This window comes from Spirochaeta isovalerica (assembly GCF_014207565.1).
In the GTDB taxonomy this organism is placed as follows: domain Bacteria; phylum Spirochaetota; class Spirochaetia; order DSM-2461; family DSM-2461; genus Spirochaeta_F; species Spirochaeta_F isovalerica.
On sequence record NZ_JACHGJ010000001.1, the window covers coordinates 173,015 to 634,387 of the forward strand.

At 43.3% G+C, this 461,373-nt stretch carries 396 protein-coding genes, 6 tRNA genes, 2 other RNA genes, 2 pseudogenes and 3 riboswitches (2 of these 409 only partly in view); of the genes and pseudogenes, 205 read left to right on the forward strand and 201 right to left on the reverse strand.

Translation table 11 applies throughout. The features are described from left to right. From HNR50_RS00670 to HNR50_RS00700, 7 genes are all read right to left on the reverse strand, one after another. A protein-coding gene (locus HNR50_RS00670) for a DUF58 domain-containing protein (RefSeq protein WP_184742395.1) crosses the window boundary here: on the reverse strand, positions 1 to 820 show its 5' portion. It extends 65 nt beyond the left edge of the window; the window shows 820 of its 885 coding nt (coding positions 1-820); the start codon lies at positions 818 to 820; its stop codon lies beyond the left edge, outside the window. Next, a complete protein-coding gene (locus HNR50_RS00675) occupies positions 817 to 1,803 on the reverse strand; it encodes an AAA family ATPase (RefSeq protein ID WP_184742397.1) in 987 nt (328 codons plus the stop codon). The genes HNR50_RS00670 and HNR50_RS00675 overlap by 4 nt, the downstream gene beginning before the upstream one ends. Then, the gene (locus HNR50_RS00680; protein ID WP_184742399.1) at positions 1,793 to 3,271 is read right to left on the reverse strand and encodes a hypothetical protein; all 1,479 of its coding nucleotides are present in this window, start codon (positions 3,269 to 3,271) and stop codon (positions 1,793 to 1,795) included. The genes HNR50_RS00675 and HNR50_RS00680 overlap by 11 nt, the downstream gene beginning before the upstream one ends. Next, a complete protein-coding gene (locus HNR50_RS00685) occupies positions 3,255 to 3,992 on the reverse strand; it encodes a hypothetical protein (protein WP_184742401.1) in 738 nt (245 codons plus the stop codon). The genes HNR50_RS00680 and HNR50_RS00685 overlap by 17 nt, the downstream gene beginning before the upstream one ends. Then, a complete protein-coding gene (locus tag HNR50_RS00690; protein WP_184742404.1) occupies positions 3,985 to 5,784 on the reverse strand; it encodes a hypothetical protein in 1,800 nt (599 codons plus the stop codon). The genes HNR50_RS00685 and HNR50_RS00690 overlap by 8 nt, the downstream gene beginning before the upstream one ends. Positions 5,785 to 5,873: 89 nt before the next feature. After that, on the reverse strand, positions 5,874 to 6,950 hold the full coding sequence (rsgA, locus tag HNR50_RS00695) for a ribosome small subunit-dependent GTPase A (RefSeq protein WP_184742406.1): 1,077 nt from the start codon (positions 6,948 to 6,950) through the stop codon (positions 5,874 to 5,876). A gap of 2 nt (positions 6,951 to 6,952) precedes the next feature. Beyond that, a complete protein-coding gene (locus HNR50_RS00700) occupies positions 6,953 to 7,345 on the reverse strand; it encodes an RNHCP domain-containing protein (protein ID WP_184742408.1) in 393 nt (130 codons plus the stop codon). A gap of 262 nt (positions 7,346 to 7,607) precedes the next feature. Here HNR50_RS00700 and mnmA point away from each other — a divergent pair, with 262 nt between their 5' ends. Continuing rightward, the gene (gene mnmA, locus HNR50_RS00705) at positions 7,608 to 8,657 is read left to right on the forward strand and encodes a tRNA 2-thiouridine(34) synthase MnmA (RefSeq protein ID WP_184742410.1); all 1,050 of its coding nucleotides are present in this window, start codon (positions 7,608 to 7,610) and stop codon (positions 8,655 to 8,657) included. Here mnmA and citX read toward each other — a convergent pair. After that, entirely contained in the window at positions 8,637 to 9,092 is a 456-nt protein-coding gene (gene citX, locus HNR50_RS00710; protein ID WP_184742413.1) for a citrate lyase holo-[acyl-carrier protein] synthase, read from the reverse strand. The genes mnmA and citX overlap by 21 nt on opposite strands. 100 nt (positions 9,093 to 9,192) lie before the next feature. On the opposite strand from citX, the gene HNR50_RS00715 reads away from it, so the two are divergent. After that, the gene (locus HNR50_RS00715) at positions 9,193 to 9,873 is read left to right on the forward strand and encodes a DUF554 domain-containing protein (RefSeq protein ID WP_184742415.1); all 681 of its coding nucleotides are present in this window, start codon (positions 9,193 to 9,195) and stop codon (positions 9,871 to 9,873) included. Between the two features lie 464 nt (positions 9,874 to 10,337). Here HNR50_RS00715 and HNR50_RS00720 read toward each other — a convergent pair whose 3' ends face one another. Continuing rightward, positions 10,338 to 10,946: an HAD family hydrolase gene (locus HNR50_RS00720; protein ID WP_184742417.1), complete on the reverse strand. Its 609-nt coding sequence runs from the start codon at positions 10,944 to 10,946 to the stop codon at positions 10,338 to 10,340. 122 nt (positions 10,947 to 11,068) lie between these two features. On the opposite strand from HNR50_RS00720, the gene HNR50_RS00725 reads away from it, so the two are divergent. From HNR50_RS00725 to HNR50_RS00740, 4 genes are all read left to right on the forward strand, one after another. After that, a complete protein-coding gene (locus HNR50_RS00725; RefSeq protein ID WP_184742419.1) occupies positions 11,069 to 11,947 on the forward strand; it encodes a tetratricopeptide repeat protein in 879 nt (292 codons plus the stop codon). A 62-nt stretch (positions 11,948 to 12,009) separates the two neighbouring features. Further along, positions 12,010 to 14,151, forward strand: coding sequence for a transglutaminase domain-containing protein (locus tag HNR50_RS22665; RefSeq protein WP_184742421.1), 2,142 nt, complete (start codon positions 12,010 to 12,012; stop codon positions 14,149 to 14,151). A 1-nt stretch (position 14,152) separates the two neighbouring features. Beyond that, positions 14,153 to 17,710, forward strand: a complete 3,558-nt coding sequence (locus HNR50_RS00735; protein ID WP_184742423.1) for an autotransporter outer membrane beta-barrel domain-containing protein — start codon at positions 14,153 to 14,155, stop codon at positions 17,708 to 17,710. A gap of 48 nt (positions 17,711 to 17,758) precedes the next feature. Next, complete coding sequence (locus HNR50_RS00740) at positions 17,759 to 22,171, forward strand: LVIVD repeat-containing protein (RefSeq protein WP_184742425.1); 4,413 nt, start codon at positions 17,759 to 17,761, stop codon at positions 22,169 to 22,171. On the opposite strand, the gene HNR50_RS00745 is transcribed toward HNR50_RS00740, so the two are convergent. Continuing rightward, positions 22,158 to 22,406, reverse strand: coding sequence for an RNA recognition motif domain-containing protein (locus tag HNR50_RS00745; protein ID WP_184742427.1), 249 nt, complete (start codon positions 22,404 to 22,406; stop codon positions 22,158 to 22,160). The genes HNR50_RS00740 and HNR50_RS00745 overlap by 14 nt on opposite strands. Before the next feature lie 165 nt (positions 22,407 to 22,571). Here HNR50_RS00745 and HNR50_RS00750 point away from each other — a divergent pair, with 165 nt between their 5' ends. From HNR50_RS00750 to HNR50_RS00790, 9 genes are all read left to right on the forward strand, one after another. Further along, entirely contained in the window at positions 22,572 to 23,828 is a 1,257-nt protein-coding gene (locus tag HNR50_RS00750) for an aspartate aminotransferase family protein (protein WP_184742429.1), read from the forward strand. Then, positions 23,825 to 24,658 carry a 3-keto-5-aminohexanoate cleavage enzyme gene (gene kce, locus HNR50_RS00755; protein WP_221439767.1) on the forward strand — a complete coding sequence of 278 codons (834 nt, stop codon included), beginning with the start codon at positions 23,825 to 23,827 and terminating at the stop codon, positions 24,656 to 24,658. Before HNR50_RS00750 ends, kce begins: the two co-directional genes overlap by 4 nt. Beyond that, entirely contained in the window at positions 24,655 to 25,698 is a 1,044-nt protein-coding gene (gene kdd / locus HNR50_RS00760) for an L-erythro-3,5-diaminohexanoate dehydrogenase (protein WP_184742431.1), read from the forward strand. The genes kce and kdd overlap by 4 nt, the downstream gene beginning before the upstream one ends. Before the next feature lie 25 nt (positions 25,699 to 25,723). Next, entirely contained in the window at positions 25,724 to 26,998 is a 1,275-nt protein-coding gene (kamA, locus tag HNR50_RS00765; RefSeq protein WP_184742433.1) for a lysine 2,3-aminomutase, read from the forward strand. Then, positions 26,988 to 27,863 carry a hypothetical protein gene (locus tag HNR50_RS00770; protein WP_184742435.1) on the forward strand — a complete coding sequence of 292 codons (876 nt, stop codon included), beginning with the start codon at positions 26,988 to 26,990 and terminating at the stop codon, positions 27,861 to 27,863. Before kamA ends, HNR50_RS00770 begins: the two co-directional genes overlap by 11 nt. Then, the gene (gene kamC / locus HNR50_RS22670) at positions 27,860 to 29,461 is read left to right on the forward strand and encodes a lysine 5,6-aminomutase reactivase ATPase KamC (protein WP_184742437.1); all 1,602 of its coding nucleotides are present in this window, start codon (positions 27,860 to 27,862) and stop codon (positions 29,459 to 29,461) included. The genes HNR50_RS00770 and kamC overlap by 4 nt, the downstream gene beginning before the upstream one ends. Next, on the forward strand, positions 29,454 to 31,025 hold the full coding sequence (kamD, locus tag HNR50_RS00780) for a lysine 5,6-aminomutase subunit alpha (RefSeq protein ID WP_184742439.1): 1,572 nt from the start codon (positions 29,454 to 29,456) through the stop codon (positions 31,023 to 31,025). Before kamC ends, kamD begins: the two co-directional genes overlap by 8 nt. Further along, positions 31,022 to 31,753 carry a lysine 5,6-aminomutase subunit beta gene (gene kamE, locus HNR50_RS00785; RefSeq protein WP_184742441.1) on the forward strand — a complete coding sequence of 244 codons (732 nt, stop codon included), beginning with the start codon at positions 31,022 to 31,024 and terminating at the stop codon, positions 31,751 to 31,753. Before kamD ends, kamE begins: the two co-directional genes overlap by 4 nt. A 67-nt stretch (positions 31,754 to 31,820) precedes the next feature. Further along, entirely contained in the window at positions 31,821 to 32,819 is a 999-nt protein-coding gene (locus HNR50_RS00790) for an ankyrin repeat domain-containing protein (RefSeq protein ID WP_184742443.1), read from the forward strand. Here the strand turns inward: HNR50_RS00790 and HNR50_RS00795 are convergent. The 8 genes from HNR50_RS00795 to HNR50_RS00830 all read right to left on the reverse strand — a co-directional run bounded on the left by HNR50_RS00795 (position 32,800) and on the right by HNR50_RS00830 (position 40,872). Then, positions 32,800 to 33,987 carry an MFS transporter gene (locus tag HNR50_RS00795; RefSeq protein WP_184742446.1) on the reverse strand — a complete coding sequence of 396 codons (1,188 nt, stop codon included), beginning with the start codon at positions 33,985 to 33,987 and terminating at the stop codon, positions 32,800 to 32,802. The genes HNR50_RS00790 and HNR50_RS00795 overlap by 20 nt on opposite strands. Before the next feature lie 127 nt (positions 33,988 to 34,114). After that, positions 34,115 to 34,756: a hypothetical protein gene (locus HNR50_RS00800; RefSeq protein WP_184742448.1), complete on the reverse strand. Its 642-nt coding sequence runs from the start codon at positions 34,754 to 34,756 to the stop codon at positions 34,115 to 34,117. Positions 34,757 to 34,870: 114 nt separating this feature from the next. Next, positions 34,871 to 36,193, reverse strand: a complete 1,323-nt coding sequence (locus tag HNR50_RS00805; protein ID WP_184742450.1) for an LPP20 family lipoprotein — start codon at positions 36,191 to 36,193, stop codon at positions 34,871 to 34,873. A gap of 49 nt (positions 36,194 to 36,242) precedes the next feature. Beyond that, positions 36,243 to 36,701 carry a 6,7-dimethyl-8-ribityllumazine synthase gene (ribH, locus tag HNR50_RS00810; RefSeq protein ID WP_184742452.1) on the reverse strand — a complete coding sequence of 153 codons (459 nt, stop codon included), beginning with the start codon at positions 36,699 to 36,701 and terminating at the stop codon, positions 36,243 to 36,245. Then, complete coding sequence (ribB, locus tag HNR50_RS00815) at positions 36,701 to 37,900, reverse strand: 3,4-dihydroxy-2-butanone-4-phosphate synthase (RefSeq protein ID WP_221439768.1); 1,200 nt, start codon at positions 37,898 to 37,900, stop codon at positions 36,701 to 36,703. Before ribB ends, ribH begins: the two co-directional genes overlap by 1 nt. Next, positions 37,897 to 38,544, reverse strand: a complete 648-nt coding sequence (locus HNR50_RS00820) for a riboflavin synthase (protein ID WP_184742454.1) — start codon at positions 38,542 to 38,544, stop codon at positions 37,897 to 37,899. The genes ribB and HNR50_RS00820 overlap by 4 nt, the downstream gene beginning before the upstream one ends. After that, positions 38,545 to 39,621, reverse strand: a complete 1,077-nt coding sequence (gene ribD / locus HNR50_RS00825) for a bifunctional diaminohydroxyphosphoribosylaminopyrimidine deaminase/5-amino-6-(5-phosphoribosylamino)uracil reductase RibD (protein ID WP_184742456.1) — start codon at positions 39,619 to 39,621, stop codon at positions 38,545 to 38,547. It abuts the gene before it with no gap. 86 nt (positions 39,622 to 39,707) lie between these two features. Next, positions 39,708 to 39,845, reverse strand: a riboswitch (FMN riboswitch). 13 nt (positions 39,846 to 39,858) lie between these two features. Next, the gene (locus HNR50_RS00830; protein WP_184742458.1) at positions 39,859 to 40,872 is read right to left on the reverse strand and encodes an MnmC family methyltransferase; all 1,014 of its coding nucleotides are present in this window, start codon (positions 40,870 to 40,872) and stop codon (positions 39,859 to 39,861) included. A gap of 68 nt (positions 40,873 to 40,940) precedes the next feature. Here HNR50_RS00830 and HNR50_RS00835 point away from each other — a divergent pair, with 68 nt between their 5' ends. Further along, the gene (locus HNR50_RS00835) at positions 40,941 to 43,286 is read left to right on the forward strand and encodes a putative bifunctional diguanylate cyclase/phosphodiesterase (protein WP_184742460.1); all 2,346 of its coding nucleotides are present in this window, start codon (positions 40,941 to 40,943) and stop codon (positions 43,284 to 43,286) included. 34 nt (positions 43,287 to 43,320) lie between these two features. Here the strand turns inward: HNR50_RS00835 and HNR50_RS00840 are convergent, their stop codons facing one another. Then, entirely contained in the window at positions 43,321 to 44,520 is a 1,200-nt protein-coding gene (locus HNR50_RS00840; protein ID WP_184742462.1) for an acetate/propionate family kinase, read from the reverse strand. Positions 44,521 to 44,690: 170 nt separating this feature from the next. On the opposite strand from HNR50_RS00840, the gene ispG reads away from it, so the two are divergent. From ispG to HNR50_RS00935, 19 genes are all read left to right on the forward strand, one after another. Then, the gene (gene ispG, locus HNR50_RS00845; RefSeq protein WP_184744424.1) at positions 44,691 to 45,734 is read left to right on the forward strand and encodes a flavodoxin-dependent (E)-4-hydroxy-3-methylbut-2-enyl-diphosphate synthase; all 1,044 of its coding nucleotides are present in this window, start codon (positions 44,691 to 44,693) and stop codon (positions 45,732 to 45,734) included. Next, the gene (locus tag HNR50_RS00850; RefSeq protein WP_184742464.1) at positions 45,689 to 46,846 is read left to right on the forward strand and encodes a tetratricopeptide repeat protein; all 1,158 of its coding nucleotides are present in this window, start codon (positions 45,689 to 45,691) and stop codon (positions 46,844 to 46,846) included. The genes ispG and HNR50_RS00850 overlap by 46 nt, the downstream gene beginning before the upstream one ends. Positions 46,847 to 46,927: 81 nt before the next feature. After that, complete coding sequence (uvrA, locus tag HNR50_RS00855) at positions 46,928 to 49,762, forward strand: excinuclease ABC subunit UvrA (RefSeq protein ID WP_184742466.1); 2,835 nt, start codon at positions 46,928 to 46,930, stop codon at positions 49,760 to 49,762. Position 49,763: 1 nt separating this feature from the next. After that, the gene (locus HNR50_RS00860) at positions 49,764 to 53,030 is read left to right on the forward strand and encodes an LPS-assembly protein LptD (protein ID WP_184742468.1); all 3,267 of its coding nucleotides are present in this window, start codon (positions 49,764 to 49,766) and stop codon (positions 53,028 to 53,030) included. Between the two features lie 81 nt (positions 53,031 to 53,111). Beyond that, positions 53,112 to 55,331, forward strand: coding sequence for an HD family phosphohydrolase (locus HNR50_RS00865; RefSeq protein ID WP_184742470.1), 2,220 nt, complete (start codon positions 53,112 to 53,114; stop codon positions 55,329 to 55,331). Next, on the forward strand, positions 55,324 to 55,782 hold the full coding sequence (gene ybeY / locus HNR50_RS00870; RefSeq protein WP_184742472.1) for an rRNA maturation RNase YbeY: 459 nt from the start codon (positions 55,324 to 55,326) through the stop codon (positions 55,780 to 55,782). The genes HNR50_RS00865 and ybeY overlap by 8 nt, the downstream gene beginning before the upstream one ends. A gap of 4 nt (positions 55,783 to 55,786) precedes the next feature. Further along, complete coding sequence (locus HNR50_RS00875) at positions 55,787 to 56,557, forward strand: hemolysin family protein (RefSeq protein ID WP_184742474.1); 771 nt, start codon at positions 55,787 to 55,789, stop codon at positions 56,555 to 56,557. 10 nt (positions 56,558 to 56,567) lie between these two features. After that, entirely contained in the window at positions 56,568 to 58,523 is a 1,956-nt protein-coding gene (locus tag HNR50_RS00880; RefSeq protein ID WP_184742476.1) for a tetratricopeptide repeat protein, read from the forward strand. A 149-nt stretch (positions 58,524 to 58,672) separates the two neighbouring features. Continuing rightward, entirely contained in the window at positions 58,673 to 59,674 is a 1,002-nt protein-coding gene (gene gap / locus HNR50_RS00885; RefSeq protein WP_184742479.1) for a type I glyceraldehyde-3-phosphate dehydrogenase, read from the forward strand. A 35-nt stretch (positions 59,675 to 59,709) separates the two neighbouring features. Then, positions 59,710 to 60,891 (forward strand): phosphoglycerate kinase, encoded by a 1,182-nt coding sequence (locus HNR50_RS00890; RefSeq protein ID WP_184742481.1) that lies wholly within the window; start codon positions 59,710 to 59,712, stop codon positions 60,889 to 60,891. 22 nt (positions 60,892 to 60,913) lie between these two features. Further along, positions 60,914 to 61,666: a triose-phosphate isomerase gene (tpiA, locus tag HNR50_RS00895; RefSeq protein ID WP_184742483.1), complete on the forward strand. Its 753-nt coding sequence runs from the start codon at positions 60,914 to 60,916 to the stop codon at positions 61,664 to 61,666. 15 nt (positions 61,667 to 61,681) lie between these two features. After that, the gene (gene secG / locus HNR50_RS00900) at positions 61,682 to 62,014 is read left to right on the forward strand and encodes a preprotein translocase subunit SecG (protein ID WP_184742485.1); all 333 of its coding nucleotides are present in this window, start codon (positions 61,682 to 61,684) and stop codon (positions 62,012 to 62,014) included. A gap of 66 nt (positions 62,015 to 62,080) precedes the next feature. After that, positions 62,081 to 62,494 carry a flavodoxin family protein gene (locus HNR50_RS00905; protein ID WP_184742487.1) on the forward strand — a complete coding sequence of 138 codons (414 nt, stop codon included), beginning with the start codon at positions 62,081 to 62,083 and terminating at the stop codon, positions 62,492 to 62,494. A gap of 132 nt (positions 62,495 to 62,626) precedes the next feature. Beyond that, positions 62,627 to 63,694 (forward strand): peptidylprolyl isomerase, encoded by a 1,068-nt coding sequence (locus HNR50_RS00910; RefSeq protein ID WP_184742489.1) that lies wholly within the window; start codon positions 62,627 to 62,629, stop codon positions 63,692 to 63,694. A gap of 3 nt (positions 63,695 to 63,697) precedes the next feature. Beyond that, positions 63,698 to 64,105 (forward strand): transcription antitermination factor NusB, encoded by a 408-nt coding sequence (gene nusB / locus HNR50_RS00915; protein ID WP_184742491.1) that lies wholly within the window; start codon positions 63,698 to 63,700, stop codon positions 64,103 to 64,105. Positions 64,106 to 64,108: 3 nt separating this feature from the next. Next, a complete protein-coding gene (locus tag HNR50_RS00920; RefSeq protein ID WP_184742493.1) occupies positions 64,109 to 65,785 on the forward strand; it encodes a tetratricopeptide repeat protein in 1,677 nt (558 codons plus the stop codon). Between the two features lie 18 nt (positions 65,786 to 65,803). Continuing rightward, the gene (map, locus tag HNR50_RS00925) at positions 65,804 to 66,553 is read left to right on the forward strand and encodes a type I methionyl aminopeptidase (protein WP_184742495.1); all 750 of its coding nucleotides are present in this window, start codon (positions 65,804 to 65,806) and stop codon (positions 66,551 to 66,553) included. A 75-nt stretch (positions 66,554 to 66,628) separates the two neighbouring features. Continuing rightward, positions 66,629 to 68,116, forward strand: a complete 1,488-nt coding sequence (locus HNR50_RS00930) for a Do family serine endopeptidase (protein WP_184742497.1) — start codon at positions 66,629 to 66,631, stop codon at positions 68,114 to 68,116. Between the two features lie 16 nt (positions 68,117 to 68,132). After that, a complete protein-coding gene (locus tag HNR50_RS00935; RefSeq protein WP_184742499.1) occupies positions 68,133 to 68,732 on the forward strand; it encodes a phosphoribosyltransferase in 600 nt (199 codons plus the stop codon). Between the two features lie 55 nt (positions 68,733 to 68,787). Here the strand turns inward: HNR50_RS00935 and HNR50_RS00940 are convergent, their stop codons facing one another. Together HNR50_RS00940 and HNR50_RS00945 are read right to left on the reverse strand one after the other, a co-directional pair. Next, positions 68,788 to 70,122, reverse strand: a complete 1,335-nt coding sequence (locus HNR50_RS00940; RefSeq protein WP_184742501.1) for a hypothetical protein — start codon at positions 70,120 to 70,122, stop codon at positions 68,788 to 68,790. A gap of 17 nt (positions 70,123 to 70,139) precedes the next feature. After that, complete coding sequence (locus HNR50_RS00945) at positions 70,140 to 70,766, reverse strand: TP0733 family outer membrane beta-barrel protein (protein WP_184742503.1); 627 nt, start codon at positions 70,764 to 70,766, stop codon at positions 70,140 to 70,142. Positions 70,767 to 70,921: 155 nt separating this feature from the next. On the opposite strand from HNR50_RS00945, the gene folD reads away from it, so the two are divergent. The 6 genes and pseudogenes from folD to HNR50_RS00980 all read left to right on the forward strand — a co-directional run bounded on the left by folD (position 70,922) and on the right by HNR50_RS00980 (position 78,352). Then, positions 70,922 to 71,812: a bifunctional methylenetetrahydrofolate dehydrogenase/methenyltetrahydrofolate cyclohydrolase FolD gene (gene folD, locus HNR50_RS00950; RefSeq protein ID WP_184742505.1), complete on the forward strand. Its 891-nt coding sequence runs from the start codon at positions 70,922 to 70,924 to the stop codon at positions 71,810 to 71,812. A 155-nt stretch (positions 71,813 to 71,967) separates the two neighbouring features. Continuing rightward, positions 71,968 to 73,797, forward strand: a pseudogene (locus HNR50_RS22230) (hypothetical protein). Next, on the forward strand, positions 73,794 to 75,800 hold the full coding sequence (locus HNR50_RS00965; RefSeq protein ID WP_184742512.1) for an LCP family protein: 2,007 nt from the start codon (positions 73,794 to 73,796) through the stop codon (positions 75,798 to 75,800). Before HNR50_RS22230 ends, HNR50_RS00965 begins: the two are co-directional and overlap by 4 nt. Before the next feature lie 2 nt (positions 75,801 to 75,802). Beyond that, on the forward strand, positions 75,803 to 77,116 hold the full coding sequence (gene miaB, locus HNR50_RS00970; RefSeq protein ID WP_184742514.1) for a tRNA (N6-isopentenyl adenosine(37)-C2)-methylthiotransferase MiaB: 1,314 nt from the start codon (positions 75,803 to 75,805) through the stop codon (positions 77,114 to 77,116). Then, positions 77,101 to 77,376, forward strand: coding sequence for a hypothetical protein (locus HNR50_RS00975; protein WP_184742516.1), 276 nt, complete (start codon positions 77,101 to 77,103; stop codon positions 77,374 to 77,376). Before miaB ends, HNR50_RS00975 begins: the two co-directional genes overlap by 16 nt. Further along, positions 77,354 to 78,352 (forward strand): SPOR domain-containing protein, encoded by a 999-nt coding sequence (locus HNR50_RS00980; protein WP_184742518.1) that lies wholly within the window; start codon positions 77,354 to 77,356, stop codon positions 78,350 to 78,352. The genes HNR50_RS00975 and HNR50_RS00980 overlap by 23 nt, the downstream gene beginning before the upstream one ends. On the opposite strand, the gene HNR50_RS00985 is transcribed toward HNR50_RS00980, so the two are convergent. Further along, positions 78,336 to 79,868, reverse strand: a complete 1,533-nt coding sequence (locus HNR50_RS00985; protein ID WP_184742520.1) for a pallilysin-related adhesin — start codon at positions 79,866 to 79,868, stop codon at positions 78,336 to 78,338. The genes HNR50_RS00980 and HNR50_RS00985 overlap by 17 nt on opposite strands. Positions 79,869 to 79,876: 8 nt before the next feature. Further along, positions 79,877 to 80,854, reverse strand: coding sequence for a DHH family phosphoesterase (locus HNR50_RS00990; RefSeq protein ID WP_184742522.1), 978 nt, complete (start codon positions 80,852 to 80,854; stop codon positions 79,877 to 79,879). Positions 80,855 to 80,905: 51 nt separating this feature from the next. Here HNR50_RS00990 and HNR50_RS00995 point away from each other — a divergent pair, with 51 nt between their 5' ends. Further along, complete coding sequence (locus HNR50_RS00995) at positions 80,906 to 81,454, forward strand: nucleotidyltransferase family protein (RefSeq protein WP_184742524.1); 549 nt, start codon at positions 80,906 to 80,908, stop codon at positions 81,452 to 81,454. Positions 81,455 to 81,526: 72 nt separating this feature from the next. Next, complete coding sequence (purA, locus tag HNR50_RS01000) at positions 81,527 to 82,750, forward strand: adenylosuccinate synthase (protein WP_184742526.1); 1,224 nt, start codon at positions 81,527 to 81,529, stop codon at positions 82,748 to 82,750. Positions 82,751 to 82,798: 48 nt separating this feature from the next. Here purA and hydF read toward each other — a convergent pair whose 3' ends face one another. The 6 genes from hydF to HNR50_RS01030 all read right to left on the reverse strand — a co-directional run bounded on the left by hydF (position 82,799) and on the right by HNR50_RS01030 (position 88,113). Then, the gene (hydF, locus tag HNR50_RS01005) at positions 82,799 to 84,022 is read right to left on the reverse strand and encodes a [FeFe] hydrogenase H-cluster maturation GTPase HydF (protein WP_184742528.1); all 1,224 of its coding nucleotides are present in this window, start codon (positions 84,020 to 84,022) and stop codon (positions 82,799 to 82,801) included. Next, a complete protein-coding gene (locus tag HNR50_RS01010) occupies positions 84,022 to 85,353 on the reverse strand; it encodes a lyase family protein (RefSeq protein WP_184742530.1) in 1,332 nt (443 codons plus the stop codon). The genes hydF and HNR50_RS01010 overlap by 1 nt, the downstream gene beginning before the upstream one ends. Positions 85,354 to 85,355: 2 nt before the next feature. After that, positions 85,356 to 86,756 (reverse strand): [FeFe] hydrogenase H-cluster radical SAM maturase HydG, encoded by a 1,401-nt coding sequence (hydG, locus tag HNR50_RS01015; protein WP_184742532.1) that lies wholly within the window; start codon positions 86,754 to 86,756, stop codon positions 85,356 to 85,358. Next, a complete protein-coding gene (locus HNR50_RS01020) occupies positions 86,731 to 87,006 on the reverse strand; it encodes a TM1266 family iron-only hydrogenase system putative regulator (RefSeq protein WP_184742534.1) in 276 nt (91 codons plus the stop codon). Before HNR50_RS01020 ends, hydG begins: the two co-directional genes overlap by 26 nt. Positions 87,007 to 87,141: 135 nt before the next feature. Next, positions 87,142 to 87,546, reverse strand: a complete 405-nt coding sequence (locus HNR50_RS01025) for a hypothetical protein (protein ID WP_184742536.1) — start codon at positions 87,544 to 87,546, stop codon at positions 87,142 to 87,144. Positions 87,547 to 87,591: 45 nt separating this feature from the next. Then, positions 87,592 to 88,113, reverse strand: coding sequence for a cyclic nucleotide-binding domain-containing protein (locus tag HNR50_RS01030; protein WP_184742538.1), 522 nt, complete (start codon positions 88,111 to 88,113; stop codon positions 87,592 to 87,594). 104 nt (positions 88,114 to 88,217) lie between these two features. Between HNR50_RS01030 and HNR50_RS01035 the strand changes: the two genes are divergently transcribed. Both HNR50_RS01035 and HNR50_RS01040 read left to right on the forward strand, forming a co-directional pair. Beyond that, on the forward strand, positions 88,218 to 88,412 hold the full coding sequence (locus HNR50_RS01035; RefSeq protein ID WP_184742540.1) for a hypothetical protein: 195 nt from the start codon (positions 88,218 to 88,220) through the stop codon (positions 88,410 to 88,412). Positions 88,413 to 88,562: 150 nt separating this feature from the next. Further along, a riboswitch (PreQ1 riboswitch) is annotated at positions 88,563 to 88,607 on the forward strand. A gap of 2 nt (positions 88,608 to 88,609) precedes the next feature. Continuing rightward, positions 88,610 to 89,338, forward strand: a complete 729-nt coding sequence (locus HNR50_RS01040) for a queuosine precursor transporter (protein WP_184742542.1) — start codon at positions 88,610 to 88,612, stop codon at positions 89,336 to 89,338. A gap of 46 nt (positions 89,339 to 89,384) precedes the next feature. Here the strand turns inward: HNR50_RS01040 and HNR50_RS01045 are convergent, their stop codons facing one another. Genes HNR50_RS01045 through HNR50_RS01055 form a run of 3 tightly spaced genes read right to left on the reverse strand, consistent with a single transcriptional unit; the run spans position 89,385 to position 91,812 of the window. Further along, complete coding sequence (locus HNR50_RS01045) at positions 89,385 to 89,909, reverse strand: 3-isopropylmalate dehydratase small subunit (protein WP_184742544.1); 525 nt, start codon at positions 89,907 to 89,909, stop codon at positions 89,385 to 89,387. Between the two features lie 13 nt (positions 89,910 to 89,922). After that, positions 89,923 to 91,209 (reverse strand): 3-isopropylmalate dehydratase large subunit, encoded by a 1,287-nt coding sequence (locus HNR50_RS01050; protein ID WP_184742546.1) that lies wholly within the window; start codon positions 91,207 to 91,209, stop codon positions 89,923 to 89,925. Between the two features lie 15 nt (positions 91,210 to 91,224). Then, positions 91,225 to 91,812 carry a helix-turn-helix domain-containing protein gene (locus HNR50_RS01055; RefSeq protein WP_246433726.1) on the reverse strand — a complete coding sequence of 196 codons (588 nt, stop codon included), beginning with the start codon at positions 91,810 to 91,812 and terminating at the stop codon, positions 91,225 to 91,227. 265 nt (positions 91,813 to 92,077) lie between these two features. Between HNR50_RS01055 and HNR50_RS01060 the strand changes: the two genes are divergently transcribed. Continuing rightward, positions 92,078 to 93,940, forward strand: coding sequence for a BRCT domain-containing protein (locus HNR50_RS01060; RefSeq protein ID WP_184742548.1), 1,863 nt, complete (start codon positions 92,078 to 92,080; stop codon positions 93,938 to 93,940). Here HNR50_RS01060 and HNR50_RS01065 read toward each other — a convergent pair. After that, entirely contained in the window at positions 93,930 to 95,303 is a 1,374-nt protein-coding gene (locus HNR50_RS01065; RefSeq protein ID WP_184742550.1) for an MATE family efflux transporter, read from the reverse strand. The two genes, HNR50_RS01060 and HNR50_RS01065, sit on opposite strands and share 11 nt — an antisense overlap. Before the next feature lie 136 nt (positions 95,304 to 95,439). Here HNR50_RS01065 and feoB point away from each other — a divergent pair, with 136 nt between their 5' ends. The 3 genes from feoB to HNR50_RS01080 are packed head-to-tail and all read left to right on the forward strand — an operon-like array spanning position 95,440 to position 101,301. Continuing rightward, a complete protein-coding gene (gene feoB / locus HNR50_RS01070; protein ID WP_184742552.1) occupies positions 95,440 to 97,881 on the forward strand; it encodes a ferrous iron transport protein B in 2,442 nt (813 codons plus the stop codon). Between the two features lie 60 nt (positions 97,882 to 97,941). Next, positions 97,942 to 100,599 (forward strand): alpha-amylase family glycosyl hydrolase, encoded by a 2,658-nt coding sequence (locus tag HNR50_RS01075; RefSeq protein WP_184742554.1) that lies wholly within the window; start codon positions 97,942 to 97,944, stop codon positions 100,597 to 100,599. A 57-nt stretch (positions 100,600 to 100,656) separates the two neighbouring features. Then, positions 100,657 to 101,301 (forward strand): HAD family hydrolase, encoded by a 645-nt coding sequence (locus tag HNR50_RS01080; protein WP_184742556.1) that lies wholly within the window; start codon positions 100,657 to 100,659, stop codon positions 101,299 to 101,301. On the opposite strand, the gene HNR50_RS01085 is transcribed toward HNR50_RS01080, so the two are convergent. Continuing rightward, complete coding sequence (locus HNR50_RS01085; RefSeq protein WP_184742557.1) at positions 101,288 to 102,310, reverse strand: LacI family DNA-binding transcriptional regulator; 1,023 nt, start codon at positions 102,308 to 102,310, stop codon at positions 101,288 to 101,290. The two genes, HNR50_RS01080 and HNR50_RS01085, sit on opposite strands and share 14 nt — an antisense overlap. A 118-nt stretch (positions 102,311 to 102,428) precedes the next feature. Here HNR50_RS01085 and HNR50_RS01090 point away from each other — a divergent pair, with 118 nt between their 5' ends. The 3 genes from HNR50_RS01090 to HNR50_RS01100 all read left to right on the forward strand — a co-directional run bounded on the left by HNR50_RS01090 (position 102,429) and on the right by HNR50_RS01100 (position 107,408). Continuing rightward, a complete protein-coding gene (locus tag HNR50_RS01090) occupies positions 102,429 to 104,318 on the forward strand; it encodes an alpha-amylase family protein (RefSeq protein WP_184742559.1) in 1,890 nt (629 codons plus the stop codon). After that, positions 104,318 to 106,591 (forward strand): glycoside hydrolase family 65 protein, encoded by a 2,274-nt coding sequence (locus HNR50_RS01095; protein ID WP_184742561.1) that lies wholly within the window; start codon positions 104,318 to 104,320, stop codon positions 106,589 to 106,591. Before HNR50_RS01090 ends, HNR50_RS01095 begins: the two co-directional genes overlap by 1 nt. Positions 106,592 to 106,895: 304 nt before the next feature. After that, positions 106,896 to 107,408 (forward strand): hypothetical protein, encoded by a 513-nt coding sequence (locus tag HNR50_RS01100; RefSeq protein ID WP_184742563.1) that lies wholly within the window; start codon positions 106,896 to 106,898, stop codon positions 107,406 to 107,408. Here the strand turns inward: HNR50_RS01100 and HNR50_RS01105 are convergent. The 3 genes from HNR50_RS01105 to HNR50_RS01115 form a co-directional block, all read right to left on the reverse strand. Continuing rightward, entirely contained in the window at positions 107,372 to 108,190 is an 819-nt protein-coding gene (locus tag HNR50_RS01105; RefSeq protein WP_184742565.1) for a hypothetical protein, read from the reverse strand. The genes HNR50_RS01100 and HNR50_RS01105 overlap by 37 nt on opposite strands. Before the next feature lie 78 nt (positions 108,191 to 108,268). Continuing rightward, a tRNA-Arg gene (locus tag HNR50_RS01110) sits at positions 108,269 to 108,342 on the reverse strand. 12 nt (positions 108,343 to 108,354) lie between these two features. Next, a tRNA-Pro gene (locus HNR50_RS01115) sits at positions 108,355 to 108,427 on the reverse strand. Positions 108,428 to 108,508: 81 nt separating this feature from the next. Between HNR50_RS01115 and HNR50_RS01120 the strand changes: the two genes are divergently transcribed. Beyond that, positions 108,509 to 109,141, forward strand: coding sequence for a deoxynucleoside kinase (locus HNR50_RS01120; protein WP_184742567.1), 633 nt, complete (start codon positions 108,509 to 108,511; stop codon positions 109,139 to 109,141). 94 nt (positions 109,142 to 109,235) lie between these two features. Here the strand turns inward: HNR50_RS01120 and HNR50_RS01125 are convergent. From HNR50_RS01125 to HNR50_RS01150, 6 genes are all read right to left on the reverse strand, one after another. After that, positions 109,236 to 109,309: transfer RNA gene (locus tag HNR50_RS01125), tRNA-Arg, on the reverse strand. A gap of 10 nt (positions 109,310 to 109,319) precedes the next feature. Beyond that, positions 109,320 to 109,392: transfer RNA gene (locus HNR50_RS01130), tRNA-Pro, on the reverse strand. Between the two features lie 59 nt (positions 109,393 to 109,451). Beyond that, a complete protein-coding gene (locus tag HNR50_RS01135) occupies positions 109,452 to 110,354 on the reverse strand; it encodes a dihydroorotate dehydrogenase (RefSeq protein WP_184742570.1) in 903 nt (300 codons plus the stop codon). Next, complete coding sequence (locus tag HNR50_RS01140) at positions 110,345 to 111,130, reverse strand: dihydroorotate dehydrogenase electron transfer subunit (RefSeq protein WP_184742572.1); 786 nt, start codon at positions 111,128 to 111,130, stop codon at positions 110,345 to 110,347. The genes HNR50_RS01135 and HNR50_RS01140 overlap by 10 nt, the downstream gene beginning before the upstream one ends. A 4-nt stretch (positions 111,131 to 111,134) precedes the next feature. Continuing rightward, positions 111,135 to 111,575, reverse strand: coding sequence for a metal-dependent transcriptional regulator (locus tag HNR50_RS01145; protein WP_184742573.1), 441 nt, complete (start codon positions 111,573 to 111,575; stop codon positions 111,135 to 111,137). Between the two features lie 61 nt (positions 111,576 to 111,636). Next, a complete protein-coding gene (locus HNR50_RS01150; protein WP_184742575.1) occupies positions 111,637 to 112,146 on the reverse strand; it encodes a hypothetical protein in 510 nt (169 codons plus the stop codon). A 71-nt stretch (positions 112,147 to 112,217) separates the two neighbouring features. On the opposite strand from HNR50_RS01150, the gene HNR50_RS01155 reads away from it, so the two are divergent. The 3 genes from HNR50_RS01155 (at position 112,218) to rpmB (ending at position 114,828) form a co-directional block, all read left to right on the forward strand. After that, entirely contained in the window at positions 112,218 to 112,988 is a 771-nt protein-coding gene (locus HNR50_RS01155; protein WP_184742577.1) for a DUF4037 domain-containing protein, read from the forward strand. Positions 112,989 to 113,005: 17 nt separating this feature from the next. Beyond that, the gene (locus tag HNR50_RS01160) at positions 113,006 to 114,493 is read left to right on the forward strand and encodes a hypothetical protein (RefSeq protein WP_184742579.1); all 1,488 of its coding nucleotides are present in this window, start codon (positions 113,006 to 113,008) and stop codon (positions 114,491 to 114,493) included. A 107-nt stretch (positions 114,494 to 114,600) separates the two neighbouring features. Beyond that, on the forward strand, positions 114,601 to 114,828 hold the full coding sequence (rpmB, locus tag HNR50_RS01165) for a 50S ribosomal protein L28 (protein ID WP_184742581.1): 228 nt from the start codon (positions 114,601 to 114,603) through the stop codon (positions 114,826 to 114,828). A gap of 5 nt (positions 114,829 to 114,833) precedes the next feature. Here rpmB and HNR50_RS01170 read toward each other — a convergent pair whose 3' ends face one another. Beyond that, complete coding sequence (locus HNR50_RS01170) at positions 114,834 to 115,607, reverse strand: MBL fold metallo-hydrolase (protein WP_184742583.1); 774 nt, start codon at positions 115,605 to 115,607, stop codon at positions 114,834 to 114,836. A gap of 125 nt (positions 115,608 to 115,732) precedes the next feature. On the opposite strand from HNR50_RS01170, the gene HNR50_RS01175 reads away from it, so the two are divergent. Further along, entirely contained in the window at positions 115,733 to 115,969 is a 237-nt protein-coding gene (locus HNR50_RS01175; RefSeq protein ID WP_184742585.1) for a hypothetical protein, read from the forward strand. Between the two features lie 57 nt (positions 115,970 to 116,026). Beyond that, positions 116,027 to 117,406: a dihydrolipoyl dehydrogenase gene (gene lpdA, locus HNR50_RS01180; protein ID WP_184742587.1), complete on the forward strand. Its 1,380-nt coding sequence runs from the start codon at positions 116,027 to 116,029 to the stop codon at positions 117,404 to 117,406. Here lpdA and HNR50_RS01185 read toward each other — a convergent pair. Together HNR50_RS01185 and HNR50_RS01190 are read right to left on the reverse strand one after the other, a co-directional pair. Continuing rightward, complete coding sequence (locus HNR50_RS01185; protein WP_184742588.1) at positions 117,347 to 118,909, reverse strand: RecQ family ATP-dependent DNA helicase; 1,563 nt, start codon at positions 118,907 to 118,909, stop codon at positions 117,347 to 117,349. The two genes, lpdA and HNR50_RS01185, sit on opposite strands and share 60 nt — an antisense overlap. Positions 118,910 to 118,955: 46 nt before the next feature. After that, the gene (locus HNR50_RS01190) at positions 118,956 to 119,702 is read right to left on the reverse strand and encodes a nitroreductase family protein (protein ID WP_184744428.1); all 747 of its coding nucleotides are present in this window, start codon (positions 119,700 to 119,702) and stop codon (positions 118,956 to 118,958) included. Positions 119,703 to 119,912: 210 nt separating this feature from the next. On the opposite strand from HNR50_RS01190, the gene HNR50_RS01195 reads away from it, so the two are divergent. Further along, a complete protein-coding gene (locus tag HNR50_RS01195; RefSeq protein WP_184742591.1) occupies positions 119,913 to 120,509 on the forward strand; it encodes a response regulator in 597 nt (198 codons plus the stop codon). On the opposite strand, the gene HNR50_RS01200 is transcribed toward HNR50_RS01195, so the two are convergent. Next, positions 120,506 to 121,555: an ROK family protein gene (locus tag HNR50_RS01200; RefSeq protein ID WP_184742593.1), complete on the reverse strand. Its 1,050-nt coding sequence runs from the start codon at positions 121,553 to 121,555 to the stop codon at positions 120,506 to 120,508. The genes HNR50_RS01195 and HNR50_RS01200 overlap by 4 nt on opposite strands. 167 nt (positions 121,556 to 121,722) lie before the next feature. Here HNR50_RS01200 and HNR50_RS01205 point away from each other — a divergent pair, with 167 nt between their 5' ends. Both HNR50_RS01205 and metF read left to right on the forward strand, forming a co-directional pair. Next, positions 121,723 to 124,161 (forward strand): glycoside hydrolase family 94 protein, encoded by a 2,439-nt coding sequence (locus HNR50_RS01205; protein WP_184742595.1) that lies wholly within the window; start codon positions 121,723 to 121,725, stop codon positions 124,159 to 124,161. Between the two features lie 248 nt (positions 124,162 to 124,409). Next, on the forward strand, positions 124,410 to 125,294 hold the full coding sequence (gene metF, locus HNR50_RS01210; protein ID WP_184742597.1) for a methylenetetrahydrofolate reductase [NAD(P)H]: 885 nt from the start codon (positions 124,410 to 124,412) through the stop codon (positions 125,292 to 125,294). On the opposite strand, the gene HNR50_RS01215 is transcribed toward metF, so the two are convergent. Genes HNR50_RS01215 through HNR50_RS01235 form a run of 5 tightly spaced genes read right to left on the reverse strand, consistent with a single transcriptional unit; the run spans position 125,269 to position 129,794 of the window. After that, positions 125,269 to 125,685, reverse strand: a complete 417-nt coding sequence (locus HNR50_RS01215; protein ID WP_184742599.1) for a hypothetical protein — start codon at positions 125,683 to 125,685, stop codon at positions 125,269 to 125,271. The two genes, metF and HNR50_RS01215, sit on opposite strands and share 26 nt — an antisense overlap. A 9-nt stretch (positions 125,686 to 125,694) precedes the next feature. Next, entirely contained in the window at positions 125,695 to 126,813 is a 1,119-nt protein-coding gene (locus HNR50_RS01220) for an aminopeptidase (RefSeq protein ID WP_184742601.1), read from the reverse strand. A 1-nt stretch (position 126,814) separates the two neighbouring features. Continuing rightward, the gene (locus HNR50_RS01225) at positions 126,815 to 128,143 is read right to left on the reverse strand and encodes a bifunctional folylpolyglutamate synthase/dihydrofolate synthase (RefSeq protein ID WP_184742603.1); all 1,329 of its coding nucleotides are present in this window, start codon (positions 128,141 to 128,143) and stop codon (positions 126,815 to 126,817) included. Continuing rightward, complete coding sequence (gene hisD, locus HNR50_RS01230; protein WP_246433728.1) at positions 128,130 to 129,437, reverse strand: histidinol dehydrogenase; 1,308 nt, start codon at positions 129,435 to 129,437, stop codon at positions 128,130 to 128,132. Before hisD ends, HNR50_RS01225 begins: the two co-directional genes overlap by 14 nt. Before the next feature lie 15 nt (positions 129,438 to 129,452). Next, entirely contained in the window at positions 129,453 to 129,794 is a 342-nt protein-coding gene (locus tag HNR50_RS01235; RefSeq protein ID WP_184742605.1) for an FHA domain-containing protein, read from the reverse strand. Between the two features lie 102 nt (positions 129,795 to 129,896). On the opposite strand from HNR50_RS01235, the gene HNR50_RS01240 reads away from it, so the two are divergent. The 4 genes from HNR50_RS01240 to HNR50_RS01255 all read left to right on the forward strand — a co-directional run bounded on the left by HNR50_RS01240 (position 129,897) and on the right by HNR50_RS01255 (position 132,262). Beyond that, positions 129,897 to 130,265, forward strand: a complete 369-nt coding sequence (locus HNR50_RS01240) for an Hpt domain-containing protein (RefSeq protein WP_184742607.1) — start codon at positions 129,897 to 129,899, stop codon at positions 130,263 to 130,265. Beyond that, complete coding sequence (locus HNR50_RS01245) at positions 130,262 to 130,651, forward strand: response regulator (protein ID WP_184742610.1); 390 nt, start codon at positions 130,262 to 130,264, stop codon at positions 130,649 to 130,651. Before HNR50_RS01240 ends, HNR50_RS01245 begins: the two co-directional genes overlap by 4 nt. After that, entirely contained in the window at positions 130,638 to 131,747 is a 1,110-nt protein-coding gene (locus HNR50_RS01250) for a response regulator (protein ID WP_184742612.1), read from the forward strand. Before HNR50_RS01245 ends, HNR50_RS01250 begins: the two co-directional genes overlap by 14 nt. 137 nt (positions 131,748 to 131,884) lie before the next feature. Next, positions 131,885 to 132,262 (forward strand): response regulator, encoded by a 378-nt coding sequence (locus HNR50_RS01255; RefSeq protein WP_484592919.1) that lies wholly within the window; start codon positions 131,885 to 131,887, stop codon positions 132,260 to 132,262. A gap of 43 nt (positions 132,263 to 132,305) precedes the next feature. Here the strand turns inward: HNR50_RS01255 and HNR50_RS01260 are convergent, their stop codons facing one another. Continuing rightward, positions 132,306 to 132,800: a chemotaxis protein CheW gene (locus HNR50_RS01260; protein ID WP_184742616.1), complete on the reverse strand. Its 495-nt coding sequence runs from the start codon at positions 132,798 to 132,800 to the stop codon at positions 132,306 to 132,308. 59 nt (positions 132,801 to 132,859) lie between these two features. Continuing rightward, the gene (locus tag HNR50_RS01265; protein ID WP_184742617.1) at positions 132,860 to 135,058 is read right to left on the reverse strand and encodes a zinc-binding metallopeptidase family protein; all 2,199 of its coding nucleotides are present in this window, start codon (positions 135,056 to 135,058) and stop codon (positions 132,860 to 132,862) included. Between the two features lie 186 nt (positions 135,059 to 135,244). On the opposite strand from HNR50_RS01265, the gene HNR50_RS01270 reads away from it, so the two are divergent. The 3 genes from HNR50_RS01270 to HNR50_RS01280 all read left to right on the forward strand — a co-directional run bounded on the left by HNR50_RS01270 (position 135,245) and on the right by HNR50_RS01280 (position 139,095). Further along, positions 135,245 to 136,405, forward strand: coding sequence for a DUF8084 family protein (locus HNR50_RS01270; RefSeq protein ID WP_184742619.1), 1,161 nt, complete (start codon positions 135,245 to 135,247; stop codon positions 136,403 to 136,405). A 241-nt stretch (positions 136,406 to 136,646) separates the two neighbouring features. Beyond that, a complete protein-coding gene (gene serC / locus HNR50_RS01275; RefSeq protein ID WP_184742621.1) occupies positions 136,647 to 137,729 on the forward strand; it encodes a 3-phosphoserine/phosphohydroxythreonine transaminase in 1,083 nt (360 codons plus the stop codon). Between the two features lie 73 nt (positions 137,730 to 137,802). Further along, entirely contained in the window at positions 137,803 to 139,095 is a 1,293-nt protein-coding gene (locus HNR50_RS01280; RefSeq protein ID WP_184742623.1) for a DUF1015 domain-containing protein, read from the forward strand. Between the two features lie 42 nt (positions 139,096 to 139,137). On the opposite strand, the gene HNR50_RS01285 is transcribed toward HNR50_RS01280, so the two are convergent. Further along, the gene (locus HNR50_RS01285) at positions 139,138 to 140,310 is read right to left on the reverse strand and encodes a M48 family metallopeptidase (RefSeq protein WP_184742625.1); all 1,173 of its coding nucleotides are present in this window, start codon (positions 140,308 to 140,310) and stop codon (positions 139,138 to 139,140) included. A gap of 138 nt (positions 140,311 to 140,448) precedes the next feature. Further along, positions 140,449 to 140,643: a hypothetical protein gene (locus tag HNR50_RS01290; RefSeq protein WP_184742627.1), complete on the reverse strand. Its 195-nt coding sequence runs from the start codon at positions 140,641 to 140,643 to the stop codon at positions 140,449 to 140,451. A 179-nt stretch (positions 140,644 to 140,822) separates the two neighbouring features. On the opposite strand from HNR50_RS01290, the gene HNR50_RS01295 reads away from it, so the two are divergent. Then, complete coding sequence (locus HNR50_RS01295; RefSeq protein ID WP_184742629.1) at positions 140,823 to 142,529, forward strand: DEAD/DEAH box helicase; 1,707 nt, start codon at positions 140,823 to 140,825, stop codon at positions 142,527 to 142,529. Here the strand turns inward: HNR50_RS01295 and HNR50_RS01300 are convergent, their stop codons facing one another. Next, positions 142,530 to 142,838 (reverse strand): MGMT family protein, encoded by a 309-nt coding sequence (locus tag HNR50_RS01300; protein ID WP_184742631.1) that lies wholly within the window; start codon positions 142,836 to 142,838, stop codon positions 142,530 to 142,532. A gap of 61 nt (positions 142,839 to 142,899) precedes the next feature. Continuing rightward, complete coding sequence (locus tag HNR50_RS01305; protein WP_184742634.1) at positions 142,900 to 143,238, reverse strand: hypothetical protein; 339 nt, start codon at positions 143,236 to 143,238, stop codon at positions 142,900 to 142,902. 193 nt (positions 143,239 to 143,431) lie between these two features. On the opposite strand from HNR50_RS01305, the gene HNR50_RS01310 reads away from it, so the two are divergent. Genes HNR50_RS01310 through HNR50_RS01335 form a run of 6 tightly spaced genes read left to right on the forward strand, consistent with a single transcriptional unit; the run spans position 143,432 to position 148,819 of the window. Further along, positions 143,432 to 144,208 (forward strand): ABC transporter permease, encoded by a 777-nt coding sequence (locus tag HNR50_RS01310; RefSeq protein ID WP_184742636.1) that lies wholly within the window; start codon positions 143,432 to 143,434, stop codon positions 144,206 to 144,208. A 24-nt stretch (positions 144,209 to 144,232) separates the two neighbouring features. Beyond that, positions 144,233 to 144,958: an ABC transporter ATP-binding protein gene (locus HNR50_RS01315; protein WP_184742638.1), complete on the forward strand. Its 726-nt coding sequence runs from the start codon at positions 144,233 to 144,235 to the stop codon at positions 144,956 to 144,958. Between the two features lies 1 nt (position 144,959). Then, positions 144,960 to 146,006, forward strand: coding sequence for an MlaD family protein (locus HNR50_RS01320; protein ID WP_184742640.1), 1,047 nt, complete (start codon positions 144,960 to 144,962; stop codon positions 146,004 to 146,006). Beyond that, the gene (locus HNR50_RS01325) at positions 146,006 to 146,872 is read left to right on the forward strand and encodes a tetratricopeptide repeat protein (RefSeq protein ID WP_184742642.1); all 867 of its coding nucleotides are present in this window, start codon (positions 146,006 to 146,008) and stop codon (positions 146,870 to 146,872) included. Before HNR50_RS01320 ends, HNR50_RS01325 begins: the two co-directional genes overlap by 1 nt. A gap of 8 nt (positions 146,873 to 146,880) precedes the next feature. After that, positions 146,881 to 147,918, forward strand: coding sequence for an AI-2E family transporter (locus tag HNR50_RS01330; RefSeq protein ID WP_184742644.1), 1,038 nt, complete (start codon positions 146,881 to 146,883; stop codon positions 147,916 to 147,918). Positions 147,919 to 147,955: 37 nt separating this feature from the next. Next, a complete protein-coding gene (locus HNR50_RS01335) occupies positions 147,956 to 148,819 on the forward strand; it encodes a PAS domain-containing protein (protein ID WP_184742646.1) in 864 nt (287 codons plus the stop codon). A 25-nt stretch (positions 148,820 to 148,844) separates the two neighbouring features. On the opposite strand, the gene HNR50_RS22810 is transcribed toward HNR50_RS01335, so the two are convergent. Both HNR50_RS22810 and HNR50_RS01345 read right to left on the reverse strand, forming a co-directional pair. Then, positions 148,845 to 149,849: a peptidylprolyl isomerase gene (locus HNR50_RS22810; protein WP_184742648.1), complete on the reverse strand. Its 1,005-nt coding sequence runs from the start codon at positions 149,847 to 149,849 to the stop codon at positions 148,845 to 148,847. Between the two features lie 24 nt (positions 149,850 to 149,873). Next, positions 149,874 to 150,287 (reverse strand): FAD synthase family protein, encoded by a 414-nt coding sequence (locus HNR50_RS01345; protein ID WP_184742650.1) that lies wholly within the window; start codon positions 150,285 to 150,287, stop codon positions 149,874 to 149,876. 149 nt (positions 150,288 to 150,436) lie between these two features. On the opposite strand from HNR50_RS01345, the gene HNR50_RS01350 reads away from it, so the two are divergent. The 17 genes from HNR50_RS01350 (at position 150,437) to HNR50_RS01425 (ending at position 173,141) form a co-directional block, all read left to right on the forward strand. Then, complete coding sequence (locus HNR50_RS01350) at positions 150,437 to 151,678, forward strand: glutamate-5-semialdehyde dehydrogenase (protein ID WP_184742652.1); 1,242 nt, start codon at positions 150,437 to 150,439, stop codon at positions 151,676 to 151,678. Between the two features lie 2 nt (positions 151,679 to 151,680). Further along, a complete protein-coding gene (gene proB / locus HNR50_RS01355; protein ID WP_184742654.1) occupies positions 151,681 to 152,472 on the forward strand; it encodes a glutamate 5-kinase in 792 nt (263 codons plus the stop codon). Positions 152,473 to 152,528: 56 nt separating this feature from the next. Continuing rightward, entirely contained in the window at positions 152,529 to 153,269 is a 741-nt protein-coding gene (locus tag HNR50_RS01360) for a GIN domain-containing protein (RefSeq protein WP_184742656.1), read from the forward strand. Between the two features lie 143 nt (positions 153,270 to 153,412). Beyond that, positions 153,413 to 154,966 carry a bifunctional metallophosphatase/5'-nucleotidase gene (locus HNR50_RS01365; RefSeq protein WP_184742658.1) on the forward strand — a complete coding sequence of 518 codons (1,554 nt, stop codon included), beginning with the start codon at positions 153,413 to 153,415 and terminating at the stop codon, positions 154,964 to 154,966. A gap of 107 nt (positions 154,967 to 155,073) precedes the next feature. Continuing rightward, a riboswitch (purine riboswitch) is annotated at positions 155,074 to 155,170 on the forward strand. A 114-nt stretch (positions 155,171 to 155,284) separates the two neighbouring features. Continuing rightward, entirely contained in the window at positions 155,285 to 159,016 is a 3,732-nt protein-coding gene (locus HNR50_RS01370; RefSeq protein WP_184742660.1) for a phosphoribosylformylglycinamidine synthase, read from the forward strand. 14 nt (positions 159,017 to 159,030) lie between these two features. After that, entirely contained in the window at positions 159,031 to 159,510 is a 480-nt protein-coding gene (gene purE / locus HNR50_RS01375) for a 5-(carboxyamino)imidazole ribonucleotide mutase (RefSeq protein WP_184742663.1), read from the forward strand. A gap of 8 nt (positions 159,511 to 159,518) precedes the next feature. Beyond that, the gene (purC, locus tag HNR50_RS01380; protein ID WP_184744432.1) at positions 159,519 to 160,211 is read left to right on the forward strand and encodes a phosphoribosylaminoimidazolesuccinocarboxamide synthase; all 693 of its coding nucleotides are present in this window, start codon (positions 159,519 to 159,521) and stop codon (positions 160,209 to 160,211) included. Next, positions 160,208 to 161,587, forward strand: a complete 1,380-nt coding sequence (gene purF, locus HNR50_RS01385) for an amidophosphoribosyltransferase (RefSeq protein ID WP_184742665.1) — start codon at positions 160,208 to 160,210, stop codon at positions 161,585 to 161,587. The genes purC and purF overlap by 4 nt, the downstream gene beginning before the upstream one ends. A gap of 10 nt (positions 161,588 to 161,597) precedes the next feature. Beyond that, a complete protein-coding gene (gene purM / locus HNR50_RS01390) occupies positions 161,598 to 162,590 on the forward strand; it encodes a phosphoribosylformylglycinamidine cyclo-ligase (protein ID WP_184742667.1) in 993 nt (330 codons plus the stop codon). Then, entirely contained in the window at positions 162,578 to 163,162 is a 585-nt protein-coding gene (purN, locus tag HNR50_RS01395; protein WP_184742669.1) for a phosphoribosylglycinamide formyltransferase, read from the forward strand. Before purM ends, purN begins: the two co-directional genes overlap by 13 nt. Then, the gene (gene purD, locus HNR50_RS01400) at positions 163,159 to 164,406 is read left to right on the forward strand and encodes a phosphoribosylamine--glycine ligase (protein ID WP_184742671.1); all 1,248 of its coding nucleotides are present in this window, start codon (positions 163,159 to 163,161) and stop codon (positions 164,404 to 164,406) included. The genes purN and purD overlap by 4 nt, the downstream gene beginning before the upstream one ends. A 93-nt stretch (positions 164,407 to 164,499) precedes the next feature. After that, positions 164,500 to 167,247 (forward strand): methionine synthase, encoded by a 2,748-nt coding sequence (gene metH, locus HNR50_RS01405; protein ID WP_246433729.1) that lies wholly within the window; start codon positions 164,500 to 164,502, stop codon positions 167,245 to 167,247. Then, complete coding sequence (locus HNR50_RS22250; protein ID WP_246433730.1) at positions 167,247 to 168,146, forward strand: vitamin B12 dependent-methionine synthase activation domain-containing protein; 900 nt, start codon at positions 167,247 to 167,249, stop codon at positions 168,144 to 168,146. Before metH ends, HNR50_RS22250 begins: the two co-directional genes overlap by 1 nt. A 142-nt stretch (positions 168,147 to 168,288) precedes the next feature. Then, positions 168,289 to 169,128: a pyridoxal 5'-phosphate synthase lyase subunit PdxS gene (gene pdxS / locus HNR50_RS01410; RefSeq protein ID WP_425506737.1), complete on the forward strand. Its 840-nt coding sequence runs from the start codon at positions 168,289 to 168,291 to the stop codon at positions 169,126 to 169,128. After that, entirely contained in the window at positions 169,129 to 169,710 is a 582-nt protein-coding gene (pdxT, locus tag HNR50_RS01415; protein ID WP_246433731.1) for a pyridoxal 5'-phosphate synthase glutaminase subunit PdxT, read from the forward strand. A gap of 45 nt (positions 169,711 to 169,755) precedes the next feature. Beyond that, complete coding sequence (locus HNR50_RS01420; protein WP_184742675.1) at positions 169,756 to 170,970, forward strand: TMEM143 family protein; 1,215 nt, start codon at positions 169,756 to 169,758, stop codon at positions 170,968 to 170,970. A 17-nt stretch (positions 170,971 to 170,987) separates the two neighbouring features. Continuing rightward, positions 170,988 to 173,141: a cation:proton antiporter domain-containing protein gene (locus HNR50_RS01425; protein ID WP_246433732.1), complete on the forward strand. Its 2,154-nt coding sequence runs from the start codon at positions 170,988 to 170,990 to the stop codon at positions 173,139 to 173,141. On the opposite strand, the gene HNR50_RS01430 is transcribed toward HNR50_RS01425, so the two are convergent. Then, on the reverse strand, positions 173,142 to 173,582 hold the full coding sequence (locus HNR50_RS01430) for a MarR family winged helix-turn-helix transcriptional regulator (RefSeq protein WP_184742677.1): 441 nt from the start codon (positions 173,580 to 173,582) through the stop codon (positions 173,142 to 173,144). Positions 173,583 to 173,698: 116 nt separating this feature from the next. Between HNR50_RS01430 and HNR50_RS01435 the strand changes: the two genes are divergently transcribed. Next, positions 173,699 to 174,226, forward strand: coding sequence for a cob(I)yrinic acid a,c-diamide adenosyltransferase (locus tag HNR50_RS01435; protein WP_184742679.1), 528 nt, complete (start codon positions 173,699 to 173,701; stop codon positions 174,224 to 174,226). A 146-nt stretch (positions 174,227 to 174,372) separates the two neighbouring features. Continuing rightward, complete coding sequence (locus HNR50_RS01440) at positions 174,373 to 174,642, forward strand: hypothetical protein (protein ID WP_184742681.1); 270 nt, start codon at positions 174,373 to 174,375, stop codon at positions 174,640 to 174,642. Here the strand turns inward: HNR50_RS01440 and HNR50_RS01445 are convergent. Beyond that, positions 174,636 to 175,412, reverse strand: coding sequence for a TrmB family transcriptional regulator (locus tag HNR50_RS01445; protein WP_184742683.1), 777 nt, complete (start codon positions 175,410 to 175,412; stop codon positions 174,636 to 174,638). The two genes, HNR50_RS01440 and HNR50_RS01445, sit on opposite strands and share 7 nt — an antisense overlap. A gap of 205 nt (positions 175,413 to 175,617) precedes the next feature. Between HNR50_RS01445 and HNR50_RS01450 the strand changes: the two genes are divergently transcribed. Continuing rightward, on the forward strand, positions 175,618 to 176,334 hold the full coding sequence (locus HNR50_RS01450) for an alpha/beta hydrolase (RefSeq protein WP_184742685.1): 717 nt from the start codon (positions 175,618 to 175,620) through the stop codon (positions 176,332 to 176,334). Here HNR50_RS01450 and HNR50_RS01455 read toward each other — a convergent pair. Next, entirely contained in the window at positions 176,312 to 176,584 is a 273-nt protein-coding gene (locus HNR50_RS01455) for a hypothetical protein (RefSeq protein WP_184742687.1), read from the reverse strand. The two genes, HNR50_RS01450 and HNR50_RS01455, sit on opposite strands and share 23 nt — an antisense overlap. A 127-nt stretch (positions 176,585 to 176,711) precedes the next feature. Between HNR50_RS01455 and HNR50_RS01460 the strand changes: the two genes are divergently transcribed. Continuing rightward, entirely contained in the window at positions 176,712 to 177,620 is a 909-nt protein-coding gene (locus HNR50_RS01460; RefSeq protein WP_184742689.1) for a nucleotidyltransferase family protein, read from the forward strand. Positions 177,621 to 177,625: 5 nt separating this feature from the next. Here the strand turns inward: HNR50_RS01460 and HNR50_RS01465 are convergent, their stop codons facing one another. After that, positions 177,626 to 177,889, reverse strand: a complete 264-nt coding sequence (locus HNR50_RS01465) for a hypothetical protein (protein ID WP_184742691.1) — start codon at positions 177,887 to 177,889, stop codon at positions 177,626 to 177,628. A 101-nt stretch (positions 177,890 to 177,990) separates the two neighbouring features. Between HNR50_RS01465 and HNR50_RS01470 the strand changes: the two genes are divergently transcribed. After that, positions 177,991 to 179,652 (forward strand): flagellar assembly protein A, encoded by a 1,662-nt coding sequence (locus tag HNR50_RS01470; protein ID WP_184742693.1) that lies wholly within the window; start codon positions 177,991 to 177,993, stop codon positions 179,650 to 179,652. Then, positions 179,642 to 180,673: a tRNA 2-selenouridine(34) synthase MnmH gene (mnmH, locus tag HNR50_RS01475; RefSeq protein ID WP_184742695.1), complete on the forward strand. Its 1,032-nt coding sequence runs from the start codon at positions 179,642 to 179,644 to the stop codon at positions 180,671 to 180,673. Before HNR50_RS01470 ends, mnmH begins: the two co-directional genes overlap by 11 nt. On the opposite strand, the gene HNR50_RS01480 is transcribed toward mnmH, so the two are convergent. The 3 genes from HNR50_RS01480 to HNR50_RS22255 are packed head-to-tail and all read right to left on the reverse strand — an operon-like array spanning position 180,670 to position 183,807. Continuing rightward, positions 180,670 to 182,046, reverse strand: a complete 1,377-nt coding sequence (locus HNR50_RS01480; protein ID WP_184742697.1) for a PFL family protein — start codon at positions 182,044 to 182,046, stop codon at positions 180,670 to 180,672. The genes mnmH and HNR50_RS01480 overlap by 4 nt on opposite strands. A gap of 9 nt (positions 182,047 to 182,055) precedes the next feature. After that, on the reverse strand, positions 182,056 to 182,613 hold the full coding sequence (locus HNR50_RS01485) for an ACT domain-containing protein (RefSeq protein WP_184742699.1): 558 nt from the start codon (positions 182,611 to 182,613) through the stop codon (positions 182,056 to 182,058). Between the two features lie 60 nt (positions 182,614 to 182,673). Then, positions 182,674 to 183,807: a methyl-accepting chemotaxis protein gene (locus HNR50_RS22255; RefSeq protein ID WP_184742701.1), complete on the reverse strand. Its 1,134-nt coding sequence runs from the start codon at positions 183,805 to 183,807 to the stop codon at positions 182,674 to 182,676. Positions 183,808 to 183,925: 118 nt separating this feature from the next. Between HNR50_RS22255 and typA the strand changes: the two genes are divergently transcribed. After that, complete coding sequence (gene typA, locus HNR50_RS01495; RefSeq protein ID WP_184742703.1) at positions 183,926 to 185,749, forward strand: translational GTPase TypA; 1,824 nt, start codon at positions 183,926 to 183,928, stop codon at positions 185,747 to 185,749. Positions 185,750 to 185,862: 113 nt separating this feature from the next. On the opposite strand, the gene HNR50_RS01500 is transcribed toward typA, so the two are convergent. Both HNR50_RS01500 and HNR50_RS01505 read right to left on the reverse strand, forming a co-directional pair. Next, the gene (locus HNR50_RS01500; protein WP_184742705.1) at positions 185,863 to 186,597 is read right to left on the reverse strand and encodes a hypothetical protein; all 735 of its coding nucleotides are present in this window, start codon (positions 186,595 to 186,597) and stop codon (positions 185,863 to 185,865) included. Positions 186,598 to 186,602: 5 nt separating this feature from the next. Further along, positions 186,603 to 186,974: an ROK family protein gene (locus tag HNR50_RS01505; protein ID WP_184742707.1), complete on the reverse strand. Its 372-nt coding sequence runs from the start codon at positions 186,972 to 186,974 to the stop codon at positions 186,603 to 186,605. A gap of 99 nt (positions 186,975 to 187,073) precedes the next feature. Between HNR50_RS01505 and HNR50_RS01510 the strand changes: the two genes are divergently transcribed. The 3 genes from HNR50_RS01510 (at position 187,074) to HNR50_RS01520 (ending at position 190,654) form a co-directional block, all read left to right on the forward strand. Then, positions 187,074 to 188,327, forward strand: coding sequence for an ABC transporter substrate-binding protein (locus HNR50_RS01510; RefSeq protein ID WP_184742709.1), 1,254 nt, complete (start codon positions 187,074 to 187,076; stop codon positions 188,325 to 188,327). Between the two features lie 70 nt (positions 188,328 to 188,397). Further along, positions 188,398 to 189,981, forward strand: coding sequence for an apolipoprotein N-acyltransferase (gene lnt / locus HNR50_RS01515; RefSeq protein ID WP_184742711.1), 1,584 nt, complete (start codon positions 188,398 to 188,400; stop codon positions 189,979 to 189,981). Between the two features lie 31 nt (positions 189,982 to 190,012). Further along, positions 190,013 to 190,654, forward strand: a complete 642-nt coding sequence (locus HNR50_RS01520; protein WP_184742713.1) for a response regulator transcription factor — start codon at positions 190,013 to 190,015, stop codon at positions 190,652 to 190,654. Positions 190,655 to 190,763: 109 nt separating this feature from the next. On the opposite strand, the gene HNR50_RS01525 is transcribed toward HNR50_RS01520, so the two are convergent. From HNR50_RS01525 to lepB (HNR50_RS01535), 3 genes are read right to left on the reverse strand one after another with little or no spacing between them, the layout of a single operon-like run. Next, a complete protein-coding gene (locus HNR50_RS01525) occupies positions 190,764 to 192,593 on the reverse strand; it encodes a motility associated factor glycosyltransferase family protein (protein ID WP_184742715.1) in 1,830 nt (609 codons plus the stop codon). Then, on the reverse strand, positions 192,590 to 194,458 hold the full coding sequence (locus HNR50_RS01530; RefSeq protein ID WP_184742717.1) for a penicillin-binding protein: 1,869 nt from the start codon (positions 194,456 to 194,458) through the stop codon (positions 192,590 to 192,592). Before HNR50_RS01530 ends, HNR50_RS01525 begins: the two co-directional genes overlap by 4 nt. 2 nt (positions 194,459 to 194,460) lie before the next feature. Beyond that, on the reverse strand, positions 194,461 to 194,913 hold the full coding sequence (gene lepB / locus HNR50_RS01535; protein ID WP_184742719.1) for a signal peptidase I: 453 nt from the start codon (positions 194,911 to 194,913) through the stop codon (positions 194,461 to 194,463). A 57-nt stretch (positions 194,914 to 194,970) separates the two neighbouring features. Here lepB (HNR50_RS01535) and HNR50_RS01540 point away from each other — a divergent pair, with 57 nt between their 5' ends. Beyond that, positions 194,971 to 196,005, forward strand: a complete 1,035-nt coding sequence (locus HNR50_RS01540) for a peptidoglycan DD-metalloendopeptidase family protein (protein ID WP_184742721.1) — start codon at positions 194,971 to 194,973, stop codon at positions 196,003 to 196,005. A 325-nt stretch (positions 196,006 to 196,330) separates the two neighbouring features. Here HNR50_RS01540 and secA read toward each other — a convergent pair whose 3' ends face one another. After that, complete coding sequence (secA, locus tag HNR50_RS01545) at positions 196,331 to 199,084, reverse strand: preprotein translocase subunit SecA (RefSeq protein WP_184742723.1); 2,754 nt, start codon at positions 199,082 to 199,084, stop codon at positions 196,331 to 196,333. A gap of 114 nt (positions 199,085 to 199,198) precedes the next feature. Between secA and HNR50_RS01550 the strand changes: the two genes are divergently transcribed. From HNR50_RS01550 to HNR50_RS01565, 4 genes are all read left to right on the forward strand, one after another. Then, on the forward strand, positions 199,199 to 200,398 hold the full coding sequence (locus HNR50_RS01550) for an LIC_12708 family protein (protein WP_184742725.1): 1,200 nt from the start codon (positions 199,199 to 199,201) through the stop codon (positions 200,396 to 200,398). Continuing rightward, positions 200,391 to 200,894: a hypothetical protein gene (locus HNR50_RS01555; protein WP_184742727.1), complete on the forward strand. Its 504-nt coding sequence runs from the start codon at positions 200,391 to 200,393 to the stop codon at positions 200,892 to 200,894. Before HNR50_RS01550 ends, HNR50_RS01555 begins: the two co-directional genes overlap by 8 nt. A 217-nt stretch (positions 200,895 to 201,111) precedes the next feature. After that, positions 201,112 to 201,414, forward strand: coding sequence for a hypothetical protein (locus tag HNR50_RS01560; RefSeq protein ID WP_184742729.1), 303 nt, complete (start codon positions 201,112 to 201,114; stop codon positions 201,412 to 201,414). 14 nt (positions 201,415 to 201,428) lie between these two features. Continuing rightward, on the forward strand, positions 201,429 to 201,827 hold the full coding sequence (locus tag HNR50_RS01565; RefSeq protein ID WP_184742731.1) for a (deoxy)nucleoside triphosphate pyrophosphohydrolase: 399 nt from the start codon (positions 201,429 to 201,431) through the stop codon (positions 201,825 to 201,827). Here HNR50_RS01565 and HNR50_RS01570 read toward each other — a convergent pair. Both HNR50_RS01570 and HNR50_RS01575 read right to left on the reverse strand, forming a co-directional pair. After that, positions 201,824 to 202,237: a hypothetical protein gene (locus HNR50_RS01570; protein ID WP_184742733.1), complete on the reverse strand. Its 414-nt coding sequence runs from the start codon at positions 202,235 to 202,237 to the stop codon at positions 201,824 to 201,826. The two genes, HNR50_RS01565 and HNR50_RS01570, sit on opposite strands and share 4 nt — an antisense overlap. A 7-nt stretch (positions 202,238 to 202,244) precedes the next feature. Further along, positions 202,245 to 203,510, reverse strand: a complete 1,266-nt coding sequence (locus tag HNR50_RS01575) for a glucose-1-phosphate adenylyltransferase (protein ID WP_184742735.1) — start codon at positions 203,508 to 203,510, stop codon at positions 202,245 to 202,247. Between the two features lie 77 nt (positions 203,511 to 203,587). On the opposite strand from HNR50_RS01575, the gene HNR50_RS01580 reads away from it, so the two are divergent. Continuing rightward, positions 203,588 to 205,894, forward strand: a complete 2,307-nt coding sequence (locus HNR50_RS01580; protein ID WP_184742737.1) for a DEAD/DEAH box helicase — start codon at positions 203,588 to 203,590, stop codon at positions 205,892 to 205,894. Then, positions 205,891 to 207,036, forward strand: a complete 1,146-nt coding sequence (locus tag HNR50_RS01585) for a ribonuclease H-like domain-containing protein (protein ID WP_184742739.1) — start codon at positions 205,891 to 205,893, stop codon at positions 207,034 to 207,036. The genes HNR50_RS01580 and HNR50_RS01585 overlap by 4 nt, the downstream gene beginning before the upstream one ends. On the opposite strand, the gene HNR50_RS01590 is transcribed toward HNR50_RS01585, so the two are convergent. The 4 genes from HNR50_RS01590 to trxB are packed head-to-tail and all read right to left on the reverse strand — an operon-like array spanning position 207,033 to position 211,998. Further along, complete coding sequence (locus HNR50_RS01590; RefSeq protein ID WP_184742741.1) at positions 207,033 to 208,502, reverse strand: glycogen synthase; 1,470 nt, start codon at positions 208,500 to 208,502, stop codon at positions 207,033 to 207,035. The two genes, HNR50_RS01585 and HNR50_RS01590, sit on opposite strands and share 4 nt — an antisense overlap. 11 nt (positions 208,503 to 208,513) lie before the next feature. Next, a complete protein-coding gene (locus HNR50_RS01595; RefSeq protein ID WP_184742743.1) occupies positions 208,514 to 209,371 on the reverse strand; it encodes a GNAT family N-acetyltransferase in 858 nt (285 codons plus the stop codon). Continuing rightward, a complete protein-coding gene (locus HNR50_RS01600; protein ID WP_184742745.1) occupies positions 209,368 to 211,059 on the reverse strand; it encodes a glycoside hydrolase family 3 protein in 1,692 nt (563 codons plus the stop codon). The genes HNR50_RS01595 and HNR50_RS01600 overlap by 4 nt, the downstream gene beginning before the upstream one ends. Further along, a complete protein-coding gene (gene trxB / locus HNR50_RS01605) occupies positions 211,060 to 211,998 on the reverse strand; it encodes a thioredoxin-disulfide reductase (RefSeq protein ID WP_184742747.1) in 939 nt (312 codons plus the stop codon). 80 nt (positions 211,999 to 212,078) lie between these two features. Here trxB and HNR50_RS01610 point away from each other — a divergent pair, with 80 nt between their 5' ends. Genes HNR50_RS01610 through csrA form a run of 6 tightly spaced genes read left to right on the forward strand, consistent with a single transcriptional unit; the run spans position 212,079 to position 217,863 of the window. Then, entirely contained in the window at positions 212,079 to 213,497 is a 1,419-nt protein-coding gene (locus tag HNR50_RS01610) for a transglutaminase-like domain-containing protein (protein WP_184742749.1), read from the forward strand. Between the two features lie 55 nt (positions 213,498 to 213,552). Next, positions 213,553 to 214,056, forward strand: coding sequence for a hypothetical protein (locus HNR50_RS01615; protein ID WP_184742751.1), 504 nt, complete (start codon positions 213,553 to 213,555; stop codon positions 214,054 to 214,056). Between the two features lie 10 nt (positions 214,057 to 214,066). Continuing rightward, complete coding sequence (gene flgK / locus HNR50_RS01620) at positions 214,067 to 215,938, forward strand: flagellar hook-associated protein FlgK (protein ID WP_184742753.1); 1,872 nt, start codon at positions 214,067 to 214,069, stop codon at positions 215,936 to 215,938. A 4-nt stretch (positions 215,939 to 215,942) separates the two neighbouring features. Next, a complete protein-coding gene (locus HNR50_RS01625; protein WP_184742755.1) occupies positions 215,943 to 217,190 on the forward strand; it encodes a flagellar hook-associated protein 3 in 1,248 nt (415 codons plus the stop codon). Positions 217,191 to 217,195: 5 nt separating this feature from the next. After that, complete coding sequence (fliW, locus tag HNR50_RS01630; protein WP_184742757.1) at positions 217,196 to 217,651, forward strand: flagellar assembly protein FliW; 456 nt, start codon at positions 217,196 to 217,198, stop codon at positions 217,649 to 217,651. Then, a complete protein-coding gene (csrA, locus tag HNR50_RS01635) occupies positions 217,645 to 217,863 on the forward strand; it encodes a carbon storage regulator CsrA (RefSeq protein ID WP_184742759.1) in 219 nt (72 codons plus the stop codon). The genes fliW and csrA overlap by 7 nt, the downstream gene beginning before the upstream one ends. A gap of 1 nt (position 217,864) precedes the next feature. Here the strand turns inward: csrA and HNR50_RS01640 are convergent, their stop codons facing one another. The 12 genes from HNR50_RS01640 to HNR50_RS01695 all read right to left on the reverse strand — a co-directional run bounded on the left by HNR50_RS01640 (position 217,865) and on the right by HNR50_RS01695 (position 228,963). Continuing rightward, positions 217,865 to 218,935 carry an HD-GYP domain-containing protein gene (locus HNR50_RS01640; protein ID WP_184742761.1) on the reverse strand — a complete coding sequence of 357 codons (1,071 nt, stop codon included), beginning with the start codon at positions 218,933 to 218,935 and terminating at the stop codon, positions 217,865 to 217,867. Between the two features lie 3 nt (positions 218,936 to 218,938). Then, positions 218,939 to 219,604, reverse strand: a complete 666-nt coding sequence (tsaB, locus tag HNR50_RS01645; protein ID WP_184742763.1) for a tRNA (adenosine(37)-N6)-threonylcarbamoyltransferase complex dimerization subunit type 1 TsaB — start codon at positions 219,602 to 219,604, stop codon at positions 218,939 to 218,941. After that, positions 219,601 to 220,023 carry a tRNA (adenosine(37)-N6)-threonylcarbamoyltransferase complex ATPase subunit type 1 TsaE gene (tsaE, locus tag HNR50_RS01650; protein WP_184742764.1) on the reverse strand — a complete coding sequence of 141 codons (423 nt, stop codon included), beginning with the start codon at positions 220,021 to 220,023 and terminating at the stop codon, positions 219,601 to 219,603. Before tsaE ends, tsaB begins: the two co-directional genes overlap by 4 nt. Further along, a complete protein-coding gene (locus HNR50_RS01655) occupies positions 220,020 to 220,283 on the reverse strand; it encodes a hypothetical protein (protein WP_184742766.1) in 264 nt (87 codons plus the stop codon). The genes tsaE and HNR50_RS01655 overlap by 4 nt, the downstream gene beginning before the upstream one ends. Before the next feature lie 41 nt (positions 220,284 to 220,324). Next, positions 220,325 to 221,419, reverse strand: coding sequence for a PilZ domain-containing protein (locus HNR50_RS01660; RefSeq protein WP_184742768.1), 1,095 nt, complete (start codon positions 221,417 to 221,419; stop codon positions 220,325 to 220,327). Positions 221,420 to 221,425: 6 nt separating this feature from the next. Beyond that, entirely contained in the window at positions 221,426 to 222,289 is an 864-nt protein-coding gene (locus HNR50_RS01665) for an SF-assemblin family protein (protein ID WP_184742770.1), read from the reverse strand. A 10-nt stretch (positions 222,290 to 222,299) separates the two neighbouring features. After that, positions 222,300 to 224,321, reverse strand: coding sequence for a flagellar filament capping protein FliD (gene fliD, locus HNR50_RS01670; RefSeq protein WP_184742772.1), 2,022 nt, complete (start codon positions 224,319 to 224,321; stop codon positions 222,300 to 222,302). A gap of 20 nt (positions 224,322 to 224,341) precedes the next feature. Beyond that, positions 224,342 to 224,683: a flagellar protein FlaG gene (locus HNR50_RS01675; protein ID WP_184742774.1), complete on the reverse strand. Its 342-nt coding sequence runs from the start codon at positions 224,681 to 224,683 to the stop codon at positions 224,342 to 224,344. A 106-nt stretch (positions 224,684 to 224,789) separates the two neighbouring features. Further along, positions 224,790 to 225,644 carry a flagellin N-terminal helical domain-containing protein gene (locus HNR50_RS01680; RefSeq protein WP_184742776.1) on the reverse strand — a complete coding sequence of 285 codons (855 nt, stop codon included), beginning with the start codon at positions 225,642 to 225,644 and terminating at the stop codon, positions 224,790 to 224,792. Positions 225,645 to 225,922: 278 nt separating this feature from the next. Next, positions 225,923 to 226,783: a flagellin N-terminal helical domain-containing protein gene (locus tag HNR50_RS01685; RefSeq protein WP_184742778.1), complete on the reverse strand. Its 861-nt coding sequence runs from the start codon at positions 226,781 to 226,783 to the stop codon at positions 225,923 to 225,925. Between the two features lie 210 nt (positions 226,784 to 226,993). Next, positions 226,994 to 228,124, reverse strand: coding sequence for a tetratricopeptide repeat protein (locus tag HNR50_RS01690; protein WP_184742780.1), 1,131 nt, complete (start codon positions 228,122 to 228,124; stop codon positions 226,994 to 226,996). Next, positions 228,121 to 228,963 carry a PilZ domain-containing protein gene (locus HNR50_RS01695; RefSeq protein WP_184742782.1) on the reverse strand — a complete coding sequence of 281 codons (843 nt, stop codon included), beginning with the start codon at positions 228,961 to 228,963 and terminating at the stop codon, positions 228,121 to 228,123. The genes HNR50_RS01690 and HNR50_RS01695 overlap by 4 nt, the downstream gene beginning before the upstream one ends. A 72-nt stretch (positions 228,964 to 229,035) precedes the next feature. On the opposite strand from HNR50_RS01695, the gene HNR50_RS01700 reads away from it, so the two are divergent. Continuing rightward, the gene (locus tag HNR50_RS01700; protein ID WP_184742784.1) at positions 229,036 to 230,043 is read left to right on the forward strand and encodes an adenosine kinase; all 1,008 of its coding nucleotides are present in this window, start codon (positions 229,036 to 229,038) and stop codon (positions 230,041 to 230,043) included. Here HNR50_RS01700 and ssrS read toward each other — a convergent pair. The 6 genes from ssrS to infC all read right to left on the reverse strand — a co-directional run bounded on the left by ssrS (position 230,042) and on the right by infC (position 232,337). Then, a non-coding RNA gene (gene ssrS, locus HNR50_RS01705) (6S RNA) lies at positions 230,042 to 230,220 on the reverse strand. The genes HNR50_RS01700 and ssrS overlap by 2 nt on opposite strands. Positions 230,221 to 230,227: 7 nt before the next feature. After that, positions 230,228 to 230,530: a cell division protein ZapA gene (locus HNR50_RS01710; protein WP_184742786.1), complete on the reverse strand. Its 303-nt coding sequence runs from the start codon at positions 230,528 to 230,530 to the stop codon at positions 230,228 to 230,230. A gap of 6 nt (positions 230,531 to 230,536) precedes the next feature. After that, positions 230,537 to 231,214, reverse strand: a complete 678-nt coding sequence (locus HNR50_RS01715) for a cell division protein ZapB (RefSeq protein ID WP_184742788.1) — start codon at positions 231,212 to 231,214, stop codon at positions 230,537 to 230,539. 3 nt (positions 231,215 to 231,217) lie between these two features. Then, on the reverse strand, positions 231,218 to 231,577 hold the full coding sequence (gene rplT, locus HNR50_RS01720) for a 50S ribosomal protein L20 (RefSeq protein WP_184742790.1): 360 nt from the start codon (positions 231,575 to 231,577) through the stop codon (positions 231,218 to 231,220). 19 nt (positions 231,578 to 231,596) lie between these two features. Continuing rightward, positions 231,597 to 231,794, reverse strand: a complete 198-nt coding sequence (rpmI, locus tag HNR50_RS01725) for a 50S ribosomal protein L35 (protein WP_184742792.1) — start codon at positions 231,792 to 231,794, stop codon at positions 231,597 to 231,599. An 18-nt stretch (positions 231,795 to 231,812) separates the two neighbouring features. Then, complete coding sequence (gene infC, locus HNR50_RS01730) at positions 231,813 to 232,337, reverse strand: translation initiation factor IF-3 (protein WP_184742795.1); 525 nt, start codon at positions 232,335 to 232,337, stop codon at positions 231,813 to 231,815. A 417-nt stretch (positions 232,338 to 232,754) separates the two neighbouring features. Between infC and HNR50_RS01735 the strand changes: the two genes are divergently transcribed. The 5 genes from HNR50_RS01735 (at position 232,755) to HNR50_RS01755 (ending at position 236,951) form a co-directional block, all read left to right on the forward strand. Then, entirely contained in the window at positions 232,755 to 233,288 is a 534-nt protein-coding gene (locus HNR50_RS01735; RefSeq protein WP_184742798.1) for a hypothetical protein, read from the forward strand. Beyond that, positions 233,285 to 234,145, forward strand: coding sequence for a BMP family ABC transporter substrate-binding protein (locus HNR50_RS01740; RefSeq protein WP_184742801.1), 861 nt, complete (start codon positions 233,285 to 233,287; stop codon positions 234,143 to 234,145). The genes HNR50_RS01735 and HNR50_RS01740 overlap by 4 nt, the downstream gene beginning before the upstream one ends. Positions 234,146 to 234,207: 62 nt before the next feature. Then, on the forward strand, positions 234,208 to 234,990 hold the full coding sequence (locus HNR50_RS01745) for a flagellar filament outer layer protein FlaA (RefSeq protein WP_184742803.1): 783 nt from the start codon (positions 234,208 to 234,210) through the stop codon (positions 234,988 to 234,990). Beyond that, on the forward strand, positions 234,990 to 235,703 hold the full coding sequence (locus HNR50_RS01750; RefSeq protein ID WP_184742805.1) for a flagellar filament outer layer protein FlaA: 714 nt from the start codon (positions 234,990 to 234,992) through the stop codon (positions 235,701 to 235,703). The genes HNR50_RS01745 and HNR50_RS01750 overlap by 1 nt, the downstream gene beginning before the upstream one ends. A gap of 69 nt (positions 235,704 to 235,772) precedes the next feature. After that, the gene (locus HNR50_RS01755; RefSeq protein ID WP_184742807.1) at positions 235,773 to 236,951 is read left to right on the forward strand and encodes a sensor histidine kinase; all 1,179 of its coding nucleotides are present in this window, start codon (positions 235,773 to 235,775) and stop codon (positions 236,949 to 236,951) included. 1 nt (position 236,952) lies between these two features. Here the strand turns inward: HNR50_RS01755 and HNR50_RS01760 are convergent, their stop codons facing one another. Further along, on the reverse strand, positions 236,953 to 237,828 hold the full coding sequence (locus HNR50_RS01760; protein ID WP_184742809.1) for an HDOD domain-containing protein: 876 nt from the start codon (positions 237,826 to 237,828) through the stop codon (positions 236,953 to 236,955). Beyond that, complete coding sequence (locus HNR50_RS01765) at positions 237,818 to 238,618, reverse strand: TatD family hydrolase (RefSeq protein WP_281389018.1); 801 nt, start codon at positions 238,616 to 238,618, stop codon at positions 237,818 to 237,820. The genes HNR50_RS01760 and HNR50_RS01765 overlap by 11 nt, the downstream gene beginning before the upstream one ends. A gap of 97 nt (positions 238,619 to 238,715) precedes the next feature. On the opposite strand from HNR50_RS01765, the gene HNR50_RS01770 reads away from it, so the two are divergent. Then, positions 238,716 to 238,800 (forward strand) — tRNA-Leu (locus HNR50_RS01770). Between the two features lie 18 nt (positions 238,801 to 238,818). Here HNR50_RS01770 and HNR50_RS22260 read toward each other — a convergent pair. From HNR50_RS22260 to HNR50_RS01795, 5 genes are read right to left on the reverse strand one after another with little or no spacing between them, the layout of a single operon-like run. Further along, a complete protein-coding gene (locus tag HNR50_RS22260; RefSeq protein ID WP_184742813.1) occupies positions 238,819 to 239,460 on the reverse strand; it encodes a cache domain-containing protein in 642 nt (213 codons plus the stop codon). Beyond that, complete coding sequence (locus tag HNR50_RS01780) at positions 239,457 to 241,175, reverse strand: ABC transporter substrate-binding protein (protein ID WP_221439769.1); 1,719 nt, start codon at positions 241,173 to 241,175, stop codon at positions 239,457 to 239,459. Before HNR50_RS01780 ends, HNR50_RS22260 begins: the two co-directional genes overlap by 4 nt. Then, the gene (locus HNR50_RS01785; protein WP_184742815.1) at positions 241,172 to 243,187 is read right to left on the reverse strand and encodes an ATP-binding protein; all 2,016 of its coding nucleotides are present in this window, start codon (positions 243,185 to 243,187) and stop codon (positions 241,172 to 241,174) included. The genes HNR50_RS01780 and HNR50_RS01785 overlap by 4 nt, the downstream gene beginning before the upstream one ends. After that, positions 243,184 to 244,089 (reverse strand): ABC transporter substrate-binding protein, encoded by a 906-nt coding sequence (locus HNR50_RS01790; protein WP_221439770.1) that lies wholly within the window; start codon positions 244,087 to 244,089, stop codon positions 243,184 to 243,186. Before HNR50_RS01790 ends, HNR50_RS01785 begins: the two co-directional genes overlap by 4 nt. 39 nt (positions 244,090 to 244,128) lie before the next feature. Next, positions 244,129 to 244,896, reverse strand: coding sequence for a PilZ domain-containing protein (locus HNR50_RS01795; protein ID WP_184742821.1), 768 nt, complete (start codon positions 244,894 to 244,896; stop codon positions 244,129 to 244,131). Positions 244,897 to 244,968: 72 nt separating this feature from the next. Between HNR50_RS01795 and HNR50_RS22265 the strand changes: the two genes are divergently transcribed. From HNR50_RS22265 to HNR50_RS01825, 6 genes are all read left to right on the forward strand, one after another. Beyond that, the gene (locus tag HNR50_RS22265) at positions 244,969 to 245,334 is read left to right on the forward strand and encodes a LysR family transcriptional regulator (RefSeq protein WP_184742824.1); all 366 of its coding nucleotides are present in this window, start codon (positions 244,969 to 244,971) and stop codon (positions 245,332 to 245,334) included. A 16-nt stretch (positions 245,335 to 245,350) separates the two neighbouring features. Then, on the forward strand, positions 245,351 to 245,686 hold the full coding sequence (locus HNR50_RS01805) for a hypothetical protein (protein ID WP_184742827.1): 336 nt from the start codon (positions 245,351 to 245,353) through the stop codon (positions 245,684 to 245,686). A gap of 2 nt (positions 245,687 to 245,688) precedes the next feature. Beyond that, positions 245,689 to 245,961 carry an HPr family phosphocarrier protein gene (locus tag HNR50_RS01810; RefSeq protein WP_184742830.1) on the forward strand — a complete coding sequence of 91 codons (273 nt, stop codon included), beginning with the start codon at positions 245,689 to 245,691 and terminating at the stop codon, positions 245,959 to 245,961. Positions 245,962 to 246,068: 107 nt separating this feature from the next. Next, positions 246,069 to 246,716, forward strand: coding sequence for a methyltransferase domain-containing protein (locus HNR50_RS01815; RefSeq protein ID WP_184742833.1), 648 nt, complete (start codon positions 246,069 to 246,071; stop codon positions 246,714 to 246,716). Positions 246,717 to 246,890: 174 nt separating this feature from the next. Continuing rightward, a complete protein-coding gene (locus HNR50_RS01820) occupies positions 246,891 to 248,216 on the forward strand; it encodes a radical SAM/SPASM domain-containing protein (RefSeq protein WP_184742836.1) in 1,326 nt (441 codons plus the stop codon). After that, positions 248,209 to 249,498, forward strand: a complete 1,290-nt coding sequence (locus tag HNR50_RS01825) for an FAD-dependent oxidoreductase (protein WP_184742839.1) — start codon at positions 248,209 to 248,211, stop codon at positions 249,496 to 249,498. The genes HNR50_RS01820 and HNR50_RS01825 overlap by 8 nt, the downstream gene beginning before the upstream one ends. A 65-nt stretch (positions 249,499 to 249,563) precedes the next feature. Here HNR50_RS01825 and HNR50_RS01830 read toward each other — a convergent pair whose 3' ends face one another. Beyond that, entirely contained in the window at positions 249,564 to 250,268 is a 705-nt protein-coding gene (locus HNR50_RS01830) for a 5'-methylthioadenosine/adenosylhomocysteine nucleosidase (protein WP_184742842.1), read from the reverse strand. Next, positions 250,265 to 250,774: a gamma carbonic anhydrase family protein gene (locus HNR50_RS01835; protein WP_184742845.1), complete on the reverse strand. Its 510-nt coding sequence runs from the start codon at positions 250,772 to 250,774 to the stop codon at positions 250,265 to 250,267. Before HNR50_RS01835 ends, HNR50_RS01830 begins: the two co-directional genes overlap by 4 nt. A 92-nt stretch (positions 250,775 to 250,866) precedes the next feature. Between HNR50_RS01835 and HNR50_RS01840 the strand changes: the two genes are divergently transcribed. From HNR50_RS01840 to HNR50_RS01885, 10 genes are all read left to right on the forward strand, one after another. After that, entirely contained in the window at positions 250,867 to 252,525 is a 1,659-nt protein-coding gene (locus HNR50_RS01840; protein ID WP_184742848.1) for an alpha-glucosidase, read from the forward strand. Positions 252,526 to 252,583: 58 nt separating this feature from the next. After that, positions 252,584 to 253,882 carry a GTPase HflX gene (gene hflX / locus HNR50_RS01845; protein ID WP_184742851.1) on the forward strand — a complete coding sequence of 433 codons (1,299 nt, stop codon included), beginning with the start codon at positions 252,584 to 252,586 and terminating at the stop codon, positions 253,880 to 253,882. Between the two features lie 8 nt (positions 253,883 to 253,890). Beyond that, positions 253,891 to 255,138 carry a M23 family metallopeptidase gene (locus HNR50_RS01850; protein WP_184742854.1) on the forward strand — a complete coding sequence of 416 codons (1,248 nt, stop codon included), beginning with the start codon at positions 253,891 to 253,893 and terminating at the stop codon, positions 255,136 to 255,138. A gap of 85 nt (positions 255,139 to 255,223) precedes the next feature. Further along, positions 255,224 to 255,613 (forward strand): hypothetical protein, encoded by a 390-nt coding sequence (locus tag HNR50_RS01855; RefSeq protein WP_184742857.1) that lies wholly within the window; start codon positions 255,224 to 255,226, stop codon positions 255,611 to 255,613. Then, a complete protein-coding gene (locus HNR50_RS01860; RefSeq protein WP_184742860.1) occupies positions 255,610 to 256,608 on the forward strand; it encodes a FecR family protein in 999 nt (332 codons plus the stop codon). Before HNR50_RS01855 ends, HNR50_RS01860 begins: the two co-directional genes overlap by 4 nt. 13 nt (positions 256,609 to 256,621) lie before the next feature. Continuing rightward, positions 256,622 to 257,041 (forward strand): hypothetical protein, encoded by a 420-nt coding sequence (locus HNR50_RS01865; protein ID WP_184742863.1) that lies wholly within the window; start codon positions 256,622 to 256,624, stop codon positions 257,039 to 257,041. Between the two features lie 237 nt (positions 257,042 to 257,278). Next, positions 257,279 to 257,920, forward strand: a complete 642-nt coding sequence (locus tag HNR50_RS01870; protein WP_184742866.1) for an MBL fold metallo-hydrolase — start codon at positions 257,279 to 257,281, stop codon at positions 257,918 to 257,920. Next, positions 257,921 to 258,838, forward strand: a complete 918-nt coding sequence (gene metA, locus HNR50_RS01875) for a homoserine O-acetyltransferase MetA (protein WP_184742869.1) — start codon at positions 257,921 to 257,923, stop codon at positions 258,836 to 258,838. It abuts the gene before it with no gap. Between the two features lie 12 nt (positions 258,839 to 258,850). Beyond that, a complete protein-coding gene (locus HNR50_RS01880; protein WP_184742872.1) occupies positions 258,851 to 261,211 on the forward strand; it encodes an alpha-galactosidase in 2,361 nt (786 codons plus the stop codon). Between the two features lie 14 nt (positions 261,212 to 261,225). Beyond that, positions 261,226 to 265,368, forward strand: coding sequence for a two-component regulator propeller domain-containing protein (locus HNR50_RS01885; protein ID WP_184742875.1), 4,143 nt, complete (start codon positions 261,226 to 261,228; stop codon positions 265,366 to 265,368). Here the strand turns inward: HNR50_RS01885 and HNR50_RS01890 are convergent, their stop codons facing one another. Genes HNR50_RS01890 through HNR50_RS01900 form a run of 3 tightly spaced genes read right to left on the reverse strand, consistent with a single transcriptional unit; the run spans position 265,369 to position 271,193 of the window. Beyond that, on the reverse strand, positions 265,369 to 267,369 hold the full coding sequence (locus tag HNR50_RS01890) for an ATP-dependent helicase (RefSeq protein ID WP_184742878.1): 2,001 nt from the start codon (positions 267,367 to 267,369) through the stop codon (positions 265,369 to 265,371). Positions 267,370 to 267,381: 12 nt separating this feature from the next. Next, positions 267,382 to 270,264 (reverse strand): hypothetical protein, encoded by a 2,883-nt coding sequence (locus HNR50_RS01895; RefSeq protein ID WP_184742881.1) that lies wholly within the window; start codon positions 270,262 to 270,264, stop codon positions 267,382 to 267,384. Continuing rightward, positions 270,261 to 271,193 carry a M28 family peptidase gene (locus HNR50_RS01900; protein WP_184742884.1) on the reverse strand — a complete coding sequence of 311 codons (933 nt, stop codon included), beginning with the start codon at positions 271,191 to 271,193 and terminating at the stop codon, positions 270,261 to 270,263. Before HNR50_RS01900 ends, HNR50_RS01895 begins: the two co-directional genes overlap by 4 nt. 104 nt (positions 271,194 to 271,297) lie before the next feature. On the opposite strand from HNR50_RS01900, the gene HNR50_RS01905 reads away from it, so the two are divergent. Beyond that, positions 271,298 to 271,774, forward strand: coding sequence for a hypothetical protein (locus HNR50_RS01905; protein ID WP_184742887.1), 477 nt, complete (start codon positions 271,298 to 271,300; stop codon positions 271,772 to 271,774). On the opposite strand, the gene HNR50_RS01910 is transcribed toward HNR50_RS01905, so the two are convergent. Then, positions 271,775 to 272,902, reverse strand: coding sequence for a DUF362 domain-containing protein (locus HNR50_RS01910; protein ID WP_184742890.1), 1,128 nt, complete (start codon positions 272,900 to 272,902; stop codon positions 271,775 to 271,777). 116 nt (positions 272,903 to 273,018) lie between these two features. Here HNR50_RS01910 and HNR50_RS01915 point away from each other — a divergent pair, with 116 nt between their 5' ends. Then, positions 273,019 to 274,557, forward strand: a complete 1,539-nt coding sequence (locus HNR50_RS01915; protein WP_184742893.1) for a DUF3369 domain-containing protein — start codon at positions 273,019 to 273,021, stop codon at positions 274,555 to 274,557. Positions 274,558 to 274,654: 97 nt separating this feature from the next. Next, a complete protein-coding gene (gpmI, locus tag HNR50_RS01920) occupies positions 274,655 to 276,313 on the forward strand; it encodes a 2,3-bisphosphoglycerate-independent phosphoglycerate mutase (RefSeq protein ID WP_184742895.1) in 1,659 nt (552 codons plus the stop codon). A 47-nt stretch (positions 276,314 to 276,360) separates the two neighbouring features. Here the strand turns inward: gpmI and HNR50_RS01925 are convergent, their stop codons facing one another. From HNR50_RS01925 to glpK, 3 genes are read right to left on the reverse strand one after another with little or no spacing between them, the layout of a single operon-like run. Next, on the reverse strand, positions 276,361 to 278,931 hold the full coding sequence (locus tag HNR50_RS01925; RefSeq protein WP_184742897.1) for a HEAT repeat domain-containing protein: 2,571 nt from the start codon (positions 278,929 to 278,931) through the stop codon (positions 276,361 to 276,363). Between the two features lie 5 nt (positions 278,932 to 278,936). Beyond that, positions 278,937 to 280,556 (reverse strand): adenylate/guanylate cyclase domain-containing protein, encoded by a 1,620-nt coding sequence (locus tag HNR50_RS01930; RefSeq protein ID WP_184742900.1) that lies wholly within the window; start codon positions 280,554 to 280,556, stop codon positions 278,937 to 278,939. Between the two features lie 46 nt (positions 280,557 to 280,602). After that, complete coding sequence (glpK, locus tag HNR50_RS01935) at positions 280,603 to 282,093, reverse strand: glycerol kinase GlpK (RefSeq protein ID WP_184742903.1); 1,491 nt, start codon at positions 282,091 to 282,093, stop codon at positions 280,603 to 280,605. Positions 282,094 to 282,198: 105 nt separating this feature from the next. Here glpK and HNR50_RS01940 point away from each other — a divergent pair, with 105 nt between their 5' ends. Then, positions 282,199 to 284,406, forward strand: coding sequence for a cyclic nucleotide-binding domain-containing protein (locus HNR50_RS01940; RefSeq protein WP_184742906.1), 2,208 nt, complete (start codon positions 282,199 to 282,201; stop codon positions 284,404 to 284,406). Here HNR50_RS01940 and HNR50_RS01945 read toward each other — a convergent pair. Continuing rightward, positions 284,394 to 285,242, reverse strand: a complete 849-nt coding sequence (locus tag HNR50_RS01945; protein WP_184742909.1) for an MBL fold metallo-hydrolase — start codon at positions 285,240 to 285,242, stop codon at positions 284,394 to 284,396. The two genes, HNR50_RS01940 and HNR50_RS01945, sit on opposite strands and share 13 nt — an antisense overlap. Positions 285,243 to 285,387: 145 nt before the next feature. Here HNR50_RS01945 and HNR50_RS01950 point away from each other — a divergent pair, with 145 nt between their 5' ends. Together HNR50_RS01950 and HNR50_RS01955 are read left to right on the forward strand one after the other, a co-directional pair. Next, positions 285,388 to 286,662, forward strand: coding sequence for an NAD(P)/FAD-dependent oxidoreductase (locus HNR50_RS01950; protein ID WP_184742912.1), 1,275 nt, complete (start codon positions 285,388 to 285,390; stop codon positions 286,660 to 286,662). A gap of 1 nt (position 286,663) precedes the next feature. After that, entirely contained in the window at positions 286,664 to 288,247 is a 1,584-nt protein-coding gene (locus HNR50_RS01955) for a peptide chain release factor 3 (RefSeq protein WP_184742915.1), read from the forward strand. On the opposite strand, the gene HNR50_RS01960 is transcribed toward HNR50_RS01955, so the two are convergent. Continuing rightward, the gene (locus tag HNR50_RS01960; protein ID WP_184742918.1) at positions 288,244 to 289,062 is read right to left on the reverse strand and encodes a cytidylate kinase family protein; all 819 of its coding nucleotides are present in this window, start codon (positions 289,060 to 289,062) and stop codon (positions 288,244 to 288,246) included. The genes HNR50_RS01955 and HNR50_RS01960 overlap by 4 nt on opposite strands. A 114-nt stretch (positions 289,063 to 289,176) precedes the next feature. On the opposite strand from HNR50_RS01960, the gene HNR50_RS01965 reads away from it, so the two are divergent. From HNR50_RS01965 to HNR50_RS02000, 8 genes are read left to right on the forward strand one after another with little or no spacing between them, the layout of a single operon-like run. Next, complete coding sequence (locus HNR50_RS01965; RefSeq protein WP_184742922.1) at positions 289,177 to 290,148, forward strand: AAA family ATPase; 972 nt, start codon at positions 289,177 to 289,179, stop codon at positions 290,146 to 290,148. Then, on the forward strand, positions 290,145 to 291,032 hold the full coding sequence (locus tag HNR50_RS01970; protein ID WP_184742926.1) for a DUF58 domain-containing protein: 888 nt from the start codon (positions 290,145 to 290,147) through the stop codon (positions 291,030 to 291,032). The genes HNR50_RS01965 and HNR50_RS01970 overlap by 4 nt, the downstream gene beginning before the upstream one ends. Then, entirely contained in the window at positions 291,032 to 291,946 is a 915-nt protein-coding gene (locus HNR50_RS01975; protein ID WP_184742929.1) for a hypothetical protein, read from the forward strand. Before HNR50_RS01970 ends, HNR50_RS01975 begins: the two co-directional genes overlap by 1 nt. Next, entirely contained in the window at positions 291,943 to 292,971 is a 1,029-nt protein-coding gene (locus HNR50_RS01980; protein ID WP_184742932.1) for a VWA domain-containing protein, read from the forward strand. Before HNR50_RS01975 ends, HNR50_RS01980 begins: the two co-directional genes overlap by 4 nt. Further along, a complete protein-coding gene (locus HNR50_RS01985) occupies positions 292,971 to 294,020 on the forward strand; it encodes a vWA domain-containing protein (protein ID WP_184742935.1) in 1,050 nt (349 codons plus the stop codon). Before HNR50_RS01980 ends, HNR50_RS01985 begins: the two co-directional genes overlap by 1 nt. Beyond that, positions 294,017 to 294,901: a DUF4175 family protein gene (locus HNR50_RS01990; RefSeq protein ID WP_184742938.1), complete on the forward strand. Its 885-nt coding sequence runs from the start codon at positions 294,017 to 294,019 to the stop codon at positions 294,899 to 294,901. The genes HNR50_RS01985 and HNR50_RS01990 overlap by 4 nt, the downstream gene beginning before the upstream one ends. A 32-nt stretch (positions 294,902 to 294,933) precedes the next feature. Further along, complete coding sequence (locus HNR50_RS01995; RefSeq protein WP_184742941.1) at positions 294,934 to 296,616, forward strand: BatD family protein; 1,683 nt, start codon at positions 294,934 to 294,936, stop codon at positions 296,614 to 296,616. Further along, a complete protein-coding gene (locus HNR50_RS02000; RefSeq protein WP_184742944.1) occupies positions 296,613 to 297,398 on the forward strand; it encodes a tetratricopeptide repeat protein in 786 nt (261 codons plus the stop codon). Before HNR50_RS01995 ends, HNR50_RS02000 begins: the two co-directional genes overlap by 4 nt. 44 nt (positions 297,399 to 297,442) lie before the next feature. Here the strand turns inward: HNR50_RS02000 and HNR50_RS02005 are convergent, their stop codons facing one another. Then, complete coding sequence (locus HNR50_RS02005) at positions 297,443 to 298,978, reverse strand: DUF6938 domain-containing protein (protein ID WP_184742947.1); 1,536 nt, start codon at positions 298,976 to 298,978, stop codon at positions 297,443 to 297,445. A gap of 276 nt (positions 298,979 to 299,254) precedes the next feature. Here HNR50_RS02005 and HNR50_RS02010 point away from each other — a divergent pair, with 276 nt between their 5' ends. From HNR50_RS02010 to HNR50_RS02025, 4 genes are all read left to right on the forward strand, one after another. Further along, positions 299,255 to 300,112 (forward strand): AraC family transcriptional regulator, encoded by an 858-nt coding sequence (locus HNR50_RS02010; RefSeq protein ID WP_184742950.1) that lies wholly within the window; start codon positions 299,255 to 299,257, stop codon positions 300,110 to 300,112. A 115-nt stretch (positions 300,113 to 300,227) separates the two neighbouring features. Further along, positions 300,228 to 301,508, forward strand: a complete 1,281-nt coding sequence (locus HNR50_RS02015; RefSeq protein WP_221439771.1) for an ABC transporter substrate-binding protein — start codon at positions 300,228 to 300,230, stop codon at positions 301,506 to 301,508. A gap of 60 nt (positions 301,509 to 301,568) precedes the next feature. Then, positions 301,569 to 302,453, forward strand: a complete 885-nt coding sequence (locus HNR50_RS02020; protein ID WP_221439772.1) for a carbohydrate ABC transporter permease — start codon at positions 301,569 to 301,571, stop codon at positions 302,451 to 302,453. Position 302,454: 1 nt separating this feature from the next. Then, positions 302,455 to 303,285 carry a carbohydrate ABC transporter permease gene (locus HNR50_RS02025; protein ID WP_184742953.1) on the forward strand — a complete coding sequence of 277 codons (831 nt, stop codon included), beginning with the start codon at positions 302,455 to 302,457 and terminating at the stop codon, positions 303,283 to 303,285. On the opposite strand, the gene HNR50_RS02030 is transcribed toward HNR50_RS02025, so the two are convergent. Continuing rightward, positions 303,275 to 304,999, reverse strand: coding sequence for a dynamin family protein (locus HNR50_RS02030; RefSeq protein WP_184742956.1), 1,725 nt, complete (start codon positions 304,997 to 304,999; stop codon positions 303,275 to 303,277). The genes HNR50_RS02025 and HNR50_RS02030 overlap by 11 nt on opposite strands. A 79-nt stretch (positions 305,000 to 305,078) precedes the next feature. Here HNR50_RS02030 and HNR50_RS02035 point away from each other — a divergent pair, with 79 nt between their 5' ends. Then, positions 305,079 to 305,240, forward strand: a complete 162-nt coding sequence (locus HNR50_RS02035) for a hypothetical protein (protein ID WP_184742959.1) — start codon at positions 305,079 to 305,081, stop codon at positions 305,238 to 305,240. A 5-nt stretch (positions 305,241 to 305,245) separates the two neighbouring features. Here HNR50_RS02035 and HNR50_RS02040 read toward each other — a convergent pair whose 3' ends face one another. After that, on the reverse strand, positions 305,246 to 306,586 hold the full coding sequence (locus HNR50_RS02040; RefSeq protein ID WP_184742962.1) for an MATE family efflux transporter: 1,341 nt from the start codon (positions 306,584 to 306,586) through the stop codon (positions 305,246 to 305,248). 118 nt (positions 306,587 to 306,704) lie between these two features. Between HNR50_RS02040 and HNR50_RS02045 the strand changes: the two genes are divergently transcribed. Next, positions 306,705 to 308,264 (forward strand): methyl-accepting chemotaxis protein, encoded by a 1,560-nt coding sequence (locus HNR50_RS02045; RefSeq protein WP_184742965.1) that lies wholly within the window; start codon positions 306,705 to 306,707, stop codon positions 308,262 to 308,264. Here the strand turns inward: HNR50_RS02045 and HNR50_RS02050 are convergent. Then, on the reverse strand, positions 308,254 to 309,963 hold the full coding sequence (locus HNR50_RS02050; protein WP_184742968.1) for a protein-disulfide reductase DsbD family protein: 1,710 nt from the start codon (positions 309,961 to 309,963) through the stop codon (positions 308,254 to 308,256). The genes HNR50_RS02045 and HNR50_RS02050 overlap by 11 nt on opposite strands. A 141-nt stretch (positions 309,964 to 310,104) precedes the next feature. Between HNR50_RS02050 and HNR50_RS02055 the strand changes: the two genes are divergently transcribed. The 6 genes from HNR50_RS02055 to HNR50_RS02080 all read left to right on the forward strand — a co-directional run bounded on the left by HNR50_RS02055 (position 310,105) and on the right by HNR50_RS02080 (position 319,459). Then, complete coding sequence (locus HNR50_RS02055) at positions 310,105 to 311,325, forward strand: exonuclease SbcCD subunit D C-terminal domain-containing protein (protein WP_184742971.1); 1,221 nt, start codon at positions 310,105 to 310,107, stop codon at positions 311,323 to 311,325. Further along, positions 311,315 to 314,698, forward strand: coding sequence for an AAA family ATPase (locus HNR50_RS02060; protein ID WP_184742974.1), 3,384 nt, complete (start codon positions 311,315 to 311,317; stop codon positions 314,696 to 314,698). The genes HNR50_RS02055 and HNR50_RS02060 overlap by 11 nt, the downstream gene beginning before the upstream one ends. A gap of 65 nt (positions 314,699 to 314,763) precedes the next feature. Further along, complete coding sequence (locus tag HNR50_RS02065; protein WP_184742977.1) at positions 314,764 to 315,588, forward strand: purine-nucleoside phosphorylase; 825 nt, start codon at positions 314,764 to 314,766, stop codon at positions 315,586 to 315,588. Positions 315,589 to 315,596: 8 nt separating this feature from the next. Further along, on the forward strand, positions 315,597 to 318,038 hold the full coding sequence (locus HNR50_RS02070) for a helicase C-terminal domain-containing protein (RefSeq protein ID WP_184742979.1): 2,442 nt from the start codon (positions 315,597 to 315,599) through the stop codon (positions 318,036 to 318,038). Positions 318,039 to 318,090: 52 nt separating this feature from the next. Continuing rightward, positions 318,091 to 319,077, forward strand: coding sequence for a dihydroorotate dehydrogenase-like protein (locus tag HNR50_RS02075; protein ID WP_184742981.1), 987 nt, complete (start codon positions 318,091 to 318,093; stop codon positions 319,075 to 319,077). A 1-nt stretch (position 319,078) separates the two neighbouring features. Further along, positions 319,079 to 319,459 carry a hypothetical protein gene (locus tag HNR50_RS02080; RefSeq protein ID WP_184742983.1) on the forward strand — a complete coding sequence of 127 codons (381 nt, stop codon included), beginning with the start codon at positions 319,079 to 319,081 and terminating at the stop codon, positions 319,457 to 319,459. Between the two features lie 63 nt (positions 319,460 to 319,522). Here HNR50_RS02080 and HNR50_RS02085 read toward each other — a convergent pair whose 3' ends face one another. Further along, positions 319,523 to 319,789, reverse strand: a complete 267-nt coding sequence (locus tag HNR50_RS02085; protein ID WP_184742986.1) for a co-chaperone GroES — start codon at positions 319,787 to 319,789, stop codon at positions 319,523 to 319,525. Between the two features lie 135 nt (positions 319,790 to 319,924). On the opposite strand from HNR50_RS02085, the gene HNR50_RS02090 reads away from it, so the two are divergent. The 5 genes from HNR50_RS02090 (at position 319,925) to HNR50_RS02110 (ending at position 326,563) form a co-directional block, all read left to right on the forward strand. After that, positions 319,925 to 320,605 carry an SEC-C metal-binding domain-containing protein gene (locus tag HNR50_RS02090; RefSeq protein ID WP_184742989.1) on the forward strand — a complete coding sequence of 227 codons (681 nt, stop codon included), beginning with the start codon at positions 319,925 to 319,927 and terminating at the stop codon, positions 320,603 to 320,605. A 191-nt stretch (positions 320,606 to 320,796) separates the two neighbouring features. Next, positions 320,797 to 321,669: a sigma-70 family RNA polymerase sigma factor gene (locus tag HNR50_RS02095; RefSeq protein WP_184742992.1), complete on the forward strand. Its 873-nt coding sequence runs from the start codon at positions 320,797 to 320,799 to the stop codon at positions 321,667 to 321,669. 230 nt (positions 321,670 to 321,899) lie between these two features. Next, complete coding sequence (gene ppdK, locus HNR50_RS02100) at positions 321,900 to 324,566, forward strand: pyruvate, phosphate dikinase (RefSeq protein ID WP_184742994.1); 2,667 nt, start codon at positions 321,900 to 321,902, stop codon at positions 324,564 to 324,566. Between the two features lie 92 nt (positions 324,567 to 324,658). Beyond that, positions 324,659 to 324,730, forward strand: a tRNA-Thr gene (locus tag HNR50_RS02105). A gap of 195 nt (positions 324,731 to 324,925) precedes the next feature. After that, positions 324,926 to 326,563, forward strand: coding sequence for an ABC-F family ATP-binding cassette domain-containing protein (locus HNR50_RS02110; RefSeq protein WP_184742998.1), 1,638 nt, complete (start codon positions 324,926 to 324,928; stop codon positions 326,561 to 326,563). Between the two features lie 26 nt (positions 326,564 to 326,589). Here the strand turns inward: HNR50_RS02110 and HNR50_RS02115 are convergent, their stop codons facing one another. Genes HNR50_RS02115 through HNR50_RS02125 form a run of 3 tightly spaced genes read right to left on the reverse strand, consistent with a single transcriptional unit; the run spans position 326,590 to position 330,188 of the window. Next, positions 326,590 to 328,950 (reverse strand): caspase family protein, encoded by a 2,361-nt coding sequence (locus HNR50_RS02115; protein ID WP_184743001.1) that lies wholly within the window; start codon positions 328,948 to 328,950, stop codon positions 326,590 to 326,592. Then, positions 328,947 to 329,705: a hypothetical protein gene (locus tag HNR50_RS02120; protein ID WP_184743004.1), complete on the reverse strand. Its 759-nt coding sequence runs from the start codon at positions 329,703 to 329,705 to the stop codon at positions 328,947 to 328,949. Before HNR50_RS02120 ends, HNR50_RS02115 begins: the two co-directional genes overlap by 4 nt. A 3-nt stretch (positions 329,706 to 329,708) precedes the next feature. Continuing rightward, on the reverse strand, positions 329,709 to 330,188 hold the full coding sequence (locus HNR50_RS02125; RefSeq protein WP_184743007.1) for an RNA polymerase sigma factor: 480 nt from the start codon (positions 330,186 to 330,188) through the stop codon (positions 329,709 to 329,711). Positions 330,189 to 330,346: 158 nt separating this feature from the next. On the opposite strand from HNR50_RS02125, the gene HNR50_RS02130 reads away from it, so the two are divergent. Further along, positions 330,347 to 331,036 carry a response regulator gene (locus tag HNR50_RS02130; protein WP_343060067.1) on the forward strand — a complete coding sequence of 230 codons (690 nt, stop codon included), beginning with the start codon at positions 330,347 to 330,349 and terminating at the stop codon, positions 331,034 to 331,036. Continuing rightward, positions 331,036 to 332,799 (forward strand): sensor histidine kinase, encoded by a 1,764-nt coding sequence (locus HNR50_RS02135; RefSeq protein WP_184743011.1) that lies wholly within the window; start codon positions 331,036 to 331,038, stop codon positions 332,797 to 332,799. The genes HNR50_RS02130 and HNR50_RS02135 overlap by 1 nt, the downstream gene beginning before the upstream one ends. Here the strand turns inward: HNR50_RS02135 and mazG are convergent. Beyond that, positions 332,774 to 333,565, reverse strand: a complete 792-nt coding sequence (gene mazG, locus HNR50_RS02140) for a nucleoside triphosphate pyrophosphohydrolase (protein WP_184743014.1) — start codon at positions 333,563 to 333,565, stop codon at positions 332,774 to 332,776. The genes HNR50_RS02135 and mazG overlap by 26 nt on opposite strands. A gap of 205 nt (positions 333,566 to 333,770) precedes the next feature. On the opposite strand from mazG, the gene HNR50_RS02145 reads away from it, so the two are divergent. Then, positions 333,771 to 333,956 carry a hypothetical protein gene (locus HNR50_RS02145; protein ID WP_184743018.1) on the forward strand — a complete coding sequence of 62 codons (186 nt, stop codon included), beginning with the start codon at positions 333,771 to 333,773 and terminating at the stop codon, positions 333,954 to 333,956. Between the two features lie 54 nt (positions 333,957 to 334,010). On the opposite strand, the gene HNR50_RS02150 is transcribed toward HNR50_RS02145, so the two are convergent. The 13 genes from HNR50_RS02150 to rpe all read right to left on the reverse strand — a co-directional run bounded on the left by HNR50_RS02150 (position 334,011) and on the right by rpe (position 348,798). Continuing rightward, a complete protein-coding gene (locus HNR50_RS02150; protein ID WP_184743021.1) occupies positions 334,011 to 334,703 on the reverse strand; it encodes a hypothetical protein in 693 nt (230 codons plus the stop codon). A 55-nt stretch (positions 334,704 to 334,758) separates the two neighbouring features. Next, a complete protein-coding gene (locus HNR50_RS02155; RefSeq protein ID WP_184743024.1) occupies positions 334,759 to 337,140 on the reverse strand; it encodes an adenylate/guanylate cyclase domain-containing protein in 2,382 nt (793 codons plus the stop codon). A 37-nt stretch (positions 337,141 to 337,177) separates the two neighbouring features. Then, positions 337,178 to 337,870 (reverse strand): tetratricopeptide repeat protein, encoded by a 693-nt coding sequence (locus HNR50_RS02160; protein ID WP_184743027.1) that lies wholly within the window; start codon positions 337,868 to 337,870, stop codon positions 337,178 to 337,180. A 12-nt stretch (positions 337,871 to 337,882) separates the two neighbouring features. Then, entirely contained in the window at positions 337,883 to 339,388 is a 1,506-nt protein-coding gene (locus HNR50_RS02165) for a sigma-54-dependent Fis family transcriptional regulator (RefSeq protein ID WP_184743030.1), read from the reverse strand. Between the two features lie 14 nt (positions 339,389 to 339,402). Further along, a complete protein-coding gene (gene rpsA, locus HNR50_RS02170; protein ID WP_184743033.1) occupies positions 339,403 to 341,754 on the reverse strand; it encodes a 30S ribosomal protein S1 in 2,352 nt (783 codons plus the stop codon). Next, positions 341,751 to 342,515, reverse strand: coding sequence for a pseudouridine synthase (locus HNR50_RS02175; protein WP_184743036.1), 765 nt, complete (start codon positions 342,513 to 342,515; stop codon positions 341,751 to 341,753). The genes rpsA and HNR50_RS02175 overlap by 4 nt, the downstream gene beginning before the upstream one ends. Then, positions 342,508 to 343,047, reverse strand: coding sequence for an SMC-Scp complex subunit ScpB (gene scpB / locus HNR50_RS02180; protein WP_184743039.1), 540 nt, complete (start codon positions 343,045 to 343,047; stop codon positions 342,508 to 342,510). The genes HNR50_RS02175 and scpB overlap by 8 nt, the downstream gene beginning before the upstream one ends. Continuing rightward, positions 343,034 to 343,783, reverse strand: a complete 750-nt coding sequence (locus HNR50_RS02185; RefSeq protein WP_184743042.1) for a segregation and condensation protein A — start codon at positions 343,781 to 343,783, stop codon at positions 343,034 to 343,036. Before HNR50_RS02185 ends, scpB begins: the two co-directional genes overlap by 14 nt. A 130-nt stretch (positions 343,784 to 343,913) precedes the next feature. Beyond that, positions 343,914 to 345,017, reverse strand: a complete 1,104-nt coding sequence (gene recA, locus HNR50_RS02190; RefSeq protein ID WP_184743045.1) for a recombinase RecA — start codon at positions 345,015 to 345,017, stop codon at positions 343,914 to 343,916. 116 nt (positions 345,018 to 345,133) lie between these two features. After that, on the reverse strand, positions 345,134 to 346,123 hold the full coding sequence (locus HNR50_RS02195) for a tetratricopeptide repeat protein (protein WP_184743048.1): 990 nt from the start codon (positions 346,121 to 346,123) through the stop codon (positions 345,134 to 345,136). Positions 346,124 to 346,196: 73 nt separating this feature from the next. Next, entirely contained in the window at positions 346,197 to 346,928 is a 732-nt protein-coding gene (locus HNR50_RS02200; protein WP_184743051.1) for a hypothetical protein, read from the reverse strand. Between the two features lie 337 nt (positions 346,929 to 347,265). Further along, the gene (locus tag HNR50_RS02205; protein WP_184743054.1) at positions 347,266 to 348,096 is read right to left on the reverse strand and encodes a tetratricopeptide repeat protein; all 831 of its coding nucleotides are present in this window, start codon (positions 348,094 to 348,096) and stop codon (positions 347,266 to 347,268) included. Between the two features lie 42 nt (positions 348,097 to 348,138). Further along, positions 348,139 to 348,798, reverse strand: a complete 660-nt coding sequence (gene rpe, locus HNR50_RS02210) for a ribulose-phosphate 3-epimerase (protein ID WP_184743057.1) — start codon at positions 348,796 to 348,798, stop codon at positions 348,139 to 348,141. Positions 348,799 to 348,951: 153 nt separating this feature from the next. On the opposite strand from rpe, the gene HNR50_RS02215 reads away from it, so the two are divergent. Both HNR50_RS02215 and greA read left to right on the forward strand, forming a co-directional pair. Beyond that, positions 348,952 to 349,899, forward strand: coding sequence for a tetratricopeptide repeat protein (locus tag HNR50_RS02215; RefSeq protein ID WP_184743060.1), 948 nt, complete (start codon positions 348,952 to 348,954; stop codon positions 349,897 to 349,899). 20 nt (positions 349,900 to 349,919) lie between these two features. Beyond that, positions 349,920 to 352,613: a transcription elongation factor GreA gene (gene greA, locus HNR50_RS02220; RefSeq protein WP_184743064.1), complete on the forward strand. Its 2,694-nt coding sequence runs from the start codon at positions 349,920 to 349,922 to the stop codon at positions 352,611 to 352,613. Positions 352,614 to 352,703: 90 nt separating this feature from the next. Here greA and HNR50_RS02225 read toward each other — a convergent pair whose 3' ends face one another. The 20 genes and pseudogenes from HNR50_RS02225 to HNR50_RS02315 form a co-directional block, all read right to left on the reverse strand. Continuing rightward, entirely contained in the window at positions 352,704 to 354,026 is a 1,323-nt protein-coding gene (locus tag HNR50_RS02225) for a HEAT repeat domain-containing protein (RefSeq protein ID WP_184743067.1), read from the reverse strand. Positions 354,027 to 354,049: 23 nt separating this feature from the next. After that, positions 354,050 to 355,612: a murein biosynthesis integral membrane protein MurJ gene (gene murJ / locus HNR50_RS02230; RefSeq protein WP_184743069.1), complete on the reverse strand. Its 1,563-nt coding sequence runs from the start codon at positions 355,610 to 355,612 to the stop codon at positions 354,050 to 354,052. Further along, positions 355,612 to 356,733 carry a tRNA guanosine(34) transglycosylase Tgt gene (gene tgt, locus HNR50_RS02235; protein WP_184743073.1) on the reverse strand — a complete coding sequence of 374 codons (1,122 nt, stop codon included), beginning with the start codon at positions 356,731 to 356,733 and terminating at the stop codon, positions 355,612 to 355,614. The genes murJ and tgt overlap by 1 nt, the downstream gene beginning before the upstream one ends. A gap of 18 nt (positions 356,734 to 356,751) precedes the next feature. Next, positions 356,752 to 357,837 carry an LptF/LptG family permease gene (locus tag HNR50_RS02240; RefSeq protein WP_184743076.1) on the reverse strand — a complete coding sequence of 362 codons (1,086 nt, stop codon included), beginning with the start codon at positions 357,835 to 357,837 and terminating at the stop codon, positions 356,752 to 356,754. Continuing rightward, on the reverse strand, positions 357,834 to 359,120 hold the full coding sequence (locus tag HNR50_RS02245) for an LptF/LptG family permease (protein WP_184743079.1): 1,287 nt from the start codon (positions 359,118 to 359,120) through the stop codon (positions 357,834 to 357,836). The genes HNR50_RS02240 and HNR50_RS02245 overlap by 4 nt, the downstream gene beginning before the upstream one ends. After that, positions 359,095 to 360,279 carry a ligand-binding sensor domain-containing protein gene (locus tag HNR50_RS02250; protein ID WP_184743082.1) on the reverse strand — a complete coding sequence of 395 codons (1,185 nt, stop codon included), beginning with the start codon at positions 360,277 to 360,279 and terminating at the stop codon, positions 359,095 to 359,097. The genes HNR50_RS02245 and HNR50_RS02250 overlap by 26 nt, the downstream gene beginning before the upstream one ends. Then, positions 360,280 to 360,717, reverse strand: a complete 438-nt coding sequence (dut, locus tag HNR50_RS02255; RefSeq protein WP_184743085.1) for a dUTP diphosphatase — start codon at positions 360,715 to 360,717, stop codon at positions 360,280 to 360,282. A 63-nt stretch (positions 360,718 to 360,780) separates the two neighbouring features. Next, positions 360,781 to 362,937 (reverse strand): polyribonucleotide nucleotidyltransferase, encoded by a 2,157-nt coding sequence (gene pnp / locus HNR50_RS02260; RefSeq protein ID WP_184743088.1) that lies wholly within the window; start codon positions 362,935 to 362,937, stop codon positions 360,781 to 360,783. Between the two features lie 23 nt (positions 362,938 to 362,960). Further along, positions 362,961 to 363,230, reverse strand: a complete 270-nt coding sequence (gene rpsO / locus HNR50_RS02265; protein ID WP_184743091.1) for a 30S ribosomal protein S15 — start codon at positions 363,228 to 363,230, stop codon at positions 362,961 to 362,963. A 170-nt stretch (positions 363,231 to 363,400) separates the two neighbouring features. Continuing rightward, positions 363,401 to 364,276 (reverse strand): tRNA pseudouridine(55) synthase TruB, encoded by an 876-nt coding sequence (gene truB, locus HNR50_RS02270; protein ID WP_184743094.1) that lies wholly within the window; start codon positions 364,274 to 364,276, stop codon positions 363,401 to 363,403. Continuing rightward, positions 364,266 to 364,619, reverse strand: coding sequence for a 30S ribosome-binding factor RbfA (gene rbfA, locus HNR50_RS02275; RefSeq protein WP_221439790.1), 354 nt, complete (start codon positions 364,617 to 364,619; stop codon positions 364,266 to 364,268). Before rbfA ends, truB begins: the two co-directional genes overlap by 11 nt. A gap of 5 nt (positions 364,620 to 364,624) precedes the next feature. Continuing rightward, positions 364,625 to 367,345, reverse strand: a complete 2,721-nt coding sequence (gene infB / locus HNR50_RS02280) for a translation initiation factor IF-2 (protein WP_184743101.1) — start codon at positions 367,343 to 367,345, stop codon at positions 364,625 to 364,627. Between the two features lie 12 nt (positions 367,346 to 367,357). Then, positions 367,358 to 368,842 (reverse strand): transcription termination factor NusA, encoded by a 1,485-nt coding sequence (nusA, locus tag HNR50_RS02285; protein ID WP_184743104.1) that lies wholly within the window; start codon positions 368,840 to 368,842, stop codon positions 367,358 to 367,360. Beyond that, a complete protein-coding gene (locus HNR50_RS02290; RefSeq protein WP_184743107.1) occupies positions 368,839 to 369,300 on the reverse strand; it encodes an LSm family protein in 462 nt (153 codons plus the stop codon). The genes nusA and HNR50_RS02290 overlap by 4 nt, the downstream gene beginning before the upstream one ends. A gap of 145 nt (positions 369,301 to 369,445) precedes the next feature. Continuing rightward, positions 369,446 to 369,784, reverse strand: a complete 339-nt coding sequence (locus tag HNR50_RS22270) for a ComF family protein (RefSeq protein WP_184743110.1) — start codon at positions 369,782 to 369,784, stop codon at positions 369,446 to 369,448. Between the two features lie 180 nt (positions 369,785 to 369,964). Continuing rightward, positions 369,965 to 370,123, reverse strand: a pseudogene (locus tag HNR50_RS22815) (double zinc ribbon domain-containing protein); the annotation flags it as partial. A gap of 32 nt (positions 370,124 to 370,155) precedes the next feature. Next, complete coding sequence (mutS, locus tag HNR50_RS02300) at positions 370,156 to 372,732, reverse strand: DNA mismatch repair protein MutS (protein WP_184743113.1); 2,577 nt, start codon at positions 372,730 to 372,732, stop codon at positions 370,156 to 370,158. A gap of 63 nt (positions 372,733 to 372,795) precedes the next feature. Then, positions 372,796 to 373,323 (reverse strand): OmpH/Skp family outer membrane protein, encoded by a 528-nt coding sequence (locus HNR50_RS02305; RefSeq protein WP_184743116.1) that lies wholly within the window; start codon positions 373,321 to 373,323, stop codon positions 372,796 to 372,798. 57 nt (positions 373,324 to 373,380) lie between these two features. Then, positions 373,381 to 375,867: an outer membrane protein assembly factor BamA gene (bamA, locus tag HNR50_RS02310; RefSeq protein WP_184743119.1), complete on the reverse strand. Its 2,487-nt coding sequence runs from the start codon at positions 375,865 to 375,867 to the stop codon at positions 373,381 to 373,383. 38 nt (positions 375,868 to 375,905) lie between these two features. Beyond that, the gene (locus HNR50_RS02315; protein ID WP_184743122.1) at positions 375,906 to 380,150 is read right to left on the reverse strand and encodes a translocation/assembly module TamB domain-containing protein; all 4,245 of its coding nucleotides are present in this window, start codon (positions 380,148 to 380,150) and stop codon (positions 375,906 to 375,908) included. A gap of 245 nt (positions 380,151 to 380,395) precedes the next feature. Between HNR50_RS02315 and tmk the strand changes: the two genes are divergently transcribed. From tmk to HNR50_RS02330, 3 genes are read left to right on the forward strand one after another with little or no spacing between them, the layout of a single operon-like run. Beyond that, positions 380,396 to 381,016 (forward strand): dTMP kinase, encoded by a 621-nt coding sequence (gene tmk, locus HNR50_RS02320; RefSeq protein ID WP_184743125.1) that lies wholly within the window; start codon positions 380,396 to 380,398, stop codon positions 381,014 to 381,016. A gap of 31 nt (positions 381,017 to 381,047) precedes the next feature. Beyond that, complete coding sequence (locus HNR50_RS02325; RefSeq protein WP_184743128.1) at positions 381,048 to 381,653, forward strand: hypothetical protein; 606 nt, start codon at positions 381,048 to 381,050, stop codon at positions 381,651 to 381,653. Continuing rightward, complete coding sequence (locus HNR50_RS02330; RefSeq protein WP_184743131.1) at positions 381,654 to 383,447, forward strand: B12-binding domain-containing radical SAM protein; 1,794 nt, start codon at positions 381,654 to 381,656, stop codon at positions 383,445 to 383,447. Here HNR50_RS02330 and queA read toward each other — a convergent pair. From queA to lepB (HNR50_RS02365), 7 genes are all read right to left on the reverse strand, one after another. Continuing rightward, complete coding sequence (gene queA / locus HNR50_RS02335; RefSeq protein ID WP_184743134.1) at positions 383,431 to 384,462, reverse strand: tRNA preQ1(34) S-adenosylmethionine ribosyltransferase-isomerase QueA; 1,032 nt, start codon at positions 384,460 to 384,462, stop codon at positions 383,431 to 383,433. The two genes, HNR50_RS02330 and queA, sit on opposite strands and share 17 nt — an antisense overlap. Further along, the gene (ruvB, locus tag HNR50_RS02340) at positions 384,437 to 385,462 is read right to left on the reverse strand and encodes a Holliday junction branch migration DNA helicase RuvB (RefSeq protein ID WP_184743137.1); all 1,026 of its coding nucleotides are present in this window, start codon (positions 385,460 to 385,462) and stop codon (positions 384,437 to 384,439) included. Before ruvB ends, queA begins: the two co-directional genes overlap by 26 nt. An 18-nt stretch (positions 385,463 to 385,480) precedes the next feature. Beyond that, positions 385,481 to 386,077, reverse strand: coding sequence for a Holliday junction branch migration protein RuvA (gene ruvA / locus HNR50_RS02345; RefSeq protein ID WP_184743140.1), 597 nt, complete (start codon positions 386,075 to 386,077; stop codon positions 385,481 to 385,483). Then, the gene (gene ruvC, locus HNR50_RS02350; protein ID WP_184743142.1) at positions 386,070 to 386,552 is read right to left on the reverse strand and encodes a crossover junction endodeoxyribonuclease RuvC; all 483 of its coding nucleotides are present in this window, start codon (positions 386,550 to 386,552) and stop codon (positions 386,070 to 386,072) included. Before ruvC ends, ruvA begins: the two co-directional genes overlap by 8 nt. Further along, a complete protein-coding gene (locus HNR50_RS02355; protein ID WP_184743144.1) occupies positions 386,552 to 387,292 on the reverse strand; it encodes a YebC/PmpR family DNA-binding transcriptional regulator in 741 nt (246 codons plus the stop codon). The genes ruvC and HNR50_RS02355 overlap by 1 nt, the downstream gene beginning before the upstream one ends. Before the next feature lie 168 nt (positions 387,293 to 387,460). After that, entirely contained in the window at positions 387,461 to 388,624 is a 1,164-nt protein-coding gene (gene hemW, locus HNR50_RS02360) for a radical SAM family heme chaperone HemW (protein ID WP_184743147.1), read from the reverse strand. After that, a complete protein-coding gene (gene lepB, locus HNR50_RS02365; protein WP_184743150.1) occupies positions 388,621 to 389,367 on the reverse strand; it encodes a signal peptidase I in 747 nt (248 codons plus the stop codon). The genes hemW and lepB (HNR50_RS02365) overlap by 4 nt, the downstream gene beginning before the upstream one ends. A 136-nt stretch (positions 389,368 to 389,503) precedes the next feature. Here lepB (HNR50_RS02365) and smpB point away from each other — a divergent pair, with 136 nt between their 5' ends. Together smpB and ssrA are read left to right on the forward strand one after the other, a co-directional pair. After that, the gene (gene smpB, locus HNR50_RS02370) at positions 389,504 to 389,977 is read left to right on the forward strand and encodes an SsrA-binding protein SmpB (protein ID WP_184743153.1); all 474 of its coding nucleotides are present in this window, start codon (positions 389,504 to 389,506) and stop codon (positions 389,975 to 389,977) included. 39 nt (positions 389,978 to 390,016) lie between these two features. Next, positions 390,017 to 390,367, forward strand: a transfer-messenger RNA (tmRNA) gene (gene ssrA / locus HNR50_RS02375). Between the two features lie 228 nt (positions 390,368 to 390,595). Here ssrA and HNR50_RS02380 read toward each other — a convergent pair. The 3 genes from HNR50_RS02380 to HNR50_RS02390 form a co-directional block, all read right to left on the reverse strand. Next, positions 390,596 to 390,946: a hypothetical protein gene (locus tag HNR50_RS02380; RefSeq protein ID WP_184743156.1), complete on the reverse strand. Its 351-nt coding sequence runs from the start codon at positions 390,944 to 390,946 to the stop codon at positions 390,596 to 390,598. Positions 390,947 to 391,160: 214 nt separating this feature from the next. Next, positions 391,161 to 392,978, reverse strand: coding sequence for a ribonuclease catalytic domain-containing protein (locus HNR50_RS02385; RefSeq protein ID WP_184743159.1), 1,818 nt, complete (start codon positions 392,976 to 392,978; stop codon positions 391,161 to 391,163). 47 nt (positions 392,979 to 393,025) lie between these two features. Continuing rightward, on the reverse strand, positions 393,026 to 394,750 hold the full coding sequence (locus HNR50_RS02390; RefSeq protein WP_184743162.1) for an aminotransferase class V-fold PLP-dependent enzyme: 1,725 nt from the start codon (positions 394,748 to 394,750) through the stop codon (positions 393,026 to 393,028). Between the two features lie 166 nt (positions 394,751 to 394,916). On the opposite strand from HNR50_RS02390, the gene HNR50_RS02395 reads away from it, so the two are divergent. The 3 genes from HNR50_RS02395 (at position 394,917) to HNR50_RS22675 (ending at position 397,320) form a co-directional block, all read left to right on the forward strand. Continuing rightward, on the forward strand, positions 394,917 to 395,753 hold the full coding sequence (locus tag HNR50_RS02395) for a PilZN3 domain-containing protein (protein WP_184743165.1): 837 nt from the start codon (positions 394,917 to 394,919) through the stop codon (positions 395,751 to 395,753). Between the two features lie 137 nt (positions 395,754 to 395,890). Then, positions 395,891 to 396,649, forward strand: a complete 759-nt coding sequence (locus tag HNR50_RS02400) for a hypothetical protein (protein ID WP_184743168.1) — start codon at positions 395,891 to 395,893, stop codon at positions 396,647 to 396,649. Positions 396,650 to 396,651: 2 nt separating this feature from the next. Then, complete coding sequence (locus HNR50_RS22675) at positions 396,652 to 397,320, forward strand: PAS domain-containing protein (RefSeq protein ID WP_184743171.1); 669 nt, start codon at positions 396,652 to 396,654, stop codon at positions 397,318 to 397,320. 54 nt (positions 397,321 to 397,374) lie between these two features. Here HNR50_RS22675 and HNR50_RS02410 read toward each other — a convergent pair whose 3' ends face one another. Genes HNR50_RS02410 through HNR50_RS02430 form a run of 5 tightly spaced genes read right to left on the reverse strand, consistent with a single transcriptional unit; the run spans position 397,375 to position 402,696 of the window. Next, entirely contained in the window at positions 397,375 to 398,565 is a 1,191-nt protein-coding gene (locus tag HNR50_RS02410; protein ID WP_184743174.1) for a pyridoxal phosphate-dependent aminotransferase, read from the reverse strand. A gap of 1 nt (position 398,566) precedes the next feature. Then, positions 398,567 to 399,640 carry a butyrate kinase gene (gene buk / locus HNR50_RS02415; RefSeq protein WP_184743177.1) on the reverse strand — a complete coding sequence of 358 codons (1,074 nt, stop codon included), beginning with the start codon at positions 399,638 to 399,640 and terminating at the stop codon, positions 398,567 to 398,569. A 1-nt stretch (position 399,641) separates the two neighbouring features. Further along, positions 399,642 to 400,520: a phosphate acyltransferase gene (locus tag HNR50_RS02420; protein ID WP_184743180.1), complete on the reverse strand. Its 879-nt coding sequence runs from the start codon at positions 400,518 to 400,520 to the stop codon at positions 399,642 to 399,644. Continuing rightward, positions 400,521 to 401,087, reverse strand: coding sequence for an indolepyruvate oxidoreductase subunit beta (locus HNR50_RS02425; RefSeq protein ID WP_184743183.1), 567 nt, complete (start codon positions 401,085 to 401,087; stop codon positions 400,521 to 400,523). Positions 401,088 to 401,094: 7 nt separating this feature from the next. Continuing rightward, positions 401,095 to 402,696 carry a thiamine pyrophosphate-dependent enzyme gene (locus tag HNR50_RS02430; RefSeq protein WP_184743186.1) on the reverse strand — a complete coding sequence of 534 codons (1,602 nt, stop codon included), beginning with the start codon at positions 402,694 to 402,696 and terminating at the stop codon, positions 401,095 to 401,097. 209 nt (positions 402,697 to 402,905) lie between these two features. Here HNR50_RS02430 and HNR50_RS02435 point away from each other — a divergent pair, with 209 nt between their 5' ends. Beyond that, on the forward strand, positions 402,906 to 404,417 hold the full coding sequence (locus HNR50_RS02435; protein ID WP_184743189.1) for an AMP-binding protein: 1,512 nt from the start codon (positions 402,906 to 402,908) through the stop codon (positions 404,415 to 404,417). Between the two features lie 15 nt (positions 404,418 to 404,432). Here HNR50_RS02435 and HNR50_RS02440 read toward each other — a convergent pair whose 3' ends face one another. Continuing rightward, positions 404,433 to 405,800 (reverse strand): HAMP domain-containing sensor histidine kinase, encoded by a 1,368-nt coding sequence (locus HNR50_RS02440; RefSeq protein WP_184743192.1) that lies wholly within the window; start codon positions 405,798 to 405,800, stop codon positions 404,433 to 404,435. Continuing rightward, positions 405,754 to 406,458 carry a response regulator transcription factor gene (locus HNR50_RS02445; protein ID WP_184743195.1) on the reverse strand — a complete coding sequence of 235 codons (705 nt, stop codon included), beginning with the start codon at positions 406,456 to 406,458 and terminating at the stop codon, positions 405,754 to 405,756. The genes HNR50_RS02440 and HNR50_RS02445 overlap by 47 nt, the downstream gene beginning before the upstream one ends. A gap of 202 nt (positions 406,459 to 406,660) precedes the next feature. Between HNR50_RS02445 and HNR50_RS02450 the strand changes: the two genes are divergently transcribed. Next, on the forward strand, positions 406,661 to 408,016 hold the full coding sequence (locus tag HNR50_RS02450; protein ID WP_184743198.1) for an MATE family efflux transporter: 1,356 nt from the start codon (positions 406,661 to 406,663) through the stop codon (positions 408,014 to 408,016). A 296-nt stretch (positions 408,017 to 408,312) separates the two neighbouring features. Then, positions 408,313 to 409,527 (forward strand): HDOD domain-containing protein, encoded by a 1,215-nt coding sequence (locus tag HNR50_RS02455; protein WP_184743201.1) that lies wholly within the window; start codon positions 408,313 to 408,315, stop codon positions 409,525 to 409,527. Here the strand turns inward: HNR50_RS02455 and HNR50_RS02460 are convergent. From HNR50_RS02460 to HNR50_RS02490, 7 genes are all read right to left on the reverse strand, one after another. Next, the gene (locus HNR50_RS02460) at positions 409,516 to 410,787 is read right to left on the reverse strand and encodes an amidohydrolase family protein (protein WP_184743204.1); all 1,272 of its coding nucleotides are present in this window, start codon (positions 410,785 to 410,787) and stop codon (positions 409,516 to 409,518) included. The two genes, HNR50_RS02455 and HNR50_RS02460, sit on opposite strands and share 12 nt — an antisense overlap. A 3-nt stretch (positions 410,788 to 410,790) precedes the next feature. Beyond that, on the reverse strand, positions 410,791 to 412,647 hold the full coding sequence (locus tag HNR50_RS02465; RefSeq protein ID WP_184743207.1) for a methyl-accepting chemotaxis protein: 1,857 nt from the start codon (positions 412,645 to 412,647) through the stop codon (positions 410,791 to 410,793). A 170-nt stretch (positions 412,648 to 412,817) separates the two neighbouring features. Further along, positions 412,818 to 414,119, reverse strand: a complete 1,302-nt coding sequence (locus tag HNR50_RS02470) for a TolC family protein (RefSeq protein ID WP_184743210.1) — start codon at positions 414,117 to 414,119, stop codon at positions 412,818 to 412,820. Between the two features lies 1 nt (position 414,120). Continuing rightward, on the reverse strand, positions 414,121 to 415,431 hold the full coding sequence (locus HNR50_RS02475; RefSeq protein ID WP_184743213.1) for an ABC transporter permease: 1,311 nt from the start codon (positions 415,429 to 415,431) through the stop codon (positions 414,121 to 414,123). Between the two features lie 14 nt (positions 415,432 to 415,445). Then, on the reverse strand, positions 415,446 to 416,837 hold the full coding sequence (locus tag HNR50_RS02480) for an ABC transporter permease (RefSeq protein ID WP_184743216.1): 1,392 nt from the start codon (positions 416,835 to 416,837) through the stop codon (positions 415,446 to 415,448). Position 416,838: 1 nt separating this feature from the next. Further along, a complete protein-coding gene (locus HNR50_RS02485; RefSeq protein ID WP_184743219.1) occupies positions 416,839 to 417,525 on the reverse strand; it encodes an ABC transporter ATP-binding protein in 687 nt (228 codons plus the stop codon). Between the two features lie 57 nt (positions 417,526 to 417,582). Continuing rightward, positions 417,583 to 418,875, reverse strand: coding sequence for an efflux RND transporter periplasmic adaptor subunit (locus HNR50_RS02490; protein ID WP_184743222.1), 1,293 nt, complete (start codon positions 418,873 to 418,875; stop codon positions 417,583 to 417,585). Between the two features lie 146 nt (positions 418,876 to 419,021). Here HNR50_RS02490 and HNR50_RS02495 point away from each other — a divergent pair, with 146 nt between their 5' ends. The 4 genes from HNR50_RS02495 to HNR50_RS02510 are packed head-to-tail and all read left to right on the forward strand — an operon-like array spanning position 419,022 to position 422,654. Then, on the forward strand, positions 419,022 to 420,716 hold the full coding sequence (locus HNR50_RS02495) for a sensor histidine kinase (RefSeq protein ID WP_184743225.1): 1,695 nt from the start codon (positions 419,022 to 419,024) through the stop codon (positions 420,714 to 420,716). A gap of 3 nt (positions 420,717 to 420,719) precedes the next feature. Further along, on the forward strand, positions 420,720 to 421,409 hold the full coding sequence (locus tag HNR50_RS02500) for a response regulator transcription factor (RefSeq protein WP_184743228.1): 690 nt from the start codon (positions 420,720 to 420,722) through the stop codon (positions 421,407 to 421,409). Between the two features lie 47 nt (positions 421,410 to 421,456). Then, positions 421,457 to 422,485: a sensor domain-containing diguanylate cyclase gene (locus tag HNR50_RS02505; protein WP_184743230.1), complete on the forward strand. Its 1,029-nt coding sequence runs from the start codon at positions 421,457 to 421,459 to the stop codon at positions 422,483 to 422,485. Beyond that, positions 422,475 to 422,654, forward strand: a complete 180-nt coding sequence (locus HNR50_RS02510; protein WP_184743233.1) for a hypothetical protein — start codon at positions 422,475 to 422,477, stop codon at positions 422,652 to 422,654. Before HNR50_RS02505 ends, HNR50_RS02510 begins: the two co-directional genes overlap by 11 nt. Before the next feature lie 8 nt (positions 422,655 to 422,662). Here the strand turns inward: HNR50_RS02510 and HNR50_RS02515 are convergent, their stop codons facing one another. The 14 genes from HNR50_RS02515 to HNR50_RS02580 all read right to left on the reverse strand — a co-directional run bounded on the left by HNR50_RS02515 (position 422,663) and on the right by HNR50_RS02580 (position 438,065). Continuing rightward, entirely contained in the window at positions 422,663 to 424,060 is a 1,398-nt protein-coding gene (locus HNR50_RS02515) for a glycosyltransferase family 4 protein (RefSeq protein ID WP_184743236.1), read from the reverse strand. A gap of 69 nt (positions 424,061 to 424,129) precedes the next feature. Continuing rightward, entirely contained in the window at positions 424,130 to 425,092 is a 963-nt protein-coding gene (locus tag HNR50_RS02520) for a carbohydrate ABC transporter permease (RefSeq protein ID WP_184743238.1), read from the reverse strand. Beyond that, positions 425,086 to 425,967: a carbohydrate ABC transporter permease gene (locus tag HNR50_RS02525; protein WP_184743241.1), complete on the reverse strand. Its 882-nt coding sequence runs from the start codon at positions 425,965 to 425,967 to the stop codon at positions 425,086 to 425,088. The genes HNR50_RS02520 and HNR50_RS02525 overlap by 7 nt, the downstream gene beginning before the upstream one ends. Before the next feature lie 68 nt (positions 425,968 to 426,035). Beyond that, positions 426,036 to 427,424, reverse strand: coding sequence for an ABC transporter substrate-binding protein (locus HNR50_RS02530; RefSeq protein ID WP_184743244.1), 1,389 nt, complete (start codon positions 427,422 to 427,424; stop codon positions 426,036 to 426,038). A 95-nt stretch (positions 427,425 to 427,519) separates the two neighbouring features. Next, positions 427,520 to 428,200, reverse strand: a complete 681-nt coding sequence (locus tag HNR50_RS02535; protein ID WP_184743247.1) for a response regulator transcription factor — start codon at positions 428,198 to 428,200, stop codon at positions 427,520 to 427,522. After that, the gene (locus HNR50_RS02540) at positions 428,197 to 429,408 is read right to left on the reverse strand and encodes a sensor histidine kinase (RefSeq protein WP_184743249.1); all 1,212 of its coding nucleotides are present in this window, start codon (positions 429,406 to 429,408) and stop codon (positions 428,197 to 428,199) included. Before HNR50_RS02540 ends, HNR50_RS02535 begins: the two co-directional genes overlap by 4 nt. A gap of 9 nt (positions 429,409 to 429,417) precedes the next feature. Next, entirely contained in the window at positions 429,418 to 430,119 is a 702-nt protein-coding gene (gene deoD, locus HNR50_RS02545) for a purine-nucleoside phosphorylase (RefSeq protein ID WP_184743252.1), read from the reverse strand. A 22-nt stretch (positions 430,120 to 430,141) separates the two neighbouring features. Then, positions 430,142 to 431,437 carry an amidohydrolase family protein gene (locus HNR50_RS02550; RefSeq protein WP_184743255.1) on the reverse strand — a complete coding sequence of 432 codons (1,296 nt, stop codon included), beginning with the start codon at positions 431,435 to 431,437 and terminating at the stop codon, positions 430,142 to 430,144. After that, positions 431,430 to 432,371 (reverse strand): nucleoside hydrolase, encoded by a 942-nt coding sequence (locus HNR50_RS02555; RefSeq protein ID WP_184743258.1) that lies wholly within the window; start codon positions 432,369 to 432,371, stop codon positions 431,430 to 431,432. Before HNR50_RS02555 ends, HNR50_RS02550 begins: the two co-directional genes overlap by 8 nt. Beyond that, on the reverse strand, positions 432,368 to 433,297 hold the full coding sequence (gene rihA, locus HNR50_RS02560; RefSeq protein WP_184743261.1) for a pyrimidine-specific ribonucleoside hydrolase RihA: 930 nt from the start codon (positions 433,295 to 433,297) through the stop codon (positions 432,368 to 432,370). The genes HNR50_RS02555 and rihA overlap by 4 nt, the downstream gene beginning before the upstream one ends. Continuing rightward, entirely contained in the window at positions 433,294 to 434,265 is a 972-nt protein-coding gene (locus tag HNR50_RS02565; protein WP_184743264.1) for an ABC transporter permease, read from the reverse strand. Before HNR50_RS02565 ends, rihA begins: the two co-directional genes overlap by 4 nt. A gap of 8 nt (positions 434,266 to 434,273) precedes the next feature. Next, the gene (locus tag HNR50_RS02570; RefSeq protein ID WP_184743267.1) at positions 434,274 to 435,338 is read right to left on the reverse strand and encodes an ABC transporter permease; all 1,065 of its coding nucleotides are present in this window, start codon (positions 435,336 to 435,338) and stop codon (positions 434,274 to 434,276) included. Then, entirely contained in the window at positions 435,331 to 436,863 is a 1,533-nt protein-coding gene (locus HNR50_RS02575) for an ABC transporter ATP-binding protein (RefSeq protein ID WP_246433738.1), read from the reverse strand. The genes HNR50_RS02570 and HNR50_RS02575 overlap by 8 nt, the downstream gene beginning before the upstream one ends. A gap of 86 nt (positions 436,864 to 436,949) precedes the next feature. Beyond that, positions 436,950 to 438,065: a BMP family ABC transporter substrate-binding protein gene (locus tag HNR50_RS02580; protein ID WP_184743274.1), complete on the reverse strand. Its 1,116-nt coding sequence runs from the start codon at positions 438,063 to 438,065 to the stop codon at positions 436,950 to 436,952. A 203-nt stretch (positions 438,066 to 438,268) separates the two neighbouring features. Here HNR50_RS02580 and HNR50_RS02585 point away from each other — a divergent pair, with 203 nt between their 5' ends. Continuing rightward, positions 438,269 to 438,958: a hypothetical protein gene (locus HNR50_RS02585; protein ID WP_184743279.1), complete on the forward strand. Its 690-nt coding sequence runs from the start codon at positions 438,269 to 438,271 to the stop codon at positions 438,956 to 438,958. 66 nt (positions 438,959 to 439,024) lie between these two features. On the opposite strand, the gene HNR50_RS02590 is transcribed toward HNR50_RS02585, so the two are convergent. Further along, on the reverse strand, positions 439,025 to 440,344 hold the full coding sequence (locus HNR50_RS02590) for a hexokinase family protein (RefSeq protein ID WP_184743282.1): 1,320 nt from the start codon (positions 440,342 to 440,344) through the stop codon (positions 439,025 to 439,027). A 104-nt stretch (positions 440,345 to 440,448) separates the two neighbouring features. Between HNR50_RS02590 and rlmH the strand changes: the two genes are divergently transcribed. Then, complete coding sequence (rlmH, locus tag HNR50_RS02595; protein ID WP_184743284.1) at positions 440,449 to 440,928, forward strand: 23S rRNA (pseudouridine(1915)-N(3))-methyltransferase RlmH; 480 nt, start codon at positions 440,449 to 440,451, stop codon at positions 440,926 to 440,928. 20 nt (positions 440,929 to 440,948) lie between these two features. On the opposite strand, the gene HNR50_RS02600 is transcribed toward rlmH, so the two are convergent. Next, on the reverse strand, positions 440,949 to 442,019 hold the full coding sequence (locus HNR50_RS02600; protein ID WP_184743287.1) for an ankyrin repeat domain-containing protein: 1,071 nt from the start codon (positions 442,017 to 442,019) through the stop codon (positions 440,949 to 440,951). A 24-nt stretch (positions 442,020 to 442,043) separates the two neighbouring features. Between HNR50_RS02600 and HNR50_RS02605 the strand changes: the two genes are divergently transcribed. The 4 genes from HNR50_RS02605 to amrA are packed head-to-tail and all read left to right on the forward strand — an operon-like array spanning position 442,044 to position 445,596. Further along, positions 442,044 to 442,760, forward strand: a complete 717-nt coding sequence (locus HNR50_RS02605; protein WP_221439774.1) for a DUF445 domain-containing protein — start codon at positions 442,044 to 442,046, stop codon at positions 442,758 to 442,760. A gap of 2 nt (positions 442,761 to 442,762) precedes the next feature. After that, positions 442,763 to 444,187, forward strand: a complete 1,425-nt coding sequence (locus HNR50_RS02610; RefSeq protein ID WP_184743290.1) for an NFACT RNA binding domain-containing protein — start codon at positions 442,763 to 442,765, stop codon at positions 444,185 to 444,187. A 32-nt stretch (positions 444,188 to 444,219) separates the two neighbouring features. Then, a complete protein-coding gene (amrB, locus tag HNR50_RS02615) occupies positions 444,220 to 445,047 on the forward strand; it encodes an AmmeMemoRadiSam system protein B (protein WP_184743293.1) in 828 nt (275 codons plus the stop codon). Beyond that, positions 445,048 to 445,596, forward strand: coding sequence for an AmmeMemoRadiSam system protein A (gene amrA / locus HNR50_RS02620; protein ID WP_184743296.1), 549 nt, complete (start codon positions 445,048 to 445,050; stop codon positions 445,594 to 445,596). Here the strand turns inward: amrA and HNR50_RS02625 are convergent. Beyond that, positions 445,574 to 448,720 carry a GGDEF domain-containing protein gene (locus tag HNR50_RS02625; RefSeq protein ID WP_184743299.1) on the reverse strand — a complete coding sequence of 1,049 codons (3,147 nt, stop codon included), beginning with the start codon at positions 448,718 to 448,720 and terminating at the stop codon, positions 445,574 to 445,576. The two genes, amrA and HNR50_RS02625, sit on opposite strands and share 23 nt — an antisense overlap. Positions 448,721 to 448,822: 102 nt before the next feature. Between HNR50_RS02625 and HNR50_RS02630 the strand changes: the two genes are divergently transcribed. From HNR50_RS02630 to HNR50_RS02645, 4 genes are all read left to right on the forward strand, one after another. Continuing rightward, positions 448,823 to 450,190, forward strand: coding sequence for a hypothetical protein (locus HNR50_RS02630; RefSeq protein ID WP_184743302.1), 1,368 nt, complete (start codon positions 448,823 to 448,825; stop codon positions 450,188 to 450,190). A gap of 98 nt (positions 450,191 to 450,288) precedes the next feature. Further along, positions 450,289 to 451,440 carry a glycosyltransferase gene (locus HNR50_RS02635; protein WP_184743305.1) on the forward strand — a complete coding sequence of 384 codons (1,152 nt, stop codon included), beginning with the start codon at positions 450,289 to 450,291 and terminating at the stop codon, positions 451,438 to 451,440. Positions 451,441 to 451,449: 9 nt separating this feature from the next. Then, entirely contained in the window at positions 451,450 to 452,223 is a 774-nt protein-coding gene (locus HNR50_RS02640; RefSeq protein WP_184743308.1) for a lysophospholipid acyltransferase family protein, read from the forward strand. Then, complete coding sequence (locus HNR50_RS02645) at positions 452,224 to 454,515, forward strand: MMPL family transporter (protein ID WP_184743311.1); 2,292 nt, start codon at positions 452,224 to 452,226, stop codon at positions 454,513 to 454,515. An 82-nt stretch (positions 454,516 to 454,597) separates the two neighbouring features. Here the strand turns inward: HNR50_RS02645 and HNR50_RS02650 are convergent, their stop codons facing one another. After that, complete coding sequence (locus HNR50_RS02650; protein ID WP_184743314.1) at positions 454,598 to 455,167, reverse strand: TetR/AcrR family transcriptional regulator; 570 nt, start codon at positions 455,165 to 455,167, stop codon at positions 454,598 to 454,600. A 114-nt stretch (positions 455,168 to 455,281) separates the two neighbouring features. Here HNR50_RS02650 and HNR50_RS02655 point away from each other — a divergent pair, with 114 nt between their 5' ends. The 3 genes from HNR50_RS02655 (at position 455,282) to HNR50_RS02665 (ending at position 456,303) form a co-directional block, all read left to right on the forward strand. Then, complete coding sequence (locus HNR50_RS02655; RefSeq protein ID WP_184743317.1) at positions 455,282 to 455,641, forward strand: HsmA family protein; 360 nt, start codon at positions 455,282 to 455,284, stop codon at positions 455,639 to 455,641. A gap of 219 nt (positions 455,642 to 455,860) precedes the next feature. Further along, on the forward strand, positions 455,861 to 456,064 hold the full coding sequence (locus HNR50_RS02660) for a hypothetical protein (RefSeq protein ID WP_184743320.1): 204 nt from the start codon (positions 455,861 to 455,863) through the stop codon (positions 456,062 to 456,064). 35 nt (positions 456,065 to 456,099) lie between these two features. Next, a complete protein-coding gene (locus HNR50_RS02665) occupies positions 456,100 to 456,303 on the forward strand; it encodes a hypothetical protein (RefSeq protein WP_184743323.1) in 204 nt (67 codons plus the stop codon). A gap of 41 nt (positions 456,304 to 456,344) precedes the next feature. Here the strand turns inward: HNR50_RS02665 and HNR50_RS02670 are convergent, their stop codons facing one another. After that, entirely contained in the window at positions 456,345 to 457,349 is a 1,005-nt protein-coding gene (locus HNR50_RS02670; RefSeq protein WP_184743326.1) for a hypothetical protein, read from the reverse strand. A 57-nt stretch (positions 457,350 to 457,406) separates the two neighbouring features. Then, positions 457,407 to 458,708, reverse strand: a complete 1,302-nt coding sequence (locus tag HNR50_RS02675) for an ATP-dependent 6-phosphofructokinase (protein ID WP_184743328.1) — start codon at positions 458,706 to 458,708, stop codon at positions 457,407 to 457,409. Between the two features lie 148 nt (positions 458,709 to 458,856). Here HNR50_RS02675 and HNR50_RS02680 point away from each other — a divergent pair, with 148 nt between their 5' ends. The 3 genes in view from HNR50_RS02680 to HNR50_RS02690 are tightly spaced (at most 28 nt apart) and all read left to right on the forward strand, a layout consistent with a single transcriptional unit that may run on beyond the window. Continuing rightward, on the forward strand, positions 458,857 to 460,026 hold the full coding sequence (locus HNR50_RS02680; RefSeq protein ID WP_184743331.1) for a M20/M25/M40 family metallo-hydrolase: 1,170 nt from the start codon (positions 458,857 to 458,859) through the stop codon (positions 460,024 to 460,026). Further along, a complete protein-coding gene (locus HNR50_RS02685; protein ID WP_184743334.1) occupies positions 460,016 to 460,990 on the forward strand; it encodes a glucosyl-3-phosphoglycerate synthase in 975 nt (324 codons plus the stop codon). Before HNR50_RS02680 ends, HNR50_RS02685 begins: the two co-directional genes overlap by 11 nt. Positions 460,991 to 461,018: 28 nt before the next feature. After that, positions 461,019 to 461,373, forward strand: the beginning of a protein-coding gene (locus tag HNR50_RS02690) for an ATP-binding cassette domain-containing protein (protein WP_184743337.1). The gene runs 467 nt beyond the window's last position; only the first 355 of its 822 coding nucleotides appear in the window; it begins with the start codon at positions 461,019 to 461,021; the stop codon falls past the right edge of the window.

Below are 461,373 nucleotides of genomic sequence, written 5' to 3' on the forward strand. Positions count from 1 at the left end.
CCGAGCGGATATAATCAATTCTTTTCTTCCGGCAGAAAAGCTCGATGGAGGAGAACCAGGAAGCCAGTTCCGTATCATATTCATCCATAAATTTCTTATCTGCGGAAATACTCAGTTTCTCGCCGCTTTCCGCATCAATAAGTCTGTATGATCCGTAAAGCCGGGGAGACAATTCCTCTTCCGAAAGGACCTGGAGAACGATAACATCGAATTTGCGGTAAATGAGTGATAATAGACCCTCTTCATAACCCTTTGCATCCAGTAAGTCGGAGATGATAACGGCAGTTCCGGGTCTTTTGACTTTCAAGGCATATTCCCGGAGCGCCCTGTTAAACTCCGTCGAACCATCGGCTTCAATCGCTTCCAGGTAGGAGAACAGTGTTCGCAGGCTCGATAACCTTCTTTCGGGGACGTACATTTCTCCCATTCTGTCGGAGAAAGACGTTATTCCGACTCTATCGAGACTGTGGACTGCAATATAAGCCAGTGCTCCTGCTATTTTTTTTGCATAATCCATTTTTGCGGGGTTGCCGTCGTTCATGGAAAGGCTTGTATCCAGGAGAATATGGACAGACTGATCTTCCTCTCCGGAAAAAATCTTAATGAGCAGTTTTTCAAGACGCCCGTAGATATTCCAGTCTATATAGCGCAAATCATCACCGCTGTTATAATTGCGGTAATCGTGAAATTCCGTACTCATGCCTCTGTGTATCACTCTGTGTTCGCCTCTTACGGCCCCTTTGCGAAGTTTTTTACTGAGTATGGAGAACTGCTCAAGCTTTCTGAGGAAATCCCTGTCGAAGAGAATGGAATCGGTCATAGCGACTTCAATATGGATTCGACAATGCTGTCGGGAGTTATGCTTTCTGCCTCGCCTTCGAAACTCAATATGATTCTGTGCCGGAGCGATGGATAAGCTGCCTTTTTGATATCCTCCATGCTTACATTGTAGCGGCCGCTTACCAGAGCGTATACTTTGCCTGCCAGAATCATGCTCTGCAGTCCACGGGGGGAGGCTCCGTATCTAATGAATCGACTGAAGGAACCGGCTTCCGATTCGGGATGGGTCGCCTTCAGCAGGGATACGGCGAAGTCCCGTACTTCTTCGGGAACAGGAACGGAACGGATCAGAGCTTTCATGGAGGTTATTTTTTTCTCATCAGCAAGAACGTCAAGCTCCGGCATGGAAATGCCGGTGGTCAGATCCGCAATGCGGGCCAGCTCCCCGCTATCGGGATACCGGACAATCAGCTTGAAGAAGAAACGGTCCAGCTGTGCTTCGGGAAGAGGATAGGTCCCCTCCATTTCTATGGGGTTTTGCGTCGCCAGAACGATAAAAGGTTCATCCAGCTTATGAGAAACACCACCTACAGTCACCTGTCGTTCCTGCATCGCTTCAAGAAGGGCGGACTGAGTTTTGGGAGTCGCTCTGTTGATTTCGTCGGCCAGTATAACCTGGGAAAAGACCGGTCCGCTGCTGAAACGGATGGAGTTGCTTCCTTCCTCGTCTTTCATTAGGACATTCGTTCCTATGATGTCGGCGGGCATAAGGTCGGGGGTGAACTGGATCCGCGATGTCTCCAGGCCCAAAACAGAACCCATCGTTTTTATCAGATGAGTCTTTCCCAGACCGGGAACACCTTCGATAAGTGCATGGCCCCCTGCGAGAAGACAGACGAGAATATTTTCCAGCAGCTCGCTATGCCCGATTACAGCTTTGGATATCTCATTCTTCAACAGTTCAAAGTTTGCGATAAAGGATTCGACATCCTCTTTCTTTATTTCCGCTGTTTCACTCATCATTCAACACTCCTATTGCCAGAAAATAATCCCGGATTACAGATTCATATCCCCGGGGCAGAATATCTTTATCCATAGCTGTTTCCAGCTGGTTTCTATATGAACGGATGACATCCATTTCTTCTCTCGTCGGTTCGACGATATGGGGAAGAGCTCTTATAAAGGATTTCATCTGTTCGCCCTCCTGCATGTCCCCTCTTATATTGTCTTCGTCATCAAATTCGCCGGATTGCTTTTTTTCTTTATAAGGTTCCATAAAATCCTGATTATCTGGCTGGTCGTCTCCGGGAGCCAGATCCGGATCGAAGTCGCCATTCCCTTCTTTTTCATAAAATGGCGACAGGGGATCGGTCTCTCCGTTCTGTTCATTTTTTTTGTTGTCTCCATCGGTGTCACCGGGTTTCCCCTGAGAGCTCTCCGCTTCGTCGGAACTCTCTCCGGGGTTGCCCTGTTCACCATCGTCCAGTTCCGATACTTCGCTGGATGTCGATTCGCCGCCATTGTCATCTGTTTTTTCCTCCAGGTCTTCAATGGGGGCTCTATCCCGGATCCGGTCATCGGTCATTGAACCTTCGCCGTCTCCCGGAGATCCTTCGCGGCTTTCTCCTGCTCCGCCCAGACGGACGTCGGGTGTCAGAGAAAAAGTTTTCATCAGGCTCTCCAGAATATCACCCAGTTCATCGCCCATTTCCCGTTTTCGCTGCAGCTGATAAATTTCATTGTCCGCTTCTTCATCGGTAAGAGATTTGCTCTCCTTGTTCACACCTTCCCTGGCCAGTTCCTCTATTTTTGACTCAAGTTTTCTGCTGAGCTGCTCCACCTCTCTCTCAATAGCCTGCTGATTCATAAAACGGTCCTGAATTTTCTGCCCGAGCTTCCTGTACTCCTCCGCAAGATCTTCAAGATCCTTATCATTTTCATCGCTGTTGACAGCATCGATTCTTCCCGAGGCATCCAGAAGCGAATCGCCCATAGCTGTCTGTTCCCCGCTTATCTGCAGAAAGGAGAAACTGCTCATCCAGAGAAAAAGAAAAAGACCAGTCAATAGAGGAATAAAGGGATCTCTTCTGGAAAATCTGATGGGAAATACCTCTATCGGCTTAATCCTGTCGCTCAGTCCGATGGCATCGCTCATGATGAGAGAGGAGTAGGGGTTCTCCGATTGGCCGAATTGAAAGGCGGCGCTCAGTTTCTGGTTAAGTCCGGCTTTTTCATCGGTTTCCTGAAGTATTGTCAAATGCGTTTCCAGGCCAAGAAATCCGTAAACGAAAGTGAGAATACAGACCGAAATAAGAGCCAAAAGGGGCAACCCGTATTCCATCCCGGTAAAGTACCGCAGGGGAAGGGCTGCAACGGAACCTATGATGAGGAGAATGAAAGATGTAAGCAGCAGATTCGTCGTAGCTCTGGTGATCCTCTTCTGCTTTATCAGCTGCTCTGCAAACAGGACCAGTTTATCTCTGCTTGTCATGAATACTCCTGCTGTAAAGGTTTACGATCAGGCATATGGCCCCTGTAAGAAAGAAAGTAACACCTATCCATAGATAGACAGGACCGGATAAGGTTCTGATCAAATCGCGGGAATCCTGGAGTTTGATAAATAAAAGCATCAGATGGCTATCGGGAAAGAAATTGGGGCTGAGAAATACAATGACGACAGCGGAGAACCAGATAATCAGAGTCAGTATCCAATGCTGTTTTTTGAATATGACAAAGAAGAAAAGCCCCAGAAGATAGAGATCGATAGTAACCATAATCATGAAAAGTATAATTGCGCCGAGATTGGCCGGGCTGATGGCCGAAACCGATCCGGCAACCATAAGGATGGGCATAAAGAGCAGATTCAGAAAAAGAGAGTAAAATAGGCCGTATGATAACCGTCCGGCGAGGAATGTTCCGGCTGTGATACCCGTATAGAGAAACCAGTCGTCCATTGATATGATTTTGGTATTCTGAATATTGGAAACGGCGGACTTTATTGTCAGGTAGGAAATAAACGTCAGAATGGTATAAAGGGCGATATTAAACATTTCCGGTTTGACCGATCTCGCGAGAAAGTAGGAGACCGGCTGGGAGGGGTAAAAGAGAAAGACGAGAAATGTTATAACCGCAAGTCCCGCAAGATGAAGTCTGAACATAAGGAAATTGATGAAGCCTGCTTTTATCTGCTCTTCAAACAAGGGATTAATCATATGAGCCTTCCCCGGTAATCAATCTGTTGATAACTATGGAAACCGATTTGCTTTTCCATGTCTTATTGGAAAACTCCGCGGGAAAAAAAGGTTCATTCAGAAAACCGCAGAATATGATATCGCTGTTTTCCATAAGATGATTGAGATACATATAGGCCGTCGTCAATCTCAGATCATCGCTGGTGTCGCTATGGGATTGGGCCATGAGATCATTGAGAAGAAAGGTTTTTTCTTCCCCGGGCAGAATTGTCTCAACTTTGTATATTTTATCTCCTTTCAGGAGAAACCCGTTGCGAATGGCTGAAGCCGACTTGTTGGAAACCGTAAGTGCCTCAGGGTGTAACGCATCACTTCTGAAGAAATCGCAAAGGCTTTCAGTTCTCTGCTCGAATCTGAATATCCGGGAAGACCACTGTTCCATATCTATGTTTTCAAAAGAGAGCTCCGGTTTATAGTTCAATCTTATGTTTTCATTGGTATCTCTTTTGACTATGGCCGATGTCGAATCAGGCAGAGTGATATCACTTCGGGTTCTGCCAGACGAACCGATCAGCAGATCCTTGTAATAAATCGCTTTTTCGGAAATGCCTTTTTGATAGACCAGGTTAATGTCCAGGGCGAAACTCTCTTTGCGGTAAGTACTGTTGAAAAGAATAATAAAAAGAGAGGAACTTAACAGAACAAGCAGCAGCATAAGGAATGCTATATATCTGTAAATATTCTGACTCTCTTTCCGAAGCCGCACCAGAATGAGCATGGAAAAAGAAACAGATACGGACAGAAAAAGTACCAGCGCAACGTTGATTCTGTCCAGATAGGTAAACCCGGAATTGTCAAAGAGCCTTATATAGTCTTCCAGAAGAAACGGTTCATCCATTGATGATCGGAAAGTGTCTTCCTGAGGGACGGAAGAGTTAATCCTGTTCCAGATTTCCCCGATGCCGTCCCAATTCTGCAATGCGTTTACGGAATAATCATAGGGAAAAAAGAATATGGAACCTTCTCCGGAACGGCTGAGGCTTCCCGCTTCGAAGCCGCTTTCAAGAAGAATCTTGTTTTCCTCCGGAGTCTCCGTGATATTAACGAGCAGATCCGAGCCGGAAATTCGTCTTAATCCTGTTATTTGTGACGGAAGGTAGTTCCTTTTCGAAGGGGAAGGGCTCTTGCCTCCCCAGACAGCCAGCACGCCTCCTGAACTGACCCATCCGCTTATGGCATCAAATTGATTATTGGTCAGCCTGTCGTAATATTCTCTATGCATGGATATTATCGAGGTTCCGCTGTATGCCATCGGAGAATCAGGCAGAGTGTCGGGATGGGGGAAGACCACATTTCTCCGGTCGAATACGGGATGTTCGGGAGGAAGAGATAAATCAGGATAGGGCGAGACGACAATAATGAACTTCCCTCTGACGCCTTTCTGTTTCAGAGAAATCCTGTCATTAATCAATTCTTCTCCATCGGAAGTCAAAATCAGCGTAAGATCCCGGTTGTGATGTCCGATCGGTATGACAAAGGACAGCACTTTATCCGAACCTGCCGGCAGATCAACAGGTTTATTGTATTCTCTCATCTGTTCTGATGCTGTTCCGGAATTATCCGTTATGACTTTTAAAACGCCGGTCACAGCAGGTCCCTTATTGCTGAGCCGCACCAGAAGGGGCGTCCATGCATTTTCTTCATAAAGACCGTTAAAACCGAGCATGGTACTGAAATCTATGCTCTGAGCATGAAGAAAAGAGCTAATGAGAAACAAAGCTGTAAGGCCGGTAATTCGTTGTTTCTTAAACATTTTAATCTAAGATAAACTCTAAACCGGTGTATGAAGGGACGCAAGAAAAAAAAGCCCCGGCAAAAGGCAGGCTTATGCCGGGACTGTCATTAATGGGATGATTTACGGATGTGATTGAGCGATTTCTGTAGTTTGGCGATTTTTTTCCATTTCGCTTTTTCTTCGAGCGCCTGTCTGGCATCCTGTTTTCTTTCGAGAAACCGGAGTTCCCGCTGCAGATCCAGATAATTCTCAAAACGGCTGTGATCCAGCTCCCCCGTCGAGAGAGCTTCCTGAACGGCACAGCCCGGTTCTCCGCTGTGGGTGCAGTCACTGAAACGGCATTGTTCGGAAATTTCAGCTATATCGGAGAAGGCATTGTCAAGCGACTCTTCCGTTCCCCACAGCTGAAGCTCTTTTATACCCGGTGAATCGATCAGAATAGCACCGCTTTCCAGTTGTATCAGCGATTTGGTCGTCGTCGTATGTCTGCCTCGCAAGTCGTTTTCACGCTGGGTTCCGGTTTTCATTATCTCCTTACCTGCCAGGCTGTTTATCAAAGCCGATTTGCCTACGCCGGAAAAACCGGTAAATGCTACGGTCTTCCCTTCTTTCAGGTATGCATCGAGAGATTCGAGACCTTCGCCGGTGACAGCGCTCGTCATATAGACCGATGCTCCGGAAGAAACGCTTTCAGCCTCAATGTAAAAGCTCTCCCTGTCCTCGCAAAGATCCACTTTGTTGAGAATGATAACAGGCGTAGCCCCGCTGTCCCAGGATCTGGTCAGAAAGCGCTCCAGCGCTCCGCGGGAGAAATTTCTACCGCCGTCCAATCCGAAGACCAGAAAGATATAGTCGGCATTGGCTGCGATTACCTGTTCTTCTGTTTCCACGCCGGCCCGTTTTCGGGAAAAGGTGCTTTTGCGGGGCAGAAGCTTTTCTATTACGGCGCCTCCTTCGGAAAACCTGAGCAGGACCCAATCTCCAATGGTCGGGTATTCGGATCTGTTTGCTGCCGTATACATATAATGACCCGATACCCGGCAGGAAAGCCTGTCTTCGGAGGTCGCTATTTCATAGATATGACGCGATTCGCCAATGACGCGGCCGGGTATGAGTCCCTGTTCTCTGTATGGTTCATAGTGGTTCCGGAAAGTAGAATCCCATCCCCATTTTTCTAGTGACATAATCAGTTAGCCTCCACGCATATGGAATGTATGTTCGTCAAAGTTTTCTCCACGGGAAAGGGGAGCATTGTCATTGCCCTCGCCGCCATAGAGAAAAGCAGGATCTCGCTGTCATCCCCGGCGATCCTGTTCGTTCGGATAAATCCGCATCTGGAGCATCGGTGGACGATAGCCCATTCACCATCTCTGCGGACCCAGAGCGCTATAGGTTCCATCAGTGAACGGCAGCCTGAACGCCTGTCTCCGGGTTTTAAATCCATATGCCGGCTCCAGAGACAATAGGGACAATGGTTGCGGTGTTCGCCTCCGCTTTCCTGGGGCGAAACGGTTCTGCCGCAATTTCCGCAGATAAATGTTTCGTTGTAATTTATTATATTCTTTTTCTGTCTGGACATGGTGTAATCTCCTCAAGATTGTTCATTTGAGACGATTTGGATGTCCTGTTCAAAAATGGCAGATGTGCTGTTTGATAGGAGTTTCTAAGATTTTTAATTGGTATTAAGTAAAAACCCCTAAATGAACAGGAACATCCCTGTTACAATAGCTTTCATACGACCTCCTGATTATGTATAATTTATGTATGATTCCGAATATCATTTTCAGGATGTTCAGGACTATCGTCAAGGGAAAAGACGGTTCTAAACAAGGAGTACACATTTGAAAATAGCAGTGGGATTAAGCGGCGGAGTAGATTCCTCAGTTGCGGCCTATCTGTTGAAAAAGCAGGGCCACGATATTATCGGCGTGAGAATGAATCTCTTTCCGGAAGGTCAGAACACCGATGAAGATGATGCGCAGAAAGTCGCTGATTATCTGGGAATCCCCTTTCATACTATTTCTCTTGAAAAAGAGTACCGCGAAAAAGTTATCGGATATATGAAGAGTGAATATCTCTCGGGGCGAACTCCCAATCCCTGTATCATATGCAACAGGTATATCAAATTCGGGCTTTTTCTTCATAAGGTTTTTGAAGCCGGACTTGATTTCGATATGTTTGCCACAGGTCATTATGCCATGCTGTCAAAAGATGAATCCACAGGCCGGTATTGCCTGCGGAAAGGATTGCACAGTGACAAGGACCAGGCTTATTTCCTTTCCATACTGACTCAGGAGCAATTATCGAAAATCCTGTTTCCCCTGGGGGAAATGGAGAAAAGCGATGTAAAGAAGATTGCCGATCAGGCGGGATTGTTCACGGCAGGGAAAAAAGAGAGTCAGGATCTCTGCTCCGGAGACTACAGGAAATATATTTCACCGGATGAGAGCGGTCCGGGTAACTTTGTGGACAGGGACGGCAGAATCCTCGGCAGACACAAAGGCATTGAAAACTATACAATCGGGCAGAGAAGAGGACTGGGACTGAGTTCTCCAGGCGAGCCATATTATGTCGTCGGACTCGACGGTGACTCGGGAAACGTCATTATAGGGTACAACAGCGATCTTCTCAGCTCATCCATGACAGTCGGTGAAATAAACTGGGGCGCTTTGGAAAAACCCGATTTGCCGCTTAAAGTACAGGCAAAAATACGATATCGCGACGAAGGAGTCGAGGCGGTTATCAGGGAAAAAACCGGGGAAGACAGGTATCTGGTTGAATTCAGCAAAGAACGCCGGGCTGTCACCCCCGGACAACTGGCCGTATTCTATGACAAAGATCTTGTTCTGGGCGCCGCTTTCATAGAAGCCTCAGATATTTCCGGTAATTGAATCTATTCTCTCCAGCAGTTCCCCTAAACTGTGCGTCCGGTTCCGGGCGCATAGGGGAGCCGGATTATCACAGATCAGGCATTTTCTCCGGGGCAGTCCCAACTCTTCCCGGGATACCGGATTGCCCCGGACTGCCAGCACATCCATATCAAAGAGTCTTCCGCAGGGATGACTTTCTTCGATTTCAACAGTTCTCTTTTTTAACTCTTCCGGCGCCAGTTCAATTGAAAAGAAAGCTTCCGGCCCTGTCCTCAAGAAGCGAATATAGGCGTACAGAATCCTGTTGCCTACAGCGATGTTCAACTGATCCAGGCCTTTGCGAAAAGCGGCTCTGAACGCAGCGGAATCTTTAACGGATCCGGGGATGTTCAGAGTATAAGACAGACAGGTTCCGTTAAAACGGTCAAGAATCTCATCCTGTATCTTTCGTCTCATATCTCGGCACTCAGCCATCATAAATACATCTACTTCAACTTGCATAAGCTTCCCATTAGTGATTTGATTATATCAATTTTACGAGATGAGGAACAGAATAATGATTGGAACCATAGTAAACAGCGGCGCCATTATAGTCGGAGGGACAATAGGGCTGCTGCTCAAATCACGCAGTCCACGCAAGCTGACAGCAATCGCCTTTCAGGGTATCGGGCTATTCACAATCTCTCTGGGGATCATGATGGCAATTAAAGCAAATAATATTCTCTTCATGATATTCAGCATCATTCTGGGAGGTATCACCGGCGAACTTTTGAAAATTGATCAGGCCATGGACAGAATGGGAGAAAAACTGAAAAGAATCGCCAGGTCGGAAAGCAGCCATTTCGCAGAGGGAATGGTCACTGCTTTTCTCCTTTTCTGCATGGGTTCCATGACAGTGCTCGGCGCAATAGAAGAGGGGTTGGGAGGATATCCGAACCTCCTGTATGCGAAGTCGGTTCTCGATGGAATCGCATCGATCGCGCTGGCCTCAACTCTTGGTGTCGGGGTATTGTTTTCAATAATTCCCCTCATAATTTTCCAGGGAGGTCTGACCCTTTTTGCCGGTTCTGTTCAGGGATATCTGACAGACAATGTTATTATGGAAATCAGTGCGACCGGAGGTCTTCTCCTGCTGGGATTGGGGATTTCCATTTTGGAGATTAAAAGAATAAAAACCATAAACATGATACCGGCGTTATTGTTTGCAGCGGCATTCGCTTTGATCTTCAAAGGATAAATAATATTTATGAAGCTCCTGATAATTGTTTCAGGATCATTAAGCAAAGTTAGAGTTCAAATCATGTTATTAAACATTGTTTGAACTCTTTTTTTTATATCGCAATAAAATATCCACACCTCACTATAAATAATATTATACGAATATTCCGTATAGGTTTTATATTTCTAATTTGCTTAGGGCGGTGCCTTGTTTTCAGGAAACCAGTATAAAATATAATAAATATTGCTATAAAATGATCAATAAATAATAAATATTACCTATATATAATGTTTTGTGTTCTTTTAGTTCTTCTCGAAATGTGTTTTTTGTAAAGCTGTTATCCTTTAAGTTGTATTACTGTTTGATTATTATTACATATATTTTTTTTCTATATTTATTATCTCCTTCAGATTATGAATTCCTGTCTGGTGGAAAGGTTGGATCGGAGGGTAAATAAAATTACAGTGAAAGGGTAATAAATATTATCTGTTCTTTGTGAGGTCGAATATAACAGGTAAGAGTTCATCAAGCTTGTTTATCAAAAAATCTGATTGGATTCTGTGGTCATTTTCTCTTCCGGTTTTTTTGTAGGCTGTTTTGCAACCGGCATTTCTGCCTGCTTCAATATCATGAATATAGTCTCCGACAATCAGAATCTCACTGCAATCGATATTGAGCTTTTCTGCTATGTGGAGTATGGCTTGAGGATCGGGCTTAACGGGAAAGGGGTCGTCACGGGAAATGATTTCCAGAAAATGCTCTGCTTTCGTTAATCTGAAATTTTCAAGAGCTCTTATTATGGCTTTTCTGCTGTTCCAGGAGAGGATAAACACGGGTATTTTCAGACGGTTCAGGAATGAAATCAGCTCATGAGCATAATCTTCCTCCCTGGACTGGCAGGCTGCACTGTATTCATGGCAGTCGAGGATTTCTTCGGCCTTTCTCTTTTTTTCCTCCGGAAGCATTTCTAAATAGTCGAGCAGGTACCGGTCGGCAGGACATCCGGTCAATTTCCGTATTTTAGAAAAATTTATTGCTCCCGCTTTCGTCAATGTGCCGTCAAAATCAAAGATAACCGCTTTTAATCCCAAATCATCACCTTTTTAAAATGAAATATCTAAAATATCAGCCTATAATGATATTATATAAAAAGCCCCGATGCTTTTTGTAAATAATCTACCTCAGTGATATATTTTACATATAGAGGTCCAAAATGTTAAAAAGAGTTTCATTCGCAGTCATCGTTCTTTTGGTTTTTACGGCGGGTTTGCCGGCAAGGGATCTTTTCATAGATTACCTGGACGGGGAAGTTGACATAAAAACGGGAAATAACTGGGATCCCCTATATATCGGGGACCAGATTTCGGAAGATGATGTCATCAAGCTTTATAATGACAGCTATGTCGAATTAACTCAGAACGATATTAAGCTTACTCTGGAAAAAGCCGGTGTTTATGAAGTTTCCTCTCTGCTGGATCAGGTTGTTAAAGCGGACAAATGGGGCATAAAAGGTGCTTCGGTTGCTAAATTGTTCCGCGATGATGAAGTTGAAGCGAGACAATCGGCTGTAATGGGGGTCCGGGGTGATCCTCAGGATGAAGAAGAAATTACCTGGGTCGATGATGATGTCGAGTTTCTCGAAGAAGGCAGAGAGCTTTATTTGAGAGGGGACTTCGAAGAAGCGATTCTGGTCCTGGACGAAGGAGCGGAATGGTATGGTTCCAACTATGATGAGATCCTGTTCTATAAAGCTCTTTCTGAATACGAAACCGGACAGTACCGGAAGATGAGAGAATCGATTTTCGAGATGGATCCTTATGCAGATGCTGAATATTTCGGCGAGTATGTTTTATTGAAAGGGAATCTACTGATAGAAAGTCAGAATTATATAGAAGCGGAGGAACTCTTTGACAGGTACATAAGCGACGCTGACAAGAGAGACGCTGAACAGAATGTGTACCTGTTATGGGCCTTCTGTTCTTTAGAGCTGGATCAGGAAATATCGGCCAGAGACAAACTGCAGAAAGCCATCAGCATCAATTCTCGCAATGAGATAGGGAGAAAAGCCTCGGAGATACTCCAGGACCTTTGATCTGTTAAAGAAAAAGATGGATGCAGAAGCGAATCTTTTTCTTAATTATTTTATTCGCCATCGTGTGTTTTTTACACTCTCAATCTAATGAAGGGATAAATTTCAATGAAAAATACAAGTATCCCTTCGGTCTTTCTGTATTATATCAAACCTATTTCCCCATAGCTCGTGACACCTATTCATCCGGGGGCGAATACGCCTTTAACGACTTTTCCCTTACAGCAAAACTGCCTTTGCCCAAGCTGCCGGTTATCCAGCCGATGTTACAGATAGGAACTATCCTTGTTTCCGCTTCAGAAGAAGTAGATGAAAAGAGAAACCATACCCAGATATATGCCAATGCCGGAGCTTTCTACGCTCATAAGTTATCAAAGATGATTGAGTTGGGAGCGGATCTGGGAGCCGGTGTTTCCTACGGTTACTTTCCCGATCTCGATCCCGATGGAGATCCGAGAAGCACCTGGATCTTCAATGCCCAGGCGGGAGTTTCATTAAGCCTCAATCTCAGTTATAATTTCGTACTCGATCTCAATCCCAGATTTAAATACACACGGACGTTTAAGGATATATCCTATTCCGGCGATCTCGACACTCTGTTAAACGGTTTTTCTTTCACAATCGGCGTGGCCGCTTCCTATCGCTTCGGAGAAGATCCAGACTCGCCTGAAGCGGAAATACGCAGCATAAGATTTGATAATGTGGAAATAAATCCTTTATTCGCTTCCATGCAGAGCTTTTATGTTAATCATCCCATAGGATCGGTCAGCCTATCCAATATTGAAGACTACGATATCGAGAATCTTACCGTTACATTTATGCAATCGGGCTATATGGATAATCCCACTGTTTCAGCGGAGCTTCCTTATCTGGAACAAGGAGATTCGGCGGAGTTTGATCTTTTTGCCACTTTCAATGATCAGGTTTTTCTTACGGAAGGAGTCAAACCTCTCACCGGCGAAGTTTCCGTCCGATACACTTCCAGGGGAAGGGAAATCGTTCAGACTGTACCGGTATCCTATGATCTGCACGACAAGGAAGCCATTACCTGGGATGATGATAATAAAGTCGGCGCTTTTATCACGCCGAAAGATTCCGCTTTGAGAAACTACACGAGTTTTCTTCGGCAGACCACTCGGGATCTGGTCAACCCCGGTTTAAGCGAGACTCTGCAGATAGCTATGCAGGTCTTCTACGGATTGACGGAAATCGGAATCCTCTACCAGAGAGATCCCACATCACCTTTTGACGCCGCTCAGGAAAATGCCGAAATCGTAGATTCGGTCAGCCTGCCCAGGAATACTCTTAAAAGGGCCACTGGAGACTGTGATGACCTGACGGTTCTTTTCTGCAGCCTTCTCGAAACAGCCGGTATTGAAACGGCCTTCATTACCACGCCTGCACATATTTATGCCGCATTCAATACAAAGGTGCCTTCGCGGGATTTTAAGCAGTTACATCCGGCAAAAGAGATGACCCTTAATATCGACGGCGACTTATGGGTCCCCGTAGAGATTACCATGATCGGACAGACCGGTTTTTTAAAAGCCTGGAGAACAGGAATAGAGGAGTTCTCCCGCTATGAGAATCAGGAGGATTCGAGAGGTATTTTCAAGACCCGAGATGCGCAGCTTGTTTATCGGCCTGTCGGACTGAGGGAGACCGATCTGGGACTTCAATACGGTGACAGAACCAAAATCGGTCATGACTTTAAAGATGAAATTGATAATCTGGTAGAGATGATCCTGGAAGATTTTACAAGGGAAGCTGCTGAGAGCGGAAACAAGGGAAGCTATAACAAGCTGGGGCTGATCGGCGCTCAGTTCGGAAAATACGACCTGGCCGAATCAGCGTTCAATACGGCACTCTCTCTCGACAGAAACTATCTGCCTCCGAAAATCAACCTGGGCAATGTTTTTTATATGCGAGAAGAGTATCAGAACGCTTTGAGGATTCTTCACAGCGCCGAAGAGGATTATATCAAAAAGGGGAGAACCTCTTCCGATTCCTACGCCAAAGTTCTGCTCAACATCTCACGGTCTTATTACGAATTGGAGAATTACGACAAAGCCGCGCTTTACTCTCAAAAGATGGCGGAAGTGGCTCCTGAACTGGGAGACCGCTATGCCTATCTGGGCGGATCCGGAGGAACCCGTGCCGCCGATATAGGCGCTGCTCTCGATATACTTTTTGTTGAGGAGGAGTGATATGAATTACCGCACTCTGATTCCTGTTCTCTGTGCAGCAGTGCTTTTTATTTATTCCTGCGCCGATCCCATAGACATGGATCTTATACAGGTCGCGGAAGATGTTTTTCCTCCCGACATCCTTGAAGTCGGAGCGACGACGGGAAATTACTATTACTCTACCGTTACCATTGAGGGCTATGTTGAGGATAGCTCGCTTTTCGGTGGAGATGGTGAAGGGTATCTCAAATTTATCAGTTACTCCACTCCCAACAGTTATGCCATAAGGGGCAGGATTGAGATTGATAGAGACGGGACTGTTCAGACAGATCTGACATACGGCAGCGGTGTAATTATATATAATGCCGAAACAGGCTTCTTTACTTTTTCCTTCAATACCAATGATCCGGGTCGGGAGATTTCCGGAAACCTCGTTATTCTTGTAAACTTTGAAGATGCCAATGGAAACGTCGTTACGGAAGAGATAGAACTGTCGGAAATTGATGAACCCTATTATTCCATCCGGCTTTTTGAAATTCTCGATGTGACTTCTGAGGAAAGGGAGATCGTCTCTTTTGAAACCAGAAACACCATATACATGGATGGAAAAGTAGGGAACTCCCTATATCACAGAGACTCTTCCGATGAGATCCAGTCCATTAAGTGGTCTCTTGTCAATATGGGGATAATTTGCCAGCTGGATATAACAGAAGATAATTTTGACGGTTCTGTCTATTCCTATCAACTGGATGAAAGTCTTATCCAGAACCCCGAACTTACTTTTGATCCGGAAACGGGAGAGTTTGAATCCCAGTTTTATGTTCCCTTCACCTGGGGGACGCCCGGTACGATTCTGCTTCTGGAATTTTCCGTAAGAGATAAAAACGGCCACGAAGCATCCCGGAATTATATTCTGAGCTTAAGATCCGAATCGCCCGAATTGCTTAAAACGGGAGAGCAGGGAACAGGATTCTATTCAGGATCACATATTTATATTGCAGACGGGGGCATCGTTTATTATTCGCCTCTCAGCTATACGCCAAAGGATATTTTTATCGAGGGAATGGTTTACCGCAACGGACCTGTGGAAACGTTCTATTACAACCTTGTCGGCCCCGGCATAGATTATACCTCTCCCGATATCACTTCAATCTACAATGTAACCACTGCATCAACGGTAACGCAGATTAATGATAACGAGGAATTCCGGATTGCACTGGATGCCACCCGTCTCACAATGGCTGCGAGCGGACTTATGGAAGTTTATCTCTACGGACTGAGCGACAGTTACCAGGGCCAGGAGTATTACGAACTGAGAGCTGACGGCGGTGAACCTGAACTGTCCGATAGTGCCGCGGGATTGAATCCGCTGGATGTGGTAAATGATCATTATGCCGCATCGGGAAGCCGCTTCCGGCTTTCTTTTGATATCTCAGATTCCGGTGCGGCTCTTTACCGGTCCGGGCTGGATATTTCAACTCTGGCTGTCGATGTGGGGAACTATTCCGTACCTTACGGCGATATAACCATTATGGGCGACACGGCTCCTTATTCGGTAACCCTTGAAGTTCCCATAGACAATACCGTCGTTTCCGATAACTCGGCAATTGAGTACTCTGTAAAGGTCCGGGATTATACGGGCAACGAATACAATCACGCAGGAGCTTACACTTCATCGGGAATTACCTTTTATGATGGAGTTCCGCAGGAAGGAAGTGATTTCTCCTATACGGTTTCGGCTGATTCCGGATCGCCGGTCCGTGACGGGGATGAAATTTCAATTGATTTTTCTTTTATACGCGATGTGGAAGATGTTTCCGTCACAATCGCCGGACAGGCTGCCGATGAATCCGCCGGAGATGTTTTCTCTTTGACTCTTGATGCCGATTCCCATCTTTCCGCCAGCGGAACATATGGTATGGATATACCCTATGTCATTCATTTTTACGATATGGCGGGGAATGAATATAACCAGGCGCTTGCCCCGGGGCTTTCTGGTATCACTTATGACTGGACCTCTCCCGGAGAATCGACGATCAGTCTTACCGGTCTGGTTTCCGGAAACTACGGAAATTATATCTCCTCTTCGGTCAACAGTTTCGATGTCGAAATTGTTCTGCCTGCCGACGGGGGCGGTCCTTCTGATGACGGGGAAGCAGTCAGGATTGGTGATTCTGTCGAGTTGTATTATAACGACGGCTCATCTGACAGTCTCATCGGGACTTACACGGTTATATCCGATAATCAAAGTCAATGCTCGATCACCCTGAACAGCAGCGATCATCCGCAGGTATTCACGGGAGATGAAGGTAGCATTAAGAATTTCCATGTCATAATCGAGGATGAGGCAGGGAACAGAAGCTCCGCTTCCAACACAGTCTCGGCAATTCTCGACAGAACCGCTCCTTCGATTGCGAATCTGACCCATTCTCAGTACGCTTTCAGTGAAAATGTCATTGCCAATGATCAGGAGATAACCATATCAGCCACAATCAGCGGGCATGAAGAAGCTAATGCGGACATCTCTTTTGGTGGCAGCTTAGTCGATAATGGAGATATTACTGATGGAACATACTCCTGGAATACAAATGGATTGAATGAAGGTTCCTATACTGTTTTGCTGACTGCTGCGGATGACGGGGGAAACAGCGAAACTGACAGCCTCGTCATTTATATCGATGACTCTCCTCCCGTCATCAGCGGCATTATTCCTCTTTCCGAAGACCGCGTTGTACGGGATGGGCAGACTATCTCCATTTCCTCCCTCGTTACAGATAACGTAGCCTCCGGAGGCACGACGATAACTGTGACCGACAGCGGTTCCTATTCTCAATCTCTTTCTGTGACAGACGACTCTTCGGTCTTCAGTGCTGACTGGACAATCCCGGCAAGCGATCACGGAGATGTATATACGGTTACATTTCACGCTCAGGATGTTGTGGGGCAGATTGAAGAGGAAACAATCAGCATCACGATTGATAAGGAGGGGCCGGGCAAACCCGTACTGACATCTACGGATTATCAGCTCGCCGACAGCGAATCCGTTACAGTCTCTCTCGATCTCGCGGGAACCGGTTACGAAGATGGCGATTCTGTTGTGCTCTACAGCGAATTATCAGAAATTGGCAATGGCATCATTCTGTCGGGAGCCAGTTCTTTTACGATCGGCCAGAATGATCTGGGCGGCAATGGATCGTATTCAATAACTGCCATAATTACCGATCAGGCGGGAAACGCCGGGGAAGTCAGCGATGGAATAATTCTGTATGTCGATACTGACAGTCCGGATTTTACCTTTGATAGTTTTAATCCGGGAAGTACAGCAAATGATGTAGTGATATTACTAACCGGAATAAGTACCGAAACCGGTGATATAACTATAGAGGCAGACATCTCAGACTCGGCTAATGTTTCACAATTTTTTACTGAAACTGTCCCGTACTCAAGCACATATGACTCCGGTGATATTGATATCAGCTCGCTGGCTACGGGAGTTATCGAATGTGAAGTTCGAATCTTCGATGAAGCCGGGAACACCCTTGATTGGAAGAGTGCTCCGGCGGCTGTAGATAAACCGTAATAAGGGAATTGTTTTGTGAAAACTCGCGGGAAGATCATAATTGCCTTGTTGGCTATCCTATCAGTTTCTGCTCTTGTGATCTTCCGCATGGCTTCTTTTGCCGTCTCTCAGGAAACGCAAATGATTACTGAAGATCCCGCTGAAGCTCCGGTACAGGATGAGGTAACAGGAACGCCCAATGACGAAGCTCCTGAAACAGTTATCTCGAATATAATCATAAAGGAAGATCATGAACTGCCGTATGATGAACCGCTAATAGATAAGCCTGTTGCTGATTCCGGAGTCGTAAACACAGAAATCCCTGTTGAGAAAAAGTACTTCAGTCCTCCGGTTTCCGATGGGCCGCCTGTCGATGTCGAGGCGATGGAGCCTCCTTTTCTGAATGATTTCCCCTATGAAGAACCGATTTTTGCGGAATATTCGATTTCAGAGAACGAAGCTGTTGAACCGGAAGAGCTCCAGCCTCTCACAGATCAGTTGCTCGACATCATTTATGCAGGAACTGTTTCTCCTATCCTGAACGGATCGGATCTCGATGATAGTGATTCCGGTATCATTACCGGTCAGGTTCCTGAACCCCGTGTCTTCATCCCCGTGGAGACTGCTTTATCCGTTGAAGAGCCGGAGGAGGTGGAAGTTCCCCCTGTTCTTATTCTCCTCAGCCCCGCAGAGGGAAGTTATTATCGATCAAAAACAGTTATAAGCCTTGCTGTTTTTAATGATGATTCAAAAACGGATTCGTCGAGAATCGTGAATTTATTCTGGATAGGAGAAGACAGGGAAAAACACAATCTTGAAATTGAAGATGGGGGGATCTCAATATTTTCCATCGATTCTAGCCGGCAGGCCGGACCGCTCATAATCACCGTCAGGGCGGAAAAAAACAATGGTTTGACAGAGGAACTCATTATTGAATTGCAGGAGGATACCAGAGGACCATCGATCGCACTTCAATCTAAGAACAGGGACTTTTCTGATTCAGACTCTCTCCTGATAACCGGTTCTGTCTCTCCCGGGGATACCGATAGGGTTCCTCTCCATGAAATCGATTCGCTTCGAATCGTGCTCAATGGTTTTGAAGATCCGGTAAATATCCCCTTTGATGAAAATGGTGACTTTTCTCTGGAGCTGACCGATGAAGAAATGGCCGATCTTGATTTTATCACAATCGAATCATCCGATAAGAACGGGCATCTGTCCCGATTGGATATTCCTGTTCAAACCAGACTGACCGCCTCGGGTGGAGAGGTTCTCCCTTATTTAAATATTTCTTCACCGGAGAGCGGATCTTTGTATTTCTCCAGGATTGATATCCGGGGAGTGGTTTCAAACAGTAAAGATGATGAATATGCAGACAGGATAAAGGAACTCACCTGGTCCATGGCTGGTGAAACAGGAGAAAACCGAATCAATTTTAATTCCGACGGCAGCTTCAATTTCCGGATAGCTGCAGTGGATATGAACCGGGATCTGCAGATTCTATTTAAAGCCGTTGCAGAAGATGGCGGAGAGGCAACTTTCATTCTCCCTCTGGTAAACGATCATAAAGGTCCGGAAATAACGCTGGAGACCCCTCAGACCGGAGATTATTTCAACAATAATATCTCTGTGAAAGGAATAGTGAAAGATCAGGCAAGTGGCGATAACGAAGTCAAATCTCTCTACTGGTCGGTCTCATCCATGGCAGATGAAAGGAATCTGATCTTTTTTGAAGATGACGGATCTTTTGAATTCAATATCAATACGGAGACTCTTGATGGAAAAATCAGTTTCCGTATCACAGCGGCGGATCTGAATAACAACATTTCCCACGCTTCGGTTGAATTGAATGATGGAAAAAAAACACCGGTCATAGTCCTCCGTTCTCCCGGGAAAGAGGATTCGTACGGTGCGGGAATACGGGTCTCAGGCAAAATTTCCGATCCCTACGGTTGGAATCCCCAGTACGGGGGTATAGAGAGTCTCTATCTGATCCTGCAACCGGCAGACTCGTTTGGCAGTGGGGAAATTCTAAATAGGGAAATCATCATAAATGCTGATAATTCTTTTGATTACATTCTGCCAGTCACCAGCCAGAAGGGAGATCAGAAACTGGAGTTATCGGTTAAGGCGAAAAACGGCAACAGTTCTGTAACCAGCCTGATTCTTCCTCAGTCCGATTTTGCCATTCCCGATTTCTCCGCGAAGCAGGGAGACGGCAGGCTGACTCTGGACTGGACGGCTCTTCCTTTTATTGATTCCTATTATCTTTCAGTAAGAACGGCTGATAGCGGATTCATACGAGAAAATGTTAACCCGCCTCTGGTTTTTTCCGGACTGGAGAATGGAGCGCTTTACGAGTTTGAACTCAAAGGCCAGCGGGGAGAGGATATTGTCAGTTCGCCGGTTATCAGCTCCATCCCTTTGAATGACGCGACACTGGAACCATATGCGAAAAGCGAATACGGTTTTATCGAAATATCCTGGATCCCTGTTAAAGGGGCTGATGCCTATCGGGTCTTTCGGACCCGGGAGAACGAAGCTTATATAGATGTAAGCGGCAGGATTGAAGATTCCCGTTTTATTGACCGCAGCGGTGTTTTCGGAGTTGAATATACTTATAAGGTGGTCCCCTTCGGTTATGAAGATATTCCCAGTTATTCAGTATCCGGCCGTTTGCTTTCCGAACCACCTGTCAGATTGACGGAAAAGGGTTCTCTCGATTCCTTTTCTCCTGAAGATCTTGTCATCAGCGGAGATTATGCTTACGCCGTTTCACCGGAAGATGGATTTTATATAATAGATATCAACGATTCCGGCAATTTATCTGTCCGAGGGTTTGTGCTCATTGAAGGGGGACAGGATATCTCTCTGCTTGATGAATACGCTCTGGTTGCAGCGGGATCCGAGGGCTTTTATCTCATAAATATCAGCGAGCCTGCTCAGCCCAGAATAGTCAGTTACAGAAAGACGACCGACGCCAGAGCCGCGAAAGGAATGGGTAAGTACATCTATATCGCTGACGGAATAAAAGGGCTGAAAATTTACTCGCTGTCAAACCCCTTAAGACCGCCGAGAATCAGTTTCCTCGATGATTTTCCGCTCTATGATCTCTATTTATCAGGAAAATATATTTATGGCGCTTCCGGGGAAGAGGGGTTAATCCTTATTGATGTGACCGATCCATATTATCCGGAATTTGCCGGCCGTTTCGGTGATATCGATGTTTATAGCTGTGTTATCAGAGATGATTTTGCTTATGTCGCCTCTTTAGATAAAGGAGTTTCAATTCTCGATATAAGCGATACCGATAATATTTTTCTCTGCAGTACATACAAAAGCAACAACGCCAGAAGGCTTTCCTTAAAAGGAAATCACTTGTATATCGCCGATGGAGACGGCGGAGTTGTTGATATTGATATTACAGACCCTTACAGGCCGGTATCCTTTGAAAACATGAAACTGTCTCATACATCTTCAGTCGATTCGAAAGACAACCTGCTTGTCGTTGCCGACAGATCGGGATTGAAGGCCGTGGAAACCTTTCAATACGGTCAGTCATTCAAAATCGGAGAACTTAAGACCGGAGGGAATGCCTCATCTGTTGAAATCCGGGATGGTCTGCTCTATATTTCCGATCATTCCGGTGGTCTGGTCATCGTCGATGCGTCCGATCCGCAGCATATTGCTGCTGAAGATATACTCCATGTTATTCCGTCGGAATTCGCCCAATCCGTTTTTATCGACGGCGGCAGGCTTTATCTTGCCGACAGCGGCGGCGGGGTTAAAATCTTTGCGATGAGAGAAAATGAGCTTTTGCATCTGTCAACGGTGGAGACAGCCGGTCAGGCCAGGTCGGTAAGGAAGAAAGGTGAAGTCATCTATATTGCCTCGGGCAGCGGCGGAATTCAGGGTGTAGCCGATCCCTATGATATCTTCCCGGAAACACAGCCCCTCGAATCTGATGACAGGAAGATTGTCAAAAGGGTCGACTGGTCGATCCCTCTGCGCGATGCACGGGATATCGAAACTTTCGGAGACTTTCTGTACTGCGCTGACAGACAGACCGGTTTGATTGTTTTCAGTAATAACAAAGGTGCCGTGCCGGAGGAAATCCGTTCCATCGATCTACCGGGAGCTATGGCACTGGCTATTGAAGGTGGTAGATTGCTGGCTGCTCACAGCGGAGGGGTGACTCTTTTTGATTTAAGCGATCCGGCTTATCCGGAAAAAGTCCGTTCTATAGATTCTCCTTATGTCGAAGATATCTATCTGTCCGATTCTCTTCTGTATACGGCTGAAGGTCATGCCGGGGTATCTGTTTATGAAATAAAAGATAAGGGTTCTTTTGTCAAAGTCAGTGAATGTCCCGATGTTTTTGCCGACAGTATAGCCGTGGAAGGGGATTATGCATTTGTCGCCGATTCGACGGGAGTGAATATCATCAGGATATATATTCCGGACTGGATCAGGAATCCCTGAATCTTTCAATTCTCAACGGCCTGCCGTCCAGTATAATTCCTTCAGCTCCCGCAATGATCCTTTCCGCTTCGCTTTCATCGGGAGTTTCGACTTTGGCGAACCCCTTCGACCTGAATGTGAATTTATCTGTAATAATCTCACAGGCCGTTACTTCACCGTACTTCTCAAGGTGTTTTTTAAGTGTTTCGTTTTCAGTTTCATAATTCAGATTACCAATAAATAGACCGATTCCCATAGCATAAATATACTTGAGCCTTATTATTAGAGCAAGCATGAAAAAAACGTTGATTAATCAGCATCAATATACGAATTGCATCGGTTTAACGATAAAATAATAAGAGAAATGGTTATTTCTTGACTTATCACTATTTCCGTAGTTACATGAAAACGGGAGATTATTATGGATAAGATTGAGAAATTGAAACTTGATAAAACAAATGAATTATTTGCTGAAGCCAAGAGCCTTATACCCGGTGGTGTTCTGGGGATCAGACGTCCCTATAACTTCGTCGAAGGGGAGTTTCCCGTTTTCTTCGATGAAGGGAAAGGCAGTCATGTAAAAGATGTGGACGGCAATGAATATATAGACTACCTATGCGCTTACGGACCGATTATCATCGGTTACCGGGAAGAGGAAATAGATCAGGCCGTCATCAACCAGATTCAGGATAAAGGATTCTGCTTTTCTCTTACTCAGAAATATCAGAACGAACTGGCACGGAAAATCAACGAACTGGTTCCCTGTGCGGAAATGAGCCTTTTTGTCACAACTGGTTCCGATGCCACTTCTACTGCCATACGGTTGGCCCGTTCCTATACCGGTAAAACAAAAATCCTCCGTTGCGGCTATCACGGCTGGCACGATTGGTGCGTTGAAGTAAAGGGCGGCGTTCCGGAAAAGCTTTATGAGGATGTGCAGGGGTTTCCATACAACGACCTGGAATCTCTGGAACTGATGTTGAAAGGCAACGGAGATGATACGGCAGCTGTCATCATCACTCCTCTGGGACATCCCCTGGCTGATGATATCTCCGAACCGGAACCGGGATACCTTGAAGGTGTAAAGGAACTGGCCCGTAAATACGGCGCGGTCCTGATTTTCGATGAAATCCGCACGGGTTTCCGCGTTTCTCTCGGCGGGGCTCAGAAATATTACGGCGTAACGCCTGATCTGGCCGTGTTCGGAAAAGCCATGGCCAATGGCTATCCCATCGGTTGTGTGACCGGAAAAGCGGAAATTATGAAAGAAGGGGAGAAAAATGTTTTTATATCTTCCACATTCTTTCCCAACAGCCTCAGCTATGTGGCGGCTTTGAAGACCATCGAGGTTATGGAACGCGATAACATTCTCGGACAGATCTGGGAAAAAGGCGAATGGTTTATCAGCCGGGTGAGAGAGTTATGTGATAAATACGGAACGGGTGCCCAGATCTCCGGTATACCACCTATGATGTTCATTACCTTTAAAAAGGATCCCGATAAAATCTATAAAGAGAAGCGCACCGATTTTTACACACAGCTCATTCGCCGCGGGATTTTTCTCCAGCCCTATCATCACGGATATATCTGTGCCCGCCACAGTCAGGAAGACCTTGAGAAAACGATTCAGGCCATAGAGGAAGCCATGCAGTATCTTGTGGAGAAATACGGCAAATGATGAAGAACAAAAAAATCATAAGCTGCGCCATTTGCGGCGCCGAAACAACCAGGGAACATAATCCCCATCTGCCTTTGACACCGGAAGAGCTGGCGGATGCCGCGTACGATGCCTGGAAAGCCGGAGCGGCCATCATACATCTTCATGTCCGCGACGAAGAGGGAAAAGCGACGCAGGATCCGGATACTTTCAGAAAAACCATAAAACTGATACGCGAGAGATGTGATGTCATCGTTGAGGTAACCACCGGCGGAGCCGTGGGCATGACGGATGAGGAACGGCTCGAAGTTGTCTCTCTCGATCCCGAAATGGCGTCGCTCGATTGCGGAACCATGAATTTCGGTGATGACTATATTCTGAACACATTGCCGGTTATGAAAAAATTCGCGGTAGCTATGAAGGAAAGAGGCATAAGGCCGACACTCGAATGTTTCGATCTCTCTCACGTTTATGCTGCCCGGATGCTTGTGGACGAGGGGCTTGTCGATGCTCCCTATCATTTCAGTTTTGTTCTCGGAGTTCCGGGAGGCGTACGGTATGATGTCGAAACTCTGGACTTCATGGTCCGCCGTATCCCCGAGGGAGCAGACTGGACTATCATCGGCATCGGCGGGAAAGCTTCTCTTCAAGCTCATTACGGGGCGCTTTCTCTAGGGGGGCATTTGAGAGTCGGTTTTGAAGACAATGTCTATTATTCCAAAGGCGTTCTGGCTGATAGCAATGCACAGCTGGTTGAAAGAGCGGTAAGAATTATAAAAGAAGCCGGATTTGAACCGGCCACACCGGAAGAAGTCAGAAAACATTTCAAATTACGAGGTTATGAATCATGAAGCAGATGGGTAATCCCTACGGTTTGCACAGAGTTATTGAGCCGGCGGGAGTCCTTCCTCAGCCGGCTTTGAGAATCAGCAATGATATGTCGGAGATCTGGGACAATGAAATTCTTGTCGATGTGGATATTCTCAATATCGACTCGGCCAGTTTCACCCAGATAAAAGAGCAGGCCAATGGCGATGAAAAAGAAATTGAAAAGATCATTCTGTCCATAGTCGAGAATGCCGGGAAAATGAAAAACCCCGTAACAGGGTCCGGCGGCATGTTTATCGGAACAGTTAAAACTATCGGAGACAGGCTGAAGGGTAAAATCGATCTTGAGGAGGGGGATAAAATAGCATCGCTTGTTTCCCTTTCCCTCACACCATTGAAAATCGAAAAGATACTGGAAATAAAAAAGAACATTGACCAGGTCATTATCAAAGGGCAGGCCGTTCTGTTCGAAACAGGACTTTACGCAAAACTGCCTGAAGATATTCCCGCTTCCCTGGCGCTTGCCGTGCTGGATGTCTGCGGCGCTCCTGCTCAGGTCGCCCGGATGGTGAAATCCGGCGATACAGTTGTCATTATCGGAGCCGGCGGGAAATCGGGCATTTTGTGCGCATACGAAGCGAAGAGGCGGGCCGGAATCGCCGGAAAGGTCATCGGTGTCGATTATTCCGATGAGACACTCGACAGACTGCGCTCTCTCGATCTTTGCGACCATGTGATCAAACTCGACGCCAGCGACGCCGTTTCCTGTTATGAAGCCATTAAGGGACTCACAGACGGGGCCATGGCTGATATTGTCATTAACAATGTGAATATTCCCAATACGGAGATGGGCTCTATTCTTATGACCAGAGACAGGGGAGTCGTTTACTTTTTCAGTATGTCGACTTCCTTCACCAAAGCCGCGCTGGGTGCGGAAGGCGTCGGCAAGGATGTAGATATGATCATGGGCAACGGTTATGCGAAGAATCACGCGGAGATTACTCTCAATATCCTCAGGGAATCGCCGGAGATTCGGGCTCTTTACGAGAATCTCTACTCATAGGAATTAAAAAGACAAAGGATAAAGCATGAAAAAAACATATGATACTGTTCAATATAAGCACATACCTCTTTATGCCAATGTGAAGGATGAGGAGTGGAATGACTGGAAATGGCAGCTTCGCCATGCCGTCAGGGATGTGGAGACTCTGGATGAAATCATCGATCTTGATGATGAAGAGAAAAAGCACCTGAGAGACTGTCTCAGTCAGTTCCGCATGGCCATCACTCCCTATTACGCGGCACTCATGGATCGCGAGAACCGGAACTGCCCGGTGAGAAAGCAGGCCGTGCCGGTTCTGGAGGAGCTTTACAATGCGCCTTCCGATCTCAATGACCCGCTTCACGAAGATTCCGATTCTCCCGTACCGGGACTGACCCACCGCTATCCCGACAGGGCTCTACTTCTGGTGACCCATGAATGCTCCATGTATTGCCGTCACTGCACGCGGCGACGGGTTGTCGGTGACCACGATAACATTATGCCCGACGATATTCTGGAAAAAGCTTTTCAGTACATCGAAAATACTCCCCAGATCCGCGATGTGCTTATTTCCGGCGGCGACCCGCTGGTTCTTTCCGATGACAGACTGGAGAGAATTCTGAAGCGGCTTTCCGCTATTGAACATGTGGAAATCATCAGGATCGGAAGCCGCATGCCCGTCGTTCTTCCCATGCGTATTACCGAAGATCTTGTGAAGATGCTTCAGAAATATCATCCCGTATATCTGAACACTCATTACAACCATCCCAAAGAAATCACGGCGGAGGCAAAAGAAGCTTGCGGCCGTCTGGCGGACCACGGAGTTAATGTGGGCAATCAGTCTGTTCTTCTCAAAGGCATAAACGACTGCTCCAATATTATGCTTCACCTGGTTCAGAAGCTCCTGACTATCAGGGTCAAGCCCTATTACATCTATCAATGCGATCTCTCCCGGGGAATCTCCCATTTCCGGACGCCTGTTTCTAAAGGCATTGAAATCATTGAAAACCTGAGGGGACATACAACAGGCATGGCAGTCCCCACTTTTGTCGTCGATGCGCCGGGAGGCGGCGGGAAAATCCCCGTTATGCCCGATTATCTGATATCGCAGACGGATCAGAGAATCATTCTGAGAAATTACGAAGGCGTCATCACAACATATACAGAACCGGATCACTACACCCATCACGATAAGGAAAACTGCGAGTTCTGCAAAGATTGGAAAGGCGTTCCCAAATCGGGCGTCAGCGCTCTCCTCGACGGTGATCAGCTCTGCCTGACCCCGGAGGGTCTGGCCCGCTCCAAACGTTATGGACGCTGATAAACTGGAACGGCTCCGGGATAAAGTCATATTTATCTCGGGCAGTTCCAAAAATGCCGGAAAAACGACTTTTCTCAATTACCTCCTTCCCCGTCTCAGAAGCGGGGAGGATCTGGCATATCTTACAATAGGTATCGATGGAGAGAAGAAAGACAGAGTATTCGGCAATGAAAAGCCATCTATAGAAGCCGTTAAGGGCGATTATCTGGTTACCAGTGAAGATATGATGAACAACAGTCAGGCTCTCTTTAAAATCTGCCACGTTTTCCCCTGGTTTACCGCTTTGGGAAGGCTCATGCTCCTCAAAACTGAAAGATCCGGGTTAATCGAACTGGTCGGACCTGAATCAAACAGCCAGCTGGAAGATATAATCGGATATCTGAAAGACACAGCGGGGATAAAGACTGTTCTCGTAGACGGGGCGGTCAACCGCATTACCCAGCTCTCGGCAGGCCGGGAGTCTGCTTATTTTTATGTTATGAAAATGACTCCGGAAAACAGGACCAGCTCCCTCAATACGATCCGGACTCTGAATCTGCTCGATAAAATACCCTGTTATGACAATCCCGGGAATAATGATATTGAGTTCAATGGCGCTCTGACTTCCTCTGTTCTCGATTCAATTGCAGAGGATGCCGATACACTCGTCTTAGAGGATTTTACAAAAGTCTTCCTTACCTGGAGAGAGCTTCGGGAATTGACAGAACGGATCAGTCTCAAATTCAGACATATATTCAAGCTTGAAGGGCTGATTCTCAACCTTTCGAATCTGGAGCAGGCAGGAGTTGAGACGCTTTTAAGGGACATCCCTGTTACCGTCCCTTATTACTTTAATCCCTATAGAATCAGCAGGAGCGGGATGTGACGGACAGGATTTTTGATTTTGCCGGAATCGACTTTTTTCTCGAACATTTCAGGCCCCGTACCCCGGAAGGAAAAAAATATAAATCGGAAAAGAAGATTTATTCAGATCCCGGAGATCTTAATAGAATCTACAATCGTGTTGAGATGGTTCGCTCTTATCTTGAGGGGGCAAGTGAACAGTTTGACAAAATACGGTTTCACCTGGATAGAATCCCGGCAATCAGCAACAGGTTTGTTAAGGGTGAATTGAGATCGGAACTCCAGTGCATAAAAAAACTCCTTCACAACTACAGAGCTGTTTCATTACTGCTTGATGAAAGGCTGAAAAATGAATTCAGTTTCAATTATATAAGCGACCCGATTCTCAAGCTGTTGGGATATGAGGTGGATCAACAGGAAAGTTTTTATATAAAAGACAGCTATTCTGATGAATTAAAGCAGATACGACGTCATTTGAGGGAAACCGAAAAAGAGATTTCCCGAATAAAGCAAGAGAGAATTGAAGAAATACGACAGACCTTTTCTCTTGATTTCCGATTTAATGATTTTCTTGTCGTTCCGGAAGGAGCCATTCCTGAAGGTTCGGAAATTATGCTCTATATCGAACCCTATGATAATTCTTCGGTAGTCGTAAAGCCGCAGCTCGGCAAAAAATATCATGATACCCGAAATGGAGCTTCTCAATACTACAAACGGGAAAAGGAGCTGGAAGAGGAAATCCTCATTTCCCTTGCAGAAACAATCGAACATGAAAGACAGTCATTGATCCTTTGTGTGAAATCATTAACCGAAATGGATCTGACTTTGGCTCGGGCTGATGCAGCTATAAAGTTCCGATGTATAAAACCTGAAATTTCTCATAATGGCTTTATTCTGGCTTCGAATTTGAGATTCCTTCCAGTGGAGGAAAACTGCCTGAATGAAAGAGTCCCTTACACCCCCCTGTCCGCTGAGTTCGATGCTCCCCATATCGTAATCAGCGGTTCGAATATGGGGGGTAAAACTGTCGTGCTGAAGACGCTTCTCTTTGCTCAGATCCTGTCTCAGATGGGGTTTTTCGTTCCCGCGACCCGCTTCAAGACAATTCTGTTCCGATCATTCAATCTCATCGGCGACAAACTCGGCACCGGAGTAAATGGCTTAAGCAGTTTCGGAGAGGAAATTATGAGTCTTATCGAAGGAGCGGCCGAAGGCAGGACACTATATATAATAGACGAGTTTGCCAGAACGACCAACTCAGCGGAAGCCCTTGCTCTTAACAGCGCTTTGCTGAAATCATTTTCGGGAAGAAAAGAAACATGGTCTTTTTCATCAACCCATCAGGAGAACCTGCCCGAACTGGAAAACATCTCCTACTGGACGATGAGAGGGCTTGATTATCTAAAATATGGTGAATACTTTCACAGTAACTTCAAAGGGGATCTTTCGGAAAGAATCAGACTTATAAACAAATACATGGACTACCGCATAGAGCCGAGAGCGGCGGGAGCTGTCAACTCACGGGATGCTTTGAAAATCGCCGATATTCTCGGGCTCGATTCTCAATTGATAGGTTATGCGGAAAAATATATGGAAAAACAGGAGAAACAGAATGGATAATAAACTGGGATTATCGCAGGAACAGATCAACCGATGCCGTTCTCTGGCCGCCGAGATCGTTGAACCGGTTCAGAATTATATACTCAAACACACGACGGACTCTGTTGAAAGGGCGACTTTACGCCTTCTGGGCGCGGACCTTGTGGACCAGGAGGATGTGCCCGTCCCCAATATCATTATAAATCAACTAAAGGACAAAATGGAGGCCGGAGCGGCCGCTTATTATATTAACGCCATTCTCAAAATGGGCTGTTCCCCGGAAGAGCTGAACAAGCAAATCGCCGAAGGTCTGAATATCGGAGAGCTGGATCTCGTCGACCGGAATCACATCATAGAGAAAGGCCGGGAACTGGTTGAAAAGTTTGCAGCGAAAGTAAAAGGACACAGAGATTTCAGAAAAAAGAAAATAGAAGCATCAGCGGAACTTCAGCCATCTCCGCTTCTCTATGTCATAGTCGCCACGGGGAACATCTATGAGGATATCAAACAGGCCCAAGCCGCCGCCGAGCAGGGAGCCGATATCATTGCGGTTATAAGAACAACGGCCCAGAGTCTTCTGGATTATGTTCCATACGGTCCTACGACGGAAGGCTTCGGAGGGACCTATGCCACACAGGAGAACTTTCGCATTATGCGTAAAGCCCTCGATGAAACCGGAGAGAAGGTCGGCCGCTACATAAGGCTTGTAAATTACGCATCAGGGCTCTGTATGCCGGAGATTGCCGCAATGGGCGCTCTTGAACGTCTGGATATGATGCTGAACGATTCCATGTACGGAATTTTGTTCCGGGATATCAATATGTACCGTACATTCGTGGATCAGCACTTTTCCCGAATGATCAACACTTTTGCGGATATTGTTATCAACACGGGAGAGGACAACTATCTGACCACTTCTGATGCTTATGAAAAAGCCTACACAGTAACGGCCTCTCAGCTTATCAATGAAAGCTTTGCCAAAAAATCAGGCATGCCCGAAAGACTTATGGGACTGGGACACGCTTTTGAGATGAACCCTTCAATCAAGAACGGCTTTTTATTCGAAATGGCTCAGGCTCAGATGGCCAGAGAAATTTTCCCCGATGCGCCATTGAAATATATGCCCCCCACTAAATACATGACGGGAGACATATTCAAAGGCTATGCCATGAACACCCTTTTCAATTTTATCGCCAAAGCTACGGGGCAGGGGATTCTCCTGCTGGGAATGCTGACGGAAGCTATCCATACCCCATTCATGCAGGACCGCTTTCTGGCCATAGCCAACGCCCGGTACGTAATGAATAATATGGGTGATCTTATGACGGACCTTGAGTTTAAGAAAGACGGAATCATGCAGAGCCGGGCAAAATCGGTTCTCAATCAGACTGAAGAATTCCTCGGTGAAATTCGCGAACAGGGACTTTTCGACTCGATCGAGAAAAAAATGTTTGCCGATATCAGCCGTCCGAAAACGGGAGGCAAAGGGCTGGATGGAGTTTACGCCAAAAGCGGAGACTATTGGAATCCCATTGAAGAATATCTCAACCGTGAACTGAATATAGCAGGAGGGGCTGAAAAATGATGATTAAAGCATATGGAGATACTATCAACGACGGAGCAGTTCAGCTTTCTTTTACTCTTCCTGTTCCATCGGGACCAAAAGCCGATGAAGCGGCCAGAATCTATGCGGGGAAATTGGGTTTTGAAGAGTGCGAAGTCGTGCACTCCAATCCCCTTGCGGAAGATTTCACTTTCTTTGTGGTTTACGGCAAAAGTCCCGTATCGGTTGATTTTTCCAAAGTTGTCGTTGAGGAAGTCGAAACCTCCATGGACTTCTATGAAGTGAATGATTTTATCAGGGACAGACTGGGGCGGAAAATCGTTGTTGTCGGAGCCTGTACCGGATCGGATGCCCATACCGTCGGAATCGATGCCATCATGAATATGAAAGGTTACGATCAGCATTACGGTCTGGAGAGGTATCCGGAAATTGAAGCATACAATCTCGGTGCCCAGATTCCCAATGAAGAACTTATCGCTTTTGCAAAAAAAGTCCATGCCGACGCCATTCTGGTCTCCCAGATTGTAACCCAGAAAGAAGTTCATATACATAATATGACAAACTTCGTTGAGTTGATGGAAGCGGAAGGTCTTCGTGAGAAAACCGTTATCTGCGCAGGCGGTCCGAGAATCGGAAATAAGCTGGCTCTGGAAATAGGTTTTGATGCGGGTTTCGGACGAGGTTCCTACCCCGAGCATGTCGCATCCTTCATCGTGGAAAAGCTGGCAGAAAAGGAACATCGGGGCTGAAGAATTAATTCGCATTTCCGGGGATTTCGATTAAAATGGTATTAGCATAAAAGATTGGGAGAATGCTTTGCAGATTATATATGAAATCCTCGGTGAAATTGAAAAGGGTGCGTCGCTGGACGATATCCGGAAACTTATCGAATATGGAAAAATAAAAAATCATACAAGTGAAGACGGAAAAACCATTCTCATGTCTGCCTGCCGATGGGGCCGGTTGGATCTTGTCGGATTTCTTCTTGAAGATGATGAAATCTTTATCGATCAGAAAGACCATTTCGGCAGGACTGCCCTGATGTTTGCCGCCGGCCATTGCCACGAAGAGATAGTCCGCTTTCTTATCGGTAAAGGGGCTAATATAAATCTTGAAAGCAAAAGGGGCTGGACTGTCCTGAAAAAAGCTGTCTCCGGCGGATCTCTGTCTATCGTCAGATATCTGGTTGAAGAATGCAAAATGGATATCGGCAAGAAAAGCAACCGGGGGGCCGACCCGGTGTTCTATGCTGCAGAAAGCAATCATCTGGAAATCTTGAAATATTTCGTAGAGGAAAGAAAGGCTTCTGTAAATCAGATCGACCGTCACGGTTGCACCGTTCTCATGAGCGCCGCCCGCAGCGGCGCTGATCAGGTTGTAAGCTATCTTATTAACGAAGCTGGTGCCGATAGGGACATTCTTTGTCTCCGGGGGATGAACACCGTTATGCATGCCATTGAAGGCAATCAGCTTTCCACGGTCAGCCTTCTCCTTGATGAGCTGGGTTATAATAAAGATTATTCAGATGGTGACGGATGGAACTATCTCATTTTCGCTTCCATTCACGGGCATCTTGATATGGTAAAATATCTGGTTGAAGAGTGTGGGATTTCTGTCAATTCCATGAGCTTCAGCGGCAGTACCCCGGTCATGTACGCCTGTCTCGAGGGCCATCTCGATGTCATTAAATATCTGGTTGAAGAAAAAAAGGCCGATCTTTCCATCGTTAATAAGGATAAGCAGACGATTATGGATATAGCGGAAGAGAACCAGAACACTCATGTTATCGACTATTTCAAGAGTTTTTCTCTTTAGTCATAATCCTGAAGCTATAATAAAACACACTGATTAACGAACCTGTTATAGCCATAATCAGAAAAGCCGTGTTCAAACTGAAGGTTTCACCCAGCCAGCCTATCAGGGGAAAAAGAGCAATCATGAAAAAGCTGAAGATCATGCTCTGGAAGGATAACACTGTCGCTCTGTATTCCTGTGGAATCAGTCTGTTTATGTAATGACTGATAGCCACCAGCAGCAGACCTTCCATAAAACCTATGACCAGGTAGAAAGGAAACTTCCAGGGGCTGAGAGCTATACCCCAGAGGGACATAAGGAGAAAAAGGGGAAGAATGAGAATCAATTTTCTTTCTCCGCCCATCTTTTGTTCTATCTTTTGTGCAAAAAGGCTGGTTAGTCCCGACAGAAGGGAAGCTCCGGCAAAAACAGCGCCTATATGAAACTCAGAAAACCCGATGTTTTTCCAGTAATTCTGAAGATAAAAGAATAAGCTCACTGTAAATGAGAAAATCAATTCGGAAAAGATTAAATAAAAAGCAATTTGTCTCCGCGACTTTACGACTTTCAAGCTTTCCAGGGTTTGCTTTTTTAACTTCTTGATCCAATGAAGGCCTTCTATACTTTTGATTTCCTGATGGACTATCGGTTCCCTGAAGCTGAATGCCGTTAAGAGAGACAGAATGACGACAGTGATAGAGAGAGCGAAAACCAGATCATATCCCCTTGTTGCAAGAAACCCTCCGACCAGAAGAGCTAAAATACTCGAAGCCTGTATGATGAATTCCTTGATACCGAGGATTTTCATGTACCGGGATTCCCGTGTCTTCATATCGAGAGAGTCGTAGAGAAGCGCCTCTCCGGCTCCGGATTCAAGATTGTAGCCGATGGCGCAGAGAACGAAGCCCAATAGCTGGAAAGCAAATCCTGTAGCCAGAAAGAGTATGAAAAGACTGGACAGGTAAAAAACACGGCCGAGAATCCGTGACGCTTTGCGGCTCCAGAGATCGGCTACGGCACCAGTCGGGATTTCCATGAGAAAGGATGTGATGTGAAACGAACTCTCGAGCATGCCCAGCTCTATGAGAGAAAATCCTCTCATGGCCAGATAGATCATCCAGATTCCTCTTGTTAAATCCAGATTGTAGAAAGAGATGAACAGATATTCCTTTTTTATATTAGCTTCCATATCTTCCTGAAAAAAAACTCTACCGGCCCATCCGGTAGAGTGAGTAAGGATTAGAAATCAGTAAATTGTTTTAAATAAAATTTGTAAATGTTTTTTTTAAATTATTTTCTTAAATTAGTATTTATTTCTAAGTTTTTTGTTTCCTGCCGCTCAAAGCGAGGAGCAGGCCCAATGCGATTGACAATAGGGCTGCAAATAAAGTTCGGTATTGGGTCGGGAGCAGAAACGTGACCGTATGAGCCGGAATCCAGAAAAAAGGGATGGTTTTGGCAAAAACAAAAGACCACATTTTTTCCCAGTCCGCTTCTTTTAACAGGCTCAATGGAGAGAACGTCGACAATTTGAAGATCCCCGATCCCTTACTGATATGTAAATCTGTCAGATGATGTGTGAGCATCATGAGCGGCGCGAAGATCACATTCATCAGCAGAGAAATAAGAAATGCTGTGAAGAAACGATTCTCAACCATGGGGAAAAGGGCTGGCACGCCATGGGAAAAAATTCCGAAAGCCATATAGATAAATACGCCCAGAAAACCCCAGATAATCATTTTAGGCAGAAGGCCGAAGTCTTTTTCCAGATAAGTGCCCTTCTTGATTCTGAGAACCAGCATTTCACCGGACGTAGCCAGCACGGCAAATTTAAGAAAAGATATAAGGGCGGGAAGTTTGTTATAAGCCTGAAGATATAAGTCTCTGGTTGGTTCGTATATAAAGAAAAAGGCAATTAGTATGCCGAACAGCGCGGCCGCAAGATCGCTTCCCTTCATAAATCCTCCCTGAATGTAGATCATTGTTGATCTGTTTATTGCAGATGTCAAGGAAAAAAATGCAGAAAAAAGAGGATAGCGAAAATTGGATAGATAATTATTACGAAATACGAATTACTCGGAAATGACTCTTTCTATTTCTCTGATAAAAGGTGCTTCGGCAGACAATCGGGAAATCATTTTACGGAATACACGTTCATTTGCCTGACTGTAAGTCAGTCCGCCGTCTTTAAACAGTTCTGTTTCGTATTCATAGAGTACGGTGCTATCCTTTCTCAAGCTGATGTGTCCTCGTAAACCCGCCATAAGCGGTGCGTTTTCAAGAACCTGAGGAAATTCGGAATAGGTCAGAGTGAAAATCAGTGAAAAGTCAGAACTGTTGCGATCGTCTGCGATCTCAAAAATACGGTTCTCGCCGCTGAATATGGCTCTTATACTGTTTTCTGTAGAAATCGTTGTTTCCTTGTTCGATTCGACAGAGAGGAATATCCGGGAAGAGAGCACAGTGATTTCCCGGATTGTTTCATCCCGGAAAAAAGCTTTGCTGTACATATTTTCCATGGGAAAACCAAACCTGTCGAAATCAATGATGATTTTTATACTGTTGGCTCCGGTCTGAAGCATATCGCTGCCAAGCGCTATGCGGGCCGTGCCGTTTATATCGGTTTGGCTGTACAGAAATCCTGTTAGGGAATTTTCTATTTTTAAAGGCAGCTTCCCTGGATAATTTTCTCCTGACCGGCAGGAAATGATTAGTTCCGCTCCCTTATTCAAAGTCGTTTCTCTCTCCTGTGATTTACCGTCTATTTCGATTGATGTTCCCAGACGGTAAATCTCAGAGAGTATGAAATCATTTATATTGCCGGTATAGACTCCTCCGATTGATCCGGAAAGTACCATTCCATAAGGAGACGTTACAAGCACCTGTGCTGCGGTTGCCAACAGATTGAATTTATCGGCTGTTGTCCGGGCAGGTGTAAAATAATCATCCTTGAGAATCTGCTGGATCCTCTGAAGCAGCTGGGAAGTTTCTTCTTCCTGTATCTGCATCCAACGGTTTTTATTCAGCCTCACATAAACCCAGAATCCCTGTTTTTCCGAATACCATGTATCGACGATCTCCCATTCTTTCAGATTCTGTTCAACCGATTGATTCAGTTTCTCATAAAAAGCGCTTCGGGTATTTCCATTGCCTCTGTCTTCTGTTTCAATTATTGTTTCAGCGGAAATGCTTGTCGATATCTCCGCTGCGAGATTCATTCTTGCCTGAGCCAGAGCCCGTTGGTAATCATCGGAACGGTTTCCGAGGTTGGACGATCCGATTCCCGTGTAGAATTCCGGGGAATAGGGGAAACTGTCGACCCAGGCCGGAGCGTTCTGAGGACTTGCAGAGAAGATAACAGCAATGAAAAATGACAGATAGAGAAAATGTTTCATATCATTATCTTATGTCAAAAATCGGGGCTTATCAATCTCGGTTTAAGATTTAAAGCTTCCCTGTAAGATCCGCCATTTCAATAGCTGACATAGCAGCGTCCCAGCCTTTATTGCCCGCTTTGGTTCCGGCTCTCTCCAGCGCCTGCTCGATGTTCTCCGTTGTCATGATGCCGTTTATTACGGGAACTCCTCTGCCCAGTGAAATTGTGGCCAGCCCTTTGGCCGATTCTGATGCCACAATATCGAAATGGGCGGTCGCTCCACGGATAACTGCTCCCAGAGCGATAACTGCGTCGTATTTTCCCGAAGCGGCCAGCTTATCGGCGGCCAGAGGAATTTCAAGGGCGCCCGGTACTTTCACGAGATCAATGTCCTTTTCTTTCGCGCCATGCCGCAAGAGACAGTCCATTGCTCCCTCCTGTAATTTTCCTGTTATCAAATCATTAAAACGGGATACGACGATGGCGAATTTCCTGCCACTGCCTGTTAGATGTCCTGAGATTTCCATTAAATAGCCTCCCTAATTTCCAGAATATGCTTCATTCTTTCTTTCTTTGTTTCCAGGTAATATCTGCTGTAAGGTGTCGCTGTGCTTTCCAGAGGAATCCTTCTGTTCACTTTGATACCCGATTGAATCAATCCTTCGACTTTCAAAGGATTGTTCGTCAGCAGTTCCACTTCTTTGATTCCCAGTTTTTTCAGAATATGAGCCGCATCTTCGTAATTCCTTTCATCAGGTGAAAAACCGAGCTTGATATTGGCATCCACCGTGTCGCAACCAGCTTCCTGCAGCCTGTAGGCTTTCATTTTATTGACGAGACCGATTCCTCGGCCTTCCTGCCTCATGTAGAGCAGGATGCCTCTTTTCTCGTTGAGTATTTCCAGAGCTTTCTTAAGCTGATTTCCGCAGTCACACCTCTGGGATCCGAAGATATCGCCGGTAAGACATTCGCTGTGAAGTCTGACTGTTATAGGACCGGACAAATCGGCCTGTTTATGGACAAGAGCAATATGCGGCATATGTTCGGATAGACCGGAAGAGAAGCAGTAAAGTTCAAAAGTACCCTTATCGGTCGGTAGAAAGACAGGCTCTTCTTCTTTACTGTAAAAAAACTCTTCCATCTCTTCTATCGAAATAAGCGGCAGATTGTGTGTGCGGGCGAAAGCCTCCAGGTCTTTTCCTCTGGTCATCGTACCGTCATCGCTCATGATTTCGCAGATAACTCCCGAAGGATGGTGACCGACGTACCGGCTTATTTCCACAGCGGCTTCCGTATGACCCTTTCTTTCTTTAAGTCCTCCCTCCGCTGCTATCAGCGGAAAAAGGTGTCCGGGACGGAGCAGGTCAGCCTCCTCGCTTTGACAGTTAATAATAGTCTGGATTGTCAAAAGTCTGTCAAAAGCTGAAATCCCCGTTGTCGTTCCCTCCGCAGCATCGACTGAAATCGTAAAGGCAGTTGAATACTGACTGCTGTTCGAACGGCTCATGAGTGGAAGATTCAGTCTTTCCGCGGTCGATTTCTCTATGGGAAGACAGATCAATCCTCTTCCGTACTTCGCCATGAAAGAAATCTGATCTACGGTAATGCATTGCGCTGATACCATCAGATCTCCTTCGTTCTCTCTTTCAAAATCATCTGTTACGATGATCATCCCGCCGGAACGGTAATGTTCCAACGCGCTTTCAATCCTCTTTTTCACATTCATTGTCCATATCCCCATTGTGTCAGTTGATTTGTAGAAATATCTGTTTTCATTTGATAACTCATCAAATTCTCCACATATCGTCCAAGCATATCCGTTTCAATATTGACGCGGTCCCTGTTTTTACGGATGGCCAGAGTTGTTTTTTCATAAGTATGAGGAATAATCTGCAGTTGAATCCTATTGGTTTTTCTCTCTGCGCTGGCTATTGTCAGGCTGATTCCATCCACAGCAATCGAACCTTCGTCAATCATGTACTTCATCAATACTGAGGGGACGTCTAGAGTCAATCGATACATTTCTCCCTCCTTCCTTATGTTTCTTATTTCCGCTGTTCCATTGACATGCCCCTGAACAAGATGGCCGCCAAGACGTTCACCAAGAGCCATAGCCCTTTCCAGGTTGACGATCTCTCCTGTTTTCATGGATCCGGCATTTGTCTTTCTGAGAGTTTCTGCGGAAATATCTGTTACAAAAAATGAGCCTCCCATGTCCGTAACTGTCTGGCAGATCCCGTTAACACTGATGGAATCGCCTATCTTTGTGTTCTCAAGAACCATATGGGCCTGATAAGATGCTTTCAATCCCATGCTGACCCTGGACAGTGTGAGCACAGTACCTGTTTCCTCTATCAATCCTGTAAACATTCAAAACCTCCATCCGTGAAAGACTGTTTGATTGTTGATCATCTCGAATTCTGTTTTTCCGAATCTCAGAGATTGATTCATCAGACCTGTCTGCAGGTTTCCCACGGCATCGATTCCCGTTCCGCATATCAGAGGAGCCGTGTAGATTGATAAGCGGTCATAAGCCTGTTGTTGCAGAAATGATGTGTATACCGCCTTTCCTCCTTCAACAAAAACGGAACAGATTCCCTTTCTGTAAAGCCTTTGGAGAAGATGCGGGAGATCTGTGAACTCCAGAACTTCTATTCCTTTTTCAGTAAAATAAAGCTTTTTCTTTTTCCGGCTGTCAGGACTGGTGACTACAATGGTCCGGGTCCTGTCATCGTCGCTGAATATCTCCCGTTCTTGAGGGAAGTCGAGCGATCTGCTGAGAACTATTCTTATGGGATTTTTCCCCATATCAATAAGTCGCGAATTCAGTTTGGGGTTATCTGCCCGGACTGTGCCGGCTCCGACCAGAACGGAATCATATAGGGACCGGTACCGATGTACATCTCTTCTGGCATCTTCATCGGTAATCCACTTGGAATCGCCTCCCGATGTAGCAATTCTCCCATCCAGAGTCTGGGCTATTTTCAAATGAACAAATGCCCTCTGTTCCTTCTGGTTTACATTGAAAACTTCATTGAGCTTTTCCGCTTCATCTTTCAAAAGTCCTTCTCTGACAGTAATTCCCCGGGATTTCAGTCTGGCGACCCCCATACCGTTTACATGCGGATTGGGATCATTTGCGGCAATCACGACTTCCCTGATTTTTTCCGCAATGATTCTGTCGGTACAGGGCGGTTGTCGTTTTCCTGGATAAACGGTACAGCAGGGTTCGAGAGTGCAGAAGAGTGTCGCACCCGAAACAGATTCGGAAGCATTCTCTATAGCATCGATTTCAGCATGAAGAGATCCCGGTCCTCTGTGACAACCTTCCCCGATAATTCTTCCATTTTTTACCAGTACAGCTCCGACTGCTGGATTGGGAGAGACCGATCCTATGGCGAGAGATGCCAGTTCCAGAGCCCTTGTCATAAAGTTTTGGTGGTTCATTTATCCCCCGATTAAAAAATCAGACGCCGGGGGTAAAAAAGAAAACCCCCTGACGGAATCAGGGGGTGTATTGATATCATAAACGATTCGATTTCCTTTCATCCGGACTGTACCGTCGGCTCTGGAGTTCCACCAGATCAGTCTATCGTTTTGCGATAGAGTCGCGGGCTATAACCGCCGGTTTGGAATTGCCTTGCAAGGCTCACCATACCCCGAAAATCTTGAGGTGAGATTATTTCACATTTTTGTGTTTGTCAATAAAATTTTATTTAATTCTCCTATGGCTGTTCGCGTATCGGGTGCTTCCAAAGCTGTTTTTTTATAGGATGGATCTATCTTATCATTTTTTATTTTCTTTACAGTAAGATAGTTACCGCTATTTCTCAATACTTCTCTTTCCCGGTTCCTTCTTTCAAAGATTTCCATAGCGCTACTATTTAAACCGGGATCTCTAAAGGGGGTTCCGACAGTTGCCAGCGCCATTAACATCTCATCATGGAGTGGTATGCGGGAGCAAAGCCTTTTGTCATCACTGCGAATGGCCGCTATGGTTATTCCTCTCTGGCGTCCAATAGCCGGTCCTTCTCCAATATGGAACTCAGCATCGTACAAAGCTTTTCGGAAGGGGATGGAAGAAGAATAGGAGATCAGGATTCCGTCGCGGGATATGCGGCTCTTCAGAAGGCTCAGAAATTCTACTGAATAAAGCACGGGATCATTGGAGGGTGAGAAACCGTCGTGAAAAACAATATCGAAGTATTTTTCAGGCAATTCGGGAATGATGGCCCTCGCATCGCCGCAATGAAAAATCAACTGTCCGCTTAACTGATTCTGAATAAAGCCATCGACCGCCCGATCGTACATCTCTTTGCTTTCAATCTCCAGAGGAAGACAGGATCCTAAAAAAAGCAACTCGCGGCTCATCTCAACCAGATGTATTTCCGTTTCATCATTGCACGACAGAGCTGCAAGGCTGTTGTAACCCATGCCGCTGCAGAGATCGAGTAACTTTGGTTTTTTTCTGTCAGCTATTCCGGAAGGATAGGCGAATTTTTCAAATGCTTCTTTCAAAGCCCCGATTCTGGAATGCATCAGCTCCGATTCGGAAGTTGACCGGAGAGTGTATGTCCCGTCATCAGTCTTTACCAGCAAATCATTTTTTTTCAGTTCCGTGACTAGTTTGCTTTTATCAATTATTTCTGATTCCATAAAAGCAGAAATGATCTGGAGAGCTTTCTGTTCCGCCTGCATTACCGTTTCAATATCCTTTTCGTATTCTATGTTGGAATTTTATTGATCTATCAACTAAATTTATAGTCATGAAAAGGGGTCCTGCCTGGAAAATCGTCTCTTTTTTTCTCCGTCATGAAAAAAATAACTATGAAGGTTTAAAATCGCTACGCTACAGGTATATGTCTCTTTTCGAACCGGTTTTTATTGCTCTCAGTTTGGGATCGTCACTTATCGTTCAGTCTCAACTATATCAGAATGGAATGCTTTATCAGCTCCTCTTATTCCTGTCTCTGCAGATGCTCATTATCCTGATCATTAATTTCCTGAAACCGTCGCGGCTCGTTGATAAATCGTTTTTTCTTTATATTTTTACTATGATGTCATTTTTTACCGCAACGGGTGTTAATCAATACAGGGCTTATCTTTGGATTTTTCTCTGCGTTCTTGTTTCCGCTCTTTTATACCGTATCAGAAAAACGGCTATCGTATATCTGTTGCTGGCCGGAAATATCGTTTTCATCAACAGATATGCCGTATTTCAAGCTCTTTCCATGGGAAAGCTGTCATTGGATTTGAATTCCATCGGGTTTTATACCATGCTCACCAGTTTTCTGACCGGTGCGTCCGTTTCCGTAATTGTAAATAATCTGGAGAAAAGTTTTGCAAAATTATACAAGCTCAAGAAAACTCTTGAGAACCGGAACAGTAAGCTCAGCAGAGAACAGGAAGTCGCCAGGCATTACCGCAATGCTCTGATGGGTAATGAATTGAAGTTTAAAACGATTGTAGAATATGCTTTCGACGGAATTACCATTCTCGATAAAAATGGTAATAACAAATTTATCAGCAATTCGACGGAAAATATTACAGGATACAGTTCCGAGGAGTTTTCCGAAGGAGCTATGAACCTTGATCGGATTCATCCTGATGATCTTCAGCGGGTCATTGAGAATTTCCGGAATATCACAGAAGGCCGTATAGATAAAAGTACCATTTATTACCGATATCTCCATAAAGACGGAGAGTGGAGAAATCTGGAAGTGACCGTCACTGATCTCCTTAACAATCCCGGTATCGAAGGCATTCTCTTTATATACAGGGATGTGACCAGGCACATTCAGGCGGAACAGAGAGCCCGGTATTTTGAATTTTACGATCAGTTGACAGGTTTGCCGAATCTCCTGATGTTTTCGGAGAAGATCAGCGAGGAGATTGAACGCTCCGCTGCCAGAAAAAGATCTTTTGCCGTTATGTGCCTGGGATTAAACAGCTTCAAGGATATAAACGGTCAGTTCGGAACATCTTTCGGTGATATTCTTTTGAAACAGATCGGTTCGCGGTTGAAATCCAACTTCAGAGGTGATGATTTCGTCTCCCGCATGATGGGCGACAAGTTTCTCATTCTCTTTTCTGATATGAAATCGGAAGATGATGTTATTGCCATAGTGCAGAAAACCATGGGCAGTTTTGAAACGCCTTTCTGGGTCGAACAGAGGGATATTGCTGTTTCGGTGTCCATAGGAATCAGTGTCTATCCCCATGATGGAACCCTCAAGGATGAACTGATCAAGAACAGCGAGGCTGCCCTTTTTCTCTGCAAGGAAAATCGCGACCGTAAATACGCTATGTTCAACAAGAATCAGAATGAGGATCTCATAAACCGCATTCAGATTGAAAAGGAGATATACCAGGCCATCGAGGATAAAACTTTCACGGTTTATTATCAGCCGAAGGTCGATCTGGATGGTAATCTGGTCGGAGCCGAGGCTCTGATTCGATGGTTTCACAGAGAAAGGGGGATGGTATCCCCGGGACAGTTTATCCCTATATCAGAAAGGAACAGATCCATAATTGAAATCGGGAAAATCGTTATGGAGAAAACTTACAGCCAGATAAGGGAATGGATAGACTCGGGACTTGAACCAGTTGAGATCTCCATAAATGTGGCCCCTATGCAATTCAGTGATAGAGGTTTTATCGATTATATCGATGAGCTGCAGAACCGCTATGACATTGATCCGGATCTGATTGAATTCGAGATTACCGAAACCGGCATTATGGAAAACGAGAAGAAAACTACGGAAATCATGCACCTTTTGATTGAGAGAGGATACTCCATTTCCATCGATGATTTCGGAACAGGATATTCTTCACTGAACAAGCTTAAGGATTACCCCGTCACCACATTGAAAATCGATAAATCCTTCATAGATCCGCTTCCCGACAACGCTTCTTCCAATATCGTTAAAACGATAATTGAGCTCGCCCATTTTCTTCAGTATCGTGTTGTTGCCGAAGGTGTTGAAAAAGAGGAGCAGCATCTGCTTCTGGCAACGCTGCAGTGCGATATGATACAGGGATATTTCTTCCACAAGCCAATGCCTTCGACGCATTTTGTCAAATTAATGAAAAAACCGGCCTCTGCATTATGAAAGGCCGGTTCTGATATTTTTCTGATATTCTTTCTTATGAAAGAACTTTTCTTGTTTCGAGAGCGATCATCAGCTCTTCGTTTGTCTGGACTTTCAGTACTTTCACTCTGGATTCATCGGTGCTGACTTCGAAAGTTCCGTCGGCGAAGCTGTCGTTTCTCTTGCTGTCGAATTTTATGCCGAGATACTCCATGTTGACGCAGACATCTTCTCTGAGAATCGGCATTTTCTCTCCGACGCCTCCGGTAAAGACGATTACGTCGACGCCGTTCATGGCCGCCGCGTAGGCACCGATCATTTTCTTGATTTTATAGGTATACACTTCAAAAGCCTGAATAGCCATATCGTTCTTTTCTTTCAGAATTTTGTCCTCGATCTCTCTCATATCATTGCTGATATCGGAAAGTCCGAGCATACCGCTCTGTTTGTTAAGAACGTTGTTTACCTCATCGGCGCTCATTTTCATGTTGTTCATCATGTACATGGGGATGGCGGGGTCGATATCTCCCGATCTGGTTCCCATCATGATACCTTCGAGAGGTGTGAAGCCCATGGATGTGTCGACCGATTTGCCTCCGTCTATTGCGCAGACAGAAGCTCCGTTGCCGATGTGGCAGGTAATGATCTTGAGATCTTCAACTTTTTTACCGACAAACTCCGCCGCCTTGAGGGCTACGTATTTATGAGATGTTCCGTGAAAACCGTATTTTCTGATTTTATAATCAGTGTAATAGTTGTAGGGAAGAGCATACAGGAAAGCTCTCGAAGGCATTGTCTGGTGGAACGCCGTATCGAATACACCTACCTGGGGAACATCGGGAAGGGCTTCGGTTATAGCTTCGATACCTTTGATGTTAGCCGGGTTGTGAAGAGGCGCGAGTTCGCAGCATTTATCCAGAACCTTCATAACTTCATCGTTGATTTTTGCCGAATCGGCGTAATCTTCTCCGCCGTGAACGATTCTGTGGCCGACCGCGTCGATTTCCGACTGGTCTTTGATAACGCCGTGTTTGTCGCTCATAAGATTCTTGAGAATCTCTTTGATACCCACAGTGTGATCGGAAATGGGCATCTCCAGTTTTTTCACTGAGTATTTTTCACTTTTGTATGTGTAAAGCGCATCTTCTTCCCCGATACGCTCGACAACACCGTCTGCCATAACGTCTTCATTTTCCAGATTGATAAACTGAAATTTTATTGAAGAACTTCCGCAGTTGAGTGTCAGTACTTTCATTATTGACTCCTGCTTTTTTTTCTTTAAATGCAAAATAAATATTTCATTAATTTATACATATTAATCAGTGCTACCGCAATACCCTGAGAGGGCTCTCCCTTAAGTCCCTTTACCTGTGGAGCATAATTCTGTTTTTATGCTATGATTTGATAACATATAAGGAAAATATGATGGATAAAACGAGAGAGATTGCTATCGGAAATATAAAGCTGGGAGGAGACAACCCCGTTCTCGTTCAGACGATGTGGGACAAAGCCGTTGAAAAGGTAGACAGTGAGTTAATCTCCGAGCTCAACAGGCTGCAGGTATACGGCAACCGACTGATCCGTTTTGCCGCGCCGACATTGGAGTCGGTTCCTCTGCTGGGAGAAATCGCCGGCAGAATCACAATGCCCGTTGTGGCTGATATCCATTTCGATTATAAGATAGCCCTGGCCTGTATGGATCAGGGGCTTCCCAAAATCCGTATCAATCCCGGCAATATCGGCGCATCATGGAAAGTAGAGGAAGTTGTCAAAAAAGCAGCCGATACGGGCACGGTTATCAGGATAGGGGCTAACGGGGGATCTCTACCAAAATCGCTGAAGCATATGGATAATCGCGCAGAAGCTCTCGTTCTGGCGGCGGAGGAACAGCTTAATTTTCTGGAAAGTCTTGGTTTTGAGAATGTCATCGTATCTCTCAAGTCTTCCGATATCGAAGAAAATTATGAAGCCAACAGTCTTTTCGCATCACGACATGATTATCCGCTCCATCTCGGAATTACCGAAGCGGGTCCTCTTATCCCCTCAATCGTCAAAAGTTCCATAGGACTTTCCCGACTCCTGGAAAAAGGCATCGGGAGCACGATTAGAATTTCCATTTCCGACAGCCCTCTCAAGGAAGTCATCGCCGGAAATGAAATCCTTTCGGTTCTGGGGCTCAATTCTCAGGCCAGGGTCAATCTCATCTCCTGCCCTAAATGTGGGCGGTCATCCTTTGACACCCATAGTTTTACTGAAGAGATACAGGATTATCTCTATTCTGTCGATAAAGATATATCGGTCGCTGTCATGGGATGCATGGTAAACGGACCCGGAGAAGCGTCCCATGCCGATATAGGGATCAGCGGAGTGGGAAACAGCATTGCAATCTTTAAAAAAGGTGAAATCATCCGGAGGGAAACAGCTTGCACGGCAAAAGAAGCATTTATCGAAGAAATAGAACAACTCTGATTTTTACACTGCTGTTTTCATTTTCCTTTGTCAGCCTTCCGGCTCAGGAGAACGATGCAGCGGCCAATTCCCTAACCGCTTCGATAGGTTCGCTTGACTCCATGGAATCGTGGCTTCTCTACGAGAGAGGTCTCCATCTTTTCAGCCGTAAAGAATACGGTGAAGCACTGAACCATTTTAACAAGCTCATAGAAAGGCATGGCGTGTATCCCGAGGCGGAATACTGGATAGGGCGGGTTTTTGAGCAGGAAGGGGAACACATTCTGGCTGAAAAGCAGTATCAGAAAGCATTGGAAGCGGTACGTGTACTCCATATTCCCGAGCAGAAATACGAAATACAGTACAGACTGGCCGAACTCTACAAGAACCGGGGAGATCTCGATTCATACAGTCAGATTCTGAACAGCATAATACTGGATGAACTGGAGAACAATCAGCTCGCCCTCGCCAATGAAAGCCCGGCCATCAACACATTGAAAAGAGACGGCATTGACAGAACTCTTCTGCTGTTCCGGCACACCTTCACATATTCCATAGAAGCATTCAACCAACTCGGCATCTACTATTACAAAAAAGGTGATTACAGGGCCGCGACGGCAAAACTGATTTATCCTCTCCTCAGTTTTTTTTCCATTACAATTGATTATCTGAGAGACAGCGATCCGCAATTGACCTTTCCCGAAGATTTCGACGAACTGGTTGAAAAACACAGTGAATATGTCTTCGGCACTCTGGAAAGAATTATCAGGCGCAAAGAAAAGGACTTCTCCTTTATGAGAGACCTCGATTCTCTGGAAGTCATTGATAGGGATAACCAGCTCAGAAACGCCGCAACGCTCCTCCCAAAGCCTCCTGAATATTATCTGTCCGGCGTTTCCTGCTGCCTTCAGACATCATTTTCCGATCCATCATTAAAACTCTTAATGGATGATTATGAAATCTTCAGGACCATGTATTATCTGGCGGCATCCCTTTATGCCGAAGGTTATACCGAAACCGCCCTCAGAATCTGGGAAATCATTAATATGAATGAAGATGCCGGAATGTGGAAATTGCGTTCGGAGCAGCAGCTTGATGAGCCTTCGGTTGATTCGACTGATATCATTTTTTAATATTTCTCTCATCTCCTTGATTTCTTTGCATTTTCAAGTCGGGTATTCTTATTTTTTCCGTTATAATATATTCTGATATTTATGGATAGAATCGTTATAAAAGGTGCCCGGGAACACAACCTTAAAAATATAAACCTGGAAATTCCTAGAGATAAGCTCGTCGTCATTTCAGGTAAAAGCGGAAGCGGAAAGTCCTCTCTCGCTTTTGATACAATCTTTGCTGAAGGGCAGAGACGGTATGTGGAATCTCTTTCAGCCTACGCCAGACAATTTCTCGGACGGATGGACAAGCCGGATCTCGATTATATCGAAGGTCTGTCGCCGGCCATATCCATCGAGCAGAAAACAACTCATAAAAATCCCCGGTCCACCGTGGGAACCATTACAGAAATATACGATTACCTGAGGCTTCTGTTTGCCAGAATAGGTACGGCCCACTGTCCGACCTGCGGTATTGAAATCAAAGAACAGTCAGTCGATCAGATCATCGACACTGTTCACGAATATCCGGAGGGAAGCAGGATTATCATTCTTGCACCGGTAGTCAAAGGCAGAAAAGGTCTCCATCAGAAAGTATTTGACGATGCCAGAAAATCCGGATTTGCCAGGGTGCGCGTTGATGGAGAAATCCTCTCTCTCGATGATGAAATAGAACTGGAAAAGAACAAAAAGCACAGCATTGAAATTGTTATAGACCGTCTGAAAGTCAGTTCCGAAACGAGAAAAAGGCTGGCTGAATCTGTGGAGACGGCCCTTGAAATTACAGACGGAAAAGTCATTGCTGTCAAAAAAGGGGAAAATGAAGACGAGGAGACGTTTTTCTCCGAAAAAAATTCCTGTCCCCATTGCGGTTTCAGCATGCCGGAACTGCAGCCGCGGCTGTTCTCTTTTAACAACCCCTACGGAGCCTGTCCGGACTGCAGCGGTCTGGGAATGACAATGGAATTCGACCGGGATCTTATCATGCCTGATAAAAGCCTCTCTTTTAACAAGGGAGGGATCGCGCCCTATAATCCCGATGCCAACTGGCATAGAAGCTGGTTCGAGGGGCTGGCCAAACACTACGGATTTTCTCTTGATACGCCTCTGGATGAACTGCCTGACAGTATTATAGATGTCCTCTTTGACGGCAGTGATGACAAGATCGATATCCTCTATGAAAACCGAGAGGGGACGGGACGTTTTGAATACAACTCAAACTACAAAGGAATCATTCACGATCTGAAGAGACGGTACCGCGAATCCAGTTCCGACGGTGTCAAGGACTGGCTCGAGAAATACATGGTCAAGCAGAACTGCCGTTCCTGTAACGGAAAAAGACTGCGCGAGGAAAGCCTGGCCGTGAAGATCGATGATAAGAACATCCATCAGATGACTTCTTATTCTGTCAAGGACGCTGTCGAATTTTTTAAGGGTCTGGAACTGGATCCCACAAAAAAACATATTTCCGAACAGATAATGAAAGAGATCCGCGAAAGGCTTTCTTTTCTCCAGAGCGTGGGATTGGAATATCTCTCTCTCGACCGCGAGGCAGCGACGCTTTCGGGAGGGGAAGCTCAGAGAATACGTCTGGCCACTCAGATCGGTTCCTCCCTTGTCGGAGTCCTTTACATTCTCGATGAGCCGACTATCGGTCTGCACCAGAGGGATAATCAGCGCTTGATCGATACGCTGAAACATCTTCGCGATCTGGGAAATACGCTGATTGTCGTCGAACACGACGAACAGACTCTGCGAACAGCTGACTATATCGTTGATATGGGTCCCGGCGCTGGGATCCACGGCGGGACTGTTACGGCTGAAGGACCGGTTGAGAAAATCCTTTCCGATCCGAACAGTCTCACAGGGCGATACCTTAGCGGCGATATCTTCATAGAAAGCAATCGTGAAAGACGGGAAGGTAATGGAGAGAAAATTATAATCCATGGAGCCCGTGAGCATAATCTCAAAAACCTCACAGTTGAATTTCCTCTGGGAAAGATGATCGTTATCACCGGTGTTTCCGGTTCGGGAAAGTCGACTTTGCTGAGCGATCTCCTTTACCCCATGCTTCATAATTCGACCAATCGATCGCGCATGAGGGTCGGTGAATGCGATGCCGTCGAGGGAACCGGGAATATAGACAAAGTCATCAGCATAGACCAGAGCGCCATAGGCCGGACGCCGCGATCCAACCCGGCGACCTATGTGGGGCTTTTTACTCCTATCCGAGAGCTGTTCGCCTCTCTGCCCGAATCCAAAGCAAGAGGCTATAAAGCCGGGCGCTTTTCCTTCAACGTGAAAGGCGGCCGCTGTGAACAGTGTCAGGGGGCGGGAACGCAGAAAATCGAAATGCATTTTCTCCCCGATGTCTATGTCACCTGCGATGTCTGCAAAGGCAAGCGTTTCAACAGAGAGACTCTCGATGTCCGCTATAAGGGAAAAAACATCTATGAAGTTCTGGAGATGTCAGTGGAAGAGGCTTCCGATTTCTTCGCCGCCATCCCGGCGATAAAAAGAAAAGTTGATACGCTTATGTCTGTCGGACTCGGCTATATCAATCTCGGACAGTCAGCTATCACACTGTCGGGGGGCGAGGCTCAGAGAGTGAAGCTCTCGCTCGAACTATCAAAGAGAAGTACGGGTAAGACATTTTATATAATAGATGAACCTACGACCGGGTTGCATTTTGCCGATGTGAAGCTGCTTCTGGAGGTGCTTCAGGAGCTTGTGGATAAAGGGAATACCATCTGTATGATTGAGCACAATCTCGATGTGATCAAACAGGCCGACCATATCATCGATCTCGGTCCGGAAGGCGGAGACAAAGGGGGAACCCTGATCTGTACCGGAACACCCGAGGAAGTAGCCGAAAACAGTGAATCCTACACCGGGTATTATCTGAAAACTGAACTCACGCGGGGATTGAAGCAGTAATTTGAAAACATTAGAGCTGACACCGCGCAAACTTCTACTAATTCTGCTAGTTTTCAGTTTTCATCCGGTTTTTTCTCAGGATGCCGAAACAGAGGTAAACACTCTGTTTACCGATACGATCTACAGCGATATTAATACGGCTTCCTATTATGAGCTGCTCAGTTGGTGCCGGGATCTGGATCTCGATACAAAAGGCAACAGCGATTTCCTGAAAAAACAGTTGTATTCTCATTACGATGTGGATCTCAATTCAGTGGAAAGCGGAGAGGGCGAAAGCGACATAATTGTAAAAATCGTGAGCGCTGACCGTTCGGAGTATTACAGCCTGGAAGAGATCAGCGAAGATTATGTACGCATTTCCGGGCGCGTCAAGCTCATTGTCAAACAGGTTTCTCTCAACACGACACACACAATAGAAGCCGATTCCGTACTGTTTAACCAGACGACAGACACGATGACTGCCAGCGGCAATATCATCTACATCAAGGAAGAGAATGGAAACAAAGAGGAATACAGCGGCGATAATTTCACTTTCAATGTTCAGAACTGGAAAGGAGTCATTCTGAAAGGGGACTTCAAGCGGACCCAGGAAGTGAACAAGCAGGATATGGAGTTTATCTTCAGCGGAGATGCTATTAAAAAAGGCGAGGGCGACGTGGTTGTTCTCGATCAGGGATCCATAACATCATGCGAGGAAGAGGAACCCCACTACCGAATCGAGGCAAAAAAGATCTGGATACTCGGTCCCGATGAATGGGCTATTCTCAATGGAGCTCTCTATATCGGCCATATTCCGGTTCTCTATATCCCTTTCTATCACCTCCCCGGAAATGATCTGTTTTTTAATCCTGTCATTGGTGATGAGAGCCGCCGTGGTTATTATATTCAGACGACGACCTATCTTCTCGGCAAAAAGCAAAACAGCGAAGAGGACGACTCATTCTTTATAAATATTGCCGATAGCGATGAAACCTACAAACTCGTGCCGCAGGGCCTTTATCTATTTAAAGAGAAAGGGGAGCCCGAGAAAGATGCCGGTTCAGATTTTATCAAGTATAAGCTCGACTACTATTCCAGACTCGGCGGTTATACGGCTCTGGAAGGCTCGCTATCTGAGCTGTGGAAATTGAAAGGGATAAGCTTTGATCTGGGCATAGGCGTCACCAGAAGTATTAAAGGATCGGGCGGCGTTTATACAAATTACTTTGATGAAAACGATTTTATAGCCTCCTGGAATGGATCAGATTTCTTCGGCGCGTCCGTTCCCTTCCGGTGGGGGCTTTCATTCGGATTCTCTCTTCTTACGTTTAAATTGAATTTTGAATATTTGACAGATCCCTATTTCAGAAGCGATTTTTCGGGAAGAGAGGAGAATTTTGACTGGCTGAACTATCTTCTTTCCCAGACGACCGAGGATGAGGGTGTTGAGGAGAATGCTCAAAGCTCTCTTAACTGGTCTTTACAGGGCAATATCAATATCCCCAATAAATGGGCGGATGATTATATTAAAAACTTTTCGCTTAGCTCTTTGAAAGTGAATATGCTGTGGAACAGCAAGGATAACAATGATTATCAGGCTCCTGCCGATCCGCAGGAACTATACGATCCCTACAGTCCATCGAGGCTTTTCTTTTATCCCTCAAATATCACATGGCCGCAGACTTCCCTCAATCTTTCAGGAGTACTCCTGGAATACAAGACCGGTCCCGGAGATCCTGTTCCTGAAGACGAACTGGAAGATCGGGATATTATAAAGGCTCCATGGAATGATGGTAATGATAAGGAGAACGGCGAAAAGAAGGGAGATGAAGATTACATCAAGAAGCCGGAGAGATTCGATGGTATTGCCATTGAAGATGCGGACCAGACGTTTTTTACAAAAATCGACTACAGTCTCACCGGTTATCTCAATTTCACCTCCTATATGAACTCAGAAATATGGGGAAGTCCTGCGGATATCGATTTTGATATACTTAAATCCCTTCTGACAAACAAGAACACATTCAACCTTAATTACAATTTTAAGTTTTTCGAAGATATTCTTTCTCTATCCGGGAAAAATACCCTAACGGCCGATTATCTCAGTTACTACGGAGATTTCACTGAAGATGAGGAAAGAAACGAACTTAACGGAAGGAAACTCAACTGGCTCAATACGCTTGATTTCACAATTAAGCCACTCAGGAATGTCGCTTTTTTCAATAAATCTACAATCAGTTATGAGTTCGATACCAATTTGTATTCCCTGTCCTATGACGCAGTTCAGGAGGTCTTTCTCAAAGAATGGATAGAGTGGGATGATGACGATATAACAGCGCACAGAGCGGCAGTCAATATCGATTTTTCCATGCCTCTGCTCACTCTGGCTCTTTCTTTTGATTCCACTCTGCCTCCGCGGGATATCAAACAGTCAATCAGTCCTTCTCTGGCGTTTTCTATCTGGAAATGGACCGGCAAAGTTGCGGGAAAGGTCACTTATGATGAAAACCAATGGACACCGGAACCTTTAACAGTCAGCACCAGACTCGCACCATTAGACGAGGTCAGCCTGTCGGGAGACTTTTCCTATAACTTCGAAAATGAGACTCCCGCATCGCTTTCGGCAGCAATCAAACTCTGGGCGCTTACTGGATCATACAATATGGCTTATGCAACTGATTATGAGTGGGACAAGGATCTTCAGCAGCTGAAAGATATGGGCAAGGATTTTGTTCCGACTTCATTTTCTCTCGGAATCAATTATCAATACGAGAGTCCCATGCTCTGGAAGAACCGGATTGCCATGGACGGAAAAATTGATCTGAACCTGAACATGAACCTCCAGCAATATAATCTGAGTAAACTCGGGTTCAAACTTTCTTATAATCTTCACATTTTCGAATTCCTGGATCTGACATTTTCAATTGATTCATCAAATGAGCAAATATTCCTCTATTTCCCCTCGCTGCGGGACTATTACGGAATTACGGAGGACTACAGCTTTTTCAAGGATCTTTTCAAATCTTTCAACATTTTCAGCTCCGGACAGCAGGATCGCTACGAATCATTCTTCAATATGAACTCCCTCAATGTCTCGCTGGTTCATAAGCTGCACGACTGGGACCTTGAAATGACATACAGCGGGAAACCTGTGCTGGACGAAGGGGTTCTGGAATCGAGATGGGATTCCACTTTTTCCATTCTCGTCCGCTGGAATCCGATTGAAAAACTGAAGGTCCAGAGCAAATATGCCAACGAGCTCTGGAATGTGGATACGGAGTTTGAATGATCATTCTATCCTTGACCATTTTAACCAATAATAAGTACAATCTCATTTACAGAGGTACAATGAACAGAAAAAGTTGGGATAATGGCTGAGCTAATTCAAACGAAATCGGCTGAGCACAACAGTGCTGCCGGTAAAATATCAGTTCCCCTTATTACAATTATCATTTCCTATATTCTCTGTGTTTTCATGTTCTCTTTTTTCGGAAACTTTGAAAGAATCTTTCATTCCGATTCCTATTTGGATTATCAGGTCGGAGATGTCGTCAAAGAGGACATATATTCCGATATAGATCTATTTCTCATTGACGAAGCTGCCACAGAGAGAAAGAAAAATCTGGCGGAATCTCTGGCGTTCCCGGTTTTCAAAATTTACGATAACATAACCAGGGACGTTCTCACTTCTTTTGACACCTTTGAATCGGAATTGAAGCTCTTTCTGGAAACGGATCCTGCCGATATCACTGATTTTCATTTTACATCGGGATTGGATGAGGCTCTCGATAGGGAAACGCTTATCGAATTCCTGCAATTGGAAGAGCTCCCGCTGGTTCTGGAAACGACAGACAACATCGTTCAGACACTGATGAATCGCGGCATCGCCTACAACGAAGATAAAAATCTGATACCCCCATCCGGCATTGTTGAGGTCTGGCGGGAATCGGGTGACAAATTCGATAAGACTTTCCTGAAATACAATCAGATTCCAAGACTCGATTCCCTATCGGAATATATATTCAATGAGCTCAACGGACAGGATCTTGATCAGACCATGATTCAGGCGTCAATCGTTTTCTCGCAGTATTTCATAAGGGAAAACTGCTTTCCCGATGAATTTCAGACGCGCCTGAATAAAGATCTTGCTGCTTCGAAAGTCAAACCTGTGGAAATATATCTGGGCAAGGGTGAGAAAATCCTGGAAAAAGGGCTGGTCGTCACACCGGAAATAGAATCGCGCCTGCAGGCCATCCGGACAGCGAAAGGCTCGGGAAGCAGTCTCGTATTCTTCTCTCCCATTATTTTCGCGGCCTTTTTATTTGCCTTCGCCGCCATTTATTTTAAAGTCTTTTCTCCTGAAAAAACCGGAAATTTCCAGATCGGCATTATTATTTATTCTTCACTGGTTCTCATCGTTCTGGTTTCTTATATGATCATTCTATTCGCCGGTACACCGGGGGATCTCGCTCCGGGAATATATATACCGGTCGCCCTGTTTTCCATGCTCGTGACTCTGCTGACGAACAAAAAAACAGGATTGATTTTTCAGTTGATCCAGTCTCTGGCTCTCTACTACATTTCCGGCTTTAATCTTGAATACCTTGTTCTCCCTCTCGTCTACGGCATCACAGCCAGTCTCGTTATAGAGGGCGCAGCAAGGCGTCTCGATATGATCCGCGCCGGCTTGATTCAGGGAGGAGCCCAGGCTTTCTTCTTCGTTCTTTTTTTAATGATTAACGATCCTGGCTTGTATAGAGCACTGTGGGGCTCTTCCATTGTTTTCGTAAATGGTTTTATCAGCAGTATTCTGGCACTCGGCCTTTTGCCCGTGTTGGAGCACTGGTTGAGGACAAGTACCAAATTCAGATTGATAGAATTATCAGATTCCAACGCCCCCGTGTTGAAAAATATGCTGGCTAAAGCTCCTGGTACCTATATCCATTCCATGAACGTTGCCAATCTCGCGGAGATGGCCTGCCAGGAGATCGGGGCCAATACGCTGCTGGCCAGAGTCGGAGGGCTCTATCATGATATCGGAAAAGTTGATCAGTCTGAATATTTTATAGAGAACCAGACGGATGTGAACAAGCATGATGATATGAAGCCTTCTCTTTCCGCCGCCGTTTTGAAAGCCCATGTAAAAATCGGCATAGAAAAAGGCCATGATCTGAATCTTCCCAATGATGTTATTGATATCATAGCCCAGCATCACGCCACATCGACAATGAAGTATTTCTACGACAGGGCAATGAAAGAGAAGGGGAACACCAAAGTTAATAGAGACGACTTCTCTTACAGCGGTCCGAATCCCCAGACAAGGGAGGCGGCTATCGTCATGCTCGCCGATACAATCGAAGCGGCGACCCGGACATTGAAAAAGCCTTCGCTGGCTAAACTGGAGAAATATGTCTGGGAACTCATTATGGATAAGTTTATCTGCGGAGAATTGAATGACTGCTCTCTGACTTTCAAGGATATGGAATTCGTAAAGGATTCTTTTGTCCATGTTCTGGCCGGGCACTTTCATACCCGCATCGAATACCCTGATGATCAGAAAAACAAAGAGAAAGAGAACAGCAATGAATAGTATCGATGTTCTTTGTGAAAATATCGCAGAACCGGAATGGCTGGATAATGTGGATCGCTTTTTACAGGCACTTCTGGAAAATCTTAAAATAGAAAACTGGGAATTTTCTCTGACTTTCTGCGATAATGAATTTATTCAGGATCTTAACAGAAATTACAGGGAAAAAGACAGCCCAACAGATGTTCTGACCTTTGTCCAGGATGACGATCCTTTTCCTCTGGCGGGAGAGAGCGATCTCCATCATGCAGGTGATATTATAATATCCCTCGACACTTTGGCGGAAAATGCCGAATATTTTCATGTGGAAAAAGAGGAAGAGCTCAAGCGTCTTATCGTCCATGGGGTTCTCCATCTTTCAGGTATGGATCATAGTGATAATTCTCCTGAACAGGAGATGCTTATATTTCAGGAAAAGCTGCTCGGACAGCTTGCAGAGGTGAAAATTTTTTAAAGAGATGAAATTCTTCAACAAAAGGTTCAAAAACAGAAAAGAAACCATACTGGCGGAAGAGGAACTGGGCGATCTCAATCTGGATGAAAAGGATATGATCCGGGGTATAGTGGAACTGTCGGATACAAGTATCAAAGAGGTCATAGTGCCCAGGATTGATGTCGTATTTATTTCTGATGAAATCGGAGAGGACGAGCTGTATAAAACACTTGTCGAATCCGGGCATTCCCGTTTCCCCGTCTACAGAGAGACAATTGACAATGTGATCGGTATTCTCTATGTCAAAGATCTTTTTTCAAAAATCGTCAATAAAGAGTCGTTAAACATCCCCGAACTGATCAGAAAACCCTATTTCGTTCCTGAAACAATGAAGCTCGATGCCCTATTGAAGGAATTCAAGCACCGCCGGGTTCATATTGCCATTGCCGTCGATGAATACGGAGGCGTATCCGGTATTGTCTGCATGGAGGACATTATAGAGGAGATCGTCGGGGACATTCAGGATGAATTCGATAATGAAGATGAAGATATCCTGGCCGTAGGCGAGGGAATCTATCTCTGTTATGCAAGGGTCAGCATTGAAGATTTCAATGAAGAGCTTTCAATGAATATATCCGATGACGATTATGATACTCTCGGCGGGTTCGTTTTTGACCTTTTTGGTAAAATTCCTGTCCGCTTCGAAAAAGTATCCTATGAAGGTGTCGATTTTATCATCCAGAGTATGGACGGACATAAAATAAACACAATTAAAGTTGTAAAAAAAGATATCTGAGGTAGTCTCCATGGAGCGTTTGGCAACTGTTTTCCTTCTCCTGATCGGATTTTCACTATTCGGACAGAGCGCCATAGAGTACAACAGGCTCGGCGAAAAGAAGATGGCGGAGAATGATGTTTACAGTTCTCTGGAATATTTCTCCCGTTCCGTAGAACTGAATCCCCGTTATCACCAGTCTCTGTACGGCATGGCAATGGCCTATTTCAGACTTGAGGAATATGAAGCCGCTGATTTTTATATAGGTCTTGCTCTGGACATGTCGGGAGAGGATCTTGATTATCTTAATCTCCGGGGGCGGATCTATGTCGGCCTGGGAGAACTTGAACAGGCTGGTGAGGTCTTCCGTGTCATCCTTGATCGGGAGCCTTATAATATGCCGGCCCGTCTCGGACTGGCGGAAATCGATCTGATAGAAAACCGTTTTACCGAAGCGGAGGAACGTTATCTCGGAAGTCTGACCATCTCTCCCGAAAGCAGAAGGGCTCTTTTATCTCTTCTTCTCCTTTACGATACAAAGGGTGATTTTTCAAAAGGCGATGAGATCCTCGAGACTCTTAATACTGTCTATACTTATGATCCCGATGTAAAACTGGCTGCGGCTCAGCATTATTACAGAAGCGGCGAACTGGATAAAGCGGAGAATGCCGCGTTAACCCTTTTCTCCATAAACCCTGCTTCTGATGATGTCAGGCCTCTTCTCGCCAGAATATATCTTGAGAAAGATGAAGCGGATAAATCGATAGACTTTCTCGAAGAGCAATTGAAAACAGAACGCACCGATCTGAGTTTAAGGTATCTTCTCGCTGTTTCCTACAGCCGTATCGGACGGGTTACCGAAAGCCTTCATAATTTCGATTACATACTGAAAAACGCTCCGTATGATGAAATCAGCCGGATGGCGGCGGAACAACTGGCAGTCGAAAACCGTCTTGATTCCAAAATCGAAGAATACGCTTCTTACCATTTTTCAAGAGGTAGAGAATGGGAAAGAAATTTCCGGTATGACAAAGCCCTGAACGAATACAGAAGGGGTTTGAAGATCAATCCTTCATCAGTTGAAGGCAGGCTTTTATATGCTGAGATATTTAAACTGAGGGGGCAGACAGCCAAGTATCTCGATGTTCTCAATCTTCTCAGCTGGAACGGCTATGACGATCCTGATTTCCTCTCAGCAAAAGAGCAGTTCGAACATTTGCGAAAAAAAACTGTAGCCGACAACTGGGGCGTTGATCAGTTTTACCTTTTAAAAGAACCCTACGATATCGATATCTACATCAGAAAACCGGATATTAAAACTGAACACAGCGTGGCCGAAAGCTATATTGCTGATTTTTTCAATTATGAACTGGAGAAATTCGAGTGGTTTGATACTCCCGGGGATTCGGTTATTATCGGTCGCGAATCCGATGCCTATCGGCAGTCCCACAAAAGCGGATCTCAATATTATGTAATACTTGATTTTTTTGAATCGGAAAGAATTTTCACGCTTAAGGTTACTCTATATCTGTCGCGGACCGGAGTGGCTATGGACAGCTTTACGGTTATCCGGGCCGGAAATGACAAATTGTCCGATGCTGTCAGACTTTCAACCACTTATTTAAGCGATTTTCTCCCAGTAAGAGGGAGTATTGTGGATGTGAAAGACGGAAAGGCATTGATTAATTTGGGAGAGCTTGACGGAATTAAAGAAGAGGACAGATTTCTCGTAGCCCGGAAAGGTCAGGTCCGGTATATTTCAGAAACGCCCTGGTATGAGGTTTCGGATCAGGATAAGCTTGGAATTCTGACCGTGACGGCTCTTGATGAAGCCGTTTCCGAATGTACCTATGAGAACCCCGGCTTTTTTGAGCTATTGAATCCCGGAGATGACATCTTTCTCCTTGGAGCGGATGAGGAGATCGTTCTCCAATCCGATTTCGGTTACAATGAAACTCTTAAGCGGGAGTTGCTGAGAATACACTGATATTGACCAGTGAAGGTTATTTCTTTTATATTTAATCAGTAAAATTATACAGATTAAATACGTGTTTTCAAAACTTTTATATGGATTATCTGCAGCTTTGCTCCACAGGAACATTCACAGGGCTATAAAAAAAGGAAAGGGAGTTACCAATGAAAATAGCTATTAACGGTTTCGGACGAATCGGAAGAAATGTTTTTAAAATCGCCATGGAAAGAGATGATCTGGACATTGTGGCTATAAATGATCTGACCGATCCCGAAACGCTTGCGCATCTTTTGAAATACGATTCAACATACGGCGTTTACAATAAAGTCGTTGAAGTGAAAAATGATGCCATATCGGTAGATGGCAAAGAGGTTCGCATATTTTCTGAAAGGAACCCGTCTGACTTGCCCTGGGGATCTCTCGGCATCGATGTCGTTATCGAATCGACAGGAGTATTCCGGACGGCGGAAGGACCCAGAGGCGGATATAAGGACCACATAAAAGCGGGCGCCCGCAAAGTCATACTTACAGTCCCGGCTAAAGACTCTATCGATCAGACAATTGTTCTCGGCGTAAATGACGATGCTCTCGATTTGACCAATACGGCTTTTTCAAACGCTTCCTGCACAACTAACTGCCTGAGCCCGATAGCAAAAGTGCTTAATGACAAGTTCGGTATCGAACAGGGGCTTATGACTACGATTCACGCCTACACCAATGATCAGGTTATTCTCGATATGCCTCACTCCGATCTGAGACGGGCCAGAAGCTGCGCCCTTTCGATCATTCCGACAACAACAGGCGCGGCTGCCGCAGTGGGGAAGGTTATACCGGAATTAAACGGAAAACTTAATGGTATGGCCATGAGAGTTCCCACACCGACAGGTTCCATAGTCGACCTGGTCGTCAAATTGAAAAAAGATGTATCTGTGGAAGATATTAATAATGCCATGAAACAAGCCGCAGAAGGACCCATGAAGGGGATTCTGCAGTATACGGAAGATCCCATTGTCTCAAGGGATGTTCAGGGCAATCCCCATTCTTCCATTTTTGATGCTCTGAGCACAATGAAACAGGGTGAGGGATTCTTTAAAGTCCTTTCCTGGTATGATAATGAAATGGGCTACTCCACAAGGGTTGTCGACCTGGCTGAAAAACTGGCATAAATATAAATGTAATAAGTGAAACCAAGGAGAATAATATGAGTGTAAAAACCGTAGAGGAGATGGATTTAAAGAACAAAAGAGTTCTTGTCCGTGTAGATTTTAACGTTCCTTTAAAAGACGGAGTCATAACCGATGATACGAGAATCCTGAGAGCGATTCCCACCCTGAAGTATATATTGAAACAGGAAGGAGCATCTCTTATTCTTATGAGCCATCTCGGGCGACCTTCCGAGGAGAGAGAACCTCAGTTCAGCATGAAACAGCTGGCTGCCCATCTCTCGGAAGCCGCCGGAGTTCCCGTTGTAACAGCTCCTGACTGTGTCGGAGATGAAGTGGAAAAACTGGCTGAAGAATTAAAGCCCGGTGAAATCCTTCTTCTCGAAAATACAAGATATCATAAAGCTGAAACTAAAAATGATCCTGATTTCGCTGCGCAGCTTGCCAGACTGGGTGATGTTTATATCAATGATGCATTCGGAGCGGCTCACAGAGCTCATGCCTCAACTGAAGGTGTGACTAAATATCTCCCTTCGGCCGCGGGATTTCTCATGGAAAAGGAATGCCGTTTTTTTGACGGCGTTCTCGGCAATCCGGAAAAACCATTTGTCGCCATAATCGGCGGAGCTAAGGTGTCCTCCAAAATAAGCGTGCTCGAATCGCTTGTCAGCAAATGTACGACTTTTGTAATCGGCGGCGGAATGGCTTACACCTTTCTCAAGGCCAAAGGTTATGAGATTGGAAATTCTCTTTTCGAAGAAGATTACCTCGATGTGGCAAAATCCTTTCTGAAAAAAGCCGAAGAGGCCGGTGTTGAAGTCATTCTTCCTCTTGACCATATCGTCGCATCCGAATTTGCAGAAAACGCCGACTCCGAATATGTCGGGGACATCAATATTCCCGCCGGTAAGCTGGCTATGGACGTTGGTGAAAAGACTGTTGCCGCAGTAAAAACAAGAATTGAAGCGGCCAGAACTGTCGTATGGAATGGACCTATGGGCGTTTTTGAGTTTGACAAATTCGCAGCCGGAACAAAAGCAGTTGCTGAATTCGTTGCTGAGTGTAAAGGCGTCACTGTTGTCGGCGGTGGAGACTCAGTAGCGGCAGTAAACAAATTCAATCTCGCGGACAGAATCGACCATGTGTCTACCGGTGGCGGAGCTTCTCTTGAATACCTTGAAGGCAAGCAGCTTCCCGGCGTCGTTGCGCTCAGAAAATAAACATAAGATATAAGGAAATATGATGAGAGATTATTTAATTGCAGGTAACTGGAAAATGAACAAGACCCCTTCCGAAGCGAAGGAACTTGTAAAAGAAATACTTCCCCTGGTAAAAGACAGCACGACTAAGGTGGCCGTAGCTCCTTCTTTTGTGGCAATCCCCGCTGTAGCCGAACTGGTCAAGGGAACAAACGTCATACTCGCCGCTCAGAACATGGCCGACGATGAAGAGGGTGCCTTCACGGGAGAGACTTCTGTTCTTATGCTCAAGGACCTGGGAGTGGAAATGGTTATCCTCGGGCATTCCGAAAGAAGAAGTATCTATAAAGAGTCAAATGAGACGATAAATAAAAAAGTTAAGCTTGCCTTAAAGCATGATCTTACTGTAGACTTGTGTATCGGTGAAACTCTCGAGGAGAGAGAAGCGGGAAAAGCCGAAGCTGTATGTTTTGAACAGCTTGAAAAAGGACTGGCCGGTGTATCCGAAGCTGAACTTGCCAATATCGTTATTGCCTATGAACCAGTATGGGCCATCGGTACCGGTAAGACGGCTTCTCCTGAAGATGCTGAAGCTGTGCATAAAGCCTGCAGAGGAAAACTGGCTGAAATGTACTCTGCCGCAGCAGCGGATAAAATTATCATTCAGTACGGTGGATCAGTCAAACCCGCTAATGTTAAGGAACTAATGGCAATGGAAAATATTGATGGCGGTCTTATCGGAGGCGCATCACTAACAGCGGATTCATTCGCTGCACTTGTCAATTTTAATAAATAGAATTCGGAGACATTCATGGGGATTATAGAAACACTTTTATTAGTTGTTTTCGCAATTAGCGCATTGCTTCTGATAATCGTCGTCCTTATGCAGGATGATCAGGGTGAAGGACTCGGAGGAATATTCGGTGGAGGAAGCTCTACGCCTTTCGGTTCTTCATCAGGAAATGTTCTGACAAAAATAACTGGAGTGCTCGGTGTAATATTCATCGTAAGTTCTCTGGGAATGGCTTACATTTCCAGAACAGTTGAGAATGATGATGTTCTCGGTGAGGCTCGGAGAAGCGTTACCGAACAGTCTGATAACTGGTTTGAGAACAGCGATTCTGATAGCAGTTCGAACGAGTAATTCATTCATTTGCAAAAAGGGAGTCTCAACAGGACTCCCTTTTGTCATGTATAAAGGGGAAGCAAAATGAGAGTAGCCGTCGTATATTTTCAGAGCGGTAACAGCGCAGTCAAAAAAACAGCAGAGGCTCTGGCTCAGGGGATAGCCACGGAAAACCACATTGTAGATCTTATAAACGGTGAAACGGATACGGATAAGAAACTGACCGGATATGAGTATATTGCAATAGGTACAGCTCCCCAGACTCTTTTCAGAGGTCGTATATCCGATAGAATCAGTACATATCTTAAAAATGCCGGGATGCTCAGCGGTAAGAGATCCTATGCATTTGTTTGCAAAAAAGGATTCGGTTCAGCCAAAGCTCTCAGAAGTCTGATGGCGGATATGGAAAAAGAGGGCATGATGCTCAAAATTTCCGATGTTCTTTATTCTGCCGAAGAGGCGACTGCTGCCGGAAAGAAGCTGCACGTCAAAAAATAAGAAGTCTGATCGCAATCGTTTATCCTGAACTTTGATAAAAAGAAAAAAAAGTGTTACTTATGTGTGTGATTCAGGTTTTATTAGTACATCCAGGGTAAAACCGGAACCATATTCAGTAATTGAAGGAATATTATGAAGAAAACAATATTTATAACGGCACTCCTGTGTCTTACCTCAACAATCTTCGGACAGTCGCTTCTCGATAAACCCGCAGCTGTCATTAAGCTGATTGAAACGGAACCGATAAGCTCGAAACTGGTGAATCAGAATATAAAAATTCTTGAGACAAACGCCCGACGGGAGTTCACTTTAGAGGAAAAGACCGCAGTTCTCGACTCTATGATAGACTCGGCGCTGGTCGTTCAGGCGGCGAAGCGGGACGGTATAACCATTTCGGACGCCCAGGTGAAGCAGTACGGTATTGCTCAGATCAGCCAGGCTGCCGGAAGACCTCTGTCTGAAGCAGAGTTTACTCAGTATATAGAACAGAAAACCCGTCAGCCGATTTCCGCATACCTCGGGGAGCTGAAGAAACAGCTTCTTATTCAGAATTACATATCTGAAAAGGGAAAAAATGATTTTCTTAATATAGCTCAACCCAGCGAAAGAGAAATAACTGCTGCCTATACGAAGGAAGAAACTTCCTTCATCAATCCGGAAATGGTAAGAGTCAGCCATGTCTTTTTCTCTTTTATTGCCGATCCTTTCACATCTCCCCGGATGATGAACGCGACAGAGAAGGAAGCTGTTCAGAAGAAAGCCGATGATATTATGAAAAAGCTGAAAAACGGCACAATGACATTTGAGCAGGCAGTAAGACTCCATTCCGAAGACCAGGATAGCAAAGTCAAAGCCGGCGATATCGGTTTTCTGGTCAGAAACGACCAGAATGCTCTGCAGAATCTGGGTGCTTCATTTATCGATGAGGTGTATAATATGTCTGTCGGCCAGATTGAACTCATTCAATCGGTTGCCGGTTATCATATTGTAAGAGTCACGGACCGGATAGATAAGAAATTTCTGAAGCTTGATGACCCTGTAAATCCTGCAGAGCAGATGACAGTCCGTGAATACATCGGTCAGCAGCTCTACCTTCAGAAGAGACAGGAAATGTTCCAGGTCGTTTCTAAGAGAGAAGTCGAGCGTATAAGAAATGAAGCTGAAGTGACGCTTTACAAACAGAATCTCGGTTGGGAATAAAAAATGGGATTAAGACGCAAAGCCAGAATTCTCGCTTTTCAGACAATTTACAGTTGGGACATTAATCATTCGTCAATTGAAGAACTTCTTGACTTCAGCTGGAAAAAAGAAGATATAAACAGCGACGTAGCCGATTTCGCAAGGCTGCTTGCCGGTGGAACTGTTGAAAATATTGAACAGATAGACAGTGTTATAAAGAAAAATATTCGCAATTGGGAATTTGAAAGACTTGCCAAAGTGGATCTGGCTATCCTGAGAACTTCAATTTTTGAGATACTGTTTCAGGAGGACGTTCCTGCCGGTGTGACCATCAATGAAGCTGTTGAAATCGCAAAAAGCTTCGGATCCGATGAATCCTATAAATTTATCAATGGAGTTCTCGATAATATAAGAAGAACACAAAACGGATAAACGGTGCTTGCTATAAACGGTCGGAAATCCCTAATCATTCTGGATGTCGCACTACTCATTTTGGCTTTGACCATTGGAGGCTTTCTCCTCAGTCAGAATGATTTCTCTTATTATGTCGAATTGGTTCGACCGAATCGTTCTGCGGAATTCAGGGATAATCTTGCCGCAGTCGATAGAATGATAAATGGCGGAGGATACAGTTCCGCCATTTCTTATCTGAAAAAAGGCTCATCATTCGCTGAAACCGGTTTGAACTGGATGAGCGTGATAAAAAGAGCTTATATGCTCAGTGAGAAAACCGGAGACGAGTCCCTTTTTCACAAATATGTAAAGAAGGGATTTGACGAATATCCGGGAAATGAAGACATAAGAGCTTTAAGGGTTTTTTCACTTCTGAAACAGCAGGAATATGAAGCGGCGTCCGAGTTATCTCTCGGCATCGGGAATTCCTACTATGATAATCTTAAAGTGGAAGCTGCTTTGAGTGCTGAATTCGCTTCCGATACGATAGCCGATCCTTTTTCCTATCTTCTTGACTTACTGAAGGAATCAGAAGACCCCTCTATTTTCAGACGTGTCGGTGAAATTACGGGCAATGACAAACTCCTCTTTGATGCAGCCGTTCTGTATATGAAGTCCGGTGAGATCAAAAGCGCCTACAATCTTGCTTCGGGAATTACGGGAGCCTGGGTCAATGATGAAGCAATCGGCATGATTGCGATAGATGCCGGGCAATTCAATCATGCGCTTTCCCGTCTTCTGAATCAGAATCAGATAGATTTGCGTAATCACAACGAGAGATGGGCTGTTCAGCTTATCCTGGGAGATCTGCTGCAGCTCGAGGGTAATCTTAATGATTCCGCTCAATACTACAGAAGATCGCTGGAAATCAATAGTTCGGGAAGCTGGCAGCAGTATGCGAATTATTCCAGACTGTTAAAGGCGCAGGGACGTTTTCGCCAGTCAATGACGACTTTACAGGATGCCATTGATGTTTTCCCCGACAGGGAAAAAGAACTGGTTGTATCAATGGTCGTCAATCAATTCGACAGAAACAGATCCACAACCGAAAGATATCTGAAATCTTTTCTCGATAGACATCCCGATGATCCGGAAGCCAATCTGCTGGTGATCGAGCATTTTCCCATTCAGACAACACCTGAAAAATACGGAGCGAGAATCTGGGAACTCTATAATAAAAACCCCTCGAATAGAGCCATAGCTGAGTTTCTTATCTGGTATCTGCTCGGAGTTGGGGATATAGAGGGAACGACTCTGGTTCTCGACCGGTTTGACAGAGACAGCGGGCGATCCTACTGGACCGTTTTCTACAGAGCTCTCAGCCTTTCGATGAATAAAGGATTTAATGAAGCGGAAACTCTGCTCAGCGAATCCATAGGTATGAAACAAACCTGGTATGCCTATTATAATCTGGCGGTCATTCAATTGTTTCTGGGTAAATTCAGTCCGGCTTTGAATAATCTTCAGGAAGCGGAGGTCCTTCTTTCTAAATCCGATCTGGAAAAGACCCGTTATCTTGCCAGTATTAAAACAAAATATGCTGTTGCTTATATCGGTTTGAGAGAGCTTGATAATGCGAGAGTCTCTTTAAGCGAAGCTCTGAGACTGGACAGCAACAATCTTGAAGCCGCTCTTCTGACCAGGGAAATTCAAAATTAAACAGTACGGAGAATCAGTTTGATTAATATAAAAAATGAAGATCAGATAAACAGGATCCGCGAATCCTGTCATTTGCTCGCCGACACATTTGATGAAATAGAGAAACATATCGAAGCAGGGATTTCAACTCTGGAACTCAATAATATTGCTGATGATTTTATCAGAAGGAACGGAGGGATTCCTTCATTTCTTGGATATGGAGGATTTCCCGGCGCTATCTGTGCATCGGTAAATGACACGGTCATCCATGGCATTCCCGATAAAACAAAACTTCGCAACGGAGATGTTATCGGAATCGATATGGGAATCAATCTCAACGGATACTTCAGTGACAGGGCTGTAACCTATTCTGTGGGCACAGTTGAAGAAGATGTCCGCAAACTGCTTCGGATTACGGAGGAGAGCCTCTATAAAGCCATTGAAGCTGCTGTTGCCGGTAATAGAATCAAAGATATATCCAAAGCGGTGACAAATCATATTGAACCTTATGGATACGGGGTCGTCTATGATTTCTGCGGACATGGCGTTGGTCTGGCTGTCCATGAGGATCCTTCCATACCCAATTATTATCCTTACCGGGGATTCAATCCGCGCATCAAGCCGGGAATGGTTCTTGCCATTGAACCGATGATCAATCTTGGAACAGATGAAGTGGAAGTGCTGGAGGATGACTGGACCGTGAAGACTCTCGACAGAAAAACATCAGCCCATTTCGAGCACACTATTGCGATTTTTAAAGATCACACGGAAATACTTACCCGGAAGTAAAACCCGGTATATGCATGTCTCTAGTTATTAAATTATTTATGAGTCATTGTATAGTGTCATAAGGAGAACAAATTTATGAAGCTTGTTCCTTCCGCTCAAAAAGCCGGAACTATTGCTCTGATGGTATTGAGCCTGTTAACAGGGTTTATTTTTTCAATATTGATATACAAGGTGATTGATAATAACAAGGCGATAGAGTCAGTATATGCTGAATCCGTCCTGGATAATGATTTGGGTAGAGCGCTGGCTCTTCAGAATGTCTACAGGAAAGTCGCTTCCCATGTCCTGCCTGTCGTTGTAGAGATAGATGCAGTCGAATTTAAGGATACGGACAGTGAGGAATCATTCAATCCTTTCCGGTTTTTCCGAGAGCCCGGAGATGAGGGCGGCGTAGAGGACGAATCTCCGAAATACCGCAGTGAAGGGCTTGGTTCGGGAATCATCGTCAGGAGAGAGGATGACACATATTACGTTCTGACGAACAACCATGTGGCCGGAAATGCGGACGAAATAACCATTAAGCTTTTTGATGAGAGATCCTACGATGGCGTAATGGTCGGAACTGATGAGAGAAAAGATCTCGCACTTGTCTCTTTCGAGACAGATGAGGATCTGGCTATCGGCACTCTCGGCGATTCTGATGATTTGTATGTGGGGGATTTTGTTCTGGCTGTAGGGAATCCTTTCGGGTTCAAATCGACTGTTACTTCGGGAATCGTCAGCGCTCTGGGCCGCCAGCAGGGACCGGATGAGAATATCAGCGATTTTATACAGACCGATGCCGCTATCAATCAGGGGAATTCCGGTGGAGCATTGGTGAATCTGGAAGGGGAGATCATCGGAGTCAATACCTGGATTACAACCCCCACGGGAGGCAGTATCGGTCTGGGATTCAGCATACCCATCAATAATGCCAAGAAGGCCATCGAAGATATTATCAGCAATGGTTCACCCGAGTACGGATGGCTTGGCGTTTCGATTTTCAGTGTTTCGCAGGAAGTGGCTGACAGTCTCGGTCTGGAATCGGCCCGGGGAGTTTTAATCAGTCAGGTGTTCAAGAATTCTCCTGCTCAAAAAGGCGGTTTAAAGCCGGGCGATGTTGTTATGAACGTCGACGGTAAGGCCATAAAATCCAGTGAGGAATTGAATTATCTGATTGGAGATATCATCCCAGGCACTCGGGTCTCAATGGAATTGATACGGGATGGAATCCCTATATCTGTTTCGGTTCGCATAGAAAAACGGGAATCGGAAGATTCCATACAAAACGTTTCTTCGAGCAATCTGGCCTGGCCGGGCGCATTAATCGGTCCCTTGACCGGAGAAATCAAAAAAGAATTCTCTATTGACGATGGAGAAACCGGTGTAGTAGTTTATGATGTATATCCTAAAACTCCCATGCAGATAGCCGGACTGAAAGATTGGGATATCATAAAAGAAGTAAATGGTTCGGCGGTAACCAATCTGCAGGAATTTTACAGGATTTTAAACAGCAGCAGTAAAATTACAATAACTTATGTTCGCGAAGGGGTCACATTTGAGACCTCGACAATCGTAAAATAATAAGAGCAGGAGAAATATGGAAAAAGTCTTCATTCCCTACGATACGATAAGAAATAATGCCCTCAAGCTTGCTAATGAGGTCTATGAGAGCGGTTTTACCCCTGATGTTATTTATATTCCGCTTAGAGGCGGCGCTTATATGGGTAATGTATTCAGTGAATACTATAAACTCGTACGGAAAAACGAGCGTCCCGTTTTTTATGCAGCTGTTGTAGCCCGATCCTATACGGATATTCATAAACGGGACAATGTCATGATCGACGGCTGGACCTACGATCCCCAGTATCTGAGAAACGGAGATAAAGTGCTCTTTGTCGATGATGTATTCGACTCGGGCGTCACATTGAACTATCTGGTTGAGGAGATTATGTCTCACGGCATTCCCCGGGAGGATATCAAAGTAGCCGTTCACGATTACAAAGTCTTTCCCAATAAAAGAAAATTGCCGATTCAACCGGATTTTTTCTGTGAAAAAATTATCATAGAGAATGAAGACGAGGAAAAGTGGCTTCACTACATGAGCCATGAGTTTGCCGGTCTGACTTCAGAAGAAATTGATAAGTATTACAGTGACGACCCTGAAGTAAAAGACATTCTGAAGAAGATTGTAAAATAGAGATGATTAAGCAAAAAAAAGCACCGAATCAGATCGGTGCTTTTTATTTGCTTATTTATTCCCAGCCCCAGACTCTGATGCTGGGATCATCTTTATCCACTTCATTGGCGAAGACGCCGTCACCGGCCGTATAGGCGAACAGACGGTCTTTTCCGGTATCGACGAGAAAGCCTAAAATAGAAGCACTGGACAGATCACTGCTGTTGTAGTTGTTCTCATCGGAGAAGTTGGTATCTACCCAGTCCCAGGCGGAATCTGCTCCTGAAGCGTCGAGCTGTACGTATCCTTCTCCATCATAAGTGGTTTCTATTTTATTTCCGGTAGTCCCGATTAGAATCTGGTCGGAAGCTATTGAGCCTAGGCCGTTTATATTCACAAACCCCTTGAGCCAGGCATTGCTGCTTGTCAGCTCCCTGAAAGCCGTTCCATTGTAGATATGAAGTGAACCGGCTGTGTCTGAAACGAGAAGCCTTGTGCCGTCAAATGCATATAGGTCTACAAAGCGTACTGATGCGGGTGCACCTGATACAGCTGAAAAGGAAGAGGTCGTTACCACATTGGAAGAAGAGTATAAAGCCCCTTCTGTATCATCATTTATAATAAGAAACCATTCATCATTTCCGTCGAATACAATGTTTTCAACCTTTGCAACTGCAGGCGTACCGGAATCTAGATCTCCCAGAAGAGTAATATCAGCATTATCAATCTGTATTTCAGAGCTTAAGGTGTTGTTTATATTATTTGTCGCTGGATCATCTGCATAATAAAGATATGACTGGGAAATAACGCCTGATGTATCAACGCTTGATTCAAATCTGTATTTTAAATGGTTAATGAATAGATCATCACCCCCTGAGTTTTCATCTGCAAATAAGCGGTAGACATTCGAATAATGAACATTGCTGTGTGCAACAGCTGTTTTAACTTGCGCGTCCCAATCTGCTGAAGAGACTGATGCAGGAGCCGACACATCTGCATAAGGTAAGCTGAATATGCCACTTACAATTGATGCACCATCAAAAGATATCCGTGAAATAAACATGGTTTCTGAACCGATGGCTCCGACCTTAACCATCGAGGTGACAGCGGCGTCGGAGTCGAATGCTGTTGTCTCTAGTCCGTTATTTGTACCGTCAGGCAGAACAAGTTCAGCCCAGTCGTCCTCACTGGAAACCGAGCTGTCGCTTCTGTAATATATCTTCGTCCCGGCATTACCGAAATAATAGCTTCCGATTTGCACCATGCTGGTAAAACCGGCGCTGTTGCTCAGATTGTTTCTTTCCAGAATAACTTCTTCATTCTCCAGTGAAAAGAAGATACTGGTCTCGTTACAGGAGAAAAATGTTATCAGAACAATTGACAAAGTCGTTATTTTAAACAGTTTTTTCACAAAAAAATCCTTGATTATTAGAAATGGTACCGGGCTGAAAGAGTGAAATCGAGGAAATTCCCGATTCTATCCTGGGTATGGTCAGCCGGTATGTATTCGGGTGATATCCAGTAAACGAGATTGCCGCCGAATGACCAGTCGCTATTGTAGTGCCAGTAGAGAGACACTCCCGGTTTCATCAGAAATTGAACATTCTTTTCTTCCTGATAAGTTATGATGTTTATCCCCATGCCGAGAAAAAGAGGCAGGGAAAATTGTCCGAAATGGAATTCATAAGCGACTCTCGCCGTTATGGGAACCATGAAAAAGGAATTCTTATTGGGGCTCCTGGCAAAAATGCCTCCCAGTTCCAATCCGATTTTGAAGTTATTGTTCAGGTAAGCTTCATACATCAGAGATCCCGCTCCGCCGACCGTCAGGTTTGTAACTGCCGCAGCTCCGTCGCTGTCATAAGGGGTGGGGTCGAAAAAGAACAGGGGTATAAACAGCCCTGCGTTTATTGTAAAGTTCTGGTCTCCCAGACCGTATAAGTCGATTTTCTGAGGTTCTGCCTCTATAGGAGCTTCATCCTGCGCATATATGAAATTTAACTGCAGCAAGGAGAATACAAGAGTCGCGAGAAGCAGTTTTTTAGTCTTTGTCAAATTGATCCTCTTCCTTCAATAATTTATGTGATATTATCATAGTAACCATTAATCATCAATAAAGTTACAAAAAAGCCTTTTTTATAAAAAGAGAGGAAAATGCACTAACATTTCTGTAACTTTATTTTAATATTAGGAACTATCGGAGGTACATGATGGCAGCGGAACTTATGGATGGAAAGCTTCTGGCTCAGGAAATGAAAGAGGAACTGAAAGCTCAGGTTGAGGAATTAAAATCCAAGGGAATTACACCGGGGCTTGGCGTTATTTTAGTAGGAGATAACCCTGCCAGCAAGAGTTATGTGACATCCAAGGAAAAAGCCTGTGAAAGGATCGGTATTTTTTCCGATGATACCAGACTTCCCGACACGATTACGGAAGAGGAGCTTCTGTCCCATGTGGACAGAATGAACAGAGATGATAAAATCCATGGCATCCTGGTTCAGCTTCCCTTACCGAAGCATATAGATGAAGACAAGATTATCAATGCCATCAGCCCCGATAAAGATGTCGACGGCTTTCATCCCGTCAGCGTAGGTAGAATGGTGCTGGGGCAGGAGACATTCCTACCCTGTACGCCTCATGGCTGCCTTAAACTGCTCGAACGGTATGATGTGGAAACGGAAGGCGCTGAAGTCGTGGTTATCGGCAGAAGCAATATAGTCGGGAAGCCGGTCGCCAATCTCCTTATGAGAAAAGACAAACCGGGTAATTCGACGGTCACTGTCTGCCATACAAGAACGAAAAAGGAAGATCTGCTGACTCATACGAAAAAGGCGGATATCATTATCGTAGCATCCGGTTTTCCCAATACGCTGACGGCGGATATGGTAAAAGACGGAGTTGTCGTTATTGATGTTGGCATCAACCGTGTTGAAGATGCTTCGAGAGAAAGAGGATACAGATTGATCGGTGATGCCGATTTTGATTCTCTCAAGGAGAAGTGCAGTAAAATTACGCCCGTACCGGGTGGAGTCGGTCCCATGACCATTACGATGCTTCTTTTCAATACGGTGCAGTCTGCCCGGAACAGACTGAGCAAATAGGAAATTACGGCCTGCGCGTGCGCAGGCCTTTTTTTAAATCCCATATATCAGGAGTAAGGAAATTGGCTCTCAATATCGTTGAAAAAATCGATGGAAATGTAAAAATCCAAAATGTTCTGATCAGTCTGTCCGACAAGACCGGGCTGGAAAAATTCGTGAAGTCTCTGCTGGAAATCAATCAAGACGTCACTTTTTATTCCACCGGAGGCACCTATAAAGCGATAGAAGAGCTCATAGGGACAAAAAATCTGGTAGCTGTGTCTGAATACACAGGTCAGCCGGAAATGCAGGGCGGACTCGTGAAGACCCTGGATTTCAAAATCTACATGGGGCTTCTCGGTGAAACCTATAATGAAGGTCACCGTAACGATCTCGACAGAATCGGTGGGATTGATTTTGATCTTGTTGCGGTCAATCTCTATCCCTTCAGCAAAACGGTTTCACAGGATGGCGTAACAGTGGAAATGGGAAGAACCAACATAGATATCGGCGGTCCCTGTATGTTGAGAGCTTCGGCTAAAAACTTTCTCCGGGTCCTGTCACTCTGTAATCCGGCCGATTACGATGCGGTTATCTCGGAACTGAAGGCGAATGAAGGGTATATATCTCTGGAAACAAGATTTGCCATGGCGGAAAAGACTTTTGCCCATACGGCGGAATATGATAGAAATATTTTTGAGTTTTTTAAGAAATCTTCTGCCGCGGAGATGAAAAAATGTTATCGGGAGGAAAAGTAAATGGCGGATCTGAAAAAATCCTACAGCACCATAATGGAAGACAGTTTCACACCTTCCATGGAAATATCTTTTATCGACGGGGATAAGAAACAGACTCTTGTATACGAGAAAGTGAACTGGGAGATCGAAGGTGAAAAGAAAGGTCTCCGCTACGGGGAAAATCCCGGGCAGCCCGCGGCTCTTTACCGGCCTGTGAACGGCAATATCATTCTCGGAGAGGTTAAGATGCTTGAACCGGGAAATTATCTCGCTTCGGATATCGATCTTCTTCAGTCGGGAAAACATCCGGGGAAAACTAATATAGCCGATGCTGATGCGGCTCTCAACATTCTGAAGTATTTTTCTGAAACGCCATGCTGCGTAATAATCAAACACAATAATCCCTGCGGAGTGGCTAAAGGCAAAACTAATGAAGATGCCTATACCAAAGCTCTTCTGGCTGATAGAATCGCCGCTTTCGGCGGAGCGGTGGCTATCAACCGCAAAGTAGATGTTGAGACAGCAAAGAAAATGGTTGAAAATTATCATGAAGTAATCATCGCTCCCGATTATGAAAAGGATGCATTGGAACTTTTTTCCACGAAAAAGAATCTCAGGGTTATGAAAATCGATAATATGAAGAGACTTGAGACATTTATAGGAGAGCCGGTTCTCGATTTCAAATCCATGATGGATGGAGGGGTTATCGTTCAGTGGTCCTATATTCCCGAGACTCTCAGGAAAGGAGATTTCCTCAAAGCGGAAACTACCCGGAAAGGAGAGGAATACAAAGTCAATCGGACGCCAACAGAGAGTGAGTACGAAGATCTTCTTTTCGGATGGCTTGTCGAAGCCGGGGTTACATCAAACTCTGTCCTTTATGTTAAAGACGGTGTGACTGTTGCCATCGGCACTGGCGAACAGGACCGGGTCGGAGTGGCGACTATAGCCAGAGACAAAGCCTATAGGAACATGAAAGACCGAATCTCCTGGACAAAGTACAAAACGCCGTGGACATCCATGACCGATCCTGATTTAATAAGGGAAATTGAAGAAGAGGTGAATGCAGCCAACGGCGGTCTGAAAGGCAGCGTAATGGTATCAGACGCGTTCTTTCCCTTCCGGGACGGAATTGATGTCGGCTTGAAAGAAGGAGTGACCGCTGTTGTCCAACCGGGCGGTTCTCTGCGTGATTTCGAGAGTATCGAAGCGTGTAATGAGTTCAATGCCGCTATGGTGTTCACCGGGCAACGGAGTTTTAAACATTGATCGACTGGGGAAAAATATTCCGAATTGCCGCTGCAGCTGCAGCGGTAATTCTTGTAACTGTTATTATTGTGCTGACTATACAGATGGGGCGATTGAAGAGCCGGTTCTCTGACAGCGAGGATTTTTATAGAGCCTCTCTGGAGAATCAGCGTATGACAATCGATCAGATGTCCCAGAATCTGCAGATCCTCGCATCGGGCAGCAATGAAGTCCGCCGTTATATGAGTTTGCCGGAAAAGCAGTTAATTAGAGGAGCATCAGATGACGGGAATAAGGATTCTGTAGATCCCGCCGTTTCTTTTTATGATGCTTTCCGCTATCTCGTCTCTCAGGAAGAGGAAGAGAATCTTGCGGCAGCTTTTTCTCTCTGGCTTGAGGAGGGTGATATACAGGAGTATTTTTCCTCACGGAATTTTTCTTTCAACAGAATAAACGGAACTCAGGCTGCGATTATGCGCGATGGTGAGGAAATGCTGACCCTTTACTGGAACAGCGGAGATTCCGCCGTTGAATTTTCCGATGTAGCGGGAAACAGATATTCTCTTCCTTTTGACGATGAGCCAGATCAGACGCTGAATAAGGCTTCTAATATTCTCGATACCTATACTGGTAGGATAAGGGAGAGAGAGGACTACCTCAACCGGTTGACCGGCAGCTCCGAAATAGCAGATGTTCTGAAAAGCAGAGGATTGGCCATTGAGGCACAATCTGCCTCCCGTTACAATCTAATCAATCTTAAAGATGAATCCTTTATGGATTCAATCGGTCGTAGAGGAATGGATTTCTACGCGGGAAATGAATCATTCTCTGATGAAAGTGCTTTTAGGCAGGGTTTGATTGAGTTTATAAGTGAAATAAGCATTGAAACGGAATCGGAAAGAATCGATAAGCTTGTTCTGGCGAAGATGGAGGAAGTTTTTGCCGATGAAGGCTTTAAAGTGCTTCTCGAATCGGAAAACTGTCAGAGAGAGCTTCAAAGGGAAGAGGACGGGGAATTCGTATATTTCCATATTTTCAGAAATGACGGAACGGTAAAAGGCTCATATGCCCTTCAGAAAGAATTCGGTGAGGTCCTGTTGATTTCCGGAGACGGGAAATATCTTAAATCTCTCGACCGTTTCACTCCGGATAATGATTTCCGTTCCCTGGTCATCAGCGACGATAAGCAGGATAATAGCTCTCCCTTCGCCCTGGATGATTCTTCTGATACTTTTCTAGTTGTGGGAACCCATGAGCATAATGCTGATACGATGATCATAGTCCATGCCGATAACATTTCGGGTAAGATAAAAATGATCAGTTTCCCCCGAGATCTGTACTATAAAGGCAGTAAGATCAACAATATCTATAAAGAGCAGGGACCGGAACAGTTGGCAAAAGAATTGTCAGAAATCACCGGATATTCCATTAAGAAGTATATCTCTATCGATATGTTCGCCTTTATCGATGTCATAAACATCCTGGGGGGCATCGATGTGACTCTTGAAAGCGATTTGATTGATCCAACGTATAAAGTGAAAAACAATGGAGTCTGGTCTACGCTCTATTACAGAAAGGGGACCCATCATCTCGATGGCGTGGCGGCACTGAGAGTGGCCCGCTCCCGGCACGGTTCGGAAGCCTATGACCGTTCAAGACGGCAGCAGTTGATAGTAAAAGCCATTATGGACAGGCTCAATTCCCTGGGCGCCAGTGACATGTCAACATTTTATGACTTTGTAACTTCTGTTTTCTCCTATATCGATACAAATCTTACCATTGCCGATCTTGCCAAAAGTTTTGTGATGTATAAAGATAACGAAATTGACGATCCCGTTACACTGAACCTCGATAATATACTTGTCGCCCGTTGGTCGAATACGTATCTTTTACCTATTGAAGAAGAGAAAAAGCTGCTGGCCGATGACAATTTCTTTGCGGGACAGTGGATTGTCGTCCCCCGGGACAATGATTGGGATCTGTTCAATAAATTTATCGGAAATGTGTTAAACAATGGTAATTAAATATGTCTGAAAAGAAATACTGGCTGGAAAATTACGGATGCCAGATGAATAAAGCCGAAGCCGCCGCTCTGGAACTGGAGCTTCAGGCGGAAGGCTGGATAAAAGCTGAAAGCGAACACGAGGCCGATCTGGCTATAATCAATACCTGTACGGTGCGCCAGTCGGCGGAAAACAGGATCTGGGGCAGAATCGGACACTACAAGCATTTAAAAAAAGAACGGGATATGAAACTCGTTGTCATGGGGTGTATGGCGGAGAACCGTAAAGATGAGCTGACTAAAAAAGGTTCAGCTGTGGATATTGTCGCAGGGACGAAAGGTCAGAAGCTTCTGGTTAAGAAACTGTCCGGCGATTATACAGGACAGGAGGATTTTCTGGAGGAGAACAGATACTCCTTCCATCAGAGTCACGGATCCGTCGATTCAATCAATGCATTGGTTCCCATAATGCACGGCTGCAACAATTTCTGTACTTATTGCATCGTTCCCTACGTCAGAGGAAGGGAAGTCTCACGGGACGCCGAAGAGATCCTCGGGGAAGTGAAATCTCTTGTTGAAAAGGGTGTGAAGGATGTCACTTTTCTCGGACAGAATGTCAACACGTACATCGATAAAGAGGCTGATGTCAATTTCGCCGGACTCCTCCGTCGGACCGCCAGAGAAACCGGTGTTAAAAGGATCAGATTCCTCTCAGCTCATCCTAAAGATCTCACCGATGATATTATTGAAGTGATGGCATCGGAAGATGCTGTTTGTAAACACCTTCATCTGCCGGTTCAGCACGGTTCCTCCAAAGTCCTGATGGAAATGAACCGGCGTTATACTAAAGAAGATTATCTACTGCTTGTCGATAAGCTGAAAAAGGCCATGCCTGATATTTCATTGACGTCCGATATCATGGTGGGTTTTCCCGGGGAGACTCCCGGGGATCTCGAGGAATTGAAGGATCTGATGAGAAAGGTCAGGTTTTCTGAAGCTTTCACCTATTTTTATAACCCCCGGGAAGGAACTAAAGCTTTCGGTCGTGAGGATAGTCTCCCGGATGAAATCAAGAAAGCCCGGTTAGCTGAAATAATCGCTCTTCAGAGAGACATAACAGCCGGCGAGTTTGATAAAAGGATCGGTTCAACCGTAGAAGTTATTGCCGAGCATGTATCGAAAAAATCAGATGAAGAGATACTCGGTCGTACGGAGAGAAACGAGACAGTCCTGTTTAAAGGAACAAAGGACTTGATCGGAAAAATCCTGACTGTTAAAATTACATCGCTGAAAGGTCAGACCTTTTTCGGCGAGGAGGTCCCATGCCCTGGAGAATGATGCGTTTTCTATTCATAATGGCTCTTGTTATCCTTTTTATAGGTCTCAATGCTGGCTACAGTTCCGATATTAGGTTCTGGTTCGGAGAAAAAGCCAGCTTTCAGAACGTTCCAATTTATGTAAGTCTCTTCGGGGCATACCTTCTGGGAGCTCTTTCCGTCATTCCTTTTGCAGTAAACCGTTCAATCAGCCGATTAAAAAAGAAAAAGAAAAAACAAAAGGCGGAAAAAGAGTCAGTTGATAAAACAACGACTGCGTAAGTTACTATTATTTCTTCTCTTTCTCTCTGCTCATCCCCTGTTCTCCGATCCTCTGTATGATGCTTCTATACTGGAGAAAGAGGGTAAGACAGAGGAAGCCTTCAGAATTTATTCCCGGTGGTTAAAAGATAACACAGAGGATAGTCGCTTTTCCGATATTCTTTTCAAATCAGCCGCGCTGGCCGGAGATGCCGATGGGGCGATTTCTCTTTATCTTGGTTTTGCCTCTATATTGTCCGGTTCAGTTCTTCACGATTTGTATGAACAGGTAGGGATGTTGTATGAGTTGACCTTCCGCTACAGTTATGCGGCAGATTATTACAGAATGGCTGCCGGTTCGGTTAGCCCTTCTGATTCTGAAATGCTGCTTCGTGCCATGAAGCTCCTCTATCAAACGGGAGAAATTCCGACGGACAGAGATATCGATGCTCTCCTGATGAAGGATCTCAGTCCTGATATCTACGTAGACGCCCTTCTTTTCAAGGCAGAACTTCTTGTCTACAGAGACGAGTGGGAAAAAGCTGAAGAGATTCTGATTCAAAGCAGATACAGCAATTTATATCCGGCCATTCAGCTGGCTCTGTGGGATATTTATAGAAGAACAAATAACAACCAAGAAGCCCGGCGGGTTGTTGATTTTATGATAGAGACCTATCCCGATTCAGTGGAACTGGCAATTATGAAAGGCCGGATAAAAAAAATGACAAGGCTGTCTGATTTTTTTCTTTCCCTGGAGGATGTCACGACAGAGAACCCTGAACCGGCAACAGAACCGGATGTGTACATCCAGACAGGCGCTTTTTCCCGGGAAGATAATGCCCGCGAGCTGGCCTTGAGTCTAGAAACATCCGGTTTTGATGTTATTACGTCCAGGGACGGGACTGTCTATAAAGTATACGTTACGGGGGACAGCCCGGATTTGCTGCAGAAATTAAAAACCAAAGGCTTTGACGGATTTATTACGGATTCTCCGTAGTCTCCTGATCGACTTTTTCTATCTGCTCGAAATGGAGTTCAGAGCCGCTTTCCGGTGCTATTCCCCGCGCTCTTAATACGCCTTTTTTCAAGGTGATGGTTCTGATGATTCTCAAATCATCAGCGGATTCGCTATATTCCATTAAATAGGTCTTAATATCTCTTGTCAGTCCGTTTGAGCTGAGTTCTTTCATTTCAAGTATCTGTTGACCTTCCAGATCAAAAATTGTAAATATACCTCTTGTTTCCTTATCATCCTCTTTCAGGATATATTCGGGACTGTCGAAGAGGATCTCTGTATTGAGATTCGTTTTATAAAGGCCTTTTACCTTCATTTCAGATAGGAGCAGATTCTCACGGGAGTTGTCCGTAAGAGCCTTCTGGAGATTTTCAGTCAGCTGGCTGTAGGTTCCTCCCCAGCGCTGGTTTCCTCTTATTTTGACCTGTATAGTTTCAAAGCTGTCTATGCTGATGCTTATGGAAAAAGACATACTTGTTAAAAAGTTATTTCTCACACTGAAGAAAGATAAAATCTGGCGGTATTTTACCGGTTCGGTATTTTCATTCCAGGTAAAGCTTTCCTGGATATCTCCGGAATAAAAGGTGATTGTTTTTTCCTCGGGTATAATCTGAAATATCTCATTCATATTATGAGTGGCATTCCCGTTGAGGTCTTTCGTTTTGAACCATGGTCCCTTGAGGAAATCGAGATAATCTTCGCTGGTGCCCCTGTAAAAGTTCAACAGATTTTCATTGGAAAGAGATGATATGCGGACTTTTTCCGAGTTGGAAAGCTCATAGTATTTTTTTTCAGCATTCCATTTGAACCTCTCGACAATGAGATTCTTCTCGTCATCGGGATTCTTTTTCTGTACTTCAAGTCCGAAGCTTTCTCCAGTAAGGCCGTCAATTTTGTAATCGTTGCCTCTGTCCATTCTGATGATTTCAAAATCACCATCAACGGCCTGGTTAAATACTTTTTTAACAGTATAGGACTGGGAGTCCTTTTCGGGAAAAAGCTTGAAAACTTCCAGAATCTGCTGATCTTTCGTATCGATACCGGTGATGATTATCTCATTTAAATGATCTCCTGTAAGATCATCACATTCAATTGATGCTATGTTGAGATTGTAAGTCCCGATATCGCTGCGGTACAGTTCGTAATATTCGTCTTTTTTTTCATCAAAATCGGCTATGTATATCCGGAATACATTTTTATCCTCGTTAAGAGGGCTTGCCAGGATTATCTGCTCTTCAGTTTCATCCTCATCGAGATTGATATTGAGAATATCGTAGTCCCGGTACTCCCTATCTATCAGGATCTGTAGACTGTTGATTATGGAATCAGCCGGAACAATCGTGTTGTCACTATCCGGAATCTGCTCAGAATCATTTGCCAAACCGGGAATAATAGTCTGCGGGGTAATGTTTTCCTCATCGGATTGAGGCGAACCGCAGGAAATCAAAAGAGACATAAGTAAAGCCGCTGCTGCGGGAAATGTTCCGTTTTTTATCATGGATGATATTATGTAAAATAACTCCCGAGCATATCAAGCACCTTTGGCTTAATATCTTCAAATGGCTCGTAGCATTTAAAACCAGCCGCGGTTTTATGTCCGCCGCCATTGAAGCTGCGGGCCACTTCTGCGCAATTGACTTCCCCTTTCGATCTGATGGAGCATCGGAGGAGACCTGTCGTGTCTTCTTTGAAAAAAACAGAGGCCCGCACTTTCTGGCTCTGGAGGGGGAAGTTGACAATTTCCTGCGACTCTTCGTATTTAGCACCGGAGTCAAGAAGGGTTTTCCGGCTCATATATTGAACAGCCACTCTCTGGTCGTAATGAAGTTTCATATTCTGGTGTACCAGGGTCTGGAGAATAATCGACTCGATAGATTTGCTTTCTGCCAGAAGGGAGTAGATCTTACTGGGATCAACACCTATATTGACCAGATTTTCCGCTATATGGAATTCATAAGCATTAGTTTTGGGGTAGGCGAAAAAACCCGTGTCGTAGACAATACCCGTATAGATGGCAATGCCGATATCCAGAGTGATTTCCACTCCGAGCTTTTCAAGAATTGTATAAATGATTTCGCTTGAAGACCCGGCATCCGGGTTAAGGTATGTATAGGGCGCTGTCTCATCGCCGAAATTATGATGGTCGATGATCAGCGTCTGCACGGCTCTGGGAGGAATAATTTCTTTGATTGAACCGATATTGGACAGTTCCGTATCGACGATAATCAGCGTCCATTTGTCCAATTCTTCCGGCAGATCATCGGAAGACTGGTATTGGACAATCATATTCCATGAATCAAGAAAATCATATTTTCCCGGCGTCGCGTCGCTGTTAATTATTCTGACATTCTTTCCATATATCTGAAGGCCTCTGGCCAGGGCATATTCCGCGGCCAGAGCATCGCCGTCTGGAGATTCGTGGCATGTTACAATGTAATTATCATGTTTTATGATATAGTCAATTATAGCTTCAATTTTTGCCATATTATGAGTATAGGGCTAGTTATATTTTTATTCAAATAATAGATTTAATTTATGAGAAATGATTGCGTGATTCTCGCTGCGGGATTGTCGTCGAGAATGGGAAAATGGAAGCCGGAAGTTGAAGTCGGCGGAATTCCCATGATCAGGCGCTCTATTTCCAATGCCTCCATGACTTCCCGTCAGGTAATCGTTGTCGGCGGTTACAATTTCAGCTTGCTCTCCCGGCTGATCGGAGATCTGCCCCATGTCACATTAGTGGAAAATACCCGTTATGAAAAGGGAATGTTGACTTCTGTCAAAACGGCTTTGAATTACATCAGAACCGTCAGGTTCTTTATTGCCCTGGCCGACATGCCTTATATTCAGCCGGAAACTTTTTCTCTTATGGAGGACCGCTTCTTTGAAGATGCTCTTTTTCCCATTTACAAAGGCATGAGAGGACATCCCGTGCTGGTCAATTCGACAGTTTCTTCAATAATAGCCGATGCTCCTGAAACCCTGATGATGAAAGATATCCTGAAAAGTTGCCGCATCAGCGAAATCGAAGTGAATGATCCCGGAATCCTCAAAGATGTGGACAGGTTATCTGATATTGAATGAATTGTGTAAAAAAAGTAGAATAGGGTACGGCTGCCTTCGGGAGCCGTATTTTTGTTTCTGAGAAGGTATTGTATGAAGCTTGTAGTGATCGGAGCCCAGTGGGGCGACGAAGGAAAGGGGAAGATTGTCGATTATCTATCGGAGGAGTCTTCCATCGTGGTCCGGTTTTCCGGAGGTGCCAATGCAGGGCACACCATAGTCGTAGGCGAAAAAGTTTACAAACTTCATCTCATACCATCAGGTATTGTGAACCCGGACAAGACTGCAATTCTCGGTTCCGGAATGGTTATTGACCCCGAATCCATGTTTAAAGAACTGGAAGGGCTGGAAGCGGAAGGCCTTGACTGTAAAGGGAGAATCCTTGTCTCCGACAGGGCTCACATCGTTCTCCCCCGATACCGTGATATGGATGTGGAGATTGATAAAAGCAGAAAAAACCCCATAGGCACTACCGGCCGGGGCATCGGAGTCACCTATGCTTTAAAATCCTCCCGGGACGGATTCCGGGTGGGCGATATGTATGATGAAAATCGCTATGCCATGCTTGAAGAGGAAGACAGAAGATTCCTCGATCCCTTTAAAGAAAAAATGAGAGATATGGTTTGCAATATTTCACAGTATCTCTATGAAAATAAAGACAAGAATATCCTGTTTGAGGGTGCCCAGGGAGTTCTGCTCGATCTGGACAGCGGAACATACCCTTATGTTTCATCCGGCTATTCCAGCAGCGCCGGCGCGGCAATGGGAAGTGGTATCGGACCGCGACAGCTCGACAGGATATACGGCGTTTTCAAAGCTTATTCCACGAGAGTCGGCAACGGACCCTTTCCATCGGAGTACGACAGGGAAAGAGATGGAGATCTGGGCGATCAGATTTTGAAAATCGGACAGGAATTCGGAGTCACGACCGGACGGGCAAGAAGATGCGGTTATCTGGATCTTGTGGCACTGAAATATGCCTGCTGGTCAAACTCTATCGATTATCTGGTTATGACTAAAATCGATATTTTCGATTCATTCGACGAAATAAAAGTCTGTACCGGTTATGAGATCGATGGGGAAGTGACAGATGTGCTTCCTGCGAGAATTGATCTCATGGCTAAAGCCAAACCTGTCACCAGAACTTTCAAGGGCTGGAAGTCCGACCTGACGAAATGTTCATCATATGAGGAACTGCCTGGTGAAGTAAAAGACTATATAAGCTTCATTGAAGATTATGTTGAAACTCCCATAGGAACGGTTTCAGTCGGTCCTGACAGAAATCAGACATTTAACAGAGTTCAACCCTGGGGTTAACAGAAAATAAGGCAGGAACAACCCTCCGGATGATTCCTGCCTTTTTTTTCAGTCAAAGGCCTCTCGGTATTCTTCGTAGAGATCCCGGAATGGTTCCAGAGCCCGCGGAAGCAGTCCGTTAACCCAACCGAGAAAAAGACCGTAATTCGTAATGAAAACGCCTTTCCTGCGAATCCTTTCCAATCGGTCCATCATTTTCTCTCTGTTGATCATGCAACCTGCGCAATGGATGACCATATAATACTTTTCCAGATCCTCATCGGATGGTAGCGTTCTGGTAAAATCGAATTCCACATTGGAGTGAACAAGCTGGCGGAAAAGTCTGGGAATCCTGACAGTCCCTATGTCGTCTGCCTGTCTGTGATGAGAGCAGGATTCCATAACGAGAATACGGCCTCCCTCAGGTGTCTTTTTCAGGTTGATTATCCCTTTGATAAATTCTTCAAGATCCCCTTTTTTTCTAGCGAAAAGTATGGAAAAGGAAGTAAGCAGCTGATTTTCGGGGATATCGGCGGCAACTTTATGAAAAACCTGGCTGTCGGTAATCACCAGTTTTGGTTTCTGGATGAGATTATTATAAAAAGAGTACAGTTCTCTTTCCTTAACGACCAGGGAAGCGCAGTCTTTATCCAGAAGATCCCTTATGGTTTGAACCTGAGGCATAATGAGACGGCCTTTCGGGGCGGCAAGGTCAATGGGCGTTACAAGAACGGCCAGATCTCCTTCATCGACCAGACCTTCGAGAGGTGTCATTTCGGGTATCAGTTTTTCCTTCTGTTCTATCAGCAGGTTTCTCAACTGTTGGGCCCCTTCGCCCGTCAGATTGTTGACTTTGACTTTGGGAACAGGCGAAACCAGTTCGACTTTCTCAATATTTGCAGGACAGTCGCTGTGAGTCAGGACACAGACAAGGGGAGTTCGGCTGTTTTTGATTAGCAGCTCTTTCAGAATCTCTTTTTCTTCTATCGTAGGCGCCTTGTCCTGAGGTGTGACAAATATATTAATAGCCGATGCTGCGGATGATTCCAGAGTTTTCATAACCCGCATTTTTCCCAGCTCGCCTTCATCGTCGAGACCGGCTGTATCGGTTATGGCTACGGGACCGAGAGCCCCGAGCTCCATCTGTCTTGTAACGGGATCAGTTGTCGTTCCCGGAGTGGAGGAAATAATTGAAATGTCCTTCTCGAAAAGAGTATTCATCAATGAGGATTTTCCCGCGTTTCTTATGCCTATCAAGACGATTCGCGTCGATTCCGCAAGTGCTGTAGCCATTATATGTCCTTATTTTCCGTATTTTCAAAACTCATGTCCCTGTAGGTTGTCAGATTCTCAGTTCTGAACCAATTATCAAGGAACGCTTCTGTCAGATCAGAATTCTCAGAAAGGATTTTTTTAACATCCTCAAGGCTTTCGGGTTGTTTCATTCTGATCAGCTCTGACAGTTCCTTAGTCCTGCTATATCCGATGACATTCCGCAACGTGTTTATGATGGCGGGAGAAGCCGCGAGATTTAATTCAATTCTGCGTGTATCTATTGTTAAGCCGGGGAAAAAACGGCTGTTGAGCGATACAAGACTTTTTTTCACTGATTTGTGTATGGCAATAAATGCTTCGGCGATAAAGGGAAGATAAGCATTGAGCTGCAACTGACCGGCACCGGCATAATCTTCAATTTTGGCGCATTCGTGCTTAATGGAAACTGACAGGCCGCTGACAAACTCAAGAATAACCGGGTTCGCTTTATATGGCATGATAGTCGAACCGTACTGCAGTTCTTTATGAATCAGTTCTCCGCTCAGGGATGAGGTGTATAGCAACAGATCTCCAGTCATTTTTCCCAGATTCAGCGCCAGAAGACGAATGCCTGACGCAACCTCACCAAGAGTATCCTGATTGCTGACAGCATCGGTCAGGTTCTGACTGCGGCAAAGGGGAAGATCGGTGATTTGCCTCAGGTTCTGTTCGGCTTTGTAAACATATTTTCGCGGCGCACTGAAACAGGTTCCCATGGCGGTACCGCCCAGCGGGATTGACCGGAGCCGCTCCTTTAATTTATGAAGCCTCCAGCGGTCCCTTTCAATGGCTCCGGCCCAGGAGGCGAAGATCTGTCCCAAAGTGATAGGCAAAGCATCCTGGAGCTCTGTGCGCCCTGTCATCAGCACGGTTCCATATTTCTGTTCCAGATGAACTAGCGTCTCCTGCAAACTGATAACAAGTTCTTCAATTTCAAGCAGCTGTCTGTAAACCATTATAATCACAGCCGTGGAAAAAGTATCGTTGGTAGATTGAAACCTGGCCAGGTCATCAAGCGGATCCAGACCCGGTTCTTCTGTTAATACACAGACCGCTTCGTTGAGGTTCATATGGAGTGATGTTCCCGCTCCACCCTGACTGAGAGGTAGTTTGAAAAGCAAATTATGACTTCCGTCGATAATTTCATCGAGAACAGTCATTAATTTATTGAAAAGAGCGGCATCGTAAATATTGAAGCAAGTCTGCTGGGCGGAAATCGCGGCTTTCTTGACTTCCGCATAAGCTCTGATCAGCTCGGGGGGAGTCTGTTCTGTTCCGAAAGATTCTATAGCTTTTTCTGTTTCCTTCATTCTCAAAGGTAAATATCCCTCTCTCCGTTTTTCACTCTTTCGATTGAATCTGAAATTAATGTCCCTATTTCTCCGGAACCCGCATCCGCGGTAATTTTATCGATCAGGTTGAAACCTTTTTTCTTCAAATTTTCAGGAGCGTAATCACTCAGGTATTCGGCGAAGGATACAAGTCCGTTGGGCATACAGAAATGTTTAATCAACCCGGGCTTGGCCAGATCCATAAAGTCATTACCGACTCTTCCTTTTCTGTAGCACCCGGTACAAAAAGAAGGTATGAAACCTCCGTCAGTCAAATCGTTGATGACTTCTTCCAGGGAACGGTGATCTCCCAGAGAAAACTGCTTGTTTTCTTCTTCTCCCGTCAGGGAATAGCCTCCGGGAGTCGTTCTTGAGCCAGCTGAAACCTGGCTGACTCCATATTGAAACAATTCATTCCGGATGTCTTCCGATTCTCTTGTGGAGAGGATAATTCCCGTATAGGGCATGGCTATTCTGATAACAGCGACGATTTTTCTGAAATCGTCATCGGAAACCGGGAAAGGTACTTCCTCGGAAATCGCCGAACCCGGAGCGGGCTCCAGCCTGGGGACGCTGACCGTATGGGGGCCGCATCCGAACTTCTTTTCCAGATCCGCGGCATGTTCCATAAGCGCTATCACTTCAAAGCGATAGTCTGCCAGTCCGAAGAGAACACCGACTCCCACATCATCAAGGCCCGCTTCCATGGCTCTGTGCATAACATTAAGCCGGTATGAATAGTCGCTCTTTTTACCGGTCGGGTGATAGATTTTATAGAGTTCGGGGTCATAGGTTTCCTGAAAACAGGTATATGTACCGATATTGGCTTTTTTGAGAGTCTTAAAATCCTCAATATCCATAGGAGCTATTTCCACATTGACTCTTCTGATCCGCGATCCATTGACCTCGGCGCTGTAAACGGCTGCAATGGCATCCAATGTATAGGAAAGAGGGTAGTGTCCCGATTCTCCCGAAAGAAGCAGAACTCTTTTGTGCCCTTCTCTGATGAGTGATTCCGTATCCTGCCGGATCTGATCCATATTGAGTTTGATTCTGTGGATATCTTTATTGGCAGCTCTGAAGCCGCAGTACAGGCAGTTGTTGGTACAATGATTCCCCGCATACAGCGGAGCGAATAAAACCATTCTTTTGCCGTAAATTTCTTTCTTTACATATGATGCTGTACTGAGAAGATGATCGATGCTCTCTTTGTCATCTACGGCCAGAAGCTCCGCGGCTTCTTCAGTGGAAAGACCATTGAGAATTTTTCCTTTTTCCAGAATTTCTTCAATTCTGGTTTTCGAAGGTTTTGCAACCCGTGATAGATTCCGGATCCTGTCGTAATTGAGAAAGGTCTCAGTCTGTATTGCCGCTTTCATCATTCTCCCTGTATGTTGTCAGCATGGATTTGACTTTCAAGCCGGGCAATCTACCCAGTTTGCCGGTCAAAGCGCCGATCTGATCCGTTGTGCCTTCAACGATCAAAGAGATGATTTGGATATTTTTGTCAGTAAAAGGGAGCCCTTGTCTGGCTCTGATTATATCGTGATAATCAGAAAATATGGAATTCATTGTGCAAATGGAATCCCTGTTATCCGCCAGAATAGCCACTATTCCGATTCTCTTTTCCATCAGTTCTACCTCTGGATCAGTATTTTTGGATTTTCCTTAAAGAGAATGAATCCTCTTCTCAGAATATAAATAAAATAAATAAATATTTATTTATTGTCAATGCCAGCCGGCTGAATTCAGCCGGCAAAAAATAACTCAGCCGCGGTTTCTGGTAATAATCCAGAGACCGGAAAGCGCTACCAGCTGAGGCGAAAGACCTTTCAGCCAGATGAGAAAATCCGGTTCCCCGAAACCGCCCATGAAATAGTTCATGACAATATAGACGATCCAGAAAATGAAAATCACCAGAAGCGACAGGGATAGAATCCTGCTGGAAGTGCCTGTAAAGAGGGACGCGAGAAGGAGAACACCCGCAACAAGCTCAAGAACGGCGAAGAGAATGGGAATTATATCGTTACTCTGACCGAAAAGTTTGTTAACCGAACGTCCGAAATTCGCCAGATCGGAGTTATAATTGATGATTCCGACGAGACCGAAAGTGATAAACATCAGTGCCAGACTGAGCTGCAGAAATAACATAGAATTTGCTGATCTTTTCAAGATAAACCTCCGTAATTGACTATAAATGTAAACTTTCTATGCTTTTTAGTCCATGAAATTACGGATTATTGAGTCTATGTCATCCTGGTCCGCATCGGCTTTACGTTCGTAAGCCAGTTCGCGGTTGACTTCTCTCAGCTTTTTCAGAAGGCTGTAAATAATAAGCATCAGAATTTTGTTTCCCGCTCTCGGGTGATTTCTAATAAAATCTATCAATCCTTTCCGGCTGATTTCCAGAAGCAGCGTCTCTTCTGTACATGTGACGTTTGCTGTCCGTTTTACTTCGGTGAAAATACCGGCTTCGCCAAAGACCTCCCCTGAGCCGATCGTGGATATATAAGCTTCTGTCTCTTCTCTTTCCCGAACTGTTACTTTGACATTTCCGGAGATTATGGCGTATATAGCCTGATTGACTTCACCCTGTACAATGATTTTTTCATCAGTACCGTAGTATTGAAATGATGAAACTTTAATCAGTTCGTCCAGTTCTTCAGTCGTCAGAAAGCGAAAAGTCAGGATTTGCTCAATTTTTGATTTTAATTCGCTGTTAAGTGATATTTCTTTCATATTAATTATTTTAAGCTATCTGATGGTCTTTTAGGAGGAAATCTCGCAGTCCTATAGGAAATATCCCTATATACAGTCGTTCTCAAAAGGTTAATAATATAATTATGGACAATAAAAGGGAAATATTTCTTGAGAAACAGATCAACCTCTATTCCGAACTGATTAATGATCTGGAGAATTCCAATATCAACAGGAAACAGAGAAAAGATCTGAAAAATTTCCAGGACTTGTACCGTCAATATATTAGAGAATATAAATCACTAATAGGCGGACATAGAGATGTCCGTGTTAAAATTTGATTTTGACCGGTAATTTACAGTAGATTCAGCTCACCATATTCATTTCCTTCAGGATCATACTATCCTCATTTCAGTTAGATGAACCTCTAAAGCATTTCAGGGCTTGCCAATAAGATCTTTTTCCAATATAAAGGCTATTGCTGTCTAAAGACAGACGCAGTTCGTAACCATCCTGCGAAACAAAACTAGGAGTTTTTATGAGTAATTTAATGGTTTTTATGATCTTTGCGATACTGAATTTCGCATTGATCGCCCTGTCGTTCCGTTTCTGGGGCAAAAGGGGCATTCTGGCATACATTGTCATCAGTGTCATCGCCGCCAATCTTCAGGTCAACAAAGGAGTCATGTTCGATTTCGGCTTTTTTCAGCTTGAAGCAACCCTGGGTAATGTCATGTTTGCGGGGATCTTCCTGGCAACAGACCTTCTGAACGAAAAATACGGCTACAAAGAGGCCCGGAATGCCGTTCACATTTCAATCTTTGCCAATCTTTCCTTTGTGCTTATTATGTTTATTTCGACCATCTTCAAAGGTATGGCTTACAGTTCCGATTTCAATCAGGCACTGGATCTGTTTTTCTCAGTAAACGGGGGAACGCTCAAAGCCGTGCTGGTCGGTAACGCTGTCTACTTTCTCAGTCAGAGTCTGGATGTTTTTATTTATGCGAAAATCCGTAACTGGAACAGTTCAGTCAAAACCTTATGGTTGAGAAATAACGGGTCCACTTTTGTCTCGCAGCTGGTGGATACAGTTCTGGTGAATCTGGGATTCGCTTTAGCGGGGATATTCCCTATGGAGATTGTAGGTTCAATTATCATTACGACTCTTGTCGTAAAGTACATCGCAGCCTTACTGGACACACCTTTTCTCTACCTCATGAATCTGATCAAGGTGGGAGATCGGGAGCCGGAACCGCAATTAGCATAATCAAAGAGGGATAAAAAAGGGAGAGCCGTCATGACTCTCCCTTTTTTCAGTAGTTTTTGTCAGCGAAATCGACCCAGCCTCCCGCTTCGACGAGTGAGCGGTCGAAGTCGGAAATCTCAAAAGGTACTTCCAGCGATTCTGTTCCGGTAGTAAAGGTGAATTTACTACCGGCGAAGTCTGTTTTCAGTTCTGTCTCCTTACCCGAGAAGGTGCTGAAAAGTTTCTCTATCTGATTCTTTTCCAGAGGAACAGCCATCATTCCGCAGTTGAACATATTCTGTCGGAAGATTCTGGCAAAATTTTCGGCGATAACAATATTAATGTCATTCACTTCAAGAGCCCAGGGGGCATGTTCTCTTGATGAGCCGCATCCGAAATTTTCTCTTGTTACAATTACCTTTTTTCCAGGAAGGTCAGATTCCGAATCGAAACCCTCCATGTTCAGGTCTTCCAGGAGATAGGGCTTCAGGGCGTCTTTTGTAATTTCAGTGAGATACTTGGCCGGTATGATTTCATCCGTATTGATATCGTTTCTGTCGAGAAAGAGGATTTTTCCATTAAAGTCTTTCATTCATTTCTCCTTCTTAATCCAGGTAGGCTCTTGGATCGGTAATATATCCGGCAATGCCGGCGGCTGCTGCAGAGGCGGGGCTCATAAGGTGTACCATACCGCCTTTTCCCATCCGACCGTTGAAATTCCGGTTGGTCGTTGAAGCGCAGACTTCCCCTTCGGCCAGAACTCCGTTGCTCATTCCCAGACAGGCTCCGCAAGTGGGGTTCGTCACACAGAAACCCGCATCCATGAAAATGTCTATAATGCCTTCCTTAACAGCTTCTCTATATACTTTCGGAGTCGCCGGAGCCAGTATGCCCCTCACGGAAGAATTCAGTTTTCTGCCTTTAAGCACTGCGGCGGCGGCTCTTAAATCTTCTATCCGACCATTTGTACAGCTGCCTATATAGACCTGATCAACAGGAGCTTTCTTCATATCAGTTACATTTTTAACCTGATCCGGTTTAAAGCCGAATGTGGTCACCGGTTCTAGCTTGCTGATATCCAGTTTTAAAACTTTGGAATACTCGGCATCACTATCGGACATCCACTGGCTGTAGTCTTTCAGGGCTTCATCTTTACTGGAGTACCCATCTTTGATAAATGGCCAGAGATAATCTACAGTCGTTTCATCGGGAGGACAGATCCCGCAGGTTCCGCCCGCCTCGATAGCCATATTGCAGAGAGTCATTCTCTCTTCCATGGATAAATCCGCGATTACGGAACCGTCGAATTCAATGACATGATCCGTTGCGCCGTTGACTCCCAGCTGGGAGATAACATGGAGGATGATGTCCTTGGCATAAACGCCTTTGGCTCTTGTACCGGTCAGCTCGACTTTAAGTGTTTCGGGTGATTTAAATGCGCATACGCCTTTGAGGATGCCCACTTCGAGGTCTGTCGTGCCAACTCCCGCTGCGAAGGCTCCGAATGCTCCGTGGGTACATGTATGGGAATCTCCCATTATAATCGTATACCCGGGTCTGACATATCCTTTTTCGGGAAAAAGGGCATGACAGACTCCGTTCTGGCCCACATCGAAAAAATCCTTAAGATCCAGATCCCGTGCCCACTCCCGCATGATTTTTGCCTGCTCGGCTGTTTTGGAATCTTTTGAAGGGGTTACGTGATCAATGACAGCCTTGATCTTGTTCTTATCGAAAACTCTGTACTTGCCCCGGCTTTTTAAATCATTGATGGCGATTGGAGTCGTAATCTCATGACAGAAAACGGCATCCAGCTTTATTACGTTGATATCGCCCGAAGGGTTGTCCACCCTGTGGGAATCAAAAATCTTCTGAGCTATTGTTTTTCCCATTTTTTTCTCCCTCTACTAATCTTTAAATACCCGCGGCGGAGTAATAATCCATAAGGCTTCCAGCTTCTCTTCTCCCAGATTCCTGAGAATATGGGGAATATCGGAACTGAAGGAGAGACTGTCGCCTTTATTTAATATATGTGTTTCCGTGCCGTACAAGAGCTCTCCCTTTCCGGAAAGAATGATTCCGATTTCATTGCCCGGATGCCCGTATTCGATATCTCCTTTCTGACCACCGGGCTGAATCTCTATAAGCATGGTTTCAACTTCGCAGTTTCCCGTTCCTGTTTCCGAATCAAGGATGGAAGCCAGCTGATAATAAATGACATTATTAAGAGTTAAACTGTTCCTCTGGGCCTCGTGGGTGATTTGCACTTTTCTTTTTTTCTTGTAATCTCTGAAAAGGTATTCGGGATCGATATCCAGGGCATCGGTGATAGCCATCAGCGTATCGACAGAGGGCGAGACTTTATTTCTCTCGATTTGAGAGACAAGGCTCTCGCTTACGTTGGCCTCGGCTCCCACTTCTTTCAGCGTCATACCCCGTCTTTCCCTGACAAGTCTGATCTTTTCTCCGAAACGGTAATTCAGGTTCTTTGGCATTACTTAAGCTCCTACAGTATTGTTAAAGAAGTGGTGCAAAAAAGTCAAATGGATTTCCCCAATTTTTTTTCAATTATTTTGTAACTTTTAATAGAATCAGTGTTTTTCTTTTTGAAAGCAGCAGGAAATTGGCTAATGCAATTACTCCTAGATTTAGATTTTTTTATTGTTTGTGGGGCCTTCCGGTTTTTCCTCCTTTTTCCGGAAGGCCCATTTTTTATTTCATTTTATTGCCCGGAAAGCTTCACTCTGATAAAATCTTCCCATGACTGTAAACGAAATCGTTGGCAAACTGACCGAAGCCCGGGAAGTTTATTACAATAGTGAAACCCCTCTGATGACAGATAGCGAATTCGATTCGCTTGAAGATCAGCTCCGTGAGCTGGATCCCCTCAATCCCTATTTCTCTTCAGTGGGAATTCTTCCCCTGACTGAAGAGGACGGTGGAAAAATCCGTCATGATATTCCCATGCTGTCCATGGGGAAGGCAAAAAATATCAGCCAGATCGAAAAATGGATGAAGAAGCTTGCCTTGCCGGAGGATCAGATTTACTGTCTGCAGCCTAAAATTGACGGCTTATCGGCGTCGTGCCGTTACAGAGGTGGCAAGCTCCTTTATGTGGCTACCAGAGGCGACGGTATGACAGGACAGGACATCTCCCATATTGCCGGCCATATGAATGATATCAGGGACTCCATCAGTTTTTCCTCCGGTGATATTGAAATCCGAGGAGAATTATATCTTCCGAAAAATACAGAATATGATACGAAGGGCAAACCGCTGAGAAACAATTGCGTCGGTCTCATTAATCGAAAAGAGGGACAGGATGACCTCAAGCATGTCCGCTTTGTCGCTTATCAGATCAGTGATAATTCTGTCAGTTCCACAGAGTCGGGGAAAATCGAGCTTCTGGCTGAAGAAGGATTTCATACGGTCACTTACAGCCGCGTTTCCTCCATTGAAGAAATAAATGATTATTATGAGAAATACATAGATGAAAACCGGGACAAATGGCTCTATGAAACCGATGGACTTATCGTCGCTGTAGACGATAACTCCATTCACGATGAAATCGACAGCCGCTGGGTTGTCGATCACCATCATCATTACGCCATAGCTTTCAAACCTCCCGCTGCTTTCAGAGAGACGACTCTGAAAGATATCGAATGGCAGGTGAGCCGCCAGGGGAATGTCGTTCCCGTTGCTCTTTTTGAGCCGGTCGTACTCGGAGGGGCGACACTCGAACGGGCGTCACTCCATAATTTTGCTTTTGTCGAGTCCCTGATGCTCAGGCAGGGAGACACGCTTGTGATCGAAAGGGCGAATGATGTCATCCCTTATGTTCGCTCCAATAAAAGCAATGTCGACAGGACAGCAGATCTATTCAGCAATTCCCTGATTCCCGATAATTGCCCTTCCTGCGGTAGGAAATTATCCGAATCGGGAGTCCATTTGAAATGTTCCAATGGAGAGTGCCCCGAACAGCTTATTCAGAAAATCATGTACTGGGTCAGGGAAGCGGAAATCGAACAGGTTTCGATCGGAACGGTAAGAGCTCTGTTCAATGCGGGAAAAATACGGAAGATCCGGGACCTCTATGATTTGAAAGAGGAAGACTTCGCCGATCTTGAAGGATTCGGGGATAAGAAAATTACAAATTTTATCCAGCAGGTTTCAAAATCCCGGGAGTTGACTCCGGCCGAACTGATCAGCCGCCTGGGTATTCCTCTTGTTCAGAAAAAGGCTTTGAAAAAGCTGAATATCAACACGATTGATGATTTTCTCACTTTTGACGACAACACCTACGTAATCGGCCAGAATATAATTGAATGGAAGAAGAATGCACTGAATAGAGAATATCTGGAAGAAATTATATCCGCTGTATCTTTAAAGGATGAGAGTACAGGAGAGTCCAAAGGGGCAGTCGCCATGACCGGAAAAGGTCCGATGGGGAGAAAAGAACTTGCTGCCCGGCTGGAAGAAATGGGCTATGAATTCGTCTCATCTGTGACGGGAGAAACAGATATCCTCCTCTGTGAGGATCCTTCTTCCGGCAGTTCCAAGCTTCAGAAAGCGGAAAAGCTCGGCGTGAAGCTCATGTCGTACAGGGAATTTTTCAGCTTATAACATTTTTCAGCCATTTTCCGGATTTCAATCGGCTGAATCCGAAAGTGAATTTGACAATTTCTTCCACTGACAGAGCCGCGTAGATAACCATCAGCGGGAGGTGGAAAACCAGACCCGTCAGTACAGCGGCCGGTACGGCTATGAGCCAAATCCCTCCCGCCTCCATATAAAGGCTGTACCGGGTGTCTCCTCCGCTCCTCAGAATTCCCACGATCATATGCCAATTGAAGATTTTAAAAGGCATGAAAAAAGCCAGTACCCTCAGAATGGATGTCACGCCGGCTTTAGCATCGGCGGAAATGTTAAAGAGAAGGGGAAGCAGTGAAGAGAGAGGAAACAGTATGATGCCCATAAGCAGTCCCAGAGCCGGTGCCAGGATTGCATAAGCATGGGCATAATAGACTGCCCGGGATTCTTCTCCCGCACCGATCCTGTTGCCGACCATTACGGCGCAGGCTCCGCTTGTTCCAAAGAAAAAGATCATAAACAGTTTGCTGATCGTATCGGAAATGGAAAAAGATGCCATTGCCTCCGTGCTGATTCTGGCGAAGACGAGATTGATTGCCGTTATCCCGAAAGACCAGAATATTTCATTGAGAATAACCGGAATCGAAGTCTGAAAATATTTTCTTATGTATGCACGGCTTATATGTAACAGATCGTCCAGCGACAGGGCAGAGGGATACCTGTTTCTGTAAATAAAAGTGATCAGAACAATTGTTTCCGCTGCTCTTGCTATGACTGTTGCTATGGCAGCTCCCCGGACTCCCAGAGCGGGGAAAGGACCGATTCCGAAGATCAGGAGGAAATTTAATCCTGTGTTGATGGCTATAGAAATGCCTGAAACGGCAGTTGTCAGTTTTACCCGTCCCGTGCTTCTTAAGGAAGCGGCATAGGAAAAGGTCACTGACGTAGCCAGATAGCTCATACCGACAATACGGAGGTATGAACTTCCCAGCCGTATGACTTCCGGGTCTTTGCTGTAGATGGAAAGTATGAACCTCGGAAAGAAAACAGCTCCGGAAGTGAAGAGCAATCCGGCTCCTCCCGCAAGAAGAAGACTGAGAGAAAGGGATTCTCTCAGACCTTTGATATCCCGGGAACCCCAGTACTGGCTTGCGAAAACGGAAGCTCCGCTGGTTATTCCGAAGAGTATCAGGACCAGCAGGAAAAAAACCTGATTCGACAACGCCACAGCTGCGATTTCCGTTTCTCCGAGCCGGCCGATCATTAAGGTGTCGATCATGTTCAGGCCGGACTGTATCAGATTCTGCAGGGCAAGAGGCAGGGCGATGGAAAGCATGGAGCGGAAGAAGAGTTTATCTTTGACGACTTCGGACAGCAGTTGATTCAGGTATTTCATAACTTCAGCTGAACATAGAACTTTGGCAATGCCTTGTCAAGGGAACGGTCAATTATAAAAAAACTGTTATATCTTGCCAAAAATCATCTATAGAGATATATTGCGAGAAGTGGATAATAAAGTTATGGGAGACTAAGTGGAACAGCCGCTATCGCAGTTAAATATTGGACAAAGTGCCGTCGTCACTTCAGTTAACGCCAAAGGTGAGGTGAAAAGGCGCCTGCTCGACATGGGGCTTTGCAGAGGTGTCGGTTTTACTGTAATCCGGATCGCGCCTCTCGGCGATCCCATAGTCATAAAAATCAAGGGTTTCGATCTTTCCCTTCGGAAAGAGGAAGCCGCCTCCATTCTCGTTGAAACTGAAATCAAAGACAATCTTAAGGGGCTGGAGAGAGAAAAGCTCTATTCGCCCGTTGATACTCTTCATAAAAACAGGCAGACGGATAGGAAAGAGATAAATGTAGCCCTGCTTGGTAATCCGAACAGCGGAAAAACCTCTCTTTTCAATTGCCTGGCTGGGGCTCATCAGAAGGTCGGGAATTTTTCCGGAGTCACTGTTGAAAAATATGAAGGTTTCGTTAAATACAAAGATTACAAAATCAATTTGATTGATCTGCCGGGGACTTATTCCCTGACGGCCTATTCTCCTGAAGAGGTTGTCGCCAGAAATTATATTATAGAAGAACAGCCCGATGTGGTCATCGATGTCATAGACGGGACGAATCTTGAGAGAAATCTCTACCTGACCACACAGATTATGGAGCTGGAGGTCGATGCTCTCTATGCCATAAATATGATTGATGAAGTGGAGAAGCAGGGGATAGAAATCGACATCCCGCAGATTCAGAAACTGCTCGGTTCCCATGTCGTCGCGACATCGGCATCAAAGCATATCGGTATGGATCTGTTGCTCGATCATGTCATTCGAGTTTATGAAGGGGATATAAACGTCTCTAAAAATAAACTCATATACAGCTTGCGGATCGAGGAACAGCTTGAGAAACTTAAGAATCTTCTTCAATCCGATTCCTGGCTGTCCAGCAGATACAATCTACACTGGCTCGCCGTGAAGCTTCTTGAGAATGATCAACTCGTTTACGAAACGGTTAAGCAGAGATCTATCTGGATCAGAGTCGAGAGAATCATTAACGAAACCATCGATATCTTTGAAAAATCCATCCACCGCGATCCCGATGTCGTTATTACAGAAGACAGGCATGCCTTCATCCGCGGGGCCATTCGGGAAACGGTTCAGATGCCTAATAAAGTCAAGAAGAACCTGACGGATTATATCGATGATATCGTTCTGAACAGGATACTCGGCCTCCCGATTTTCTTCGGAATAATGTGGCTTATTTTTCAGTTCACCTTTACGGTCGGCCAGTACCCAATGGACTGGCTCGATTCAATTTTCGCCTTTATAGCCGAAGGGGTCGGTACTTTGCTTCCCGGAGGATTTCTGAAATCCCTTATTGTCGACGGTATAATTTCCGGTGTTGGCGGAGTTCTGGTTTTCGTTCCCAACATACTGCTTCTGTTTCTTTCCATATCTCTTCTTGAAGCGACCGGGTATATGGCACGAGCCGCTTTCGTCGTCGACAAGGCAATGCATAGAATCGGCCTCCACGGAAAATCCTTCATACCGCTTATTACCGGTTTCGGCTGTACGGTCCCTGCCATTATGGCCTGCCGGACATTGAAAAATAAAGCTGACAGAATTGTCACCATGATGATAACGACCTTCATGAGCTGCGGAGCCCGGCTGCCCGTCTACATATTGCTCATAGGGGCTTTTTTCCCGCCTTCTCAGGCCGGGAATGTTTTGTTCGGCATTTATATGCTCGGAGTTCTGATTGCTCTTCTCTCGGCATTTGTCATGAAGAAGGTCGCCTTTCGGGATGAGTCGGAACCATTTGTAATGGAACTGCCTCCCTACAGAAAACCCAACGCTTCTTCCGTGCTCAGGCAGGTCGGATTCAAAGCGGGCATGTATGTCAAAAAAGCCGGCACGATAATACTCGGAGCCTCTATTCTCATCTGGCTTATGACAAATTATCCAGTCAGCCGGGATATCGCAGAGCATTATGAGTCGGTGAGGACCGAAATAGAATCCGATACCACTATGGGCTCCGCTGAGAAAAGGGAAATGACTGTTCTGGCGGAGAGAGAAGAAGCCGCAGCCCAAATGGAATATTCTTTGGCCGGACGGTTCGGAAAGCTGACAGAACCGCTTATCAAGCCGATTGGCTTCGACTGGAAAATCGGCATTTCCCTGACGGCCGGTCTGGCTGCTAAAGAAATCATAGTATCCACAATGAACACGATTTACTCTGTTCAGGACGGAGAGGGTACGAAGAGCCTGGCTTCGGATTTTAAAACCGCCACAGGATACACGACGGCAACAGCTTTGTCCCTTATGGTTTTTGTCCTTCTCTATGCGCCTTGTATGGCGGCCATCGCTGTTTTTCATAAAGAATCCGGCCGATGGAAGTATACGCTTCTCATGTTTGCCTACACCATGTCTGTGGCCTGGTTCGTGTCTTTTCTCGTATACAGATTAACACTTCTTTTCATTTAGACATGAAAACCTTCCTCTCTTTCCACTATAATTAAAATGGAAAACTGAGGGAGGTTTGCAATGACATCAGAATATCCGGAAGCCGGGTTCACCCGTATTAAAAAACTGCTTATCGATTTGTACGGAGATGACGGCGGCCGGACGCGATTTGATTTGCTTAAAGAAAAAGCCGATGCATTTCTGAATTCCCGTTCGGAGAAACAGATCCGGGATTCTCTCTCATTCGATCCGGCAAAACCCTACGAAGCATTAAAAGGCAAAATATTTGTAATCGCCTATCCCGATAACGTTTACACAGATAATAAATATCCATTGATGACCCTGAAGCGCACATTGAAGGACTGGTTTCCTTCAATCCGGGGCATGCATATACTGCCGGAAAGAACAATGAGTCATAATGACATCTGGCCGCAGGACATTTATCGTTTTTGTGATCACCTCAAAGCTAATTTGATTGTCAGAAAACTTCAGGAAGATGGAATTCTTGATGACAACAGAATCATATCAGATGATTATGAATCCCTGATCGGAAAATTCATGTCCGAATCTCTGCCGGAACTGGCCGGTGATGATATGGAAATTCTGAAAAAGGAGTTACCGGTCATTCTGGACGCAGCATGGAATTCCCATTTTAACGACGGAGGTTTCTCTCAGAAAACCAGAGCCGTCGTCGATCCGAGATTCGGGGAAAACAGACATCTGGAAGATCTCACTGGCAGTTTTTCAACCATGCTGGATTTCGTCGTTAATCATCTGGATATGGACAATGATTATCTTGAGGAATTTCGCCGCGGAAATAATGACGGGGAAGCTTTCGTCATTATATACAGAGATGAATACAGGCAATTAAAAGCCGATGGTGTTTTAAATAAAACGTTCAGACCCCGACCTTTCCCCCTCTTTACGGGAATGAGGAAATATCCCGTAACTGATCTGGATGGAAAGTGTCTCACACCGGACGAGTGTGCGGTCGAGATGAACCGCATTTTTACTGCTAATGATCTCGAGCCTCTGGATGAGAGACTCATCAGGTTCATGTCTATCTATTTCAAAATTGAAAACGACCAGGGGCTTACTTCTGAAGACAAACGCATATTCAATGCTTTTGAGCAATATGCCGCCGAAAAGAAAATAGATACATCAGCTTTCTGGGAAGATTCACAGATACAGGCGCGTCAGAAAGTTATTAATTACAAACGATTACCCGATATGGAAGCTCTTATGGAAGAATTCGGCCTCAGCATCAAATACGCCGATATCTTTATGAACGACAGCGATCATGTTTTCGGACGGGAGTTTTATATATACACGACTTTCAGTGAATCGCAGGCCGATGTGAATCCCTTAACCCTCGATGGGTTCAATATGATTGTAGAAGATCTTTTTCATCTTTTGTCGAGCGGTTCTCTGACCATGATGCGCATGGATGCCATTAAATATCTCTGGAAGGAAATAGGAAAGAAAAACTTCGATATGGAGGAAGGGAATAAGCTTATTGAAGTGATTCGCACTCTTATGAAGATCGTATCGCCATCCACACTTCCTCTCGATGAAATTAACAGTCCCGACCCGGTTGTCTATTCTATGGCCAGAGACGGAGGCTTCGCTTATCTGTTCGGACAGGTCAATGCCGTTCCTATAGCATTTAACGAAGGCTCTCTTGAGCCGTTGATACGTTTCAACAAAACCAGAAATGAACAATGTCCTGAAAATCTTCTGCCCTTTGTCATGCTCTCAACACATGACGGCCGTTCTGTTCAGGGGCTCGGAGTTCAGAGAAGCGATGGACATGTTTCAATCGGCCAATTCTACAACCTGAAAGACACTGTTGAATCGAGAGGAGGAAAACCGAAATTCAGAAGTGTCGCCAAAGGTGAAATCTCAGGAGACACCTTCCGGAAGGTTTTTACCGAAGCGGGATATGAAAAAAAGCTGGATAGACTGTCCGGACTTTTTGATCGGAACCTGATCGGCCAGGAAGATCTTTACAGGCTCAGGGACAATGACTGGGAAGAATCGGATCTTCTGGAGGAGATGGCCTCTATTCTGGATGAGGATGTAAGAGATTTGGCCGGTTCTCCAGCAGTAGATTATTTTATCCAATGGATAATATACGGCAGAACGGCTTATGAGCTCTGCTGTACGACCCGCTCCTCTTTTTCCCTGACCGACAGCTCGGGAAATACTCTTACCGAAGATGAAGAAGCGAGGAGGATGGTTCTGGCCCAGCTTTTTGTTCTCACCCAGGGGCAGGATGTTCCGGCTATTTACTTCAATGATCTGATCGGTCTGGAGAATGATTTCAAATCCTTTGAGCTTTCGGGTCGTCCCAGAGATCTGAACCGTCACAAAAACCGTCTGGATGAAATGGTTGATCTGATCAAAAATGATCCGTTCACCGGAGCCTACGTAGAAAAACTGAATGAAATCCTCAAGCTGAGAGCAGAGGACCGGTCTTTCGCTCCCGGAGAAGGTTCTTTCAGGTTTTCAGTTTTGAGCGATACGGTGTTCCTTCATCATCCCTGGCATTCGGGAGAACATTCTTTTATTGTCGGGAATATCGTGAACCGTGAGGAGACTGTAACACTTTCCGTTGAGGAGCTGGGGGATCGCGTAAGTCAATCTTTGACCGATCAGATTTCCGGTCGCATATATAAGGCTGAAGAGGGGCGTTTCCAATTATCTCTTGAACCGTACGGCTATTTATGGCTTAAATAAATACAATATTGTCCGAACTGGACTCATAGGTCTCGATAAAGTTTCTCAGGAGTGAAAATGATAAAAGGTGTTCTCTTTGATATGGATGGCGTCCTGGTGGATTCCGAATGGTTTATTTGTGAAGCTGCGGTACAAATGTTTGCTGAAAAAGGTTTAAAGGTTGAAAGAGATGATTTTCTCCCCTTTGTCGGAACCGGAGAAAACAGGTATATTGGCGGAGTAGCGGAGAAATACCGATTCCTGCTGAATATCGATGAAGCGAAAGAAAGAGTGTATTCTATTTATGGAGAGCTGATTAAAGGGCGGTTGAAAGCTTTGCCCGGTGTCTCTGATTTTATTGAACGATGCCGAAACCGCGGACTGAAACTGGCTGTCGCCACTTCAGCTGACAAAACCAAAATGAATGATAATCTGAGAGAGACCGGTTTAAGCGGGAATACCTTTGATGCTCTTGTAAACGGACTCGATGTAGAGCGTAAGAAACCTTTTCCGGATATTTATGAACTGGCTGCGGAAAAACTCGGACTGAAACCCTCCCAGTGTCTTGTTGTGGAAGATGCGGTTAAGGGAATTGAAGCCGGTCGAGCGGCAGGATGCAGAACTCTGGCTCTGACAACAAGTTTTACCGAAGATCATTTCTCCCAGGCCGACTGGATTGCCGGTAGTTTTATCGATGTGGGTGATGAAGTCATTTCCTGGTAGTTGTACGGCGTTCGGTGATCCGGAGCGGAAGATAAATTGTTTGAACAGGAGATTGCGGAGATTTGATTCTCTTCAGCAGAAGCTCAACCGCCAGTTTGCCCGATTCTTCCAGTGACTGATCGACAGTGGTAAAATCCATATAATCGGAAGTGTTTGTTCCGTCAAAGCCTAATAATCCCATCTCCTCCGGTATGGATATATCCAGTTTCTTTGCAATTTTAATTACGGCAACGGCGAGAAAGTCTGTCGTTGCAAAAACCGCTTCGGGACGAAAGCTCCTTAAAAGTTCTTCTGCAGCGATAAGAGACTGCGCCATGTCATTGGAACCATAGCCGATGTTTTCTGAAGACAAAACCATGCCTTTTCTGTTCAATGCCTGCCTGAAACCGTCTACACGCATCACATTGGGATGAACATCGATACCCTGTTCGTTTTCAGTCAGTACGGAAAAAGACTTGTATCCCGATTGCAGAAGGAAATCCGCGGCCATCTCTCCGCCTTTTATATTGTCGATACAGACTCCGGAAAAGCCTTCTTCTCCGAACTCGACAAATACAGTCGGCATTTTCTTTTCCTTCAGTAATTTCAAGGTTGTTGATTCAAATTTTCTGCTCAGGACGATCAATCCGTCGAGTCTATGAGCCAGGCCGGGGGATTGGAGATAACTCTCTACTTCCTCAAGTGTTTCCAGGCTGATAATGACAAGCTCGTATGCCGCTCCCCGGATACCTTCGCTTATCCCTCTCAGTCTGTGGACAAAAGAAGGGTGGGTGAAGTAAGGGGTTATAACCCCTATGCGTCCGACTTCTTTCCTGGCCCTCTCTCTGGCTTCGGCCTTGGGTGTGAATCCCAAAGCCTTCATGACCGAGAAAACCTTCTCCCTCGTTGAAGGACTGACTTTCTCCGGGCGGTTGAGAACTCTGGATACTGTTGCTATAGAAATTCCCGCTTTTTCCGCTACATCGTATATTGTTACAGCTTCTTTTTTATCCAAACCCTCTATTGACATTGGCCTCACCGCGTTTTAGTATATGAAACAGGTACTATGAAAGCACTTACATTGTTAATTTCTTTATAATCCACATATCTCTTTTTGGAAAGAGTAAAATGGATTCGGAGCAAAAAGAATGTGGACAGATGAAAAAATTCTCGAAAAAATCAAACGCGATGTCCTTGCGGCATATAAAGACAGCAAAATATATCCGGAATTTGAAAAAGGTCTCAATGCCCGGTTCCCATCATTATGGAAGAACTATTTTGAACTGTACGGCCACAGATTCGACTGCCTTTATCAACTGGAAGATCTCATCCGTATGGTTGCCGAAGAGTATGCTAAAAGGGCAAATCTGTCTCACAATGAAAGAACAGCATGGTTTGAGAAAAAAAATCCCGTCGCCATAATGCTGTATGTGGATCTGTTCAATAAAAATCTCTCGGGACTTGAAAAGAAACTGGATTATTTTAAGGATCTGGGCGTGACAGCCGTTCATCTGATGCCGCTTTTCCGATCACCTGAGGGAGATAATGACGGCGGATATGCCGTCAGCGATTACAAGCAGGTTCAGCCTGATCTGGGAACAATGGAGCAGCTTTCCGACATAGCCGGTAAAATGAGGAAGAGAGGAATTCATCTTATCGTTGACTTTATTCTCAATCATACTTCCGATGAGCATCTCTGGAGCCGGAAAGCCCGTACGGGATATCCTGATTACAGAGATTACTATTATATATTTGACACCAGAGAGGAAGCTGACGAATACGACAGGACTTTGAGAGAGATTTTTCCCTCTGTCAGAAAAGGGAGCTTTACCTATCTTCCGGAAATTGAAAAGTGGGTCTGGACCACATTTAACAGTTTTCAATGGGATCTCAATTACAGTAATCCCGCAGTTTTCAGAGATATGAGTCATCAGATGCTCTTCCTGGCTAACAGAGGCGTTGATGTTCTGCGTCTGGACGCCCTTGCCTTCACCTGGAAGGAAAAAGGTACCGGCTGCGAAAATCTACCTAAAGCTCATACTCTTATACGGCTTTTTAAAAATGTCGCGGCCATTGCCGCGCCCGGACTCTCTTTTCTATCGGAAGCCATTGTTCATCCCGATGATGTCGTCAAATATATCTCACCGGAAGAGTGTGAGCTCTCCTACAATCCCCTCCAGATGGCGACAACATGGGAAGCTCTTGCGACAAGAAATACCTCTTTGCTTCAAAAAACCTTTTCTCCCAGATTCCACATTCCCGAAACCTGTCGGTGGGTCAACTATATTCGTTGCCACGATGACATAGGATGGACTTTCTGTGATAACGATGCGGCCAGCCTGGGTATAGACGGATATGGCCATAGGAAATTTCTCAATGCTTTTTATACGGGGCGTTTCGAAGGTTCCTTTGCTTCGGGCGTCCCTTTCCAGGAGAATCTGGAGACTGGTGATGCCAGGATATCCGGAACCCTGGCTTCAATGGCCGGCTTGGAAAAAGCGCTTATGTCCGGAGATTCCGATGAGGTAAAGATGGCTCTGGACAGAATCAGGCTTCTCTCCGGTTTTCTGTTGTCTCTTCCGGGGATTCCTCTGATTTACAGTGGCGATGAGCTCGCTGTTTTGAATGATTATTCCTATCTGGATAATGAAGAGCACAGAAGCGATTCGCGATGGATTCACAGAATGCCTTTTCCCTGGGATGCACTCGAGCAGGATAAAAAGAGCCCCGCCATGCAAATCCTCGAGTATACAAAGAAAATGATACGCCTGAGAAAAGACTTGTCTCCTTTCCGGGGGACAATGGAACTGATAGATACGGGAAGCACAAATCTGATCGGGTTCCGTCTGACAGATGGCAGCAGTCATCTCATCATTATCGCCAATTTCACTGAACGTCCGACTCCGGTCCGACTCAATACGCTCAGGCTCTATGGCGGATCGTATTACTTCGAGGACCTGCTATCTAATGAATCTTTGGATTCGGACATCGATGTTAAGCCTTATGGACTGCTATGGCTTCAAGAGGTGTTTAAATAATGAATACGAAAGAGTGGATCATCGAACAGAGTGATTTCTCAGATCATAGTAAAAACGGATTGATGGAAAGTCTATTCACCATGGGCAACGGCTTTCTCGGGCTCCGGGGAAATTTCCCCTTAATTCCCTCTGCTGAGGAGAAGGGGACCTTTATAAATGGTTTTTTTGAATCCGGTCCCATAACCTACGGAGAAAAAGCTTACGGATATGCCGATAACTGGCAGACTATAGTGCCTCTTCCCGAAGGTAAAAATGTTGAATTTGAAGCGGACGGCTTGCCTCTCTTTGCAGAAGGACTCTCTTCCGGCAATTTATACCGTCAATTGAACCTGAAAGAAGGTTCCACACATTGGTCTTTTACACTTCAGGACCGGAAAGGCAGGAAATACAAAGGCAGGATATTAATTCTGATACCTTTCAATACCAGAGGTGTCGTAAGGTTCCAGTGGAGAATCTCTGCACCTGACAGCGTCAAAACCCTGGTTATAAAAAGCTCTGTTCAGCCAGAAAAGAAAGAAGGGACTGAAACAGATGATCCCCGGCTTCCCGGACATTTTGACGGTTCTACCTTAACCGGAAGTCTTCTCGAAAATAAAGAGCATTCCCTATACGCTTTGCACGCTCAGGGAAGCGGTCTTTCGGCATATTGCTCTATGGATAACAGAGTGGATGGACTGGCGGGACTGAAGGTCAGAAATGAATCCAATCATACCGGTCTTCTGGAGATTATCGAAGGGAGCCCCATGGGAGAGGTGACCCTGGAAAAAACGGTTTCATACAATTTCGGACCAGCCGATGACTCCGGCCCTGTCATAGCCGGTCTTTTGAAAGAACTGGAATCAGTTGCCCAGCACACGACAGAAGAGCTAATGGCCGGCCATAAGGCATTTATGGAGCTCTTCTGGAAGAATTCTGATGTCCTCATTGAAGGGGATTCTGAAGCTCAGCTCAGTCTCCGCTACAATTTATTCCAGCTTCTGCAATCGGCCGGCAGGGATTCGAGGAGTTCGATTGCCGCGAAAGGCTTGAGCGGATCCGGTTACGAAGGTCATTATTTCTGGGACGCTGAGACATATGTTCTTCCCTTTTTCATTTATACCAACCCCGATGTAGCCAGAAGCATGCTGAAATACAGAATCTCTATCGTACCCGCAGCAGAGAAAAGAGCGGGAAAACTCAGTCACAAAGGCATCCTGTTCCCCTGGAGGACCATAAACGGAGAAGAGTGCTCAGCCTATTATCCCGCCGGTACAGCCCAGTACCATATTAATTCCGATATAGCTCTCGGACTTGCCAGTTATATTGATGTAACAGGCGATGATTCTCTTCTGAACGAAGGGGGAGACAAGCTCCTTGCCGGAACGGCCCGGTTCTGGTGTGATCTGGGAACATATGTGGACGGCAAAGGCTTTTGTTTCCACAGTGTGACAGGTCCTGATGAATACACAGCCATAGTCGATAATAATTATTTCACGAATCTCTGCGCCCGTGAAAACCTCAGATCAGCAGCACGTTTGCTGGAAAACAGAGTAGATGAAGAGGAAAGGCTTTCCTGGATAAGGCGGGCCGATGAGATCTACCTCCCGGAAGAAGGAGGCGTGACTCCCCAGGATGACAGTTTTCTGGAGAAAGAGAAGTGGGATTTCGCCAACACCGATAAATCCTCATATCCTCTTCTCCTTCATTATCATCCTTTGAGCATTTACCGGAAACAGGTTCTGAAACAGGCTGATGTGATAATGGCTCAGGCTCTTTTCCCTTCAGAGCTTTCAAAAGAGCAGATGAAAAGAAACTTTGATTATTATGAACAAGTCACGACCAGGGACTCATCTCTCAGCGCCTGCGCTCAGGGAATCAGCGCATTTCATCTGGGTTACGGCGATCTGGCGTGGGAATATTTTAATGAGACTCTCCATACAGATAGAAAAGATCTTCACGGTAATGTCTCTCACGGTCTGCATACCGCGGCAATGGGCGGTTCCTTCCTTATGATAATAAAGGGGTTTTTAGGACTAGAGTCACATCCCGGTTCTTTTTTCTTTAAACCGGCTTTGCCCGATAGACTTAAAAGCATTTCTCTTCAGCTGAAATTGAAGGAGAGTACTCTGAGGATCGTTCTTGAACAGAAAAGAGTTCTCTATAAATCGGTTTCCGGAACTGCGGAGTTCTTTCATTACGGGAAGAAGATCAGGCTGGATGAGGAGAAGGAAGAAAGCTTTTTGATTCCGGAAAGAGTATCTGTTGAATTTACTCTTTTCAGACCGAAAACCTGACAGAAAACGGTTATTCCCATAAAGCGATTCGACTCCCTTTTATCTTTCAAATGAGAAACGACTCAATAAACCTTACATGAAGCTCTGTAAAAAGAACAGATCAGGGGTTGTTGAAAATTACCCTTCTGGCGACAATGGAGGACTTCTGGCTAACCGATAGAAGTCTTCTATACCCAAGTGACATTCCGAAAGAAAGAGCTCTGGAGCTGTAATATTGATGAGTCTTTCCGGAACTGCCAAAATACCGAACAACAGTAGATCGATTTTTCTCATTATTGAAAAAAAAATTATATAATAGAAATAGATGAAGATACCGGAAAAACTGCCCGATCTGTTTATATCAGGGATCGAAGAGCTGTCTATTGATGCCTCAAGCATCATCTATATGCTTAAAATCGGAATCTTCGGATATGCGGCGGCGGAGATTACTTTTTTTGCCTGTCCCTGTATTCTTGAGGAAGTGGGATGGCCGGGACTTCCGGTCAATATTGTTCCCGAACCTCAGGAAATCATGACCAACGATGAAACTGTTCTCTATGTATCCCGACAGAAAAATATACCGCTTATGTCGGAAGATCTGGAAATCCTTGCGGAAGCCGATAAAAAAAGTATCCCTTATTTTAATACTCTGATGATTTTAAATTACCTGTTACTCAGAGGAAGAGTTACCAGGAAAGAATATCCGGAATATTACGAACGGCTTAAAGAAATTTCCCGTTACAGCCGCGAAGTCCTGGATTACGGGGAAAAAATCAGAATTCTTGTTGAACATACATTCTATCAAAAATGGACGCCGACGCCGAAGCCGAATGAATAAAGAGCGCTGGTTTGGGATTGAAGGGTATGAAAATCTGCAAAGATCTCATATCTATCCATATGAAGCCCGGCCTTTATATTCAATTCGCCGAAAGTTATGGAAGGGAAAAGAACAGCACCCCCTCTGATTTCAAAAGAAAGGGGTTTAACAGGATATGTGTAAATTGCCGAACCGAGGGATATTCCTGTACGTTGAAGGATACCCATAAAAAAAGCTCCTTCCAGATAGAAATCCATCGCAAGATAATCGGTCTGAAAGAACGCCAGATTTATGCCCGTGGTGAGAAAGTGGAGATAACCTGAATCATCAGCCATAAATCTGTATTCGATTTCTGGTCCCATATGATTGACAAACTTTCCTGTTATGCGTGTCATGGCTCCGAAAGTGGAGAATGCTTCATTAAATGTCCCACCGCCGTATATGGCGAAATGATAGTTTTTTCTGGTCTTGTTTAAAGCTTTCACTTCTTCTTCTGTACCATTGTCAATGGCAATGAAACTGGTGCCTTCTCTGTAGGATGAAAGTTCATAAGGGTAGGGCGCGTAATAGACGGAATCGTTGTGAATAAACCATAAATAGAAAGTGATATCCCAGAGAAACCGGAGAAAGGGATGTTCTTTTTCTTTGCTGTTACCGCTATTGTCCCGGTCTTCACTGTTTTCGTTATTTTTTTCCTCTTCCTGTTCCACCTTATTTTTAAAATCCTCAAGATCGTCAGAGTACAGAGCCAAGGGAGTTGCCAGTAAGAGACTGTAGGCAAAGATAATCAAAAGCTTTTTCATATAATCGATTATAGATGATGGAAGGTCTTTTTTGTTTCGAGTGAAAAAAAAAGACTCCCCGAAGGAGTCTTGTATTTATACGTCCTAGAGGATTCGAACCTCTGACCCTCGGCTTAGAAGGCCGATGCTCTATCCAGCTGAGCTAAGGACGCATGCTGTATGGTTCGGAATGGCAGGATTCGAACCTGCGATCCCCTGGTCCCAAACCAGGTGCCCTAGCCACTGGGCCACATTCCGTCAACGAAAACTGAGTATATAGATTTCCATTTTTTCGGTCAATACTTTTACATCTTCTTTTTTTCCTTTAGAATCTGACTCATGAGCAAATATATTGTCATTGCCGGTAATATCGGTGCGGGTAAATCAACACTGGTTGAAAAACTGACAGAATCTATTAATTGGCAGCCCTATTATGAACCGGTTTCGGAAAACCCCTACCTTAAGGATTTTTATAAGGATATGCATAAATGGGCCTTTCATTCCCAGCTGTTTTTTCTCAGCGATAGAATGTCCATGCATAAAGAACTACAGGATTTCAAAGGTAACGTTGTACAGGACAGGTCGATTTACGAAGACGCTGAAATCTTTGCCCGTAATCTTTATATAAACGGGTATATGAATGAAAGAGATTTCCAGACATATTGGAAGATGTACTCCATAGCCATCAATCTCCTGAATCCTCCTGATCTGATTGTTTATCTGAAAGCTTCCGTTCCGGCGCTTCAAACCCGAATTGCTATCAGAAACAGAGATTTCGAATCATCAATTTCTGAAGATTATCTCCATAACCTGAATATTCTCTATGAGAAATGGATCAGTAAGTACAGGGAAAGCGAAGTGCTTACGCTGGACATTGAGGAACATGATATTCTGAATCGACCGGAAGATCTTGACCGGATTGTTATGAGAATAAAAGAAAAACTGAGAGCGGGGCAGGGAGAGCTGTTTTAAATCCGGCTCTCCCTCTGGAGTAAGTTCTGGTAACGAACCATCCCTGTGAAAAAGGGGGTATAAAAAAAGACTCCCTTTAGGAGTCTCGTAATTATACGTCCTAGAGGATTCGAACCTCTGACCCTCGGCTTAGAAGGCCGATGCTCTATCCAGCTGAGCTAAGGACGCGTGCTGTAGTTCGGAATGGCAGGATTCGAACCTGCGATCCCCTGGTCCCAAACCAGGTGCCCTAGCCACTGGGCCACATTCCGTCAACGAAAACTGAGTATATCTATTAACCTATATCCGGTCAATAGATATATAAAATTCCTCATAGAAAACCGTGAAAATCTTCGATTTTCTCCATTCCGTTTTCTGACATATAATCTTCGATTCCTTCCGCGACCTTCAGAGGAAGCCGGGGATCGACAAATAAACCCGTTCCGACCTGAACGGCGGAGGCACCGGCCAGAAGGTATTGAATCGCATCATCGGCACACATGATTCCTCCCAGTCCTATTACCGGTATGGAAACGGATCGGGAAACCGTGTAAGTTGCGGCGACGCCCACAGGCCTAACAGCGGGACCGGATAACCCGGCAATGCCGGCGGGTATAACGGATCTTCGTTTTCTCGTATCTATAACCATTCCCCTGACCGTATTTATACAGGATACGGCATCAGCCCCTCCGGCTTCGGCGGCTTTTGCAATGACAGAGATATCCGTTACATTAGGTGTCAGTTTGACGATAAGAGGCTTCTGGGTCATTTTTCTCAAAGAAGCTGTCAGAGTTTCCACTTGAACAGGATCGGTCCCGAAAGCCAGTCCGCCGTGTTTGACATTGGGGCAGGATATATTAATCTCATAGCCGTCGATACAGGACAGGTTTCCGGTTTTTTCAAGAACAGTTCTATAGTCATCTTCAGTTGAACCGCTCACATTGAGTATGACTGTCGTGTTCAATGTGTCGAGAAAAGGAACTTTTTCTGTCAGAAATCTCTCTACGCCGGGATTAGCCAGGCCTATGGAGTTGAGAATACCCGATGGTGTTTCAACCAGTCTGGGGACGGCGTTTCCCGGTCTCGCTTCCGGTGTCAGGGCTTTCGTGTAAATAGCTCCCAGTCTGGAGAGATCTATAAGTTCCCCGTATTCCTCTCCGAATCCGAAAGTTCCCGATGCTGTTCCAACCGGGTTGGACATCATAATTGATCCTATTTTTACTGTCAGGTCCATTTTATCTCTCCACCGGAGAATACGGGGCCGTCCTTACAGACTCTCGCGTATTTTTTTTCATCTGTGGTTTCGCAGGTACAGCCCATACAGGCTCCCACACCGCAGGCCATCACTTCTTCAAGAGAAACATAGGAACTTTTCCCGGTTTCTTCCGCATAGTTTTGACAACCCATAAGCATCGGTTTCGGACCGCAGGAATAAATGACAGTGCCGCTATCAGGATCGGGATTGCTTTTCATATAATCCACAACATTTCCTTTGAATCCGGCTGAACCGTCATCGGTACATATAATTGTTCTGATTGAATTATCCAGTGCCGGGTACGGAACAAGATGTTCCGATCTGCATCCAATTATCAACAAAGGATCTTTCTTCTCTCTCTTCAATTCGTCGGCAAGATATAACATGGGTCCGGTTCCGATACCGCCTGCCACGACGATGTGATTTTTTTTCCCGGCATCCATGGCCGTTACTTTTTGAGAAAAACTGTTACCGAGAGGTCCGAGGATATCGATAGGATCTCCCGGATTCATTTCACTTAAAAGTTCAGTTGCCTTGCCGATTTTCTGAAAAATGATCGATGCGGTACGGCTGCTGCTGTCGAAGGCGGAAAGGGCGAAAGGTCTGCGAAGCAGGGGAGAAGAAACATCGCCAACCCTGATGGTCAGAAACTGCCCGGCACGGGGGACTTCATCAATCGGCCAATGAAAATCAAGTCTGAAATATCCGGTTGCGACCGGATTCAGGTTCTGTATTTGAGAAAAAAACTGTTGCAAATGACTACTCCGAAATAATATCCTGCCACGATTGCCCGGAAAGCTCTCCGGTATCCAGACCTTTCAGGACATAATCTGTGAGGTTTTTGATTCTCAAAGCAGTGTTCTGACTGATGGCATGTTCGATTTTACAGGCTTCCTCTTCCGATTGATCGTCATCTAGAAGAAGAACAGATTTCAAAAAATTCTTAAGGATGTCGTGCTTTTTTCTGATAGATCTGGCAATTTTCAGGCCTTCTCTGGATAAATTGATGAAAGAATTTCGTTCGTACTCGACTAATCCTTTGCTTCTGAGGTTTTTCTGGGCTCCTGTTACAGAAGGCATCTGAACGGATAGAAATTCAGCTATATCCTTAACTCGTGCGACTCTGTTTTTTTCTTCAAGAAAAAGAATTGCTTCCAGGTAGTCTTCAAGACTTGTAGTAAGTTGTTCGCTTTTTTTCATAGTATCTAAAAAATATCAGATAAATGATTTATGCACAACTAAAGAACAAAGTTTGTTTAAACTAATTGCCTTCTATCCGGTCTGAACCTTTTTTTACTTCCCACATCTTCTCCCAGTCCATGCTTTTCCACCAGTCCTTTGTTGAAGCGGCTCTGATTCTATAAGCTGCGAGGCTGTATTTTGAAAATGGCGGAAAATGCTTTACTGCAAAATCTGATTTAACAGAATTATCCGATTCATCTTCTGCGAGCTCACCCAGAAGCCATGCTCCCGGGGAAAAATAAGAAATGAACGGGATATCGAAGTCTGAATGAAAGGGAAGTTCTTCACAGAAATCCATTTTCAGGGCTTTATCTTCAGTTTTGAAAGACCCGGGAGTCAACAGCGATGGATATTCCTTTGCAATTCTCTTTCTTTCCGGACGTCGGGGTAATTCCTTAGTCAGGGAAACTGTGATAATGGTCAATGGTAAAGGAATGAGTATTCCCTGCCGGTAGAGATGAGTCTTGAATTTTCTGATATCGCTTTCTATATTCGATGAAGGAATAAGTGTTGTCAGAAAAAATATCATTCAATTTTCCGCCGATTAAGAGTATTATAAAGAAAATATACGATGATGATAGTTTGTAAAAGGGGCAGCATATGAAATACAAGGTAAAAGGGGTTACAGACGAACTTGTAAAAAGATTATCCTCGTGGAGCAATGTGGAAGTCATTACATGCACAGATGCCGCGACGATTGATTTTTACGATCCGTACTTTTCCATTACGCTTGATGTGTATTACCGCGGAGATGCGATACTTTCCAGAATCGAGAGAGAAAAACTTTTTTCCGATTCCTTATATTTTGAATCTTCAACTGTAACCCAGAAAGACCGGTTTATGATGGATGATTTTCCCGTCAGGATAGAATATAAAAACCTGGAGAGGATTGAAAAACTGATAAGCGATCTAGAAAATCCCGACGCACTTTACAAGGAAAGGGGTACATACATTTTCCACAGGATCGAAGAGGGAATTTTACTATTCGAAAGAACCGGCTGGCTGGGAGATATCAGACAGAAACTGGAAAAGATGCCTGACCGTTTCTGGGAAATTTTCCGCGAGGTTTCGCAAAGCAGAATGGAGCATTATCTGAGTGATATCGGAGCTGCTGTTTTTCAGAAAGACAATCTGTTCTATAAGATTTCCATAGCGGGATTTCTGGATTCGGCATGCTGTACGCTTTTTGCGGTCAATAGAAAATTCGAACCATCAGCTAAAAGATTCCGTGAACTTATAGGTCAGCTTCCTGTACTTCCCGCCGGTTTTATGGCAAACTTCGATGTACTTCTCAGAATTGATGACAACTTTACCACTGAGAGAAACAGGGAGGTGGCAGAATTACTTGCAAAAGGAATTATCGGTTTATAAGAGCATGGCTTGCCGGAGTGCTTTTCCTCTCGGCAGCGCAGTTGCCGGCTCTGGAGCTGAATTATTATAATCAATTTAATATAGGAACGAAAACTCTTGAATTCCCCGGTTCGTATTCACAAACCGGTTCCGATAGGAAATTTGTCTTTTCCGAACCGGTGAAGCTCCGCGGAGGGTCTTATCTGTATTTTGACGGCGAAAACAGATCTCCGGCCATCTTCCGGCTGGGAGAAGAGGTTTATAACCTTCCCGCCGCAGAGGAACCTGTTCGCTTTGTTTTTTTTATAGAATCAGATACAGTCCTGCGGGATTTTTCTCTTGAATCAAGTGATTCCCCTATACAATTTGTCTCGTTCTCTGCAGAGGCAACATTGCCCGAATCTTCGATTCTGACAATTCTATTTAAGGGGGATGCGCTCACCATTCCTACCGAATCAGCCGATTATCCTTTTTACCTCAATTTCGATTCAGAACAAACGGAAACCTCAGAGAATGTCGAATTGACTCTCGATTATGAAGAGAGGGAAGACGTCTTCGGAATCAGAACCAGGAAAGGGATGAACCCCTACTGGTTCTATAAAGATGCAGGGGATATGTCTCCATCGGAAATTTCTGTTCGTTCCAATAATGCTGTCTTGACGAAAGTCCAAAGATCACTGGAATTTCCGGCTGAAACAGCACTTCCTTCCGACCTTGAGAACGTGCTGTACAGAGATCCCTCTCTCTGGAGGCAGAAAGGCCATGAGATATATGACTGGAATGATTTCCCCGGTATGCTGATCATCGATACCGCGGACTATAAAGTGCAGTCTCTGTTCTTTAAAAGGCTCGCCTTTTTCACGGAAAAGAAAATCTCCGCGGGGGAACTTCTCTCCGACGAAGAGCTGGCGCCCCTTCACGGATGGAATGCCCATGACTACAAAGCCGCCGATCTCGCCCGCTTTTTTAATCAGGCTGCAAAATCTGATTTTGCGCTTAATGCCCGGGAAATGGAACTGCGGGAAATTCTCATATCCAATGGTGTCCTTAAGGAGACCTCGGGACGTCTTCGACCATCAGGAGGAGGGATCCTTTCAATTTCCAGGGAATCAAGCGATAGGCTGAGATACCTTTTTCTAACCCACGAATGCTATCACGGGGTTTTCTTTTCCTCCGATGAATTCGTTGCATCGGTAACTGAAATCTGGAATTCCCTATCTGATGAAGAGCGGAATTTCTGGCGTTCTTTCCTGGATATGTACGGATATAATGTTTCCGATGAATATCTTTTGATTAATGAGTTTCAGGCTTATCTCATGCAGCAGAAAACAGAGCAGGCCGACTCGTATTTCAGAGGCAAAATTAATTGGATGTTAGGTATAAAGCCCCATCTTGTCGGAGAAATGCGCTCTCTTCTGGCAAATTATGGAGATACTTTTACAAAAAGTGCTCAATTAGTAGAAGATACAGCCTTTTCTCTGACCGGTATTAAAGCGGGAGACCTTGTCCTTAAAAGGAAAAAATAGTATAAATAGCAAATGGGCTGAATGTTTCAGAATCTGTCTTTACACTATTGTGTATATCTGATATTTTTCAGCTACTTGTTTAGTAATTATTGCAAGGTAGGATACATATGTCTCGAAAATGTGAAATTTGTGGAAAAGGAACTGTTGCCGGACACAGTGTACCCAGAAAGGGTCTTCCCAAGAAAAAAGGTGGAGCTGGACAGCACATTGGTGTGAAAAGTAAAAGAACTTTTAAACCCAATATCGTTAAAGTTTCCGCTTTGTTCGGTGGTAACAAAAAGACTGTAAAAGTATGTACCAGCTGTCTTAAAGCCGGTAAAGTAGACAAAGCTTAAGCAGTTTAAACCGGGGGATGAAGGTCAATCTTCAATCCGTCATAGGCGGGAAACACACCCCCCGGTAATTCATCTTCAAGCTGATCATGATCTAAATCATGACAGATATGAGTGAGATAAGCCCTTCCGGGGCTTATTTTTTTTATAACCTGCAATGCCTGTTCAATATTGAAATGAGTAGGATGACTTCTATATCTGAGAGCTCCAATGATAAGAACATCCAGGTTTTGCAAAAGTGGAAAGCTTTCTTCCGGAATCTCACTGCAGTCTGTTATATAAGCGGCTCTCTTATTGAATCGGTATCCGTATATATCAAGCTTACCATGCTTTACCGGTATAGGTTTTACTTCAATTGAGCCCACTTTAACACCAGTTCCTGTTAATCTGTGCGGGATGACCTGAGGTTTTCCTCCGCCTTTCTGTACCGTGTTATAAAAAATGTAGGGAAAGCGGTTGGTAATCTCTTCCAAATCGGCTTTTGATCCGTACATGGGAATAGCTTTTTCTCTGCTTATTGACCGTATATCGTCGAGTCCGTGAAGATGATCCGCATGACTGTGTGTGAAAAAAATAGCATCCAGTTTGGTCAAGCCCTCCCGAATAGCCTGCAGACGGAATTCTGTCGCCGTATCAATGAGAATGATCGTATTCTTATAATGCACTGCAATAGAAGCTCTGGTTCTTTTGTTCTTCACATTACCGGATAGACAGACAGGACAGGTACAGCCCACAACCGGAACACCATGAGACGTACCTGAACCTAAAATACTAATAGTCATAGAATAAAAGAATATTCATTTTAAAAACTTTGTCCAGACTATTTACTTCTGGCATATTCCATATTACAGTTTAAAAAACATAATGTAAAAACTCGTCCATCAGTCACCATTAAAGAGAGAAACGTATGACAGTTGAAGACCTTATTCAGGAAAAAATCGGAGATGGACTCGTCAGAAAAGGAGCTATGAAGAAAAGCTCGGTTCACCAGGTTCTTATTGTTCAGGCTTGCGGAGACAAACGTTGTTTCGGTGAAATCGCTACAGCTCTGAGCCTTGTCGATGAAGATGAAGTTCATAAATATATGAACTTCAAATATGCAGCCAGATGTTCAGGCTTTGATAAAAAAAGAATCCTTTCCTAATTTATTTTACTACCTGCTGTTACCGTGTTATTTTGAAACGGTTTCAGGAGGATAATAATGAATAACACAACATATGATCTCATCATCATCGGCAGCGGTCCAGGAGGATATGTCGGTGCCATCAGAGCATCTCAACTCGGACTGAAAAGTTGTATTATTGAAAAAGATAAAGCCGGAGGGGTCTGTCTAAATGTCGGTTGCATACCGACGAAGGCTCTGGTTGAAAGAGCTGAAATATTCAATAGCCTTTCCGAGCTGAAAAGTATGGGTATCAGGACAGATAAAAGTGAGCTGAATTACGCTAAGGTGCAAAAAAAAGCACAGACGGCATCAACCCGATTATCTAAAGGCATCAGCTTCCTGCTGGAAAAAAACAAAGTCGATTACATACAGGGAGAAGCCCGGAAGATTGAACCTTCTAAAGTGACCCTTGATGACGGTACTGTCATAACAGGTACCTATATACTTCTGGCAACAGGATCATCTCCCAGAGCCATTCCCGGTTTCGAAACCGATGAGGATCGTGTTCTGTCGTCAACCGGGATGCTTGCCATGACAGAACTTCCCCGGACATTGACTATTCTCGGAAGCGGCGCCATAGGCATAGAGTTCGCTTACATCATGAATTCATTCGGCGTCAAGGTGACAGTTGTCGAGCTGCTTCCCCGGATTCTCCCCCTTGAGGACAGAGAGATCTCCGAAGCGATTGAGGCCTCTCTTTCCAAACAGGGAATCAAGTTCATTAAGGGGACCGGCGCTGAAAGAATGGAGAAAAAAGATGACGCAGTAGACATTGTCTTATCGGATGAAGAGAAGACGGTGCTCTCGGCTGATAAGGTACTTGTGGCAATAGGCCGGAAACCCAATACGGACCGTATAGATTTGTCACTGACCGATATTTCAATCAACAGTAGAGGTTTTATAGAAACCGGAGATTATTACGAAACCGGAGAAAAGAATATTTTTGCTATCGGAGATATCCTGCCTTCTGCACAACTGGCTCATGTCGCTTCGATGGAAGCGGAAATCGCTGTCGCTCATATAGCCGGGAAAGTAACTGTTGAGAGGATTGATGATACAGAAGTCCCCTCCGCTGTCTACTGTGAACCTCAGGCGGCATCATTCGGAATGAAGGAGCCTGAGGAGGAAAATGCAGAGATTACAGTAAGCCGTTTCCCTTTTACCGGAAACGGTAAGGCCAAAGCCACAGGTCATTCGGAAGGTCTCGTTAAAATAGTGAGCGATAAAGAGGGACATATTCTCGGAGCCCATATCGCAGGCCGTAATGCCTCTGAAATGATTCATGAGCTTCTTCTTGCCAAAAAAGAAGGGATAACTCTGGATAGGCTTGCAGAGATGATACATGTTCATCCATCCTTATCTGAATCTATCATGGAAGCTTCTAAAGAAGCCTATGATGGCGCTATTCATCTTTGATCTTTCTGTGCTGATACGGTGTTTTCCGATTCCTTTCTGAGGAAGCCGGAGAACACCGGTGTATATCATGGAATCGACAAGTTCTTCCAGCATTTCCGTACTCCATTGGTAAAAAATGCCGAAACCCCATAAACAATGTAATAATCGCTCTTTAATATGGGGTGTTTTGTAACCCTTAAGAAAGAAGACAAGTTCTTTTCGGGTAAACCTCCTCTTGTTGGCCGTTATTATCGACATGACCAGCTCTTCATACTCTTCCGATTCAACCGCATCCCGGCAGATATCACAGCCGCTGCATATTTCAGGAGCAGAGTTGAGCAATTTGAGTAAATATTCTCTCCTGCAGCTGGATTCATTTTCACCGTAATGGAGCATCGATTTAAATCTTTCAGCAGAATGTTCATCTAGAATTTTATTTAATCGCTCTTTTGTCCGGCTGTTGTATATCAGCAAAGCTTCGGCGTGATCTCTGTCCCGACCGGCCCGGCCTGATTCCTGTAGATAGGATTCCACGGTAGGGGGAGGTTCCAGGTGAATGACAGTCCGAATATTGCTTTTATCCACACCCATTCCGTAAGCTGTGGTCGAAACCAGTATTCCGTCATCGGAATGAAAAAACCAGGATTCAATTTTCTCTTTCTCAGGTTTTTCTAACCCGGCATGGTAGAAAAAAACATTTTTACTGACAAGTTCCCTTCTAAGCATTCTGGCTGTAAGCTCTGTGGATGTTCGGGATGATGTAAAAACAATGGCAGGTTTGTCCAGTTCCTTGATTTTTCGCAAAAGAGTCTGATTCGGGCTCGCGCTTTTTATCACACTGTAGGAGATGTTGCTGCGGTCGGGATTCCCGTATATGACATTGGGAGTATCGTTGGGGAAGAGCACACTTTTTATTCTGTTCAGGATATGGGGAGAGGCTGTCGCGGTAAAGGCTGTGACGATGGGAACATCGATTTCATTTAAGATTTTTCCCGTTTCAAGATATGCCGGTCTGAACGAGTCTCCCCATTCCGACACGGTATGAGCTTCATCTATTACAAGATGGCTTATCATCATCTCCCGGAGGACATCCAGCACATCTCTGTTTTGCAGAGTTTCCGGATTTGTAAGAATCATTTTAATGTTTCCTACACGGCATTTCCGGAAAATGCTTTTCCTGTCATCGGGAGATTGACCTCCTCTGAGTATTACGGCATCCAGGCCGGCTTCATTTGCTCGTCTCAGCTGATCTGACATGAGGGAGAGAAGGGGAAAGACAACAAGTGTTATCCCGTCCAGAAGAAACGCCGGCAGCATGAAACAGAGACTTTTTCCTGAACCGGTTGGGAGAAGCACAATTTGTCTCGGAGACAGTTCTTCATGATAATCATCATCGACTTCAAATCCTTTGACTCCAGCCGATCGAAGAATATTGGCTATGACTAATCTCTGAAAAGGGAAAATATAATCTATTCCGAAATGTGTTTTTGCTTCATGGTTTAAAGGATCCTTCGCTTCCTGCATATACCATACACATAGAGAATATTGGCCGTGATTCAATGAGAGCGTATCAGATGTAGGTTATATACTCTCTTTCTCTCGGAACGGGTCGTTTGTATCGGTATAGAGGGAAGCCGGCTGTAAAAGTTTCATAAATCTGTCTCCCCCGGGGGAGTCCGATGTACTTCCGCGCTTTGGCGCAGCTTCTCAGGCCCAGGACAAGAAAGCCGTTGAAACAGGTTCCCAGACCGTGTGATTCGGCGAGCAACATCGCTGAAGTGGCCCAGATCAAAGCATCCTGTTCAGGCGTAGAAGCTTTTTTGCTGCTGTGGAAAAGCATCAGAACAGGCGCATCGTGAGTCAGGATGTCCTTGCCCGAAAAATACTTGGGAATAAGGCGTTTGTATGCAAATATCTTTCGGGTTTTTTCTTTTCCCAGAAATAACAGGAGGATGGGATAAGTTGCGGGATTTAAAAGGATTTTTGTTAATGTTCTGAAATGCGTCATGATGATATCGGATAACTCTACGATTTTTTTTCTGTCATCGAGAATCGTTATCCCGGTTTTTCTTGAATTCGTCCCGGTGGGCGAGTGAATCACAGTGTCGATGATTCTATCCAGAAGGTCTCTGGGCACTGACTGATTTTTGTAGTGGCGGATGCTTCTTCTCATGGTCAAAAGCTTTTCCAGGCTGTTAGGAACATCATTCCGGTTCAGACTTTCCTTTGAGGGATAACCTGGAACAGTTATGGCTCCTGCAGGGCATATGGCATAACAATGGCCGCATAATATACACTTTTTTTCAATCAGTTCCATGCTGCTTTTAATTATTGCTCTTGATGTGCAATCAGTCGCACAGAGTCCGCAGAATGTACAGAGTTTTTTATCAATATTCGGAAGAGTTGTCATATTTCAATACCTTTATGGTCTGCTATAATATCATTTTGCGCCTTCATAAGAAAGATATGTAATAAACAGAGCTCCGATCTTATTGAAAAGCTGACACTTTTATTTTATGTTTTAATTATGGTAGAAAATCGCAGTTCGCTCATTCTGATCGTTGATGATAATGTTTCAAACTTACAGGTTCTGGGGGCAGTTCTCTCCGGGAAAGGCTATGAAATCGCTGTGGCGGCTGATGCCGGCGAGGCTCTGGATTTCCTGAGTACAGATGTTCCCGACCTTATTCTTCTCGATATTATGATGCCCGGAACAGACGGTTTTGAATTGTGCCGCATAATCAAACAGATGGAAAAACTGGCCGAAGTTCCCGTTTTGTTTCTGACGGCCCTGACAGATCCCGACAGTATCGTGAAGGGGTTTGACTCCGGAGCTGTCGATTATATCTCCAAGCCTTTTAATAATGCTGAACTTCTGGCCCGAATTAAAACTCATCTGGGATTGAAGAAAGCGAGAGAAGAGCTGAAAATTCTAAGAGGGACCCTTCCTATATGCGTTCGTTGCCGGAAGATTAAGGACGAAGACGGATACTGGCAGCTGGTGGAAGAATATATCGAGTCACATACCGAACTTCTTTTCTCCCACGGCCTTTGCGACAGTTGCTCTAAAGAGTTGTATGGTAAATATGACTGGTATAATAAGGAAGGAAAGGATAAATCCTAAAGCGCATAGTATCGGTCAAGACACATGACGGCAGCGCCGTATGCTACATCGCGGTCTTTCATTCTGGAGAATCGATAGCGGCAGTTTGCGGGCCCTTCATAGGCCCAGTTCAAATCGGCATGACGGGAAAACAGATCCAGCAGTTCGTCACCCAAATCCGGTAAATCCCCGCCCAGGACAAGTTCATTTATATTGAATGTATTTATGATCATGGCCATATTGGATGCCAGCTCTTCAAGCACATCTGTCTTTTCCTTTGAGTAAAATTGTTCCATATCTTTACTTTTTACAAATGCGCTGCGGAATTCACCTGCTGAAAAATCTCTCCCGTGGAGAACTCTTCCGTTTATCAGTAAGCCTGCCCCGATACCGCTTCCCCTCAATTCCTGATCGATTTTACGCTGTCGATCCAGAGTTCCCTTTAAATAGATCATATTGGTTCGGCTGCTGTTCTCTTCCGAGAGATATTCGCTCCAGCAACCGCAATTCGCATCATTTTCTAACAATACCTTAAAGCCTGTCCGTTTTTCCAGATATTCTCCCAGATTCAAAGATTTATCGATGTTCAGAGGGTATGATTTTTCGACAATCCCTTTTCTGTGGTTGACTATACCCGGTAAGCCTATGCCGATTCCGATAACAGGTTGCTCTTGTTCTATTCTTTTGATAAGGCTGATCATGGCTTCTGTCGCGCTCTGGAAATTACCGGCTGTGTATTTCCCGCTGTATTCCGTTTGGATTCGGCCTTTCAGGTCCAAGGCCAGGATGAAGCATTCGTCAGTTCTGAAATCTACTCCCAGAAATGTTCCAGTATTTCCGATTATCGATAAACCGATGGGTCTTCTGCCCCCCAGAGGACCGGGATCTCCCATTTCTGTTGTTTCTATAATATGTTCTTTAAGCAGTTTATTTGTTATCTTTGTAATCGTCGATTTATCGAGATCCAGTATTCCGGCAATCTTTTTTCTGCTGATTCCATCGTGTTTCCAGATGGTTCTGAGAACTTTTCTGCTGTTCAGGCTCAAATCGTTTATGGGAGATTTCACGTAGGAAACCTTAACACAGTGCTGTTAAAAAACCAATATAGTAAAAGAAAAGACTTTTCTCTTGACCAATTGAAGGATGGTGAGTGATAATCAATTAAGTTGGTTGACAAAATCTACCAACTGCGTAATTATTGCAGATATAAGATAAAGAAAATCGGGAGGAACCGATGAAATACGGTTATTTTGACGATGACAATCGTGAGTATGTCATTACAGATCCACAGACCCCATACCCATGGATCAACTACCTGGGAAATGAAGACTATTTCGGATTGATTTCAAACACTTCGGGCGGTTATACGTTTTACAAGGATGCCAAATTCAGAAGATTGACCCGCTATCGCTATAATAATGTTCCTGTGGATACCGGCGGACGTTATTTTTATATCAATGATGGGGGAGATATCTGGTCGCCGGGGTGGAAACCGGTTCAGAGGCAACTGGATTCCTACGAATGCCGTCACGGTATGAGTTATACCAAAATTACCGGAAGTGTTAATGATCTTGAAGCCGAAACGCTTTTTTTCATTCCCGGTGGATTTCACGGTGAAATTCAGAAGGTGACCTTGCGGAATAAAAGTAAAAAGGTGAAGAAGGTCAAGCTTTTCTCATTTCTCGAGTGGTGTCTCTGGAATGCGGAAGATGATATGAATAATCTTCAAAGGAATTATTCAACCGGAGAAGTCGAAGTCGAAGATTCAGTCATATATCATAAGACTGAATACAAGGAAAGAAGAGACCATTATGCTTTTTATTCAGTTAATAGACCCATAAACGGTTTTGATACGGACAGAGACAGTTTCATTGGATTGTATAATGGTTTTAATAACCCCCGGAACGTCCTGAATGGGGAATCTTCCGACTCAATTGCCCACGGATGGTCTCCTGTCGCTTCCCACTTCATTGAAATGGAACTTCAACCCGGTGAAGAGCAGTCAGTTGTCTTCATGCTCGGATATGTCGAAGTCGACAAAGAGAACAAATGGGAATCAAAGGGTGTTATCAATAAAAAACCAGCCAGGGATATGATCTCTCTTTACGATACTGCTGAAAAAGTCGATGCGGCTTTTGACGATCTTAAGGCTTCATGGGACAGTCTTCTCTCTTCCTATCTGGTGGAAAGTCACGATGAAAACCTTAACCGCATGGTCAATATCTGGAACCAGTATCAGTGTATGGTCACTTTTAATATGTCCAGAAGCGCTTCTTTTTTTGAAACGGGAATCGGAAGAGGAATGGGATTCCGCGATTCAAATCAGGACTTGATCGGTTTTGTCCACCAGGTGCCCGAAAGGGCCAGGGAGAGAATTCTCGATATAGCTGCCACGCAGTTCGAGGACGGGTCCGCTTATCACCAGTATCAGCCGCTTACTAAACGGGGGAATGATGCTATCGGCGGCAATTTCAACGACGACCCGTTGTGGCTTATACTTTCGACAGTCTCATACATAAAGGAAACCGGTGATTTTACAATCCTCGATGAAATGGTTCCATTTGATAATGATGAGTCTAAAGCGAAGCCCCATTTCGATCATCTGAAAGCGTCTTTTTACCATGTCGTGAATAATCTGGGGCCTCATGGATTGCCTCTCATCGGGAGAGCTGACTGGAATGATTGCCTCAATCTTAATTGTTTCTCGGAAGATCCCAACGAATCTTTTCAGACAACGAATAATAAAATGGGAAAAACGGCTGAATCTCTGATGATTGCCGGTCTGTTCGTTCTCTATGGAAAAGACTTTGTGGAGCTTTGTAAAGTGCTTGGCAAAGATGAAGAAGCAGCGGAAGCGCAGAGGCATATAGACGCCATGGAGGAAGCTGTAAAGAAAGACGGATGGGACGGAGAGTGGTTCTTAAGGGCTTATGATTATTATGGAAAGAAAGTGGGCAGCGATGAGAATGAAGAGGGAAAAATCTTTATAGAATCCCAGGGGTTCTGTACAATGGCCGAAATAGGGAAAGATGAAGGCCTCTGCGAAAAAGCGCTGGATTCTGTAAAGGAAAGACTCGACAGTCCATACGGTATCGTGCTCAACAATCCCGCTTTTACGAAGTACTACATCGAATACGGCGAAATCTCCACCTATCCTCCCGGCTATAAGGAAAATGCCGGTATATTCTGCCACAATAATCCTTGGGTGATGATCGGGGAAACCAAAATCGGTAGAGGTGACAGAGCCTTTGAATATTACAGTAAAATCGCTCCGGCTTATCTGGAGGATATTTCTGAATTACACAAAATGGAGCCCTATGTTTATTGTCAGATGATCGCCGGTAAAGATGCTTATAAGCCGGGTGAGGGCAAAAACTCCTGGCTGACTGGTACAGCAGCCTGGAATTACTATGCCGTAACCCAATATATTTTAGGAGTCAGACCGGAATATAATGGATTATTAATCGATCCATGTATACCAACAGGATGGAAGGGGTATAAAATAAAGCGATCTTTCCGCGGGGATACCTATGAAATCACCATAGATAATCCCGAATCACTAAACCGCGGCGTTTTCAGCCTCATTCTTGACGGCAGAAAGGTTGACGGAAATCTCATACCCTATGCAGGCGATGGAAAGATACATTCTGTTCAGGTAATTATGGGGAAATAATTTCTCCTTTTTTATGATTTTCCGGAACTGTGCAATGTTATTGTCAGTTCCGGTTTTTTTTATTTAAAAGGTGTTCTTTTTCATAAGAACCTGTTGAAAAAAGACAGCCATTCAGTTGATTATAGAGGGAATAGTGGAACTCTATCTGATTGATCGGAATTTCCATGTTAAATTGAATCGTATTCCGGTTGTATTTGGCAAGTCTTCTGTATTTGCTTAACCTGGCAGTCGGCCTTTGAGGAGATATTATGCTTGTTAAAGATATATTGGATAAACAGAAATTAACTGTCAGTTTTGAGTTCTTCCCTCCAAAGAACGAGTCCGGATGGGACGAACTCTTTGAATCAATATCCAAACTTATGCCTCTCAAGCCTTCATATGTCAGTGTGACTTACGGCGCCGGCGGATCAACGAGAGATAAGACCCATGATCTTGTGACTAAACTTCACAATGAAACGGATTTATGCATCGTAGCTCATTTGACTTGTGTGAATTCAACACGGGATGAAGTAAAAAAGATCATCGAAAGGTATAACAGCCAGGGAATATTTAATATTCTGGCACTCAGGGGAGATCTTCCCAGAGGTGTATCTGAATATAATAAAGATGGGAATGGTTTTGATCACGCAGCCGATCTTATCTCATTTATAAAAGATATCAGTCCCGGAACGGGAATAGGTGTTGCAGGTTTTCCTGAAGGTCATCCACAGATGCCGAACAGGCTGAAAGAAATTGAATATCTTAAAGAGAAAATCGATGCCGGTGCCGACTACATCGTAACGCAGATGTTTTTTGATAACCGGGATTTTTATGATTTTAAAGAACGTTGCCATCTCGCCGGTATCAATGTTCCCGTAATTGCCGGAATCATGCCGATCACATCACGCTCCGGTATGAACAGAATGGCCGAGCTTGCAGCGGGAGCCCGTTTCCCGGCACCTCTATTAAAAGCTGCCGGCCGCGCAGAAGATGAGTTCGTCAGAAGGGTCGGAGTTCAATGGGCGACGGAACAGATCCGCGATCTGATTGATAACGATGTGGACGGCATACATCTCTATACATTGAATCGTTCGAGATCGACGATCAGAATTTGCGAATCCCTGGGAATCACAAGTTACGATAAACTTTATTGATTTCAATCCCTTTTGCTTCCAGAAGATCGCAGAGGCTGGAAATCTCTTTTTTCCTCAAACGGATATCCAAAGGTTCAAAGCCTTTTGTATCAATAACCATCTTGCGCGGTGAGAGAATCCGGATTTCCCTTATAGAACCGAACTCATGTATCTCCGGTTTGTATTTATAGAGCAGATAAACAAAAAGATTGTCATCTGTAATCTTCAGATAGGGTCTTGTGTTGCTGAAAATTACCAGGGAAAGAGAAAGAAAGAAACCAAGGATAAAAATGATGAGTTCACCTGTGCTGTGGCTGTTTAAAAGCGGCCTCAGCGCAGGGATAAAAGGGAGAATAAGTAAATAAGCGGAGAATCTGGACAGGAGATTCTTTTTTATTATCCTTTCACTCATCTCTTTTTCTTATTTGAGGTTTTCCGGATTGAGCGCTTCCAGTTCGGGAATAACGAATCTGCCGTTTTTCCTGATAAGGACATCGTCAAACCAGATTTCCCCCCCTCCGTATTCTTCTGTCTGAATGCATACAAGGTCCCAGTGAATGGAAGAACTGTTTCCATTCGGTGCTTCATCGTAACAGTTGCCGGGGGTAAAGTGAAAACTTCCCATGATTTTTTCATCGAAAAGAGTATTTTTCATGGGTTTGATGATATAGGGGTTCACTCCGATAGCAAACTCTCCAATGTAACGCGCCCCTTCGTCGGCATCGAATACTTTGTTAATCCGTTCCGTATCATTCCCTTCCGCTTTAATTATCTTGCCGTCTTTAAAAGTGAGTACGATGTTTTCATATGTAAAACCCTGATAGATTGCCGGCGTATTGTAGGTCAGAACTCCATTTACCGAGTTTCGAACAGGTGCCGTGTATACTTCTCCGTCAGGGATATTCCGGTCTCCGTCGCATTTTACAGAAGGGATATCTTTAATTGAAAAAGTCAGATCAGTACCGACTCCGGTAATTCTCACTTTGTCCGTTCTGTCCATCAAAGCAGAAAGCCCGTCCATGGCTCTGGACATTTTTGCATAATCCAGGTTACAAACTTTGAAATAAAAATCCTCAAAAGCCTCCAGGCTGGTGTTAGCCTGCTGGGCCATAGAGTTGGTAGGGAAACGCATAACAGTCCATCGCGTATTAGTAATTCGTTCCTCAAAATGGACAGGCCTGTAATATTTATCCATATAGAGGCCCATCTTATCTCCGGGGACATCACTTGTTTCCGTACTGTTTTCAACGGAACCAATGCCGAGAAAGGCATCCATATCTTTCATTCTGTATCTGTCGAAACGTGCCATTTCCTTAAGAAGTTCCTCGGAAGCATCCATGAGAAGGGTTCTGTGAAGCCTGTTATTTTCGACATTGACAAAGGGCAGGGCGCCTACTTTGTAAACTTCCTTGATTACCTGATTCACAAGAGGTTCCGCATCGGGACCATTTACATTTATCAGGATTTTTTCACCTTTTTTCAATTTCAGAGAGTAATTTACAAGGTTTTCCGCAAGAGTTTTGATTCTCGGGTCTGTCATACTATTTTTCCTTTATTTTTAAAAATTTCCGGATTTCGGCGGCCATGTAAAAAGAACCGGTCACAAGAATAGGTTTATCGCTATCTGAAAGCTCTCTGGCCTTCTCAGCCGCTTCAAAAGGATCTTCTATAAGGTAACAATTCCTGTTGAATTTTGCAAATAATTTGTAGAGCTCAGCGGGTTGGCTTTTTTTAAAGGTTCCCGGGCGGCTTATTATCACGGCTTCAAAATTCTTTGCCAGCACTTCCGCCATCGCATCTGCATCTTTGCCTTCGACAGAGCCGAATATCAGTATCCCTTTCTTTTTGAACAGGCTGGAAAATGTTTCAAGAGCCATTGTCACGGACCGCTTTGTATGAGCTCCATCGATCATAAAGGCGGGTCTGGAGCCTAAAACTTCCATTCTTCCGGGAATAAACGCTTTCGCTACCGCTCTGTTAATCAGATCATCCGTTATCTCGGGAAGAATCTTGTGCATACCGGCAATGGCAAGAGCGCAGTTATCACCCTGATGATTTCCATACATTTTGAGTTCCGCGAGATTAAAGCGGTCGTTTTTCCATTTTATATACATCCTGGAGCGGGGAAACGCCGTATCGGTTTCTGATTTTTCAATCAGATCTGGTAAGATATATAAAGGTGCATTTTCTGTCTGTGCTTTCTCTTTAAAAACAGAAAGGGCTTCAGAGCATTGTGCTGAAGAAAAAACGGGACGGTTCTTTTTGATTATACCGGCTTTTTCATATGCTATCTTTTCAATGGTATCACCCAGTAGATCCCTGTGTTCCAGTTCTATCGGCGTCAGGAAAACAGCCCGGGGATCGACAAGATTCGTTGCGTCGAGTCTGCCTCCCAGTCCCGTTTCCAGAACAACCCAGTCGCAACCGCTGTCCCGGAAGACCAGAAAAGCGAGCAGGGTAAGCAGCTCAAAAGTCGTCGGCTCACTTCCTCCGGGGAGGGAAAGGTATTCATCACCCTCAATCAGTTCCTTTATCAGCAGCATATTTTTCAAGTAAACCGATTCGGGGGCAAACTGATTGTTAACGGTAATTCTTTCTCTGTAATCGCTTATATGGGGAGAGGTATACATACCGGTTTTAAACCCGGCTTCCATTAGTATGGATGCTGCGAAAACGGCAGTGGAGCCTTTACCCTTTGAACCGGCTATATGAATGGTTTTGATATCCAGATGGGGATTGGAAAAACATTGGAGAAGCAGTTTCATTCTGTCGAGGCGATATCCCCGTTTTGTGAGATCCGGAACTTTTTCGAAATTGGTAAAGGCCTCCATCCATCGAAAGCCTTCGGCGCTGTTTTTAAACATTGTCATTACGCAACTTCAATGCGTTGCCGTGAGCAGCAAACCCTTCATAATCTGCGAGCACTTTGACATGCTTTTCCAGATCCCTGTATCCCTTTGCTGTACTGTAAACAATAGAACTGTATTTTATAAAGTCTCTTGCAGATAGCGCTGACCAGGTTTTCGCTTTTCCCCCGGTGGGAAGAACAGCATTGGCTCCAATGGAATAATTGGCATTTGAAAAGGGAGTGTTGTCGCCGAGAAGGATTTCACCGGCATTTTCTATCAGCTGAACTGTATCCCAAGGATCTTCAGTCACAATCTGAAGATGCTCCGGAGCATAGATATTGACGACACGGGCGCCTTCTTCAATAGAATCTACCAGAATGATACCGCCGAAACCGGCAAAGACATCTTCAACGAATTTTTTTCTCTGAGGAGGCAGCTTGGCTGCTAATGTGTCCAGGTAAGCCATGCATTTGCGCGCGAGAGATTCGGAATCGGTAACGAGAATCGCCGAAGAATCTGAACCGTGTTCCGCCTCGGTCATCAGATCCAGTGCGGCTTTATAAGGGTCTGCCGAAGCATCGGCCAGAACCGCGGAATCTGAAGGACCGGCGGGAAGCCCCGGATCGACAATTCCCGATAATAACCTTTTTGCCGCACTGACATATTTACTGCCGGGTCCTGTTATTTTTACAACCGGCTTTATGGATTCCGTTCCGTAAGCCAAGGCTGCGATGGCCTGAGCTCCTCCCGTTTTATACACTTCGCTGACACCGCATTTTCGGGCGGCATACAGGCATCCCGGGTCGACTTTACCCATTTCATCAGGAGGAGTGACGATACAGATTCTTCTGACTCCGGCTGCAATGGCGGGGATTGCCTGCATATAGAGCATAGACGGAAAACTTCCCCGTCCGCGGGGAACATACAAGCCTGCTGATTCGATGGCGATAGCTTTTTCGCCGGCAAAAACGCCTTTGCGGATTTCAATCATATTCATTCCTTCCGGAATCTGAGACTTGTGAAATTTAAGGACGTTTGCGATGGAAAAATCAATAGCCTCTTTGACGTCCGCGGAAAGTGAGGACTCCGCTTCTTCAAACTCTTCAGCACTGACTCTCAAATTGTATTTCTCCGGTTTAACACCATCAAAATCCCGATTATATTCGTATAGAGCTTTATCTCCATTGGATTTCACATTATCAATTATCTGCGAAACAGTATCCATTACGTCGCTGATCACCAGTTCGGAACGATTGAATATATTCATGCGTTCCTGTTCCGGCATTGCGGACCATTTATTATAGTTGATTGTCATTCTTTCCCCGTTATATCAGTTTAAAGTAATTTCGATTTTTGAACCAAGACGAATTACATCGTTTGGCGAAAGCTTAATGTATTTACCTTTCGGCACTTTTATATCATTGACGAAAGTTCCGTTGCGGCTGTTCAGGTCCTTTATGTAAAAGGAGGATTTTATCTGCTGAATTTCCGAATGTTCCCTCGAAACCAGCATATCGTCGATTACAACATCACACCTGGAAGACCTGCCTATGGTTATGCGTGAAGTCAGGCTGATTTTTTTTCCATTGAAAACCAGGCAGCGGCTCTCTTTTTTCTTAACTTTTTCAAGCCTCTTGCCAATAGGGCTTTCTGTCATAATGGTTTCATCCATAACCAGATAATACTCCGAATTTCACGATTCTTCCATATGCTTAATAAAACTTTTAATTGTTATGAGACTGTATTAAAATTTAAATGAATGAAGGGAAATAGTATGGAACCTCAAAACATGATCGATAGACAGCTCATTTTCGAAATTACCGATGGGAATCAGGATTTATTTGATCAGATGATGGAACTCTTTGTTCAAATATCCCCGGATCAGTTAAAACTGATAAGGTGCACATGGGAGGCTGCTGATTACCATGCCCTTCGGGCCGCGGCGCATGATGTGAAAAGCTCAGCATCCAGTATCGGTGGTACTATTCTCTATGAAAGCGCCCTTCAGCTTGAGCAGTCAGCGAAAATGAAACTTGATTTGACGCAAATCTTGCCTATGATTATAGATGTGGAAGATAAAGTTGAAAAAACAATTTCCTTCTATCGCGATGGAAAAGTAACATTTGATCCGGATGACCTATGAAAATAAAGCGGATTCTAATACTGGAAGACGATGCATTTCAAAGGAGATTCCTTCAGCTATTTCTGGAAGCCGCCGGTTTTTCAGTAGAGTATGGCACGAACGGGCTGGAGGGATTAAAAAAACTCCGGGAGTCAACGCCCTTCGATCTTATAATGAGTGATCTGAAGATGCCCGGGATGGACGGAATAGAGTTTCTTATCGAAATGAGAAAGGAAAAGAAATTCCATGCCATCCCCTTTGTCATGATCAGCAAAGTGGACAATAAAGTTATCAAACAGAAAGCCGAAGAACTTGGAGCTTATCATTTTATGGACAAACCTTTCACAAATGAAAAAATAACACGTCTACTGTCGGAATTGGAGCAGAAAAACAATGATAACAGCTGAAAGAAGAAGAATCGAGGAACAGCTTATCAGACTCGATCGGGATATTTCCCTACTGGAAAAAAAACTTTCCGACCAGGAAAATATTTTGGAAAGCATAGGTTCCACATACCGGAGAATCCATAATCTCAAAAGCAGTTTGTTTCTCATGGACTTGAATGAGAGCCTCAAACATGTATATCTGCTGGAACAGATTTTTGAAAAATTGCGAACCGGAAACATGATTCTCTCAGCAAAAGCTCTAGATGCATTTTCCGACACGCTGCAATGGATCAAGGGCGATCTGGGTATCAGCGAACAAAAAAATGCAGATCGGGAGTCATTAATCGACAGGTTGAAAGATCTTCTCGCTTCAGAAGAATCTCAATTGAATAAAACCAGATCATTCAACCTGACTTCCGATGAGAAGGCTCTGTTGCGCGATGCCCGCAACAGTAATCTTAATATCTTCCTGGTGGAACAATCTCTGGATACATCAATCAGCAGGGAATCCTACAGGGATTTGCCACTGTTCAATAAAATCAATGAAATAGGGATGATTGCGGTAAAGACTCCTGAGTATATTAATTTGAAAGCAGCCACAAAGGATAGTAATGTCCCTTTAAAAGTTATTTTCATTACGGATCGGAAGCAGAAAGACATGAAAGATCCGCTTCTGAAGGCAGCCGTGCCTTTCGAGGATGATCTCTATCTGACTCAGCGGGATTATAAAATCCTTATAATAGAGGATAATCCAGTCGCCCGGTTGCTCCAGAAGTCTATTATGAGCGATTTCGGTGTCTGTGACACAGTCAATGACGGAGAGGCCGGGATTAATCTCTTCACATTGGCTCTTGAAGAAAATTCTCCTTATCATATTATTTTACTCGACCTTGTCATGCCCGGCATAGGCGGTTCTGAAGTTCTGAGCAGAATCCGGGAGATTGAAGAGGAACACAAGGTCCGTGGGCTCGACCGTTCCAAAGTCATTGTATCAACGACCACAACCGAAAGCTCGACCTTAATGGACTTGTTCCGTGCCGAAGCAGATGCATATATCTTCAAACCCATGACGAAGGAGAAAATTACCAGGGAAATGAGTAATCTTAAACTGATTTAAATATCCCGGAGTTAATACGGCTTGTAAATCAACCGATATTAAAGTAAATTTATAGAAATGAGTAAAAGGCGGACATTTTGAAAGCTAATGCAGATTTTCCCAATATCAATTCCAAGCAACCGGAAGGTTTAAACCCTATGGGACAACCGTATAAGGTTCTGATTATTGATGATTCAATGTTTGTACAGAAACAGATCGGCCAGATTCTCACTTCCGAAGGTTTCGAAGTCGTGGGAACGGCCAATGACGGGCTTGAAGGGCTTGAGAAATACAAATCTTTGCATCCTGAAGTTGATCTGGTCACAATGGATATCACCATGCCCAGGCTTGACGGTGTTTCGGCACTCACCAAAATTATGGAATTCGATAAAGATGCCAAAGTCATTATGATAAGCGCTCTTGGTAAAGAAGACCTTGTGAAGGACGCACTGATTAAAGGCGCAAAGAACTACATCGTAAAACCTCTGAACAGAACAAAAGTTCTTGAGAGAATCAAAGCTGTTCTGGAAAAATAAAATTATGGAAGACCCGCTGTTTTACCAGCGGGTTTTTCTTAGCCTATTTTGCTGGCGATGGCAAAGCCATTGTCTTTAAATTGGTAGCGTTTTCGGAAAACAGATAATCTGTATCGAGGATGATTAAGAACAAATCGCGAATTTTACCTATTCCGCTGATCAATTCCCTGTTCAGGCGGGTCCCGATTTTCGGAGCGGGGTCGATATTCTCTTCTTTAAGTGTCACGACCTGGTCCACCATATCGGTGACTATGCCAATCACATTGGTTTCGTTGTCAATAAATAATTCGAGAATTATTATATTGTAGGCTTCGTCTTCCAATCTATCCATTGGAGGCAGATTCAATTTTGTTCTAAGATCAACAATCGGCCTGATACTGCCCCTTACATTGATAACACCGAGTAGATAATCGGCGGTCCTGGGAACCCTTGTAATTTTTTCAATTTCCAGAACTTCCAGCACATGTTCGATAGGAATAGCGAAAGAATCGTCACCTAGAGTGAATGTCAGATATTGTCCGCTATGTAAAGACTCCATATTTCACCTCTTACAACCTTTATTATAGTCTCCCGGATTTGAATATTCAAATATCTTCTTTACTCCCAGGGTATAAGGCTGTTCACTACAAGGTTTTTATAAAGAGCAAAATCCCGATCCGTAATATCAAACTGATAGGGAAAGTCGCTGTAGTAGACCTGGATATTCATCTGGGGAGCTGCGAAACGCGAAATGATAAAAGAAAGATCCAGAGGGAGCCGCGGGTTTACACCTATATGGAATTCAATCTTTTTCCCGTCAGCCGAAGCTTTTGAAGGATAATTCGAGTCATAAATTATCAAAGGCGTTTCCGATATCAATTCAATGATTATTCTGTCAGGCGTTCCTTTGGCGTCTATGGTATATTTTGAACTAACCCGGTCGAGGAAAGTGGATTTCTCACGGCTTACATCAAGAAGATCATTGATCATCGGAGCGGTTATTTCCGCTTCCCTTCCTACATCGTTCAGTTTAAGGTCTTTGCCATCGAGAAGAAGCGTTAAGTCTCCTATAGGTGCAGGGCTCGAAAGGCCCAGGGTTCGGATAGACTTGCCGGGATTGATGACTTCATTGAGATACAGAGGCTGTTTCTGAACTTCATCGAAAGTCGGCAGAATCAGTATTCGGTATAAAAGAAATACTGTCACGGCCCCTGTAGTTATAAGTGAATAGGCATTTCTGAAACTTCTTCTGTGTCGATGAAACCTGTGCAGATAATGGTTCAGACTCGATTGGAGCATTAACACCGGCATTATAAGAACAGTGAAAAAGATATTGCCGGTAACCCTCGAAGTCAGTAGAAAACGCGATATTTCATAGTAGGGATAGGTAACAATTAAATACCCGACTGCGATTATCGGGAGTGGGGTAAGAATAAGAAAAAGCCTTTTTAAAGCTTTCCGGCGGCTGATCATAAAAAAGGAGATAAAAACCAGTCCCCAAAGGAAAAAGTAGGAAAATGATATATTGAAAACCATGACAGTTATTAAGCTGATAATTAAAGATAGAAACGCCGTATAAGTGTAAAAATGGTGGGATGGGGATAGCGCAACCCCTTTAACGAGATAAAGAAATCCGGAATAAAGGAAAAAGGATAGAAAGATTTTAAATAACAGAAAAAATAAAGGATATCTCATCCAGAAATCGGGATAATCTCTCATCCCGGAAATCTCTTCAATCAGAAGAGTCGAAAGGAAAAGATAAAGGAAAGCGAGAAAGAACAGCAGGGGAAGAGACCAGAAGTGATTTTTGAAACGCTTGAGGTTGAGATGCAGGTTTCTAGATTTAAAAAGAAGTATCAGCATCAGTAAAGCCGTAAGAGTTACAAAGGATATAATACTCTGTTTTTCTCCTATGGTAATGAGATTCCTTCCGAGCGGCGTTATCAGGTAATGGCGATCCCATTCATCGGGTAATCCGTTGGAATAATCGAGAATAAGAGAAAGCAGTGATTCGATAAACTCGTTTATCCATTGGTCGTCTGCTTTATTCTGTAACCCGGGTATGCTCTGCAGGAGTACCATAGGGATTTCTGCGGAGTGATAGACTTCGATCACGGCGGGCGGCTTTTCTAAACCGGACTGATAAGCCAGGGTTTCAATACTTTCATTGGAAAAGCTCAAATCCTTATCAAGAAAGTATTGTGATAGACTTTCGACAAGCCAGCGGGGTGTCCGGTCATTGCCTGAACTCTTGCGAATGATAATCCGGTCACCCGGTGCCGTCATATCGAGATATACAGCAGCATTTTTATCGGAAACAAAATCTTCAATGACGAGGTTTGATCCGATGGGATATGAACTTCCGGTACCCCTTTCAGCGCCGAGAAAAAGAAACTCTATAGAAAGCGAGGGAGTATACCTGGAGAAAATCTTCAATAACTGTAGGGCCGTTGCAATATTGATCGAACCGCTTCGCATCGAGTTTTGATTGCTGCGGTTGTTGAGAGGAACGATCAGCATTAGCGTATCTTCAAGTTGTCCGGAAACTGAGACTTTATATCCTTTTGAGAAAGAATGGTAAGTTTCGGAAAGTCCGTAGTCCAGTACTTCATAATCGATTTGATTTTGAATAAATTGATCTTCCAGATACAAGAACAGCAGTTTTTCGTTCTCGGAGTTCTCTTCTCTGGGGAAGAATGGCTCAATTTCCTTCATAAGATTCTGTACTTGCTTTCCGTATTGATATGAATCATCTCCAAACAAAGGAAAAGAGAGAAGCAGAGCTATATGAAGGATAATAATTATGGTTTTACGCATCTCGCTTAAGGATAGGTTTAAAATGAGGGACGCGTCAATTATTATAGAAGTTAATAGAGATAGCTGCCGAAAAATAATTTAATAGAAAAAAAAATTCTGACTGGATCAAACACATAAAGAACCTTGTTGCATGATTCGGCCCGATCGGAATACAATCACAGAAAAGGAGCTGCTGAGTTTTATCAAATGTGTGCTAAAAAAAGAAATCCTAAACTGGACCTTCCGATCAAGTTGATTTTTACTCAGAAAGGGATCAATTTTTTTATCAGGAATAATAAAAAACTCAACAAATTTGTCATGGCCGATGACACCATACAATATGGTGTGTCTTTCTCCGAAGTGACTCCACCTGCCGTACAGCACATGATGCTTCTCGGATATATCGAAAGAATTGAAATAGAACGGGCGGAATTTACTTCCAAGCGTTCCGAGTTGGTCGATCTGACAAAAATTCTGGTTTACGGTAACTTTTACCGGCAGTTTGATGAAGAAGTCTCGAATGCTATTCTCCATTCCAGCCTGGTGAAAACCTGGAACCGCAATAACCCTTCAAATATCATAGATGAAAAAACAGTCGTAAATGAATCCTATATTGAGAATCTGCTCCAGAGCGGCGATGTGAAGAAACAGATTTTGAAAGAGATAGCCAGTACCATTGCTCTCAATATCAAAAAAGATGATAAGCTTCTCAATGAAGAGAAAAGAATCAAGCTTTTTCTGATCGAGAGATTTGTCGATGGTATTCGGCCGGTGTGCTGGTTCGTGCTTCACAGATTCAGAAACGAGAAGAGCTATGAGGATGTGATTAAAGATATTTCTGATATACTGGAACTCTACCTTGACCGGTCCACAATAGCCGAATATCTGTCCATGGTGATAATGGAGCTACTGACAGCCGGAGAAAACAGCAACCTGAAAACCTATGTAGATGATGTATACAGGGGCCAGATAAGCCAGCAGAAACTGATGTTCGATCCCGAAACAAGAAAGAAGCTCTTTGCTGAAATGGAAAAGAAAAAGCAGTTTCTTTCTCTGGGATGGTCAATAAGTAATCCCAATTCAACCTCGATAGGCACGTCCAACAGATTAAAAATTCTCATATACAGCAGAGGTCTTGTCTTCGACAACATGAAGGATATGATTGACGAGACCAATACTCAGCAGCAGAAGGGGAAAAATATTACCGATTTCTATGATGAATTGGGAAGCATGACAACTGAACTCGGTTTAAACTATATCAATTATCTCGATGAGGCATGCAAAAAAGTCGGAATCCGCTTCAAGCCTCTCGTTTACCAAATTCGCAATAACAGCAATTCCGTAATCTGCCTTGATTTTCATTTCTGAATTTTATCTTGAGTAATCCGCTTTTTTCTTTCTAATTCAATTATTATATGTTATTGTAAGACAATACGACAATATGGCTTATGGTAGACAAACTATCGATAAAAAAAGATAAAATTGCATTTTTTAATTGGTGACACTGAAAAAAAATGCTCATACTTGTTAATATTTATGTACGATTGGCTGCAGCGGGGTTATCATCGCTGTATCAATTGCAAAATGGAATTAAATTACGGAGAAAAAAATGAGCAGAGCAACAAACTTTTTTGCTGGACCGTCTGTACTTCCCGTGGAAGTTTTTCAGCAGATTGCCGAAGAAATGGTTGATTACAAGGGCACAGGTCTTTCACTTATGGAAACCAGCCACAGATCGAAAACTTACGACGAAGTTCATAACGGCGCCGTAGAAATGATGAAGGAGATCTTCTCCATTCCCGACAATTACAAAGTGCTTTTTCTCGGGGGAGGCGCGACTCTTCAATTTTCTATGATTCCCTTGAATTTCCTTGGCGAAGGCAGCACGGCTGATTATACCCTAACTGGTACATGGTCGAAAAAAGCTGCGGCGGATGCAGCAAAGGTCGGAAAGGTAAACGTTGTCTTCGACGGAAAAGAAAAGAATTACACGACGCTGGCAGACGCATCGACTCTCAAGCCCGGTGAGGGTTCTAAATACTTTCATATGACTTCCAACGAAACAATCGGCGGGATTCAATGGAAGAACTGGCCCGATACAGGGAATGTTCCCCTGATCTGCGATATGTCCAGTGACATTCTCAGCCGGCCCGTTCCTGTGGAAAAATTCGGAATGATTTATGCCGGAGCTCAGAAGAACCTCGGACCTTCGGGAGCCACTATTGTCATAATTCGCGATGATCTGGTAGAAAAATGTCCCGACAGCCTGACCGCTTATCTGAATTACAAGACACATGCCGATTCCAACTCTCTATATAATACCCCCCCTGTATTCCCCATATACGCCATTAATCTGGTTCTGAAAAGAATGAAAGAAAATGGCGGACTGGAAGGCATGGTCGCTCACAATAAAAAGAAAGCCGAGCTCCTTTACAGCGCTATTGATAATAGCAACGGTTATTACAGATCTCCTGTTGACGAGGCATACAGATCGAATATGAATGTTGTTTTCAGGCTTCCAAATGAAGACCTCGAAAAGAAATTTATTGAGGAAGCGACAGCCGAGCGAATGTATGGACTGAAAGGTCACAGAAGTGTCGGCGGATGCCGTGCTTCAATCTACAATTCAATGACAATTGAAGGAGTTGAAAAGCTGACTTCTTTTATGAAGGATTTTGCTTCTAAAAACTAAGCTTTCGAGTCCTTAAATTTAAAAAACAATACCATGGGATCCTCTTTAGAGGATCCCGATTGGAGAATTTAAAATGAATAGTTTAAAAATAAGATTTGAAAAAATGGGAATCCATATTCCCGAAATTCTTCTGCCTGCAGATGCTGAAATGAACAAATGGGCAGTCGTTGCCTGTGATCAGTATTCTTCTGAGAAAAACTACTGGAAGGAAACTGAAGAAATCGTCGGGAATTCTCCTTCAACCCTGAATCTGATACTTCCCGAATGCTATCTGGAAGATGATGATAAGAAAGATCGGGTTCAGAAGATTAATTCCACAATGAAAAGCTATATGAAAGAAAATGTATTTCGAAAGCTTGATCGGGGATTTATTATTGTTGATCGAAGCACACCCTATGTCGAGTCCCGTCAGGGAATGATACTGGCTGTCGACCTCGAGAAATACAGTTTTTCCAAAGATACGAAGAGTCTGATCAGGCCCACAGAAGGGACTGTACTTGAAAGGCTCCCTCCCAGAATAGAAATAAGAAAGAACGCCCCTCTTGATATTCCCCATATTCTTCTTCTTATCAATGACAGAGAAAAGTCAATAATTGAAAATGCATTTATTGACAGTGATTCTTTTGAAACAGTTTATGATTTTGATCTGATGCAGGGTGGAGGCCATGTCAAAGGAAAGCTGATCAGTGATGAATCGTACCTGGAAAAGATCTGCACTGCTTTTGAAAAGCTATTTGAGAATAATGATATGCTTTTCGCTGTGGGAGACGGTAACCACTCCCTGGCAACAGCAAAGGAAATCTGGGAAAAGTTGAAAAGCGAAGGCGCTCCGGAAGATCATCCCGCACGGTTCGCTCTGGTGGAAGTCGAGAATATTTTCAATGAAGGCATTATTTTTGAACCAATTCATCGGGTTCTCTTTGATATAGATCGACAGGACTTTTTTGAAAAACTCAAAACAGTTTATGAGTGTGAAATCCGAACCGTAAGTTCCGAAGCTGTCATGAAAGACAAAGTCAGTGAGAATACCCGGGAGCATCGGATTGGATATGTTTCAGATGATGAAGTCGGGTATATATCGATAAAAGAACCAGCAATAAAGCTTACATATGAAGTCATTCAGAAATTCATAGACGATTACCGGGAAGATAACACTCAGGTCAATATAGATTATATTCACGGGGAAAAAGCATTGTATGATCTTTCCCGCAGGAAAGGTAATCTAGGCCTTTATCTGAATGCCATTAAAAAATCAGAATTCTTCGATATGATTGTTGCCGGTGGAGCTCTGCCCCGGAAAACATTCTCAATCGGAGAAGCGGAAGAAAAAAGATATTACATCGAATCAAGAAGTCTGATTTCATAAGCATAATGAGGGATGCGATAAACCGTCATCCCTCATCACTTTCTATTTATACCTTTCCAGTGCAGATATCCTCTCAGATAAAACCGGGTGACTATAATGAAAAGCACTATAGATTTTATGCGGAGTCAGATTGGAGAGGTTTTCTTTTCCAAGAACAATAAGAGCATCGATAAGAGGCTTTCCATTCTTGAGTGTTAAAGCCGCAAATCTGTCAGCTTCATACTCGTCCTTCCTGGAGAATAAGGAAAACACCGGTTTGATAAAAAAGGATATAGGACCGGTCACAAAAGAAAGAATGACAAGAAGAGCCGGCAGGGTATTCTCTTTAAAACCGAATGCTTCGTATAGGGGTGTAAAGTCTAGCAGAATGGATAATCCGTAAAAAAGCGCGAAAGCGGAAATCAGTGAAAATACCAGTCTTTTTAAAATATGCTTTTTTTTGAAATGGCCGATTTCATGGGCCAGAACTGCTTCCAGTTCTTCGTGACTAAGCTGTTTGAGCAAAGTGTCAAAGAGAACAATTCTTCTCGCTTTACCGAAACCGGTGAAATATGCATTGGAATGGGCTGATCTGCGGCTTCCGTCCATTATAAAAATCCCGCTGGTCTTGAATGAAGTCCTTTCTGCCAGAGCGAAAAGACGATTCTTGAGTTCTCCTTCTTCAAGTTCGGTAAACTTATTAAAAATCGGTGCGATGACTAGAGGGTACAGCAGGGAGATCACAAGCTGGAATGCTGTAAAAAACAGATAGGTATAAAGCCACCAGAGCGAACCGCTCTTATCCATGAAAAGAAAAAGACCCAGTAACAAGGGAACAAATAGTACGAGAGATAATATACCGTTTTTAACCATATCAGAGAGATATAGCCGGAAAGTCATCTTGTTGAAACCGAATTCTTCTTCAATGACAAATTGTGAATAAAGAGTCAGAGGGAGAGATATGAGAGACGATAAGCCGGTAAGAAGCAAAAGGTAGAGGACTCCCTCCGCGTAGGGGTGAAGACCTGAGCCTTGAATTATTCCCAGAATCCGGGCGGGGATCTGATACCAGATCACCAAAGCTGTTAACGATGTTGCCACTGTTGAACTGAATAAAGAGTATTTACCCTTTCTTTGCGTATAATCGATTGTTTTCTCATACTTTCTTATGCTCATAACATGACTGATGTATGGGGGGACACTATAGCGGTTAGCAAGAGAACTGTTTAGATTCATTATCGTTAAAATAGATGAAACCAGATATTCTGAAAAGAAAAATAAAAAGAAAAGCGAGAGAATTAAAGTAGAGCTCATTGTTTATCCTTATAAAAAAAATACCCTGCGTAAAGCAGGGATATCATGGATAGTCACGGATTAGAGAGCAGCGATAGCTTCTTTCATGTTACCGTTTGCTACAGCGGCATTGCACTGCTTGCAGATCTTGACTTTTTTTCCGTCAAAATCTTTTTCGTATCCGACTTTAATGGCAGTTCTTTTACAGAGTGGGCAGTCACCTCTACCGTTTCTGACCTGATCTCTGATTCCTGCACCTCTATGGGCTTTAGACATATGTATCTCCAAACAATAATTTACAGATTTGTGAAAAATATATCCTTCAGACGGGAAAAAGTCAATGGAAAGGCCAAATGTTTCTCAATGACGAAAGCCGAGCTTCTCATAAACCCCAATAATGTTTATAGTTACTGCCGTTGTAAAGTGTAAAGTAGTAAATAATCCAAGGATATAATATGGAAGAAAAACTGAAATTTGATGATCTGGGACTTTCTGAAAGCACGCTGGAAGGAATCAGAAAAAAGGGATTTGAAGAACCATCCCCCATCCAGGCCAAAACCATTCCCCATCTGCTGAAAGGCGATAAAAATATAATAGGGCAGGCGCAGACCGGTACTGGTAAAACAGCGGCTTTCGGTCTCCCTTTAATAGATAGACTCACACCTGATGCAGGTCGCGTTCAGGCTCTTATTCTCGCTCCGACAAGAGAGCTGGCCGTTCAGGTCTGTGAAGAGATAAATTCACTTAAGGGAACCAAAAAGCTGCAAATCGCTCCGATTTACGGCGGACAGTCATATGGTGAGCAATTCAGGCGCCTGAAAAGAGGTGTAGACATTATTGTCGGTACGCCGGGCAGAATTCAGGATCATATTGATAAAGGGAGCCTCAATCTTTCGCGGCTGGAGTGGTTGATTCTTGATGAAGCGGACGAAATGCTCAACATGGGTTTTGTTGAAGATATAGAGCGTATTCTGGAAAGTGTAAGCGATACGAAGCGTATGGTTCTCTTTTCGGCTACCATGCCCCCGGCCATTTTGAATATCGCCGGAAAATATATGGGCGACTATGAGGTTCTGGCTGTAAAAAAAGAGCAGCTCACAACCAATCTTACAGAACAGATTTATTACGAACTGGCTGAGCGGGACAAGTTTGAAGCTCTCTGCCGCATTGTCGATATCGAAGACGATTTTTACGGAATCGTATTCTGCCGGACAAAAATCCGCACGGACGAAGTCGTTGAAAGACTGATTAATCGCGGTTATGACGCTGCAGCGCTTCACGGGGATATTTCCCAGAATATGCGGGAGAGAATTCTGGCCCAGTTCAAAGAGAAGAGAATCAATATCCTTGTGGCGACAGATGTTGCGGCCCGCGGTATTGATGTTACCAATCTGACTCATGTTATCAATTATTCTCTTCCCCAGGATCCCGAATCCTATGTTCACAGAATCGGAAGAACCGGACGGGCCGGTCAGGAAGGCACAGCCATTACTTTCGTAACTCATTCCGAGTACAGGCTCCTCGTCAGAATTAAGAGAATGGCCAACACGACAATAACCAAAAAGTCGATTCCCGAAGTTAAAGATGTCATTGATATTAAAAGAGAGAGAATTATTAATGATCTGACAGAAACAATTCAGGGTAATCTTGAAAAGACGAATGAGCACTATGATGAAATGGCGAGAACCCTTCTGGAACAGGCCGACCCGGAGCAGGTGGTATCGTCGCTGCTTAAATACTCTTTCAAACAGGACCTCGACGAATCCCGATATAAAGAAATCAAGAAAATCAATATGAATAAAGACGGGAACAGAACAAGACTCTTCGTCGCCAAAGGGCGGAAAGATGATATGGGCGCCCGTGATGTCGTGGCTCTGATCAAGAATAAAACGGGAATCCCCGATTCCAGAATCGATGATGTTCAGGTTTTTGAAATGTTTTCCTTTATTACAGTCAGCTTTGAAGATGCCGAACAGATTATCGATGTTTTCAGGAAATCGGGTAGGGGACACCGTCCCATGGTCGAAAAGGCTAAACCCTCCGCCGGAGGACCCAGACAGGGGCATCAGGATGGTCGGCCGAGGCGCGATTCATTTAAACAGGGAAGTCATTTCAATCATTCTCAAAGAAAAAGCCGTAAATACAAATACTCCAAAAAATGATTAAGTGCTGCCGTTCCAGAAGAATTCTCTGGAAACGGCTCCGTTCAATCTGAATTCGACACCTTCATTTTCGAGTAATTCTCTTTGAAGATTCCCTCCGTCGTGTTCGGGAAGGGATATTATTCCTTTTCCATTGACAACCCTATGCCAGGGAAGATTGTATTTTCCGCTGCTGCTTCTCAAGATCCAGGAAACCTGACGGGCGGCTCTGTTATTACCTGCAAGTGCGGCAATCTGTCCATAGGAAACAACCTTGCCTTCGGGAATGGAAGAAATAATCCTTATGACTTTTTCAGTGAATTCATTCATTTCGTTATAATTAATAAAGGGCTGCTTCAAACAAAGCAACCCTTTATTTCGACAGAAGAAATCACTTTTTCTTTTTCTTCTTTTTTTCCTTATCCATTATCGGTATTCTCTTGGTAGAAAATTTCGCAATAGCATAGCGCATCCGCTGGAAAGGATTTTTAGTGGATTTCTGCATGATTTCGAGACCGGAGACATTCAGCTTGATAATCACCTCTTTCAAAGCCGGCCTCAGTTTCTGGAACTCTTTCGAACCGGGCGCATTTCCCGATGTGATAAACTCATTGAGTTTCAGAAGATCTTTCTGAGTAAGCCTTTTTTTATAAGCTCTCAGAATCTTTTCCTGAGATTTCTGAATTTCTTTCTGTATTTCCATGCTGGGCATTTTCGGTTGTTTGGCCATTATGATAATCCTTCGTAAAGCGTAATCAGTCTGTAATTTACAATTAAGTTCCCTTGCGGTCAAGAGAGGTTCCTGAAAAGCCGGCAATTTGCTTGTTAAGTTCTGCTGGAATAGGGATATTTCAAGTATCATCACTTTAAAATAAACATCTGCAATCTTGAACAGGTGGGGGTCTCGGCTTTATCATATTAGTATGATTAAATCGGCAGGAAGTCTTGTTATCTCCTACCTGAAGGGTATCTCCTACATGTCGGGGTATTTCTTCTATTTAAGCAGAAAGACGCTGAAATTCCTCTTCTCCCGGAAACAGGACAAAAAAGTTCTGATCATGCAGCTTCTCTTTACGGGAGTGGAAGCCCTGCCGATTCTATCCCTCATCTCTCTGGGGATCGGCGGAGTCATAATTGTTCAGGGAGTGGCCATTCTGCCCCAGTTCGGACAGGGGGAAATGGTTTATGATATTCTGGTGCTGATAATAGTCAGAGAGCTGGGGCCTGTTCTGACAGCTCTGATACTCGCGGCGCGTTCCGGTACGGCCATCACTACAGAACTGGGAAACATGATTGTCTCACATGAAGTTGAAGCATATGAATCCGTTGGGATCAATCCGGTATACTATCTGGCGGTTCCGCGTCTTCTCGGTGTTGTGGGTTCCATGATTTTGCTCAATGTCTATTTTGATATCTTCGGCCTGTTCGGCTCTTTTCTGGTAACATCTATGATGAATCCTATACCGATCAAGGAGTATCTCGAAAATCTTCTTCAGGTTCTGACAGCCTGGGATCTCTTTATTTCTTTTCTGAAAAGTTTTGTTTTCGGTTATATTATAGCAGTGGTTTCCACATATCATGGCTTCAGAGTTAATCACGCGATTACGGAAGTTCCCGTAGCGACGATAAAGTCTATAGGAAACTGTTTTACCTTTATTATTGTAGCTGATGCTATTATTACGGTAATATCCCGATTATAGGAGAGGACGCTGGAATCACTTGTTTTGAAAGATGTAACGCTGCAATTTGAAGGGGAGACTGTACTCAAGTCAATCAACCTGGAAATAAAGCCGGAATCATCAACGGTTATTTTCGGTAGATCGGGAAGTGGCAAGACAACGCTTCTGAAAGCCATGGCCGGGTTGATCCGCATCGATGATGGAGAAGTTCTCTATAACGGCGATAATATCGCGAAAATGAATGAATCGGATTTTTTTGAAATGCAGGCGCAGTCCGGTTTTGTGTTTCAGGATGCAGCATTATGGGCGAATAAAACGATTTATGACAATCTGGCCATACCTCTGCGGATTCTCAGGCCGGGGATGAACGCCGTCGATATTGACAAAAGAATCAGGTCAGCGGTTGACATGCTCGCAGTCAGAGAAAATCTTTTGATAAGGCCTTCAGCCATTTCTTCCGGGGAGAGGAAGATCATTTCCTTTCTCAGAGCTCTTATGACTGATCCCGATATTCTCTTTTTAGATGAACCGGCTGTTTCTCTCGATAAAAAAAGCAGCCGCCGTATTCATAATTTGATAAAAGAGCTGAATGAAGAGAAAAAAACTATAATTACAGTAACTAATGATTTTTCTCTGGCCAGGATGATTGCCGATAATTTGATCATTATCGAAGGAGGATCCGTTATAAGACAGGGGTGCTTTTCCGAGATTCTCACATATGAAGATAAAGATATCGAAGATATCATTGAAGATATAAAAGGACAGGTTTGATTTGAAGTTTAAATTCCGTTTTGCCGAACAGATCGTCGGACTTTTTGTGCTGATCTCACTTATTCTCGTATGCGTGGCGCTGATCCTTATCGGAATCAATAAGCGGTGGCTGCGCGACGATCTTGTTTATACAAGCAGTTTTCCATCCGCCACGGGACTCAGATCCGGAATGTCCGTAACTCTCAGAGGATTTAAAATCGGCGAACTGCAAACCATAGAGCTGGATGATGATAATATGATAGGCGTCTCTTTTGTCATATATGAGGAATATATAAACCGTGTCGTAGGAAATTCCGTCATAGAACTTCAGGCCAATCCTCTGGGATTGGGCGCTCAGATTGCTTTTTATCCGGGTATAGAAAAAGGCGATTCCCTTCAGGAAGGATCTTTTATTCATTCAACGGCAACAGCCGAAGGAAGAAGGCTGATTAAAGAGGGGCTCGTTGATAAAGACAGTTCCGGTGATATAATTGTAAAAATTCTCAATGATGCCGATGAAATGGTTCTTTCTCTGAACAGTCTGCTGATAACCCTTGATGAAACGCTACTGGGATATAATCCGGGACCAGTAGGGGAAATCCTGGACAGCCTTGGAAAGGTCATTCCCGGGGTTTCGGCCGTTGTGGAAGATGTGCAGGTGGAAACACTGCCAGAAGTGGGCGCCATTCTGGAAGATATTAAAAAGATTACACAGTCTTTTGCATTGCTGGCCCGGGAGCTGGAAACTGTGGAGGGAATCGTTCCCAAGATGCTCGATCCCAAGGGCAGTGTGGCCACTTTCCTCGATGATGATAATAAATTGTTTAATCAGGTTTACGGTATCCTCGATGAACTGCAGAACAGTATGAAGGAAGTTCGTGAACTGATGGAGTATCTCAACGGTCTCAGCCCTGAAATATCCTCTCTGGTAGAGGGAACAGGGGCAACGATCGATGAGGCTGAAAAGGTTCTTCAGGGATTAAAAAACAATCCTCTACTCCGGGGCGGAATTGAAGAGGAAACACCTCAGGATTCCGTATCAACTTCAATCAGGGATGGTGAGTTCTGATGAATAAATCAGGTAAACTGACTTTTGTGCTTTTTGTTCTTATTCTCCTCGCCGGATGTTCATCCCTACCGGGAAAAAAAGAAACGAAAAATGTTGAATTAAAAAACAAGGCTGCTGATTACCTGAAAAACGGAACGTCACAATATAATGCGGGGCGATACAGCCGGGCTTTGGATTTCTTTGAAAAAGCTGAACAACTGAATGCTTCGCTGGACTATGAAGAGGGACTTGTCGCGGTCTATAACTCAATCGGTCAGACAAAAATGATGGAAGGTCTTTTCGAAGAAGCCATTGATTATCTCAATGATGCACTGGAAATTGCCCTGAGGCTGGAAAACGAGGCTCTCATTCTCTCTACGACAGGGAATCTGGCTGATTACTATATGAAAGTCGAAGATCTGGACGAAGCAGAGAGAATTCTTAGAGATAGTCTTCCTTCACCGGATGATGCTGATTCCGATGAAAAGGCTATGCTGGCTCAAAAATTCAGCCTTCTCCTGAGGAAAAAAGGTCTCTACAATGAATCTCTGGCTTTTCTTGAGAGCAGTGTGAGTTATCATGAAAAAAACAAACAATATAAAGCTCTGGCATCGGACTATTATATGATGGCTTCAGTTTATTCTTTAAAAAGGGAATATGACCGGGCTGTCTTTTTCGGCGAAGAAGCTCTCCGTTATGACAAATTGGTGGAATTCTCACAGGGAATCGCAGCTGATCTTCAAGCGCTTTCAATCATTCTTGAGAAAGCGGGAAGAGAGGCAGAATCCCGGATATATGCGCAGCGTTACGAAAAAGCCCGCAAAGCCATTAATGCCATTAATAATACCGAAGATGAACAGATTGATTCAATTACATCGGGAGAATAGGTACACATATGCTTAGATCAATACGTAATATCCTTCTTGTTTTTCTCTTCATACTGGCTTTTTACTTACTGAAAATACTGTCGTCGCTTCTTCTGCCTCTGGTATTTGCTATGCTTGTCGTCATTATGTACCAGCCTTTGATGCTTTTTTTGAGAAAATACAAATTCCCTACAGCTGTTATTGTTCCGATAATTGCAACTATGACAATTCTAATCATATTATTTATTGTCAATATCTTTATCGGGACTATCGGCAATTTTGCATCTCAATCGAATTTTCTAGCTTCCCAGTTTATCAAAAAAGTTGAATCCATAATCCTTCAGATCGAAGTTCTCACTAACCACAGACTGAATCTCGACAATATAACGGAATATCTGCTAGGTTTTTTCAACAGCGGCAGTATTACCAGGGCGGTCAGTTCACTTGCGGCGGGTCTCGGAAATTTCGGTCGCTCGTTTTTTATGTTTTCTCTCTATTTCGTCATTCTTCTTTCCAGCATGACTAATTATGAAGAATATATAAGATATGTCGTTAAAGATAATAAGCAGCTGATAAAAGAGATTCAGGGACTTCAGCGATCTGTCTCGACTTATATGACTATAAAGATTATCGTCAGTGCTTCCACAGGGTTTATCGCCGGTATGGTGTGTATGCTCTTCGGTTTGAAGTTTGCCCTGATTTTCGGTTTTCTGACTTTTCTTTTGAATTTTATACCATCCATCGGATCCATTATTGCCACTATTCCACCGGTGCTTATGGCGATAATTCAGTTTGACACCTTTCATCGAGCCATTGCTGTACTGTTGATTCTCTTTTTCATTCAGATGACAATCGGCAATTTCCTCGAACCGAAAATCATGGGTGACAGGCTTCTTCTCAATACCGTTACGGTTATTTTCGGCCTGGTTTTCTGGGGCATCATATGGGGAATCCCGGGGATGCTGTTATCTGTTCCCTTAATGGTAATTCTCAAGCTTATCTTCGGATATTCCGACTCGCTCAGCGTTCTTGCCAGAATTATGGGTTCCCACCGGAAAACCAGTTGATTTTGCGAATTTCGAAAACCTCAACTATAATAATCATATGGAAAATGAGTTTGACTCTGAATTATTAAGCAGGCTTAAAGTAAAAGGTGTTGATTCTAACTTTATCGAACACCTTCTCAGTTCTCTTTTTAACACCTTTCCCGACCATATTTACATAAAAGATAGAAATTCCCGATTCCTGCTTATTAATGAATCTCTCACAAAAGTGTTCAATCTCAATTCTCCCGATGAAGCTGTCGGAAAAAGTGATTATGACTTTTTTACAGAAGAACATGCGGGCATCACCTATCGGGAGGAACAGGAGATAATGGATTGCGGAAGAGGTATGACGAATTATGTGGAAAAGGAAACCTGGGAGGACGGATCAATCAGCTGGGTGGCTTCGACAAAAGTTCCTTTCCGCGATGAAGAAGGCAAGGTCATCGGCATCTTTGGAATTTCCAGAGATATTACGGCGCGGAGACAGGCTGAAATAGACAAAAACAACCGGGCCAGGGAGCTCGACTGTTTTATAAAGATTTCACAGATTGCCAAAAGCAAAGAGGTCAGTTTTGAAGGGCATATAAAGGAAATCGCTTCACTGATTCCCGAGTTTCTCAGTCATGCCCAAATCGCTTCGGTCCGCATTGTCGTCGGTAATAAGTCTTTTAAGAGCAGGGATTTCCATGAAACAGAAAACAAGAGACTTTTTCCGGTTAGAGACGGAAGCTCAAAAGTGGGCGTCCTGGAAGTCTTTCTCGAAAGAAAAGACAAGGAGATCGAAAACACAACCGAACAGGTCTTGAATCTGATTGCCGATCGATTAAATGAAATTATTCAGAAAAGATGGATTGAGAAAGATCTGCGCAAGTGGGAGCACATCCTTAAAGATGCTGAAGATCATATGGATCTCTACCCCTGACGCGGGGTAGAGAGTTTCCGGTTATTTATACTTCTTCAGTCGTTTTTTCGTCTTTTATTCCGGGAATTCGGATCTTTGCGGCATTTTTGAGAGATTCTAGAAAATCTTTCAATTTCGTCTGATTCTTATCCTGAACGAGATAGCTGTTGATAGATTCTCTGACATCTTCCAGAGGTACAGACGATTCGGGGAATCTTTCATGAACTTTAATGATGTGGTATCCGAACTGGGTTTCTACAATACCGCTGATTTCTCCTTCCGGCAGAGCGAAAGCAACTGTTTCGAACCCACTGACCATCTGACCTCTTGTAAACTCTCCCAGATCTCCGCCCTGCGGTCCGCTCGGTCCTTCAGATTCTCTTCTGGCTGTATCGGCAAAGTCAGCGCCGTTTTTCAATTCTTCGCTTATCCGTTCAATCTTTGCTTTTGCCTGGTTCTTTTTCTCGTCATCGTCTCCCGCTTCCACAGTCACCAGTATGTGGCTTGCATGTATTCTTTCCGGTTCTGTAAAATAGGCGGGATTTTCCTTATAGAAGGTCAGGATTTCCTCATCGGTTACTGTGGTTTCTTCGGGAACTTTTTCTTCAATGAGCTTCTGGATCTTCATATCCTGAAGAATCACTTCTTTGAAGGAATCCGGATCGTATCCCTGAGAGGCTAGTGCTTCGTTAAAAGCTTCATCGGATTCGAACTGAGACTGAAGAGAAGCGATTTTTTCATTGATTTCTTCATCGGGAATGACAAATGATGCCGATTCCTGCAGAAGGACTTCTCTTGTAATGAGATTTTCGATAACTGAGCTGCGAACCTGTTCAAGCTGAGCCGGCTGAAGTGCCATCCCCTGAGCTTCGTACTGCGCCGCACTTTTGGAAACTTCCTCTGCAACTTTTTCTTCTGTGATTTTTACTCCGTTGACAACGGCGGCAACACCTCTGTCTCTGAGCAGATAATAAGCGCTGATTCCCCCTGCTGCAGCAAGGACGACAATAGCTGAAATAATTATGACAGCTTTATTAGTCATTTTTGACATGATTTTCAATTCTCCCGTTTCTGATTAATAGTGATTCTTGTTTCTGAGAGTGGAGCTGTACCGGTCCCTTTTATAAGGTTCGATTGTTACAATCTGAATTTTTTTATCATTATTGCTGATCCATTGGGTAAAAGACTCGGCAAGTTTATGCTGATCATGGCCGAAGCACACAACCTGTGGATTGACTTTTTCAACGACACCATAAGTTCCGGTAACTTCATCCGAAAGAAATGCTTCATCTACAAGACCGCTTTGCATAATATGCGAGATTCTCTCTTCTTCTCCATGTACAGGATTGCGTTTTTTGGTTTTCAGAACAAATCTGTCACGTGCAATTACTGCAACCAGACGGTCACCTTCGGCAGCCGCTTTCTGTAGAAAATATATGTGTCCCGGGTGGATAACATCAAATGTCCCGAAGACAAGAACGGTTTTCATTCACTCTCCTAAACTCTTCAATGAAATTAAACAATTTCCCTGTTATTGTACAGAAAAAAAAGAAAAGAAGCGACCTCTGTTCAACAATCTTCATTTTTGATATTATTCCTTTACAGTTTTGTATCTATGTAACGCAACGAGGGGGACTTATGAAAAGTTTGCTTGAACAGTGTAAAAGCCTGAAAAACGCCTCATTCTCATTGGGATCTCTGGGAACTAAAGCGAAAAATGATGCCCTCCTGTCCGTTGCGGAAGCGCTGGCGAATCGGGAAAACCAAATACTTGAAGCCAATCTGATTGATGTGGAATCAGCTGAAAAGAGCGGTATGAAAAGCAGTCTTGTGGATCGTTTACGACTCACGTCTGAAAGAATGAAAGATATGATCTCTGGTATTGAAACAGTTGTCTCTCTCAAAGATCCGGTCTGGAACAGCAGAGATGTCTGGACTCTTGAAAATGGAATTACCGTATCAAAAATGTCTGTCCCGATGGGGGTTATCAGCATTATTTATGAATCGAGACCGAATGTCACAATCGATGCTTTCACTCTGGCTCTGAAGAGCGGAAACGCCATTCTCCTCAGGGGCAGTTCATCAGCCATAAACTCCAATAAAGCTCTTGTCGAAGCCGTTAAGGAAGGACTCCGTAAAAGTCGGATCTCTCCCGATGTCATCGAGCTTGTTGAAGATACTGACAGAGCTGTTGTCGGGGAACTTCTTCATATGACTGAATATCTGGATCTTGTCATTCCCAGAGGCGGCGCGGGACTTATCAAATATGTAACGGAAAATGCAAAGGTTCCCACAATCGAAACAGGAGTAGGGAATTGCCATGTTTTTGTCGATGAGAGCGCAGATCTTCATATGGCCCTGGCCATTGTAGAGAATGCCAAAATCCAGAGGCCCGGCGTATGCAATGCCATCGAAACGATTCTGGTTCACAAATCAGCAGCCTCACAATTTCTTCCCCGATTGAAAAATAAAATCGGAGACAGGGTGGAGCTTCGCGGTTGCGAAAGGACTGCTGCTTTTATCGATGTCATTCCGGCTGATGAACTTGACTGGGCAACTGAATATCTGGATTATATATTGGCAGTGAAAATCGTCGATTCCTGTGACGAAGCGATTTCCCATATAAACAGATATGGAACGAAGCATTCGGAATCGATAATTACAAACGATCTGGCTAACAGCAGAAAATTTCAGCGTAATATCGATGCCGCTGCGGTATATGTCAATGCCTCAACCCGTTTTACCGACGGCGGGGCTATGGGCTTCGGTGCGGAAATGGGAATAAGCACTCAGAAAATGCATGCCCGTGGACCGATGGGGCTCAATGAACTGGTTACAATAAAGTATGTGATGAACGGCGACGGTCAGATCCGGGAGTAGGAATGATATCGGAAACAATTCTGGACAGTAAAAAAATCGTAATCAAGATAGGATCAAATACTCTGTCCGACGGTGAAGGAATGCTGAACAGAGATTTCTTCATGAATTTTACCTCACAGGTTAAACGGCTTACCGATATGGGAAAGCAAATCATAATCGTTTCATCAGGAGCGAGAATTGCCGGCGTATCGACGCTGGGAAAATGGAAGAGAAAAGAGGATTTGCACTACAAACAGGCTCTCTGTGCCATCGGTCAGGTGGAATTAATGGACTCTTTCCGGCGTTCTTTCAAAGAAGAAGACCTTCTGATCGGACAGATACTGGTTACACGAGATGACTTGAGTGATCCCGGCAGGACCGTTTATATTCGGAACACACTTTTCACATTAATTGACGAAGGCGTTATTCCCATAATTAATGAGAATGACAGCGTCAGCGTCGATGAAATCAAAATAGGTGATAACGATAATCTCGCCGCTCTTATCGCCAATCTCTGGAATGCCGATCTGCTGATTCTGCTCAGCGATATTGACGGGGTTTACGATAAAAACCCCAAAGAACATGATGATGCGGTTATCCAGGAGACGATCACCGATATAGCGAAGCTGAGAAGGGAGATCTCATTCGGAAGCAGCGGAAGTTTCGGTACCGGCGGAATCCGCACTAAAATCGAAGCTGCTGAAAAGGTGACGCAATACGGCATACCTATGATCCTCGCTTGCGGAAAACACGAAAACATTATCAGCAGTCTAATCGATAAAAAAGAAAAAGCATCGCTGTTTCTTCCCGGATAGTGACATTTCCCTTCGTCTCCGTTGTTTCATAAATAAGTGAATCGCGGAGGTTGAACATGAAAAAAAATATTTGGGCTTTATTACCCTTTCTGTTACTATTGTCTGGATGTTATTTTTATTTTGAAGGAATATCCGGTTCCGGAAGGTTGATAACCAGCACCTATTATATAAGCGGGTTTTCGGCAGTTGAAGCTGATGATTCTTCAATGGTCAATATCACTTATGGAAATTATTACAGTGTTTCCGTCATTTGCGATGACAATCTGCTGCCATATATCGACATTTACAGTGATGGTTATACCCTCCATGCGGGATTGATCGGAGGATACTCCTATCTGAACAACACATATACCGTCAATATAACCATGCCGGTGTTAAGATCTGTTAAGGCGGATAATGCTTCAGATGTCCAGGTTTCAGGTTTTACTCTCACCACTCGACTTGACTTAATCCTTACCGGTGCGTCCCGTATGAATGTGTATCTGACAGATGCCGATGTTCTTTCCCTGATGACTGATGGTTATTCCAAAGCCGAAATCCATTCTGTTTATCCTTTAAGCAGGGTTTACCTGAACTGCAGTGAAGCTTCCTCTGTCGATCTGAGGGATATGCTTTGCGCATACGGGGAAATTGACATAAGAGACTCTTCGTCTGTAAAAATCAATATGATCGATCCTGTTTATGAATCCTTCGGATTGATCGGGCAGGTCTGCCGGGCATCAGTTCTCTATTATCGGGGCCCTCAGGGACCGGGACCGATTCTTTTTACAGAGGGATCTTCACTGGTTTACTACTGACAGGTTGAGCCTTTGTCTGACATAAATGTGAATTTTTGAACATTTTCCTAATAAAAGTCTGATAAACTGATAAAATTCCAATGAAAAACTTGACGGGTCACTCAAGGTGATTCATCATTATTAAGAATCTAAAGGAGGATATCTTGAATATCAAAAAGTTTTTTACGGTTTTTATCATTGCAGCTGTAATGATGGCTGTCGGTTGTGCTTCCGGTCCAATAGCACCGAAAGATGAAGAACAGCATCTGGTCATTCTCAACACAAATGACCATCACGGACATCCCGTGGCATTTTATGACTATCCTGCAGACGGTATGGGCGGCCTTCCCGCCAGAGCCACTTTTGTAGACGAAGTCAGAGCATCAAATCCCAATGTTCTCGTTGTCGATGCAGGGGACTTCAATACGGGTAGACCCGAGTCAAATTTCTTCAAGGCTGAAGCGGACATAATCGGTTACAATATGATCGGATATGATCTGTTGACTATGGGAAACCATGAATTTGATAACGATTTTGCCACCATGCAGGAACAGATTGCCAAATCTGAATTCCCCTGGCTCTGTGCGAACGTTGTCAACGAAGACGGTAGTTACATCGAAAATGTTCAGCCCTACATCATCAAAGAATATCCCACTTTCAAAGTGGCTGTTCTCGGTCTTATGACCAAGGAAACTGAACAGACCGGTAACCCGGCTAACGTCGGAGGATACAAATTCCTCGATGGTGTTGAAGTGGCAAAAGAACTGGTTCCCAAACTTCAGAAGAAAGCTGACATTGTTATCGCTGTCGTTCACATGGGAATTTACGACGAAACAGAAGGTTCCATGCGTCTCGCGAAAGAAGTACCGGGAATCGCTATGATCGTCGATGGTCACACTCACACAAAAACAGAAGAGCCTGTATGGGTGAAAAATGACGTAACAGGGAAAGATGTTGCAGTCGTTTCTTCTAAGCACTGGGGTCTCTTTGTTGGTAAAACTGATCTTTCATTTATGAACGGTGAAGTGACTGGTCTCGATTTCGTTCTCCAGCCCATCAACTCTGAAACTTATGAAGGTAGAGCCGATATTCAGGCCGCTATGGATAGCTATGTCAATAAAGTAGACGCCGTTCTCAGCGAAGTTATCGGAACAGCGACTGATGTATTCCCCAATGATAATACCAGAAAGATGGAAACAGCTCTCGGTGATATCGTTACAGATTCCCAGAAATGGTTTATCGAAAACCAGGGTATGGAATGTGATTTCGCTTTCCAGAACGGCGGTGGAATCAGAGCTACGCTGGCAGACGGCGAAATCCAGAAACAGACTGTTTACGAAGTTCTGCCTTTTGATAATTCCATCGCTCTCATCGAGCTGAAAGGATCAGATGTAATCGCCCTTTTTGATAAAGCGGCAACAAACATCGGAGCCGGAGCTATGGCTCAGGTTTCTAAAGAAGTGAAATTCGTTATCGATTCCGCTTCCCAGACTGTAGCGGAACTGAAAATCAATGGAGCACCTGTTGATCCCGGCAAAGTATACAAAGTCGCTCTCAACTCCTACCTCGCGGCAGGCGGAGACGGATACGGCATGCTTAAAAATGCGGTTTCCTACTACGACACTTCTCTGATGCAGAGAGATGCTTTTATCGATTATGTTATTCATCTTGGAGGAACAATTTCTCCCATGACTGATGGACGTATCACAATCAAATAATTGCAGAAAGTCTGATATTCTGCGTTTAAAAGGACTGCCTTCCGGGGCGGTCCTTTTTTTTGAAAAAGACCGATAGCGAGTTGAATATATATTTTTTCTATGGTAATTTGACCGCGAAAAACAAGGCTCGTATAATCTTCCGATCGGGGAAGAGTTTCTACAAACCACCGTAAATGGTTTACTATGGGCGGAATATTTTTTCTCGGTTAAATCCTTTCCGTAATATATTTACGAGAGAGTCCGGTATTAATTTTTCCGCACTTCAGTGGGAATATTGCCGGGCTTTTTTTAATTATAACCGGGAGGAAAATCCTGCATATGGATCGAAGACGGATTTACGTCAGAAAGAAAGAGGGTTTCAATCTTGAAGCCGGAGAGCTTAAAAAGGATCTGAGGGATTCCCTCCGTATAAACGCCCTGGAAAACGTAATCATTTACAATATCTACGAGATATCCGGGCTCGATGAAGGCCAGTTCAACGAAGGACTGGCCGGTGTTTTTTATGAAGAACCGGTTGATGAGATTTTCTTTGAATCCCCATCTCTCGATGCCCCCTGTTTCGCAGTGGAATACCTTCCGGGACAGTTTGATAACCGGGCCGATTCTGCTGAACAGTGTCTTCATCTTAAATTCGGAGATTGGAATGGTTCCGTGAAAACCGGGAAACTTCTTGTGTTCCGTGGTATCGGACAATCAGATCTTGAAAAGATTAAATCATACTACATCAATGATCTGGAAATGAGGGAGAAGGACCTATCGATTATACAGGGGCTCGAAGAAGCTGACAGCCCCGATTCCATACCCTCAATAGAGGGTTTGATCGACGCAGCAGACGATGAGATACCGGAATGGCATGCTTCTCTCAATCTGGCAATGACCGCTGCCGATTTGAAATTCTGCCGCGATTATTTCAGGGATGAGGAAAAGCGCAATCCTACGGAAACAGAATTGCGGGTGCTTGACAGCTACTGGTCGGATCATTGCCGCCATACGACTTTTGAAACAGAAATAGAGAATATTGAATACGGTACCGGAGAATTTAAAACGCTTCTGGAAAATACCTTTCAGGAATATTTGAACAGCAGGAAAAAGACCGGCCGTGAGAATAAGCCCGTATCCCTTATGGATCTGGCGACAATTTCCATGCGAGAAATGTTCAGTTCGGGAGAGCTGGATGACCTGGACAAGTCTGAAGAAATCAACGCCTGCAGTCTTAAAGTTCCTGTAAAAACAGAAAATGGTGAAGAGGACTGGCTGGTTATGTTCAAGAATGAAACCCATAACCATCCTACTGAGATAGAGCCTTTCGGCGGGGCTTCAACCTGTATCGGCGGAGCTATCCGGGACCCCCTATCCGGCCGTTCCTATGTCTACCAGGCTATGAGAGTTACAGGCAGTGCGGACCCCACTGTTCATATCGATGAAACTATGGAAGGAAAACTTCCCCAGAAAAAAATAACAACCGGAGCCGCCCACGGCTACAGCTCATACGGAAACCAGATAGGACTCGCCACATCCTACGTCCGTGAGATTTACGATGAAGGTTACAAAGCCAAGAGAATGGAAGTCGGAGCCGTTGTGGGGGCGGCACCGGCGGTCAATGTAATTCGTGAAACTCCTGTCAAGGGCGATGTCGTCATACTTCTCGGAGGAAAAACGGGACGGGACGGGATTGGCGGAGCCACAGGGTCTTCCAAAGAGCATACCACGGAGTCTCTCGATACGTGTTCGGCTGAAGTCCAGAAAGGCAATGCCCCGGAGGAAAGAAAAATACAGAGACTCTTCCGAAAGAAAAAAGTGACATCTCTTATCCGTCGCTGTAATGACTTCGGCGCCGGAGGTGTTTCTGTTGCCATCGGTGAGCTGAGTCGGGGACTTCAGATCAATCTCGATAAAGTTCCTGTCAAATATTCGGGACTGAACGGCACAGAGCTGGCCATTTCTGAATCCCAGGAGAGAATGGCTGTCGTCGTGCACCAGAAAGACGCCCGACAGTTTATCGCCTACGCTGACGAGGAAAATCTTCAGGCTGTCGAAGTCGCTGTAATTACAGATAATGACAGGCTTGTTATGACCTGGAAAGGGGAGACGATTGTCAATCTCAGCAGAAGATTCCTCGATACCAACGGTGTGAGAAATAAGGTTGATCTGACGGTTGCGCCTGTGGCGGAAGAGAAGCCCTTTGCCGTTCAAGTTACGGGTTCAACTTTAGTCGAGAAGTTCTCAAACAACCTTAAAACATTAAATAACTGTTCCCAGAACGGACTGTCCGGCATGTTTGACTCGACAATCGGCAGCGGTACCGTTCTTCTCCCTTATGGTGGCAAATTTCAGAATACGGAAAATGAGTGTTCTATTCATAAAATCCCCGTGGGAGTTGAAGGCAGCTCTACCTGCAGCGCCATGTCATACGGATATAATCCGGTTATTTCCAGATGGAGCCCTTTCCACGGAGGTGCCTGGGCAATTGTAGAATCTCTGACAAAACTGGCGGCTTCCGGAGCTGATCCACTTAAAGCCCGATTATCTCTTCAGGAGTACTTCAGAAAACCCGGCACTGATAAGGAAGCATGGGGGGAGCCTTTTTCCGCTCTTCTCGGCGCCTATTATGTTCAGAACAAATTGCGAATTCCTGCTATCGGAGGAAAAGACAGCATGTCGGGTACTTTTCACGATTTAACCGTACCGCCAACGCTGATTTCCTTCGCATTGTCCACAATGGAATCACAGATGGTGATTTCGTCGGATTTCAAACGGAGCGGAAACCAAGTCTACCTCCTTGAACTTCCGGTCCGGAAAGACGGTATGCCTGATCTGGATAAGCTTAAAAACAATTTTGAGCTCTTTCGTAAACTGGCGGGTAAGGGAATCGTTTTCTCAGCTGCCAGCATTAGACAGGGAGGTCTCGCAGAAGCTGTTGCCCGAATGAGTTTCGGCAATAAGACCGGTTTTACTTTCTCTGATACGGCGATTGAAAAAAATATGTTCGATCTCTCCTATGGCTCCATTCTTTTTGAGACATCGCATATCCTCGATTTCAAGGAAGCAAAACTCATTGGAAAGACTGTCCGTGGCTCAAAAATCACTTTTACAGATGGAACATCTATAGATGTCGATGCGTTGATTGATGAGTGGCGAAAACCTCTCGATAAGGTTTTTCCTCATTTCCATAGTGAAGAATCGAAAGAAACTACGCTGGATAAGCGGGATTCATCCTTAGTGGCAAATAGAAGAAGATCTGTTACGAAAAGTGCTGAACCAAAAGTCGTCATTCCTGTTTTCCCCGGTACAAACTGTGAGTTTGACAGCTCTAATGCCTTTATCAGGGCGGGAGCTCAGACCGTCACTCCCGTTTTCAGAAATGCCGATTCCAAAGCCATCGGAGAATCGCTTGAAGAGCTGAAGGCTCAGATTGATGGTTCGCAGATCCTCTTTCTTGCAGGAGGATTTTCCGCTGCCGATGAGCCGGACGGATCGGGAAAATTCATAACTTCAATTCTGCAGAATCCCATGATCAGTGATGCCGTCATGTCACTTCTCGATAGAGACGGACTGATTCTGGGAATCTGTAACGGGTTTCAGGCTTTAGTCAAAAGCGGACTTCTTCCTTTTGGACAAATCGGAGTTCAATCAGCGGAATCAGCAACCCTCTATAGAAATCAGATAAACAGGCACGTTTCCAAAGTCGTCACAACCAGAACGGCATCGGTCAATTCTCCCTGGCTTGCGGGAATTCAAACGGGAGATCTTCACAGTATTCCGGTATCACACGGTGAAGGCCGTTTTATGGCTGATTCCGATGTTATCGGAAGATTGTTCCAGAACGGTCAGGTAGCATTTCAGTATTCCGATTTCGAAGGAAATCCCACAATGGATCCCCGTTTCAATCCCAACGGTTCTGTTGAGGCGATTGAGGGAATCATTTCACCCGATGGGAGGATCCTTGGGAAAATGGGCCATTCAGAAAGAACCGGCAGAGATGTTCTAAAAAATATAAGCGGCAACAGAGATCAGAAAATCTTTGAGAGCGGCGTGAAATATTTCAGTTAATTAAAGGGGTAATTATGAAAGCGGCTATTATTTTCGGTAGCAAGTCCGATACGGACAAAATGCGGGGTGCGGCAAAGTGCTTCAAAGAATTCGGTGTTGAATATGAGGCATATGTCCTCTCAGCCCATAGAGTTCCCGAAAGGCTGGTTGAAGTTCTGAAAGATCTTGAAGAAAGAGGCTTTGAGGCTATTGTGGCAGGGGCGGGGCTGGCGGCTCATTTGCCGGGGGTTATCGCGTCTAAGACGACTCTTCCTGTTATCGGAGTCCCCCTGGAAGCGGCACTCGATGGCATGGATGCGCTGCTCTCAATCGTGCAGATGCCTAAATCAATTCCGGTTGCCACGGTTGGTATAAATAATTCATATAACGGGGCTATGGTCGCCGTTCAGATTCTGTCTGTAAAATATCCAGAGATTAAAGAGAAACTTGTGAATTTCAGAAAAGAGATGAAGGAAAATTTCCTGAGAGACAACGGGGAGGTTGTAGAACTGTGAGCGCTGTAATGTATGAAGGAAAAGCCAAACAGGTTTTTCAGACTGAAAATGAGAATGAGGTTCTGATCCGTTACAAGGATGACGCGACGGCGTTCAACGGAGAAAAAAAAGGTCAGATTATCGGAAAGGGTGAAATCAACAACAGTATCACATCCATCCTCTTCACTTTGCTCGAGGAAAAGGGAATAAAAACCCATTTCATTAAGAAGATAAATGAAAGAGATCAGCTCTGCCGCTCTGTCGAAATCGTTATGGTAGAAGTGATAGTCAGAAATATCATTGCCGGCAGTATGGCCAAAAGAGTCGGAATCGAAGAGGGAACTGTCCCCCCCAATACGATTTTTGAAATCTGCTACAAAAATGATGATTTCGGAGATCCTCTTATCAATGATCATCACGCTGTAGCCATGGGACTGGCAACATATGATGAGTTGAACACGATTTATGATATGACAGCTAAGATTAATGAAATCATGAAGGCTTTTTTTGACGATCTGGGGATTACCCTGGTCGACTTCAAGCTGGAATTCGGCAGAACAAAAGATGGAGAAATCATTCTGGCTGATGAAATCAGCCCCGATACATGCCGTCTCTGGGATAAAAAGACCGGAGAGAAACTGGACAAGGACCGCTTCAGAAGAGATCTCGGAAATATTGAAGGCGCATACAAAGAGATTCTCAGCAGGCTGGGGGGAAAATGAATCAGAGAGAACTTCCTGATAAGATGGAAGAGGAGTGTGGCGTTTTCGGGATCTTTTCGCCCGATAACGATCAGATCGGGAGCCTGACTTATCTCGGGCTTCTTGCTCTTCAGCACAGAGGACAGGAAAGCGCGGGCATCTCCGTCGTTCAGGGTGACACGATCACAGGCCATAAGGATATGGGGCTCGCCGCCTGGGTATTCAAGGATTACGATCCGGCTTCCCTGACCGGATCTGTATCGGTCGGACATGTTCGCTATTCCACTTCCGGAGACAGCTGTGTAGAAAATGCTCAGCCTCTTGAAGCCCACTGCAAGCTGGGATCTCTGGTCATCGCGCACAATGGGAATCTGATCAATGCAGACATTATCCGCTCTCTTCTGGAAGACGGTGGAGTTCTCTTTCAGACAAGCAGTGATTCGGAAGTTCTCATGAGCATGATAGCCCGCGGGGCCTCCAAAGGTTTTGAAAAAGCCGTTGTGGATGCCATCAGCGCGGTTAAAGGATCTTATGCGCTTATCATTTCACTGGATAATAAGCTTATCGGAGTCCGGGATCCCTACGGGATCAGGCCATTATGCATAGGAAAATCGGGAGACAGCTGGTTTCTCTCTTCCGAATCCTGTGCTCTCGATGCTGTTGATGCGGAATTCGTTCGCGATGTAGAACCCGGTGAGATTGTCGTTATAGATGAGAACGGTCTCAATTCCATATCCCATGACAAAAATAACAATCTGACCACCTGTGTCTTCGAATACATTTATTTCGCCCGGCCCGATTCCGTGATCGACGGAATCGATGTGTACGATTTGCGGTCAAAATGCGGAGAAGCGCTCTATAAAGAATACCCCGTAGATGCCGACGTTGTCGTCGGCGTTCCCGATTCCGGCATCCCGGCGGCTCTGGGGTATTCTCAGGCTTCGGGAATTCCCTATGCGCAGGGATTTATCAAAAACCGTTATGTGGGACGGACTTTCATTTCTCCTACACAGGAGATCAGGGAAAAAGCCGTATCTCTGAAGCTCAATGCGGTGAGAAGCCTCGTGAAGGATAAAAAAGTCCTTCTCATCGACGATTCGATAGTGAGAGGAACGACGAGCCGCAGAATGGTAAGGAAACTGCGGCAGGCAGGAGCTAAAGAGGTGCATATCGGCATTGTTTCTCCGCCTGTGTCCGATCCCTGTTATTTCGGGATCGATACGCCCAACCGCGAAGACCTGATAGCCAATAAAATGAGTAATGCGGAAATCTGCGATTCTATCGGAGCGGACAGCCTTCAATATCTCAGTCTCGAAGGATTGCTGACGGCTCTCGGCCGGAAAGACGGTTTCTGCCTGGGATGTTTGAACGGGATTTATCCCATTTCCACAAGATAAGAGAGGACTTATGATTACCTATAAAGACAGCGGAGTTGATAAAGAAGAGGGCTACAGAGCTGTAGACCTGATCAAGGAATCGGTCAGAAAAACCCAGGGACCGGAAGTACTCAACAGACTGGGCGGATTCGGTTCTCTATACGAACTTGGCAAATACGAGAATCCCGTTCTGGTTTCCGGAACAGACGGCGTTGGAACAAAACTGGCTGTCGCCCTGGATAAAAAGGTGTATGACACTGTGGGGATCGACTGTTTCGCCATGTGCGCCAATGATATTCTCTGTCATGGAGCCAGACCTCTGTTCTTTCTGGATTATATAGCCTGCGGAAAACTGGAGGCGGATGTCTCTTCGCAGATTGTAAAAGGCATTACAACGGCTTGTCTTGAGTCGGGAACAGCTCTTGTAGGCGGCGAAACAGCTGAAATGCCCGGTTTCTATAAGGATGGCGATTATGATGTGGCCGGTTTCTGTGTGGGTGTTGCGGAAAAAAGCAAACTGACGGGACCGGAAAAAGCTGTTGAGGGAGATGTCGTTATCGGCATTGCATCCTCCGGTGTTCACAGTAACGGATTCAGCCTGATCAGAAAGCTGGTGAAAAATCTCGATGAGGATTTTCACGGTGAGCCGGTCTGGAAAGAACTGATAAAACCGACAAGGCTCTATATAAAGCCTGTTCTCTCGCTTCTTGAAAAATACGATATACACTCTATGGCTCATATCACCGGTGGCGGCTTGAGAGAAAATGCGCCCCGCTCCGTAGCGGAAGGTCTGGGGATCGAAATCGATCGTGATAAAATCGTCATTCCCGATATATTCCGTTATCTTGAAAAGAAAGGCGTGCCCCATGAAGACATGTGGAACACTTTCAATATGGGAATCGGGTTTCTTCTTGTCGTTCCCGAAAATGAGGTTGATGATATACTTTCCGATCTTTCCGCATTTTCCATGGACGCTTCAGTTATCGGCAAAGTGATTAAGGGAGAACGGTTTTGCTTCGCGTAGCTGTTCTTATTTCAGGCGGCGGATCAAATCTGCAGAGTCTGATTGATTTTGCCCGGACAGAGTATAATGCGGGATATGAAATAGTTACAGTCATTTCCGATCGTCCCGCAGAAGGACTGGCAAGAGCAGAGAAAGCCGGAATTCAGACTCATCTTCTCGACCGGAAAAAAGGTATGAAGGTCCTGGCTGAAAACATTGACAATTTGCTTGAAAACACGATCGACTACATTGTTCTGGCTGGATTCCTCTCCATTCTCGATCGCTCATTTATTGAAAAATGGAAAAACAGAATCATTAATATTCATCCGGCACTTCTTCCCGATTTCGGCGGTAAGGGCATGTACGGCATGAATGTTCATAGAGCCGTACTGGCTGCGGGAGCTGAAAAGTCCGGTTGTACTGTTCATTTCGTCGACAACGGAATTGATACAGGCGAAATAATCAGTCAGATGAGCCTGGATCTTGATAAAATATGGAACGCGGAACAACTGCAGAAGGAAGTCCTCAAACTGGAGCACAAGCTTCTTCCGCAGACGCTTCATCTTCTGTGCACAAAAGGGAGTGGAAAATGAAAATACTTATAACCGGTGGCGGAGGACGTGAACACGCCCTGGCAGTAAAGCTGGTGGAAAATCCTGAAGTGGAAACTATTTTCTGCGCTCCGGGAAACGGCGCAACGGCGCTTATGGCCAAATGCAGAAATATAGATGAAGGAACTCCTGAAGAACTCGCTTCCTTCGCTCTTCGTGAAGGCGTTGAACTGACTGTACCCGGAGCTGAGGATCTGTTGGTAGCGGGAATAGCTGATACTTTTAAGAAGAAAAATCTGAAAATTTTCGGTCCTCACAAAGCGGCCGCCATGCTGGAAGGAAGCAAGAGCTTTGCCAAAGACTTTATGAAAAGGCACGGCATTAGAACAGCTGCCTATGAGACTTTCACTTCCTCTGAAAAGGCTCTTTCCTACGTGGAAACTGCTCCGCTGCCCGCTGTTGTCAAAGCAGATGGTCTTGCGGCAGGTAAAGGCGTTATCATCTGCGCGACCCGCGAAGAGGCTGTCAAAGCGGTTAAGGATATTATGGTGAATAATTGCTTCGGAGAAGCGGGAAATTCTGTCGTTATAGAAGAATTTCTGACAGGAGTTGAAGCTTCCATTCTGTCGGTATTTGACGGAAAGAAGATTACGCCTTTCATTTCAGCCAAAGATCATAAAAAAATCGGAGAAGGAGAGACGGGGCTCAACACTGGCGGAATGGGTGTAATAGCTCCCAATCCCTATGTGACTGATAAAATCTTCAATGATTTCAGAGACAATATCATGCTTCCGACGGCAGCGGGGTTGATTGCCGATGATCTTTCTTTTTCCGGCATCATTTTCTTCGGACTCATGATAAATGAAAAAGGTGTCTATCTGCTTGAGTACAACCTGCGGATGGGAGATCCGGAAACTCAGGCAGTCCTCCCACTGCTCAAAACCGATCTTCTGGAGATCATCGATAAAGCTATGGACAAAGGTCTTTCGGAAGAAGATCTCGAATGGAGCGGGAACTGCTCCTGTGCCGTTGTTCAGGCTTCTGGTGGATATCCGCTGGAATATGCCAAAGGATATGAGATCTCCGGAATTAACAACGATGATATTGTCTATATCAGCGGTGCTCAGCTGAAAGATGGAAAGCTGCTGACTTCTGGAGGCCGGGTTCTGACAGTGGTCGGAATGGGGGCCGATGCGGAAAGCGCCAGAACCGAAGCTTATGGACTGATCGATAAAATCCACTTTACCGATCAATATTATCGAAAAGATATTGGAACAAATCTCTAGTTCCTATAAAATGTCTTCAATTAAAAAATTGCTCCTTAATGGAGCTTTTTTTTTCTTCCGGTATGATAATGTGTTTATTAAAGGAGTTCAGTCATGGATAGAAGTGCGAAAATCAGAGAATTGATGCAGGAGAAAATCCTCTTTCTCGACGGAGCCACCGGGACTATGCTCCAGTCTAAAAAGCTGAAGGAAGAGGATTTCAGGGGAGAGCGGTTTGCATCGCATAAAACGAACCTTTTCGGAAATAACGATATCCTGAATTTGACGAGACCCGATGTCATAAGCGAACTCCATCTCTCATTCTTCAATGCCGGAGCGGATATTGTCGAAACAAATACCTTTAACGGAACAGCTCTTTCACAGGCCGATTACGGTACGCAGAATGCTGTTTACGATATTAACTTTCAGGGCGCCAGGATCGCCTCTGAAGCTCGGGACCAATTTGAAAAAGATAATCCCGGTTCAATCAAATTCGTAGCCGGTTCTGTAGGGCCCACATCAAAAACTCTTTCGCTTTCACCCAAAGTTGAAGATCCCGGATACCGCGCAGTAACCTATGATGAAGTGGAGCAGGCTTTTGTCACCCAGATTACCGGTCTTGTTGACGGGGGGAGTGATTTATTACTGATAGAAACGGTATTTGATACTCTTGTCTGCAAAGCGGCCATCAGCGCTGCTGAGAAGGTTTTCACCGATAAAGGAAAAAAACTCCCGATAATGATTTCGGGAACCATCAGCGACAGCAGCGGAAGGATTCTATCCGGTCAGACAGCTGAAGCTTTCTGGTATTCGGTGGCTCATGCCAAACCGCTGACGATCGGCCTCAACTGCGCTCTCGGTGCAAAGGATATGGAAGATCATCTGAAAGTTCTCTCGCGTATTGCAGATTGCGGAGTCAGTACCCATCCCAACGCGGGGCTTCCCAATGAACTGGGGGATTATGACGACACCCCGGAAGTCATGGCTTCCTACATCGAGCGTTTTGCCAGAGGCGGACTGATCAATATCGTCGGGGGATGCTGCGGATCGACACCCGATCATATTCGTGCCATCGTCAAGGCGGCGGAAAGTTTCGCTCCGAGAAAAATTGAAAAAAAGAAGAGGCAGTCGGTCTTCTGCGGACTGGAACCGTGCATCATCGATGAAAATTCCCTGTTTGTTAATGTGGGAGAGCGGACCAATGTAACGGGTTCAGCAAGATTTAAAAAACTCATTACCGAAGGAGTCTATGAGACAGCGCTCGATGTAGCCCGGAAACAGGTTGAAAACGGAGCTCAGATTATCGATATCAATCTGGACGAGGCGATGCTTGATTCCGTAAAAGAAATGCGAACGTTCCTCAACCTTCTGGCTTCGGAACCGGATATCGCCAGAGTTCCCGTTATGGTTGATTCAAGCAACTGGGATGTACTCCATCAGGGACTCAAATGCCTTCAGGGAAAAAGCATTGTCAATTCCATCAGCCTGAAAGAAGGGGAGGAGACTTTTCTCGAAAGAGCCAGGATAATCCGCAGCTTCGGAGCGGCAACTGTCGTTATGGCTTTTGATGAGAAAGGGCAGGCCGATTCCCTGGTTCGAAAAGTGGAAATCTGCAAAAGAGCCTACAGGCTTCTTGTCGAAAAAGCGGACTTCCCTCCTGAAGATATTATTTTCGACCCCAATATCTTCGCCATCGCCACTGGTATGAAAGAACACGACAATTATGCTGTCGATTTTATCGAAGCTGTCAGGCAGATCAAAAAGGATTGTCCCGGGGCGTTGACAAGCGGTGGTCTGAGTAACGTATCTTTCTCGTTCAGGGGAAACAATCCATTGCGAGAGGCCATTCACTCGGTTTTCCTCTTTCATGCCATAGAGGCGGGTCTTGATATGGCAATCGTCAATGCAGGGCAGTTGACGGTGTACGATGAAATCCCTGCCGATCTCCTCAGGATAGTCGAAGATGTCGTCCTCAATCGTGTCCCAGATGCCGCCGAGGTTCTTCTCGAGGCGGCTGGCGATTTCAAGGAATCGGCGGGTAAAGAGGAAAACACCCTCCAATGGCGTTCGGAATCTGTTGAAGAGAGACTGACTCATGCTCTGGTGAAAGGAATTACCGAGTTTATAGATAAGGATGTGGAGGAATGCCGACTGGCTTCAGCCAATCCGATTGATGTTATTGAAGGACCGCTTATGAGGGGCATGTCCCAGGTCGGCGATCTCTTCGGCAGCGGAAAGATGTTTCTGCCCCAGGTCGTTAAAAGCGCCAGGGTTATGAAAAAAGCGGTCTCCATACTCCTGCCTTATATAGAAGAAGAAAAAACCGGGGCGCAGGGATCAAGCCGGGGAAAAATCATTATGGCTACGGTCAAGGGAGATGTCCACGATATCGGTAAAAATATCGTCGGCGTTGTCCTCCAGTGCAATAATTTCGAGGTAATCGATCTCGGCGTTATGGTTCCACAGCAGGATATTATTAAAGCAGCGATTGAACACAAAGCCGACATTATCGGGGTCAGCGGCTTGATAACGCCCAGTCTTGAGGAAATGCGTGTCCTGGCGGAAGATCTCGATGAAGCGGGCATGTCCCTCCCTCTTATGGTCGGTGGAGCGGCAACATCACCTATACACACAGCAGTCAAGCTCACTCCTTCCCGAACCGGAGGAGTCGTTATCCATTCCGGAGATGCATCCGACGCCGTTTACACGGCATCCATGCTGCGAAGTGATAAGGTCGAGTCGTTTTTACTTGAAAAAGCTGAATCCCAGGAAAGGGAAAGAGAAAAACACAGAAACAAAAGCGGAGATCAATCCGCAAAAATGCTTTCTTTTAAAGAGGCGCGCAAAAAAAGGATTCGCTGATGAACTTACCTGTTAAAACCGGACTGACTATATTGAAAAATCTTCCTTTGGAAGAAGTCGTAAAAATGATCGACTGGAAAATGTACCTTGTCACATGGGACTTCAGAACGAACGAAGCCCGGATGTCAAAGGAGGCCGATGAGCTCCTGCGGGACAGTCGTATACTTCTGGACCGGGTTGTCAAGGAAAGCCTACTTTCCATAGACGGAGCCGTCAGGATCGAAAAGGCCCGAACGGTCGATTATGATGATATCCTTCTCTATGATGATAAAGAAGCGCCGATTATGGTACTTCCCATGCTGCGCCGTCAGATTCCCAGAATGGGACATTGCCCCTCTCTGGCTGATTACATAGTTTCAGAAGATAATGAGCCCTCAGAGCCGGGTCTCGATGATTACATGGGCTTTTTCGCCGTCACGTCTTCGAAAAACCTGGAAGAAGCTCTGAAGCTTTTTCCGGAAGATGATCTCTACAGTCCTCTGCTGCTCAAGTCTCTTGCCGACCGTCTGGCCGAAGCCGGAGCGGAGTACATCCATTCAAAAGTAAGACGTGAGATCTGGGGATATGAAAAGGGCAGAGAATTATCTCCCGATGAAATGCTGAAAGAAGCCTATCAGGGGATACGGCCTGCCCCCGGATATCCCTGTTGTCCCGATCATACGGGAAAGCAGGATATCTTCGATCTTCTCGAAGCAGAAAAGAATCTGGGAATAAGCTTGACCGAATCCTATATGATGCAGCCTGCCGCTTCCGTATGCGGTTATATCTTCGCTTCGGAAAAAGCCAAGTACTTTCCTGTAGGAAAAATCGGGGAGGATCAGCTTGAATCCTATGCCCTGCGGAAGGGGATGGATCAGAGGGAAATCCGCCGCTGGCTCTCTGTCAATCTCAATGACTGAAATAGATATAGACTATGTATGACAATTGCGTTATCTTAAAGCAAACAAAAATTATTACGCGGAAAAGGTGAAAAATATGAGTGAAAAACTATGGTCACAGAGACAGAGCGCTCAGTGGAAAAAGAATGTGGGGCTCGCCGAAATGCTCAAAGGCGGCGTCATCATGGATGTCGTCAATGCCGAGCAGGCAAAGATTGCCGAAAACGCCGGTGCGGCTGCAGTCATGGCTCTTGAGAGAGTTCCCGCCGATATAAGAAAAGACGGCGGCGTTGCCAGAATGTCCGATCCGAAAATGATAAAGGAAATCCAGGAAGCCGTCAGCATTCCCGTCATGGCTAAAGCCAGAATCGGTCACTTTGTTGAAGCCAAAATTCTGGAAGCCCTTGAGATCGACTTCATTGATGAAAGTGAGGTTCTTACCCCTGCTGATGATCAGTACCATATATATAAACACGATTTTCAGGTTCCCTTTGTCTGCGGCTGCCGGAATCTCGGCGAAGCTCTGAGAAGAATCGGCGAAGGAGCCGCTATGATCAGAACTAAAGGAGAAGCCGGAACGGGAGATGTTATCGAGGCGGTACGCCATATGAGAACCCTCAAGGACGGAATCCGCAAAATACAGAATATGCCCAATGATCAGCTTATGACAGAAGCACGCGATCTCGGCGCTCCTTTTGAGCTCCTTCTCGAGATCAAGGAAACGGGAAAGCTCCCCGTACCGAACTTTTCCGCCGGCGGAGTGGCAACTCCGGCTGATGCCGCTCTGATGATGCAGCTTGGAGCGGAATCGGTATTTGTCGGTTCGGGAATCTTCAAGTCCGATGATCCCGCAAAACGGGCTAAAGCTATCGTGGAAGCGGTAACCTATTACAACGACTACAAGAAACTGGCAGAAATTTCCGAAGATCTCGGTGCTCCCATGGTTGGAATTAACTGCGATCATCTGATCGATAACGAAAAATTTGCCGGAAGAGGCTGGTAATTGGCTGGTTTGACAATAGGTGTTCTGACTCTCCAGGGTGGTTTTGACAAACATATGCAGACCCTGGAAAAGCTGGGGGTTAATCCTGTCAAAGTTCGGGAAGCCGGAGAGCTGAATGCCATTGACGGTCTTATCATTCCCGGAGGTGAGAGTACGACGATCATACGTCTGCTCAGAAACTTCGGGATTTATGATCGGCTAAGAGAAAAAATATTGCAGGGATTGCCTGTCTTCGGGACCTGTGCCGGAATGATTCTTCTATCCCGTGGAATCGATTCCCATCCCGAACAGGAGACTCTGGGCCTGATGGATTACCGTGTCTCACGCAATGATTACGGCCGTCAGATCGATAGTTTCGATGCAAAATTGATAATTAAAGGACTGGGAGATGATCCTGTGCCGGCTGTTTTTATCAGAGCGCCCAGGATTACCGAAATCGGATCCACTGCCGAAGTGCTTTCCGAGTATGAAGATTCCCCCGTTCTGGTCCGTCAGGGCCATATGCTGGCAGCCAGTTTCCATCCGGAACTGACAGAAGATATCAGAGTCCATAAACTGTTTCTATCTATGATAGAAGGCTAGATAAGATCCGCTCACCGCAGCGGATCTCTTTTATAAAAGGGTTAAATGATGAACGGTGCAAGAGAGAGAAGAAGATATATTCCCTGCCGGAAAAGAGATATAATCGATCTTCTTATGAGGGACATGGATGATAAAGAATCCTTTTCCCGGTTCAGTACCATACTCGCAAGCATATTTCACTTTCAGTTCCACAGAGATCTGGAAACTCTTAAAGATGTTTATTATCCAATAAATCCCGATATTCCCTCTTTCGAAAAAAGTGATTCTGATAGCGTGAATCATGCCAATCGTATACTAATGGAAACTTTGAGAAAAGTTCTCGATAAAGCCAATTACGATCCGGTTACATCCGAACAGATAAAAGAAGCTTATGAAAATACAGCTGCCGTAGGTTTTTCACTGGATATTCAAATGGACAACTACAGTTTCCTGGAAGTATACGCCAGAGGAAGACGAAAAGATCTGATTACAGCTAAAAAATGGCTCGGACTGAAAAAAATTATCAGTGAACACATCATTCTGGAAAGGGTTTTACTGGCAGTCAGGATGAAAGAAGGAGTTCCGTCGGAAATTCCGGAAGGAAAAACCATTATCAAGTTATTCAAGGATGTTCCCCTGGAAGATCTCGAGATTCTCTTTCCCAATTCTAAAGTCGTAATGAGTCTGAAAGATAAACTGATGCTGGCTGTTCCGGCTATTGCCGGAGGCGTTCCTCTTATCATCAGCAAAGTTGTTCCGGCTTTGATTGTCATCTTTGCCGTACTCGGTGCATATCTGGGATATAAAGGAACTGTAGAAGAAGATCATCTTAAACAAGCTGTAGCCGCCTTATCAGCTATGGGGGCCCTGGGTGGTTATATTGTCAAACAGATCAGCAAATATAAGACGAGAAAATTTCAGTTCCAGAAAGAACTGAGCGATAACCTCTATTTCCGGAACCTTGTTAATAATGCCGGTGTATTTCATTCCCTTATCGATTCCGCTGAAGAAGAGGAAGTCAAAGAGGCTTTGCTTGCCTACGTTTTTCTTTCCCGGTCCGAAAAGCCTATCTGTGAAGCTGAACTGGATTCGGAAATCGAAAAATGGTTGAAGGAAAATTTAAAACAGGATATTGATTTTGAATGTCCCGATGCCCTGGCTAAACTTGAAAAACTGGAATTGCTCCGCAAGGATCAAGATGGCAGATTATCGGTCGTTTCCTATTTTGAAGCATTGAGAAAACTTGATTATCAATGGGATAACTATTTTAAATACAATTAGGCAATATGGGGTCCTGAATGAATAAAATCAAACTAATCATAATAATTTCATCTATCATGCTTATTTCTCCGCTTGCTGCCGAAGCGGGTGAATCGGCGGAACTGACCCATGCCATGACCAGTCTGGTTTTCCAGCTTGGACTGATTATTTTTGCTGCGCGGCTCGGCGGGAAATTATTCAGGAAACTTAAACTCCCGGTGGTTCTGGGAGAGCTTGTCATCGGTATTCTCATCGGCCCTTATCTGCTCGGAGGTATTCCTCTTCCCGGATTTGCCGAAGGACTTTTCCCTCTGGTTGCCGATCAGTCTATACCTGTTTCCCGGGAACTATACGGATTCAGTACCATTGCATCCATCATACTTCTTTTTATTGCCGGTCTGGAGACTGACCTTTCTCTTTTTCTGAGATACAGTCTGAAGGGGTCAATAATCGGGCTGGGCGGAATCGTTCTTCCCTTTATACTGGGAAGTTCCGTGGGAATGTTTTTCCTTCACAAACCTTTTATGGATTCGCAGGTTCTGATGCTGGGACTCATCGGAGTGGCAACTTCTGTGGGGATCTCCGCAAGAATCCTTTCCGAACAGAGGAAAATGGATTCACCGGAAGGTGTGACTATACTGGCTGCGGCCGTTATAGATGATGTTGTGGGTATAATTCTACTGGCTATCGTCCTCGGAGTTATCTCGATCGTTTCAGACGGGCACGGAGGCTCTCTCCCCTGGGGAGACATAGCTCTGATTGCGGCTAAAGCCATAGCAGTCTGGCTTGGCTTTACAGCGGTTGGCCTTGTTTTCGCCCGGCACATAAGCCGTTTTCTCAAGTCGTTCCGTAGCGTAACTGTTTTTTCCATTCTTTCCCTGGGGTTAGCTTTAATTCTTTCAGGCATATTTGAGCAGGCCGGCCTGGCTATGATAATCGGAGCTTATGTTATGGGACTGACTCTGTCAAAAACAGACATCAGCTTTGTCATTCAGGAACATCTCCATTCCCTCCATGAGTTTTTTGTACCCATTTTCTTTACCGTTATGGGTATGCTTGTAAATGTTAATGCTCTCCTGTCATGGGAAGTTATTATAATAGGTCTTATTTACTCTGCGGCTTCTATTGGGGGAAAAATAATCGGAGGCGGTATCCCTTCGCTTTTTCTGCATTTCAATAAAACAGGTGCTCTGAGGATCGGTCTGGGGCTCGTCCCCAGAGGCGAAGTGGCTCTTATCATAGCCGGGATCGGCCTCTCAACTGGTTACCTCAGTGAGGAAATGTTCGGAGTGGCTGTTCTCATGGTGTTAATGACCATCCTGATTGCCCCTCCCTTACTTGAGAAAGCTCTTAAAAGAGAAACGCGAGGTACAAGGGATGAGCTTGCCGACAGCAATCTGACGACGACTGTTTTTGATTATCCTTCTCAGGAAATGACAGATTTCCTTATTACGAAAATTCTTCTGGAGATGAAAGAAGAGGGATTCTACATTCATTCCATGGAAGCAGGAGAACGGATATACCAGATGAGGAAAGAGGAAATATTTTTAACAATGACCGTTTCGGAGAATGCTCTTTCCATAACATCTCAGGTTTCGGAAGTCGGTTTTGTAAAAACACTCGTTTACGAATCTTTGTTAAAGCTTCATGAAACGGTCAACAAGCTGAAAAATACATCCAAACCCGAATCATTGCAAAAAGATTTGTCCGAAGAAACGGAAGCTGCTGCATTCGACCTTTTCAAGTACATTGATTCTTCCTGCCTCACATATAATCTGAAAAGTACCGAAAAAGAAAAAATCATCAACGAACTGATAGATATCCTCATAAAGGCCGGCAAACTGAGGGATCCCGAAGAATGCAGAAAAGCTGTTTTTGAAAGGGAAGCGACGATGAGCACGGGAATGCAGCACGGCATAGCGCTTCCCCATGGAAAAAGTACAGGTGTTGATTCGTTGTGTGCCGCTGTCGGAATCAGTAGAAAAGGGGTGGACTTCGGTTCAATAGATGGAGAACCCAGTCATATATTCATATTGATAATTTCTCCGAAAAATACTTCGGGACCGCATATTCAATTTCTCTCGTCGATCAGTGCTATTCTCAACAACCCGGAGGCCAGGAATGCCCTTTCCCGATCCGGATCGAGAAAGGAACTCATGGCCAATCTCAAAACTTATTCGTCAAGAAAATAATCAATCGGGAAATTTCCCTGCAATTTTGTAGATGAAGCTGATGGATTCAATGAATTTCTTTTTTTCTTCTTTAGATACAGCAGATAGCTTACGGTTAATATTTTCATTAATCTCCGAAATGGCTTCTTCGTAGATTTTCATTCCGGAATCAGTCAGATGTATACTGACTTTTCGACGGTCATCGGTATGTCGCTCACATAGTACATAGCCGAGTTTCGTCAGAGAATCGATTATAATAGAAAGATTCCCTTTGGTTATGCCCATGCGTTTCCAGATTTCCGTCATATGGGAACCGTTAAAAGTACCAATGACGATAATCGTTTTATGCTGGGTCTTATTGAGTTTGTACTGCTCGTAAACTCCCTGGAACTCCTTAAAGAAAAAATTGTCCAGCATGGGAAGTATTTCGATGAAAATTCTTGTCAATTCCTGTTCTTTCATATCTAATAACCCTTGTTATTTCTATTTTAATTTATTTGATTATAAATTAGTAATAATATACAAATATTTTTTTAATATTTTTAACAAAATGAAAGATGATGCAGGCAGGTTCTGAGATGAAAGGGTATATTCATAATTATACTGGAGCGGGTAAAGGTAAAACGACATCTGCTTTGGGGTTGGCTTTAAGGGCACTGGGAACAGGAAAAAAAGTCTGTATAATCCAGTTTTTTAAAAACGGTGATTTCAGCGAGATTAAAGCTTTGAGGCAATTGAAAACCATTTACAAAGAAAATCTTTTTTTTACACAGGCAGGCGCTGAAAGAGAGCTGTTTGCCGACATTACAGCTCAGGATCGTATTGCCGCGCGACATGGAGAGGAACAGTTTTTCCATTTGCTGGAGACGGGCGGATTCGATTTGTTTGTTCTGGATGAAATAAATACCGCCTCACATTACGGATTGATCGATCCTGTAAAATTTCTGAAAAATATTGAAAAATCCGAAAAGCCCAGCGAAATCGTGATGACCGGGCGTTATGCGCCTCTATGTTTTCTGGATGCGGCCGATCTCGTCACGGAGATGAAAAAAAAGAAACACTATGCAGAGAAAGGTGTCATGGCCAGAGAGGGTATTGAGTTCTAAATAAGGTATAAAATACCGATAAGCGGTAAAATTTGCCAGGTTAAGAGACTTTTTCTGTTCTGTTCTTCTATAAATTCGGCTTTTTAAAATATGGCACAGTACTTGCATTATTTCTCATGAAAAACAAAATAATTGGGAGTTTAAATATGTTAGAACTGTTTATTGTAGCTGGAGCTGTTTTTTTCGGAGGAATATACCTGTTCAAATTCCTGTTTTTTTTACTGGGACTCTTGCTTTCCGGTGTGGGATTTGCCATAAAAGCCCTTATCACAATTGTACTGGGAATTGTCTTTTTTCCTGTGATTATGGTTCTCGCAGGCGGACTTCTATCAGGTGGTCTCGTCGTTTTTATTCTGGCAGGAGCTCTCATAAGCGCACTTAGCCGTAAGAATGCCAGACAGAGCGCATACTACTGATTTTCCTGAAGAGTTCCCAGGAGAATATCCTTTTCTATAAGGTCCTTACGGTATTTTTCACGGAGCTTGAGTAGATAGATGTCCTGATGTATATGTTCCGAGACGATGGAGACCATTAGCGGATTATCCGTATATGTTCCGATTACCTCTCCATCGTTAATGGAACTGCCTATGAGCGAAGTCTGACGATCTACAACCATCATCATGCGCACTTCTTCCGATTCACTGGGTCTTATGGAATTGTAATAGTATTCAATCGGAAGTTTCCCGGGATTCAGGTCGGCAAAGGAGAAAACGATTATACGGACCCCTTTTTTCTCAAGGGTTTCAAATTCCTTTGAGAAGAGATTTAAATCCATGCAAATGTTTATATATACTTCTTTTTCTGCAGAGAGAAGAAGCTGTTTAGCCTTATCAAGAAAATTATCGATTCCCCGGATATTCAGATAGTATGTCTTATCCTCATCCTTGTTCAATTCTGAAAGTTTGTTCTTTAAAAAATCAGCAGAATTGCTGAATGTCTTCTTCAGGTTCTCAAAAAGTAGACCCGGTTCTTCGGCTTTATATGTTTTTGATTCAGCCTGCAGAAGATAGACGATAGCTCTGCTATAGAGGTTTTCAAGAGCGGAATAGACGGAGGAACGGGAAATATTCAGATCTTTGGCAATCTGAGAACCGTTTCTGGCACCTTTCTGCACAAGATTCAGATAGACTGAAGCTTCTGTCCGTGTAAAACCGAATTTTTCTAAGGACTTGATTATTTCGCTCATACTTTCTCCGTGGTATCCTAATCTAGAACAGACCATAAGGTCTGTCAAGAAGCGAGATCGTTTAATTATTGACAGTGAAGGACTTGGTTTTATTTTCAAATATCTCTGTGAACTATCTTCGTGATCGATTTCGTACAAATAGACACAGCTATTCCCGAGGACTTTCCCGGTATGCATGTGACAGGAATCTCAGTATAATATAACCATGAAAAAAGCCATTATTCCTATTCTCATTTTTGTTCTTTTTACATCCTGTTCCTATCAGGCCCTGACTGATGGTTATGTTATGCCTGAAAAAACAACTGTCGAGGAGATCGATGGTGTCTTTCGGGTCATGCCGCAGTGTTACGATATGGATGAAGCTATGGTTTTCTATCCGGGAGGCCTGGTCGATCCGGAAGCCTATATCCCCCTGGCAGCTGAAATGGCCCATACATTGAAAATGGTTGTGTTTATTCAGAAAATGCCTCTGGATCTGGCTGTACTGGGAAGTAACAGAGTAGAAGCCATTCTGGAAAAATATTCCTATATAAAAAACTGGTATTTTTCGGGACATTCTCTGGGAGGTGCAATGGCTGCATCCTGGATTTATGATAATCCAGATAAGTTTAAGGCTTTGATACTTTTGGGCGCTTATCCCATTGAAAAGAAACCGCTTAACCAGTCGGGAATCAAAGTTTTATCCATCAGGGGATCAAAAGACGGCCTGGTCAGTTCCGAAGAATTGACTGAGAGCAGAGAAAATTTACCTTCAGACAGTCGTTTTATAGAGATAAAAGGCGGCAATCATGCTCAGTTCGGAGTATATGGAAAACAGAAAAAAGATAATGATGCCGATATTTCTCCGGAAGAACAAAGAAGAGAAGTTATTGTTGAAATTCAAACTTTTCTAGACGAAATCAATCCCCGAAGAGTTTATTGAAAGCATCGACGGCAGTCTTATTTTCCTTTTCCTCTTTCGATTGTCTGCCCAGACGGAAAAAATCGCAGTAATTGGATCTGTCCTTATCTCTTACGGCATCGGGAATAGATTCCCTGCAATCCCAGTGACTTCCTTCAGAGTAAAACTCGCAGTTGTAACAGATTTTCAGATCCTTTCCGCATTCGGGACACTCCGATGACCTGTAAACCGGCGGCACTATTTCTGTACCGCAAAAATAACAGTTAGCCATGGGAGAATACTACCCCCATATCTTCTTCTTGTCCACCGAGGCTATTTGTTGAATAATTCAATTTCATATTGGAAAGATGGGGTCAAACAGTTTAAGATAAAAAAAAATAATAATGAGGTATGAAAAAATGAAGCCAGTTCTGGTAGTCATGGCCGCCGGTATGGGAAGCCGTTACGGCGGAATAAAGCAGATTGAACCTGTCGGCCCGAATGGAGAAGCCATAATTGATTACTCCATATACGATGCTGTACGATCGGGGTTTTCCGAGGTCGTGTTCATAATCCGTAAAGCCATAGAAGAAGATTTTAAAAAATATATAGGAAGCCGTTTTGCTGATAAAATAAAGGTCACATACTGTTTCCAGCAATTGGATTCTCAGCTCCCCGATGGATTTGTGATACCGGAAGGACGTGAAAAACCTTGGGGTACGGGTCAGGCGGTACTTTGCGCGAGAGATGTTGTGAATGCTCCTTTTGTCGTTATTAACGCCGATGACTTTTACGGTTCCGATGCTTTTGCTAAAACAGCTGAGTATCTCAGGGAAATTCCTTCGGACTCTATGGAATTCGCCATGGCCGGCTATCCCATAGTCAACACCTTATCTGACTACGGTTCCGTGTCCAGAGGAATTTGCGCAGTCGATGAAAACCTGTTTCTCTCTTCGATTGAAGAACATGTGAAAATCAGTCGCGAAGGTAACCGAATTGTTAGTCGCCAGCCGGGAGAACCCGAACTGGAATTGACCGGTAGCGAAACCGTGTCCATGAATTTCTGGTGCCTAACACCAAAAGTCTTCGATTACCTCGATACATATTTTAAGGATTTTCTGAAAGAAAAAGGACGGGAACTCAAGTCCGAAATCTATCTGCCCATAGTTCTGGGAGATATGTCTGATAAAGGGGACTGTTCAGTAAAAGTCATTAAAACAGAATCGGACTGGTTCGGTGTCACCTACAAGGAAGACAAACCTCTGGTAGTAGAAAGCATCTCCGGACTTATCAAGTCGGGTGTGTATCCTTCTCCTCTCTGGAAATAAATGATTCAGAGATTCAGGTCTGCTTCTATCTCTTTAAGGTCTTCTATGGAAAAACCCGTGGAATCGGAAATGACTTGGTAATCGACGCCGGCCTGAATCAGCTTCCCGGTAGCCAATGTAAACTGTTTATCAAAATTTTCCTTCTCAAGGGCTATTCCACGGGATATGCCCTTTTTTATACCCATCTCAAGCCCTTTATTTATGCCTTCCTGATATATCTCGTTGAGATAGCGGTCCAGTTCGGGATCCTGACCTTTGTTAAAATTCATGGTGACTCCTCTGTAACACGCTTTCCGGTGCCTGAATACCTTTAGTATAGACTGTATTGCTTTTACTGGAAATAGGCAGTGAGAAAAGGTATGATGGTGGCATGGAGACACATGATCATCAGAATGACGGTAAATTTGATCTTTTCTATAAGGACGGGTACGCTCATCTCGTCGTATATCCTCCCGGAGAAAAGGGCCTTCCGGTATATCCTGAAGAAGTCAGAAGCAGAATGAAGCTTCTGGGTATACCCAGAGTCAGAATCCAGACTTTAATTGAAATCATCGAAACGGGGGCATCTCTTCCCGTCAGACTGGTTGAATGGCCTGAGGGAGTTCTTTTGTCTTCGCAGCTGACGATTACCGTCTCTGATGATTCCATGGAGGCTGAAGCTGTCATCTCGGCACCCAAACCCGGCGGAGGGGAGTTGTCTGTCCGTGATGTATTTCACGAACTGGATAAAAGGGGTATTTGCAGCGGTATAGACGAACGGATGATCAATCGCGTTCTTTCCGAAAGAATGTACGGAACCCCCTTTCTAATAGCAACAGGAAAACAACCTGTGTCCGGAAGAGAATCTATAATCGAGTTCAACTTTGAGACGGAAAGACATAAACCTTTTCAGGAACTTCAGTACGGGAGGATCAATCTCAAAGAACTCAACTTCATTCAGAATTGTCAGGTCGGCGATATCCTTGCCGAATTAAAACCTGCCGTACCAGCTGAAAACGGTTTTGATATCTTCGGAAAACGTTATGAAGCGGAAACCCAAGGTGAGCCGGCTCAGTTGAGATGCGGTAGAAACGCTAGAATCGAAGCCAACCGGATTATTGCCGAAATAAAAGGCAATGTCATACTCAATAAGGGTATTGTTGAAGTAGAGGAACTTGTAACAGTAGAAAATATCGATTATGAAACCGGTAATATCGATTTTGACGGCTCGGTAGAAGTCAAAGGGACTATTGCCGACGGTTTTACTCTGAAGGCAACAGGGGATATCCAGATCGGTAAAGCAATAGGGCGGTCCTTTGTCGATGCAGGCCGTTCCGTCATACTCAAGGCCGGTGTAAACGGGGATAAAGAAGGGAAAATCCATTGCGGAGGTAATCTTCTTTCCCGTTATATCGAAAGCTGTTCCGTCAGCAGCGAAGGTGATATTTTTGTTGAAGAAGTCGTGATGAACAGTCAGCTCGATACTCCCGGAAGCCTGATTCTCACGGGAAACCGCGCAGAATTGATCGGAGGACTGGCCATTGTCGGGAAAAAAATTCTTTGCAGAAAAATCGGGAATCTCTATGATGCGAAAACTATTCTCATTCTCGGAATCGAGCCGAAGCTGATAGAAAATTTTCAGTTGCTGAAAAAAGCTCTTGAGAATAGCAGAGAGAGACTGGATAAGCTCGATGAACAGAGAATCCAGTTGAAAACAGTCAAGCCGGCTGACAGGGAAGGTGCGGTAAAAATCCTTAAAGCTCTGGATCAGATTGAAGCGGACACACAAAAAGTCGCATCAGATATTTCCGCGAGAGCAAAAGAGCTTCAGATCTTACGGGAGAGGATTCAGCCCGATCCCAAAAGTTATATCCTGGCAGAAGACAGGGTATACAGCGGAACCCGTATCTCATTCGGTCTCCAGGATCATCCCGTACCGGATAAGGGAATTTCATCATCGGTAATCTACAGAAAAGGCAGAGACATTCTGGAGGTCGGTTACAATCGCGCCAGACCGGAATTGCCCGAGGAACTGGAACAACATGATAAATAATACAGATCTGGAAACCATTCTCCATTTGCGCAGTAATATTCCACTGATCGATGTCAGATCCCCTTGTGAATTTGAAAAAGGTCATATACCGGGAAGCCTAAATATTCCTCTCTTTACCAATGAGGAAAGAGCGGAGATAGGGACTCTATATAAAGAAGAAGGTCAGGAAAAAGCAATCGAACTGGGAGAAACCTATGCCATTCCCAGGATTGACTGGTATCTGTCCCGGGTGAAAGAAGCAAGTTCATCGGATCATGTTGCTCTATATTGTTATCGCGGGGGGATGCGGAGCGGACGTTTCAGCGAACTACTCGACAGCAGAGGATGGAATGTATCGAGATTGACGGGCGGATACAAAAGCTATCGACGCAAAGCGAAAGAGCGGTTCGCGGAAGATCTGCCACTACTCATACTCGGTGGGAAAACCGGATCCGGGAAAACTGAAGTTCTGATCGAACTGAGAAAAAAGGGTGAAGCAGTCATAGATCTGGAGGGATTGGCGAGCCATAGAGGTTCAGCTTTCGGCAATATCGGACTGGATGAACAGCCTACTACAGAACAATTTGAGAATAATCTCTATGAGAAGATTCTCGAAATCGGAGATCGAAAGCCCCTATGGCTGGAAGATGAAAGCGCCGGAATCGGTCGGATATTTCTTCCCGATGATTTATTTGCGACAATGCGCCGTTCTCCGATGGTCGTACTGGATATTCCTTCAGATATACGTGTTGAAAGACTCTGCAGGGAGTACACTCAATGGGGGAAAGAGCCTCTATTGGATGCCGTTACCCGTATTACCAGGCGTCTTGGTGGAGACAGGGCAGCAAAAGCGATTGATGCTATTGAAAAAGATAACCTCAGCGCCGCGGCATCAATCGTCCTCGGTTATTATGATAAATGTTATGACTACGGAATGAATAAAGACGGTCAGAGAATCTGCGGATCAATAAAGCTTGAGACAGGGAATCCTTCAGAAGCAGCAGAAGAACTGCTGAAACTCAAAGATTCCCTTTTCCCTTAGTTCTTAAAACTGTGAATCGGTGCGGGAATGCGGCCTCCCCAGCTGATAAATCTTTTTGACTTACCGGCGTTTCTGACAGGCATAACCGGACTGGCTCCGAAAAGTCCTCCGAAACTGACAAAATCTCCCGCTTCCATCCCGGGGACCGGGATCAGCCGGGCCGCTGTGGTTTTGTGATTGATCATTCCAAGCGCCATCTCATCGGCGATAATAGCGGCAATAGTATCACAATCTACAGAACCCGGAATGGCGACCATATCCAGACCAACGGAACAGACGCATGTCATCGATTCCAGTTTTTCGAGACAAAGAGAGCCATTGCCTACCGCATCGGCCAGGACCGAATCTTCCATAACGGGAATAAAAGCTCCGCTGAGGCCGCCAACCGTTTTGCTGGCAAAAATACCGCCTTTCTTCACGGCGTCGTTGAGCATGGCCAGAATAGCTGTCGAACCGGGCGCTCCCACATCATCGACGCCGAGGATCTGAAATATTTCTCCGACGCTGTCACCGATTGTCGGAGTGGGGGCGAGAGACAGATCGACAATACCAAACTCGATGTCCATGGCTTTGGAAACTTCCCGGCCTATCAGCTCGCCGCATCTTGTCACACGGAATGTTGTCTGTTTGATTTCTTCGGCGATCAGATCGAGTGTCAGATTTTCCCTGCCCTGTTCGTCAATAAGTCTTTCCAGGGCTCTGGCAATGACTCCCGGTCCGCTGACACCGACATTCAATACCGTATCGGCTTCTTCCAGACCGTGTATGGCTCCTGCCATAAAAGGATTATCCCCCGGCTGATTACAGAACACGACGAATTTTGCCGCCCCGAAACCATTCTGGTCCTTGGTAGCTTCTGCAATATCCTTTACGGTCTGTCCGCATATTGCCAGCGCATCCATATTAATTCCCTTCTGGCTGGTTCCCACGTTCACCGATGCGCAAACCCTTACGGTTTCTGATAGAACCCGGGGAAGGGATTTAAAATACTCTCTTTCCCATGGTGTCATCCCTTTTTCAACCTGAGCACTGAAGCCGCCTAGAATATCGATTCCCACTTCTTCAGCAGCCCGATCGAGTGCTTTTGCCATTTTCAGAAAATCCCCGCTTTTATACCCGGCACCCAAATGGGCGATAGGAGTAATGGATATCCTTTTGTTGACAACGGGAATGCCGAATTTTCGACTGATTTTGTTGCAAGTCTCTACGAAATTGCCAGCTTTGCCGGTTATTTTCTTATATATGAGGTCGCATGTTTCCTCTATATCGCTTCCCCGGCAGTCCAGAAGATTTATCCCCATCGTTACTGTTCTGACATCGAGGTTTTCTTTCTGAATCATATTGATCGTTGATAAAATGTGATCTGATTTCATAACTAATCCTTAACGTAAACTGATTTCATTAACTGTTTCAAAAAGGCTCTTGTGCTGCATAACGATAGAAAGGCCGAGGTCGCCTCCCACTTCAGCCAGATCATCATGAACTGAATCAGCGGAAAGATTGTCGGGAATTACGATATCCAGCATCATGGAATATGTATCATCGTTCAGTTTCGTTACATAACCTATGATATTGATATTTTGTTTTTTGCAGTAAGAGCCAATTGCGGCAACAAGGCCGGTTCTGTTTTTGCCCTGGGCTGTTACGACATAGATATCGCCTGTGATGTTCGAAGTGGGGACCGCACCGAAATCTACTGTTTCTTTGACAATGCAGGTCAGATCGGATTCCGTAGAAATACTGTCCATCTTTTTTGATATTTCTTCGATTGAAAGTTCGGCATCGAAATTTGCCAGAATTATCATACTGAAAAAACCGTTGAGAACTGACTGACTCATATCGGCCAGGTCTCCTTTCAGCTCATAAATGATATTGGCTATATCGGCGATAATTCCCGGTCTGTCTTTGGAGAGAACGGATATAACAATTTGTTTTTTCACCATGATACTCCTAATAGAATCAATTAGGAAAAGTTTACCCATGACAAAAAAAATTACAAGCTATTTTTTTATCGAATTAATTATGTTGTCAATTATTTCGAGAACTTCGTAGTCTTTGGCGATTAATGCATTCTCGCCCTTTTGGATCTCTGTGGAAATATGGGCGATTTTGCCCATTGCGGATTCAATGGTTCCGGATTTCTTTTTTTCTTCCAGTGTAAGTTCCCGGAGCTTTGAAATCCCTTCAAGCATAGACTGGAGCTGGGGAATCATATCCCTGGCTTCTGTTACCTGGTTTGTCAGAGTGGTGTCTATCTGCGATATCAGGTCGTTTGCCGTATCGACATCGGTTCCGATATCTGAGAAAAGCTTGATGGTTTTTCCCGTTAGCTCGCGTCCATTAATAACCCTTTTGTCCATCTCTTCGATATGGGTGGTTATTTCTTCTACTGTTTTCGCGCTGTCTTCGGCGAGTGTCCGGACTTCCGATGCTACGACGGCGAAACCTTTACCCGAATCGCCTGCATGGGCCGCCTGAATGGCAGCGTTCATAGCAAGGATATTGATCTGTGATGCAATGGAAGATATCTTCTCAAGACTCTGGCGGACAAGCTTTTCCGATTCAGCAATTTTCTCGATGGCTCTGAACGTTTCATTCATTGTCTGTCTTCCGCTTTGAAGTTTCTTGACCAGTTCCTCTGAGCTCTCTCTGCTTTCTTCAGAGCGCGATCGGATTTCACCTGTTGTCTCAATGAAATTCTGAAGATGGGGAACGGTCTCTCTGAAACTGGAAACCTGAACTTCCATGCTTTCGGTAATATTGGAAACAGTGGATACAATCGCTTTGGAAAATTCTGCCGCTTCATCAACCAGAGACATCTTTTCCTCTGTCATTTTTCCGACTTCGGCCGCCCCGTTGAGTATATCGTTAAACCCTTCTTTAACTGATATGGTTTTCTCCAGAATATCATCGAATCTATCTTGTGATTTATTTTTACCACTATCTACCTGATGCTGGAAAGCCTGAAGTTTTTCTTTTAAGATCCGGGTCATTTCCTGTCCGCTTCTGTCAGTCGTACCGGACAGGTTACTCAGTTCATTGAGGAGATTCTTGTGAGCGTTTTTACTTTTAATATAAAGAAATAAAAATACAACAGCCATTATGACCGGAATTGGTAAAACAAGATAAATCACCGATAATCCTCCAATTGTCTGATAATATTATACATGGATCCTTTTTTTTGTCAGTAATTATAACAATCAATGTTTCGCTACTTGAAGGGGCGGGCTGTGGGGTGGTATACAACTGATAATGAATATGAAAAGTAATGATAATGTAAGAAATATCGCTATAATTGCACATGTCGATCATGGAAAAACTACACTGGTTGACGCAATGTTCCGTCAGAGTGGATTGTTCCGCGAAGGACAGGAAGTTGATGAGAGACTTATGGACAGCATGGATCTCGAAAAAGAGAGGGGCATTACAATTGCTGCCAAGAACTGTTCCATAAACTGGAAAGGAGTGAAAATCAATATCCTCGACACTCCGGGTCACTCAGATTTCGGTGGTGAAGTGGAAAGAGCTCTGTCCATGGTTGATGGAGTCATTCTCCTGGTCGATGCATCGGAGGGGCCTCTTCCCCAGACCCGATTCGTACTGGATAAAGCTCTTCAGTCCAAGCTGCCAGTCATAGTCGTCCTGAACAAGATAGACCGTCCCGACGCCCGCCCGGCGGAAGTCCTCGATGAAGTATACAGTTTGCTGATCGATCTCGATGCCGATGACGAGCAGCTTGAATGTCCTGTCCTGTATGCGATCGGGAAGGACGGGGTTGTCATGAAGACTCCTGAGGAAAGAGGCCTCAACCTCGATATTCTTATGGATACGATTCTTGAAGCCGTACCAGGACCTCAGTATGATGAAAGCAAGCCCTTTCAGATGCTTGTTTCGGATTTGAGTTACTCCGATTATCTCGGTCGCCTGGCCATAGGCAAGGTTATTAACGGATCTGTCAAAGCGAAGGAATCTCTCTCCTGCGTAAAAGAAGGAGGCAGAATCGTTCCTTTGAAAGTGTCGAAGATTCAGGTCTATAACGGTACGGTTCTGGCTGATGCCGAAAATGTCGAAACCGGTGATATTGTCGTCCTCTCAGGAATTGATGATGTCAACATCGGCGACACGATCTGCCATAGTGAAAAGCCTGAAGCCCTGCCGAGACTTTCTGTTGATGAGCCCACCGTATTTATGAAGTTTACTAAAAATACGTCTCCTCTATCCGGACTTGAAGGGAAGAATGTTCAGGCGACAAAGATTTACGAGAGACTCGTTAAGGAAACTCTTCTCAATGTTTCCATGCAGGTCGAAAGATCGGAAAACCAGGATGATTTTATCGTAAAAGGCCGCGGCGAGTTCCAGATGGCCATTCTCATTGAAACGATGAGGAGAGAAGGGTTTGAGCTTTCCGTCGGACGTCCCCAGGTTATATATAAAGACGTGGATGGCCAGAGAATGGAACCTATCGAAAATCTGGCTATTGATTGCGCTGAGGAATACAGCGGAGCCGTAACGGAAAAGCTTCTCAAGAGAAAAGGACGGCTCTCCGCAATGACTTACGAACAGAGCGGAAGGGTTAAAATCGAGTTCTCTGTTCCCTCCCGATCGCTTATAGGCTATCGCGATGAGTTTCTCACCGATACGCGGGGAACGGGAATCATGAATTCCCTTTTTGCCGGATATGAGAAATACAGAGGTGATTTTATTACGAGAAACACCGGCTCTCTTGTGGCGGACAGAACCGGTAAGGCTATTCCCTATGCTCTTTTCAACCTCGAACCGAGAGGGAAATTATTTGTTCTGCCCGGTGATGATGTCTATGAAGGGATGATTATCGGCGAATATAATAAAGAAGGCGATCTGAACGTCAATGCCTGTAAAGCGAAGAACCTTACCAATGTCAGGGCATCCGGGAAAGATGATGCCGTTACGCTGACACCTGTCATACCCATGACTCTGGAGCAGGGACTGCAGTTTATTGCCGAAGACGAAATGCTTGAAGTGACTCCAACCAAAATCAGGTTGAGGAAAGCGGTCTTGTCTGCACAGGACAGGAAAGTTCTCGGGAAACGCAAATAAACAGACAGATCGTAAAAACTGAGAATATTCAGTAACTTTCTTGTGAAGCAACTGAAAATAAGCTTAAAAAAATCCCCCGTGATTCTCTGCGGGGGATTTTTATTGCCTGAGTTCTACATGGAATAGATCCCCTGAAGAGCCCTTTCAGCAAGAACGGCGGCTCCCGCCAGATTCGCGTTGGCTCCTTTCTCATCGAGAATGGATGGGCGAAGATAGTTGAGATAACCCATTTTACCCAGAAGTCTCTGCGCTGAAGGTCCGAAATAGGGAAGAGCATAGCTCGGCTTTCCGCCAAGACAGATGGGAACATCTTTGGCCAGTCCGTCTATTTCAGCCTGTTTCAGCATGGTTCTGGCTGCTTCAGCCAGAAGCTTCCCGTATAACCTGTCCGTATTGACAGCAGATTCGACGCGCATCCGGGAAAGTTTGCTGATATGCTGACCGGCGATAGCCGGGTCCGTCATTTCCCTGGCTTCGTGAATATCGAGAAACTGCTGGTAAAAATCATCATTTCCGACGATAGCTCTAAACAGGCGGCATCGACCGGGTCCCGATAGGAGCAATTCTGCCCGGACCGTATCGGGATTTCCCGATGGACCGGATTCGTAGGTTTCGGGAAGCTCTTCGTCTCGCAGATTAAGTTCAAAAAGTTCAAAGGAAGCGTTCACTTCTCTGAAAAAGCTTTTCAACTTCCATTTGTCCAGGCCGATAGCGTATCCCGGTTCATTGGTCAGATGAAGGGAACGGTCCTTTCCGTCCCAGTCGTGCGCGGGGAATCGGACATTTCCTTCTCTGTCTATCCAGGCGCCTCCCCAGCCGCCTCCGAAGACCCAATAGAGAAGTTCCATTCTCATTATACTCCATTCGGCCAGAGCTCCAACGTTGGCGTCATTATCAATGGATACGGTAAGGAGAAAGCATCGGCAAGAGCTTTCTTAATGTTGTGGCCGTTGTATTGAGGGCAATTCTGAAAAAGCTGAAAGGAACCATCGCGCTTCAGAATTCCTGCAGCGGAGATACCGATGGCCAGAGTATGGTATTTTTTCCCGCTATCAGTCAGCTGATTCAACTTATCCACTATGTTGGAGGCAAAGTCTTCAAAATCATCAGCATATTTGTGGAGCGGCATCAGTTCTTCGGTAATAAGCTCTCTCTCGAGATCAAACAAACCGATTTTGGTTCCTCTACCGGCTCCGATATCCAGTGCAATATATATGTCTTTCATATGGATTGAGTATAACAGCAGCCGCTCGAGTGGTAAAGGATTTAACTTTGCCTGGAAGGGAATACCCATTGCGTCTAAAATAAAGATAGAGGTGAAATAATGATGAGAAATCGGAATGTAATAAAAACCGCCATAGTGTTTCTATTAGTGCTGACTTTTATCTCCTGTTACAAGAAAGAGACTATTGCTGGAAAAAACAGACCTGTTACTCTTGTTATTTCTTCCCGTCTTTACACTCCTTTGTCAGAACAGAAATTCCTTTACGATGAAATCTTTCCGTCATTTGAAGAAGAAAACAATGTCGTTGTTAAATTTGAAATTCTGGATGATGATATTTTACTCGACAGAGCCTTCCAGCAGAAAGAAACCGGTCGCATAACTTCTGATGTCGTCATTGTTCATAACAGCCGGATGAAGGAATGGGTTGATGGTGATCTCGTGGAAATATTGCCTGTGGAAGAATGGAAAAGCCGAACTTTTTCACAGGCCTTCACAACTTATCTCGTATATGGCGGGAAAACATATTTTGCCCCTGTGGGTGGAGATGTCTATCTTCTTCTTGCAAACAGAAAAGCTCTTCAATACCTGGATAGTACAGTCGAAATACAGAATCTGACATGGAGCGGATTTGCCGACTGGTCACAAAAAATAAAGAGTGGCGAAGGTTCGGGAAAAGTCGCCGTAACCGGAGTCCCCCAGAAAAACTTTATATACTTTTTCGGGGCCATGGTTCTCTCCTACGGGGGAGGTTTTCCTATAGTGAGAAGCTATGAAGCGAATCAATGCTGGAACATCCTCGCATCTATGTCGGACACTTTCTTCCCCGGAGTTCTCTCCTGCGACAATGTCTCTCTACCAATGAAAAACGGAGAAGCCTGGCTTGCTGTGGCGCATATGGCGCGAATAGGAGAGGCTTACAGGCAGAATCCCGATGATTATATTATCGCCCCTGCACCACGGGGACCTTCGGGAATAGGATCAATAGCCGGCACAAGCGGTTTCGCCGTTTTAAAAGGTGCGGAAAACAAAGACATGGCTTTCCGTTTTATCGAATATATGACCAGACCGGAAATCGCAGTGAAAGTGGCAAGAGGCACAGGGGGATTTCTTCCTCCCATAAATGAAGCTATTGAAGAACTGGGCAATACACCAGCCGATACTGTTATCAAAACCGGAATCGAAGTTCTCCAGAACGGAGTTGTTTCCGGGGTTCCCGGAAGTTCATACACATCATGGGGCGATGTCAAACAGATTTATGATGATCTCTTCAGTGAAATGATCCTGAATCGGGGGACTGTCGATGACACCTTACTTCATAAAGCAGAAGAGAGGCTCGAAGCCCTGAGGAAATAAGAGCCATTCTTTACTGACTCATCTATTCGCGGTATACTCAAATGACAAAAATTCTCAGCAAAGGTGAGTCATGGCATTCAATAAAATCTTTACCAGAGAGAACATTCTGAATCTTTTATTCGAATTGTTCCTATTGTCTTTGAGCGGATTAATTTTCGCATTATCTTTTCCCAGTTTTCTCAATCGCTGGGGTCTTTTCCCTTTGGCATTTATCTCTCTAATTCCGGTTTTCATCGTAGTTCATCGAATCGGTTTCATTAAATCTATAATATACGGAGCCTATTTCGGATATTTCAGTTATTCGCTGTTCAATTTCTGGCTTGCTACTTTTGACCCCATGGCTTTTGTAGTTGTTCCCATTATTTATGCCTCCTATTTTCTGGTTCTTTTTCCCCTTTTGAAATTAGCCGATAGGCTTTTCCCGGCAAAGGGGTTTATTCTTCAGATTTTCCTTTGGCTTTCCTATGAATTTCTCAGGACAAAGGGCTTTCTCGGCTATTCTTATGGTGTGCTTGGTTATACGCAATACAACTTTCTATCGCTCATAGGTATAGCTGATATCACCGGCGTAGCAGGCGTTACCTTTATTGTTATTTATCCGTCAATTATTATTGGAAACGCTCTGAAAGAAGGGATTGCCCATTTTAAAAAGACCTGGAGAGAGTGGTTAAGACCTTCTGTAATCTGGTTTTCGCTTTTCATCCTTTTCAATATTTATGGACTTGTATCAAAAGTTAATTATGATGACACGCCGAAGTGGAGACCTGCACTGATTCAGCATAATATAAACTCCTGGCGTTCGGGAATTGAAGTTTTTGAAGAAGCGCTTGATAAGCTATTGGAAATTTCCAATGAGGCTCTGGAAGAGAAGCCCGATGCTCTTATCTGGTCTGAAACGGCTTTTGTTCCTTCAATCGATTATCATCTGAGGACAAGAGTGGACAGAAGGCGGGTGGAACTGATTCACAAGCTTTTTGATTTTATGGATCAGACTGATGTCCCTCTTTTTCTCGGGAATAATGATCTCTTTTATTTCGGCGATAAAAGGGTCAATTACAATTCTGTTTTTCACTATGAAAAGGGAGAGCTTCAGGGAAAGTATTACAAAACCCATCTGGTTCCCTTTACCGAACATTTTCCCTATGAAAATATCTTCCCTGGAATATATCAGAAAATTCTTGATTTAAAGGTAAACTTTTACGGAAAAGGGGATGAATACACCTTGTTCGAACAGGACGGCATAAAGCTGGCACCTCTTATCTGTTTTGAAGATACATTCGGTTATCTTTCAAGGGAATTTGTTTTAAGGGGCGGGGATATTTTAATGAATCTTACAAACGATTCCTGGTCCGATGAGTATGCCTGCAATATTCAGCATATGGGGATTGCTGTATTCCGGACAATAGAAAACAGGAGATCCATGATTCGTTCTACAACCGGAGGATTTACGACCGTTATAGATCCGAACGGAAAAAGAATCGCAGAACTGGAGCCTTTTACAGAAGGTTATCTGATTTCAGATGTTCCTGTTTATAATGAGCGAACGACTATTTATACAAAATTCGGGAACTGGTTGGATATTCTCTCGATTATCCTGTCTTTTTCCGGCATCGCATTAGGTATTCTGCTTAAAATCAAAGGTAAAAAACATTGATAATACATCGTTGTGATGTTATTATTCCTGTATGATCACATTTCTCATTGCTTCTGATTACAACTTTATGCAGGATTATATTAAATCTTTAATTGACCTTAAGTGCGACATGACTTCTGCTGCTTGCTCTTGTTCCTACAAAGCAATCAGCAGAAGTTCCGAACTACTGAAACCGCAATTCGTCCTTGTGGATCTTATGGATGATTATGAGAGCAGATTGAAGCTGATCCGTAAACTGAAAAAAACTTTCCCATCTACATTTGTTATTGCTCTTTCTGATTCAGTTGATAGAAATAAATTTATTGAAGTCTTTCGTGCCGGTTCAGATGGTTATCTGACAAAAGAAGCTGCATTTAACGAATTATTCCGATGCGTATTTACAATTATGCAGGGAGAAAAATATCTTTCACTGGCTGTCATAAACAATTTTCTCGATTATATGATAGAAACTCCTCATCTGGATAAGAGAAGACCCGATCTGATTACCAATAGGGAAAAAGAGCATATTTCCTATATCGCGGAAGGGCTTAATCCCAAAGAGATCGCTTACAAAATGAAAATCAGTAAAAAGACTGTAGATAACTATAGAAACAGGATAATGAATAAACTGAAGCTGAACAGCATAGCTGATATTGTGAAATACGCCATTCGGGAGCAAATTGTCACCATTTGAAAAAAAAAGGGTTCTGCAGGCCCTGGACGTCGACACCTGCAAAACCGCATCTTCGTAGTACAATCTTCGAAAGACTATGATTATCATTATTAAAATCGGTATGATAGAATTATTCTTGAGAAATTTTTGTATTTTTTAAAGCTTTTTGCAGTAGTTCCCTATGAAAACCAATCGATTGATTCAGTTCTTCATAAAGAGAAATGGAATTGTTAATTGTCTGTTCAGGTGTCGGGGATTTTTTTTCGCCGAGTAGATCCGTTATGAAATTCTGTAGTATAAATGCGGCAATTTCTTTTCCGCTCTGGTTAATAATTGCGGCATCGATTTTATTCAGTTCTGTTAGGATTCTACTGATTTCGTGACCTTTTTTGAAATTTTCTTCCAATTTGTGGCAAAGCTGAAGCCCCCTGTCTGCGAGTTCATGTAACGATGACAAATTTTCAATGAGGGATTCTATAGATTTAATGAGTTCACTGTATAAACCGGGGGAAGGTTCTATCTGACCGGCTTCATTAAGTTTCAAATCAATTTCCATGCGATTAATCGGTTTTTTTAAAGCTTCAGCTAGAGTTGAGAATCCCATACCCCTGATTTTTATCCCTTTTTGCGAAATGTTAAAGGATTGTAAAACCGGGTATTTTTCCATTTGCTCTTCAAACCAGCGAACATAGAGATTCATTCTCCTGTCTGTCCAGGTTAATCCTCCGTCATTGGCCTCCACTTTGTGGAGCCCGGCATCGATCAAAGCGTGCCAGGAAAAATCCTCAGCAGGTCTATGTCTTTCAGAGAGCCAATGCACTCTCTGTTCAAAAAAACTGCCGCGGCAATGAGTCTGTTTATCAGGAAATCCCAGATCAAGCCCCGCACACCAGATTTCGCTGGCGCCTATGATTCTGCAGAAATCCCAGGCGGCAGTCGCAACAGAACCACCGGCTTTGAGCTTTCCCTTCAGTTCAGTGTTTTCCTCCAGATAAAGCCCTAGGGGAAAAGAAGATGAGCTGAGGAATTTTTTCCCTTTTATCTGTCTGAAGACCGAGGGGAAAGTTGAAGTATCTGAAATCAGAATTGACTGATCGGTCGGACATCGGTCCATGTGGCGGCTATTCCAGTACTGCGGGTCCGCTACGACAATAAAATCAGGTTCCACATTCTCCTTCAGGCATGCTCTTAAAGCTGTATCAACGGCGACGAGTATAAATCTCTCTTTCAACTTTTCCAGGTAGGGGAGTATGGTGTCAAGAGAGGGCCCTGCAGCGATAAGCAGTGCGGGAAGACCGTCAAATAAATGATCAAGCGACCGGATTCCCGGCACTTCAGCCAGTAAGTGAGCATTTTCAGACAAATTTCGCAACCATAATTTTCCGAAGCGCTTAAGGGTACTGAGATTGACTTCCTTCCGGGATATATAGTTTCCGACTTTATTGCGGAGTGAATCATAGTAGTTCTGTTTGTAATCATAGAGCGAACGAGTGATAATGATCTGAACCAATTTCCCGGGAAACTGCTCCAGAATTGCTAACACGTTGTCAGGTTCACTATCAATGAGAAAAATAATCCGTCCGCAATTGATTAAATGACGTAGATCCCGTAAACACATGGCATGATAGAAGAGCTTTATATCAGGTTCGACAATAATGAGAATTTCATCTTCTGTTAATTCAAGTAACGCTTCCGAGTGATACCCCAATCCGAAACCGCCTTGAATATAGATCGAAGCGTCACCGGAAAGCTGATTTTCAATAAACCTGTAACTTTCCTTTTGAGGATCAAAGCGGGAATGTATCAGCTGACCATTAATTTCTATAGTCGGACATCCGGTTCGGGAAACAGAGGTCTTATAGTCATCAATCGTTAGAGTCTCTGAATAATCTTTTAAAAAGTGGGAAAGCGAAGGAAAATGAATATCGAGAGCATGGAGATTATCGGCAAGAATACTCATTTGAATTCCACGTAGACAGTCATACCATCTTTGATTTCCCTATCCGGACCGGGGGGGGGGAACTGAAAAACAACCCAGCCTTCTCCTTTCAGGTTCCCCTGCAGATTATGTTTTTTGAGGAAATCGAGAACAGCTCTTTTGGAGTAACCTGTCATATCGGGCATGGAACCGTCAGGCGAATTTAATTCCGGTTTTGTAAGCCTCAGATTCGTCGTGTGAATGAAAGTCTGTGTCGTTTTAAGATCGAGCCCCATGATGGGAATGAGTTCTTCCGCCAGCTCCTTGACAAGAGGAGAACCGATACGACCTCCGTAGGTATAATCGCCCATTGGTCTGTCTATGACGATATATACGATGATTTCAGGATCTTCGGTAGGAAATATGGCCAGAATGGACCCGAGATATTCTGTCGTTGAATATTTACCCGTTTCCTTATCAGGTATCTGGGCGGTACCGGTTTTAGCGGAAATATTAAATCCTTCGATCCTGGCCCTCCTGGCAGTTCCCTCCTCGGTAACTTTCTGCATCATATGCAGAACCGAGTCAGCCACTTCGGGAGACAGCACTTCTCTGACAGGTTCCTTTCCGTACTCTTTGATTACGGTTCCGTCAGGAGCGACGACTTTTTTTACAATGTGTGGTTTCAGTAGAATCCCGCTGTTGGCAAAAACGGTTGCTGCTGTAATAACCTGAATAGCTGACACACCGATTTCCTGACCGAAAGATATGGTCGGCTTAGTTCGAAGAGACCATTTTTCCGGCTCAAAAAGTATCCCGCTCGATTCTCCGTTTAAGGGAATCCCGGTTGTCTGGCCGAAACCGAAATTTTTAAGCATATTGTAATAATCCCGTGAATCGACAGTTTCGGACATATATGACACGCCGACGTTGCTGGAGTATACGAGTGTTTTTTCAGCATTGAGAACTCCGTAACTTCCCAGGTCGGTAATCGGTGTAATCTTGTTTTTTTTGAAGAATTCCGGATTATACCCACCGGTCGTATCAAATGTATCCTCTGTCGTTATGCCGCCCAGTTCAAGAAATGAAGCTACTGAAAAAATCTTGAAAACCGAACCCGGTTCATAGGCGTAGGAGACGGGTTGATTCTCTCTTTCCTGACGGGAGTACTGTTGAAAATTATTGGGATCGAAGGAGGGGACGGAAACATAACTCAGCAGATCTCCCGTTTTAGCTTCCATCACAAGAATCATAACTTTTTCAGCTTTATTTTCCACATAAGCCTTTCGGGCAATTTTCTCCGTGATGTACTGTATATTCGAATCAATAGTCAGATAGACCTGGTTCCCGTATTGAATATCCCGGGATGATGAAATGACAGGGGGAGAGAGGATGCTGTTGAATTTGTATTCGATACCTTCCAGTCCCACATTGTCTGTACCGGTATAGCCGATCACATGAGACGCCAGTTCTTTTTCGGGATAGTTCCTCCCGTATTCGGGACGGATAGAAATCCCCTTCAACTTTCCTTCGCCGATCAGCTTTTTTATTTCCGAAGTCTCGGTTGGAGAAATTTTCCTTTTGATATACAGGAAATTGCTCGGTCCGGTTCCTGTCAGCTGGTTATACACCGTCTCATATGTCACACCGGATAATATCTGAGAAAGCAAACGTGCCACGGATTCGGGGGATTCGACACTGGGCAGCCATGCTTCTACCGAGTTTAGTTCTGTCTGGAGAGCCAGAAGTCTTCCGTTCCTGTCCAGGATGGGGCCCCGTTCAACTTCGGGAAACGAAACGCTTGACGAATCGGGCGAAGGAGTCAGCATCAGATATCCGTACCGGCCGAGAATGGTAAGAGACGTGGCAATCAGAAGTGTAAAAAAAACTTTAAAACGTTTTTCCATTATTAAAAAAGAAGAACTTTTCCTTTGATGTTGTTAATAGTTACCGGACCGTAGTCTCTTGAATCATGAGAATTAAATATATTGTCTCCCAAAGCAAAAAACATATTATCAGGGATAAACTCCAGATTGGAGAGCAGATGAGATTGTCTCACTGTCAGCGGCACATTGCCGTCCGGTGTTATCAGTATGCCGTTGCGTATCGTGACGGGATCTCCGGGAGAGAGGAGGAATCGCTTGACGACAAGGCGATTATCCTCTGGATTTTCAAAAACTACAATGTCGCCCCTATGCAGCGTCCTGTTTCGTACGGCTATGATTTTCTGTCCGTTTAGCAGGAGAGGCTCCATAGAGTTCTCTCTAACCTGGTAAACATTAAAAAATCTCAGGCAGAAAAAAAGGACAGCAATTGATGCCAGAAGAAAAAAAGTTAACTGCCGGGAAATTGTGTACATCATAATTAAAACAATATTAATACAGCCTCGATAAATTGTCGATACACAACATAGAGTATTATGGTTGTATCAGCAGAGAGTCAGAAAATTAACAGAAAAAACTCAAAGGGACAGGTGCGTTATTTCTCATCCTTTTCAGTAAGAAAAACATCGGTACCTCTCTATATAATTCCCTTTATCAGTGCTTTGCTCTTTTTTTCCGTCATTCTGAATTTTATCGAAGTCCTGTGGCAGAGAAACGAGCCTCACTATAATATTGAGCATCTTATTTTACCGGGAGAAAAAAGCGGCATTCCCGAAGAAAACAGACTCATGAAAGCCGCTGCTCCCTTTTACAAACCATCTGATGGCTACCTGATGGAAAAAAATGACGGGATTCAGGTTTCGGAATATACCTTGAGAGAAGGGGACCGTTTTTCAATTATAGCGGGAAAATATAACGTCAGTCTCGATACATTAATATCTATTAATAATCTGTCGGAAAATTCCATTGCAGAAGAAGGTCTGGTTATTAGAATTCCCGATAAATCAGGCATATTCCACAAAGTCGTCAAGAATGATACATTGATTTCTATCGCTGAAAAATACAATCTGGATATAATGACGCTCCAGGATGCCAACAATCTCATTTCCACGGTAATCAGAATTGGTCAGAATCTTTTTATACCCGATGGTACATTGCCTGATGATACAAAAGAAAAGATAATAGGCAGCAGATTCATAATTCCCGCAGAAGGTGCAGTTAAGAATAATTATGGTGCTTATCTCGATCCCGTAACAGGACTAAAGTATTATAATTACGGAATCGATATTGTAAATAAGAAGGGTACACCCGTTTATGCCGCAAAAAGCGGAATTATAGGGAACACATCCTATAATGCATATTACGGACGTGTCATTCAGTTGAATCACAGTGATTCCATGCAGACCATTTTCAGCTGCCTGGACAGCATTGTCGTCAAGCCCGGTGATAAAGTGGAGAGAGGTGATCTTCTCGGATATATGGGAAACAGTGGTTTCAGAGCCGGAGAACATCTTCAATTCTCTATTTTCAAAAATAAAGAAGATGTTGATACATTGGAATTTATATTTTAAAATATGGTATTCAATTAAGAGAAAGAATACTACAAAAGGAGAAAGATGTGCGCAAACTCATGTTCTTTCTAATTGGTTTATTAGCTGTTTTCAATCTTATAAGTGCTTATGCCAGTTATAACAACGAGAAATACGAAGCTTTGGAAGATTCAGGCCGTTCCGAAATAGTACAGGAATTGGGAAATAGCCAAACATGATCGAATAGAGGGAAAGTCATTCTTTCTTGATATTTTTGATTCAGACAAGAGTTGCTCAGGCAACTCTTTCTTTATAAAAAGACAAGGGACAATCAGTCTACTGCCCCTTATATTTCAATAGAACCGAATCAGGCTCCGCAGCATTTTTTATATTTCTTACCGCTTCCGCATGGGCATGGATCGTTTCTCCCCACTTTGGGTTCGTTCCTCTTCACCTGTACGGCTGCTCCGCTGGCTTCAGCCCTTTCTTTGTTTCTGAGGGCTCCGAAGGAGCCGATAGCCTTGTGATCGGCCTGTGCCGGTGCTATCCTCTGTCTCGCCCGGGCCTGTACAGGATCCCTTTCTTTTCGAATTTTGACCTTGAATACTTTTCTTGTAACGGCGATTTTCACGTCTTCATTCAGCTGACTGAAAATTTCAAAACCTTCCCGTTTGTATTCGGCAAGAGGATTTTTCTGAGCGTACGATCTGAGGGATACCGCTTCTCTGAGAGCATCAAGATTTTCCAGGTGCTCCTGCCATTTCAAATCGAGATTTCTCAGATAATCAAAAGTCACAAATTGCTTAATCTGATCATGACCGACTGTCTGTATCTTATCTTCCATTTCTGTTTTAAGATCTTCTAGAACCTTTTTCTCCAGATCTTCGACAGAAAGTGACATCAGCTCTTCAGAGGTCTCGTCGGGAATATAAAAGAAATTATTTTTCAGTCGCTCCATAAGCCGGAAAAGAGCGTCTTCTTTCTTTTCGTGTTTCAGATCAGATTTGTAATCGTTGAAAAGAATCGAATTGATTTCGTAGCCCGTTTCGACGATCTCCTCAAGCAATGAACTGCTTGTAAGAATATTGTCCCTCAGTTCATAAATAAAATTTCTCTGAGTATTGAGGACATCATCATAATCGAGAAGGTGTTTTCTGATTTCGTAGTTTCTGTCTTCAACACGGCTCTGGGCACGTTCAATCGATTTGTTTATAAGATTATGATAAATCGGTTCTCCGCCTTCCATTCCGAGACGGCCCATAAGGCTCTTAAAGCGCTCGCCGCCGAAAAGCCTCATAAGAGTATCGTCAAGAGAAATATAGAACTGCGAATGCCCCGGGTCACCCTGACGTCCCGAACGGCCACGGAGCTGATTATCGATACGTCTGGACTCATGTCTTTCCGTTCCAATAACGTACAGTCCTCCGAGATCCTTGATCTCCTGATTATCCTTACGCCACTGAGGCAATTCCTTTTCCACGGCTTCGCGAAATTGTTCGGGCGAAGCATCGGTACCGACTTTTTTGCGAACCCGCATGTCAAGGTTCCCGCCAAGCTTGATGTCAGTACCGCGTCCGGCCATGTTCGTCGCAATGGTAACGGAACCCTTTGCTCCGGCTTCACCGATTATCAGAGCTTCTCTGTGGTGATTTTTCGCATTAAGTATTTCATGTCTGATACCGCGTTTTCTCAGCAAAGCGGAGAGAACTTCGGATTTCTCGACGGAAACTGTACCTACGAGAATAGGCTGGCCGGTTTTGTGTATCCGTTCGATATCATCACAGATAGCATTGAATTTGAATTGTTCGTTCAGGTAGATGACATCATTGTCATCGAGTCTTTTAACCGGTCTGTTTGTCGGAATGACGATAACATCGAGATTATAAATCTTGGTAAACTCTCTGGCTTCCGTATCGGCAGTACCGGTCATACCGGAGATTTTATCGTACATTCGGAAATAGTTCTGAAACGTAATGGAAGCCAGCGTCCTGTTCCGTTTGGCTATTTTAATATTTTCCTTGGCTTCTATCGCCTGATGAAGGCCTTCGGAATAACGTCTACCGTGAAGGACGCGGCCGGTGAACTCATCGACTATCTGAACCTGATTGTCCTGGATCACATAATCCACATCGAGATGGAAGAGATGGTGAGCTTTCATGGCCTGTGTGATGTAGTGAATCCATTCGAAGTTCTGCTCGTCAAAAAGTGAACCCTGAATCTCATTTCTCTTCAGCAGCTCTTCTTCTATATGGTTCATTCCCTCATCGGTAAAAACGACTCTTTTGCTTTTTTCATCGAGCTTGTAATCTCCCGGAGGCTGCTCTTTCGAAAGAGGGTCATCGAGCGGGTAGTCTCCCGTAGCCGGATCTTTCTCACACTCTTTAAGCTTTTTTATCATCTGATCGGCGGTTTTGAATTTTCCGGTAGCTTCGTCAACGGCTCCGGATATAATTAGCGGCGTTCTCGCTTCGTCAATCAGAATGGAGTCGATCTCATCGATTATACAGTAATGATGATGTTTCTGAGCTTTTTTGCTGAAGTCCCAACGCATATTATCGCGGAGATAGTCGAAACCGAATTCATTATTGGTTCCGTAAGTAATGTCTTTACTGTATTCAATCTGTCTGGCTTCTGGGTCCATATTAGAGAGAATGGCACCGACAGTCACTCCGAGATAGGAGAAGACGGGATCCATCCACTGGGCGTCACGTTCGGCTAGATAGTCGTTGACCGTTACGACGTGGACTCCTTTGCCTTCTAGGGAGTTGAGGTAGGAGGCGGCCACACTCGACAGAGTTTTACCTTCTCCTGTTTTCATTTCCATGATTTTTCCCTGGTGGAGGACAATCCCCCCGAGGAGCTGGACATCGTATGGCCGTTCGCCCAGGGTTCTCCTGGCAGCTTCTCTGGCCAGGGCAAAAGCTTCCGGCAGAAGATCGTCGGTTGTTTCCCCTTTGGATATTCTCTCTCTGAATTCGGCTGTCTGCAGAGGGAACTGTTCCTTTTTAAGGGACATAGCCCAGGATTCTTTTTCATTTATTTTGTGAAGTATCGGGATAAGCTTTTTGAGATCCCGTTCGTGTTTTGAACCTACAAGGGCTGTAACTATCTTTTCTAACATGGTTAGAAATGTACTGCGAATTGTCGAAGCGGTCAAGCAAGCAGGGTCTTTTCAGAGGCTCTCGATTGACAATCTTCAAGAGGAATGTAAAAATCCCCTTTAGCGAGGTTGAATATGCTTAATCGATCATTTTTTTTCATCTCTGTCTCATTGATCCTGCTTCTGAATTCCTGTGGTTCCAAAGAGGTGAAAACGCTGGAGAAAGTAGACCTTTTCTCAATCCCTCTGGGCAAGCTCGCCGAGGAGATAGATTATTTTCAAAGAGAATCTCTCCGGTTTTCGGCTGACAATGATATGGAGATGCTCAACGGTTTCTTTTATATTACCAATGGCCGATCGGGGAAGCTGCTCAAATTCAATTCCTACGGCGATCTTCTTACCCTGATTTACAATCCTGACAGAAACCCGTATCCGGCGGAACTGCTGTCCCGTCAGTCGGACGATTCCGAAGTGAACAGGAAAGTCATACCATGGCAGTTCAACTCTCCCGGAGCCCTGGCTGTTTCCGAGGACAGCATCTTTATTGTTGATAAAGTAGCGCCAAACCGTCAGGTGAAAGATAAAAACACACTAATGGACCGCAATATTCTGCAATTTACATCGCAGGGTGAATATGTCAATTTCATTGGAATGGAAGGTACAGGCGGGCAGCCTTTCCCTTATATCGAAGATCTGTGGATAAGTGATAAATCGGAACTTATCGTCTTATACAGGACGCGAAGCAGCGATGACGAATCCTGGTATGTGAACTGGTACACTCCATCCGGGACGCTCCGTTATTCCGTTGAGATAAGGGAATCGGTTATCCCCATGCCTGCCGGGGAGACGGATCTTTCCATCAGCCTGGACAGCATTCTTCCCGATCTGAGCCATTACGAAATTTTTCTTAAAATGACTTACTTCAGAAGTGCCGATCAAGCTAGCAGTGATGAGGTAAGCGAGATATTCGGGGGAACTTTGAATTTTTCCGTTGCCGAAAAAAAATGGCATGACTGGACCCGGCTTCCCGAAAATACGCTGGAAGTTGACGGGATTATGATCGATTCACCTTACAGTCTGATCGGTACAGCAAAGGGAAAGCAGTTCTTCCTGAGTCTGAGTGAGAATTCCATGTACTCTCTTCTTATTCGGGACGAAGAAGGTTTGTTTTCCGAAGAATACCGTCTCCTGATGGATGACCGCGAGATTCTCAACACTGATTTTTATCTTTCCGATGCAGGGATTCTCTGCGCAATGGTTTATACTGATAGCGAAGCCAGAATTATATGGTGGCGAACTGATAAATTATTGGAGATCAATGACGAAAATGGCTGAGAACTGGGAAACCGCCGGGCTGGATGACTCTCATTATCACAGCAGCAGAAAAGAGCGTCACCATATGGGGAACATCAAAGAACCGGTGGAAAAAAAGGGATTCTTTGCCAGAAATCCTTCATTCCGGATTGTTCTGATTGATTTAATTTTCATAGTCATTATTTCCGGTGTTATTGTCCCTTTTATTTATAAAAGAGAAGGCACAGTCACAATAGAAGAATACAGTTTGAAGCTGAAGACTTTTCAATTTGATGATCAGATCATGGCAACGCTGACTATAAGAAACAAAAAAGACAGCGGAGATTCCAATTCCCTGATAGAAGCACTTTTTTATATGGAAGAATCTGAAGCAGGCATTACAGCACAGGATCTTCTGCCCGATGAAAAGGAGGAGAGGATTCTTAAAGCAGCTTTACCTGACGACGGAAGCGGATATGTCTATTGCAGAATTGAAATGCGCGGTATTACAAAAGTGCTGAAGAAAAAAATCTCATAAATCAGAGACCTGCCCTGTTCATCGGGCATAAAGAATATTAAACTGATAAGGTAAGAGCTGTGGAATCATTCCACGGAGAAAGTGAAGTCACAAGGTTGGAGAAAATATGTTACAAATCTACTTTTTAACGGTTTTGACAAATATTGTTGCCGGATTAACTATTTCATCGAAGTTTCTCAGTACCAAGATTGAGGGTTTTCAAATCTTTTCGGATAAAATGGAAAACAGAATGTATCGGGTTATTCTCGGTTCCATAACGCTTTTGACAGGTCTTTTTGCACTGCTCAACCACAGCGAAGCCAGTATGGCTATTCTGGGCGATCTTGTTCCGGCTGTTACGGCAATGGCTATGGGGCTGATTATCATCATTTATTACTTTTTCAGCAGCGAAGAAAACGCTGAAAACAAATTCGTACAGACTGTCAAAGATCTGACTGACAAATATGGCAATATTCTGGGTATAGCCGGTATCATTATCGGATTGATCCATTTTCTGATCCCGACAGCCCTTTTTCTTTAGAGATCGATTTCAACATGTCAATTAATCATTCCATCGCGGGAATTGTCCGAAGAGACGGGAAATTCCTGATAGCCAAAAGAAAGCCGGGAGGCGCACTCAGTGAGAAATGGGAATTTCCCGGCGGCAAAGTAGAACAGGGGGAGACTGATCGCGAAGCAATTATCCGCGAATGGGATGAAGAATTCCGCATTGACGTTGAACCCGGTGTCTTTATCTGTAGCGGAACATTTTCCCATAAAGGGAAAGACTTTCTCCTATCTGCGTATGAGGTGACACTTCTTTCCGAGAACTTTCAGTTGCTTGAACATACGGAGATACAATGGAAAACCATGGATACTATAGAAAAGATGGATGTTGCCGATTCAGACCGGGGACTTTTCTCTCAGATAAAAGAGTTTTACAGCCTTAACTAGCGGGCGACCTTCATCGTCTCTTTCTCTTCCACCAGGATTTCTTCAAACCGTCCGGAACTTTCAGAACCGGTAAAGTGATGCAAAATATCCCTTAAAACGTCTTTACTGCTCGACAGAGCGTATCGTATATAAGTTTCTTCTGACCGCAGCTTCTCTTTATCGGGAAAGGAAACCTGGCAATCTTCATCCATGATTTCCAGAAAGATAGACCTCAATCCTCCGTAATAAGCCTGATGGGTTCCGAGCAAATCGAGATTTCCCTTTTTGTTCAGAAATACCTGGAATATCCCGGCTTCTGATGGAACCGTAGAACGTATTCTCTCTTTCGATAACCTAATAAAAGGAGACCAGTGAACCCTGTAATAGGATACAGGGGCCTTGATTTCCAGAGTAATATTATATTGATTCATTGGACTCCTAGATTATCGTTCCGTCTGGAATAACCGTCTTTTTCGGTATTACAATGATGCCGTCAATAATATGGTAGTTTTCATATGAACCGTCTTTCCGGTCCATTTTATCAACACCTATACGGCAGGCACTTCCGATTCGGACATCTTTGTCAATTATGGCGCCTTTGATGATAGAGCCGGAACCGATTCCGATATTGGGAATTCCCCGTCTTCTATTTTCTTCTTTTTCCGCAAGCGTTTCATAACGATCCGCGCCCATACAGTAAACCCCGTCAAGCGTGGCTCCCGAGTCGATTATCGTTCTGATTCCGATTACCGAGTTGCTGATATAAGAGTCCGTAATAATTGAACCTTCCGTTGCAAGGGAACTATTGATTGTACAGGAATTTATTTTAGAAGGCGGCAAGTCTCTCTGTTTCGTATAGATAGGGTTTTCTTCATCATATAGATTAAACTGAGGGACAGGGGTCGCCAGGTTCAAAGTGGCGTCAAAGAAGTCGGAGATCTTTCCGATATCCTCCCAGTATCCCTTGTAGGTGTAGGCGTGGACATTTTTTGTGGAAATCATGGAGGGAATGATCTGTTTCCCGAAATCGGAATCCTTGTTATCCAGGCCTTCTTCCATCGCTGAAGCGTTAAAGATGTAAATCCCCATAGAAGCGAGGTACTCCTTATCCGATCCATCGGACTGTGACGGGGGGATTTTTAAATCTGAAATGTCTTTATCGGGGCCCGGTTTTTCATGAAATTCAATAATTTTACCGGTTTCATCAATTTTTACTATTCCCAGATCATTGGCCGCTCTTCTTGTCACAGGTGTCGATGCTATGGAAACGTCAGCTCCATTTTTTATATGCTCGTCGAGAAAACTCTCCAGATCCATTTTATAGAGCTGATCCCCTGAAAGAATCAGATAATAATCCGGTTCCAGAGATGCGTAATGCTGGAAGTTTTTTCTTACGGCATCAGCTGTTCCTTCATACCAGGAATCGTGTTCGAATGTCTGTTCAGCTGCGAGAATCTCAATGAATCCCTTGGAGAAATTATCGAATTTATAAGTCGTATTAATATGGGTATGAAGTGAAGCGGAATTGAATTGAGTCAGTATGTAAATTTGACGGAACCCCGAATTAATACAATTGGAAATGGGGATATCGACCAGACGGAATTTTCCTCCGAAAGGTACGGCAGGCTTGGAACGTGATTGCGTCAGAGGATATAATCTGGTACCTTTTCCGCCGCCTAATATTAAACTGAGAACCTTTGCCATATATAACCTCCCGTGACAGACATCCTGAATAATATAACATGGATTTTTACAACTAACCCATATATAATACATTTTCTATGATGAATAGCCTGAGTTCAATTATAAAAAATCTAAAAGAAGATAAAAACTTCCTATCCTGTGTCACCAGGTGGGAACATATTCCTCCGAGGGAAGGAAAATATGCCCAATTGCCAGATGACCTGAACGGTATAATAAAAAAATCACTATCCAATAAAGGAATTGAGAAACTCTATACGCATCAGAGGATCTGTTATGAGACGGCCCGGGAGAAGAAGGATCTTGTCGTCGTCACTCCAACGGCATCGGGCAAGACTCTCTGTTATAATCTTCCGGTTTTGCAGACACTGATGGAGAATGAAGAAGCGAGAGCCCTCTATCTGTTTCCGACGAAAGCTCTTTCCCAGGATCAGCAGGCATCGCTTAACGAAATAGTACTCGATGGTGATCTGCCTGTTAAAATCTGCACTTATGATGGAGATACTCCCGGCTCATTGAGAATCTCCGCCCGTAAAAGCGGACGTATCATTATCACCAATCCCGATATGCTCCATTCGGGAATTCTTCCCAATCACCCCAAATGGATTGAGTTTTTCAAATCCCTCCAGTATATCGTACTTGATGAAGTTCACACATACAGAGGCGTTTTCGGCTCCCACATGACCAATCTGATCAGAAGGATAAAGAGGATTGCCGAATTTTACGGCAGCGATCCTGTCTTCATCTGCTGCAGCGCCACTATTGGAAACCCCAAAGAACTGACCGAACGGATTCTGGAACGGGAGACCGTCCTGGTTGATGATAATGGCTCTCCTTCGGGGGAAAAACATATCATACTCTATAATCCTCCTCTCGTTGATCCTGTGCAGGGAATTCGGAGAGGAATCGTTCTGGAAGCACAGCGCATGGCTCTTAAATTGCTGAAAGGAGGAGTCAAAACCATAGTTTTCGCACGTTCAAGAGTGAAGACTGAGCTTATCAGTTCATATCTTAATAAAAGCCTTTCCAACCACTACAACGAAAACTTCCGCATTAAAGTGGAACCCTACAGAGGGGGGTATCTGCCCGGAGAACGCAGGATGATAGAAAAGGGGCTTCGCGATGGTACCATTTCCGGCGTTGTCTCCACAAATGCTCTCGAGCTGGGAATTGATATCGGCGGACTTGATGCATCTATTCTGGCAGGTTATCCCGGATCAATAGCTTCGGCCTGGCAGCAGGCGGGAAGGGCCGGAAGAAGCAGTCAGTTATCGTTGAGCATGATTATCGCTTCCAGCTCGCCGGTGGACCAGTATCTGACACAGAACCCCGAATACTTCTTCGGAGCGTCTCCCGAATCCGGTTTTGTAGACCCCGATAATCTTTTCATATTGATTGATCACTTGAAGTGCGCCGCTTTTGAAATCCCTTTTAAAAAAGGAGAACTGTTCGGTAGTGAAGTGGAAGAACTGCTCGATTATCTGGAAGAGAACGGCGTTCTGAGGCATACCGGAGACACTTGGCACTGGGCGGACCGATCCTATCCGTCAGAAAGAATATCTCTGAGAAGCGGAGCAGAAGAGAATGTCGTTATCATAGACACGACCCGCGGACGGCATGAAGTGATCGGGGAAATGGATGCCCATTCGGCTAGAGAGCTTCTCTTCGAGGAAGCGGTTTATATACATAAAGGGGACCAGTATAAGGTTCTCAAACTCGATCTTGAAAACCATCTTTGCCATGTCGAGGAATCGACAGTGAATTATTATACAGATTCCATACTCAAAACGGATATAAAAGTTCTGGGAGTCGATGATGAAGAATCTGTAATGGGATTAAATCTCGTTTCCAGTGATATTCTTGTGCGCAGCGAAGTCTCGAAATATAAAAAAATAAAATTCCAGACTCATGAAAACATAGGATACGGAGACATTTTTCTTCCCGAGTATGAAATGCATACGCGGAGTGCGGTTCTTCTTTTTTCCGAAGATTCTCCTGCCCGGGAAGCTTTTGAAGAAATCCCCGGTGAGCTGCAGGCACCGGTTATGTCCCGTTTTGCCACAGTGGTCCGCAACACCGCGCCTTTGTTTCTTCTCTGCGGGAGAGGAGATATAGGTGTCGCGGGTAGGGTGAGAGATCCTCATTTTGAACAACCCGGATTATACTTTTTCGATAATTACCCCGGCGGAATCGGCCTCGCGGATGGTTTCCATCTGCAAATGAGAAATATACTGGAAGCATCTCTTTCTCTTATTGAGGGATGCCAATGCCGGGAAGGATGCCCATCCTGCGTCGGCCCCTGTGATGATAGAGACGATTTTTCCGGGAATCCCAAGGATGCAACGAAGCGTTTTCTCAAAGCATGGCTAAGCGGTTTTAGCCGATGAGCCGCCGCGATGCCCTGGCCGGACGACTGGCCCGCCTTAAAAAAGACGGGCTGTCTCCGCCGGTAAAAAAAACGCATGGCAAAGTAATAAATCAGCCCTTCAAACTTTCTCACCTGGACGGGTGGTCCGAAATCAGCCCTTATGTCTGGAAAAAAACCGTTTCTTATGAAAATCCTTTGAATGAAGTATATCCGCAGTCACTTCTCCTTCCACAGGAGACGAGAAGCGATAACCTGATTTTTTACGATACGGAAACTACGGGATTGTCTACCGGAGCCGGAACCATTCCTTTCCTTATAGGAATCGGCTGTGTTAATGATAGACGTTTTGAAATCACCCAGTTATTTCTCGCCGATTACCCCGGTGAGATCCATCTGCTGGAAGAACTTAACCGTCTTTTCAGAGAAGATGCTGTGTTTGTTTCCTACAATGGAAAAACCTATGATTCTCACCTCATTAATACCCGCTTTCTCATGAACGGCTTAAGAGTTAAAAAAAGACAGGAAGTGGATTTGCTCTATACAAGCCGGAGACTGTGGAAAAACATACTGGATAATTGCCGCCTGGGTACGATAGAAAAAGAAATAATGTCAATAACACGGGGACCGGATATTCCCGGAGCCGAAATACCCGATGTGTGGTTTGATTTTTTAAAAACCGGGGATACGGAAAAACTGGAAAGAGTTTTTTCACACAATCTTCAGGATATTTACAGTTTATCTCTACTGCTGCATCAGATAGAAGAAATAATTGAGGGAAAGGCGTCTCACCTTTCCTATGACAGATTTTCTCTTGGCAGAACGCTTTTGTTTCATAACAGACACGAGGGTATTAATTTACTGCAGCAGGAACTGGATAGGGGAAATAGAAAAGCCGGAGAGTTTCTAAGCCTTTACTGGAAACGCCATGGAGAGTGGGATAAGTCTGTTGCTATCTGGCAACGTATGAATCATAGAGGATATCATTATTTTTCTGTGGAAGAATTAGCCAAATTTTATGAACATAAAGCAAAAGATTACAGAGAAGCATTAAAATATATTGATAAAATTCTCAAAGGACCTGTTCCACCGGCTCAGGAAATCAGGGAAAAACTGATTCATAGAAAAAAAAGGCTGCTTTTAAAGCTTGAGAAAGAAGTTTAGCTTCTTCTCTTGGTCATGGCGATATCGTAAACCTTTCTGTATTCTTTCACCGGCTCGTTCCAGGAAAAATCCCGGGACATGGCTTTCTGCCTCATTTTCTCAATATGGTCCTTTTTATTATACCAGGCCCAGACTGCCCATCCCACGACGTTGTATATGGCTTCAGGTGTCAGATCGTAAAAAGTGAATCCGGTACCATTTCCGGTTTGTTGATTGTAGTTCTCAACGGTATCGGCCAGGCCTCCGGTCATGCGAACTATGGGAAGAGTTCCGTATTTTAGAGAGTACAACTGGTTTAAACCGCATGGCTCGTAACGGCTCGGCATGAGGAAAAAATCGGAGCCGGCTTCTATTAGATGAGCTTTCCGGTTGTCGAACTCCGTCCAGGCATGAAGATTGGGTAAAGTAGAGTTAAGCCTGCTCAATTCCTCTTCGCACCATTTCTCTCCCGTGCCAAGTATAACGAACTGCAGATCGATATAACGGCAAAGCGAAGCGAGACAGCCGTAAAAAGGTTCGCAGAGTTCTCTGAAGCCTTTCTGGTCCGCGAGGCGGCTGACAATACCGATAAGGGGTTTTTTATCGGTTACTTCCAGACCGGCTTCCTCCTGCAGTAAAGCCTTCAGTTTCTTTTTATTGGCCATATCTTCTTTTGAATAATTATCAGGCGCAATAAAAGGATCAGTCTCGGGATTCCAGTCATTGTAATCCACGCCGTTGAGAATTCCGTATAGATCGTACTTTCTGTAATCAAGCAGATGTTCAAGACCTTCACCATACTGTTCCGTCTGGATCTCCTTCGCGTATGTCGGTGAAACCGTCGTTATGACGTGACTCTGATCGATAGCGCACTTTAAAAAATTCATATTATCTTTGTGGAGCATGGCGGCCGTTTCAACCAATCCCGTATGAATGGTTTCTTCAGCTGGAAAGACGCCCTGGTACCCGATGTTGTGGATTGTAAAAACCGAAGCCGTTTGAGAAAAATCACCGGCAAACTCCGTTGTATTCAAATAGATAGGGATCAGGCCGGCTGACCAGTCATGACAATGCATCACATCGGGATACCAGCCCAGCATTCTGCATAATTGAAATGAAGCTCTCGAAAGAAGATTGAATCTCTCTGCATTGTCTTCAAAGGATTCGCTCCCTGAAGGCCCGTAAATACCGGCTCTTCCGTAAAGTTGGTCGTAATCGATGAAATATATCGGAACTTTTCCTTTGAGCATATCTTTGTAGACGGCAGTCCATTTCTCATCGGTTCCGGTAGGAACTCCGAGCGGACCGTTGATTTTTTCCAGTTTCGATTTGTCTATGCTGTAATATCGGGGAATAACGATGCGGACATCATCGCCGGATTCTCTGAGGTGCAGAGCCAGAGCGCTCACCATATCAGCAAGTCCGCCTGTCTTGGCATAAGGGACAGCTTCACTGCTGACCATCAGGATTTTTCGACTTTCGGACATTGTATTCCCCCTCAGAGATAGTAGATTATGGTAAAACCTTTCCGGCGTTGAAAACCGAGTTTATTATACACTTTTTCAGCTGAGACATTATTCTCTTTTACAAATAGTGTTGTCTTTTTGCCTTCTTTTTCAAGATAACCGATCAGATGGGACATTAACTTTGTGGAAAATCCCTGATTCCGCATAGATTTGTCAGTGTATACTCCCCCGATCTGGTTCCAGGCATATCCTCTCGCATTGGTCCCGGCCTTGGCGACGGGCAGTGAATTCCGTAGTACGTAGAATACGATCTGCTCGCTTAAAGTCCCTCTGAGATTGTGGTAGATTCTGGAGCTGTCTATCTGCGTCGGATCCAGGAAAACTTCTTCTCTCTGATATTCCAGTTCGAGCCCCAGCAGCGATGCCGAATCATCGGGTCCCGCGAGATGAATGGAGCAATCTGCCGATAGGGGAGACTGAACAGGCAGACCGTATGCCTCTTTCACCATGAGATTGTAATTGACCGGAATTTCCTTTTCTCTATTCAAAAAGGGTCGGAGCAATTCAACCCGTTCCTCAGTGCCCATCAGTGAGTAGACTTTTCTCAGACTTAACTTCAACTTGGTCATCAATTCTCTGAGAGTTTTATTATCGGGAGGATCAATCTGAGAAAAAACCGGAAACAGGCTCCCCCATGATGTTATCATGCAGGCTCCTCTGATCGATGAACCGTCTTTTAAAATAAATACGGGAAAACGGTTCCGCTGGGGAAGAACGAATTCACCTTCTTCAATCAGTCGGGAAGTAAAAAAACTGTGCTCCCATTCGTTCTGCAGTGAAAAATCAACAAGTTTTCCCAGATCGGATTTCCCGCAGATTGTCCACTTCATTCGGTTAAACCTTCCATGGAAACCGGTACAATACTATCGGGATTGTAATCACCGGAAAGAACGGCATATCCCGCACGGAATGATTCATCGCCCGTACCGTACACGGCTATTGAATTTTGGACCCAGGGCACTTCAGCGAGATACACCGGTGTGAGAACAGAAAAGACAATTATTTTTTCCTTTAAATGTTCAAGCCTTTTTAAGATTTGCAGAGAATCCTGGTTGTGAAGATTAAAAATTATATAGTCGTATGAAGATGACCAATTACTGATTGTCTCTGCAGTTTCTACAATTTCACGATAATCGGGGTTATAACTGAAACGGTGAAAATCCGATTTATTGAATCTGTTTCTTCCTTCATAAAAAAAAGAAGAAAAGGAACCGGCCAGCAGGTAACGGGAATCTTCCGGAAGCGGTAATGAAAGGTTTTTCAGTATGGAAACGCTTCTTAGCGCCTGTTGGAGAAAAAAGTCTGCGGCTCCCGGAGCCGGTAGATGATCATCGGGATTTCCCCTATCAGAAGGATTAATAGGAACAGCTCCCGGTCCTTTGAGATACTTCATTTTGGTTTTGAGAACCTGGCGGACTGAACGGTTTACGGAATCGGCAAACCCTTCATCAGCTTTTATCAGGTTTAGCAGATGATTCCAGATTTTTTCATGTTCCATAGGGTTTCTCGATACCAGAAGGAGATCCAGGCCGGCTCTGATTCCCTGTTCACATACATCGGGCAGGGGGAGTCCGTCTGATCTTGCACCATGCATGAATAAATCATCGGAGATTATCAAACCTTTATAATTTAGTCTGTCGCGAAGCAGGTCTGTAATAAAGAACTTTGATAACGAGGCCGGTCTCGAATCCTCGGTGATCAGAGGGAATGCCAGATGGCCGACCATAATAGAAGGTACATCATCGCCGATGAGGATTTTGTAGGGAATCAGATCGACATCCATCAACTGATTCAGTGATATATCGATCCTGGGGAGAGTTCCATGAGAATCCTTATCCGTATCGCCGTGACCGGGAAAATGTTTCGCGGTACTGATAACTCCGGCCATATCCATTCCCTTGTAAAAACTGAGTCCCATTATACCGGTTTTTACAGGATCAGAAGAAAAAGCTCTTGGTCCGATAACATCAGCTTCCGGATTGAGATACACATCGACAACCGGAGCGAAATTCATATTTATGCCAAGTGTTTTTAATTCAAGACCGATGTAATATCCGGTTTTCCAGGCATCATAAAGGTAATCTGAAGCACCGAGAGCCATATTACCCGGAGTAATGGATGTATTGCCCCTGACGTGTCGAACCCAGCCGCCTTCCTGATCGGTTGCTATTAAAAGAGGTATGGAAAAGCGGTTGGCGACAGCGGCTTCCTGCATTGCGGAGATTGTGTACGTTAAGTTGGAAAGATCATTGGCATTCCAACCGAAGATTTTGATTCCTCCGATCCCGCGATCACGCACCCACTTCATAATCTCATCTGAAGGCCGGTCTCCCATATAGCCAAGCATCAGGATCTGACCGATTTTTTCCTCATCTGTCATCAGAGAGAGGATTTCTTCAATCAGTTCTTGACTGTCTTCCTCAGAATAAAATTGCGGTTCGGATGAAATGAGATTTAATAGCGGGATGGAAAGAAAAAAAACGGCGAAGATTAAACAGCGGATATCCTTAAGAACCATTTATGCTCCGTAAGCCTGACCTTTCAGTTCATCTATATACTTCGCTGCATAATGAGCAGCTATCGCACCATCTGAAGCTGAGACAACCAGCTGTCTGAAAGGCGTGTTTCTCACATCTCCTGCCGCGAATAGGCCTTTTACAGATGTTTCCATTTTTTCGTCGGTGATTATATACCCGGACTCGTCTTTTTTTACCTGAGGTACACAGGATGTAACAGGATCGGAACCAATGAAAATGAATACGGCATCCATTTCTTCACTATATGTTTCTCCTGTAATCGTGTTCCTGAATACAACAGAAGAAACTTTGCCGTCACCATTGATTTCTTCAAGGATATGATTGAATCTAACATTTATCGAGGGGTTCTTCAGCGCCTTTTCTGCTACGGACTTTTGTGCCCTGAAACGATCACGCCTGTGAATGTGAACGACGCGATCAGTAAGATTGGATAGAAAAGACGCCTCATCACAAGCGGCATCACCTCCACCGACAACAAGAATCTTCCCATCCCTGAAAAAAGGTCCGTCACAGGTGGCGCAATATGATACGCCCTGTCCGGCCAGTTCTTCTTCTCCAGGCACTCCGAGATGTCTATGCGCTGCTCCAGTCGCTACTATGACCGCGGAGCAGGTCATAAGGCCTTTATCCGTTTCTACTGTAAAAATATCTCCGTCTTTTTCAACAGTTCGAACAGAGGTATTGGTAAACTCCGCACCGAATTTTTTGGCCTGTTCCTCAAGTCTTTCGCTGAATTCAAAACCGTTTATTCCGCCGGGGAAACCCGGATAATTCTCCAGATTATCTATGAGAAGAGCCTGTCCTCCGGAAGCCATTTTCTCTAAAACCATAACGTTAAGGTTTGCTCTGGCGCAGTATTGAGCTGCTGATAAACCGGCCGCTCCGCCTCCTATGATTATAACATCACTATGTGTAGACATTCTTGACTCCCGGGAAAAAGTGTATTTCAGTTTTATGTCTGATTGTTTTCTATCTGTCGTGATAATATAATGTTAGTGAAATGAAAAAGCAACACTTGATCTCTTTCATCATGCTGGCCATTGTTCTCTTCAAAGTCAGTTCCCAGGAATTGCCCAGGATTGAAGCCGATCCCTATTATCTTGCCATAGCCGGCCATTCTACAGAGCTCTCGGAAGATGAGTTTATCCATGCTTCGGTTTACGCTTCGGGTAGTGATAATCCAGAACAGTACATTCTTCAGTTTAAAGAGCTGATCGGAACTTTAAACCAGGCCCTGACTTCAGGCTTAACGGAATATGAGAAAGGTGAAGCCATTCTAAAATATCTTCATGACAACCTTTTTACTGTTTATGAAGAAGATCAGACTGAAATAGATACGGTCCTCAGAACCGGTCGGTATAATTGTGTTTCATCGGCCGTTATATATTTAGCTGCGGGAAGGGCGGCCGGATTGAATCTGCAGGGTGTCAGAACAACAGACCATGCTTTTGTATCGCTCATATCTTCCGGCAGCATTATCGATGTCGAAACGACGAATATCTGGGGATTTGACCCGGGACAGAAAAAAGAATTCAAGGACAGTTTCAGCGGAAGTACGGGATATAATTATGTTCCTCCGGGAAATTACAGATTGAGGCAGGACATTTCGGACCGTCAGATGATCGGTTTAATTCTTCAAAACAGAATTGCCGGTCTCCAAAGGAGAAACAATCACAGAGAATCGGTTCCCCTTGCAATAGACAGATTTGTTCTAACCGGAAGCCGGGAAGCCGGGAAAGATATGTACGACACTTTCTCTAATTATGCGTCCAGATTGAACGGAATCGGTGAGTATGAAAAGGGAATTGATTTTCTTCTCAAAGTCATGGATGTATGGGGATCTTCCGAAAAACCCCTCGCTGCTCTTGAAGCGCTAGTGCATAACCAGCTTCTTTCGCTTGTTGAAAAAGGATTGAGTGAAGATGCCCTGGATTATCTGGATCGTATCGCTTCCGGGAACTATCTGAGTGATGAATCTATCCGGACTAACAGGGCAATGATATACGATCGCAAAACAGTTGATCTTTTAAACGCAGGTCAGGATTTTCCGGTTATAGAGGATTTTCTCAGGAAAACATATGAAGAAGGTTATCTGAGTAACAGCAAATGGATCGAATACACCGTATACAACTACATTAAAGAGGCAGAAAGACTTGCCAATAACCAGGGATGGCTTCAAGCTTATCTTTTCGTATCAGAAGGTCCCTCAGAGATCCGTAGTAACAGCAAGTACAGGCAGTTGCTCAATAGCTGCAGGAATAATTATATTGTTACAGTTCACAACAGCTTTGCAGATTATTTTAACAGTGGCAGATATGATGAAGCCGAAGCTGTGGTCCGGGAAGGATTAGCCATCGCCCCCGACGACAAAACTCTCACATCGGATCTGCAACTTATTCAAAGAAAAAACACACACTGACCCTAAGCTCATTTCCCATAATTCCGATAATCTAGATAAGGAGTATCTTTAATAGATGGAATTGATGGAAATAGAAGAACAGCTCGGAAAAATCATGACAGATGAAATATCTCTGTTTTCTCTTTACAGGGAAGAGTTCGGGAAAATGGAAATCCATGTCCGCAATAAGGATTGGGTTTCGCTGCAGCGCTCAACAGAAAATATGAGAGCCATTTCTGAACAGATTTCACGGAAAGACAACGATAGAGATGGAATTTATCGAGCTTTGTGTGAAAAAACAGGTTCTTCTCCTGATGATTCGTTTTACTCCGTCGCAGCACGGGCATACGGACCGGAAAGCCGTGAAATATGTGATATTTTCAGAATAGTCAAAAATGAAGCCAGAAGTCTGAAAGTTATGAATCAGAGCTTCGAAAAATTCATTCGAAACAGGAAAAATCTTATTAGCGATATTATGGAAGAACTGGTCCCCGATAGAAAGGGGTCAATTTACAATAGGAGAGGTTTGGCTTCTCATGATAACAGCAGTTCATCGTTAGTTTTAAATAAACATCTCTAGGGGGGAGTTTATGGCATCGACATTCAGCGGAATAGAAATGGGAAAAAGGAGCCTTCAGGCTCATACAACAGCTCTCTCAACAGTCGGACACAACCTTTCCAATGCGTCGACAGAAGGGTACAGTCGACAGAGAGTGAACTTGAATCCTACAGATCCTCTCTATCGTCCGGAAATGAACAGGGAAGAGCGACCCGGGCAGATAGGGCAAGGTGTCGAAGTAGCCTCAATTGAAAGGATACGTGATACTCTACTGGAAAACCGCATTCTGGCGCAGGGCGACAATTCCGGCTATTGGAAAACGAGGGATGAATACATCATGATGGTCGAGCAGGTGTACAACGAGCCGTCCGAACTCTCTGTCAGATCTCTCATGGATAAGTTCTGGGAAGGCTGGCAGGAGCTTTCCATTCATCCTGAAGATGATTCTTCGAGACAGGCTGTGCTCCAGCGTGGCCAGGGACTGATTGACGGTATCAATAACCGCTATGGCAGATTGAAAGAAATCAGAACCATGCTCAATGATGACGTGCGCATTTCGGTAGGCCAGGTAAACGGTATTCTCGGCGATATCAGCGAATTGAACATACAGATAGAAAAATCTAAAGCTCTTGGAGATAATCCGAATGATCTGCTGGATAAGAGAGATCTACTTGTAGAAAAACTGTCGGGATACATGAATATAACTGTTGATAACCGGGATCCCGATGAGTTTCAGATACATACTTCAGGTATGCACTTAATCCAGGGGAAACAGGTTCACTATCTCGATACGGTTCCCAATCGCGACAATGAAGGTTATGTGGATATTGTCTGGAAGGATGGCGGGAACTATGCTGACATCCGTAACGGAAAACTTCAGTCGCTTATCGAGCTCCGTGATGATGATTTGAGAGGTGAAATACAGAAACTCGACATGATGACTATCAATTTCACGGATATGGTGAATGAAATTCACAGCCAGGCCTGGGGAAAAAACGGTGAGTCCGGCGTAGATCTGTTCAGAGAGTACCGGTTTATAAACAATCTGAATGGTAATTACGATAGAAATGGTGATGGCGAGTTCGATTCATCCTATATCTTCCGGATGACAGGAACAAACACTCTTGAGCCCAAGCAGCAGCCCGGGCTATCCGGAACTTTGACTCTTTCAGGTCCTTCGGGAAATATCGAGGTGAATTATTTCCCGGCGGATACGGTTGAGGATATTGTAAAAAGAATAAACCTGTCCGGATCGGAAGTCGTCGCCAGACTTAACAGGAATAACGAACTTGTTCTAAAAGCTTCGGCTTCGGCTGCTGTGGAAAATCCTGATTTCGTTATCCGGCATATAGAGGATTCCGGACAATTCCTTGTAGGGTATGCGGGAATCCTCAACGGCAGCGGTGCTGATAATTCTTATGACTGGGCTCAGGCTGATGCTGTAAACGCACTGAACGGAGCTGAATATGCTGTTGCCCCTTTGTCTCATCCTTCGGGATGGATAGAGTTGAACTCCGACGTGAAAAATGATCCCACTATGCTTGCCGCCGGGTTCGGAGTGAACGGTCGTCCTGCCGAAGCCGGAGACGGAAGTGCAGCTTTGGCCATTGCTCAGTTGCGGAATCAACCGGTCATGGTTGGCAAATTGACAAGTTTTGATGATTACTTTGCCGATACTGTTGCTGAGATCGGATTGAAAGGTGAAATCGCCGGAAGATCGAATGAAGCACAGGAACTTGTTATGAAAGACTTGAAAGACCTTCAATCGTCTATTTCAGGTGTAAATCTCGATGAAGAAATGACAGATATGATTAAGTTTCAGCACGGGTATTCAGCTGCGGCGAGATTCGTTTCTGCTTTTGATGAGATGCTCGATACTATCATCAACAGGATGGGAGTGTAACTAAATGAGAAGAATAAGTACGGAAATGCCCGCTAATGATATGCGTTTCAGCATGGGAAACCGTGATTTCAGGATGTCGGAAGTTCAGAAAAGCATAGGAAATCAGAGCAGACTGAACAGCTTGCGCGATGATCCGATTGCCGCTTCACGGGCTACTAGGTTGCAGTCTTCTACATTCAGATTGAATCGTTTCGATAAAAATATACAATTCGCCAGGGGGCAGTATGCTGTAACCGAAGGATATCTTCAGGAATCAGTCAGCATTATGCAGAGAGTCAGAGAACTGGCTGTTCAAGGCGGTCATGGAACATACGCAAAAGAAGATCTGCAAATGATGGCAGTAGAAGTGAACGAACTCCTTAAGGAGCTGGTATCTGTTGGCAATGCAGTCGACGGAGAAAGCAAATCGCTCTTCGGCGGAGATGTAACCGGCAGCAGGCCATTTACAGCGTCTGAATCTCGAGTAGCCGGGATAAACGGCACTGTCATCACCAATGTGCGGTATAATGGATCAATTGGCGAGAAACAGGCTGAAGTTTCGGAAGGAACAACAGTTTCAGTCAATATTCCCGGTAACAGATTATTCTGGGCTGAACAGCAACAGATATATTCTTCGGTAAACTCCTCGGGCTTTACTGTAGAACAGGATTCGCAAATCACCATAGATGGAATTGATATAGCTTTGAAAGCAGGAGATTCCGTACAGGATGTCATATCAAAAATTAACAGCAGCGACGCCTCTGTAAAGGGTTCACTAGATCCTGTTACAAATTCAATCGTCCTGACTTCGACAGAACCGCATCAGATCTGGCTTGATGAAAAGGCTGATTCCACTGTGTTGAAGGATTTGGGACTGATATCTGAAAGAGGAAGCCGTCCTCCGGAAAATCTTCATGAAGATGTCAGAGTGTCCGGAGGTTCACTTTTTGATATGGTAATGCAGCTTCGTGATAATCTTCTGAAGGGAGACTACGAATCTATCGGCAGCGGAGGTATCCGCGGTATAGACAGCGGTTTGAATAATCTGATGACCGGTTTATCAAAATTAGGTGCGATGGATAACAGAATCGTAATGACTTCCTCCCGTATCGGTGCGGAGATAGAAGAAAACACAAGGATATACTCACAAGCCGTTGATGTGGATATGACAGAAGCAGCCCTTGAACTCAAAATGCTTGAAGTGACGCAGAAAGCAGCCTATTCATCAGCTTCAAAAATATTGCAGCCTAAACTTATGGATTTTCTAAGGTAATAAAAATGGAAATAATGACAAAAGCCTACGGGGCAGTAGAAATAGATGAAAAACAGGTAATTCATTTTCCCTCGGGTCTCCTGGGTTTTGAAACTTTGAGAGAGTTCGCGCTTCTTGATGCGGAACAGAAGCCTTTTTTCTGGCTCCAATCGCTGGAAGTGGAGCAAATAGCCTTTGTTTTAATCAATCCTTTGATATTCAAACCGGATTATAAACCGCTAGTTATAGAAGATGAACTTCAGGACCTTGGCCTGGAAAATGAAGAAGATGAAAAAATATTGCTTTTCTCCATAGTCACAATACCTGCTGATCAGAAGTTGATGACTGCCAACCTGCAGGGGCCTGTAATTATCAACAAAGATATCAGATGGGGGAGGCAATTTATCTCCACAAGTCCCGAATGGAAGGTTCGCCATAATATTATGGAAGAGCTGGCCGCCCAAAGGAATAATTCATGCTGATATTATCCCGGAAAAAAGATGAAAGTATTATAATTGGCGATAACATAGAAATCTCAATTGTTGATATAAAAGGGGACCACGTCAAGTTAGGCATAAAAGCCCCGAGAAATGTCAAAGTATACAGACAGGAAGTCTACGCGGCTATACAGGAGCAGAATGAAGAAGCTTTGAAATCGGTTAGTGAAGTTACATTACCGGAGTTGGATCTGTAAGCTATTCATTATCAGTTAAAGAGGTAAAAATATTATCGAAATCGAGATCATGAGCTAAAAAAATCTTAACAATATCAGGATCGAAATGTGTTCCGGATAAGTCCTTTATAATACCTTTTGTTTTTTCATGACTGAAAGAATCCTTATAGCTTCTCTTCATTCTCAGAGCGTCATAAACATCGGCCAGCGCCACAATTCTAGCGCAAAGGGGGATCATATGGTTCGCCATTCCGAAAGGATATCCTGTCCCGTCCCATTTTTCATGATGATGAAGAGCAATTTGCTTAGCCATCTGATTGGGATATGTGCTTAAAATATAAGCGCCGTTCTTTGTATGCTCATTCATAACTTCACGTTCCCATGGTTCGAGGGAACCATTTTTATTCAAAATATCGTCGGGAGTTCCGATTTTTCCTACATCATGCATAGCGGCAAGAAAACCAATATCCTCAAGATAATCTTCATCGATTTCTGGATGTTTCCCCTGGCTCTTTAGAACATCAGCTATAAATCTTGAGTATTGATTAACTCTTTCGATATGATTTCCCGTATCATTATCTTTCAGCTTAGAAGCTTCCAGCAAGCTGGAAAACATATTTCTCAGCATCTCTCTGTATTCATCCGTAACGAGATCCAGAACCGCTGAGTATGTGGCAGGTGTTTGGGATTCATCAAAATCCAGAGGTATAATGATAATATTGGCAACTTCGCTTCTGGTTTTCTGATTCTTGGATACAACGCGACCTTTCCATGAATATCCGGAATTCTTATCTTTAAGTGTGTTGTAGATCTCTTTGAGTTTTTTGATTTCTTTTATATTGGGAAAATATTGTGTTATATGCTTTATCTGGTATTTTTGATCATCAATAAGTAGAGATTTGAAAGCTGAGTTCATCCAGATCACGTTCAACGAGCTATCTAATATCAAAGAAGGTACAGCTACATTATCATAGCGATTTTTCCAGCATTCTGACTGTACTGTTTCAGGGAAACCAAGATCAATCTGAGAAGATATATCTAAAATTTCTTCGGGTTCTTCGGGAATTTCATATATCTCTTCAAGATCATTCATAATCTAATCTCCAAACATGGAAATTTCAGCCTCACTTTTCCTGATGTAAACAGGACCGGACCCATGAGGATCTGCACCATGTTCTTTCCATTTTTCATAACCCAGTTTTATCAAAGGTGTAGCCGTAACAGATGAAAAATATCTATCTATATTAATTCTATTATCTTTTTCCTTATATTTTTCAAAAAAAAGTGCATCTGGACCGGTAAATAATATGTTTTCAGATAAATCGAGGGTTTTTAGAAGAGTTTCAGCTTCAATATCGAGTTCGGATGTCAATTTATTTCCCTTTTTATATACCGCAGAATAAAAACGTTTCTTTTTAGCATCAATTACGGGAACAACCAAACCGTCGAAATCTTCCCGTATGGATGCGTAAACATCCAGAGTGGAAAGAGACACTAAATCACATTGGGCTCCGAGAGCGAGACCTTTGGCTGTAGACATGGCTATTCTGAGACCTGTAAAAGATCCCGGACCGGCAGCTACGGCTATGAGATCCAAATCCCTGCTTTCCAGATTTGAGAGTTTGAAAAGGTGTTCGATCTGTACCATAAGATTCTCAGAATGTTTAAAACCGTCATGAACAGCGGTTTCAAAGAGTCTTTTCTCTACTTTAAGGGACACGCTTAATACAGATGCTGAGCAATCGATACCTAATATAGTCATACAACGAGTCCTTTTACTGTTATTTGACGAGAGCCGTCTTCCTGCCTTTGAATATCAATTTCAATATGTTCATCCGGTAGATATTCTTCAATACGTTCACTCCATTCAATTACCGAAAGTCCATTTCCGAAAATCAGATGCTCAATGCCAAGCAGTTCGAATTCTTCTACGCTCTCGATGCGATACATATCCATGTGATACAGAGGTATGGAGCCGTAATATTCGCTGACAAGTGTATAGGTGGGACTTGTTATATCTTCTTTTATTCCAAGCGCTCTGGCAATGCCTTTTGTAATGGTTGTCTTTCCGGCTGCAAGATTGCCTTTTAAAGCAATAATGTCACCTGGTTTAATTGAATTTCCAATAGTTTCCCCGATAGAAATTGTTTCTTCGGCAGAATGTGAAAGGTAAAAACTCAATGAAGCAATCCTTCTTTTTCCATTGATATAATTTCTTTTTTTATAATTTGAAGAATCGGAACGAGAGGGTAGTCTATTTTCCCCATTATTTTAACTTCAACTGTTTTTTCACCGGTCGGGGCCATTTCAATTGAAAAAAATATGGGAATACTGACAGTTTCCGAGCCGATGAGTAGAAATTCAGTTTTTGCGTTATATTCATTCCTGTAATAAATAGGAGAATCTTTTTTTGTCACATTATTAATTGCCAGTAATTTCATAATTCAATGATAAGTTCTCTTATCAGTCCTTTTCAAACATATCAGGCAAAATCATACACATAAGCATTGATTCTGTTAAGGTTTTTTCCGGAAGCTTTAGTAAACATAATGTGCATAATGCCCCTTCTGCGTCCCGTGAGTCTCATATTGATAACTTTTCCAAAGGCTACAACGGAATTCCCTCTCGTTGTTTCAAATTCAATTTTCAACAATTCTCCGCGACGGAGAGGTGAGTTACTGTTTATGCTGCATCCTCCGGCAGAAACATCGAGAATTGTTCCCAGATGTCCCTGATTCTTCAAAACAACAGCTTCTTTCGTGATCTTTCGGCCATATCCGGATTCAATGATTTTTATCGGGAAAAAGTAACAAGGCCGATTTAAAGATTTTCTTCTGAATTTTCTCTGATGGGAATGAGTTACTTTCTGTGAATGGCTCAAGAGGATGGAAGAAAACCCTTTAATAGAATTATAACCCAGAGTTTTACTGACAAATGAAAACTCTGCTCCACCTGTACCCCATAAGTATACTTTGATTCTGGTTCCTTTTTTCCATCGGACTTCATCTCCGTGCTTATCTTTCGGCACCTGTCCGCAGAAAAACTCTTTGAGGTTTGCTGTTACGACTGAATTATACCGGAGTCCGCTTTCCAGCTCGAATGTAATTTTATCATTCAATCTGAAATCTTTTGTGCTTGATATGCGACCGAATTTCCCGGCTACTCTCTCTATCCGTTGTTTGATTCTGTATATTTCCAGCTTCCGAGCTTCCCGCTGCCGGTTAGTGCCCTGCAGGTGATCCGCATCGCGAACGGCTTTACCCAGTGTATTATTCAGAACAGAGGTATTGCTCAGCAAGGCAAAGGGTTTCGTTACGTGATAAGTTCTTATAAAATCTTCAAGAAGAAGAATCTGTTTTTTGGATAAACCGAGAGTCTGGGCCGCCTTTCTGAAACCTCTTTTGTTATATTTCCGGCTCCCGGGAGACTGATTTTTTTTCTGAGAGATTGAATTCCCGACAATCAGAAGTACAAAAAGGAAAAGTATTACCCCGACAAAAATTAAACTGGTTACGGGATCTGCTGATTTTTTGAACAGTTGTCCTGCATATCGCGAAGTTGTCTGTAGCAGATACATATCTGTTTAATCATCCTCCCTTTCTTTTAATCTCTCGAATTGTTCTGTTAAATCGCTCAGAATCGGGGAAATCTCGTATTCAAGAAGATCTCCGATCAGAATTGAATCGCCAGCATCGAAAGCTTCAACCAATTCATTTAAAATGTTATTAAGTTTATCAATATCTATATTATCGGAATTAAACAAAGTTAATAAACCTATGATCTTCTGCAGAATCTCAGTCAGGCTTATGACTATGTCCATAGCGTCCTTGTCTTTACCGGTCTGGAGGAGCAGGGAAACATCGGACAATTTCGGATTGAGAAGGTTGACAGCTTTTATTGAGTTTTCGAGTTCTTTCATCGGGTCCTCAATTTCCCTGGCAGCGCTTTTAATCAGTTCTGAGACTTTTTCGATTTCACTGAGAAATTCCTTTCTGTATTCATTGTCAAGTTCTGATTTTGTTAATCCGCTTTTTTCCATAAGCATATCAAGATGCTCTTTTATCAGTTCTCCTTTTTCCCCCTGAACGAATACCGGAATATTTCTGCTTATGGATGGATATTCCTTTACCAGCTCCCGGAGTCCTTCTATTTTATTCTCACTGATGGAATGTATAAGGAAATTAATAAATTCCGCCACAGTTAATATGCCTGTTAATCTGTATTCTGTTTCTGTTAAAGCCGTGACATCGATTTTCTCAATTTCCGAAACATCACGTTGTCGCCAGGAGCTGTCCTGCGGATCTGTTTCCAAGTTATCAATCATGAATGAATATACAAGTCTCTCGGAACCGGAAAGGAATGTGCGTACAGAATCGTAAATATCTCCGGCTTTTTCTCCGCCTTCAAGGGTAAAGTCAATCTTTTCGTCATTGATGTATAAAACCACGCTTCCGCTCCTAATTGTTGTTGCTGTTCTGATTATTAAAATTATCTATGCTGTTTCCCGACGCTTCAAGCTGATTAAGCATGGCTTCCATATTCCCGTATTTTCGTTTCAGGCTTTCTTCATAACTGGCCAAACGGTCTTTGTAGTCGGATATATCATCGTTTTTATTTTCAATATCGTAGTCTATTCTGCTTATTTTTGTCGAGTAAAAACCACCGGTCTGAGTATAAGCCGTCAACTGCTCATCGAGTTTTTTTGCAATTCCGCTATCGATTATCAGATCGCCATCAGTATCCATTCCGAAAAGATCTCTGATAGCCCCCTGGTTTTCCTTCAAAGCCTGGTCGAGTGTTTCCTCGTTTATTTCCAGATAGCCTCTTAAGCGGGACATATCTGTAGCGGCGCCGGATCCTGTTTCGTTTGTCGAAATACCCAATTGTTTTAAAAGGGTAAGCTCGGGACCGGCAATCGTTTCATAGGGTGAAGAGACAATTGTCTGCATGGCATTCTTCAGCCTTACCAATGAGTATTCGCCGCGGAACATTCCAAGCTGGCTGATGGCTTCTTCCCGTTCATCATCAGAGTAATTTTCTTTTTCATCGACTATAGCCGTGTTTGTGGAATCGGAGTTTGTAAGAATGGCCAGCCTTGTTATCAATTCATTATACCGGTAGACGAAGTTAATGAGTTGATCTTTTGCCAGTTCCGTATCGGGCTCAATTTTAAGATCGATCTTTTCATCTCCCGATGAGTGTACGTTTAGAGTCAAACCTGTTACAAGATCGTCGATGGTATTGGAATCTCTGACGACTTCAATTCCGTTCATTTCAAGCACAGCATCTGATGCTCGATCGAGAGGGTTGACCGGTTCGTAGTCGCCCCGCCTTGAAGGATTACTTATTTTCGCGCTGTACAGCGTTATTTCTCTGTAATTATTATTGTTTCTGATATTCAGGGATTGGAAAGAACCGTCAGACGCACTAAGGGGAACAGTCACCTTTGTTCGTGTCTCATTATCCTGAATTTCAGGAAGGGGATTAATTCCCTTTTCCGTATTACTGAAAAACACATTCATGTCATTAATATGCGGCGGAGGTTCGGGAGATCTTATTTCCGGCTCGGCAAAGGAATAACCGCTGCTTTCAACTGTTATTCCGCGATAAGTAATACCGGGAACTTCCGGTACTGAAGGACCGGGAGGGGGGGCGGTTTTATACTCATCTTCGGAGATGAGGTTGACTGAATACTCAATTTCGAGAACGGCACCATCTTCTATTTTCAGAGGCGCATTGAAGGGGAGGGCGAGGCTGGCTCCGCTTTTGACTACAATCCCTCCATCAGTAATTTGAAATTTCCCGTTATTCTCTTTTTCCCAGTCTTTTGTGTTCGAAGCAGATATTGATATTTCCCCGCTTTCTCCCTTTGCCTGACGGATGAGGCCCGAGTCCAAACCGAATTGAATAGCGTCTTCCTGAAAAAAAAGAGAATTGGACAAGCCGGTCTTCATTGATTCCACAAGAAGAACCTGGGAGTCTGCCCGATTCCTGATTACAGAAGCGCGCAATAGTGTTTCGTCCTTCTCGTTAAGCCTTCTGGCAAAATCTTCGAGTTTTCCGCCTCTGTAACGTAAAGAGACTTCTTCATCTCCAATGAGAAAAGAGTAGGTTCCAGCGGGAACTCTGAAATCGCGAGGCAGATCTTTCGAAAGAAATCTATCACCGGATGCTTTCTGTTTTACAAAAAGCTCAATATCCTCAACTATGGCATTTCTGGATGCCGAAGCTGTGAGTATATCCGGTTTGGAAGAGGTCGCTATGTGTTCGCTGAAGGGGTTTTGAAAACCATAAAGGCTTTTGGTCGCACTTTGAAGCTCTCCAGTCGTTCGACCGAGACTTTGCCACACCTGTTTGCTTTCTTTTATCTGGTCAAGATCAGATTCCAACTTTTTAAGAGGAATCCGCTCTACTTCCATGAGCTTTTCGACCATCAGCGTCGTATCGCTGTTTACGCCGGGGATTTTAATGTCTGACATGAAATCCCTCCGGTACTGGATTAAATTTCCTGGTCAAAGAGAATACCAAGAGCCTCCTGTAGGTTATCATGCAGCTTCTGTAATTCTTCAGAAGGTACCTGTTTTATAACTTTATCGGTTTTTCTGTCAATGATTTTAACAATAAACCGGTTCACTTCATCTGTCAGCACATAACTGAAGCGAGTGCTTTTAAAATTTTTGAGAGCTAATTCTATCTGTCTTCTGTCAGGGACTTTCTGCTTGGTTTCTTTGTCTTCGGTTTCCGCTTTTACAGCCTTCCTTGGCTTAGCGGTCACAGCAGGTTTATTATCAAAATTTGTATTTGTTAATGCCCCTGAATTTACAATCTTATCCAGGCTCATTTTTATCCTCCTGAATGGAAAAGGAGGGGGACGCGAACCCCCCCGGATTCCGATGTCGTTTAAGAGATGACGTCCAGAAATCTCTTAAAAAACGGAGTTTAAACCATTACCCCAGAAGCTGTAATACACCCTGAGTTCTGGCATTTGCCTGAGCGAGCATAGAAGTTCCAGCCTGGTTAAGGATCTGGTTCTTGGTATACTCAACCATCTCTGCAGCCATATCTGTATCTCTGATCTGAGATTCAGCCGCCTGCATGTTTTCTGCAGAAATCGCAACACCTTTGGAAGCCATTTCAAATCTGTTCTGATAAGCTCCAAGATCCGCACGCTGCTTATTAACAGTTTTCAGTGCATCGTCAATAATTCCGATGGTTCTGTTTGCCTCAACAGCAGTCGAGAGGGTTATGACTCCGCCGGCTCCCTGTTCATTTTCCAGACCAAGAGCCGATGCTGTCATTGTGCCGATATGGATAGTTTCATTCTGATCCATATTGGCTCCCACCTGAATCTGCATTATATCGCCAGTAGTAGAATCAGTTGCAAACCGACCGGTAAGCATGTTCATACCATTGAACTGAGCGTGTGAAGCAATTCTGTTAACTTCATCTACAAGCTGAGAAACCTCAACCTGTATCTGCATCCTATCCTCTGTAGTGTAAACACCATTGGAAGATTGAATGGAAAGCTCTCTGATTCTATGAAGAATATCTGTAGTTTCCTGCAGATTTCCCTCAGTTGTCTGAATAAAGGACACAGCATTCTGAATATTTCTTTCAGCCTGGTTCAATCCTCTGATCTGACTTCTGAGTTTCTCTGAAACAGCGAGTCCCGAAGCATCATCTGCAGCTTTGTTAATTCTGAGTCCGGAAGACAGCTTAGCCATTGAATTCTGGGTGTCAGCTCCCGTCACTCCGAGCTGCCTGTTCGCATTGATGGCGCTCATGTTGTGATTGATAATCATAATCCCTCCTTGAATATATAAAAGACTTCCATGCCTTTTACCTTGTCTGCCGTGGGGGATCGGAAGTGATTCGCGTCTCTTCCGCTCCGTTTATCCCCTGCAAAACAAGGAGATTTTCCCGAAATAATATTTCGTGAAGATCCCTTTGTTCTGGGCAGAATTCAATTCGGGCTATTTCAAAGAACAAAAGAATTCAAAATAAAGTTTAACACTAAATATTGAACTTTTCAATTGCAGTTTTACCGGGAGACCTTATTTGAAGATCCCCCGGTAAAATATTACTGCAGCAGCTGCATTACTGAAGCTGATCTCTGGTTTGCCTGTGCGAGCATAGCAGTGCTGGCCTGACCGAGGATCTGATCTTTTGTGAAATTGACCATTTCACTTGCCATATCAGTATCCCTGATGGTAGATTCAGCAGCCTGAATGTTTTCCGCACTGATGTCGATACCTTTCACAGCCATTTCCAGTCTGTTCTGGTACGCTCCGAGGTCGGCTCTCTGTTTGTTGACAACTTTAAGAGCTCCATCGAGAACACCAATGTTTCTGTTAGCCTGTTCCGCAGTGGATATTGACATAATATCTCCGGAACCGATCTGTTTGAGACCAAGGGATTCAGCAGTCATTGTCTGAATGTAAACTCTTTCTCTCTGGTCCATATTGGCGCCGATGTGGAACCACATGGAAGAGGTAACAGTGTTTTCCCCTGTTTCGCTGGCGAATCGTCCTGTAAGCATGTTCATTCCGTTGAACTGTGCGTGAGAAGCGATTCTGTCGATTTCGTCAACGAGCTGAGAAACTTCGACCTGGATCTGCATCCTGTCTTCTGCAGTGTATACACCGTTGGAAGACTGTATAGCCAGTTCCCTGATTCTCTGAAGAATGTCTGTAGTTTCCTGAAGATTTCCCTCTGTTGCCTGGATAAAGGAAATTCCGTTTGCAGCGTTGTCGGAAGCCTGATTGAGACCACGGATCTGAGATCTCATTTTTTCTGAAACAGCAAGGCCTGATGCATCATCACCGGCTTTGTTGATTCTCATCCCGGAAGCAAGTTTTGACATTGAATTCTGGATGTTCCCGTTGTTGACTTTCAACTGTCTGTTGGCGTTTATCGCACTCATATTGTGATTGATAATCATTTATTCCTCCATGAATAAATAGTTTTTTTTGTTCGGCATCCCTGCCGGGAGACCTCTATCGGCATGTTGACAACATACTTTAGAGTTTCCCCACATTTTTTTATCGACCTGAGGTTTCTATAAACTTGAAAAAATAATTAAAGATTTTTTTTATACTGTCGAAACGGGGGGCGGAGGAACAAAAAAACCGCTCATCGTGAGCGGCTCATATCAACTTTTATTCTGTTCGATAAATTTTATATATTGAAGAGCTACAGGATCTTCCGGTTCTATCTCAAGAGCTGTTCTGAAAAAAGTTTCAGCTTCATCGACTTTTCCTGATTTCATTGAGAGTATTCCCATGTTGGAGACAATCTTCATGTTTTCCGGGTCGAGGATTAAAGCTTTATCAAGATATTTTCGACTTTCTGAAAGATTTAAGAGTTCCATTTCGCAGATAGCCAGCTCGTTATAAAGATCAGCAGTCGGCTTTCCTGAATCGAGAGCAGAGAGAAATGCGATTTTTGCTTCATTGTAATTCCCGAGTTTTCGCTCTCCCCAACCGAGAAGAAACCAGGCGTTCCAGACGTCTTTATTGTCTTCAAGGAACTGTTTAATCTTTATCAGACCCTGCTTTTCATCTCCGTTGTGAATGAGGTTGTAGGCTTCCTGGAAAAGAACATCGTTAAGATTCATGTTCTTTATCTCTCCTGCAAGCCTTTCGGATTCTTCAACCTTATCGGAATCTGTCCCCAATTGGGCATAAGTAGCAAAATTCTGTTCAGATTGAACATAGTTCCCGTTTTTATAGTGAAAGAAACCCATATAATACCAGAGCAGCTCTGGAGGATTTTCCGAAGTCGCCAATTCCCTGAATGCCGCTTCTGCCGCTGTATTGTATTTTTCAATCAAGTCAGAATTCCCGATAGACTTAGCATGTTCCCATCTCTGCTCATATAACAAGGCAAGATTGAGCATGGAAATTTTATTGGATCTGTCCAGTCCGCAAAGTGCCAGAAATATCTCTTCCGCCAGATCGAAATCTTTATCCTGAGCTTTGATTACTGCCGAATTTGTCAGATCAACGAATATATTGGGGCGGACTGCAAAAACAAATTTCCGGAAATAATCACTATCTTCATGCTCCGGCTGGTAGGCCAGTAACTTTAGCATGGCGGAAACAATCATTTCCCAGGACAGATCAGAAGAATCCCATTCTTCCCGTTCTTTACCTTCCGGCACTTCTACAGGAAGCATGATGTTTGGATCGATTTGAAAATCACCTATATTCTCTTCTATAGAATCAGGAAGCGATATAAATAAAATGTTTTCAAGAGGGTCCCGGCCGTCTATGTGTTTCAATTTTCCTTCTCCTCTTTGTCTGCCTTTTCAGCTTTTTTTATTTTTCTCTGTTTTAAAAAATCGTTAATCAGTAAGCGGTATTCCAGAGGGACACCTTGATCTGCGAATTTTAAACCCAGAGCAGCTAGATCTTTTCTCCCTTCTACTTCTTCATAACGCAGGCAAACCCCGGGCAGGTTGAAAACCTTTCTTCCATTGTCATATTCAATATGTAAAACGACAGGTTTGTTGACTATAAACCTGGCATTTCCCATTAAGATGAGTTTTGCTCCGGAGAAAGAAACATCTCTCAACAGGCATTTTCGGGGAAGATTATCTACAAGCAGAGCTGTTGTTTTAAGATTAAAGGTAAGCTTTCTGTTATTTTCTTCATTTATCAGAATTCGTTCTTCAGCGCGGGCTTTCGAGTTTATCGCGGCATCGACTATAGAGCCAAGGATCTGTATTAGATCATCGGGTGGGCGGTTCGTATATTCTATTGTGGCAAAGTGAAGGTCCGGTTTATCTTTGTTGATAGGTGCAAATCCCGTTATCTTTCCCTGTATGAAAAAGAGAATCGGATCGGAACTCTCTTTCTGCTGAAAGGCGAAACGAAGCGACATGAGATTATTCTCATTCCGCAGAACATTGAACAGCTCACTATCGATAGAAGCAATAATTTTTGCACCGACCATGGATGAGGAATAAATTATGCAGGGTTTCTGTCCCTGTTTGAACTTGAAAAAAGTCTGTCTTCCGTCAAGGCCTGTTGTGTTGATCAGTTCTTTAGTAAAGGTCACATCGACAGACTTGTAGGAAGAATAATATTTATTTAATTGCTGACTGGTGATAATAGACATATTTACGGGATTGATACTATTATGTTTTATTGCCTTCGTCAATATTCGGATAGTCTAATTCAGGAGTTGTTAATGTCATTGAAAATCCCCGTCATCGGTATCGGAAATCCATTAATGGATACAATCACCCATGTTGATTTTTCCGTTGTGGAAAATCTTGGAGCGGAACCGGGATCGATGAATCTGATCGATGAAAAGCAACTGAAAAAGGTCCTCGATGCAGTTGTTGAATCAATTGAAACTCCCGGAGGAAGTTGTGCCAATACAATGAGAGGTTTGGCCTGGCTTCTTGATGGAGATGAAGATTTTTCCAGACCTGTCTACACCGGAGCTGTCGGTGAAGACGCACTTGCAGGACGTCTTTCCTCCGGACTGGAGAGTATCGGTGTTAAGCCCGAGCTAGCGGGAAAGAGTGACTTTCAGACAGGAGTTTCCATAATTTTCGTTACACCGGATAACGAGCGAACCATGTTTACTTATCTGGGTGCCTGCCGTGAATATTCAAAAAATGATTTTCCAATACATATAATTGAAGGTAAACCTGTCTGGCTCCATATCGCAGGCTATATGTGGGATACGGACAATCAGAAAAATGCTGTTAAATTTGCAGTTGAGGAAGCACTCAAAAGACATACGAAGATCTCTTTCGACCTGGCAGATCCCTTTGTCGTCGATCGTTACAGGGAAGAATTCATTGAATGGCTTCCCGGTAAAATTGATTTGCTTTTTGCAAACCGTACAGAATTGTCCTATTTGACCGGAATTGAAGGAAGCGATGAAGATATCCTTGAGAAAGCCGGAAAGTATGGAGAGACAATTGTGATGAAAGTCGGAAAAAAAGGCTGCTGGGTCAGCAGAAGGGGGTATTCTATTCATTTCCCCTGTGTTGATATTGCTCCTCCATCTGATACGACGGGTGCGGGAGATTCCTTTGCTGCCGGTTTTCTATACGGGATTGTAAAAGGAGAGACATTTCACGATTGCGCTGATACGGCAAACCGCATAGCCTCAGGCATTGTTACAGTAGAGGGATGTGATTATTCGAATATAGACAGGGATTATGTTCTTGGGAAAAAATAAAAAACCCGCGATGCCGTTCGAGTATGATCCTCTTGAACTCTGACGTTCAAGTGGGTTTCCGTTCCAAAGCATCCTGTTTCTCCTCAAGGGATAGCAATTCAGCTATAGGCATTAGGAATCCCGTGGATATATATTGACCCAAGAGAATATCTCCGAGCACGAACACCGCAGGCAAATAAATACTTTATATATTCCTGTCTATCAATTCAATAAGATTACTTGTAATCTTACCGATTTCATCAGCGTCCTTCGCTGTTATGGAGTAGGGGAGACCTTTTTTCATTTTTTCCTTCATAAGTTCATCGACAAGAAAAAAACCGGAAAGAATGGCAATTTTAAGCGGATCAGTGACAGGAACTTTATCCTGTGTCTCCCTGATTTTGTTTTCAAGAAACCAAACAACCTGCTCTAGATATTCAGGATCTTCAGAAGATCTGATAGTAAAAGATGATCCGAGTATATCAATGTTGAGCAGATTGTTTTTCATGAGAGTCTAAAAAATATCCAAACTCTGCTCGAAGAGGTCGGCTTCAGGACCGGCCTCTTCTTTTTTTTGTTCTTTTTTATCCTCAGGCATTTCCCCGAATTCTGAATCGACAGTGGGAACTTCTTCCTCTTCTACTGTTTCATCTACAGGTATTCCGTCCTGAGAATCTTCCGTAATGCTTTCCTGCAGTTCAGATTGATTGTCTTCATCGCGTTCTACATCAGAATCTTCTTCTATTTCCATATCAGATTCTTCTTCTGTATTCTCCTCGCTATTGATGACCTCTTCATCCGATTCTTCTGAATCGGTCATGACAAATTCCAGATCTTCACTTACAGAACCTTCTGCGGAAGTGTCGCTTTCTTCGGATTGAACGTCTTCGTCGACGGAGTCCTCAACAACAGCTTCTTCTCCTTCTTCATCTTCTATAGTGACAGATTCAGTTGTAGTTTCTTTAGCCGTATCAAGTTCTTCGAGCTGATTCAGAGCTCCAATAATTTTATCCTCGATCTCGTTCTGGTCCTTATTTAGAGTTTCAGCCATCTCTTCAAGCTCAAGAATCTGCATTTCATACTGGACGATCTTCTCCTCCAGTACAACTTTCTCAGCTTTAAGTCTGTTTATCAGATCGACAGCGTCATTGACTTTATTTTCAAGTTTCTGAACCTGATCAAGGGTAATCATATATTATTCTCCGAGTGCAGCTTTTGCTTTTTCAACGATTGCTTTAAAAGATTTAGGATCCTCAATAGCAAGATTGGAAAGAACTTTTCTATTGATTTCAACACCGGCTTTGTTAAGACCATTGATGAATCTGCTGTATGTCATTCCCTCTTCTCTAACCGCTGCGGAAATTCTGGCAATCCAGAGCTGTCTGAAGTCTCTTTTTTTAACTTTTCTATCTCTGTATGCATACTGTCCGGCTTTAGCAACCGCATCTTTGGCTGTTCTGTGAAGCTTACTTCTTCTTCCCCAGAAACCTTTAGCCTGTTTCAGGATCTTTTTTCGGTGATCCTTTCTTCTTTTACCATCTACTGCTCTAGGCATTCTTTTTTACCGTCCTTGATTAACCGTAAGGTAACAGTTTTTTGATTCTGGGAACCTCGACCTTATCGACAACGTCAGGGTGTCTGAGGTTTCTTTTGCGCTTGGCGGATTTTTTCGTGAGAATATGACGAGTTCCCTGCTTCTTGTACTTAACTTTACCGGAAGCAGTCATCTTATATCTCTTTGCCGCACTTTTACGTGTCTTCATTTTAGGCATCGTGATACGTCCTTAAACTTATTTCTTCGATCTCGGGCTCAACAACATGGACATGAATCGGCCCTCCATTCTCGGAGGAGTATCCACATTAAACGAGCCTTCGTCAAGAAGTAATAATAATTTATCTAGAACCACCTTTCCAAGTTCTGTGTGAGCAAGCTCACGTCCCCTGAAACGGATAGTTACTTTCACTTTATTACCCTGGTTGAGAAAGTCCTGGACAAACTTGGTTTTGAACTCCAGGTCGTGCTTCTCAATTTTCGGCTGCATTCTGACTTCTTTCAGCTTGACTAGTTTCTGTTTCTTTTTCTGTTCTCTATTCTTTTTTTCAAGCTCGAATTTATATTTTCCGTAGTCGAGGAGCTTACATACAGGCGGTTTTGACTGAGGTGCAACTTCCACGAGGTCAACATTGAGCTCTTTCGCCATATCCAATGCTTCACGGGTAGAAATTATACCTCTCTGTTCCCCCTGATCATCGATCAATCTTACTTCCCTAACACGAATCTGTTCATTAATTCTTAAATCCTTAACAGCCAACATTCCTCCCTGGGTACTGAATTTTCCCTTTTTTCTTTATTGCAGTGCAACGGATGCTTCAATAGTTTCAGCCGTTCACCATCAGGGGTAATATATTTAATAAATAATTACACCCGACAAAAAAAATTGAGCAAATATTAATCTGCCCAAAAGAAATATTAACAAAAAAACGCCTTACTTGTCCATAAGTTAGTTTTGGTTATGACACAAATATTTCTTTAGAATCATATTAGTTGTAACTGGCGGGTTAAATATGATAAAAAGAAAGGTATAGAAATCTGATTGTATCATTATTATAGGAGATAGATATTGGTCCTTTTTATATTGCTTTCAACTCCAATCACTTATTTTCTGATTAATGCTTTTTTTAATAACAGCGGTATCAGAAAAAGAGTTATTATATTACCTTTTATTATAGGGATGATCCTATCCATCCCTTATTATCTGATTTACTGGTCATTTCTGGGGTCTTTTTTTAACAACTGGACGTCTTCAGGCGTTTATTTTTACAATTTTCTGAATAGAGACGGCTCAGCTGCAATTTACATGATTGCTGCACTGGTCGGTCTATTTCTTCTCTTCGCAAAAAAGCCCGAAGCGTCCATGCTGAGAGAGATCGCGGCTTATACTGCCGGAATGATGTTCACTCTCGGAATATACGATACGCTTGTCTCAGAAAGCTGGTACGGATTGCTTGAACTGTTTATTATACCGTTCAATCGCATTTCGCTTTTTCTCCTTCTGTCTGTTTTATTGAATAGAGCGTCTCTCGGCAGAGATTGGAAAAGATACCTCTGGATTGGAATTTCTTTGATTATCCCCTTTATTCTGAACCTTATTCCGCAGCTCGCTTCATTTAATAAAACCGGTGCAGCACTCATTTTATCAATAATCGTACTGATTATTTCCTTTATAGTATTTATCACCGAAAGCAGAGAGCCTTTTCCGGAATGAAAAAAACCATTCCTCTGTTTTTCAGCCTTTTCCTGTTTATTTCCTGCGGCCAGATCAAATCAGTTGTTATCGTCGATACATGGTGGGACGAGGCTTACAGTGGTCTGGCAAATCTTAAGAAAGAGGCTTTCTGGGCCGGATTGAAAGCATTTCAGCCGGTTTCCGTCATAGAGATGGATTCAGAAGAATCAGCTTATAATTTCCTTAATAGCCTCATGGAAAAACAGAATGAGTTAACAGTCATTCTCTCTCCGGTTTTCAATAGTTATACAAAAAATTGGGTGTTCGATGAAAAAAAAATCAACTATATAATATTAAATGGATTTTATGATGATCCTGCCGATAATGTAATAGCAGTTTACAGTTCCAGAGAAGAGGTGTATCGCGAAGCCGGTATGAAAGCGGCACGATATTCAGAATCTCACAGTAATTGTTCTGTTGCGGCAGTATTCTATAATGGAACGGAAGCACGCCGCAGCGAGAGAGACAGTTTTATTCAAGGCTTTAACGAAGCCGGTGTTTCCGGAAAGCTCCTGGTCTCTGATCAGCAGACTTATGCCGGCGGTGAAAAACTGAAGAGCTTTATCAGCTCTGCTCCGGAAAAAGATGTCGGCCTATTCTTTTTTTCGGCATCTTCTTTAAATCCTTTCTGCTTTGAACAAGCTCAAACTCTCTCTATACCCATATCGGGTGAAAATTTAAACAGTTCAGGCTTGCATAGTGAACTGATTGAGTTTTCCATTGATGATGATATGGTCAGAATAGTAAAAACTGCGCTGAAAATGGGACTCGACGGAGAAGTTGAAAATGATTTACCTGTTTTTCCATTGCTTAAGGAGAAGGGAATTCATTTTTAAGTTTGACACTGACAACTTCGGCGAAATATAATTTATTTGAATGATAAGTAAAGGAGTTGATGATGAAGCGAGGCAGCCTGTTCATTATAGGTTTGATATTACTAGTAATTCTGCCCGTTGGTTCAGCGTTCGGTGATGAGAGGACTTTGAAACTGGAGTCCCGTGTTATCGAATCGTTTGATGCCCCCGGCGACATCACTTTCGAGGACGGAAACCCTGTCTACTGGCAAGTAAGGGGTGATAAGTTCTCTATGGAAGGTTATCCCAAGATGGCTTACGCACCAGAAACCTGGCCGATCGATCTTTTCGGGAAAAATCCCGAGAACCGGGCGGAACTGCAGGCATTCGGTGTAAACGGTAGATTCGTAAGACAGGGATATAACACAATTGAGATTATACCAGGTGACGGAGAAGGCGATAATTGGACCGAAAGAGAACTGCCTCTTCCCGGACGGGTTAGAATGTTCGATTTCTGGATTTGGGGTTCCAATTATAATTATTCAATTGAAGCACACTTCAGAGATTATATGGGGATGACTCATCGCTTTGAAATGATTCCCGCCGGTGCCGGCAGGCAGTCCCCGGGAAGTATAAATTTTGAAGGGTGGAGAAATATGTATATCGATATTCCCGGCTACGTAAGGCAGGCTCAGGTCCACAAACCCAACTACAAAGGTCTTGTTCTTACCAAGCTTGTTTTGAGAACCCATCCGGAAGAAGCGGTTGACAATTTCTATATATATATAGATAACCTTAAGGTCCTGACAGACTTCCACGAATCTTTCTATGATGGTTTTGAACTTTCCACTCCTGAAAAGATGACAGAAATTTGGGGAGCTGAATAATGAAAAAACTGATTTTACCACTATTTTTAATGATTCTTTTTTCTGCAGAGCTTTTTTCACAGGCAACAGTTCCGGCTGGAGAACCTGATCCGGCGAGAACGGGAGTTACGACAGCCCAGCAGAAGTTGAAAGAAGTTTCTGTAAACAAATTCGAAGATGCCGGATTCTGGTACGGAATGATGCCTGCCGATGAAGGAATCATCGCTGTGAGACGTTTCGAGGGTTCTCCTCTCGATAAAGAACCAATAGAAGATGAAGCCGTCTTTGGTATTGTAGAAGAAGATAAGTTTGTCCTCGGTACAAAAGTCTCCTTCTACAGAAGAGGTGTGGCCTCCTTCGGTATTAGACCTGTTCGACCTATTCCCATTGAGGGGATTACTAAAACCATATCAGTCTGGATTGCCGGTAGAAACACTAACCATGTTCTGGAACTGATGATTGAAGATCATTTTGGTAATGAAGCCTATATCAATATGGGTAAGCTGAACTTTTCCGGTTGGAAAAAAATTACAGTGTCTGTACCTCCGAATATCATTCAGAGAGATTATCATTACAATAACAAGATGGGTATTATGGTTACCGGTTTTAATGTCCAATGCGAAATCGATGAAACCTATGGGAATTACTATATTTATTTTGATGATTTGAGAGCTGTTACCGATGTTTTTGCAGAAGAGAACAGAGATCTTGATGATATGAATGATTCCTGGTAAGCATATAATTAGAATCAAATACAAAGATCCGCTATACAGCGGATCTTTTTTTATCTTATAATGCTGATTATGGATAATAAATGCTGTTCTAAGGATAAACTAAGAACGATCTCTCAGTTCAGTAATCTGAGTGAAAACGAACTGACTGTAATAGCCGGCGTCTGTCACTGCCGCGAATTTAAACAAAACGAAATAATTTTCCGGGAAGGCGATGTCGCAGATTCCGTATATCTTCTCATTGAAGGTTTTGTAGAAATCTGGAAGAACTATGGGACAGGAAAAAAAGATATCCTTGCACGACAGGATCAGGGTAACATCGTGGGAGAGATGGCTGTTATCGATGAACTGAAAAGAAGTGCATCCGTCATCGCAGGACAGGATATGATTGTATATATTATTCCCAGAGATGAGTTTATTTCCCTTTTGCGAAGACTGCCTGAATTATCTTTTGAATTCATGAAATCCATTTCCATGCTTGTTAGAAATAGCAATGAGAATTTTATAAATGAGCTTCAGGATCGGAATTTAAAACTGGAAAAGACAAATAAGAAGATACTTCAAATGCAGGATGAGCTACTCAGAAAGGAACGTTTATCAACCGTAGGTCAATTTTCATCAATGATTCTGCATGATCTTAGAAATCCCATATCCGTTATCAAAGGTTATTCAGATATCCTGCTTATGAAAGATTGTGACCCGAAAAGTGTTAGGGATTACGCTGGCGCAATACAGAGAGAAGCTCTGAATCTCAATAATCTAGCGGGAGAAATGCTTGATTATTCCCGGGGTGAAATCAAACTGAATTTAACCGTTACTATTCTTGACTCCCTGATTGATGAAGTATTTTCTGTCGTTAAGCGAAAAATGATCGGAGATAAAATAACACTTATAAAAGAAATAAATTTCAATGAGCCGGTTTTAATAGATAATGATCGCTTTTTCAGAGTCCTGGTTAATTTATGCGATAACTCAAGAAAGGCGCTATATAATGGCGGAGAGATTAAAGTCATTATCGATAAGGATAAAGATGATTTTCTAATACAAGTCATAGATGACGGTGATGGAATAGAAAAGGAAAAACTGGAACAGATCTTTGATCCCTTTACATCTTTTTCCAGAGCTGGCGGAACAGGCTTGGGTATGGTTATCGTAAAAAACATTGTCGAAGCACACAAAGGCAGTATTTCTGTAAAAAGTGAAGAACACCTCGGTACAACAGTTACTATATTATTGCCTCTGATGCAGTAATTCAATTATCAGGGATCAGGTTTACATTCAATGTCGACTGGCATTCATTGAAAAATCTGGATTGCTTAAGCTTCTCCAGATACGCTTCTGATGTGAAATAGTCAAAATCCGCTTTTGTAATACCGGTTGAGGCAAGCAAAGATTCAACTCTGGACGGATCGACATACTCCGGAATCCCGAAACCATGAATGACTGTTACGAAATCGCTAAGACTGACAGTATCTACCATTATGTCAGAGAAAGAATCGTCATGCGCGCATGAGTGCCGAGCCGTTTTCCGCAATTCTTCAGGGAAGTTCCAATATGTAAGTAAAGCTTCTCCGATAAGACACGAGTTGGTATTCATTTTTTCGAGCTCTAGACGACTGAGAGATTGAGAGTGGTCCTGATTTTCTTCTATCAATTGCATGTACTTGTCTTTATCTGAAAGAAACAGGGGAACCTCTCCAATTCTATGTAACAAAGCTGCTGTAAAATATTCATCACTATTGAAACTGCTGTCGATCAGCTCTGCTATATCTCGACATATAAAAGCTGAAATAATAGAGTGGCTCCAGAATAATTTATAGAAATAGGAATTCTCATTCTTTTTGAATAAACTGGCCCCGGCAAGTAGTAAAACCATGGTTTTTATTTTTTTAAAACCAATCAGGTTTACAGCTGTATCAAGCTCTTTTATCTCTGATCTTCTGGAGTAAAGTGCTGAATTAGCTATCTTTAAAATACTGGCTGATAAGTAAGGATCCAATGAAATCAGTTTCGTAAGACTTGAAGAAGAAAGATTATCACTGTTTTCGTTAAGCTGCATTATCTGGGTCGCTACTTCCGGTACAATAGGAATCTGTATCATATATTTTTCATATTTGTTATTTACCATCTATCGCCTCGCGTGAATGAAATAGATTGAGAAAATTCTGTGTTGTGAGTTGAGCTGTTTCATCAGCACCCAGGTTGAAGATATCGGCAATGCAATCAATTGTGTATCCGATGTAACCGGGATAATTTAATCTGCCTCTTTTCTTTTGCGGGGCCAAATAGGGAGCATCTGTCTCAACGAGAATTCTGTCCAGCGGGACATGTCGTACAGCTTCCCTGATTTCTTCAGATTTTTTGTAAGTAACGTTTCCCGCAAAAGAAATATAAAAACCGAGATCAACAAATTTCTTAACAAAATGAAAATTGGAAGAGAAACAATGTATGACTCCATTAGACGCTTTTTCGGATTTCAGCACTTCAAGAATTTCTTTATCCGCCAATCTGTTATGTACTATTAATGGAAGATCAAACTCTTTCGATAGTTGAATATGAACCCTGAACATTTCTTTCTGTCTTTCCGCGGAGACAGTATCCCAATGAAAGTCCAGTCCCGTTTCTCCAATAGCTGATACATGACCGGTTTGAATTTGCTCTCTTATCGAATTGGTCTGTAACTCAATATCTTTGATGTCATTAGGGTGTATTCCCGCAGATATGAATATTCCCGGGAATCTTTTCTTGTACTCAAGGCGTTCAGAAAAGTTTTCTTCATTAACTGAAGCGTCCAGAATATATTCCATGCCATTTGAAAAAACATCGGAAAGAAGTTGATCCACATCCAATCCTTTATCTTTCATCTCAAGAATGTGCGTATGACTGTCTGTGCTGCCGGGATAAATGTTGCTGTCCATATAATAAGTATAACTATGAGACCAGAGCTGTGGAAGAGAAAAAAAAGGAAATGATCCTTGACCAACCTGTAGTTGAATTGTAATATATCGGAGCAATGCCGGAATGGTGGAATTGGTAGACACAAGGGACTTAAAATCCCTCGGCCTTATCGGCTGTACGAGTTCAAGTCTCGTTTCCGGCATTCAATTCAAGCTAAATCCTATTTCTCTGGATTTAGCTTTTTTTTATTTAACAGAATTACAATACTATTCACAAGAATTTGCAGGATACCAAAGCCGATAAACAGAAAACCTGAGTTAAAAAGCGAACTTTCGAGTTCATTTGTATAGGCAATAGTACATATTAACCAGTCCCAGGACCATATATATTTCCCATAGATTATTTGCGGTTCATATATCTCTTTGCTGTATCTGGACTGCCACTCTGTTTTTCTTTGGAAATAACCGTCGCGTTTTGCTTCAGCAATGATTTCTCTAAAAAGGAAAGATCCGTTCTGATCGGTTTCATAATTCATGTTCCACCATGATAATTCAGGATAAAGTGGGTGGTGAACCATTCTGCCGGATCCATCAAGAATGAAGAAAAAGTTGTTATTACCGTATCTCATTTTATCTACTATCCTGAGATAGTCATTTTTTAAAGTATCCCGATACTCTTCTCCATTCAGTCTGATTTCCTTTTCCGTTGATTCTGCAAGAGAGTAGGGAATGTCTGAAGCCTGAGCCATAAGCTTTTCAACGTACGCTGAATCCTGATTTTCAAAGATACTGGAAGAGAAAAAATATAAAGCTATGAAAATTAAAATAGAAAACAGATTAATTGAGAATAATATACGTTTCACAGTTCATTTCTCCATTCCCTCAATAGTTTTTCATAGGAAACCGTTTGGGGTAGCGGCTCATCTGTTATTTCCGGCTTGGGAGAGCCATTTTGATTCAACCAGTAATCTTCACCTAAACTATGTTCTATTTCCGGGGAAAAGAGCGGTAGTTGCAACCGGGACATAAGTTCATCCTGTTCATTTGCAATTTTTGACATAGTTTCTTCAGGCGATGATACACCCCTGATAGATTCGGCAATATTCTTCCACCACAATTGAGACATACTGGAATAATAGGGTACATTCAAGCTGCTGGATGTCCATGATTTTTGTGCCTTGGATCGATAAAACTCAATTAAACCTCCATAAGATTCCATCCTCTTTGTAATATAGGCAGAATTGACAGTTGAAAATCTTACCGGTGTTCCTCCAATTAAATACTTTTTAAGAGAAACACTTTTAGATACACAGAATTGAGCCCACAGCCAGGCTGCGGCTCTTTTTTTACCGGTAATTCCTTTGGGGATGGTCCAGCTCCCGCAGTCCTGGTACCCGGATTTCATTCCCGGATCCCAGTATTTCCCATGCGGAGAAGGGGCTAATCTCCATTTGGGAGAGCCGTCGATATCAGTAACCGGGCTTGATGGTCTGTGAAAAGAAGGATCGGAAAGCCACGTCGTATATTGAAAAATCCTTTGGGCGACATCTCCTTCTGAAGCTCTTGTTCCCGCATCGCTCCATTCCCATTGCCGGGCTTCTGCCGGAGCATATTTGTTGAGCCATTCCAGGTACTTTTTCAGGGCATAAATTGCGGCCGGACTGTCAGTCGCACCACCTCTCCCTGTAGTTGAACCAACCGGGACATAATTTTCAACTCTAATGCCCCAATCATCAACCGGTAATCCGTTGGGGATTCCCGGATCTCCAACGCCGGCCATGGCTAGCCATGAATCAGTAAATCTCCAACCAAGAGAGGGCGATGGTTTTCCATAGTCGATATGTCCGTAAACCCTTTTGCCATCTATCCGGGTGTTGTTGAAGAATTCTGCAATATCTTCATAAGCAGACCAGTTTAATGGAACGCCCAATTCATACCCGTACTGGTCTTTAAAGAGTTGTTTTATATCTTTTCTTGTAAACCAGTCATAGCGGAACCAATATAAGTTAGCGAACTGCTGATCCGGTAGCTGCAATTGATTCTTATTATAATCCTGTCCCATTGATAAATTGAGAAAGTCATCTAAATCGAGATAAGGATCGGTAAATTGCCATCCTTCTCTCTCCATATAAGCTGATAGATTTACAACTGAACCCATTCTGAGGTGAGTGCCTATCATATCCGTGTCATTGACATATATATCATAGTGATAATTATTATTTTCTATTTGATCCATTATATCCCGGACGAGGTTTCCTTCCGGTTGGATTTTGTGATCAACTCTTATGCCGGTAATTTCCTCAAAGGCTTTCGAAAGAAACTGGCTTTCCCAATAATGGGTCTCGATGTTTTCTGCAGTGGACAGTACGGTAATACCTTTCAAATCCTGAGACACATATTCAAACCATTGAAGTTCGCGCAATCTTTCATTCCAGCTGAAAACTGAGGGATCGAAAATATAAGCCCACTTCATTACGGAATCACTGAATTCTGAATCGGAATTGTATTCCCTATACCCTTTTGTACAGGACACAAAGACCATTAAGGGAATAACCAGAAGCAGAACAGACCGTTTCATAAGCCTTTTTCCCTGTCTCTGATAGCTGTTAGTGGCAGCGATATAATAAAAAGAGTACCTTTGTCATCTGATTTCTCAAGCCAGAGATTGCCTCCGTGATGATTCTTAATAATATAATAACTGATCGATAAGCCGAGTCCTTTTCCCTGGCTGATACCTTTTGTAGAGAAGAAGGGTTCAAAAACTCTTTTTTGAATTTCATCGTCGATCCCGGGACCATTGTCTTCTATTTCAATCTGCAGAGAGTTGACTCCCAGACTCGTACGGACGAAAATTTTCGGATCATTATGATCTGCGGTTTTCAATACCTGAAGGGCATTCCGGAAGATGTTGTAGAAAGCCTGTTCAAGTTTTTTTTCATTGCAGGGAATTGCCGGCAGATCGGGACTGTATTCCTCGATAACAGAAATTGATTCGTTGAGAAAATCCGAATGGAAATCCTCATCCATTTTTAATGAAATCAAGGCGTGTGACAGTATTTCCTCAACATGAAACAGGCTGTTTACAAAAGAATCACTCTGGCTGAATGTAACCATATCATCGACTATTTCCGCTGCTTTCCTGCCGGAGTCCAGAATTGATTGAATCATTTCCGGGATATTCCTCATCTCGCTGTATTTTAAAATGGCATCGAGGCTTGTTCCCGCTTCCTCTGCCTTTTTGATATTTGCAGGTATATCGAGATTCAGCCTGCGTCTGATATTCTGAGCGGATTGCATCATTCCCGCCAGGGGGTTGTTAATCTCATGCGCCATGCCGGCTGCAAGGCCCCCCACAGACAACATCTTTTCAGATTGTTTAATCAGTTCTTCGAGTTGTACTCTTTCCGTAATGTTTCTGATCTGAAGAATTCCCAACTCATTCCGTTGCTCTTTGAGTGAAAAGTAGCTGATTTCTCCATAAAATTCTTCGCTTTCTCCGATAGTGACTTTGCCTTTTATATCTGCGAAAGTTTCATCAATCATAATTTTTTCTTTTATGAGAGGATATATTTCACAATCTTTATCTATGAGAGAAAAGAGGTTACTGCCAATGATATCTTTTCCATTGTGCCCGGAGACTCTTCGGGCTTCAGGATTCCAGGTGTTTATTGTAAAATCCCGATTCAGTCCAATCAATATATATGGCATGGAATCGATAATGTCTTTGAGGTAATGATTCAGATAGCTGATTTCGTTGCGGGCTCTGTCTCCCGAAAGTATTTCAAGTTTCAGAAGCTCATTGGATTTTGCCAGTTCTTCTGTTCTTTCTTCCACTCTGGTTTCCAGTTCAGTGTAGAGGCTGTGAAGGCTGTTTATCATATTATTAATGGCATGTTGAATCGTATCTATTTCATCTTTCGGGTCAGATAGTTTAATACGGGCCAGAAGGTTTCCTTTTTCTACATTATTCAAGCATTTCAAAGAGTCATTTATTCTTGAGGTGACGTTCTTTAATGAAAAATAGGTCAGGATCAACCCGGCAATTACAGGAATGATTGAAAGGGGGAGAACCAACCGCAGATAGTTACCGATCTCCCTGAAAAGATCCTCGGATGAGATTATCAGAATAATAATCCAGTCCCAGTAGGGGATCTTGACATATTTTAAAAAGAAAGCGCCCGACGCAGAGCTGCTGATATCCATTTCCCCGGAAATGTGAAGAAACATGTCACGTTCTAATTCCGGTAATGAATCCCTTTCCCTCGGGCTCGGGAAAACCCATTGATTCACAGCGGTATCAATTATTATCAGCCGGCTCTCTGTTGAATCTCGATTGTCAGACATTTTATCGAGAAAATCTCTTTTTGCCTGATTGATATATTGCGGATAATCATCCACTCCTGCTTTTTTCAAAATATCATGATCTGCTTCGATAAGACTGACGAGATTGTCCATATCTTTGCCAATCAGTTTTCGGTTGAGATCGTAAATAACCCGGTTCATTACTGAAATCCCTGTCAGTACGACAATCAAAGCCATCAGGGCCGGTATAACCAGAGAAAACAGATTAATCTTATAGGTCAGTCTCAATGATATACCTCCGCAACCCGGAGCATATGAATGGGGATAATGACCTCAAGAGATTCAGAAGTTGACATATTAATATGAATTCGGGGGTCGCTGTCGAATCTGATCGGAATATCGCCGGCTTTTTTTCCATTGTATAGCACATTTATTATTGAACCGGCCAGAAGTCTGCCCAGTTTAAGATAGTCCGGAGCCAGGCTTGCCAATACGCCTTTCCTGACCAGAAGATAGTTCAGGCTGAAAGAGGGAATTTTATTGCGAAGGAACACTTCCTTCTGAAAGTTTTCCAAAAAGAAATTCTGATTTCCCAATATAACGGCATCAACAATACCGGAGTATTGGTCCAGAAAAATATCAATGTCCCGGCTCTTTGAGCATTCTTCAATGAAAAATTCGATTGAAAGATTCCTGCACGCTTGTTCCATATAATGCAAATCAGCTTCAGAGGAGGGATTCCCTCTTTCCAATAAGAGTAAAACAGAATCAAGATGAGGAATGAGATTTTGCATAAAGGAAAGGAATTTCCCATAATCAGTGTAATAGCTTACTCCGGTAATATTGTTTCCCGGTCTCTCATTGTTGCGGATAAGACCGGTTTGCAATGGATTATTAATGGCACCGAGGAACACCGGGACATTCAGAGAATTATCCTGTAAATAATCTATGCTTTCATGTCCCATAAGGACTATGGCGTCCTTTTCCTGATTGTAGCGTTTGATTATCGCATCAAATTGTTCAAAGTTTTTCAGGTTTCCCTGTATTTCAACTCTCAGGTCAGGCACAAGTTCCGATAGCAGCTCCATGGAACCTGTTGTGATTTCTTCATTTAATCCAGAAGAGCCGATCCAGGCTGCGCCAAGATAAAAACTCTCTTCAGCTTCTGTTTCAAGGGAAACAAAAAACATCAGGAATATTAAAAAAGCAATTGATCTTATGCTCATCTTTTACCGTATATGAAGTTTTCTCTCCATTTCGTGCTGAAGAGTCCTGTTAATATATGACCTGAGTCTGGATTTAATCTGGCTGGTTACAAACTGATCGAAGAGAAGGACATAGAGCTTTTTTTCTCCTTCCTGAGAACGGAACCCAATGACGACAGCAGAAACACGGAGAAGGATTCCTCTCAATTTCAACTGTATGTCTTTCAGGTAGGTATTCTTTTCGAGATCTACTGAACTCTCCAGAGTCATTGCCATACCGACTGAACTTATATCCACAATATGACCTGATATCAGATTATTGTTGATCGTTACGTTTAGGGTCGCTTCCGAGGGATTGCATTTGGCTCTGACAAACTTCCTCTGTCCTTTGACCTCATTTGCTTCAAGTGTTTTGATTATGATTTTCGTACTTTCTGTCAAGCCTAGCTTCAGTTTTATAAAGCCGCAGGGCACCATTATATCCATAAGATACTTCTGGGCCAGATTAACATTTTCGTTATAAGTTACAATGCCTATTCGGGCATGACTGGATCCGGAAGTCTCCAGTATGGATCTGATAAGTTTTTCCCATTGAGGTTCTTCCAAACCTTCATCGATGTTTATAAACAGGATGGGGGAAGTGTAGAACTCGCAGATTGAAGAAACTTTTGTGTGATCATTAATAAAATATACTTCATACTCTCTGTCTATAAGATCCTGAATCAACTCATTCTGTATAACACTGTGAGGGTAGATAAAGAATACTTTTTTACCAAATGTACTAACGTCCATGATGACCTCTGAATTTTTTTTCTTTACCATATATAATTCTAGTACATCGTTTATAAAAGCGCGGGAAAAGTTGTGGAGAAAAAATTAAAGCTGAAAGTTAGAATATACATCGAAGATGAAAAAAAGAATTCCTTTATGGGCATAGGTGTTTTGTGGCTTCTCGAAGGTATTGAAAATTGCGGTTCAATCAGACAGGCAGCCGGAGAAATGAATATGTCTTACACAAAAGCCCATCAGATTCTAAAAAATCTTGAAGAATCTCTCGGCGAAACAATTCTGCAGCGGCATAAAGGCGGAAATGAGCGATCGGGAACATCTTTAACTGGATTCGGTAAAACATTTCTGAAAAGTTACAGGAAATTCAATGAAAAAGTTGTTTCTGATACACAAATGGAGTTCGATCGGTTTTTGAAAGAAATGGAAATAGAGAGCGTCTGATTTTATAATGATGGATATGAGCCAAAATAATTTGTTAATTGTGGATTTGGAAAATCTTGAAACTGATGGACTCCGAGAAAAATTCAACACCATTAAAAGCTGGATCCGGCCCGGAAACGGAAAAGCAAAGATGCTTATCAATTGTAACAAACTAAAACTGACTAACAGTTTAATCGACTTTTTTATTGAGTTTTATTCTGAACGGGAAGATGATATTGCGGCTATTGCCATCAGCGGAGTCGGAAGCGGTGTTCGTAGAGTAATTCTTGACTCCACAGGTATTCCTTTTTTTTATGCTGAAGATAAAGAAGAGGGAATTGAGCTGCTGAATGATCTGGATGAGGATGTTTAAAAATGACAGAAGTACGTGCAACGATAAAGAATCGGCAGGGAATACATGTTCGGCCATCGGGTGTGATTATCAATGAAATTGAAAACATTAAAAGTGATATCATTCTTGAGGCCAAAGGTATATCCATGCCTCTTATGAGCATCATGGATCTTTTGGCTCTGGGGCTTCAGCACAATGAGGAGGTTCTTATAACAGTGAGTGGTGAAGATGAAAAAAACGCTTCAGAAAAATTAAAGGAACTGTTTGAACGGGAATATGATTTCCCTCCCCGATAAAAATTACAAAAAAATCTATATATGAATTGACGAATATAGATGATTCTGCTATATTCTCATTAAATAAAAAATTACCAAAATAAAGGTATTTATTGGATAATCAGTGTATGAGTGAAACAAATAAAGAAATTAACATTCGTTATAGCGTGCTCGCTCAGGATGACAGCTGCTGTCTATCCTGTGGAGGGGCGCTGGATAAAAGTGAAGCCGGACCCGGAGACGTATGTGTTGATCTGGGAAGCGGCAGGGGCACCGATGTACTCCGTCTGGCAGAAATAGTTGGAGATGAAGGCTTCGTCTATGGTCTCGACCTCTCTGACGGGATGATCTCTAAAGCGAAAAAAACCGCAGAGCGAATGGGTGTTCAGAACGTTGAATTTATCCAGACAGATCTTTCAGAGATTCCTCTGGAGGAAAAATCTGTCGATATCATTATTTCCAACTGCGTGCTCAACCATGTTTCGGATAAGCAGAAGATATGGAATGAAATCTACAGAATACTGAAAAAAGGCGGTACGTTTACCGTTAGCGATATTTACTCATCAGAACCTGTACCTGCTGAATATGCAAATGATCCCGCAGCTATAGCCGAATGCTGGGCTGGTTCTGTTACCAGAGATGTGTATCTCGAGACACTGGCCAATGCCGGGTTCGATAATATCGAAATCCTCGAAGAAAGCGCACCTTATGAAAAAGGGAAAATTTTATGTTCCAGCTGGACAATACGCGGTACCCGTACCCGTTGCTGCGGCTGAAGCATTAATAAAATGGAATGAGGAGGTGTAATATGAAATCACTTGTTCGTAAAACAAAAGCAACTGATAAAAAAGTTGCACAGTGTTGTGCCAAGATCTCTACAGTTGTAGCGGGTTGTCACGACTAAATGGTTCTGATGGGGTCGGAAACGGCCCCATCTTCAGGGAGAGTTCATGGTTTTTTCAAAACATAATATATTTTCAAAAATTACTGATTCTGAAAATTATTTCATTGTAAATCCTCTTTCGGGGCAGGCGGACATTCTTCCTCCCGAAAAAGCACAGGAAATATTAGAAAAGAAATATACAGATATCGATGAGTACGTTGAGAAAGGGTATATCGTCGATGAAAAGGAAGAAGAGAAAGTTTACAAACGTGCTTATCTTGATTTCCTCGATAATCGAGATGATTCAGAAATACAGATCTTTTTCGTCCCCTGGTATACCTGTAACTTTAAATGTACATACTGCTACCAGGAAGGATATTCCGAAAAAGATGAATCAATTTCTCCTGACGTGATTGATGCTTTTTTCGAATATGTGAACAGAGAATTTGCCGGCAAACCCAAATATGTAACGGTTTTCGGTGGCGAACCGCTTCTTCCCGGAGTCAACAGTAAAGCTTCCATTGAGTATCTTGTGAATAAAGCAAACGAGAACAATCTGGATCTGGCTTTCGTTACAAACGGCTATGCTCTGGAAGAATATGTTCCCATTCTAAAGAAAGGAAGAATCCGTGAAGTTCAGGTAACCATAGACGGAACGAAAGAAGTTCATGATAGCCGGCGACCTCTCAAGGGAGGGAAAGACACCTTTGAAGCCATTGTGCGCGGTGTTGATAAAGCTCTTGAAGAAGGAATTATGATCAATCTCCGATCCGTTGTGGATAAGGATAATATGGAGAATCTTGTCGGTCTTGCAGATTATGCTATTGAGAAGGGATGGGCTTCCCACCCCGATTTCAAAACACAGCTGGGCCGAAATTATGAACTTCATTTCTGTCAGTCCGATCAGAACAGACTTTATGACAGAGTGGGGCTATACAAAGATCTCTATAAGCTCATTCTGGAGAATCCACAGTTCCTGGAGTACCATAAACCGGCTTATTCCATATCCAAATTCATTTTTGAAAATGGAGAGCTTCCCGATCCTCTATTTGATTCCTGTCCCGCCTGTAAGACTGAATGGGCTTTTGACTTTACGGGGAGAATCTACTCCTGTACGGCAACAGTCGGTAAATCGGGAGAATCGTTAGGTACATACTATCCTTCTGTAACCAGAAAGGATGAAGTGATAGACGAATGGGAGAGCAGAGATGTAACGACAATAGATAAGTGCCGTGATTGCTCTCTTCAGTTGGCTTGCGGCGGCGGTTGTGCTTCCGTAGCGAAAAATAATCATAAGGGAGAAATCCACTCACCGGACTGCAGGCCGGTTAGAGATCTGATGGAAATGGGAATTTCTCTTTACTTTGAAAAAGGAGTCTTGAATAATGACTGACAGAATCATTGAAATCAATGCTGATAAGTTTGACGAAGAAGTACTGAAAGGGGACAAAGTCGTCGTCGATTTCTACTCGACCGAATGTCCTCCCTGTGAAGCCCTGGCAACTAAATATGATGCCCTGAGCGAGCTTTACGGGAACGATATCAAATTTGTAAAAATCTTCCGCCAGGGTAATAAAGAACTGGCGACATCACTCGGTGTTACCGGGTCACCTACCGTTCTTTTCTACGAAAAGGGAGAAAGAACAGGCGACACTCTGTCGGGAGGTGTAAAGCGTTCAGATATGATGAGAAATCTCGACGCTCTTCTCGATGAGCCGAAAGTGAAAGAAATCCACGGTAAAATCAAACCCGTGGAAACGGAATGCGAAGTTATCGTCCTCGGTGGCGGACCTGCCGGTCTGACAGCCGGTCTTTACCTTGCGCAGGCTCATAACGATGTCATTCTGGTCGATACTCAGATGCCCGGAGGTTATGTTGCGACAACTCATCAGGTTTCCAACTATCCCGGATTTATTGATCCTCAACCGGGATTTATGCTCTCTCACTATATGAGCGAACAGGCAACTGCTGCGGGAGTGAAATACAGAGCCGCGGTTGAAATCACATCGATCGATCTCGAAAAGAAAGAAGTCGTAGTCGATAACGTCGAGACGCTGAGGGCAAAGAAAATCATTGTTTCCACCGGTTCCAACCCCAGACCTCTGGGGATCCCGGGAGAAATTGAATTCAGAGGAGACGGTATCTCCTACTGCGCGACTTGTGATGCGAAATATTTCGATGATAAGGAAGTTGTCGTTATCGGTGGTGGAAACTCCGCTATCGAAGAAGCGCTTTTTATCACAAAATTCGCTAAAAAAGTTAAAATCATACACCAGTTTGCGGAACTCCAGGCCAATAAAGAAGCTCAGGAGAAAGCCTTTGCCAACGATAAAATCGAATTTTATCTGGAACATGAGCCGAGAGAATTCAAAAAGCATGGCACAATGGACATGGAAGTCGTCGTTGAGGACCTGAAGACGAAAGAAATGAAGAGCATCAGAACAAACGGCATATTCGTTTTTGTCGGTTTCCAGGCCAATCTCGACGGCATGGAAGGACAGTTCGAACTTGACAACTGGGGCTATGTCAAAACCGATGATTTCATGAAAACTAATAAAAAAGACATTTTCGCAGTCGGAGACCTCCGTTCCAAAGCTTACAGACAGATCACAACTGCTGTTGCCGATGGTACTATCGCTGCCATTACAGCTTCAAGAGAGCTGGATAGCGAATAATCAGATTTCCCAGGCCCGGGTGTTAATCCATTCCCCAAAGGAACCTCCCGATTAACATCCGGGCTTTATTTGTCAATTTCATCTAATATATGCAGAACGATTTTTTTTGAATTAAAAGATGTATTCTTGAAAAAATCACGCAGATTGATCTTTTCGTTTTTTTCAGCCTTATCACTGATAGACCTCAAAATTACATGGGGTACATTGTTTACCTTGCAGACAAGGGCTACGGCTGCACCTTCCATGTCCACGCAATCTCCCGAGAGCTCCTCTTTCAGATATTGCCTTTCTTTATGCGAACGATTCCGGATGAATTGATCTCCTGTTAAAATACGGCCCGGTATCAGGTTCATATTTTCATTTTTCCAAGACATTGCCGCATCGAACAACTTACTATCCGATTTTATAAAACGATATTCCGTACCGGGGATCTGCCCACGGGGAATATTAAAACGGGACACATCCATATCGTGCTGCACGGCGTCTATTCCAACCAGAATATCTCCTATAGATAACCGGCTATTGATAGCTCCGGCGATTCCGGTAAAAATAAGTCCTTCCGGTTTATATTTGTCGATAAGAAATTGTGTCATCATAGCGGATAGAACTTTACCGACTCCGGATCGCGCGACAATAACATTATGTCCATCAATCAAACCTTTATAGAACCTGTGCTCATTAAATTCGATTATTTTGATATTCTGGAGTTCCTGTCTGAATTGCTCGATCTCTTCATCGAGGGCTCCCATAATTATAAAAAGCTTGCTCACAAAGATTCAGCCGTCTCATGAGCCAGGGTGAGGTATATGTCTGCACTCTGTTTCAATTTTTCATATTGATCATCACTGATTTTCGCAATAGCCTTCGCCGGCGACCCGACAATGAGACTCCGGGGCGGAAATTTCTTGCCCTGCGTGACCAGCGCGCCAGCGCCGACAACGGAACCTTCTCCGATAACAGCCTGATCCAGCACGACAGCCCCCATACCAATCAGGCATCTGTCTTCCACTGTGCATCCGTGAACAACTGCATTGTGTCCGACTGTGACTTCATCTCCGATTACTGTAGGATTCTCATGGCTGACATGCACTGTGGCGTTATCCTGGATGTTGGTGTTTGTGCCGATAATGACCGGAGCGACATCACCTCTGATTGTGGCACCGAACCACACTGAAGAACCTTCTCCTAAGGTCACATCTCCGATAATTGCGCAATTGGGCGCTTGAAAGGCAATTTTCTTCACATGGGGATTTTTATCTTTATATTTATAGACCATTAATACTCCTTTCGACTGACATATTATTCAACAGCTCAAAAAAAAAAGCTACACCTTTTGACACGTGCAATCGGTTGCATTATTATGCTCCCATGGAATGGTGGAAAGAAAAAGTTATTTATCAGATATACCCTCGTTCATTTGCCGACAGCAACAACGACGGGATCGGAGATTTAAAAGGTATAACCGGAAAGCTGGATTATTTAAAGGAGCTGGGGATCGGGGGCATCTGGCTGAGCCCTCATTATCCGTCTCCTTTTCTTGACTGCGGTTATGATGTTTCTGATTATACAGCCGTAGGCGAAGAATACGGATCCATCAATGACTTTATAGAGTTTTTGGATGAAGCCCATAAGCGGGATATCAAAGTCATACTGGATCTTGTTCTCAATCATACTTCAGATAAACACCGCTGGTTTGAAGAATCGAGATCCTCAAAAGATAACCCAAAGAGAGACTGGTATATCTGGAAAGAAAATAAAGGGGACTTTCCCAATGACTGGCAGAGCTGCTTTAACGGTTCTGCCTGGACTCTCGATGAAAAAACCAACGAATACTACTATCATTTTTTTCTTAAAGAGCAACCGGATCTGAACTGGAGAAATCCTGAAGTTAAAAAAGCTATGTTCGACGCCATGCGTTTCTGGCTGGATTTGGGAGTCGATGGCTTCAGGATCGATGCCATTACGGCCGTTTTTGAAGATGAAAATCTCACGAACCAGGGGATGACGCCTGAAGAATTCAAGAAGAAGACTGAAAACAGCGAAGTCGGGGGATTCCTGCAGGAAAACATATGGGAACACTATATGAGATATCAGATAAAACAGCCTGAACTTCACCAGTTGCTGCTGGAAATCCGTCAGCTTGCCGAAAGCTACGGACCCGACCGATTCCTCGTCGGAGAGTTGCCCGATACGGAATATCTCGGTCCCACAGGCAACGAATTGCATATGGTTTTCAATTTTCCTCTGATGTATGAAGGAATGGCGGGCAATACAGTTCTGGAGAACCAGAGAAAAAGGCTTCCCCTTCATCCGGAGGGGTCATGGCAGGGGAATACGCTGAGTAATCACGACCAATCCCGAATCCGGTCTAAATATGCCTCTGATGAAATAAAGCACCCCATTCTCAAGCAGGCGGTGTTTCTGATGATGACATTGAAAGGAACTCCGTTTATTTATTACGGCGAAGAACTGGGTATGCATGATTACAGTCCTGCGAGAGTGGAAGATTTTAAAGATCTGAAATCAGCCAACCTTTATTTTGAGGAAATTTCAGCAGGCACTCCAGCGGAGGACGCACTGGAAATAGCCAGGCAGGACACCCGTGACAGATGCCGGACTCCCATGCCCTGGAACCGGAAGCCGAATGGTGGATTCTCTTCTCCCGATGTTGATACATGGCTTCCTGTGGATCCCGAGTATCTCGAAGGGATAAATGTGGATGATGAAAAAAATGATCCCGCATCGCTCTGGAACTTCTATAAATCCATAATCAATTTCAGAAATAATCACAAAGTGCTCCAATACGGTGAGTATTCGGGAGTGGAGACGGACAATGACAATCTTCTCGTCTTTAAAAGAACACTTGAAGAGGAAATATATTATGTCATTATAAATTATTCGGAAAAGGGAATTCTCTGGAATACACCTGCGGGAATAAAAACTGAAATCATATTCGGTTCTGAACGGGATTACTTCGAAAATATTGTCTCCGGAGGCGCTTCAATTATATTGAAAGTTGTTGTCTAACATTCATAGAAGCGTTTATAGTGAACTAATGGAAATGAATGAAAGTATATTTGAGAGCATGCCTGAACGGGATATTTTATCCTTAAAGTGCGAGAGGGCATTTCTCGTTGGAATAAATGAGCAGCAGGAAGATATTTCCGAATCAAATTATCATCTTGAAGAGCTTCACAATCTCGTCGACACTATGGGAATCGCACCGGTAGACAGTATAATGGTAAAGCTGAGGGAGAAGAATTCCCGCTACCTGATCGGAAAGGGGAAAATGGAGGAAATCGGTGAACTTGCTGAAGATTGCCGTGCTGACCTGATCATTTTCGACTGTCAGCTTAGTCCTTCGCAGCAGCGGAACCTGGAACATCATTACAATATTGCCGTTATTGACCGTCAGGAAGTCATTATTGATATTTTTGCTGACAGAGCATCAACGAAAGAAGCTGTTCTCCAGGTCGCTCTGGCCAGAATGAAGTACAGCCTGCCGCGATTGACCCGGGCCTGGACTCATCTTTCCAAACAGAAAGGGGGCGTCCGCGGAACAAGGGGCAAAGGGGAGACCCAGCTGGAATCCGACCGCAGGCTCGTATTAAACAGAATCAACAATCTGAAAAAAGAACTGGAAAAAGTTAAAAAAAACAGGAATGTTCAGAGGAAAAAAAGACTGGAAAGACCGGTGCCTTCGATTTCCATTGTCGGATATACGAATGCCGGGAAATCATCTCTTCTCAATCTCCTGAGCGATGCCGATGTACTGACGGAAGATAAACTCTTTGCGACTCTTGATCCCACGACCCGTAAAATCAAGCTTGAAGGCGGAAGAGAAATTATCCTGACCGATACCGTCGGTTTTATCAGAAAACTTCCACATGACCTGATTGATGCCTTTAAATCGACCCTGGAAGAAGCTGTTCATGCCGATGTCATAATGCATGTCGTGGATGTTTCCAACCATGAATATGAAGAGCATATCAAAGTGACCGAAGATGTCCTTAAGGATCTCGGCGCGGGGGAGAAATCACAGATTCTGGTTTTTAATAAAACAGATATGATCGGCCATGATCCCGTACTTCTCGCCGGATTGAAAAATAGATATCCCCACTGCATCACTGTTTCCGTTAAAGAGCAGACGGGAATTGATGAGCTTTTGGAAAGAGTCACTCTGGAAATTGAAAAAGAATACGGTGCGGTCGAACTTCTGATCCCCTCTGACAAGTGGGATATTAATGCCTATATTCACAGAAACGGGAAAATACTGGAAGAGGAATATATTGAAGACGGAACCAGGATCAAAGCTGTTCTGACAGAAAAAGACAGGAATATTCTATCCCCCTATATCTATAAAAAAACCGATTTGAACCGATAATAAAAATGATGAAATATGTAAGAATATCTATCGCGGCTGTTTCTGTTATCCTGATTGGAGCAGTAAGCATTTTCAGTAAGGGAGATGAATCGGAAAAGGAACTTCTGGTCAACGCGTCTGTCGAAAAGATGGAACAGATAGATATTGTCGAGGTTCCCTATATTACCGCTGTATCAGAATCTCTCAGTACGGTAAAGGCTGAAATAGAAAGCGGTAGTAATCTGAATGATTTTCTTCTCGATCACGGACTGTCCCGTGATGAAGCTTCATCGGTGGTTTATGAAATCAGTCCCTATGTGGATCTTCATTATATTCGCGCCGGCGAGCAGTTCAAACTGAATTATATTGATACAACATTTCAGGGCCTTTCCATGATCAATTCTCCCGGAACCGTTGTGGAAGTCGTCAGGGATATTACGGCAGAAAACGGATTTCGAGCTTATGAGAAGGAAAGAACACTTAATACCTTTGTCCAGCAGATAACCGGCAGGATTGACGATAGTCTTTACAGCGCCGCTCTTGAGGCGGGCATGAATACCAATATCCTTTACGAACTGATTCGTCTTTTGTCCTATGATGTGGATTTCCAGAGAGATATTCAGGAAGGCGACACTTTTAACGTTGCCTATGAAGCTGTGTATGACGAAGAAGGCGCTTTGGTCTCTGAAGGCCGGATTCTATCAGCCCAGCTTATGACTGACGGAAGAGATATTTCCTTTTTCTATTACGAAGATTTAGAGGGAGAAGGGGATTATTATAACAAAGAAGGGCAGACAATCCGGAAAACCTTATTGAAAACTCCCATAAACGGAGCAGTGATAACTTCCGGATACGGACGGAGAATCAGCCCCATAACCGGTTTTTCCAAAATGCATCAGGGAATAGACTTCGGAGCACCTCCCGGAACTCCCATTTACGCATCAGGCGATGGTGTTATAGAAACAGCCACTTATAATGCTGTCTATGGCAATTTCATTGAAATCCGCCATGTAAATGGATATCGCACACTTTACGGCCACATGACACGCTATGCCCGAGGAATGCGCAAAGGTATACGGGTCAAGCAGGGCGCCGTTATCGGATACGTCGGTTCCACAGGGATGTCAACCGGTCCTCATCTTCATTATGAAGTTTCCTATTGGGGAACAAAAATCAATCCCAGCAATGTAAAGAGCCCACCGGGAAGAACTCTTGCAGGCAAGGATAAGCTTCTGTTTGAAAATATAAAAAATTCATACATTGCGTCCTTCCGTTAAAAGTTTTACACTCAGAAATATGAAAAGGTTATTATTTTTACTAATCTCACTTTTATTGGTTATGAGTTCATGTACTACGTTTTACATGAAAAAAAGCGGAGACATGGCTATCCGGGTCGCTGAAGCTATCAATGAAGAGAATCCCTTATTTCCTTCCTGGCATTCTACGGTTCCATTTGTTTTCGATGGGGAAATACTTGTTACCTCTTCTACGGTCAACAGTCTCTGGACTGGAATTGTCGATAGCGGTTTTACTATTAAAAATCCTGTCATTACTTCAATAGAGCCTGTTGAGAATGAAGATTTTTCACTTTTCAGAAACAGCTGGGAAATGGAAGTCTTTTTTAAAAACAAAATGCCCGATTACAGTTACCGGGTTTCGATAGAGGGAGTCTCCGGCAATATCATTTTGATTATATATCGCGATGAAAACAGAGATTACTCAATTCTCGGACTGAAGGCGGGTGCAAAATGAAAAAGTTTCTGATCATATGCATTTTATTCATACCCGCTATTTTCCTTTATTCGCAGCAGAGCGTATTCGAGTACGTTGAAGGCGAAGTTACTATTAAAAGGATATCGGGCGATCTGATTCCGGCGGAAATCGGAAACTCTATTGTTCCCGGAGATTCTGTAATTACCGGACGTGACGGTTATGCCGAGCTGACATTGGAATCAAATTCTACAATTACAATTGATAAAGATACGGTTTTTGTCTTTGCCCAGAGAGAAAAAAAAGAAGAAAAGAAAAGCATCTTCATGATCGTTCTGGGAAAAATCGGTTTTAAGTTCGACAAACTGCTCCAGGAGCCGGATATACAGACCCCGTCATCCGTAGCAGGAGTTCGGGGGACAGAGTTTACCGTCGTAACAGCATTGGACGGCAGTTCGCTTTATGTCGTCAGCGAGGGGTCTGTCGCTGTAGAAGCCGAAGGCGGCCTTGTTGTTCTTGAATTGGAAGAGGGCGTAGCTGTTTCACTGGGAGAGGCTCCCGGGGAGAAGTTTGAAGCCCGGTTCGGATCTGAAGATTACAGTGGTTGGCTTGAAGGTAAAAACATCAATTTTGATATGAATCCGGTTGAAACTCTTACTACTATGACTGAAACTTTGAAATCATATGCAAGGGGTGCTGATGATTTTTACAACCAATACCTTCAGTCAAGAAGTGAGTTGGAATCTTTGAGAGATGAACTGAATACTATTACAGATAACAAAAATGATTTTTATCAGAAAAAAGTATTTCCCAAAGAAATCGAAACAAGCTATCTGGTTCTCAATTATCGGTACTATGCCTTATCTGCGTATTCATTACGGCGGTATGTCGTTGGCAATATGTACTTAAAGACAAAAACAAAGTATTTGACAAAACAGAATGAACCAGTTTTCTCAAACTTTATTAAGGAATATGAGAGGTTCCTTGGAATTTTCGAGAAAGAGATAGTACCTTATCTTGAAGAAAGAGATGTTTAAAAGGGGTTGAGATATGAGTAAATATTTGAAGTTGACAATATTTCTGGGTTTGATTGTTATCGCTCTAACAGGGTGTGATTTGTTTTCATCAAAACTGTCTTCGAGTGAAAGACTTGAAGCTTTTGAAGATGAGTTAAACGGCTCATCCAGAACAACTACTGTTAATCATATACATCCTGATGCCTTAGGATACTCCTCGATTAACGAGGCATTCTGGGATGGCGGCCCCTTGAGCGCAGCAAATAGACCCTTTGATTTTTCAGGTGTTGTTCTTGGGGCAGAAAATAACGGAATCATTATTGGTACCGGGATAATGACAAATAACTCGGGTGATCAAACAATAAATAGTATTCAATTTAAAGAGTCCCCTGTAGGAAGTAATGACTGGTATATTCTCTCTATAATGATAAATGGCTCTGAAATCTTTCAATAACAAAAGAGGAGCCAACTGCTCCTCTTCTTCATTTATAAACCTTCAAAATCAAAAAATCCCGATGCATTATCATTACTAACGGGACAATAGCTGATCGACACAGATCTACTGGATCAATACTATGAGAAATTCAAATATGGAGAAGTCAATTTTCATAATTGAATGCCGATCGAAACGGAAACGGTCGATTTCTTTCAGGCAATTGTGTAAGTAATATCTTTTTTATATACTTACCCCATGAAATTAATTGCAATTCCCTCCGGCCCGATTGAAACAAATGCGTGGCTTCTCATAAATGATAAAACAGGTGAGGCTGTGCTTTTCGATGCTCCGCCCCAGTCTTATGAACTTGTGCAGAAAGAGCTTGAAAACTACAAATGCACTCTGAAAGGTCTTTTCATAACCCACAGTCACTGGGATCATATGCTTGATACCTTCCGTTTCGCTGAAGATGGCGTTCCGGTCTATGGACATGAAGACGGAAGCGAATTTATGGAAAATCCTCAATCAATGAGTCTCTATGCCATGCCGGGACTTGAATGGAAGGGCTGTTCTCTTTCAAACCTTGCAAAGGATAGAGAAAAAATCGAAATGGCTTCCACTGTCCTGGAAGTGAGAACGGCTCCGGGGCATTGTCCGGGCAGTATTGTCATATATATTGAAGAGATGAAAACAGCCATAACGGGCGATGTCATATTTCGCGGTTCCATAGGGAGAACGGATCTTCCGGGTGGATCCTTCGATATGCTGAAGGAACATATCCTCAAAAATATCTATACACTGCCCGGCGATGTCACTCTCTGCCCGGGGCACGGACCGGAAACGACAGTTCGTTTCGAAATGACAAACAACCCTTATGTCAGACCGGAGACTATATAAATGCCTTTAAAGATTCAGGATGGACTTCCTGCCATAGAGACTCTTACAGAAGAAAATATCTTCGTCATGACAGAAACAAGAGCGATTCATCAGGATATAAGGCCGCTGAAGATTCTCATTCTTAATCTGATGCCTCTTAAAAAGGCAACGGAAGTGCATCTGATGCGACTCCTGTCCAATACGGCTCTCCAGGTGGAAGTCGATTTGCTCAGAACAGCCACTCATGAATCGAGAAACACGTCCAGCGATCATCTCGATGTATTTTACAAAACATTCGATGAAATATCCCATCATAAGTATGATGGGATGATCATAACCGGCGCCCCGGTTGAAACCCTCGATTTCGGTGAGGTCTCCTACTGGGGGGAAATGGAAAGAATCCTCAAATGGACAGAGACGAACGTTACATCGACGCTTCATATCTGCTGGGCCGCACAGGCAGGACTCTATTTCCATTACGGCGTCCCGAAACACCCGGTAGAGGATAAAATCTCCGGTGTTTTCTGTCATAATATCGAAGCACCCAAAGAACCTATTGTCCGTGGATTCGATGACAGCTTTCTCGCTCCCCATTCCAGACATACGGAAGTGAGAAGAAAAGACATTGAGGCTATCCCGGAACTCACAATCATTTCCGAATCCGAGGAGGCTGGAATATATATCGTTTCGGCGAGAAACGGACGGCAGATATTCGTTACAGGCCATTCGGAATACGACCCTCTGACATTGAAGGAAGAATACGAGCGGGATCTCTTAAAAGGACTTGAGCCTAATATTCCGAAAAATTACTTTCCTGACGACAACCCCTCCCTTCCTCCGGTTGTCAGCTGGAGATCCCATGCGAATCTTCTTTTTTCCAACTGGCTGAATTACTATGTTTATCAAATGACTCCGTATAATCTAAACGAAATTATTTAAGGGAGAATACCCGTGATTCACTTTAGCGATAATACTTTTCATCTTCAGACCGATAACACGAGTTATATTCTGAGAATCCTTCCTACGGGACATCCGGCTCACCTCTACTATGGGGAGAAAATCAGTCATAAAGAGTCTCTGGAAAATTTCCTCTACCTTCCTTCCGAAACATTGGGCTATGGGAATTCAACTTCCTACAGTACGGGTTTTTCCGGATTTTCTCTCAATCATCTACCTCTTGAATACAGCTCCTATGGAAAAGGGGATTATCGCAATCCCTCAATCGCTTTATGCGGAGAAGATGGTAACAGGACGTTCGACTTCACCTTTGTCGGATATAAAATCAATAGCGGCAAAACAATTCCGGACGGATTGCCGGCTTCATTCCCGGATGAAAACGAGACGGTGGAAACTCTTGTTATTGAATTATCCGACCAGTCGCTTAATCTGACCCTTTTGCTGTCATACAGTATTTTCGAAAGTAAGGATATTATAACCAGGACTGTAGAAATCAGAAATAATAGTAAAAGCCCCGTGACTATAGACAAAATATCAAGCTTTTCCCTGGATTTCGATCATAAGGATTTTGATCTGATAACATTTGACGGAGCCTGGATCAGGGAAAGACATCCTCACAGAAGAGCTCTCGGTCATGGCCTGACAGAGATCAGCTCCCGTAAGGGCATCAGCAGCCCTGATCACAATCCTTTTCTGGTTTTGTGTGATAAAAAGACGACTGAACATCATGGGGATGCCTACGGTTTTGCACTGATGTACAGCGGCAATCACAGTTCTTCTGTTGAGGTCAGCTCTCACAATTCAACCAGAGTGCAGACAGGAATCAATCATTTTGATTTCAGCTGGCTTCTTGAACCGGGAGCGGCATTCCAGACCCCTGAAGCTGTTATGACATTTTCAGCTGAGGGCCTGAACGGGATGAGCGGGAATTTCCACCGTTTTATTCGGCATAATATTGTAAGAGGCACATGGAAACATAAAGAGCGACCGGTTCTGATAAATAACTGGGAAGCAACCTATTTTGATTTTAATGAAAAAAAACTCCTCAACCTGGCCAAAGAAGCCAAAAGCCTCGGGGTCGAACTATTCGTTCTTGATGATGGATGGTTCGGAGAGAGAAACGACGACAGAACTTCACTGGGAGACTGGTTCGTCAATAAAAAGAAACTGCCTTCCGGTATAGAAGGGCTTGCCGAAAAGATCAACAAGCTGGGAATGAATTTCGGTATCTGGGTAGAACCGGAAATGATCTCGGAAAAGAGCGATCTCTATGAGAAACATCCGGACTGGATGGTCAGGACGCCTCATCGCGATCCTTCTCCGGGGCGCAATCAATTTCTCCTCGATTTATCGAATGTTCTGGTTTGTGATTTTCTCTATGAGATCCTTTCTGATTTATTTAGAAAGGCCGGAATTTCCTATGTGAAATGGGATATGAACCGCTCTTTCAGTGACGTCTATTCTCCAGCTCTTTCTCCCGAAAGACAGAAGGAATTTTCGCACCGCTATGTTCTCGGTCTTTATTCTCTTCTTGAAAGGCTGACTAATGAGTTCCCTCATATCCTTTTTGAATCTTGTGCAAGCGGCGGGAGCCGTTTTGATCTGGCGATGTTCTATTATATGCCTCAGATCTGGACTAGTGATGATACAGATGCCATGGAAAGGCTTCCCATACAATACGGCAGTTCCATGCTGGCTCCGCTTTCAGTCATGGGTGCCCATGTCAGCGCCGTCCCCAACCATCAGGTTCTGAGAAATACTCCTTTGGAAACGAGATTTAATACGGCTACATTCGGATTGCTCGGATATGAACTGGATTTGACAAAGCTGAATAATTTTGAAAAAAAAGTCATAAAAAAGCAGATCTCATTTTATAAGGAATACAGAAAACTCCTGCAGTTCGGCGATTTCTACAGGATCGAAGATCCTTTATCAGGAGAAATGACTTTATGGATGGTCGTCTCTTCTGATAAAAATGAAGCTATCATCGGGTATTACCAGAAAACAGCCAAACCGAATCCGGGTCCGGAAAGATACAGGCTGAAAGGGCTGGATCCTCATAAAAAATACTCTCTGAAAAACCGCACCCAGTTTATGGATGTTAAACAATTCGGCCATTTAATAAATATGGTATCTCCTGTTGAATTAAAAGAGAACGGCGTCCTGCATCAAATGGTAGCGTCCAATTATCTTTATGAAGTTGAGAAAACGGAATTCTCAGCATACGGCGATCAATTGATGAACAGAGGATTTTGTCCGGCTCATCAGTTTTACGGAACGGGGCTCGATGAGAAGATAGCTTTTCTGGGAGACTTCGGTTCCCGCTTATTCCTTTTGAAAGCACTGGATAAATGATTTATAATAGTTTCATGAAACGTCAGGTTTTATTAGTTTTTTCTCTGTTCTTCTCAGTTCTTTCTTTATGCGGCGAACCCATTCAGACATTTCGTCTTGATCATATTACAATCAGCGATGGACTCCCCAATTCATCTGTCTCCGCCATTGTTCAGGATTCACGCGGTTTTATGTGGTTCGGGACTCAGTCCGGGTTAACAAGGTATGACGGTTACAGTTTTACGACTTACCTGAATGATCCTTTCGACTCCAATTCTCTTCCCCATAATCAGATACAAACCTTGTTCATGGACGATAATAATATCCTCTGGATCGGAACCTATAACGGGCTCTGCCGATATGATATAGAAAAGGGAATCTTTACCAATTATCCGAGTATAGATGGCGATAACACATCTCTAAGCAACGATGTCGTCGTCGCTATTGAAAAGGACTCTCAGGGACGTTTATGGGTGGGAACCCTGAACGGCTTGAATCTTTTCGACGAGGAAAATGGATCTTTTACCCGCTTCTCCCATGATGGCGATAATAAATTTTCTATTCCCGATAATACCGTCAGAACAATACTAAACGATGCGGAGGGCGTTCTCTGGGTAGGGACTTACGGCGGCTTAAGCCGTTGGAATGAAAATCTCGGAAGGTTCGATACCTTCAGTTGTTCTGAAGATATTATTCAGTTAAGCATACAGCAATACAAGGATAGCCTGGGTGAAGATGATATAAGTGCAACCCGTTCGGATGACTTTATTATGGAAAAGCTGGGCCTTTCTGTTGATGTTACAACTATCCCGAGCAATTATGTCATGACTTTAAAACAGCATCCTGCGGACCGGAATATTCTTATCGTGGGAACCTGGGAAGGAAAGACGTCTCCGGGAGGCGTGGCGTTTTTCAACACATCTACGCTAAAAGCTGAAAGACTTGATACGATTGACAACAGGGTATACAGCCTTCTGACTGATGAAAGAAATAAACTCTGGATAGGAACATGGGGTGGGGGTCTCGTACTTTACGATTTGACAGACGGTGGAATGAATCATTTTTATACGGGAAACAATTCCGAAATATCTCACGATATTATTTATTCTCTTTATAGAGATCATTCCGGCGTTGTCTGGATCGGCACGAACGGAGGAGGAATCGATAAGTACGTAGATTGGAAAAACCTTTATAAATTCTATAAAAATGATCCAGAGTCTCCCTTTTCTCTGCCTCCGGGAAAAGTGAATTCCGCCATGGAGGACTCATTCGGGAATATCTGGTTCGCTGTTCAGGGGCATGGCATAAGCCGTTTCAATCCCGATACGGGGCTTTTCAAAAATTACGAGAGTGAAGTTAGCAATCCTAAATCCCTGAGTAATTCACTGGTCAATGCTGTATATGAGGACAGCAAGCTGAATCTCTGGGTCGGAACCAATAACGGTCTTAATCTATACAACCGTGTATCTGATGATTTCGAGCGGTTTTACTCCGGTAAGGGGGAGACTTCTCTGCCGGACAACCTCATTTACTCAATAGCAGAAGATCATGAAGGCAACCTCTGGCTCGGGTCTTATACAAGAGGCATCTTTGTAAGATCTCCAGATACAGGAATCTACACCTATTATGAAAATGATAAGAATGATCCTACCAGTTTGTCTGATAACCTGATCAGAAGCCTTTTCGTCGATTCTACGGGAACTGTCTGGGCTTGTACCAATAAAGGTTTGAACCGCTTCAATCCCCGGAACGGTTCTTTCATACGATATCTCCATGATGCTGAAGACAGAAACAGCATCAGCAGTAACGATGTCCGGCGAATTTACGAAGACTCTTCAGGAAACCTCTGGATTGCGACAAACGGCGGAGGTGTCAATCTTTACGACAGGGCCTCTGACTCTTTCTCTCTGTTGTCCTCCGCTGATGGGTTGTTGAGCAATTCTGTCATGGCTATCGGCGAAGATGAAGAGGGCAGGCTTCTTTTTGTAACAATCCCGGGAATATCAATTTACAATCCCAAGGATCATTCCTTTTCAGTAATCGACAAGAAAACCGGTCTTCTCAGCAGTGAGTTAACCAGCGGTTTTCTTAAAGCATCGGACGGAAGTCTTTATATCGGCGGCACAAATGGTATAACCTACATACCCAAACTCCAGTTACAGACCGTTACATACAAGCCTATGGTCAACATCAATTCCATAGAAGTTCTGGGCGTTCCCTACGATCAGGATGGACGGGCTGCCTGGTCATTAAACAATCTCATTCTGGATTATGGTGAAAATACAATCGGGTTTGAATTTACATTGAGTGATTATTCCTCTGCCGGCCAGAATCAGTTTGCCTATAAACTGGAAGGCGTCGATTCTGACTGGGTATATTCCGGTTTCAGGAATTTTGCCAGGTACACCAATCTCAATCCCGGAAGTTATATCTTTAAAGTCATAGGAGCTGACAGTAGAAATAACTGGAACATGGAAGGGTCCTCCGTGTCTTTTACTATCAAACCACCATTCTGGCGTTCCTATTTTGCTTACCTAACCTATATCATTCTCTTTATTCTTCTTTTCCTTTTGATTTATCTGCGGATCAAGAACAGGCAGGACGAAGCCATCCGCAAGATGGAAGAACAAAAAGCATTGAATCTGGAGCTGGAAAACCGCGTGAGGAAAAGAACGGCTCAAATTGAAGAAGCCAGAAGAATCGCGGAAGACGCCACAAAAGCCAAAAGTCTTTTTCTCGCTAATATGAGTCATGAGTTGAGAACGCCTTTAAATGCTGTTGTGGGTTTCAGTGAGCTTTTGAATGAAGAAGATTACAGTCCGGAGAAAAGACATATTATTACTTCGATCAAAACAGCCGGGAAAAGCTTATCGACCCTCATTAATGACCTGCTCGATTTATCAAAACTGGAAGCCGGCAAAATGACGATAAAGAAATCAGCAGTAGATATTTCGAGAGTTATATTTGAAATCAGGCATATCTTTAATCTCAGGGTTCGGGAGAAAGGGCTGGAATTCATTCTCGATATAGATCCGGAAATACCTGAAGAAGTATTGATCGATGAGACGAGGTTCAGGCAGATCCTGATCAATCTCACGGGAAATTCAATTAAATTCACCAATGAAGGCTTTGTTAAAATTGCCCTTAAAGTTCTCCAGAAAAATGTTAATAACAACTCGATTGATCTCAAAATAGATGTGTCCGATACGGGTTGCGGAATCAGCGAGCAGAATCTTCAGAAAATTTTTGATCTTTTCTGGCAAAGCGAAAGCCGCGATCTTAATAAACCGGCAGGAACCGGTCTCGGTTTGTCTATCTGTAAAAATCTGGCTATGCTCATGAATGGATCGATCGATGTTAAAAGCGAGTTGGATAAGGGGACTACCGTCACCGTAGTTTTCAAAGACCTGCCGATACCTTCTTCCGACTCTCGGAAAAAAAGCAGAGAAGCCAGAAAAAATCTGAAATCGAACAGGTTCAATGATGTAAAAGTTGTCGTGACTGATGATATTGCCGATAACCGGAACTTGTTATTAGAGATATTGAAGCAAATGGATATCGAAGCTTTTCCTGCTGAGAACGGAAAAGAAGCAATCGAGGTTATATCGAAAGAAAAACCTGATATTGTTTTCATGGATTTGCAGATGCCGGTTATGGATGGTTATACAGCTGCAAAAAAATTGAAGGAAAGTCTTCAGACTCAATCCATACCGGTTGTAGCTGTTACCGCTTCTCTTCAGAATGAATTATTTAACAAAGAAGGTGGGAAAATCAATTATTTTTCCGACTACATAACAAAACCCTATTCCATCGATAGCATAAGAGAAGTTCTGGTGCATCTGGTCGGTCATAAGTTACGGGACAATCTGAATTCTGTAAAAAGCCCTGATATGAGAAAAGTAACAATGCAGGCCGGAGATATAGACGATCTCGATAACCTTATTATCAAGCTTGAGGAATTCAAGAGTGAATGGAAAAACCTGAAGCCTTCCGGAAGAATGAGCCGGCTGGAAAACTTCGGAGTCAGATTGAGAGAAGTCGGGAAAAGACATAACGCCTCGGATCTTATAGACTATGCCGAAATATTTTTAGCCAGTATTAAAGTTTTTGATTTGAAATCAATTGAAAAAGAATTAAATCAGTTTCCCGGGATAATCGAAAAATTTAAAGATCTCTGATTATTTCCAGGGCATTCTGCCGAAATATTCCGTGGCTTCATCGGCATTTTCTATTTCTTTTTCGCTTTCCATCTGTTCCATCAGGTCAGAGGGTATCTCTTCCAGAAAACGGGAAGGTTTAGGTTCGATAATATCCCTCAGCTGCTTTCTCTTGCGGCAGTAGGTGATAAAAAGAGATTTTCTCGCTCTGGTTATGGCTACATAAAAAAGACGTCTTTCTTCCTCAATATTCGCCTCTGATTCAGCAACGGAACGGGCATGTGGCATTATATCCTCTTCTACACCGGCAAGAAAAACATGATCAAATTCCAGTCCTTTGGAAGCGTGAATTGTCATCAGGTTAACTTTTCCGCTATCATCTTCCTGATTCTCATCGCGAGTAACAAGAGTTATCCTGTTAATCCATTTAGAAAGGGAAGGATCGAGGTTATCGGGATTTTTCTCCCAGCGGCGGAAGAAATCAATGAACATCGTGACGTTATCGTATTTCCACTTGGCTACTTTATCATTTTTCTGATGCTCCTGTAAAAGATAAGCCCAGTAATCGATTTCTTCGACAAGCTCCATCGCCGTACCGGCCAGATCCTGTCCTTCTTCGAAAGCATTGGTATAGCTGTCTATCAGCTCGACAAAGTCGGCCAGATTTCCTTTAATGGAATCAGAAACGGGGGCGTCGGAAGAATAAACGACTGAAGTTATAGCCGAATAAAGACTGCATCTTTTCGCTTGAGAGAGGTTTATCAGCGTTTCAAGAGTTTTCTTGCCGATACCCCGTCTGGGAACGTTTATAGCCCTCAGGACATTTATATCGTCATCGGGATTATTGATGATTTTCAGATAGGAAATTATGTCCCGGATTTCTCTTCTCTCAAAAAAACTTGTACCACCGGACATCGTATAGGGGATATTATGGGCCAGCAGTGCATCTTCAATCGCTTTTGTCAAATTGTTGGTTCGAATCAGAATTCCGACCTGATCGTACTTGATTCTCTCTCTGGTCCTGAGCATGGCTATGGTGTCTGCTATAAACTCACCTTCTTCGCGGTCATCTTCCGGGTTGTTCAGTTTGATTGTCATTTCATTGTGATTGAGTTCAGTCCATAATTCCTTGGACTTCCTGTTTGTGTTGTTGGCAATTACGGCGTTCGCAGCTTTCAATATCGTTCCCGTCGATCGATAGTTCCGTTCCAGTTTTATTTCGATAAGCTCAGGATAATCCTTTTCAAACTGTACGAGATTTTCATAATTCGCGCCTCTCCAGGAATAAATGGACTGATCGTCATCGCCCACGCAACAGATATTACGAGACTCACTGGCTAGAAGGTTTAAGAATTTATACTGAATTAGCGAAGTATCCTGAAATTCATCAACCATAAGATACCGATAACGCTTTCTGAAGGTATTGAGGATTTCTTCAGACTCTTCGAAAAGCTTGATGGGTAGTATGATAAGGTCATCAAAATCCACAGCATTATATAACTTCATATGATCGAGATATTCATTATAGAGTTCGCGATGCATATCATTCGTACGATCCCACATGACTCTCTGAGTTTTTATCGCTGAAAAGAGATTGGATAGCTCCATTAATTCGGGGTTCTCGTATTTCAGCTTCAATTCCCGGGCGGCTTCTTTAATACAGGCCATCTTGTCTCCCGTATCGTAAATCGTGAAATTGTTCCTGTAACCGAGGTATCCTATTTTTTCCTTGAGAACTTTAAGTCCGAAAGAATGAAAGGTGGAAATGGTCAGATTGGAAAGTTTCTTTCCCGTAATAAGCTTGACCCTTTCTCCCATTTCTCTGGCCGCTTTATTTGTGAATGTCAAAGCCAGTATGTGCGATTGGGGTATCCCGTGATTGAGCATGTTGACGATACGATTGGTAATGACCCCGGTTTTGCCGCTACCGGCGCCGGCAATGATCAGAAGAGGACCTTCAATTGTATCCACTGCAAGTTTCTGTTCGGGATTGAGTCGTACTTTATTGGTATCTACAGCCATGGGTTTCTGTTGCTATCCGTTTTTCTTTTTCCATAGCACAGCCACTTCGTTAAAGGAGAAAGATTTCTCCGGAAAAGACTGTACCGCGGAAGTTTTTGTTATCGGTTTCCCCTCAAGATCAGCTCTCATAAGAGATCTGAGAGAACTGTTTCCTGAATGGTTCACACCGGACAGTGTAACACACAGCATGTCAGCATCTACTCTTTTTGCAAAATTTACAAGAGCCTTTCTGATTTCACGATAAAAAAAGACGGGATTGAACTTGGACAGCCATTTCTCCTGCACATGAATTCCTGAAATGATCATAAGCCTGCCTCTGCTGTTCGAACGGAATCCCATGAGAATGGAAATGTAACCGGCTATTTTCATATCTCTGTTGTCTATGATCCGGAAGGGAACAAAGTCCTTCCTTTTGATTTCGCTGAAAAGATTTCTGTATCCGCTATGCCCTGAAAGGTGGAAAAACTGATCGATTTTTCTTTTTCCTCCGACAATCGTAAGCTTCCGAGACTCTCCTGTCTCATGACCTCTTACTAGGGCGTCCTGCTCTTCATCGAAGAGCTGAACATTTAAATTCTCCCGGAGGTTTTTCAATATGATTCCGGCACATTCCATCATTGTCTCTGTTCCCGGAAAACTTTTCTGAAAAAGAGTTCTCGCGACAGGAGGAAGCAGAGCCGTTTCATTTATACAGAAATTATTTATATAATCATTGAGATAGATGCCGTATATTTCCTTGAGATTTAAAAGGTTTTCGATGGAGAAGGAATCCCGTTCCCTTTTTTCCATAATATCGGAAAAAGGAGGATAGGCGAGCTCCGTCAAACCGGCCTGTGAAATCAAACCGCTTATGGCCAGTTCCTCTATCAGGGAAATCGTTTTTTCAGCCAGTTCTTTTTCCTGGAGTAATATCCATGACGCGCATTCTCTTCCGACTTCTCCCGCTTTCCCTGTGAGGTTGTTTATCTCGCCGGTGAATAGCTGGAAATTATTCATAATATCGACTGAATTATCCCCGTAGGACTCTCCGTAGTAATAAACTCCGGCTTTTATAATGGAAGAAGCCAGTCTGTCCCGGTATAATTCATCTTTACGCATGGAATAAGCCCTTCCCACATACCGCTGCCTGGCCGCAAGGAACTGTTGATCCGAGGAGCTCCTGTTTCCGTACAGACTTTCGGTCAGCGTAACTTCTTCCGGTTTTTCAAAACCATCGGGAATGGCAGGCTCCATAGCTGTTGTCTCACTATTAAGCATTTCTTCGATTTCCTGCCGATTGATCCGTGGGGAACGAACCACCTGTTTGATTATGGCATTTTCGATAATGCGCTCTACTTTCGGTAGTTCCTTTACTGAGATTTCGAGAGTCGGATCGAGTATATATTTATCAAATGTTTTATTCAGGCTGTATATAGCTTCATCCTGTTTTTCATCATGAAGTTCTTTCCATTTCTGGAATATCTCTCGATCGAATACTTTACAGGAAGATATGTAATCTATGATTTTTTGTGTCTCTTTAACATCGGAAGCATAGAGCATCATGACTTTGAGTATCTCATCTGTTTCCGTGGAATTGAGCTGACGGATTTTTCTTACGGCGTTCTGGAAAAAATCAATATCTTCCGGAGATTTTATAAAGCCCCCGGAAAAAAAGGTCATATACTGCCTGTAATCTATCGGGTAGTCGAGAATTGTATATTCCTCAATAAGTTCGAAATGCTTCTGCATTACAAGGCGCATTGTTGCCTGGATGTTGCCGGATATTGATTTTTTTCGAATTTCTTCAACGCCCTGTACGTGGAGGGGTTTTAGAAATCGTGTGTATTGTTTCTCATCGGATATCCGGCTGCTGATAAAATCTATATGGTTGAGAAGTCTAATTATCTCCCTGCGAATGATTTCAGGCTTTTCAATACGGCACACGCTCGTAATATAAAGATCGCCGTAATTATCGAAAATGTCTTTCGTATATTTGTATGGTTCGGTCATGACTTCTTTCCAGCGGATAGCGACATCCCGGAAAAGGCGATCCGTTTCAGCCAGAGATACTTCTTTTGTGAATCTCGAATCAGGAGAGAGAAGGGGTATTATCAGTTTCCGTAATGAATACTGATTGAATGTCGTTCCGTCATTCTCCTTACCGAAAAGTGCGTTTAGCCTTCTGGTCATTGACCATTGCAGCGTCATAGCTTCCTTGAAACTTTCAGGATTATCTCCATACCGCTCCAGATGAACCATGACTATTTTATTCAGAACCTCGGGTGGACTGAAACCCATTCTCCCGTTGTTGACAAGGCAGTTCTCAATAAGGCGGACATATGATCTGGGGAATGCATTTTCTATCAGATAAGTCTGAATCTGATTCATTGCTTCAAGAGGGGATTCCCATTTAGGCAGGCTGAACCTGAGATAAATTGTTCTTATCAGGGGGATATTCCAGACCACCTTTAAAGGTTCCGGAACAGAGCAGAGATCCTTAAGGACAGCAGCTGATATATGTCCTCGGAAATAACCGCTTATGAAGGTAGAAAAATCCACCGGCTTCATTTCCAGGCCGGGCGAAAGATGAATCGGACCATTGAACATGTGTCCTTTCAGTGGCTTATCTTCGTTCAGTAACCGCTGTTCCAGAAATTCACCGGCGCTGTTCAGGTAAATGACTTTATTGCCGTTTTTGATTCTGAATTGCGCTTCTTCGGGGAATATTTCAGTATTTTCTACAATGAAGATGAGTATTTCATAGAGATTGAGAAGATCTCGACTTGTAATGGGGACATTCTCAGCGGATTTTATCATGAAATTTCTGGTTTCTTTTGACCATTTGGGAAGCTTCCGGGCTTTCTGATATAACTTGAAAGCTTTTTTGTTCAGCTTTAATGTCTGAAGTCCGTTCATGTTTCTACATCTCCGAAAGGAATCTGAAATCCCGCAAGTTCCATTATGAACTCTTCAATTAAATGGAAAGCGCTGTCCGTAAGAGTTTCAACCTTATCTTCACCGGAGTGGTTGTTCTTCCAGGAAGGAGGAATGTTGCGTTCGATAAAATCCTGGTATTCCGGGGATAACATCCCCTTGTCATATATGTACTGCCATTGTTCTTCTTTTCGGGCAATCAGGCGGCTTTTTGCGATAATGGCTTCATCATAAGGGAGAACAGACAACTGCACCGATGGATAGCGATTGAGTAATAGTCCCAGATCATCTGAAAACAGCAGATTTATATTAAAAAACTCTCCGCTTCTGAATTCGAGAAAAAGATTGGATAAAACATTGGAAAACAGCTCCATATGTTTCACTATCGGGCTGTATCGCCTGTCTTTTTCTTCTTTCGACTTTAAAAGCTGCAATCCGGTTTGGCCGTAAATCAGAGTATCTCCTATGCCGCACATATCAAAAACAAAAAAAATACAATTGGAAATACTCTTTTCCCTGAAAAGCCGGGCCAGCTGAAAGGCTCCCTGGTTCGTAACCGACATCTCTGGACTTATTTCTTCTTTATCTGTAAGAATGATCTGAATATTATGAGCGAATTTCAGATTTTTGAGCATACTTATGGAGTGCAGCAATTGCATGACCGCCGCGCTGTTGTCATTGGCTCCGGGAGTGCCCGATACCCTGTCATAATGGGCTACAAGCGTTTTGACATAATAACGTTTCAGATAAGGACGGACTTTGTCGAGACGGATGAGAATATGCCTGGCTTCACCTGTCGGAATAACGCTGTGTGTTATTTCTTCTTTCGTCAGCCAGTTGATCAGGAAATCATAACGGTCGCAATCCGGTCTGCAGAACTCCTTTAAATCATTAAGCATTCGATCGTTCATTAACCTCTCCCTTTATTAAGAATAAGTTAAAAATGAATATTTTCATATTTACAATTTAAAATAATGCCGAAAATAAATGAATATCGCTTCTTCAGGAGAATCGGATGAAACTTTCAGGAAAAATATTATTTTTCTGCCTTCTCTTTGTCATAACAACCCCTCTGGCAGCTCTCTCGATAGACAGGCTGAAAAGTAATCCGGAGAGATATAAAGGCGATACCGTCCGTCTATCCGGTGAAGTGACATTTGTCGCCGGAATTCCATTTACCGATCTGCAGGTTTATATTCTGGAAGACAATAGCGGTTCCCTTCTCGTTTTTACTGCTTTCCCGAAGGAACTCGATGAGAGAACCAGGATAAAGGCTGAAGTCATTGCCTATATAGGCGATAATAAGGAGAGAGATAGAGAAGATGCTATAAACCGGATATCCGACTATCTGGTTGAAAAAGAAATTCTGGAACGGAAAGCTGCAAGAAAGGTTTCAGAAATCTCATTGAAATTCCTGAATACAGTAGCGGATGCGGCAACCGGGGTATGGTTCGTAATCGAACAGGAGAAAACAGGCTTTCTCAATCTTTAATCAGAAGCGACCGATGCGGATAGCATCAACGGGGCAGACTTCATGACAGCAGTAGCACCGTATACATTTACTGTAATCAACAACAGCTTTTCTTTTATTCTCTTTTCCCTGCAATTCAAGCGCATCAGGCGGACATATTTCAACACATTTCCCACAGCCTATGCATTTTGATTTTGAGAAAAACGGTCTGGGAACATATAAGTCTTTAACAAGTTTAAAAACAAAGTCGGGAAGGATTTTTTTTATAAACCCGGTATCCTTGAGTATTTTTACTTTTTTAAATGTCTCCGGCTTCACTTCTGCGGGCTGCATAGCGGGATAAGTTATTTCTTCGAAACTGTTCAACCATATTTTTCTTTTCAAAGCTTCCTGGAATATGGGAATTTCCAGCGGGTCATATCCGACGATTGATGCGCAGGCGGCGTCCAGAGCCAGCAAATTCGCAGAGGCTGCAATAAAACCCAGGTGCTTTGGATAACCGCTCCCCGGTCCCGCGCCTTCCATCGCGACTACAGCATCCATAACAGCGTAATCGGCATTCAGAGCCCCGTTCAAATCGACAATCATCGAAGCGAAATCTTCTTTTTCAGGAAAATTAAAATGAAACCTGGATTTATTCAACCCCGGAATTGTCCCGAAAAGATTCTTCATCGCTCCGGTAAAATACATCATTTCATGAGTTTTGAGTTTCGCAAGAGATATTAAAACATCACATTCCAGGACAACCTTTGCTGGAAAGAACTGTTTTTGAACCACACCCTGTTTATACTCAAGAAGCGCGGGATCGGAAAAATCGACCCATTCGGCGTCATGCCGTAAAACGACCTCCTTGACCCCGCTCTTACGGCCGGCACTCTCTGTGGAAGCGACGCCCGGGGAATCGCCGACCTTTACAGACAGGGCTCCTCTCTCCTTTACTATTCGGATCAGGGCCTCGACGACTGCAGGATGAGTCGTGACGGCTTTTTCAGGCGGAACCGGGTACAGAAGGTTAGGCTTCAGCAAAACGGTTTTGTTATATACATCAGGGAAATCTCCCGCTGCTTCAATGGCTTCTTTAATTGAAAAGAATACTTTTTCACTATCATAATCGCCGCATTTAACTACAGCTACATTAGAGTTCTTCATAATCTTATTGTTGATACTTTTTCTTTTTTAGGCAATAGCATGTGAATTATGTTCTTGTTCTCTCCAAGAGTGTGAACTAAAATTAAAATATCCGGTTACAGGAGGGTGTTTTTTTAATGAGTGATGATCAGTTCATTTTCGCTGACGAAGAGGAAAATATCGTATCTCCCGATACAGATCATAAATGGAAACTGATTATAGCTGATGACGAGGAAGAGATTCATTCCGTAACCAAAATGGTTCTCAGCAATTACACTTTCGATGGATCCGGGCTGGAGTTTCTGAGCGCTTATACAGGCAGTGAAACAAGAAAGCTCATTGCCGACAACCCCGATACCGCTGTCATACTCCTCGATGTGGTAATGGAGAAAGAAAATTCCGGGCTTGAGACAGTCCGGTGGATAAGAGAAGAATTAAAAAACAATTTTGTCAGAATTATCCTCAGAACCGGGCAGCCCGGCCAGGCTCCGGAAAAGCAGGTTATCAGGGATTACGATATTAATGACTACAAAGAAAAAACAGAACTGACAGATCAGAAACTGTTTACAACGATTACATCTTCCATCCGCTCTTTCCGGGATATAAAGACCATAGACAGGAATAAGAGAGGGCTGGAACAGATTATCGTATCTTCTGCGGGTATGTTCGAAGAAAACAACCTCAAAACTTTCACCTCCGGTGTTCTGACGCAATTGACCGCGCTCCTTCAGTTTGATGAAACATCCTTTATGCTTCAATCTTCCGGGTTCGCTTTGGGCGGAGAAGAGGAAGACCTTTATGTGCTCTCCGGCACAGGCGATTACTCCGGCCTTGAAGGTTTGTCTGCTACATCGGCAATAGGCGAGAAAGAAAAGAAAATTGTCGAAACTGTTCTGGAGGAAAAACAGAGCCGTTTTTTTGAAGATACCTATGTGGGATATTTCGAGAGGGGCAAAGGTGCGGTTAACCTCTTATATCTGAAAGGTAATAAAGTCCTTTCCGAACTCGATAAAGAACTCATTAAAATTTTCGCATCTAATATTTCCGTAGCCTATGACAACATTTTTCTGAATAAGGAAATTGAAGATACACAGAAAGAAATAATAACCACTCTCGGTGAGGTCGTGGAATCCCGGTCCAAGGAAACGGGTAACCATGTAAAAAGAGTAGGAGCTTTCAGCGCCCTCATCGGTCGGAAAATCGGTCTTGGCGATGAGGAGATAGAACTGCTCCGCTCCGCTTCGCCCATGCATGATATCGGGAAAATCGGGATCCCTGAAGCTATTATCAATAAACCGGGAAAACTCACCAAAGAAGAGTTCGAAGTCATCAAAACTCATACGATCATCGGATATGAAATTCTTAAAGGTTCGGATCGGAGCATTTTGAAAGCCGCTGCTATTATCGCTCTTCAGCACCATGAGAAATGGGACGGGAGTGGATATCCCTATGGCCTGGCCGGAGAAGATATCCACATTTACGGAAGAATTACAGCAATCGCTGACGTTTTCGATGCGCTGGACCATAAAAGGGTTTATAAAAATCCCTGGAGTCTGGATGATATAAAAATCTTTTTCGCCGACCAAAGGGGTACACACTTTGACCCGAATCTGGTTGAAATTCTTCTGGGTAATATGGACGAGTTCCTCAAGATCAGAGATCTTTACCCTGATTAATCCAAATAACACCTGAATCCTTGATGTTCCTCTTTTCTTTGAGTATTATAAATATACTTTTACAGATAAATGAAGAATATTATTTAAGGGGTGACAAGTGGTTGATTCACTTAAGAAGAATCCTTCTTTCAAAGGAAGAAAAGGTCCTGTTGTACTATGTATAATGGACGGGGTCGGGTTTGGTAAATACGAGGAAGGCGATGCCGTTCTCGGCGCGAAAACACCGGTTCTCGATGATATAACGAAAAACAATCCATCAGTAAGACTGAAAGCCCACGGTAAAGCTGTCGGTCTTCCTTCGGACGACGATATGGGCAACTCTGAAGTTGGACACAATGCAATGGGGTGCGGAAGAGTCTTTTCCCAGGGAGCAAAGCTGGTTCAGAATTCCATTGATACAGGAGCCATGTTTACCGGCGGCACATGGAAGAAGCTCGTCGCTAACGCCATATCCAATAAAGCGGCTTTGCATTTTATCGGTCTTCTGTCCGATGGTAATGTTCATTCTCACATAAATCATCTGAAATCCATGATTGAACAGGCTAAAAAAGACGGTGTATCAATGGTTCGCGTGCACGCATTGCTTGACGGCCGGGATGTAGGAGAAACTTCAGCGCTTGATTATTTTGATCCCTTTGAAGCGTTTTTGAATGATCTGAATGATGACTCTTTCGATGCAGCGATTGCTTCGGGCGGTGGGAGAATGAAAATAACCATGGACCGTTATAATGCAGACTGGTCAATGGTTGAGCTTGGTTGGAAAACGCATGTTCTGGGTGAAGGGGAACTCTTTACTTCAGCTCATGAAGCCATTGTCGACCTGAGAGAAAGGTCCGGAGCTATTGATCAGGACCTGCCTCCCTTCGTTATTGCTGATAATGAAGGTAATCCTCTCGGCCCTGTTTCTGATGGCGACAGCGTTATCTTCTTCAATTTCCGTGGAGACCGCTCCATTGAAATCTCCAAAGCTTTCACCGAAGGGGAAAGCTTCCATGAGTTTGATAGAGTAAAAGTTCCGGCTGTTGAGTATGCCGGAATGATGGAGTACGACGGAGACCTGCATATTCCCGCACAGTACCTCGTTAATCCTCCTGAGATTTCCAGAACAATGAGCGAGTATCTTGTAGCGACGGGGATCAAGCAGTATTCCATCAGTGAGACTCAGAAATTCGGACATGTGACTTATTTCTTTAACGGAAACAAAACAGGAAAATTCAGCGAAGAACTTGAAACTTACGTCGAAATTCCTTCTGATAACGTTCCTTTTGAAAACAAGCCTGCCATGAAGTGTAAAGAAATAACGGATAATCTTCTCGAAGCAATTTCATCGGGAAACTATCCCTTTATCAAACTGAATTTTCCCAACGGCGATATGGTCGGGCACACCGGTGTGTATAGTGCCGTTGTTGAGTCCATGGAAGCTATGGACAGGCAAATCGGAAGAATCAGAGAAGCCGTTGAGAAAGCCGGAGGAATACTCATTCTGACTGCTGATCATGGTAATGCTGATGATATGTATGAACATGACAAAAAGACAGGGGCGGTTATACATAATGCAAAAGGAACACCTAAAGCAAAAACCTCACACTCTCTGAATCCTGTTCCCTGTGTTATTTATGACCCTGACTATGCCGGGGATTACGATAAAGAGCTCGTTGAAGGTCTCGGGATCAGTTCCCTCGCTGCAACCTGTATCAACCTTCTCGGTTATGTCGCTCCCGACGACTACGATAAATCAATTATTACTTTAAAATAATCATTTCTTTAAGAAGGAGCTGTTCAATTTCAGAACAGCTCCTTCTTTTATTCCATATTTTTAGAGTTAAGTCTTTCCAGCGCCCAGGCCGTATACTTTCTCACTTTCCGGTCCGGATCGTTTTCCAGAGTTTTAAGGATTTCCGTTCCTTCGCTGTTATTTAATTGCTCAAGCGCTCTTGTAACAGCTATGCGGACATCTTTATCAGAATCTCTTGCCGCCAGAACAATGCCTCTGAAAGCCGAAGCAGTACCAATGTATGACAACTCATCAGCTGCTTTTCTCCTGAGCGAGGGATCTCGATGTTTTAGAAAGCGAATCTGATTCTCTATAAACCCAGTGTTTTCCAGAACTTCACAGATATGGGGTTTTAATGCCGTAATATCCTCTTTCAAGAGAGAAACCATCATTTCCTCTCCTTCTTCTTTCATCGCACTGAAAGCATTTGCCAATTTATCTCGCAAACGGGGTGATCCGTCTTTGAAAATTTCAATTAATCGGGATATTTCTTTTTTTGAAGTTTTACCTTCCAGAGCTTTTATTATCACAGGATTAAAATCATCAGTTTTATCCAGTAATTCAGTCAGAATCTCTATGGATTTGATACTTTCTGAAAATCCCAATCCGCGGATGGCCGGAATCTTGACTGATTCAACTTCGTTTTCATCAAAAAGAACGTCTTTTAATTCCAGCAGAGAATTATCTGAGCCGGATCCGGCTATGGCCATAGCCACTTCCATACGGACCCTTTCCACCGGATCTCTCAGCATAGCTATTGCTGAACTTACTGTCTTTGTCTCACCAAAATCTACAAGCGCCCATATGGAAGCTATTCGAACTTCAGGATCGGCATCGCCCAGCGACTTTCTGATCTCTTTAATAAATGATTTACCGTCAACAGCAGGAAGACAGGATATGAGAGATGATCGAACCGAAGCGTCATCGCTTTCAAGAAGAATTTCTGTCAATCGATCGAACTCATTTCTGTCATATTCAGTCAGCAAACCTGCGATCTCCCGGGCTTCATGCTGGGGCAGGATAGGGAGGTTCTCAAGAATTGTCTGCAGACAGAAAGACTGTTTCAGCTGAATGAGAATTTTCAGCGCATCTTTTCTGACATTATGACTGTACGTGCCTCTGTCAGATTTTATTATTTCGAGCATTTTCTGAATATAGAGATCCTGATCCATGCGGCAGATTGCATTTCTAAGATCTTCCCGTGCATGAAATTTGTCATCTTCTAAAAAGCTAATCAGGTTGGATATAAAAATTGTCGCACCCCTGACCGGCAGTAATTTCAGTATTTTTTCAACGATAACATCATTATTCCTGTTTTTCCTGAGGAAATCGTTGAGATACTCTAAGGCCTGATCGGACCCCCGTTTGTTCAGGCAAAGGAGTGCCCGATCAAAAAGCTCGATATTTTCCGCTGTAGATTGATTCATGGAAAATATTTTGCGGCACACAGGTTCAATCAGAGAGACTTCTCCTTTGTCCGCCAGAATGCCCGTGACGACATATAACGACCCTGCATTGTTCGTTTTGGCGGATAATTCAAGAAAAGAAGATACATGTACTTCACAGCTTTTTCTAAGAAGACGATCAATTCTTTTAAGATTTTCTCTGTCACCCAGATCGGCTTCTTCGAGAAGCCGTTTGAGAGCTCCCCGTTCTTCCAGAAATCTCGCAGCGGCGAAACGCAGCTCCAGATTGTCATGATCCAGAAATCTCAATGCCGTGTCCTCGTCAGCTTTTGAAAAGGAGCTCAGGTGTTCCAGGGCGTGAATGGCTTCATGTGTCTGAAGATTTTCAATGCTGATATTATAGACATCGGTGAAATCATGGTTTATGCGGTCTTTAGCTGCTGCCCTGACTTCTCTAACAGGATCATTGAGATAAAGTCGGAATAATTCATTATATAATTTATCCCGATTCGGAGTCTGGAATTCGGATGCAATGGTTTTTCTTATAAGTGGATGAGGATCCCTTATGCTCTCCCATACAGCCCTTGATGATTGATCACTATCATCATAAAGCAGGATCTTGACGGCAAAATATCTCGATGCCCATAGAGGATCTCCCGTCATTTCCCGAATCTGCGGGAGTTTCTCACGGAAAAAATCCAGAGCTTTCTCTCCGCTGAACTCTTCGCCGACGCCAGATAGGGCTATTCTTCTCGTTATCAGGAATTCTTCGCTGTCATCGAGCCAGTTTCTGAGAATGGCCGCATAATCTTTACGCTCCAGGGCAATCAGAAAACAGGTAAAGAGACCTCTTTCCGGATAATAGTTTAAAACTCTTTTGTAAAGCTTTTTACTCTTATGCTTTTTCAGTTCCGTAAACCAGAGATTATTGATACCTATAATCTGCAGTAGGTCAATACCGTATTTCAGCGCCATCTTTTCGATTAATTGAGACCGGCCCATGATTCTTGCCGGTGTAAAATATTCCTGATACTCTTTTTCAAGAAGCAGGGGATCTCTGTATACTGACAAGAGCCGTTTTTTAAATCTGTTTCTATTAAGCAGCAGGATAATGATGATGATTAACACCATCAGAATTATTCCTGATAAAACTATGAGAATATTCAGTGGAGTCAGTAGTTCTTTCCAATTCATTCTTTCTACCCCTTCCTTTCAATTACATTAAAAATGTGAATCGGTTTAGCTTTTCCTTTTACCTGCACAGGTGTTCGTTCTTCCACTTTGAAATGGTCGCCGAGCATGGCCCTGGTATCAGCCGTTATTATCACTTCACCCGCTTTTGCCACACCTTCCAGTCTTGCCGCGACATTAACAGTATCACCTATGATGGTATAATCCATTCTTCTCGAACTTCCCAGATTTCCGGCTACGAGATAGCCGGAATGCATTCCAATGCCGACTTTGAGATTTGAAGCCAGCCCTTTAAAGAATTGCCTCTTTCCGGAATTAATAAGGTTTTGTATTTCAAGAGCACAGGTTACCGCATTAATGGCATCTTCTTCCTCGGATACCATAGGCACGCCCCAGGCAGCCATTATGCAGTCTCCTATAAACTTATCAATATATCCTTTGTTGTTAATTACTTTTTCAACCGCTTCGTTAAAGTATTCATTGAGAATCTCGATGATATATGCCGGGTCCTTTCCTTCAGAGAAAGAGGTATAGCCTCGTATATCGGCGAAGAGGACAGTCGCTCTCTTCTCGGCGCCGCCAGGCTTGACAAGCTCCGGTTTGTTCAGCAAATTGTTTACCAGGTCTTTTGAGAGGTAACGGGCGAACATATCCTTAATCTGGCGCCTTTCTTCCGTGACAACAGACATCTGCTTCTGCAGTTCCTGTTCACGGGTTTCATCAGTCATAATCGCCACTGTTCCGAGTTTCTTCCCTCTGATCCCCATCAAAGGGGAAAGGTTCAATTTAAAATCCATATCACCGGCTGACTTTGCATTTCTATAGATACCGGCAATACCTAGAAATTGACGGCCTTCACTAATGGATTTTTCAATGGCATCTAATACGGACTTGCTCAGTCTGCCTTTGAAAAGAGTCGTGAAATGTAATCCGTACATCTCATCATCGAGTTGCAAGGTTTCAACAGCTTCCCTGTTTGCGTATGATAAATTCCCGTCGGAATCAAATGTAATGAGAATGTTCGTCATCGATGAAAAAATGTTTTCCTGGTAACGCTCCATGCTTTGAATCTTTTTATAAGATTCTTTCATAGCGCTGAACAGCAGGGCATTGCTAAGCATGCCCGAACCCATTTTCGACAACGAATCAAGAAATTGAAACCGGAAATTGTTATAAAAATTTCCGGTTCTGGAATTGAGAATCAGAATTCCTATTCTACTGTCGGGAGTAAATAGGGGAAGAGCTATGGCGCTTTTCATTTCCTCAGCCAGATAAATTTCGGGGAAGTGATCGACTTTCTCTCTTTTAAGGGCAATAACTGTTTCTCCGGATTCTTCTATAAAATCAATTAATGAAGCATCTCTCGAAAGTTTTTCTTCGACAGCCCATCGTCCCCGTTTGTACAGTATAGTCAGATCCGGATCTTCCGAGTCCTTATGGTTGTAAGCATAGAAAACAGATAAATCGGACCGCGTGACATCAAGACTCTGTTCAACGATTACAGATACCAGATCGTTGAAATTCATATTGCGCGTCATAAGTCTGCTGGCCTTGACGATAGGATCCATGATTGACGGGTTCTGAGGTTTGACTGAATAAAGCCGCTCTTTTTTATTTTTCCTCAACATAGTTTAATTATAGAAGAAAAGAGGAGCGGCATTCCACATTTAAGTATTAATTATCCCAGTTAATGACTCTCGAAATGGCTTTCTTCCATCCTTTATATAGAGTTTCTCTCGTTCCGGTATCCATGGTTGAAGAAAAAATGCGATCTTCACTCCAGACCGATGCCAGTTCATCGACATCTTTCCAGAAACCGGTTGCCAGACCCGCAAGAAAGGCAGCGCCCATTGCTGTCGTTTCCACCAGTTGCGGACGAATAACATCGACACCGGTAATATCACTTTGAAACTGAAGAAGGAAATTGTTTCGCGAAGCCCCGCCGTCGACTTTCAAGGAAGTTATGTCTATCCCGGAATCGCTGACCATGACATCCAGGACATCTTTGGATCTGTAGGCGATGGATTCGAGAGCAGCCCGGACGATATGCTCTTTTTTGGCCCCTCTTGTGAGTCCGAGAATTCCCGCACGGGCATCCATATCCCAATAGGGGGTTCCTATTCCCTGAAAGGCCGAGACGAGATACACGCCATGGGAGTCTTTTACAGAAAGCGCCATAGTTTCGGTTTCCATGGCATCACTGATTATTCTCAGATCATCTCTCAGCCATTGGATAACTGCGCCGGCCATGAAAACACTGCCTTCCAGAGCATAATGAATTACACCGTTTCGGGCTATGGCAATGGTGGTAAGCAAGCCGTTTTCAGAAGCTACCGGCTTTTCTCCTGTATTCATGAGCATGAAACAACCTGTACCGTAGGTGTTCTTAACATCCCCTTTGTTCAGACACATCTGACCGAAGAGAGCAGACTGCTGATCGCCGGCGATCCCGGTTATAGGAATTTCCACTCCGAAAAGCTCTTTGTCCGTATGTCCGTAGAGAAAGCTTGAATCTTCGACTTGCGGCAGCATGGAAACGGGTATATTAAACTCCTGAAGAAGCTCTTCATCCCATTTCAGTTCATGTATATTGAAGATCATCGTCCGCGAAGCATTGGTAAAATCTGTTTTATGAATTTTACCGCCGGTCAGATTCCAGAGAAGCCATGTATCGATAGTTCCGAAGAGTAGATCTCCCTTTTCGGCTTTTTCTCTGGCTCCCTCGACGTTTTCGAGAATCCACATTATCTTGGTAGCTGAAAAATAAGCATCCAGGGGTAAGCCTGTTTTTGCTTTGATCTTATCCGCCAGTCCTTTCTCTCTGATACTTTCACAGATATCTACAGTTCTACGGCATTGCCAGACGATGGCGTTATATACAGGTTTTCCTGTATTTATATCCCAGACGACTGTCGTTTCCCTCTGATTGGTAATCCCGATAGCCTCAATATCTGAAGCATCAATATTATTTCTGCCGAGAGCCTGTTTGAAAACATCTATCTGACAATTCCAGATTTCCACAGGGTCATGCTCAACCCATTTTTCCCTGGGGTATATCTGAGTGAACTCCTGCTGTGCAACTGCTTCGATATTTCCGCTTTTATTAACTAAAAGAACTCTCGAACTGGTTGTTCCCTGATCAAGAGAAATAATGTATTTTTTCAACACTTCCCTCCGTATAAATACCTATTTACTTATTTAATGTAAGTATTATCACGTCTGTTTTTATAAAAGTCTACAATTTTAAAAAAATTGATTATAATTGTACTAATGGAAAAAATAAAAGTCGCTACCGGAGTCACCTGGGTCTCTATCCCCGAGGTCGACATGCATGTTTTATGCGGTTGTCCGATGGACAGTGTCAAACATCTGATGAGGCTGGGCCTTATCAGAAACCTTTCCCGTGACGGCCAGACATTTGAAACTGGCCCCAATGCCATCCTTCTCGCCGATACGCAAATGCAGAATGGCGATTTTGCAAATGTCTCGGAGTTTCCCGTTTTACACATGATGTATCGCCAGGGGATGATAATACCAGGCCACCCCGGAAATACCGGTCGAAAACCCATGTTAATCGGTTTGAAAGAACAAATTGACGCTCAAAGCCAATATATTTTCCGGGGGACTTACGGACTTTCCACAATGGATGAGCTCATGCAGACAGGGCTCGGAGAGCAGCAGGCCCGGGAAATCCTCAGGCTGAAGAACAGGTTTAATTTCAATAAAATACGAAAAACAGAAGAATTACTGGATCTTGTCGTTGTCGATGATAAACCCAAGGTCCTGGATAATGGAGTGGTCATTACCCGCAAAGGTTTCAATCTGTATAGCATATCCTATAATGGTGAGTCCGTGGAGATAGATTTGAATCTCCACAAGCTCGAGCGGTACGAGCCTCCCTATACACTTGATTTCCATAAAATTAAAAGAGAATATTTTTCCGTTATACATCTGGGTGAAGGTAACGGATGGGACCGGAACAGACCATGCATGGGGAGTTTATTGACCTTTCAGGGCAAATTTTATCTCATTGACGCAGGACCCAGCCTTCAGTTCAGTTTAACGAGCCTGGGAATAAGCGTAAATGATATCGAGGGCATATTCCAGACTCACGGACACGATGACCATTTTTGCGGTCTGACGTCTCTGGTGCATACCGACCACAGAATAAAGTACTTCGCCACGCCCCTGGTCAGGAGCTCAGTGGTTAAGAAGCTGACCGGCCTTATGGGCGTCAATGAAAAAATGTTTGAGAAATCCTTTGAAATTCATGATCTGGAAGAGGGGAGCTGGAACTATATTGAAGGACTGGAAGTTATGCCGGTTTTATCTCCGCACCCTGTCGAAACGACAATTCTCTACTTCCGTTCCTTCTGGCACGATGGGTATAAAAGTTACGGACATCTCGCTGATATAGCATCGGATCGTGTTTTAAAGGACTTTCTCGTTCCCGATGAAGCGGGAAGCGGTATAAGCGAGGCCTTATACAACAAAGTCTGGAGAAATTATCTCATTCCGGCAGATTTGAAAAAGATAGATATCGGCGGAGGAATGATTCACGGAGATGCTCAGGACTTCAGAGATGACCAGTCTAGGAAAATCATACTGAGTCATAAGGAAGGAGAACTGGATGACACAGAAAAGGAAATCGGGTCCAGTGCTTCTTTCGGTATGCAGGACGTTCTGATTCCTTCTGTAGCCAATTATCATACGATTTACACGCGGGATTATCTCAAAGCTCTTTTCCCGGGAGTCAAAAGAGGAGATTTGAATATTCTCCAGAATGGAAAGATCAGTTTTTCCAATGTCGGCACAATCCTTGTAAAAAAAGGAGAAACCGTTGATAAACTGTATCTTATCATCAGTGGTCTGGTTGAAATGATCAATCAGAAAGAAATACAAAACAGTATCCTTTCGTCAGGCAGCCTGATCGGGGCCATTTATGCAATCGACGGCAAAAACTCCGAACAAACCTACAGAACGGCGAGTTATGTGGAATATCTGGAAATCCCGAGAGAATTATTCCTCTTTGTCATCAGAAGAAACAATCAGGAGGAAAACATCAGACGTCTGAGCAACAACCGGTCGTTTATCAGAAGAAACCGGCTTCTGGGTATTACCTGCTCCTGCCATACGATCAACAAAATAGCTGATCATATGGAATTTGTACGGATAAAGAAAGGCTCATCAATTCAATCTTACCGGAGAAACGGTATTCTTGTTCTTCATTCAGGAAGAATTTCCCTATACTATAAAAAGATTTTTGTTGAAGACATTCTCATCGGTCGAGTCTGTTTTTTTGAAGATTTATATGAAGATATCAATCCTGTATTTACTGAAAAAGTGGAAGAGGATTCAACGGCATTTCTCATACCTTTCGCAATTCTTGAAGATATTCCGGTTATTTTGTGGAAATTCAGAAAGGTTTATTCTCATCGACTGAGAATCGTTCATGAAAAAAGCACTCAGAATATATAAAAACAACCTTCCCGGATTAAATCGATGAATTTTGATTCCCTAATCCTATCCTCAAAATCCTTCCAGTTGTCTCCGTAGTGCATGAGAAAGGTTCTTTCCTTCACTTGATCGGGAAGAGTATCAAGTTCATTGATGGATGCGTGAACTCCTCCGTCAAAAAATTGACAATCGTGAAATATTCTTTCAATATTCCAGTGCTTGTCGGCAAATTCGATAAGCGACGGATCAAATCTGGTATCGCTGGTAAACAGGACTTTGTTATCAATTATCAATCCGGTACTCCATGCGGAATCTTTCCAGGAATGAGAAGTATCGGGAGTATGCATTGTTCTGAAAAATGTTATTTCCAGTTCGCCGACAGTAAATTTCCACGAGTCCCTTTCCATTCCCTGTACTTTAGCGGGGGTATGGGCTTTCCACAAATCTTTGAATGAGAGCGGACGGCCCTTGTGATTCTCGTTCCCTTCAGCTCCTCCACGGAGAGAATGGTTCCAGAGCGCTTTTTTAAACCTGGGAGTAATATAGATATTGGCGCGTTTCAGATTCATCATATAACGGTTCATAAGCATGACTTCTTCCAAACCGCCGATATGATCAGCATGTGTATGAGTAATAAAAAAATTATCAATCTTATAGACCGGCAATCCGTATTCCCAGAGGGCCTGGGGGGTTTTCGTTCCGCAGTCGATCATCAAATGATCATTTCCTTTGACAATGAGAATATTCGTCTGATTCATTTTCTTCGTAAAAGCACTTCCGGAACCTACAAAAAAAAGAGATAGCTCACCGCTATTGGTCAATTCCAGTTTCCGATCGCCGACTTTTTCTATTCTCATTATCTCTCCAGGGCTCAATATACCAGTATTCTTATACTATAGCTGCTTTTTATCTTTTTTTCAAAATAGAAAAAGTTTTTCTATTCTCCATACCTTTTATTCACGGTTTGTCACAATGATCTCTTTACTGTATACTTGGCGGGTTATGAGTAAATTCGATTGTATAATTGTCGGAACCGGGCCCGCAGGACTGGGTGCCGCTTTTGAATTAATAGAGAAAAGCAGTTCTCTAAAGGTCCTTATGCTGGATAAGGAAAACTTCTCCACAGGCGGTCTGCGAAATGACTGTAAGATGAATTTTACATTCCCCATCGGTTTCCCTGAAGACAACTGGACTGAGAATGAAGCCGAATCCTACCTGGAAAAAGTTACAGAAATCCTCAATCCTCCCATTAAAGAAAAGCATAATCTTGAAACCTATCAGAAAAGAGCAGAAAAACTGGGCTGCAAACTGATAAATATTAGGCAGTCTCATCTGGGGACAGACGGCGGTCTTGAACTGATTAAAGAGCTTACAGCTAAACTCCGCTCCAGGAATGTGGAAATTTCACTGGGAGAAGAAGTCCTTGATCTGCAGGCCGGTGACAAAAAAATAATTACGAATAAAAGAGAAATCTTTTATGAAAATATTATATTTGCTCCCGGTCGTAAAGGTTTCGGCTTTCTCCAGAATATCATGAGCAAAATAGACGTTCCCTTCCTGGATCATATTGTCGATATTGGCGTCCGTATTGAAACGAAGGAAAGTTCGTACCCAATCGTCCGGGACTACTACGATCCCAAATTTCTGTTTCCTCAGGGCGTAAGAACATTCTGTACAAATTCCGGAGCCGCCCATGTCGTAAAAGAAAAATACTCGACCAGAGACGGACAGACTTTTTACAGTGTAAACGGGCATGCATTTTCAGACAGAAAGAAGCAGAACGGGCTTGTCAATTTCGCCATGTTGAAAACGGTCCGGCTGACAGAACCTCTTGCCTCCGGTCAGGGATTTGTTGAAATGCTGGGTCTTCAGTCCATGCTCCTCGGAGGAGGACAGCCCATAATGCAGCGGGTCGGAGATTTCCGAATGGGAACGAGGTCCAAAGTTGAATCTTTTAATAACGATTTATATGATTTCGAACCGACGCTGAAAGGTTGCACACCCGGTGATATCAGTCTGGCCATGCCGGGCCGGATATTAAGAGCGATCTGGAAATCCATGAAAGAGTTGGATACGATAATACCAGGGGTCCTGCATCCCGGTACGATCATGTATTATCCTGAAATAAAACTCTATGCGAATAAACCGACTTTCAAGGACGGTCATTTCAAAGTGGCTGAAAATATATATATGATAGGCGACGGAGCCGGTACCAGCCGGGGTATAACAGGAGCCTGGGCAAGCGGAATCCGCGCGGCAGAAGGTGTAACAGGCTAAGATGGAAGAATTAAAAAGCGAAATAGATAAACGACTGACTTTTGCGATTATCAGTCACCCCGATGCGGGAAAAACGACGATCACCGAAAAACTGCTTCTTTTTGGAAAAGCCATCCATGCAGCGGGTGCCGTCAAATCTCACAGAAACGAACGGAAAACGACTTCCGACTTTATGGAGATGGAAAAACAAAGAGGGATTTCCGTTTCGACTTCGGTAATGGGCTTTGACTGGAAAGGGCGGAAGGTCAACCTTCTCGATACTCCGGGACATGCCGATTTTTCAGAAGACACATACAGAACACTGACAGCTGTCGACAGCACGTTAATGGTTATCGACTCCGTAAAAGGTGTCGAAGAGCGGACAAGAAAGCTCTGTGAAATCTGCCGGATGAGAAGGACTCCCATTGTTACCTATATAAACAAGCTGGACCGTGACGGCAAAGACCCCATAGAGCTTATGGATGAAGTTGAGACAGAACTCAATGTAAAAATTACGCCTATGAGCTGGCCGGTAGGTCAGGGAAAAGCATTCAAAGGTGTATATAGCCTTTACGAAAAGAGATTGATACTGTTCAACCCCCACGGCACACAGGAAGACGACGATGTCGTGGAAATAGACGATCTGTACAGCGAGCTACTGGACCGCCATGCAGGCTCGGAAGCTGCAAAGCTTCGTGAGGAAATAGAACTGATCAATGAAGTGTATCCCGCTTTTGACCGCGAGCAATATCTTTCCGGTCATATCACTCCGGTTTTCTTCGGTAGTGCTATTAATAACTTCGGTGTCCGCGAACTCCTCGATTGTCTTGTTGACATCGCTCCTCCCCCAAAAGTTCATGAAACTGAAGAGAGGACTGTTAAAGCCGAGGAAGATAAATTCTCGGGATTCGTTTTCAAAATCCATGCCAATCTCGATCCCAAACACAGGGACAGAATTGCTTTCCTGAGAATCTGTTCCGGACGCTTTGAAAAAAACAAACAATACCTTCACGTCAGGTCGGGCAAACCGTTCAAAACGTCTAATCCGACAGCTTTTATGGCTCAGGACAGGAATGTTATTGACTATGCCTATCCGGGGGATATTATCGGGCTGCACGATACGGGTACTTTCAAAATCGGAGATACCCTGACGGAAGGTGAGAAAATCAAGTTTAAGGGAATACCCAGTTTTGCCCCCCAGATATTCCGTACGGTCATAAATCTGGATCCTATGAAATCCAAACAGTTCAATAAAGGGCTGGAACAGTTGGCTGAAGAAGGGGTCGTACAGCTATTCACCAAGAAATACACGAAAGAGAGATTGCTCGGCGTCGTAGGTATGCTGCAGCTCGATGTTATAAAATACAGGCTGGAACACGAATATAAAGCTTCTTGCCGTTTCGACAATTCTTCCTTCACCACAGCCTGCTGGATAAAATGCAAAGACAAAAAGGTGATAGATAAATTCATTTCCCAACATTCTTCCAAAATCGCGGAAGATGTCAGAGGTGAGCTTGTATTTCTAGCTTCAAATAAATGGATGCTGGAACGGACTCTGGAGGAGTTTCCGGAAGTCCGTTACTACTTCACTTCGGATTTTGATTAATATCCCATATAATTGGTTATGAAATAGATCTCGGGGTCGACAGATTTGACTCCGGGGACTTTCATAGCCGCTTTAACACATTGTTCTATATTCTGCTCAACTGTTACAGTCCCTTTTATGCTGACTACTCCGTTTTCCGATGTCACATCGAGTATATCGATCGGAATGCTGTGCTCGTACATAAGGGCAATAATAACTTCCTGAGCGATAAATTTATCCTCTATTCGATTTTTAAGAACTTCAGGATCCGATTGCAGGCATTCACATTTGTTCATGGTCAGCAAAGTGTCGACGCAGGAATCCACCGATAAATAATCCGTGTTGAGTATAACATCATAAAAGTCGGGGTCGCGCCAGTCCTGTTCGAAGAAGAACTTGTGGAATCCGCTTCTGTTTTTATCATACTGAGAAATGATCCTTTCGGCGTTTTTAAGGTCGCAACTCAATTGCTCTGCGACTCTACCGGCACGTGTTTCCATTGAAGCGATAACCCTGACCTTCAGCACACCCGGTATTCCGTGAAGCATCAGATGAGCTCCCCGACCGCAGATGACGCAGTTCCCTTCCTTGGAATTTTCAAAAACAACAGTCTTCAAATACCGGAGATATCTGTCTTTTCCAGATTTGAAATACTCGAGAAAACCGGGATTTTTTTCATCATATTTGTCAAAACTGACATCGGGAATACCGTATTTATCGTATTGCGATTCAAGGATTTCCTTATCCAGAAACTTATATCCGAGAGATTCAGCCAGTTTTTCGGCAATCTCTTTACCCAGGCTGCCGAATTGCCTGGAAACAGTGATAACGCTCATGACATTCCTCCCTAAAAAGTATCTTTCTTTATTAATTGTAATGTATTGAATAGAAAATTTCCTGTAACATATCATGTCCATTTCTGTTTTAATAAAATGTATGGAGTTTGATAAATGGAAACTGAAGAACTGGAAAAAGTTAGCCGCGATCTGAAAAAACTCACCGGAGAAATACAAAAGGTCATAATAGGTCAGGAGTATCTTATCGAGAGACTTCTTATTACCCTTTTATGCAACCAGCATGTGTTAATCGAAGGCGTGCCGGGGCTGGCGAAAACTTTGACTGTCACAACAATGGCCGATGCGCTGAACACGGGTTTCCGACGTATTCAGTTCACGCCGGATCTGCTTCCCGCAGATCTTCTGGGAACCTTAATCTATAACCCCAAAACCGGTGATTTTTCTACAAAAAAAGGGCCTCTTTTTACAAATATTGTGCTTGCCGATGAAATAAACAGAGCTCCTGCCAAAGTGCAAAGCGCTCTGCTGGAAGCTATGCAGGAACGACAGATCACTCTAGGCGAGGAAACCCACGAGCTTGAAGATCCCTTTATGGTTCTGGCAACACAGAATCCGGTAGAACAGGAAGGAACTTATCCACTGCCGGAAGCTCAGGTCGACCGTTTTATGATGAAGCTGCAGATTACATATCCCGCCAGGGATGAAGAGCTCCGCATTCTCAGAGAACAGGCTTTAATTAAGAAAAACCAGAAAGTTGAAGCTGTTATAACACCTGAAGAAATCAGAAATATGAGAAGTCTAGTCGACCGGATTCACATTGATGAAAAAATCGAGGAATACATAGTAGATCTGGTTCTGGCGACCAGGCAACCGGAAGAATATGGGCTGAAAATCGGTGAACTGATCCAGTATGGAGCATCGCCGCGCGCCACGATTTACCTGACCATGGCCTCAAGAGCTCACGCTTTAATCAGCGGTCGCGACTATGTAACGCCTCACGATGTAAAATCCGTAGCTTATGATGTCTTGAGGCATAGAGTTATTATTTCCTATGAAGCGGAAGCCGAGGAAAAGCGCTCTGAAGATATTATTAAATTAATTCTGGATACAGTTAAGGTACCATGATCGACAGGGAGCTTGCGGCAAAAATCAGGCGGATTCAAATACAGACAGGCAGGAACGTCAGCAGTACTTTCGCCGGGGAATACACCAGCGCTTTTAAAGGCCATGGAATGGAATTTGAAGAAGTCCGTGCCTATCAGCCCGGTGATGACATCAAGTCTATCGACTGGAATGTTACAGCCCGTACTGGAGAACCCTATATAAAAAGATTCAGGGAGGAGCGCGAACTTACGGTAATTCTTGTTCTTGATCTGTCCGCGTCGGGCAATTTTGGTTCTACCGGAAAAAAAAGGAATGATATTGCAGCGGAGATTTGCGCCGTTTTGTCATTCTCGGCAATTAAAAACAATGACAGAGTGGGCTTGCTCGTCTTTACGGAAGAGGTAGAGATGTTTATACCTCCGGGAAAGGGACTGACCCATACAATGCGGATAATCCGTGAAATCCTCGCTTTTAATCCGGTCGGGAAAGGAACATCTATCAATAATGCTCTGGCTTACCTTGGGAAAGTACAGCGCAAAAATGCTGTTGTATTTCTTATTTCCGATTTTATCGATGAGGGCTTCGAAAAAAATCTCAAAATGATGTCGGAGAAACACGACCTGGTCGCGATCTCTGTCAGCGACCCCCTTGAGCGAGAACTTCCTGATTGCGGACTGGTTACCATACGGGATGCGGAAACAGGACAGTTCAGGACATTTGACAGTTCCAATAGAAAAGTTAGAGCTCAATGGACAAAGGCCGCTGAAGGCCGAATACAATTAGTCCGGAAGTTAATGACTTCTCTCGGACTCGATCATGTTCACCTCGATACCGGAAAAGACTGGATCCATACTCTTTCTGTTTTTTTCATCGGCAGACAGACTAGGCTGGAGAGAAGAAGATAATGTATGTGAAAAGTACGGCTCTGTTCATATTTGTATTTCAATTTATTCTGTTTTCCTGCAATTCTGACATCGGAGAAACCAGCACCCGCCTTCCGGATAAGAACTCAATTGATGTTCACCTTCTCAACAGTGAGATTAAAACATCGGACAATGCCTCCATCAATATCGAAATATGCTATAACCGGGGTCTTATACCCCAGATACCGGATTGGGAAAGTGAATTGAAACCTGTCGGGATTCAATCAATTCAAAGCAGGGGCGAAATACAAGGGGAATTTCTCATAAGGATTATAGAGCTGCGTCTCGACAATCTCCTGCCGGGTGATTATCTTCTGAACCCGATCGTTGTTCCGCTTTTCGAGAACGACAATATGGTTGAGGAACTTAAGAGCGATTTTATTCCGCTTAAAGTAAACAGCAGTCTGATAAACCAAGGTGAATTGATTGATCAATTTGGAGAAATGAAATCCCGGAATCTATTACCCTATGTTATTGCCGGAGCATTGTGTATTACAGTCGTAACCGCAGGATGCTGTTACATTTTTTTCAGAAAGAAAAGGAAGCGGCAGGTCCTTCCGGAAAAAGACTTTCAGAGGCAATTGCGCAAAGCATCGGAGATAAAATCAGACAGGGACTATTACAAAGCTTTGACAACGATTTTAAAGGAATTTCTGGACAGCACGATATTTCTTTCAGTTCAGAGCCAGACAACAGAAGAATTTATCCAAATGGCAGAAGAGTCGGACCTGATCAGGAACCCGTTAAAAGAAGCCCTTTTTAATTTCATGAGAAGAGGCGATAGAATTTCATTCGGCAAAGACGGCATTCCCTGTGATAGAGAAAGAGATCTCCTCTTCTGTGAAGATTTCATGTCATATATAGCAAAGCAGGTGAAGACGGAGGCGGCTGAGTGAATTTCCAATCCCCCCAGGCCTTTCTTCTGCTTCTTGTCATACCGGTCATATTTCTATATAGAAGAGCTGGCGGTCAATCCCGCGGAACGGAATTTGCCAGTCTTCCTTCTATAAACCGTGATCATGTTTCATTGAGGGAAAAATTATCTTCTCTGCCTTATTACCTGAGTCTTCTTGCGCTGGTTCTTATAGTTACGGCTCTTGCCAGACCCGTTAAAGGATACGAAACCATTCGCGAAGTGACACGAGGCGTGGCTATCAATATGGTTCTGGACCGAAGTAGCAGTATGGGAACACCAGTCAAAGCAGACGGAAGCAGAAACAGATTAGATGCCGTAAAGGACGCTTTTATAACTTTTGTTGCCGGAAACGACGCCGAGCTTGAAGGCCGGCCGGATGACTTGATCGGCCTCATCACTTTCGGTCGTTTCGGAGAGACTCTGGCACCTTTGACATTATCCCACAATACTCTTGTTGATTTTACACAAACCATACAGCTGATTGAAAGCAGGGAAGAGGACGGAACTTCTATAGGCGATGCCGTATCTCTCGCGGTCGCCCGTCTTGTGGAAACGGAAAAGCAAAATCGCCGGTCAGAATATGAAATTGAGAGTAAGGCTATTATCCTGCTCACCGATGGCCAGAATAACGGCGGCAAGATAAGCCCGCTCGATGCGGCCTATCTTGCTCAGCAATGGGGTATAAAAATATACACTATCGGATTTGGAGCCGGGTATTATCGCAATGCTTTCGGTCTTGTCCGGAAAATACCCGAAGGATACGGGGTTGATCAGGAAACATTGAGCAAAATGGCTGACATTACCGGTGGTCAATATTTTTCAGCAGATACAGAAGAATCTCTCAAAGAAATATATAGAGAAATCGATAAAATGGAAAAGATAAGTCATGAGTCATTTTCCTTTAAGAATTATAAAGAATTTTTTATGCCCTTTGCTTTTGCCGGATGGATTCTGCTTTTTCTTTCTTATATTTTATCAGCTACCTGGCTCAGGAGGATACCCTGATGTATTTTCAGACGACTCAATGGCTTTATCTTCTGATATTTATCCCCTTATTTATCTATTTCCTGTATTTCGCACTGAAAAAGAAAAGAGAAACTCTGAGTCTTTTTACTGGCGGATTGGCATCTGATGAAAATGAATTCCAGATCAGAGGCTTCAGGATTTCCTCATTTTTGATTTTGCTGACACTGGTATTCCTTATTTTTGCCCTGGTTCGACCTTCCTGGGATAAACAGACCAGAATTATTGAGAAGAAAGGTCATGATGTCGTATTTCTCATTGATGTATCGAGAAGCATGCTCGCCGATGATCTCATTCCGAACAGGCTGGAACGGGCCAAGCTCGCTGTGATCGACGCGGTCAATTCTTTCGATGGAGATAGAGTCGCCTTGATTGCATTTGCCGGAACAGCCGTCGTGAAAACACCTTTGACGACCGATTACAGTTTTTTCATAAACGCAATTAACCGATTGAAAGTAGACAGTGTATCAAAAGGGGGATCTCTGATTGGAGATGCTATCAGGTACACTCTCAAAAATGTGATACAGAACAGCGAAACAGCTAAAAAAGACATGATTATAATTACTGATGGAGAAGATCAGGAGAGCTTTCCGGTAAATGCAGCCGAAGAAGCGGATTCAATGGGAGTCAGAATTATAGCAATAGGTCTGGGAGATGAAAAAGAAGGGAGAAGGATCCCTGTCGAAACAGAACGCGGTACGGAGTTTCTCTCTTATGAAGGTAAGGAGGTCTGGACCAGACTCGATGCTGATACGCTCAGAAAAATCGCAGGCTCAACTGAAGGCGGGCAATATCTCAATGTGTCCACTGGGACTTTCGATCTTGCTGAAATATACAGTGCTCTTTCCCGGGGAATGGAAAAAACGGATTTCGGAGAAGAGAGCGTCGATCTCTATGAAGAAAGATTTCAGCTGTTTCTCTTTATGTCCTTGATTTTTCTGATTATCTCTTTTTTCCAGCCTTTTAGAGGCTGGAGCCACCTGATAAGCGAAAGAGATAAAAAAACTATCGGGAGGATCTTCAAGAAATGAGAAGAGTGTCAATCATTCTGTTTCTGCTGATTATTCCTTTTCATTTCCTGTCTGCCCGGGGTAATTATGAAGAACAGAAAAAAAACGTCAGTCAATTCAATGAAGCATTGTCTTTATACCGTAACCGGCAATATGAAGAATCATCGGATTTGCTTGAGAATCTCTTTTTCCGGGAAGAGGATCAGGAAATAAACAAGCTTCTTCTCCAATCTGCGAACCATTTCAGAATCGCTGAGAATTCAGTTGAAGAGACAAATGATTTGACAGGAGCGGTTCAAAGGCTGGATGACAGTATCGGGTTGTTGAAACGGGTACTGGAATTTGATAAAGAAAACACTATTGCTGCAAATAATCTTGAAGTTGCAATGACATTAAAAGAAGAGTGGATGCAGCAAAAGGAAGAGCAAAATCCGTCTCAAGACTCTCAGCAACCGGAACAGACCCAGAAAGACGAGGCAGAAAAGCTGCAGAAAGAACAGCAGCAAATGGCTGATGATAATAATAAGGAAAGCGAAAATCATCAGGATGCTCAGGAAGAACTCAGAAAGCGGACTGAAAACCTGAAAGATCATACAGAGCAGGGCAGTCCTGAAAGGCAAAGTCTGGAAAATGCGGTTGATGCTCAGGAAAAAGCAGAACAGGCTCTGGAAGAAGGGAATAGCGCTGCTGCCCGGGAACAACAGAATGAAGCGGCGCAGCATCTGGCGGATGCCGTCAGGAATCTCAGTCAGGGATCAGAGGAAGACACCAGCGGGTACAATGAGAATGAAACTGATAGCGCCGGGGATCAGCTAATCCAGTCAATTATCGATAATGAACTGAACCGTGACGAAAATTCAGAGAATACAGGCAATGGAATAGCCGTGGAGAGGAATTGGTGATCAAAAGGATATATCTCTTAATTTACATTTATATGGCAATTCTTTTAACTTCTGTTTCCGCTCAAAGCGTTCGGGCGACAGTTGATACTTCTGAAGTTTATGTAGGCGAAAGCTTTGAATACAGAATAGTGATTGATGGATCAACTGACAGCACTGTACCGGAACTGCCCCTCATTGATGGTATTGATACAGCCTATAAAGGGGCTTCGACCACTATGGTGTCCTCAATCGGAACAGGTTCTGGCAGCACGACAAGAACAGTTGCGCACAGCTGGTCTTTTACTCCCCGGAAAATCGGGCAGATTTCGATTCCTTCTGTTGCTGTAGAAGTAAATGGGACTGTTTTTTACACAAAATCAGGTGTCATTAACGTAAAAAAGCCCGAGCCTATTGAAGGGTTTCACTTGTCTGTTGAGAGCGATAAAAAGGAATACTGGTTAGGGGAGCCTGTATATCTGACTATAAAGTGGCTTATAAGTCCCGGAATAAAAGTAGCTTCGCCGGCATTCAATATACCGTTTATCAATGATGGGAGCTTTACAGCTCAGAACCAGAACCCTCCTCCGGGAAATGATGTCTATAAAATCGATATCGCCGGAATGGAAGTCCTCATTATGCAGTCGGCGGAAATTTACGATGGAAAGCAGTTCACCTCCTTGTCTTTCAGATTAAAACTAATCTCAGATGAGGCAGGAATATACAATCTTCAACCGATCTCTCTCGCTTTTGATCTGGCTGAGCAGACAAGCGGTTTCAGAACGAAATACAGTACCAAGGTCATACCTTCCAATGCGGTTGATTTTTCCATTAAAAAGCTGCCCGAAGATGCCCCTGACAATATCATTCTTTCTGCCGGGAAGCTTACAGTTGAGAGTTCTGCAACTCCGACTCGGGTCCATATCGGCGATCCTCTTACTTTCAAAATACAAATCAGCGGTGCTTTGATACCGGAAAAAGTGATTCTTCCGCAACTGAAAAATTACAGGCAGATGGATCAGGGATTTACTATCCCGGAGAGGAGATCTCCAGCGGAATTTGAAGGGGATTCTGTTATTTTTAAACAGACATTACGGGTGAAAAATGAAGAACAGAAAGCAATACCGTCATTGGTGATTCCCTATTTTAATACAGAAACAGGTCAGGTTGAAAAAGCATACACACCAGCTATTCCCATCGAAGTATTGGAAACTCAGATTGTTACATCTGAAGATCTGGAAAATACAGGTTATATGAGCAATCCGGACAAAGAGACAAACCAGGTATTAACACAGAATGATTCCGGATTAAAACATAATTATACAGTCGATCAGCTTCTGGATACTTCTGATGATCTGTCTGTATTCTTTCTTATAATAAGCATAATCTCTGCTGTCGTTTTTGTTGTCCTTTTTATTTATACAAAACAACCGGTATTCAATTCTTCCCGGAATGACGATTTCAGTAATATATACGAACAACTGAAAAACAGCGACCCGAGAACGATCAATAGAAGTATCAGAGACTATCTCCATAAATACGTGAATAAAGAAAACCGGACATTAACTCCCGATGAGATGTTTGAGTGTCTCCTCCGGAAAGGCAACTCCCCTGAGGTATCAGAGTCAATCAGACATTGCCTCGCTGACCTGGAACAGGCCGTTTATTCTAAAAACTGCCATGTGGAGACCAGCCTGGTTTTAGAAGATTTCAAAAAATTGAGTAAGGCATTAGTATGAAAAAAATAATTCTTATATTTATATCTGTAATCACCATAATTTCATGCCGTTCAGAAACAGCTGGAACAGAAGTTGTAAAGAATCTTATGGATGCTGAAAAGGCTTTTCAAAATGGTCTTGAAGAGTCTGGTGAAAAATCCCGGGAAGAGTTCTTTCAATCAGCCGTTCTCTATGAAGAGTTACTCAGATCCGCTCAATTAAATGACGCGCGAATTTTATATAACACGGCTAATAGTTTTTTTATGGCCGGAAATATCGGAAAAGCTGTTCTCTATTACAGGATGGCTGAAAAGCGGCAACCTTCCAACAGATTGATAAGAGACAATCTGAATACAGCCAGATCGGCAGTCCTTTTCAAAATACCGCGAGATGAACCGAACAAGCTGATTCGGACTCTACTGTTTTTTCATTATGATCTCAGTTCTCAAATTAAGTCGCAAATAATCTATATTCTTATTTTTCTGATTTTTGCAGCAGCATCCTTTCTTTTGTTCAGTAAGAGTCTGGCAATAAGAAATACTCTGATAATTCTTATTTTCCCCCTCATTTTATTCACCGGATCCATTCTACAGGAAACATTCCTTGATGACGAAGGAGTCATCATTAGAGCAACCTATGGAAGAAAAGGCGATAGTGAAGGTTATGACCGGGCGTTTAATGAAAAATTAAGTCCCGGAATTGAATTCAAGGTTTTGGAAATAAGAAAAGGCTGGTACTACATTGAATTATTCGACGGAAATACCTGCTGGATATCATCTGATTCGGCAGAAATAATATATTAGAGGGAGTAAATATCTATATAATACTCCCTCTAAATCTGAGAATATCAATTGATCAGTTTTGAGCGATCGAACTCCGTTCCGGTTGCCAACGCCACACTGTGGTAAGCTCCGTCATATATTCCGATACTTTTGTTTTTAACAATACAGTCACAAAACATTTCCAACAGGTCAGTTTCTTCAGTTAATAAATCCACAGCCTGGAGCAGCTGGGGAATTGTCGCAACTTCCACAGTTCCGTCACCGACCTCAGCGCCTCTTACAGCTCCCCACATTTCATGCCCGCCGACCCTCTCATTGAATATTTTGGGAATAGGGTAAAATGCCAGTTCACTGGGTTTTGTAATCATAATATCTGTAACGCGCATGAGATAGTTCGTTGCGTATACGGCATGGAATGTGTTGTCGTGAAGGAAGATGTGAAGACCCGATGCTTCTCCATCGCGAATGGAATCAACAAAAGTTCTGGTATCTTCCCAGTCAAAATGAGTTGTTATCAGTTCCTGGTATTCTTGCACTTCTTCTTTCAACCAGTTCCAGTTCCCGGCATGATCTCCGAGATTAACAAAAAGAGTCATCTTATTTTCCTTAATAAGAGGAATGGCATGATCGATTACAGCTTTAAAAAGCTCTTTTTGCGCTCCTGCGCCACCCATTGTTATCATAAAACGTCTGGGGGCGCCTTTCCTGGCTCTGTCAACTCTGGCTTTACAATCAGCTTCAATATTATGAACAAGTTCATGATCTACATGATGCCCAGTGAAATAGATAGCATCTGAAGGAGTTCCCTTCAGTATCTTACCCTCTGAATCAAATCCTCTCATGGCTCTGAAACCGTAATATCCGGAAGGAGATTGTACTGCATGTTTCGCCCCTTCTGTCAGCTGAAAAGCCATAGGCCAGTTATCAAACATCATATCCACAACATTTGTCATCCCGCCGGAAACAGCTGCCATACAATTCCACATATGCGCTGTCAGCATAGGCATATCGGAAGGAAGATTTTTATGAAGATTTCCGATAAGTTCGGACATTTTATAGTCTTTGATATTGGTTTTCAGAAATCTCCAGGGCCAACCGACTATCCAGCTGTTCAGAAAGGCATTCAAGCCCGGCAGTGTTTTTTCTCCGGTCGTCACCGGTTCCCAGATATGTTTGTTGAACCAGGAACTTTTTTGAGAAATTCTGGAGAATTTGCTGTAATTAGTATTACAGAAATTGATAATGTCCGTAGGCATTCCCGGAATGGATAGGAGGTCCAGCCAGTAGGGGGTGAATCCCATTGCCTTTGCAGCAGAAACTCCGGCCATTGCTATTCTGTAATGCCCGAATCCCATTCTTATCGTAGATACGATAACGGCTTTACCGGGTTCGATTGGTTCGCCGTCCTGGTCTCTCACAATATTTTTCAGTCCGAATATAGGTCCAAGCTGTTCATTGTCAACAAGACTTAAATTGTAGGTCTCATTTTCATCATAATTAAATTTCTTTTTAAACATGTTCTGCCATTTCTGAACCTGTTTCGTTTCTTTACGGCTTATGGCATTTCCATATAGAGAGTATCTGCCATTCTCCAGTTTCATGTTCCGACTCCTGGTATTTTATTTTGTTAAAGAATAATAGGTCAGGTTGTGAAACCGCGCAATAGTATAATGTGAATAATCAACAAAAATCGGTTATTTTCTTGTTTCAAATATTTACATATAATATCGTTTTCTTGTATTGGAGAAGTTCTGTATGAAAATATTTATATAATATTATTATTTTTACAGTTGAGTTATTTCATCTTTGCAATAAAATTAAAGAAGTAATTATTGCGATATTTTAATATAATGTAAAAATACGAAACAGGAGTCTTCATGAGTATAGGCAATTTTTCTTTTTCGATGATAACAGAATTGGAAAGAAAACTTCCTTTTTATCTTGTCGGAGCCGGAATAGACTTCCATCAGGAACTGGATCCCCATATGAGACCGGACGGTTATCCTCATTTTCAGTGGATACAGGTAAAGAGCGGTAAAGGTGTTTTTAATGTAGACGGCGAACTTCACACTGTCGAAACAAATCAGGGCATACTGCTTTTCCCCGATGTTCCTCATAATTATTATGCTGAAGAATCACCTTGGATTGTAGACTGGTTTACATTTAACGGTTCGAATGTGGAGAAGGTGTTAAATCTCGTCCATATAGATAAAACGGCAGTTTTCTCCGTGTTTCAGAACAGTCTTTTTACCGGGATTATTCAAAAGTCATTAAAGATGGTAAGGTCGACAGAGCCGGACAAGGGGCTCAGAGCTTCTCTTTTAGTTTATGAATTTCTCGTTTCTTTCTCCCACTATGCCCATAAGATCGGCAGTGAAGGAGATATAAGGCTCTACAGCCGCCTTAATCCTGTGCTGAATCATATTGAAGAGCATTATTCCCGTTCATTAACGATAGAAGATCTGGCGGATGTCATAGGCGTTACACCTCAATATTTATGTCTTTTATTTAAGAAGATCATAAAACAGCGTCCTATAGAGTATCTGAATAATGTCAGGATTAATAAAAGTAAAGACCTACTGCTGAAAAACCCCCGGACCAAAATCGATGACATTTCAATTATGTCCGGATATGAAAGTACCAGCTATTTTTGCAGTATATTTAAAAAAATAGAGGGGATGAGTCCGGGCAGATTCAGAGAACTTCATCTTCATAAAAAATATCTCATTTCCTGATTTTATTCTTTATAGTTTCATATATTAATATAAAGTGAATATTGTGTTGTTGACAGAACAAAGCTCCATGGTAGACTTAGTTACATCAAATAACTAAAACAGGAGGAATTCCTAAATGATTAAAAAAGTCATGGGAATGTTTTTTGTTCTTCTTTTCGTTTTAACCGCATTGCCGGTTTTTGCGGGAGGAGCACAGGAAGAATCAAGCGGCGATAGTGCTAATATCGTAATCTACAATTCAATGAATGGAGACCCGAAGCCCAGAGCTGCTGATGAAGAATTGGTAGGAATGTTTGAAGCTGCCAATCCCGGTACAACTGTTGTTCACAGCATTGTCGCTCATGAAGATTTTAAACAGGCTATCAGAGCCTATCTTTCAGCGTCGACACCACCGGATGTTCTTACCTGGTTTGCCGGGAACAGAGCCAGATTTTTTATTGACAAAGGGCTCATCATGGATATCAGCGATGTCTGGGAAGAGCAGGGCTGGAATGATTCCTATCCCAAAGGATTCAGAGCCATGAGCTCAGTGGACGGAAAACAGTATTTCCTTCCCACTTCATGGTATTGGTGGGGTGTTTACTACAGACCTTCTGTCTTTGAAAAATATAATATCGAAGTCCCTGAAACATGGGATGACCTGATGGTTGTATGCGAAACACTGAAATCCAATGGCGTAACACCCTTTACAATCGGAACCAAGTACCGCTGGACTGCTGCGGCATGGTTCGATTATTTCAACATGAGAATCAATGGGCCTGAATTCCATATCAACCTTATGCTCGGGAAAGAAAGCTACACAGACCCCCGTGTAAAAGATGTATTCGTAAAATGGGCCGAGATGATTGATAAGGGATACTTCATTGAGAATCCCGCTGCTTACGCATGGGCCGAAGCAATTCCGTTTATGGCTAATGAAAGCGCGGCTATGTATCTGATGGGTGATTTTATCAGAGATTCGTTCCCTGAAGAATTGCTTTCAGACCTGGATTTTTTCCGGTTCCCCATTATTGATCCTTCGGTTCCCGTCGGAGAAGACGCTCCTACCGATGGATACTTCATCCCCGCGAAATCAAAGAATCCCGAAGGGGCTAAAGCACTGCTGGCATTCTTCGGTTCGAAAGAATCGCAGGAATACACAGCCAGAACCCTGGACAGACTCAACACCAACAGTGACGTTGACATCTCCATCTTTAAAGAAAGTCAGCAGAAAGGTATCAAAATGATAAATGAAGCTGATTTCGTAGCTCAGTTCTATGACAGAGATACAACTCCCGAAATGGCTGATGCCGGAATGAACGGCTTCATGGAGTTCTGGGAAAACCACAGTTCAAGCGATATAGATAAAATCCTCGAAAACCTCGAAAGAGTCAGACAGGAAGCTTTCGCTGAATAATTCATAAATAAATGAATGAACGGCCTGGAAACAGGCCGTTTTTTTACCGGAGGAGTACTTTTGGGCCTTAACAAAAGCCGCATGGCTAAATTAACACCCTGGTATTTTTTAACAATACCTCTGATTATCTATTTCTTATGGGTAATCGGGCCGATGTTCTATACATTCTACCTGAGCATGACCAATTGGGATGGTTTGTCCGATCCCCAATTCATCGGCTTGAAAAATTATACAAAACTGTTCAGAGACCCGGTATTCTTTGTCTCTTTGAAAAATAATCTCATTTGGGTTTTCAGTTTTATTACAATCCCTGTCGTGATCGGATTGGCTCTTGCGATGATTCTCAATCAATCCGTACCGGGATCCCGCTTTTTCAAAGCCAGTTTCTACTCGCCTATGGTTCTTTCGCTCGTGGTCTGCGGTCTCGTCTGGTCATGGCTTTACAATCCCGCCCAGGGCCTTCTGAACACCTTTTTCAGATCAGTCGGTCTTGAATCACTGGCAAAAGGGTGGCTCAGCGATCCGGATCTTGTTCTCGGATCGATCATAGCTGTCGCCATATGGCGCCAGGTCGGATATGTCATGATACTTTTCCTCGCCGGGCTGCAGAGCGTTGACCCTTTTCTGGTGGAAGCTTCAAAGATCGACGGATGCAGCGGCTGGAAAACTTTTATCCATGTTGTTCTGCCGCAGCTTCAGCCTGTAACCATTGTCGTTGTTGTCATTAGTATTATTGATTCTCTAAGAGCCTTTGACCTGGTTTCAGTTATGACAAGAGGAGGCCCATTCAACAGATCAAGCGTACTGGCCAACTTCATGTACATCGTGTCTTTCAATAATTACAAAATGGGATACGGAGCGGCTGTCGCTGTCATCCTTTTCCTTATAAGTTTTGTTTTTATCATGATGTATTTATCTCAGATTTCAAAAGAGGAGAATTATTGATATGAAAGAATTGAGCCTGCCTCTCAAAATATTGATTTTCCTTCTTCTTTGCATCGGAGTCTTCTTATGGTTGCTGCCTCTGGGGGTGGCTGTCATAACTTCATTCAGAACCAATGACGATCTGCTGATGAGAGGCTTTCTCTCCCTTCCGAAAGAATTGAGTTTCAGAAATTACGGAGCAGCCTGGACAAGAGGGAATCTGAATAAATTTCTCCCCAACAGTTTCATAATTACCATCCCGTCCCTGACATTTACTTTATTTCTCTCTTCCTTGTCCGCTTATGCTTTATCAAAATTCAGGTTCAGAGGAAGAACGATTATTCTTTCAGTATTTGTCGGCGGCATGATGCTTCCCTTTCAGATCCTTCTACTGCCTGTTTTCAAATTATCAGAAACAATCGGCATATATGACACATACTGGGCGCTTATTGCAATCCATACAGCGTTTCAGATGGGATTCTGTACTTTTGTATTGCGGAACTATATGGTGACCATACCCGATTCCGTAACCGAAGCTGCGAGAATCGACGGAGCCAGCGAGTTCAGAATTTACTGGAACATCATGTTACCTCTGGTCATACCTGCTATGGCTGCAATCGCAACACTGGAATTTACATGGATATTCAATGATTACATCTGGCCGCTGATTCTTGTGCGCACAGATAGATTGATGCCTGTAACAGCCGGTCTGGCCATTTTGCAGGGTCAGTATATTATGGACTGGACAGTTATCATTTCAGGCGCCCTCATAGGAACAATCCCCACAATATTCGTTTTTCTGTTTCTGCAGAAATACTTTATCCGGGGACTGACAATGGGGTCTAACAAGTAGATTTTATTTTTCTGAATACATTACGCTTCTTTTCGATATGGAAAGAAGCAGTTTTTATAAATTCCGATTCCTTTTCGATATGACTGTCGATCTTTTCAAACTGCCTGTGTATATCATCGAAAATCAATTCGAGCTTATTTCGCAGCCTTCTTTTTAATTCTGCGGAAAAGCGTGAGTTGGTTTCCTCCAGGCTCTTCCGGAATTCTCGGATCATCCGGCTTCTCTTGAACAGAATGATACCGCTCGCCCCGAGAATTCCAACGGCAGACAATGCTCCTCCCGTCGCATCAAAAACAGCTCCCTGAGCGATGATTGATAAAAGTGCGCCCGCTGCTGCAACAAGGCCGCCTTTGAGGACGGTGTCGCTTATATCGGGATTATGCTTCTCAAGATTAGTGAGTAATGACAGGTCAGTAGACATTTCAGTCAAGCCGTTCAGAATTTCAGTCAGGGTTTCGTCTCTTCTATTAATAAACGCTTCCAGCGCACGGTCTCCGGCTTCCCGGCTGTATAGATCCCGTGCTTTCTCGACTTCACGGATTATCTCACTGAATCTGTACTTTATCCCGTCGATGAAAAATGAAGCGTTATCGGCGGCTTCTTTTGCCAGACTTTTCTCCAGATCTGAATTCATTTCCCGAAGAACTTCCTCGAGAAACTTTCTGTCCACTTTGTGCCGGCTGTTACGAAATCTCGGAATGGGAATGGCCTGTTTTAAAATATTGGCTGTCGATAAGCTGTTTTTCAGCCTTAACGAATAATCTCTCGATGTACGGTCGAATACGAAATTCATCCTCTCAAGGATTTTGTCTATCTCTTTGGCTGAGTTCTCAAGACCGGTTCTGTAGCGATTGGTAATTGTGTTTTTTAACTCTCTGTCCCGATCGAGTATTCCCGATCGAACATCCAGTTTCTTTTCAGCTTTTTCTAAAAGGATTTCAGCGATATCGATCCTATCCTTCAGTTTGAGAAGCATATGTTGTCCGCCCCGGGTCGTATCGCTTATGAAATCTCTGATTTCCCTGAAACCGCTCTTTTCGTAATGGCCTTCTTTTTCAAACTTTGATGAAGTGGGGAATATAACAGGGGAGCTGATCCCTTTTTCCCGAGCATATTCTGCAATTTTCTTTAATCCGGTCTCAAGCTCTTTTTCAGAACATCTGTCAGCCTGGGCGGCGATAAAGACAATATTCCGGCTCCATTCCTCCTTCATGACTTTAAGCATCTCCCACGAGGAGCTATGATGAGGATTCAAAGCAGGAAAAACAAAAAATATGACATTGCTGTTCGGAGCAAAGCGTTTGGTAATCTCTTCGTGCTCATTAATTATAGAGTCAGTCCCCGGAGTATCGACTATTGAGATCTCTTTCAGTATTTCAGCATTAATACCCTTAATATCGAGATATTTTTCAATATGTTCCAGATAAGGCTGGTCGGAATACACGACTTGCTGGACCCTGTCGGTGCAGATATCGGCATCTACTTCGCAAATTTCTGTACCTGTTAAGGCATTAATAAAAGAGCTCTTCCCCGATTTCACTTCCCCGATGATAACAAACATAAAAGGTTTGTCCAGGCTATCGGATAAAGCGATAAGCTCTTTATTCAGATCTGTGAAATCGGGATCCTCGAGTTTCGAAGTCAGTTCTTCAAGTGATGATTTAATGATGCGGGCATTTTCCCGATATGTTCTGTCTATCAATTCGGCGTTCATTACTTCTAAATATACATTCTCTATTGATTTTCATAAATAGTATTCTGATAATTGTATAAAAGGCTTAAAGGAGTAAATCATGGAAAAAGAAATTACCATCACACAGTTCGCCGGAGAACTGAAGAAAAGACTGGAAGATGGCAAAACTGTTGATTGCTGTAAAACAGAACTGTTAAGACTGGCCGATATTATCACAGACAAAATCGGCGATGAAAAGATAAAAGTACTCTGGCAGGACTGATTAAGTCAGGCTACGGCTTTTGCCCATTTCCCTCCCCGGAATCGAATCCACATTACGATTCCCCGGACCAGAAAATCCAGACACATGGCCAACCAGACTCCCGATAGTCCTCCTTTGAGGACTATTCCGAATAGCCAGGCTGCGGGGAGACGAAGCAGGAATCGGCTTATTATCATGACAATCATGGCATATCTGGTATCTCCCGCTCCTCTTATTGTTCCGCTGAAAACCATAGCCGGAGCCAGGAATACGGCAAAAAGTGCGTAAATTCTCAAAGCTGATCGTGTCATGCTCACAATTGAAATATCTGTTGAAAAAAGACCGATAAGAAGGTCGGGAATGGTGTAATAGGCGATACTGATTATTGCCATGACAACCGTACAATAGAACACTGCCAGTCTTGTAATGGCTTTCGCCTTTTCCGGTTCTCCTGCACCGAGAGACTGCCCGGTTCCGGTACTGGCGGCTATGGCGAATCCGAATCCCGGCATAAAAGACAGGGAAGCCAGCTTCATCACAATATTGAAAGCGCCCAGGCTCAAGCTGCCCAGAGGCGTTACAGCCAGAACCATTACAGCCATCTGACTGATTCCCATAGCCATATTGCTGATTAAAGAAGGAATTCCTATTTTTATTATCAGTTTCAGATGAGAATAAGAGAATAATTTTGATTTTTTAAAAGGGCTCCATTCTCTACGGGAACTGATTAAAAGCAGGATAAGAAATCCAAAGGTAAAACTTATACCGGAAGCATAAGCCGCACCGGCAATTCCCATGGGTTCAAAACCCAGATGACCGAATATCATAGCCCAGTCTAGGACGATATTTATGAGATTCATTGCGAGACTGACTTTCATGGTCGTTCTCGTTTCGCCACAGGCGTTAAATGCCGCCTGAATGGCGGTGAGACCATAAATTGAAGGTAAAAAAACCATGAACGTTTTGAAATAACTGGAAGCAAAAGGATAAAGATCGGAAGGCATCTGAATGAAACCGAATAAACCGTTGAATCCCAATTGGATTAACGGGAGAAATATAAAGGAAACAAATAATGTCGCAATCAGACCGGTCCTGAGAAATTCCGATGCTTTCACAGCTTCTTTTTCACCTATTCTGCGGGCGATAGTCGCAGTCAGTCCTGTTGCGAAACCTTCGGAAATCATCTGGATATTCCAGATGAGAGTACCGGTCAGAGCTACGGCTCCCAGAGATAATGCATCAATGCGGCCAATGAACATCGTGTCTACAAGCTGAACCATCGTATTGGCGATTTGAGTCCCCATAACCGGCAGAGCCAGAGAGAGGACGTAGGAAGAGCCGCGTAATTTATAATATTGCTTTCTCATAAAGATTCCTGATTGATTTTGAATTGCTTTTTATTATTACTCTTTTTATGACACTGTAAAGACTAAGTATTTGAAATATGGATTATTAAAGTTTAAAATTCCTGCCAGAGGTATCATAATGAAAAAAATTACCACAAAGATTCTGCTTTTTACTATCGGTATCGCTGTTTTTATTAGCGCAGCACTTGGATCTTTTATGATTTTCAACTTTAACACAACTCTCAACAAAGATCTCGACAGACTTCAGCAAACTATGCTCGATGATTTTGACAGACTTGTTAAATTTGAGATCGAAACGATGCTCTCCATGATTGAGACGATATATAATGATTCTCAGAATGGTCTTTATACCGATGAACAGGCCAGGTTTCTCGCCGCTCATCTCGTGAGAGAGGCGAGATTCGGTGTGGACAATTATTTCTGGATTGATACTTCAAAAGGAGATAACGTAGTTCTTCTGGGCCGCGATTCGGAAGGCACCAACAGAATAAATCTACAGGATGTAAACGGCAAATATATCGTTCAGGATATTATTCAGGCCGCTTTGGATGGTGGCGGATATACGGACTACTATTTCCCCAGAAGTGAAGGAGGGGAAGCGCTTCGAAAAAGAGGCTATTCCGCGTATTTTGAACCTTATGACTGGATTATCGGAACCGGTAATTACGTTGACGATATTGATGTCATAGTCAACGAAAAGAAAGCCGAGGGAATGGCTTATATGAGACAGAATATTTCATTGTCACTTCTTTTTATTGTGGCTTCGCTGATTGTTGTAACAATAATTTCAGTTTTCTTGGGTAAAAGGATTTCCAGACCGGTCATATATGCCTCTCAGATTACCGCCCGCATTGCATCGGGAGATTTAACCCAGAGCTTTAATACAGATTTCGGTAAGCTCAAAGATGAAATCGGAACACTGCTCGAATCAGTGGGGACTATGGATGAAAACCTCAAGGATATCGTAACACAGATTGTGGAAAGCTCCGATATTATCGCCGGTAGCAGCGATCAGTTGTCCAGCGCTTCTTCCCAGCTTTCTCAGGGAGCAACTGAGCAGGCCGCGTCTATTGAAGAGATTTCAGCTTCCATAGAGCAAATGAATTCAAATGTGGCCAACAATGCAGACAATGCCAGACAGACGGAAAAGATAGCTCTAAAAGCTGCACAGGATGCCGATGAAAGCGGTTCGGCGGTTTCCCGCGCAACGAAATCGTTAAAGGAAATTACAGAAAAAATATCAATAATCAGCGAAATTGCAAGACAGACTAATCTTCTGGCTTTGAATGCAGCGATTGAGGCCGCCCGGGCAGGAGATCATGGAAAAGGATTTGCCGTTGTCGCTCAGGAAGTAAGGAAGCTGGCTGAGAGAAGCCAGGTAGCTGCCGCTGAAATAATGGAGATATCTGCTGAAACCGAATCGGCTGCGGACAATGCTTCGGTTATGCTCGACAGGCTTGTACCGGACATCCAGAAAACAGCTGAACTCGTACAGGAAATTGCTGCGGCGACCAGCGAACAGGCATCGGGAATAGAACAGGTCACCAATGCCATAAATCAGATGGACAGCGTCGTACAACAGAACGCCTCTGCATCGGAACAGGTCGCCGCCACAGCCGAAACGCTGGTGTCTCAAGCTAGAGAACAGAAAAACACTGTGTCGTTTTTTACGGTTTAATTTTCTCCAGTTCCTCTTCAATCATGCCTATGGAGAGGAACTCAGGAAAAACATGAGCTTCTTCGCCGGGCCTGAAAAGAAGGTATAAAGGAACACCGGCTCTTTCATATTTTGCGAGCCATCTGGCGATTACCCTGTCACCGGAAGTGAAGTCGCCTTTGAGCAACTGAACGTTTTTCGATTCGAACATATCCAGAACCTTCTTTCTATCGAGAACAGCCGCGTCGTTGACTTTACAGGAAGTACACCAGTCTGCATAAAAATCCACAAAAACCGGTTTCCCTTCATTTCTGTATTTTTCTACCAGATCTTCAGAAAAAACCTTCCAGACACCATCGGCAATGTTATTGTTTTCTGAAGAATTTTTCGGAGTAAGATCAACAAGGGAATAAAAAGATCCGGCTATTATGAATAAGGCGATCACCACGACAGCAATTCTTTTTCTTTTCTTTTCTATGGCTGACCCGAAACGACCGAAAATCCAAACAGCCAATCCTGTAAAGAGAAGAAACCAGAGAACACCTTTTATAGAATCGCCGATCAAACTGTGAAGAGTTGTCAAAAGATACACCATGGTTCCCAGGAGAAGAAAACCCATAAATTCCTTAAAGGTATTCATCCACTTACCCGGTTTGGGTATCCTGGCAATTAGAGCCGGAAAAAGACCGAGAAGAATGAATGGCAAGGCAAATCCAAGAGAAAGTGCTGTAAAAATCAATATTATGACAAATGGAGTCTGGGAAAAAGCAAAACCAAGAGCGGCACCCATAAAGGGAGCGGTGCAGGGGGTTGCGACAAGAACCGCAAAGATCCCGGTTATGAATGAACTTCTATAACTTCTGCCGGCGCTATGCTGTGATGCCTTTTGCATGCCTTTATTCGGAGGATTGAATGTATAGATATCAAAAAGAGAGAGTGAAAAAATGAAAATGAGTGTTAAAAGAACAGTAACGAAAAGCGGATTCTGAAACTGAAATCCCCAACCGAATGCTTCTCCGGAACTTTTCAGTAAAATAACAGAAAAAGCAAGTATCAAAAAGGAGACCAGTATACCTGTACCGTAGAGGACAGAAGATACTAATATTGTTTTTTTATCATGACTGCTCTGTTCTACCAGATTTAAGGCTTTAACGGAAAGTAGAGGTAGGACACAGGGCATAATATTCAGAATAATTCCACCGGCGAAAGCCAGGAGAATGTACCAGAGTATAACTGACAACGGAGATTTTGAAGTCCCGCCATTATCGCTGATATCAAGAGTGCGATTGAATGTAATGTTTTCCGGAAGAAGACAGGCCCCGTCGTCCTCACACATCTGATATGATGCGATTATCTCGAGGTCAATTTGATTGGCATTCACATCATCGGTTAATGAAAAAGTTCTTGAAATTGTAACTTTGTCGCTGAAAGCCGGAATACCGAGGAGAGGTTTACTCTCTTCCATGGGATAAAATACTTCTCCGGCATCTATTTGCGGATTATCAATAGTAATAGTAAAAAAATCTTCATTAAGAAAAATATGGTAATGTTCAGGTATTTCATATGTCCCGTAGACTGTAAATGTATCGCCCGGGGACAATTCCGAAGGAATAACCTCAAGAACTATATTGACTTCCGGAATATCGCTGGTACCGAAAAACTGTCCGTATACTTGAAATGAAAAAAATACAGTCAGCAGAAAGAATATTGTTTTTTTCATTATCTATAAATCTCCGATATAGGTTGATCTGAATAAAATACTCATGAAGTTTGATTTTGTAAATATTATATATATAAAATACAATATCTACCAATGAAAATCCTGCTGTACTAAGGGGAAAAAAAATGAATAATAGATTATATGAGGATACTGCATACTTCTGATTGGCACCTTGGTGCCAGACTTTGCGATAGAGAGAGGATTGATGAGCACAAAGCCTTTCTGGATTGGATAATTCACAAGATAGAAACAGAAAAAGTCAATATTCTAATAATATCCGGCGATATATTTGACACATCCACTCCGCCTAATAATGCCGAAGCTCTATATTATGATTTTATTTGTAAACTTAATGAAACGGATTTAACCGCGACAGTCATAATCGGCGGAAATCATGATTCCATTTCTAAGATAAACTCACCGAAATTACTGCTCAGCCGCTTAAAAGTCTTCGTTGTGGGGGGAGCTGAAAAAAGCCCTGAAGACTGCTTAATTCCGATTTTGGAAAATGACCGGGTACACGCTCTTGTCTGTGCCGTTCCTTTTTTAAGAGAAAGAGATATCAGGATTCCTGTTGCCGGTGAGAACTGGGAAGAAAGGGAGCGGGGTGTCGCAGAGGGAATCCATTCATACTATCGCAGTGTCGTAGAATCGGCAGAAAAGGATTATGACCTGTCAAATATTCCGTTAATAGGGATGGGACATCTCTTTGTAACCGGAAGCCTTTCCGGTGCTGGGCAAAGGGATCTCTATGTGGGGAATCTCGGATCCATATCTACAGAAATATTTTCTGATTCATTCAGTTATATCGCCCTGGGGCATATTCATAAACCTCAGCAAGTCGGAGGAAAAGATTATATCCGATACAGCGGCTCTCCGCTGGCTATGGACTTTGGAGAAGAAGGAGAAAAGTCCGTTATTATTGCAGAGTTTAAGGAGAATAAGCTAACCGGTACCAAAACATTGACTATCCCTCAATACAGAAAGCTGATTCGATTCAAGGGGAACTTAAAGGAAGTAGAGAAACAAATTGATGACTTTGTTCCTCCCGATACTCCCTTCTGGGCGGATGCTGAACTACTAGACGGATCAGCATTAGGAGATGTAAGCCGGATCCTCAATGAAAAGGCAATAGAAAAAGGATTTGAGTTCTTGAGAATTCGAATCCTTCACGAAGCAAGTCAGAATATATTCAAGAACAGGCAATCGAAAGAAATAAAAGATCTGACTCCGGAGGAAATATTCATAGAACGTTGCCGCAATGCCGGTCTGGAAGAAGAAAAAATGAACGAATTGATGCCGCTCTATAAAGAATTGCTGGTTAGGGTCGAAAACGTCCTGGAGAATGACCATGAAAATTGAATCCATTTCTATATATAATCTCAATTCACTATATGGGAACAATTTAATCGAGTTCACAAAAAAACCCTTCAACGGCTCCGGTCTGTTCGCCATAACTGGTCCAACCGGTGCAGGAAAATCGACAATTTTCGATGCCATATGCCTGGCTCTGTATGGAAGAACTCCGAGATTGAAAAACCCCGATGAAATTATGAGCCGTCATACCGGAGAATGTTATTCTGAACTGACTTTTTCTGTGAATGGTTCAATATACAGAAGCCGCTGGGAGCAGAGAAAGTCAAGAGGCAAAGCTGACGGAAAACTTCAAAGCGCCAGAATGTCGATCGTAAAAATTACTGAAGGTCATGAGACTGTACTTGAAGACAAGAAAAGTCTTGTTCCTCAGGAAGTGGCTGCTATTACAGGCCTGGATTATGATCAGTTCACTCGATCTATAATGCTGGCCCAGGGAAATTTTGAATCATTCCTCAAAGCCGGTGTAAACGAAAGGGCAGAGCTTCTGGAGAAAATGACGGGTACTGAATTATACACAAGATTGAGTATCGAGGCATTTAATCTGGCAAAAGAAAAAGAAGAAAATCTCTACAGATTGCAGGAAAAAACAGGAGATACGGAAATACTCCCGGCAGATGAAAGAGAGGAACTGGAACAGTCTCTTGAAATTTTGAAAACAAAGAGACAGGAACAAACCGAGTTCAGAGAAAAATTGCAAGCAGCCAGAAATTGGCAGGAACAGGATGTCGTACTCAAGCACAGGATTGATAATTGCAAATATGAATTGCAGGAAGCTCTGATTAAAGAGGAAGAGTCCAGAGAACTGGAAGATATTTACGCAAGGAAATCATTAATTGAAAAAAATATGCCTCTTTATGATACATATACATACCTTGATAAGGAAACAAACAGACTCGAAAAAGAAACTGAAGACTTAAAAAAGAATAAAGCTTCTATTGAGTCTGAAATTGAAGAATCAAATAAAGAACTTGAGATTCGGAAAAATGAGAAAATTGAAGTAGAACAAAGGGCTGAAAAAACAAGTAAAAATATACGTTTAATTGAAGTGCAGCAGAATTCAATTAATAGCTTTGACGAACGGATCAAAACAATAAATGAATATATAAATCAGGAATCGAATAGTTATAGATTAATCAAAGAGGAAATTCTCAATAAAGAATCTCAGTTAAGGATATTATATAAGAATAGATCTTCTCTGAGCACCTTTATGAAACAATATGCTCATATGGCAAAAATCGGAGAATCGATTCCGCTCTTAAAGGATCTATCCGATAGATTTGATTCTCTCGCCGGTATGGATAACTTCAGAAACTTTGATCAAATCCGGAAAATTAAACGGGCCGAACTCGAGAATCTGGATAAAAAGATTTCTTTTATAAAAAAAGAACAGCCAGGAGACATAGAGGATTTATTAAACATAAAAGAAATTCTCAGAGCCATGGGACCCATCTCAAGAAGCTATAGAGAGGTTTTGGAAGATAATAATGATTATCTTGCCAATAAAGAATCTTACAGAAAAAAGCTGACTGTCATCACGAAAAAAAAAGAGCAGCTGGAAGCCTTGCAGGAGAAATATTTTTACCATAAAAGACAGGCAGATTTTTCCGCGTTAATCAATGAGGTGAAAAACCATCTTCATCAGGGAGATACCTGTCCGGTCTGTAACGGCGTTTATAATGAACCGGGTAAGGAACCGGAAATTAATGAAGACCATTTGGAAATAGCCAATCCCGAAAGTGAATTGAAAGAAATATCAACGCAGGAGCAAGTCCTTAAAGAACGTATACTCGATATTCAAAAAGTGCTTGATAAATCGGATACAAAACTCAATGAATTAATGCGGGAATGGAACGAGATCAAAGGAACATCTTTCGTTGATTTATTACCTTCTGAAAAAGAAAAAGCAATCGCCATATATAACAATAACGAATCTTTGATTGTTGATTGTATAAACTGGGATAAAGAACTTAATGCCTTGACCGGAGAGAGGGATGCGTTAACTATTGAGAACAGGAACTTTGATGAAGCTGAAAAGCTGAGAGAGAAAATTCTTTCTATTCTTCTTTCTATTGGTTTTTCCGATGACATAAAGCCTGATTTTCCTTCAGAACTGGAAACAAAAAAATCTGAATATGATAAAAAAAGAGAGAACCTTGAAAAATGTGAAAAAGACATTCAGGAGGCTGAACACGCTCTTGTCTCTTTAAAAGAGAAAGCTGCATCTGCCGAAAGCAAAATTCAAAATTGGCAGGCAGACAAAGAAAAGCTGGAATCGGAAAAATTTTTACTGGAAAATCAGCTTCTCGAGGCCAGTGGAGGCAAGTCAGTTATCCTCCTTGAAAAAGAGATGAACGAATCACTTCAAAAAGTATTACGGACCTATGAAAAAACAAAAAACGCTTTCAATCAACTTGAACAGAAGCTTTTTTCTGTTTCAGCAGCATTAACGCATAATGAACAGACACTACCTGGCATAAGAAAAGATTGGGAGCAAAAGAGAGCTTCACTTAACGAAATCCTGAAAAATAACGACATTGATATTGAAGAGTTTAATCAAAAAGGTCTATCTGAAGAAATTCAACGCTTGAAAAAAAGGATAAACGATGGCCGGGAAGGGAAAATCCGTGCAGAAGAAGCGCTTGAAAATTCGAAAGAGAGGCTAAAAGAGCATCTTCAGAACAAGCCGGATGAAACATATCTCAGCAATACTTCATCCGAACTGACAAAAGTGGAAAATGAAATCAATTCAATCTCTACAGATTTGGGCGGCGTCGAAGAAAAACTGAAAAGGGATAATTTCCTTCGGGACAAGTTAAATGAGCTGGCAAGGGAAATTGAGGCTCATGAGAAAGAGTGCCGGAAATGGTCTGAACTGAGGTCTTTGATCGGGAGCGCTGACGGGAAAATCTACCGTCGTTTCGTCCAGGGGCTGACACTGGAAAAACTTGTCGGCTTGGCCAATATACATCTGGCTAGACTGAATAATAGATACAGAATTGAGCGATCTGAAGATAAAGAGCTTGAAGTGGAAATTGTTGACAATTGGCAGGCCGATACTATAAGACCGTCTTCAACCTTATCTGGCGGTGAAAGTTTTCTGGTAAGTCTGGCTCTGTCTTTGGGGTTGTCTGAACTGGTGGGCAATAATGTCGTGATCGATTCGCTTTTTCTCGATGAAGGATTCGGAACGCTGGATCCTGAATCTCTCGAAACGGTTCTGTCTGCCCTGGAAACATTGCAATCCGGAGGAAAGCTGATCGGAATAATTTCCCATGTCAGTGCGATCAGAGAGCGAATTTCAGTTCAGGTACAGGTGAGAAAACTGGCCGGGGGTAAAAGCCGTATTGAAATTGTCTGACAAACAAACATTTTGTATTGTGTATTCCAAAATTAAGGATTATTCTATAAATAAACGGAGGAAAAATGAGAAGCGATTTTCAAGAAAGAGTAGAAAAAGCTGTTAAATCAATACGTACTAAAACTCAGGCGAAACCAAAGGTGGGATTAATCCTCGGATCAGGTCTTTCGGGAATTTCAGATCAGCTGGATGGAATTGAAATCCCCTATAGCGATATAGACGGCTTTCCCGAACCCACAGTTGCCGGACATAAAGGAATTCTTAAGATTGGAGAAGAAACGGTAACGCTGGCGGGAAGATTTCATTTCTATGAAGGCTGGACAATGGATGAAGTTGTGCTTCCCACTGCGCTTCTGCATGGCCTGGGTGTTGAGACATTGATTGTAACCAATGCGGCAGGAGCTGTAAATAAAGCCTTTGCGCCGGGTAATATTGTCCTGTTGAAAGATCATATCAACTTAATGGGAACCAACCCGCTTATCGGGCCGAATGATGCGAAAATGGGGCCCCGATTCCCGGATATGACATATCCGTACGACAGAGAGCTTCGCGATATGGTTAAAAGGATTGCGCCTTCTCTGCTCAGCAAACCGGAAGATCTGAAAGAAGGTGTATATGCCGCTTTTACCGGACCGTCATATGAGACGCCGGCTGAAATTAAAATGTGCCGGATCATCGGGGCGGATATGGTTGGAATGTCGACTGTTCCCGAAGTCATTACTGCTAACCGGCTCGGTATGAAAGTCATCGGGATTTCCTGTGCGACCAATATGGCTGCCGGAATTCTCGATCAGCCTCTGAATCATGAAGAGGTTGTCGAAACCGGAAGAAAAGTGCAGAATGACATGGTCAAATTGATCATGGGGATTGTTCAGGAGCTGAACATATAACGATATAGGTGATAACAGAAAAAAGATTTACCCGGGAAGTTCTCTCTCTAATGGAAGAAGACCTCAGAGATGCTTCTTCCCGGGAAGTATTATGGTGCGGACAGCAGAACAGCGAGGGAATGATATCCCGTGTTTCTGTAGCTGCAAGAGGAACCGATTCTGAAGTTCCGGCTCTTTTCCCTCATATGGATAAGGGCGATGTTGTCATACACAATCACCCGTCAGGCCTGCTGGAACCGAGCAGCGCTGATTTATCAGTCGCTTCCCTTTTGGGAAACCGCGGAATCGGCTTTTTTATAATCAATAATGAACTGACACACTTTTATGCTGTTGCGGAACCGGTAAAAAGAAAGCGGGATACGAGCCTCGATGAGGAAGAACTTGCGCATATCCTCAGTCCCGGCGGAGCACTCGAAAATATAAGCGAAAACTATGAACACCGCCCTTCACAAACAGACTTGCTGAAGCTCATTTGCCGTGGTTTCAATCAGAATCTCATTATCGCCGCAGAAGCCGGCACAGGTGTCGGTAAATCATTTGCCTATCTTATTCCTTCTCTTAAATGGGCGGAAGAGAATGAAGAAAGAGTCGTTATATCAACAGCGACCATAAACCTACAGCAGCAGATCATTGAAAAAGACATTCCCCTGGCCAAACGGATGACAGGTTCGACAGTTAAAGCTGTACTTGTCAAAGGGAGAAGAAATTATATCTGCCATAGCCGCTTGAAAGAGCAAATGGATGAAAACAGCCTCTTTCTTGATGAAGGCGATCCTTTAAAAGTTATTTACGATTGGTCTCAGATATCCGCAACAGGCAGCCGGACAGAATTGAATTTTCATCCCGATGAGTCATTGTGGTCCCGCGTCTGCAGTGAGTCGGACACCTGCACGGGAATGAGATGCCCCTGGTTTGAAAATTGCTATGTCATGCGAGCCAGGAGAGAAGCAGCATCGGCCGGTATTCTTGTTGTAAACCATCACTTGCTTTTTGCCGATCTTGCATTAAGACAATCCGGAATAGGTTACGAGAGCGGGGCCGTGCTTCCTGTATATGACAGGATCGTCTTTGATGAAGCGCACAATATCGAAAACAGCGCCACCTCCTTTTTTTCTGAATCGCTAAGTAAATTCTCTGTTTTCCAGCTTCTCGGCCGCCTGTATCGTTTGCGCAAAGGGCGAGCTGCCGGTTCTGCTGTTCGTATTGAGGCGTTGACCGGACCCTGTCCCGATCTGGCTGAAATTCCACAGCTCATAACCAATATCAAAGCAAAAGCGGAAATACTAGACAGTCTTTCCAGAGATTTTACCGGAGACAACTATACAAGACGTATAACGGGAGATCCCGATCAGAACATAGAAAGCGGATTGCTCGCTCCGATGGGAGAATTGCAGAAAGAATTATTACTCCTATCCCAGGCCTGTACGGATACACTGAAAGCAATCCCCGAAGAAGAAGATGAAAATCCCCTTGTTTTTGAGTTTAAAGCCATGATCAGGCGGCTTCAGGAGATGTCATCATTTTGTGAAAAGTTCAGAAACTACAGTGAATACGGAGAACTCGTTTTCTGGATTGAAAGAAAAAAAACTGCTGCCGGTGAATTGTTCGAACGTTTTATAATAACGCCGCTTGATATAGCTTCTATGATGAATGAAGCGGTGTTCAATCAATTCAAAAGCGTGATCTGTACCTCCGCGACTTTGACCGTCAGAGATAACTTTAATTACTGGAACAGCCGGATCGGATTGAATTTATCTGATCCGGAAAAAGTTTTCAGTGAAATATTCCCTTCTCCTTTTGATTATACAAGAAGAGCTCTTCTGGCTGTTCCCAACGATGCACCTATGCCGGAAGAGGGTGAGTCATATTATTCCTACATATCCTCCTTTTGCAAAAAAGCTCTTGAAGTATCCGAAGGTGGGGCTCTTTTATTGTTCACCTCTTATGAAATGCTAAAAAACGTCTTTAACGACCTTAAACCGGGGCTTGATAGAATGGGCATAACAGCTTACAGGCAGGGTGAGGACGACAGAACGCGACTTCTAAATAATTTCAGAAACGATGTATCCAGCGTTCTTTTCGCGACTGATTCCTTCTGGGAAGGTGTTGATACGCCGGGTGATTCGCTCAAGCTGGTAATTATATGCCGGCTTCCTTTCAGAGTCCCGACGGATCCCGTCGTTATGGCCCGTGTGGAAGCTATTGAAAGGCGGGGAGGCAACCCCTTTATGGAGTTATCCCTACCTGAAGCCGTTATGAAGTTCAAACAGGGATTCGGACGGCTTATGAGAAGGAAAAGCGATAGGGGAGTCGTATTGATTCTCGATTCGAGAGTTGTAAAAAAAAGATACGGCTCTCTCTTTCTGAACTCACTGCCTCCGGCAATGCGCTCTGTCAAAGCCGGTGATGCTATTTTATTGGAAATCGAAGATTTTCTTTATGGCAACTGATGCCATATGACTGTATTATAGAAATGATTGTATAGAAAAGGAGTCCATACAAATGGCTGATCTGACTACAAGTTATCTGGGATTAAAACTCAAAAATCCCTTCATTTTGTCCAGTTCCGGACTGACCTCAACAATAGAGAGTCTGAAAAAAGCTGAAGAAGCGGGAGCATCCGCCGTAGTTCTGAAATCTCTCTTCGAAGAGGACATGACAGCGGAAGTTAGAAAAATGGGACAGAATTTTGATGATATGCTGCATCCTGAAGCTTATGCCTATCTGCAGGAAACGGGAATGCTGTATAGCGCCGATAAATATTTTGATCTTATAAAACAGGCAAAAAAAGAACTTTCCATACCTGTAATTGCAAGTTTGAATTGTTATTCATCCGAATGGTGGACGGATTACGCTGAAACTGTTGAGAAAACCGGAGCTGATGCTCTTGAATTGAACATAGGTCTTATGGCACATAATTTCCGCCAGGATCCCGATGAACTTGAAGATAAATATGTCGAAATTTTCAAGCACGTACGCTCAAAAATCAAGATACCCATATCTGTAAAAATCGGACAGAACTTCACATCAATCCCGAATATGGTTTACAGGCTTCATAATGCCGGAGCAGATGCGGTCGTTATGTTTAACAGATTCTATAATCCTGATATAGATATCGACACAATGAAAATGAAAACAGGGCCTCGCTTTTCTACCGAGGCGGAATTCCCTCCTCTGCTGCGTTGGACGGCGATAATCGCTTCTCAGTTCGATAAACTGGAAATTTCAGCGACTACGGGAATTCACAGCTGGCAGAATGCTGTAAAAATTCTCATGGCCGGCGCGGATACGGTTCAGCTTTGTTCTGTACTATACAGGAAAGGCATAAACTACCTGTCCACATTGATAAAAGAAGTTGAAGAATGGATGGATACTCAGGAATATGAAACTCTCTCTGAATTTCAGGGCTCGATGGAGTCCGATTCAGATGCGAAGGAAGAAGTTTACGAAAGACTTCAGTATCTGAAATCCATCAGGGAAGAAATCTGATTTGGAAGGAACAATTGTCAATCAGGTAGAAATCAGCGGATTTGAGAATGAGAAAGATGCTGAAAAATTCAGAAAGAAACTCAAGTCTTTCAAATCCCTTTTTACTCTGCCCGGGTTTAAAGCTCAGGATGCCAGCTTTAAGCTGAAAGATGACTTCTCTCTGATTTATCTTTTTCTCACGGAAGATGAGTACCCTGAGGCAGAGATAAAACAGCTGTTTGAAGAAAATGATTCGCTTGAGATTCAGCATCTTGTCATTTCGCCAACAGGCTGCGGAGAAATGCTGCATTTTTTCTACAGCCGGGAAGGTCATGAAACGACAGAATACAGTGGTCCGGCTATTTTAATGCTGGGAGATCTGATTCAAGGTGGTTTCAGCTGAATGGGCAATAAAAAAGCTGTCACACTTGCGTGGGACAGCTTTTTTTAATGTTTAAAATCTGATTTATTCAACAATGGCAATAAGATCACCGGAAGAAACAATAAGATGATCAACGCCGTCTATAGAGATGTTAGTACCGGCGTATTTGTCATACATAACGTCCTGTCCGACTTTAACAGCGATAGCATCAGTATCTTCTCCTACAGCAACGACTGTTCCTGTAGTTGTTTTTTCCTGCGCTGTCTGGGGAATATAAAGCCCTGACGCTGTTTTTGTTTCCACCTCTTTTACTTTGATAAGAACACGATCACCTAATGGTTTTACTGTCATTATTCAAACCTCTTTTTCATAAGATAAATTATCTTAAAACAATATAAGACTTTCAAACTTCAAAGGTCAAGATAAAAAGAAAAGTTGCCGTTTATCATCACTCTTAGTAACTTTATCTCGGAGTTTTTACTGATTATGTACTGGAAAAAAGAGCTGAAAAGAGGAAAGCAGTTTCTTGCGGATAAAGAACTTGTCAAAGCCATGAGGTGTTTTGAGTCAGCTGTCGATAATTGCCCTGTGACTTCCTCTGCTGGTTTGGAAAAGTCACTTTTTTTCCTGGGAATCACATTGAAGAAGCTGGGGCGGACAGATTCCGCCATGCGTTGCTGGCATCTGGGCCGAAAAATCAGAAATGAAGGCCGGTCAAGGCAAATGATAAGTATTCATTCTAACCGATACGGAATGTATAGGAATGGAGATTCGGATCAGGTAGAAGATGAAAAAGCTTTTTTCGGTCTGCAGCTCGAAAGATATTTTAAAACTAAAAAAGCTAAAAGATTTTGTTCCGAAGCTGAAAGAGATGTCATTTTAGATATAATAGGCGCCTACTGGTCAGAATTACAGGCGGATGGTAATTTTCACCAACTTTCTATTGATGAGAAAATTCGATTTTTTCGAAATCAGCCCGTTATCTTTCCTGTTGCTGACATCAGTTCTTTAAATAATGACAGTTCAGGTGAGATAATTTACACAGATTTCAAAAAAGGCGAACTTCAATCCATGGATGATCTGTGTTCATGTGGAAGCGGTATGTTGTTCAGTCAATGTTGCGGGCGCATAAAATCTTCAGTAGAGCTTGATTCTGGGAAATTTTGACTCAATATTGCCGCTCAAGTCCTGGTTTGAGTATTTTTGACACACATGACCTGATTTAATAATTTTCCATTTTCCGGTTAGAATTTTATGAAGCATATTGTAAAGTATTATATATTAAAGAATTAAGTTTATATTATTGATATATTCAGTAACTTGGCACGCCTCTTGCATAACTAATAGTAGGAGGCAATATGAACACTAATACTGCTTACATAAACGACAACTCTAATTGGGAAGATAAAAGCGTAATATCTATTTATCTGAAAGAAATAAATAAAATCCCTCTTCTTACCAGAGAGGAAGAGGATGAAATATCGAGAAAAGCCGTGAAGGGTGATAAGGCTGCACAGGAAAAACTGATTAATGCCAATCTCCGCTTCGTTGTAAATGTTGCAAAAAAATATCAGAATCAGGGGCTTCCCCTGGATGACCTGATCAATGAAGGTAACATTGGTCTGATAAATGCAATAAACAAATTCGATCCCGATAAGGGTTATCATTTTATTTCTTATGCCGTCTGGTGGATAAGACAATCGATTCTGAAAGCTATCTGTGAAAAATCCAGAATGATTAGATTGCCCTTGAATCGCTCCAATGAACTCCTTCAGATTGAGAAGAAAAAAAGAGAATTAACTTCATTGAAAGGAATAGAGCCTGAGAATGAAGAAATTGCCAGAGAACTTCATCTCTCAAAGGAAATTGTAGACGATCTTTTGAGTATATCTCGGGATATGGTCTCACTGGATACTCCCGTTTATACGGATCGTGATTCTTCAAATCTTGGCGATTTTATTGAAGATCAGGGACTGAAACTTCCCGAAGATGAAATTATTGATAAATCACTGGCTGAAGATATCAACAACGTCCTGACCACTCTTTCTCAGAAAGAAGCTGAAATACTTCAGTTCCGTTTCGGGCTGAATCACGAAAAGCCTTTATCTCTGAAACAGATCGGAGATAAATATAATCTGACAAAAGAAAGAATCAGACAGATAGAAAAAAAGGCCATATCAAGACTTCAGCATCCTTCGAGAAAACAGCTTCTTGAAGCATATGTAGCCTGAAAAGGCTATTCATTCCGGACACCGTCCTATAGACGGATTATCATATATATAAAAAGGACCTTCCCTTAATTGGGAGGTCCTTTTATTCTTTGTACCACAATGATATATTTGCGCATGAGTATATCATTTCTTTTTTGTTAACAATGTTGAAAAACGGGCCGTTCTATTGACAGCGCATACCATAGGCTTTATTATTTTTCTGAATACAAATTTTAAGGATGAAACTGACTATGAATGAGAATAAGTTAGTCTATTTTTTCGGTAAAACCGTTACCGAAGGTAATGCATCTATGAAAAGCCTCCTCGGAGGAAAAGGTGCCAACCTTTGCGAAATGACAAGTCTTGGTGTTCCCGTTCCTCCGGGATTCACAATTTCCACAGAGGTCTGTAAACAGTACTACGAAAACAACCGTACATACAGTGATGAAATTAAAAAACAGGTTGCAGACAATCTTGCAAAGCTTGAAGCGGAAATGGGGAAAAAGCTCGGTGATGCCAATGACCCGTTGCTCGTATCCGTAAGATCAGGTGCGGCTGTTTCCATGCCCGGTATGATGGACACAGTACTCAACCTCGGACTTAACCTCAAAGCTGTCGAAGGTATTGCGAAAAATACCGGAAACGTTAGATTCGCCTGGGACTCCTACAGAAGATTTATCCAGATGTTCGGTGATGTTGTCGCCGGATGCGAACACCACGACTTTGAAGAAGCTCTCGATTCTGTAAAAAGAGAAAAGGGAGTTGAACAGGACCTCGAACTCGACGCTGAAGACCTTAAAGTTGTTGTAGAACGGTATATGGAAGTATACAAGAAGTCTACAGGTAAGGACTTCCCCCAGGATCCTGTCGAACAGCTTTGGGCCGGTATCGATGCCGTTTTCAGCTCATGGAACAATGACAGAGCCATCAAATATAGAGAGATTAACAAAATCGAAGGTCTTATCGGTACAGCTGTAAATGTTCAGTCCATGGTTTACGGTAACTACGGGGATACTTCCGGTACCGGTGTTTGTTTCTCAAGAGACCCCTCTACCGGAGAAAACTACTTCTACGGTGAGTACCTGATGAACGCACAGGGTGAAGACGTTGTTGCCGGAATCAGAACACCTCTTAAACTTTCCGCTCTCGAAGACCAGAATCCCGTAATCTACAAACAGCTTGTAGATATTAAAGACAAACTGGAAAAACATTACAAAGATATGCAGGACCTGGAGTTCACGATTCAGGAAGGCAAACTCTTCCTTCTCCAGACGAGAAACGGTAAAAGAACCGGAAATGCTGCTGTAAACATTGCAGTTGACCTCGTTAATGAGGGCATGATCAGCAAAGAAGAAGCCGTAATGAGAGTTACGCCTGATCAGCTTGATCAGCTTCTTCATCCCATGATCGACCCCGCATACGAGAAAGACCTTGTTTCTATTGCAAAAGGTCTCAATGCTTCTCCCGGAGCTGCTGCAGGAACAATCGTTTTCACAGCGGAAGATGCCGAAGCGGCAAAAGCTAAAGGCGAAAAGGTTATTCTTGTCAGAAAAGAAACTTCTCCAGAAGACATCGGCGGAATGAACGCTGCTGAAGGTATTCTGACAGCCACAGGTGGTATGACGTCTCATGCTGCTGTAGTTGCAAGAGGAATGGGTCGTCCCTGTGTAGCCGGTTGTAAGGCAGTTGTTATTTCTACAAAAGAGAAAACAGCTACGATCGAAGGCAAAGTCTACAAAGAAGGCGATTCTCTGACAATCAACGGAACTGACGGTAACGTATACGAAGGTATGGCGAAACTTATCGTTCCTGAACTGTCCGGAAACCTCAACACTTTCCTCACCTGGGCTGACGAAGTCAGGGCCGGAGCGAAGAGAGCAGGTGTGAAAGACGGTTTCGGTGTCAGAACGAACGCCGATCTTCCTGAAGATGCCAGAAAAGCCCGGGAATTCGGTGCGGAAGGTATCGGTCTCTGTAGAACCGAACACATGTTCTTTGATGAAGCCAAGCTTGAAGCATTCCGTGTCATGATCGTTTCCGATACCGTCGAAGAAAGAAAAGAAGCTCTGAAGGAAATCCTGAAGCTTCAGATCGAAGACTTCGAAGGTATTTTCGAAGCCATGGACGGTCTGCCCGTAACAGTTAGACTTCTCGATCCTCCTCTGCACGAATTTGTTCCCCATACAGATGCGGAGATCAATGCTCTTGCAGCGAAGATGAACATGGATTCCAAAGCTCTCAAGAGCAGACTGGAAGGTCTCAATGAAGCGAACCCCATGCTTGGTCACAGAGGTTGTCGTCTCGGTGTTACATACCCTGAGATCTACGACATGCAGGTTGAAGCCATAATGACTGCTGCTGCAACACAGACTAAAAAAGGTATAAAAGTTCTTCCCGAAATCATGATTCCTCTCGTAGGTAAATTCGAAGAGCTTAAAATGCTCAGAGAAAATGCCCAGGTTGTCATCGACAGAATCCTCAGTGAGACCGGGGCTAAAGTCGAGTACATGATCGGTACAATGATCGAGATTCCCAGAGCGGCTCTTACAGCCGACGAAGTGGCTCAGTACGCTGACTTCTTCTCCTTCGGTACCAATGACCTGACTCAGATGACTTTTGGATATTCCAGAGATGACGTGGGATCTTTTGTTCCCGAATACATCAACAAAAAAGTACTGAAAGACGATCCGTTCCAGGTTCTCGACCAGGATGGAGTTGGACAGCTTGTTAATATGGGAGTTGAAAAAGGAAGAAAAACCAAACCTGAACTCAAAACATCAATATGTGGTGAGCATGGTGGTGAACCTTCTTCAATCGATTTCTGTTACAGAGCCGGACTTAATGTTGTTTCCTGCTCTCCCTACAGAGTTCCCATAGCAAGACTTGCTGCTGCTCAGGCTGTTGTCAACAACAGATAAGAGCTCTTATATTTTAGATAAAATCCCGCTGTAAAAGCGGGATTTTTTTTATGGACGAAATTTCTAATTTGAGTTATATTTTTCAAGGTTAAGCCAGAATAGCTCAGGGGTAGAGCAGTTCACTCGTAATGATCAGGTCAAGGGTTCAAATCCCTTTTCTGGCTTCTTTGTACCGGAACTGTTGAAGTTCCGGTTTTTTTATACTTATTTCCCGAGCCACATTTCAATTACCTGTTTATTTACAACCTTTATTTATTATAAATAAGGGTTCTTGATTATATGGACCGTTATGTTAAAAGCGGTGTTGACAATTCTCCTTATAGTTAATACAACTTCTCATAGTATAAGGAGATAGATTTTTGATTACTGCTAGTAATATAAGCCTGGCTTTTGGAAAAAGAAGCCTTTTTAAAGAAGTTAACATTAAATTTACCCCCGGAAACTGTTATGGCCTGATCGGAGCCAACGGAGCTGGTAAATCTACATTTATGAAAATTCTTTCCGGAGAGATCGAAGCGGATTCCGGAGATATTATAATTCCCAATAACGAACGACTCGGCGTGCTTGCTCAGGATCACTTCGCCTTTGATGAGCATTCTGTGATGGATACAGTTATAATGGGGCACAAGAAGCTTTTTGAAATCATGAAAGAAAAAGATGCCATCTATATGAAAGAGGATTTTTCTGATGCTGACGGTATCAGGGCTTCTGAACTTGAAGGTGATTTCGCAGAACTTGGAGGGTGGGAAGCTGAAAGTGAAGCGGCCACACTTCTTTCCGGCCTGGGGGTCGACGAGGATCTTTTCGATAAGAAAATGGCAGACCTGGAAGACAATGTCAAAGTACGGATCCTTCTGGCCCAGGCTCTTTTCGGAAACCCCGATACGCTGCTGCTTGATGAGCCCACGAACCATCTAGACCTCGAATCAATTAACTGGCTTGAAGATTTTCTTCTTAAATTTACAAATACAGTTATCGTTGTTTCCCATGACAGACATTTCCTGAATAAAGTATGTACGCATATCGCCGATATCGACTATGGGAAAATAACCGTCTTTGTGGGTAACTACTTCTTCTGGCAGCAGGCCAGTCAGATGATTGCCAAACAGCGAAAGGATCAGTCCAAAAAAGCAGAAGCCAAAGCAGCCGAGCTCAAAGCTTTCATTCAGAGATTCTCGGCGAATGCCGCCAAGTCGAAACAGGCCACATCCAGAAAGAAAGAGCTTGATAAACTCGAACTCGATGATCTTCCCACGACATCACGACGTTTTCCTTACGTGGCTTTCAAACCTGAAAGGGAAACGGGAACGATAATCCTTGAAGTCGAAGGCTTAAGCAAGACTATCGATGGAGAAGTCATTTTCAAAGATCTTGATCTGACAGTCAATAAAGGAGACAAAATTGCTCTGGTTGGACCGAACAACTATGCAAAAACTGTTTTCATGCAGATCATTTCAGGAGAGATGGAACCTGATTCCGGTTCCTATAACTGGGGTGTTACAACTTCACAGAGTTATTTTCCCAAAGATAATACAGAATTCTTCAATACGGATATCAATATGACAGACTGGCTTCGCCAGTATTCAGAGGAACAGGATGAGTCCTATATCCGGGGTTTTCTCGGCAGGATGCTTTTTTCTGGTGATGAATCTCTTAAAAGTGTAAACGTTCTCTCCGGTGGGGAAAAAGTCCGTTGTATGCTGTCCAGGATGATGCTCTCTGCCGCCAATGTTCTGATTTTTGATGAACCCACGGCTCATCTCGACCTTGAATCAATTACATCATTGAACAACGGAATGGTAGAATTTACGGAAGTTATCATCTTCTCATCCCATGACCACGAAATTGTAAATACTGTAGCGAACAGAATTATTGAGTTCACTCCTGCCGGTATAATCGATAAGCAGATGTCTTTTGATGATTATTTAACCAGCGAGAATGTTAAAGAGGCAAGAGATAAAGCTTATGGTGGTTCTCATTTGAGACTTACCATCTAAAAAAAAGGGCCGAATGGCCCTTTTTTTTAGAAATTGATTTTTAATCCGCCAAACCAATGAGGGTGAAACTCTATTACATCCTCACCGTTTTCCGGGTTATGCAGAATAAGCGGGTTTTCCGTACTGTGAAAATACTCCGATCGATTTGTAACCCCCGGAATATGCATATCTAAAGATAATCCGCCATATAGACTTAAAACTCTGAACATTTTTAATCCGGCAGACAGTCTTGCGTTCGGGTAAACCGAATTTATATTTCCCGCCGTAAAGGTGTTTTTTAAAGCCTCACCGTAATCAGAACCGATGGCGACACTTTTAATGGAAGTATCCATATCAATATAGAATGATCCCAGGTTTATTCTGGCTCCGATTCCGATACCGGCTGAAAAAACTGAGACTGCACTATCGGAAGGCAAAGCGAGGTAAGCAAAATTGTAAAAATTTCTGGAGCCTGTCTGTAGCCCCGTATAGATGAAACCGGAACTTTCATACCATCCTCCGAAATCCAATATTCCGTTTTTGGAAATGGTCAGTAAACCTATTGGTAATCCCTTAATTTCGTCGCTGATATTTATTAAACCAATTTGCATTCCATTTACTTGTTTCCCGACATTTATCAGTCCTATCTGAACGCCATTAATATTGTCAGCGACATTAAAAACACCGGAAATCTGAGCTCCATTGAGCTGTCCTCCCGCGATATTAAATACACCGGCAGTCTGGAAACCTGATAGTGTCCCTTCTGTAATGTTAAAGACTCCGGCAGCTTGTGCGCCATAAGAGTAGTTCTTTGTAATATTGAATACGCCAGCTGTCTGAAACCCCATCAACCTGTAAGAACTGATATTGAATACACCGGCCCCCTGCATTCCGTATACTGTACCATTGGTTAAGTTGAACACACCTGAAAGAGCTGCTCCCCGCAAGTCTCTATTAGTAATATTGAAAATGCTGCTGATCAATGCTCCATTATTATCCCGCCCGGTCTGATTAGACAATGCTCCTATCTGTACGCCGTAAACATCCTGATAGGTCATATTCATAAATCCGATCGAAGCGCCGTAAAGCGCATATGGCTTACCTATAAAACTCAATGATAGATTCAGAACATCATTAGCTGTTTCTCTTGTGGGAGCAAAGGAGACGCCGAAAACTTTATATTCCACGTTTTCGACAATATCCTCCTGTACGGAATCGTGATTCTCTTCTTCTGTTTCCATGATCCCGAATTTATCATCGATCATATTTCTGATCTCTTTCATCTTTTGTTCAAGAGAATTTTCAACATTATCCCAATCGGGCTTTTCAGGCTCGCTTTCCGGGATATCATCACCTCTGACTCTGGCAAAAGTTCGATCAACTCCTGTAAATGCCCTGTTATTCAAATGAGTTTCACCATTGGTCACTGTAACTTCAGCTGAAGACAGACCCCGTTCATTTTCAAGCTGAACCTTATAAACACCTCCCGGAAGGGATATGGAAACAGGAATCCCGGCTCTTTTTCTAAACTCAATGACAAGTCTGTCAGATTTGTCACGGAAGAAAATACGTCCATCGATCTCTTTATCAATAGATATGGAAGAGACAATTTCTCTGAGATCCGTCAGGACAAGATCTCCGGATCCTGTAAGATTAATACTGTATGAGGGGTGCTGCGCGCCGGCAATCGACGAAGTGGTTCTGGCAAGAGTTTCATCAGCAGCAAAACTGTAAGCTTCCGTCAGGGTAACTGTTCCGTCCTGAGTGCTGTCTCCTGCTCCTCTGAGCGCTGTTATTAAGTAATGGGTAAAATATGAGCCCTCAATAGAGTCGGACTCCTGTGCGGCTTCATTTTCCGAGCTGGAAGTGAGAAAGGCATGACCTTTTGTATCGACAGATTCATCAATAAGGAATGGCGCTTTCTTAACTCCGCCTTTGAGCCTCGTAAAGGAACCGGAAGAACAGGAATCAAGAACAGCAATTTTAACTTCCGTATCCATCGCATCAATTTTCTTCCGAAGTTCGCTGTATTCATAAAGCTTCCCTCCGGGCAGTATACCCGCTTCATCGGAATGGCCTGAATAATAGAAAATGAATTCGGAACGCCTGTTCTGTTCTTTGTTTTCTGATATTTTAGACTGTATTTGTGAAAAAGCATCACGGATCTCCCGAACATCGGGATCCTTCAGGAGTATTGTATCGGAAGGGGATAATCCTCCGACTTCCGACAAAACTCTATACATAGCCATAGCATCTGTTTCTGCATATTCCAACTGAACCCGTTCTTCCCCGCCGTTATTGGAGCCGGCAAATATGGCATACCGTCTCAAACCGACCGGTTCTTCCTGAGACCACGCTGCTGAACATATGGAAAATATCAGTAAAATATATAACTTATTTTTCATCATTCCACCTCTTCCTTAAACAGAATCATTGACTGCTGACGCTGATCTTCCGGTAGAATAAGCATCTCTGATTTATTTCCTTTTGCAATACGGCCGGCTTTTTCCATAATTACCGAAGCATCTATCTCATGTTCGGAAGTGACAAAGAAAAATCTTTCGAAAAAAGGCGCATTATCCAGTTCGTAAGAGTAGGGGAGCAGAACTTTTCCTCCGGAATCAAGCCTGGTACTGGAGTAAATATTACCGGGAAAATGCAGTGTGACTGCACCTCTGCCATCAATTGAGAAAATGACACCATACCTGGCACCCTGCGCGTCATAACTTATCTGAAGCAGATCTTTCTCTTTGACAATTGTGTTGTTTCCCAGCAATTCTGTTTCACCGTTTTCATTTCTGTAGATATACAAAGAAGGGCCGTTTCCTTTAAATCTCACAGTGTCGCTTTCCATGCTGGTGTTAGTTCCCGTCCGTTCAAAGAGAACAGGGTAAATTGCTATGAAAAGCAAAAAAACAGCAGCAGCCGAAAGAGGAATATAGATTCTTCTGAATATTCTTCTATTCTGTACTGCGTCCCGGTTCGGTTCGTTCATTCTCATTTTTATCTGCGCCGCCATTAACTCCGGCGGGTATTCTTTCAGAATCTTTTGGTTCGATTCTTCAATACTCCGGATTTTATCCTTGTCATATTCATTTTCCGGTTTTAGTTCCCCAAGTGCGATCTGTTCATAATGAAGTTCATGATTAACTTTATTTTTCACAGATTATACCTCCCTTAATTCCAATCCGTTTTTACGGAGGCCTCTCAATCGCTTCCTGATGCCGGAAACAGACATGCCAACCTGTTCTGCTGTTTCTTCGAGAGTAAAACCATCGACGTAATGAAGCATTGCAATCGTTCTGGTCGATGGTTTTTCTTTTTTGAATAGCTTATCAAGAAATATGTTGTTCAGAACACGTTCTTCAGGATCATCCGAACCTGCAATAATGTCCAGTATCGAATTATCTGATGCTTCAGCTTTTCTTTCTGACTTTCTGAGTATATTCAGACAGACATTAGTCGCTGTAATGTATAAGAGGCTTGAGGGAGAGGAATTATTCAGTTCCTTTTCCTTTTTAAGAATCTTTACAAAAACATCCTGCATTGCATCCATAGCTGCGTCCTCATTTTTGAGAATAGAGCGGCATCTTCGCAAAACCATCGGTCCATATTTCCGGTAAAAATCTTCAACATCTATAGCCATAAATCAGTTCCAGTCTCCGATACTCAATAAAACACATCTATAAAAGAATAATGTTACTACGTTTTTTATTTTTTTCAAAATTAACAGAATATTAACAAAACTGTTATAGAATCCTTGTAGTTTATTAGCGTTTCTATAATTAATTAAAGCAGAGGTATATGATGCAGAAGATTCTGATTGTAGAAGATGATGATGATATTAGGGAATTGGTCGCATTCAATCTGGAAATGTCCGGCTTCTCTGTAACAAAATCAGAAAAAGGGGAAAGGGTTGTTGAGCTCGCTCTTATTGAAAATCCAGACCTCATCCTTCTGGATGTCATGCTGCCCGGGATTGACGGTTTCGAAGTCTGTCGACGTGTGAAGAAAAACCAGAACCTTAAAGATATTCCAGTTATTATGCTCACGGCCAGAACAGATGATGAAGATATCATCAACGGTCTTGAAACGGGAGCTGACGATTACATCACAAAACCATTCAGGCCTAAGATTCTATTGGCAAAAGTAAAAACTGCATTGAGACGTAATGCCGTATCTAAGGGAGAAACTGACAGCCAGGAAGTTCTTATCCATGGTATCTCGATAGACAGCAATCGTTACGAAGTCAAACTGGATGGAAAAGAAATACACCTATCCGTAACTGAATTCTCTATTCTCGAATATCTGGCCAGAAATCCCGGTTTCGTTTACTCAAGGAATCAGATAATAGATTCGGTTAAAGGAGATGGCTATGCTGTAACCGAAAGATCAGTCGATGTACAGATTCTCGGAATAAGAAAAAAACTGGGTGATTATGGACGCTTTATAGAAACTGTACGCGGAATCGGTTACAGGATGGTTGCTCCCTGATGAAAAAACTCTCTGTTTTTTCCTATACTCTTTTAATACTTCTATCAATCGCTATTTTGTCTATCGGGACAATTTCAATATTTTCGATTAAAACTCTCTCTGATTTTATCTATAACGAAGTCGGGACATCTCTTAAAGAAGAAACCAGACTGATTCGAAATTTAATCGATGTCAATTCTGATAATTCCCCTGAACCGTACCAGGAAATTACCGAAAGGATATTTGAAGATCTGAATATCCGATTGACCATAATAGCTTTAGACGGTTCTGTACTGGCTGATACACATGAAAATTACAGAATCATGGATAATCACAGCACAAGACCGGAAGTTCTTGATGCCATGAACGGTGAGGTCGGAGAATATATAAGATACAGTAATACCTTATCACGTCATATGTTATATATTACGCTACCTCCCGGAGATAAAAACCTCATAGTCAGAACAGCTATATCGATAGATCATATTAGAGATAAGTTCGTGAAAACATTATCTGATATAGCTGTGTTCAGTGTCATTATTTTTATTATAACCGTTCTATTGAGCATATTATCTGCAAATACATTCACTTCAACAATTCTCTCGATAAAAAACATTACAACTTTTTATGCAAAGGGGGATTTCTCCCGCAAACTTTCAGACTCCGGTCCTCAAGAAGTATCTCAGCTAAAGAAATCGATAAATACAATGGGTGATCAATTAAAAACAATTATAGAAAAAGAATCATTTCAGAAAAATGAATTGCAGGCGATGCTGAACAGCATGGAAGATGCTGTTCTTTTGTTGGATAACCAGCTGATTATAAAAGAGATAAACCCCGCTTCAGAATCTTTGCTGCAGAGTCGTGTAGAGATATGCAAAGGTCATAGCATAAAAGATTTTCTAGATAATGATCCTATAATACGGATGATAGAAGATTCTTTAGCGCTGAAAATGGTTCAGGAAAAGACTCTAGCCGTAAACCGTGGTCTGGATCAGTATTATCAAATTCATAGTACTCCACTTAAAACTTCTGAAAACGAATATGATGGAATTCTGACTGTCTTTCATGATGTAACCCGGGTGAAACAACTGGAGAATATGCGAAAAGATTTTGTCGCTAATGTTTCACATGAATTAAAAACGCCTGTAACACTGATAAGCGGTTTTGTCGAAACACTTATGGATGGAGCCATTAATGACAAAGAAAGGGTGGAACAGTTTTTACATGTCATAAGCCGGCATTCAAAAAGAATATCCAATATTATCGATGATCTCCTGATATTGAGTAACATAGAAGATAAAGGGACTGATATATGTAAAGAAGAAGTTATCCTTTATGATATCCTTTTCAGTGCTTATACATCAGTGTTAACTGAAAGTGAAAAATCCAAAATATCAATTGATGTTGTTTGTGATGAATCCCTGACAATTCACGTGAGTCCGACTTTAATTGAACAGGCTGTGCTGAATCTTGTTATTAATGCCATAAAATATGCCGGAGAAGGATCACATGTTGTTATTAAAGGCAAAAAAGAAAACAATAATTCGGTAATAATAGAAGTCACCGATAATGGAGTCGGAATGGAAAAGGAACAACTGGAACGAATATTTGAGAGATTTTACCGCATTAACAGACAACAGAGCAAAAATAAAGGAGGTACGGGATTAGGGTTATCCATAGTGAAACATATTGCTCTTGCCCATAAAGGAAATGTTACGGTCGAAACAGAACCGGGCCGGGGAACGACTTTCAGAATCACTCTTCCTTTTCAAAAGTCTTAGCTTTTTCCCAAAGGCTATCCATCAACTCGAAATTATCTGAATTCAGTTCTTTACCTGATTCTTTCATCATTCTTTCTATAAAATGAAACCTTTTTGTGAATTTGTTATTCGTTCTCTGCAAAGCAACAGCCGGATCGATTTTGTAACCTCTGGCTATATTTACAACGGCGAATAGCAAATCACCGATTTCTTTTTCCAGTTCATCGATGCTTTCCTGAGCGGCTGTTTGAACCTCATCTATTTCTTCGTGAACCTTGCTCCAAATATCATTTATATGCTGCCAGTCAAAACCGACTTTTGCAGCCTTTTTTTGTATCATAAAAGCTTTTTCAAGGGGAGGGAGCCCTCCGGAAATCTTATCGAGAACAGAATCTTTCGGTTTCCGACCTTCAATTTCTGTTTTGATTTCATCCCATTGTTTTATTATCTCATCCGGCGTTTGAGCATTGCTTTCACCAAAGACATGAGGGTGTCTCCTTATGAGCTTTTCACTGATTCCCTGAAGCGTTTCTCTTACTGTAAACAGACCTTCCTGTTCATGCATATAAGCCAACATCGTTACCAGGAGATATAGGTCACCCAGCTCTTCACTAGTATGTTTGTAATCTTTATCATCAATAGCTTCAATGCACTCGTAAGTTTCTTCAATTAAATCTGATCTAAGCGAACTGGGTGTTTGTTCTTTATCCCAGTTACAACCGTCAGGTCCTCTAAGCTTTATTATGACATTATATAATTCTTCGAAGGCGTCTTTTGTTTTATCCATAGTTCAATCTAATTGGGATTTATTGTTAAGGTCAATAGGGACCTATTAAGACATATTTCTAAGTAGACAGAATATATATTATCGGAAGTGTTAAATGACGATTTAAGACTTTGGATATATAAAGAACTTTTATCTTATCGTCAAAAAATATTAATAATCCTCTAATACGCTAAGCCATTTAAAGAAATGCAGAAAGAGAAATGATATGAAAATTGATGGAAGAAAAAGATGCAGAACCCTGCTGAATATGATCGGAAGAACCGAACCCATTGCACCGCCGATAAATGCCCCGACAAGTGCCAGAACAAATGCTCCCCAGAAACGCCCCAGGAATCTCATTTTTAAAATGAAAACACTGATGGTAGCGGCAATTGTGGCACTTAAAAAGTAAATTAACACGATGTTGAGCAAGTGATGATCCATTTTACTATTCCTTTTTTATTTGTTACCTTGATATGGTTCCTAAGAAAACAGGTACACTACTTTGATATGTACTTATTATAGCTGAAACATAGGAAAACGCAACAAAACTTATAGAATATGGTGTGCTGCTTTCTACGCCGTTGGCATCATCATCACCTTCAATATCACCACTGTTACTGCTGAATGTTTTAAGATTTCCGTCAATATCCTTAATATACCTTAAAGGATACCAAACCGTTGTGCCGTTAATGATTATTCTCCCATCAGTTGAACTGAAATTGATTTCCAACTCATCATTTTCCTGTAAATTGATTGGAGCAGTAATATCATTGGAAATTAAAGGTATCGAGAGAAAAACATCCTGAGGCTCTAAAGTATTACCGGATAATTCTCCATACTGTAATCTTCTGAAACCGAGAGAAAGTGGTTTTTTTGAACCGAACTCAAAGGTATAGCTACTATTTGATATATTGAATTGTTCTCTATCTGATTTAATTTCCGTCTCATTGCTTGCAGGATAGATTTTGTAATAAACTTCATAACCGCTGATATTGGAATGATCAGACGGCGCTGCAAAACTCACAAGAACAGTTTCTGAATCTGTTGATGTTTTTATAGGCGCTTCAACAACGGAATATGAAGGTAATCCGCATGATGTGATAAATAAAATAGAGATAAAAATTATTAACATAGTATTAAAAGTGACTGTTTTCATATAGCCTCTAAACATATCCAATATACAGCTTAGAGGCTATGTATTCAATGAATTATTATTCTTCAAATCCCAACAGCTCATATATTTTAACAGGTTTGCGTTTACCTTTGACCCTGATATCATCAAGTTCCCGGGTAATCGCTCCGGAATCTTTTATCAGATCATAGGTTTTTTCACTGATAATAATTTCCGTATAATACTGTTTGTTGGTACCTTCCAGACGGGATGCCAGGTTAACATCATCTCCCATAACGGTATAATTCATTCGCCCTTCACTACCCATATTCCCAACAGTCGGCACACCGGAGTTCAAACCGATCCCGATATGAATCTGCTTGTTTTCAGGTAGCGTGGCGTTTAATTCTTTCAATAGCTCCAGCTGACGAACAGCGCATTTACAGGCAAGCAGAGCATGATTCTCCTGTGGTAAAGGAGCCCCCCAAAAACACATGATCGCATCTCCGATATATTTATCTAGCGTGCCGTAAAATTCCATAATACAGTCAGTCATTGCTGTAAGGTAAAGATTTAATAACTCAACCAGTTCCTGAGGAGACATCGTTTCCGACAGAGATGTAAAACTACGTATATCAGAGAAGAATATAGTTACTTCACAATCCACACCACCCAGTTCCGGAGGATTTTCCATCATCTGATCGACAACAATGGGACTGACGTATTTACCGAACATATCTTTGATCCGTCTTTTGTCTCCTTCTTCCGTGATAACCCTATACACGACGACAACGATGAAGGTAAAAACCATACCTATTGCCGGGCCTGTGAAATTAATAATGAGATTATTCATTTCGAAAATGAAGGTAAAACCCAGCAGCATTCCCATCTCGAGTAATATGGTAATAGCGAGAGAAAAGCCAGTACTGAGCTTCGAAGTAACAAAGGCTATGATCATTACTGCGGCGAAAAGAATAAGCATATTATAATACCATGGCAGTTCATGGAGAAACTGATCCATGATAATTGTATTGAGCGCATTCGCATGAACTTCTACACCATACATCAAGCCGAATGGAGTTGTCTTCTGGTCAAGTCCCAAAGCGAATGCACCGCACATGAGAATCTTGTTATCAACAGCTTTCGTACGGGGCCATGAAGAACTGTCGGGACCGGGGACTCTCGCGGCATAACCGGAGAAAGGTCTGACGGGAAAAGTCTGTTGTCCCCCTCTCGAGGGGTCTGATCCCTGGCCCATAAAGTTGACAAGAAGCTCCGCTTTTTCATTTATAGGTATGACTATTTCATCAAATAACTCAATTTCCGCATCTTTTAACAGATTGTTGTTTTCATCATATTCGGCGTATGATTTTACAATGTAATACTGTTCCCATTCTCCTGTTTCCGTATTGAATTTCTGAGGATTGGGAATTTTGATGTGCTCACCCAGTACAACTTCAAGATCACTCAACTCTCTATTAAAATAATTTAAAGCCAGGACGAGAGTTATGGCAGGTATAAACCTGTCTTCATATTTTCGGACGATATAATAGCTGTCATCCGGTGTCCCGTCATTGTCTGTATCTTCTGTTTTGATCGGAGCATTTCTTTCCATCTCAGCTTCAAGAGACTTCAAACTGCTTTCGGTCAAAGGCATTTCAATATTATGAGAAATACCCTTTTTATCAATCCATGCGAGACGCTCATAATTATCCCTGTTCAGAGTAAAATTTTCAGTTAATAAATCCAGTCGAATCTGCTCCAACTCTTTACTGGATCGGACAATCATTTTCTGTTTTCTGTATTTTTTATCGTAATCTTCAAAAAAATTAGCATGCCCTATCCCGGCGATAACGTTCCCATAAGGACGCAGCGGCGGTTCTGTGCTGTAGTATTCATCAATCTGATTGATATCACCGACGATATTTTCTACCATGCCGAATCGGCTTATCAATAAATCCTGCCTGGAAAACATTTCATCAGAAAGCTCTTTTTCTTTAGGGTAATAATCGAGAACGGTTTCGAGATAAACACGCCCGCTGTTCTGTATAGCATCAATAAGAAGAACGTCATCGATAGCTCTAGAATCAGGATCATTGAAGAAAATATCAAGGAAAAGAGAACTTTCTCTCTGATTCTGCTCCTGAATTCTAGCAAAAGAATTAACAAGATCAGCTTCTCGGTATCTTGGAAAAGGCCATTTTCCGAAATCATTCAGACTTTTATTATCAATTCCAAGAATTAAAATATCCGGAGAGATATTCGGATTCCTCTGTTCCTGGGTTACGCCTTCCTGGGTGGAAATTTTTCTGAAAGTTGACTTAAGATAAAAATGCATATCGAGCATTTTCAATTCAAACCGATTGTCAAGCTCGGTAAAACGGGCGACAAAAACAAACAGTATAAAAATAAAGGCCCCAAGTATAAGTCCGAAAAACTGCGGTTCGAATACTTTGGGCCTTTTTTTGATTTTTTCACTCATAGCAACCCCATAATCAGGGGTTGGATATTAAAATAACTTACTGAGATACCCCTGAAGCTTTCAATGAAATTATACGGGTTTTAGCTAAATTTGTCCAACTGCTCGAAGGATAGGATTTTTCCAGATCTTCATAAACAGTTATGGCATCTTCGGCTTTTCCGAGTTTTTCATTCAGTCTTGCAATGTTGAAAAGTGTTTCAGGAAGAATTGGAGATTCGCTCCTGTATTTTTCAGAAATGACATTCAGCAGAGATAAAGCCTCTTCTACATCACCATTATTCTCGAGAGCTGAAGCTCCGTTGTACAGGGAAACAGAAGCAAGATAGCTGTCCGGTGAGATTTCCGCAATTTTCTTAAAGTCATCAGCAGCTGAAACCCATTCTTCCTGCTGAAGATATAACTGACCGCGATAGAATAATGCTTTTTCTACAAGAATACTGGCTTTATCCTGACTGATAATTTCTCCTGTTTTTTCAAGAAATGCATTCTCAAGAGTTTCTTTTTCTTCTTCTGATGCAGAATAAACATTCTGATAATCATCCTGAAGTTCAGCGATCATATCCGAATACAGATCACTTTTTTTCTGTATATTATTGTCGATTACAGCAAATACGACTATAGCAACAATAAGAACAGCAAGGCTGATCCACAATACTGTTCTGTTATTGCTAATGAATTCAGCTACCTTATCGGAAGCAGTCTTTTTTAGTTCAGTGTTATGGTGTGACACTTTTGAATTCTCCTAACGTTTTATATCAAGTTCTTTTATTAATCTAGAAAGATAAGTTCTCTGTATTCCCAAAGAATCGGAGGCTTCTGTCTGATTACCCGAGAAATCCTTAAGAGTCTTTTGAATGAACTCTTTTTTGAACAGATTAACAGCATCTTTCAAGGTGCTATCGGAATATTTATCTTCCGGATCTTCATCCTGATTGGGAAGAAGCAGATCTTTGGGATATACAACATCCGAAGTAGCAATTATCACAGCCCTTTCAACAGAATTCTCCAATTCTCGGACGTTTCCGGGCCAAGAGTATGATAACATAGCTTCTACAGAAGAAGAAGAAAAGCCTTTGATATTTTTATTATTTTTTATGTTAAATTTTTTCAAAAAGTATTCAGCCAACGGGAGAATATCCTCTCTTCTTTTCTTCAGTGGAGGAATCTCGAGAGGTAGAACATTAAGTCTGTAAAAAAGATCCTCACGGAAATGTCCGAGGCGTACTTCCTCGGTAAGATTTCTATTCGTCGCGGCGATAATCCTCACATCGACCTTTACTAAAGCGTTAGACCCCACCTTCTCAAAAGATCCATGTTGGATAACACGAAGAAGCTTGGCTTGCATCGATATAGGCAGCTCTCCTATCTCATCCAGGAAAATAGTCCCTTTGTCAGCCAACTCAAATCGACCGGTATGGTCTGTCACCGCATCTGTAAAAGCGCCTTTTATATGGCCGAATAACTCACTTTCTATAAGGTTCTCAGGAATGGCTGCGCAATTTACTTTGATAAAAGCTAAATCGCTTCTAAGACTATATTTATGTATCTGTTCCGCAAATAATTCTTTCCCGGTGCCGCTATCTCCACTTATGAGAATTGGTGATGAGGATTGTGCGATTTTTTTGACAATTGCCAGTTTTTCATCAATTATCCCGCTTTTATAGACGAAAGGATGATACTGACTCGTCTGAATCTGTCCTTTGAGTTTAAAAAGCTCCTTATTCATCTGCTGGTATTGTTTTGCATTCTGGAAAGCAAGACCAGCCTGTGTAGAAAAGATCTCGAGCCATTCAAGATCTTCGTCTGTAAAGGAACGTCCGGACTCTTTATTTATAACCTCAATAACACCGACACACTGATCCTTGACTCGCATGGGAACAGCCAGTATGGAGGTTGTGGCATAGCCAACTTTTTCGCTTATTTTAGAGAAAAATCGAGGATCCTCTTCGACATCATTGACAATAAGAGAACGGTTGTTCTGAGCTACCCATCCGGCAATACCCTCTCCCATTTTCACGGAAAATTTCTTTACTTCCGAACCTTTCGGCCCGAGAGCAATCTCAAAAAACAACTCATTCGTTTCTCTATCAACTAAAAGGAGAGATGATGCATCTCCCCCTGTAAGCTTACTGGCAGATTCAAGAATCTGAGTAAGAAGAGATTTAACATCTGTATAATTTGAATTAATAAAGCTATTAATTTCTATTAAGGTGTTAAATCTCTTTATGTCAATCTGATCTTTAAACATCAGTTAAAATCGGATTAATCGTTGTTAATCATATCTCCAAGTGTAAAAGTGGAATCTTCTTCCTCTTCATGCATATACTTGGAAATCTCAGCTTTCTGTTCCCTGAGCTTTAATTCTTTCACAGAAAGAGACAGTCTCTGTCTGGAAGGATTAATCTCGGTAACAGCCGCTGTTATTTTATCTCCGACATTAAATTTCGCAAGGATCTCTTCCGGATCGTCATCGCGATTTACTGTAAGATTGTTTTTATGAATCAGGCCTTCAATATCTCCGGGAACTTTTACAAAAAGACCGAAATCAGTCTTATTCGTTATTTCACCTTCTATCACGCTACCGCGGGGATAGCTGTTTTCAAGTGTCTCCCATGGATCTTGTGAAAGCTGTTTTACTCCAAGAGAGATTCTTCTGGATTCAGGATCGACTCCAATTACAGAAACCTCTACTTCTTCGCCTTCTTTAAGAACAGAAGATATATTCTTTATTTTTCTGGTCCAGGACATATCGTCAGCATGGAGAAATCCATCGATACCCTCTTCCAGCTCAATAAACGCACCGGCGTTAGTTATCTTTTTAACGGTTCTCTTTAAGACCTTTCCTACGGGATATTCATCAATAATCGAATCCCAGGGGTTGGGCATGACCTGTTTGATACCGAGAGAAATTCTTCCCTGCTGTATATCATAACCCAGAATCATAACTTCAACCTCATCTCCAATGGAGAGAACTTCCTGAGGATGTTTAATTCTTTTAACCCATGAAAGTTCCGAGATATGAACCAGACCTTCGATACCCTCTTCTATTTCAACAAATGCGCCAAAGTCAGTCAGTTTGGTAACTTTCCCTTTAACGACATCTTCAACATTGTATCTGCTTTCAAATGTAGACCAGGGATCTTCAGTAAAATGCTTAAGTGAAAGGTTAATTTTGTTGTCTTCAGGCTCAAGTCTGATAACTTTAAGCTTGATTTCCTGATCTTTCTTAACAAAATCTTTGGGTCTTGTTACATGACCCCAGCTCATATCATTTATGTGAAGCAACCCGTCAAAACCACCGAGGTCAATAAAAGCACCGAATGAAGTGAAGCTTTTAACAATACCGGTAACTTCATCACCGATTTTCACATTCTCAAAAAACTCATTTCTTTTGCCTTCAATTTCTTTTTCGAGCCATTCTCTTCTGGAAACAACAATATTGACTCTTTTTTCATTATAAAGTCTTTCAATAAGAAACATGCTCTTCAGGCCGATGTATTCTTCAGGATTCTCAACTCTGGAAATATCTACTTTTGATATGGGGATAAAAGCGCGGAACTCTGTTCCGAAGTCGACCTCAAATCCACCTTTAATGCTCTTTACAATTTTACCTTCAACAGGTGTTTTGTCCTGAAATGCGTCTTTCAGTTTCTTCCAGATTACTTTTGAATCAGCTTTCTTTTTGGAAACAACGATATCTCCGTTTTTTCCTTCCTTTTTCACAAGGACAACACTGATTGTTTCTCCAGTTGCGGGAACATTATCAAAATCTTCTACAGGTATTTTCCCTTCAGATTTGTAACCAATATCTATATAAACATAATCGGAATCTACCTGAATGACCTCTCCGTCAACGAGCTGTCCTTCTTCAAGGCTTTCCAGCCCTTTCAGGTATTCTTCCTGAAGTTCCTGTTGGTTGCTGTCTAATGTTTTTGCGTCCATCTCTGCCATACTTGTACCGTTCTCCTGACTTTTTAAACGATTATCATTAATTTTCTCTGTTACTTTCTCACATACTTCTTCAATGGTCAAGTCAGAAGTATCCAAATATAAAGCGTCCCCGGCAATAATGAGGCTGCCTTCCTTTTTATTCCTGTCTATCCTGTCCCGCTCTTTTATGCTTTCGACTATTTCTTCAAAAGAGCGATCACTGACACCCTGGTCTTTTCTTCTCTTTGCCCGAATCTCAGGACTGGCATCCAGAAATATTTTTATTTCAGCATGGGGGAAAACAACTGTAGTCATATCGCGGCCTTCTGCGACCAGGTCCATGGAACGGGCAATACGTCTCAAGTTTTCATTGACTATATGACGAACCGGTACAACCGCTGAGATCTGTGCGACGAGAGAATCTATCTGATCTGTATGAAGATCATCTTCCACATCTACTTCATTGAGATAAAGTCTTCCCTCTTCGATTTTAAAGTTACAAGCTTCAGCTCCCGCTATAAGCTCATCTTCATTATTATAATCTATGTCATTATTCAGTGCGTACTTTGTAATCGCCCGATAAAAATTACCGGAATTCAAATTGAAGAAGCCATTGTCTCTGGCAATCTTCGAAGAAATTGTACTTTTTCCGACTCCTGCCGGACCATCAATTGCCACGATCATTTGATATTGTGCCTGTTCCCTTTATTATTGTATTTTCCATTTTTGCTGGAACTGTCCCGTAATAAAGATTTAATCTCACGTTCCGATAAATGCCTGAAATGTCCTGAATTGATTCCTGTCAGTTTGACATTTCCGATTCTGATGCGATGAACCTTTTTGACATTAATATTTTGCGATTGAAAAACTTTCCTGAGCTCACGGTTTTTACCTTCTTCGAGAACTATGTTCACAGAATTTGTTCCATTTAACTTGTAGCTTTTCATTTTAAAAAACTCACCACCGACATAAATGCCCTTTTTGAAGTTTTCCATCAGTTCTTCGGGGATTTCTTTTTTCGTTGTAACGACATATTCTTTTTCTACATGAGAGGATGGATGGGTCATTTTTTTTGCGAAATCACCGTCATTAGTAAAAAAAATGAGACCGGATGTTAAGTAATCCAGTCTTCCGACATTGAACAAACGCTGCTTTATCACCGGTGAAATGAGATCTATTGCCAGAGATCGGCCATCGGGATCTTCATTTGAGCAAAGGAATTTTGAAGGTTTGTGCAAGGCGATATAAATATTTTTTCTGGTAGGTTTTATCAACCTCCCATCCATTGTTACCCTGTCATCGTCATCAACTTTTGTTCCTGGCTGAATGACCACGGATCCGTTAACGGAGACTCTCCCCTGTGAAATAATCTCTTCACATTTTCGCCTCGAAGCAACTCCGCATCGGGCCATATATAATTGCAATCTTACTTTTTCATTATCCATTTAATTCGAACCTGTCTCTATCCTGTTCATCTAATTTAGGAAGATCGGCGATACTGTTCAAACGGAATGCTTTCAGGAATTCACTCGTCGTTCCATATAAAAGAGGTTTTCCCGGTACATCTTTTTTCCCGACCTCTTTAACAAGCCCCTTTCTTATCAGTAACCTGATCATATTGTCAGCGGAAACTCCCCGGATATTTTCCACTTCAGTTTTTGTTAATGGCTGAGAATACGCGATTATCGAAAGAGTTTCCATAGCTGCCCGGGAAAGTTTTTCATCATTCTTCTTTCCATAATGATCTTTCAGTATACTCCAAAGCTCTTCTTTTGGAGAAAATGTAAAACCTCCGGAAATCTCAACCAACTCTATTCCATGATAACTCTCTGTATATTTCTCTTTTATGATTGCCAGCGCTTCAACTATGATATTTTCCGCCAGTTCACTGACCCGGACCAGCTGTTTCAAAGATACAGGCTCATTCTCCAGAAAAATAATCGATTCAATAATTGCAGTTTCTTTACTGAGCTCCATTGCTGATATCCCCTGCAAATCTTGTAATTTTAATATCTCCGAAAAGTCGATTCTGATAAAATGCGATATTACTGCTCTTAGCCATTTCCAGTATGGCGAGAAAGGCGCAGATGACTTCCATAACGGAGTCAGGATTTATTATCAGTTCATTAAAATAAAATTCAGGTTTTTTTTCAAGCAATTCATTTATCAGTGTGATTTTTTCATTTACAGAAACTTCTTCATACAAATTAACGATTCTTTCAGAATTGAAATTTTTCATTACATGCGAAAAACTCTTCAGAAGATCCCAGACTTCGATTTCTTCCCAAAGATTGTCTTCTTCCGCAAAAGGGAGTATTTTCTGAGTTTTCTTTCTTTCTATAACCCATTCACTTTTTTTCTCTTTATCTGTCATCAGTTCTGAGAGCTTTTTAAATTTCTGATAATCAATCAGTTTTGCAACCAGTTCCTGCCTCGGATCTTCAACCTCATCATCAAGGTTTATTTCCACCGGCAGTAAAAGCCGGGATTTAATATATAACAACGTTGAGGCCAACACGTAAAATTCTGTGATATTTTCCAGATCTACCTGGGTTGCATATTTAAGATATTCAATATACTGTTCGGTAATTTCATGTATTGGGATATCGTATATATTGACTTCATTTTTTCGGATTAAAAAGAGTAGAAGATCCAGAGGACCTTCAAAGTGATCCAGCTTGTACTTCTGTCTGCTTTCCTTCTGAGTTTCCATAATAACTTATCTCCCAGTATATCATACAAAAACATAATTATATCGATTCAAAGTAAAACAGTACAGCTCTACGCCCCGTTGAATTAATCAAAGAACGAGGTGTAAAATCTACACCTCGTATCGAATCAAATCAAACGTCTTCAATAACAACAGGTTTTTCTGCTGCCTTTTTCTTCTCCGGCAACTTTTCTGCATCACCATTTTTGGATGGGAAAATAATTTCTCTCAGTCTGTTTTCCAGATCTTTGAATATTTCAGGATTGTCCTGTAAATAGGTCTTAACGTTTTCCCGGCCCTGACCAATTCTTTCATCTTTATAAGAATACCAGCTTCCGCTTTTCTGAAGAAGATTGTATTTCAATCCACCATCGATAAGGCTGGCTTCACCGGATAAGCCTTTCCCGAATATAATCTCCAGTTCAGCTTTTCTAAAAGGAGGAGCTACTTTGTTTTTAACTATTTTTACGCGGACTCTGTTTCCAATGGCATCTTCGGTTCCTTTGGACATAGTCTCAATTTTACGGACTTCAATCCTGAGTGAAGAATAAAATTTCAGAGCTTTTCCACCGGTTGTTGTTTCGGGATTTCCGAACATAACACCTATTTTCATTCTGATCTGATTTATAAAAATCAGACAGGTACTGGACTTGGCAATAATGGATGTGAGTTTTCTTAACGCCTGACTCATAAGTCGTGCCTGGAGTCCAACATGAGAATCACCCATTTCCCCTTCAATTTCAGCTCTGGGTGTTAACGCAGCAACGGAGTCAACAATTATGATATCTACAGAACCTGACCTTACAAGAGATTCGGCAATCTCAAGAGCCTGTTCTCCCGTATCAGGCTGTGAAACCCATAACTCATCGATATTAACACCTAGATTTTTTGCGTAGACAGGATCAAGGGCATGCTCGGCATCAATAAAGGCGGCGATTCCTCCCGCTTTCTGAGCTTCCGCTATAGCATGAAGAGCCAGCGTCGTTTTTCCTGAAGATTCCGGACCGTAAACCTCGATAATTCTGCCTTTAGGGTATCCACCAACTCCCAGGGCTTCATCGAGAAGAATTGAACCTGAAGGTATGGTTTCGATCTGAAGGTCAAGCTTATCTCCCATTCTCATAAGAGAGCCTTTACCGTATTCTTTATCTATCTGAAGCCGAACTGCTTCAATTGCTTTGCTTTTCCCTTCCTGGTCCGATATTTTGGTTATCTGTTCTGTTGATTTTTTTGCCATATATCCCTCCCGATATAACAAACGAGCCTATTAACCTTGTCGCTTCAATAAAGATAATAAACGTATCAAGTTTGATGAGCAAGCTTATTTTACAACTTAACGTATGTTTCGTCGATTTATTTAATAATGGATCTGACAGAGACAGCTGTCAATACGATTTTTCCGCCTAAGTTCCGGATTTGTCCCAGGATCTCCATAGGCACAGATTCGTTAAGAGAAGTTTCAAAAGGAATCTCGACACTCACAATACCTTCAAGGATTTTTTCCTCTTCATAACCGACTAGCAAATCGAGTTTAATTTTGTCTTCTTCGTAACTGATATTGGTTATCCTGCCTGTCCAGAGAACATAACAGTTTCTGTAAAGCAAAGGGTTTTCTGCAACTTGCCGGTAATTGAAATTGGTTTTCAATGTCACCATATTTGGTTGTTCGATCAGATTCTCCAGGAGAGAGATCTTACTCTTTAGTTCATCAGAGGCATTTGACATTTTTATCTTGTTGATTTTCATCTGCAGTGAATTATCATCAAAATTGTGAAAATCTTCTACGGCAGACTTAAAAAGGCTTTTTATCTCATCTCCGGTCATCTGGAAAACAAAATTTCCATCCATATTGATCAAGGGGCCGATGTAATTATCAAGTGAAAGATTGACAGCCTGCTCTCGAATATTTTTATCGACCTTTATATAAGGATATAAAGCAAAACTTCCGGCTGCCACGACGACTATCAGAGTCATAATAATCATAAACTGTTTTAAAAGAGGATGAAATCCTTTCATCTTTGGAGTTAATTTGTAGAACTTATTAGAAGTTATGTATTCTTCAAGTTCTGAAGTACTTTTTATTTTTTTAAGAGTTTCCAACCCTTTTCGTGCCAGCCGGTTATCCGGTTCCAGATCAAGAACATTAAGCCACAGTCTTGCGGCGTTTGCCTGGTCCTTTTTTTTCAGATTGACCGCGGCAAGATAGAGTCTTGATTCAATATTTTCATTGTTTACCTGAAGACTGCGTTTGAAATAGAACTCCGATCCTCCAAGGTCTCTTGTGTGCAGACATGAGATACCGAGAAGGAAATAGAATAGTTCGTCTTCAAGATATAAAGGCACTTTCGGCTCCAGAAACCGAATAGCCTGAGGGTATTTCCCAGAACGAATTAATCTGTATGCTTTCTTAAGATCTTTATTCTGCACTTTCATCGGCGTTCAATTTTTCCAGTTCTTCCATTAACTTTTCAAGATAGTCCAGAGTGCTGTCTGTCAGCATTCCTGGATTTGACAGTGAATCAATAATATCCCTGATTTGTTTTATTTTAACAAGAGATTGTACCAGGAAAGTTTTTTTTCCACCTCTTTGATTCTGCTGCAAAGTTTCAGAAGCCTCAGACGTCTCAACTTCATTGACAGTAGTAGATATAGTTTGTGTTTCTGTAGATTCAGGAGATTCATCCTTTAAGTTTATAGAAACCGAATCCTGTGAATCAGCTGTGTCTACAGCTCTCAGAATAAGAGATACCGCAAGCGTGTTTCCGGGAAGAAGGTTTCTGGGGAAGTAAAGAAACATGATAGCACTGTCGTTTTTAGAATAAGGAGCGCTGGTAAAACTTCTTCCGATATTTGCTCGGTATTGAAAGTCAGCTTCATTCAAACGGCTCCAGTTCGCAGCTACAATCTTATCAGGGCTTGTATTTTGCACGAGAACCATAAGAGCCTTTTTTCTATCCCTGTCAATCAGACCGGAAATACAATAATCAAAGGATTTTGACGATTCAACTTCATACTCACTGTTTACGTAGTTTTGAATCTCATCCTCTGAAAAAAGAAAACGGTTTTCAGCCTCAAATACAGTATCCAGAAGGATCTTTAAACCTGTATTCACTGGCGTTTCAGAAGCATTTGAAATTGAAAATCCCATGGTGACGGAATCGGGAGACAGGAAAGAAAGCTCCTGACGCACTATTAACTTCTTTGATCGCCAGATAAAGGTTCCACCGTTCTCGCCGGGATTGAATGTTTTCTTGAAATGAGATGATCCGCCAAGAATATACAGCTCATCATCTTCGTATACAGAAAAATTAGTAGATTCCGGTGATTCCTCTGTTAAAAGTGATTCCGTATATTCATTACCTGTCCAGAACAGCTTGAAATACCCGCTGCTCTCTAGAAAATCGAAAGTCAGATTTTCTCCGGCAATTTCAACTGAAAATAAGGGAAAGGAGAATATGAGAAGCAGTAGAACGATTTTATTTTTTTTATTCCTCAGCCTGTTCATTTTCTCCCGATAATTCCTTTGCCTGTAGAGATTCTAAATAGTTTTCCAGTTTTAAAGCCGCTTCTGACAACCTTTCAAGAGTCTGCGAATCTGCACCGGAAGAACCACTCTCCATATCGATTATCCGTTCCTGATAGGCTTTGATCGTCTGAAGATAATTTTTTTCTCTGTTTCTGTATTCTTCCAGTTCTTTGAGCGATTCTTCATGGCTCCACCTTATTAATTGAAGAAGCTCCTCTTCCCGGAATCTAAAGTCTATGAGAGAAATTTTGTAATTAGAGGCTTCGAATTTATAACTCGCCGGATAATCGCTAACAACTTTTTTGAACATTGCCAGAGCTTCATCGAAATTGCCCGTATTGTAAAGGCATTCACCGATCCAGTAATAAGCATTGGAAACAAAAGGGGAAAAAGGGCTGGATCTTATAAAGCGATTAAACAAATCAACGGATTTGTCATAGTCTTTTTCCAGAAAGAGCAACCTTCCTTTATAATAGTACCCTTCACTGTAATTATTATTTCTCGGGTAATTCAGAAGAAAAAACTCAAGACTGTTTTTCGCATCTTCCAATTCGCCTGCAGCCATATAGGATTTTGCGGTCCAGAACCAGGCATCTCCTGCGTATTGTTCGGATCCCGAATCAATCAGTTCATTAAAGAAATACAAAGCTTCAAGATATTTGCCGTTCCCATAATAGGTTTTACCTTTCTCAAAAAGGATTCTATCTTCTTCTGAAGGGAAAATAGAAAAAGTGACAATAGTCAGGAAAAACAAAAAAAGTATTTTTTTATGTCCAGCATCTACAAACATTTAAGAGACCTCTATTATCTTTTCGGCAACGGCAGTGCTTAACTATATAGTTTCGAGCACCTTTAATTCTTCTGCAGGATCTTCAGAATTGAAAAAAGCTGATCCTGCGACAAAAACATCTACACCGGCCTTTTTGACGAGTGAAACCGTATTTCTGTTTACTCCTCCATCAACCGAAATCTTGTAATTTAGATTATGTTCTCTTCTGAAGTGATCGAGTTGTCTTATTTTCTCGACAGTTGAAGGGATAAGCTTCTGACCGCCATATCCGGGATTAACAGACATAATGAGAATTAAATCGACTTCTGATAACAGTTCAGTTATCAGAGAAACCGGTGTTGACGGAACAATTGAAATCCCGCATAAAACGTTCTCATTTTTAATCGATTGAACTATTCTATGGGCGTGAACAACAGCTTCTACATGAAAAGTTATAGCATCAGCACCGGCTCTGACCATGGGAACAACAAGATTTTCAGGATTGTTAACCATCAGGTGAACATCGAGAAAAAGCTCAGTTTTTTTTCTGATATCATTGACCATTTTTGTACCGAATGTTATTTCGGGGACAAATTGTCCGTCCATAACATCCAGATGAAGCCAGATTGCTCCCGCCGTTTCCGCTTTTTTTATTTCCCTATCGATTTTTGTAAAATCGGCAGAGAGAATTGAAGGCGCACATATAGATTTTTTTCCATTCATATTAATGATTTAAACAGATTTTCACTAAAATATCCAGCATTTCACTTTTACCGTAATATAGCTGCATTAGTCCGTTTTGTTGACTAATTCCTCTGAACGGGTATAATAGAAGAGTTACGAAAAATTTCGGACTGAAGGAACGCTATCTGCCTGATGGATAAGACTGAACAGGATGGCAACAGGCTCACGGATCTCATAAATAGAGTCTACGTGGCCTATAGAAATGGTGCGATCGAAGAATCTGCTGAACTATTAAACGAAGCTCATTCTATCGATTATGACAACCCTCTTGTTTTGTCGGCTCTGAAGTGCACAAGGTTCTGGCTTGACCGTTTCGAGAAACTAGAAACTTCCATGGAAGATTTTGAAAAGGGAGAGTTTCTCGTCAGACAGTGGCTTATTTTTCTGGATAAATTCGGTTGTAACCTGCAGGACTGCTTTGAAGACGGTTTATATAATCTTAAACAGGGCATATTCAGGACAGCGCTGAAGTATTACTCCAGAATTAGAGAAGGAGATAGGGATCCCGAACCGGAAATCCTTCTCAGGATCGGACGCTGTCATAAAACTCTTGGTGATTATGACAGAGCCATAGCAGCCCTGGAGAAAGCGCTAAGAAGGGAAAGCAAATCGTCCCAGATCCTGGCTGAACTGGCGGATTGTTACTTTATGGTAGATAAAATCCGCAATTCGAAAGTTTTTTTTCGTGAAGCTTTTTTCATCGATCCACAAGCTATCGATGTTGAACTGCTGGAAGCGGACATTATTACCAGGCTTGTCGGGGAGGTAAAGAAAAAGGGATATACAGGCAGAGAGCTTAACGAATGGCTTCCTGTTTATGCCGTTATCTTTGGTGTATTCAATGTGAAGAGAGAGCTTCGGCCTATTGAATACGGGAAATTAAAACAGACTATTTTTTCACTTAAAAATGAATTACAGGAGTCTGTCGACAGAAGTCTACTGCTGCCGAGATTAATCAATCACTACTTCTGGTTAATTGATCACTATCTTTGCATCAATAAAGATTGGGAAACTGTTGAAGAAGTATTGTTAAATATCAAATTGCTTCATGTTGGTATATACGAACAGTATACCAACTGATTTATATACGAGAGGGGAATATGTCAGAAAACATTATTAATAAAATTGAAAATTTATTAAATGAAGAAAAATGGACCAGAGCCACGCTAAGCAACTATACCATTGCTAATTTTCAGGATCTCGATGAACTGATTAAAGAAGTTATTACAAACGAATCTGAAAATGAAGTAAAGCAGCTATGTGACGAGCATCTGGAGCATACAAAAAACAGCATTATAGCTTTGTATATTGCCGGAGTTATCGCTCTGAACAGGCAGTTGGTCGACGATTCGAATCTGCTGATGCTCATCAAAATTTTCAGTGATAACCACAAGGTTAACATTGTTGAATACCTGAGCAACAGAATCCTGGAATTCGGGGAGAATAAGTATGCCTTACGCGTTCTCGCAGATTGTTATGATACGGAAAACCAGCAGGACGAAAAAATAAAAATCTGGGAAAGACTTGTTCGCGTCGATTATGAAGAGGCTGAAATTGTTCGGCAGCTTGCGGAAATTGAAGAAGAAAACGGTAAGAAAGAAGCTGCCGTATCCCTCTATAAAAAGGCTATTCACCGGTATATAAATAAGAAATTATATAACAATGTCAGAGAAACATGGAACAAACTGATTGAACTCAGCAGCGAAGATCTCGAGTTCTTTTTTCTCGTTGAAAAGAAAATCGCCAAGACACTCAACAGTGAGAAATCCATTGATCTTCTTGAAGAGCTCTACCCTGTCTTTACAGAAAAAGAGGACTGGGATACAGCTATTGTCATTATTAAAAGAATACTTAAATACGACATCAGAAACGATTGGGCGAGAAAGCAGATAACCAAGTGTTTCAGAAATAAATATGCCGATCATAGCCAGCTTGAAGAATATATCAAGATTTCCAACCTGAACGATAGATGGAGAAATGCTGCAGAGGCTATTGCCGATTTTGAAAAACACATTTCTTTTGATGCCGGAAACTTCGTAAGTCACAAATCCTGGGGTGTGGGAATAATCAAATCAATCGACGATGATACCATTGTTATTGACTTTGTAAAGAAGAGAGGACACAGCATGTCTCTGAAAATGGCTGTCAGCTCTCTTCAGAGTTTACCGAAATCTCACATTTGGGTTCTAAAAAGTGTCTGGACCAAAGAGAAGCTTAAAAGCAGAATCAAAAAAGATATTCCCTGGGCTTTAAAAATCATAATCAGAAGTTTTAATAACTCCGCAGATATGAAAAAGATCAAATCCGAAATTGTTCCCTCAATTCTGACTCCAGGTGAATGGTCTACATGGAGCACCGAAGCCAGAAAGATTCTCAAAACTGATTCGGCATTCGGTAATATGCCGGATAAAGCAGACCAGTATCTTGTTCGAGATAAACCAATTTCTTTTGAAGAAAAAACCTCCAACAAATTCAAAGCTGAAACCGATTTCTTTGATAAGCTTCAGACAATTAATGAATTTCTTGATGATTCTGAACCTGATTCGGATTACTTTCTCGACATGTTCAACTACTTCACATCTTTCCTTAAAGCCGCAAATGTTAACGAACATGTGCTCTGCAGTTTCCTTTTTGTTCAGAAGCTGATTAAAACATACCCGTTCCTCAATCCCGGTATTACATACGGGTTTAAAGATGTGTTCGACGACATTGGTGAAATTGAGGAAGTTGAAAATGTATTCAAAAAGATTGAAAGTGCTGAATTAAGAAGAGATTTCCTACTTCAGATCAAGAAAAACATTGAGAACTGGCATGAATACTATGTAAGACTTTTTCCCATCAGTCTTTCCAGACAGATTCTGGTTGATCTCGATACTAACGGTTATTCCTCTGAAATTAATAAACTGATTTCAGAGATAGTGAATCATTACAGAGAATACAGAGAAGCATTCATCTGGGTCGCTAAAAATGCGAAAGAGGATAACTGGTTCTCAAGACTGGATATCCGTTATGAAAAGATTCTCATAAACATGATTCACCTTCTCGATATCACGTTCAGAGATGTAAGTACGAAAAAATATGCAGCTGCGAACAGGAAAATCAACCGTTCAATCAGTACTTTCCTTTTTAAAGAAAACACTCTGGAAGAGTTTATACTCAACAGCAATGAAGACAGTGTAACAAGACTGTATAGTCTTCTTCAGGACGTGAAAGATCTCGATCCTTCGATTAAAATCGATCTCAAGCAGAAAATCATAGAGAAGTTTCCCGGGATTCAGTTTTACGGCAAGCAGCAAACAGAGTCGGTATCATCTGTTAATCGTGGTATATTCTGTCTCGAAGAAAGCCTTGTGGCGAAGAAAAAAGAACTTAAACATATACTTGAGGTTGAAGTACCCAAGAACTCCAAGGAAATTGGTGTTGCGATTGAAATGGGTGACCTTAAAGAGAATGCTGAGTACAAAGCCGGAAAAGAGAAACAGGAAGCGCTTAATATTGCTGTCGGCCGTTTGAAGGAAGAAATCGAAAAAGCTAAGATTTTCGATTTTAAAAATAGTGATACTTCGAAAGTTTCTTTCGGTATGAAAGTTGCTCTTGAAAATCTGAAAACAAATGAAAACGAGTCATTTACGATACTGGGCCCCTGGGAATCTGATCCCTCTAATAATGTGATATCTTACCTTTCTCCTTTCGGTAATGAGTTGCTCGGTGCTAAAGCAGGTAATGAGTTAAGCTTTGTTATCAATGAAAGGGTGTTTAACTATAAGGTTCTTTCGATAGAGTCATACAAATAATCAGATCTGATTCAGTTCATAGATAATTTAATGATTAAAAAGGCTACCCTGATCAGGGTAGCCTTTTTTTAAATTGTATTTTTCTTTTGATTATAATGAAGCTGCTTCTTTTCTTAATGTTTGATGTTTACTTTCATCTTCTGCTATGTCCCGGACTCTTCCATATAATGAGATAATGTTATTTAAACGAATACCTCTTACGGCATAGATATTGATAATATAATTTTTATGATCCAGCATTTTTTCATAAAACCACCGGAGAGAAGCGTTTTCTGTTGTAGAAAGTTCCTTGCAGGTATAATTCAGAAGCCATGAAGAATCCTTCTCCCATTCCTCTTCAAAAACAACTTTCATGGCATCCACGGCCTTCCCGGCATTTTCTTTCAACAGAACCGTTATTGCTGTAGAGCGGAATGCATCACTGTTCTTATTATCCTGATAATAATCTGATAAAAATGATAGTGCCGTATTGTTTCCAATTACGGCTAGAGCTTCCATTGCAGCTTTTTTCACATTGGCTTCAGGATCTTTTTCCGCTTTATAGATAAGAATATCAACAGCTGAAGTCGACTTTCTTTCTGATAAAGCTTTTGCAGCCGCAACTCGTATTCTCCAGAATGAATCCCGTAAAGCCTGTATGAGAATATCCTCGATTTCATTTGTATCAAAATAAGCCAGAGAAGATATGGCATAAGATCTTAAAATACTATCGGAATCATTTAAAAGCTCTTTTAAAACGGGTATAGCCTGCTCGTCTCCAATTTTACCAAGAGAATCGCAGGCATAACGTCTTGCGACAGAGGAATAACCATCGTCCTGAGCAATATCCATCAGCGTCAGAACTGCCGGTTTATACTTTAATTCTCCCAGCAAAAGAATTACACTTTCTCTTAATTCGTCTTCATCATCTTCAAAATCCTCATCCTGTATACGTTCGAGAAATTTTTCAGCATTTGTCGTAACGCCGGTTTTTCCCAGGTTTCTTATGGCGGATGCCGAAATTGTTTTACTCTTATTGTCTGAAAGCTGATAAAGGAATTCTGCGGAAGATTCCAGTTTTAATGTTCCGCAATATGATATGACGGCAGTTAATACTTTTTCATCGACGTCATAATCTTCTGTAGACATCTTCAGAACATTCAGCGCGAAATCCTCAGCGGCATTATCTTCCTGAGTTTCAAAAAAGCTAATAATCTGAGTTTTTATTTTACTGTTACCGCTCCTGTTCAATATATCGATTAGGACGTCATTATATGTTTCGTCTTTTTCATTCTGAATTGCAGTTATAATCGCTACGACTTCATCATCAATTCCATACTTGAGAGTTCTTATCCGGTCTTCTCTGACAGATGTTAATTCTTCTTTATCCGGCTCCCCTTCTTCCTGAGCAAAGGTAGGGAATAATAAAATCAATAAAAAAAATAACAACAATCTTTTCATTTTGGACCTTTTCTTTTTATTATCGAAATAAACTCCACATTAAGTAAATTATACATTACTAATATCAGTCCGAGTGAAACGACTCCCTGTATCAGCAAATAAAGGAAATTAAGCCAGGTACTGCCATTCTCCCACCATGAATTGCCAATTATGAAACGACTTCCATATATAAAAATGCCTGCAGGAAGTAAAGAAACTAATGTTTTCAATAGAGTTATGAAAATGAGTTTGCTATTCAGGCTATGACCGCTTTTTCCGGAGATTCCACTGAGGAGAATGAACATACCAACCGAAAAAGATATAGTATTGGCCCAGGACAAGCCGGCTGTTGTCAGTATTGTTTCTTTGAGAAATAAAGATAAAGCGATATCCAAAATAACAGTGACTAAGGCGGCTATGAAAGGCGTTTTATAATCCCGTAATGAATAATAAAAACGCTGTGTGAAGTTATATACACCGACCATAAACATTCCGGCGCAATAGCCAAGAAGAACCCTGGCGGCATCAAGAGTATTGATACTGGTAAATTTTCCTCTCTGAAAAGCTACAGCTATAATTTCTTTTCCCAGGAAACCCATTAAAAAAGCTGATGGGATCAACAAAACAGCAAGGGCTTTTATGCCGTATTCAACAGTATCCTTCATGGCTTTATAATCGCCTGCTCCTGCGAGACGGCTCATTTTGGGAAAGAGAACTGTGGTTATGGAAGCTGAAAAGATTCCCGAAGGAAGCTGCCAGAAAACAATCGCATTGGTCAATGCTGAGACACTTCCGTCAGAAATAGACGTAGCGATAAGAATGGCGATCTGATGATTAATCGTGAAAATCGATGACGTTGCAAGGACAGGACCCCATTGTTTCAATACCCGTAGAAATCTTTCATCCTTGAAATCAAATGACGGAAGTATCTTATATCCCAATTTAAAGAAGGACGGCAATTGAAATAGTAACTGAGCGATGCCTCCGACAAGAACTCCGATCGCCATAGCGAATATTCCGTACTTCTGGTGAAACAGAATCAGTGAAGAGATAACAGAAACCGAAAAAAGAATAGGAGTTAAGGCTGGTATAAGAAATCTGCTGTGGGAATTCAGGACAGCCATCAGAACAGCGCTTATGCTTATAAGAATAATATAATTAATCAGCCAGACAAATAATTGCTCTGATAAATCGACTTTCCATTGCAACTCGAAAGATGTGAAAATCCTAATTACAACAGGAGCGAAAACTATACTGAGAAGTGTCAGCGGAATAAGAACAACTAGCTGAAAGCCAATTATCTTCCTACTGAGACCTACTGCGACTTTACCCTCTTTCTCTTCAACTATAGCTCGGGACAGCTCGGGGATAAACGCAGAGGACAGAGCCCCCTCTGCCATTAATTTCCTTAGATTATTGGGTATTGCGAAGACTGCATTGAGAACATCCGCAGATCCACTGGCTCCGAAAAAAGCGCTGATCAGCGCTGTCCGGACAAAGCCAAGCAGCCTCGAGCTTAAAGTACAGATCATAACTACTATTGCAGAAAGAGTAGACTCTCGCCTGCTTTTTTCTAACATCAGATTTTAGCTCCGTAATACGCTTCAGTAAAAGTCTTTTTATACTCGAGAAAACGCCCTTCACTTATGCTTTGACGAATTTCCTTCATAAAATTGGCAAGAAAAAAAAGATTATGTTCTGTAGCCAGCATAGGACCCAGCATTTCTCCGGCTTTAAATAAATGTCTGAGATAGGAACGGGAATATCTTTGACAGGTAGAACACTGACATGTTGGATCAATGGGCTGATCATCGAATTGGAACTGCTGATTTTTCAAAGCAATCAAGCCATCCCTGGTAAAGACTGTACTATTTCTGGCAATTCTTGTTGGATAAACACAATCAAAGATATCAATTCCATGCTCTACCGATTCCAGAATATAATCGGGAGTGCCGATACCCATTACATAATGTGGTTTTTCTTCGGGGAGCAGTTCTGCTGTGTAAGCAAGAAATTCATTGAATTCATCTTTGCTTTCTCCGACAGACAGGCCGCCGATTGCAATCCCGGGAGTGTCCAGTTCAATTATTTCTTCCACACTTCTCTTTCGTAAATCTTTGTAGAAGTTTCCCTGAACTATTGAAAACAATTTTCCATCATATCCTTCGACCCTGTTCTCCCATCTCTTTTTAGCTCTTCTCGCCCAGGACATTGTTGTCTTGAGGGCTTCTTCAGCTTCTCTTTTACTGATCCCGGGAGCTGTGCAGACATCGAGAACCATCTGTATATCACTTCTTAGAGTCTCCTGGATTTCAACAACGCTTTCCGGTGTGAAAGTGTGGTAGGAACCGTCAATATGAGAAGAAAATCTGACCCCTTCTTCACTTATTTTTCTCCTGGAAGATAGTGAGAATACCTGAAATCCTCCTGAATCAGTGAGATAATTCCGGTCCCAGGTCGTAAACTTATGGAGACTTCCGGCATTGCGTATAACTTCCATTCCGGGTCTTAAATATAAATGGTATGTATTGCCGAGAATCAGTTCATATCCCATATCCTCAAGGCTTTGATGAAACATGGCTTTGACAGTGCCCGCTGTACCGACAGGCATAAAAGCCGGCGTTTGTACTGTTCCGTGAGGAAGTGTCATCAGAGCATTTCTCGCCCGGCAGCTCGTATCTTTTTCTTTAATTTCCAACATAATTAATTCTCCAGTCTTTCAGGTCTTTGCCGTACGGAACAAGGCGCTTCCGACGATTAGAAAAACGACAACAGGAATCCAGGCTCCAGCTAGTGGAGGAAGAAAACCCATCTTTGCCATAAGCGACATGACCATTTGAAAGACATAATATACTACAGAAAGGACTAATGATGAAAGAAGGCTCATAAGCAGAATATTCTTTTTAAATTTTCCTCCGAGGGCGCAGGATATGACTGCTACGATAAGAGGAGTCAGGGCGAAAGAAAAACGTTCATAATAGTCTGTCAGAGCATCCCGGAAAGGGAGACCGGCTTTTTTCAAAGAGGCTATCCAGGATGATGCGTCTTCAACAGGCATTTCATCGATATTTCTGGTGACTTTCCGGAACGTATCGGGAATTTCGTTGAATTCAGGATTGGATAGAGTCGACAGACTCTGTTCCTCAACATCTCCCGTTTCTTCATTTATTGTAAACATACGGCATTTGTTAAACTGCCATAATTCCGATTCATTATTCCATTTTGCATTCTCTGCATCCAGACGGCTGATAAAACGACCGGTATCTGTCCGTTCTATTACAATAACATTGGACATGGTTTTTGATTCATCATTGTAATAATCAAGATTATAGATAATATTACCGTTTCCGCTGATGATCGTAACATTCGTATTACTCAATGACGGTTTTAAACCCATCAGCTGCATGGAAAGCGTGTTTTTCTGTTTGTAAGTGGGAATCACTACTCTATCGTCAAAATAAAATGCGCCTATGCTTAGCGACAGACCTATGAGAATCAGTGGCAATGTAAATCTGTAGAGTGAAATACCGGAACCGAATACTGCGATCAATTCATTGTTGGCATAGAGGTTTCCAAGCGTATAGGAGATCGCGAAAAGCAAAGAAATAGGCAAGGCGAAAGAAATACACTTAGGAAGATAGAGATAGGAAACATAAAGAATGCTGGATATGGGTACATCGTTATTGATATACTGAAAGATATTGGCAAATAAATCAAATAACTCGAGAAGTAGGATAAAGAAAATCATCGTTACGATGAAAACAGGAATAAATTGCTTTATAACCATATTTCTGAGCGTTCTCACTGTCGCACTCTCCTGAACAGTAGTATTAGACCAATTAGGAATATAAAGATATTGGGAAGCCACATAACTAAGCCCGGTGAAACCGCTGTCCTGATTCCAATTGTCCTTCCGCCGATCAGCATGACCCAGTATATGACTGTAATTAACAATCCAATACCGAAGCCTACGGATTTTCCGCTTCTTTTCGTAAACAAACCCAATGGAAAAGCGAGAAGGATAAAAGGTAAACAGGAGAAAGGAATTGACATTTTCTGATAGAATTCCAGTTTCCAGATCTGTAAAGATTTATCTTCCAGCTTTTTGTCTCTTTCTCTGATATATTTTTCGAGATTTCTATCCAATATTTCCTTTTTTGAAGAAAAAGAATCATCTTCCAAATGATCCGTTATTTCCTGATATGATGACAACAATTTATATCTGGCCAGACCGACCTGGTTCTTTTGTTGCACAATTCTAGCATTGAAATCTATCTGTTTTTCCCTTATGACCGTATAAACATCCCGAGAGCTCATCTCTCTGGGACCGGGATTTTTCAGAGAAACGGTAATATCTTTGAGAAGGATGTTGTAAATCATTCTGCCGGCACGGGAATAGGAAAAATTCCCTTTAGCATTCGTTTCTATAACATGGGTGAAAACCTCTGATAAGTTCAGCGATATGACCCCTTCCTCTTTGGCATCGCTCCGGAAATTCCCGGATTGAGCTAATATGACTCTCTTATCATTTTCTACGGAACGGTCAATAATGATAATATTATCAATGATTCCATTTGAGATATCACCTGTAATGATTGTGCTGTCCTGGTAGTGCTTTATGGAATTAGACTCCAGTTCAAGCTCGGGGTTGGAATATATCAGCTCTTTATAAAGACGTGTGAACTGCAAAGAGCCCAGTGGAAGAAAATAGTCATTCACTATAAAAGAAAAAATCGAGAAAAATACCCCTATGGATACGAGCGGGAGAAATATTCTTTTCAATGATATTCCACTGCATTCCATTGCAAGAATTTCATTGTCAGAGGATAGCTTTCCCACGGCCATTAACGCCCCGACCAGGGTGGCAAAAGGGAAAGCGATAGCGACAATGGCAGGAAGAGAAAAAATGATCAACTTGACTACAATCGTGAACGATACGTTTTTTTCAAGTATTTCTCCTGCCATCAGCAACAGCTGGTTCACAAAAAAAATAAAGAAAAAGAAACTGAAAGCCACCAAAAAAGAGATAAAAAATTCTTTTGCGATAAAGAAGTAAATCGTTTTATAGCTTCTCTTGTAATTCTTCATCGATTAACAAAATACCTTTATTGGGAATGCTTAAAACAACTCTTCCTTTAAAAAAACCTATTGCAGGAATATTCAAAGACGGAAGACCGGCTTTAAGGCCCCACTGACTCCATTTTTCGGATATTGTATCATAAATGACAATACCCGAGCTATGTGTCGCTACATATATATTTTTATTAGAAGCAGTACCTTTTATTATTATCATATCAGTCAGGATTTGCTGTACTATTTCACCGTCTGGATTCATGATAATTAACCCGCGGTCAGTCATGAGATATAGCTTTTCGCGAAAAATAATCATATCGTTTATGGTGGTATTTTCCTGCAGCAAATCATCGAGACTGATCCATTGTTCGAATGTTCCATCAGTTTTCAGATGCATTATCCGGCCATCGCTCAAACCTGCCAGCAAATGTCCCCGATAGTTCAATAACCTTTTTACTCCCGATTGGAATCGATAAATTTCAGTGGTGTTTTCAGGCGCAATTTCAGAATTTCGGATAAGAACTCCCCTTGCCGTCGACCAGAAAAGACTTCCATCAATCAGAGTTATGGCTGTAACGGATTTATCTTCGACTGTGCCGTTTATTAATGTGAGCCTATTAGTCTGGAGACTATATTGATATAAGCCGGAATATGTCCCGATATAAACATCATGATTATCAGCATCATCAAAAATATCTGAAACTGATCGATTATATAAAGAATTGAGTGGTTTTAATATTTCATTAATGATCGATCCTGTATCATCGATCAGATAGAGACCGCCCCTGAGTGTTCCAGCAAGGATATATTCTGAAATTCCTAAAACTGCCGTTACAGTATTATCCCTGAAAGGAGATTCTGTCAGAGGAATATCTGTAAAGTATCTCTTTTTCAATTCGATAATCCTTAAAAAAGGATCAAGGGGAAGTAAATCATGGTTAATCCGAGGATATATTATTTGCGGACTGAAAAGGCTTTCCTCTCCGTAAGGAAATATTTCTGAGGTCGCAGGAGTAACAAAGATAACCGGAGGTGTGATATCAGAGTCGGGAATAACTTTGAATTCAGGATCTTCATTCTCAATCGAAGACTTCTGGTCCGGATCCTCATGAATCTCTATTGTGCGGCAGCTTGCAAAGAAAAAAAATAAAAGCAGATAGCTTATCCGTTTCAATTACACTCCCGTAGAACCGAATCCTCCGGTACCTCTTTCAGAAACATCAAGGGCATTCTCCAGTGAAAATTCAGCGGTAGTCACTGGAGCAAAGATAATCTGGGCAATTCTGTCTCCACGTTTAATCGTAAATTCTTTATCACCAAGATTTATCAGTATAACTTTGACTTCACCTCTGTAATCGGAATCTATAGTTCCCGGTGTATTCAGTACTGTTATACCATGCTTGGCTGCCAGACCTGAGCGGGGTCGAACCTGAGCTTCATAACCAACAGGTATTTCCATTTTCAAGCCAGTGTCAATAAGAGCTCTTTCTCCAGGAGAAAGCATAATATCATTATTAATACAGGCTTTAAGATCCGCGCCTGCTGCAAACAGAGAAGAATAGGACGGGACGAATTTTTCATCACCGACAATTTTTACAAGGATTCTGTTCATTGCTCACTCCTCAATGAAAAAGGGCTGTCGTGGACAGCCCTTTTTATTCAAGTCAAATATGCTTTAGTTTCTTCTATCCCGATCCCTGTTATTACGGAAGTTTCCGCTTCTGGGAGGACGGGATGAACCGGCACTGGGTTTCCAGTCTTCATTATCAGCATCAACGATACTGAGGTTCAGACGTCCCATTCTGTCCTGTTCAATGAGTCTTACCCGTACCTCCTGTCCTTCTTTAAGAACATCGGAAACGGAAGCAACCCGTTCTTTAGAAATTTTTGAGATATGGCAGAGTCCTTCTTTTCCGGGGAGGAATTCGATGAAAGCTCCAAAATCCATAATTCTCTTTACTTCTCCACTGTATACTCTACCTACTTCAGGCTCTTCAATGAGACCTTTAATGATAGATTCAGCAAGTTCTGCACCTTTCTTTTCACGACAGTAGATGTTGATTGTGCCATCTTCGTCAATATTGACTTTAGATCCGCTTTTTTCGGAGATGGATTTAATATTTTTACCACCGGGACCGATTATCATACCGATCTTATCTACATCAATTTTGAATGAAATTATTTTGGGAGCATAATCCGAAACGTCTTTGCTCGGCTCACTAATTGTCTGATTCATAATGCCGAGAATGTGCATTCTTCCATCATGAGCCTGTTTGAGAGCCTGTCTCATAATATCTACAGTAATTCCTGAGATTTTGATATCCATCTGGAATGCCGTTATACCTTCAGAAGTTCCGGCGACTTTAAAGTCCATATCACCCATATGGTCTTCTTCACCGAGAATATCGGAGATGACAACAAAATCGTTGCCTTCTGAAATAAGCCCCATGGCAATACCGGCAACAGGTGATTTTATAGGGACTCCTGCATTCAGCAATGAAAGAGATCCGCTACAGATTGTCGCCTGAGAAGAAGATCCGTTGGATTCGAGAATCTCAGATACGATACGAATTGTATAAGGAAAGTCTTCTTTTTTAGGAAGAACGCCTTCGAGAGCTCTTTGAGCAAGGTGACCATGTCCGATTTCTCGTCTTCCCGTCCCCAATCTACCGGTCTCACCAACAGAATAAGGAGGAAAATTATAGTGAAGCATGAAGTTCGATCTCTTATCACCATCAATATCATCATGGATCTGTTCATCGAAAACGCTTCCGAGTGTCGTAACTCCGAGAGACTGGGTTTCACCTCTTGTAAAAAGAGCACTGCCATGGCTTCTCTGAAGAACATCGAGCTCACAAGTGATCGGTCTGATATCCTCAGGACCTCTTCCATCGCTTCTCAGTTTCTTTTCAAGAATGGACTTTCTCAGAATGTTCTTTTCCAACTCTTCAAAGAGAGCGTCAAAAAGAGGAACCTGTTCCTCGGGTATTTCTGCTTCATACTTATCAAACATATCCTTTTTGACCTGTTTGATAGCGTCATATCTTTCAAACTTACCTTTAACGAAACATGCTGTTTCCATCAGAGGATAAGCCTCTTTTTCAATTTCATCTTTTTTATCGAGAGTGAGTTCGCTTTTTGCGAAAGGCAATTTCTCCTTTCCGCATTTGGCAGCGAAGTCCTCAAGGAACTGACAGAGTTCTTTAAGTACGATTTCAGCTTTCTCAATTGCCTGAAGCATTAATTCTTCAGAGACTTCCTTCGCTCCGCCTTCGACCATACAAATGCCGTCATTTGTACCGGCCACGACGATATCCATATCACTCTCTTCGATCTGCTGAAAAGTGGGATTAACCACAAACTCGTCATTTACGTGTGCTATTCTTACTGCTGCTACCGGTCCGTTGAATGGTATATCAGATATCATTACAGCCGCGAAAGCTGAAATCATACCTAGTATATCGGGAGTGTGAATCTGATCTGAAGAGACTGTCATGGGGACGACCTGAATCTCTCTACCGAACTCTTTATAGAAAAGAGGCCGCATAGGGCGGTCTATCAGTCTTGAAACGAGAATTTCTTTGTCTTTAGGCCGTGCTTCTCTTTTTAGAAATCCTCCGGGTATTTTACCGGCTGCGTAATAGCGCTCATTGTAATCAACAGAAAGAGGGACATAATCCAGTCCCTCTGACGGTTTTGATCCACAACAAACAGTAGCCAGTACCGAGGATCCGGCATATTTGGCGAGGACTGCTCCATTCGCCTGTTTTGCCATTTTCCCAGTCTCAAGAATCAGATCATGTTCCCCGATTCTAAAACTTGCTGTTTCCATTGTTAATCCTTATTGCGGCCTTCTTACTTTCTGAGACCGAGTTTTGCAATCAATGATCTGTACGATTCGAGATCTGTTCTCTTGAGGTATCGCAGAAGTCTTCTTCTGGAACCTACCATCTTAAGAAGACCTCTTCTCGATGCATGATCCTTTTTATGTGTTTTGAAGTGTTCGGTGAGATCTTCAATTCTCTTTGTCAGAAGTGCGATCTGTACTTCTGCTGAACCTGTATCGTTTGCATCCTTACCGAATTCTTTAACGATCTCAGATTTAAAATCTTTTGATAATGACATGTTATTCCTCTGAATATATATTGTTTGGAGTAACCGTATCAAAGTCCGATTCAAGCAGAGTTACACCCTCCGAAAACCAGACCGGATAAATCCGTACGAAGACTCCATTTTCTTCGCTTTTTTTATAATTCTACCGAAATCCCGATAAAAGTCAATTGCAGAGGTCCTTCTCAACAGACAAACCTGTATGAGACTTTCCCTCCATCGGAAATTAACATGGCAAGCATATTCATATTGCTGTCAAACAAAGCGTACTCGCCAGTCTTTTCCGTTTCTGTCTTCAGAAGCTGAAAAACAATTTCTTTACCGCTTCTGATCAAGGGAACCAGGTCATCACTAACTGTCAGTTTTCCGATATCCGGCATATAGTCAAAAATTTCATTGGGGCTGATGAGGTTTTCCTTCTCGTCGAAAGCATCGGCTTCCGTAGCGCTATCAAGACGGAAAGGACCTACAGATATCCTTTTCAACTCGGTCAGATAAGCCCTGCTTCCTGCAGCTATACCCAGATCCCTGGCCAGAGATCTTATGTAAGTTCCTTTAGAGCAATGTACGGAAATACGGAGAAAGGGAGATTCCCATGAGAGAATATTCAATCGATAGATTTCCACATCCCGTTCCGGCATGATTACCTCTTCGCCGGAGCGGACTCTCTCGTAGGCGCGTTTGCCATTTATGTGTACGGCAGAGTATGCCGGAGGAGTCTGTTTAATTTTCCCTGAAAACTGTTGAATGGCTTTAGTTATTTCATTTATTTCGGGAACTTCGGCTTCATATATGACGTCACCTTCGGGATCAAGTGTTTCAGTTTCTGCCCCGAATCTGATAAGCGCTTCATATTCTTTGTCTAATCCGGTGAACTCCGGGACAAGTTTTGTCATCTTCCCCGAAAGCGCTACAATTAATCCTGAAGCAAATTTATCGAGCGTTCCTGTATGACCGACCTTCCGGGTATCCAGTTTTCTCTTAATACTGTTCAAAGCATTGAAAGAAGTGATACCGGAAGGTTTGTCGAGAAGAATCATCCCCCCGATGCTATTCTTCATCGGGGCTGATGTCCAGACTGTCGATTTTTTCGTTTAATTCAAATCCTCTCCGGATTGAAGTGTCAGCTATAAAGCGCAGTTTAGGCGTTACCCGCATCTTCAAATCTTTAGAAATGTTATGCTGGATAAATCCGGCCGCATGGTTCAGTGCTTCAACAGCCTTTTCCATTTTCGATTCACTTTCAAACGAAGAGACATACAGCTTTGCGTATGCGAGATCCGAACTGACACTGACCTCCGTTATAGTGATCAGTGTGTTCACTCGGGGGTCTTTGACGACCCCTTTCATAATCAAAGAGCTGACAAGATCTCTTATGAGATTGCCAACTCTTTTTGTTCTCATTTCACTCACTTTTCTATGGGATCTCCCAGTTTCTTAGCGACTTCTTTGATAACATAAACCTCAAAAATATCACCGACTTTAATATCTGTACAGTTTTCAAGGCTGATTCCGCACTCGTATCCTTCCCGAACCTCTTTAACATCATCTTTAAAGCGTCTGAGAGCTGATATGCTGCCCTGGAAGATTTCTATGCCTTCTCTGTAAGAACGGATAAGACTCTTTCTCGTCACGATACCGCTCTTAACCATACAACCGGCAATTGTTCCGATTTTGGGAACCTTGAAAGTTTCCCGGACTTCAACCTGACCGACGATCTCTTCCTTGAGTTCCGGAGCAAGCATACCTTCCATTGCACTTCTGACATCTTCAACTGCATCGTAAATGATATTGTACTTCTTGATTTCGACTTTTTCCTGATCAGCCAGAAGCTGAGCTTTGGGCGTCGGTCGTACATGAAATGCAATAATAATAGCGTTTGAAGCAGCAGCAAGAGTAACATCATTCTCGACGACAGCACCGGCAGAAGAGTGAATACAGACAAGCCTGATCTCCGGTGTGCTGAGTTTCTCGAGAGTCTGCTTAAGGGCTTCAACTGAACCGTGAACGTCACCTTTGATGATAACTTTAAGTTCCTGAATCTCTCCGTCCTGAATGGAATCATAAAGATTGGCAAGAGTCACTTTCTTGACATTCTGAGCTGCTTCCATTTTTTTAAGTTCCTGCCGTTTTGTACCGAACTGACGGGCGACTCTTTCGTTTTCAGTTACCTGGAATGGATCTCCCGAATCGGGAATTCCGGTAAATCCAAGGATTTCAACAGGCATGGACGGATCGGCTTCATCGACTTTCTGTCCTCTATCGTTGAACATAGCCCTGACTTTTCCGGAATATATACCGGCGACAAAAGAATCTCCAATTTTCAGAGTACCTCTCTGGATCAGAACGGAAGAAACAATACCCCTGCCCTGATCGACTTTCGATTCTATTATCTTTCCTTCAGCCTTGCAGTTGAAGTTTGCTTTCAACTCCAGCATTTCCGCTTCCAGCGATATGGCATCCAGCAAATCTTCAATTCCGAGCCGTTTCAAAGCGGAAAGTTCAATAAACTGAGTCGAACCTCCCCAATCTTCCGGCATCAATTCATATTCGGAGAGCTGCTGTTTGACTCTATCAATATTCGCTTCAGGAAGATCGACTTTGTTCACAGCCACTATTATGGGAACTTTTGCATCTTTGGCATGATTGATAGCTTCTACAGTCTGAGGCATGACTCCGTCATTGGCCGCGACCACTAGAACAACAACATCGGTTACCTGTGCACCTCTGGCTCTCATAAGTGTAAAAGCTTCATGACCGGGAGTATCGAGGAATGTTATTTTACCTTTCTCCGTATTAACAGTGTAAGCTCCGATGTGCTGTGTAATTCCTCCAAACTCATCGTCTACAACGTTAGTTTTTCGAATCGCATCAAGCAATTTTGTTTTACCGTGGTCAACATGACCCATAACGGTAACAATAGGAGCTCTGTTTTCCAGATCTTCCTCTTTATCTGTTTCAGTTTCAATGATGGTTTCATCATAAAGAGAAACGAGGTTAACCTTACATTTATATTCATCGGCCAGCAACGATGCCGTTTCAAAATCTATCTGCTGGTTTATAGTAACCATCATTCCCATTTTCATCAGTTTAGATATGAGATCCGAAGCTTTGAGATTCATTTTTCTAGCGAGTTCGGAAACAGTGATGTTCTCCATCATATCGATTTCTTTGGGAACTGGATTTGTTCTGTTTATAGTTTTCTTTTTGTATTCGTAAGCCTTTTCAGATTCGTCGTGTTTCTTCTTGTTGTACTGAGGACTCTTTTTTGACTTGAAGAATTTTTTGGAGTTAGTTTTCTTCTGATCGGCATTTTCCGGTGTAGAAGATCCTGTTCCTCCACTTCCACCAGGCCTGAAACCGCCGGGACGCTGACCGCCTCCCTGGTATCCACCGGGACGCTGACCGCCTCCCTGGTATCCACCGGGTCGCTGACCGCCTCCCTGGTATCCACCGGGTCGCTGACCGCCTCCCTGGTATCCACCGGGACGCTGACCGCCTCCCTGGTATCCGCCGGGACGCTGACCGCCTCCCTGGTATCCGCCGGGACGCTGACCGCCTCCCTGGTATCCGCCGGGACGCTGACCGCCTCCCTGGTATCCACCAGGTCGCTGACCGCCTCCCTGGTATCCGCCGGATCGTTGTCCATCGCCCTGATAACCACCGGAACGTTGACCGCCGCCCTGATAACCACCGGAACGCTGACCGCCTCCCTGATAACTACCGGAACGCTGACCGCCTCCCTGATAACCACCGGAACGCTGACCGCTGCCCTGATAACCACCGGAACGCTGACCGCCTCCCTGGTATCCACCGGAACGCTGACCGCTGCCCTGGTACCCACCCTGACGAGATGTGTTCCTGGAGGGTTCAGACTGAATAGTCGATTTCTTTGATTCATTATCTGAATCGCTGTTGTCCCCTGAAGGAGAATTGTCTTCAGAAGGAGCCTTTTTGGCTACGACCTTTGGAGTTCTCCTTTTAACAACAACTTTTTTTGGAGCAGTTCCGGAAGAACTAACAACAACTCTTTTCTTTTTCACATGAGAATCAGCAGATGAATCTTCTGATTTCGCATGCTTAATGAGTGTTGCTTTAGCTTTCTGATTTTTTTCCTGATCTTCTGGCATACACCACCTTTATTACTGTGAATCCTCTTCGGATTCATCTTCTTCAATTTCAAAACTGATTCCTATTCCGCAATTCGGACAGGATGTCATATCCACTGTTATAGAGGAGCCACATTCAGGACACTCGTATTCTTCCACTTCCTCTGTAACAAACTCTTCTTCGTCTTCTACATCATCTTCTTCATCAGAATCTTCTGATTCAACGATTTCTACATTTTCTTCAATGATACTGTTTATGGTATCAATGTCTTCATCCGTCAAACCATCAAGACCATGAAGTTCTTCAATTTTCATTGATACAAGAGTCTCGATAAGTTCGATTCCGTTTTCCTTCAAGAGAGCAACCAATCTCTCGGAAATACCCGGAAGCTCGGCAATACTTGATATTTCTTCAATCTCTTCATTGCCGAAGATTTCCGATGCCATACGAGAAGCTTCCGGTGAAATATCCATTTCATCACGCTGCTCTTCTGTCTTAACATCGATATTCCAGTCTACCAGCCTATTGGCGAGTCTGACATTCAACCCCTGCTTTCCGATAGCCAGAGATAACTGATCTTCAGGAACAATCGCGAGAGCATGCTTCTTCTCATAATCGAGAACAAGAACTTCTGAAACATGAGCTGGTGAAAGTGCATTCTTAATGAACTCTGCTTCGTTAGTATCATATTTAAGAATATCAATTTTCTCGCCTTCCAGCTCTCTTACGATTGACTGGATACGAACACCTTTCAGACCGACACAAGCTCCCACAGGATCTATATCAGATTTTTTAGTGCTTACAGCTATTTTCGTTCTGTATCCCGGTTCACGTACGACCCTGTCGATATTGACAATCCCATCATATATTTCCGGAACTTCAAGTTCAAATATCTTTTTAACGAAATCAGTATGTGTCCTGGTCAGAACAATCTGAAGCCCTGATGAAGTTTTATTAACTTCGCTGATCATGGCTTTGATCCGGTCTCCAGCTCTATACACTTCCCGGGGCGACTGAAAGCGCCTTGGAAGAATAGCTTCGGTTTTTCCTATATCGACAAAGATATTCTGGTTTCTCTGACGCTGGAAATATCCGATGATGATTTCTCCGATTTTGTCTTTATACTCGGAATACATAGTGTTTTTCTGAATCTCACGAAGATCCTGACGAGCCCTCTGTTTCGCGCTCTGGACGGAACCGCGATCAAACTCGCGCTTATCCACTTTTATGAGTATTTCGTCTCCGATCTCACTTTCATCATTAAGAAGCTTTGCTTCCTCCAGGATGATTTCAGATACCGGGTCATAATGATCATCTTCGGCGACTATCATCTTCTTGGCATAAACTTCAACATCGCTCATGTCTTCGCTGAAACGGACAACCGCATTATCCGATGTTCCGAACTTTCTTTTATAGGCTGCAAGGAGAAAATCCTCAATTGTTTTTAAAACAAGCTCTTCCGAAATACCTCTTTCCTGCTGTAGTAACTTTATTGCCTCTGCAAAATCAGAAGTCATGATTTTTGGACCTCCCTCAAATAATCCAATTTACATTTATGGATATCGCTGTATTTTATCTTCTTCGCGACGCCTTCTATCACAACTGTGACTTCATCATTTTCCGTTGATTCAATCAATCCCAGGTCCCAATCATTGTGACCGCTGTGCATGATTTTCACAGCCCGACCTTTAAAGATTTCAAACTCTCGCGCATCTTTAAAACTGCGTTCGATACCCGGTGAAGAGACTTCGAGATAGACATCGAAGCTATCATAAATAACTTCCAGCCGGGGAAATACAGTCTTGTGGACGGTGGAACAATCTTCTATTTTGACACCTTCCGGGCTGTTTATTACCATGTTTATTTTCAATCTGTTTCTATTAGTCGAAGAATTCATTTCTACAACCGAGAACCCCAGATTGTTTACAATAGCTTCAACATCTTCCAGAAGTTTATTGTCCGATTCTTTTTTCAAAACTCCGCCTGACTTCTTTTCAGTTTACTTAGCTACTTTTCGAGCCGCATACAAAAAAAGAGCCGCCAATAGGGACTCTTAATAAAGAAGTACAATATTAATGTAATTAGAATTTATCAGGGAAAGGAAACATTGTCAACTGTCTTCAATCAACTGCTACTGTCAGAGAAACTACCCGAGAGGCGCCATTTTTCTTTAAAACAGAGGAACACTCATCAGCTGTGGCCCCTGTTGTAAATACATCGTCGATCAGGAGAATATTTTTTTCCTGTATTAAAGATGCGCCATTCAATGTGCAATGGATTTTACCTTTCAGATTTTTTTTCCTGTCTTCCAGGGATAACATTTTCTGACCGGTGGCTGACTTCTTTTTCAGGACTTGAACAACCTTAAACCGATTTGTTTTCTTTAGAACTCCGCAGATCTGTTCTACCTGATCCCAGCCTTTCTTTCGTTTTTTTGCCGCAGATGCCGGTGATGCCACGATCAGATAATCTGCATATCCATTATTTGTTATAATTCGAGCGAAAAGCTCTGAATAGAGCCAGGCTATGGACCGGCAATTTTCAAATTTATACAGATACAGTAGATCTTTTGCTTTCCCTTTATATTCAAAGAGGGAAATATTCTTTTCGAAGGAATAATTCGTTAATCGGCAACGTAAACATTCTCCGTTTTCGGACAGGAGAGGTGAACCGCATATCCTGCATGAGGGGTCTTCGATCAGAGGGATTTTATTAATACAACTTAAACATACATGGGATCTTTGATTTGTTTCTCTTCCACATAAAATACATCTTTTCAGTATTTCTATCTTAATCACATATCAATAACAGAAAAGGATTTTAATTTGCTTCAATTCCCGAGTATTTTTTTCCAGGAATCGAGTTTATTAAGAGCCTCCAGGGGTGTCATGTTATTTATATCCATGCCTCTGATTTCATCGACGATCACTTCTGAATCATCAAAGAGGAAAGAATCCTGCTCCTGTTTTTTTTCAGGGATCTGAATTTCCCCCCCATCATTCAATCGCGATTCGAGATATGCCAGAATTGAGCGGGACCTCGAAATAATAGAATGGGGAAGACCAGCCAGACCTGCAACATGAATACCATAGGAATTGTTAGACGGACCTTCCTTCACTCGTTTGAGAAAAAGAATCTCTCCTTTGTTTTCTCTGACGTCCATTGAAAGATTAAACATTTTTTTATGATTCATATGACACAATTCATGGTAATGGGTAGCAAAGAGCGTTTTGGCTCCTATGTCTTCCATCAGGAATTCAGAAACACCCCAGGCTATAGAAAGACCGTCATTTGTACTGGTTCCGCGGCCGACTTCATCCATAATAATCAAGCTGTCTTTTGTAGCGGTTCGCAGGATGTTGGCCGTTTCGTTCATTTCGACAAGAAATGTCGATTCCCCCCTGGCCAGATTGTCAGAGGCTCCTACACGGCAGAAGATTTTATCGACAATTCCGATTTCGCTACCGGAAGCAGCGGGAATGAATGACCCCGACTGCGCCATGAGTACGATAAGGGCAATCTGTCTCAAATAAGTCGATTTACCAGCCATATTGGGACCTGTGATAAGTGCGAAGGATTTATCATCGCTTGTGAAATCAATTCCGTTTGCAACAAACTCTCCCGCCGGAAGATGGGCTTCGACAACCGGGTGCCTGCCTTCGCTTATATAAATCCTCCCTGATTCATTAAGTACTGGACGGGTATATCCTCGTATAGTAGCGCCGTAGGCAAATGACTGAAGACAGTCAATCTCTGCTATTTCTGAACAGACTTCAAGAAGTATATCCAGTTTTTCTCCTACCTGTTTTCTGATACCGAAAAATATTTCTTTTTCAATTTCAATAATCTTTTCCGAAGAATTATTAATTTCTGTTTCAAGAGAGATAAGTTTATCAGTCGTGAAGCGTTCAGCATTAACAAGAGACTGCCTTCTGATATAATGCTCAGGTACTTGTGACAGCTGTCCTTTTGAAATTTCAAAAAAGTAGCCGATGATTTTATTGTACTTGATCTTTAAGTTCCCAATACCGGTTGAGTCTTTTTCATTCTGAAGATATTCATCAAGTATGGAGCGGCTGTTTTTTTTGATATTCCGCAAATTATCCACCTTTTCATCATATCCCTGACGTATCAAACGACCTTCGGTGAAAAGAATGGAGGGATCCTCCATAATGGATACATCAAGTAATTCATATAGGGAAGAAATCTCTTTCATTCCTTCGGCAGAGAGTATCGATATATCGTCATCGGGAATCTGTTGAAGTAACGCTTCAACTTCCATCATATTCAAAAGGGATTGCTTAACGGCTATTAAATCTTTTGCATGAGCTTTTTCCATGGCTATGCGGGCGGAAAGCCTTTCGAGATCCAGAATGCCTCCCAATAGATCTCGTAAATCCGAAAGAAGGGCCTGTTCTTTATACAAAAGGGAAACTTTATCGAGTCTGTAATCGATTTCAATCTTATTATTCAGCGGTTTTAACAGCCAGTGTTTAAGCTTTCGCGCACCCATTGCCGTTCTTGTATAATCCAGAACATCTATAAGAGTAAAAGAACTGCTGTTGTCCTGCATATTTCTGATAATTTCCAGATTCTTTTGAGTAGCCTCATCGAGACTGACAAAATCCTGCTCTCTATAGCTGGCCAGATGGCGGATATGGGAAAGCAGACTTTTTGAAGTGTCCTCCACATATTCAATAATAACTCCAGCGGAAAGAAGCTCTGCATCGTTATCAGAAAAACCGAACCCTTTCATGCTGGCAACCTTAAAATGCCTTTCAAGTTTCAAACGGCTGGAGTCAATATCGTAGCTCCAGTCCGGATAGCGGTTTATGACTGCTTGAGTCTGGCTCAGGATTCTGTCTATCTGATCATCAAGCATCGATTCCTGAACAATAATTTCCCTGGGGGAAATTCGCATCAATTCTTTTTTCAGTTTCTCGTTTTTTTCTGTCCACCCGATTTTAGTCGTGAGAAATTCACCTGTTGAAAGATCAATATAGGCGATGGACAGTTCTTTTCCCGAACGCCCGAGAGCGGCCAGATAGTTGTTCGATCCTTTGTCGAGAAAATCTTCATCAATGACAGTTCCTGGTGTAATTATTTCTACGACATCTCTTTCGGCAATCCCTTTCCCCCCTTTTGGGAGTGAGATCTGTTCGCATATGGCTATTTTTTTTCCGGCTTTCAACAGCCGGCCTATATAATTCTGTGATGCATGATATGGAATACCACACATGGGGATTCCGTGTCTTTTTGTCAATGTAAGGTTTAAGAGGCGACTGACTTCAACAGCATCGCTCTTAAACATTTCATAAAAATCTCCCATCCGGAAAAAAAGAACCGAATCGCGGTTTTTTTCTTTTATAGACAGATACTGTTTCATCATCGGGGTGTTTTCAGACATAAAGCGATTATACAAAAAAACCCCGCATCTATAAAGCGGGGTTTGAACATTCTTTAACTGTTATCAGTTGAGAGACTGAAGTCTTTCCAGAACCATATTGGTTATATCAACTTCTTCATTACTCCAGATAAGACCGGGCGTTGAATAATCCAGAACGATAGAGCAACCCTGACTTAAAGCAACAAATTCTATAACTTCAAGAAGCTGCTGTGAAAAATCGGTGCTCTGCGTCAGGTTTTTCTGTCTTTCGGCGAGCTGATTGTTTTTTGTCCTGTAGTAATCCTGCATATACTGCTTCTTATTGAAAATGATATTATCCAGTCTCAATGCCTCGGATTCATCTCCTCTGTTTTCCGCAGTGAGTTTTCGCTCTTCATACATCTTGATTTCATCATTGAGCCTGACGAGTTCCTGCTGAATCTCTTCTTTCATATCTTCAAGCTCCCGCATCCCTTTGGATTCGGCATAAAAAATCTGAAGGATTCTCGTTCTATCGATAACTCCGACCTTGGTGATCTGTGATGCAATCAGATTCCCGCCTAAAACAAGAATCAGAAAAAATGAAATCAACAATGTTTTATTAGTACTCATATTGTCTCCTGTTGAATTAGACCCTATCCGGAAGAACCGGACAGGGATGATTTTTTCTTACTGGTAAATATCTATACCGAATGAGATGACGAGGTCGAGCCCTGAATCTCCGAAAGTATCATATTCCGCTTCAGGCTTCCAATCAATTCCGCCTGTCGTTTCATCATATTTGAATTTTTTGACGAGATAAAGGGAGAATGGAAACTGGGGGTTTGCAAGCCTGAGTCCGGCACCGAGCGAAAACTTAATATCTCCGTAATTCCCCTGGCGGAAAAAATCACCGAACTCATCTTTCGTACCCCACAACCCGACTGCATCGAGGAAGATGTCAAAAGAAAGGATACTTTTAACGATCGGGAAACGAAGCTCGACATTGCTGTCCCAGAGAACCTGTCCTCCCGATACCGGCGACCAGCCCCTTGCAAGGAACATTCCGTCGGCGTAAAAGCCGTCTTCTTCTATATTCAGGGGCGCTCCGCCTGGACGCTGAGCGAGATAGGAAAGTGCCGTATGGAATTTAAGCACGCTTTTGAAATTGAATGATTCCGAAACAGGAAGATCGAACAAAGTAAAATAAACATCAAAGCGGCTGACTGATTTGATGTATTCAGAAGCCGATGAAGGGAGAGTTCCGGCGAGCGTGAAGGTTTCGCTTAATACAAATCCTTTTGAGGGATCATAAATAATATCCCTCATATCCCAGGAGGCTTTTGTCCACCAACGGTCCGTAGGCAGCCATGTTCCATAATTGCTTCTTATTGATGAGCTGTAAGGCCTGTAAACATCAGCATCATAGGTCAGGTATTTAAATCCGGCCTGTATACCGGTACTAAGACCGAATCGGCCTACAGGAGTCACCCAGGTATATCCCGTACTGACACCGGCAGAAATATTATGTGACTGATATGACATGAGATAGTCTTCGTGTATTGAATCGTCGATTGATGTTCCCGGAGCATTGTCGGGAACGCCGTCTCCATCATTATCTCTTTTGATTTTATCCTGGGACACATGACTGTATGTGAGGTTCACACCGCCTGACCATCTGAGCCCGAATAATCTGGGCTCTGTAAACTTAACTGAAATATCCTGGCTGTCGGGAGAGAATTTCGTTTCGACTCCGAATGTCTGGCCATAACCGAGGAAGTTTCTGTCAGACCAACTGACCTGCCCGGAAATGGGGAACCCGTCTCCGCCGGAAATAGCGATTCCGAAAATGATATCGGATGTTTTCCCCTCTTCGACATTGATAACCAGATCCATAAGCCCCTGAGCGCTTCCTTCAAATGTCTGAGGTTCGACAACCGAAAAGTACTGGGTATTATAGAGGTTATTAAGCGCCTGAAGAATTTTGGTTTTATTGAAGACGTCTCCGACTTCGAGTGGGATCTCCCTGAAGATTACGTGATCTTTCGTCTTCTCGTTACCCTGGATAATAATATTCTCGATGTGAGCTCTGTCTCTTTCGACTATGGTTACGACATGGGAAACAGTCCGGTTCTGTTCATCCCGCTTTTCTTCCCGCGAAATTGTATTGAATATATATCCGTTTTCGTAATAAAGATCGGAGATCCTCTGATAATCCGCCAGAAATTTGGATTCGTTATATACCTTTCCCACCTGCTGCAGGACCTGCTCGAGAAGTTCTTCGGTCGTATAGATTTTATTACCGGTAAACTCGATACCACCGTAGGTAAACTGTTCACCTTCTTTTATATATAAAGTGATTTTAAGGAAATTTATATTTTTTTCTTCATCGGTCACAATGCTTTTTTCAACATTATAGACCTCTGCATCGATATACCCTCTATCATGGTAATACTGCTCAATTGCTCTTTTGTCTTCTTCGAGTTTGTTTTCCTGGAAAACACCTTTGTTGAAGATAGATTGAGTTTTGGTGGACATCTGTCCTTTAAGAGTGTTATCTGAAACGTATTTGTCATTACCTACAAATTCAATTTCATTTATTTTAGTCTGAGTCCCTTCTTCAATTGTAAAAACGAGAGTTGAAGTATTACTTTCCTGATCTTTCGTATCCTCACCTTTTACAACGGCATCGAGAAACCCTTTTTCGAGATAGAGATCGAGAATGGCTGATTCGTCCAGCTTAATGCTCGTCTGGTTAATCATATCTCCCTTTTTCAAAAGGATCGTGTCGAGTAATTCCCCCCGTCTGATTCTTTCGTTACCTACGAACTCAATGTCGCTGATAACCGGCCTTTCCTTGACATCAAATTCAAGGATAACAGTATTCCCCGCATCATCACCCTTATTGGCTGAAGGAATGATAAGCTCGAAATAATCAAGTGCGTAGAGTTTGCTTTGAATCTCATAAAAGAGAGAGTCGGTAAAATCCTGAGAAATATATTCACGTACGAGACCGCTTAATTCAGTTGAGGAAACCGTATCGAGACCTGTAAACCGGATATCAATTATTGTTTTGCCGAGATACCACTCCTCGTCGCTCTGCTGAGCGTTCAGAGATAAGGGCAGAATCGTCAATAAAATAAAAATATGTAATACGTTAAAAGTGCGTTTGAGCATCAATACTCCTTTATGATCTTCCTTAATTTTCCATTACATCAATATGAATACTGCCATGTAAACGAGATTGTGTTCTGGGGCAGAAAATAATCCGAATCCGGATTGTTATTCGGGTCATAGGTCCAGTCAATCAATACGAATGGCGTTATAAACTGTATATTCAAATTCAGATTAAGCTCCAGACCCCCGAATGTGGATGATACACTACGGGAGTCATCATAATCTACAACAAGAGATCCCTCAAGGAATAAAAATTCACCTATATATTCTCCAATAAACAGAGACGTATCCTCAAGATATCTGGCGAAATTGACTCTCCGGTTTCCATTGTCGTATATATTTTGATCCTGAAATCTATCCAGAATGGCATTTTCTATCAGATTTGTGTTAAAAGACACAAAATCGAGATTAAGTGAATTCTTAATCGCTTCTTCAAAAGGCTGCATGATCGTATTTTTGCCGATCATACCTCCCGTTGCGACAAGAACCGATGCCACACTGACCTGATCAGGATCATTAGATGGTATAAAAGATTGTCCTAGAAGGGCAAGTATCTCATTTTCCGTTTTCCTGGGAAATGAAAGAAATTCGGGGTTGAACTCATTGAGCAGATAATCATCGAAAAGAAGTGATATGGTAACATCTTCACCCAGTTCATCTCTGGTTATGACATCCGCGCGAACATTGAGTTTCGGGTTGAATTTCACCTGGCTCTCGTTGAAGTCAATATATCCCTCCTGAAGATAAAAAGTTTTGTTGAAATAGTTGATTTCTCCGGTCCTGACATCGACTCGTCCGACAAGCGCCAGCTCGTCTGACCGTGAATCGTAAGCAATATTTATATCGTCACCCTTTTCGGCAGTGGCCTGAATGATGGGGACCTGCCTGTTGGGAAAGTAAAAATTGACATCCCTGCCCGTCAGTATCGTTAGGTCTACAGTGAAACCATTAATGCTGGGATTTTTAGGTACTGATAATGGCTGATTCGGAACGGCATCACTTTTCAGTGATGATTCAAGACTGTTGCAGGTGAGCGTCCCCTCGAGGAAACCTCCTTGCCGGCTCCCCTCGATATGAACAGGTCCGGTAAAGTATCCGTCCCAGGAAAATCCGGGGATGGCATATGCGACTCTCGCCCCCTCGCCGCCCCTGATGTCGACGTCGAGATTGTAGGTCGTAGGCAGTCCCTCATCGAACTCAAAGGAAGAGTCAACAAAGATTTCTCCTTTATTGAGCCCTATGGAAAAGGGATTAATAGTGAGGGAATGTCCTTCGAGAGTCACTTCAGTCGAAACCGGATCCGGTATTTCTGCGAGAAATGGCGATTCGGGAACAAGATTGCTGATTCGCAAACGACCGTCGAAATCCGGATCGGATATAGGTCCGTGAACTCTGAAATCCCCATCAATAATTCCTGAAGTAAAAATAACACTTCTCTTCTTTTTAAACGGATCGACAGGCATAAAATAGTTGAGAAAAGAGGGCTCAAATGCCAGATCACTGACTTCCACATCAACTTCCCTGTTATTCACCATCCCGTTGGCTGCAAAACGGAAGGGGAAAAGATCTCTTATAATTACAGAAATGTTTTTGCTTTCCAGATCATAAGCTGCTGAAAGGATTTCCCCGTTCTTTATATTCCCTGAAATAAGGGAACCCTTTTTCTCCATATCGACCTGCAGTCGGGGAAATGTATTCAACCCATCCCATTTTACAGGAGCCGTTACCAATTGGCCTGTCATATCGATATCGGCAAGATTGGATAAAGTGAAGATATCCAGAGATTGATTCAAGTTGACGTAGACTGATAAGGATGTTGATGCTTTTGAGCGGTTTATATTCTGATTTATAGCCCCTGTTGCTATAAGTTTCCCTTCATTGAGATCAAGCATAAGCAGACCGCGATTAAACATAATCCCGCTATATTCCAGTTCCAGATCGGAAATTCGGATCTGGTCCTTATCTCCGCGGACAAAAGTCGAAACAACGATGGGGACACCGTCCAGATTCATTCTCTCCGTATTGATAACGGCCTGATATTCAGGAGACTCCAGCTTTCCGCTGAAACCCAGATCGAGTGAGACGTTACCTGTAAGCCCCTGCTCCCTGAAACGCTCAAGAGGTGAAGACACCACTGAAATACGGGAATCAATTTCACCATGATCGGAAGAGTAGTAAATATCGTACTGCTCACCGGTTTTTCCCGTATCATCTATAAGTGAAAGCCAGGAAGTCTGATGTCCGGGGATATAGGAGACGCGCCCCAGCCCTTTCAGTGAAGAAATGTTATCCCGATATATTACTTCGTATATATCAGCGCCCTGATTTCCCAGGTTTGCTGTGATTTCAAATTCCGGCTTAATCAGACTCAGAAATCTGTCTGTTGATATTCCCGATTTTTCAAGAAAGATGTTCCAATCTCCATTTTCATAGGCTCCGGATGCATTGATATCAGCAAAAACGATCTGATCGTACAGAGGTAAGGGAAGAGACTGGCTCTTAAGATTGAATTCATATGACCGGTCGCCTGACTTCTGTAACAAAGCGAACAGACCGTAATCACCTTCCAGAATAATCTGACCGGTTGAATAATGAGCATCAATTCTATAAGGCTTATCTTCCAGATCAAAATGAGTCGAAACAAGAAAGTCGTCACCTTCTCTGTTTGAATTGACATACCCGGTCAGTTCATATTGATCCCAGTTAAAATAGAGGTCGTTAATTTTAAAACCTTTTTCGTTGTAGGAAGCGGAGAAGGACAGTTTGTTATCCGGTTTAGCATTGGATTGGAACATAAAATCGCTGACGAGAACAGTCAGGTTTTCAAGGTCAGAATGAAGTATGAAATCTGTAGAAACCGATGAATCTGAGAATCCTTGGGGCAATGATGGCAGTTCTTCTCTCTGAGGGATGAAATAAACAAGAGAGCCGGCCGGTAAGCTATCCAAAGCAATGAATGAACTTATTTCCGGCTTTTCGCCCAGATTTACCAGGGTATCAACAGTGATTGTCCCTTCATGATCTTCTTCGTCCTTCAAACTGGCTTTTAAAGAGGCTGTTATATTTTCCCCTTCCGGAAACAGAACAAGATTGACGCTTTCAATGGATTCGCCGCCCGTATCAATTGAGTCTGAGCGGAAAGTGAGAAACCCTTCCTGATGAGAGACTGTGAAGGTGCTGTTAACCAGAAACCCCAAGGGAGTCTGTACATTGACCAGCCTGATTCTTCCTGTAGGGAAAAAGCTTCCGGTACTGATATTGCCGTTAAACAATGCCCTTCCTTCTGTAGTCTGCAAGTCGAGATTCCTTACATTGATCTGGTTGAGATCGCCTGTAATATCAGTCTTTATCGAAACCGGCCGGTTGAAGACATCCTGACTGATTCTGATATTTGAATCGAGTGAGTATACGGCGTCTTCCCGCAAAGTATTGTATATTATTGATCCGTTACCGGTAATTCTCGAAGAACTGTATTGACTGTACGGTGCCAACTTACCCTTCAAAGAGATCAGACTGTCCGGACGGAAATTTTCTGATTTAAACGAAAAAAACCAGTCCCCGATAATTCTGTCGTGTTTAATTACGAGATCGATCGGTCTGTAATCCTGGACTTTTCTCAGTTCAAGCTGACCGGTATTCAATATGAACTGAAATGTCTGATCTGTCAGGTTTGCTACATCTGATTGGAAATCTACAGTTGTAACGGTAAAGTTCAGGGAATCAAAAAATTCCGATACGGAACCGCTGGCTTTAACCGAGGCTCTGGCCATTGAAATGAAAGAATTATCACTAATGAATCTCGTGTTTACATCTCCGTTTATTCTGGTACGGTAAGTTCCTTTATCCGGGGTAAGCGAAAAGAAAAGGTTTTGACCTTCCAATACAATATCCGGTGTAGTGAAGGACAGATCGACGCTTCTGCCGGATATTCTCGTTGTCAGGGGGAGCAATGTAAAATCGACGCCACCGCGTTTCGACAAAATAGCAAGAAGGTTTTTATCTCTTTGGGAATCGATGTGAAATCGGGCTTTTGTCAATGTTAGACTTTTCACGGCTTGAAGCGGTGTTAATTCACTGTTCTTCTTTATAAAATAGAATGGCGAATAAAAAGCCTTAAAGGATCCTATTTCAGCCAGAATATCACCGGGACCGCCTTTGCCATAAACTCTGAGATCTTTGATGTTGATGTAGCTGAATATGGAAGGAGAAATGGAACTGTAAACTAAATCATACCCAATCATTTCCTCCAATGAAGAAATGAGCTCCTCCCTCACTTCATCCATCCGTTTTCCCGTATAATCAGTAATAGGGACAATCACAAGAGCTGTAATGGATATTATTACAGATAGAATGAGAAATTGTATGATATGTAACTTCCTATCAACTGAAAAAGGCAAAAGTTCCTCTCTGCTTAAAATATACTACGACTAATTTTATTATCGTTAAAGCGGTGTATAATTTTTATAATATAAGAGCTATCGGGAGCCTATTAGTTACAAAAATAATGATTATCCTGTAATATCTGCTCATGGAACAGGAAATACTAAAAGGATTCATCGTTATAGAAGGACTGGACGGATCCGGAACAACAACTCAGCTAGACAATATAACATCTTTCCTGAGTAATAGAAACATCAGCCATGTACGCACGTTTGAGCCCACTGACAAGGAAACAGGTCTTTTGATTAGACAGGTCCTTGCGGGAAAAATCCCCCTGAAACAGGAAACGATAGCCTATCTATTCGCCGCTGACAGAAATGAACACATTCACGGTGAAAAAGACGGGATCATTGAACTGCTCAAGAGCAATCGCTATGTCATTTCCGATCGGTACCATTTCAGCTCCATAGCTTATCAGTCGATCAATTCCGATCCTGCACTAGTCAGAGAACTGAACAATCGTTTTCCGCTGCCGGAATATCTCATATTCATTGACGTTTCCGTCGAAGAATGTCAGAAAAGAATGAAACAACGCAACGGAACAAAAGATATATACGACAGCATCGAATATCAGCGGAAAGTTCTGGAAAATTACAATAGAGCTATAGACTATTTTTCAGATTCATCGATGAAAGTTGTAAGAATCAATGGAATGCAAAGCGCCGAACTTGTTTTTCAGGATATTCTGGAAGCTGTCTTTTCCGATTAATATATTCTCGATTTAAAACGATAATAGTAATGTGAAAAAGTTATTTTTGATCTTTATTGCGGGAATAATTGTCTCAAGCCCCCTTTTTGCATATAAGATTCTCTATGCCGAACAGTTTTACGAACTCTATCATAATCATTTATACCAGTATCCTGATGACAGCGCTGAAAACATATATTATCTGGGTATGGCTTTAAGATCGGATTTCGCCAATCCTCTGAACGCGCTGGCCAAGATAAACAATGAAAAGGAATGGGAAAAATACCGTTACCTTTTTTATATGCATGTCAATCTCAGAATTATTGATTCCTATATTAAAATGGCTACTAAATTCGACAGACAGAAAGCTTATTTCTATAATGCTCCCTGGCAGCAGGCGAATATCGAAAGTCTCAACAAAGCGAAAGAATGTTACGTTTATGCACTCAACTTCTGGGACGATGCTCTGGAATGGTCCAAAAAAGCTTCTTCGCCGAAGTTCTCCTGGATGTTCATAGAAGATATTCAATACTGGGAAGATGAAAACTACAGAATACAGCAAGGCGAACTTGATTACCAGGCCATTCTGACGAGACAGATCGAAAGAGTCGATAAGCTTATTGCCGAATTTGAAGCAATGGACGAAAATACCTACTAGATGAAAAGACACAGAACATTATTAATCTCATGTTTTATAGAGGATTCTCCACAGGCTATGCCTCTGGCGACTTCTATCTTAAAAAGCTATGCCTGTTCAATCGCCGATATCGATATAGAGCTTGTGAACTTTACAATAAACTCCGATCCTGCAAACACAGCTGATATTCTTCTGAACAAAAATCCCGACAGCATTGGATTTTCACTTTACCTCTGGAACAGCGCCTTTTTTGAAAAAGTGGCTGAAATAATAAGGGAAATGAACTCTTCTATAATTCTATATGCCGGTGGTGCGGAAGTCACGGCATCATCGGAAAGACTCCAGAACACAGGATTGTTCGATCATCTTATTCCCGGCGAAGGAGAGATGCCCTTCAAATTGCTGATGGAGTCTCTCATGAAAAACAAAAATACAGAAGCCATTCTGACAAGACAGCATGAAACAGATATCAACTTAATACCTTCCCCCTATTTAAGTGGTACTTTAAATCCATCCGAATATGATGGCCTTCTCTGGGAATTATCAAGAGGCTGTCCTTTCAACTGTTCATTCTGCTGCGAATCCCGGGGGATAAGCGGTGTCAGATATTATGATTCAGATAGAATACGGGATGAATTGCGTCTTTTTGAAGAAAAAGGTGTCGAGCAGATCTGGGTGCTGGATCCGACATTCAATGTAAAAAAAGACCGTGCCTTAACAATTCTCAATATGATTGAGGAAATTGCACCACAGATACACTTCACTTTTGAAGTACGCGCGGAATTACTCGACGAAGAAATTGCTGAAGCCTTTTCCCGGATCCATTGTTCTCTTCAAATCGGTTTACAAAGCAGCAGTGATGATGTTCTGAAAAAGTTAAATAGAACTATAAAAGCGGATGAATTTATTGAAAAAATCGCTCTTTTAAATAAATATGGAGTCGTTTTCGGATTGGATCTGATATATGGACTTCCCGGAGATTCGATATCAGGTTTTAAACAAAGCCTGGACTTTGCTGTGGAACTGATACCGAATCATCTTGATATTTTCCGACTATCTGTATTTCCGGGCACAGAACTGTATGATGAAGCGGATTCACTTGGGCTCATTTTCAATGAAAAACCGCCCTATGAAGTTCTGAGAAGTCGTAGTTTTTCTGAAAATGAGCTTAATTCTGCTGAAAATCTATCCATCGCCACTGATCTATTTTACAACAGCGGCAAAGCTGCTCCATGGCTTATGCCTCTTTTGGATTCTCTGGATAAAAAGCCCAATGAGTTTTTCCAGCTATTTGCTGATTTTATTGCCGGTCTCAAGGTTTCATCTGAAAATATTGCTGAAATCCAAAGTGATTTTCTGATAAAACTTTTAAGTCATGATGAAGACGATGATGTTCTAGCTGTAACGCTGGATCTTTTAAACTTTCATCATCTTTTTAATAATTCCCTGTACGGAAACATAGAATACAGAAATTCGCAAATCTCTGATTTTCCCGACTCTCATATCTTTGTTAAGAATTCTGTTCTCCAATGGGGAGTTTTTTCATACGATGTTACGCTGTATTACGAGTTGGGAATGTTCGATCTGAAGTGGTTTATCGGTGAGTTCGAAAGAGACGTTTCTTATGGATTGGTTTTCAATATCCATGGAGAAATACAGGTTATGGCTGTCGATAAGATTTATTTTCAGTTTCTACAATCAATAGATGGAAAAAGGACCTTTGCAGAAATATTGAAGCTTATAAACACAAAAGCTGATGAATTATCAGAATTCATCAGCTTTCTGGCGGAAAATGAACTTATCGGTTCTCTTTAATGAACATGGCATCTCCGTAGGAGAAAAACCGGTATTTTTTTTCTACAGCTTCTTTATAGGCTCTTTCAATGAATTCTTTTCCGGCAAAGGCCGAAACCAGTACAAGCAGCGTCGATTCGGGCGTATGGAAGTTTGTAAATATCTGATTCACAATCTTGAATTTATATCCCGGGTAAATAAAAAGATCTGTGTACTGTGTGCCCCGTTTCAATTCTCCATTTTGCCAGGCGGATTCTAGAGTTCTGATTGAAGTTGTGCCGACCGCCAGGATCTTCTTCCCTTTCTTTACAGCGGATTCTACCTTCTCCGCCGTCTCATCGGAAACATAAAACTCTTCTTTGTGCATTTCATGATCAAGCAGATTTTCCGTCCGTACCGGTGCAAATGTCCCCAGACCGACATGAAGCGTTACATAGGCGACATCCGCTCCGGTTGCTTTTATTCGATGTATAAGACCTTCCGTAAAATGAAGACTGGCTGTAGGAGCCGCAACCGAACCGGTTATTTCCGAAAAAACAGATTGGTAACGGGAGCTGTCCATCAACTCATCTTCCCTTTTGATATAGGGGGGAAGAGGAATATGTGCAAATTCGTCCAGATAATCATCGTCAATATCCCGATCGAATTCGACAGTTCGGATATTGGTCCCGCCCTCCTCTGTTATTCTTCCATTCAGGCTTCCCGGAAAATTATATTTCTTACCGACTTTCTGCCTTTTCGCTTTTGAGACCATGGCTTTCCAGGCTTTGCCCGATATCTTTTCCAATAGAAAAAACTCAACCTTTCCACCGGTTTCTTCTGAAAAACCGAACAAACGGGCTTTCCGGACTTTTGAATTATTAAAAACGACCAGTGTGTTTTCATCAATCAAATCGGGAAAATCCTGCATATTCTTATGGGAAACAGTTCCCGTCCGGGGATCAAGAACCATTAAATTTGATGTTCCCCTCTCTTCCGGGGGGTACTGTGCTATTAATTCATCGGGCAGATCAAAAGAGAAGTCCCTGATTTTCATTATCACTCCTGTCCAGACCGAGATGGTTATAGGCCAGCGCCGTTGCGACCCGCCCCCGGTTGGTTCTTTTTATAAAACCCTGTTGAATGAGATAGGGTTCGTAGAAATCTTCCAGAGAATCGATACCTTCGCCTACGGAAATGGCAAGTGTCTCCGCTCCCACAGGTCCTCCGGAGTATTTCGTTATTATCGTATTCAGAATTTCACGATCCAGTTTTTCCAGACCGTATTTGTCTATTTCAAGACGTTCGAGACTGCTTTTCACAATAGAAGTCGTGACAGTTCCGTCACCCTGAACCTGTGCAAAATCCCGCATTCTTCTAAGGATACGATTTGCGACTCTCGGTGTTCCGCGGCTGCATCTTGAAAGTTGTGCCGACGCTTCCTTTTTAATTCTTATTTCCATAAGGTCGGCGCTGCGCTCTATAATGCTCTGCAGCTCTTCGGGAGAGTAAAATTCCAGCCTTACAGTTATGCCGAACCGCGTATACAAAGGACTGGAGACACGGCCGGGTTTTGTTGTTGCACCGACAAGCGTAAAAGGGGGAACGGGAATTCTGATAGTTCTGGCCGAAGGTCCCTGTCCAATAATCCAATCCAGTTCATAATCCTCCATAGCGATATAGAGCATTTCTTCTATTGCCGGTTTGAGTCTGTGAATCTCATCGATAAAAAATACTGTTCTGGGACTTATAGTCGTTAACAACCCCGCCAGATCTTTTGGCTTATCAAGTGCGGGAGCAGAGGTGACACGGGATTCAACCCCCAGTTCATTGGCCATGATTCCTGCGAGAGTTGTTTTACCCAGACCGGGAGGTCCGCTAAGGAAAACATGATCAAGGGGTTCCCCTCTTTCCCTGGCCGCCTGAATATATATAGAGAGATTCTCCTTCAGTTTCTCCTGCCCCTGGAAATCTTCCAGAAGCCGAGGTCTGATTATATTCTCTTTTTTTTCTTCGTCTCCGATTAATTCGCCGGAAAGTAAGCTGGACCCGTCCATTTATTCCTCTTTGAGTTATCAGGTACTTAGGATTATTATCGCCTGACGGATAATTTCCTGGTCCTGTTTTTCGCCGCTCAGCTTTTTAACTTCAGTATTTTTTAGAATCTCGGCGACTGCTTTAGTTACTTGTTTCTTTTCGAATCCCATGGATACGAGTGAATGGATAATTTCTTTGTGAGACTGTTCTTCCGCCGAGATGCTTTCCGTTTCCAGCTTCAGCTTTCCTTTCAATTGAAGGATAATTTTCTGTGCTGTTTTAGTTCCGAGACCCGGCAGAGAGCTGAGCGATTTAACATCTTCCGTTTCAAGGAACTCGAAAAATCGACTGACAGAAACACCGGAAAGTATTTTTAAAGCCCCTTTGGGACCGACGCCGCTGACGCTGATGAGATCGAGGAAGAGGGTTCTCTCATCAACTGTCGAAAACCCGAAAAGAGTCATCTGGTCTTCTTTGTGGTGAAGATAAACAAAGGCTTTCGCTTCCTGATCCACTCCCGGAAAGCCGGAGAGAGAAACCGTTGTGGTCTTGATATCCCACTCTATTCCATAGTTCTCCAATCTGATGTAATCAAGTCCTTTGGCTGTAACGATACCTTTTATACTGTTAAACATGTAATACCCTCATATGGACATGGCATATTGCAGCTGCCAGTGCATCGGCAGCATGATCAGGTTTAGGGATTTTATCCAGTCCGAGGATAAGCTTAACCATCTGCTGAACTTGATTTTTATCAGCTCTCCCGTTGCCGACAACAGCCTGCTTGATCTGAAGCGGCGTGTACTCAGAAAGCATGAGTCCGTTCTGAACCATACACAAAGATAATACACCCCTCGCTTCTGCTACTGGAAGAGCTGTTTTCACATTTTTTGCAAAATAGAGAGTTTCCATTCCTGCCTCAACAGGCTTAAACTTTTCAATTATTATCGATAATTGATCAAATATTTCCTTTAGGCGGACCGGTGCGGGAATTTTGGAATCAGTGGATATGGAACCGTGGGCGACATAGGTCAACCGGTTTCCATCAACATCGATGACCCCCCAGCCGGCGTTGGCCAGACCGGGGTCAATACCGAGTACTCTTGACATTACTCCATATCAAAATCATCGGGGATATTGAGATTTGAAGCAACGGACTGTACATCATCATCGTCTTCAATTTTATCAATAAGCGCGAGAACCTTAGCCGTTTTCTCATGATCAAGTTCTACGGTTGTATCGGGAACCATTGAAAGTTCGGCTTCAAGCTGATTGAAACCGCTTTCCTGAAGAGCTTCGAGCACGGTCTCAAAATCTGAAGGTTCAGTTTTCACTTCGATGATTCCACCGTCTTCCGCAACATCTTCAGCTCCGGCCTCAAGCGCCGCTTCAAAAAGTTTTTCAAAATCGACTTCATCGCTACTGTAAGTAATAACGCCTTTTCTGTTGAACTGATATGATACAGCTCCCTGCGCTGCAAGCTGGCCACCACCTTTGGTCAGTATGCTTTTAACATTGGCTGCAGTCCTGTTCTTATTATCAGTCAGAGTTTCGATTATGAGACCGACGCCACCGGGAGCATAAGCTTCGTACTGAAGTTCAACATAATCAACGCCGTCAAGGTCGCCTGTTCCCTTCTTGATGGCTTTTTCCATGTTGTCTTTAGGCATGTTGGCGGCTTTCGCTTTAAGGATAACCGTTCTGAGTCTGGGATTCATATCCGGATCCCCGCCACCTATTCTTGCAGCGACGGTTAACTCCTTAACGATTTTTGTAAACATTTTCCCTCTCTTCGCATCGAGGGCACCTTTTTTGTGTTTGATAGTATGCCACTTGCTATGGCCGGACATATATGCTCCTTTCTTGACATCACCGGCTTCCCATACAGAAAATCGACCGGATTAATACAAATTGATTTTATCTTTAAATAGTGCTATTAAACCTATCATATCGAAAATTGCACTGTCAATATGAACAGGAACAGGCAATACTACCGAATACGATAACCGTTTTTAATTCTAAGGCCAGCTGACTGGAAAATCAAAACCCGCTTTATCGATTTCTTCTCTTATTTTCAACAGTACGGGATTCATAAACAGCCTCATATCATCGCTAAGGGAAATACAATCATCATGGAATCTGAATGATCCCGGAGGAAGAGATCTTATTGTATCTTTTATGATCTCTTCCGGAGTAATGGAAAACCTTTTTATGAATTCTGTTTTATCAATGCCTTTCGCGGTTCTCAGTCCCATCATGAAATTTTCAAACAAAAACTCGCCGGGAGATATTTCCTCAACAGAAGCATTCCAGTCCGAAGACTCCCCTTCAAGCCAGAGTTTCAGATCAGGCGGATTACTGTATCGCTGTATGGATCCATTTCTGAACATAGCCACAGCTCCCGGACCGCAACCGAGGTACTCATTCATTTTCCAGTATTGAAGATTATGAAGACTCTCGGAATCCGTTTTGGCAAAATTGGACACTTCGTAATGATTGAAGCCCTTATCGATCAAGTACTCACGACTCAAACTCCACTGGTTTTCTTCTTCTTCACTATCGGGAAGCAGCGGGTTATTTGAAATAGGAGAGTTTTCTTCAATAATCAGAGAATAACAGGATATATGATCCGCACCGGATTGGACCGCTTTTTCCATATCGGATATCTGACCGATCGCACTCTGGCCGGGAAGACCGGTAATAATATCGATGTTTAACCTGCCGGACCATTCACGCCTGAGAATATCAAGGGCTGTATCGATGCTTTCAACCGTAGTTCTTCTACCGGACTCTTGGAGAACGATTTCATTGAAACTCTGTATGCCAAGACTCAGCCGGTCTACCGGACTGTCCTTAAGCAGAGCTATTAACTCTTCCGTAACATCTTCAGGATTGCACTCCATAGTGAATTCTTCTGTTCCGTTATTTGTCTTTGTCCTTAAAAAATCCAGAAGCCGTCTCAAGGCTGAATGGGACAGACCTGATGGAGTCCCGCCGCCTATATAAACTGTTTTTAATGATCGGGAACCGGTCAGTTTCATCTGATGGATAATCTGGCTGATTAATTGATCAGTAAAATCATTTTCCGTCTTTTCATCCTTGAGAGGAATAGAGTAAAAGTTGCAATAACTGCATTTGCTCCGGCAGAAAGGAATGTGCAGATAAAGAGGAATGGATTTCATTTGTACAGCGTAAATTGATTTAACGGCCAGTATTTCATCAAAATCAAACCTTCTATCCGTTCTCTTGATAAAACGCCCCAATCAGTAGAGTCGCTCGACATCATTCTGTTATCACCGAGTACAAAGTATTGATCATCTTCAAGAGTCAGCGCATCTATATTCCCTGAAAAAGGCATATCATCAGTCCAGAACTCAGGGAGATTGTTAATCTGGATATCATAATCTTTATCAATGACTTCAAATTCACTGAGAAAATAAATCGATCCCTCGGGTTTGATAGATACCTTATAGTCGCTCATTCTTATCGTATCTCCGGGAATTCCAACGATTCTTTTAATGAGATACCCCTGATTCCATGATTCAGAGCTTATTGAATTTAAATTAACCTTCCCGAAAGTAAAGAATTTAACAACTCCGTTTAAAACTGCAAAAGCTCCTTTTCTTCTTTCCATATAAGGAGGCGTCAGTACAATCAAATCTCCCCGTTCGGGAGTTCGTACTTGCGGCAGCTGCAAACCTAACATATTTATTTTGAAACCGTAAACGAAGGGAGAATAGATCATAACGCTGCCCCTGCTGACTTCCGGTTCCATGGAAATGGAGGTCATTTTTATTGTGGCGGCAAAAAGGGAAAAGACAATTTGAAAAAAAAGGAGAAGAATGAGTACTTTTAAAATGGTTTTACGGCGTCGGGCAACTGTCTCTTTCCTGTCATGATAGGAACGCTTAAATCTCACTGCCATTATCAATCTGCTCCTGTAGTATGAGATGCCCCGATCCTGTGAGGATAGCATAGTCCCCTTTGCGTTGACAAGAGGTTTTTCTCTCCCTATAATCGTCACAAGTCGACAGAATCAGGTTCGATTTAAGGACAAAGAAATGGGACAGAAAAAGAAAAAGACACCATCCAATGTGCTGGGAACCAATAGAAAAGCAAGATTTAATTATTTTGTAGAAGACACTCTTGAATGCGGGATCGCTTTACAGGGCACGGAAGTCAAGTCTTTGAAAGAATCAAAATTCTCTTTTACAGACAGTTTCGTTGAAATAATACGGGGTGAAATGTTTCTCAACAAGCTTCACATTACACCTTATGATTTCGGCAACATACACAACCATACTCCCGACCGTTCAAGAAAGCTTCTTGCGCATAAGAAAGAAATCGAAAAACTTGAAAAAAAGGTGAATGAGAAAGGTTTTACTTTAATACCTCTTAAATTCTATCTGAAAAATGGAAGAGTTAAAGTTGAAGTCGGCTTATGCCGCGGTAAAAAGCTTTACGATAAAAGGGAAACAATAAAAAAGAAAGATCAGAATCGCGATGCCGAAAGGAATTTCCGTAACGACTATTGACTTCGTTCATTTTTGGATATACTTTATATCTGCACTGCAGGGGGTGCCCCGGTTTCGACTGAAGGATTGTCGGGGGATAGGCTGCAAGTAGAGCGTTAACTCTTTAAACTGGCAAAAACTATAAATGCTGAAGAAAACGAATCTTTTGCAATGGCTGCTTAGTTAGCCGACGGATCCGGAACCTGCTGTTCCTAAGGAACTGGAATCCGACAACAATAGGAACTTACTGGTGCTATAGTCCGGGATAGTATCAGGACATTTTTCCGGTCTCAGGGTAATGAGGTCTGTGGCTTCACCTAACGTTATCCGAAATAATATGAAGCGACTAAACTTGTAGAGGTTTATTTCACGCCCTTTAGGACGCGGGTTCGATTCCCGCCACCTCCAAAAGATAAGGACATTGCAGTTTGCTGTGATGTCCTTTTTAAATTTGACGCGGGAATCGATCGGTAGTGAGCGCCGAGCAAGGGCGAGGATTAAAGCGAACGGACGCGGCCTGGAGGGAGCCGGAACGTTTCCGGCGGAAGGAAGGGATTCCCGCCACCTCCAAACGATAAGGACATTGCAGTTTGCTGTAATGTCCTTTTTTATTTCAATAAGCTGTCATAATTCAAAGATCTAATCAGAGATAATATTCTGTTCAGATAGTTCAGACTGGTCAAAGGGACAGACTTCCAGTTCTTCATCATAAAAAACGGCGCCGCAGAACGTACATTCACGGTATGTTCCTTCGTGAATAAACTCAATGGATTGAATGAGATTGTAGTTCATGTAAATCTCTCCGTAAACGCCGAAATCACGATCGATGCCGCCGATATACCCGTTTGTATTTACCAGAACATTAAAAACTTCACCACTGGTGAGAGTCATGCCCGCAGCGGTAAAGCCTTCAATGGGTTTGTCATATTCTTCGAGAAATTCAATTTTCTTAATTTTCTTGAAATCAAGTTGATACGTAGCCGTACCCATCTCTGATCCTCTTCTGATCCAGAAGAAATATTTCGGTTGTCGGTTCAAATCAAAATATTTCATATGCGAGAATTGAAATTCGATATCTTCATTATCAAGAATTTTGACAGAGAAAAAAGGCTCATAGTCAAGATTTTGCCCGTAAAGGGTCGACAAAAGACAAAAGAATGCGACAGGCAGAAGGTGTTTTATTCTCATAGAACCCATCATAACATCAATTCTCAACAATTTCCTTAAATATTACTTCCTGATTCGCCAGGTCAATCAGGTCCGGAGTGATTTCAATTGTGCCATTAAGTGGAAGATCCTTTTTCACAGGCATAAGAACTTCCATAGCCAGATCCGGAATCAGAAAAACAGCCTGCTTCTCTTTCTTCCCGACATAAACCGCTGAACCTTTCCATTCGGGATTCTGAAGTAGATATACCAGTTTCCAGTGAAGATTGGACTTTCTCTCCGCAGAAACAACAGTACCGGAAACAGATTCAAAAAGAGCCACTCTTTCGATTACCTGATCTTCATTCAGAATCGGCTTACCGGTTATATGGTTTCTGAGCTGCTGAAGTACAATCAGATCGGGATATCGTCTCAGGGGGCTCGTTGCCCTGGCATAGAAATCGAGACCGAGACCTCCGTGCCCTTCGGGAACCGTTGACATCCGGCTCCTTTTCATAAACTTCCTTGAAGCGAATTGAGATGCCGGATCAGGTTCAGGCTTCTTATCGAAGTCGGGTTTCGGCTGGGTCGCAAAGGGAACGGGGATTTCATTTCTGATTGCGAATAGCGCCGCTGCGTTTCCGGCCATCAGCATGGCATCGGTAACCATTTTACGACTTTCCAATTCGGGGATTGGGCGAATTTCAACTCGATTATTTTCATCTGCGCGGATCTTGGCTTCCGGAAGGCTCAATTCAACGGCTCCATTTGAAATCCGTTTTTCCCTATAACGACTTGTTACTTCGTAAATATCCTTAAGCGGCCCTTTGTCGAGCATCTTATCAGCCTGGCTGTATGTAAGTCTTGTAACTTTAACATTGGAAAGGACAAGAGTGATATCATCGACATTCATTTCCGGATCGAATGTCAATCCGAAAGAGAATGCAGGTGAGATTTCATGCAAACCCAATCCCAGTTTTTCAGTAGCTTCCGGAGGCAGCATGGAAACGGTTGTTTCGGGAATATAGAGATTAGCCCCCCTTCGCGAAGCCTCAAGATCCGCATCACTGTCCGGGGGAGCCAATAATGCGGCATCGGCAATATGTATCCATATTCTATCTCCGTCAATGCTGATGGCATCATCGGGATCTGTATTTCCTTCATCATCAATAGCGAAGGATTCGAGATGGGTCAGGTCGACCCTCTCGTCATCTTCGAAAAAGCTCAACTCCGCCGATGAGCTTTTCAGCGATAGTTCATAGCGGTTCGGCCAGGGGTTGATACTGTAATCCCAGATTCCGAGTTCCAACAGTGTTTTATGGGCGTTTTCCGGAGTTTTTGCCCGGCCCAGCTCTGTTAAGATCCGGGAGTTCCTGCTTTTTTTATAGGCCATGTTTTCAAGATCAATAAAAAACGTTTTATCTTCGGGGAGAGTCGTCCTGCTTTTCAATCTCTCCATAAAGGCCTGCCATTGTGCCTGTTCCTCTTCTTTCGCTTTCTTTGCGAGAGACGCCTGTTCCACTTCCTCGGGAGTGCAGACAATTATTTCCTCAACAGTTCCTTTGAAGTAGATTGTCCGATTAAGCAGCAGATAAGCCTGCCATGCCGTTGATGGAGTGTATTGACCGAATATAAGGGAAGACAGCTCCTCCAGATCGGGTTTCTCTCCGATCAGCAATTCCCAGCCTTCCTCTATCTGGCCCTCTGTTTCCTTAAGCTCCTCAAAATTGCCTGTCGGTCCTTTATGGAGAAGCTGGATATCTTTTTCTCTGACTTTTTTTGTTTTGCCGCCCTTCAGGACGATATCGATTTTATCCGCCACTGCTGTAACAATGGCGGGATTATGCTTGTATAAAACTAAATTCCCTTTTTCCATAAGATATCAATCTTAATGAAAAAAGGGGAAACAGTACAGTGCGTAAGTTATTCCCGCACCTTTAAGGACTGGAAGAAGATCACATCTTCGACTTCTTTGTCAAAACTGTGGTAAACTGGTTCCTTTTCCGATTCGGCAAGTATTCTGTCGGCATCGGCTAAAGCTTCTTCAAACAGGAGATTCAGAGAAGGTGATGAACGCTTCCAGGGCGGTTGGGAATCGAGAACCAGATCAAAGTCCAGAGTGATTCTGTCATCGATGGCATCTTTATACTGCCATTCTCCTGATTTGATATCGAACTCATATAAGGGTATGAACCTGTAGGCGTTCTCGATCAGATAATCCAGAGCATTGCATATGTAATCAAACTCATCGGCAGAAAAACTATAGTGCAGATTGAGCCTGACCCACCCCGGCTTCATACCATTCAGCCCCCGGTCTTCGACAAGATGAACGAATCTGTTGGAAAGAACCTTGTCTATGCTTAACAGCCTGTGTCCGTAAGGTCCTGCACATGAGCACCCGGCTCTGGTTTGTATTCCGAAGAAGTCATTCATCACTCTTGTAAATAATCGGGGATGAATAAAACGATCACCATGTTTCACATTGAATGCGATAATATTGACTTTTTTATCAGGGTCCGTCGATCCGTAAAATTCAATACGATCATCATTGCCGAATCGTTCTACAAACTGAGAAAAGAGATAATGTTCTATCTTCTCTATCGTCTTTATACCGATCTTCTCTTTAAGCTGAAATACGAGGGATGTTTTGATCGCCTGCAGGATTCCGGGAGTGCCCGGCTTTTCTCTCGTTTCGATGTCATCGGAGAATTTCTGAGTGTCATAAGTTACAAAATCAACCGTACCTCCGGCGGCGACTGAGGGAGGCAGAGTCTTGTTGTAAATCTTCTCATTGAAAACAAGAAGTCCCGAAGCCCCGGGTCCTCCCAGAAATTTATGGGGAGACAGGAAAATCGCATCAAAATAGGCTTCTTCGTCTCGGTTCATATCAATTTCCACATAGGGCGCGCAGGCTGCGAAATCAAAGCAGGCGATGGCACCGTTGCGGTGAAGAATACGCGCCACTTCATAAATAGGCGTTTTTATGCCCGAAACGTTTGACGCTGCTGAAAAGGAACCAATTTTTTCTCTATTGTTATATTTCGGGTCTGAAACCATAGTCTGGAGGGCATCTAGATCCAGTTCTCCGCTGTTATTGAGGGGAACTTCTATAACCTCACAAAGACTTTGACGCCACATAATCTCATTTGAATGGTGTTCATAAGGTCCGACGAAAACTATGGGTTTGTTATTCTCCATCTGTTTCCGCAAAGAGGTGCGGCACGGCGATTTCACTTCTTCCACCAAAGAGCAGGAGTCGATCATACCTTCAAGACGATGTTTTGTAGCCGGCGGCCAGAAAACTCCGAGGATTTGCTGAAGACGCATGATCGCACCGGTCGCTCCGGTACCTGCAAATATGATTTTCCCGGTCTTTCCGGCATTAACGATTTTTTTAATCCGCTCTTCCGCTTCATGGAGCAGATTTGTCATAGTCTTACCGGTAAAATCGTCATCTGTATGGGAATTGGCATAGTAGCGCATTAAGTCCTGTAGATAGTTTTCTATGAAATATAGTCCCCGTCCGCTGGCGGTATAATCAGCGTATACAAGAGGTCTTTCGCCAACCGGGGTTTTAAACATATCGTTCCGACCGATTATTTCATGACGAAGCCATTCCTGTTCAATCATCTCTTTTATAGGTTCCATTTTTACATACTCCTATTCAGTTTATTGATAATAACTCTTCATTTTCTATACATCAACCTAAAACTTGATCATTTTTCCCATGTAGTAAAATTAAAAAAAATGATACAGTACTACATAGATTTATAATACAATTATGATATTCGATAAGTAAAAATTAGAGGTTTCCTTGGACAAATACGTCATAGATCAGAATTTTGAGAAATTTAAAGCCCGAAAGATTCATCTCGATAACTATACAATTAAAAAACTGGGAATTGTCGGAAATCAGACAGTGTTGAAAATTAATGATTTTCATCTGTATTGCATACCCTATGATCTGGGCTTGCGGGACTGTAAAGTCCTGATGATACTGGATGCAAAGGAGATTGAGTTTTTTAAACGATCCTTTGATAAGATTCATTCCATTCACTTCGTGTTTGATAATCCTATATATAAAAAACCCATATCGCTCTTCAACCGTTGTAAGATAACAAACCTCAATGTGATGAATCCGGAAACCCGCCACTGCTTGGTATCTCTGGAATATACCGTGATACCTAATGATTACAAAGAAATTCTCATCAATTTTCATAAGCGCTATGAAGCTCTGGAATTCCTTTATAAAAATGACCAGTTTCGCGGAAAAACGATAAACAGACAGATGCTTAAGCTGGGCCGTGTAGACGATTCCGTACATCTGAGAACAGAGAATGGCACCGAGCCGCTAAAAATGCTCATAATCAATTCTTCCATGTCAATCCTCAGGATTATTGGAGATGATTATGAAGAAAATTATGCGATAAATACGAGGGTTCAGATAGAACTGTTCAGTAAAGATAATTCTTTTTTTGTATCGGGGACCGTTGTGATCAGAAAGGAATCAGAGGAAATTCCAGGGTATTGGATACTGGATATCAAGCTCGAGTTTTCAAGTTTCTTAACAGATATAATTTATTTGGTTCTTAAAAAGACATCGTCCCAGGAAGCTAAGAAAGATGTAAAAGAAGAACAGACTGAATCATAAAGACACAATCATGCAGAATAATACTCATTACCCTGTTTCTCATTTCTATTGGTTGCCGGTTTTTTATCCTAACTCTCCAAGGCATTTAGCCTTTCAGTTTTGTTGACTTCCCATCATTGAAACAGCTATTATAAATCATGCTTCACAATAATAATTTAAAGACTTTTTTTCTGTTTCCTCAGAAACTTATTTTCGAAGAAATTGCCGAAGTTCTTGTAAGCGAACAGAATGAAGCGTTTGTTTTGAACAATCATGTAGAGTTTAGAGACGCACTTAAAATTTTTAATGAAAATTCCATAGCTTTTATAAATATAGACTCGGTTCTAACTGAATCGCAATGGATAGAATACATCAGAGACATCCGAAACGATTCTCATTTTTCACGCATACGCATCGGGATTCTCAGCTTTAATAATGATCAGAGATTGATCGATGTCTATCTGAACGAACTGAAGATTGATTGCGGCTATCACCTCTTATCAAGAAGAACAAAGAAATATGAAGAGGATATTCGCCGCATTGTCGGAAATTATAGAGATAAGTTCGGGAATAAAATCTTGAGGCTCGATTTTGATCAAACGGACCCTGTAAACTATGAGATAAAAATCCGGGGGCAAATACTTACAGGAAGAATTGACGCTCTCAGCTCTGCCGCAATGAGTCTGACACTCACCCATGAAAAACTTCTTTCTCCCGCTTTAGAATTGAATGAGATAACCCTGATCTACAGAGATCTGAATTGCAGGCTGATAGGTACGGTCATAGGAAATTCAAAATTAAACAAAAAACAGTTTATTATAAAATTTCAGAAGCTTTTTGAGGATTTCCATCAGAAAACCCTGTTTAATATTATATTCACTGTTCTGAACAACCGTCTGAAGGAGTTGGTGAGATAAAAGTGAATTATACATTTACAGAAGAAGACAGATCCATCTTAAAGGGCGTAAAATCAGTTATGAAGGGTATTGCCTTCATTTACGGAAATAACTGTGAAGTTGTTCTCCATTCCATGGAGAGCGCAGACCGGCCCATCATTGCCATTGAAAACAATCATGTCAGCGGCAGAGATGTCGGAGAACCCATGAGCGATTTTGTTTTCAAGTTACTTGAAGATATGTCCAAAGCGGACGAACCGTTTATTAATTTCTTTAAAAACACAACCTTGAGCAAAAATGAGCTGAAATCCAGTACCACATTAATCAGAAACAGTCAGAATATCATAATCGGGGCTCTTTGTATAAATATGGACTTATCCATTCCTGTACAGGAATTTTTTAAAGATTTTCTCCAGGCTGATTCGGACAAATATACGGGGACGAAAACGGCGGCATACACCCAGTCAACGAGAGAACTGATAGATTCTTCCATAACTATGGCTCTGGAAGAAGTGAATAACCAGAGAGGTTTATCTTCAACAGAGAGGAATAAAGCTGTCGTCTATGAATTGTACAAAAAGGGAATTTTCAGTGTAAAAAAAGGTGTTGAGATTACAGCTGAAGAGCTGGGGATTTCCCGTTTTACCGTTTACAACTATCTGAAAGCCATTAAGGATTCGGGAAAAAAATGACGTCCTTCAGGGAGTTGCTTTTAAGAAACAACTCCCCGTCAGGAACGTTTACATCTAATTTTTTTCTATTGTTTTTTCTATTGCTTTTTTAAATCCCGGTAAAGACCGGATAATAACATCATCTTCAACACAGCAGGAAAGCCTGAAATAACCGGGCATATTGAAACCGGTTCCCGGCACTGCCAGAATCAATTCATTCTGCAGGATATCGACAAATTTCATATCATCACCACCCGGGGCTTTAATGAAGATATAGAAAGTGCCATGGGGCAGAATGAAATCATACCCCATTTCCTTCAGAGGCCCGGCAAGGAGATCCCTCTTTTTTCTGTAGATTTCAGGATCAACTGTTTTTCCGTTTACTTCAACTATAGCCCGCTGCATAAGCGCCGGGGCGTTTGTAAAGCCGAGCCCGGTGGTGGCTGTCGTCATGACTTTAACGATCAGATCCCCTTCATCGGCTTCCGGATGAATAGCCGTCCACCCTATACGCTCACCGGGAATGGAAAGACTTTTGGAGTAGGATGAAACGATAATGGAATGTTTATATGAAGGAAATATGGGCGGAACCACATAATCATCAAAAACGATCTGCCTGTATGGCTCATCGCTGACCAGATATATAGCCCTGTCATATTCACGGCTTTTCCGTTCAAGAAGCTCTGCCAGTGCATCAATTTGTTCCTGCGGATATATAACACCGCAGGGATTGTTGGGAGAATTGATGAGGACCGCGGCTGTTTTCCTGTTTATGGCTTTCTCCATGGCTTCGAGATCCAGGAGAAAATTTTCCTGACAGGGAACGGTTTTCAATTCCCCCCCGAAATTTTCAACATACGTTTTGTAAACAACAAAATTCGGGATTGAAACAACGACATTGTCTCCTACATTCAGGATGGCCTGAAAAAGCAAAGTCAGAGCCGCACCGGCACCGCATGTCATGACTATATTATCCATATGAAGGGGAACACCCTGTTCTTCCGTAAGAAATCGGGCCACGAATTCCCGCGTTTCCCGATAACCGCTATTTGTCATATAAGCATGTTTTCCCGGAATATCTTCTTTCATGATGCGGATTATGGCTTCTGAAAACTCAGGCGGCGGCGGAACAATAGGATTTCCCAAACTGAAGTCAAATACATTTTCCTCCCCGTGTTCCGCTTTCAGTCGTGTGCCTTCATTGAACATTTTCCGGATGAGAGATGTTCCGAATACGGCTACAAGGTGATTTTTGGCAATAGGCAATTCAGTACTCCTTTAGTTCTTCCGTTCCGAAGATATAGCGGCTTCCCGCTTCAGCCAGAGCTGTTAACTCATGCTCGCCAGCCTTTACGACTACAGGCGCAATCCAATCTACATACTCGGTTATCCACTTTGTACACAGAGGCGCATAAGATAACCCGCCGGTCAGGATAACGGCGTCGACTTCTCCTTTAAGAGCCGCCGCAGCGCTTCCTATTTCCCTGCCGATCTGATAGGTCATGGCATGATAAATTTCTTCAGCTTCAGCATCTCCTTCAGAAATACGTTTTTCTATTTCACGGCCGTCATCTGTTCCGAGATAGGCCAGCAGACCGGCATTTTTTGTCAGTACATTATTTAGTTCAGCAGCTGACCCGTATTCACCTGAAAAACAGAGCTTTACGAGCAGTGTCGATGGAAGGGTTCCGGCTCTCTGCGGAGAAAAGGGACCGCCATCATTTGCGTCGTTGGTATCAATCATTCTTCCCTTTTTCATCGGGACAATAGAAATTCCTCCGCCCAGATGGGCCACTACGAGATTCAGTTCATCCAGAGGTTTGCCGATGGATTCTCCGTAATGTCTTGCCATAGCTCTTATGTTCAAAGCATGGAGGCGGCTCCGCCGATTTATGCCGGGCAACCCGGAATATCGGGCATAGGGTTCGAATTGATCGACAGAGACAGGATCGCAAATCAATGAGGGACAGTTGAATTGTTCTGCTACAGAATGAGCGATAAGAGCTCCGAGATTCGATGGATGGTTTGAATATTTCTCAGTTCTCAAGTCATTCAGCATAATGTCGTTTATGCCATAACTTCCGGCATCGAGAGCTTTAACGGGAGCCCCTCTTCCAGCACAGCAATGCAGCTCATTGACATTGTTCTCTTTTAAAAATTGAGCAACAGTATCAGCGCGATATGCTTCCTGAGCTGCCGTAGTCTCGAAGTTATCCAGCTCAGCACGGCTGTGGGTGATCGACCTGGAAGCGATTTCCTTCACATTTCCGGCTTTCCCACTCTCGTATAAAGCGACTTTAGTCGATGTGGAACCGGGGTTTACAACAAGTATCTTTTTCACATCAGACTCCTGCTGCAGCCAATGCCAGAATTATGGAGTTTTTCTTTTCGCTGGCCTGATCCGCACGGGATAACATGATTATGGGAAATGACGCTCCGGCTATCATTCCTCCGGAAGGGAATCCGGCGCAAAGGATAAGGCTCTTTCCAAAAATATTACCTGTATTCATATCGGGAACGACGAGTATATCCGCATCTCCCTGAACGGGCCCTTTCAGACCTTTAATTTCACAAGCCCTTTTGCTCAGCGCAAGATCAATAGCAAGGGGTCCGTCTACGATCCCGCCGCTGATCTGTCCCCTTTCAGCCATTTTGGAAAGCAGAGCCGCGTCAAGCGATGCGGGAATCGACGGATTGACCCTTTCCATTGCAGTCAGAACCGCTGCTTTCGGATTGATAACTCCCAGATTATTGAAGACATCAATCGCATTCTGGGTAATGGCTGCTTTCTGCTGAAGATCGGGATCGATAACCATCCCGCCGTCAGTTACCCCCAGCAATTTGCCCTCAGCGGTTTCCGCCACAAGAATATGGGAAAGAAGGGCACTTTTCATAAGCTCATCTTTGCGTTTGAGCACAGCTTTCATAAATACCGAGGTATCGACTTTTCCCTTCATCAGAACATGAGCTTTTCCCTGAAGAACTGCATCAACTGCATCATCTGCGGGATTTCCGGAAGAAAGGACTGCGTATTGATTCAAGTCGAAGAGTGAGCATTCCTTTTCAATCTGATCTTCTTCTCCGACAAGGAGAAAAGTGCAAATGCCCTCTTTTTCAACTTCTTTTAATGCGGAATATATATTTTCTCCCGTGGGAGCCACCACTGCGATAATCGGTTTCTGTCCGCCTTTTAGCTTTTCCGCCAGATCCTGAAATGTCATCTATGAGTTCCTTCCCAATACGAATGCTTTTTTATTAATTGTAACGATTTCCTCACCTTTCCTGGTGAAAACATTTTCGATTGCTTTGAGAAAAGTCTCCTCTTTTATAGGCAGAACTTTTGAAGCGGATCCGACAAGAACCATATTCTGTGCTCTCTGCGAACCCGCTTCCACAGCCAGGTTTTTTGTATCGATGATCATCGAGCCCGGTATGGAGTCAATCACGGAATAGAGCTTATCCTGCTCCGGATATTCGGGAATATTAATAAAAGGTTCTTTACCGGTAATCAACTGGCCGCCTTTTCTCAGATAAGAAATATGGCGGATTGATTCGAGAGGTTCCATGGAGAGAATCATATCAGCCTGACCTTCGGATATGAGATCACTGAAAATTTCCTCCGATGAAATCCGCATAGTCGCTATGACAGCTCCGCCTCTCTGGGACATTCCATGGACTTCTGCCTGTTTAACCTGAAGACCTTCCATCATGGCTCCCCTGGCAATTATGGCGGCGACAGAAAGAACGCCCTGTCCGCCTACTCCGCATAAAACAATATTGTATGTCATTTTTAAATTACCCCTTAGCGTATTTTCTTTTAACTACATGAATACAGGCTCTCTGAGCAATGATTACCGAAACACCATTATATTCAACTTCCTCACGGATTATTTTAACATTCTCTTCGTGGTGTTTCGGAAGCGGAATAATCGTTCTGACATGTTCCGGACTGACACCGCATCCCTTTACCACATTAATGATTCCTGAAGATTCGACTATAGTCTGCTGCATTCCCGTCATGGCAGTAATACTGTTATCGAGAATCATGAGAGTGACTTTATTTCCGGCCGAGAGCATATCGACCAGTCCCTGAATACCTGTGTGCATAAAGGTACTGTCTCCGATAACACCAACTACGGGATGGGCTCCGGCTTCAGCGGCGCCTCTTGCCATGGTAACAGCCGCACCCATATCCAGACAGCTGTGAATGGCGTTATGGGGTGCGAAATAACCAAGGGTATAGCATCCGATATCAGAGGTAACAACAGGATTCTCATATTCACCCATAACTTCGTTAAGAGCTTTATAGCTGTCTGTATGAGGGCATCCTTTGCAGAGCTGGGGAGGACGCCCCGGCATTTCAATTTCCGGAATTTCCGCTTTTTCAAAAGCCTCGAGTCCCATGGCTTTACGGCAGATATCAGGAGTGATCTCCCCCAGGTGAGGAATGACATCATTGAGCTTACCATCAACCTGAACGGCCTGAGGCAATATGCCCTTCAGAAATCTCTCTACGAAGGGATACCCCTCCTCGATAACAATGACCCTTTTTGCAGAACCTGCCAGCTCCCTGATTTTGTCTTCAGGCATGGGGTAAAAACTGATATGGAGATGGGAAGGCTTATTCTCAAGGTCTCTTTCAGCTTCCTTGTAATAGTTATATGCAAGACCTGTCGTAATAACGGCAACATCTCTATTGTTCCCGTTAAGGATAAGAGGATTGTAATCGCTCTTTTCGGAAATTTCTGCCAGCACAGGTCTCTGCTGCCAGAGATCTTCATAGTTTTGACGGCTTAAAAATGGAAGGTTGGTCCAATGCGAACGATCCTTTGACGGGTTGAATTCGTTTTTGGGCCTGACTTCTCCCCTTTTTATAACCGCTCTTGAATGGGATATTCTTGTTGTTAATTTAAGAAGAACCGGCAGATGCAATTTTTCGGAAAGTTCGAAAGCATCCTTAGTCATTTCATAGGCTTCCTGCTGATTTCTCGGTTCAAGACATATGGTTCTGGCGAAATCGGCGTAATAACGGGAATCCTGTTCATTCTGTGATGAATGCATTCCCGGATCGTCAGCAACAGCGAGAACAAGCCCTCCGTGGATAGTATATCCGACTGAATTCATAAAGGCATCAGCCGCGACATTCAAACCTACATGCTTCATAGTGACCAGAGCTCTTTTACCCATCATGGATACGGCGACAGCTGCTTCGTAAGCTGTTTTTTCATTGGAACACCAGGAAGCGATTAAAGATTCATCCTCTTTCCGTTTCCATTCCTGAAGATATTCGACAATTTCTGTCGAAGGAGTTCCGGGATAACCATAGGCGATCGACAAGCCGGCATCTATAGCCCCCTGGGCAACCGCCTCATCTCCAAGCAATACCATTTCACTCATATTGAACCTCTTATTTTTTTTAACTCTTTCTTAATAAATTATAGACTCTATCTGATTTTATACAATTATTTTGAATTTTAGTCAAAAATTTTTATATAAGTTTTTATGTGTTTTTTTTATTTACAGATTTTAAATTCTGTAAAAATAGAATATAATAAATCTCAAATTGTAAATTATTGGAAAATTTCCTCGTATATAAGGAGTAAACTGTGATTCTTCACTATCAGTTTATTGAAACAGCAAAGAAAAATAAAAGCCGGACAGCTATCAAAGACAGGATGACCGGAGCGACAATCACCTTTGAAAAAGCTTTAATTGCATCTCTCATATTATCCAAGAAATTCAGCATTTATAAAGATAAATATCTCGGTATTATGATCCCCACATCAGCAGGGGCCATGCTTTCGTCCATCGGAACACTTATGGCGGGAAAGATTCCCGTTATGATCAATTATTCGACGGGAGCCGAAGAAAACTGCCGCTATGCCCAGCGGAAGTGCGGTTTTACTACGATCATTACGTCAAGGGCTCTTCTTGAGAAAATAAAATGTCCCCTTATCGACGGAATGATCTGCATTGAAGATATTATGACCGGTGTAACAGTGGTCGATAAAGTCGCAGCGGCTATCAGGACCAAACTACCCGCCCGATCCATAATCAATTCTCTACCGGCGACGGTCGAAGATGATACGGCAGCTATTTTATTCACAAGCGGCAGTGAAAAAGATCCGAAAGCGGTTCAGCTTTCCCACAAAAACATAGGATCAAATGCCATAGACTCATACAGCGTACTGGAACTGACCCCTGATGATGTCATGCTATCCGGTTTACCGCTTTTTCATATTTTCGGGCTCCAGACCAATTTCTGGCTCCCTTTGACTCATGGATTTACCGCGGTTACATATGCCAACCCTCTCGAGTACAAGACAGTCGTGTCGATTATGAAACGGGAAGGTTGTACGGCTATAGCCTCAACTCCCATTTTTCTCTCCGGATATCTGCGGGAATCAAAACCGGGAGACTTTGAGAAGCTGACACTTATCGTCGCCGGTGCCGACAAGACTCCCGACTGGTTGAGAGAAGGTTACAGAGAAAAGCACAATATCGAAATAGTCGAAGGCTACGGTGCGACTGAAACAAGTCCCGTTATCAGCGTAAACCGCAGGAACTGGAATAAACCGGGCAGCGTCGGCCTTCCCTACCCGAGTTGCCATGTCAAAATCATAGATATCGCTACGGGAGAAGAGTTGCCCATCGGTCAGGAAGGGAAAATCATGGTCAGCGGAGATCTGGTCATGAAGGGGTATCTGGACGAGAGCCAGACCAGAGAGGCTATTACAGATGGATGGTATTTCACTGGAGATATAGGTCTTCTGGATGAAGACGGATTTCTATGGCATAAAGGCAGACTGAAACGATTCGTCAAAATTGGCGGTGAAATGGTTTCGCTGGTAAAAACGGAAATGATTATTGAAGAGGTCCTTCATGAAGATATCGAATGTTGTGTCGTCGATGTACCGGATAAGGTAAAAGGCGCTTCTCTTGTCTGCGTTCTGACACATGAGATTGACAAAGACAAGCTGATCAAAGACCTCGCCGATAAACTGCCCCCCATAGCCATTCCCAAAAAATTCCTCGTTATTGATGAATTCCCTAAAATGGGAAGCGGGAAAGCTGATTTCAGAACAATCGGAGAGATGGCAAAGGAAAAGCTTGCCTAGGACCTGAAAAATAAATCAGACTTCCAGGATAACAGTGAATCTGGCTCCTCCGGATTCGCTGTTTGAACATTGTATCGTTCCGCCGTGATCATTAATTATTGTCTGTACAGATGCGAGTCCGATACCCATGCCGCGGCTGTTACGGCCGCGGTCATTTCTATAAAACAGTTCGAATATCTTATCCAGGTTTTCTTCGCTTATTCCCGAACCGGAATCCTCAAATACAAGTTCTATTTGAGTGCACTCTGCTTTCTCCCTCTGATCTGCGGAAAAAATGATGTAGTCTCCCGGTTCAGTATATCTGCAGGCATTATCAAAGAGATTTTCGAAAGCTCTGGAGAGAAGTTTATCATCGCCTTTAAGGATTGTATCCTCATCGATATTTATCTTTTCAAGATAGTTCCTGCCACAGAGGCTTGCATCATTGCGGAACATCGAGGAGATGTCTTGCAGCCATGTCGACATATTGATTTCTTTCCAGTTTTCCCTCCAGCCCGCTGTTCTGCTTCTGCTGTAATCCAGAAGTTCATTGATACGGCTATCGAGAAGAGAGGCTTTTTTCTGCATCAGCTCAACTGTGGAGGCCACTTCGTCCCTGTTCGTAATAACTCCATCGGATAAAGCTTCCAGATATCCCTGTATAGAGGTCAAAGGCGTTTTAAGATCATGTGTCACTGACATGACAAACCTCTGTTCCACGTTCCTTTTTTCCTTTAGCTCAACCCTCATTCTGTCTATGGCGTTTGCGACATGAACGAATTCATTGTCATATTTCAAGTTGATGCTTTCTTCCAGATTTCCTTCGGCTATCCGGTCCGAAGCGTCAATGAGCTTCTTGATGGAACTGTTGATAATCACGGTGGAGATCTGTCCGAAAACCAGTCCGAGAATAGATATTATAATTATAAATAAAGAGATCCCTACGCGCATCTGCTGTTTATAGATGGCAGGAAACATGGCGTTATCAAAAAAACAGAAATACGGTTCATCGTTGTATTTGTAATGGGAAATACTCATATTTGTAGATCCCTTGAGGACAATCTGTGCCAGCATACTTGCCGTATCCTCTTTATCTATATCGATGCCATCACCTATATCGGTCTGGGAATAGATAACTTTCCCCGCGCTGTCCAGTATCAGGATGACACCTTTCGGATCAGTCGGCGGTTTGAAATCGTGTTCAATAATATATGTCAGGGGATATAATAAATACTTCGGTGCTTCGAGAGGGCCTGAACTGCTGTTACGGCTTTCGGCAATTCCCATAAAAATAAAGATCATTACGATCAGGACGATAAAAGGAGCGGCCAGAAAAAGCGTGAACATTGTTTTAAGATTAAAGGATTGTTTCATTTTCCCCTTCAGCGGATAAATAGTAGCCATAACCGTATTTTGTCATGAGAAACTGTGGTTCGGCAGGATTGATTTCTATTTTTTTTCTCAATCTCTGCATATGAACCGTTACAGTAGAAATATCGCCGTATTCATTCCCCCAGACTTCTTTGTAGATCTGCTCTTTGGAAAAAACCCGCCCTCTGTTTCTGGTCAGATAGAGAAGCAGATCCATTTCCCTTCTCGAAAGGTCTATCCTCTCTTCCCCCTTTTTAAGGATGTAGTGGGCGGGATCGAAAACGATTTCACCGAACTGAAAAAGCGTTTCGCGGCCACTGCTTTCAGCAGCGATTCTATTGAGGTGGGCTCTTATTCTGGCGGTAAGAACCCCGGGACTGAAAGGTTTTGTCACATAATCATCCGCACCGCCTCCGAAGCCGATCAGCATATCGGCGTCTTCTCTTCGTGCAGATAATATGAGAACGGGGATATTATTATCTTTTCTGATTTTTCTGAGAGTTTCAAATCCGTCGATTCCCGGCAGATTGATATCGAGAACCAATATGTCATAAGCCTGTTTCTCTAACTGCTGAAGTCCTTCTTCTCCGGTTTCGCACCAGTCGGAGTCGATCCCGTCTCTTTTGAGATACATGGCTATGAGCCGGGCAATGTCCTCTTCGTCTTCTATGATCAATACTTTTGCGTGCATTCATTCTCCTTCGTTTCATCGGGATTCTCCGTTTCAACAGTCAAAAGGCCGAGAAAGAGGGCTAAAAAAAGAAATGGATCCAGTTCATTATTAACATTCATAATACAAGAATAAAGCGCTGCTACACAATTGCCCATAAAGCTGACATTAAAAGAATATGAACAGATTGTTTAGATTATGCAATCGGTCTATACTCGGACAAATGAAGGAAAATACAGTTAAAAAAATACTTGTTACGGGATTGCCGCTTCTGGCAAGTCAGATGTCCCACTACCTGATGAATGTGGCTGACACAGCTATGGTCGGCCGGCTGGGAGTTGAACAGCTCGCAGCCATTTCCATGTCCAGTTTGTTTTTCTATGTCCTGGCAGTACTTGTGTGGCCCGTTTCGATCGGTGTTCAGGTAATAACTGCCAGACGATACGGCGTTCAGACAAGCCGCGAAAACGATCCTGAAACAAACAAAGCTCATACGGGAGAGGTGCTTGACAACGGGATCGTAACAGGTCTGTTCCTGGGTTTGATCGGTGTAATAGCCGTTGCCGCGGCGCCCCCGGTTCTTTCTCTTCTTATTACAGATAAATCGCTTCTGCCTTTTGCCCTGGGCTACTTATCCATAATGCGTTTTGTCTTCCCCGTCATCGGAGTCGCCAGTGCATTTACCGGTTTTTTAAGCGGTATAAGAAGTACAAAAATCGTCATGTATACGACGCTTGTCCCCAATCTCCTCAATATAGGCCTGAACTACATTTTCATTTTCGGAAAACTTGGCTTTCCGGCTATGGGAATTCGCGGAGCAGCCTTGGGAACCCTCATTGCCAATTGCGCCGCTGTTCTGATTCTCATTGTTTATATTCTGAATTCAAGGAATGCCAAATCCTATAAAGTCTTTCACTTTACGGCTCTGGATAAAACATTGATCGGGAGAGTCGTACAATTATCCTATCCGGCAGCTATTCAAAACGGCGGGGCTTTTGCCATTTTTCTTTTATATGAATCCATGGTAGGAGGAATAGGAACAGTATATCTCGCGTCGACGCATATTGTTTTTTCCATGTACAGGATCAATAAAACCATCGTTGGAGGTTTCGCCCGCGGTGCCTCAATCCTGGCGGGAAATGCAATGGGCACGGACAATCGAGAGGAAGCAAACAGAATCATTATATCTATGGAGAAAATCGCTGCTGTTGTAGGCATCATTATTCTTGTTAGCGTGCTGAGTTTCCCCGACAAAATCGTATCGATTTATACAAGCGACAAAGAAACTATTGAAACAGGTATGAAAGCCTTGAGGTTTTTCTCCTTTTTCTTTTTCGCCGAAGTGATGGGCTTCTCGCTTGAAATCATCTTTCAGAATCTCGGGTGGGCCAAGTTTGTATTGTTTTCGGAAGCTCTGACTAATATTCTGTTTATATTGGCAAGTACATGGCTGGCAACAAGTGTTTTCGGATTAGGTATTTATGGGGCCTGGTTCTCTTTCGGCTTATATCAGCTCTTTCATGCATCGATCCTTATTGGCGGTTATTTTTCAAGACGATGGGAAAGTATAAAAATATAGATAGAACTATGGTCGGGATCGACATTTTTTTATACAGTTGATATATTTTCCTGACAAAACTTTATTGCTTTTTTCTGAAAAAAAACAAAAAAACAATAATTTTTTTGTTCAATTTAAAAATATTGTATCACATAAAACTTTATCGAGAAGATTAAAGATAGTCTCTCCGATAATCAATTTGAACATGAGGTAAAATGAACAATTCCGGAAATCTTAAAAAGGTGCATTCGATGCTCGACCGAAATAATAAAATATCGGTCAAAGTTTCGAATCTTGAAAAAAACACATTTAAGAACATGGACCAATTAATACTCTACACTCTTCAATTCTACAAGATGGAAGTCTGGTTTGACTATTTCAGTCTTTTGACCAGGGGCCTTCTTCATTTTGCGATGGACAGTTGCAAGCTTGAACAGTGTAATATACGATTTGTCAAAAAAGAACGTTCTTTCGGAATCCAGATTTTCTCCGATGTTCTTAAAAACATAATCAATAAACGAGAGTTTATAGAATTTATTAACGATCTCTACGATGAAATGCCCAAACAGGAATATTATTCGGATATACAGTTCCTGAAAAAACTTTTTGAAATCAAGCAGATTGAGGCAGATAACATTACTTACTCAGCCGAAAAGCTTGAGTTGGATATCCCTGACTGTAAACTTTCCGAAGAAAACTGGAATGAAATCCGCGAAGCTGTCATCGATTCCATTGAAGAACTGCCGCCATTAAAAGAAAACCTCCTCAAACTTGAAGAGATGCTTCATTCCGGATCTTTTGACATGAACGCAATCGCCCGTCAGGTTGGAACCGATCCGGCTTTGACGATGGATATTCTGAAAATCGTTAATTCCGGTGCTTATATGCTGAGTACCAGAATAGAAGACATACAATCGGCCCTCAAATACCTGGGTCTGAGAGAATTGTACAATCTCCTGATTACCCTTGCTATAAGAAACGTGTTGTCCGATACTGACAGGAATCTGGACGATTTCTGGTTTAATTCCTATAAAAGCGCCTTCTATGCATGTCATATAGCCCATGGACTGGATGTGAAAATTGCCCATACGGACAGTATCTACACAGCCGCGCTGCTTCATGATATCGGGAAATTCCCCATAACAATGATCTTTGAAAATGAAAATGAAGATCTGATTCAGTACTGTTCCCGCTATAAGGTTTTTCTGAGCGACATTGAAGACGCTTTATCTGGAATCAGACATTGCGAGACCGGATATCTGATGGCTGAAAAATGGAATCTTCCCGATTCGCTCAAGTTCGTCATGCGCTTTCATCATGAACCGGATGCAGCTCCTGAAGCTATTAGGAACCTCAACGATGTGGTGTATCTCGCCGATACACTTGTCAGCCTGGAAAATATGGAGCTTCTTACGGAAGATGTAAATCAGTCTGTTTTAAAACGGCACCGTATATCCTCGACAGAAGATTTTATTGAAAGATTTTCCCACCTGAAAGATCTTTTCGAAAATGCCAAAGAGTCAACTTTTTAATAAAATTTCAGCTCTTCTATGAGCCATTTCGACAACAGTCTCTTCGCCTCTTATCATTCGGTCTTTCATAAGGATCTCTCCTTGAAGGATCATATGGAGAATATCATGGCCAGATGCGGAATATATTAAATTGGATTTGATATTTGTCGCGGGTGTCATGGAAAGAGATTTCCTGTTAATGATTATAAAGTCGGCATCTGAACCGGTTTCGATCTTACCGGAGCCCGTTTCGAATATTTGCGATACGACCGGCCCAGAACTCAGGGAGAATGCTTCATCGGCAGACATGAGTGTGGGATCGCCGGAATGATGCTTTTGAAGCAGTGAGGCGATTTTCATCTCCTCCAGCAGATCCAGATTGTTGTTGGATGCCGCGCCGTCTGTTCCCAGGACCACAGGAACTCCTTTGTCCTTCAGTTTTGAATAGGGAAAAACCCTGCCTGCCGCCAGTTTCATATTGGAAACGGGATTATGGACAGCAATAACCCCATGTCCGCTGAGAATGTCAATATCGCTTTCATCCAACCATAGACAGTGCGCAGCGAAGACTTTGTTGTCACGGAAAAAATCAAGTTTTTCCAGATACTCTACTGGACTCTGACCCTGATTTTTTTGTCGGCAGTTCTCAATTTCCTGTTCTGTTTCACAGAGATGTATATGAAGAGGCAGGTTATTTCTCCTCGCATACTCCCCCGCCCATTTCAGGGAATATTCAGAATTGGCGTAAACAGAATGAAGCGCCACACCACCTTTTACGTTCTGCGTCCAGGAGGTGTTCTCAAAAAAAAGAGAACAGTCAGTAATTTGCTTTTTTGCCAGCTCAACATCCATTCCGTCTATAAGGGGAAAATGAATACGTGCTTTAAGGGGAAAATCAATCAGAGCCTTAACCATGGAACGGGGATTCATATACATTTCATTGAAAAAGCCTGTGCCGTTTTTAATCATCTCTACCAGAGCTAACCGGTTGCCCCAGTAATAATCCTCTTCCGTAAGGCGGGCTTCAGCAGGCCAGATCTTTGTATTGAGCCATTCATCGAGAACCATATCATCCCCGTAGCCTCTTAAGAGAACCATGGGAGAATGGGTATGACCGTTGTGCAGCATGGGGAAAATATAGTTATCATCTCCCTCAAGAACTGCAATCCCCTGCAGATCAGACTCGGAGACGGTATCGGAGATACGATCTATTTTCCCTTTGGAAACAAAAATGTTAACAATCTTGCCTTCATGACTTACATTCCTGATTAAAAGGTCCATAGATTATTCCGGAACGGCATCGGTTTTAAATTTGTTGATCTCTTCTCTTATTTCATCAGTAACTCTGCCGACACGATCGGAAATTTCCTTCAATCCTGTTACAGCTTCCGTTACTTCATTAAAGCCGACATTGACTTCAGTAATGGCGCTGGTGACCATGCCGGAGATTTCCGAAACCTGTCCCATTAAAGATGTCACCGATTCCGCAGAACCCTTGACTATCTGGGATTTGTCTTTTACCCGACTGGAGATATCACTCAATCCCGACATAGCCTGAAGGATCTGAGTTCCTCCGGCATTGAGTTCCGACGTGCTTGCCGAAACAGTCAGAAGGGCTTCGGATACGCTCTTGATCTCATCATTGATTTTCAGGAATGCCTCTTTCGTGCTCCGCCCTGAATCGGAAGCCCCTTCGATCCGGGAAATGATTTCCTTCAGATTTCTGGTGATCTCCTTTGTATTGCCCGCAGAAGCTTCGGCCAGTTTTCGGATTTCATCTGCTACTACGGCAAAGCCCCGCCCCTGATCACCCGCATGGGCCGCTTCGATGGCGGCATTCATAGCCAGGAGATTCGTTTGAGCCGAAATACTCTGAATAATCGAAGCCATGCTGTTAATTTCATTGACCGAAGAATTTATCTCCTCGATCATTGTTGTCGTATCTGTTAACTTTTTGTCACCGTCATCCGCCGTTTCCACCAGAGCTTTAATTATTTCCCTGTTTTTTTCAGTCAGTTTGGACACATTTTCGATTGAGGCGATCATCTCTGTAATGGATGCTGTCGATTCTTCCACCATGACAGTCTGTTCAGATATATCATCGCTTAATTCATTGGAGAAACTTGATATTTCCAGAGCCTCCCTTGTCGAGTTCGAAATATTACTGTCCAGAGAGGTCATCTGGTTACTGATGGAATTGATATTGGCTGAGATCTGAACAGCTGCGGCTGAGGTTTCCGCTGCCGTGGCGATCAGCTCTTCTTTGACATCTCTATTGCTTTCCGAATAAGTTTTCATCTGTGTAAGGGATTTTCTCAACCCGGACTGAAAGGTGTTCATTTCCGAACTCAATTCACCGATTTCATCCTTTGAAACAGCGACAATATCCATCGTCAGGTCACCGGAGGCCATGACTGAAAGACTACTGCCGATAACCTGCACAGACCTGGCTATCCGTCCCGCAATGAAAGTCGAGACTATGAAGGATAGAATGATAATAATGATAATCAGCGCTACAGTGATTATTGACCCAAGCTGCCTGAAATAGTTGATCTGCTTGTTTATAATTTCATACTGTTCCTTGATCGTTGTTTCAGAACCTTCCAGAGCGCTCTGAAGAGCCATTAACTGTGATCGCATTTTATATGTGCTGTAAGCCAGCTTATTATATCCACTAAAAGTCCTGGCCAGATCAGAATAAACATCATCTAGAGAGTATTTAGGGTCATATCCGTAAACGTCGACGACATCGAGGATGAGAGAATCGGCAGCAGCAATAAGTTTATTCTGCGAAGTTACCTGAAGCTCGTTAAGACTGAGGATCCGGGATATGGCTTCTCTGATGTCTCCGCTCATGCGGGAGAGCAGCTCAATATTTTCGACGTCCTCAAGAACCTTTTCCTTTTCAGCAATTGCTACTTTTACAACGTCAAGCTGCGTCGTAACCAGAACCCCGTCATATAGGAATTTTGAGATTTCGATGTGCTCAAGCATAATCCTGTCTTTAAGCTCAAGCAGAAATGCTTTTTCTTCTTCTGTCTTTTTCACCATTTGCTGAAAGGCATAGTTGACCACAAATGCCACCATCATACCGATTATTAAAGAGATAATGAGTATTTGTAATTTACTCCTGATTTTCATATACAATCCTTTTTTAATTGCCCTTCCGGTTCGGAAACAGATATATCACAATTTCTCAATAAAATGCTGAGCTTGTATTTCTGATTTCTAAAAGTAACCGGAATCTTATGATATCATTAAAAAAGATGAGGATAAAGTTAAAAAAAGAGTCCCGAAGGACCCTTTGGCAATTATAGATAGGCTTTCAGGGACAGCCAGGCCAGATATTCATCGGCTAGAGCTTTGAACAAAGCATTTTCGCTGACCTGCAGGGAAATGCGGCTCTCTTCCAGGTCCATTTCGGAGATATCTCCTCTCTTGAAGAGGAGTTCCGCTTCCGAAAGGAGAATCTCAGCCTGTTCGTATTCAATATTTGCTATATCCCTGTTAATAGCAGTGCTTTCTATGGTATCGATGATCTGGCTGAAGTTCAATTCGGCTTCATACCGGCTCTGCAGCTCTTTTTGCGAAGCGATTTCATACTCATACCGACTGATCTCTTTTTCCGTCGCCTGTATATTATCGAGAGAAAGGGAAAAGGAAAGCGTTGCGGCAAAGCCTTTGTAGCCTGTATCATCAAAGCTCAATGACGCGCCGGCTGTTAAATCCGGTTCATAGGCCCATGTATTTTTTAAAGCTGCTGCGGCACTCTCTTTACTGAGTACGGCCAGTTTTAGCTGGCTGCTTTTAAGAAAATCCCCCTCTTCTCTATTGAGCCGGGACTGAAGACCATCTACTGCGGACTCCAGTTTATCAACGGTGAGAGAAGAGATTGATACATCTCCCTTTGAGGCTCCCAGAGCCGAATACAGATTGCTTTCAGCTGATCTGAACTGATTTTCCTTTTCTGAAAGCGTGACTCTGGCCTGAGACCAGTTGACCATTGAATCCTGAAGCTCATCGAAAGTGATTTCTCCCAGATCGAACCGGACCTTATCATCAAGATAGGAGGCGCCGGACAGCTCTGTCTGCCGTTTCTGTGTGTCGTACTCCCGCGATGCCGACATCCAATTCAGGGCAGCATTCAAAGCGCTGCTTTCAGAGTTCAGCCTTGCCGCTTCAGCTGAAACAAGGGCGCTGCTGTAGGAATTGAGGGACTGCTCCCGCGAGTCCGAATGAGAGAGAGGTTTCAGATTAATTGCTGCAGAACCATCTCCATCCTGATTGATTGATCCGGACAGACTCACCTGTTCTGTGACCGGTATTTCAATGTCCGCTTTGATGCCCCAGGTGCTGATGCCTCCGGCTTCTCCCGAAGACTGAGCCGAATCGTTATAGGATCCGGTGGCACCGATTGTTGTTTTTTCCAGCAGCAGGATACTCTGTCTGTTATTCTCAGCGCGAAGCAGAGCGGCCTGTCCGCTTTTATACTCCAGGTTGTTTTCAGCACCGAAAGCAGCGATCTCATCAAGAGTTGATAGTAAAGTTTCGCCGCTCAAATCAGCTGAAATCAGAATGAAAAGTAGTAAAATAAGGGATTTGTATTTTTTCATATCAGACCTCCCTCAGCGTTTCAGCTATATTGCCTTTTACGGCGGAAAAAGCCGGAAGAAGCCCGAGCAGGCCGCCGCATCCGATTGCCAGAGCAAAGCCGCTGACAAGAGGCAGAAACTTAACCCCCGCTGCCGAACTGAAATCAGATGAAAGCTCGCCGAGCAATGGGGAGAGCGTTCCGAGAACGGGTTTGCCGATGGCCAGAGCCAGCAAAACACCGATTACAGCTCCCAGGAGACTCAGCATCATTGACCAGGACCAGAATTCTCTGATAACTCTTACCTGAGATGCGCCGAGAGATCTTTCAAGAGCGATTTCCCGTCTTCTGCCAAGAGATTCAACAACCATAATGCTGAAGATTCCAAGAGAACTGGTCAGGAGTAAAACTATGCCGAGAATATTCACCGATACCGTAAAAATCGATACGGCCTGGCGCAATTCCTCCATATAAGTTGATTCTCCGTTCAGACTGCCTTCCCAGGAGACCAGACTGACATCGTAACCGTAATTATTTTCTATGATTGAAGCTATTTCCGCCTGCACTTTTTCAACCGACGTCGATGTGCTCTTTACAACAAATTGTCCGGACATGAAGTCGAGCATTCGGGAAGCGAAATCAGAGTTAGGCATCATGGCGGTCACAGGAAAAATGACATCGGCGATACCGTAGGACCGTCTGGCCACTTCCTGCGGATCGGCAAAAACTCCTGCAACGGAATACTGGGTAATAAGATCCCTGGAGCCGCTTCCTCCCGGACCGCGCATGAACTGCATTCCCGGAGGCGCAATTCTTTTGCCGATGGCGTTTTCCGCCTTGCCGAAAAGCATAAGTGCGGTAGTTTCACTGATCCAGACTTTTTTCAATCCAGAAGCATAAACCTCCTCTGTCATAGGTGCACCGGCGATGATTTCCAGACCGAACACATCAAAGTAGGACGGGTCTGTTCCAACTGAACTTCTCAACTGCCATGTTTTACCTTCAACAGTAATCTCATCAACAGGAACACCCATTACGATAGCCGCAACGGTAATCGTCATACCTTCAGAAACTAGAGTTTCAAATACTTTCTGATCGAACTGCCCGGGCCTCTCCTGTTCGAGAGAGCCATCAGTAGCCCACTCGCCGTTCGCTCCGTATAAAATAACACCGCTTTCGTTCATTTTTGCCAGGACTTCGCTTTGAAGAACCGACCCGGCGCTGAAGGAGATGATTAGTATACCCGTACCCAATGCAACTGCCGCTATTGTCATAAGTATTTTGACCGGATTTTTAACCCAGTGTCTTATTAGCATCGTTATAAATTTTTTCATTCAATTTCTCCTGATCAACCGGCCTGTCTCATGGCTTCTGCAGCTTCAATACCGGAATTCTGAAAAGAGGGAATAACAGAGAAGGCGAAAGTTAGGATGGAGGACAGAAGGACTCCCGCCAGAATAAATAACCAGCTACCGCCCTCCAATCCCATAGCCTTTTCCATAGCTCCCGATAGAGGAAAGGCAATAATCGTTCCCAGAACCGCACCCATCAGCGTGACAGCTGCAGCTTCAGTGGCGAATAATTTGAGAATACTCCTATTGGAGGCTCCAAGTGCTTTCAGTATGCCCACGTGCTTTTTCATACGGAGCGTCCGGCTCATCAGAATATGGGAAATATTGACCGATGCGATAAACAATCCCGCCAGGCTCAGGAAAAGGATCAGGTAACTGATACCTCTGTTTCTGTTGATCAGCTTTTCCGCTTCTTCGCGGGGATTGGAAATCACGGTCTGTCCTTCGCCGAACTCCGATGCGAACCAGGCGGATAGAAGTTCAGCCGCGCTATCCAGGTCTTCCGGATCCGTCACAGTGAAACGAAGCTGTTTATTGCCACCGGGTCTGAATCTATCCATGGCTCCGCTGGAACCGGCCTGTTTGTCGAGAGAGAAGTACGACTCATCATATGACGTGCCGGTTTCTTCAAGAATTCCCGCAATAATGTAATAGCTCCGCATGGACAGTATTTTCTTTCCGATCAGGTTTTCCAGTGGTTCCCCGGCCCTATTTATCATTTCGGCGGCGTCGACGCCCAGAACTACGTAATCTGAAGTTCCATTCATATCGCTTGATGTAAAGAGACTGCCGAATTGGGTCTCAAGTTTCCATGCGCTGAAAAACTGCGGAGTCACTTCATACCCGTACAGTTCTTCCACTTCCGGTATTATGATGGAACTGTCAGAGGCGGCTTCCTGAAGCATCTCTGTCATATTTCCACGAAAATCATCCCCCTCCTGAGGCTGGGGAGCCCCCTCGCCTTCCGTTCCTCCGCCCATGGGAGGTTCTCCTCCTTCGGGACGATTGGCTTCCATCTGCTGCATCTCATTCATAAACTGCCCGTTCATGAAACGCATTCTGCTTTTTCCCGACAGGTAGGCAAAAGAGATCTGGGGAACCAGTTCCGCCGCTTCGAGATCATCGTAAGTGAGGATGATACTTTCACCGGTAACAGTTTCGATCAGAGGAGTTTCCATATCCTCCGCATTATCCTGAGTGGAGACTATGAGCTCCCGGTATTCGGGAGATTCCAGCATCTGCCTGCTGTAGCTGTTCGTATGGAGCAACAGAGATAATCCCGAAGCCGCGGCTCCGACTCCCAGAGCCACAGCGAGAATGAGCAGTCCCGATTCCAGGATCCGGCCCGTAAACCTTCTTTTTACAATCAACAGGGGTTCGCTCTTCATATCAAATCCCCTGGGCGATCAGTTCATCGCTGAAAAGAGCGCCGTCTCTGATTGAAATTTTTCTTCTGGCTCTGTCGCCCTGCTCGGGGTTATGGGTAACCATTACGACGGTTACACCTTTATTGTTGAGTTTTTCCAGCATAACCATAATTTCCTCCCCCTTATCCGACGGCAGGTTTCCCGTCGGCTCGTCCGCCAGAATGAGATCCGGATCATTGGAGAGAGAGCGGGCGATGGCTACGCGCTGCTGCTCCCCGCCGCTCATCATCGTGGGAAGATGATACATCCGGTGTCCGAGCCCCACTTCCTCCAGCAGTTCCTGGGCTCGGGACCTTCTGTTTCTGTAGCTGATTCCCGCATAAGACATGGGAAGCATAACGTTTTCAAGAGCGCTCAATTCGGGAAAGAGGTTGAAACTCTGAAATATAAATCCGAAATGCTTATTCCTGATTCTCGCCTGCTCCTTATCGGGCAGAGAGGTTATATCGTAATCTTCAAGAAGATATTGACCACCCGATACGGAATCAAGAATTCCGAGTATATGCATCAGCGTTGATTTACCGGAACCGGAAGGTCCCATTATCGCCACATATTCGCCCCTGTTGATTTTCAGATTTACATCTTTGAGGGCATTTACTTTTACCTCTCCCAAATCATACAATTTGCTGATATTTTTTAATTCAATCATTTCATTTCTCCTGCGACTATGTTCGGATCCTGATGCTTACGCATCCTCCGAAATATCTTAATTTACTTCAATCACATCCTGATCGATATAATCCTGATAGGAACTGATTATGATCTGATCCCCCGCTTCCAGACCGCTCAGGACTTCGACCTGACTTCCCTGAATCTCTCCGAAAACAACCGTTGTTTTATAGGCTCGGGAACCATCTATTCTGTAAACGTATTTCTGACTGCCTGTTGTCAGATAGGATCCCCTGGGGAGAAGAAGAGCATCTTCTGTCGTTCCGAGAGGAATATCTGCCACGGCGGAAGCTCCAGGGGTCAACTCACTGACTCCGACCGGTCTGACCCGGACTGTCACAGTAGCGGCCAGACCGTCGGAGGACATGGACGCCACCCGGCCGATCTGTTTGATTTCCCCTTCGACGACATTATTACTTATGACCAGTTCAACACTTCCGCCGACTTCAAGATAGGAACTGTACTGCTCGTATACTTCCAGATCGATGTAGACATCCCTGGTATCAGCTACGGTAAAAAGGGCTGTGTTCTGTTCGATTAGACTGCCGGGAACCATAAGATTCTCCTCAAGACTGAGAATATCTCCGGCAATGGGGCTGGTGATGCTGGCATCCTCAATATCCTTCTGTACTCTCTTAAGCGAAACTTCCAGAGAGGCTATCTGGGCTTCCTGTTTTTTCAGGCTGAGTTCATTGCTTCTCTCCGTTTTCTCTTTTGAGAGCAATAAATCCTCTTTCTGTTCATATAGGCTCTGCAGGGCGTCCACAGCTTCCTCGTAATCGGAGGCTCTTGAACTTTTAAGCTCCATCAGTTCCTTTTCAGTCTGAACAGCTTCCTCTCCCTCCGCTATATCCTCTTCAATGCGCTGAAGGCTCAGATCCAGTTCTCTCAGAGTATATTCGCCGGAGAGCTTGATCTCTTCCAGAGCTATCTGCTGCGTTTCCAGTTCATCCATCAGATCATCGCGCTGTTCCTCGAGATCCGGGACATCCAGAACGGCAAGGATAGTGGATTCGGTGATAGAATCGCCTTCATTTACATAAATTTCCTTCGCATAACCTGTTTCCATATTTACTATGGAAACCTGAGTGGGCAGAACCACCGTACCGCTGGCTTCCGTTGAAGTCGTAAAGGAACCTGTCGTTACTTCTGCAACAGTGTAATCTCCAATCTGTTTTATGCTGCTTTTTGTATTGAGAAATATAGCAACAAGCACAGATGCGACCAGAAGCGCGACGACTGCTGCTGAAATATAGGCCTTCTTCTTCCTGCTTCCGGAAATAAGGGGCGAAGACTCCTCAACCTGTATGATTTTTCTTAATTCAGCCATTTTGACCTCCCTGTGAACCGAATATACAGTCGGTAGAAAGCCTTGTGGTTAACTCTGTGTAAAAGGAATGTAAACTATGTAAAAGCTAACCCTTTCGACAGTAAAGAAACTCGCATGACCGAACCGGCTGATATATACTGAAGACCATGAAAAGAATAAAGAGACAGGGAACATTGGTTATGCGCCTGACGACTGTTGCGGTTTTTTCAGCGATCGCCGTTCTGTCTATCCTCCAGTACCGATGGGCTGTCAACTCCGGCGAGAAAATAATCAATGACCTGGCTAAATCTTTTGAATTCCGGATTTTCGGTTCTCTGGCGCAGGAGATCAGTCGTATCGAGTTATTCACGCAACATCCCGGGGGAAGAGATATATCTGATGATGAAGAGATCAGAACCGGACTGACATATCTGGGAGATCAATTCCTTTCCGAGTTTAATGGTAATTATATTCTTTCCTACGCCTATGCAAACCTTATGGAGAAAACCGGATATTCAAGCACTGTCGGCGGAGACTGGGTTCAGGATGCGACTGGGTTCATGAATAATCCGGTCTTTAAAGAAGAGCACAGCGAACCGGATTTTCGCGATATGTCGATTGTCATCGATCCGGAAGATAAGGGAAAAGTCTATCTGGTGCGCAGATATCCCGGCGGGAAGTATACATCCTTTATTCATTTTGATTTGAAGCTCTTTATGGAAAAAGAACTCATTCCCGCAATCGATGAAACTCTGGGCGACTATACCATATCCCTTGTTTCAGACCTGACTTCAGACGCGGTCCCTCTGGAGGAGAGAAACTATCGCTTTTCACCTGTCGACATACTTTTCAATCACCTGGCCGGAAACGATAAAGTCTATTATCTGACTTTCCCTTTTTTACGCTTACCCATGACCAGATTGACCCGGGATTCCCTGTCCAGACCACCCGCTGATAATTTCTCAGAGAATATGTATATGGCCATAGGTTCGGAAACAGGAGCATCTCTCTTTATTGAAAGGGAACTGGCTATTGCCGTTCAATGGCTGACCGGTTCAGTTCTGCTGCTGGGGATCGGCGCTGCGTATATTCTGATCTTATATCAAAAGAACAGACTGAGCCGTCTGCGGCGTAAGGAGAAAGAGTTTGTCGCGACAATTACCCATGAACTGCGCACACCTCTGACCGTTATCCATTCAGCCGCAGACAATATGCAGAGCGGCATCCTCAACTCTGAAAAAATAACCCGGTATGGAGAACTGATCAAAGAGCAATCAGGACGTCTGTCAGCCATGATCGAGGGCATACTGCTTTTTTCAAGGCTGGAGGGTAAAGCGGAGCAACCTTCAGTCACTTCTGATGTCATCTTCCGAACCGTACAGGATGAACTGGAACTGTTTTTCAACTCTCTCCAGTCCGAAGGCAGAATCACTTTATCGATCGACTTCGGTTCTCTGCCTGCCGTTGCGCAGACAGACAGGGAGACTCTCGTTCTCATCCTGACAAACCTGATCAGCAACAGTTTCCGCCATGCCTATCCTCCGGACAACAGGGGAGAAATTCGCCTGTCCGCACATCTCCGTTTACCGTCAACACTGGTTTTCTCGGTGGAGGATGACGGACTGGGTATCCCACGGAAAGAACAAAAACACATATTAGAACCCTTCTTCCGGGGAGACAGGAGTTTCAGAGAGCAGATAAAAGGGAGCGGTCTCGGCCTTTACCTGGTTAATCGCAAAACGAAACAGATGGGTGGATCGGTAAAAGTGAACAGCCCCTATCTGCGGGCCGACGGAAAAATCCGTCCCGGGACCTCGATTACTGTTTCCATCCCCTTTTTTGAATCAGAACTGCAGGAATAAGACATGAAAAAAATACTTATAATTGAAGATGAACCGGGCGTCAGAATAACCCTCGAAGACAGATTGGAGGCTGAAGGATATGAAACGGAGAGCTGCCCAGACGGCGTGACTGGAGAGCAGACAGCCTTAAGCCGGCCGTTTGATCTGATTCTTCTCGACATTATGCTTCCGGGAAGAGATGGTTACGCCGTTAGTGAAAACATAAGAAAAAGCGGTTCGACCGTTCCCATTATCATGCTGACGGCGAGAAACACCGACCTTGATACGGTTCTGGGCTTGAGACAGGGAGCCGATGACTATGTGGCCAAACCCTTTGATATGGCTGTTCTTCTGGCTCGGATAGAGGCTCTAATCCGCCGTTCCTCCATGACTTCACCTGCAAAAACAGGAAATAATTCTTCAGCGGACTTCGGTGATTTCATCCTCGACAGAGAAAAAGGCGAATTACTGTGCAGTGGCGAATGCATCCCTTTGAATGGACAGGAATACAGATTGCTCGATTATCTGGTGAGCAACCCCGAAAAAATAATCTCCCGCGACAGGCTGCTCGATGAAGTCTGGGGATACGATTCGGAAACCTCATCGAGAACGGTTGATGTGCACATTGCAAAAATACGCCAGAAACTTGGTGAGTCCGATATTCCGCGGCATATTATTACAATTCGGGGTCGCGGATATAAATTCCTTTATTAAAAAAATAAAACTGGAAAGTGGTATTACTTTGATCTAAATTCTAGTTGATGCTTAATACCGATGAAAAAGATCGTTACGAACAGAAAATAAAAGATCTCAGGGAACTTATAGACATCAGTAAGAGTCTCAATTCGAATCTTTCATATGCAACATTGCTCGATTCGCTTCTTCTGACCTGCATGGGCAGGGCAATGGTTGTCAAAGCCGGCCTTTTTATCCGGCATAATATAGATAGCACGGATTTCACTCTTTACAGAAATTACGAGGGGTTTAATCCCGACAAAAATGTGGATTTTGCCATTCCGGAAAAATCAGATTTGATTATGTCTCTAAAAAAGGCAAAGGGTTGTCTTACAATGCCGGAGCTTCTGAATGATATAAGACAAATCTCGGATATTAAACCTTTCACAATCCTTGAACCTTCGCTGATTATCCCTATTGTCATGAAAAAAGACCTTCAGGGAATAATCGTTCTGGGAGAAAGAATTACCGGAACGGGTTTTTCCGATGAGGAAAAAGTCTTTCTGAGAAACGTAGCCGATCTGGGAGCTATTGCGATACACAATACTTTTCTTCTGGAAGTGTCTTCCACGGACATGATGACCCATCTGAAGCAGAAACATATCCTGCTTCAGCATTTGCGGGATTTATTTGCCAACTATAACGGTGAGAACATTACCATTCTCATGATGGATATTGACCACTTCAAAGGGCTGAATGATACCTACGGACATTCCTTCGGAGATACGGTTCTGAAAGAAGTGGCTTCGATTATACTCAAAAATGTCCGTGTGGAAGACATGGCCGCCCGATACGGCGGCGAAGAGTTTACCATAGTCCTGCGATATATTGACAATGAAGTGGCATTGAAAATCGCTGAAAGGATAAGATCGACGATAGAACAGAAAGAGTTTATCCAGAACGGTCAGATCGTTAAGACATCCATTTCCATCGGACTGGCCGGTTACAACAGGGAGACGGATCTCATCCCGGTCGATTTGATTGAAAGAGCTGACAGCGCCTTATACAAAGCCAAAGAAAACGGAAGAAACCGGATAGAAGTATATGAGTTTTGATTGCCAGTTTAAAATAAAAGACGGTCATTGCCGCAGAATAAACAAAGAGTGTAATCCCGGAGTCAAAGGATGCATTTTGTACGGCCGTTTTTCATTCCCTCTCAAAGATGAAAATGATTCAGAGAAAAAGCGCATCAGAAAGAACGGTACTGTCGATGAAGATAAATAACTCTTTCATTATACGGAAAAAGTGAGCCTGGATTTTTCCAGCCTTCTCCGTGACGCCTTTATCTCATCGCTGTAGGATTCCAGAATTTCATCGAGTTTCTTTTCCAGTGTCCTGAAACCGAATTCCCTCTTCCCCGTGATAAAATTCTTCTCAACCATTTCCCGGCGGGCTTTTTCATCGGTGAGAATCCTGTGGATACGGGAGTAGACCTTGTCATCGAGAATGAGGTTTCCTTCTTCATCATAGGAATCGCGGATCTCAATATTGCTGAAGCCGGCACACTGAATATCCGTTTTATAGACCAGATAAGTGCTTATGACAACGGGAACACGGGCGGCGACAGCTTCCAGAAAAGCATTCCCGAAACCTTCCCAGACAGGCAGGTAAGTAACAATATCGGCATTAACCAGCACGTCGCGGTTGGTGTAAAGCTTTTCACCCTTGTCGTTGAGGCCTCTGACCGATGCGACTCTGTGGGCGATCAGATCGAGGGGCACGTCCAGTTCACCGGCCAGTCTCTGAATGTCTTTTACATATGAATCATCCAGTTCATCGCCCTGGTAGAGCGAGATGATGAAACGGACTTTCTCCTTTAATTCAGGATAGTGATTCATGAATCCCGCCACCAGACGGACCGAATCTTCTATTCTTTTTCTTGGAACGATTCTGGTCGGCTGTATGAATAGGATATCATCAGCGGCATATCCGAGTTCCCCTCGGAAAGTACTGTTGTATTCATCCCTTACAGGAGCGGCGGAAAAATCCTCGCAATTGGGTACCACATGGGGATTCACTCTTTTAATGGATTTAAGAATATGGCCGGCATATGAGGATATAACGACATGCTCCAGACCCAGATCATGGGAAGGCATCATTTCTTTCAGCAGAGGTTCAATCCTGTTCCCGCTGAATCGGCTTCTTTCCCACCAGAAATCGTGATGATGAAATATGGTCGCTACTTTTCTTTCCGTTGCCAGCTTATGAACGGCAATACCGGTTAACAGAGCCATGGGCATGGCATTGGTATTCTGGGCGATGAGAACATCTATATGTTTTTCCTGAATGTAATCATAGAGATAACCAGCCAGCTCTTCACCCTCTTCCAGCATCTTGCTGACAGCTGTGTCGACCTGGATCTGAGAAACATGATTGTGTTTCCCCGAGAGATAGGGAAACACAATTTTCTCATAGCTTTTCTGCTGAGGCGAATCAAAGGCCAGCATAGGGTGGCAATATCTGTTGGAGGGGGGAACGTTTTCCAGTTCCGCTCCGTATTTCCCGGCAATGGTGAAAATTTCGTGTCCTTTGCCGGAAAGGATCTCAATCCATTTGTCAACTTCCAGGGAAACTCCGTCCACATCTGCGAGTTTACCGCTGATAAAAGCAATTCTGTAGGTATTTTTCATGATCATATTCCGTTAGGACAATATACAACTTTTACAGAGGACAATGAAGATTTTTTTTCAATTTTCTTCCTACCCTTTCACTCCGCCGGCTGATAATCCCCCCACTAGATTTTTCTGAATAGTCATAAACAAAGCTATGACCGGCATGGCCGTCAGCATGGAGGCCGCCATTATTCTGTCCCATATGGCATTTTTAGAGACATAGAGCTGTCTCAATCCAAGAGGAAGAGTGTATATATCCGTATAACCTTTCAGAAAAACCGCGGCAAAGAGATATTCATTCCAGGCAATCATAAAGGAATAGATGAACACCGTTACGATAGCTGATATGGACAGGGGAATGACAATCCGAACTATGGTTCCCAGGCGGGAAGCCCCTTCGATCATGGCAGCTTCTTCTATGGAAAACGGTATGGTTCTGAAGAAATTCCCGAGCATATAAAGAGAGACAGGCAGAGTCTGAACGAGATAGATTATCAGAAGAGCGAAAAATGTGCCTGCTTCTGTCGCCAGCAGTCCGAGGTTGGATGCCATCGTATAGAGAGGAATCAGCAGCAGGATTCCACCGAACATATAAACGAAAAGAACACCTCTCTGTATGGACGAGCGTCCGATGTATTTTAAGCGGCTGAAAGAATAGGCCCCGAAAATAGATAAACTAACAGAGAGAAAAGCTGCCGTCAGAGAAAGGAACAGTGAGTTCCTGAAGTACTTGAGAAAAGGAAAGACGTTGCCCGAGTCTTTATACTTGTCGACAATGGCTTTCCGTTGGTCTCTGGTCAAATCCGGAGTCGTATCGAGCAGCTCTCTTATGGATTCGGGAATGTTTTTTTCCTCCTGACCGATATTGAGCAGCTCTTTGTATGCCTCGAGATTGATCTGAGTGGGAATAAGAGAAGGATTTCCCCAGTCCCATTGATACTTCAGAGACATGGAAAGCATTTGAACAAAGGGAAAAACCGCAAAAAATACAATAAATATAACAAGGGCGTAAAAGCCGATTCTTTTCGGGATTCTGTTGGAAGTTACCATTTAAGCACCTTCTTTACATAATAAATTATAAAACCGATGAGCAGGAGAAACTGGATAACGGCCAGCGAAGATCCCTGTCCCATTTCCATGGCACCGGTAAAAGCTTTGAAATATGTGTAAACCGATAGCACTTCCACGTTATCGGCCAGCAGATAGATATCTTCGAATTTATTAAAGTTCCAGATGATTCTCAGCAGCACGATCGAGCCCGTGACAAAATAGACTTCCGGCAAGGTGATATATCGGAACTTGGCCCATCCGCCGCATCCGTCGATGTCAGCCGCTTCGTATAGATTCCTGTCTATAGCCTGCAGACGGGAAAGAATCATCAGATATGTGAAAGGAAAATTTCTCCAGATACTGAAAACTATAACGACCCATATGGCCGCGGAAGGAGAACCGATCAGGTTGAACCGTTCGGCGAACAATCCCATTTTTTCTACAGTCAGGTCCATAAAGATGCCGTTAACCGGGTCGAAGATAAATTTCCAGGAGTAAACGACAGATATGACCGGCGCCACATAGGGAAGAAGGAGTAGTGACCGCACCAACCCGCGCAAAGGAAATCTCTGGTTCATGACCAGAGCAACGATGAGGCCGAAAACCGTAGTTCCCGCCGTTGTAAAAACGACATAAATAAGGGTTGTCAAAACAGCTTTCCAGAAGTCGATATCGAACACGACATTCTGATAATTGCTTAAGCCGATGAAAGTATTGCGGCCGCTTAAACTGGTATCGAAAAAACTGAGATAAATATTATATACGATGGGGTAAAGAACAAGCAGCGCAATGATCAGAGCAGCCGGGAGAATCAATCCCCATCCGAGAGCTGACTCTCTTTGCGCCCGGTCCAGTTTTTTTATTGCATTATTCATTTAAACCTCTCGGGAAGAGACATCCTCAGGGAATAGCTCCGGGGATGTCTCCGTACTCGTTCGAAACTTTACTGAAGAAGTTTCTTCATTTCCATTTCCGCTTCGTTCATGGCATTATCAACGGAAACTCCTTCCTGAGTTATGCTGTAGATCATCTTGGGAATAATCTGCTGAGCCGTAATGGAACTGGCCGCTTCGATCACATTGCCCTCTACGATGCCGAATGATTCGATATTATTCAGCCCATCGATAATCTCCGCCATTTTTTCCGGTCCGTAATTTTTAAAAATACCATTGGGATCGTTCTGGAATCGTGCATTTTCCGCAATTCCCTTAAGCATGGGATTCATTCCCCCGGGAGCCATATGCAGCCAGGTGATATAGGCATTTTGAGTAAAGAGGTACTCAACGAAACGGGAGGCGGCTTCTGTAACTCTCTTGTCTTCCTGATTCAGGAAACTGAAGGCGACGACAGTTCCATATCCCGCATCGGATTTATGGGAAACAATAGGTGCCATTCTCGTGTTTTTAACAAGATCGGGGTCAAAAGATGCGCCTTTGAGGTTTTCAAAATTTTCGCTGGTAAGAGATCCCTGGGCCACTTCAGCCAGCGCCAGGTCATCCATAATGTAAGTGGAATAAAAGAACATCGCCATTTTGCCCTGGAGATAATAGTCCCGGGCTCTCCATGTCTGGGGTCCCGGAGGATTATACTCAGCCAGTCGGGCGTAAAACTCAACAGCTTCTTTCATTTCAGGAGAATTAAAAACCAGATTGCCGTCTTTATCGAATAGTCCGGCATTATTGGACATGGCGAAAGGTGTAAAACATTGCTCGGCATAGGTTTCCGCCTTTGTACCGACGAGGATTCCATACTGATTTTCAGCCGGCTTATAAAAGTGCTCTGCCGCTTTCAGGATATTTTCCCACGTAACGGGGGGCTCAAGCCCTGCTTCTTCGAACCAGTCAGCTCTGTACCAGATGCCCTGTATCCAGCCATGATAGGGAACTCCGTAATAGCTTCCGCCCTGAGAGGATTCCAGCATTTTAAGCGGTCCGGCATAAAAATCGGATTTTCCCACTTTTTCGATAAGAGCTGTTGTAGCCGCCGTATCGACAACGCCTTCGGCCCCGAACGATACATGCATATCCGCCGAACCTTCGATCATGGCCGGAAGAGAACCGGACATGGAAGCCGTCTGAACGTTGGAGACCATATCGTTTTCATCTACAGGTACAAGATTAATTTTCACATTGGGATAGAGAGTCGTATAGGTATCGATAAGAACCTGTATTGTCGCTAACCTGTCGGACTGAGTCTGAGTTGTCCAGAAATCGAATTCGACAACGCCCTGATCGCCCTTATCAGAGGCGCTCTGCTGACCTCCGGCTGCTATGCTAACCGGCAAGAGAAGAGTAAAAACAATCAGCAATAATGAAAAGACACTTTTTTTCATTCAATACTCCTTTAATAGTTTGAATTAATATTAAAGACAGTATCGGGCCTTCACCAATCACATTGTGGTACTGTTCCGGTACTGGTACAGTACTATCAGTCGTTCAGATAATTGAAAAACCGCCCAAGATCAGCCTTCCTGGCAATTTTCAAAACGGTAATGCGTTCATGTACACCCAGTTTGGAGTATATCTTACTGACGTGGTTTTTTACTGTCTGTTCGGCAATAAACAACTTTGAGGCTATTTCCGTATTGTCATCCCCTTCAGCCATCAGAAAGAGGATTTCCTGCTCCCGCTTGCTCAAGTTATCGATTTTTCCGAGTATTTTGTTGTAGTCCTCTTCGATAATGCTCTGGACGGACCGGCCACCTTTCATAATCCGTTCCAGAATTTTAGGAGACATCTGGACCGTTCCGGCCATAACCGCGCGAATGGAATTGACTAGATCTTCCGGCGGCACATCTTTAAGCATATAACCGCTGACACCGTATTTGATCGCTTCCTGCACATACTCGTCATCATCATAAGTTGTCAGCATCATAATCTTTATATCATCATACTTTTCCAGAATAGCGCGGGAAGCTTCCACACCATCCATTCCGGGCATGCGGACATCCATTAAAATTATATCGGGTTTGTCCTGTTCAACAGCTTTTATAGCTTCCAGGCCGCTGTTGGCAATCCCGACGATATCCAGATCATCGGCAATGATCATCAGAACTGTTCTGAGACTCTCGACAAACAGGACCTGGTCATCGACAAGAAGCAATTTCATTTATCTTCCTCCAAAGGGATTTCAGCAGAAAGCTCGAAACCGTCCACAACATTTTTCATAAGAAGTCTGCCTCCGATCTGCTCCAGCCTTTCACGCATTCCCGCCAGGCCGATTCCTTCGACAATATCGGAAGATCCGGAACCATTATCGTGTATGGACAACCGTATAAGGTCCTCATCGACCCAGAATATAATCGTTATGACAGTTGCCATGCCATGACGGAAAGCATTGGTCATACCTTCCTGAATCATTCTGAACATCAGTGTATCCACTCTTTCGCCGACAGAAAAGGGAAGATTGCCATATTCGACTTTGATGACGATTCCCGTAGCGTCGCGAAAAGCCCGGATCAGCTCGTCAATAGCTCTTTTCCCCTGCAGCCGGTCCTCCTTGTCCTCCCGCAGATGACGAAGTGCCGTTCTCGTTTCCTCCAACCCGTTTATGGCCTGTTTTTTAGCGTTGAGTATGGCTTCTTTCTGCTTGCTCCGGTCTTTATCAACAAGCAGCGCCGCAGCTTCAAGAAGCATTATGATATTCGTCAAGGCATAACCGACCGCATCATGAATTTCCCGGGACAGCCTTTTTCTTTCATTGACAATTGTCTCGAGTTCTTTCTCTTTGACATATTTCTGAAAGCCGATATTGGCATCGGTCAGCTGGGATATGGCAGAATCCAGTCTTTCTATTTTTTTTTCTTTCCTTCGACGATCTTCGATATTGTACGCCAGATAATACACTAAAGTTGAAAACAGGGAATTGAAGAGAAAAGTAAAAATCAAATCGTGGACCGGAACAGCCTCCAGATCATACCACCAGGCGGAAAATTCTCTTTGGATCATAAGGAAAACGAGATTTTCAAGAACAAGAAAAATCGAATTGGCCGGTATGGGCAGCAACAGACCGCTTTCCAGTATAAGGGAGGAAAAAAGAAGAATTTCAATACCGATGTAATCGCCCAATGGATAACCTATAAAATAGATGATCATAAAACGGATTAAAATAATCGTTATTCTCGCACCATCGGATCTGTAAAGAAAAATGATGAAGGAAAGGAGAAGAGAAATTCCCAGAAAAACAAGAAAATGGGGAAAATATAATGTCGAGAGAGGAGAACTTTTTCCTCGCAGAACAAACAATAGAGGAGATGTGAGGTGAATCACCAGTGAAAATAAAAAAACGACTTTCTCGGTTTTCCGGGTTTCAATCATTAATATTAATCAGGCTGACTCCAGAGCGATCTCAATCATATCATTGAAAGTTTTCTGCCTTTCTTCCGTAGTCGAGACTTCACCGGTGAGTATACTATCACTCACAGTGAGAAGTGCGAGAGCCTGAACTTTGTATTTGGCAGCCAGCGTGTAAAGACCGGCTGTTTCCATTTCCACTGTCATTATTCCGAAATCCGCCCAGAGGCGCCACCAGTCGGGATCGTCGCCGTAAAAAGTATCGGATGTTAAGACTGGACCGGCTTTCACAGAGATATTTTTTTTCTTTGCCACAGACCATGCTGTATGGAGAAGTTCGAAATCTGCCGTAGGTGCATAATCCAGTCCGCCGAAACGGATTTTATTAATGGACGAATCGGTAGAAGCACTCATGGCCAGAACCACATCTCTCATGTTCACATTTTCCTGAATGGATCCGCACGTACCTATTCGCATAAGTTTTCTGACACCATACTCCGCAATCAGTTCGTTCACATATATGGAAATTGAAGGGATACCCATTCCTGTTCCCTGAATCGATACTCTTTTCCCTTTGTATAGTCCGGTGTAGCCCAGCATTCCCCTGACCTGATTATAACAAACAGCATCTTCGAGAAATGTTTCCGCAATATGCTTAGCTCTCAGCGGATCTCCGGGAAGAAGTACCGATTCAGCTATATCACCTTTTTTCGCTTCCAGATGTGGTGTCCCCATTATATTCTCCTATATTGAATTTCTAAAATATCAGTTTCGTGCGTCCTTTACCTCTTTGAAGAATGGCTTTCGCCCGATCTCCCGCTTCTCTTCTGATGGCTTTCAGATCCATCTGAACCTCTCCGTTCTTTTTAACAAACCGTCCGCCGACCATTGAATGGACAATGTTTTCCGGACCGCTGCTGTAAATAATGGAAGCCAGGGGATTGTAAACCGGCGCGGTATTGATCCGGTCGAGATCCCAGAAAATCAGATCAGCGGAATACCCCTCTTTTATCCTGCCCGACCTGAAAGGCATGGCTTTATGGCCTTTCATTAAAATTGTCCATCCTTCTTCCAGCGTAAACTTTGTGGAATCTCCCATTGTCAATTTTCCAAGAAGCAGAAAGAACTTCAGCTGTTCCAGAGGATCGAGACTGTTTGAGCTGGCAGCTCCGTCCGTCCCTATGGCTAAGGGCAGTCGGTCGGCAAATTGCCAGAGACGTCCGGTTCCGGCGCTAAGTTTCATATAGGTTTTAGGACATACGGCAAAATAGGTATCTTTCCCGATCAACGGGATCTCCTCCTCCAGAATCCACAATCCATGGCCTACGATAAGCGGCTGATCGAGAACGCCGGAATCCTTGAGAATCTGAAAAGGTGTCCTTCCGTACTTCTCCCTGCTGGCCTCGATCTGGGCTTTGGCATCCGCCACATGAATATGAATGCCCCGCCCTGTCTTCTCCGCCGCTTCCGCAGTTCCGGCCAGTTCATCGGGGCTGCAGGTATAGGGAGCATGAGGCCCGTAATGGAATGCGAGAAGATCGGAGGTCTCACTCAGGCTATCCATTAATTCTGTCGATGCCTCAAGCTGTTCATCGAAGCGGCCGGCCATTCCGAATAATGTGGGTGCCATATCCAGCCTGATTCCCCCATCAATCGCGGCACGGCAAACCTGATCCGCATGAAAATAATGGTCGGCGAAAGCCGTAACACCGCGATTTATCATTTCAGCGATGGCCAGGGACGAGCCGGCATATACATCTCCGGGTTCCATCTTACTCTCATAAGGCCAGATTTCCTCATTAAACCAGCTTTGCTCATCGACATCTTCCGCTATGCCTTTGAAGATGTTCATGGGAGAATGAGTATGGAGATTCGGAATACCGGGAGTTATGAAAAGCGATGAACAATCAAAAACTTCTGTATCAGACTTGATTTCTTTTTCATCGATTCCGATTGAATGGATTCTACCCTTTTTAAGAAGAATTCCCCGATTCTGACTGATGAGTCCCCTTTCATCGATAACAGTTCCGCCTTTCAGAAAAACATCAGCCATATGACCTCATCAGTTTTTCAAAAAGATCGACAAAACCTTTGTTATCCAATTCCAGAGCGACATGGGCATTGGGTTTTTTCCCGCTCACTTTAAGAATATCAACAACAGTCTGACCGAAGGTGAATTCCCCTTCTGTTTCCACATCCACATACAGATGCCTGGTCGCGGCAAGTGAAGGGTCGATAGCTGCCGCCACTGTAAAAGGATCGTGCATGGCGACCCCTTCAAAACCGAAGCTTTTATAAAATCCGAGATACCAGGTGAGCATTTGAGCGGATTTCCGGGCGACATCGCTTTGAAAAAGGGATAATCGTTCAATATCTTCTCTGTAAATAAGAGCTCTATTTGTCACATCCAGCCCGCACATGGTAATGGGAACACCGGACTGAAAAACAATGGATGCCCCATGGGGATCGGCATAAATGTTGAATTCTGCTGCAGGCGTTCTGTTTCCGCTGTAGGCGGACCCACCCATGATCCAGATGTGTCGAATAAGATTCTTCAGATCGGGATAAATGAGAAGAGCTGAAGCTATATTTGTCAGGGGACCTGTGGCTATGATTTCCAGCTCCCCCCCCTGTTCGAGTGCTTTCCGGTATATGAGTTCCCTGGCAGTCTGACAGGATAAAGCCCCGACCGGAGGCGGAAGCTCTATATCTCCGATACCGTTCCTGCCGTGAACGGATTCGGCTGTTTTTTTCTTTCCATAAAGGGGTGCGCCCGCCCCGGAAGCAACCTCTACTTCGTAGCCTGACAACTCAACGAGCTGAAGCGCGTTAAGAGCTGTGCGCTCAACAGGGACATTGCCGGCGACAGCTGTAATCGCTTCGACTTTGAGTTCATCCGATGCCAGAGCCATAAATATGGCCAATGCGTCATCTATGCCCGGATCGCAATCTAACAGAACCGGTCTGCCTGTTTTTTGTTCTTTCATGGCATTTTCTCCAGTTGACCGGCCAGGAGATCTACAAAATCTTTTCTCCTGACATCGAATAGGACAGTTGCGTTCTTTTCTTTCTTCAATACATCGTAATAATCGACGACAGTCGAACCTGTAGTCACTTTGCCCGAAGTCTCAATATCCACATGACAATCCCTGGCCGTAAAAAGATCCGGGTTGATAAGCCATACGACGGCACAGGGATCGTGAAGCGGGCTGCCTTTGAAATCAAAATTGTCCTTATGGAATTTAGCAAAAAAATCGAGCCATTCCGCAACAAGGATCGAAGTCCTGGTTCCGATGCTTCTGAACAGCTCCCTGTCATCATCGGTGATATAGGCTTTATGGGTCACATCGAGTCCGCTCATGGTGATGGGAATCCCCGACTCAAAGACAATTCTTGCCGCTTCCGGATCAACCAGAATATTAAACTCCGCCGCCGGCGTCCAGTTTCCGCCCCAGCAGGCACCTCCCATTAGAGAGATTCTTTCAATTCGTCCTTTGAGTTCCGGGTAGGTCATGAGAAACAGCGCGACATTGGTAAGAGCTCCCGTGGGGACGATTGTGATTTTTTCCTTGCTTTTCCTTACAGTTTCAGCCATCAGCTCCACAGCGTGAACAGGTTGAGCGTCATAAGCAGGATCAGGCAGTTCCGGACCATCCAGACCGCTTTCTCCGTGTACTTCCGGGGCTATAATCAGATCCCTGAAGAGCGGTTTGGCACATCCGGCGGCAACAGGGATTTCAGCTCCGAGAAAAGTCATGATCCTGAGAGCGTTATTGGTAGTCTTTTCAATTGTCTGATTGCCCGCTGTCGTTGTGATCGCCTGTATATCGATCTTATCACTGCCGTAAGCCAGAACCAGGGCTATGGCATCGTCGTGTCCCGGGTCGCAATCCATTATGCAGGGAATTTTCATGTTGTTTTTCCTTTCTCTGTTTTCGTGCCGGCCTGCCTCTCCTTTTGAGCCTGTATCCTCTTTATCTGTTCAGTTTTGTTCGCCGCATAAATAACCAGCCCTATGACTGTTGCCAGATAGGGGATCATCTGAATGAACTCTGCAGGAACCCTCAGAGTTTGGAGAGAATTGGAAAGGGCATCAAATAGCCCGAAGAGGAGGGAGGTGAACATGGCTCCATGGGGAGTCGCGCCGCCCATGGCTTCCGCGGCAAGGGCGATGAATCCCCGTCCGGCTGTCATGTTTTTGCTGAACCACGAAACATAACCCATTGACATATAGGCACCGCCGAATCCCGCAAGAGCTCCGCTGAGAGTCAAAGCTATGTACTGGATTTTCCGCACGCTGATCCCGACCGAATCTGCAGCATCGGGATTCTCTCCGACAGCTCGGATTCTCAAACCAAGCGGGGTTTTGTAAATGAAAATATACATGACCCAAACGGAGAGAAAAGCCATATATGTGAGAATGTTATGTCCGGAAAGAATCGGTCCGACGACCGGTATGGATTTCAGAAGCGGAATGTCAATCCTGGGAAGAACTTTGCTGGGCAGAGAGGAAGAGATCCCTTTATCGCCACCGACCATAAACAGAATGAATACGGTACCGCCCATGGCTATGAGGTTTATGGCAATTGCAGCCAGAATGACATCGGTTTTAAGATTCAGGGCGAAATAGGCAAGGATCATGCCGACAAGGGCCCCGACGATAACGGCTGCCAGAAGCCCCAGCCCCGCGCTCTGAGCGAGTGCACTGACGATAACTCCGGTTAGCGCGGCTATGAGCATCATGCCCTCGAGAGCGATATTTATAACTCCGGCTTTATCTGAAATGAGAGCCCCCATGGCAGCGAAGAGAATCGGAGTGGTAACGCGAAGAACGGCATAACCGAAATCGACAGAAAAAATAATATTAAAAAAATCCGACATAACTCCCCCTATTCACCCGTTGTCGCCGATTTCCGGGCTTCTCTGTAAACCAGCTTATGTCTGTAATGTGCGAGGAAACTTTCTGCAGCAATAAGAACAATCATAACGCCCTGAATGATATACACGACTTCGCTCTGCACGTCGGAAGAACGGGCCATCAAATCCGCGCCGATTCTCAAATAAGCCAGAAAAAAAGCACCGACCGGAATCAGAGCCGGGTTGTTCCGCGCCAGTATGGCAACGATGATTCCGTCCCAGCCGTAACCGGGAAGAGACTGCCAGGAAAATCGCCTGTACATACCCAGGATTTCAATAGCTCCTCCCGAACCGGCTATGAACCCGCCGAGGACCTGAGAGAGAATGATGACCGAAGCGGTTCTGATACCCGAATACCGGGCGAAGCTGCTGTTGAGGCCGGTCAATCGGATTCTGTAGCCCCATCTGGTTCTGTACATGAAGTAATAACCGGCTACGACTGTCAGCGCGGCAATGATCAATCCGAAATGAACTCTTGTTCCGGGAATCAGCTTGACGAGTTTTGATGTCTCCGCCAGACGAAAAGAGACCATTGCGCCGGCATCGACATCACGCATGTAGTAATTGATAAGATATAGTCCCAGAAAAAGAGCGACATAATTAAACATGAGCGAGGAAACAAGCTCGGAAGCATTCCACTTTACTTTTAACAGCGCCGGAATTCCGCAAAAAACCGCTCCGGCTAATCCGCCGGCCAATATTGACAGAACCGGGTGAACAAAAGGAATCAGATTCTGATTTATCGCGACAGCTGTCGCCGAGATACCGCCGAGAAAAAAGGCGCCTTCAGCCCCGAGATTGAACTGTGCTGCGGAAAACATAAGGCTGACAGCCAGTCCCGTAAAAAGGAGCGGGATCATCATTTCAAGGACATTGCCGAAATGACGCAGACTGTCCATCGGGCCGAAAAGGAATAGGCTGAGAGCTCTTCCCGGTTCTTCGCTGGCAAAAAGAATGGTAATAAGAGCGATGATCAAGGCAATGACAATAGCCAGCACAGTGCGGAACAGCTCAAAAAGCTTTTTCTGTTTAAACATGAAGCGCCCTCCCGATCTCGCTATCTGACTGTTTATTAATTCCAAGCATGAACAACCCCAGCTCTTCTTCACCTAGAGATTTAACATCTTCTATATAAGCGGTTATTTCTCCGTTGTACATGACTATAAGACTGTCGGAAAGTTCCAGAACCTCATTCAGGTCCGCTGAAACCAGCAGTACGGCGCTCCCCTCGTCACGCAGTTCCACAAGCCGCTTTCTTATGAATTCCGTGGCTCCCACATCGATACCCCTCGTCGGCTGATCGGCAATGATCAATTTCGGTTCTACCGAGAATTCCCGGGCAACGACAACTTTCTGTATATTTCCGCCGGACAGCATTTTAACCTCTTCGAGGGGCGAGCCGCATTTGATTTTGTATTCTTCAATAAGTTTGAGTGAGTTTTCCCGTATGATTTTCGGTTTCGTCAATATCCTGCCGGTGAACCGGGATGAATCGTGCTTATCCGCCAGAAGATTCTGTTCAATATCCAGAGTCTCGGCCACACCGTAAGTCATCCGGTCTTCCGGGATATGGCATGTTCCCAGATTCCGGATATCCTTTATGGATTTACCGGCGATATTTACACCTTCTATTTCCACAGAACCGAAATTTATCCGCTGCAGCCCTGTCAGTATTTCCACCAGTTCGCTCTGTCCGTTACCTTCGACACCGGCAACACCGAGGATTTCCCCTTTCCTGACTGAAAATGAAATATTATTAACAGCTTTTTTTCCGAAATCATTCACGACAGTCAGATCTTCCACTTTCAGTGACACCGCAGCCGGAGAAGCGGGACCTTTTTCCACTTCGAGAATAACATCCCGGCCTACCATCAATCGGGAGATATCTTTTTCAGTAACATCGGCGACGTTGAAAACACCCTGAGAACGGCCGTTTCTCATAATCGTCAGCCTGTCACAGAGTTCTTTTATTTCATGGAGTTTGTGAGAGATGAAAATAATGGTGCTGCCCTGCTCCTTCAGCAGATGAAGTTCCTCGAATAATTCTTTCGTTTCCTGAGGTGTAAGGACGGCAGTCGGCTCATCCAGTATAAGAATCTCAGCGCCGCGGTATAAGGCTTTCAGAATCTCGACTTTCTGCTTAATGCCCACAGGAAGATCCCTGATTCTTGCCGAAGGATCTACAGCCAGATTGTATTTGCGGGATAATTCCAATGTTTCCGTAGAGGCTTTCTTTATGTTGACATAAAGTCCCTTTCTGGGTTCGGAACCGAGAACCATGTTTTCCGCCACAGTCAGCGAGGGGACGAGCATGAAATGCTGATGGACCATTCCTATCCCATGTTCAATAGCCACATTGGGCGAACCGATATTTATCGGATTCCCCTTAAGCAGGATTTCTCCCTCCTCCGGGTGTTCAAGTCCGAAGAGGATTTTCATTAATGTAGATTTTCCCGCGCCGTTTTCACCGACGAGGGCATGGATTTCTCCCTTTCGCAGAGAAAAATCCACACCCTCGTTGGCTACGATTCCATTGGGATAAACTTTCGTTATATTGTTCATACTGAGAAAATCAGTTTGCATGCAAAACTCCCTGAAAAAGACAGGGCTGCGCCCATGAGGGCACAACCCTTTTAAGAATTATTATACTATGGAGAAACGCTGTCTCTCAGAGCCTGTATTTCACTGGAACTCATTCCAAATGCGCTGCTGACGACAATATCGCCGTCAATAATTTTTTTCTGAAGCATATCCATTTCTTCCCTGATTTCCGCAGGAACCACTTTCATATAGATATCATTTTCGGCAAAACCCACAGCTTCCTCTTCAAATCCGAGGATCTCGCTGCTTCCCCAGGGCGCTTTACCGGCCATATGAAGATCTATGGCTCTGAGAAGGGAGTTGTCGACGCGCTTGAGAACGGAAGTTGTTATCAGCTCCGCTTTCGCCGGATCAGTAGAGAGGAAAAGTTCAGCCTGATCGGAGTCTACACCAATCGCGTATCGATCGGCATCTTTAGCCGCATCGAGCTGCCCCAGCCCGGCCTGGCCCGCAACATTGTAACCGATGTCCGCCCCCTGACTGTACTGAGCCAGAGACATTTCTTTTCCTTTTGCCGAATCGTCGAAAGATCCGATATAGGAAACGGCCACTTTTATATCTTTATCAATATACTGAGCGCCTTCTATATAGCCTATTAAAAAGTCATTTATGACGGGAATATCCATTCCGCCCAGGAACCCTATCATCTTTTCTGGATTGGCAAGAGGCATATCGGAAGTGGTAACCCGGGCAGCCAGTGCGCCCGCCAGGAAAGAGGCTTCATTCTGCTTGTATGTGATCGAGTAGATATTATCCATATCGGGGAGGCTGTAATCTACTTCCGTATCGAAGATGATAAATTTCTTATCCGGATAATCGGGAGCGGCTTCCTGGAGCATTTCAGTCATCTGCCAAGTTCCCATGATTACGATATCCCAGTCCTGCTCCGCCACATCGAGCAGAGTCGGTTCCCATTTGGTTTCGTCGTAATTCATTTCAATGGTTTTTACCAGGACCTTATCTCCGTATTTATCTTTTATCAGCTTCATCCCATTATCAGCCGAGTCAAAAAATGATTTGTCTCCCAGTGTACCGTTGAGGATGAGGACAATTTTCAGAACGTCATCCATCGGTGCATCTTCGCTGCTCTGCTGTCCTCCCGCCACTATGGCGGAAGAAAAGACCACTGAAAACAAAAGTAAGAACGCTGTAAACTTTTTCATTAATCAATCTCCTTTTTACTTTGAAAAACAAATATCGCTAATAAAGATGATAGGAGCGAGCTTGCACCCCGTCAAGAATAAAGGTTCGGAACGCCCATCAGGTCGTGCCATTCGACAATATGGTCGAAAAAAAAATCAGATTCGGTTTTAAATTGAATAAAACCCATTGAAAAAACGGTATGGAATTTGCAATGATCTTTTTTATGAAAAAAAGACTAACTACAACAATGCTACTTGTTCTGGCTCTGACAGCCGTTTCCGGAACAAATCTAGACAACATCTATGGAAAAAACGATTTGGATTACAGTAAAAGCCGCGGGGATTTGTATGGCAATAATTTCGGCAGCATTCTCGATTACGACACAATGCCTCCCAGGCAGATCGATATCCAGAACGCTGAAAATGAAATAGAAAGCCTCCGGAACGATATCGCCGGCTTTCGGGAAGATATAAGAATTTACGAAAACAGAGGTGATGAAGACCGATCGAAAAAATCGGAAATCGCTGTTGTTCTCGGGAAAATAGATATTCTTCTTATTGAATTGAAATCAACTTCAGCTCAACTCTATTCAGCCAAAGCGAACCAGACAGACAGCGTTATCCGCCAGAAACTACAGGACAGCATAGAGGAAAACCGTCAGCAGATATACGACCTGACCAATAGAAGAAGCGAACTGGTCAGCGAACGGGAAATGCTGCTGCAGAGCATTGAAACAGCAGACCGGTTCGTAACTCTCAATAATCTTTTTATCAGAAAGTCCAACAGCAGGATAGCGTACCTGGAAAGCTGTATCGATTATTCCAACAGAGAAACAGATTCTGTCGATACGCTATTGGAAAAATCCACATCTTATCAGAATGAAGTGGATAACCTTATCAACGTCTCCTTTTAATTTTTATATATTACAAAAAAGGGCTTCCGGTTTACGCCGGAAGCCCTTTTTTCAAGATAACATTTTTCAATTGGTTAACGCAGCGATAGCCGCTCCGATAAGCGGAGCATCTTCGACTTTTATGATATCATAATAGCGTTTGCGATCTCCCGTCAGAAATTCATTAAGATATTTTTCTACTCTGAACTGGAATTTGTGATAGGCATAGAAGGTCGTTCCGTCAACTGTCAGGCAAATGGGTCTTACAGGACTTTCGCCTTTTCCCGATTTCAATATTATTCCCGCCATATTCACGGCGATAAGCTTCGCCGCTCTTTCAAGCATGCAATCTATGAGAAAATAGAGGATGTCCCGATTTCTTTCGTGGTGGCGATCGCAGATTTTTGTCAGAATATTCTCTTTCATAAAGGGATTCTGCAGGAATTCATTTACCTGTCTGGTATTGAGATTTCCCGCAATTTCCAGTTCGCTGGTAAAACCTTTATCAAAAATATCACTCTTTTCCGCTTCAAACAGAACTTCCGAGACCAGGGCACCGAAGTAGGCTCCGGAAGTCATTTTTTCCAGAAAGTAGGAACCGGGAGCGGATGTTTTCTCATCGAGAATCTTATCCAACTTACCTCTTTCAGGAACGGAGAGGTTTCCCGATTCAACATTAATGATCTGTGAATGGGTACCGTCCAGATGAATAGCATCGAGCTTGTGTATATTTTCATTCGATTCGGAATAGCAGCTGTTCAGGCCTGTTCCGAGGATAAATCCGAGATAATCCTCATAGTTCCGTTCAGGAGCGGATCCCTTGCCGGTTAAGAGGGTTGCCACCGTATCATTGAGAATAACGATTTTATGGTCTCTTTTTACACCCCGGCTCTTCAGCCTTTCGAGCAGGCTTTTGCCGATCATCTTCCCTTCCACTTCCGGGGCCTGAACTTCTTTGACGAATTTGATCAGCCGTCCGTCTTTGTCGGGAGTTATTTCTGTCGGGTATGAAAAGCAGAAACCTATCTTACCGCTGTCTTCAACTATATCCATTATGGAATCAGCAAGAATATCAAAGAACTCATCGAAAGTCAGAATCCTGTCACTGCCCGGCATAGGACTTTTTCTGAAACTGTCAATTACGACCTGACGGTTTTCATCGAAGTGAATCAGAGCCGTCCGGAAATTCGTTCCTCCCGCATCCATGACAATGACTTTTTCATTGACAGGAATTTCCATTTCACTTTCTATAAACGTGGGGATCATCTGAAGAGAGCTCTTCTCTCCGTTCAGTCCCTTTTCCATTTCGGTAAGGAAATGCTGATAAGCTTTTTCCATATCGACCTGTTCATGGAACATGTTCATTTTTCCGAGGAAATCTTTTACCACGGTAAACTCTTCACTCATCTACACATCCTCTTTTTTTACACTTGATTCTTCATATAAATACAAAATAACCGCAGAAATTTCAATGGATTGAAGAAATCACTCCATTAATGGACAATATAATTATGAAAATAACTCTGATATCCGTAGGAAAACTGAAAGAAAAATACCTCAGGGAAGGTATCGCCGAATATTCAAAACGCCTTTCACGATACTGCAGCCTTGAAATGATAGAAGTTTCCGATGAAAAATGTCCGGAATCATTGAGCGATGCGGATAAAGAGATAATTAAAAACAAAGAAGGTGATCGGATTACTTCGAAACTGAAGGAAGGAACATATCTCATCACCCTGGAAATCGAAGGAAAAGAACTCAGTTCTGAAAAGCTGGCTTCCAGAATTGAAAAAGTCACAACCGGAGGAAACAGCCATCTTACCTTTCTGATCGGCGGATCTCTGGGATTGAGCGATAATCTGAAAAGGCGGACTGATTTTGCCTTGTCCTTTTCAAAACTGACTTTTCCTCATCAGATGATGAAATTGATTTTACTGGAACAGATCTACAGATCTTTCAGGATTATTCGCAACGAGCCTTATCACAAATAAAATGTCCCCTCCGGTCCGCATCATTCTTTCAGAAGCGGTATCAGAAAATCATTATTGTAAATCTCAGCCAGGTCGGCCGCTGTTCGGCCTTCCAGATCCCGGTAGCTTTTATTCATTCCCATAGCCACAAGTCGAATGACATTTTCCCGGTTTCCCGAAAGGGCTGCATAATGAAGTAGCATTCTCCCCTTTCCGTCGACTACTGCCGGTTCCGCTCCGCCCTGGAGCAGTAAAAAAACAATATCCCAGTTATTCTGACGGGCAGCCATAAGAAGAAGAGGCTCGCCCTCGACAGCAATATCGGGATCCGCACCCTCCTCCAGCAAAGCTCTCGTCGTATAGTACTGACCACTCAGGACAGCTTCTATCAAACCGGTTCTTTCTGTTCTGACTCTTGCAAAACCTATTGTGAGGTGAGCCCCGTTGAAACGGAGAGACAATTTATGATCTTCGCCCTCCCCGCCTCTGTCATCTAGTGAAATAGCAAGGATTCTTCTCTCCTGAGGGCTGAGATAGTAACCGACAACATAACTATCGAGAAGGACAGAACCTTTTGTGTCATTGTGTGTATAGGAGTAGAGAGACTTCACGCCTTTTTTTTCCGACTTTATTATGAGGTTAAGACTGGCAATGCCTCTGTTTCCGGCAAGCATGGTCGTCTCCTCATATATTGAGTACTCATCATTGCCCCAGGAGAAATCACCGGGACCATAGGACGGATTTCTATCGGGAATAATGGAATAATCTCCCAGCTTCTGACTGAAGGATTCCCTATTCTCCTTCCAGAGAACGCCTATGCCGCCTTCGGGCATGTCAAATGGTTCCGATTCAAACAAAACCCGATCTTCAATCCCGTCAAAAATCATAAGAATGACTGTTGAAGACACATTGTCCTGAACCATGAAAGCACTTGCCCCATTTTCCGACCAGCCGATAGGGATAAACGAAAAAGGATTGCCTCTGCCGAAACGCACAGACCGCACCGGAGGATCGTATAATCCCGAAACCCGGTTTCCCCACAATAGAAGGGGAAATAAAAAGAAAAAATAAATTATTATTAACAATTTTGCTTCAAACTTGATCATAGTCATGTATATCAGTATATTTTTCGAGTTATGATAAATAAGAGCTCAATTACAACTTTAATTACCATTATAGTCATTATTATCGGTTACTTTTCTCCGGTCTTCAGAAATCAGATTCTCAATACAGGTTATTTCGCCCTTTCGGGAGCAGTGACTAACTGGCTGGCAATCTATATGCTTTTTGAAAAAGTCCCCTTTCTCTACGGATCCGGCGTAATCCCTCTTCATTTTATGGAATTCAAGAAAGGAATAAAAGACCTGATAATGGATCAGTTTTTCACTTCTGATAATATCAGGCGGATCATTAAAGAGGAATCGGCCTCCCTTATGCCTTCCATTGATTTCGAAGGAGCCATCAATTCTGTCGACTATAACAGAATATTCGAAAAAATCACCGAAGCCATTCTCAGTTCCCGTTTCGGAGGGATGCTCGGAATGTTCGGCGGAGCTTCCGCTCTGGAATCTTTCAGAGAACCAATGATCGGGAAGATAAAAGACTTCATCAGAGAGGAAACCTCATCTCCAGAGTTTATGGCTGCGGTGAGCAGTGAGATATCCACGGATAAAGTCTCTGAAGAGCTTATTGAAAAAATAAGCATGATCGTTGACAGGAGACTCGAAGAACTCACTCCCCAGATGGTCAAAGAAATAATTCAGAAGATGATCAGAAAACACCTGGGATGGCTTGTTATCTGGGGCGGTGTCTTCGGAGGACTTATCGGTCTGGCCATGAGTTTCATTACCTGAACATGTCATTGAACAACAGCGAGATAGATCTGATTCTCAAAGAATTGGATCTTATCTCATCCAGAGTCGACAGGATTAGTCAACCGGACCGTTTTTCTCTTTATCTGGAAACTTACGGCAGAGAGGGGAAACAGAAAATCCAGGTCAGTCTTGATCACAATTCAGTCCGGCTCTGCAGGGTCGACCAGAAGCCGGAGCTTCCTTCAACTCCTCCCCGCTTTGCCCAGCTCCTGACGGCACGAATCAAAGGTTCCAGGATACTCTCTGTTTCCCAACCGGAAAAGGAAAGGATAGTCCATCTGGTTTTTTCAGGCGAGGAGGAAAACTACAATCTCTGGATCAGGTTCTGGAGCGGAAACCCCAATATTATTCTAACTGGTGAAAACAATATAATCATCGATGTCCTTTACCGGAAAAAAAACCAGAACGAATATCCCGGAAAAACGTACCAGCCGGATTTCAGTCAGTTATCCACGAATAAGGATCCCGTTCCAAGGCCTGTGCGGGACTACGAAGGTTTTTCCGACTTCAACAGTTTTGTAAACGATTATTACAATAAGGGAAAAGGGGTAAGGGAATTTGAGAGCAGAAAGGAGCTAGTGCTTAAAAAGCTTAAAAGGAAGTTTTTGCAGTTTGAAAATCTTCACAGGAATTTACTGGAAAAACAACAATATTATTCCCGCTATGATGACCTGCGCCTGCAGGGAGAATTAATCGGTTCATCCCTCCATCTTCTGAAAAAGGGAGATTCTTCCCTGAAGACTAAAAACTATTACGACGGAAAAGAAATATGCATTCCCCTGAAACCGGAACTGTCACCTTCGGAAAACCGTGACGACTTTTATGCTTTATCAAAAAAATACCGACGGGGTCTTGAGAAAATAACTGAGGATCTTGCAGATGTGGAAGAGAAGATCTCAGAGCAGGAAATTCTAATAAATAAGGCTGAGAGAATTGCAGGAACGGAAGAGTTGGAGCTTTTTGAGAAAGCTTTACCCGATTCCCCGGCTGATAGCGAACAAAAACGCGGTTCCGTAAAAATCAATACAGGTCTTAGGTTTAAATCAGGTAAATATGAAATACTCGTTGGCAGGAATTCCAGGGAAAACGATGCACTTCTGAGGAAATATGCCAGAGGTAATGATATCTGGCTTCATGTCCGGCAGCACCCGGGCGGATATGTATTTATAAAAACCTTAAAAGGGAAATCCGTTCCTCTCGAAACCCTTCTCAATGCCGCTAACCTGGCCATATTGTACAGCAGCCTGAAAAAAAAGACTGAGGCCGACATCCATTATACGGAAGTGAAAAATCTCAGAAGAATCAAAGGCGGCGCCCCCGGCCGGGTTCTGGTTAACAATGACAAAAACATTCACATTAAATACGATGAAAAGAGGATTGAAATACTCCGGAACAAAGAGAGTTGAAAGAATATTATGAAAACCGGATAATATATCCTATGGACAAAAAAAAAGACAAAAGAGTGCGGCAGCCCATTGTCGATGGTATATTTTATCCCGCCTCAGGGGAAGAACTGACAGCACTTATAGAATCCTATGCTGAAGATTTAATTCCCGGCGAAAGCGATTTAATATATACACCTCATGCCGGTTACTCTGTAGCAGGCAAACTGATGGCTGAAGCTTTTATTTCAGCAGCCAAAAGGAACATAAAGGAAGTCGTCATTATCTCCCCTGTTCACCGGGAGGAAAGCGACACAATTATTCTGCCGAATTTCAAGTTTTTTGAAACGCCTTTAGGTCAGATTCCCATCAATATGAAATCACTTCACTTGTTTCAGAATGAAGATAGTTTGATCGTCCGCAACGACATTCCCCATCTGGAAGAACATTCCATTGAAGACCAGCTTCCCTTTATTCAGTTTCTCTTTCCAGAAGCAACTATTCTTCCTGTTTTAATGGGAAAGACAACGATTTCTCTGGTCAGGAAAGTAGCGAAAGGGCTGGAACGAGCCTATAGCGGTGATAGAAATGATGTCCTTTTCGTTGCGACGGGGAACCTCAGTTCCTATGCGGGCCGAGAGGAATCTCTGTCGGCAGCAGAAAAAGCACTCTCTCTTTTTTCCGGCGGAGATTGGCGCTCCATAATTGAAAACAGGAGAACCGGAAACATAGAAGCATGCGGAGCCGGCCCTCTCTCTGCGTTTCTGGCCTATTTCGGGACGGCTCTTTCCATGAAAGTGCTAAGCCGGAGTGAATCTGTCGGAAAGGAATCGGAAAAAGGTAAAACAGTCGCATACGGAGCCCTTTCGTTCAAGGAGGACTGAATGAGTCATTTAAGCCGGATTGAACAAAGAAAGTATCTGCAATACGCCCGGGACACCATTGCATGGAAACTCGGGCTGAGGGATACCAAACCTGATTTTGAAACTCAGGGAGGACCTTTCGGCGCTTTCGTCACATTAAAAAAATCCGGAGAATTAAGAGGCTGCATCGGCAATATAGTTTCAGAAAGGCCCCTTTCGGAAACCATCCGGGATATGGCTCTATCCGCGGCATTCAGGGATCCGCGATTCCCGCCTCTGAAAGTTGAGGAATTCCGGGATCTATCTATAGAAATATCGGTTCTCTCTCCTCTGGAAAGAGTCAAAGATACGAGCCTGATCGAGCCCGGCCGTGATGGCCTCCTGATCAGAAACGGATATCATTCCGGACTTCTTCTTCCGCAAGTGGCTACCGAACAGAATTGGGACAGGGAAACCTTTATCGAGCATACATTTTACAAAGCGGGTTTGAGTCCCGATTTTCTTGAAGATGACAAGACGGAAATCTATTCTTTCACAGCGGAAGTCTTCAGTGAGAATGATCTGACATAATATTGAATCTATCGCAGATGACTTCATCGATTTTTTTATAAACCTCATCATCTTTTGAAAAAACCGCTATGACTTTCAGACCGTTGGTTTTCTTTATTTTTTCAAGCAAATGAGCTTTTTGCTCTATATAGCCGGAATTGACGATGATCTGAAGCTCCCGGTTTTCCGCCACACCTTTCAGATAGGCTAATATAACATTAAAATCTTCATCGCTGTACAGTTGAAGATCGAGAATGATGACATCGATATTTCTCAGTTTTTTATAAGACATCTCACCATTTTCTTCATTCATAAAGTTGTAAACATGATGCCAATTATATTTTTCTATTAGAACCCGCTTGAGAATGTCGATATATTCCGGTTCATCATCTATTATGAGAATGGATATTTCCTCTTTAAACGACCTTTTGACCTGTTTGTTATTCAGGCCGAATACGCAGTTTTTCCCGTTCTGTTTTGCCAGATAGGAACGGGCGTCGGCCTGTTTGAAGATAGAAGAAACAGATCTCAACCGGTCTTCCGAGGAATGGGACAGGCCGATGCTGACTCTCTGGTAGATTGTCCGTTCCAGCTTATCGAAACCCATAATTCTGATAATTTCCTTTCTGATAGCTCCTGTCGTGTAATTCTCCAGCTGCAGTTTCAGAAATAATCCGATTATCTGCCGGAATTCGGAATCGATCTCTTTCAGAATACTGTTGTTTACAATTTTGTCGCAGATTTTTTCATTGAGAGAGTCAATGATTTTATCTTTAAGATTCTCACTGAGATGTTCTTCCAGAAGAGCTTCTTCCAGTATTGCGACTGAATCGCTGCCCCCTCCCTGGCCGCTGTCCAGATAGTGGAGAAAGATATTCACGATATGCTCTCTCGGACTCTCATTCTCTTTTTCGCTGTATCCTGTAATTTCACCTCTCTCCCCCCCGATATCGGGCCTTATGAACCTGTGGAGGAATGAAAGCAGATTGATTTCAAAGCATCCCGACTCGGTAAAATCACCGATATGGAATACGACTTCTATCGGCTGAAGGGTTATGTCGGCGAAAATGGAAAAAGCTTTTTCTTCAAACTGCCGGGGAGGGATTTTATTAATTCCGAAACAGAACTCGTCCCCTCCGAACCGGGCGGGTACGGTTTCGAATGTCATGTTGCGCTGGCCTTTCAATAAATGCTCGGCCAGACGGACAATCAGCTTGTCACCGAAAGAATGATTAACAGTATCGTTATAGATCTTAAAAGAATCCATATCGATGAACATAACTCCGAATCCCGGACCTGATTTCTCGTATTCATTGAAAAATGTTTCCATCCGCCGATTGAGAGACTGCCTGTTGTATAGCCCCGTAAGACTGTCCCGGCTTCCTCTCATTGTGCTGACAGCGGAATTTATATTAATGCTGATTGTATCGAGAAGCGTAAAGAAATCGGTGAAAGACTGGGCGAGCTTACCGATGATACTGTCGATCGTTTCTTCGGGAAACTCGGGAAACCTTCTGGTCAGTTTTTCAACGGCTCGCCGTTTTGTCAGAGTCAGATTGAGGCTGAAGGTGGTCCGGGCGATAATGGCCAGCAGTTCTCCAGGGTCGCTCAGATTGAGCATATCGCTGATTTCCTTTAACTGTCTGTAGATAAAAGTTCCCGATAGGTATTTTCCGGCTACCGGCTTATATATGACCGGCAGTTTAAAGTAAAGAACCATTCGTTCCTTGATATTGTCATTAAGGCTGCAGGAAACATAATTCCCTTCAACTATTTCATTTTTATTTAAGGGCTTCGTCCTGTACGAGAAATTCTCCTTTCTCTTATCCTCAAGCTGCCTGAATATGGTAATGATCTCCGTAATGGAATTATCCTCACTGTAAAAAACGACATCTTCAATTCCATAAATTATTTTCAGGATTCTGACCGATTCGTATAGAACGGCATTGATATTCTCTCCCATTCTGAGTCCGCTGATTCTCGACTGGTCATAAAAACTCTTCCACCTGAGGGCATCCTGGGTCTTTTCCCTCTGTAAGATGGGAATGATGACATCGATCAGTTTTCCCGCCGATTCTATAAACATTTTTATATAGTGATGGCTTAATCTGTTTATGCGGGGATCCACATTGTGATAGCTCCGGCTTTTCAGGTAAATGGATAAATAAATCGTTTCCATCTTTTCCCGGTTCGTTCCAATATCTATGTCCCGTTGCAGAAACTCTCTGTTACTGTCGGTTATTTCGCGATCGAGAGCGGTGCTGTCTTCGACGATGCTTGTTTCGGTTCCATCATAGTCAAAACGGTAAATGATTTTTCCATCGGAAAAACTGTAAAGGCCTTTTCCGCTATTGATGACGATAATACACTCTTCCAGATCGAAAGGATTCCACGAATGATAGAGAAAAGTTGAGAGAATATCAAAAAAGATTTTTCTCTTGTTGACCGCTTTCATCCAGACATCGGTATTGTAATTCTGAACTGCCGATGCGGCGAAAAAGTTCTGAAGCTGCTCCTGGAAAATCAGCAGGATCCTCAGACTGACAAGCTCAAGCAACTCAATAGCAGGCTCCCGGAAGAATTCGACGGAAAGTATGGTATGTCCGATCCTGAATTTATAATTTTTAATACCCTCTTTCTCTCCGATTACCGTTACACCCTGGTAAGTGAAAAGACTTTCCGCCATGGGATCAAGCCAACCGTTTTCATCGCGCTTCATTGAAATCCTGCGCCAGAGAACGCGGTTCAATTTTTCCAGGATCAATCGGTCTTCCTCAACGGAAAACCCCAGCCGGAAGCTTTCGGGATTAGCCATTCTCGTTTTGGGATTCACGTGGACTCTGTTGTCTTCAAGCCTGACAAAACCTTTCCGCTGAAGGATCCTGAAAATTTCCTTGGATCTGGCTCCGAATGTATCATAGAAACGCTTTAGCTCAAAAAACTCTGAACATTGGGGAGGCTTTATGAGAGAAGGATCCCGGCTGTATCCGTTTGTCCTTTTGATTTCGATATCGCCATCTCTTCTGTGGCGGAATGTATGTTCATATATTAATCTGATGGAAGGTATGGTTAAAGCGAGTGATTCAATTGTGTAGCTATTTGAGTTTGCCGGCTGGTACAATTCAATTTTTTCAGTTTTTCTCATACACGGAACAATCCACTGGTGTCCTTTTTAATAATTATCATATAATAGAGCCATTAAATGTATAATTTTTTCATTTCAATAATAAAATAATCGGAGAATCGAATGGACTTTACCATATCCAGTACTTCAGAGGGATCAGCCCTTATCGAAAGTTCCGGCAAGACCTACCTGGCCGTTGATAGCGGTCTGAAGAACAGAGCTTTTGTCGGTGTGGATACAAGCCGGCTTCAGTCTCTGCCGGGGCTTATTGTAAGCGGCGGAGAGATAAAAAACTGGAATCTTCAGGGTATAACGGAAATCGATGGCCATACTCTTTTCTACGGACCGGAGTTGTCGGGAAAAACACTGGCTGCCATTCATATGACTCCGGCCATCCTGGAAAAGCTGGCACAGGCCCTTTATATTGTTAAAGACCGCAATCTCCCCGTTCGGCAATTCAGTTTATCTTCGGTCTTTTTCTGCGATAACGGAGACATACTTTTCTTCCCCCCGAGACTTATGGAGTTTCTCAACAATCACAGAGTCAGGCAAAACAGCATGAAAATGATCGTTCCCTGGAATAAACCCGGAATCGGTGGCGATGAAGCCAGAGCGTTTACCCTTGCCTCTCTGGCCTATATAATAGCAACTGGAAAAGAACCCTTTCCCGGAGAAAGCGAAGAAGAGATTGAAAAATTCATTTCATCGGTTAATTATGCATCGCCTCTCATCTTCGAACCGCGTCTCTCAGAAGAATTTGTTTCTCTCATTGATTTGTCTTTCCGGGGAAAAGGATCTCTTGCCCTTTGGAGAAACCTTTTAAAGAAGTGGAATGATTCGGGTATTGTCGATGCATCATTATCAAATGAAGCTGTCAAAGATAGAGAACTCCGGGAACGGAAACGGGAAGACGCCCGTGTTAGAAAGACGAAGGCCGGGTTTTTTCTGACGAAGAACAGATCGCGGCTTATCGCCGCAGGCATTGCTGTCCTGATAATCGGACTGGTCCTTCAGGCGCCAATCTCCAAGTTACTCGAAGCCCCGGTTACTGTCGGCATGACTCAGGAGGAAGTGGTCAATCTCTATTACGATAGCTTCCGAACCCTTGACACGGAAGCACTTGAAGATACGATAACGGCAAAAGCGGGAAAGGGTGATATTAATGAAATCAGCACAATCTATGTCACTTCCAGAGTCAGAACGTCTTATGAAGGCTCAACCGGACTGCTCGATCCCGAAGAATGGATAGCTGCGGGGATGGAACCGGTTCCGCCGGGAACGCAGGTCTGGGGTATATCGGGATTAAAAATAAAAACCCTGGGAAACAATACGTTTGAAGCCGAATATTCAAAATGGTCTCCTGCGGTAGTTGAAGATCCCGACAGCAGCAAACCTATGATGCCAATAGAGGAAAAAACCCGGGATATTCTGCATTTATCCATGGATAAAGACGTCTGGGTTATTGACCGGATTGAGCGTATAAAGAAATAAAAGAATAAAGATTCTCCTTAAAACATTTTTCTTTTTCTTGACTATTTAATTGCGAATCAGGACAATTTTGCGACGAGAAAACAGGAGAACAGGATTTTATGAAATTAGTTATAGTAATTGACACATGGTCAGAGGGAAACGGTGGAGTTATCGCCACGAAAAGACTTGTTGAGGAATTAATGATCCGGGGACATCAGGTGCGAGTCGTGACGACAGGCAGCCATGAAGGTGATTTTTATGAAATACCCGGGTTCGCACCGGCGCCGGTCAGAGAATCTCTGGAAAACATGGGGATGTTATTCGGAATAGGAAAAAAGAAAATCCTGGAAGAGGCCTATAAGAACGCCGATCTTGTACAGATTCAGTTTCCTTTTTTTATGTCCAGAAATGCAGTCAAAGTAGCCAGGAAAATGGGTATCCCCGTATTGGGCGCGGCTCATGTGCAACCTCAGAATATCATTTCAGCCATGGGTAAGGAAAGCAAATTGATGGAGTTCATGTTTTACACTCTATTCAACTACTGCTTATATGACCAGGTTGACACTCTTCACTGCCCATCGCAGTTTGCAGCTGATCTTTTCAGTGCCCACGGAAGCAAAGCCGATATGAAGATCATATCCAATGGCATCCCCGATGCTTACATACCGGAAGAATACGATAGACCGGATTGGTTCGGAGATAAATTCGTGATTCTCAACATAGGACGTCATGCCATGGAGAAAAGGCAGGAACTGCTTATTGACGGAGTTCTCAAGTCCAAATACAAAGACAATATACAGCTCCTTCTATGCGGTAAAGGTGAAGATTCGGACAAATTGAGAGAACGGGGAAAGGAACTGCCCGTCGAACCTCTGATCCGCTATGTCTCCATGGAGGAGAAATTGCACTACCTCAATACGGCGGATCTGTATATGCACGCATCGGTTGTCGAACTTGAAAGTCTCTCTTGCCTGGAAGCAATCGGTTGCGGTCTGCCCTGCCTGATCGGGAATTCTCCCTACAGTGCGGCGCCTCAGTTCGCCCTGGATGATAATTTCATTTTTGAAATGGATGATGCTGACAGCCTTGCCCGGAGAATTGACTATCTGTACGAAAACAGGGAAAGTCTGAAGAACAGAAAAAAAGATGTTTTGCAAATGGCCGAAAATTTCCGTTTTAAGAAATGTGTGGACCAAATGGAAGACCTCTACACAGAGATTTTAGGATCTCCGGTCAATATCAAAGATAAAGATGCAGAAATACTTGTTTAGGAGTTCTTGATGGAAGAAACAATCAGGCCTGAAATTCCGGAAGAAAAAATCTTCGAAGTGAAAAACAACACCAAGAAGATTGATTTTTCCCGTCCCTATAGATTTATCTATTTCGACTGGTGGTTTCATCTGCTGACCATGCCTTTTTTTCTGCTCTGTTATACGGCGGCCTTTTTAGCGACTTTCTATTTCGGCTTCCGTGTACGCAACAGAAAGAATCTCCGGATATTGAAAAAAAGAGGATGTATAACCGTTTCGAACCACTGTCATTATTTCGATACGGTTTTTGCCAATTTTGTTGTTTTTCCGCGAAGACTTTACGTCACTGTCGTACAGAGAAACTACGAAGTTCCCATAGTCAGAAGAATCCTCCGTTTTCTCAAAGCCTTCCCGATTCCGGGAGGTCCTGTTGGTTTTAAAATGATTACGGAGCCTATCGGAGAAGCCCTCAGACGGGGGTATCATGTCCATTTCCTCCCGGAAGGAGAACTTGTCCACCTCAGCCAGACCATTCATCGTTTCAGACCGGGGGCTTTTTTTCAATCCTATCTTCATCAGGCACCTGTACTGCCTATGGTGTATGTCATGAAAAGAAGAAAGCTTTTCGGAAAAGAACTCCCCCCCAACTGGGTTAAGATGGAAATGGTCGTCGGTGAGCCGATCTATCCGCCGCCGCTGAGCCCTGAAGGATCTTTTCCCAGAGAAGCTCTGAAAGAAATGTCGGAAAAAGCTGCTTCATGGATGGAAAAAACCATATCCGATTTTCAAGGAACAGAGAACTAAGTGAAAATAAACAACTCTCCCATTACGGATTTCCTCCAATTTGCCCTGAAACAGAAACTGGCAGCTGTCCTTATACTATCTGTTCTTTTAGTCTTTGCTCTTTCCCGTATTGGCGGACTGAACATCTCGGTTAATATGGAAGATTTTTTTGTATCTTCCGATCCCGTTTTAAAAAATAATGAAGAATTCGAAAAACTCTTTAAAAACAGCGATTTTATCGGTGTTCTGGTTGAGAGCAGTGATGTCTTCGACCGGGAGACCCTTGAGTTGATCCACAGAGTCGGTTCTATTCTCAGGAATGAGGTACCACTAGCCGGATCTTTAATCTCTCTGACAGAACTGGAAAACTTCCCTTTAGGAGGCAATACCCTCCGTTTTGAAGGGGATTCACTGCTCTCGACAGATTCAGAAATACGTGAGATACGGGAATTGTACAATACCATTCCCTCTATCGGGGGAACACTGTTCTCACAGAACGGAAAAGAAGCCTGGATAATACTCCAGCTCTTACCCTATACGGATGAATGGGATCAGTTTTCTATCGGAGAGGAAGCCTATAGGATTCTCTCCGGCATAAATTCCGGCAATATCAGGCTGACCGGCACCGGAGTTCCCATTTACGCCTACAGGAAGCAAACGGAGATGATGTACGATCTTATGAAAGTGCTCATTATGGGAACTCTGGTCGCACTTTTGCTTTCCACATTGATCATCCGTTCCTTCCGCGGTGTAGCCGGTGCCATACTGATAATAATCATTTCCGTTCTCATTGTTTTTGGATTTCAGGGCCTCAGGCATACGACCATAGACAGTGCATTCATATCCGTTCCAATATTGCTCACCATGGGTGTTTCCATTGGATATACCGTCCATATAACCCGCTTCTTCAGACTCTATTATCGCAAAACGGGAAAACGACATGATGCCGTGCTCTATGCCGTTCAGGAAAGTGGAAGACCGATACTCTTTACAGCCTTTACTACAATTGCTGCCCTTTTATCCTTTACATTTGTTGAAATAAGACCGATTCAATGGGTCGGTTTGACTTCAGCTCTTTCTATCGCTGCGGTATGTATTCTGACACTAATCTACTATCCTCTGCTTCTCTCCCTGGGGAAAGATAGGGAGCTGTCAGACGAAAAAGATTCTGCTGCCCGATTTGAAAAAGCAATGGAGAGAACATCGAGGTTTGCTGAGAAACACACTGTTCCCATTATAATCTTTTTCATCACATCCGTTATTATCAGTCTGTTCGGACTGATGAGACTGGAAGTGGATTTCAACGGGATAAAGATGATGGGTGACCGTTTGAATCACATGAAAGATCACATTCACATCATTCAGTCCGATATCGCATCAGGCGAGACTCTGGAAGTCATCATCCAGTTGGGAAAAGATCAGTTCAAAACCCGGGAAAACCTGTTGAAGCTGGAAAGCCTTGAACTGAAGCTTCAGGAGTCTCCGCTTGTCAAAGAGACCCATTCCCTGGCAGAAGCGATAAAAGAGTTTAACTATCTCAGATATAACAGAAATCAGGATCAGTATATAGTACCGGAAAAAGATTCACTGATACGCGGCCTGCTGCTTTATTACCAGAGAGTGGCACCGGAATCAATCAGTCCCTGGATTGATAATGATTATGGAACAGCACGTATTTTTGTCCAATTGAATGATTTCTCTTCACTTGAAATTGAAAAACTTCTATCCAGTACAGAAGAACTTGTTAAAGAAAGCTTTACGGAAGATGCGAGATTTTATATGAGCGGATCTTCTTATCAGATGGCTATTATGAACCAGTACATTACACGAGGTCTTGTTAAGTCAGTTTTAACAGCATCGGCGTTAATAGCGCTTCTTCTCATTATTCTTTTCCGGAGCTTTAAAATCGGGATAATAGCCATGATCCCCAATATTTACCCGCTTCTCATCTGCGGAGCCATAATGGGATATGGAGGCATTCCCATGGAATTTGTTACCATGACCATAGCGCCAATGATTATGGGTCTCGCTGTTGATGATACAATACATTTCATTTCCCATATCCGCAAAGATCTGAAGATAACCGGCAATCCGCAGATGAGCATAGATTTCACTTTCAGAACTGTCGGAACAGCCATTACAGAAACAACTGTCATACTCTGTCTGACTTTTCTGGTGTTTCTGGCTTCTGATGTAAACAGCATACGCAACATGGGAATTCTTTCAGCTTCAGGAATGGCCGCCGCATATCTGGCCGATATTTTCATTACACCATTGCTGATAAAATATTTCTACAGAAAGAAAATTAAGTAACTATATTTCTCCATATACAAGAATTATCATAGATAAAATAAAAATATTTACTGCATTGTAATTTATTTTACTGTAAATATTTTTACTGCTCCGCCGGGTTCATCCCCATAAGAAGGCCTTTTAATGCCTTATTGAATCGAAACTCCTGATCCGGCATATCTTTCAGACTGTTAAGGATGTTAACGAATATCCTGAAAAACAGAACTGCAATCTGGTTTTTTCTTTCACTGAGACCTTCCGGCCAATCGGCAATCCTGCTGAATACTTTCATATATTCTCTAAGGTATTTGCCATGAAGATCTTTTAAATCCTGAAAATCTTCAAAGTCAATGGCATAAAGAAGATTGAGGCTCTGGCCATGCTTTTTCCAGAGATAAAAAAACAGATTTATAACTTCATCAAGAGAGACCCGGTCCCATCTGTTTAGTTCCTCCAGGTAATGCAAGCCATCGGTGAGGATAGGGGATGTAACTTCGAGAACAAGCAATTCTTTACCTGGAAAATGATTGAAGAGCGTCCTTCTTGCAACATCCGCCTTATCGGCGATTTCATCCATTGACACATTGGCCGATCTCTTTTCAAGAAATAAAGATACGGCAGCTTCATGAAGCAATGAATGGGTTCTCTCCCACTTGCCCGGTTTATTTTTCATAGGAGTGCCCCTTTAAACAAAACTGGTGAAATCATCTTGACATTATACTAGTACATATCCATAATTGCACTCAATAATGCATATGTGCACTCATGAGTGCATTAAGGAGAAAAAATGCTGATATCTGCTATAATTTTTATTTCTCTGGCTCTTGTTTTTTATACAGCTGGAGTATGGGGTGAAAAACTGACAGGGAGGCTTAAATGGGTCTTTCTGATATTATTCTGGCTTGGCTTTATCATGGATTCAACCGGAACGGCATTGATGTCAGAAATGGCCGGAGCCAATCAATTCAATATTCACTCTCTTACCGGTGCAGCTGCTATAATTCTCATGCTTTTCCACGCCATCTGGGCAACCTATGTCCTTCTGAAAAAGCAGGAAAGACTTATTGTCAGTTTTCACAAATTCAGTTTAGTTGTCTGGTTCGTGTGGCTTATTCCCTACTTAAGCGGTCTTTTTATGAATATGTAGATTTTCTATTGACTCACATGGCTTAAAAGGTGTATTGAAAAATTAATTCTTAGCAGACAACGGAACCTATATGCTAACAATGTCTGCTTATATCTTTAATTCTTGGTAAAGAGTTTCACCTGGAGTGGTGAATGGGAAAGGTATAAGTGACTTGTTGGCCCTGGCGGGAACCAGAATTCTACTACATCCCTTTCCGTCTCTTTCCATTAGGAGAACACTATGAGTTCAAAACTTTGGTTTGTTACAGACGGAGCCAATTTAATCGCAGTTTTTGATGATCGCCATGATGCCGAAAGGGAACTCGAAAAATATGAAGACGATCCCGATTACGATTACTTTGATCATTACGGAATAAGTATCGACGAACTTGATGACTACCCTGATGAATACGACTTCGCTCAGGAACAGGGCTTTATCAGATAGCAGATAAAGATTTTCATTAGTTTAGGAGAAAACAAATGTCTGAAAGATTATGGTTTCTCTCGCTTAACGACGAAATTGTAGGCGTCTTTGACGATTACGATATAGCCGTAGAAGAAAAAGACTTCCTGCAGGAAGAAAACCATAAAGACGATGTGGTTCTGAGAAAAAAGTTCCTGAGAAAGTTGGAAAAATATACCGATGAATACGATATGGCCAGAGAAAGAGGCTATATCAAATAAAGATTCCATATGGAGCCGTAATTCACGGCTCCATATGATTGTTAAACAAGACCTAACAGGCTCAAAATGTACAATAGAGAGCCTATTCCAGTCAGTATCATTCCCGCATAAAAGAATTTGATGATCACTTTTGTCGAGAATGATTTCATCTCACTTCTATTGGAGATTTCTCTGTAATAATCGAGCATGGCACTGCGGTTTTTCACATATGTCCTGCATCCCGGGCTATCTGATATGTAATGCTGGGCATAAGGAAAACAAAGGACTTTTGACGGCTCCTCCTCCGCAAGCCCCGGGAACAGAGAATTGATTTCAACATTGATATCTTCCACAGGGATATCAAGAGACTGTTCAACTTCAGAGGGATCAAAAATAACAGCAAAGGGATTATCATCATTATCAGAAAGATTTTTAATATGAGCGATGGAAGTGTTTCCCATCAGCCATAAAGGCTGATCGAGTTTTCTAAGTTTTCCCCGCTTGATTGATCCTTTAGCTTTTATTTGCCGCCCGGTCTTTTTTTCGATAAAATCCAGATGAATCTCGCCTCTGGAACTGGTTGTTATATAGGATTTTTCGCAATTTGGCGCTTCGATTCCCGATCTGGGCATGGCTATAAGCGTATTGCTGAGCACGTCGAGAAAGATCCAGGAAATTAAGCCGGTTTCTTTATCCTCAGCGATGAGATAACACTCAAGTCTGGCCCCCCAGAAGGTAGTGGCCCTTGTGTTGAATATACCAATTCCGAAATAATGCTCCGGTTCCTCGTCGGCGAAAATCCTGCTTTTTTTTAGTTCATATCGCGCAGGAAGAAGAGATCTGGCTTTTTCAACGTCTTTTAGCTTATAAAAAAGAAAAAAGCTGTAGGGTTCAATAACAAATCCAATATAGGGATTTTGTTTTGATGTTTTGAGTAAAACCCTCTTGAAAAGGGATTTAGGCAGTAATTTGCGGAACTTCTGAAAGAAAAAAAGAAGACTCACTTCTTCGGGATCAATGAGATTTTCCACATTTTCAATAAATTTTTTATCGTCGATATTTTCCATAGATGAAAAGTTTCGATGATGCCAAATGATCCGTCAAGTACTTTTATTCCTCAGTCATTAATCATGCATTCTGGCCGGCTGTCTTGTCGATTCTATCACATCTCTCCACAGGCTGCCTTCCGGATCGACGCAGTTCTTTTTTGATACGGCCATATCGATCGGAACATGTACGAAGGCATTATTCCATTGGGAAATCAGCATGCCGGTACGTCCCGACATTGCGGCATGAACAGCATTGGCTCCGAGGCGGGCGCAGTAGAGCGAATCGACTGGATTCGCCGCAGAAGCACGTATCATATAACCGGGGTCAATATATTTAAGAGATGATTCCCTTCCGATTTTTTTAAAATGAGCTGTTATTTTCTCTTTCAGAAAAAGACCGATATCAGCCAGTCTCTTGTTTCCCGATTCATCGGTTTCACCGGAAGCTTCGAGGAGGTTCTGACCGGCGCCTTCCGCCACCACAATCACCGCATGATGTCTGGCGTCAAGCCTCTCTTCGAGTTTTTTTAAAAGCCCGTTTTCTCCTTCGAGCGAGAATTCCGCTTCAGGGATGAGACAGAAATTCACTTCGCTGGTTGCCAGAGAAGTATGAGCAGCGATAAACCCCGATTCCCGTCCCATCAGCTTCACGAGACCTACACCGTCGATCGCTGATTTGGCTTCCGTATGAGCTGTATTCACCGCTTCAACGGCCCGTTCCACTGCCGTATCAAATCCGAAGGATTTATGTATGAAACTCAAATCGTTATCAATCGTTTTAGGCACACCGATAACCGCGATATTCAGGTTTCGCTTCTTTATTTCTTTTGTAATGGCCAAAGCACCGCGCTGAGTACCGTCCCCGCCGATGGTAAACAGAATGTTAAGATTCATTCTTTCCATAGCGTCTACAATCCTCACGGTATCGGATCCTCCCCGGGAAGAGCCGAGGATTGACCCACCCATATTGTGTATGTGATCGACAATATAGGGATTCAGTTCTTTAACGGGAAGGTTGTATTCCGGAAGAAACCCTTTATATCCCATTCTCACACCTGTAATTCTCTGAACTCCATAGCGGTACCACAGAGTTCTCACGACAGCCCGAATGACATCGTTAAGCCCCGGACACAGTCCCCCGCAGGTGACAATACCGGCATGAACATGGTTTGGATTGAAATAGATCATTTCCCGCGGACCGGCTTTTTCCAGCAGACTATCGGTATTCTGTTCCTTTAGTGTGTTTGAAGGCAGGATAAATTCGTCATCGCTGACGAATCTCGCTCCGCCTTTATCTTTTTCTACAGAATAGGGAATTGGTGATTTAACAGTGTTTTTACCTAATTTGGTTATTGTGAAATCGATCTTCTGGTTCATACAGCCCTCTCATGGGATTTTTTGTTATCTTAATGATATTTGTTGTTTTATTCTACAAACAGCTGAGAAGTTTTTTTTCTTTTTAATCAAACCTCTCTATATTATCATTTATATAGAATTACCTAAAAATCTACAGGAACAGAATAAAATGGCACAAAATTTCGAAGAAATCCTAGGAAAACTGGATAGTTATGTAGAGAGGATAGCCAATCTCAAAGATATCTTCCTGGCGAACCTCGTCATGCTCAGCGAAATTCCCGCTCCTACCTTTATGGAGGAGGAAAGACGGAATTTTATTCTAGAACGTTTTACCGATTATGAGTTGCAGAACTGTTCTGTCGATGAAAAATCAAATGCGCTAGCCGTTATTCCCGGAAAGACAGGAGAAGGTAACATACTTCTCTGCGCCCATATGGATACGGTCTTTCCCGAAAATACCGACACAACCGTTTCCATTCAGCCGAATCTCGTTTCCGGACCGGGAGTAGCCGATAACGGAGCAGGATTGGCGGCTCTCGTTACTTTACCACTTATTTTGAAGGAACTCGATCTTCAATTCAATTCGAATATCATTCTTATCGGGACTTCCAGAAGCCTTGGCAAAGGCGATCTGGAAGGACTGAGGTTTTTTCTCGATCATTCCCAGATGAGCATAAACAGCGGTATTTGTATCGAAGGAGTTCAGCTGGGAAGAATCAGCTATTCTTCCATTGGAATGCTCAGAGGCGAATTAACCTATAAAATCCCCGAAGAGTATGACTGGACCCGGTTCAACTCCGTGGGAGCCATAGTCAACATGACTGAAATGATCTCCCGCATACTCGAGATTCCCCTGCCCGGCCGCCCCAGGACGAGCATCAACCTGGGATCGGTCGAAGCCGGAAGTTCCTACAACATGCAGGCGATGAAGGCAAAACTGAAATTTGAAATCAGAAGCGAAGCGGAGGAAATGGTAGAATCTCTGGCTGAAGAAATCGGAAACCTCGCTGATGAGATGTCTTCCAAAACGGATTCGGAAGTGACCTTCCGTGAAGTGGCCAGGAGAAAACCGGGGGGCACTCTTTTTTCCCATCCGCTCAACTCCAGAAGCCGGGACATTCTCAATCATCTGGGTATTAAACCCCGATTCTCTCCCTCCACTTCGGAGCTGGCCGCTTTTATAGATAAAGAAATTCCCGCTATCACAATGGGAATAACAACGGGTGAAAATCTCGGTGAACTCGATGAGTCCATACAGATCGAGCCTTTGTACACAGGCCTCGCTCAACTGGTCGCATTAATCGAAGCTATTGATGGAGGTTACACCAATGCAAATTAATGACTGGCTTAAAAATAACACGTTCCATCATTCCCAGTTCTCCAATATAAAAGAACTGGTTGAACTGAAAGAAGCTCAGAAACTATCCATTTCTCTCTGCATACCCACTCTCAATGAAGAAAAAACAATCGGAAAGGAGATCGTACTTTTCAAATCGGAACTCATGGAACGCTTTCCCCTTCTCGATGAAATCGCCGTTATCGATTCGGGCTCTGAAGACCGGACTCTTGAAGTGGCATCAGCCTTCGGAGCAGACACATATCTCGCATCTGAGATTCTCCCCGGACTGGATGATAAAAAAGGCAAAGGTGAAAACCTATGGAAGGCCATATATCAACTGAAAGGCGATATCATAGTTTACATAGACGCTGATATCAAAAACATACACCCCAGATTCGTATACGGACTTGTAGCCCCTCTTCTTCTTAAGCCCGAAGTTCATTATGTAAAAGCTTTTTACGATCGTCCGCTGGCTTTTTCCGGCAGCATTCGTCCATCGGGAGGCGGCCGCGTTACGGAGATTCTGACAAGGCCGCTTTTCTCGTTGTTTTTTCCGGACCTGACGGCAATCATCCAGCCGCTATCGGGAGAGTATGCCGTCAGGCGTGAAGTGATAGAGAAGATTCCTTTCCCCATCGGTTACGGCGTTGAGACATCTCATCTCATTGATATATATGAAGAATATGGATTAGCTGCTTTCGCCCAGACAGACCTGGATCAGCGGGTACACCGGAACCAGACAACTAGGGCTTTGGGGAAAATGTCCTTCGGCATTCTTCAAACCTTTCTCCAGAGACTCAAGAAAAAACACGACATTGAAAATCTTCCCGAACTGAATACCGTTTTCAGACAATTTCAGGTAAGGGATGAAACTTTTGAAACAATCGAGTACAATATCAAGGAATACGAAAGGCCTCCTATGATTACCATCAAAGAATACCAGGACAAGTTCGGCCGGTCGTAACTACTAATAATCGGAGAATTTTTTTATAATGGAAAAAAGGGCTTTCCCCGTCATTCTCAAAAACATCAGCTTTTCCTATGAAGAAGGAAAACCGCTATTCAAAGATATGTCTCTTGATTTGCCTCAAGGTGTTGTCTCTCTTGTGGGGCAGAACGGTACCGGCAAATCGACATTGCTCCTTCTTGCCGGGGGAAGACTTCTCCCGGAAAAGGGAACCGTGGAAATTCTCGGCAGGAACAGCAGCGAACTTGCCAGCGAGGAAGAGCGGAACAGTCTGGTTTCTTTCATATATCAGAATATGGAATTTGAGACTGAGGAAACAATCGGCCAACTTCTCTCCACAATCTATGAAGGCGGATTTCACAAAAAGAAGGATCCGTCAC

What these genes read in the sequence shown, in the direction of transcription:
- HNR50_RS00985 (WP_184742520.1), bottom strand. Translation starts at nt 79,868, where the DNA reads ATGATAAAAAACGGAACATTTCCCGCAGCAGCGGCTTTACTTATGTCT.
- flgK (WP_184742753.1), top strand. Translation starts at nt 214,067, where the DNA reads ATGGCATCGACATTCAGCGGAATAGAAATGGGAAAAAGGAGCCTTCAG.
- HNR50_RS01695 (WP_184742782.1), bottom strand. Translation starts at nt 228,963, where the DNA reads ATGTCTATTATCACCAGTCAGCAATTAAATAAATATTATTCTTCCTAC.
- HNR50_RS01990 (WP_184742938.1), top strand. Translation starts at nt 294,017, where the DNA reads ATGAGAAGAGTGTCAATCATTCTGTTTCTGCTGATTATTCCTTTTCAT.
- HNR50_RS01780 (WP_221439769.1), bottom strand. Translation starts at nt 241,175, where the DNA reads ATGAAACGGTCTGTTCTGCTTCTGGTTATTCCCTTAATGGTCTTTGTG.
- HNR50_RS02575 (WP_246433738.1), bottom strand. Translation starts at nt 436,863, where the DNA reads ATGAACAATATAACGAAAGTTTATCCCAATGGAATCGTAGCCAACGAG.
- HNR50_RS01040 (WP_184742542.1), top strand. Translation starts at nt 88,610, where the DNA reads ATGAGTAATTTAATGGTTTTTATGATCTTTGCGATACTGAATTTCGCA.
- HNR50_RS02610 (WP_184743290.1), top strand. Translation starts at nt 442,763, where the DNA reads ATGTCATTGAACAACAGCGAGATAGATCTGATTCTCAAAGAATTGGAT.
- HNR50_RS01810 (WP_184742830.1), top strand. Translation starts at nt 245,689, where the DNA reads ATGACAGAAGTACGTGCAACGATAAAGAATCGGCAGGGAATACATGTT.
- ppdK (WP_184742994.1), top strand. Translation starts at nt 321,900, where the DNA reads ATGAATGAGAATAAGTTAGTCTATTTTTTCGGTAAAACCGTTACCGAA.
- HNR50_RS01265 (WP_184742617.1), bottom strand. Translation starts at nt 135,058, where the DNA reads ATGCGTAAAACCATAATTATTATCCTTCATATAGCTCTGCTTCTCTCT.
- HNR50_RS01855 (WP_184742857.1), top strand. Translation starts at nt 255,224, where the DNA reads ATGAAAAAAAGCGGAGACATGGCTATCCGGGTCGCTGAAGCTATCAAT.
- HNR50_RS02400 (WP_184743168.1), top strand. Translation starts at nt 395,891, where the DNA reads ATGCTTCACAATAATAATTTAAAGACTTTTTTTCTGTTTCCTCAGAAA.
- HNR50_RS01765 (WP_281389018.1), bottom strand. Translation starts at nt 238,618, where the DNA reads ATGGACAGCAACATTTATCCCGGCAGCACAGACAGTCATACGCACATT.
- HNR50_RS01425 (WP_246433732.1), top strand. Translation starts at nt 170,988, where the DNA reads ATGAATAAAATCAAACTAATCATAATAATTTCATCTATCATGCTTATT.
- HNR50_RS02520 (WP_184743238.1), bottom strand. Translation starts at nt 425,092, where the DNA reads ATGGTAACTTCCAACAGAATCCCGAAAAGAATCGGCTTTTACGCCCTT.
- HNR50_RS01330 (WP_184742644.1), top strand. Translation starts at nt 146,881, where the DNA reads ATGCTTAGATCAATACGTAATATCCTTCTTGTTTTTCTCTTCATACTG.
- HNR50_RS00990 (WP_184742522.1), bottom strand. Translation starts at nt 80,854, where the DNA reads ATGGCAAAAATTGAAGCTATAATTGACTATATCATAAAACATGATAAT.
- HNR50_RS02525 (WP_184743241.1), bottom strand. Translation starts at nt 425,967, where the DNA reads ATGAATAATGCAATAAAAAAACTGGACCGGGCGCAAAGAGAGTCAGCT.
- kce (WP_221439767.1), top strand. Translation starts at nt 23,825, where the DNA reads ATGATGAAGAACAAAAAAATCATAAGCTGCGCCATTTGCGGCGCCGAA.
- HNR50_RS01120 (WP_184742567.1), top strand. Translation starts at nt 108,509, where the DNA reads ATGAGCAAATATATTGTCATTGCCGGTAATATCGGTGCGGGTAAATCA.
- HNR50_RS01465 (WP_184742691.1), bottom strand. Translation starts at nt 177,889, where the DNA reads ATGAATTTTAACAAAGGTCAGGATCCCGAACTGGACCGCTATCTCAAC.
- purA (WP_184742526.1), top strand. Translation starts at nt 81,527, where the DNA reads ATGAAGCTTGTAGTGATCGGAGCCCAGTGGGGCGACGAAGGAAAGGGG.
- HNR50_RS01455 (WP_184742687.1), bottom strand. Translation starts at nt 176,584, where the DNA reads ATGGCTAACTGTTATTTTTGCGGTACAGAAATAGTGCCGCCGGTTTAC.
- HNR50_RS02045 (WP_184742965.1), top strand. Translation starts at nt 306,705, where the DNA reads ATGAAAAAAATTACCACAAAGATTCTGCTTTTTACTATCGGTATCGCT.
- HNR50_RS02305 (WP_184743116.1), bottom strand. Translation starts at nt 373,323, where the DNA reads ATGAGTACTAATAAAACATTGTTGATTTCATTTTTTCTGATTCTTGTT.
- HNR50_RS01470 (WP_184742693.1), top strand. Translation starts at nt 177,991, where the DNA reads ATGGAGACACATGATCATCAGAATGACGGTAAATTTGATCTTTTCTAT.
- HNR50_RS02125 (WP_184743007.1), bottom strand. Translation starts at nt 330,188, where the DNA reads ATGGCTATAGATGTTGAAGATTTTTACCGGAAATATGGACCGATGGTT.
- HNR50_RS01250 (WP_184742612.1), top strand. Translation starts at nt 130,638, where the DNA reads ATGATAACAGCTGAAAGAAGAAGAATCGAGGAACAGCTTATCAGACTC.
- HNR50_RS01300 (WP_184742631.1), bottom strand. Translation starts at nt 142,838, where the DNA reads ATGAATGAATTCACTGAAAAAGTCATAAGGATTATTTCTTCCATTCCC.
- HNR50_RS02315 (WP_184743122.1), bottom strand. Translation starts at nt 380,150, where the DNA reads ATGGATGAAGTGAGGGAGGAGCTCATTTCTTCATTGGAGGAAATGATT.
- hydF (WP_184742528.1), bottom strand. Translation starts at nt 84,022, where the DNA reads ATGGCTACAGCACTTGCGGAATCGACGCGAATCGTCTTGATAGGCATA.
- HNR50_RS02090 (WP_184742989.1), top strand. Translation starts at nt 319,925, where the DNA reads ATGTACTGGAAAAAAGAGCTGAAAAGAGGAAAGCAGTTTCTTGCGGAT.
- HNR50_RS01660 (WP_184742768.1), bottom strand. Translation starts at nt 221,419, where the DNA reads ATGTATCTGCTACAGACAACTTCGCGATATGCAGGACAACTGTTCAAA.
- HNR50_RS01960 (WP_184742918.1), bottom strand. Translation starts at nt 289,062, where the DNA reads ATGAGCGTTATCACTGTTTCCAGGCAATTCGGCAGCCTGGGTAAAGAG.
- ribD (WP_184742456.1), bottom strand. Translation starts at nt 39,621, where the DNA reads ATGAACCACCAAAACTTTATGACAAGGGCTCTGGAACTGGCATCTCTC.
- HNR50_RS01245 (WP_184742610.1), top strand. Translation starts at nt 130,262, where the DNA reads ATGAAAATAAAGCGGATTCTAATACTGGAAGACGATGCATTTCAAAGG.
- HNR50_RS01550 (WP_184742725.1), top strand. Translation starts at nt 199,199, where the DNA reads ATGCTTAATCGATCATTTTTTTTCATCTCTGTCTCATTGATCCTGCTT.
- HNR50_RS01555 (WP_184742727.1), top strand. Translation starts at nt 200,391, where the DNA reads ATGGCTGAGAACTGGGAAACCGCCGGGCTGGATGACTCTCATTATCAC.
- hemW (WP_184743147.1), bottom strand. Translation starts at nt 388,624, where the DNA reads ATGAAATCCATTCCTCTTTATCTGCACATTCCTTTCTGCCGGAGCAAA.
- nusB (WP_184742491.1), top strand. Translation starts at nt 63,698, where the DNA reads ATGGGATTAAGACGCAAAGCCAGAATTCTCGCTTTTCAGACAATTTAC.
- HNR50_RS01585 (WP_184742739.1), top strand. Translation starts at nt 205,891, where the DNA reads ATGAGCCGCCGCGATGCCCTGGCCGGACGACTGGCCCGCCTTAAAAAA.
- HNR50_RS01675 (WP_184742774.1), bottom strand. Translation starts at nt 224,683, where the DNA reads ATGAGCCTGGATAAGATTGTAAATTCAGGGGCATTAACAAATACAAAT.
- HNR50_RS01360 (WP_184742656.1), top strand. Translation starts at nt 152,529, where the DNA reads ATGAAAAAAAATATTTGGGCTTTATTACCCTTTCTGTTACTATTGTCT.
- HNR50_RS02060 (WP_184742974.1), top strand. Translation starts at nt 311,315, where the DNA reads ATGAAAATTGAATCCATTTCTATATATAATCTCAATTCACTATATGGG.
- HNR50_RS00700 (WP_184742408.1), bottom strand. Translation starts at nt 7,345, where the DNA reads ATGTCCAGACAGAAAAAGAATATAATAAATTACAACGAAACATTTATC.
- HNR50_RS00930 (WP_184742497.1), top strand. Translation starts at nt 66,629, where the DNA reads ATGAAGCTTGTTCCTTCCGCTCAAAAAGCCGGAACTATTGCTCTGATG.
- rlmH (WP_184743284.1), top strand. Translation starts at nt 440,449, where the DNA reads ATGAAAATAACTCTGATATCCGTAGGAAAACTGAAAGAAAAATACCTC.
- HNR50_RS02330 (WP_184743131.1), top strand. Translation starts at nt 381,654, where the DNA reads ATGAAAAGACACAGAACATTATTAATCTCATGTTTTATAGAGGATTCT.
- smpB (WP_184743153.1), top strand. Translation starts at nt 389,504, where the DNA reads ATGGGACAGAAAAAGAAAAAGACACCATCCAATGTGCTGGGAACCAAT.
- rsgA (WP_184742406.1), bottom strand. Translation starts at nt 6,950, where the DNA reads ATGTCACTAGAAAAATGGGGATGGGATTCTACTTTCCGGAACCACTAT.
- HNR50_RS01500 (WP_184742705.1), bottom strand. Translation starts at nt 186,597, where the DNA reads ATGGAACTTCTCTATTGGGTCTTCGGAGGCGGCTGGGGAGGCGCCTGG.
- rpmI (WP_184742792.1), bottom strand. Translation starts at nt 231,794, where the DNA reads ATGCCTAAAATGAAGACACGTAAAAGTGCGGCAAAGAGATATAAGATG.
- gap (WP_184742479.1), top strand. Translation starts at nt 58,673, where the DNA reads ATGAAAATAGCTATTAACGGTTTCGGACGAATCGGAAGAAATGTTTTT.
- HNR50_RS01640 (WP_184742761.1), bottom strand. Translation starts at nt 218,935, where the DNA reads ATGAATGATCTTGAAGAGATATATGAAATTCCCGAAGAACCCGAAGAA.
- HNR50_RS02490 (WP_184743222.1), bottom strand. Translation starts at nt 418,875, where the DNA reads ATGGCTGAATTAAGAAAAATCATACAGGTTGAGGAGTCTTCGCCCCTT.
- kamA (WP_184742433.1), top strand. Translation starts at nt 25,724, where the DNA reads ATGAAAAAAACATATGATACTGTTCAATATAAGCACATACCTCTTTAT.
- HNR50_RS01955 (WP_184742915.1), top strand. Translation starts at nt 286,664, where the DNA reads ATGGAAGAATTAAAAAGCGAAATAGATAAACGACTGACTTTTGCGATT.
- HNR50_RS01345 (WP_184742650.1), bottom strand. Translation starts at nt 150,287, where the DNA reads ATGAAAACCGTTCTTGTCTTCGGGACATTTGATGTTATCCACCCGGGA.
- ruvA (WP_184743140.1), bottom strand. Translation starts at nt 386,077, where the DNA reads ATGTTTAACAGTATAAAAGGTATCGTTACAGCCAAAGGACTTGATTAC.
- HNR50_RS01145 (WP_184742573.1), bottom strand. Translation starts at nt 111,575, where the DNA reads ATGAAAAAAAGCGAACAACTTACTACAAGTCTTGAAGACTACCTGGAA.
- HNR50_RS01840 (WP_184742848.1), top strand. Translation starts at nt 250,867, where the DNA reads ATGGAATGGTGGAAAGAAAAAGTTATTTATCAGATATACCCTCGTTCA.
- HNR50_RS00675 (WP_184742397.1), bottom strand. Translation starts at nt 1,803, where the DNA reads ATGATGAGTGAAACAGCGGAAATAAAGAAAGAGGATGTCGAATCCTTT.
- HNR50_RS01370 (WP_184742660.1), top strand. Translation starts at nt 155,285, where the DNA reads ATGGATCGAAGACGGATTTACGTCAGAAAGAAAGAGGGTTTCAATCTT.
- deoD (WP_184743252.1), bottom strand. Translation starts at nt 430,119, where the DNA reads ATGGGGACACCACATCTGGAAGCGAAAAAAGGTGATATAGCTGAATCG.
- ybeY (WP_184742472.1), top strand. Translation starts at nt 55,324, where the DNA reads ATGAATAGTATCGATGTTCTTTGTGAAAATATCGCAGAACCGGAATGG.
- HNR50_RS01970 (WP_184742926.1), top strand. Translation starts at nt 290,145, where the DNA reads ATGATCGACAGGGAGCTTGCGGCAAAAATCAGGCGGATTCAAATACAG.
- HNR50_RS01240 (WP_184742607.1), top strand. Translation starts at nt 129,897, where the DNA reads ATGGAACCTCAAAACATGATCGATAGACAGCTCATTTTCGAAATTACC.
- metH (WP_246433729.1), top strand. Translation starts at nt 164,500, where the DNA reads ATGGATAGAAGTGCGAAAATCAGAGAATTGATGCAGGAGAAAATCCTC.
- HNR50_RS01220 (WP_184742601.1), bottom strand. Translation starts at nt 126,813, where the DNA reads ATGACAGACCCGAGAATCAAAACTCTTGCGGAAAACCTTGTAAATTAC.
- HNR50_RS01060 (WP_184742548.1), top strand. Translation starts at nt 92,078, where the DNA reads ATGACTGTAAACGAAATCGTTGGCAAACTGACCGAAGCCCGGGAAGTT.
- HNR50_RS01540 (WP_184742721.1), top strand. Translation starts at nt 194,971, where the DNA reads ATGGTTGTATCAGCAGAGAGTCAGAAAATTAACAGAAAAAACTCAAAG.
- HNR50_RS01035 (WP_184742540.1), top strand. Translation starts at nt 88,218, where the DNA reads ATGGACAATAAAAGGGAAATATTTCTTGAGAAACAGATCAACCTCTAT.
- HNR50_RS01460 (WP_184742689.1), top strand. Translation starts at nt 176,712, where the DNA reads ATGAAGCCAGTTCTGGTAGTCATGGCCGCCGGTATGGGAAGCCGTTAC.
- HNR50_RS01280 (WP_184742623.1), top strand. Translation starts at nt 137,803, where the DNA reads ATGAATAGTTTAAAAATAAGATTTGAAAAAATGGGAATCCATATTCCC.
- HNR50_RS00880 (WP_184742476.1), top strand. Translation starts at nt 56,568, where the DNA reads ATGGAGCGTTTGGCAACTGTTTTCCTTCTCCTGATCGGATTTTCACTA.
- HNR50_RS01530 (WP_184742717.1), bottom strand. Translation starts at nt 194,458, where the DNA reads ATGGAAAAACGTTTTAAAGTTTTTTTTACACTTCTGATTGCCACGTCT.
- HNR50_RS02565 (WP_184743264.1), bottom strand. Translation starts at nt 434,265, where the DNA reads ATGTCGGATTTTTTTAATATTATTTTTTCTGTCGATTTCGGTTATGCC.
- HNR50_RS01710 (WP_184742786.1), bottom strand. Translation starts at nt 230,530, where the DNA reads ATGAAAAACAATCTGCTCAACATTGATATACTCGGATCATCTTTTACT.
- HNR50_RS00875 (WP_184742474.1), top strand. Translation starts at nt 55,787, where the DNA reads ATGAAATTCTTCAACAAAAGGTTCAAAAACAGAAAAGAAACCATACTG.
- rpe (WP_184743057.1), bottom strand. Translation starts at nt 348,798, where the DNA reads ATGAATGGAAAAAAATCTATATGTGCGCCTTCAATTCTCTCTGCCGAT.
- HNR50_RS01950 (WP_184742912.1), top strand. Translation starts at nt 285,388, where the DNA reads ATGAGTAAATTCGATTGTATAATTGTCGGAACCGGGCCCGCAGGACTG.
- purD (WP_184742671.1), top strand. Translation starts at nt 163,159, where the DNA reads ATGAAAATACTTATAACCGGTGGCGGAGGACGTGAACACGCCCTGGCA.
- HNR50_RS01685 (WP_184742778.1), bottom strand. Translation starts at nt 226,783, where the DNA reads ATGATTATCAATCACAATATGAGTGCGATAAACGCCAACAGACAGTTG.
- HNR50_RS01930 (WP_184742900.1), bottom strand. Translation starts at nt 280,556, where the DNA reads ATGTTGAGGAAAAATAAAAAAGAGCGGCTTTATTCAGTCAAACCTCAG.
- HNR50_RS01590 (WP_184742741.1), bottom strand. Translation starts at nt 208,502, where the DNA reads ATGTCCGAAAGTCGAAAAATCCTGATGGTCAGCAGTGAAGCTGTCCCT.
- HNR50_RS02585 (WP_184743279.1), top strand. Translation starts at nt 438,269, where the DNA reads ATGAAAAAAAGACTAACTACAACAATGCTACTTGTTCTGGCTCTGACA.
- HNR50_RS01020 (WP_184742534.1), bottom strand. Translation starts at nt 87,006, where the DNA reads ATGGAAAAGAGAATCGGAATAGTGGCTATTCTGGCGGATAACAGGGAT.
- HNR50_RS02665 (WP_184743323.1), top strand. Translation starts at nt 456,100, where the DNA reads ATGTCTGAAAGATTATGGTTTCTCTCGCTTAACGACGAAATTGTAGGC.
- HNR50_RS02460 (WP_184743204.1), bottom strand. Translation starts at nt 410,787, where the DNA reads ATGGACCTTTTAATCAGGAATGTAAGTCATGAAGGCAAGATTGTTAAC.
- ribH (WP_184742452.1), bottom strand. Translation starts at nt 36,701, where the DNA reads ATGGAAATCTCAGGACATCTAACAGGCAGTGGCAGGAAATTCGCCATC.
- HNR50_RS02115 (WP_184743001.1), bottom strand. Translation starts at nt 328,950, where the DNA reads ATGATGAAAAATAAGTTATATATTTTACTGATATTTTCCATATGTTCA.
- HNR50_RS01560 (WP_184742729.1), top strand. Translation starts at nt 201,112, where the DNA reads ATGGAAAACAGAATGTATCGGGTTATTCTCGGTTCCATAACGCTTTTG.
- HNR50_RS01745 (WP_184742803.1), top strand. Translation starts at nt 234,208, where the DNA reads ATGAAGCGAGGCAGCCTGTTCATTATAGGTTTGATATTACTAGTAATT.
- HNR50_RS01865 (WP_184742863.1), top strand. Translation starts at nt 256,622, where the DNA reads ATGAGTAAATATTTGAAGTTGACAATATTTCTGGGTTTGATTGTTATC.
- HNR50_RS01755 (WP_184742807.1), top strand. Translation starts at nt 235,773, where the DNA reads ATGGATAATAAATGCTGTTCTAAGGATAAACTAAGAACGATCTCTCAG.
- HNR50_RS00735 (WP_184742423.1), top strand. Translation starts at nt 14,153, where the DNA reads ATGAATTACCGCACTCTGATTCCTGTTCTCTGTGCAGCAGTGCTTTTT.
- HNR50_RS02245 (WP_184743079.1), bottom strand. Translation starts at nt 359,120, where the DNA reads ATGAAGAATTACAAGAGAAGCTATAAAACGATTTACTTCTTTATCGCA.
- HNR50_RS00935 (WP_184742499.1), top strand. Translation starts at nt 68,133, where the DNA reads ATGGAAAAAGTCTTCATTCCCTACGATACGATAAGAAATAATGCCCTC.
- rpsO (WP_184743091.1), bottom strand. Translation starts at nt 363,230, where the DNA reads ATGTCATTATCAAAAGATTTTAAATCTGAGATCGTTAAAGAATTCGGT.
- HNR50_RS02470 (WP_184743210.1), bottom strand. Translation starts at nt 414,119, where the DNA reads ATGAAAAAATACAAATCCCTTATTTTACTACTTTTCATTCTGATTTCA.
- HNR50_RS00975 (WP_184742516.1), top strand. Translation starts at nt 77,101, where the DNA reads ATGCCCTGGAGAATGATGCGTTTTCTATTCATAATGGCTCTTGTTATC.
- HNR50_RS02505 (WP_184743230.1), top strand. Translation starts at nt 421,457, where the DNA reads ATGCTTAATACCGATGAAAAAGATCGTTACGAACAGAAAATAAAAGAT.
- HNR50_RS01290 (WP_184742627.1), bottom strand. Translation starts at nt 140,643, where the DNA reads ATGTCTAAAGCCCATAGAGGTGCAGGAATCAGAGATCAGGTCAGAAAC.
- HNR50_RS02515 (WP_184743236.1), bottom strand. Translation starts at nt 424,060, where the DNA reads ATGAAAAATACCTACAGAATTGCTTTTATCAGCGGTAAACTCGCAGAT.
- recA (WP_184743045.1), bottom strand. Translation starts at nt 345,017, where the DNA reads ATGGCAAAAAAATCAACAGAACAGATAACCAAAATATCGGACCAGGAA.
- bamA (WP_184743119.1), bottom strand. Translation starts at nt 375,867, where the DNA reads ATGCTCAAACGCACTTTTAACGTATTACATATTTTTATTTTATTGACG.
- tmk (WP_184743125.1), top strand. Translation starts at nt 380,396, where the DNA reads ATGGAACAGGAAATACTAAAAGGATTCATCGTTATAGAAGGACTGGAC.
- HNR50_RS01915 (WP_184742893.1), top strand. Translation starts at nt 273,019, where the DNA reads ATGAGTGATGATCAGTTCATTTTCGCTGACGAAGAGGAAAATATCGTA.
- HNR50_RS01050 (WP_184742546.1), bottom strand. Translation starts at nt 91,209, where the DNA reads ATGGGAAAAACAATAGCTCAGAAGATTTTTGATTCCCACAGGGTGGAC.
- citX (WP_184742413.1), bottom strand. Translation starts at nt 9,092, where the DNA reads ATGAGACGAAAGATACAGGATGAGATTCTTGACCGTTTTAACGGAACC.
- HNR50_RS02135 (WP_184743011.1), top strand. Translation starts at nt 331,036, where the DNA reads ATGAAAAAACTCTCTGTTTTTTCCTATACTCTTTTAATACTTCTATCA.
- HNR50_RS01815 (WP_184742833.1), top strand. Translation starts at nt 246,069, where the DNA reads ATGAGTGAAACAAATAAAGAAATTAACATTCGTTATAGCGTGCTCGCT.
- HNR50_RS02030 (WP_184742956.1), bottom strand. Translation starts at nt 304,999, where the DNA reads ATGAACGCCGAATTGATAGACAGAACATATCGGGAAAATGCCCGCATC.
- HNR50_RS01985 (WP_184742935.1), top strand. Translation starts at nt 292,971, where the DNA reads ATGTATTTTCAGACGACTCAATGGCTTTATCTTCTGATATTTATCCCC.
- HNR50_RS02640 (WP_184743308.1), top strand. Translation starts at nt 451,450, where the DNA reads ATGGAAGAAACAATCAGGCCTGAAATTCCGGAAGAAAAAATCTTCGAA.
- HNR50_RS01100 (WP_184742563.1), top strand. Translation starts at nt 106,896, where the DNA reads ATGAAGATACCGGAAAAACTGCCCGATCTGTTTATATCAGGGATCGAA.
- HNR50_RS02420 (WP_184743180.1), bottom strand. Translation starts at nt 400,520, where the DNA reads ATGACATTTCAGGATCTGGCGGAAAAGCTAAAAGGCGGACAGAAACCG.
- HNR50_RS02355 (WP_184743144.1), bottom strand. Translation starts at nt 387,292, where the DNA reads ATGTCCGGCCATAGCAAGTGGCATACTATCAAACACAAAAAAGGTGCC.
- HNR50_RS00830 (WP_184742458.1), bottom strand. Translation starts at nt 40,872, where the DNA reads ATGCAGGCGGAACAGAAAGCTCTCCAGATCATTTCTGCTTTTATGGAA.
- HNR50_RS01215 (WP_184742599.1), bottom strand. Translation starts at nt 125,685, where the DNA reads ATGAGTGAAAGGATAATAAAAAAGAATCTCCTGTCCAGATTCTCCGCT.
- rpmB (WP_184742581.1), top strand. Translation starts at nt 114,601, where the DNA reads ATGTCTCGAAAATGTGAAATTTGTGGAAAAGGAACTGTTGCCGGACAC.
- HNR50_RS00905 (WP_184742487.1), top strand. Translation starts at nt 62,081, where the DNA reads ATGAGAGTAGCCGTCGTATATTTTCAGAGCGGTAACAGCGCAGTCAAA.
- HNR50_RS02670 (WP_184743326.1), bottom strand. Translation starts at nt 457,349, where the DNA reads ATGGAAAATATCGACGATAAAAAATTTATTGAAAATGTGGAAAATCTC.
- HNR50_RS01975 (WP_184742929.1), top strand. Translation starts at nt 291,032, where the DNA reads ATGTATGTGAAAAGTACGGCTCTGTTCATATTTGTATTTCAATTTATT.
- HNR50_RS01860 (WP_184742860.1), top strand. Translation starts at nt 255,610, where the DNA reads ATGAAAAAGTTTCTGATCATATGCATTTTATTCATACCCGCTATTTTC.
- HNR50_RS02040 (WP_184742962.1), bottom strand. Translation starts at nt 306,586, where the DNA reads ATGAGAAAGCAATATTATAAATTACGCGGCTCTTCCTACGTCCTCTCT.
- HNR50_RS00685 (WP_184742401.1), bottom strand. Translation starts at nt 3,992, where the DNA reads ATGATTAATCCCTTGTTTGAAGAGCAGATAAAAGCAGGCTTCATCAAT.
- HNR50_RS01565 (WP_184742731.1), top strand. Translation starts at nt 201,429, where the DNA reads ATGTCAATTAATCATTCCATCGCGGGAATTGTCCGAAGAGACGGGAAA.
- HNR50_RS00995 (WP_184742524.1), top strand. Translation starts at nt 80,906, where the DNA reads ATGAGAAATGATTGCGTGATTCTCGCTGCGGGATTGTCGTCGAGAATG.
- infB (WP_184743101.1), bottom strand. Translation starts at nt 367,345, where the DNA reads ATGCCAGAAGATCAGGAAAAAAATCAGAAAGCTAAAGCAACACTCATT.
- HNR50_RS02385 (WP_184743159.1), bottom strand. Translation starts at nt 392,978, where the DNA reads ATGGAAAAAGGGAATTTAGTTTTATACAAGCATAATCCCGCCATTGTT.
- HNR50_RS02075 (WP_184742981.1), top strand. Translation starts at nt 318,091, where the DNA reads ATGGCTGATCTGACTACAAGTTATCTGGGATTAAAACTCAAAAATCCC.
- HNR50_RS01305 (WP_184742634.1), bottom strand. Translation starts at nt 143,238, where the DNA reads ATGGCCAAACAACCGAAAATGCCCAGCATGGAAATACAGAAAGAAATT.
- kamE (WP_184742441.1), top strand. Translation starts at nt 31,022, where the DNA reads ATGATGATTAAAGCATATGGAGATACTATCAACGACGGAGCAGTTCAG.
- HNR50_RS01080 (WP_184742556.1), top strand. Translation starts at nt 100,657, where the DNA reads ATGATAAAAGGTGTTCTCTTTGATATGGATGGCGTCCTGGTGGATTCC.
- HNR50_RS01740 (WP_184742801.1), top strand. Translation starts at nt 233,285, where the DNA reads ATGAAAAAAACCATTCCTCTGTTTTTCAGCCTTTTCCTGTTTATTTCC.
- HNR50_RS01680 (WP_184742776.1), bottom strand. Translation starts at nt 225,644, where the DNA reads ATGATTATCAATCACAACATGAGCGCCATCAATGCGAACAGGCAGCTC.
- HNR50_RS02660 (WP_184743320.1), top strand. Translation starts at nt 455,861, where the DNA reads ATGAGTTCAAAACTTTGGTTTGTTACAGACGGAGCCAATTTAATCGCA.
- hisD (WP_246433728.1), bottom strand. Translation starts at nt 129,437, where the DNA reads ATGACAATCAACTATAATAAATGGTCCGCAATGCCGGAACAGGAACGC.
- HNR50_RS02535 (WP_184743247.1), bottom strand. Translation starts at nt 428,200, where the DNA reads ATGAAATTGCTTCTTGTCGATGACCAGGTCCTGTTTGTCGAGAGTCTC.
- HNR50_RS02015 (WP_221439771.1), top strand. Translation starts at nt 300,228, where the DNA reads ATGATTAAAAAAGTCATGGGAATGTTTTTTGTTCTTCTTTTCGTTTTA.
- HNR50_RS02600 (WP_184743287.1), bottom strand. Translation starts at nt 442,019, where the DNA reads ATGACTATGATCAAGTTTGAAGCAAAATTGTTAATAATAATTTATTTT.
- mutS (WP_184743113.1), bottom strand. Translation starts at nt 372,732, where the DNA reads ATGTCTGAAAACACCCCGATGATGAAACAGTATCTGTCTATAAAAGAA.
- HNR50_RS01805 (WP_184742827.1), top strand. Translation starts at nt 245,351, where the DNA reads ATGAGCCAAAATAATTTGTTAATTGTGGATTTGGAAAATCTTGAAACT.
- HNR50_RS02685 (WP_184743334.1), top strand. Translation starts at nt 460,016, where the DNA reads ATGCAAATTAATGACTGGCTTAAAAATAACACGTTCCATCATTCCCAG.
- HNR50_RS02495 (WP_184743225.1), top strand. Translation starts at nt 419,022, where the DNA reads ATGAAAAGAATAAAGAGACAGGGAACATTGGTTATGCGCCTGACGACT.
- miaB (WP_184742514.1), top strand. Translation starts at nt 75,803, where the DNA reads ATGTCTGAAAAGAAATACTGGCTGGAAAATTACGGATGCCAGATGAAT.
- HNR50_RS01175 (WP_184742585.1), top strand. Translation starts at nt 115,733, where the DNA reads ATGACAGTTGAAGACCTTATTCAGGAAAAAATCGGAGATGGACTCGTC.
- purC (WP_184744432.1), top strand. Translation starts at nt 159,519, where the DNA reads ATGTATGAAGGAAAAGCCAAACAGGTTTTTCAGACTGAAAATGAGAAT.
- HNR50_RS00910 (WP_184742489.1), top strand. Translation starts at nt 62,627, where the DNA reads ATGAAGAAAACAATATTTATAACGGCACTCCTGTGTCTTACCTCAACA.
- HNR50_RS02580 (WP_184743274.1), bottom strand. Translation starts at nt 438,065, where the DNA reads ATGAAAAAGTTTACAGCGTTCTTACTTTTGTTTTCAGTGGTCTTTTCT.
- HNR50_RS02680 (WP_184743331.1), top strand. Translation starts at nt 458,857, where the DNA reads ATGGCACAAAATTTCGAAGAAATCCTAGGAAAACTGGATAGTTATGTA.
- HNR50_RS01965 (WP_184742922.1), top strand. Translation starts at nt 289,177, where the DNA reads ATGGAAACTGAAGAACTGGAAAAAGTTAGCCGCGATCTGAAAAAACTC.
- HNR50_RS01255 (WP_484592919.1), top strand. Translation starts at nt 131,885, where the DNA reads ATGGGACAACCGTATAAGGTTCTGATTATTGATGATTCAATGTTTGTA.
- HNR50_RS02630 (WP_184743302.1), top strand. Translation starts at nt 448,823, where the DNA reads ATGGACTTTACCATATCCAGTACTTCAGAGGGATCAGCCCTTATCGAA.
- HNR50_RS01570 (WP_184742733.1), bottom strand. Translation starts at nt 202,237, where the DNA reads ATGAATCAATATAATATTACTCTGGAAATCAAGGCCCCTGTATCCTAT.
- HNR50_RS02215 (WP_184743060.1), top strand. Translation starts at nt 348,952, where the DNA reads ATGGATAAGACTGAACAGGATGGCAACAGGCTCACGGATCTCATAAAT.
- lepB (WP_184742719.1), bottom strand. Translation starts at nt 194,913, where the DNA reads ATGATGTACACAATTTCCCGGCAGTTAACTTTTTTTCTTCTGGCATCA.
- HNR50_RS01885 (WP_184742875.1), top strand. Translation starts at nt 261,226, where the DNA reads ATGAAACGTCAGGTTTTATTAGTTTTTTCTCTGTTCTTCTCAGTTCTT.
- lnt (WP_184742711.1), top strand. Translation starts at nt 188,398, where the DNA reads ATGGCATTCAATAAAATCTTTACCAGAGAGAACATTCTGAATCTTTTA.
- HNR50_RS01595 (WP_184742743.1), bottom strand. Translation starts at nt 209,371, where the DNA reads ATGAAGTGGACAATCTGCGGGAAATCCGATCTGGGAAAACTTGTTGAT.
- HNR50_RS01870 (WP_184742866.1), top strand. Translation starts at nt 257,279, where the DNA reads ATGAAATTAATTGCAATTCCCTCCGGCCCGATTGAAACAAATGCGTGG.
- HNR50_RS01445 (WP_184742683.1), bottom strand. Translation starts at nt 175,412, where the DNA reads ATGAGCGAAATAATCAAGTCCTTAGAAAAATTCGGTTTTACACGGACA.
- HNR50_RS01520 (WP_184742713.1), top strand. Translation starts at nt 190,013, where the DNA reads ATGATCACATTTCTCATTGCTTCTGATTACAACTTTATGCAGGATTAT.
- HNR50_RS01090 (WP_184742559.1), top strand. Translation starts at nt 102,429, where the DNA reads ATGTGGACAGATGAAAAAATTCTCGAAAAAATCAAACGCGATGTCCTT.
- HNR50_RS00770 (WP_184742435.1), top strand. Translation starts at nt 26,988, where the DNA reads ATGGACGCTGATAAACTGGAACGGCTCCGGGATAAAGTCATATTTATC.
- HNR50_RS02050 (WP_184742968.1), bottom strand. Translation starts at nt 309,963, where the DNA reads ATGAAAAAAACAATATTCTTTCTGCTGACTGTATTTTTTTCATTTCAA.
- HNR50_RS02455 (WP_184743201.1), top strand. Translation starts at nt 408,313, where the DNA reads ATGGACCAATTAATACTCTACACTCTTCAATTCTACAAGATGGAAGTC.
- purF (WP_184742665.1), top strand. Translation starts at nt 160,208, where the DNA reads ATGAATCAGAGAGAACTTCCTGATAAGATGGAAGAGGAGTGTGGCGTT.
- HNR50_RS02155 (WP_184743024.1), bottom strand. Translation starts at nt 337,140, where the DNA reads ATGAGTGAAAAAATCAAAAAAAGGCCCAAAGTATTCGAACCGCAGTTT.
- rplT (WP_184742790.1), bottom strand. Translation starts at nt 231,577, where the DNA reads ATGCCTAGAGCAGTAGATGGTAAAAGAAGAAAGGATCACCGAAAAAAG.
- amrB (WP_184743293.1), top strand. Translation starts at nt 444,220, where the DNA reads ATGGACAAAAAAAAAGACAAAAGAGTGCGGCAGCCCATTGTCGATGGT.
- lepB (WP_184743150.1), bottom strand. Translation starts at nt 389,367, where the DNA reads ATGGCAGTGAGATTTAAGCGTTCCTATCATGACAGGAAAGAGACAGTT.
- HNR50_RS02430 (WP_184743186.1), bottom strand. Translation starts at nt 402,696, where the DNA reads ATGAGTGAAATGGTATTGCTTGGAGATGAGGCGGTTGCCCAGGGGGCT.
- HNR50_RS02445 (WP_184743195.1), bottom strand. Translation starts at nt 406,458, where the DNA reads ATGCACGCAAAAGTATTGATCATAGAAGACGAAGAGGACATTGCCCGG.
- HNR50_RS02550 (WP_184743255.1), bottom strand. Translation starts at nt 431,437, where the DNA reads ATGGCTGATGTTTTTCTGAAAGGCGGAACTGTTATCGATGAAAGGGGA.
- HNR50_RS01790 (WP_221439770.1), bottom strand. Translation starts at nt 244,089, where the DNA reads ATGTTTTTTGTTTCCCTTGAAACAGAAGCTGAAGAGAGTTTTTATCTT.
- purM (WP_184742667.1), top strand. Translation starts at nt 161,598, where the DNA reads ATGATTACCTATAAAGACAGCGGAGTTGATAAAGAAGAGGGCTACAGA.
- HNR50_RS01010 (WP_184742530.1), bottom strand. Translation starts at nt 85,353, where the DNA reads ATGAAGGAAACAGAAAAAGCTATAGAATCTTTCGGAACAGAACAGACT.
- HNR50_RS01905 (WP_184742887.1), top strand. Translation starts at nt 271,298, where the DNA reads ATGAAACTTTCAGGAAAAATATTATTTTTCTGCCTTCTCTTTGTCATA.
- HNR50_RS00680 (WP_184742399.1), bottom strand. Translation starts at nt 3,271, where the DNA reads ATGACAAGCAGAGATAAACTGGTCCTGTTTGCAGAGCAGCTGATAAAG.
- HNR50_RS01655 (WP_184742766.1), bottom strand. Translation starts at nt 220,283, where the DNA reads ATGAAATTACTGGCAATTAATAATGTGACAAAAAAAGATTCTCCTATT.
- uvrA (WP_184742466.1), top strand. Translation starts at nt 46,928, where the DNA reads ATGGATAGAATCGTTATAAAAGGTGCCCGGGAACACAACCTTAAAAAT.
- typA (WP_184742703.1), top strand. Translation starts at nt 183,926, where the DNA reads ATGAATATGAAAAGTAATGATAATGTAAGAAATATCGCTATAATTGCA.
- HNR50_RS01940 (WP_184742906.1), top strand. Translation starts at nt 282,199, where the DNA reads ATGGAAAAAATAAAAGTCGCTACCGGAGTCACCTGGGTCTCTATCCCC.
- HNR50_RS22810 (WP_184742648.1), bottom strand. Translation starts at nt 149,849, where the DNA reads ATGTCAAAAATGACTAATAAAGCTGTCATAATTATTTCAGCTATTGTC.
- HNR50_RS01310 (WP_184742636.1), top strand. Translation starts at nt 143,432, where the DNA reads ATGATTAAATCGGCAGGAAGTCTTGTTATCTCCTACCTGAAGGGTATC.
- HNR50_RS00805 (WP_184742450.1), bottom strand. Translation starts at nt 36,193, where the DNA reads ATGAAACATTTTCTCTATCTGTCATTTTTCATTGCTGTTATCTTCTCT.
- HNR50_RS01430 (WP_184742677.1), bottom strand. Translation starts at nt 173,582, where the DNA reads ATGAAAGAACAGGAATTGACAAGAATTTTCATCGAAATACTTCCCATG.
- HNR50_RS02635 (WP_184743305.1), top strand. Translation starts at nt 450,289, where the DNA reads ATGAAATTAGTTATAGTAATTGACACATGGTCAGAGGGAAACGGTGGA.
- HNR50_RS01795 (WP_184742821.1), bottom strand. Translation starts at nt 244,896, where the DNA reads ATGGACGTTAGTACATTTGGTAAAAAAGTATTCTTTATCTACCCTCAC.
- ispG (WP_184744424.1), top strand. Translation starts at nt 44,691, where the DNA reads ATGGATAAAACGAGAGAGATTGCTATCGGAAATATAAAGCTGGGAGGA.
- HNR50_RS01150 (WP_184742575.1), bottom strand. Translation starts at nt 112,146, where the DNA reads ATGATATTTTTTCTGACAACACTTATTCCTTCATCGAATATAGAAAGC.
- greA (WP_184743064.1), top strand. Translation starts at nt 349,920, where the DNA reads ATGTCAGAAAACATTATTAATAAAATTGAAAATTTATTAAATGAAGAA.
- HNR50_RS02475 (WP_184743213.1), bottom strand. Translation starts at nt 415,431, where the DNA reads ATGAAAAAATTTATAACGATGCTAATAAGACACTGGGTTAAAAATCCG.
- HNR50_RS02010 (WP_184742950.1), top strand. Translation starts at nt 299,255, where the DNA reads ATGAGTATAGGCAATTTTTCTTTTTCGATGATAACAGAATTGGAAAGA.
- HNR50_RS02605 (WP_221439774.1), top strand. Translation starts at nt 442,044, where the DNA reads ATGATAAATAAGAGCTCAATTACAACTTTAATTACCATTATAGTCATT.
- HNR50_RS01995 (WP_184742941.1), top strand. Translation starts at nt 294,934, where the DNA reads ATGGCAATTCTTTTAACTTCTGTTTCCGCTCAAAGCGTTCGGGCGACA.
- HNR50_RS01910 (WP_184742890.1), bottom strand. Translation starts at nt 272,902, where the DNA reads ATGAAGAACTCTAATGTAGCTGTAGTTAAATGCGGCGATTATGATAGT.
- HNR50_RS02185 (WP_184743042.1), bottom strand. Translation starts at nt 343,783, where the DNA reads ATGGAAACTCAGAAGGAAAGCAGACAGAAGTACAAGCTGGATCACTTT.
- HNR50_RS00890 (WP_184742481.1), top strand. Translation starts at nt 59,710, where the DNA reads ATGAGTGTAAAAACCGTAGAGGAGATGGATTTAAAGAACAAAAGAGTT.
- HNR50_RS00725 (WP_184742419.1), top strand. Translation starts at nt 11,069, where the DNA reads ATGTTAAAAAGAGTTTCATTCGCAGTCATCGTTCTTTTGGTTTTTACG.
- HNR50_RS01735 (WP_184742798.1), top strand. Translation starts at nt 232,755, where the DNA reads ATGATCCTATCCATCCCTTATTATCTGATTTACTGGTCATTTCTGGGG.
- HNR50_RS01700 (WP_184742784.1), top strand. Translation starts at nt 229,036, where the DNA reads ATGTCATTGAAAATCCCCGTCATCGGTATCGGAAATCCATTAATGGAT.
- HNR50_RS01155 (WP_184742577.1), top strand. Translation starts at nt 112,218, where the DNA reads ATGAAATACAAGGTAAAAGGGGTTACAGACGAACTTGTAAAAAGATTA.
- HNR50_RS00750 (WP_184742429.1), top strand. Translation starts at nt 22,572, where the DNA reads ATGGATAAGATTGAGAAATTGAAACTTGATAAAACAAATGAATTATTT.
- pnp (WP_184743088.1), bottom strand. Translation starts at nt 362,937, where the DNA reads ATGGAAACAGCAAGTTTTAGAATCGGGGAACATGATCTGATTCTTGAG.
- HNR50_RS01600 (WP_184742745.1), bottom strand. Translation starts at nt 211,059, where the DNA reads ATGGTTCTTAAGGATATCCGCTGTTTAATCTTCGCCGTTTTTTTTCTT.
- HNR50_RS02655 (WP_184743317.1), top strand. Translation starts at nt 455,282, where the DNA reads ATGCTGATATCTGCTATAATTTTTATTTCTCTGGCTCTTGTTTTTTAT.
- hydG (WP_184742532.1), bottom strand. Translation starts at nt 86,756, where the DNA reads ATGATGAAAGCGGCAATACAGACTGAGACCTTTCTCAATTACGACAGG.
- HNR50_RS02555 (WP_184743258.1), bottom strand. Translation starts at nt 432,371, where the DNA reads ATGAAAGAACAAAAAACAGGCAGACCGGTTCTGTTAGATTGCGATCCG.
- HNR50_RS02175 (WP_184743036.1), bottom strand. Translation starts at nt 342,515, where the DNA reads ATGGATAATGAAAAAGTAAGATTGCAATTATATATGGCCCGATGCGGA.
- kdd (WP_184742431.1), top strand. Translation starts at nt 24,655, where the DNA reads ATGAAGCAGATGGGTAATCCCTACGGTTTGCACAGAGTTATTGAGCCG.
- HNR50_RS01945 (WP_184742909.1), bottom strand. Translation starts at nt 285,242, where the DNA reads ATGAGAATAGAAAAAGTCGGCGATCGGAAACTGGAATTGACCAATAGC.
- HNR50_RS02065 (WP_184742977.1), top strand. Translation starts at nt 314,764, where the DNA reads ATGAGAAGCGATTTTCAAGAAAGAGTAGAAAAAGCTGTTAAATCAATA.
- HNR50_RS01435 (WP_184742679.1), top strand. Translation starts at nt 173,699, where the DNA reads ATGAAAGGGTATATTCATAATTATACTGGAGCGGGTAAAGGTAAAACG.
- HNR50_RS02085 (WP_184742986.1), bottom strand. Translation starts at nt 319,789, where the DNA reads ATGACAGTAAAACCATTAGGTGATCGTGTTCTTATCAAAGTAAAAGAG.
- HNR50_RS01480 (WP_184742697.1), bottom strand. Translation starts at nt 182,046, where the DNA reads ATGAAATCAGATCACATTTTATCAACGATCAATATGATTCAGAAAGAA.
- HNR50_RS01075 (WP_184742554.1), top strand. Translation starts at nt 97,942, where the DNA reads ATGACATCAGAATATCCGGAAGCCGGGTTCACCCGTATTAAAAAACTG.
- HNR50_RS01900 (WP_184742884.1), bottom strand. Translation starts at nt 271,193, where the DNA reads ATGAACGATCGAATGCTTAATGATTTAAAGGAGTTCTGCAGACCGGAT.
- HNR50_RS00800 (WP_184742448.1), bottom strand. Translation starts at nt 34,756, where the DNA reads ATGAAGGGAAGCGATCTTGCGGCCGCGCTGTTCGGCATACTAATTGCC.
- tsaB (WP_184742763.1), bottom strand. Translation starts at nt 219,604, where the DNA reads ATGACTATATTAGGTATCGATTGCTCAGCATCTGTATTAAGCGTGTCC.
- queA (WP_184743134.1), bottom strand. Translation starts at nt 384,462, where the DNA reads ATGAAAATCAGGGACTTCTCTTTTGATCTGCCCGATGAATTAATAGCA.
- HNR50_RS01295 (WP_184742629.1), top strand. Translation starts at nt 140,823, where the DNA reads ATGGAAGAAAAACTGAAATTTGATGATCTGGGACTTTCTGAAAGCACG.
- metF (WP_184742597.1), top strand. Translation starts at nt 124,410, where the DNA reads ATGCTTGTTAAAGATATATTGGATAAACAGAAATTAACTGTCAGTTTT.
- HNR50_RS01835 (WP_184742845.1), bottom strand. Translation starts at nt 250,774, where the DNA reads ATGGTCTATAAATATAAAGATAAAAATCCCCATGTGAAGAAAATTGCC.
- HNR50_RS01750 (WP_184742805.1), top strand. Translation starts at nt 234,990, where the DNA reads ATGAAAAAACTGATTTTACCACTATTTTTAATGATTCTTTTTTCTGCA.
- truB (WP_184743094.1), bottom strand. Translation starts at nt 364,276, where the DNA reads ATGAAGAATAGCATCGGGGGGATGATTCTTCTCGACAAACCTTCCGGT.
- HNR50_RS01615 (WP_184742751.1), top strand. Translation starts at nt 213,553, where the DNA reads ATGGAATTGATGGAAATAGAAGAACAGCTCGGAAAAATCATGACAGAT.
- HNR50_RS01170 (WP_184742583.1), bottom strand. Translation starts at nt 115,607, where the DNA reads ATGACTATTAGTATTTTAGGTTCAGGTACGTCTCATGGTGTTCCGGTT.
- HNR50_RS01850 (WP_184742854.1), top strand. Translation starts at nt 253,891, where the DNA reads ATGAAATATGTAAGAATATCTATCGCGGCTGTTTCTGTTATCCTGATT.
- nusA (WP_184743104.1), bottom strand. Translation starts at nt 368,842, where the DNA reads ATGACTTCTGATTTTGCAGAGGCAATAAAGTTACTACAGCAGGAAAGA.
- HNR50_RS02055 (WP_184742971.1), top strand. Translation starts at nt 310,105, where the DNA reads ATGAGGATACTGCATACTTCTGATTGGCACCTTGGTGCCAGACTTTGC.
- lpdA (WP_184742587.1), top strand. Translation starts at nt 116,027, where the DNA reads ATGAATAACACAACATATGATCTCATCATCATCGGCAGCGGTCCAGGA.
- HNR50_RS02000 (WP_184742944.1), top strand. Translation starts at nt 296,613, where the DNA reads ATGAAAAAAATAATTCTTATATTTATATCTGTAATCACCATAATTTCA.
- HNR50_RS01580 (WP_184742737.1), top strand. Translation starts at nt 203,588, where the DNA reads ATGATGAATAGCCTGAGTTCAATTATAAAAAATCTAAAAGAAGATAAA.
- ribB (WP_221439768.1), bottom strand. Translation starts at nt 37,900, where the DNA reads ATGAATGTGAAAAAGAGGATTGAAAGCGCGTTGGAACATTACCGTTCC.
- HNR50_RS01065 (WP_184742550.1), bottom strand. Translation starts at nt 95,303, where the DNA reads ATGAAATACCTGAATCAACTGCTGTCCGAAGTCGTCAAAGATAAACTC.
- HNR50_RS00715 (WP_184742415.1), top strand. Translation starts at nt 9,193, where the DNA reads ATGATTGGAACCATAGTAAACAGCGGCGCCATTATAGTCGGAGGGACA.
- serC (WP_184742621.1), top strand. Translation starts at nt 136,647, where the DNA reads ATGAGCAGAGCAACAAACTTTTTTGCTGGACCGTCTGTACTTCCCGTG.
- HNR50_RS02530 (WP_184743244.1), bottom strand. Translation starts at nt 427,424, where the DNA reads ATGAAAAAAAGTGTCTTTTCATTATTGCTGATTGTTTTTACTCTTCTC.
- HNR50_RS01575 (WP_184742735.1), bottom strand. Translation starts at nt 203,510, where the DNA reads ATGGCAAAGGTTCTCAGTTTAATATTAGGCGGCGGAAAAGGTACCAGA.
- HNR50_RS02150 (WP_184743021.1), bottom strand. Translation starts at nt 334,703, where the DNA reads ATGAAAACAGTCACTTTTAATACTATGTTAATAATTTTTATCTCTATT.
- HNR50_RS02570 (WP_184743267.1), bottom strand. Translation starts at nt 435,338, where the DNA reads ATGTTTAAACAGAAAAAGCTTTTTGAGCTGTTCCGCACTGTGCTGGCT.
- HNR50_RS02425 (WP_184743183.1), bottom strand. Translation starts at nt 401,087, where the DNA reads ATGACATACAATATTGTTTTATGCGGAGTAGGCGGACAGGGCGTTCTT.
- HNR50_RS02205 (WP_184743054.1), bottom strand. Translation starts at nt 348,096, where the DNA reads ATGTTTGTAGATGCTGGACATAAAAAAATACTTTTTTTGTTTTTCCTG.
- secA (WP_184742723.1), bottom strand. Translation starts at nt 199,084, where the DNA reads ATGTTAGAAAAGATAGTTACAGCCCTTGTAGGTTCAAAACACGAACGG.
- HNR50_RS01610 (WP_184742749.1), top strand. Translation starts at nt 212,079, where the DNA reads ATGAAAAAGCAACACTTGATCTCTTTCATCATGCTGGCCATTGTTCTC.
- HNR50_RS01055 (WP_246433726.1), bottom strand. Translation starts at nt 91,812, where the DNA reads ATGCCAAAGAACCTGAATTACCGTTTCGGAGAAAAGATCAGACTTGTC.
- HNR50_RS02095 (WP_184742992.1), top strand. Translation starts at nt 320,797, where the DNA reads ATGAACACTAATACTGCTTACATAAACGACAACTCTAATTGGGAAGAT.
- ruvC (WP_184743142.1), bottom strand. Translation starts at nt 386,552, where the DNA reads ATGTCAAGAGTACTCGGTATTGACCCCGGTCTGGCCAACGCCGGCTGG.
- rbfA (WP_221439790.1), bottom strand. Translation starts at nt 364,619, where the DNA reads ATGAGAACAAAAAGAGTTGGCAATCTCATAAGAGATCTTGTCAGCTCT.
- HNR50_RS02200 (WP_184743051.1), bottom strand. Translation starts at nt 346,928, where the DNA reads ATGGGATTTTCAATTTCAAATGCTTCTGAAACGCCAGTGAATACAGGT.
- HNR50_RS01105 (WP_184742565.1), bottom strand. Translation starts at nt 108,190, where the DNA reads ATGAAAAAGCTTTTGATTATCTTTGCCTACAGTCTCTTACTGGCAACT.
- HNR50_RS01225 (WP_184742603.1), bottom strand. Translation starts at nt 128,143, where the DNA reads ATGACAATGTTTAAAAACAGCGCCGAAGGCTTTCGATGGATGGAGGCC.
- tpiA (WP_184742483.1), top strand. Translation starts at nt 60,914, where the DNA reads ATGAGAGATTATTTAATTGCAGGTAACTGGAAAATGAACAAGACCCCT.
- murJ (WP_184743069.1), bottom strand. Translation starts at nt 355,612, where the DNA reads ATGTTAGAAAAAAGCAGGCGAGAGTCTACTCTTTCTGCAATAGTAGTT.
- HNR50_RS01510 (WP_184742709.1), top strand. Translation starts at nt 187,074, where the DNA reads ATGATGAGAAATCGGAATGTAATAAAAACCGCCATAGTGTTTCTATTA.
- HNR50_RS00690 (WP_184742404.1), bottom strand. Translation starts at nt 5,784, where the DNA reads ATGTTTAAGAAACAACGAATTACCGGCCTTACAGCTTTGTTTCTCATT.
- HNR50_RS02480 (WP_184743216.1), bottom strand. Translation starts at nt 416,837, where the DNA reads ATGAAGAGCGAACCCCTGTTGATTGTAAAAAGAAGGTTTACGGGCCGG.
- amrA (WP_184743296.1), top strand. Translation starts at nt 445,048, where the DNA reads ATGAGTCATTTAAGCCGGATTGAACAAAGAAAGTATCTGCAATACGCC.
- fliD (WP_184742772.1), bottom strand. Translation starts at nt 224,321, where the DNA reads ATGTCAGACATTAAAATCCCCGGCGTAAACAGCGATACGACGCTGATG.
- fliW (WP_184742757.1), top strand. Translation starts at nt 217,196, where the DNA reads ATGGAAATAATGACAAAAGCCTACGGGGCAGTAGAAATAGATGAAAAA.
- HNR50_RS01625 (WP_184742755.1), top strand. Translation starts at nt 215,943, where the DNA reads ATGAGAAGAATAAGTACGGAAATGCCCGCTAATGATATGCGTTTCAGC.
- HNR50_RS02130 (WP_343060067.1), top strand. Translation starts at nt 330,347, where the DNA reads ATGATGCAGAAGATTCTGATTGTAGAAGATGATGATGATATTAGGGAA.
- rihA (WP_184743261.1), bottom strand. Translation starts at nt 433,297, where the DNA reads ATGAAAATTCCCTGCATAATGGATTGCGACCCGGGACACGACGATGCC.
- HNR50_RS01085 (WP_184742557.1), bottom strand. Translation starts at nt 102,310, where the DNA reads ATGTCAATAGAGGGTTTGGATAAAAAAGAAGCTGTAACAATATACGAT.
- HNR50_RS02450 (WP_184743198.1), top strand. Translation starts at nt 406,661, where the DNA reads ATGAAGGAAAATACAGTTAAAAAAATACTTGTTACGGGATTGCCGCTT.
- HNR50_RS00865 (WP_184742470.1), top strand. Translation starts at nt 53,112, where the DNA reads ATGGCTGAGCTAATTCAAACGAAATCGGCTGAGCACAACAGTGCTGCC.
- pdxS (WP_425506737.1), top strand. Translation starts at nt 168,289, where the DNA reads ATGCTCAAAGGCGGCGTCATCATGGATGTCGTCAATGCCGAGCAGGCA.
- HNR50_RS01440 (WP_184742681.1), top strand. Translation starts at nt 174,373, where the DNA reads ATGTTAGAACTGTTTATTGTAGCTGGAGCTGTTTTTTTCGGAGGAATA.
- HNR50_RS01895 (WP_184742881.1), bottom strand. Translation starts at nt 270,264, where the DNA reads ATGAACGGACTTCAGACATTAAAGCTGAACAAAAAAGCTTTCAAGTTA.
- HNR50_RS01030 (WP_184742538.1), bottom strand. Translation starts at nt 88,113, where the DNA reads ATGAAAGAAATATCACTTAACAGCGAATTAAAATCAAAAATTGAGCAA.
- HNR50_RS00840 (WP_184742462.1), bottom strand. Translation starts at nt 44,520, where the DNA reads ATGAAAGTACTGACACTCAACTGCGGAAGTTCTTCAATAAAATTTCAG.
- HNR50_RS01185 (WP_184742588.1), bottom strand. Translation starts at nt 118,909, where the DNA reads ATGCAGGAAGCGAAGGATCCTTTAAACCATGAAGCAAAAACACATTTC.
- HNR50_RS00835 (WP_184742460.1), top strand. Translation starts at nt 40,941, where the DNA reads ATGAAAAGGGGTCCTGCCTGGAAAATCGTCTCTTTTTTTCTCCGTCAT.
- HNR50_RS02390 (WP_184743162.1), bottom strand. Translation starts at nt 394,750, where the DNA reads ATGGAACCTATAAAAGAGATGATTGAACAGGAATGGCTTCGTCATGAA.
- HNR50_RS01890 (WP_184742878.1), bottom strand. Translation starts at nt 267,369, where the DNA reads ATGGCTGTAGATACCAATAAAGTACGACTCAATCCCGAACAGAAACTT.
- HNR50_RS01350 (WP_184742652.1), top strand. Translation starts at nt 150,437, where the DNA reads ATGAAAAGTTTGCTTGAACAGTGTAAAAGCCTGAAAAACGCCTCATTC.
- HNR50_RS01450 (WP_184742685.1), top strand. Translation starts at nt 175,618, where the DNA reads ATGAAAAAAGCCATTATTCCTATTCTCATTTTTGTTCTTTTTACATCC.
- HNR50_RS01190 (WP_184744428.1), bottom strand. Translation starts at nt 119,702, where the DNA reads ATGGAACTGATTGAAAAAAAGTGTATATTATGCGGCCATTGTTATGCC.
- HNR50_RS02590 (WP_184743282.1), bottom strand. Translation starts at nt 440,344, where the DNA reads ATGAGTGAAGAGTTTACCGTGGTAAAAGATTTCCTCGGAAAAATGAAC.
- HNR50_RS01715 (WP_184742788.1), bottom strand. Translation starts at nt 231,214, where the DNA reads ATGATTACCCTTGATCAGGTTCAGAAACTTGAAAATAAAGTCAATGAC.
- HNR50_RS22250 (WP_246433730.1), top strand. Translation starts at nt 167,247, where the DNA reads ATGAACTTACCTGTTAAAACCGGACTGACTATATTGAAAAATCTTCCT.
- kamD (WP_184742439.1), top strand. Translation starts at nt 29,454, where the DNA reads ATGGATAATAAACTGGGATTATCGCAGGAACAGATCAACCGATGCCGT.
- HNR50_RS01325 (WP_184742642.1), top strand. Translation starts at nt 146,006, where the DNA reads ATGAATAAATCAGGTAAACTGACTTTTGTGCTTTTTGTTCTTATTCTC.
- HNR50_RS02440 (WP_184743192.1), bottom strand. Translation starts at nt 405,800, where the DNA reads ATGGCTACTATTTATCCGCTGAAGGGGAAAATGAAACAATCCTTTAAT.
- HNR50_RS02025 (WP_184742953.1), top strand. Translation starts at nt 302,455, where the DNA reads ATGAAAGAATTGAGCCTGCCTCTCAAAATATTGATTTTCCTTCTTCTT.
- scpB (WP_184743039.1), bottom strand. Translation starts at nt 343,047, where the DNA reads ATGGAGCTCAGTAAAGAAACTGCAATTATTGAATCGATTATTTTTCTG.
- infC (WP_184742795.1), bottom strand. Translation starts at nt 232,337, where the DNA reads ATGTTGGCTGTTAAGGATTTAAGAATTAATGAACAGATTCGTGTTAGG.
- HNR50_RS01135 (WP_184742570.1), bottom strand. Translation starts at nt 110,354, where the DNA reads ATGGACCTGACAGTAAAAATAGGATCAATTATGATGTCCAACCCGGTT.
- mazG (WP_184743014.1), bottom strand. Translation starts at nt 333,565, where the DNA reads ATGGATAAAACAAAAGACGCCTTCGAAGAATTATATAATGTCATAATA.
- HNR50_RS02145 (WP_184743018.1), top strand. Translation starts at nt 333,771, where the DNA reads ATGAAAATTGATGGAAGAAAAAGATGCAGAACCCTGCTGAATATGATC.
- HNR50_RS01825 (WP_184742839.1), top strand. Translation starts at nt 248,209, where the DNA reads ATGACTGACAGAATCATTGAAATCAATGCTGATAAGTTTGACGAAGAA.
- HNR50_RS01925 (WP_184742897.1), bottom strand. Translation starts at nt 278,931, where the DNA reads ATGAATTGGAAAGAACTACTGACTCCACTGAATATTCTCATAGTTTTA.
- HNR50_RS01045 (WP_184742544.1), bottom strand. Translation starts at nt 89,909, where the DNA reads ATGAAAGACTTTAATGGAAAAATCCTCTTTCTCGACAGAAACGATATC.
- HNR50_RS01285 (WP_184742625.1), bottom strand. Translation starts at nt 140,310, where the DNA reads ATGAATCTAAACAGTTCTCTTGCTAACCGCTATAGTGTCCCCCCATAC.
- HNR50_RS02510 (WP_184743233.1), top strand. Translation starts at nt 422,475, where the DNA reads ATGAGTTTTGATTGCCAGTTTAAAATAAAAGACGGTCATTGCCGCAGA.
- HNR50_RS02675 (WP_184743328.1), bottom strand. Translation starts at nt 458,708, where the DNA reads ATGAACCAGAAGATCGATTTCACAATAACCAAATTAGGTAAAAACACT.
- metA (WP_184742869.1), top strand. Translation starts at nt 257,921, where the DNA reads ATGCCTTTAAAGATTCAGGATGGACTTCCTGCCATAGAGACTCTTACA.
- tgt (WP_184743073.1), bottom strand. Translation starts at nt 356,733, where the DNA reads ATGTTGGAAATTAAAGAAAAAGATACGAGCTGCCGGGCGAGAAATGCT.
- hflX (WP_184742851.1), top strand. Translation starts at nt 252,584, where the DNA reads ATGCCTGAACGGGATATTTTATCCTTAAAGTGCGAGAGGGCATTTCTC.
- HNR50_RS01820 (WP_184742836.1), top strand. Translation starts at nt 246,891, where the DNA reads ATGGTTTTTTCAAAACATAATATATTTTCAAAAATTACTGATTCTGAA.
- HNR50_RS01260 (WP_184742616.1), bottom strand. Translation starts at nt 132,800, where the DNA reads ATGGAGTCTTTACATAGCGGACAATATCTGACATTCACTCTAGGTGAC.
- HNR50_RS02625 (WP_184743299.1), bottom strand. Translation starts at nt 448,720, where the DNA reads ATGAGAAAAACTGAAAAAATTGAATTGTACCAGCCGGCAAACTCAAAT.
- HNR50_RS01235 (WP_184742605.1), bottom strand. Translation starts at nt 129,794, where the DNA reads ATGGATGAAACCATTATGACAGAAAGCCCTATTGGCAAGAGGCTTGAA.
- HNR50_RS00820 (WP_184742454.1), bottom strand. Translation starts at nt 38,544, where the DNA reads ATGTTTACAGGATTGATAGAGGAAACAGGTACTGTGCTCACACTGTCC.
- proB (WP_184742654.1), top strand. Translation starts at nt 151,681, where the DNA reads ATGATATCGGAAACAATTCTGGACAGTAAAAAAATCGTAATCAAGATA.
- HNR50_RS01760 (WP_184742809.1), bottom strand. Translation starts at nt 237,828, where the DNA reads ATGGTAAATAACAAATATGAAAAATATATGATACAGATTCCTATTGTA.
- trxB (WP_184742747.1), bottom strand. Translation starts at nt 211,998, where the DNA reads ATGTCTACACATAGTGATGTTATAATCATAGGAGGCGGAGCGGCCGGT.
- dut (WP_184743085.1), bottom strand. Translation starts at nt 360,717, where the DNA reads ATGAACAGAATCCTTGTAAAAATTGTCGGTGATGAAAAATTCGTCCCG.
- HNR50_RS01095 (WP_184742561.1), top strand. Translation starts at nt 104,318, where the DNA reads ATGAATACGAAAGAGTGGATCATCGAACAGAGTGATTTCTCAGATCAT.
- HNR50_RS02165 (WP_184743030.1), bottom strand. Translation starts at nt 339,388, where the DNA reads ATGTTTAAAGATCAGATTGACATAAAGAGATTTAACACCTTAATAGAA.
- HNR50_RS02500 (WP_184743228.1), top strand. Translation starts at nt 420,720, where the DNA reads ATGAAAAAAATACTTATAATTGAAGATGAACCGGGCGTCAGAATAACC.
- HNR50_RS02485 (WP_184743219.1), bottom strand. Translation starts at nt 417,525, where the DNA reads ATGATTGAATTAAAAAATATCAGCAAATTGTATGATTTGGGAGAGGTA.
- HNR50_RS01270 (WP_184742619.1), top strand. Translation starts at nt 135,245, where the DNA reads ATGTGTGCTAAAAAAAGAAATCCTAAACTGGACCTTCCGATCAAGTTG.
- HNR50_RS01335 (WP_184742646.1), top strand. Translation starts at nt 147,956, where the DNA reads ATGGAAAATGAGTTTGACTCTGAATTATTAAGCAGGCTTAAAGTAAAA.
- HNR50_RS00795 (WP_184742446.1), bottom strand. Translation starts at nt 33,987, where the DNA reads ATGGAAGCTAATATAAAAAAGGAATATCTGTTCATCTCTTTCTACAAT.
- HNR50_RS02540 (WP_184743249.1), bottom strand. Translation starts at nt 429,408, where the DNA reads ATGATTGAAACCCGGAAAACCGAGAAAGTCGTTTTTTTATTTTCACTG.
- mnmH (WP_184742695.1), top strand. Translation starts at nt 179,642, where the DNA reads ATGATAAATAATACAGATCTGGAAACCATTCTCCATTTGCGCAGTAAT.
- HNR50_RS01195 (WP_184742591.1), top strand. Translation starts at nt 119,913, where the DNA reads ATGGTAGAAAATCGCAGTTCGCTCATTCTGATCGTTGATGATAATGTT.
- secG (WP_184742485.1), top strand. Translation starts at nt 61,682, where the DNA reads ATGGGGATTATAGAAACACTTTTATTAGTTGTTTTCGCAATTAGCGCA.
- HNR50_RS02035 (WP_184742959.1), top strand. Translation starts at nt 305,079, where the DNA reads ATGGAAAAAGAAATTACCATCACACAGTTCGCCGGAGAACTGAAGAAA.
- HNR50_RS00745 (WP_184742427.1), bottom strand. Translation starts at nt 22,406, where the DNA reads ATGGGAATCGGTCTATTTATTGGTAATCTGAATTATGAAACTGAAAAC.
- csrA (WP_184742759.1), top strand. Translation starts at nt 217,645, where the DNA reads ATGCTGATATTATCCCGGAAAAAAGATGAAAGTATTATAATTGGCGAT.
- HNR50_RS01525 (WP_184742715.1), bottom strand. Translation starts at nt 192,593, where the DNA reads ATGAGTATTCTTGCCGATAATCTCCATGCTCTCGATATTCATTTTCCT.
- HNR50_RS02380 (WP_184743156.1), bottom strand. Translation starts at nt 390,946, where the DNA reads ATGGGTACGGCTACGTATCAACTTGATTTCAAGAAAATTAAGAAAATT.
- HNR50_RS01420 (WP_184742675.1), top strand. Translation starts at nt 169,756, where the DNA reads ATGATGAACGGTGCAAGAGAGAGAAGAAGATATATTCCCTGCCGGAAA.
- HNR50_RS02465 (WP_184743207.1), bottom strand. Translation starts at nt 412,647, where the DNA reads ATGAAAATCAGGAGTAAATTACAAATACTCATTATCTCTTTAATAATC.
- ruvB (WP_184743137.1), bottom strand. Translation starts at nt 385,462, where the DNA reads ATGGACGGGTCCAGCTTACTTTCCGGCGAATTAATCGGAGACGAAGAA.
- HNR50_RS01205 (WP_184742595.1), top strand. Translation starts at nt 121,723, where the DNA reads ATGAAATACGGTTATTTTGACGATGACAATCGTGAGTATGTCATTACA.
- HNR50_RS01505 (WP_184742707.1), bottom strand. Translation starts at nt 186,974, where the DNA reads ATGAAAGACATATATATTGCACTGGATATCGGAGCCGGTAGAGGAACC.
- rpsA (WP_184743033.1), bottom strand. Translation starts at nt 341,754, where the DNA reads ATGATCGTGGCAATTGATGGTCCGGCAGGAGTCGGAAAAAGTACAATT.
- purE (WP_184742663.1), top strand. Translation starts at nt 159,031, where the DNA reads ATGAAAGCGGCTATTATTTTCGGTAGCAAGTCCGATACGGACAAAATG.
- folD (WP_184742505.1), top strand. Translation starts at nt 70,922, where the DNA reads ATGGCAGCGGAACTTATGGATGGAAAGCTTCTGGCTCAGGAAATGAAA.
- HNR50_RS02005 (WP_184742947.1), bottom strand. Translation starts at nt 298,978, where the DNA reads ATGAAACTGGAGAATGGCAGATACTCTCTATATGGAAATGCCATAAGC.
- HNR50_RS02650 (WP_184743314.1), bottom strand. Translation starts at nt 455,167, where the DNA reads ATGAAAAATAAACCGGGCAAGTGGGAGAGAACCCATTCATTGCTTCAT.